Origin of the sequence: Paenibacillus haidiansis (assembly GCF_036553665.1) — a bacterium.
Taxonomy (GTDB): Bacteria; Bacillota; Bacilli; order Paenibacillales; family Paenibacillaceae; genus Fontibacillus; species Fontibacillus haidiansis.
On sequence record NZ_JAZHPZ010000006.1, the window covers coordinates 1 to 334,815 of the forward strand.

At 53.9% G+C, this 334,815-nt stretch carries 301 protein-coding genes, 7 tRNA genes, 2 pseudogenes, 4 riboswitches and 2 other annotated features; of the genes and pseudogenes, 88 read left to right on the forward strand and 222 right to left on the reverse strand.

Features of this window, described 5'->3' with window-relative positions; all coding sequences use genetic code 11:
* Nucleotides 1-179 precede the first annotated feature (179 nt).
* From V3851_RS13440 to V3851_RS13460, 5 genes are read right to left on the reverse strand one after another with little or no spacing between them, the layout of a single operon-like run.
* Complete coding sequence (locus V3851_RS13440) at nucleotides 180-422, reverse strand: hypothetical protein (RefSeq protein ID WP_331847066.1); 243 nt, start codon at nucleotides 420-422, stop codon at nucleotides 180-182.
* A gap of 2 nt (nucleotides 423-424) precedes the next feature.
* A complete protein-coding gene (locus tag V3851_RS13445) occupies nucleotides 425-676 on the reverse strand; it encodes a DUF7667 family protein (RefSeq protein ID WP_331847067.1) in 252 nt (83 codons plus the stop codon).
* Nucleotides 673-873, reverse strand: coding sequence for a hypothetical protein (locus tag V3851_RS13450; protein WP_331847068.1), 201 nt, complete (start codon nucleotides 871-873; stop codon nucleotides 673-675). The genes V3851_RS13445 and V3851_RS13450 overlap by 4 nt, the downstream gene beginning before the upstream one ends.
* Nucleotides 870-1,658, reverse strand: coding sequence for an ORF6N domain-containing protein (locus tag V3851_RS13455; protein ID WP_331847069.1), 789 nt, complete (start codon nucleotides 1,656-1,658; stop codon nucleotides 870-872). Before V3851_RS13455 ends, V3851_RS13450 begins: the two co-directional genes overlap by 4 nt.
* Nucleotides 1,655-1,876, reverse strand: a complete 222-nt coding sequence (locus tag V3851_RS13460; protein ID WP_331847070.1) for a helix-turn-helix domain-containing protein — start codon at nucleotides 1,874-1,876, stop codon at nucleotides 1,655-1,657. Before V3851_RS13460 ends, V3851_RS13455 begins: the two co-directional genes overlap by 4 nt.
* Nucleotides 1,877-2,109: 233 nt before the next feature.
* Between V3851_RS13460 and V3851_RS13465 the strand changes: the two genes are divergently transcribed.
* The 3 genes from V3851_RS13465 (at nucleotide 2,110) to V3851_RS13475 (ending at nucleotide 4,322) form a co-directional block, all read left to right on the forward strand.
* Nucleotides 2,110-2,718, forward strand: coding sequence for a helix-turn-helix domain-containing protein (locus tag V3851_RS13465; protein ID WP_331847071.1), 609 nt, complete (start codon nucleotides 2,110-2,112; stop codon nucleotides 2,716-2,718).
* Nucleotides 2,719-2,736: 18 nt separating this feature from the next.
* Nucleotides 2,737-3,207, forward strand: a complete 471-nt coding sequence (locus V3851_RS13470; RefSeq protein WP_331847072.1) for an ImmA/IrrE family metallo-endopeptidase — start codon at nucleotides 2,737-2,739, stop codon at nucleotides 3,205-3,207.
* Nucleotides 3,208-3,281: 74 nt separating this feature from the next.
* Entirely contained in the window at nucleotides 3,282-4,322 is a 1,041-nt protein-coding gene (locus tag V3851_RS13475) for a site-specific integrase (RefSeq protein ID WP_331847073.1), read from the forward strand.
* A gap of 66 nt (nucleotides 4,323-4,388) precedes the next feature.
* On the opposite strand, the gene sufB is transcribed toward V3851_RS13475, so the two are convergent.
* The 6 genes from sufB to V3851_RS13505 form a co-directional block, all read right to left on the reverse strand.
* Nucleotides 4,389-5,786 (reverse strand): Fe-S cluster assembly protein SufB, encoded by a 1,398-nt coding sequence (gene sufB, locus V3851_RS13480; protein WP_331847074.1) that lies wholly within the window; start codon nucleotides 5,784-5,786, stop codon nucleotides 4,389-4,391.
* Nucleotides 5,787-5,816: 30 nt separating this feature from the next.
* Nucleotides 5,817-6,236 carry a Fe-S cluster assembly sulfur transfer protein SufU gene (sufU, locus tag V3851_RS13485; protein WP_331847075.1) on the reverse strand — a complete coding sequence of 140 codons (420 nt, stop codon included), beginning with the start codon at nucleotides 6,234-6,236 and terminating at the stop codon, nucleotides 5,817-5,819.
* The gene (locus tag V3851_RS13490; RefSeq protein ID WP_331847076.1) at nucleotides 6,236-7,450 is read right to left on the reverse strand and encodes a cysteine desulfurase; all 1,215 of its coding nucleotides are present in this window, start codon (nucleotides 7,448-7,450) and stop codon (nucleotides 6,236-6,238) included. The genes sufU and V3851_RS13490 overlap by 1 nt, the downstream gene beginning before the upstream one ends.
* Entirely contained in the window at nucleotides 7,447-8,748 is a 1,302-nt protein-coding gene (gene sufD / locus V3851_RS13495) for a Fe-S cluster assembly protein SufD (RefSeq protein ID WP_331847077.1), read from the reverse strand. The genes V3851_RS13490 and sufD overlap by 4 nt, the downstream gene beginning before the upstream one ends.
* 20 nt (nucleotides 8,749-8,768) lie before the next feature.
* Nucleotides 8,769-9,551, reverse strand: a complete 783-nt coding sequence (gene sufC / locus V3851_RS13500; protein WP_331847078.1) for a Fe-S cluster assembly ATPase SufC — start codon at nucleotides 9,549-9,551, stop codon at nucleotides 8,769-8,771.
* Between the two features lie 295 nt (nucleotides 9,552-9,846).
* On the reverse strand, nucleotides 9,847-10,320 hold the full coding sequence (locus V3851_RS13505; protein ID WP_331847079.1) for a Dps family protein: 474 nt from the start codon (nucleotides 10,318-10,320) through the stop codon (nucleotides 9,847-9,849).
* A gap of 272 nt (nucleotides 10,321-10,592) precedes the next feature.
* On the opposite strand from V3851_RS13505, the gene V3851_RS13510 reads away from it, so the two are divergent.
* Nucleotides 10,593-11,150 (forward strand): hypothetical protein, encoded by a 558-nt coding sequence (locus V3851_RS13510; RefSeq protein ID WP_331847080.1) that lies wholly within the window; start codon nucleotides 10,593-10,595, stop codon nucleotides 11,148-11,150.
* A gap of 13 nt (nucleotides 11,151-11,163) precedes the next feature.
* On the opposite strand, the gene V3851_RS13515 is transcribed toward V3851_RS13510, so the two are convergent.
* Nucleotides 11,164-11,535 carry a DUF423 domain-containing protein gene (locus V3851_RS13515; protein ID WP_331847081.1) on the reverse strand — a complete coding sequence of 124 codons (372 nt, stop codon included), beginning with the start codon at nucleotides 11,533-11,535 and terminating at the stop codon, nucleotides 11,164-11,166.
* A 250-nt stretch (nucleotides 11,536-11,785) separates the two neighbouring features.
* Between V3851_RS13515 and V3851_RS13520 the strand changes: the two genes are divergently transcribed.
* A complete protein-coding gene (locus V3851_RS13520; RefSeq protein WP_331847082.1) occupies nucleotides 11,786-12,643 on the forward strand; it encodes a DegV family protein in 858 nt (285 codons plus the stop codon).
* A 38-nt stretch (nucleotides 12,644-12,681) separates the two neighbouring features.
* The gene (locus tag V3851_RS13525) at nucleotides 12,682-13,533 is read left to right on the forward strand and encodes a DegV family protein (RefSeq protein ID WP_331847083.1); all 852 of its coding nucleotides are present in this window, start codon (nucleotides 12,682-12,684) and stop codon (nucleotides 13,531-13,533) included.
* A 71-nt stretch (nucleotides 13,534-13,604) separates the two neighbouring features.
* On the opposite strand, the gene narI is transcribed toward V3851_RS13525, so the two are convergent.
* Genes narI through V3851_RS13560 form a run of 7 tightly spaced genes read right to left on the reverse strand, consistent with a single transcriptional unit; the run spans nucleotide 13,605 to nucleotide 21,245 of the window.
* The gene (gene narI, locus V3851_RS13530; RefSeq protein WP_331847084.1) at nucleotides 13,605-14,309 is read right to left on the reverse strand and encodes a respiratory nitrate reductase subunit gamma; all 705 of its coding nucleotides are present in this window, start codon (nucleotides 14,307-14,309) and stop codon (nucleotides 13,605-13,607) included.
* Between the two features lie 19 nt (nucleotides 14,310-14,328).
* Nucleotides 14,329-14,982, reverse strand: coding sequence for a nitrate reductase molybdenum cofactor assembly chaperone (narJ, locus tag V3851_RS13535; RefSeq protein WP_331847085.1), 654 nt, complete (start codon nucleotides 14,980-14,982; stop codon nucleotides 14,329-14,331).
* A 2-nt stretch (nucleotides 14,983-14,984) separates the two neighbouring features.
* The gene (gene narH / locus V3851_RS13540; protein WP_331847086.1) at nucleotides 14,985-16,484 is read right to left on the reverse strand and encodes a nitrate reductase subunit beta; all 1,500 of its coding nucleotides are present in this window, start codon (nucleotides 16,482-16,484) and stop codon (nucleotides 14,985-14,987) included.
* Nucleotides 16,474-20,160, reverse strand: coding sequence for a nitrate reductase subunit alpha (locus V3851_RS13545; protein ID WP_331847087.1), 3,687 nt, complete (start codon nucleotides 20,158-20,160; stop codon nucleotides 16,474-16,476). The genes narH and V3851_RS13545 overlap by 11 nt, the downstream gene beginning before the upstream one ends.
* Complete coding sequence (locus V3851_RS13550) at nucleotides 20,157-20,435, reverse strand: hypothetical protein (protein WP_331847088.1); 279 nt, start codon at nucleotides 20,433-20,435, stop codon at nucleotides 20,157-20,159. The genes V3851_RS13545 and V3851_RS13550 overlap by 4 nt, the downstream gene beginning before the upstream one ends.
* Nucleotides 20,436-20,482: 47 nt before the next feature.
* Entirely contained in the window at nucleotides 20,483-20,815 is a 333-nt protein-coding gene (locus tag V3851_RS13555) for a hypothetical protein (RefSeq protein ID WP_331847089.1), read from the reverse strand.
* Nucleotides 20,796-21,245, reverse strand: a complete 450-nt coding sequence (locus tag V3851_RS13560) for a hypothetical protein (RefSeq protein WP_331847090.1) — start codon at nucleotides 21,243-21,245, stop codon at nucleotides 20,796-20,798. Before V3851_RS13560 ends, V3851_RS13555 begins: the two co-directional genes overlap by 20 nt.
* 72 nt (nucleotides 21,246-21,317) lie before the next feature.
* Here V3851_RS13560 and V3851_RS13565 point away from each other — a divergent pair, with 72 nt between their 5' ends.
* Nucleotides 21,318-21,485: a hypothetical protein gene (locus tag V3851_RS13565; RefSeq protein WP_331847091.1), complete on the forward strand. Its 168-nt coding sequence runs from the start codon at nucleotides 21,318-21,320 to the stop codon at nucleotides 21,483-21,485.
* Here V3851_RS13565 and V3851_RS13570 read toward each other — a convergent pair.
* Nucleotides 21,482-21,652: a PAS domain-containing protein gene (locus tag V3851_RS13570; RefSeq protein ID WP_331847092.1), complete on the reverse strand. Its 171-nt coding sequence runs from the start codon at nucleotides 21,650-21,652 to the stop codon at nucleotides 21,482-21,484. The two genes, V3851_RS13565 and V3851_RS13570, sit on opposite strands and share 4 nt — an antisense overlap.
* Nucleotides 21,610-22,800 (reverse strand): nitrate/nitrite transporter, encoded by a 1,191-nt coding sequence (locus V3851_RS13575; RefSeq protein ID WP_331847093.1) that lies wholly within the window; start codon nucleotides 22,798-22,800, stop codon nucleotides 21,610-21,612. The genes V3851_RS13570 and V3851_RS13575 overlap by 43 nt, the downstream gene beginning before the upstream one ends.
* Before the next feature lie 261 nt (nucleotides 22,801-23,061).
* Between V3851_RS13575 and yhbH the strand changes: the two genes are divergently transcribed.
* The gene (gene yhbH / locus V3851_RS13580) at nucleotides 23,062-24,228 is read left to right on the forward strand and encodes a sporulation protein YhbH (RefSeq protein WP_331847094.1); all 1,167 of its coding nucleotides are present in this window, start codon (nucleotides 23,062-23,064) and stop codon (nucleotides 24,226-24,228) included.
* Nucleotides 24,229-24,269: 41 nt separating this feature from the next.
* Nucleotides 24,270-25,703, forward strand: a complete 1,434-nt coding sequence (locus V3851_RS13585; RefSeq protein ID WP_414859316.1) for a SpoVR family protein — start codon at nucleotides 24,270-24,272, stop codon at nucleotides 25,701-25,703.
* Between the two features lie 394 nt (nucleotides 25,704-26,097).
* Here V3851_RS13585 and wrbA read toward each other — a convergent pair whose 3' ends face one another.
* Nucleotides 26,098-26,712, reverse strand: a complete 615-nt coding sequence (gene wrbA, locus V3851_RS13590; protein WP_331847096.1) for an NAD(P)H:quinone oxidoreductase — start codon at nucleotides 26,710-26,712, stop codon at nucleotides 26,098-26,100.
* Between the two features lie 148 nt (nucleotides 26,713-26,860).
* Nucleotides 26,861-28,756, reverse strand: coding sequence for a PrkA family serine protein kinase (locus V3851_RS13595; RefSeq protein WP_331847097.1), 1,896 nt, complete (start codon nucleotides 28,754-28,756; stop codon nucleotides 26,861-26,863).
* Between the two features lie 249 nt (nucleotides 28,757-29,005).
* On the opposite strand from V3851_RS13595, the gene V3851_RS13600 reads away from it, so the two are divergent.
* Nucleotides 29,006-29,779, forward strand: a complete 774-nt coding sequence (locus V3851_RS13600) for a DUF2161 domain-containing phosphodiesterase (protein WP_331847098.1) — start codon at nucleotides 29,006-29,008, stop codon at nucleotides 29,777-29,779.
* An 18-nt stretch (nucleotides 29,780-29,797) separates the two neighbouring features.
* Here the strand turns inward: V3851_RS13600 and V3851_RS13605 are convergent, their stop codons facing one another.
* Entirely contained in the window at nucleotides 29,798-30,358 is a 561-nt protein-coding gene (locus tag V3851_RS13605; protein ID WP_331847099.1) for a hypothetical protein, read from the reverse strand.
* Between the two features lie 196 nt (nucleotides 30,359-30,554).
* Here V3851_RS13605 and V3851_RS13610 point away from each other — a divergent pair, with 196 nt between their 5' ends.
* Both V3851_RS13610 and V3851_RS13615 read left to right on the forward strand, forming a co-directional pair.
* Nucleotides 30,555-30,956, forward strand: a complete 402-nt coding sequence (locus V3851_RS13610; RefSeq protein ID WP_331847100.1) for a hypothetical protein — start codon at nucleotides 30,555-30,557, stop codon at nucleotides 30,954-30,956.
* A complete protein-coding gene (locus tag V3851_RS13615; RefSeq protein WP_331847101.1) occupies nucleotides 30,953-32,023 on the forward strand; it encodes a phosphodiester glycosidase family protein in 1,071 nt (356 codons plus the stop codon). Before V3851_RS13610 ends, V3851_RS13615 begins: the two co-directional genes overlap by 4 nt.
* A gap of 365 nt (nucleotides 32,024-32,388) precedes the next feature.
* Here the strand turns inward: V3851_RS13615 and V3851_RS13620 are convergent, their stop codons facing one another.
* From V3851_RS13620 to V3851_RS13660, 9 genes are all read right to left on the reverse strand, one after another.
* Nucleotides 32,389-32,634, reverse strand: coding sequence for an AbrB/MazE/SpoVT family DNA-binding domain-containing protein (locus tag V3851_RS13620; RefSeq protein ID WP_331847102.1), 246 nt, complete (start codon nucleotides 32,632-32,634; stop codon nucleotides 32,389-32,391).
* Between the two features lie 104 nt (nucleotides 32,635-32,738).
* Nucleotides 32,739-33,293, reverse strand: a complete 555-nt coding sequence (locus V3851_RS13625; RefSeq protein ID WP_331847355.1) for a maltose acetyltransferase domain-containing protein — start codon at nucleotides 33,291-33,293, stop codon at nucleotides 32,739-32,741.
* A gap of 75 nt (nucleotides 33,294-33,368) precedes the next feature.
* Nucleotides 33,369-33,833, reverse strand: a complete 465-nt coding sequence (gene trmL, locus V3851_RS13630) for a tRNA (uridine(34)/cytosine(34)/5-carboxymethylaminomethyluridine(34)-2'-O)-methyltransferase TrmL (RefSeq protein ID WP_331847103.1) — start codon at nucleotides 33,831-33,833, stop codon at nucleotides 33,369-33,371.
* A gap of 162 nt (nucleotides 33,834-33,995) precedes the next feature.
* Complete coding sequence (gene serC / locus V3851_RS13635; protein ID WP_331847104.1) at nucleotides 33,996-35,084, reverse strand: 3-phosphoserine/phosphohydroxythreonine transaminase; 1,089 nt, start codon at nucleotides 35,082-35,084, stop codon at nucleotides 33,996-33,998.
* 143 nt (nucleotides 35,085-35,227) lie between these two features.
* Nucleotides 35,228-36,130: a hypothetical protein gene (locus V3851_RS13640; protein WP_331847105.1), complete on the reverse strand. Its 903-nt coding sequence runs from the start codon at nucleotides 36,128-36,130 to the stop codon at nucleotides 35,228-35,230.
* 72 nt (nucleotides 36,131-36,202) lie between these two features.
* Complete coding sequence (locus V3851_RS13645) at nucleotides 36,203-38,938, reverse strand: GH36-type glycosyl hydrolase domain-containing protein (RefSeq protein ID WP_331847106.1); 2,736 nt, start codon at nucleotides 38,936-38,938, stop codon at nucleotides 36,203-36,205.
* A 49-nt stretch (nucleotides 38,939-38,987) separates the two neighbouring features.
* On the reverse strand, nucleotides 38,988-39,824 hold the full coding sequence (locus V3851_RS13650; protein WP_331847107.1) for a carbohydrate ABC transporter permease: 837 nt from the start codon (nucleotides 39,822-39,824) through the stop codon (nucleotides 38,988-38,990).
* Between the two features lie 2 nt (nucleotides 39,825-39,826).
* Nucleotides 39,827-40,720, reverse strand: coding sequence for a carbohydrate ABC transporter permease (locus tag V3851_RS13655; protein ID WP_331847108.1), 894 nt, complete (start codon nucleotides 40,718-40,720; stop codon nucleotides 39,827-39,829).
* Nucleotides 40,721-40,821: 101 nt separating this feature from the next.
* Entirely contained in the window at nucleotides 40,822-42,189 is a 1,368-nt protein-coding gene (locus V3851_RS13660; protein ID WP_331847109.1) for an ABC transporter substrate-binding protein, read from the reverse strand.
* A 438-nt stretch (nucleotides 42,190-42,627) separates the two neighbouring features.
* On the opposite strand from V3851_RS13660, the gene V3851_RS13665 reads away from it, so the two are divergent.
* Nucleotides 42,628-43,623: a LacI family DNA-binding transcriptional regulator gene (locus tag V3851_RS13665; RefSeq protein WP_414859317.1), complete on the forward strand. Its 996-nt coding sequence runs from the start codon at nucleotides 42,628-42,630 to the stop codon at nucleotides 43,621-43,623.
* A 92-nt stretch (nucleotides 43,624-43,715) separates the two neighbouring features.
* On the opposite strand, the gene glnA is transcribed toward V3851_RS13665, so the two are convergent.
* The 18 genes from glnA to metA all read right to left on the reverse strand — a co-directional run bounded on the left by glnA (nucleotide 43,716) and on the right by metA (nucleotide 64,844).
* Nucleotides 43,716-45,140 (reverse strand): type I glutamate--ammonia ligase, encoded by a 1,425-nt coding sequence (glnA, locus tag V3851_RS13670; protein ID WP_331847111.1) that lies wholly within the window; start codon nucleotides 45,138-45,140, stop codon nucleotides 43,716-43,718.
* A 240-nt stretch (nucleotides 45,141-45,380) separates the two neighbouring features.
* On the reverse strand, nucleotides 45,381-46,424 hold the full coding sequence (aroF, locus tag V3851_RS13675) for a 3-deoxy-7-phosphoheptulonate synthase (RefSeq protein WP_331847112.1): 1,044 nt from the start codon (nucleotides 46,422-46,424) through the stop codon (nucleotides 45,381-45,383).
* Nucleotides 46,425-46,651: 227 nt separating this feature from the next.
* The gene (locus V3851_RS13680) at nucleotides 46,652-47,551 is read right to left on the reverse strand and encodes a CAP domain-containing protein (RefSeq protein WP_331847113.1); all 900 of its coding nucleotides are present in this window, start codon (nucleotides 47,549-47,551) and stop codon (nucleotides 46,652-46,654) included.
* 218 nt (nucleotides 47,552-47,769) lie between these two features.
* Nucleotides 47,770-48,741 (reverse strand): 4-hydroxy-3-methylbut-2-enyl diphosphate reductase, encoded by a 972-nt coding sequence (locus V3851_RS13685; protein WP_331847114.1) that lies wholly within the window; start codon nucleotides 48,739-48,741, stop codon nucleotides 47,770-47,772.
* 64 nt (nucleotides 48,742-48,805) lie between these two features.
* Nucleotides 48,806-50,263: a sensor histidine kinase gene (locus V3851_RS13690; protein WP_331847115.1), complete on the reverse strand. Its 1,458-nt coding sequence runs from the start codon at nucleotides 50,261-50,263 to the stop codon at nucleotides 48,806-48,808.
* Nucleotides 50,264-50,265: 2 nt separating this feature from the next.
* The gene (locus tag V3851_RS13695) at nucleotides 50,266-50,955 is read right to left on the reverse strand and encodes a response regulator transcription factor (protein WP_331847116.1); all 690 of its coding nucleotides are present in this window, start codon (nucleotides 50,953-50,955) and stop codon (nucleotides 50,266-50,268) included.
* Nucleotides 50,956-51,149: 194 nt separating this feature from the next.
* Complete coding sequence (locus V3851_RS13700) at nucleotides 51,150-52,802, reverse strand: S1C family serine protease (protein WP_331847117.1); 1,653 nt, start codon at nucleotides 52,800-52,802, stop codon at nucleotides 51,150-51,152.
* Between the two features lie 167 nt (nucleotides 52,803-52,969).
* Nucleotides 52,970-53,629, reverse strand: coding sequence for a response regulator transcription factor (locus V3851_RS13705; RefSeq protein ID WP_331847118.1), 660 nt, complete (start codon nucleotides 53,627-53,629; stop codon nucleotides 52,970-52,972).
* Nucleotides 53,626-54,669 (reverse strand): sensor histidine kinase, encoded by a 1,044-nt coding sequence (locus V3851_RS13710; protein ID WP_331847119.1) that lies wholly within the window; start codon nucleotides 54,667-54,669, stop codon nucleotides 53,626-53,628. The genes V3851_RS13705 and V3851_RS13710 overlap by 4 nt, the downstream gene beginning before the upstream one ends.
* A 4-nt stretch (nucleotides 54,670-54,673) precedes the next feature.
* Nucleotides 54,674-55,633, reverse strand: a complete 960-nt coding sequence (liaF, locus tag V3851_RS13715; protein ID WP_331847120.1) for a cell wall-active antibiotics response protein LiaF — start codon at nucleotides 55,631-55,633, stop codon at nucleotides 54,674-54,676.
* A gap of 184 nt (nucleotides 55,634-55,817) precedes the next feature.
* The gene (locus tag V3851_RS13720) at nucleotides 55,818-55,979 is read right to left on the reverse strand and encodes a hypothetical protein (RefSeq protein WP_331847121.1); all 162 of its coding nucleotides are present in this window, start codon (nucleotides 55,977-55,979) and stop codon (nucleotides 55,818-55,820) included.
* A gap of 113 nt (nucleotides 55,980-56,092) precedes the next feature.
* Entirely contained in the window at nucleotides 56,093-56,800 is a 708-nt protein-coding gene (locus V3851_RS13725) for a 3D domain-containing protein (RefSeq protein WP_331847122.1), read from the reverse strand.
* An 82-nt stretch (nucleotides 56,801-56,882) separates the two neighbouring features.
* Nucleotides 56,883-58,820: a threonine--tRNA ligase gene (thrS, locus tag V3851_RS13730; RefSeq protein ID WP_331847123.1), complete on the reverse strand. Its 1,938-nt coding sequence runs from the start codon at nucleotides 58,818-58,820 to the stop codon at nucleotides 56,883-56,885.
* Nucleotides 58,821-59,216: 396 nt separating this feature from the next.
* Nucleotides 59,217-60,125, reverse strand: a complete 909-nt coding sequence (ytxC, locus tag V3851_RS13735) for a putative sporulation protein YtxC (protein WP_331847124.1) — start codon at nucleotides 60,123-60,125, stop codon at nucleotides 59,217-59,219.
* Nucleotides 60,126-60,232: 107 nt separating this feature from the next.
* Entirely contained in the window at nucleotides 60,233-61,369 is a 1,137-nt protein-coding gene (gene mqnC, locus V3851_RS13740; protein ID WP_331847125.1) for a cyclic dehypoxanthinyl futalosine synthase, read from the reverse strand.
* Nucleotides 61,370-61,537: 168 nt separating this feature from the next.
* Nucleotides 61,538-62,701: a trans-sulfuration enzyme family protein gene (locus V3851_RS13745; RefSeq protein WP_331847126.1), complete on the reverse strand. Its 1,164-nt coding sequence runs from the start codon at nucleotides 62,699-62,701 to the stop codon at nucleotides 61,538-61,540.
* Nucleotides 62,698-63,882 carry a PLP-dependent transferase gene (locus tag V3851_RS13750; protein WP_331847127.1) on the reverse strand — a complete coding sequence of 395 codons (1,185 nt, stop codon included), beginning with the start codon at nucleotides 63,880-63,882 and terminating at the stop codon, nucleotides 62,698-62,700. The genes V3851_RS13745 and V3851_RS13750 overlap by 4 nt, the downstream gene beginning before the upstream one ends.
* Nucleotides 63,883-63,908: 26 nt before the next feature.
* The gene (metA, locus tag V3851_RS13755; protein ID WP_331847128.1) at nucleotides 63,909-64,844 is read right to left on the reverse strand and encodes a homoserine O-acetyltransferase MetA; all 936 of its coding nucleotides are present in this window, start codon (nucleotides 64,842-64,844) and stop codon (nucleotides 63,909-63,911) included.
* Nucleotides 64,845-64,964: 120 nt separating this feature from the next.
* Nucleotides 64,965-65,094, reverse strand: a riboswitch (SAM riboswitch).
* A 433-nt stretch (nucleotides 65,095-65,527) separates the two neighbouring features.
* Here metA and corA point away from each other — a divergent pair.
* Entirely contained in the window at nucleotides 65,528-66,463 is a 936-nt protein-coding gene (gene corA, locus V3851_RS13760; protein ID WP_331847129.1) for a magnesium/cobalt transporter CorA, read from the forward strand.
* 78 nt (nucleotides 66,464-66,541) lie between these two features.
* On the opposite strand, the gene V3851_RS13765 is transcribed toward corA, so the two are convergent.
* Nucleotides 66,542-67,552 carry an HRDC domain-containing protein gene (locus V3851_RS13765; protein ID WP_331847130.1) on the reverse strand — a complete coding sequence of 337 codons (1,011 nt, stop codon included), beginning with the start codon at nucleotides 67,550-67,552 and terminating at the stop codon, nucleotides 66,542-66,544.
* Nucleotides 67,553-67,778: 226 nt separating this feature from the next.
* Between V3851_RS13765 and V3851_RS13770 the strand changes: the two genes are divergently transcribed.
* Nucleotides 67,779-68,081 carry a DUF3055 domain-containing protein gene (locus tag V3851_RS13770; RefSeq protein WP_331847131.1) on the forward strand — a complete coding sequence of 101 codons (303 nt, stop codon included), beginning with the start codon at nucleotides 67,779-67,781 and terminating at the stop codon, nucleotides 68,079-68,081.
* On the opposite strand, the gene modB is transcribed toward V3851_RS13770, so the two are convergent.
* Both modB and modA read right to left on the reverse strand, forming a co-directional pair.
* Nucleotides 68,078-68,746 carry a molybdate ABC transporter permease subunit gene (gene modB / locus V3851_RS13775; protein ID WP_331847132.1) on the reverse strand — a complete coding sequence of 223 codons (669 nt, stop codon included), beginning with the start codon at nucleotides 68,744-68,746 and terminating at the stop codon, nucleotides 68,078-68,080. The genes V3851_RS13770 and modB overlap by 4 nt on opposite strands.
* Before the next feature lie 6 nt (nucleotides 68,747-68,752).
* Nucleotides 68,753-69,652 carry a molybdate ABC transporter substrate-binding protein gene (modA, locus tag V3851_RS13780; protein WP_331847133.1) on the reverse strand — a complete coding sequence of 300 codons (900 nt, stop codon included), beginning with the start codon at nucleotides 69,650-69,652 and terminating at the stop codon, nucleotides 68,753-68,755.
* A gap of 110 nt (nucleotides 69,653-69,762) precedes the next feature.
* On the opposite strand from modA, the gene V3851_RS13785 reads away from it, so the two are divergent.
* Together V3851_RS13785 and V3851_RS13790 are read left to right on the forward strand one after the other, a co-directional pair.
* Nucleotides 69,763-70,788 carry a substrate-binding domain-containing protein gene (locus V3851_RS13785; protein ID WP_414859309.1) on the forward strand — a complete coding sequence of 342 codons (1,026 nt, stop codon included), beginning with the start codon at nucleotides 69,763-69,765 and terminating at the stop codon, nucleotides 70,786-70,788.
* A gap of 282 nt (nucleotides 70,789-71,070) precedes the next feature.
* A pseudogene (locus V3851_RS13790) lies at nucleotides 71,071-71,920 on the forward strand (catalase); the annotation flags it as partial.
* A gap of 11 nt (nucleotides 71,921-71,931) precedes the next feature.
* Here the strand turns inward: V3851_RS13790 and V3851_RS13795 are convergent.
* From V3851_RS13795 to V3851_RS13835, 9 genes are all read right to left on the reverse strand, one after another.
* On the reverse strand, nucleotides 71,932-72,804 hold the full coding sequence (locus V3851_RS13795) for a 5'-3' exonuclease (protein ID WP_331847134.1): 873 nt from the start codon (nucleotides 72,802-72,804) through the stop codon (nucleotides 71,932-71,934).
* 28 nt (nucleotides 72,805-72,832) lie between these two features.
* Nucleotides 72,833-73,201: an arsenate reductase family protein gene (locus V3851_RS13800; RefSeq protein ID WP_331847135.1), complete on the reverse strand. Its 369-nt coding sequence runs from the start codon at nucleotides 73,199-73,201 to the stop codon at nucleotides 72,833-72,835.
* Nucleotides 73,202-73,226: 25 nt separating this feature from the next.
* Complete coding sequence (locus V3851_RS13805) at nucleotides 73,227-74,183, reverse strand: RluA family pseudouridine synthase (protein WP_331847136.1); 957 nt, start codon at nucleotides 74,181-74,183, stop codon at nucleotides 73,227-73,229.
* Nucleotides 74,180-74,749: a cob(I)yrinic acid a,c-diamide adenosyltransferase gene (locus tag V3851_RS13810; RefSeq protein WP_331847137.1), complete on the reverse strand. Its 570-nt coding sequence runs from the start codon at nucleotides 74,747-74,749 to the stop codon at nucleotides 74,180-74,182. The genes V3851_RS13805 and V3851_RS13810 overlap by 4 nt, the downstream gene beginning before the upstream one ends.
* Nucleotides 74,750-74,833: 84 nt before the next feature.
* The gene (locus V3851_RS13815) at nucleotides 74,834-75,109 is read right to left on the reverse strand and encodes an aspartyl-phosphate phosphatase Spo0E family protein (protein ID WP_331847138.1); all 276 of its coding nucleotides are present in this window, start codon (nucleotides 75,107-75,109) and stop codon (nucleotides 74,834-74,836) included.
* 143 nt (nucleotides 75,110-75,252) lie between these two features.
* On the reverse strand, nucleotides 75,253-76,464 hold the full coding sequence (locus V3851_RS13820) for an aminotransferase class I/II-fold pyridoxal phosphate-dependent enzyme (RefSeq protein WP_331847139.1): 1,212 nt from the start codon (nucleotides 76,462-76,464) through the stop codon (nucleotides 75,253-75,255).
* A gap of 13 nt (nucleotides 76,465-76,477) precedes the next feature.
* Nucleotides 76,478-76,978: an Lrp/AsnC family transcriptional regulator gene (locus tag V3851_RS13825; RefSeq protein ID WP_331847140.1), complete on the reverse strand. Its 501-nt coding sequence runs from the start codon at nucleotides 76,976-76,978 to the stop codon at nucleotides 76,478-76,480.
* Between the two features lie 173 nt (nucleotides 76,979-77,151).
* A complete protein-coding gene (locus V3851_RS13830) occupies nucleotides 77,152-77,562 on the reverse strand; it encodes a spore coat protein (protein WP_331847141.1) in 411 nt (136 codons plus the stop codon).
* 50 nt (nucleotides 77,563-77,612) lie between these two features.
* Nucleotides 77,613-77,843, reverse strand: coding sequence for a hypothetical protein (locus tag V3851_RS13835; protein ID WP_331847142.1), 231 nt, complete (start codon nucleotides 77,841-77,843; stop codon nucleotides 77,613-77,615).
* Nucleotides 77,844-78,004: 161 nt separating this feature from the next.
* Between V3851_RS13835 and V3851_RS13840 the strand changes: the two genes are divergently transcribed.
* Entirely contained in the window at nucleotides 78,005-79,237 is a 1,233-nt protein-coding gene (locus V3851_RS13840; protein WP_331847143.1) for an NAD(P)/FAD-dependent oxidoreductase, read from the forward strand.
* Between the two features lie 20 nt (nucleotides 79,238-79,257).
* Here the strand turns inward: V3851_RS13840 and V3851_RS13845 are convergent, their stop codons facing one another.
* From V3851_RS13845 to V3851_RS13860, 4 genes are all read right to left on the reverse strand, one after another.
* Nucleotides 79,258-80,460, reverse strand: coding sequence for an MFS transporter (locus V3851_RS13845; protein WP_331847144.1), 1,203 nt, complete (start codon nucleotides 80,458-80,460; stop codon nucleotides 79,258-79,260).
* 185 nt (nucleotides 80,461-80,645) lie between these two features.
* The gene (locus V3851_RS13850; RefSeq protein ID WP_331847145.1) at nucleotides 80,646-81,176 is read right to left on the reverse strand and encodes a hypothetical protein; all 531 of its coding nucleotides are present in this window, start codon (nucleotides 81,174-81,176) and stop codon (nucleotides 80,646-80,648) included.
* A 129-nt stretch (nucleotides 81,177-81,305) separates the two neighbouring features.
* Nucleotides 81,306-81,677: a DUF350 domain-containing protein gene (locus tag V3851_RS13855; protein ID WP_414859318.1), complete on the reverse strand. Its 372-nt coding sequence runs from the start codon at nucleotides 81,675-81,677 to the stop codon at nucleotides 81,306-81,308.
* 60 nt (nucleotides 81,678-81,737) lie between these two features.
* Entirely contained in the window at nucleotides 81,738-84,098 is a 2,361-nt protein-coding gene (locus V3851_RS13860; protein ID WP_331847147.1) for an endonuclease MutS2, read from the reverse strand.
* Between the two features lie 151 nt (nucleotides 84,099-84,249).
* Between V3851_RS13860 and V3851_RS13865 the strand changes: the two genes are divergently transcribed.
* Complete coding sequence (locus V3851_RS13865) at nucleotides 84,250-84,600, forward strand: phage holin family protein (RefSeq protein WP_331847148.1); 351 nt, start codon at nucleotides 84,250-84,252, stop codon at nucleotides 84,598-84,600.
* 161 nt (nucleotides 84,601-84,761) lie between these two features.
* Nucleotides 84,762-85,133, forward strand: coding sequence for a cupredoxin domain-containing protein (locus V3851_RS13870; RefSeq protein WP_331847149.1), 372 nt, complete (start codon nucleotides 84,762-84,764; stop codon nucleotides 85,131-85,133).
* Nucleotides 85,134-85,214: 81 nt separating this feature from the next.
* Here the strand turns inward: V3851_RS13870 and V3851_RS13875 are convergent, their stop codons facing one another.
* The 3 genes from V3851_RS13875 to pheS form a co-directional block, all read right to left on the reverse strand.
* Nucleotides 85,215-86,762 carry a hypothetical protein gene (locus V3851_RS13875; protein WP_331847150.1) on the reverse strand — a complete coding sequence of 516 codons (1,548 nt, stop codon included), beginning with the start codon at nucleotides 86,760-86,762 and terminating at the stop codon, nucleotides 85,215-85,217.
* 112 nt (nucleotides 86,763-86,874) lie between these two features.
* Nucleotides 86,875-89,325 carry a phenylalanine--tRNA ligase subunit beta gene (pheT, locus tag V3851_RS13880; protein ID WP_331847151.1) on the reverse strand — a complete coding sequence of 817 codons (2,451 nt, stop codon included), beginning with the start codon at nucleotides 89,323-89,325 and terminating at the stop codon, nucleotides 86,875-86,877.
* A 39-nt stretch (nucleotides 89,326-89,364) separates the two neighbouring features.
* Entirely contained in the window at nucleotides 89,365-90,399 is a 1,035-nt protein-coding gene (gene pheS, locus V3851_RS13885) for a phenylalanine--tRNA ligase subunit alpha (RefSeq protein WP_331847152.1), read from the reverse strand.
* Between the two features lie 68 nt (nucleotides 90,400-90,467).
* Nucleotides 90,468-90,736, reverse strand: a binding site (T-box leader).
* 135 nt (nucleotides 90,737-90,871) lie between these two features.
* Here pheS and V3851_RS13890 point away from each other — a divergent pair.
* Nucleotides 90,872-91,069: a YwbE family protein gene (locus V3851_RS13890; protein ID WP_331847153.1), complete on the forward strand. Its 198-nt coding sequence runs from the start codon at nucleotides 90,872-90,874 to the stop codon at nucleotides 91,067-91,069.
* Between the two features lie 27 nt (nucleotides 91,070-91,096).
* Here the strand turns inward: V3851_RS13890 and V3851_RS13895 are convergent, their stop codons facing one another.
* Entirely contained in the window at nucleotides 91,097-91,378 is a 282-nt protein-coding gene (locus V3851_RS13895) for a zinc ribbon domain-containing protein (RefSeq protein WP_331847154.1), read from the reverse strand.
* 69 nt (nucleotides 91,379-91,447) lie between these two features.
* Nucleotides 91,448-92,374, reverse strand: a complete 927-nt coding sequence (locus V3851_RS13900) for a helix-turn-helix transcriptional regulator (RefSeq protein ID WP_331847155.1) — start codon at nucleotides 92,372-92,374, stop codon at nucleotides 91,448-91,450.
* Nucleotides 92,375-92,473: 99 nt separating this feature from the next.
* Between V3851_RS13900 and V3851_RS13905 the strand changes: the two genes are divergently transcribed.
* Nucleotides 92,474-95,542 (forward strand): hybrid sensor histidine kinase/response regulator, encoded by a 3,069-nt coding sequence (locus V3851_RS13905; RefSeq protein WP_331847156.1) that lies wholly within the window; start codon nucleotides 92,474-92,476, stop codon nucleotides 95,540-95,542.
* Nucleotides 95,543-95,628: 86 nt separating this feature from the next.
* On the opposite strand, the gene V3851_RS13910 is transcribed toward V3851_RS13905, so the two are convergent.
* From V3851_RS13910 to V3851_RS13925, 4 genes are all read right to left on the reverse strand, one after another.
* Nucleotides 95,629-95,702, reverse strand: a tRNA-Gly gene (locus V3851_RS13910).
* Between the two features lie 39 nt (nucleotides 95,703-95,741).
* A tRNA-Pro gene (locus V3851_RS13915) sits at nucleotides 95,742-95,818 on the reverse strand.
* 123 nt (nucleotides 95,819-95,941) lie between these two features.
* Nucleotides 95,942-98,008 carry a putative bifunctional diguanylate cyclase/phosphodiesterase gene (locus V3851_RS13920; protein WP_331847357.1) on the reverse strand — a complete coding sequence of 689 codons (2,067 nt, stop codon included), beginning with the start codon at nucleotides 98,006-98,008 and terminating at the stop codon, nucleotides 95,942-95,944.
* A 281-nt stretch (nucleotides 98,009-98,289) separates the two neighbouring features.
* Nucleotides 98,290-99,249, reverse strand: a complete 960-nt coding sequence (locus V3851_RS13925) for an aldolase catalytic domain-containing protein (protein ID WP_331847157.1) — start codon at nucleotides 99,247-99,249, stop codon at nucleotides 98,290-98,292.
* Between the two features lie 188 nt (nucleotides 99,250-99,437).
* Between V3851_RS13925 and V3851_RS13930 the strand changes: the two genes are divergently transcribed.
* The 3 genes from V3851_RS13930 to V3851_RS13940 are packed head-to-tail and all read left to right on the forward strand — an operon-like array spanning nucleotide 99,438 to nucleotide 101,914.
* Nucleotides 99,438-99,680: a FeoA family protein gene (locus tag V3851_RS13930; RefSeq protein ID WP_331847158.1), complete on the forward strand. Its 243-nt coding sequence runs from the start codon at nucleotides 99,438-99,440 to the stop codon at nucleotides 99,678-99,680.
* Nucleotides 99,677-101,704: a ferrous iron transport protein B gene (feoB, locus tag V3851_RS13935; RefSeq protein WP_331847159.1), complete on the forward strand. Its 2,028-nt coding sequence runs from the start codon at nucleotides 99,677-99,679 to the stop codon at nucleotides 101,702-101,704. The genes V3851_RS13930 and feoB overlap by 4 nt, the downstream gene beginning before the upstream one ends.
* Nucleotides 101,705-101,749: 45 nt before the next feature.
* Nucleotides 101,750-101,914, forward strand: a complete 165-nt coding sequence (locus V3851_RS13940) for a FeoB-associated Cys-rich membrane protein (RefSeq protein ID WP_331847160.1) — start codon at nucleotides 101,750-101,752, stop codon at nucleotides 101,912-101,914.
* Nucleotides 101,915-101,984: 70 nt separating this feature from the next.
* Here V3851_RS13940 and V3851_RS13945 read toward each other — a convergent pair whose 3' ends face one another.
* The 6 genes from V3851_RS13945 to ilvB all read right to left on the reverse strand — a co-directional run bounded on the left by V3851_RS13945 (nucleotide 101,985) and on the right by ilvB (nucleotide 108,919).
* Nucleotides 101,985-103,091, reverse strand: a complete 1,107-nt coding sequence (locus V3851_RS13945; RefSeq protein WP_331847161.1) for an ATP-binding protein — start codon at nucleotides 103,089-103,091, stop codon at nucleotides 101,985-101,987.
* Nucleotides 103,092-103,421: 330 nt separating this feature from the next.
* Nucleotides 103,422-103,829 (reverse strand): hypothetical protein, encoded by a 408-nt coding sequence (locus V3851_RS13950; protein WP_331847162.1) that lies wholly within the window; start codon nucleotides 103,827-103,829, stop codon nucleotides 103,422-103,424.
* A 272-nt stretch (nucleotides 103,830-104,101) separates the two neighbouring features.
* Nucleotides 104,102-105,181: a 3-isopropylmalate dehydrogenase gene (gene leuB / locus V3851_RS13955; protein WP_331847163.1), complete on the reverse strand. Its 1,080-nt coding sequence runs from the start codon at nucleotides 105,179-105,181 to the stop codon at nucleotides 104,102-104,104.
* Between the two features lie 315 nt (nucleotides 105,182-105,496).
* The gene (gene ilvC / locus V3851_RS13960; protein WP_331847164.1) at nucleotides 105,497-106,489 is read right to left on the reverse strand and encodes a ketol-acid reductoisomerase; all 993 of its coding nucleotides are present in this window, start codon (nucleotides 106,487-106,489) and stop codon (nucleotides 105,497-105,499) included.
* A 199-nt stretch (nucleotides 106,490-106,688) separates the two neighbouring features.
* Nucleotides 106,689-107,174, reverse strand: coding sequence for an acetolactate synthase small subunit (gene ilvN / locus V3851_RS13965; RefSeq protein ID WP_331847165.1), 486 nt, complete (start codon nucleotides 107,172-107,174; stop codon nucleotides 106,689-106,691).
* Nucleotides 107,174-108,919 (reverse strand): biosynthetic-type acetolactate synthase large subunit, encoded by a 1,746-nt coding sequence (gene ilvB / locus V3851_RS13970; protein ID WP_331847166.1) that lies wholly within the window; start codon nucleotides 108,917-108,919, stop codon nucleotides 107,174-107,176. The genes ilvN and ilvB overlap by 1 nt, the downstream gene beginning before the upstream one ends.
* Before the next feature lie 583 nt (nucleotides 108,920-109,502).
* On the opposite strand from ilvB, the gene V3851_RS13975 reads away from it, so the two are divergent.
* Nucleotides 109,503-109,958 carry a GNAT family N-acetyltransferase gene (locus tag V3851_RS13975; RefSeq protein WP_331847167.1) on the forward strand — a complete coding sequence of 152 codons (456 nt, stop codon included), beginning with the start codon at nucleotides 109,503-109,505 and terminating at the stop codon, nucleotides 109,956-109,958.
* A gap of 2 nt (nucleotides 109,959-109,960) precedes the next feature.
* On the opposite strand, the gene V3851_RS13980 is transcribed toward V3851_RS13975, so the two are convergent.
* The 9 genes from V3851_RS13980 to V3851_RS14020 all read right to left on the reverse strand — a co-directional run bounded on the left by V3851_RS13980 (nucleotide 109,961) and on the right by V3851_RS14020 (nucleotide 118,533).
* Nucleotides 109,961-110,266: a hypothetical protein gene (locus tag V3851_RS13980; protein ID WP_331847168.1), complete on the reverse strand. Its 306-nt coding sequence runs from the start codon at nucleotides 110,264-110,266 to the stop codon at nucleotides 109,961-109,963.
* Nucleotides 110,267-110,700: 434 nt separating this feature from the next.
* Nucleotides 110,701-111,660, reverse strand: coding sequence for an ABC transporter permease (locus V3851_RS13985; RefSeq protein ID WP_331847169.1), 960 nt, complete (start codon nucleotides 111,658-111,660; stop codon nucleotides 110,701-110,703).
* 1 nt (nucleotide 111,661) lies between these two features.
* Nucleotides 111,662-112,735 carry an ABC transporter permease gene (locus tag V3851_RS13990; protein ID WP_331847170.1) on the reverse strand — a complete coding sequence of 358 codons (1,074 nt, stop codon included), beginning with the start codon at nucleotides 112,733-112,735 and terminating at the stop codon, nucleotides 111,662-111,664.
* Nucleotides 112,728-114,266 carry an ABC transporter ATP-binding protein gene (locus V3851_RS13995; protein WP_331847171.1) on the reverse strand — a complete coding sequence of 513 codons (1,539 nt, stop codon included), beginning with the start codon at nucleotides 114,264-114,266 and terminating at the stop codon, nucleotides 112,728-112,730. Before V3851_RS13995 ends, V3851_RS13990 begins: the two co-directional genes overlap by 8 nt.
* A 118-nt stretch (nucleotides 114,267-114,384) precedes the next feature.
* Complete coding sequence (locus tag V3851_RS14000; RefSeq protein ID WP_331847172.1) at nucleotides 114,385-115,479, reverse strand: BMP family lipoprotein; 1,095 nt, start codon at nucleotides 115,477-115,479, stop codon at nucleotides 114,385-114,387.
* 281 nt (nucleotides 115,480-115,760) lie between these two features.
* Nucleotides 115,761-116,120: a 50S ribosomal protein L20 gene (gene rplT, locus V3851_RS14005; RefSeq protein WP_331847173.1), complete on the reverse strand. Its 360-nt coding sequence runs from the start codon at nucleotides 116,118-116,120 to the stop codon at nucleotides 115,761-115,763.
* 33 nt (nucleotides 116,121-116,153) lie between these two features.
* Entirely contained in the window at nucleotides 116,154-116,354 is a 201-nt protein-coding gene (gene rpmI / locus V3851_RS14010; RefSeq protein WP_331847174.1) for a 50S ribosomal protein L35, read from the reverse strand.
* 79 nt (nucleotides 116,355-116,433) lie between these two features.
* Nucleotides 116,434-116,928 (reverse strand): translation initiation factor IF-3, encoded by a 495-nt coding sequence (gene infC / locus V3851_RS14015; protein WP_331847175.1) that lies wholly within the window; start codon nucleotides 116,926-116,928, stop codon nucleotides 116,434-116,436.
* Between the two features lie 372 nt (nucleotides 116,929-117,300).
* The gene (locus tag V3851_RS14020) at nucleotides 117,301-118,533 is read right to left on the reverse strand and encodes a glycosyltransferase family 2 protein (protein WP_331847176.1); all 1,233 of its coding nucleotides are present in this window, start codon (nucleotides 118,531-118,533) and stop codon (nucleotides 117,301-117,303) included.
* A 555-nt stretch (nucleotides 118,534-119,088) separates the two neighbouring features.
* Between V3851_RS14020 and V3851_RS14025 the strand changes: the two genes are divergently transcribed.
* Both V3851_RS14025 and V3851_RS14030 read left to right on the forward strand, forming a co-directional pair.
* Complete coding sequence (locus V3851_RS14025) at nucleotides 119,089-119,616, forward strand: phosphatase PAP2 family protein (protein ID WP_331847177.1); 528 nt, start codon at nucleotides 119,089-119,091, stop codon at nucleotides 119,614-119,616.
* A gap of 51 nt (nucleotides 119,617-119,667) precedes the next feature.
* Nucleotides 119,668-120,819: an MGDG synthase family glycosyltransferase gene (locus V3851_RS14030; protein WP_331847178.1), complete on the forward strand. Its 1,152-nt coding sequence runs from the start codon at nucleotides 119,668-119,670 to the stop codon at nucleotides 120,817-120,819.
* Between the two features lie 68 nt (nucleotides 120,820-120,887).
* On the opposite strand, the gene trmB is transcribed toward V3851_RS14030, so the two are convergent.
* Nucleotides 120,888-121,595, reverse strand: coding sequence for a tRNA (guanosine(46)-N7)-methyltransferase TrmB (trmB, locus tag V3851_RS14035; RefSeq protein ID WP_331847179.1), 708 nt, complete (start codon nucleotides 121,593-121,595; stop codon nucleotides 120,888-120,890).
* Between the two features lie 387 nt (nucleotides 121,596-121,982).
* On the opposite strand from trmB, the gene mnmL reads away from it, so the two are divergent.
* From mnmL to V3851_RS14050, 3 genes are read left to right on the forward strand one after another with little or no spacing between them, the layout of a single operon-like run.
* The gene (gene mnmL / locus V3851_RS14040; protein WP_331847180.1) at nucleotides 121,983-122,933 is read left to right on the forward strand and encodes a tRNA modification radical SAM protein MnmL/YtqA; all 951 of its coding nucleotides are present in this window, start codon (nucleotides 121,983-121,985) and stop codon (nucleotides 122,931-122,933) included.
* A 1-nt stretch (nucleotide 122,934) separates the two neighbouring features.
* Entirely contained in the window at nucleotides 122,935-123,519 is a 585-nt protein-coding gene (gene mnmM, locus V3851_RS14045) for a tRNA 5-(aminomethyl)-2-thiouridylate-methyltransferase MnmM (protein WP_331847181.1), read from the forward strand.
* A 54-nt stretch (nucleotides 123,520-123,573) separates the two neighbouring features.
* Complete coding sequence (locus V3851_RS14050; protein ID WP_331847182.1) at nucleotides 123,574-124,554, forward strand: alpha/beta hydrolase; 981 nt, start codon at nucleotides 123,574-123,576, stop codon at nucleotides 124,552-124,554.
* 280 nt (nucleotides 124,555-124,834) lie between these two features.
* Here V3851_RS14050 and V3851_RS14055 read toward each other — a convergent pair whose 3' ends face one another.
* From V3851_RS14055 to recQ, 4 genes are all read right to left on the reverse strand, one after another.
* Nucleotides 124,835-130,378 carry a HAMP domain-containing protein gene (locus tag V3851_RS14055; RefSeq protein WP_331847183.1) on the reverse strand — a complete coding sequence of 1,848 codons (5,544 nt, stop codon included), beginning with the start codon at nucleotides 130,376-130,378 and terminating at the stop codon, nucleotides 124,835-124,837.
* Between the two features lie 232 nt (nucleotides 130,379-130,610).
* Nucleotides 130,611-130,736 (reverse strand): YjcZ family sporulation protein, encoded by a 126-nt coding sequence (locus tag V3851_RS14060; protein ID WP_331847184.1) that lies wholly within the window; start codon nucleotides 130,734-130,736, stop codon nucleotides 130,611-130,613.
* Nucleotides 130,737-130,782: 46 nt separating this feature from the next.
* Nucleotides 130,783-132,597 carry a B12-binding domain-containing radical SAM protein gene (locus V3851_RS14065; protein ID WP_331847185.1) on the reverse strand — a complete coding sequence of 605 codons (1,815 nt, stop codon included), beginning with the start codon at nucleotides 132,595-132,597 and terminating at the stop codon, nucleotides 130,783-130,785.
* Nucleotides 132,598-132,608: 11 nt separating this feature from the next.
* Complete coding sequence (recQ, locus tag V3851_RS14070) at nucleotides 132,609-134,456, reverse strand: DNA helicase RecQ (protein WP_331847186.1); 1,848 nt, start codon at nucleotides 134,454-134,456, stop codon at nucleotides 132,609-132,611.
* Between the two features lie 239 nt (nucleotides 134,457-134,695).
* On the opposite strand from recQ, the gene V3851_RS14075 reads away from it, so the two are divergent.
* From V3851_RS14075 to rlmD, 5 genes are all read left to right on the forward strand, one after another.
* On the forward strand, nucleotides 134,696-136,399 hold the full coding sequence (locus V3851_RS14075; protein ID WP_331847187.1) for a spore germination protein: 1,704 nt from the start codon (nucleotides 134,696-134,698) through the stop codon (nucleotides 136,397-136,399).
* Nucleotides 136,347-137,435: a GerAB/ArcD/ProY family transporter gene (locus tag V3851_RS14080; RefSeq protein WP_331847188.1), complete on the forward strand. Its 1,089-nt coding sequence runs from the start codon at nucleotides 136,347-136,349 to the stop codon at nucleotides 137,433-137,435. The genes V3851_RS14075 and V3851_RS14080 overlap by 53 nt, the downstream gene beginning before the upstream one ends.
* A complete protein-coding gene (locus tag V3851_RS14085; protein WP_331847189.1) occupies nucleotides 137,432-138,646 on the forward strand; it encodes a Ger(x)C family spore germination protein in 1,215 nt (404 codons plus the stop codon). Before V3851_RS14080 ends, V3851_RS14085 begins: the two co-directional genes overlap by 4 nt.
* 8 nt (nucleotides 138,647-138,654) lie before the next feature.
* On the forward strand, nucleotides 138,655-138,840 hold the full coding sequence (locus tag V3851_RS14090; protein ID WP_331847190.1) for a CLC_0170 family protein: 186 nt from the start codon (nucleotides 138,655-138,657) through the stop codon (nucleotides 138,838-138,840).
* Between the two features lie 119 nt (nucleotides 138,841-138,959).
* The gene (gene rlmD, locus V3851_RS14095; RefSeq protein ID WP_414859310.1) at nucleotides 138,960-140,444 is read left to right on the forward strand and encodes a 23S rRNA (uracil(1939)-C(5))-methyltransferase RlmD; all 1,485 of its coding nucleotides are present in this window, start codon (nucleotides 138,960-138,962) and stop codon (nucleotides 140,442-140,444) included.
* Between the two features lie 159 nt (nucleotides 140,445-140,603).
* Here rlmD and V3851_RS14100 read toward each other — a convergent pair whose 3' ends face one another.
* The 3 genes from V3851_RS14100 to V3851_RS14110 all read right to left on the reverse strand — a co-directional run bounded on the left by V3851_RS14100 (nucleotide 140,604) and on the right by V3851_RS14110 (nucleotide 143,334).
* Nucleotides 140,604-141,461 carry an SDR family NAD(P)-dependent oxidoreductase gene (locus tag V3851_RS14100; protein WP_331847191.1) on the reverse strand — a complete coding sequence of 286 codons (858 nt, stop codon included), beginning with the start codon at nucleotides 141,459-141,461 and terminating at the stop codon, nucleotides 140,604-140,606.
* 46 nt (nucleotides 141,462-141,507) lie between these two features.
* Nucleotides 141,508-142,506 carry an NADP-dependent oxidoreductase gene (locus V3851_RS14105; RefSeq protein ID WP_331847192.1) on the reverse strand — a complete coding sequence of 333 codons (999 nt, stop codon included), beginning with the start codon at nucleotides 142,504-142,506 and terminating at the stop codon, nucleotides 141,508-141,510.
* 69 nt (nucleotides 142,507-142,575) lie between these two features.
* A complete protein-coding gene (locus tag V3851_RS14110; protein WP_331847193.1) occupies nucleotides 142,576-143,334 on the reverse strand; it encodes an SDR family oxidoreductase in 759 nt (252 codons plus the stop codon).
* 308 nt (nucleotides 143,335-143,642) lie between these two features.
* Here V3851_RS14110 and V3851_RS14115 point away from each other — a divergent pair, with 308 nt between their 5' ends.
* From V3851_RS14115 to V3851_RS14135, 5 genes are all read left to right on the forward strand, one after another.
* A complete protein-coding gene (locus V3851_RS14115; protein WP_331847194.1) occupies nucleotides 143,643-144,224 on the forward strand; it encodes a TetR/AcrR family transcriptional regulator in 582 nt (193 codons plus the stop codon).
* A gap of 347 nt (nucleotides 144,225-144,571) precedes the next feature.
* Nucleotides 144,572-145,153, forward strand: coding sequence for a DUF4256 domain-containing protein (locus V3851_RS14120; RefSeq protein ID WP_331847195.1), 582 nt, complete (start codon nucleotides 144,572-144,574; stop codon nucleotides 145,151-145,153).
* Between the two features lie 83 nt (nucleotides 145,154-145,236).
* Nucleotides 145,237-145,548 carry a YbjQ family protein gene (locus tag V3851_RS14125; protein WP_331847196.1) on the forward strand — a complete coding sequence of 104 codons (312 nt, stop codon included), beginning with the start codon at nucleotides 145,237-145,239 and terminating at the stop codon, nucleotides 145,546-145,548.
* 248 nt (nucleotides 145,549-145,796) lie between these two features.
* On the forward strand, nucleotides 145,797-146,687 hold the full coding sequence (locus V3851_RS14130) for an ATP-binding cassette domain-containing protein (RefSeq protein ID WP_331847197.1): 891 nt from the start codon (nucleotides 145,797-145,799) through the stop codon (nucleotides 146,685-146,687).
* The gene (locus V3851_RS14135; protein ID WP_331847198.1) at nucleotides 146,687-147,472 is read left to right on the forward strand and encodes an ABC transporter permease; all 786 of its coding nucleotides are present in this window, start codon (nucleotides 146,687-146,689) and stop codon (nucleotides 147,470-147,472) included. The genes V3851_RS14130 and V3851_RS14135 overlap by 1 nt, the downstream gene beginning before the upstream one ends.
* Nucleotides 147,473-147,573: 101 nt before the next feature.
* On the opposite strand, the gene V3851_RS14140 is transcribed toward V3851_RS14135, so the two are convergent.
* Nucleotides 147,574-148,374: a TetR/AcrR family transcriptional regulator gene (locus V3851_RS14140; protein WP_331847199.1), complete on the reverse strand. Its 801-nt coding sequence runs from the start codon at nucleotides 148,372-148,374 to the stop codon at nucleotides 147,574-147,576.
* A 263-nt stretch (nucleotides 148,375-148,637) separates the two neighbouring features.
* Between V3851_RS14140 and V3851_RS14145 the strand changes: the two genes are divergently transcribed.
* The 3 genes from V3851_RS14145 to V3851_RS14155 are packed head-to-tail and all read left to right on the forward strand — an operon-like array spanning nucleotide 148,638 to nucleotide 150,831.
* Nucleotides 148,638-149,135, forward strand: coding sequence for a TetR/AcrR family transcriptional regulator (locus tag V3851_RS14145; protein WP_331847200.1), 498 nt, complete (start codon nucleotides 148,638-148,640; stop codon nucleotides 149,133-149,135).
* Nucleotides 149,136-149,151: 16 nt separating this feature from the next.
* Nucleotides 149,152-149,997 carry an SDR family oxidoreductase gene (locus tag V3851_RS14150; protein ID WP_331847201.1) on the forward strand — a complete coding sequence of 282 codons (846 nt, stop codon included), beginning with the start codon at nucleotides 149,152-149,154 and terminating at the stop codon, nucleotides 149,995-149,997.
* 12 nt (nucleotides 149,998-150,009) lie between these two features.
* Nucleotides 150,010-150,831: a DUF1295 domain-containing protein gene (locus V3851_RS14155; protein WP_331847202.1), complete on the forward strand. Its 822-nt coding sequence runs from the start codon at nucleotides 150,010-150,012 to the stop codon at nucleotides 150,829-150,831.
* A 112-nt stretch (nucleotides 150,832-150,943) separates the two neighbouring features.
* On the opposite strand, the gene V3851_RS14160 is transcribed toward V3851_RS14155, so the two are convergent.
* The 4 genes from V3851_RS14160 to V3851_RS14175 all read right to left on the reverse strand — a co-directional run bounded on the left by V3851_RS14160 (nucleotide 150,944) and on the right by V3851_RS14175 (nucleotide 156,210).
* Nucleotides 150,944-153,607 (reverse strand): ABC transporter permease, encoded by a 2,664-nt coding sequence (locus tag V3851_RS14160; protein ID WP_331847203.1) that lies wholly within the window; start codon nucleotides 153,605-153,607, stop codon nucleotides 150,944-150,946.
* The gene (locus tag V3851_RS14165; RefSeq protein WP_331847204.1) at nucleotides 153,604-154,287 is read right to left on the reverse strand and encodes an ABC transporter ATP-binding protein; all 684 of its coding nucleotides are present in this window, start codon (nucleotides 154,285-154,287) and stop codon (nucleotides 153,604-153,606) included. The genes V3851_RS14160 and V3851_RS14165 overlap by 4 nt, the downstream gene beginning before the upstream one ends.
* An 85-nt stretch (nucleotides 154,288-154,372) precedes the next feature.
* Complete coding sequence (locus V3851_RS14170) at nucleotides 154,373-155,545, reverse strand: sensor histidine kinase (protein ID WP_331847205.1); 1,173 nt, start codon at nucleotides 155,543-155,545, stop codon at nucleotides 154,373-154,375.
* A complete protein-coding gene (locus tag V3851_RS14175) occupies nucleotides 155,542-156,210 on the reverse strand; it encodes a response regulator transcription factor (protein WP_331847206.1) in 669 nt (222 codons plus the stop codon). The genes V3851_RS14170 and V3851_RS14175 overlap by 4 nt, the downstream gene beginning before the upstream one ends.
* A gap of 127 nt (nucleotides 156,211-156,337) precedes the next feature.
* Here V3851_RS14175 and V3851_RS14180 point away from each other — a divergent pair, with 127 nt between their 5' ends.
* From V3851_RS14180 to V3851_RS14200, 5 genes are all read left to right on the forward strand, one after another.
* On the forward strand, nucleotides 156,338-156,901 hold the full coding sequence (locus V3851_RS14180) for a GNAT family N-acetyltransferase (protein ID WP_331847207.1): 564 nt from the start codon (nucleotides 156,338-156,340) through the stop codon (nucleotides 156,899-156,901).
* Between the two features lie 452 nt (nucleotides 156,902-157,353).
* Entirely contained in the window at nucleotides 157,354-158,361 is a 1,008-nt protein-coding gene (locus tag V3851_RS14185; RefSeq protein ID WP_331847208.1) for a MerR family transcriptional regulator, read from the forward strand.
* 80 nt (nucleotides 158,362-158,441) lie between these two features.
* On the forward strand, nucleotides 158,442-159,128 hold the full coding sequence (locus tag V3851_RS14190; RefSeq protein WP_331847209.1) for a class I SAM-dependent methyltransferase: 687 nt from the start codon (nucleotides 158,442-158,444) through the stop codon (nucleotides 159,126-159,128).
* 108 nt (nucleotides 159,129-159,236) lie between these two features.
* Nucleotides 159,237-159,638 carry an iron chaperone gene (locus V3851_RS14195; protein WP_331847210.1) on the forward strand — a complete coding sequence of 134 codons (402 nt, stop codon included), beginning with the start codon at nucleotides 159,237-159,239 and terminating at the stop codon, nucleotides 159,636-159,638.
* Nucleotides 159,639-159,939: 301 nt separating this feature from the next.
* Nucleotides 159,940-160,524: an LOG family protein gene (locus tag V3851_RS14200; RefSeq protein WP_331847212.1), complete on the forward strand. Its 585-nt coding sequence runs from the start codon at nucleotides 159,940-159,942 to the stop codon at nucleotides 160,522-160,524.
* A 28-nt stretch (nucleotides 160,525-160,552) separates the two neighbouring features.
* On the opposite strand, the gene sdaAA is transcribed toward V3851_RS14200, so the two are convergent.
* Both sdaAA and sdaAB read right to left on the reverse strand, forming a co-directional pair.
* The gene (gene sdaAA, locus V3851_RS14205; RefSeq protein WP_331847213.1) at nucleotides 160,553-161,431 is read right to left on the reverse strand and encodes an L-serine ammonia-lyase, iron-sulfur-dependent, subunit alpha; all 879 of its coding nucleotides are present in this window, start codon (nucleotides 161,429-161,431) and stop codon (nucleotides 160,553-160,555) included.
* Between the two features lie 28 nt (nucleotides 161,432-161,459).
* On the reverse strand, nucleotides 161,460-162,125 hold the full coding sequence (gene sdaAB, locus V3851_RS14210) for an L-serine ammonia-lyase, iron-sulfur-dependent subunit beta (protein WP_331847214.1): 666 nt from the start codon (nucleotides 162,123-162,125) through the stop codon (nucleotides 161,460-161,462).
* A 194-nt stretch (nucleotides 162,126-162,319) separates the two neighbouring features.
* Nucleotides 162,320-162,429, reverse strand: a riboswitch (glycine riboswitch).
* Nucleotides 162,430-162,600: 171 nt separating this feature from the next.
* Here sdaAB and V3851_RS14215 point away from each other — a divergent pair.
* The 6 genes from V3851_RS14215 (at nucleotide 162,601) to speD (ending at nucleotide 171,766) form a co-directional block, all read left to right on the forward strand.
* Nucleotides 162,601-162,948: a DUF805 domain-containing protein gene (locus V3851_RS14215; RefSeq protein WP_331847215.1), complete on the forward strand. Its 348-nt coding sequence runs from the start codon at nucleotides 162,601-162,603 to the stop codon at nucleotides 162,946-162,948.
* 315 nt (nucleotides 162,949-163,263) lie between these two features.
* Nucleotides 163,264-165,999 (forward strand): glycoside hydrolase family 9 protein, encoded by a 2,736-nt coding sequence (locus tag V3851_RS14220; protein WP_331847216.1) that lies wholly within the window; start codon nucleotides 163,264-163,266, stop codon nucleotides 165,997-165,999.
* A gap of 161 nt (nucleotides 166,000-166,160) precedes the next feature.
* A complete protein-coding gene (locus V3851_RS14225; protein WP_414859319.1) occupies nucleotides 166,161-169,052 on the forward strand; it encodes a glycoside hydrolase family 48 protein in 2,892 nt (963 codons plus the stop codon).
* Between the two features lie 273 nt (nucleotides 169,053-169,325).
* Nucleotides 169,326-170,417 (forward strand): saccharopine dehydrogenase family protein, encoded by a 1,092-nt coding sequence (locus V3851_RS14230; RefSeq protein WP_331847218.1) that lies wholly within the window; start codon nucleotides 169,326-169,328, stop codon nucleotides 170,415-170,417.
* A 118-nt stretch (nucleotides 170,418-170,535) separates the two neighbouring features.
* The gene (locus V3851_RS14235) at nucleotides 170,536-170,868 is read left to right on the forward strand and encodes a DUF2087 domain-containing protein (protein WP_331847219.1); all 333 of its coding nucleotides are present in this window, start codon (nucleotides 170,536-170,538) and stop codon (nucleotides 170,866-170,868) included.
* A 91-nt stretch (nucleotides 170,869-170,959) separates the two neighbouring features.
* Entirely contained in the window at nucleotides 170,960-171,766 is an 807-nt protein-coding gene (gene speD / locus V3851_RS14240) for an adenosylmethionine decarboxylase (RefSeq protein ID WP_331847220.1), read from the forward strand.
* Between the two features lie 71 nt (nucleotides 171,767-171,837).
* Here speD and V3851_RS14245 read toward each other — a convergent pair whose 3' ends face one another.
* The 3 genes from V3851_RS14245 to V3851_RS14255 all read right to left on the reverse strand — a co-directional run bounded on the left by V3851_RS14245 (nucleotide 171,838) and on the right by V3851_RS14255 (nucleotide 175,138).
* Nucleotides 171,838-172,245: a NusG domain II-containing protein gene (locus V3851_RS14245; protein ID WP_331847221.1), complete on the reverse strand. Its 408-nt coding sequence runs from the start codon at nucleotides 172,243-172,245 to the stop codon at nucleotides 171,838-171,840.
* 182 nt (nucleotides 172,246-172,427) lie between these two features.
* Nucleotides 172,428-173,453 (reverse strand): ABC transporter substrate-binding protein, encoded by a 1,026-nt coding sequence (locus V3851_RS14250; protein ID WP_331847222.1) that lies wholly within the window; start codon nucleotides 173,451-173,453, stop codon nucleotides 172,428-172,430.
* 179 nt (nucleotides 173,454-173,632) lie between these two features.
* Nucleotides 173,633-175,138 (reverse strand): copper amine oxidase N-terminal domain-containing protein, encoded by a 1,506-nt coding sequence (locus V3851_RS14255; RefSeq protein ID WP_331847223.1) that lies wholly within the window; start codon nucleotides 175,136-175,138, stop codon nucleotides 173,633-173,635.
* A gap of 192 nt (nucleotides 175,139-175,330) precedes the next feature.
* Nucleotides 175,331-175,374, forward strand: a riboswitch (PreQ1 riboswitch).
* 90 nt (nucleotides 175,375-175,464) lie between these two features.
* Here V3851_RS14255 and queC point away from each other — a divergent pair.
* The 4 genes from queC to queF all read left to right on the forward strand — a co-directional run bounded on the left by queC (nucleotide 175,465) and on the right by queF (nucleotide 178,211).
* A complete protein-coding gene (gene queC / locus V3851_RS14260; RefSeq protein ID WP_331847224.1) occupies nucleotides 175,465-176,139 on the forward strand; it encodes a 7-cyano-7-deazaguanine synthase QueC in 675 nt (224 codons plus the stop codon).
* On the forward strand, nucleotides 176,136-176,630 hold the full coding sequence (queD, locus tag V3851_RS14265; RefSeq protein ID WP_331847225.1) for a 6-carboxytetrahydropterin synthase QueD: 495 nt from the start codon (nucleotides 176,136-176,138) through the stop codon (nucleotides 176,628-176,630). Before queC ends, queD begins: the two co-directional genes overlap by 4 nt.
* On the forward strand, nucleotides 176,627-177,415 hold the full coding sequence (gene queE, locus V3851_RS14270) for a 7-carboxy-7-deazaguanine synthase QueE (RefSeq protein ID WP_331847226.1): 789 nt from the start codon (nucleotides 176,627-176,629) through the stop codon (nucleotides 177,413-177,415). The genes queD and queE overlap by 4 nt, the downstream gene beginning before the upstream one ends.
* Before the next feature lie 298 nt (nucleotides 177,416-177,713).
* Entirely contained in the window at nucleotides 177,714-178,211 is a 498-nt protein-coding gene (gene queF, locus V3851_RS14275; RefSeq protein ID WP_331847359.1) for a preQ(1) synthase, read from the forward strand.
* 79 nt (nucleotides 178,212-178,290) lie between these two features.
* Here the strand turns inward: queF and V3851_RS14280 are convergent, their stop codons facing one another.
* The 4 genes from V3851_RS14280 to V3851_RS14295 form a co-directional block, all read right to left on the reverse strand.
* The gene (locus tag V3851_RS14280; RefSeq protein WP_331847227.1) at nucleotides 178,291-179,415 is read right to left on the reverse strand and encodes a Ger(x)C family spore germination protein; all 1,125 of its coding nucleotides are present in this window, start codon (nucleotides 179,413-179,415) and stop codon (nucleotides 178,291-178,293) included.
* On the reverse strand, nucleotides 179,412-180,512 hold the full coding sequence (locus V3851_RS14285) for a GerAB/ArcD/ProY family transporter (protein WP_331847228.1): 1,101 nt from the start codon (nucleotides 180,510-180,512) through the stop codon (nucleotides 179,412-179,414). The genes V3851_RS14280 and V3851_RS14285 overlap by 4 nt, the downstream gene beginning before the upstream one ends.
* Entirely contained in the window at nucleotides 180,509-182,011 is a 1,503-nt protein-coding gene (locus V3851_RS14290; protein WP_331847229.1) for a spore germination protein, read from the reverse strand. The genes V3851_RS14285 and V3851_RS14290 overlap by 4 nt, the downstream gene beginning before the upstream one ends.
* A 161-nt stretch (nucleotides 182,012-182,172) precedes the next feature.
* The gene (locus tag V3851_RS14295; RefSeq protein ID WP_331847230.1) at nucleotides 182,173-183,702 is read right to left on the reverse strand and encodes an MDR family MFS transporter; all 1,530 of its coding nucleotides are present in this window, start codon (nucleotides 183,700-183,702) and stop codon (nucleotides 182,173-182,175) included.
* A 154-nt stretch (nucleotides 183,703-183,856) separates the two neighbouring features.
* Here V3851_RS14295 and csaA point away from each other — a divergent pair, with 154 nt between their 5' ends.
* Complete coding sequence (gene csaA / locus V3851_RS14300) at nucleotides 183,857-184,186, forward strand: chaperone CsaA (protein WP_331847231.1); 330 nt, start codon at nucleotides 183,857-183,859, stop codon at nucleotides 184,184-184,186.
* Between the two features lie 66 nt (nucleotides 184,187-184,252).
* Nucleotides 184,253-185,338 carry a M24 family metallopeptidase gene (locus tag V3851_RS14305; protein WP_331847232.1) on the forward strand — a complete coding sequence of 362 codons (1,086 nt, stop codon included), beginning with the start codon at nucleotides 184,253-184,255 and terminating at the stop codon, nucleotides 185,336-185,338.
* A gap of 65 nt (nucleotides 185,339-185,403) precedes the next feature.
* On the opposite strand, the gene V3851_RS14310 is transcribed toward V3851_RS14305, so the two are convergent.
* Nucleotides 185,404-186,105, reverse strand: coding sequence for a queuosine precursor transporter (locus tag V3851_RS14310; protein WP_331847233.1), 702 nt, complete (start codon nucleotides 186,103-186,105; stop codon nucleotides 185,404-185,406).
* Nucleotides 186,106-186,426: 321 nt separating this feature from the next.
* On the opposite strand from V3851_RS14310, the gene V3851_RS14315 reads away from it, so the two are divergent.
* Nucleotides 186,427-188,118, forward strand: coding sequence for a methyl-accepting chemotaxis protein (locus V3851_RS14315; RefSeq protein WP_331847234.1), 1,692 nt, complete (start codon nucleotides 186,427-186,429; stop codon nucleotides 188,116-188,118).
* Between the two features lie 22 nt (nucleotides 188,119-188,140).
* On the opposite strand, the gene V3851_RS14320 is transcribed toward V3851_RS14315, so the two are convergent.
* The 12 genes from V3851_RS14320 to V3851_RS14375 form a co-directional block, all read right to left on the reverse strand.
* Nucleotides 188,141-189,757 (reverse strand): cobyric acid synthase, encoded by a 1,617-nt coding sequence (locus tag V3851_RS14320; RefSeq protein ID WP_331847235.1) that lies wholly within the window; start codon nucleotides 189,755-189,757, stop codon nucleotides 188,141-188,143.
* 54 nt (nucleotides 189,758-189,811) lie between these two features.
* Nucleotides 189,812-190,618: an adenosylcobinamide-GDP ribazoletransferase gene (cobS, locus tag V3851_RS14325; protein ID WP_331847236.1), complete on the reverse strand. Its 807-nt coding sequence runs from the start codon at nucleotides 190,616-190,618 to the stop codon at nucleotides 189,812-189,814.
* The gene (locus V3851_RS14330) at nucleotides 190,615-191,226 is read right to left on the reverse strand and encodes a bifunctional adenosylcobinamide kinase/adenosylcobinamide-phosphate guanylyltransferase (RefSeq protein WP_331847237.1); all 612 of its coding nucleotides are present in this window, start codon (nucleotides 191,224-191,226) and stop codon (nucleotides 190,615-190,617) included. Before V3851_RS14330 ends, cobS begins: the two co-directional genes overlap by 4 nt.
* Nucleotides 191,223-192,311 carry a nicotinate-nucleotide--dimethylbenzimidazole phosphoribosyltransferase gene (gene cobT, locus V3851_RS14335; RefSeq protein WP_331847238.1) on the reverse strand — a complete coding sequence of 363 codons (1,089 nt, stop codon included), beginning with the start codon at nucleotides 192,309-192,311 and terminating at the stop codon, nucleotides 191,223-191,225. Before cobT ends, V3851_RS14330 begins: the two co-directional genes overlap by 4 nt.
* A gap of 62 nt (nucleotides 192,312-192,373) precedes the next feature.
* The gene (locus tag V3851_RS14340) at nucleotides 192,374-193,228 is read right to left on the reverse strand and encodes an ABC transporter ATP-binding protein (protein ID WP_331847239.1); all 855 of its coding nucleotides are present in this window, start codon (nucleotides 193,226-193,228) and stop codon (nucleotides 192,374-192,376) included.
* The gene (locus V3851_RS14345; protein ID WP_331847240.1) at nucleotides 193,225-194,271 is read right to left on the reverse strand and encodes a FecCD family ABC transporter permease; all 1,047 of its coding nucleotides are present in this window, start codon (nucleotides 194,269-194,271) and stop codon (nucleotides 193,225-193,227) included. Before V3851_RS14345 ends, V3851_RS14340 begins: the two co-directional genes overlap by 4 nt.
* Complete coding sequence (locus V3851_RS14350) at nucleotides 194,268-195,284, reverse strand: ABC transporter substrate-binding protein (protein WP_331847241.1); 1,017 nt, start codon at nucleotides 195,282-195,284, stop codon at nucleotides 194,268-194,270. Before V3851_RS14350 ends, V3851_RS14345 begins: the two co-directional genes overlap by 4 nt.
* A gap of 224 nt (nucleotides 195,285-195,508) precedes the next feature.
* Nucleotides 195,509-195,715, reverse strand: a riboswitch (cobalamin riboswitch).
* A 112-nt stretch (nucleotides 195,716-195,827) separates the two neighbouring features.
* Nucleotides 195,828-197,336, reverse strand: a complete 1,509-nt coding sequence (locus V3851_RS14355; protein WP_331847242.1) for a methyl-accepting chemotaxis protein — start codon at nucleotides 197,334-197,336, stop codon at nucleotides 195,828-195,830.
* 167 nt (nucleotides 197,337-197,503) lie between these two features.
* On the reverse strand, nucleotides 197,504-198,379 hold the full coding sequence (locus V3851_RS14360; RefSeq protein WP_331847243.1) for a TRM11 family SAM-dependent methyltransferase: 876 nt from the start codon (nucleotides 198,377-198,379) through the stop codon (nucleotides 197,504-197,506).
* A gap of 247 nt (nucleotides 198,380-198,626) precedes the next feature.
* On the reverse strand, nucleotides 198,627-199,394 hold the full coding sequence (locus tag V3851_RS14365; RefSeq protein ID WP_331847244.1) for a TIGR03915 family putative DNA repair protein: 768 nt from the start codon (nucleotides 199,392-199,394) through the stop codon (nucleotides 198,627-198,629).
* Nucleotides 199,382-200,695, reverse strand: coding sequence for a putative DNA modification/repair radical SAM protein (locus V3851_RS14370; RefSeq protein WP_331847245.1), 1,314 nt, complete (start codon nucleotides 200,693-200,695; stop codon nucleotides 199,382-199,384). Before V3851_RS14370 ends, V3851_RS14365 begins: the two co-directional genes overlap by 13 nt.
* A gap of 140 nt (nucleotides 200,696-200,835) precedes the next feature.
* Complete coding sequence (locus tag V3851_RS14375; RefSeq protein WP_331847246.1) at nucleotides 200,836-201,312, reverse strand: DUF2798 domain-containing protein; 477 nt, start codon at nucleotides 201,310-201,312, stop codon at nucleotides 200,836-200,838.
* Nucleotides 201,313-201,478: 166 nt separating this feature from the next.
* Between V3851_RS14375 and V3851_RS14380 the strand changes: the two genes are divergently transcribed.
* Nucleotides 201,479-201,895, forward strand: coding sequence for a MarR family winged helix-turn-helix transcriptional regulator (locus tag V3851_RS14380; protein ID WP_331847247.1), 417 nt, complete (start codon nucleotides 201,479-201,481; stop codon nucleotides 201,893-201,895).
* Nucleotides 201,896-201,955: 60 nt separating this feature from the next.
* Here V3851_RS14380 and V3851_RS14385 read toward each other — a convergent pair whose 3' ends face one another.
* The 9 genes from V3851_RS14385 to cobD form a co-directional block, all read right to left on the reverse strand.
* The gene (locus V3851_RS14385; RefSeq protein WP_331847248.1) at nucleotides 201,956-202,735 is read right to left on the reverse strand and encodes an ABC transporter permease; all 780 of its coding nucleotides are present in this window, start codon (nucleotides 202,733-202,735) and stop codon (nucleotides 201,956-201,958) included.
* A gap of 15 nt (nucleotides 202,736-202,750) precedes the next feature.
* Nucleotides 202,751-203,566, reverse strand: coding sequence for an ABC transporter ATP-binding protein (locus V3851_RS14390; RefSeq protein WP_331847249.1), 816 nt, complete (start codon nucleotides 203,564-203,566; stop codon nucleotides 202,751-202,753).
* A 16-nt stretch (nucleotides 203,567-203,582) separates the two neighbouring features.
* Nucleotides 203,583-204,680 carry an ABC transporter substrate-binding protein gene (locus tag V3851_RS14395; RefSeq protein ID WP_331847250.1) on the reverse strand — a complete coding sequence of 366 codons (1,098 nt, stop codon included), beginning with the start codon at nucleotides 204,678-204,680 and terminating at the stop codon, nucleotides 203,583-203,585.
* A 24-nt stretch (nucleotides 204,681-204,704) separates the two neighbouring features.
* Entirely contained in the window at nucleotides 204,705-206,153 is a 1,449-nt protein-coding gene (locus tag V3851_RS14400; protein ID WP_331847251.1) for an aryl-sulfate sulfotransferase, read from the reverse strand.
* 13 nt (nucleotides 206,154-206,166) lie between these two features.
* Nucleotides 206,167-206,772, reverse strand: a complete 606-nt coding sequence (locus tag V3851_RS14405) for a MarR family winged helix-turn-helix transcriptional regulator (protein WP_331847252.1) — start codon at nucleotides 206,770-206,772, stop codon at nucleotides 206,167-206,169.
* A gap of 264 nt (nucleotides 206,773-207,036) precedes the next feature.
* On the reverse strand, nucleotides 207,037-207,609 hold the full coding sequence (locus tag V3851_RS14410; RefSeq protein ID WP_331847253.1) for a histidine phosphatase family protein: 573 nt from the start codon (nucleotides 207,607-207,609) through the stop codon (nucleotides 207,037-207,039).
* Between the two features lie 13 nt (nucleotides 207,610-207,622).
* On the reverse strand, nucleotides 207,623-208,594 hold the full coding sequence (gene cbiB / locus V3851_RS14415; protein WP_331847254.1) for an adenosylcobinamide-phosphate synthase CbiB: 972 nt from the start codon (nucleotides 208,592-208,594) through the stop codon (nucleotides 207,623-207,625).
* Nucleotides 208,591-209,328 carry an adenosylcobinamide amidohydrolase gene (locus V3851_RS14420; RefSeq protein WP_331847255.1) on the reverse strand — a complete coding sequence of 246 codons (738 nt, stop codon included), beginning with the start codon at nucleotides 209,326-209,328 and terminating at the stop codon, nucleotides 208,591-208,593. Before V3851_RS14420 ends, cbiB begins: the two co-directional genes overlap by 4 nt.
* Nucleotides 209,325-210,425, reverse strand: a complete 1,101-nt coding sequence (gene cobD, locus V3851_RS14425) for a threonine-phosphate decarboxylase CobD (protein WP_331847256.1) — start codon at nucleotides 210,423-210,425, stop codon at nucleotides 209,325-209,327. The genes V3851_RS14420 and cobD overlap by 4 nt, the downstream gene beginning before the upstream one ends.
* 209 nt (nucleotides 210,426-210,634) lie before the next feature.
* Here cobD and V3851_RS14430 point away from each other — a divergent pair, with 209 nt between their 5' ends.
* The gene (locus tag V3851_RS14430) at nucleotides 210,635-211,639 is read left to right on the forward strand and encodes a lipoate--protein ligase (RefSeq protein WP_331847257.1); all 1,005 of its coding nucleotides are present in this window, start codon (nucleotides 210,635-210,637) and stop codon (nucleotides 211,637-211,639) included.
* A gap of 76 nt (nucleotides 211,640-211,715) precedes the next feature.
* Here V3851_RS14430 and V3851_RS14435 read toward each other — a convergent pair whose 3' ends face one another.
* From V3851_RS14435 to V3851_RS14450, 4 genes are all read right to left on the reverse strand, one after another.
* The gene (locus tag V3851_RS14435) at nucleotides 211,716-212,048 is read right to left on the reverse strand and encodes a branched-chain amino acid transporter permease (protein WP_331847258.1); all 333 of its coding nucleotides are present in this window, start codon (nucleotides 212,046-212,048) and stop codon (nucleotides 211,716-211,718) included.
* Nucleotides 212,039-212,764, reverse strand: a complete 726-nt coding sequence (gene azlC / locus V3851_RS14440) for an azaleucine resistance protein AzlC (RefSeq protein WP_331847259.1) — start codon at nucleotides 212,762-212,764, stop codon at nucleotides 212,039-212,041. The genes V3851_RS14435 and azlC overlap by 10 nt, the downstream gene beginning before the upstream one ends.
* Before the next feature lie 201 nt (nucleotides 212,765-212,965).
* Nucleotides 212,966-214,384, reverse strand: a complete 1,419-nt coding sequence (gene ltrA, locus V3851_RS14445; protein ID WP_068693838.1) for a group II intron reverse transcriptase/maturase — start codon at nucleotides 214,382-214,384, stop codon at nucleotides 212,966-212,968.
* A 721-nt stretch (nucleotides 214,385-215,105) separates the two neighbouring features.
* On the reverse strand, nucleotides 215,106-215,465 hold the full coding sequence (locus V3851_RS14450; RefSeq protein ID WP_331847260.1) for a DUF488 domain-containing protein: 360 nt from the start codon (nucleotides 215,463-215,465) through the stop codon (nucleotides 215,106-215,108).
* Nucleotides 215,466-215,789: 324 nt separating this feature from the next.
* Between V3851_RS14450 and V3851_RS14455 the strand changes: the two genes are divergently transcribed.
* Entirely contained in the window at nucleotides 215,790-216,593 is an 804-nt protein-coding gene (locus V3851_RS14455) for a Cof-type HAD-IIB family hydrolase (protein WP_331847261.1), read from the forward strand.
* Nucleotides 216,594-216,839: 246 nt separating this feature from the next.
* Here V3851_RS14455 and V3851_RS14460 read toward each other — a convergent pair whose 3' ends face one another.
* The 3 genes from V3851_RS14460 to V3851_RS14470 all read right to left on the reverse strand — a co-directional run bounded on the left by V3851_RS14460 (nucleotide 216,840) and on the right by V3851_RS14470 (nucleotide 219,116).
* A complete protein-coding gene (locus V3851_RS14460; RefSeq protein ID WP_331847262.1) occupies nucleotides 216,840-217,616 on the reverse strand; it encodes an MBL fold metallo-hydrolase in 777 nt (258 codons plus the stop codon).
* Between the two features lie 74 nt (nucleotides 217,617-217,690).
* Nucleotides 217,691-218,542 (reverse strand): anti-sigma factor domain-containing protein, encoded by an 852-nt coding sequence (locus V3851_RS14465; protein WP_331847263.1) that lies wholly within the window; start codon nucleotides 218,540-218,542, stop codon nucleotides 217,691-217,693.
* The gene (locus V3851_RS14470) at nucleotides 218,526-219,116 is read right to left on the reverse strand and encodes an RNA polymerase sigma factor (protein ID WP_331847264.1); all 591 of its coding nucleotides are present in this window, start codon (nucleotides 219,114-219,116) and stop codon (nucleotides 218,526-218,528) included. The genes V3851_RS14465 and V3851_RS14470 overlap by 17 nt, the downstream gene beginning before the upstream one ends.
* A 196-nt stretch (nucleotides 219,117-219,312) precedes the next feature.
* On the opposite strand from V3851_RS14470, the gene V3851_RS14475 reads away from it, so the two are divergent.
* The 3 genes from V3851_RS14475 to V3851_RS14485 all read left to right on the forward strand — a co-directional run bounded on the left by V3851_RS14475 (nucleotide 219,313) and on the right by V3851_RS14485 (nucleotide 222,581).
* Nucleotides 219,313-220,473 carry a COG1470 family protein gene (locus tag V3851_RS14475; RefSeq protein ID WP_331847265.1) on the forward strand — a complete coding sequence of 387 codons (1,161 nt, stop codon included), beginning with the start codon at nucleotides 219,313-219,315 and terminating at the stop codon, nucleotides 220,471-220,473.
* A 3-nt stretch (nucleotides 220,474-220,476) separates the two neighbouring features.
* Entirely contained in the window at nucleotides 220,477-221,526 is a 1,050-nt protein-coding gene (locus V3851_RS14480) for an ABC transporter ATP-binding protein (protein WP_331847266.1), read from the forward strand.
* A 116-nt stretch (nucleotides 221,527-221,642) separates the two neighbouring features.
* Nucleotides 221,643-222,581: an ABC transporter permease gene (locus tag V3851_RS14485; protein WP_414859320.1), complete on the forward strand. Its 939-nt coding sequence runs from the start codon at nucleotides 221,643-221,645 to the stop codon at nucleotides 222,579-222,581.
* A gap of 86 nt (nucleotides 222,582-222,667) precedes the next feature.
* On the opposite strand, the gene V3851_RS14490 is transcribed toward V3851_RS14485, so the two are convergent.
* On the reverse strand, nucleotides 222,668-223,732 hold the full coding sequence (locus tag V3851_RS14490) for a sulfate/molybdate ABC transporter ATP-binding protein (protein WP_331847360.1): 1,065 nt from the start codon (nucleotides 223,730-223,732) through the stop codon (nucleotides 222,668-222,670).
* Nucleotides 223,733-223,927: 195 nt separating this feature from the next.
* Between V3851_RS14490 and V3851_RS14495 the strand changes: the two genes are divergently transcribed.
* Nucleotides 223,928-224,329 carry a secondary thiamine-phosphate synthase enzyme YjbQ gene (locus tag V3851_RS14495; protein WP_331847268.1) on the forward strand — a complete coding sequence of 134 codons (402 nt, stop codon included), beginning with the start codon at nucleotides 223,928-223,930 and terminating at the stop codon, nucleotides 224,327-224,329.
* A gap of 192 nt (nucleotides 224,330-224,521) precedes the next feature.
* Here V3851_RS14495 and V3851_RS14500 read toward each other — a convergent pair whose 3' ends face one another.
* The 3 genes from V3851_RS14500 to V3851_RS14510 all read right to left on the reverse strand — a co-directional run bounded on the left by V3851_RS14500 (nucleotide 224,522) and on the right by V3851_RS14510 (nucleotide 227,214).
* On the reverse strand, nucleotides 224,522-225,118 hold the full coding sequence (locus tag V3851_RS14500) for a TetR/AcrR family transcriptional regulator (RefSeq protein ID WP_331847269.1): 597 nt from the start codon (nucleotides 225,116-225,118) through the stop codon (nucleotides 224,522-224,524).
* 5 nt (nucleotides 225,119-225,123) lie between these two features.
* Nucleotides 225,124-225,756, reverse strand: a complete 633-nt coding sequence (locus V3851_RS14505) for a YigZ family protein (protein ID WP_331847270.1) — start codon at nucleotides 225,754-225,756, stop codon at nucleotides 225,124-225,126.
* Between the two features lie 102 nt (nucleotides 225,757-225,858).
* Complete coding sequence (locus V3851_RS14510) at nucleotides 225,859-227,214, reverse strand: glucose-6-phosphate isomerase (RefSeq protein WP_331847271.1); 1,356 nt, start codon at nucleotides 227,212-227,214, stop codon at nucleotides 225,859-225,861.
* 174 nt (nucleotides 227,215-227,388) lie between these two features.
* Between V3851_RS14510 and V3851_RS14515 the strand changes: the two genes are divergently transcribed.
* Nucleotides 227,389-228,282, forward strand: coding sequence for an NAD(P)-dependent oxidoreductase (locus V3851_RS14515; protein ID WP_331847272.1), 894 nt, complete (start codon nucleotides 227,389-227,391; stop codon nucleotides 228,280-228,282).
* A 312-nt stretch (nucleotides 228,283-228,594) separates the two neighbouring features.
* On the opposite strand, the gene ppnP is transcribed toward V3851_RS14515, so the two are convergent.
* The 18 genes from ppnP to V3851_RS14605 form a co-directional block, all read right to left on the reverse strand.
* Entirely contained in the window at nucleotides 228,595-228,918 is a 324-nt protein-coding gene (ppnP, locus tag V3851_RS14520; RefSeq protein WP_331847273.1) for a pyrimidine/purine nucleoside phosphorylase, read from the reverse strand.
* A gap of 33 nt (nucleotides 228,919-228,951) precedes the next feature.
* Entirely contained in the window at nucleotides 228,952-230,976 is a 2,025-nt protein-coding gene (gene tkt, locus V3851_RS14525; RefSeq protein ID WP_331847274.1) for a transketolase, read from the reverse strand.
* A gap of 133 nt (nucleotides 230,977-231,109) precedes the next feature.
* A complete protein-coding gene (locus tag V3851_RS14530) occupies nucleotides 231,110-232,339 on the reverse strand; it encodes a response regulator transcription factor (protein WP_331847275.1) in 1,230 nt (409 codons plus the stop codon).
* A gap of 9 nt (nucleotides 232,340-232,348) precedes the next feature.
* Nucleotides 232,349-234,106: a sensor histidine kinase gene (locus tag V3851_RS14535; protein WP_414859311.1), complete on the reverse strand. Its 1,758-nt coding sequence runs from the start codon at nucleotides 234,104-234,106 to the stop codon at nucleotides 232,349-232,351.
* 78 nt (nucleotides 234,107-234,184) lie between these two features.
* Nucleotides 234,185-235,009 carry a carbohydrate ABC transporter permease gene (locus V3851_RS14540; protein ID WP_331847276.1) on the reverse strand — a complete coding sequence of 275 codons (825 nt, stop codon included), beginning with the start codon at nucleotides 235,007-235,009 and terminating at the stop codon, nucleotides 234,185-234,187.
* Between the two features lie 15 nt (nucleotides 235,010-235,024).
* On the reverse strand, nucleotides 235,025-235,915 hold the full coding sequence (locus V3851_RS14545) for a carbohydrate ABC transporter permease (RefSeq protein ID WP_331847277.1): 891 nt from the start codon (nucleotides 235,913-235,915) through the stop codon (nucleotides 235,025-235,027).
* Nucleotides 235,916-235,996: 81 nt separating this feature from the next.
* The gene (locus tag V3851_RS14550; protein WP_331847278.1) at nucleotides 235,997-237,349 is read right to left on the reverse strand and encodes an extracellular solute-binding protein; all 1,353 of its coding nucleotides are present in this window, start codon (nucleotides 237,347-237,349) and stop codon (nucleotides 235,997-235,999) included.
* A gap of 144 nt (nucleotides 237,350-237,493) precedes the next feature.
* A complete protein-coding gene (locus V3851_RS14555; protein WP_331847279.1) occupies nucleotides 237,494-238,249 on the reverse strand; it encodes a GNAT family N-acetyltransferase in 756 nt (251 codons plus the stop codon).
* 312 nt (nucleotides 238,250-238,561) lie between these two features.
* Complete coding sequence (locus tag V3851_RS14560; RefSeq protein ID WP_331847280.1) at nucleotides 238,562-241,522, reverse strand: VWA domain-containing protein; 2,961 nt, start codon at nucleotides 241,520-241,522, stop codon at nucleotides 238,562-238,564.
* Entirely contained in the window at nucleotides 241,506-243,464 is a 1,959-nt protein-coding gene (locus tag V3851_RS14565) for a vWA domain-containing protein (protein ID WP_331847281.1), read from the reverse strand. Before V3851_RS14565 ends, V3851_RS14560 begins: the two co-directional genes overlap by 17 nt.
* A 31-nt stretch (nucleotides 243,465-243,495) precedes the next feature.
* Nucleotides 243,496-244,425: a DUF58 domain-containing protein gene (locus V3851_RS14570; RefSeq protein WP_331847282.1), complete on the reverse strand. Its 930-nt coding sequence runs from the start codon at nucleotides 244,423-244,425 to the stop codon at nucleotides 243,496-243,498.
* On the reverse strand, nucleotides 244,422-245,411 hold the full coding sequence (locus tag V3851_RS14575; RefSeq protein WP_331847283.1) for an AAA family ATPase: 990 nt from the start codon (nucleotides 245,409-245,411) through the stop codon (nucleotides 244,422-244,424). The genes V3851_RS14570 and V3851_RS14575 overlap by 4 nt, the downstream gene beginning before the upstream one ends.
* 27 nt (nucleotides 245,412-245,438) lie before the next feature.
* Nucleotides 245,439-247,115, reverse strand: coding sequence for a phage tail tape measure protein (locus tag V3851_RS14580; RefSeq protein WP_331847284.1), 1,677 nt, complete (start codon nucleotides 247,113-247,115; stop codon nucleotides 245,439-245,441).
* 44 nt (nucleotides 247,116-247,159) lie between these two features.
* Nucleotides 247,160-248,083, reverse strand: coding sequence for an ABC transporter permease (locus V3851_RS14585; RefSeq protein ID WP_331847285.1), 924 nt, complete (start codon nucleotides 248,081-248,083; stop codon nucleotides 247,160-247,162).
* Complete coding sequence (locus V3851_RS14590; protein ID WP_331847286.1) at nucleotides 248,070-249,008, reverse strand: ABC transporter ATP-binding protein; 939 nt, start codon at nucleotides 249,006-249,008, stop codon at nucleotides 248,070-248,072. Before V3851_RS14590 ends, V3851_RS14585 begins: the two co-directional genes overlap by 14 nt.
* On the reverse strand, nucleotides 249,005-251,371 hold the full coding sequence (locus V3851_RS14595) for a DUF7408 domain-containing protein (protein ID WP_331847287.1): 2,367 nt from the start codon (nucleotides 251,369-251,371) through the stop codon (nucleotides 249,005-249,007). The genes V3851_RS14590 and V3851_RS14595 overlap by 4 nt, the downstream gene beginning before the upstream one ends.
* Before the next feature lie 146 nt (nucleotides 251,372-251,517).
* Complete coding sequence (gene purU, locus V3851_RS14600; protein ID WP_331847288.1) at nucleotides 251,518-252,417, reverse strand: formyltetrahydrofolate deformylase; 900 nt, start codon at nucleotides 252,415-252,417, stop codon at nucleotides 251,518-251,520.
* Between the two features lie 68 nt (nucleotides 252,418-252,485).
* Nucleotides 252,486-253,598 (reverse strand): deoxyribonuclease IV, encoded by a 1,113-nt coding sequence (locus V3851_RS14605; RefSeq protein ID WP_331847289.1) that lies wholly within the window; start codon nucleotides 253,596-253,598, stop codon nucleotides 252,486-252,488.
* A 245-nt stretch (nucleotides 253,599-253,843) separates the two neighbouring features.
* On the opposite strand from V3851_RS14605, the gene V3851_RS14610 reads away from it, so the two are divergent.
* The gene (locus V3851_RS14610) at nucleotides 253,844-254,305 is read left to right on the forward strand and encodes a DUF2621 domain-containing protein (RefSeq protein WP_331847362.1); all 462 of its coding nucleotides are present in this window, start codon (nucleotides 253,844-253,846) and stop codon (nucleotides 254,303-254,305) included.
* Between the two features lie 63 nt (nucleotides 254,306-254,368).
* Here the strand turns inward: V3851_RS14610 and V3851_RS14615 are convergent, their stop codons facing one another.
* The 15 genes from V3851_RS14615 to V3851_RS14685 form a co-directional block, all read right to left on the reverse strand.
* The gene (locus tag V3851_RS14615) at nucleotides 254,369-255,403 is read right to left on the reverse strand and encodes a FecCD family ABC transporter permease (protein ID WP_331847290.1); all 1,035 of its coding nucleotides are present in this window, start codon (nucleotides 255,401-255,403) and stop codon (nucleotides 254,369-254,371) included.
* Nucleotides 255,400-256,437, reverse strand: coding sequence for a FecCD family ABC transporter permease (locus tag V3851_RS14620; RefSeq protein WP_331847291.1), 1,038 nt, complete (start codon nucleotides 256,435-256,437; stop codon nucleotides 255,400-255,402). Before V3851_RS14620 ends, V3851_RS14615 begins: the two co-directional genes overlap by 4 nt.
* 154 nt (nucleotides 256,438-256,591) lie before the next feature.
* Nucleotides 256,592-258,277: a DUF6382 domain-containing protein gene (locus tag V3851_RS14625; protein ID WP_331847292.1), complete on the reverse strand. Its 1,686-nt coding sequence runs from the start codon at nucleotides 258,275-258,277 to the stop codon at nucleotides 256,592-256,594.
* Nucleotides 258,278-258,293: 16 nt separating this feature from the next.
* On the reverse strand, nucleotides 258,294-258,812 hold the full coding sequence (locus V3851_RS14630) for an A24 family peptidase (RefSeq protein WP_331847293.1): 519 nt from the start codon (nucleotides 258,810-258,812) through the stop codon (nucleotides 258,294-258,296).
* Nucleotides 258,813-258,866: 54 nt separating this feature from the next.
* Nucleotides 258,867-259,898 (reverse strand): TadE/TadG family type IV pilus assembly protein, encoded by a 1,032-nt coding sequence (locus V3851_RS14635; RefSeq protein WP_331847294.1) that lies wholly within the window; start codon nucleotides 259,896-259,898, stop codon nucleotides 258,867-258,869.
* Entirely contained in the window at nucleotides 259,867-262,071 is a 2,205-nt protein-coding gene (locus V3851_RS14640; RefSeq protein WP_331847295.1) for a hypothetical protein, read from the reverse strand. The genes V3851_RS14635 and V3851_RS14640 overlap by 32 nt, the downstream gene beginning before the upstream one ends.
* Before the next feature lie 53 nt (nucleotides 262,072-262,124).
* Entirely contained in the window at nucleotides 262,125-262,781 is a 657-nt protein-coding gene (locus tag V3851_RS14645; RefSeq protein WP_331847296.1) for a TadE/TadG family type IV pilus assembly protein, read from the reverse strand.
* Nucleotides 262,778-262,972 carry a Flp1 family type IVb pilin gene (locus V3851_RS14650; RefSeq protein ID WP_331847297.1) on the reverse strand — a complete coding sequence of 65 codons (195 nt, stop codon included), beginning with the start codon at nucleotides 262,970-262,972 and terminating at the stop codon, nucleotides 262,778-262,780. The genes V3851_RS14645 and V3851_RS14650 overlap by 4 nt, the downstream gene beginning before the upstream one ends.
* Nucleotides 262,973-263,009: 37 nt before the next feature.
* Entirely contained in the window at nucleotides 263,010-263,885 is an 876-nt protein-coding gene (locus V3851_RS14655; protein WP_331847298.1) for a type II secretion system F family protein, read from the reverse strand.
* 12 nt (nucleotides 263,886-263,897) lie between these two features.
* Entirely contained in the window at nucleotides 263,898-264,713 is an 816-nt protein-coding gene (locus tag V3851_RS14660; protein ID WP_414859312.1) for a type II secretion system F family protein, read from the reverse strand.
* Nucleotides 264,714-264,715: 2 nt separating this feature from the next.
* On the reverse strand, nucleotides 264,716-265,957 hold the full coding sequence (locus V3851_RS14665; RefSeq protein WP_331847299.1) for a CpaF family protein: 1,242 nt from the start codon (nucleotides 265,955-265,957) through the stop codon (nucleotides 264,716-264,718).
* Nucleotides 265,905-267,113, reverse strand: a complete 1,209-nt coding sequence (locus tag V3851_RS14670) for a P-loop NTPase family protein (protein ID WP_331847300.1) — start codon at nucleotides 267,111-267,113, stop codon at nucleotides 265,905-265,907. Before V3851_RS14670 ends, V3851_RS14665 begins: the two co-directional genes overlap by 53 nt.
* Nucleotides 267,114-267,312: 199 nt before the next feature.
* Complete coding sequence (locus V3851_RS14675; protein ID WP_331847301.1) at nucleotides 267,313-267,741, reverse strand: thiol-disulfide oxidoreductase DCC family protein; 429 nt, start codon at nucleotides 267,739-267,741, stop codon at nucleotides 267,313-267,315.
* 102 nt (nucleotides 267,742-267,843) lie between these two features.
* A complete protein-coding gene (locus V3851_RS14680) occupies nucleotides 267,844-268,122 on the reverse strand; it encodes a hypothetical protein (protein ID WP_331847302.1) in 279 nt (92 codons plus the stop codon).
* A gap of 196 nt (nucleotides 268,123-268,318) precedes the next feature.
* A complete protein-coding gene (locus tag V3851_RS14685; protein WP_331847303.1) occupies nucleotides 268,319-268,741 on the reverse strand; it encodes an organic hydroperoxide resistance protein in 423 nt (140 codons plus the stop codon).
* A gap of 218 nt (nucleotides 268,742-268,959) precedes the next feature.
* Between V3851_RS14685 and V3851_RS14690 the strand changes: the two genes are divergently transcribed.
* On the forward strand, nucleotides 268,960-270,312 hold the full coding sequence (locus V3851_RS14690) for an Nramp family divalent metal transporter (protein WP_331847304.1): 1,353 nt from the start codon (nucleotides 268,960-268,962) through the stop codon (nucleotides 270,310-270,312).
* 61 nt (nucleotides 270,313-270,373) lie between these two features.
* Here V3851_RS14690 and V3851_RS14695 read toward each other — a convergent pair whose 3' ends face one another.
* The 6 genes from V3851_RS14695 to V3851_RS14720 all read right to left on the reverse strand — a co-directional run bounded on the left by V3851_RS14695 (nucleotide 270,374) and on the right by V3851_RS14720 (nucleotide 275,764).
* Nucleotides 270,374-271,402 (reverse strand): hypothetical protein, encoded by a 1,029-nt coding sequence (locus tag V3851_RS14695; RefSeq protein ID WP_331847305.1) that lies wholly within the window; start codon nucleotides 271,400-271,402, stop codon nucleotides 270,374-270,376.
* Between the two features lie 13 nt (nucleotides 271,403-271,415).
* Nucleotides 271,416-272,630, reverse strand: a complete 1,215-nt coding sequence (locus V3851_RS14700; protein ID WP_331847306.1) for an ABC transporter permease — start codon at nucleotides 272,628-272,630, stop codon at nucleotides 271,416-271,418.
* A complete protein-coding gene (locus V3851_RS14705) occupies nucleotides 272,627-273,322 on the reverse strand; it encodes an ABC transporter ATP-binding protein (RefSeq protein WP_331847307.1) in 696 nt (231 codons plus the stop codon). Before V3851_RS14705 ends, V3851_RS14700 begins: the two co-directional genes overlap by 4 nt.
* Nucleotides 273,323-273,396: 74 nt before the next feature.
* Nucleotides 273,397-275,112: an alkaline phosphatase gene (locus V3851_RS14710; protein ID WP_331847308.1), complete on the reverse strand. Its 1,716-nt coding sequence runs from the start codon at nucleotides 275,110-275,112 to the stop codon at nucleotides 273,397-273,399.
* Between the two features lie 190 nt (nucleotides 275,113-275,302).
* Nucleotides 275,303-275,385 (reverse strand) — tRNA-Leu (locus tag V3851_RS14715).
* 64 nt (nucleotides 275,386-275,449) lie between these two features.
* Complete coding sequence (locus tag V3851_RS14720) at nucleotides 275,450-275,764, reverse strand: helix-turn-helix domain-containing protein (protein ID WP_414859321.1); 315 nt, start codon at nucleotides 275,762-275,764, stop codon at nucleotides 275,450-275,452.
* Nucleotides 275,765-276,077: 313 nt separating this feature from the next.
* Between V3851_RS14720 and V3851_RS14725 the strand changes: the two genes are divergently transcribed.
* The gene (locus V3851_RS14725) at nucleotides 276,078-276,704 is read left to right on the forward strand and encodes a PAS domain-containing protein (protein WP_331847310.1); all 627 of its coding nucleotides are present in this window, start codon (nucleotides 276,078-276,080) and stop codon (nucleotides 276,702-276,704) included.
* A 108-nt stretch (nucleotides 276,705-276,812) separates the two neighbouring features.
* A complete protein-coding gene (locus V3851_RS14730) occupies nucleotides 276,813-277,670 on the forward strand; it encodes a Cof-type HAD-IIB family hydrolase (protein WP_331847311.1) in 858 nt (285 codons plus the stop codon).
* Between the two features lie 99 nt (nucleotides 277,671-277,769).
* Here V3851_RS14730 and V3851_RS14735 read toward each other — a convergent pair whose 3' ends face one another.
* From V3851_RS14735 to V3851_RS14800, 14 genes are all read right to left on the reverse strand, one after another.
* Nucleotides 277,770-279,332: an alpha/beta hydrolase gene (locus tag V3851_RS14735; protein ID WP_331847312.1), complete on the reverse strand. Its 1,563-nt coding sequence runs from the start codon at nucleotides 279,330-279,332 to the stop codon at nucleotides 277,770-277,772.
* Between the two features lie 26 nt (nucleotides 279,333-279,358).
* The gene (locus V3851_RS14740; protein ID WP_414859313.1) at nucleotides 279,359-280,387 is read right to left on the reverse strand and encodes a FecCD family ABC transporter permease; all 1,029 of its coding nucleotides are present in this window, start codon (nucleotides 280,385-280,387) and stop codon (nucleotides 279,359-279,361) included.
* The gene (locus V3851_RS14745; protein ID WP_331847313.1) at nucleotides 280,380-281,387 is read right to left on the reverse strand and encodes a FecCD family ABC transporter permease; all 1,008 of its coding nucleotides are present in this window, start codon (nucleotides 281,385-281,387) and stop codon (nucleotides 280,380-280,382) included. Before V3851_RS14745 ends, V3851_RS14740 begins: the two co-directional genes overlap by 8 nt.
* Nucleotides 281,388-281,418: 31 nt before the next feature.
* On the reverse strand, nucleotides 281,419-282,414 hold the full coding sequence (locus V3851_RS14750) for an ABC transporter substrate-binding protein (RefSeq protein ID WP_331847314.1): 996 nt from the start codon (nucleotides 282,412-282,414) through the stop codon (nucleotides 281,419-281,421).
* 104 nt (nucleotides 282,415-282,518) lie between these two features.
* Nucleotides 282,519-284,153 carry an AraC family transcriptional regulator gene (locus V3851_RS14755; protein ID WP_331847315.1) on the reverse strand — a complete coding sequence of 545 codons (1,635 nt, stop codon included), beginning with the start codon at nucleotides 284,151-284,153 and terminating at the stop codon, nucleotides 282,519-282,521.
* Nucleotides 284,154-284,622: 469 nt separating this feature from the next.
* A tRNA-Leu gene (locus tag V3851_RS14760) sits at nucleotides 284,623-284,705 on the reverse strand.
* 133 nt (nucleotides 284,706-284,838) lie between these two features.
* Nucleotides 284,839-284,913, reverse strand: a tRNA-Glu gene (locus tag V3851_RS14765).
* A gap of 116 nt (nucleotides 284,914-285,029) precedes the next feature.
* Nucleotides 285,030-285,842 (reverse strand): carbohydrate ABC transporter permease, encoded by an 813-nt coding sequence (locus V3851_RS14770; protein ID WP_331847316.1) that lies wholly within the window; start codon nucleotides 285,840-285,842, stop codon nucleotides 285,030-285,032.
* Nucleotides 285,843-285,856: 14 nt separating this feature from the next.
* The gene (locus V3851_RS14775; RefSeq protein ID WP_331847317.1) at nucleotides 285,857-286,729 is read right to left on the reverse strand and encodes a carbohydrate ABC transporter permease; all 873 of its coding nucleotides are present in this window, start codon (nucleotides 286,727-286,729) and stop codon (nucleotides 285,857-285,859) included.
* On the reverse strand, nucleotides 286,726-288,084 hold the full coding sequence (locus V3851_RS14780; protein ID WP_331847318.1) for an ABC transporter substrate-binding protein: 1,359 nt from the start codon (nucleotides 288,082-288,084) through the stop codon (nucleotides 286,726-286,728). The genes V3851_RS14775 and V3851_RS14780 overlap by 4 nt, the downstream gene beginning before the upstream one ends.
* Nucleotides 288,085-288,118: 34 nt before the next feature.
* Nucleotides 288,119-288,937 carry an HAD-IIA family hydrolase gene (locus V3851_RS14785; RefSeq protein WP_331847319.1) on the reverse strand — a complete coding sequence of 273 codons (819 nt, stop codon included), beginning with the start codon at nucleotides 288,935-288,937 and terminating at the stop codon, nucleotides 288,119-288,121.
* A gap of 203 nt (nucleotides 288,938-289,140) precedes the next feature.
* Complete coding sequence (locus V3851_RS14790) at nucleotides 289,141-289,710, reverse strand: glycerol-3-phosphate responsive antiterminator (RefSeq protein WP_331847320.1); 570 nt, start codon at nucleotides 289,708-289,710, stop codon at nucleotides 289,141-289,143.
* 284 nt (nucleotides 289,711-289,994) lie between these two features.
* Nucleotides 289,995-290,083 (reverse strand) — tRNA-Ser (locus V3851_RS14795).
* A 6-nt stretch (nucleotides 290,084-290,089) separates the two neighbouring features.
* Nucleotides 290,090-290,165 (reverse strand) — tRNA-Asn (locus tag V3851_RS14800).
* Between the two features lie 219 nt (nucleotides 290,166-290,384).
* On the opposite strand from V3851_RS14800, the gene V3851_RS14805 reads away from it, so the two are divergent.
* Together V3851_RS14805 and V3851_RS14810 are read left to right on the forward strand one after the other, a co-directional pair.
* The gene (locus V3851_RS14805; RefSeq protein ID WP_331847321.1) at nucleotides 290,385-291,641 is read left to right on the forward strand and encodes an MFS transporter; all 1,257 of its coding nucleotides are present in this window, start codon (nucleotides 290,385-290,387) and stop codon (nucleotides 291,639-291,641) included.
* An 87-nt stretch (nucleotides 291,642-291,728) separates the two neighbouring features.
* Complete coding sequence (locus tag V3851_RS14810; RefSeq protein WP_331847322.1) at nucleotides 291,729-292,316, forward strand: ArsR/SmtB family transcription factor; 588 nt, start codon at nucleotides 291,729-291,731, stop codon at nucleotides 292,314-292,316.
* A gap of 195 nt (nucleotides 292,317-292,511) precedes the next feature.
* Here V3851_RS14810 and V3851_RS14820 read toward each other — a convergent pair whose 3' ends face one another.
* Nucleotides 292,512-292,976: a SprT family protein gene (locus tag V3851_RS14820; protein WP_331847324.1), complete on the reverse strand. Its 465-nt coding sequence runs from the start codon at nucleotides 292,974-292,976 to the stop codon at nucleotides 292,512-292,514.
* Between the two features lie 99 nt (nucleotides 292,977-293,075).
* Between V3851_RS14820 and V3851_RS14825 the strand changes: the two genes are divergently transcribed.
* The gene (locus V3851_RS14825) at nucleotides 293,076-293,429 is read left to right on the forward strand and encodes a hydrolase/acyltransferase (protein WP_331847325.1); all 354 of its coding nucleotides are present in this window, start codon (nucleotides 293,076-293,078) and stop codon (nucleotides 293,427-293,429) included.
* Nucleotides 293,430-293,533: 104 nt separating this feature from the next.
* On the forward strand, nucleotides 293,534-293,671 hold the full coding sequence (cmpA, locus tag V3851_RS14830; RefSeq protein ID WP_331847365.1) for a cortex morphogenetic protein CmpA: 138 nt from the start codon (nucleotides 293,534-293,536) through the stop codon (nucleotides 293,669-293,671).
* 90 nt (nucleotides 293,672-293,761) lie between these two features.
* Here the strand turns inward: cmpA and V3851_RS14835 are convergent, their stop codons facing one another.
* The gene (locus V3851_RS14835) at nucleotides 293,762-295,975 is read right to left on the reverse strand and encodes a Tex family protein (protein WP_331847326.1); all 2,214 of its coding nucleotides are present in this window, start codon (nucleotides 295,973-295,975) and stop codon (nucleotides 293,762-293,764) included.
* Nucleotides 295,976-296,142: 167 nt separating this feature from the next.
* Nucleotides 296,143-296,505, reverse strand: a complete 363-nt coding sequence (locus V3851_RS14840; protein WP_331847327.1) for a DUF4190 domain-containing protein — start codon at nucleotides 296,503-296,505, stop codon at nucleotides 296,143-296,145.
* Between the two features lie 326 nt (nucleotides 296,506-296,831).
* Between V3851_RS14840 and V3851_RS14845 the strand changes: the two genes are divergently transcribed.
* Genes V3851_RS14845 through V3851_RS14855 form a run of 3 tightly spaced genes read left to right on the forward strand, consistent with a single transcriptional unit; the run spans nucleotide 296,832 to nucleotide 300,030 of the window.
* Nucleotides 296,832-298,160 (forward strand): efflux RND transporter periplasmic adaptor subunit, encoded by a 1,329-nt coding sequence (locus V3851_RS14845; protein ID WP_331847328.1) that lies wholly within the window; start codon nucleotides 296,832-296,834, stop codon nucleotides 298,158-298,160.
* Complete coding sequence (locus V3851_RS14850; protein WP_331847329.1) at nucleotides 298,160-298,861, forward strand: ABC transporter ATP-binding protein; 702 nt, start codon at nucleotides 298,160-298,162, stop codon at nucleotides 298,859-298,861. The genes V3851_RS14845 and V3851_RS14850 overlap by 1 nt, the downstream gene beginning before the upstream one ends.
* Nucleotides 298,858-300,030: an ABC transporter permease gene (locus tag V3851_RS14855; RefSeq protein WP_331847330.1), complete on the forward strand. Its 1,173-nt coding sequence runs from the start codon at nucleotides 298,858-298,860 to the stop codon at nucleotides 300,028-300,030. The genes V3851_RS14850 and V3851_RS14855 overlap by 4 nt, the downstream gene beginning before the upstream one ends.
* A gap of 142 nt (nucleotides 300,031-300,172) precedes the next feature.
* Here the strand turns inward: V3851_RS14855 and V3851_RS14860 are convergent, their stop codons facing one another.
* The 4 genes from V3851_RS14860 to V3851_RS14875 all read right to left on the reverse strand — a co-directional run bounded on the left by V3851_RS14860 (nucleotide 300,173) and on the right by V3851_RS14875 (nucleotide 303,569).
* Nucleotides 300,173-300,523, reverse strand: coding sequence for a type II toxin-antitoxin system PemK/MazF family toxin (locus V3851_RS14860; protein WP_331847331.1), 351 nt, complete (start codon nucleotides 300,521-300,523; stop codon nucleotides 300,173-300,175).
* A gap of 3 nt (nucleotides 300,524-300,526) precedes the next feature.
* Nucleotides 300,527-300,808, reverse strand: a complete 282-nt coding sequence (locus V3851_RS14865) for a CopG family ribbon-helix-helix protein (RefSeq protein ID WP_018750966.1) — start codon at nucleotides 300,806-300,808, stop codon at nucleotides 300,527-300,529.
* 259 nt (nucleotides 300,809-301,067) lie between these two features.
* Nucleotides 301,068-302,252 carry an alanine racemase gene (alr, locus tag V3851_RS14870; protein ID WP_331847332.1) on the reverse strand — a complete coding sequence of 395 codons (1,185 nt, stop codon included), beginning with the start codon at nucleotides 302,250-302,252 and terminating at the stop codon, nucleotides 301,068-301,070.
* Between the two features lie 192 nt (nucleotides 302,253-302,444).
* Nucleotides 302,445-303,569: an outer membrane lipoprotein-sorting protein gene (locus V3851_RS14875; protein ID WP_331847333.1), complete on the reverse strand. Its 1,125-nt coding sequence runs from the start codon at nucleotides 303,567-303,569 to the stop codon at nucleotides 302,445-302,447.
* 175 nt (nucleotides 303,570-303,744) lie between these two features.
* Nucleotides 303,745-304,027: a binding site (T-box leader), on the forward strand.
* Between the two features lie 118 nt (nucleotides 304,028-304,145).
* Between V3851_RS14875 and trpS the strand changes: the two genes are divergently transcribed.
* Entirely contained in the window at nucleotides 304,146-305,150 is a 1,005-nt protein-coding gene (gene trpS, locus V3851_RS14880) for a tryptophan--tRNA ligase (protein ID WP_331847334.1), read from the forward strand.
* Between the two features lie 444 nt (nucleotides 305,151-305,594).
* On the opposite strand, the gene V3851_RS14885 is transcribed toward trpS, so the two are convergent.
* From V3851_RS14885 to V3851_RS14920, 8 genes are all read right to left on the reverse strand, one after another.
* A complete protein-coding gene (locus V3851_RS14885; protein WP_414859314.1) occupies nucleotides 305,595-305,864 on the reverse strand; it encodes a hypothetical protein in 270 nt (89 codons plus the stop codon).
* 737 nt (nucleotides 305,865-306,601) lie between these two features.
* Nucleotides 306,602-307,831 (reverse strand): MDR family MFS transporter, encoded by a 1,230-nt coding sequence (locus V3851_RS14890; RefSeq protein WP_331847335.1) that lies wholly within the window; start codon nucleotides 307,829-307,831, stop codon nucleotides 306,602-306,604.
* Nucleotides 307,832-307,984: 153 nt separating this feature from the next.
* On the reverse strand, nucleotides 307,985-308,167 hold the full coding sequence (locus tag V3851_RS14895; protein WP_331847336.1) for a hypothetical protein: 183 nt from the start codon (nucleotides 308,165-308,167) through the stop codon (nucleotides 307,985-307,987).
* Nucleotides 308,168-308,318: 151 nt separating this feature from the next.
* Nucleotides 308,319-310,073, reverse strand: coding sequence for a sensor histidine kinase (locus V3851_RS14900; RefSeq protein ID WP_331847337.1), 1,755 nt, complete (start codon nucleotides 310,071-310,073; stop codon nucleotides 308,319-308,321).
* 16 nt (nucleotides 310,074-310,089) lie between these two features.
* Nucleotides 310,090-311,673, reverse strand: coding sequence for a response regulator (locus tag V3851_RS14905; protein ID WP_331847338.1), 1,584 nt, complete (start codon nucleotides 311,671-311,673; stop codon nucleotides 310,090-310,092).
* A gap of 114 nt (nucleotides 311,674-311,787) precedes the next feature.
* A complete protein-coding gene (locus tag V3851_RS14910; RefSeq protein WP_331847339.1) occupies nucleotides 311,788-313,476 on the reverse strand; it encodes an extracellular solute-binding protein in 1,689 nt (562 codons plus the stop codon).
* Nucleotides 313,477-313,577: 101 nt separating this feature from the next.
* Nucleotides 313,578-314,471, reverse strand: coding sequence for a carbohydrate ABC transporter permease (locus V3851_RS14915; protein ID WP_331847340.1), 894 nt, complete (start codon nucleotides 314,469-314,471; stop codon nucleotides 313,578-313,580).
* Between the two features lie 38 nt (nucleotides 314,472-314,509).
* Nucleotides 314,510-315,472: an ABC transporter permease gene (locus V3851_RS14920; protein WP_331847341.1), complete on the reverse strand. Its 963-nt coding sequence runs from the start codon at nucleotides 315,470-315,472 to the stop codon at nucleotides 314,510-314,512.
* A 118-nt stretch (nucleotides 315,473-315,590) separates the two neighbouring features.
* Here V3851_RS14920 and V3851_RS14925 point away from each other — a divergent pair, with 118 nt between their 5' ends.
* Entirely contained in the window at nucleotides 315,591-316,949 is a 1,359-nt protein-coding gene (locus V3851_RS14925) for an amino acid permease (protein ID WP_331847342.1), read from the forward strand.
* Nucleotides 316,950-317,080: 131 nt separating this feature from the next.
* Nucleotides 317,081-319,408, forward strand: a complete 2,328-nt coding sequence (locus V3851_RS14930; protein WP_331847343.1) for an alpha/beta hydrolase — start codon at nucleotides 317,081-317,083, stop codon at nucleotides 319,406-319,408.
* Nucleotides 319,409-319,708: 300 nt separating this feature from the next.
* On the opposite strand, the gene V3851_RS14935 is transcribed toward V3851_RS14930, so the two are convergent.
* Nucleotides 319,709-320,263, reverse strand: coding sequence for a GbsR/MarR family transcriptional regulator (locus V3851_RS14935; protein ID WP_331847344.1), 555 nt, complete (start codon nucleotides 320,261-320,263; stop codon nucleotides 319,709-319,711).
* A gap of 340 nt (nucleotides 320,264-320,603) precedes the next feature.
* Between V3851_RS14935 and V3851_RS14940 the strand changes: the two genes are divergently transcribed.
* The 3 genes and pseudogenes from V3851_RS14940 (at nucleotide 320,604) to V3851_RS14950 (ending at nucleotide 323,578) form a co-directional block, all read left to right on the forward strand.
* Nucleotides 320,604-321,821, forward strand: coding sequence for a quaternary amine ABC transporter ATP-binding protein (locus tag V3851_RS14940; protein ID WP_331847345.1), 1,218 nt, complete (start codon nucleotides 320,604-320,606; stop codon nucleotides 321,819-321,821).
* Nucleotides 321,805-322,632 (forward strand): annotated as a pseudogene (locus V3851_RS14945) (ABC transporter permease); the annotation flags it as partial. The gene V3851_RS14940 and the pseudogene V3851_RS14945, both read left to right, overlap by 17 nt.
* Nucleotides 322,633-322,648: 16 nt before the next feature.
* The gene (locus V3851_RS14950) at nucleotides 322,649-323,578 is read left to right on the forward strand and encodes a glycine betaine ABC transporter substrate-binding protein (protein ID WP_331847347.1); all 930 of its coding nucleotides are present in this window, start codon (nucleotides 322,649-322,651) and stop codon (nucleotides 323,576-323,578) included.
* A 146-nt stretch (nucleotides 323,579-323,724) separates the two neighbouring features.
* Here the strand turns inward: V3851_RS14950 and V3851_RS14955 are convergent, their stop codons facing one another.
* On the reverse strand, nucleotides 323,725-324,171 hold the full coding sequence (locus tag V3851_RS14955; RefSeq protein ID WP_331847348.1) for a hypothetical protein: 447 nt from the start codon (nucleotides 324,169-324,171) through the stop codon (nucleotides 323,725-323,727).
* Nucleotides 324,172-324,336: 165 nt separating this feature from the next.
* Here V3851_RS14955 and V3851_RS14960 point away from each other — a divergent pair, with 165 nt between their 5' ends.
* Nucleotides 324,337-324,582: a hypothetical protein gene (locus V3851_RS14960; RefSeq protein ID WP_331847349.1), complete on the forward strand. Its 246-nt coding sequence runs from the start codon at nucleotides 324,337-324,339 to the stop codon at nucleotides 324,580-324,582.
* 188 nt (nucleotides 324,583-324,770) lie between these two features.
* Here V3851_RS14960 and V3851_RS14965 read toward each other — a convergent pair whose 3' ends face one another.
* The 6 genes from V3851_RS14965 to V3851_RS14995 form a co-directional block, all read right to left on the reverse strand.
* Complete coding sequence (locus V3851_RS14965) at nucleotides 324,771-326,567, reverse strand: LamG domain-containing protein (protein ID WP_331847350.1); 1,797 nt, start codon at nucleotides 326,565-326,567, stop codon at nucleotides 324,771-324,773.
* Nucleotides 326,568-326,657: 90 nt separating this feature from the next.
* The gene (locus V3851_RS14970) at nucleotides 326,658-327,329 is read right to left on the reverse strand and encodes a YfjL-like protein (protein ID WP_331847351.1); all 672 of its coding nucleotides are present in this window, start codon (nucleotides 327,327-327,329) and stop codon (nucleotides 326,658-326,660) included.
* 200 nt (nucleotides 327,330-327,529) lie between these two features.
* On the reverse strand, nucleotides 327,530-328,039 hold the full coding sequence (locus V3851_RS14975; protein WP_414859315.1) for a hypothetical protein: 510 nt from the start codon (nucleotides 328,037-328,039) through the stop codon (nucleotides 327,530-327,532).
* A gap of 261 nt (nucleotides 328,040-328,300) precedes the next feature.
* Nucleotides 328,301-328,702 carry a hypothetical protein gene (locus tag V3851_RS14985; RefSeq protein WP_331847352.1) on the reverse strand — a complete coding sequence of 134 codons (402 nt, stop codon included), beginning with the start codon at nucleotides 328,700-328,702 and terminating at the stop codon, nucleotides 328,301-328,303.
* A gap of 13 nt (nucleotides 328,703-328,715) precedes the next feature.
* Entirely contained in the window at nucleotides 328,716-333,662 is a 4,947-nt protein-coding gene (locus V3851_RS14990) for an RHS repeat-associated core domain-containing protein (protein ID WP_331847353.1), read from the reverse strand.
* 103 nt (nucleotides 333,663-333,765) lie between these two features.
* Nucleotides 333,766-334,815, reverse strand: a 1,050-nt coding sequence (locus V3851_RS14995) for a fibronectin type III domain-containing protein (RefSeq protein WP_331847354.1), incomplete at its 5' end; no start/stop codon positions are given.

Below are 334,815 nucleotides of genomic sequence, written 5' to 3' on the forward strand. Positions count from 1 at the left end.
TTTCAGCTTGATCTAGTTCATCGTATTCTAATTTGACTATTAGGTCGTTTCGCATTTCTTGTATTGCTTTGATCTTCTGTTCTTTAGTAGCCATTCAATCACCTTCCCTTGCAACGTTATTTGTGTCAACTAGGCCGGAACGCCGTGCTTTCGGTATAGCGCCTCGAAGTGCTCTAGGCTCATTTGGAGCGTCTTGCCGTTACCGACCTGGTGCAGGTAGATTTGGTCCGACTCGGTGTTGATAACGTCCACCACCCAAGTAACCGGAGCGGATCCACTGTCTTGGCTCCGAGCTTTGCCACCAAGCAGCGCCCGCAGCAGACCAGCTCATGGCCTACCTTGTAGACTGGCTGGCCGATGTTAATCTCCGCGCCGCATGCCTCGTTGGCGCAATAGTCGACGATTTCTTTAGCGTCCTCCATGGTCATCCTCCTTTCAGTTCTCTTACGGCCCGTTGTTCCAGTTCAACCAACCACTCGAAGTCGCCGGCCGCCCAGGCTGCGGTGAACAGGCCGTTCAGCTTGTCGATCTTACGAATTTGGTTAAGGTTGGCGTCCAGACATTCAAAAAGCTCGTAAAGCTCCATAGGGCTTAGATGCGGGTAACCGCCGAGGCGCTGGGCCTTTTCCGTCAGCTCGGCGAGACGACGGTGGATCGGGTTGATGTAGATCGTCATGGGCTGATTACCTCCTCTGTAATGTAAGGATACCGTTCGTGGAAGAATTTCCTCGGAACCTTCCCCCGTTCAACCCAATAGCCTCTCGCCTGCAGCTCTTCGTTCATCGATTTGATACGGAGTTGCGCTGTACGGAGCGTGCCGAGCCCGAGAAGCTGCTGAACCTCTTTTGAGGTGTAGTAATGAGGGGATTTCACGAAGCATCGACCTCAATCCGGTTTGCAACAGCCATTTCCTTCACGATGGCAAAATAGATTTCAGCCAGCCTGCCGTCTTCAAAAATCACGTCCAAATTGTTGATCTTATCGATTTTTGATTTTGCCATTCCTTCAAGAGCCAACCGCGACTTCTTGTTCGTCACCCGCTTTGCCAGATCGCACCGCGCCCGCTCCTCCAGTTTTTTATAGCTCTCAGTTCGCACGTCCTGATAGGAACCAACACCGCCAGCGGATTGCGCGATTTTATTGAGAAGCTGATTAACCTTCTTCCGGGCGTCTGTCGGATTAAGCGCGAGAATGTCCTTGATGTCGTCCTGTTGCTTCTCGGCCTGTTCAAGCCTTGACTCGACCGCAACCAATCTGCGCTCCTGCTCAACAAGCTGATTGGCGACGCCCGCCAGCACTTCGGCGGGAGACATCTGAGGAAGCGTAGATTTCACACGGTAATAATCATCCACCAGCATCTCGTAAGCTTCCCAAGCCTGATCCGTGTTGAGAGATTTGGCATGCATCCAGGCTCCCTTTTCGGTCCAAAGGTAGAGGACGACGGCGTTTTTTGAACCTAAATCATTTTGATGTAGGTTGAGAAAATCCCGTTTCTCTTGGCCCTCAAGGGCGATGTAATGCTTACCTTCCGTATAACGGGCTTTATTACGGTTAAAATTGTTTGTGAGGATTTGAACTTCCGTTCCGTACGATTCGGCAAGCTGCGTTGTCGTCAGCACGCGCTGGCCGTTGTGGTTAATGATTTGCAATTGATTCATTGGGCTACCTCGCTTTCTTGGCTTTTTAAGAGCTCGTCAACGGTACAGTTAAGTGCGTTAGCCAGCTTCAACAGTATCTCAGCAGAGGGGCCCGATTCTTTAGCGCCCAAACTGTAGATGACGGACATGGTCACGCCGCTTTCTTTACTGAGTCGGTATCGAGTCCAACCTTTTCTCGCCAGCAGAGCGTCTACGTTGTTTTTAATCGTTGCTCCCATTTAGATTCACCTCCTGAAAACAATAATATCTCATGCGAGATATTAACTCAAACAAGATAATATCTCATATAAGCTAATCTGGGTCTGTATTTACTCATATGAGTTATTTTCTTCGCAAATAAATATGATTTACTCCACATTTCTCCATTTTGCTTGACTAATTAACTGACACGAGTTAATATATCTCATATGAGAAATATTTTTTGTGAGATATGTGAGAAGGGATGTTCGAAGTGAAAATAGGAGATCAAATAGAAGCACTGATGAAGAAAAACAAAATAACCAGGCTTAAACTCTCAAAAGATACAGATATTCCGTACACGACCCTGACACAAATAATTAATGGTCGGACAAAAAATCCTCAAGTGAACGCTCTTAAGATCATAGCCGACTATTTTAATGTTTCACTTGATTACATCCTGGGGAAGTCACCCAAAGCGATAATTGAACAGCGGATGGCTGAGCTAAATATGACTATTGACGAACTATCTGAAAAGACAGGGCTTCCGAAAAATACATTAGAAAATTTAGATACTTATATACACCGTGATGAGGATTTCAAAGAAGGTGGTTTAATTGTCCAATTGGTAGAAGCTCTGAGTATTGATCCGAATATTCTTGTCATGGCTTTCATGCGTCAAGCAAATCAACTTAATGGCACCTTTGAAAAAAACGAAAAAAGAAAACTAGCCGCGCTCGAACACAGTGAAGTAGATTTATCAGAAGAAGAAATTCTCACCCTGGCCGCTCACCAGGTCGGCCACGACGGTCCCTTAACTGAAGAGCAACTCGCACAGATTAAACTAGCTATGAAAATCGCTCTCGCTAAAAACGATAAGTAATCAACGGGAGATGACTGGATGATTAGCTATGAAGAGTTAAAGCAAGAGGTTACGATCATGCTTGAAGATCGCGCAGCAATCCCGGATTGGTTGAAGGGGATATACATCGATTCGAGTGCAGGAGAAATGATACTGCTCAATAAAAATCTGGAGACCGACCGGGAGCGTAAATGCATTTTGGTTGAAGAGATGGGACATTATCACAAGACCGTTGGCGATATCACAGATCAGAGCAAACTAGAGAATCAACAACAAGAGCTACGGGCGAGGCAATGGGGCTATGAAAGGCTCGTCCCTCTGTCTGCAATTGTACAAGCCTTTCATGCACAGATTAAAGGACGATACGCAATCGCTGAATATCTTGATGTTACTGAAGAGTTTTTGCAAGCAAGCATTGACCGCTATCGAAACAAATTCGGGGTTTATGCTGAATGGAATAATTACATAATTTATTTCGACCCCCTTGGGGTTGCTGAAATGTTCGAGTAAACTTGCGCTTTCCAGCCGTAAGGCTGTTTAAATATACCCTAAAATAGAACATACGTTTGGAGTGATGCGAAAAAATGGCAGTCTACAAGGACGAAAAACGAAAAACCTACTTCTTTAGAGTCCGATACAAGGACATCTACGGTCGTCCACAACAGAAGATGAAAAGAGGGTTTAAGCAGCGAAAGGATGCTATACTAGCCGAAGCTGAGTTCCTAACAAATGCAGTTAAACAATACAGCGACAATGTGACCTTTGATGAGCTTTTTGAACACAATATTAAGCATACAAAGCTAAAGCCAAAAACCATCCGGCGCCGGACTAATGAATATAATCTTCATATCAAGCCGAGGTTTGGTCGCATTAAAGTTAAAGATACTTCTTTGGAGCAAGTGTTAGAGTTTAAAACTCATCTGGAGACAACAATGGATTCACTTAACAGCGCACGAACTGTGTATAGTAATTTTAAAGTTCTAATAAATCATGCAATCAAATTTTTTGGCCTGAAAGTGGATCCCACGCTCGCAGCCGGCTCCATCGAGCGAGTGAGGCCAAAGATAAATTTCATTAGGCGCGAAGAATTTGAAAGTCGTGTAATTGGGCTTGAGCACTTGCATTATAAAGCGCTAGCCCGGTTGTTGTTTTACACAGGTCTGCGTGTTGGGGAAGGCATGGCCCTAACATGGGTTGATGTAGATCTTGAGAAGAATCAACTTCATGTGAATAAGACGCTTGACATAACTACACGTGAATCTACTACACCAAAAACCAAGGGAAGTGTTGGGTATGTACCATTCCCTGGCTTCATCGGCGAAATGCTCGAAGACATAAAAAAAGAATCCGCAGAAAAAATCTACGGATTCAATGATAATATGTTTGTATTCGGTGGAGTGGCCCCATACCACTATTCCCACTTCCACAAACATTTTAAACGTGTGTTTCCGGAATTACGAATACATGACTTGCGTCACAGCTACGCCTCATACCTCATAAACAAAGGCGTAGATATCTATCTCGTAAAGGAGCTGATGCGGCACGACGATATCAAGCAAACCGCCAATACCTACGGTCATCTCTACGTAGAGCGGAAACACGAAGTCATGAGCGTATTCGACTAATCGGTATCAATTCGGTATCACAGACTGAACAACGATCCGAAAACAGTTGATACGCTTAGCTTTTCCTTACCCAATACTGCCTTCCATCTCGAACTTAATCAAGCGGTTCATTTCTACCGCGTATTCCATCGGCAGTTCCTTGGTGAACGGCTCGATGAAGCCCATGACGATCATTTGCGTCGCTTCGGCTTCGGAGAGACCGCGGCTCATCAGGTAGAAGAGCTGCTCCTCGGACACTTTGGATACGGTGGCTTCATGCTCCAGCGTAATATTGTCGTTCATGATCTCGTTGTATGGAATCGTATCGGAAGTCGATTCATTATCGAGAATCAGCGTGTCGCATTTGATGTTCGATTTCGCGCCTTCCGCCTGGCGTCCGAAGGAAGCCAGACCGCGGTAAGTTACTTTACCACCGTGCTTACTGATCGATTTGGAAACGATCGTCGACGTCGTGTCCGGCGCCAGGTGGATCATTTTCGCCCCGGCGTCTTGGTGCTGGCCTTTGCCCGCCACCGCGATCGACAGCACGCTGCCTTTCGCCCCGCGGCCTTTCAGGATGACCGACGGATATTTCATCGTCAGCTTGGAGCCGATGTTGCCGTCAACCCATTCCATCGTGGCGTTCTCTTCGGCTACCGCCCGTTTGGTCACGAGGTTGTAGATGTTCGGCGCCCAGTTCTGGATCGTCGTGTAGCGTACGCGGGCATTCTTCTTGCAGACGATTTCAACGACGGCGCTGTGCAGAGAGTTAGTGCTGTAGATCGGCGCCGTGCAGCCTTCCACATAGTGCACGAAGCTGTCCTCGTCGGCGATGATCAGCGTCCGTTCGAATTGGCCCATGTTTTCCGAGTTGATCCGGAAATAAGCCTGCAGCGGCACCTCGCATTTAACACCTTTCGGGACGTAGATGAAGCTGCCGCCCGACCATACGGCGCTGTTCAAGGCCGCAAACTTGTTGTCCGCCGCCGGGATGACCGTACCGAAGTATTCGCGGAAAATTTCCGGATGCTCCTTGAGCGCGGTATCGGTATCCATGAAAATGACGCCTTGATCTTCCAGGTTCTTCTGCATGCTGTGGTATACGACTTCGGATTCGTACTGCGCGGATACCCCGGCCAGGAACTTCTGCTCCGCTTCGGGAATGCCGAGCTTGTCGAACGTTTCCTTGATTTCCGCCGGAACCTCTTCCCAGGTCTTTCCTTGCTTCTCCGAAGGTCTTACATAGTATTGAATATCGTTAAAATCAAGATCGTCCAGATCTCCGCCCCAACGCGGCATCGGCATCTTTTCGAACTGTTCGAGCGATTTAAGCCGGAAGTTCAGCATCCATTCCGGTTCTTCCTTAATACGGGAAATTTCCGTTACGATTTCGCGGGTCAAACCTTTGCCCGTTTGAAAAACCGCCTTGTGCTCATCACGGAAGCCGTATTTGTACTCTTCCAACTCAGGCGCTTTTTTTGCCATGGCTGCATTACCTCCTTAGTGTAATCATTCCTATCCTTCGTTAATGCCCTTCTTGAGCGCATTCCATGCCAACGTAGCGCATTTGATGCGGGCAGGAAATTTATTGACGCCCGATAAAGCTTCGATATCCTCGTAATCATCGAACTCCACCTGCTCGCCCTTCATCAGCGAGGAGAAGCGGTTCGCCAAATCCATGGCTTCCTCGAAAGTACGGCCCTTGACGGCTTCCGTCATCATCGAAGCGGAGGACATGCTGATTGAGCAGCCCTCCCCGGTGAACCGGGCATCCTTCACGACGCCGTCCCCGACTTTGAGCTGCAGCGAAATGCGGTCTCCGCAAGTCGGGTTGTTCAGGTCGACCGTGAGGCCTCCGTCTTCAAACTTTCCGCGGTTGCGCGGATTTTTATAATGATCCATAATGACGCGGCGGTATAAATCGTCCAATTGCATTACGCAAAGTACTCCTTTGTTTGGATTAAAGCTTCCGCCAGACGGTCGATGTCCTGTTCCGTGTTGTACAAATACAGACTGGCTCTGGCCGTTGCGCTCGCCTGAAGCCAACGCATCAGCGGCTGGCAGCAGTGATGGCCCGCCCGGATGGCGATGCCCTGCGCGTCAAGCACGGTAGCCACGTCATGCGGATGGACATCCAGCAGATTGAAGGTCACGAGACCGACCTCGCGTTCGCGCGGGCCGTACACGGTAATGCCTTCAATCTCGGACAAACGGCCGATCGCATAAGCGGCGAGCTTCGTTTCGTGCCGGTGGATCTCATCCAGACCGATTTCCTCGAGGAAATCGATCGCGGCGCCGAGCCCTACGGCTCCGGCGATGATCGGTGTTCCGCCTTCGAATTTCCATGGGAGCTCCTTCCACGTCGATTCGTAGAGGCCTACATCGTCGATCATTTCGCCGCCGAACTCGACCGGTTCCATCGATTCCAGCAGATGCTTCTTACCATATAGTACTCCAATCCCGGTCGGAGCACACATTTTATGTCCGGAGAAGGCGTAGAAATCGCAGTCCAGCTCGCGGACGTTCACCTTCATATGCGGCGTGCTTTGCGCTCCGTCCACGACCATCACGGCTCCGTGCCGGTGGGCGATCTCGGCGATCTCCTTCACCGGGTTGACCACGCCGAGCACATTGGAGACGTAAGAGGTGGCAACGATCTTCGTCTTGTCCGTAACCGTCTTCTTCACGTCCGCCAGCGCGATGTTGCCGTCCGGTTGTAGCGGAATATATTTCAGCACCGCCCCGGTCCGTTTCGCGAGCTGTTGCCACGGGATCAGATTGCTGTGATGCTCCATCGGGGTAATGACGATTTCGTCCCCGGCGGAGACGGCCGAAGGGCCGTAAGAAGAAGCCACCAGGTTAAGCGAGGTCGTCGTTCCCCGGGTAAAAATAATCTCCTCGGTACGGGCCGCCCCAATGAAACGGGCGACCTTTTCCCGGGCGCCTTCGTAAGCGTCCGTCGCCCGGCTGCCGAGCGTATGGACGCCGCGGTGTACGTTCGCGTTATCCAATTCATAATAACGCTGCAATGCTTCTAGCACCGCGCGCGGCTTCTGCGAGGTGGCCGCGCTGTCGAGATACACGAGCGGATGCCCGTTGATTTCCTGATTTAATATAGGAAACTGCTCTTTAATCAGCTCCGCGTTCATTGTCCTAACTTCCTTTCCACCAGGCTCTGCAATTGTTGCTGCAGTTGCTCCAGTGGAATATCCGACACGACCGGAGCAAGGAAGCCGTAAATTACCAAACGTTCAGCCTGCTCGCGGGAAATGCCCCGCGACATCAAATAATAAATTTGCTCCTGGTTGACCTGTCCGACGGATGCGGCATGGCCCGCCTGCACGTCGTCCTCGTCGATCAGCAGGATCGGATTGGCGTCCCCGCGGGCTTTCGGGCTCAGCATCAGCACTCTTTCCGTCTGTTGCCCGTTGGCCTTGGTGGCGCCCTTCTCGATTTTGGTGATCCCGTTAATGATCGCCGTCGCTTGTTCGCGCATGACCGCGCGGGTGATCATTTGGCTTTCCGAGCTCTTGCCGAAATGAATCGCCTTGGTCGTATAGTTCAACTTCTGGGCGGCTGCGCCGACCGCGATGACCTTCGCGTCGGATACCGATCCGTTGCCTTTCAGCAGGGACAGCGTTTCACTGACGGAATCCCCGGCGTTCATTTCCCCGACGATCCATTCGATGCTGCCGTCGTTGTCGACGACGGAGCGGCGGTTGATCAAATCCGTCGTTTGCTCGTTCAAATGGTGCACCGTGGCAAACTGCACTTTGGCTCCCGCTTTGACAAAGACCTCGGCCGCGCCGTTATGCACGATCTTTCCGTCATATTGACCGGAAATATAGTTATCGACATAGGTGACGGAGCTGTTCGTATCCGCGACGATCAGCACGTGCGGAGCAAATCCCTCCGATGCGTCGTCGATCAGGAAGATGCTTTGCAGCGGAACGTCAACCTCTACATTCTTTGGCACGTAGAGAAATACGCCGCCGTTCCAAAGCGCCGCGTGCAGCGCGGTCAGGCGATTCTCTTCCGGTTTGACGGCCGCATGCAGATACGGCTTAACCAGGTCGCCGTGCTCGCGTACCGCAGTCTCGAGATCGGTAAATATAACGCCTTTCGCCGCAAGCTCGGGAGCCAGGCGGGTGAATACCGCCGCGCTGTTACGCTGCACGATCAGGCTGCTGTTATCTTTTAGATCGACGAGCTGGGCCACGCTTTCGGGCAGCTCTTGTTTCGCTTCGGGACGACCCGTGCGGAGCGATCCGAAGTTGCTCAGATCCCAGCGTTCGATCTTCATCTTTTCCAGTTTGGGCAATTCCAGTTCTCCGGCCAGCCGCAAGGCATTGACGCGGCTTTCGGTCAGCCAGGCCGGCTCTCCGTTAGCTTGGGAAGCGGTTCGGAGGTTATCCGGTTCCACCGGAAGAACAGTTTGTGTAGTCATCTTTGTTCTCCTCCTTCCGATTAGGCTTCTTGACCGACAGTTTCATCCGCAATGCCGAGTTCTTCCTTGACCCAATCGTATCCGTCGCGTTCCAGGCGTTCGGCCAGTTCGGGACCGCCGGACTTCACGATACGGCCTTGCATCATGACATGGACGTAATCCGGTGTAATGTAATTCAGCAAACGCTGATAGTGGGTAATGATCAGGAAGCCGCGCTCTTCGCTACGCATCGCATTGACGCCGTTCGCTACGATCCGCAGCGCGTCGATATCAAGGCCCGAGTCAATTTCATCAAGGATAACGATCTTCGGATCGAGCAGCATCATTTGCAAAATTTCGTTCCGTTTCTTTTCCCCGCCGGAGAAGCCTTCGTTCAAATAGCGATGGGCAAATTCCGGATTCATCTCCAGCTCTTTCATCTTGCCTTCCATCTGGCGGATGAATTTGATCAAAGATACTTCGTTGCCTTCGCCGCGGCGCGCGTTGATCGCGCTGCGCAGGAAGTCCGAGTTCGTGACTCCCGCGATTTCGCTCGGATATTGCATCGCCAGGAACAGGCCGGCGCGGGCGCGTTCGTCGACGGCCATCTCCAGTACATCTTCACCGTCCAGGCTGACGTTGCCGTCCGTTACTTCATATTTGGGATGCCCCATCAATGCGGAAGCGAGCGTACTTTTCCCGGTCCCGTTCGGTCCCATGATCGCATGAATTTCTCCGCCCTTTATTTCAATGTCGATCCCTTTCAGAATCTCCTTGCCTTCAACTGTCGCTTTAAGTCCTTCCACAACGAAATGTGTAGCCATATTTACTGCTCCCTCCATTTATCTTAAAAATCAAACATTGATTTGAAGCCATTATAACACAATAATTCTCTAATTAGAATTATTCTAATAAACCAATTGATTCTCAGTGATTCTCATTTCATTGTTCATTCTAAACCAATTTTTATGCATAATCAACGTAAAGGAGCATAAGAAGGTGTGCTTGGACCATTGTATTTGTCACAGAGATTTAGCTTTTACGGAAATTGTCGAAAACAAAGAGCAGGCCTGGCCGTTTATCGGCCAAGCCTGACTCCGTCGCTACCGCATCATGACGTTATCCAAGATACGAACGCAGCATCCACATATGCTTTTCAATCTCGCCCTTAAATCCGGTCAAAAGGTCGCTGGTCGCCTCGTCTCCTTCCTGATCGGCCAGCTCGATGCCCTCCTGGAACGATTCCGACAGCGTCGCAAAGTCCTCGATCAAGGTTTGCACCATCGCCGCCGGATCTTCATTCCCGGTCGCTTCTTGAATGGTAGCCAGCTCAAGGTATTCCTTCAGCGTAGCCGCCGGCGTTCCTTTGATCGTCAGAAGCCGTTCCGCCACCGCATCCATTTTTTCGGCGACCTCATCATAGAGCTCCTCGAATTTGATATGCAGTGTGAAGAAATTGTCCCCTTTAACATACCAATGATAATTGTGGATTTTTACGTACAGCACGTTCAGATTTGCGACTTGTTCATTAAGCACTTGCTCTAAGCTGGATTTTTTCGTTTTGTTTGAAGATTTCGAGTCTGCTTTTGCCATCTTAAACCCTCGCTTTCGATAAAGAATAGAATGCGCCATATTCTAAAATTTACCCGGACCAAGTTTTGCCGAAACAAATCTGTTGTCCCCTTTATTATAACCCGATTTCTCCAAAAAAAGTGAAAATAGTTGCAAACGAGCCTCACTTTTTCCTTCGAGTTTCATATGCGCACGCCGCGATGCGGAAATTTCCCAGTTTGGGTCTATCCTTGAAACCGCCTACGGTGTATGATGTTTAGGTCAATATTATTAACTAGCGTTTTGGGGGCATTATGAACAAGCAAACTGAAAGCAAAAATGAGGAAAATTTAGGATTTTTATTCAATGTGGAAATTCTTGTAAAAAACGAATCCAACGCGAAAGCGCTTCAGTCTTTATTGCAGGTGCTAAACAACGGAGAGAACATTATCGATTACAGAATCAATTCGGGGATCGAGCTGGGTACGATTATCGAATCTTTGCTGGCCAGCAGGAAGCAGTCCCTGATCTCGAAATCCTATAAACGGCTGACCACGGCCGAGCAAACCAAAAAGCTCCCGGAAGACCCGAACCCGAAAGCGAAGACCGCATCCAAATCATCCCCAGCCCGGGAGGGACTGGGGAATTTTGAACAAATCGCTAAAAGCGGCGAATTTGAAACCTGGATTAAAACGTACATCACCAATAACCGGCTCGTGCGCCTGCTGGTCAACCGGAACGGAGAACGCGTCAGCATCCCCTGCCGGGTGCTGAACTTCCTTCCCGAAACTTACACGATCAACGTTTATCATGTGGACGAAAAGCAGGTATACACCTTCAAGTTAAGCGAGGTCATCGATATCACCGAATAAGGTACAACATTCGTCACTTTTTCAAAAAAGCGAGCGCAAACATCAGCCAGCCGGCGATAAATGAGACGCCGCCCAGCGGGGTGATCGGCCCGAACACCTTCCAGCCCGTGACGGCAAGCAGATACAAACTGCCGGAGAACAGGATGATGCCCGCAAGGAACAAGCGGTTCGCCCACAGCAGCCGCTTCGGTTCCCCGCCCAGCCCTGCCGCAAAGGCAGTCAGAATCATCGCCAGCCCGTGGATCATATGGTAATGAACCCCGGTCTCATAAGTGCCGACCGCCTTTTCGCCGATTAACGGTTCCAGCACATGGGCCCCGAAAGCCCCTAACGCGACTGAAGCCAGCATAAAAAAGGCGCCGGTTACGGCAAATTTTCGTTGCATACTTTTCGCCTCCCGAGTTTCGAAAATTAAATCGTTTGCTTTTATAGTTTATATCATGCATCATTGCAATTTAAAAGGAAACATCGATATGCTATATAAGCCGAGTTCCCCTCACCAAGGTTTTGCGCCGGGCTGCGGGGATTTTTTATTGCCGGAAGCGGTCATAGAGCGAGTCCGGCCAGGTGATGTTAAATAGATGAACTTTTTGATAAAATATAGTCTGGATATTCATAAGTCTAAGGAGAGAATTATGTCAAAGGTCAAAGTTTACGCAGACAGCACCTCCGATCTGCCCGCAGCGTGGATCAGCCGATATGATATCGGAATCATTCCGCTGTACGTCGTATTTGAAGATAAAACCTACAAAGACGGGCTCGATATTACACCGCAGGAGCTTTACCGCAAAGTCGAGGCGGACGGCCGCCTGCCGAAAACGACGGCTCCTTCACCGAAGGATTTTATGGATGCGTTTACGCCGCATATCGAGGCCGGTCGGGACATCGTTTATATCAGCTTGTCCTCCAAGCTCTCTTCTACCTATCAGAACGCTTTGATCGCCGCGGCCGAATTTCCCGAAGGCCGGGTGCATGTGCTCGATTCGCTGACTTTGTGCAGCGGAATCGGACTGCTGGTAATGAAGGCCGTTCGGGCCGCCGAGCAGGGACAAACCGCGGAGGACATCGTCGCCATGCTGGAAGCGGTCCGGCCGCACGTCGAAACGGAATTCGTCATCGATACCTTGGAATATTTGTATAAGGGCGGCCGCTGCTCCGGCATGCAAAATTTCATCGGCAGCCTGCTGCAAATCCGGCCCGTATTAAAGCTCGTTGACGGCAATATTATTCCCGCCTATAAGGTGCGGGGCAGGAAGGAGAAGGCCGTTCAGCAGATGCTGGACAATGCGCTCGCGGACGTCGGCGAAATGGACAACGACCTGATCATCGTCGCCCATACGATGGCCGAAGAGGAGGCGCTCAGCCTCGCCGCGATCCTCCGGGAGCGGACAGGCGCGCGCGAGGTGGCGCTGTCCGAGGCGGGCTGCGTCATTTCCAGCCATTGCGGGCCTCATACCGTTGCCATTATGTATGCCAAGAAGATTCCCGGTTAAAGCATCGGCTTCACCGAACATTTAAGGAGGTCTTCCCTATGCAAGCCATCAAAATATTCGCGGACAGTACCTGTGACCTGCCGACGGCGTGGATACAGCAATATGATATCGGCATCGTCCCGTTATACGTGACATTCGGAGACACCAATTACCGCGACGGCCTCGATCTCGAGACGCCGCTGCTTTACAAGAAGGTGGACGAAACCGGCAAGCTGCCCAAAACGGCGGCCCCGTCGCCGTCCGACTTCATGCAAGCCTTCTCGCCGTTTGTCGCCGAAGGTCGGGACATCCTCTACATAAGCTTATCCTCGGAACTGTCGTCCACGTACCAGAACGCGCTTATCGCCGCGGAGGAATTCCCGGAAGGCCGGGTGACGGTGTTCGACTCGCTCAACCTGTCCACGGGAATCGGGCTTCAGGTGATGAAGGCGGTCCGGGCCGCAGGAGAGGGCAAAACCGTCAAGGAGGTCGTCAGCCTGCTGGAGGCCGTCCGGCCGCAGGTCGAGACGGAATTCGTCATCGATTCCCTCGATTATTTGTACAAAGGCGGCCGCTGCTCCGGTATGCAAAACCTTGTCGGAAGCCTGCTGCGGATTCGTCCCGTGATCAAGGTCATCGACGGCAAAATGACGCCGGCCTATAAAATCCGCGGCAGCCGGGAGAAGGCGCTCGACCAGCTCCTGAACAACGCGCTTAGCCGGGTATCCGAGATGGACAACGACCTGATTTTCGTCACCCATTCCCTGGCGGACGAGGATGCCGTCCGGCTCGAGCAGGCGCTCCGCGAAAAGACCGGCGCCAGGGAAGTCGCCGTTTCCAACGCGGGCTGCGTCATTTCCAGCCATTGCGGCGCCAAGACGATCGGCATCTTGTATACGAAATCCATTTAAAGAATCCTCCCGGTGCCGTCGCATCCGGGAGGATTCTTCCGTATTGGCCGGCCGTTGATCCACACTCATATTCATACTCTCGACCTGCCGCGTTTCCGGTAGCCGACCCTGGAGCGGTACTGCTGGGGAGCTCTCGCGGGATATCGTGCAGGCAAGGAGAACATATGGACAAGATGGGTGAACGGAATGGACGCGAACAGCAGAAACGCAAGCACAATATGCAACTGAAACAGGAAAGGAACTCCTTCCATCAGCCCATACTGCGGATTCAAAGCAAACAGGCTCCGGAACCACGGCCCGATGGTGGTGCGGTATTCGTAAGCGACGACGGTCGTGTTGTAGACCAGGGTCATATAGGTACCGATCGCCGCGACGATCAGCACCAGAACGACGGCGAAATAATCGCCGAAGCTCGCATGGGCCCGTACCCGCCGGTGGGTCATTTTCCGGATCAACAGCAGCACGAGGCCGAAGACGACCATTAATCCGGCGATGCCCCCGCCAACTATCGCAAACACGTGATAGGTCTCGTCCGAAACTCCCATAGCGTGATAGACGCTTCGTGGAATCAATACGCCCATGATGTGGCCGATGAACGCGAAAATAATCCCGTAGTGAAACACCGTCGAGCCAACTCTCAGCCATTTCTTCTCAAACATCTCTGTGGAGGGCGCCGTCCAGCTTACCTGACGAAAGGCGAAGCGGTACAGCAAACCTAAAATCATTACCGCCAATGAAATATACGGAAACACGACCCACCAGAAAATACCGGTCATCGATGAACCTCCATTCCTTTCAATCGTACTTTTTATATGCCGCAAATCCGCATTGCTCAGACGGACTCTCGTTTATTCCGAACAGGATCGGGTACGGAAGCTCATCCAGGTCCGCGGTTTCCCGCTTGCTCGTCAGCTTCATGATCTGCTCTTCACTAAGCGGCGGGAACACGTCGCCGAGCAATAGGCCGAAGAGGCCCTTATAGGGGCTGTCCTCCGGCAAATGGTCGGAGATCTCCTTCACGGCGGCGGCGAGCCGCAGCTCCAGCGCCTGGACATGGACATTGTCGGGCCTTGCCGCGAGCAGTTCGAGCAGCATCGGGATATAGTCGCTAAGCTCGCCTTCCGCCGGGCGAAAGCCCGCATCCCTGACGATATGCTGGAGCAGGATGAGCGCGGCCCCGCGTTCTCTGCTGTCCCCCAGTTCATGGGCGGTCAGATAGAGCCCGGTCTTCTCCTTCCAATCGAAGGTCCACACATACGTTTCCCGCAGGTCCTTTAAAAGAACTCCATAGAGCGGCTCCAGCGCCCGTTCCGTCCTCCGTCTCAGGCCGGAATCGCCTATACCGGTCCTTAGTGCGGCAAACAGCTCGTCTTTATCGGCATGGAAACCTTCCTCTGGATATCCCAACATTCTGGCGCAGACCGCCAACGCGATTCGTTTGTCTTCCATCCTTATTCCTCCCGGGCAAAAAGATGCGACATGAAGGCATCGGACGGCGTGATCGATTCGATACTGCAGGCCCCCTGCTTGTAGTGCAGCTCCCGCTCGCCGTCCATCTCCCGCCTTGCGGTCGGGATCACGAAGCGTTCGTTGTATTTGGCGACCGCAAACAGCCTCGCCATTTCTTCGATTTCCTCCACTGTGATCCCGGCCTCCTGGAGCAGTTTGCCGTGCTTCAAATCGTCGCTTCCGTTGGCGGTGCGATTGCGCATATGCACGCGCATCGCCGTCATTTTCAGCAGCACCTGCCGGATGACCGATGTGTCGCCGGCAGTCAGCAGGGAAGCAAGATATTCCATCGGGATGCGCATCTGATCCACGGCCGGAATATAGTGATCGCTCCGCAGGCCGTCCTCCTCGATATGATTCATAATCGGGCTGAGCGGAGGCACATACCAGACCATCGGAAGCGTCCGGTATTCCGGATGCAGCGGCAGAGCCACCTTCCACTTCATCGCCAGCTTGTAGATCGGCGACCGCTGGGCGGCGTCGATCCAGGCATCGTTGATTCCCGCTTTTCGCGCTTCCTTGATCACGTCCGGATCGAAAGGATCGAGGAATACCGACAGCTGCGATTCGTACAAGTCCTGCGGGTCTTCCGCCGAAGCGGCCGCTTTGACGCGGTCCGCATCGTAGAAGACGACGCCGATATAGCGGATTCTTCCGACGCAGGTTTCCGAGCAGATCGTGGCCATTCCCGCTTCCGTACGAGGATAGCAGAAATTGCATTTCTCCGCCTTATGCGTGTTCCAGTTGTAATACACCTTATGGTAAGGGCAGCCGTTCATGCAGAACCGCCAGCCCCGGCACGCCTCCTGGTCCACCAGCACGATTCCGTCCTCCTCGCGCTTGTACAGGGCTCCCGACGGACAGGAAGCGACGCACGACGGATTGAGGCAATGCTCGCAAATCCGCGGCAGATACATCATGAACGTCTTTTCGTACTCCATGGCGATATGCTCCTGCAGCTTTCGGACATTCGGATCGAGCGGAACGATTTCGCTCCCGCCGGCGAGGTCGTCGTCCCAGTTGGGCCCCCATTCCGGCTTGTCCATATATTCCCCGGTAATCATCGAGACCGGGCGACCAACCGGAAGATGGTTCCGCTTGGGGCTATGAATCAGGTTGTCGTAATCGTAAGTCCAGGGTTCGTAGAAATCGTCGAGGCTCGCCATATTCGGATTGTAGAAAATATTGGCCAGCTTCGTGATCGGTCCTCCCGCCCTCAGCGCCAATTTCCCGTTTCTAAGTACCCAGCCGCCCTTGTACTTTCTTTCGTTCTCCCATTCCTTCGGGTAGCCGGGACCGGGCCGCGTCTCGACGTTGTTGTACCACATGTATTCCGTCCCCGGCCGATTGGTCCAGGTATTCTTGCACGTAACGGAGCAGGTATGGCAGCCGATGCACTTGTCCAAATTCATGACCATGGCGACTTGCGTTTTAATCCTCAAGCCAATCTACCTCCTTCAGCGGACGGATGACGGTCAGCGTGTCCCTCTGATTCCCGGTCGGCCCGTAATAGTTGAATCCGTAGCTCAATTGGGAATACCCGCCGATCATATGGGTCGGCTTCAGCGTAATCCGGGTCACGCTGTTATGCGTGCCGCCGCGCTGCTTCGTAATCGGCGTGCCGGGTACGCCGAGCGTCCGGTCTTGCGCATGGTACATATAGACGACGCCTTCGGGAATCCGGTAGGTCAGCACCGCTCGGGCCACGACTACACCGTTGCGGTTATATACCTCGATCCAGTCGTTATCCTTGATGCCGATGGCGGCGCCGTCCTTCTCGTTCATCCACACCACCTGCCAGCCGCGGAACAGCGTCGACATTTGATTTGTGTCGGTGAACATCGTATGGATCCCCCACTTCTGGTGCGGGGTCAAATAGCGGATCGTCAGCGATTTGCCGTTCTCGGGCACTTCCTTTTCACCTTTGAGAAAAGGAAAATGCTTCAGCGGCGGCAGATAAAGCGGCAGCGCTTCGCCGAAATCGAGCATCATCTCATGATCGAGATAGAAGCTCTGTCTCCCGGTCAGCGTCCGCCACGGGACGCCGTATTCCGTGTTCAGCGTAAACGGCGAATACCTGCGGTTGTCCTTCTCCAGCCCGCTCCAGACGGGAGCGGAGATGGCCTGCCGGGGCTGGGCGGTGATATCGAGCAGCGTAAAAGCGTCCTCCTCGCGGGGCATCGCGATTTCGGCCAGGCTTTTGCCGGTCTTGGCTTCCATCGAGCGCCAGCCTTCCACCGCCCGCTCCCCGTTCGTCGCCCCGGACATGAGCAGAATCGCTTCGATCGCTTGTCTGTCCTCATACAAGTCCGGCTGGCCTTTGCCGATGCCTTCCCGCTTCGAGGCGCCGAGCCGCTCCATCAATTGGGCGTAAACCTTGTCGCCGGGGATTTTGACGCCCTTCGCCCCGTATCCGTTCTTGATATTAGGGCCGATCGCAATCATCTTGCCGTACACATTGGGGTAATCCCGCTGCACAAACAGCAAATGCGGCATCGTTTTCCCCGGAATTGCCTCGGTCTCGCCTTTTCGCCAGTCGCGGATCACCCCGTTGACCTGGGCGACCTCGTCCGGGCTGTCATGGCCCAGCGGAGTCATGACAAGATCCTCGCAGGCGGGAAGATGCTTCTCCGCCAGCTTGGAGAATGTCTTGGCGATTTCCCGGAACGCGTCCCAGTCGCTCTTGCTCTGCCACGGCGGGATAATCGCCGGATTGAACGGATGCACAAACGGATGCATATCCGTACTGCTCAAATCGAACTTCTCGTACCAGGTTGCGGCGGGAAGGACAATGTCCGAGAACAGCCCGCTGCTCGTCATGCGGAAATCCATGCTGACGAACAAATCCGTCTTGCCTTCCGGAGGAATCTCGCTCGTATGCACCGTTTCCGGCTGCCAGGAATGACTGGTGTCCGTGAGTACCGAGTTCTCCGCCCCGATCAAATGCTTGGCGAAATACTCATGGCCTTTCCCGCTGTCCCCGAGCAAATTCGAGCGCCAGTTGAAGAACACCCGAGGGAAATTGTTCGGATCGTCCGGATGCTCGATCGCCCAATCGACCTCCCCTTCCCGGATCATTCTGGCCGCTTCCCGGACGGCCTCGCCGTCGTCGGTAAAACCCTTCTCGCGGATCTCTTTCGCCAGTTCGAGCGAATTCCGGCTGAACTGCGGGAAGGAAGGCAGCCAGCCGAGCCGGACGGCAAGCGCGTTGACGTCCGCCGGATGCATTTTGTTGTAGCGTCCGCCCCATGGTGTTTCCTGGTCTTTGTCTTCCCTCGCCTCATAGCGGAACTGCTCGGTGGCAAAGTAGAAAAACGAGGTGCCGTTCTGCAGCCGGGGCGGCTTGATCCAGTCGCCGGCGAAGGCGATCTGCTGCCAGCCCTCCAGCGGCCGGACCTTCTCCTGGCCCACATAGTGGGCCCAGCCGCCGCCGTTGACGCCTTGCGAGCCCGTGAGCAAAACAAGGTTCAGGATCGCCCGGTAAATCTGGTCGCTGTGGAACCAGTGATTCGTCCCGCCGCCCATGGCGATCATCGATTTCCCGCCGGTAGCGGCCGCGTTTTCGGCAAACTCGCGCGCCACCCGGATGCACTGCGATTTCTTGACGCCCGTAATCGCCTCCTGCCAGGCCGGGGTATAAGGCTTCATATCGTCGTAATCCGCCGGGTAATCGCCGGGCAGTCCTCTCCCGACGCCGGCATGCGCCATCATAAGATCATAGACGGTCGTCACCTTCAGCGTCTTGCCGGCGGCGTCCTCGATATACTTCACCGGCACACCGCGCTGAACGCAAGCCCCGTCCTGTTCGGCAAAGTACGGAAAATCCACGAGCTCCGTTGCGTCAGCGTCGTCGATAAACGACAGCTGGGGATCGATCGCGCTGCCGTCCCCGCGCGTAAGATCGAGATTCCAATCGCTGCCTTGATCCCAACGGAAGCCCTGGCTGCCGTTAGGGATCTCCGGCCGGCCTGCGGAGGCGTCCCACAGCACGGTTTTCCATTCGGCCAGTTCGCTTTCGCCTCCGAGATCCGACACCCGCAGGAACCTGTCGGAGCGTAGGCCGCCCGCCTCATGCTCCCTTAATAGAACCAGAAACGGCAGGTCTGTAAATTTTTTCACATAGCTTTGGAAATAGGGGATTTGCCGATCCGCATAGAACTCCTTGAGAATGACATGCGTCATCGCCATGGCGAGCGCCGCGTCGGTTCCCGCTCTGGCGGGCAGCCAAATGTCGGCGAATTTCTCGTATTCGGCATAATCGGGGCTGACGCCGACGATCTTGGTGCCGTTATATCTGGCCTCCACCATAAAGTGGGCGTCGGGCGAGCGGGTCTGCGGAATATTGGTACCCCAAATAATGAAATATTTCGTGTTGTACCAGTCCCCGCTCTCCGGCACGTCCGTCTGCTCGCCCCACACCTGCGGCGAGGCCGGGGGAAGGTCGGCATACCAGTCGTAAAAGCTGAGGATCGTTCCGCCGATCAGAGACAGAAAACGGGTACCCGCGGCGTAGCTGACCATGGACATGGCGGGGATCGGACTGAAGCCGACGACGCGGTCGGGCCCGTATTTCTTAATGGTATGAATCGTCGCGGCGGCGATGATCTGGCAGGCCGTATCCCAATCTCCGCGCACAAAGCCGCCTTTCCCTCTGGCCTTGACATAGCGCTCCCGCTTCTCCGGATTCCCGGCGATGTTCTCCCATGCGACGACCGGATCCTGGACGATCGCCATTTCCTCCTGCCACATCGCGAGCAGATCGCCGCGGATATACGGGTATTTCACCCGGATCGGACTGTAGGTGTACCACGAGAAGCTGGCGCCGCGCGGGCAGCCCCGCGGCTCGTATTCCGGAAAATCGGCGCCCGTGGTCGGGTAATCCGTTTTCTGCGTTTCCCAAGTAATGATTCCATCCTTGACGAACACATTCCAGCTGCATGAGCCGGTACAGTTGACACCGTGCGTCGACCGCACGACCTTGTCGTGCTGCCAGCGCCCGCGGTACAATCCTTCCCAGTCCCGCGTGCGCGGGCTTTCTTCGGTCCATCCGTCATTGATCGTTTCGCCGCGCTTCAGATATTTCAGCGCCGCGAGCAGCTTGTTCTGTTTCTCGCTCACAGGGACGCTCCTTTCGCGGTGGAATTTCCGGCCGGATTGAACCGTTCCCCGGTCAGCTTGAATGTTCCCCGGCCGGCTTCAAGCTCCTCGGCAAATATGCTCCAGTCGGCGGCATTGCAGGCCGCAAGAATCAGCCGCTGCAAATCGTTCAAGCTGGAAATCCCGCCGATTTCGTCTCTGATCGCCGCCGAAATCACGCCAAAGCGCATTTCTAGCACGGCGAGCAGATCCTCCCGGTCCTGCCGCACAAAAGCTTCCATCTCCGCCTGGTTCATCGCGTTCGCCTTCTTTCGTTAAGATAGAAATGTGAATACGGTACCCTTTAAACCTCCGGCTTCATCATCCGGTAATAATCGGCGATCAGTGCTTTTTTCATCGCCTGCGCCGCCCCTTGAAAAAAAGCCCGGATGCCCGGGTCGCCTGCATCGATCTGTTCCCGGGTGAATCTTTCGCTCACCACTTGCCCCAGTTCTTCTCCGAATCTTAAATACACGGTGACCCCTTGCGGGTCACTTCGTGCACCGGCCTTCACGTCGAACGGATGCAAATGCAGCGGCGTAAGCTCGCTGACGAGCCGCCGGTACAGTGCCGGTTCCGCTAGCTGCAACGGCTTGTCCGGCAGCATCGCCGCCAGCTTATAAGGCTTGCTGCTCATCGTAATGTCCCTCCACATGCCGCTCCAGCATCTCCATTTCATCGCGGTTATGCAGCAGATCGACGACGATCAAGGCCTGGAACCGACTCAGAATTTCCTCCGTAGCCTTGCCGGTCGCGAGCAATTCTTTAATTTCATGTACAATTTCCCGAAGCAAATCGTGATCCCGCTTCAAAGCGAAAATGACGCCGGCAAGCTCGGGTTTGATTTCCAACGCCTCCACATACAAGCCCTCTTCTTCGCTTAACGCATGCTGCAGGGTTCTTGTTTCCCAATGCTCCACCGTGACATATGCCAGTTCGAGCGCCTTATCCTGTTCGCCTTTCCGCAAGCTGCGTTCAAACAACTCCGTCAATTCCCTTGCTTCTTCCAATGCAGCCTCATGAATGGAAGAATGGCTGTCGACATGCCGCAATGCAGGTCCCGACATCGTGCTTCACTTCCTTCCCTGGTTATTGTTTAAGCGTTGCCCATCCCCATTGGATAGGGATACGGATTTCGCTTGAGTCATGTCGCTGAAGATCGCGACGTAATGCTTAACCCCTCCAGGCCGTCCGTCATGGCGGTCACCGAGAGCCATTCCTTGAAGATCTCCCCGTCCGCTTTCCGGTTGACGATCTCGCCCTGCCAGCGTCCGGCGGACTTGAGACTGTCCCAGAACGCTTGTTAAAAAGCTCTATCGTGGTAGCCCGAGCTCAAGATGTTCGGGTTTTTGCCGAGCACCGCCTCCCGTGGATACCCGGTTACTTGGGAAAACGCGCTGTTGACGGTCTGAATGATGCCGCCGGCATCCATCACCATAACAGCGTCCGCGGTAGAATCATAATCTCCGCCCACAGCCGCAGCCTCTCGGTGAAATAAACCCACAGCACGAGAACAAAGCTGGCGAGTGACGCTTCGGACAAAGCCATGAAACCGATGGCGTAATGGCCCGTCAAATCGAACAAAAGCGTCAGCAGCAGCGGCGGGAAAAATCCGCCGAGACCGCCGGCCGCCGAAACGATGCCGTTCGCGATGCCGGCTTGTTTGGCAAAATACAGCGGAACCAGCTTGAATACCGCCCCGTTGCCGATCCCCGCGCACACGGCGACCAGCAGACAGCCGAACGTGAACAGCGGCATCGTTAGTCCAAATGAGAGCAGCACGCCGGACACGGTTAGACCGGCAAATACAAACATCAGGACGATAAACGGATTGGATCTGTCCGACAGCAAGCCGCCGACGGGACGCAGCAGGGTCGCCAGCGCGATAAAGCCCGCGGTTCTCAGGCCGGCATCCACTTTGCTCAACTCAAAATAACCAGCCAGAAAGCCGGGCAAATAAACCGTGAAGGCGACAAAGGAACCGAAGGTAATAAAGTAAAAAATGCTCAAAAACCATAACTTGTCGATTTTGTATACTTGCTTGAACTGGTTGAGCCAGGATTGACGTATTTTCTGCTCGTGTCTGTTGCCCAGCAGTAAATTCAGCAGGGCAAACAGGATCAGCAGCACCAGAAACCATCTCAAGGCCGCCGCCCAGCCGATCCGGTCCGCGAGCAGCGGAGCTCCGAAGGTCGATACCGCGGTACCGATGTTCCCGATGCCGAAAACCCCGTTGACCGTTCCTTGCCGCTCCTTCGGGTAATATTTCGGCAGCGACGTTACACCGATGGAAAAGGTCGCCCCGCCGATTCCCAGAAAAAAGCCGCTGACGATCAGATCAGCGAACGAATCGGCCCGGCTCAAATAGAACACCGGCGCAAGAAGAATCACAAGGCTCGCCGTGAACAATATTCTCGCGCCATAGCGGTTGGTCAGAAAACCGGCCGGAATCCGCAGCAGGGAACCCAGAATCACGGGAATGGCCGTAACCCAAGCCGTTTGTCCCGAAGTCAGCAGGATATCCGCGCTTATGTAAGTGATCAGAGAAGAGAGCAGCACCCAGGCCATGAACGATACGACCAGACTTAAGGTCTGCAGCGGAAGCTGCGCTTTTTTAGTCATGCGGCTATCTCCTTTCTGGAAAGATCTTCTTGTCTTCCATACCCGCCATTTCCCGGTTCTAAACCCATTCCCGATATTAAGGAACAGAGGCGCAGGAGCATAATCCTATTTTTGTCGAGAAAGCAAAGATTATACTTTATGCGCGCACTCTTTCAATGATTGCCCCGCCCGCCGCGCTCACATATCGCGACTCCCCGTGAATATACTTTATTTACAACTACTCTCGCCGTTCTAGGAAGCCATGTGGGGAGGTGCGTATTATTGTCGTCATATGATCCGAATAAATTTAATTTCGTAGTCTCGAAAGAGGATTGGTCGCTGCACCGCAAAGGCTATCAGGATCAGCAGCGCCACCAGGAAAAGGTGCGGGAGGTCATTAAGCAGAACCTGCCGGATCTGGTTACCGAAGAGAACATTATCATGTCGGACGGTAAACAAATCATCAAGGTCCCCCTCCGCAATTTGGAGGAATACCGCTTTATCCATAATTTTCAGAAGCAAAAGCATGTCGGCCAAGGCGACGGGGACAGCGAGGTAGGGGATGTGCTGGCGCAGGATAATGCCAAGGAGCCGGGTAAGGGCGGCAAGGCGGGCGACCAGCCCGGAGCCGATGTGGTGGAAGCGGAAGTCAGCATCGAAGATTTGGAGGATATGCTGTTCGATGAGCTGGAGCTTCCTTTTATCGAGGATAAGGACAAAGAGGAGATGGAGACCGTCTCCTACCGCTTCAACGATATCCGCAAAAAAGGGCTGATGTCCAACATCGACAAAAAGCGGACCATTCTGGAAAACCTCCGCCGCAACGCCACCTCGGGAGAACCGGGCATCCACGGGATTTCTCCCGACGATCTCCGCTATAAGACCTGGGAAGATGTCCGTGTGCCGAGATCGAACGCGGTCATCATCGCGATGATGGATACAAGCGGCAGTATGGGAGCCTTCGAAAAATACTGCGCCCGCAGTTTTTTCTTCTGGATGACCCGATTTTTGCGGCGGCAGTACGAGAAGGTGGAAATTATTTTCCTCGCTCACCATACGGAGGCCAAAGAAGTCAGTGAACAGGATTTCTTTACCCGCGGCGAAAGCGGGGGCACGATCTGCTCCTCGGTTTACCAAAAAGCGCTGGAAATCATCGACGAACGCTATCCTCCATCCAGCTACAATATTTACCCCTTTCATTTCTCGGACGGGGACAATTTGACCTCCGACAACGAGCGCTGCATCCGGCTGATCGGCGAGCTGCTTGAACGCTGCAACCTGTTCGGTTACGGCGAAGTCAACCAGTATAACCGAGGCAGCACGCTGATGTCGGCTTACCGGAATTTGAAGCAGGAAAGATTCATGTACTATGTCATTAAGGAAAAAGCCGAAGTGTACTCGGCGCTGAAGCGGTTTTTCCACAAACGCGAAGAGGGGGAGGTATCGTGACCAACGAGCTTGCCGAGCTGGAATATGCGATCGCGGAAATCATGGAAATCGCCGACGGCTTCGGACTGGACTACTACCCGATGCGCTATGAGATCTGTCCGGCCGATATTATTTACACCTTCGGCGCCTACGGGATGCCTACCCGTTTCTCCCACTGGAGCTTCGGAAAATTGTTCAACAAGATGAAGATGCAGTACGATTTCGGCTTAAGCAAAATCTATGAGCTGGTAATCAACTCCAACCCCTGTTACGCGTTCCTGCTGGAGGGCAATTCCCTGATCCAAAACAAGCTGATCGTTGCGCATGTGCTCGCCCATTGCGATTTTTTCAAAAACAATATGCGCTTCAGCGGCACCAACCGCGATATGGTGGAGAGCATGTCCGCGACCGCGGAGCGGATCGGCCAATATGAACTCGCGTACGGCGCCGAAACCGTCGAAGCCTTCATCGATGCGGTGCTGGGGATTCAGGAGCACGTGGACCCGCAGCTTATCAAACCGATGCGCTACGACAAACGCCGGCAGATGGAAGAGAAATTGCGCCGGGCGAAAGAATCGCGGCAGGAGCCTCCCCGGTTCGGAAAGTACGATGATCTCTGGGCGCTCGATGCGCCCGGAGCCGGAGGCGGGTCCGGGGGCAATTTGGGGACGGGGGCAGGCGGCGCGGGAAAAGGCAAATCGGCCGGATCCGGGCTGTTTCCGCCGGAGCCGGAAAAGGATATCGTCTGGTTTATTCAGGAATACAGCGAAACGCTGGAGGATTGGCAGCGCGATATCATGAGCATGCTGCGCGAGGAAATGCTGTACTTCTGGCCGCAAATGGAGACCAAAATCATGAATGAAGGCTGGGCCTCCTACTGGCATCAGCGTATCCTGCGCGAGCTGGATCTCACCAGCGAGGAAACGATCGAGTTCGCCAAGCTCAACGCTTCGGTCGTTCAACCTTCCCGGCACAGCCTGAATCCTTACTATCTCGGACTGAAAATATTCGAGGACATCGAGCGGCGCTGGGACCATCCGACCGCGGAGGAAGTATCCCGGTTCGGCCGGGAACCGGGCAAAGGCCGGGAGAAAATATTCGAGATCCGCGAGCTCGACTCCGATATTTCCTTTATCCGCAGCTACTTGACCAAAGATCTAGTCCGCGATCTGGACTTGTATATTTTCGAGAAGACCGGACCGGAATGGAAAATCACCGACAAGTCCTGGGAAAACATCCGCGACCAGTTGGTTGCCTCCCGCGTCAACGGAGGCTCTCCTTACATCGTCGTCAAGGACGGCGATTACCACCGGAGCGGTGAACTGCTGCTCAAGCACCAATACGAAGGCCTTGAGCTGGATTTGAAATATTTGGAGCGGACGCTGCCATACGTCTTCCGCCTCTGGGGAAGACCGGTTCATCTGGAGACGGTCGTCGAGGACAAAACGGCGCTGTTCAGTTACGATGGGGAAAAACATTACCGGAAGATATTGTAAGTGGCGACAGAGGCATCAGAGTAATCGAATTAACTGGAAAATATCCAGTTAATTTTAACCTCTGATTAAATTTGGGCGATTTAACTGTAGAACCTACAGCTAATTTCCGGCCTTCCGGGCAAATAGCCCGGAACGGAGATAAATAGCTGTAGGTTTTCCTGTTAATTGCAGCCGAGGCGGTATTTCCGGGAAATTAACTGTAGGAAATACAGTTAATTTAATCGCGAGGCTTGCGCTAGCCGCCGGACTCACCGATCGTTGTGGCCATGGGTCCACCCACCGTGAGCCCATGGCTGGCTCACGCGGGCCGTATTAGGCCTGCCGTATTGGCAACGATGACCGCCTTGGTCACGAGACTCGCAGGGGTGTCGTGGAGCGCGGCACCTCTATCGCCTTACTGCGACTTTCCGTTTTTGATCCACTCCGCGATGTTGACGGTGCGTTTGGCCTGATGAACGACGGCGTCCTGCAGATTCTCCCGAATCTGGCCGTCCTGCTCGACCGTGGCGCTTGTTCCGTACGGGTTCCCGCCGGATGTAAAGGTCGCCGCGTCGGTATAGCCGGGAGCCGCAATGATCGCGCCCCAGTGATACATCGTCGTATACAGCGACAAGATGGTCGCTTCCTGGCCCCCGTGCGGATTGCTGGCGCTGGACATCGCACTCACCACTTTATTGGCCAGCTTGCCTTGCGCCCACAGGCCGCCCGTCGTGTCCAGGAATTGCTTCATTTGCGAAGGCACATTGCCGAAGCGGGTCGGCATGCTGAAAATGATCGCGTCGGCCCAGACAAGGTCGTCCAAAGTGGCGACGGGCACATCCTTGGCCTCCTCCACATGCGCCTTCCAGGCCGGATTGCTGCTGATCGCCGATTGCGGAGCGAGCTCCTCCACCTTCAGCAGCTTCACCTCGGCCCCCGCCGATTTTCCGGCATCGGCCGCCCATCCGGCCATTTTATAATTAGTGCCTGTCGAACTGTAATAGATGACCGCCAAATTAATTTTTCCCATGGTCAAGTCCCCTCCTTCGGAATTGGAAGTTTCCCAAATAAATTAACCAGATTTGACGGTTTGGATTCCGGATTCCGGCATAAAAAAGCCCGCCGACAACTTGTATCGACAGGCGATAAAACACTTTACGCGGGAAGCATCCGCCGCTTTAGCGGTTCAGCAAACTACCCACATAGCGCAGCAGTTCGTTTGCGCATACCGGGCAATATCCGTGTTCGTCGATCAGCCGCTTGCTGACCTCGTTGATGCGTTTGAGCTGGTTTTCATCCGGCGTTTTGGTCGAAGTCGTGATCTTGACGATATCTTTCAGATCGGCGAACAGCTTCTTTTCGATCGCTTCGCGCAGCCGGTCATGGTGATTGTATTCGAATTTCCGCCCTTTGCGGGAATAGGCCGAAATCCGGATCAAAATTTCCTCGCGGAACGCCTTTTTGGCGTTTTCCGAGATGCCGATCTGCTCTTCGATCGAGCGCATCAGCCGTTCATCCGGGTCCATCTCTTCATCGGTCAACGGATCGCGGATTTTCGTCCAGTTGCAGAACGCCTCGATATTGTCGAGGTAATTCTCGAACAGCGTTTTGGCCGATTCTTCGAAAGAGTACACAAACGCCTTCTGGACTTCCTTCTTGGCGAGCTCATCGTATTCCTTGCGGGCGATACTGATGAAATTGAGGTAGCGCTCACGCTCCTCTTTCGTGATCGACGCATGCTGGTCGAGTCCGTCCTTGATCGCCCGAAGAATATCCAGCGCGCCCATGCAATGCACATCCTGCTTGATCAGCGCACTCGAAATCCGGTTGATGACATAGCGCGGGTCGACGCCGGACATGCCTTCCTCCAGGTACTCGTTCTGCAGTTCCTTGAGGTCGGCATCCTTGTACCCTTCGACTTCCTCCCCGTCGTACAGCCGCATCTTCTTCACCAGGTCGACGCCCTGCTTCTTCGTTTCCTTGAGCCGGGTCAAAATAGAAAAAATCGCCGCGGAACGCAGGGCGTGCGGGGCAATGTGCACATGGTTCATATCGCTCTGACCGATCAGCTTGGCGTATATTTTCTCCTCTTGGGAAACTTTGAGATTGTATGGAATCGGCATGACAATCATCCGCGATTGCAAGGCCTCATTTTTTTTGTTGGCAATAAACGCTTTATATTCCGATTCGTTCGTATGAGCCACAATCAGCTCATCCGCGCTGATCAGCGCGAATCTCCCCGCCTTGAAATTGCCTTCCTGGGTAAGGGACAGCAAATTCCACAAAAATTTCTCGTCGCATTTCAGCATTTCCTGAAATTCCATCAAACCGCGATTCGCTTTGTTAAGTTCCCCGTCAAACCGGTAGGCTCTGGGGTCGGACTCCGAGCCGTATTCCGTAATCGTTGAAAAATCAATGCTTCCCGTCAGATCGGCGATATCCTGGGATTTGGGATCGGACGGGCTGAACGTGCCGATACCGACGCGCCCTTCTTCGGACAAAAGCACCCGTTCAACGGCGACCCGCTCGATATCCCCGTTATACTCGGTCTTCAGCCGCATCTGGCACACCGGGCACAAATTTCCCTCGATCCGCACGCCGAGCTCCTTCTCTACATCGGGTCTAAGCTCATGCGGAACCAAATGCAGGGGGTCCTCATGCATCGGGCAGCCGGATATGGCGTAGACGGCCCCTTGATCCGTGCGCGAAAATTTCTCGAGCCCCCGCTTCAGCATCGTCACCAGCGTCGATTTGCCGCCGCTGACCGGGCCCATCAGCAGCAGGATCCGCTTGCGGACATCGAGCCGCCTGGCCGCCGAGTGAAAGTATTCCTCCACCAGCTTCTCCACCGCGCGGTCCAACCCGAAAATTTCCTGCTCAAAAAATTTATACCTTTTTCGGCCGTTCACTTCCTCCACGCCGTAAGACTCGATCATGGCATAGACCCGGGCATGGGCAGTCATGGCCGGCGTAGGGTCTTTGGCGAGCAGCTCGATGTATTGCTTGAATGTGCCGTTCCAGACAAGCGAATCGCTTTCCGCCCGGTATGCCGCTATACGTTCAAAAATGTCCATGTTAGGTACCTCCTGTACTTTCGCTTGGTGTACTCTGTTTCCCCGTTAGTGATCCTGGCTGAAATCTGGGCTCAAGCATCATCATCTTTGGATAACGTAACGCAATACCTTACACATGTTGTCAATGGGCGGCTAATCGCCGCGTTTTTTGGAAAAAGGGTATTACATAATTATGCGGAGCGAGCGGATAAGTTGACCTGAGGATATGATATAATTTTTCTATATAGATTATTGCAAAGGGAGATCGTGATGGCTGTACAGCATGAGACGGAACTGTACGCGCCGCTCAAGGCGTTTTTCGAGGCACGGGGGTACACGGTCAGAAGCGAAGTGCGCCACTGCGATTTGGTCGGCGTTTCGGCGGATAGCGACGAGCCGCTGATTGTGGAAATGAAAAAGACGTTCAACCTTCCTCTGCTTCTGCAGGGACTGGAGCGGCAGCGGCTAAGCTCCGAGGTCTATCTCGCCGTGGAGCGCAACCGGAGCAAGCGTGGAGCCCACAATCAGCGCTGGAGCGAGATTACGACTTTGTGCCGCAGGCTCGGACTAGGCCTCATTACCGTCACCCGGTACAAGACGAAGGCTCCGTTCGTTGAAATCCTCTGCGCTCCCGGCGATAAGGAAGCCCTCCAGGCCCCAAAGGTGATCAAAAGGCGGGCCTCCAGACTGCTGTACGAATTCAACGAGCGCAGCGGGGATTACAACGTCGGCGGCAGCAATGGTACCAAGCTGGTCACCGCCTACCGGGAAAAGGCGCTCCGCGTCGCCCTGGCGCTCGAAGGGGGCGGCGAACTGGCGCCGCGCGAAATTCGCGAGATGAGCGGCGTCGGCAACGCCGCCGACATCCTGCAGAAAAATTACTACGGCTGGTTCACCCGGATATCCCGCGGCCGGTATGCCCTTACGCCGCAAGGAGCCGCTGGCCTGGCGCAGTACCGCGGCGTCGTCGACGGCTGGGCGGAAGCGGCAGCCGGCCGCACGCCCGGTAAGGACGCGCCGCCTGAAGACAACCTCCGGCTCTGAGGCAGAGCCGGAGCTCTTTCAGGCCTCCGGCGGCCCGGAGCGCGCGGTAAATTCGCCCAGCGCCTCGGCGATCCGGGCCATGCCGGCGGTGATCGAGGCTTCGTTATGCCCCGCATAACGAAGGCCGATTATGCTGCCGGCGGCGGTTTCGGCTGCGACCGCCGCCGCCTCGCTTCCTTCCGGAGCGGAATAGCGCGAACCCGGCAGGAAGGCGACCCCTTTCGGCAGCGAGGCCCGGAGCAGCGCCTCCGCATTCAGCCCCTGCGGCAGGGTAATCCACAGAATGCCTTCATTCTCGGCTTCGGTGGCTTCCGGGGCTTCCGGGGCTTCAGCGGCTTCGGCGGGCTTCACCCCCCGCCAAACCTCATCTTTTAACAGATCAAGCATGATCCGGCGTCCCGACGCCGATGCAACGTCCCCTTCCTTCTCGCGCTTCCCTCCCCCGCTTACTTCAGACGATTCAGGGCCGGCCGCTTCGGCAAATGATATAAACGTCCCTTCCTTCAGACAGTCCTCCACTTGAGATTTCAAAAATCCCGGCAAATGATCGACAATCCTACTAAGCCATATTTCCATCATCGCACCTCCAGAATTTGCTTCATAGGCCGATTGTACCCGAGGACAAATTTGACGGGCAACAGCCGCGGTTCAGCCCCATTTTTGCGGCGACTTTTTGCGGATTTTGCCGCGGGCTGGCTAAATCTAGTCTTTTTTGCGATAATAGGAACCTCGTGATAGAATGTAGTCTTGTAATAACAACCCAGAGGTGATTCACATGACCAATTCCGCGGAACCCGCAAGCGAAACTCCGCGCAGAACAAGGCGGAGGACTTCTCCGTTACTGATTATCCTGATTTGGCTATTGCTCATCGGAGCGGGCGCGGCATCCGCTTATTTATACAGCAATCATTTAAAAGAAACGATGATGTCGGAGTTGGATGCGAAATGGCAGGCCCGGACGGAAGAGCTCAAAGCCGACTACACGGCGCAATTGACCGCCTTAAGCGGCGAGGTCAGCACTTTGGAGAGCAAAGTGGAGACGTTCAATGAACTGCTCGAATTCACCAAAGACAATACGACCGACAAAACGGACAACAGCAATAAGCTGTACACCCAACTGAACGAAGTCAAAAAACAGCTCGCCGAGCTGCAGAAGAAGATGGATTTGCTGAAATGATGACGTCGGCCAAGCAAATTAACCGTTTCTTTTTGCTGGCGACTGGACCGCTGCTCGGCCTGCTCATCGCACTGCTCATCGGCGGAGCCGGAGGCATCGATTGGAGCCGGAGTCCGGAGAGCTTCGCCCCGGAGACGGATATTCCGCAAATGGCGGGAAATATCGGCCAGCAGCTTGATAACGCGGAGAGCGCCGCCAAATTGACCGCCGCCTCAATCAAGGAAACCACGGACCTGTACCAGATGACGACTACGACGATATCGGCGATCGTGACGAGCGCGCAGCAGACCGCCAAGCAGCCGGAAACCATATATAACAAGCGGATTACGAAGAAGCTGGGAACGCCTTATCAGACGATTCAAAGCGATAAGATCCGGATCGAATTGTACAAGGTCAATCCGGGCACATACAAAGGCTATGCCATGAAGGTCAAGCTGAAATCGCCCGATGCGATGAAAATGACGCTCGGCAAAGACAAGCTTGGCGGCGCCGAAACGACGCTCCGGGCGGTGGAGCGGCATGGCGCGGTGGCCGGGATCAATGCCGGCGGGTTCGCCGATTCCGGCGGGAAACGTTACCCGCTGAGTACCACGATGTTAAACGGCAAATACTTAACCGGCTTTCAGCCGACGTATAAGGATTTGTTTTTTGTCGGAATGAGCAAATCGGGAAAACTAATCGGAGGGAAATTTAAGAAGCAAAGCGATTTGGACAAGCTTGATCCTTCCTTCGGGGCTTCCTTTGTGCCGATACTGCTGAAGAACGGGGTGAAGACGGCGATCCCGAAAAAATGGCAGACCTCGCCGCTCCGGGCACCGCGTACGGTGATCGGCAATTACAAGGACGATCAGCTGCTGGTCCTCGTCATCGACGGACGGGATGAGAACGGCAGCTCCGGAGCCACGCTGACCGAGCTGCAAAGTAAATTGTTCAATATGGGCGTCCAGAACGCCTATAATCTCGATGGAGGCGGCTCTTCATCGCTCGTCGTCAACGGACGGGTCGTCAACAAGCCTTCGGACGGCCAGCTCCGGCCGGTACCGACGCACTTTTTGTTTTTTAAATAACAACAATTACAACCCAATGCACAATCGCTACTTTTTGTCTATGAAATAATTCATAATATGATTTATTTTTAGGAAAGAGACGGTTATAATAGGAGCAGTAGCTTATCGCGGAGGTGCTGACCATGACTTTTTCGGTTACATTTTGGATTATTACCGTCGTGTTCGCCATGTTACTGTGCGGTATCTTAACCGCAGCTTACAATGATGACAAAACAAAAGGCCTGTAATAAATGAGCTTCCCCCCGCGGGAAGCTTATTTATTACAGGCTGAATTTGGCGGATGTTATTATTTTCATCCGCAGAGCGCGCGACAAGAGAGCGGCCCCAGTGCGGATACGGCTTAACGTTACGAATCAATTAATGGACTAAGTCAGCTGGTTCATTTCAACCAGACATTGATTGCAAATGGAACGTTCCTTGAAATCGCTCACTTGTTCCATCGAGCCGCAGAACACGCATTTCGGACGATATCGCTCCAGGATGATATGGTCTCCCTGAACCAAAATTTCGACAGGGTCGCCTTCATTCATCTGGTATCTTTTGCGCAATGATTTGGGCAAGACGATTCTTCCCAGCTGATCCACTTTACGGACTACGCCAGCAGGTTTCATAAGTACACCTCTCCTGAAAAAAATATTATGTAAAAATAGAACCAAATACCTATTCCCTTTTATATTTCGCTATTTTTTTCAGTATTCCTGCTGCTCCGCTAATCTTAAACGTATTTAATTATTTTGGCCGGATTTCCTCCGACGACCGCGCCGGCCGGTACATCCTTCGTCACGACCGCCCCCGCCGCGATCACAGCATTATCGCCGATCGTAACGCCAGGCACGATGACGGCGCGTCCGCCAATCCATACATTGTTCCCGATCGTAACCGGCTTGCCGAATTCGGCTCCGGAGTTCCGTTCGTCGGGATTCAAGGGATGGGCCGCCGTATATATATGTACGCCCGGTGCCATAAAGCAATTGTCCCCAATGCGAACTTCGCAAACATCCAGGATCACGCAGTCAAAATTAGCGTAAAAATTGTTCCCTACATATATATTTGATCCGTAATCGCAGCGGAACGTCGGCTCGATATAAATCTGCTCGCCGCTGGCGCCGAACAACTGCTTCAAAATCGTCTTCCGCTCATCTCTTTCATCCTCCCGGGTCTGGTTATACAACCGGGTGAGCTTGCGGGCATTCAACCGCTCCGCCGTAAGCTGCTCATCGCTGGCATCGTACCACTCACCGGCCAGCATTTTTTGTTTTTCCGTATGCAATTGAGACATTTCAGTACCCTCCAAAAGTTGTTAGTAAGTCGGTAATCCTTCCGGCATACCGGCGCTTAAGCTTGTCTATTCCATCCCCGGAAAATCAAGCTGCCGCAGCGCTTCGTACACGATGATCGCCGCCGAGTTGGACAAATTGAGCGATCTGACCTTATCCGTCATCGGCATCCGCATCGTCGTCTCGGGATGGGCTTCCAGTATTTCCGGCGCCAGGCCCTTCGTTTCTTTTCCGAAAACCAAAAAATCGCCGTCCTGGAACGCAATATCCGAATACCGCCGCTTCGCCTTGGTCGTCGCGAAGAAGAACCGGCTGCCGCTGTATTTCTCCTCGACCTCGCGGAAGGAATCGTGGTATTCAATATTTACGGCGTACCAGTAATCCAGGCCCGCCCTTTTCATCGTTTTGTCGTCGGTCCGAAATCCAAGCGGGCGCACCAAATGAAGATAGGTTCCCGTCGCCGCGCACGTTCTCGCGATATTTCCGGTATTCGCCGGGATTTCCGGCTCCACTAGTACAATATGCAATGCCATGTTGATCAACACCTCGAATATTTTCTGAACTCACATTTTACTATTATACCAGTTTATCGGCTAAAACCGCAGCAGAAGAAAAACGGAAGCGCGAATAACAAAAAAAGCGGGGCGAAGGTTGCCCTCCGCCGCCGCTTGTACTTGGCGATTACCGCTTCGCCTTTAGCCGTTCGCTTTCTGGAACTCCGTCATGAAATCGGTCAGCGCTTTTACGCTCTCATAAGGAACCGCGTTGTAAATGGAGGCGCGCAGACCGCCGACGCTGCGATGGCCTTTCAGACCGACGAAGCCTTCCAGCTCCGATTGTTTGATGAATTGCTTCTCCAGCTCCTCGGACGCGAGGCGGAAGGTCACGTTCATGATCGAGCGGTCGGCCTTGTTCGCGCAGCCGCGGAAGAATCCGCCGCTGGCATCGATCGTTTGATACAAAAGATCCGCTTTCTCACGGTTCTTTTGCTCGATGCCCTTCAGGGAGCCTTGTTCCTCGATCCATTTCAATACTTCATTTACCATATAAATCGCAAAGGATGGCGGGGTGTTATAAAGCGAGTTGTTCTCCGCATGCGTATCGTACCGGAAATAAGTCGGCAGATGCTTCGGAGAATTTTGCAGCAATTCTTCCCGGGCAATAACGACCGTTACGCCGGAAGGTCCAAGATTTTTCTGTGCGCCCGCGTACACAAGGCCGAATTGGGTCAGATCGAACGGACGGCTCAAAATATCGCTGGACATATCCGAGATGAGCGGCACGCTGCCGGTATCCGGATAGGATTGGAACTGGGTGCCTTCGATCGTTTCATTGGACGTAACGTGCAGGTAAGCCGCATTATCCGGAAGCGACACTTGGCTGAGATCCGGAATCGACATGTATTTGTCTTCTTCGGAAGACGCAGCGACAAACGTATCTCCGATCAGTTTGGCTTCCTTGATCGCCTTATTGGCCCAGCTTCCCGTCTTCACATAACCTGCCGTCTTGCCTTCGGTCAGAAGGTTCATCGGCAGCATGGCGAATTGCGTTGTTGCTCCGCCTTGCAGGAACAGCACTTTGTAACCTTGCGGATTGCCGAACAGGTTCAGCAAACGGCTCGCCGCTTCATTGTGAACCTCTTCATATACCTTGCCGCGGTGGGACATCTCCATAATCGACATCCCCGTACCCTTGAAATCGACAAATTCAGCTTGCGCCCGTTCCAGTACCGCCAGCGGCAGAGCGGCCGGTCCGGCATTAAAGTTATAAGCTCTCTTACTCACTACTTCCCCCATCCTTTCTCTTCCGTGTCTCGTAAGGTTCTACGTTTTAAGGTTTATCATAGCAACTATTCTATTTTCCAGCAAGCTGATATTTCGCCAAAAACTATTGGTTTGCAGAATTGACACATTAACGCTTCATTACGTCAAAGTATTTTACTATAATTCGTGAAAAAATGGTATACCCGCTCCCATGTTTTACGTTCCCCCGGTGCCAGGTTCACCTCAATAAACATTTCCGGGGAAATGACATGCCCCTCGCCCCAAACCGCCGCGGACGACACCGGAAATTGGCTGAGTTCGCGAACCCCTGCACCGCTCGGGAGATGAAGGAGCTCCCACATCCAAGGGTTCCGCCGTCCGTCAAAGCCGGGGAGCCGGAAATAGAACGGTTTGTCCGGCGTCCGGCTCCACCTGACTTCCCCCGCGCCAAACACAAGTCCTGCCATGGTCTCTTCCCTGTCGGCCCAAGGGGCCGGTTCAAACGGAAATTTCAATATATATTCCGGCCCTACCGGCCGATGATCAATGCCAAAGAAATTATGGCAGTATTCCTCGGTGTAAATAGGCTCTTTCCCGACATTATGAAGCTCGTATCGCACCGTCAGCCGATCCCCTTCGATCGCCACGGTTTTAAACTGCCTGACGGCATACCCCCGGCAGTCTTCGGGCTGCACCCGAAAACGCACCAGGTTTAGGCTTGCCTCTTCGACCTCCACCTCAAAAGGACTCACCGGATACTCTTCGAAGAACCGGTATTCGCAGTCGGTAAGCCGGGTGAGCAGGCCGACTCCGAGCTTGGGGAACTGCCCGCCGACGGGGGTCTCGCTGAAGCCGGGCGGTTTATCGATGCCGAATTCACTGCATAATCCCGCCCCGCCGGTGCCTTTGCCGGGAACCGGACTCTCCGGCACACAAAAAGAATGCTTCCCTTCCAGCAAAGTAACCTCAGTAATGAACCCGCTCCAGTCGAAGCGGGCCCCACGGTATTGCTCGCCTACGCCTGCGATATGCACGGCGAGCTTCTCGTTCTTTAATTGATAACCCATGCTCTTGTACTTCCTTTCATCATTACCCCGCCGACATTGACCCGTCCGACGCCGATCCGCCGACCCGTCGATTCAACGGCCCAAAACAATTTCGATCCGATGCGTCGGCCCCGCCGTCAGCCCCTCGATGAGCGAACGGCTCAGCAAGAGTCCGTCTTCCGGCTTCTCGCTTACGCCCGCCAGCGGCTCCCCGTCCAGCGTCGCCTCCTTGATCCGGTAGTCGCCATACTCGGCGCCATCCGGATTCACATAAACAACCTCCAGCATCCGGCCCGCAAACAAGGTTTCAACGGAAGCTTTGCCGTCCGCGTCAAATTGTTCCTTCGTCAGCTTCGGCTGCAGCAGCAGGTCACCGTAGCGGCCCTTAACGCCGAATACTTCGGTGAGCTCGGTCAGCAGCAGCCAGCTGGCCGATCCCGTCAGGTACGTGTACATGCCCCGTCCCTTCTCATTGATGTATTCCGGTATCCCCGGATACATACGGCTGCGTTCAAAGTCAGCGGACAGCTTGCGGATGGACTCCAACACTTCGAATCCCTCCTTGACGAAACCACGCTTATACAGCGCGTTTCCGTACATGACCGTCATATGGCTGAACATCGCGCCGTTCTCCTTATGTCCGAAGGCAAAGCCGAACGCCCGCCCCAGGTTCTGCTGAATGCCGCCGAAACGGGAGTTCAGACGGTAACCGATGTTTTCGTCCTTCAAATAACGGTTTACGGACGCCGTGATTTTACCGACCTGTTCATCGGTGGCCACGCCGCCCATGATGCCGAACACCTGGCCGGTCAAGGTCATGCGGACGCCATCGGGATGGTCGCCCTCCACCCGCTCGGCATCGTCATTGTAATAGCCGTTGAACCATTCGTAGCCTTCCTTGCTTGTGATCCACTCGTTCCGGCGCAGATGCCCGATCATCCACTCAGCTTTCCTTTTCAAATCCTCGGCTGCCCGAAGGATGTCCAGCTTCGCCTTCGTCCCCGAGACACACTGACCGACCATTCCAAAATAGCGGTCCAGAAGCGCCCGCTTATCGTCAATGTTATCGTAGGATACCGGAGCGGCGGATAAGGTGTCGAACAAAACGGCCATTTCCTCGGCGATTTCAATGGACGATTGCCCCGATTTACGGTGCAGCGCAAGCAGCAGTTCGGACAGCGCCATCAGGTTGCTGGCGTAAAAGGCGGTGAACGCCACGCTCTCCCCGCGGTTCGGGGCCAGGTCCAGCCCGTCGTTCCAGTCCGCGCCCTCCAGCAAGATGTTGCCGTGAGCTCCGACATGGAAGAACGGGGTCATATTTTGCAGCAAGATATGCTCGAGAATCGTTCCCTCATAGACTTTGCCGTTCCGGGTCAGCAGCTTGTTCCCTTGCTCCGGAGTCCAGGACAGATCCCTCTCCTTACAGCGTCCGGTAAACATGTCGCGGAAATACGTCTGCGTCTGCAGCAGCAGTTCCAAATCCCCGCTCTGGTGGATGTAGAGCAGAGTCGTCAGCAGCGGCCAGGCCCCGTGATCCATCCAGACGCGCGGGATGTTGTTGCGGTCCGCCACGAACTCGCCGGGCTTCGAGCCTATGATCGTTGCGTTGCTGCCGTCAATCCGCACCCCCGCATAATTGTTCAGCAGCAGATGTCTGACCTCCTCGGGCTCCATCACCATCAAGGCCAGACAATCCTGCCATAAATCGCGCCAGCCCCGGCCGCCGCGTCCGTAATCGTGATACGGCAGAAAAGAGTTCCCGTAGAGCCGGCGCAGGATCGGCTGCAGCGTCACCCATTTCATCCATAGATCGTGCTGCTTGTCGCCTGTGTGGAAAGAAACGGTGTCCAGTTTTTTTGTCCAGAATTCACGATTTTGTTCAAGCAATTCGTCAAAACGGGCTTCGGACAAATAATCTCCGGCAATTCTTGCCCGGTCGATCCGGTCGTCGGAAATCAGCATCGCGATTACATAAGATACCGATTGGCCGGGTACAAGCTCCGCCGGTTCAAAGCGAAGCGCGCCGGTCGCCTCGTAACCCTCCAAGGCCTCGTCGGGGCCGACCGGCGGCTTCAAATTGCACACGACGGCCTGCGGCCAATCCAGTGCGCCCCCTTCGCCGATAAACTCTTCCGTTTCCGGAAAAAATCCGCAAGGGGCCTGCCCGTTTCCGGTTGCCCCCATGACGCTGTAAGTCACTTTGTTTATCCGATGGCCCCGCTCATCGAACGATAGGGCCGGCTGCACCTCAATCCCGTGCCGGGACGTAAAGACCCGGTGCAGCAAGGAGGTGACATGCCGGTGGTCGCGGAGGTCATCCGCCGAGCGGCCGTAAACCGGGATCGCCGCCGTCGGCGTGAGGTGAAGGGGATTACGGCCTGTATTTGTAAGGGTTACCTTCATCAGCTCAATTTTGTCGTCCGTCACCGGGACAAAATTGACCGTTTCCGCCCGGAGGCCCGCCTCCGCGTGCTCCCGGGTCAACTTATGCCACAGAAAACCGGCTTCCAGCCTACTTGTTTCCTCCGTTCCCGAAAAAACAGCCGCGTTTTGCTTCGCCGAATTTCCGCAGGCGGACCAAGCCCCGAAGCCGTCCACAAAGACCCAGAAATTCCGCGAAGCCTTGGAATTATGCAGGTCCATCACCGATACGGGCTCCATCAGAAAAGTGTTGTGCCCCGACGTGATCTCCCCGTGAAGATTCGGCGTGACTGACGACATCATTCCCGCTTCGTTGACCAGCGGAAAATACAAGGAACTGCTTCTTTCCGGCTGATCCAGTTTGAATTCTCCGTTTTCACCATAAAACATCCAGCTTTTCGTAGTCATGCGGACTTCCTCTCCCTATAACTTCCGTTTATTATTATATTCTCATATATTAGGACTTCACGGCCCCGGCCAGCGCACCATCCACCAGATATTTCTGAATAAACGTGTACAGGACGATGAGCGGCGCCGCCACAATCGTAATCCCGCAAGCCAGAAGCGGCCAGTTGTTGCCGTACTGTCCCTTGAATTCCTTAAGCCCGAACGTAATCGGATAATTCGCCTTGCTCGGCAAATACATGATCGGTCCGACAAAATCATTCCAGATGCCGATCGCCGTAAGGATGACCCCCGTGGCAATCACCGGTTTCATCAGCGGCATAATAATTTGCAGCAGGTAACGGAAATAACCCGATCCGTCGATGCCGGCCGCTTCGTCCAATTCCCGGCTGATCGATTTGATATAACCGACGAACATCATAAACACGACCCCCGTTCCGGTCGTCTTGAGAATGATATAGCCAAGCTTGGTGTCGTAACCGAAAAACTCCAGGCTGTCCTTGAACGTCAGCATCAATTTATACTGGGCGACCATCGGGTTCGGCAAAAATTGCGACAGCAGGAAAAACAAATAGATGAATCCGCTCCATTTCACATAGTTCCGCGCCACCGGGAAAGCTCCCAGCAAGGAAACGAGTATGGTCAATACCGTCGCGATTCCGGTGTAGATCACGCTGTTGAAAAAGTAGCCTGCAAAGTTCCCTTCCGTCCAGGCGGTTACATAGTTGCTCCACTGAATATCCTTGACGAATCCGATCGGGTTCAGCAAGTACTCGGGGTAGGACTTAAGAGATACGTTCAGCACTAGGATTAACGGAATGATATAAAGCACAAGCAGGACCGCGATTACGGCATAAGAGAGTGTAGTAAACGATCTGGAATTTTTCATGGTTATTGCTCCACCTCTCTTTTGCGCATCTGTTTCACGGCGACCACGACAAAGGCGAGAATGATCAGGAACTGGACGACCGAAAGCGCAGAAGGAAGACCCATTTCCAGACTGCCTCGGAACGTCTCCTTATACACATCGTAAGCCATCGTTCTCGTGTTGAATCTTCCGTCCGTCGTCGCCAGAATGATGTCGAACGTCGACATCGCCCCGATGATCGACAGCAGCATATTGACCGTAAAGGACGGAGCGATCAAAGGGAAGGTGATATGGCGGAAGGATTGCCATTTGGTCGTCCCGTCGATATATCCGGCTTCGTACAGATCTTTCGGCACGGATTGCAGCCCGGCCAGGAAGATAAGCATGGAATAACCCATATACATCCAGATTTGCACAAATATAATATAACCGAACGCATGCGTAAAGCTGGAGAAAAACATATCCTTATATCCGAACAGCCAATCGTACAGCATGTTTACCGGTCCGCTGAGCGGGTCGAACATCATGCCCCAGATCAGGGCGACAACGGCAACCCCGAGCACAACCGGCAGAAAAAAGACGGCCCGGTAGAAATAGTCGCCGCGCAGGCGCTGATTAATCAGCACCGCCACAAATAAGGCCACGCCGTTCTGCACGATCGTGACAACAAACATGAAGATCAATGTATTTAGAATGGAGCGCCAGCGCTCTCCAGAGTTTCCGGCAAAAAACAAATCGTAATAATTGTCCAAACCCACGAATTTCATCGAGCTTCCGGGAATGTTCTTCACATCGGTAAAAGAGTAAATCACCGTCATCATGGACGGTCCAAAATAAAAAATCAGATATAACCCCAAAGGGATCAAAAGCAGCAAAAACGGCACATATCTGGAGAAGCCTTTGCCAAATGGATACATCTCTCTCACCTCACAGATCCAATCGTTTAAATGAAGCCGGGGTCTGCCTGCGCAGACCCCGAGGGCAGTAATGTTCTTCTTTGGGTTTACTTAAAGCTTCCTTATTTCGGAGCCGAAGCTTCCCATTCTTTTTGTTGAACATCCGCGAGCTCTTTCGCCGACTGGAATTCGCCGCCGGGCGCAAGGTATTCGGTATGCACGCCCTCCGCAGCCAAATGCTCGCCGACATTTTCGCGGTTGATCATCAGAATTTCGTAAGCCAATTCGAAATCGCCGAGATACGGAGCGATTTCGTTGTCGATAAACTCGCTTTCCGTTGCGATATTGTCCTGGGTCGGGATAAAGCCGGCCGCTTTGACGAATTTGGTATAGTTTTCAGGCTGGGAGAAGAACTCCATCCATTTCAGAGCGCCTTCCTTGTTCGGTCCCTTCTCGGCCACATACCAGGTTACGTCATACTTACCGACGAAAGAGGAATTCTTCGCCGCATCTTCGGTCGCCGGAACCGGGAAATAACCGAATTTCAGATCCGGATTCGCTGTGGCGATCGTCGGCGCATCCCAGGACCCGTCCGCCAGCATCGCGACTTTGCCGGTTGCGAAGATGGACGGGGCCGAAGCGTAGTCGATCCCCATGAAGCCGTCGATCATATAATTGTCTTGCAAGGTTTTCATCTTCTCGAGCACTTCCACGGCTTCGGCGTCATTGTACGCGGTTTCGCCCTTCCATACGCCTTCGATCCATTTCTGCTGATCGCCGCCGCCCAGTATTTTCGCTTGCAGCGCAAATACCGGCAGTTTCAAAGGCCATACGTCTTTACCCGCCACGCCGATCGGCGTAATGCCCTTCACTTTCAAATCTTCGCAAAGCTTAATGAATTCGGACCAGGTTTGAGGTACGCTAAGGCCGTTGTCTTCGAAAATTTGCTTGTTGTAGAACAATCCGGACATCGCGACTTTCCCCGTTGGAATCGCATACACTTTATCGTTATAAGTTCCGGCTTGAGCGATGTCGTTGGCGTTCCAGTTTTTCACGAACGATTGATCGGACAAATCGGCGATCAGTCCGGAATCGATCCATTGCTGCCAATCCGGTACTTTCGCGCCGGGCGTCCAGTCTTTCGGCGAAAGTCTCATTCCGGACAAGTCGGCCATAATATCGACGTCGTTAGCCGTAATTCTCGCTCTTTGCGCTTGTTTATACTCGTCGTCCGGCCCTGTCGTCGTATATTCAATGGTGTACTCAGGATATTTCTCCATAAACGCGGCGTTGATTTCTTCCATCGCTTTGTTGATGTTTTCTTGCTTCCAGTGAAGAATTTTCACGACCTTTTTGTCGCCGGCGGTTTTGCTCCCCGCGCCTTCATTCCCGGTGGCCGCGCCCCCTCCGTTGTTGTTGCCGCCGCCGCATGCCGCCAGGCTGAGCGTCAGAGCCCCGGTCAGCACCAAGGCCGTTATTTTCTTGATCATTTTGTTACCCCCTACTTTTGTAAATTAATGACGTCCGGCCTTCTGTCGATCTTTCACGTGCTTCATTTCCGGCGAAACATCATTTTATCAAAATTTTCGTAAATTTTCGCCAGAATACTATTATTAACTAAAAATCACCGAAAGCGGTTTCGTCGAACACATTATGGCATGGATTTCCTGCCTTGTAAAGACCTTTTTTCAATAAAGCTACCCGCTATTAAATACCGCTTTTCCTTCTACAGGCTGTCTTTCGCTCCCCTCCTTGCCCGACAAGGCCTCTTTTTTATTACGCGGCTGCGGTTTATCATTGACTTGCAAAAAATAGACATGTAAACTTGTATTACGAAAATAGTTTCGTAAAAGAATAGACCTTGAAACAAGCTAGTCCCAATAGAGGAGGACGCCACCTTGTCGGTAAATATTAAAACGATCGCGAAAATGGCGGGGGTTTCGGTCTCGACCGTTTCAAAGATCATGAACAACTATAGCGATATTTCGGAAGATACAAGAACGAAAGTGCTCGAAATTATGAAGCAGACGGGTTATGTCCCGTCCAATTCGGCGAAAACGCTGGCCACCAAGAAATCGAATTTGATCGGCGTCATTTTCGCCGGCAAGCTGAACATCGATTTCACCCATCCTTTTTTTATCGAGGTATTGAACTCTTTTAAGAAGCAAATGGGCTTTTTGGGATACGACCTACTCTTCTTCTCGAACGAGAAATCGCATGCCCTGGACGGAGATTATTTGGCAAGATGCCGGCATTTCAATGTGGACGGGTGCATCATTGTCACGGGACAGCAGGTGGAGCCCTCCATCAGCGAGCTGGATTATAGCGAAATCCCCTGCATCGGGGTCGATATCGAGTTGAAAGGCCGGAGCTCCGGGTACATTATGTCGGACAATTACAAAATGTCCTATAAAGTGGTCGAGCATTTCTATCTGCAGGGATATCGCGAGCTCGGCTACATCGGCAGCACGCTCGAATCGGACATTTCAAATACCAGGGAAAAGGGATACAAAGATGCGATCGAAAGCTTCGGGTTGGCGGTGAACGAAAATTGGTTCATCAACGGGGATAATTTCTTTGAGGAGAGCGGCTATGAAGCGATCAACAAAATGATCGCCGCAGACCGCATGCCGCAGGCCGTATTCGCCGCTTCCGACCTTCTTGCGATCGGAGCCATGCGCGCACTGAAGGAGCATCAGCTTCGGGTTCCTCAGGACGTGGCGATCATCGGTTGCGACGATATCGAAGCATGCAAGTACACGACGCCCGCATTATCGACGATCCGGCAAAACAAGGACAAGATCGGCCGGCTCGCCGCTTCGCTGCTCTTCGACCTGATCAACACGCAATCCGAAACGAGCAATGTGGTCGTCGAGCCCGAACTGGTCATCCGCGAATCCTGCGGGAGCCGGCTAAAAGAATAAAGCAGCCGAATCAAAAAGGGCCGCGTCTTAAGCAAGTAGCGCTTGCTTAAAGACGCGGCCTTTCTTCGGTCGTTTATTTGATTTACGCCGGCTTACAGATCGTAGTACAATCCGAACTCGTACGGGTGTACGCGGGTAGCGACCGATCTGGCTTCCGCACGCTTGAATTCTACGAAGTTATCGATGAATGCCTTCGTGAATACCCCGCCCTCGGTCAGGAATTCGTAATCGGATTCCAGAGCGTTCAGCGCTTCGTCGAGCGAACCCGGCACGCTGCGGATGCCGGCTTTCTCTTCGTTGGACAGTTCATAAATGTTCTTGTCGTACGGGCCATAGCCTTCTTTTCTCGGGTCGATTTTGCGTTTGATGCCGTCAAGACCAGCCATCAGCATAGCCGAGAATGCAAGGTATGGGTTCGCCGTCGAGTCCGGAGTCCGGAATTCGATCCGGCAGCCCTTCGGCGTAACGGCCGCAACCGGAATCCGTACGGCGGCCGAACGGTTACCCTTGGAATAAACCAGGTTGACCGGAGCTTCATAACCCGGCACCAGGCGTTTAAACGAGTTCGTGCTCGGATTCGTAAACGCGATAATCGCCGGAGCATGGTACAAAATACCGCCGATGTAATGCAGCGCCGTCTCGCTCAGGTTGGCGTATGCGCCTTTTTCGTAGAACAAAGGAGTGTCGCCGTTGAAGATCGATTGGTGCACGTGCATCCCGCTGCCGTTGTCGCCGAAGAGCGGCTTAGGCATGAAGGTTGCCGTTTTGCCGAATTGGAGCGCCGTGTTGTGCACGATATATTTGTAAACCATCAGATTGTCGGCGGTTTTGAGCAATGTGTCGAAACGGAAATTGATTTCCGCTTGGCCCGCGGTCGCTACTTCGTGGTGATGACGCTCCACGCGGATGCCCGCTTCCTCCAGCAAACGGCACATTTCGCTGCGGATATCCTGCTGTTTGTCGGTCGGAGCTACCGGAACATAGCCGCTTTTCACCGGAATTTTGTACCCGAGGTTGCCGCCCTCTTCGGAACGTCCCGTGTTCCAGATCGCTTCTTCGGAATCTACCGAGTAGAAGGTTTTGTTCATGCCGTTTTCGAAACGGACATCGTCAAAGATGAAGAACTCGGACTCCGGCGCGAAGAACGCCGCGGTGCCGACTCCGCTTGCCTTCAGGTATTCTTCGGCGCGAACCGCGATGCTGCGCGGGTCTCTCTCGTATCTATCGCCGTCCGGCGTATAAATGTCGCAAAATACGTTCAATGTCGGATGCGCGGTGAAGGGATCCACGAATACCGAACCGTGGTCCGGCATCATAACCATATCGGATTCTTCGATTCCGCGGAAGCCTGGAATAGAAGAACCGTCAAAAGCTACTCCGTTCGTAAACGTCTCCTCATCAACCTCTTTGGCCGGAACAGTAATGTGATGTGCGCGACCGGACAAGTCAACAAAACGAAAATCGACCCACTCAATTTGCTTTTCCTGAATTGTTTTCATAACCAACTCTGCTGACATAATGACTTCCTCCCCAAATCACGAACATTAAAACTATTAATCGGTTTAACGTTCATCCTTTTTGTTTATACTGACGTCATTATAGAACCGTGAAGGAATGCCGTCAATAGTTATGTAAGGTATTTTTATATCTGATGTAAGGTATTATTACGCAGAGTACAAATTAATCGACAAAAAGTATAAAAGCCCTCCCATTTTGAAGTGGAAGGGCCTGTATATGATAGGAAATCTCTGGAATTCTTAAATTTGCACCGCCGCTTTCGGCGTGTCAAAGCGTTTGCCGACGAGCGGCGCCAGCTTCTCCAAATCTCGGAGCAACGCAGCGAACTGGTCGGGGAACAGGGATTGCACGCCGTCGCCGGTCATCGAATTGTCCGGATCGGTATGCATCTCGATAATGAGTCCGTCCGCGCCTGCGGCCACGGAGGCTTTGGTCATAGGCTCTACAAGCTCGCGGCGTCCCGTCCCGTGGCTCGGGTCGGAGATGACCGGCAGATGGCTCAGGTTTTGCAACACCGGAATCGCCGACAAGTCGAGTGTATTGCGTGTGTAGGTCTCAAACGTGCGGATTCCGCGTTCGCACAGCATAACGTTCGGATTTCCGCCGGCCAGGATGTACTCGGCCGCATTCAAGAATTCGTCGTAGGTGGCGCTGAAGCCTCTTTTAAGTAAAACCGGTTTGTTAACGGTGCCGAGTTTGCGCAGCAAATCGAAATTTTGCATGTTCCGCGTTCCTACTTGCAAAATATCCGCATATTCGGCGCACACGTCGACATACTCCGGCGTCATGACCTCCGTAATCGTCAGCAGGCCGTGTTTCTTGCCCGCTTCTGCCATCATGACCAAACCTTCCACTCCGATGCCCTGGAAGCTGTACGGACCCGTCCGGGGCTTAAAGGCGCCCCCGCGCAGCACTTGGCCGCCGGCGGCCTTGACCAGGGCGGCAATTTCGTCGATTTGCTGCGGAGATTCCACGGCGCAAGGTCCGCCCATGACCACCAGCTCCCCGCCGCCGATCTTGACGTCGCCGATGTTGATGACGGTATCTTCCGGGTGGAAGTCACGGCTGGCCAATTTGTATGATTTCGAAATTTTGATCACATTTTCCACGTCTTTCATTTGCCGCAAATGCTCCGCCAGCTTCGGTTCGATCACGCCGATCAGCCCGATCACCGTCCGGTCCTTGCCGCGCGACAGATGCACTTGCACCCCTTCTTTTTCAATAACGGCGATAATCTCCTGCAACCGCTCCTCGGGGGTTTGATTGGAAGTAATCACGATCATGATCTTGTTCATCCTCTCTGGTATTATATATACATATTTACTATTTCACTTGAACGCTTGTTCGCTTTTAAGCTTTTATCCATTAAAGTAAATATAACGGATCATGTCTCTCGCGTCAAGCCCTAACCGGCTTTATATTTCTATGTATCCGGGCCGGCAACCGTGTTAAAAAAAAAGAAAACCGGGAGCTCTGCTCCCGGCTTCCTTTACTGGCTCCTGTGCGATCCTTATCTGCCCACAAACTCTTGGGCCCAGTAGCCGTTATAGTACCCGACGCCGATCAGCGTGTAATTGGCGTTCAGGATATTGGCCCGATGGCCTTCGCTGTTCATCCAGGCGTTCACGACATCGGCCGGAGTCTTTTGACCCATCGCGATATTCTCGCCCGCATAACTGTAGCTGATGCCGAACTGGCTCATCATTTGAAACGGAGAGCCATAAGTCGGGGAAGTATGGTCAAAATAGTTGTTTTGACTCATATCTTTCGCCTTGGCCAAAGCCATGTTGTTCAGTTCCTCGTCAGCGGCAAGCGGCTTCAGGCCCTGTTTTGCACGTTCCTGATTGACCAGGTTGATTACCTCGGCGGCAAACTCCGACCCGGCGTTTAATGTACCTTGTTGAGTGTTGGAACCGGAGTTATCCGACGTACCGGTATTGCCGGAATTGTTGGTATTGCCGGAATTGGCCGAGTCATCGGCGTTGGCTGAATCATCCGATGCGTTCGAGTTCGAGTCATCCGTCACAGCGGAATCGTCACCGTTGTTCGCGTCATCGGAAACATTGGAATTATCGGTATTGCCGGTTTCATCGGTTGTTGAATTTTGATTATTGTCATTTTGCTGAGCATTGTCTTGGGAATCGCCGGTTTGATCCGTCCCTTTTTGCGGCGTGCCGTTATTGCCGCCCGGGAATTGTATATTTCCGTTCTGTCCGTTCTGTACCGGAAGCTGTTTGAAGATCTGTTCCCACGGAATCGAATTGAAAATATTCTTCCAGTAAGAGTTTGCATCATTCGCGGAAGAGTCGGATCCAGCCGCCGATGCCGAAGTAGGCAGGATAAGACCTGCGGCCAAAAGGGCGGTCAACCCGCCTGTAATCAGACGTTTCTTCATTGGGTTTGTTCTCATCATGTCATCTCCTTGGTCGCTGTAATAGAAGTTTAGAAGAACAAAGGTAACAATTTTGTAACTCTTTCTTCTATTAGGAGTATAACATGAATCAACTAGAGAGTGACCCCTCAAAACCTGGCAAAATGCTAGTGGGCCGGAAAATCACCCGTCATTACCCAGCCAGCAAAAAACCGCCCCTTTGACAGCGATCAAAAGGGCGGTTATGTGCGTTGTAATTACTTATGAACTTCATCCGGCTTGCCTTTGGCGGCAGCCTTCACCGGCGGCAGCAGCTTGTTCATGTTGACCGTGCGTACGATCTCCCAAGTCGCCGGATTCTCCGGATCGTACTGCTCCAGGTAGGCGATAACTTCCTTCGTGATCGGCGTCGGCGTTGAAGCGCCGGATGTCACCGCCACTTTCGAAATGCCCTGCAGCCACTCGCGGTTCAGCTCGGTAACGTCGGCAATCCGGTAAGCCTTCACGCCGGCGATCTCTTCGGAGACTTGGGCGAGCCGGTTCGAGTTGTTGCTGCGCGGATCGCCGACGACGATGACCAGGTCCGCCTGTCCCGCCTGCTCGGCAACGGCTTCCTGGCGTACCTGCGTCGCCAGGCAGATCTCGTTATGCACTTCGGCTCCCGGGAACTTCTCCAGCAATTTTTTCATAATATGCTTGATATCCCATTGGCTCATCGTCGTCTGATTCGTGATCACGATCCTGTCCGAGGCGACCTCGAGGTCCGCGATCTCCTCTTCCTTCTCGATCAGGTGCACCCGATCGGGGGCGACCCCTACGGCTCCTTCGGGCTCGGGATGGCCTTTCTTGCCGATATAGATGACTTCATAGCCATCGGCAACCTTCTCCTCGATCAGGACATGCGTCTTTGTGACGTCCGGACAGGTCGCGTCCACCGTAGTCAGACCTTTGTCCCGGGCCAGCTTGCGTACTTCCGGCGAGACGCCGTGAGCGGTAAAAATCACCGTTCCGCTCTCCACCTGCTGCAGAATCTCCATCCGGTTCGGGCCATCCAGTGTGATGATGCCCTCATCCTCGAATGAATTTGTGACATGACTGTTATGCACGATCATGCCCAGTATATAGATCGGGCGCGGTAAATCGAGGTTTTTGGCCGCCTGTCTGGCGAGCACCATGGCGTCGACTACCCCGTAGCAATATCCGCGCGGCGAGATTTTAATCACTTCCATCGTATCTTTCCCCGCTTTCTGGTTCCCTGTCATCCCTGCGGGAGGGAACTTACTCTATTATAGCTTATTCCGGCAGGGCGTTAAAGACGGCCGGGAGCCAGATCACGAAGGTGGTTCCTTCGCCGAGCTTGGTCATAACCTCGACCGATCCGCCGTGCTCGTCGATAATCCATTTGGCGATCGACAAGCCAAGCCCGGTGCCGGGCGTTACGCCGCGGGACGGATCCGCCCGGTAGAATCGCTCGAAAATATGCGGAACCTCGCTCTTGTCCATACCGATGCCGGTATCGGAAATGCGGATCCCGGTCTGGCTGCCCGCCCGGACGGCATCGATGGTCACACTGCCCCGGGGAGTATATTTGAAAGCATTCTCGATGAAAATAAACAGCATTTGCTGCAAATAATCTTTGCTTCCGTTTACTGTGGCTCCTTCGAGCGCCCGCAGGTCGCCCTGAACCCAGGTTGCTTCGCGGGGAAGGAATTGCGCCCTGCGGATCACTTCCTCCACCAGCGGGGCGAGCGGCACCGTCTCCTTGGCAATCGTCTGCCCCATGTCGGCGCGGGCCAGGGACAGCATATCGCTCACCAGCCGGCTCATCCGCCGCGACTCGTCCGAAATATCGCTGATCGCCTCCAGCGATAAATTGCGCAGTTCCTCTTCACCCATCTTCGGATTCGCGCCCTCATCGCCGGACCAGACCTTTTTGAGCAGATCGACGTTGCCGCGGATTGTAGTGAGCGGAGTCCGCAGCTCATGGGAGGCATCGGATACGAACCTCCGCTGCGCGGAATAGGCTTCATCCAGCTCGGTATAGAAGCTTTCCGTACGCGCCAGCATATTGTTGACCGTGCCGATCAATTGGCCGATTTCGTCGTTGGGGCCGTCGTAGTCGATCCGCACGCTGAGGTCGTTCCCGGTCTGAATCCCGTTCGCCGCCTCGATGACCTTGCCGATCGGGGCTATCGATTTACGGGCCAGGAACAGGCCGAACGTGCTGGCCACCAGTATCGTAAACAAAGACCCGGTCAGCAGCAACGATTTCATTCGTTCCATCAGCCGGTCCTCGGCACCAGTGTAAGCCGCGAGTTGTACCAGGCCGATCACCTGGTTGTTCAGGCTTACCGGAAGCTGGTACAGCAAGAAGGAATAGTTCTTGATCTGAATCGTTTGAAAACCGCTGATCTTATCTACTTTGTCCGGATCCGGCACCGGGAACTGCAGCCCCCGGTCAAGCAGGTTCTGGGAATACCGGGTGGAGCCGCTCGTAAAATTATGAATCTGGACATACAGCTGCGCATCCTCTAGCCGCTGCGCCTGCAGCGGATCGAGGTAGAGATCGAGACCTTGGGAAATGCTGAAGCTCTGCGTGTTTTTGATGCGTACCGCCTGCTCCTGCAGCCGGGTTTTCACTTCCTCGTATGTGTAATATCTCGCAATCCCGTAAATCATACCGCTGAACAGAATAAGCGTTACGGCCAGGATCCCCGAGTACCATGCGGTAAGCCGCCATCTGATCGACATTTCTAGGAGTCCCCTCTCAGTATATAGCCTGCGCCGCGGATCGTCTGAATGACCCGTTTGCCGCCGAACTCCTCCGTTTTTTGTCTCAGCATTGCGATATAGACTTCGAGGACATTCGACTCCCCGCTGTAATCGTAACCCCAAATTTTATCCATGATCTGGTCCCGGGTCAAAAGCCGCTTCGGATTTTGCATGAACAGATGCAGGAGATCGAATTCTTTCGCCGTCAGCTCCAGCCGCTGCCCGGACCGCAGTACTTCGCGAGAATCCATATCCATCACGATGTCCTCGAACGTCAGCCGATGCCCGCCGCCATCGTCGGCCGGTTCTTTCCGCCGCAGCAACGCGCGTACGCGGGCCAGTAGCTCCTCCAGCGCAAACGGCTTGACCAGGTAATCATCCGCTCCGATATCCAGCCCCTTGACCCGGTTCTCCACTTCGTCCTTGGCCGTCAGCATCAGCACAGGGACCGTGCTGCCTCCTTCACGAAGCCTGCGGCATACTTCGAAACCGTCGATTTGCGGCATCATCACATCCAAAATGATCAGATCCGGGTCGGCGGCAATGACCATGGATAAACCTTCCGCCCCGTTGCGGGCCGTATGCACTTCATATCCTTCAAAAGCCAAGCCGCGCCGCAGCATCGAGGTGATTTTCTCATCGTCATCGATGACCAAAATGGTCGATCTCACAATCTATCTCTCCTTTATCAAAGCGGACCCCACTTCTTATTCCGCTTCTCACGCTTCTCTTTTGTATTTTAGCAAAAAGCGCAGGGCTTTTCCGCATTGAACCTTAAAGGGAAAAGCCGTTCCATGTGCTTAAAAGGCGGCGGGACATGAGTGCCCTGCCGCCTTTTCGCTACGTGCCGACTATAATGTTCCGGTTACTCGATAAGGTTGCTGTATTCGTTCTTGTCGCCGATCTTGATTTTCAGATCCATTTTCTTGCCGTCGCGAACGATGTTAAATGTAACCTCTTTACCGACTTCCTGTGCCGAAATGTACTCGATTAACGCTTCCTTGGTGGCGTACGCCTTGCCGTCCGCACCGGTGATGATGTCGTACGGGCGCAGGTCCGCATTATAGGCCGGCGATTTGAAGACAATATTGGTTACAACCGAGCCTTCTTTCACGTCCGTACCCATTTGCTTGGCGACTTCATCCGACATCGTCATCAGGGTAGCGCCGATGAACGGAACCGGCTTCTTCGGAATTTCTTCGTTATTTTTCAGCTTGTCGAGCACTTCGCTAATCGTGCTGGTCGGAATCGCAAACCCGATCCCTTGCGCATCCGAGCTCACGGCCACGTTAATCCCGACGACTTCGCCGTTAAGATTCAGCAGCGGGCCGCCCGAGTTCCCGGGGTTGATCGAAGCGTCGGTTTGCAGCAAATGCTCGTATTCCCGGTCCGCTTCGCCGTTTTCGCCCTGGATGGTGATGCCGCCGCGTTCCTTGGCGCTCAGCACCCCTGCCGTGACGGTATGGTCAAAGCCTTGCGGGTTGCCGATGGCCACCAGCCATTCGCCGACTTGCGTGCTGTCGGAATCGCCGAGCGGAATCGTCGGGAAATTGCCGTCGCCTTCAATTTTCAATACGGCCAGGTCCAGCTCATAGCTTGTGCCGAGCACCTTGGCTTCGTAAGGCTTCTCGGTGCCCTGCACCGTAACCTGTACCACGTCGGCTTCGTGCACGACATGCTCGTTGGTCAGGATATACCCGGTTTTGTCAAAGATAAAACCGGAACCGATTCCCGTCGGCACCAATTGGTCGCCTCCCGAAGAGGAGCCTTGACCGCCGTTGCCCGATCCGCCGTAGCTGCCGTAATCGTCACCGAAGAAATAACGGTAGAACGGATCGCTACTGTACGGGTTCGAGCTGCCCGCGCTCTGCTTGCTCGATTTCACCAAAGTCTCGATCTTGACGACTGCGGGGCCCGCCTGCTCAACGACATTCGTCACATCCCCCGATTCCGTTACCGGGTACAAAGCCTGCGTCGCTTTGGAGGACGAACCGCTTTGCGTCCCTCCGCCGTTCGAGGTCGATGACGTTACCGCCGAAGCCGCCTGGTCCGGAGTAAACAGGTTCTCGCGGTCCGCAAAGTACATCGCTCCGCCCATAAGCAGCATGCCTGCCAGAACGCCGGCCATTACCGATTTGAAGGACGTTCTCTTCGGCGGTTTGTTGTTGAACTGCCAATTGCCGGATGTTTTGCCCGGTGCGGCGCTCTTCCCGTCCCCGTTGGCTCCGTTGGCTCCTCCGCCCAGTCCGCTCAGCGAATCGTAAGCCGTCGGAATCGGCCGGACCGGCTGAGGCTTCGTGATCTCGACCTCTTCGTGCTGCCCGCGATCGGAGGAATAACTTGTGCCGCCGCTGTTCTCGCCGTCCTTGCCGTACGATTGGAACGGCCCGTACGAATAATAATATGATGAGCCGGAACCTTCCGATTGCCGGGATCTTTCCGTGCTATTGTCATTGGAATTGTTGTTATGATTGTCATCCCCGAAAGGTTGACCCGATTTGAATCTTTCCTCATCCATGGTGATTAACCCTCCTTCCCCTGTCCGGCAGGGGTATCTTGTTTTCTTGTCTTTATTTTGTACTATAAACCTTAAGCGTACCTTAAAAACAATTAAAAAGAAGATAAAAGCAGAAAAGAGGGTTATTTAAAGATAATCCCGCAAAAAATTCCATACCCAAACGAACATTATTGGCGTTGGACCCAGCCCTGCCTGTGGGCGTATATCGCCAGCTGGGTCCGGTCTTCCAGCTCGCATTTCATCAGCAGATTGCTGACATGCGTCTTGACCGTCTTGGTGCTGATATGCAATTCCTCGGCGATGTCCTTGTTGCTCTTGCCCTCGGCAATCAGCAGCAGCACTTCCTTTTCCCGTTCGGTCATCCCGGATTTATCTCCCTGTACATTCCGCTGGCGCAGCCCCCGGGTCAAGGCTTGCGCGACATCGCCTGTCATTACGGGCATCCCGCGGTAAGCCCCCTGCAGCGCGTAAATCAGTTCTTCAGCCGACACCGTCTTCAGCACATAACTGACGGCACCCGATTCCACGGCCTGGACGACGAGCTCGTCTTCCAGAAAGCTGGTCAGAATCACGATTTTGATGCCTGGAAACCGGCTGAGCACTTCTTTGGTCGCCTCGGCTCCGTTCATGACCGGCATCATCAGGTCCATCAAAATAATATCCGGCTGGCCTTGCGATATGCCTTGTTCCAATAGCCGGACCGCTTCCTCCCCGTTTCCGGCTTCGGCGACAACCTCGAATCCCGGATCCAGCATCAAGTACGTTTTTAGCCCCATCCGTACCATCTCGTGGTCGTCCACGATCATCACTTTGATCGATTCGCTCATTCCCGTTCTCCCCTTTTGCTTTCCTCGAACTTCGGAATATGTACCCTGATCGTCGTACCGGCGCCGGGTTTGCTGATAATTTCGACGTGGCCGCCGAGCTTCTCCGCCCGTTCTTTCATCGTGGTGAGCCCGTAGGACCCCTGCTTCTGATAAGTGCTGCTGAACCCCTGGCCGTCGTCGCTGATGCTGAGCACCACTACCCGCGGACCCTCCCGCAGCGACAGGCTGACCAGCTTGGCCCCGGCGTGTTTGACGATATTCGCCATCGCCTCCTGGATGATCAAAAACAATTGGTGCTCCTTCGCCTCGGACATCTCGCCCGAAAGCTCCATATCCTTGATCCCCTTCAGCCCGTTCTGCCGGCAGTAGTCGGGGAACCACTGATCGAGCGCTTCGGCCAGCGTCTTGCCGACAAGCTCCATCGGCCGGAGCTGGGCGATCAGCGCCCGCATCTGCTTCTGAGCCGTATTGGACATCAAGATCAACTGGTTCATGACCGTATGCGCCTGCTGCTCGTTATTTTCCAGCACCTTGGGCAGCGAAGAGGCCGCCATATGAATCGCAAACAGCTGCTGGCTGACCGTATCGTGCAGATCGCGGGCCAGCCTCCGGCGTTCTTCCAGCACGGCCTTTTCCGCGGCCTGTTCCTTTTCGATCACTTCCTGCTCGCCGAACTGCTGCAGAAGCTGCATCTTTTTTTCCATCGCATCGGTCATATTGTTGAATTCCCGGTACAGCCCGGCAAAGGTTTGATCCGCCGTTTCCGGCATACGCACGGACAGATTTCCCTTGGCCACCTGCAGCATGTTCAGATGGAGCAGGTCGATCCGCCCCTGAATGCGGCGGCCGGCCACATAACCGATGATCAGCGCCACGGCAGCGACGGCCGCGATATTATAAACCCATATCCGAGGATTACGGATTACAATAACTCCGGCCGCGCTGCCGATATAAAGAGCTATCGCCCCCAAACCGCCCGTAAGCAGGAAGAAGAGCAACAGCTCCCATTTCGTATTTTTCAAGATCCGCTGCACGATCATAAGCTTAGCCCACCATGTTCACTTTCACGTCGCCGACAAATACGTTAACGACCAGCTTCACCCGCTTGCTGGCTTCATTATAATAAGGAGACTCCGCCTGGACATTGGTCATGAAGCCGCCCTCTTTCCGGCTCAGCACCTTCAAATCGCCGATAAAAGCGCTTGAAGAAGCGGAAATTCCGATATCCATATCCTCCGGAATAAACACCTTAACATCGCCGACGAATGAAGATACGTTAATTTTCGTCTCCCCGTACGGGATTTGCGCCTTCGTCAAATCGATGATCGTGTCGCCGATAAAATGAGAGATATTCATCGGATGCAGCTCGAAATAATCCTGCCCCAGATGGACATCGCCGATAAATCCCGATTTATTGAGCGTTTCCCGCTTGCCGCCGGACGCGCCGCCCGCTCCCATCCCGAACGAACCGTAATAGGATTTGTCGTGCTTGAATTTGGGTGGTGTATGATCTTCTTTCGGGGTCTTATTTTTCTCCATGTCACCAAAAATCGAATCCAGCGGCGACTCCATTTCCGGGAAATCATGAATCGGCGGAACCGGCGGAACCGGCGGAGCCTTAGGCGGAGGCGGGAACTCGGGTTCCTTCCACTGCTTCTTGCCGCTGGCCGGTTTAAACAGCACCCCGAGCCCGCCGATAATCAGCAGAACCGGGAAGAAAAATTTAAAGAAGTCGCCCGGCGACAACGAGATGTAATCGAGATTTCTGGCCAGAAAGTACCCGCCGATAATGATCAGTATGGCGTTGCCGAAGAAGCTTGAGCCTCTCCAATTACCGCTTGCGATTTGCGTTAGTCCCGCCAGGATCAGGAATACCGGCCAAAAGGTGGAAAACAGATACCCCAGGCTAAGATCCGTAATCCCGAGCTGGTTCAATAAAAACAGTACGCCGCAGCCGATCAGTACCAGTCCCCACAGGATGCGTCCCCATAATGCGCTTCTCATTGCAATTCCCTCCATCTTCAAACCTGTTTGATTGTATCCAGTTTAACGCAATCGGCATGGATGCAACAGCGGCGCGGGATGGAACCTTGTCTCGGTCTCCGGACGGAGTTGTTTTACATTTTATGTAAATAAAAGGACGCCTCCAACCACATTAGCGTGGAAAGAAGGCGTCTTCGATGTCATGTTATTGCTGATTTTGGGAGCCTTGGTTGGCTGCATTGCGGGAAGCCTTCGCTTTTTGAGCAACCGTCGCCATGGATTCTTCGGCAAACTCCTCATTGTACTTCTCGTTCGGTGTCTTATAGCCCGGAGAAGCTGCTGCCTTATTATTATTTTGTTTTGGCACGAGATTTCACCTCCCTTTGCATAAGGCGCCCATTGCCCGAGCGCCTGTTACGGGCCTTGATTGACGACCCATCAATTAATATGCTTTCGGGAAAAGTAAATTATGCGGCCAAATCAAATGATTTGATCCCAAACATTGTCAGGGATTTCCTTGCTGACCTCCATCACTTTGCCGAGCTTGCTCAGCATCGTTTCCGTCAGCTTGCCGTTTCCCTTGCGAATGACCTGGACCTCAACTTCCTTCTTGCCCCATTCTTTGAAAACCTGTTTGGTCGTAGCGAAATACAGATCGATCTTGTTGCCCTTGATCGCCGATCCTTTATCCGCCACAACGCCATACCCGTAGCCGGGAATATAAAGAATCGTTCCGATCGGAAAAACTTTTAAATCGGCGGCAATCGTCGATATCGTGTCTTTATCCCGGCGGACTTTCACCCCGGAATAAGTAATCCCGTATTGCGGATGATTGGGCCGCTTGCCTGTAGATTCGTAACCGGCCGTATAGCCCGTTGCCAGCACCTTTACCGTCTTATAACTTTTTGGAGCCGCTTTTTTCTGCTTTTCCTGGTTGTCCTTCCGCTCCAGAATCAGCGTCCGGGCCATGGCCAATTGCCTCGCCTTATCCGCTTCCGACTTCGACGCGAGCGCTTCCCGCAGGATTTGCTCCCGGTATTCATGATATACGTATTGGTCATATTGGTTTCTCAATAGGATTTGATCCTGATCGGCATGAATCTTGACATCATGCGCGATGCCTTGGATCAGGAAAACCGCCAGCGTAAAACTTACCGCGATTCTCCGCCACAAATTAAATTGGCGCATATGAAAACCTCCCCCTTATTCCGAAGGGTTTCCACATGCGCCGAAGTTTATACCTGATATTTATTTGCCGGTCAAAAGCCGGTTAAATTACGTGGTTGCGAATTTCGTCCTGCAAAAGCGCTAGCACCTCATCCAGCGCCTTCGCGCCGAGATCGCCCTCGCCGCGTTTACGGACGGAGACGGTGCCGCCGCTTTGCTCGTTTTCCCCGACTACGAACATGTAAGGAATCTTTTCGAGCTGCGCTTCGCGGATTTTGTAGCCGAGCTTCTCGTTGCGAAGATCGCTTTCCACGCGGATGCCGCCGGCGCGCAATTTATCTTCGACGGTGCGGGCATACTCGTCGAAGTTGCCGGATACTGGGATAACCTTGGCTTGAACCGGAGACAACCAGAGCGGCAAGTTGCCGGCAAAATTCTCCAGCAGGAAGGCGGTAAACCGTTCCATCGTGCCGAGGATGCCGCGGTGCAGCACAACCGGACGGTGTTTCTGACCGTCGTCGCCGACGTATTCCAGTTCGAAACGTTCCGGCAGCAGGAAGTCAATTTGGATAGTCGACAAAGTCTCTTCTTTGCCAAGCGCGGTTTTCACCTGTACATCCAGTTTCGGTCCATAGAAGGCCGCTTCGCCTTCGGCTTCAAAGAACGGCAGGCCCGCCTCTTCCACAACCTCGCGCAGCATGCGTTGAGCGGTGTTCCACATATTGTCGTCTTGGAAATATTTCTCCGTATCCTGCGGATCGCGGTAGGACAGGCGGAACCGGTATTCCTTAATGCCGAAATCGCTATATACCCGGTCGATCAAGGCAAGCACGCGTTTAAATTCGTCTTTGATCTGATCGAGACGGCAGAAAATATGCGCGTCATTCAGGGTCATGGAACGCACCCGGTGCAAGCCCGTCAATGCGCCGGACATTTCATAACGGTGCTGCATCCCCAACTCGGCGATGCGGATCGGCAGATCGCGGTAGCTCCGCAGATCGCTTTTGTAGACCATCATATGGTGCGGGCAGTTCATCGGACGGAGAATAAATTCCTCGTTATCGACCGTCATTTTCGGGAAAATATCGTCCTGATAATGATCCCAGTGGCCGGAGGTTTTATACAAATCGACGTTTCCGAGCACAGGAGTATAAACATGTTGATAACCGAGGCTTTCTTCGATATCGACGATATAACGCTCCAGTGTCCGGCGCAGCGTAGCGCCTTTAGGCAGCCAGATCGGCAGCCCTTGCCCGATGAGATTATTGAATGTGAAAATGCTGAGTTCCTTGCCCAGCTTGCGGTGGTCGCGCTTCTTCGCTTCCTCCAGCAGGCGCAGATGCTCGTCCAGATCGGCCTTTTTAAGGAACGCCGTTCCGTAAATCCGCTGCAGCATCTTGTTGTCGCTGTTGCCGCGCCAGTAAGCGCCGGCGACGCTGAGCAGCTTGAACACCTTGATTTTTCCGGTGGAAGGCAAGTGCGGCCCGCGACAAAGATCGAAAAATTCGCCTTGATCGTAGATAGAAATCACGCTGTCTTCCGGCAGATCGCGGATCAGTTCAAGCTTATACGGGTCGCCGAGCTCGGTGAAGATCGCCACCGCTTCCTCCCGGCTGACCTCCCGGCGGGTAATCGGCAGATTTTCGCCGATGATCCGTTCCATCTCTTTCTCGATCTTTTGCAAGTCTTCCGGATTGAGCGGATGCTCCAAATCCATATCGTAATAGAAGCCGTCTTCGATGACCGGACCGATGCCAAGCTTCACTTCCTTGTTGCCGAACAGCCGCTTCACCGCTTGCGCCATCAAATGGGCCGTGCTGTGACGCATAATTTCCAAACCGTCTTGGGAATCGAGCGTGATAATTTCCACTTTCGCGCCGTCTTCCAGCACCGTATTCAGATCCACCGCTTTATCGTTGATTTTTCCGGCTACCGCGTTTTTGCGCAGGCCGCTGCTGATGGAAGCCGCCACATCGGCGAGGTTGCTTCCTTCCGCATACTCCCGGACCGAGCCGTCCGGCAAAGATACCTTGATTGCCACTGTCTTTTCCTCCCTATAGTGATTATTGGCCCGGAAACGGACAACAAAAAAAGCCCGCCCCGGAAAGGGACGAGCGTTATTTACCCGTGGTTCCACCCTCATTCGGCGTACCTTGCCTTGACGCAAGGAACGACCCTTATTCGGCATTATGTAACGGCAATGAACCGGCGTTCCCTACTGTGGCCTTGACTTCACTGCCCAGGCTCTGGTTCGGGAGCGCAGCTACAAAGGGGTAAACCAAAACCGAAGCACAAGGGAATTTCAGCCGTGTTCCCTCTCTCTGCGGGTGTTCGCATTTCTGGTTCATGTCTTTGTCGACGCTTTTGCTTCAAATGTGAATATTGAATATGTGTAATTATATCCCTTGCGCCAAATATCGTCAAGAACGCCTATCGCCTAGGTCCCCTGATCCCGGCGCCGGGCTTCCTGATGAAACGGCCGGCAATGCGGGCAGCCCAGGCAAAGCTCGGCCCGGTCGCCGAAGATCCGCCTGATCGTGGCTATAATCTGAGCGTCGGGATGAAGCGTATGAATGATGATCCGGTCGGGGGACAAAGAGATCAGACTGCTGACAACCATGTCCTCCATCTCCATCTCCTGATCCGCGATTTTGGCGATGACTCCGCCCGGCGGGGGCGTGCTGATCTTGGCGAACTGCTCGTTCAGAATGCTGAATTCCCGGTCTTCCTTATGCATCAAATGAATCAGCGGAGTCAGCGGCTCCTGGAAATGAACAAAATACTGCAGCAGGTGGATGAATTCTTCATATTGCCGGTCAAGCAAATATTCCTCTACGGCCATATCGACCGTTTCCCGCAGCTCATCCATGTAATCCGCCAGCCGGAAAGAGATAAATCCGTCAAGATCGAGATAATCATGATCCTGCAAATATTCGCCAAGGGCACTGACAATCCCTCTCATCCGCCTTCTTCTTGCCGCAATATCGCCTTCCTCCGAGCCGGTCAGCAGGTTGCGGAAGCTTTGCTCCACCGATAGCCTCTCTTCCCGCGAAGAGAATGAATATCGTTTAGACACGATATTTACGGCCAAGCGAGTCTCATGGACATCGATAATAAAAGAGGCCATTCCCAGGGCGAGGTCATCGATGATTGATTGTTTCTGCTTTGCCGTATCCCGTCCGGAGACTTGAACCGTCATAGTCAACGTATTCCCCGTCACCGAATAACGGAGATTCGCTCCGGCACCGTCTTTATGTACAGATCTTCCGGCGGAGCAAATATAATCAAGGAACTTTTCTGCCGAGAACGTTCCGTCCATCCCGACGCGCAGCGAAAAAAAATCCATAAGTCCTCCCCCTTTCGTTTCTTTCCCAAAGTATATGGCGGGAAGGATACGGATATACGGGCAGGGCTTATGGAATGATAGCCAGTATTACCAGGACTTGACCCGGATCAGTTTTGCATAATGAAGTCGCGTTCGATGCTGGCATCCTGATCGAATACGCGCAAAATTTCGTATTTCGTGTTCCGCTGCGCCGGGGTTTTGCCCGCCGAACGGATGATGGACAGTATCGATTCGATATTCACTTTATGCGTCGCTCCGGCCGAGGAAACCACATTTTCCTCAATCATCGTACTGCCGAAATCGTTGCAGCCGTATTGCAGGCTAAGCCGGCCGACCTCCGGTCCCATCGTCACCCAGGAGGACTGCAGGTTTTTGATATTGTCAAGCACGAGCCGGCTGATCGCCACCGTTTTCAGATAGGACTCCGGCGTCTGGCGCTCCGCTTTCAAATTCGTGTTGTCCGGTTGGAATGTCCACGGAATAAAGGCTAGAAAGCCTTCCGACGGATAGCCGTTCTGCAGGCATTCATCCTGCGCCTCACGGACGCGGAGCAAATGCAGCGCGCGCTCCTCCATCGATTCGCCGAACCCGATCACCATCGTCGCGGTCGTGTTCATGCCGATACGGTGAGCGGTCTGCATGACATCCATCCAGTCGCGCCAGGAGCCCTTCAAACGGCTGATTTTGCGCCGGGTGCGGTCGTCGAGAATTTCCGCTCCGCCGCCGGGCAAGGAGTCCAAGCCGGCCGCGTGAATTTGGCGCAGCACTTCTTCCAGGGACAGGCCGTCCGAAACTTCCTTCATCTTCAAAATTTCCGCGGGGGAAAAGGAGTGCATCGTAATGTCCGGGAATCTGACTTTGATCGCCTTGAGCAGATCGGTGTAATAGCTGAACGGAAGGTTCGGGTTGGTACCGCCCTGCATCAAAATTTCAGTGCCGCCGACATCGATCGTCTCCTGGATCTTTTGAAAAATAACTTCATCCGGCAGCACATAGCCTTCCTCCGAGCCGACGCGGCGGTAAAAAGCACAGAAACGGCAGTACACGTCGCAAATGTTCGTGTAGTTGATATTGCGGCCGATCACGAAAGTCGCGATCGGTTCGGGATGCTTCCGCTCCATCAAAATGTTGGCGGCATGCCCCATTTTCTCCACTTCGTCCGATTCAAACAGCGTCACCGTGTCTTCAAGGTCGAGGCGTTCCCCTTGCAGCGCCTTGTCTAAAATTTTGTCTATCGCAGTCATATGTTTTGCTGCCTCCCTTGTATTCGCAAAAATGTTCACAACATTTCCAAAAAGTCCAATATGATCAATCGTACCATAATTACCCGCGGAAAATAACCCCTGTAACATTTCGTTTTCTCCACGAAAACAGCACCCGGTTTCCCGGGTGCTGTCCTAGCCAATAAGAATTTAACGCGGCTGCAGCGCCTGTTCAAGGTCGGCGATGAGGTCGCCGATATCCTCCAGACCGACGGAGAAGCGCAAGAGTCCGTCGGTGATGCCGCGTTCCTGCCGCACTTCCGCCGGCATGGACGCGTGCGACATCATGGCCGGGTAAGAAAGAATGCTTTCGACGGCGCCGAGGCTGACGGCCACCAGCGGCAGCTTGACCCGGCTAAGCACCTCTTTCGCCCGCTCGCCCGAGCCGACGTCGAACGAGACGACCGCGCCGTAGCCGGTCGATTGCCGCTCTTGAACTTCCCGGCCCGGATGCTCCGGCAGGCCGGGGTAGAACACGGCGGCGATATCCTCACGCCGGTTTAGCCAGTCGGCCAGCTTGCGGGCGCTGATCTCGCTGTGCGCCATCCGGGCGCCCAGCGTCTTCATGCCCCGCATCAGCAGCCAGGAATCCTGGGCGCCGAGCACGGTGCCGAGCCCGTTCTGGACATATTTCAGCCGGTCCGCGAGCTCTTTGGTCCGCGCGACGGCCAGCCCGGCCAGCACGTCGCTGTGCCCGCCGAGGAATTTCGTCGCACTGTGCAGCACGATGTCGACGCCGAGCTCGATCGGCCGCTGATAATACGGCGTCATGAACGTATTGTCGACGATGCTGAGCAGACCGTGCTCGCGGGCCCATGCCGCGATCAAGCCGATATCGGTAATTTTCAGCGTCGGATTGGACGGCGTCTCCATGTACACGCCTTTCGTGTTCGGCTTAAGCGCCGCCTTCACGGCATCCGGGTCCGTCATATCGACGAATGTCGTTTCGATATTCAGCCGGCTCAAAATATTGGTGAGCAGCCGGTATGTACCGCCGTAGACATCCTCCGTCACGATGAGATGATCGCCCGCCGAGAACAGCATGAAAGTCGTCGAGATCGCCGCCATGCCGCTGGCGAACGCGTATCCGCCCGCGCCGCCTTCCAAAACGGCGATATAATCCTCCAGCGCTTGCCGCGTCGGATTCCCCGACCGGCTGTAATCAAACTCCGGCGGATTGAAAATATCGTGATGATGAAATGTCGAAGCCTGATAGATCGGCGCGCTGGACGCTCCGGTCGCGGGGTCCAGTTCGCCGCCGAAATGAATCAGCTTGGTGTCGAATTGATGGTTGCCGCCGTTGCCCTTGCTCATTTCGCCTCTCCTCCTTCGACTTCAAGCCGCGCCGCCTCCAGCGCCTGGCCCAAATCCGCGATCAAATCGTCCGGATGCTCGATGCCGACCGAGAAGCGAAGCAGCCGATCATCAACCCCAATGGCTTCGCGGATGTCCGCCGGAATATCGGCATGTGTCTGCACGGCCGGATACGTCATCAGCGATTCCACGCCGCCCAGACTTTCGGCGAAAGCGATCAGCCGCAAATGCCGCAGCACCGGCTCAACGTACCGGGCGTCGGTAACTTTAAAGGAAAAGATCCCGGTGTTTCCGCTTGCCTGCTTCTTTTGGATTTCATGACCCGGATGGTCCGGCAGACCCGGATGGAACACCTCGGCGATTTGCGGATGCGAGAGCAAATATTCGGCAACGGCAAGCGCGTTGCTCTCATGCCGCTCCATCCGCAGTGCCAGAGTCTTCATGCCGCGCATAAGCTGATAGGAGTCGGAGGGGCTCAGCACCGCGCCGATCGAATTGTGCAGGAACCCGATCTCGCGGGACAATTCTTCCCCTTTGGTCACGATCAGGCCGGCCAGGACATCGTTGTGTCCGCCCAGATATTTCGATGCGCTGTGGACGACGATATCCGCGCCGAGTTCCAACGGACGCTGAAAATAAGGAGTCAGCAGCGTGTTGTCAACGACGGTGATCAACCCGTGCCGCTTGGCCCAGATGCTTACCGCTTCAAGATCGGTAATCATCATCAGCGGATTGGTCGGCGTTTCGATGAAGACCGCCTTCGTATTGACTTTACGCACCTGCTCCAGACTGTCCAGGTCATTCGTATCCACATAGGAAGCGGAAATTCCGAATCTGGACAAAATTTTCTCAAGCAGGCGGTAGGTCCCGCCGTACAAATCGAGCGATACGATGAGATGATCTCCCTGCGAGAACAGGCTGAATACCGTTTGCAGCGCAGCCATGCCGGAGCTGCACGCAAAGCCGGCATCCCCGCATTCAAGCCGGGCGGACGCCTCTTCAAGCACAGTCCGCGTCGGACTCTTGGTGCGGGCATAATCGAATCCGGTGCTCTGTCCGAGCCGCGGATGTCTAAACGCGGTCGCCTGGAAAATCGGGTAGTTTACGGCCCCCGTCACCGGCTCTTCAACCGAACCGATTTGCGCCAGTATGCTTTCCAAATGCCATTTCTTGTCTGCCACTACTTTCCCCTCCACATTTTTCGACTCTAGATTTGATAAATAAATTCGGCCATCTCGTCTATATCATAGGGTGTTTCTTGGTACACATAGTAATTCAGCCAATTGGAGAATAATAAGTTTGCATGCGATCTCCAGGTCGAAGCCGGGGTTTTGGTAGGATCGTCGTTCGGATAGTAATGGACCGGCAGGTCGATCTCAAGGCCTTTGGCGATATCGCGGTCATACTCCCATTTCAGGGAGCAAGGATCGTATTCCGAGTGACCGGTGACGAATATTTGCTTGCCGTCGCGCGACGCGACGAGATAAATGCCCGCTTCCTCCGACTCGGCCAAAATTTCCAGTTCGGGATTTCGTTCGATATCCTCTCTGGCCACATCCGTATGCCGGGAATGGGGAACTTGAAAGACATCGTCAAATCCTTGCAACAGCTTGACGTGCGGGTTGTTCACCACATGCGAGAACACGCCGAAGCATTTTTTGGAGAGCGGGATTTTGCGGACGCCATAGTGATAGTAAAGCCCCGCTTGGGAGGCCCAACAGATGTGCATCGTCGAGGTGACGTAGCTTTTGCTCCACTCGAAGATCTCCTTCAATTCTTCCCAATAATTGACCTCTTCGAATTCCAGCTGCTCGACCGGGGCGCCCGTCACGATCATGCCGTCGAAGCGGCGGCTCTTAATCTCGTCGAAGGTTTTATAGAACGTCTCCAAATGCTCTGCGGAAGTATTTTTGGAGGTATGGGACCGCGGGCGAAGCAGGACGATTTCCACCTGCAGCGGCGTATTGGCCAATAAGCGCAAAATTTGCGACTCCGTCGTTTCCTTGGTCGGCATCAGGTTCAGAATCGCGATTCTGAGCGGACGAATATCCTGGTGGTATGCCCGACTCTCATCCATGACGAAAATATTTTCGCCCGCAAGCACTTCTTTCGCCGGCAAATGATCCGGTACTTTAATCGGCATCAGGTTCACTCCTTTATTGACAATTGTGCTTTCGATTTTCATCCTGCTGAAAGCGGACATAAACAAGAAAAAGACCTTACTCACTTTAGAGAAAGGTCATCATTTATCCTGAATGCGCCTCTCTCATCTCTCAGAGGCCGTGAGCATACGGGTATGCCGCTCAACAGCTCTGCAAGAATTAGCACCGTGCGACGTATCGCCGGTTGCCGGGTATCATCGGGCTAGTCCCTCCACCTGCTCTTGATAAGAAAATCGACTTGATATTCAATTGTGTTGATTCAAATTTTAATTTGCTGTTTTCATTATACATGAAATTACTAAATTAACAAGCCGCCCTGCCCTTTTTGTCCCCAACTTTTTGGCTTGAAACTTTTGATGCCCCGGCGTTATACTAGACAAGTGTTTTAAGGCTTGTTTAATCATAAACCGATGGCAAAGAGGTGAATCCGCGAATGGAAGGCGACCCGAGTCCGCAGTCTGCCGTTTTGAAGCAACAACCGCATAGGAAACCGATCAGCAGGCGCCTTCGCGAGCAACGCGGGCACTTTCTTTTCCCGGTGTTTTCATAAACGCCTTTTTCTGCGTTCTCCAGGCCCTCCCGATCCTTTTCCTTATGCCAAGTCAAAAGAACCGACAACAGCATATCCGGCTGCTGGTTCGGCCGGAAAGGGAGAGTGAATCGTATGAAAATCCGTCATGTGGTCTCCGGCGTATTTACGCCGGTGGAAGATGTGGAGCTGGCAACTACGCCGCCGGAGGAAGGCTTTTATTGGATCGATGCCGGCGTCGATGATCTGGAGGAGCTGCAGCCGCTGTTCTCGCTGCACGATCTCGCGGTGGAGGACTGCCTCACCGAAGAAGAGCAGCGTCCAAAGATCGAAACGTACGAAAATCATTACTTTATTGTGGTCAACAGCATCCGCTATGACGATGAGGAAATATTCTTGCGGGCGCTGAATATTTTCTTGGGCCGGCATTATATCATTACGGTGACCAAACAAAAGATCAACGAGCTTCGGGCCGTCAAGCCGATCCTCTGGGAACAGGAGGTCAACGAGCCCGACCGGTTCCTTTATTATCTCATCGACCTGGTGGTCGACAATTATTTCATCGTCGGCGACCGGATCGAAGCGAAGATCGAGAAGCTCGAAGAGGATATTCTTATCCATACGAAGCGTTCGCATCTGAACGAAATTATCGGACTGCGAAGCGAAATTCTGTGGCTCAAAAAAGTGCTGGGTCCGCAAAAGGAAGTCATCAATGTATTAAATAAAAAGGATCTGCGCTTGATCGACGATCAACTGCAAAAATATTTCAGCGATATTTATGAGAACGCCGTGAAAATCTCGGAAAACTTCGATACGTTCCGCGAGCTGATCGGGAACTTGCGCGAAGCCTACCAAGCGGCCATCGCCAACCGGGCGAATGAAATCATGCGCGTGTTTACGGCGATTACGACGATTTTTATTCCGCTTACTCTAATCACCGGAATCTACGGTATGAATTTCGATAATATGCCCGAGCTGCATTGGAAATACAGTTATTATGTCGTCATCGGCATCATGATCGCGCTTGGCGCCGTGATGTATTATATATTCCGCAAACGCGACTGGATTTGAACACGGCAGCGCCGGTTACTCCGCAGCCCGTTAGTTAGGGCTTGAGGGCAGCCGGCGCTTTTGTCCGCTCTCTAGCAGTTATACCGCTTTCGGCGTGTTCTCCTTGTGGCGTCGGTACGAAATGCGCAGCAGACGGAGCTTCTCATAGAGCTGGTCCAATCCGCCCCGTTCGATTCTTTCCTGGTCATATACCCGCTGCAGCACCGGCTTCAGGAAGCTGTCGCCAAGCTCTTCGAATGCCTGCCATACCGCCTGCTGCTCGTCATCCGGCATTTCCGCGAGCTCCAAGCGGATCAAGGACTCCGTGACGTATCCTTCTTTTTCCAATACTTCCAGCCATTCGACCGCCTCCCGGCGTTCCAGCCCCGTCCGTTCGCAGAGCCCCTCCAGATTCAGCCCCTGGGCCAGCGCCTCTAGTATCTGGCGGCGCAGGCTGAATTTCACCATTTCCTGGCGCAGCTTCGCTTCTTTCTGTTTATACATCCAGGAGCGGAACACCTCCTCGTCGATTTCCCGCTCCACCCAATCCAGTGGGAACGGGCCCGGGCGTTCACCGCCGGGGCTTTGCGTCATTTCAAGCAGCTCGGCGCCGAATTCGCCGGCTTTCGCTTCCCCGAAGCCCGGAAGCTGCAGCAGCTCCTCGACCGATTGCGGCCGGAACACGCTGACCAGCCGCAGCAGCCGGTTGCTGGCAATCAGGTACGGGGCTTTGCGGGCGGAGGCCGCTTTCTTCCGGCGCCAGACGCAAAGCTCGTTATACAGAGCTTCATTCTCATGCAGCTCGCTGTAGCAAATCAGCTTCTGCGCCCCCATCCCTCGTCTTTGCAGTTCCTCCCGCTCGTCCCATATCCCTTCAACGACCGGGCGGTAGCCTTCGCTTAGTTTGACGACCAGGCGGTGTCGGTAGACATGCAGCATCTCCGACCAAGAGCAGCCCTCATACCAGATCGTTTCGCGCTCTCCTTCCCCGTCGTTTTCGTTCCAGCCCATGCGCCAAACGCCGTCCTCTTCGCCGATCCAGACCTGGGCGCTTCCGCATATCGCGCCGCTTTCCTTCCGCTCCAGGCTGTTCAAAAAAACCATCCGCATTAATTTCCCCTCCTTGAACGCTTTCAGTTACGACTGTTACAATCCAAAGAAAGACGCAAAAAAGCACCCCTCTTGAACATATCAAGAGAGGTGCTTCCCCTAGTCGTATACTGTTATTCCTAATCATACCATTTTTCCCGCGGCTGTCAATCATTATCCGATTCCCCGCGCTTTCCGTTTTCGGCTATAATGACAGAAGACGACAAGTATCCAAGGAGGCCTTTATATGACCGAACGCAATCATGAGCTAGACTTTTTGTCCGACAGCACGGAGAGTACTTCGACCCGATTCGTCACCTTTATCGGAGGTTCCCTCAAACGTTTCGATTTGGCGGTGACCACCACCAACCGTTTTTACGGGAAAAAGCTCGTGACCGATCTGCAATCCGGCCGAACGGCCATATTGGGTACCGACGATCTTGAGGAAGAAGGCTATCTGGAATCCGTATTCAACCTGAACGAAGAGGAAAGCGGCGAGCTTCGCACCTTTTTGATTCAGGTCGTCGGGGATGCCTACTTCACCGATTAGAGCTCGCGTTCGGTGCGCGGACCGAAGACAGCGAGCAGCAGGAAAGACATCAGGATCATTAGGCCGGCCCAAGCCCAGGCGGACGAAGTCTCGCCGGATTCCACCGCCATATAAATCGCCGTAGGCAGCGTCTGGGTTCGCCCGGGAATATTGCCGGCGATCATTAATGTGGCGCCGAATTCGCCGAGCGCCCGCGTAAAGGCGAGCACGAACGCGGTCATCAGGGTGCGCTGGGCAAGCGGTATCGCGATCCACCACAATACCTTCCACTCGGAAGCGCCCATCGACCTGGCGGCCGACAGCAAGTCCTTGTCGATGGACAGAAATCCCGCCTTGGCCGATTGATACGCCAGCGGAAAAGCGACGACGGCCGCGGACAACACGGCGGCTCCCCAGCTGAATACAATCGGCATCCCGGCCAGGGCTTCAAACAGCTTGCCGATCGGACTGCGGCGGCCAAACGCCACCAGCAGCAGGAAGCCTACCACCGTTGGGGGCAAAACCATGGGCAGCATAAATATCGTCTCCACAATCGTTTTGCCCCAAAATTTCTTACCGGACATGAGCCAGGCGATATAACCCGCAATCAGGAAAGCGATAATGCCCGCCAGCAGCGATACTTTCAAGGATAGACCGACAGGCGACCAAAAATCGCTCCGTTCCATGGCGCCTTACTCGGTAACGGTAAATCCGTGATTCACGAACACATCGCGAGCTTCGGCGGTTTGCAAATACTGCAGAAACTCGGCGGTTTCGTCGGAATGTTTGGTGGCTGCCACAATCCCTGCGGGATAAATGATCGGAGAGTGGCTCGCCTCATCGACCACAAGCGCCGTTTTCACTTTATCCGAAAGCTTCGCATCGCTCTCGTAGACAAATCCGGCGTCGGCGTTTCCGGACTCTACATAAGTCAGCACCTGGGTCACATCCTTAGCCAGCACCATTTTCGGCTGGAGAACATCCCATAATTGCTCGTTCTCGAGCGATTCCTTCGTATAGGTACCGGCCGGAACGACTTCCGGTTCTCCGACCGCGATTTGGGCGAAGCCGGCGTCTTTCAAGGCATCCATTGATTCGGGCACGGTTGCGGCATCGGACGGAACGATCAGGACCAGGCGATTGCGCAGCAAATCGATCTTGCTGTCCGCGGTGACGAAATTACCGTCGATCAGCGCGGTCATCTGTTTCTGTCCGGCGGAGAGGAACAGGTCGGCGGGAGCGCCTTGCTCAATTTGCTTTTGCAGGGTCCCCGACGCTCCGAAGTTCATCGTGAGCTTAACGTTCTCATGCTCTTTTTCATAAGCTGCGGTAATCTCCTCCAGACTGTCCTTGAGGCTTGCGGCAGCCGATATGGTTAGTTCAACCTGGCTTTGCGGATCTGTGTCCGCCTGCTGATTACCCGCGCCGCCGTTCTCGGCTACGGCATTATTGGCAGCGTTAGCGGCGGCATTATCGGCGGCGTTGGTCGCCGCATTATCGGCAGCGCTGCCGCAGGCCGACAATGCGACGGCCAGCAATAGCAGCATCGGCAGGAATCTGCTGCGGTTCAAAAACTTTTGCATAATTTTCATATACCCACTCCCAATATGTAATAATTTTCTTTTCTTATTCTATTATATTTAGATATATTTGAATATAACTAATTATAATTAGACATAAATTTGTCATGTGGAGGCTCATTATGAACGAAATCTCCTATACCACCGAGGAAGTCGCCAAGTTGTTGAAGGTATCCAAATTAACCGTATACGATCTTATTAAAAAAGGTAAGCTTCCCGCCTACCGGGTAGGGAAACAAATGCGCGTGGACGCTGGTGACCTGGAACAGTATAAAAAGCAGGCCAAAAGCGGAGCGGCCGTTACCCCCGTCCCACAGCCCGCTGAACCGGCTTCAGCGGTGACCTCATCGGATTCCCGCAAGGATGAATCTCCCTTTGGCGCAGCCTCATCCGGCCATTCCCGCCTGCCCGGAACGCTGGTGATTACCGGTCAGGATTTCAGCCTGGACCTGCTGGCCAAACATCTTGAACGCGAGAATCCGGGTTTGCGCCCCTTGCGCTCGCATGACGGAAGCCTGGACAGTCTCGTGTCCATGTACCGCGGACAAAGCGATATCGTCAGCACCCACCTGCTGGACGGAAGCACCGGAGAGTACAATATTCCCTATATCAACAAAATCTTGACCGGCCATTCCTACATTGTGGTCAATTTGCTTCAGCGCAATGCCGGATTATACGTTCCCATGGGAAACCCGAAGCAGTTGAAGACCTGGGCCGATCTGGGCCGCCCCGGCGTCAAGCTGATCAACCGCGAGATCGGCTCCGGGGCCCGGGTGCTGCTCGACGAGCAATTGCGGCTTTCCGGCATTCGCCGTTATGGGCTCAAGGGATACGAAGATATTGAAACGAGCCATCTCGCCGTAGCCGGAAAAGTCGCGTCCGGCCAGGCCGACGTCGGGGTAGGCATCGAGCATGCGGTATCGCTGGTTAGCACCGTCGAATTCATTCCTCTGATTCAAGAGAGATACGATCTGGTTATGTTGAAGTCGGAAAGAAACAACGTTTGGATCCGGCAGCTCATGCAAACGCTGCAATCCCCCGAATTCCGGCAGGAGCTTGCTGCAATTCAGGGTTACGATCTGTCGCTGACCGGGAAAATCCTGTACGATACCGAAGGGGAGTCATCCGTATTCTTTGAAGCGGATTAAAGGATATCCCCATGGACATGATGAATTCGCAAAAAAAAGCAGCGGACCCGCTTGCCTAGCGGGCCTGCTGCTTTTTGCATTTGTTCATAATTGCCGCGGGAAGAGCATACACAATAATGCGTCAGGAACTTGAATGGGAGGTTGATTCATGGACAACAATAAGTTTTCCCAAGGTGCCGCGGAGCAGGGGCCATCTCAGGATGAGGCGCAAAATGAACGCATCCCCGGTCCGACCCCGGCACAATGGGCGGCGATCGATCTGCCGGGCGCCCTTCATTCGCAACCGTCGGAGAACGGGGTCCCGTGCTGGAGCAGGATAATATTTTGCATGAAACACTCGAAACTTTTGTACACAGCAAAATTATCGAAAGACCCGTGCATGTAAAAGGTTACGGTGCGTTCGGGTACTTTGAGACCGTGAATTCCATGGCGCGATATACGAAGCTATGCTTTGTTCAGCATCCCGGACAACGGGTCCCCGTCACCGTGAGGTTTTCTCTTGCCGTCAGCAATAAAGGCACCCCGGATACGTCGCGCAATGTACGGGGATTTTCCACGAAGTTCTACACGGAATAAGGAATTTTTGATCTGCTCTGCAATCATATCCCCGTCTTTTCCGTCAGGGACGCGATAGTATCCTTTGCATCCGGTCGGACGGCTGGTATTGAACCGCAATCCGGATAATTATATGGAACAGGTCGAGAAAATCGCCTTCTCCCCTTCCAATCTTCTTGACGGCGCGGAGTCATCGGACGATAAAATGCTGCAAGGGCGCGCAAATATTTATTGGGATTCGCAGCGCCGCCGGCTCGGGCCCGATTTCCGCAAAATTCCGATCAACCATCAGGAAAACTGGTCGCCCGGTTTGCTGCAGACCAGCGGCGAAGGCAGATACGTAGCCGGTCATCTCGTCAGATCCGACCTGCCCAAATCCGATAATTTCGCCCAAGCGGGTCAATATTATCGCGGTCTGTCCCCCGTGCAGCAGGAACACCTGGTCGATAATCTAGCGGCCGATCTTGCCGGCATATCGCCTGCCACGCAAAGCACGGTGCTAAGCTATCTGCATAATGCCTCGCCGGAATTGGGCGCCGGGGTTGCCCGCCGACTTCAACAGCAAAAGAAGGGTTAGACGGACTGGGACTAGCCGAGGAGCTTGACTAGCCCCCCGAACTCCAGCTCATCAAATTTTCTGGCCGCTTCCTCGCGCCGCAAATTCCAACCGCACTGCTCCAGCTCGCATTCCACGGGGACATCGAGCCGGATACGGGCCAAATCTCTGGAAAGATGCAGCATCTCGAGATTATCCTCTATTTTTTTGCGGACGCCTTGGGGAAGCTGATCCAGGCTTTCAAGGCAGCCCTCGATGGATTTGTATTCGCTGATCAGTTTAAGGGCCGTCTTTTCGCCGATCCCTTTGACACCGGGATAATTATCCGCCGTATCTCCCATAAACGCCTTCAGATCGATGACCTGAACCGGCGTCAGCTGCTTACTGGCAAAGAGCGTGTCCAAATCGTATAGGGTGTAATTGGACCGCCCTTTATTCATAATTATTACTTTCACGTTCTCGGTGATTAACTGAAGCATGTCATGGTCTCCAGTTAGAATCAAAACCTCGGAGTTTGCCTGGAGTCTATTGGACAGGGTGCCGATACAATCATCCGCTTCATAACCCGCCAAACCGATATTGGGCACCCCCATCGCTTCCACCACCTCTTTAACCAAGCCGAATTGCGGCTGAAGTTCAAGCGGAGCTTCGGCGCGGTTTTGCTTGTACTGGCTGTAGGTTTCGGTACGAAACGTACTGCTGCCCATATCCCAGCAGCAAACGACATGCGTCGGATTAAAGGTATTTATCGCATCAAAGAAGTATTGGATAAACCCGTAAACGGCATTGGTAGGCACTCCGGTGCTGGTCTTGCGGATATACCCCGAATACGAGGTCGCGTAAAACGCTCTGAAAAGCAAGGCCATCCCGTCCACTAACATCACTTTTTTATTTGTTGTTTCCAAATCGATCTCCCCAATTCAAATTCAAAATCTATTTGCCGCTTCCCCACACTTGGTCATACGTCTCTTCCTTAAAGCCTACGGTAATCTTGTTCCCGTCCGTTACGAGCGGGCGCTTGATCAACATCCCGTTTCCGGAGAGCAGCCCGATTTGTTCCCCCCGGGACATGCCCGGCAATTTGTCCTTTAGCCCCATCTCTTTATACACTTCACCGCTCGTATTAAAAAACTTCTTCAGTTCAAGCCCGCTGAGCTCCACCATTTCGGCAAGCTCGGCCGGGCCGGGCGGCGTTTCCTTAATGTTGCGCAAATCAAGCCGGTGCCCCCGGCCTTCGAGATATTTGATGGCCTTGCGGCAGGTGCCGCAGGGCGGATAATGATATACGATCAGCTCGCTCATCGATCGTTCTCCTTCCTGGTAGTTATTATCGCCCGCTTTGCAGCCTGAGCCTGAGCGATTCCATATCCTGCGGAAGCGGGGACCGAAACAGCAAGTCTTGTCCCGTCAAAGGATGGCGGAAGCCCAGCTCCGCGGCATGCAAAGCCTGACGGCCGATAGCCGCGTCAAGCCCCAGGGCCGTCATTCCCGGTCTGTCCGGTTCCGGAGACTCCTGCCGTGTGTACAGCTTGTCCCCGATCAGCGGATGGCCGATCGAAGTCATATGAACCCGGATCTGATGCGTCCGGCCTGTCGCAAGCCGCAGTTCGACCAGAGAGCCGAGGCCGTAACATTCGGCGACCTTGTAATAGGTCAGCGCGGGGTAGCCGGTCTCCGTGACGATGCGCTTATGCGGCTCCAGCGGATCACGGTCGATCGGCCCGTCGATCCGTCCGTCCCGGGGCTCCGGACAGCCGTGCACAAGCGCCGCATATTTCTTCGTCACTTCGCCCGCGATCAGCTGCTCGGAAATATGCTGGTGGATATACGCGTTTTTCGCGATGGCGATAAGGCCGCTCGTCTCCTGATCCAGCCGGTGCACCGGGCGGAAACGGAACTCCTCTCCCTTTTCCTGCCAGTAATGCACCACCCCGTTCGCCAGCGTCCCCGTATAATGGCCGTGCGTCGGATGGACGATCATGCCCGGAGCTTTGTTTACAATAAGTAAAGCTTCGTCCTCATACACGATATCAAAAGGAAGCGGCTCCGGCAAAATATCCTCGGAAGTTTCCGTCTCCAGCGAAATGGAGACAAGATCCCCCGTTTTCACCGGAACGCTGATAAACACCCGTTCCCCGTTCAGCATGACGCCGCGCTCCGTGAGCTTGATACGCGACAGCAGCTTCCGGGACACGCCCAGTTTGTGCTGCAGCACGGTTTTCAGCAGCCATCCCTCTTCTTGCTCTGTTACCGTATAGCAAATCGGATTATAATAATCGGTCATGATTTATTACGAAACACCTTCCTGCTGCGTATATACTCCACATCCGGCGTGTTCTGGCGCACATTGGCCGTCCGCGCGGCGGCGAAGAAGAAGTCGGACAGACGGTTCAAATATTTGATGGCCTCCCAGTTCACATCGGCTTTCCGGCTTAAAGTTACCGCCCTGCGTTCCGCCCGGCGGCAAACCGTCCGGCATACGTGCAAGGCCGAGGAGAGCGCGGTGCCGCCCGGCAAAATAAACTTTTCGATCACCGGGTTCTCGGCTTGATACCGGTCAATCCAGGATTCCAGGCGCTCCGCCGGTTCGGAGCCGACTTTAAAGCTGCCTTCGTTCCCTCTGACAAACGCCAGATCCGAGCCGCAATCGAACAATTCCTGCTGAATTTGCTCCAAGTCCGCCTTCAAATCGGCAAAAAGTGTATCATCCGCGTAACTCATGGCCAGGCCGACGAAACTGTTAAGCTCGTCTATCGTTCCGTACGCTTCAACCCGCTCGTCATCTTTATGGACTCTTCCGCCAATTACCGATGTTTGCCCCTGGTCTCCGGTCCTTGTATATATAGCCATAGGCTTAAGCCCCCTTTATTTTTTCTTCAAATATACCATAGATTCAAAAAAAGAAGACCCTGATGGATCTTCTTTGAAATTCCTTTATTTGCCCTTCTGGCTCATTCTCATAAATTCATTTATTTTCAAATCCAGCAAACTGCTGATTTCGATAACGATATCCGAAGTAAACGAATTTTCCTGCTGGAATATTCGCTCCATTTTACTGCGAAGCAAATGAATTTCATCCTCCAAAGAAAGACCATGACCTTGTGGTGAAGTCTTCTGACTGTTATCGTCTACCCATTGGTTATATGCATTGCCTTCAGCAATCACAATTCCGGCCGTCTCGTAAGGCAAATTGTATTCACCACAACCCAAAAGTAATCCCTCCCTGAGAAATAGAGCCTCTTCCGAAATCCAATTATACCATGCGAATAGGACAGTGTTCAATTAGAATATGAAAGAAATGTTAATTAGCCCCATTAGCCCCTTTTCCCGGGTGCAGGAATTTCTCTTGGTATTTAGCCTTGCTTCACTTTATGGATGAATTCTCCCATCCGATGCAGCGCTTCGCTGATCTGGCTGACGCTCGTTGCATAGGAACAGCGGAGGAAGCCTTCCCCGCCCGCGCCGAACACGTTGCCGGGAACCGCGGCTACCTTGGCTTCCAGCAGCAAACCGGTGGCAAACTCCTCGGAGGTAAGGCCGGTCGATTCAATGCTCGGGAAGGCGTAAAATGCGCCCTGCGGCTCATGGCAGTCGAGGCCGATATCCCGCAGTCCCTGAACGATCAATCTTCTGCGCTGATTGTAAGACTCAACCATGTGGTCCTTCTCCTCCAAGCCGTTCTTCAGCGCTTCCAGCGCCGCTACCTGGCCCATCACCGGAGCGCACATCACCGTATATTGGTGGATCTTCAGCATCGCATAGATAAGATCCGGGTGGCCGCAGGCGTAACCCATGCGCCAGCCAGTCATGGCAAATGCTTTGGAGAAGCCGTTGACCAGGATGGTCCGGTCTTTCATTCCGGGAATGGAGGCGAAGCTGACATGCTTCTCTCCATAGGTCAATTCGGAATAAATTTCATCGGAGATGACGATGAGGTCGTGCTCTTCGACGATTTTGGCGATCGGGAGCCAATCCTCGTAGCTCATAATCCCGCCGGTCGGATTGCTCGGGTAATTCAGGATCAGCACCTTGGATTTCGGCGTAATTTTGGCCTTAAGCCGCTCCGGCTTCAATTTGAAATTGTCCTGGGCGAAAGTCTCGATTTCCACCGGCACGCCCCCGCCGATTTCGGTGATCGGCGAATAGGAAATGTAGCACGGCGCGGGCACCAGGATTTCGTCTCCCGGTACGATCAGCGCCCGCAAAGCGAGATCGATGGCCTCGCTCGCACCCACGGTCACAAGGACTTCATCCTTGGGGTTATATTTGACTTCATAGCTGTTGTATAAGTATTCCGCGATCGCTTCGCGCAGCTCCGGCGTCCCGGAATTGCTCGTATAGCTGGTAAACCCGCGCTCCAGCGAGTATACGCAAGCCTCACGCACATGCCACGGAGTGATGAAATCCGGCTCCCCGACCCCCAGCGTAATAATATCTTTGTTGCCGCTGGCAAGATCGAAAAAGCGTCTTATACCCGAGGGCTGAATTTCCCGAACCCGCGGCGCCAGATAAGAAGTCATCGAACTGACTGTCTGCTGTGCCTGTCCTTGTGAATTTACGCTCATAACATTACTTCCTTTACGGAGAAATCATCAGGCGGCGATCCTCTTCGGGATCTTCAAAAATGATGCCGTCTTGTTTATATTTTTTAAGGATAAAGTGCGTTTTCGTCGAAAGTACGGATTCCAGCGGAGACAGCTTGTCGGAAACGAAGCTCGCCACTTCTTTCAGGTTTCGCCCTTCCACCTCGACCAGGAGGTCGTACGCGCCGGACATCAGATACACGGACATGACCTGCGGGAATAAATAAATTCGTTCGGCAATCGCTTCAAAGCCTCTCCCGCGTTCCGGCGTGATTTGCACTTCGATCAGGGCGGTCACTTTCTCGTCATCGAGCTTGCTGGAATTGACCACGGTCGCATATTTCACGATGACATGATCCGCTTCCAGCTCCGCGATGGCTTCGGTGACTTCTTCCGCGGAAACGCCCAGCAAGGTTGCCAGCAATTTCGCATCCCGGCGGGCATCCTCTCTCAGGAGATCCAGCACTTTCAGCTTCAGTTCGCTCAATTGTTTCATGCTTCATCCTCCAGCCCCGCTTCCGCCGGGCCGACAAGCCGGCGCCGGCGGAAACTAAATTTATATTTATATTACATGAAATTGCCCATCCTGCAAAGAAAAACGTCCGCTCCATGGAAGATTTCCGGGAAGCGGACGCTTGTCGATCTTGAAGCAGCCGAGGAACGGCAAGCCTAAGAGTAATACGGATTGTCGACGTTCGATGGGTGGTATGCGACGTTGGATTGATGCTGGTATGGGCTTGGGTTTTGGCTTGGATTCGGGCTTTGCCGGGCAGAATGCTGCTGCATGATTTGATGTACCTTTTGATGCGTTTTCTCGGCTTCCTGGAGATGTTTGTTCAACTCCTGGCGGGAAGCGCCGGCTGGAGCGGAATAAATGCGGTTCTGCTCCAAAAGCATATAAAGGTCGCCCTGCATGCGCAGCGTGCTGTCCGTCAGCTCCGCGAAAGTTCTTCTGATAGCCGGGCACGACGATTCCGTAGTGGCGGTGGCGTATTCTCTGACGATGCGTCTCAAATCGGCCAGGATGATTTTGAACAGTTCATCTTGGGGGATCATTTCCGAAGCGGTTTGTACATTCACGGCGATTTTTCCTCCTGTATTCTATGTTGTGTTGTGCTGGCCAATTGACGTTAAGACTGCGCCGGAGCCAATTGCTGGTGCTGCTTCAGGGCGTCTACCAGCATGTGCATATGCTGCTCGTGCACTCTCAAGTGATCCGAGATCGCGCCCGCAAGTTGGGCGTTGGTGCATACCGCCGACGCGGCCGCGCACATTCTGATCATCATGTCCTCATTGGCGACGGAATCCGCGATATAATTCACTTCTTTGCCGGATAAAGGCTTCATTTGCCCGTAGTTCATGAGCTTTCCCTCCTGGTGGATTGATACATACATTAGGTACATTCATTGGTACATTCAGGCATATTATGTCCAGGTCGGACATTTTTATCATGACTGCGATGGTTATACTTGTGTCATCCGGGTGAATATTGGATTAGGCGAGAAAAAAGGAGGAACCTCCGATGAAATTGCACTCGGGCAACTTTTTCTGGCGGCGGATGGCGGAGGAAATTCCGCGTTACCCCGTCCTGAACCGTAATATTTCCTGCGACTGCCTGGTCATCGGCGGCGGCATCAGCGGCGCGATTTGCGCGCATTTGCTCAGTATGCGGGGAACAAAAACCGTACTGGCCGAGAAGCATGAAATCGCCTCGGGCAGTACTTTGGCGAATACCGGAATCTTGCAGTATACCAACGACAAAACGTTGACCTCATTTATCGACACCTTTGGAGAAGATCGGGCGGTTCATTTTTACCGGCTTTGCCGGGACGCGCTGACGCATCTGAAAGAACTCGGCCGAAGCCTTGATGCCGAAGTGTCTCTTCAGGAAAGGAACAGCCTGTATTTAGCCAGTTCGGACGACGATGCCGCCATGCTAAGAACGGAATATGAGAATTTGCAAAAATACGGATTCCAAGTGGAATGGTGGGAGGAAAAGGAGATCGGGAGCCGCTTCCCTTTCCGGAGGCCGGCCGCCATTTACACACAGGGAGACGCGGAGATCAACCCTTACGCATTCGTTCATCATCTTATCGGTCAAGCGGCAGTCGGAAGCAGCAATTTGCAGGTCTACGAACATACTCCCGTCACTGGCTGGGAATTCCGGGAAGACGGGGTAATCTGCCGGTCAGGCGGCTATAGCATTAAGGCAAGGCATGTCATTTTCGCCACCGGTTATGAGACCCAAGCACTGAAAAGAGAACCCGGCGCATACTTAACGAGCACCTATGCCATCGTCACCGAGCCCGAAAAAGATTTCGGCGATTGGTATGAACGCTGTATGATCTGGGAAACCGCCAGACCTTATTTATATTTGCGAACAACCCCGGACGGCCGGATCATGGCGGGCGGCATGGATGAGCCGCTGGCCGGCGTGGGCCTCAGGGAAGGCCGGGAAATTCAAAAGAGCCGGGATTTGCTGAACCGGATACAAGAAATGTTTCCGGCCAAGAAGGGGCTCATGGCCGCCTATTCCTGGGGGGCGGTATTCGGACAAACCCGCGACGGCCTGCCTTATATCGGCACCCATCCGGATTATCCCCACTGCTTCTTTCTGGAAGGTTACGGCGGGAACGGAACCGTGTGCAGTATGCTGGCGGCGGAGATGATCGCCGACGTGCTGTCCGGCACCCCCCGCGACGACATGAACCTTTTCGCGCTTACCCGGACGACCAAGCCGTCTCCAGTGAACTAAACGTGGTGAAACACCTTTTTTCAGGCGGTATCCGCCGCGGTTTTCAGCAGCTTCCGAATCGCGATCCAGCTTAACACCGGCGTCGCCCCAAGGCCCAGCATCAGCCAGGTCACCGTCGTCATCCGCGGAGCCCAGGCGAAGACGAGGATGAATAACAACGTGCCGAGGAGACGTCCGATCATCATGCTGAGCTCTCTTAGCACGATCAATTCCACCCGGTTCTCGACGCTGTCGTTCGATTTGCCGATCAGGTCGAATACCGACGCGATGATCGGGAGCAAATACAGCGGCATAAACAGCGATGTGCCGATCCCGAACAGCATCAATGTAAAATAATTGACCTTCCACAGAAGAGGAACGATCACTACGGCGATGAGTACGGCGCCGATCAGCATGCCTGCGTGGCGGTATTTGATGCGAAACCATTTCCCCGCCGCCCAGAAGCTGACCAACGAAACGAGAGAAGTGACGAACGAATACTGACCGACCTTCCATTCGGCCGACGTGCTGATAAAGACGAGCAAATTGATAAGGAACGCAAACACGCCCTCCCTCAGCCCATGCGCCGCCGAGGCCGGTACGGCCTGCCGCCAGGGGCTGCCATTGCGCAGTTGCCGCAAGGGTTCAAGCCAGTGGTACGGGCCGCCGCGGTTTCTTTTTTTCAGGAAAAAGCTTAGTACGATGCCTACGCCATACACAATCAGCGAGATCGTAAAGATGACCCGGTATCCCCGGTCGCCTTTCAGCACGGAAATGACCCAGCCGGAGGTCCAAGGGCCCAGAATGCCGATCACCGAGCCAAGGATGCCGATCCAGCCGTTGAATAAATCCCGGTTGCCGACGTCCGTCACTTCAAAAAAGACGACATTGAAGGCAAGCCAGAACAGGCCGGAGCCGATGCCGAACAAAAATCCGAGCGGCCAGATATAATCGACCGTATGGGGACCCGCCCACAGCACCAGCAGATAGAATAAGCCGGAAATGATGATCCCGAGGCGCAGAAAAATCATTTTATCCCGCTCTTTCACCCATTTGCCGGCAATGTAGAACGCCAGACCGAGCGCAAGCTGCTGACTGAACGTAAACCAGCCGATCATCGTAAAGTCTTGTCTGGTCTTCCATAAATAGACGTTCAGAAACGTTCCCGACAGCGCACCCGCCAGCACGAACAGGCCGTTGACGGCGAGAAGCAGTCTGGACTGGCCGTTAAGAGAACTTTTCATGCCATTAAACTCCTCCAACATTCGGTGTACTTTGTAAGATGCCCAATCTGAAGGGAAGCATGAGATGTCTCGTAAATTTGAAACTATGTAAAAAAATACCTCGCCGTTTGGCGAGGCAGGACATGCTCCGACTCCGTTCGGAAAAAATCCAGGGAGCACTTCTTCATATTACATTTACGCTTGAATTAACTTTCGCTTACCGTACGGATCAGCGCGTTCCGGTCGTCCTCCGACAAGAACCGGCCTACATGGAAGCAGGCGCTGCAAACATAAACATTTAGCTTCGCCGACGTTTTAACTAAAGGCTCCCGAAGGCCTCCGGGCGAGGCCGGCTTAAATTCCGCCCCCAGCGTCTCCGTACCCGCAAATATCATGTATTCCCGGCAATGCGGACATTCGGGCACTTCATCCTGCCGGTCGAGAACCTTCTCGACGCCGGACTCGTAAGCCAGGAGGTCCCCGCCGTCCGCGGCGAAAGCCTCCACCCGCCGGATCGCGTTCAGATGGCTCTCATCATGCTCGCCCCATAGGCTGAGATCGTCGTCCTCCTCCTGGGTTTCTTCTTCTTCTTCGAGCTCCTCTTCCGAACCGAGGGCAATATTTAACGTGCGGTAGCCTTTCAGCTCATTGTGGCAATACGGGCATTCCTCTTCGGGGCCCAGCTCCTCATCCCACACGATTTCCGTTTGACACCAAGGGCAGATCGTCGTTTCCATTTCCAGCCCATCCTTCCTTAAATTAATTCATCAGCCATTTTTCCATAGAAAGACGATTCCGGCAACCAAGAACAGCATCGCCGCGATAAACAAAACTCTGGCCAGGTTTTTCAACATGCCCTACTCCTCCTAAGCAATACAGGCTCCGATCACATATGACACCGAAATCGAAACGGCCATGGCGATAAAGCCTACGGCGACGTTTCCTTCCGCAATCTCCTTGTCGATATGAAAAACCGGGGTCAAAAACTCAAACAGAATATAGGCCAAAAACAAGATGAACGCCCCGACTAGCGACCATACCATAAATTCATAGATGGAGGAGCGGGCGGTGGCAAACCGCAAAATATTGCACAGGCCGAAGATTTTCCCGCCCGTGGCCAGCGACACCGCCAGATTTCCCGACTTGATCTCATGCCAGCAGCGGTACCTTGTCACCAGCTCAAAGCAGGAGAGGAACACTATCAGTTCCAGCACCGCCACAGAAAAATAACCGGCCATCAGCCCGATCGGCTGTTCCAGCAAGGGATCAATGGTTCCTTCCAAAACGCTCTCCTCCCGTTACTTCAATTCGGCTACCGTCACGCCGGTGCCGCCTTCGCCGTAATTCCCGAGTCGATAACTCTTTATATGCTTGTGCTTGCGCAAATAATCCGAGATCCCGCTGCGTAAAATACCTGTCCCCTTGCCGTGAATAATGTAAATCTGCCCCAGATTGGCAAGGTAGGCCTCGTCGATAAAGCGGTCGACCTCGATCAGCGCTTCCTCCAGATTGGCCCCCCGCAAATCGAGCTCGCTGCGGACGTTCTCGTCCCTCGTGCGCTTGACGTTCGGCGCGGTCCGCTGCGCCGGCTTTGCGGCGGGAGGCGAGCCGATCAGCTCCAGATCGTCCAGCGATACCTTCATCTTCATGATGCCCAGCTGTACGAGCGCTTCTTTGCCGGCCAGTTCCACCACATGGCCCTTCTGATTGAGGCTGTAGACCATTACCTCGTCCCCCGGACCGATCTGCCGCGGCGGTTTGCCGGCTTTGCGGCCGGACGTCTTTTTGCGCTGCTGCGGCTCCGCTTCTTCCAGCCGCTTGCGGGCCTCGATCAGCTTGTGCTCCTTAACCGCGGCGCCTTCCTCCAGCGCCAGCTTGCGCAGATCCTCGATGATCTTCTCAGCTTCTGCACGGGCCTTGGCGATGATGGCTCTGGCTTCTTCCTCGGCTTTCTCCAGCCTGCGGTCCCTTTGCTGCTCCAGCTTCTCCAATTCGGCCGCATGACGGGCGCGCAAGGCCTCAAGCTCCCTGCGCAGCTTCTCCGCATTCTCCCGCTCCTGCTCGGCGACATTCCGGTTCTCTTCCAGCGACGCGATCATGTGCTCCACCCGCTGATCCTCTTCCGTCACCTCGCCGCGGGCATATTCCAGAATCGGCCCGGGCAGACCGAGCCGCTCGGCGATCGCAAACGCGTTGCTTCGGCCGGGAACCCCGACGAGCAGCCGGTAAGTCGGGCTCAACGTATTTACGTCAAACTCCATACTTGCGTTAATGACGCCCTTGCGTTCATAGGCGTAGGCTTTCAGCTCGCTGTAATGCGTCGTCGCCACCATCCGGCAGCCTTGGGAGTGAATATGCTCCAGGATCGCAATCGCCAGAGCAGACCCTTCCGCCGGGTCCGTGCCCGCACCCACCTCATCCAGCAGAACAAGGCTTTTCGACGTCATTTGTTTCAGGATGGAGATGATATTGGTCATATGGCTGGAAAATGTACTGAGGCTCTGCTCGATGCTCTGCTCGTCCCCGATATCGGCATAAATGGCGTCATAAACGCATAACTGGCTGCCTTCCTCCGCCGGTACGAACAGACCGGACATCGCCATCAGGCTGAGGAGACCGATCGTCTTCAGCGTCACCGTCTTCCCGCCGGTGTTCGGACCGGTAACAATAATCGTCGAATACTGGTTGCCGAGCTCCACGTCGATCGGGACCACCTTGTCCGCCGGAATCAGCGGATGGCGCCCCCGTTTGAGCTTCATAAATCCGCGGTCGTTCATCCGCGGCAAGGTCGCCTTCATCTCCCGGGCCAGACGGGCTTTCGCGAAGAGAAAATCGAGCTGGGCCAATACATCGCAGTCATACAGCAGCAGTTCGTTCTGTTCGCCGACTTGGGCGGTGAGCTTCTGCAGAATTACCTCGATCTCCCGCTCTTCGCGCAGCCGGGTCTCCCTCAGCTTATTATTCATCGCCACGATCGATTCCGGCTCAATAAACAGCGTGGCGCCGGACCCGGACTGGTCATGCACGATCCCGCCGAAGTGGGATCTGTATTCCGCTTTGACCGGAATGACGAACCGGTCGCCGCGGATCGTGATCAGCTGGTCCTGCAGCATCTTTGCCACGCTGGAGGAACGGATCATCGACTCCAGCTTCTCGCGGATGCGCACCTCGCCGCCGCGCAGCTCGCGGCGGATTTGCGCCAGCTCGGCACTGGCGGAGTCCAGCACCTCGGCGCTCTCGTCGATGCAGCGCTTGATCGCCTCCTCCAGCGGCTTCTGCTCGCTAAGCGAGTCGCTTAGCGTAAACAGCAGCGGGACCGGATGGTCCTCATGCAGCGCGGACACAAAGCGCTTGATCCGGCGCGCCCCCTCCAGCGTGGTGGCGACGCCGAGCAATTCATGCGGATTCAGCGTTCCGCCGATCCGGGCCCGTTTGACCGCCGGAGTGATGTCGACGATACCGCCGAGCGAAGGGTAGCCTTTCAACCTGTCGACGGTGAAGGCCTCCTCCGTTCCCTGCAGCATAAGCTTTACGTCCTCCAGTCCGGTGACGGGCGATAACGCTTCGGCCTGCGCTTTCCCCAGCGGGGTCTGCGTATATTTAGTCAGTTGGTCTATAATTTTCTGGTATTCCATTGTTTTTAAAATTTTTACGTCCAAGTACGTTCACGACTCCCCTCGGGCTATGCTTACATTATAACGAAACCGTTCACTTTTCGCCATTTTGGACCGCCGCACATAAAAGCGGCCGTTCGGGAACAAGATAAGTATGGATTATCACACGAATTCATGCAAAAGGAGGCCATATGCCATGCGTTTTCTGGGACATGTAGTACGTTTTATTGTCTCAGCCCTGGTATTGCTCGTTGTCGGCTGGCTCGTTCCCCAATTCAGCGTCGGCGGCTTCTGGAGCGCCTTGATGCTCGCCCTGGTCATCGCCCTGCTGGGCTGGGCCATCGAAGGCATTTTCGGCAAAAGGGTCACGCCATTCGGACGCGGTATCGTCGGATTTATCGCCAGCGCTCTGGTGATCTGGGTAGCTCAGTTTATCGTTTCCGGGGTTTCCGTCTCCATGATCGGAGCTTTGCTGGCCGCATTGGTCATCGGGATTATCGACCTGTTCATTCCGGTATCCACCCCGTTCGAATCGGCGAAGGATTAACCCGCTGCAAAATTCAAACCCAAACCCCTGCTGGCATAGTATAACTTCGTCCGTATCCGTCCGGAGTCGATCGCCGGGCGGATATTTTTGTAAGATCTGTCTTTTCACGATATAATAATTTTGGGAATTGCCATAAAAATCTTAATGATGCGAGGGATATCGTGAAAAAGACAGTTGCATTTTTAACATTCTTCCTCTTACTACTCGCTTTGACGGCTTGCGGAAACAAATCCGGTTCGGCAGGCGGCACTCAAACGGATCTGGCGCCGGAAGCGGAATTGGTCATCGAAGCGACGAATTATCAATTCGATCAAGCCGAATATCATTTGCAAAAAGACGTGCCCGTCAAAATCACGTTCAAAAGCGCGGAAGGAAACCACGGAATGCTAGTTCCGGGTTTGAAATTGCAGCTCGACGGCAAGAACGATTCCGCCGTCATCCTCCCCAAGGAAGCGGGGGAATATGAGCTGGCCTGCTCGATTATGTGCGGCAGCGGACACGGCACCATGATTTCAAAGATTATCGTAGAGTAGTCGGCCCGCAAACGAAGCCCCCGGCGTTATACCGCCGGGGGCTTCGTGCCGTTAAATGAAAGGTTTCCCATTAAACTAAAGCTAGCTCTGATCCTGCTCGATCAGCTCAATCCATTCATTATATTCGGTCTGCAGCTTGGCATAATCGTCTTGAAGACGCCGGTATTCTTCTTCCCGCTCCTGCACTTTCTCCCGCTCCACTTCACGCTCCGCCTGAAGCAGACGGAATTCGTGGGAGACGATCTCAAAACTCTCGGAAATTTGCCGCAATTCCTCGGCCAGGGCGTTCTTCTCCTGTTCCAAATCGCGATAACCGGCGGACATATTCACGACGCGTTCCCCTTCGGCGGCGCATTCCTCCTGCCATTCCGCGATTTGGCGCTGCAGCTCGGCTTCCGTTTCGCGCCAGGAAGCCAGTTCTCCCTGCGCGGCGGCAAGCTGCTCCCTCCATTCGCTTTCGCGCCGTTCGGCCGCTTGGCGGGATTCATCATGCTCTTCGGCCAATGCGGCGTATTCCCGGATATCCCGCTCGGTTGCTTCCAAGCGCTCGCCCAGCCGCAAGATCTCTTCTTCCAGACGCAGCTTGTCCGCTTCGGACGAATCCGCCCTTTGAACTGCGGAGTCAAGTTCCCGCTCCACCCGTTGAAGCCGTACCCGGAGGACGTTCAGTTCTTCCTCCAGCTTGCCCGCTTTATCCTGCTCGGCGGTATATCCCGCCTTTGCCGTATCCAGCTCCCCGCGCAAGGCGACAAGCTGCTCTTCCAATTGGCCGGAGCGTTCCGCCGCTTCGAGCAGGCTGATTTCCAGACGGCTCAGCTCCTCGTTGCGTTTCTCAGCCAGCTTGCGCCAAGAGTTCTCGTTCTGAACCGCGGATGCGAGCTCCGACCGCAGCTTGTCTTCCCGCTCCTTCGCTTCCTGAATGAGACGGGCCTGCTTCTTCGCTTCGCTGTCGGCCGCCTGAAGCGTCTGCTGCGTCACCTTGATCTGCTGCTCCAGCTTCAGCCCGTTGTCTCTGGCCCGCTGCTCCGCAGCTTTGGCCGTCTCTTCGCGCTGCTGCGCGGCCTTAAGCTGCTCGGACAGCTTCCCGCGCTCTTCCTTTTCCTTGCGGGCGTCTTGCTCCGCCGTACGCAGCTTCGCTTGAAGCTGCGTATTGCTGCCGCGCTGCTCGGCAAGCTGCCGCTCGAGCTCCTGAACCCGCGCCGCCAGCTTTTTGCATTCCGCGTCGCGTTCTTTCAGCGCGTTCTCGCTCGACGCCGCCTGCTCCGCCAGCAGCTTCTTGTCACTCTTGAGCTGATGGTGCGCCTCCTGCAGCTCTTTATAGTCGCTCTCCTGTTTGGAATGGAGCGCCTGCATGACCTGAATTTCCTGCTTCAGGTCCGTCTTCTCCTGCTGTAACTGGCTCAGCTCGCCCTGAAGCTGCTCCGTTTTAAAGGCTTCCTCCGCCATGCGGACCGCCGCCAGCACCGCCAGGCGCGGCGTATCCAGATGGGAATAGGCCTTGGCGATGGAACGCATATGCTCATCCACGCGACGGGCGACCTGTTTCATGTAATCGGTATCGCTGCCTACGATTTTATAAGAAGTCCCGTATATTTCCACATTTACACTGATACGGTCGGGGGTATTCACAGCCAAGTGCCTCCTTTACGTCCGGGTTTGATCTAAGATGTCTGTATTTGCACGAAAGTCACATCGAATCCTGACACTAAGAAAGATTCGATGTGACTTTGTTCAATTCCTGCTACTTTCTCAATTCGGCCGCAAAAGTTTGCTCCAGCGCAGCGATCACCGATTCATGCACCTCGGTAACCTCTTCGTCGGTCAGCGTCCGTTCCTTGTGACGGTATACCAGAGACAAGGCTACGCTCTTCTTGTCTTCGCCCAGCTTGCTGCCGGTAAATACGTCAAATACCTCGACGGATTCCAGCAGTTCTCCCGCCGTTTGGCGGATCGAAGCGATGAGCGACGCGGCTTCGACATTCCGGTCAACCACGACCGCAATATCCCGCTGCATCGCCGGGAAGCGCGGCAGATCACGGTAAACGACCGTTTCGCCCGCGTGCCGGTAAAGCGGTTCAAGCAGCAGCTCGGCGATATACGTATCATCGAGCTCCATCTCACGCTGCAGCTCCAAATGGAGCTGGCCCAATGTGCCGAGCCGGAGTTTCCCTTCCGGCACATTCAAATAAATCGATGCCGAACGTCCCGGATGCAGCCCTTGCGGCGCATCGGCCGCGTAGGAAATCAAATCGCTCACCCCGAGATACTCAAACACGCTTTCCAGCGCGCCCTTCAAATCGAAGAAGTCGACTTTCTCGGCCGGAGCGTTCCAGCGTTTGGCTTCACGGCTGCCGGCAAGCAGCAGACCGAGTGCCGACAGTTCGCGCGGCTGCTTGGACAGGTTCTCCTCCACGCCCTGGAATACGGTACCGATCTCAAACAGGGCAAGATCCTCGTGCTTGCGGTTACGGTTATATTGCGCCATATCGAGCAGGCCGGGCAGCAGGCTGCCGCGCAGCACGCTGCGGTCCTCGCTCATCGGCATCGCCAGCTTCACTTCATGCCCGCCTTCGCCAAGTACCGGGAAGCGGCCAGCGGCGCCTTCCCGGATAAAGGAATAGCCCATCGTTTCCTGCCAGCCGCCGTAAACAAGCTGGCTGCGCAGCGCGCGCCGCAACGCTTGCGGCTTCGTGTATCCCCCCGCCGTGGTCGGCCCTTCGATCGCCGTGACCGGAATATTGTCGTAACCGTACAAGCGGGCGACTTCTTCGATCAGATCGACATCGCGGGTAATATCACCCCGACGGGTCGGGACCCGGACCTCCAGCGCATTCCCCGTCAAATCTCCGCATTCAAAATGCAGGCGGAGCAGCAAGGCTTTCGTTTCCAGCGTAGAAATATCCGTACCCAGATAGGCATTCAGTTTATCCAGCGACAAGGTGATGATCCGGTCCTTTTCCTCGGAGGTCACGGACTGCACCACGCCTTGGAGCACTTTGCCTCCGGCCAGCTCGGCCATCAAGTTAGCCGCCCGGTCCAAAGCCGGCAGCACCCGCGCCGGATCGACTTCTTTCTCGAACCGCAGCGACGCTTCGGAACGGAGGCCAAGATTGCGCGATGTTTTGCGGACGGTGCCGCCGTCGAATTTGGCCGATTCCAGCACGATATTCACCGTGGTCTCCGTCACCTCGGAATCGAGGCCGCCCATCACGCCGGCCAGAGCGACAGGACGGTCTTCGCCGTCCACGATCAGCAGCGCCCCGGCTTCGAGCTTGCGCTCCTGGCCGTCCAGCGTCACGAGCGTCTCCCCCGCTTTGGCCGTACGGACGCCGATGGTTGCTCCGGCGATCTTGTCGGCGTCGAACGCATGCAGCGGCTGCCCGTACTCCAGCATGACATAGTTCGTGATATCGACGATATTGTTGATCGGCCGCACGCCCGCCGCCATCAGGCGGTTTTGCATCCAGAGCGGGGATGGCGCGATACGGACGCCGCCAATATAGCGGACCGCATACCGGCTGCACAGCTCTTTGGCCTCAATCTTCACGGAAATTCGGCTCTCCGCGGGCTCGGCCATCTCGATGAGGTCCTTCTCGGGATGGGGCAGCTTCACTTCCCGTCCCAAAATCGCGGCCACCTCATAAGCCGCGCCCAACATGCTGAGGCAGTCCGAACGGTTCGGCGTCAGATCGAAATCAAGAACCTGGTCGTTCAAATGCAGCAGTTTCGCAGCATCCGAACCGATCTCGCTGTCTTCCGGCAGCACGAGGATCCCCTCCTGCTGCTCTTTCGGCAGCAGCTTGTCGTTCAGGCCCAGCTCCTTGGCCGAACAGATCATGCCCTGCGACAAGGCGCCGCGGAGCTTCGCCTTTTTGATCTCCAGCCCGCCCGGGAGCTTGGCTCCGACCAGAGCCACCGGCACCTTTTGCCCGGCGTCGACATTTTTGGCGCCGCAGACGATCTGCAGGTCTTCCTCCTGCCCTGCATCGACGATACAAATATTCAATTTATCGGCATCGGGGTGTTTTTCTTTGCTTTTGACATAGCCGACCACCACTTTGCTGACCCCTTTATTGCGGCTTTCGACGGTATCGATCTCAATCCCGGAGCGGGTGATCATCTCGGCCAATTCCGGAATATCGACGCGGTCCAGCGAAACATATTGCGATAACCATTCGGTTGATACTTTCATGTGTTATTCCCCTTCCTCTATTCGTGACGTGCCCGTGGATTATACTCTGGCGAACTGCTGCAGGAACCGCAGATCATTGCTGAAGAAATGGCGGATGTCGTCAACGCCGTATTTCAGCATCGCGATCCGTTCCACGCCCATCCCGAACGCGAAGCCGGTATATTCCTCCGGATCGTAACCGCTCATTTCCAGCACTCGCGGATGCACCATCCCGCTGCCCAAGATCTCCAGCCAGCCGGATTGCTTGCATACCCGGCAGCCATGGCCGCCGCATTTCACGCAGGTCACGTCGACCTCCACGCTCGGTTCGGTGAACGGGAAGAAGCTCGGCCGCAAGCGGATTTGCGTGTTCGGGCCGAACATTTTGCGCGTAAATTCGAGCAAGGTGCCTTTAAGGTCGCTCATGCGGATTCCTTTGCCGACGACCAGCCCTTCGATCTGATGGAACTGGAACGAATGCGTCGCATCGTCGTCATCGCGGCGGTACACCCGGCCGGGGCAGATGACCTTGATCGGTACTTCCCCCTTCATGTCTTCCATCGTCCGGACCTGAACCGGGGAAGTCTGGGTGCGGGCGAGCAGATCCTCGGTCAAATAGAAGGAGTCCTGCATATCGCGGGCAGGGTGATTTTTCGGCAAATTCAACGCCTCGAAATTGTAATAGTCGGTCTCGACTTCGGGACCTTCGGCGATCTTATAGCCCATTCCGATGAAAATATCTTCGATCTCCTCGATCACCTGGTTCAGCGGATGGACCGCTCCCCGCTTCATCGGGCGTCCCGGCAGCGTTACGTCGACCTTCTCAGCCGCCAGTCTTCTTTCTGTTTCAGCGCGCTCGAATTCGCTCTGCTTCGCTTCGATCAGCGCCTCGATCGCGCCCCGGACTTCGTTGGCGACCTGGCCGATAACCGGCCGTTCTTCGGCGCTAAGTCCGCCCATGCCGCGCAGGATTTCGGTCAGCGCCCCTTTTTTGCCCAAATATTTGACCCTCAGGTAGTTGAGCTCGGCCGCGTCGCCGACCTTGCCAAGCTGCTCCAGCGCCTCGTGTTTGAGTGCTTCCAAACGTTCTTTCATCGACAAATCCTCCTTAAGCTTTGGAAAATCGTGAGTTATTTCCGAAAATAAAAAAGGCCCTTTCTCCCGAAAGGGACGAAAAGACCGTGGTACCACCCTTGTTAGAGTTTCGTAAAACGCATAAGCGTGCGCACAAACTCTCACTTTGACCGGCATAACGGGCCGTTTAACCGGTATCCTCTACTGAATGCCGAACCGGCCCTTCGGCCTCCGGCAGGTTCAAGGAACCGCTCGGGAGCGAACTTCGGCAGCCCTTTTCCCTAGAGACGCTCTCAATCTTTGACGTCTCCTCCCTGTAAAGAGGCTTCTGCCTACTCTTCTCCGTCATCGCGTTTCTTACTTTGAAAATTCGACTTATTTGCTATTATATGCAAAGTCGCGGCCAATGGCAAGCCGTCGCTTTTATTATGGGACAAACAGCTATATAATCATTCTTATATCCAGTATCCAGGACAAGGAGCGAAATTTCACCATGAACGGTACTATACGCAAAAACATCACCCCCGGCCTGACCGTGGATATCGTGCTGAAGAAGGACCAGCCTACCGGCCGCTTGACCCGAGGGGTCGTCAAGGATATCCTGACCAATTCGCCAACCCATCCCCACGGGATTAAGGTCCGGCTGCAGGACGGCCAGGTGGGCCGGGTGAAGGTGATCCATCCCGCTTAACCCGGAGCAAAAGCAGCTTACTTCAAATCAAGCGCTTTTCCATCGTTTGAGCGTCGGGAACCATTCCTGCATCATTTTTCTGGCCTGGTCCTTGTCGGCAAACACGCCGGAATCGCCGCCGTATTGGAGGCAGAGCTCGATCATTTCTTCCATGGTCGAGTCGCTCGTAAACGCCCCGTCCTTGTAGCAGTAAACGCAATACTCCCCGTTTCTGCCGCCATTCAGCTCCGTGCCCAGTACCTCGTCGCTCGTAAGCGGCATGCCGCAGCTTTGGCAAAACTTTTCTTGCGCGTTATTTGTAGTCTCCATAGATATTTAACACTCCCTTCTTAGTATGCTGTCATTGTAGCAACTATAAATTGACAACTGTATGTCATATTAAGAAGGGGGTTCGTACATTTCGGCAATTTTTTTCGCTTTCTGCCCTAGAATATTCCGAATATGGGGCGGCGATATCACCTTGACTTCTTCGCCGAAGGACAGCAAGTATCCGTACACCCACCCGTCTTCCGGATAGCTTACGGAAACCCGGTAGCTCCCGTCGGCATTTTGGCGCACCTTGGCTTGATCGAACTCGTCGAACACCCGGAAAGCCAGGCGCGGCGCAAATTCCAGCTCCAAATCGACATGAGACGGATATACCGCCTGACCGGATTCCTCCAGCGCGGGCACCGGGATATTTCTGCGCTCGAACGGCTCCCCTGTATACCGGAGTTCCTCCATCCGGTTGATTTTAAAAGTGCGGAACTCCACGCTCTGCAGACAGAAAGCTTGCAAATACCAGGCGCTGTTCTTGAACTGCAGCTTAATCGGCTCCGCTTGCCGCCGGCTTTTTCTTCCATAGGAACTGTAATAGGTAAACTCGATTACCCTAGATTCCAAAATGGCCGTCCTCAGCAGGCCGAATTTGCCGCGGCCTTCTTCTCCGCTGTTCCACCCCGAGAAATCGACGTCGATCCAGTTCACTTCTTCTTTGCGAAACAGGCTGCTCAGCTTGGCCAGCACCTGGCCGGTTTGCAGCGCGTTCGTCGCCTCCATGCTTTGCAGCGCGAACAGGATTTCGTTCTGCTCTTCCGCGGATAACAGCGATTTATTCAGCACGAAATCCGGCAGCAGGCCGATGCCGCCGCCCTTTCCCTTGCTGGCATATACCGGGATGCCCGCCGCGCTCAATGCATCGATATCCCGGTATATGGTGCGCTTGGACACCTCGAAGCGTTCGGCCAGCTCGGCGGCCGTCATGCTTTCACGCTGCAGCAGCAGGTATACGATTTCAAACAGCCGGTTCATCTGCACGGTATCCATTCCTCCTGCCAAAGCACATATAAAGCCCAGTAATCCAACTGTAGTATGGTATAATCTATTTATACTCTTAATCTATAGAACGTTCAAAGGAAAAATAGCATGTTAAAAACATACAAGAAGCCGCTTATTACCATCGTTATTTTTGTAGTCGTTATAACCGCAATTCGCTTGCTCTGGACAAATGTCCTCACCTATTTGGACTATCCCGACCCGCCCTCCGTAAAAAACGGCGTATTGGACCTTCGCGGGTTCCGTTTTAATGAGCATCAAACGCTGCGATTAAACGGAGAGTGGGAATTTTATCCCTCGGCATTATTAACCCCGTCCAATCTTAGCACTACAACCGATGCATTCCCCGTCGAACCCGTAAAAATAAATGTCCCCGGAAACTGGGACTCTTTTTTCTCCGATCCCGAATCGTTTCATTACGGAACTTATCGGTTGAAAATCAGTTTGGATCCGGACATAAAAGAGACTTTCGCGATAAGGATATCCCGAATCGGGAATGCCTCGGCCGTCTACGCGAATGGCCAGCTATTGGCTGCTCCGGGGCGTCCTTCCGCCGAGGCAGACAAGCATCAAATCTATAATATCCCTTATACGGTAACCATCCCGCCGGGGAGCGACCGGTTGGATTTACTCATTCAGGTGTCCCACAATAACGGAAAAAGCGGGATTTACAAACCGATCCGTTTCGGTACGATTGATGCGATAAAAGAACATAATTTGCTTTTGATCGGACTGCAATTATTGCTTTGCGTCGTATTTCTGTTGCACTGCTTGTACAGTTTGGCTTTATATTTGTTGGGTTCAAACAACAAAGGGTTAAGCTATTTCTCCATCCTTGTCGTTTTGGGGGCTATCAGTGTATTGGTTGCCGATGACCGCTTGTTATTTCAGTGGATTGACATCGACTATGAATGGATGACAAAAATATCGTACATGACATACGCGGGCATTGCGGCGGTATTGCCCCCATTAATCCACCATCTGTTTCCTTCGTACGGGAATCCGAAGTTATTGAAGGGGTTTGAATATTACTGCAGTTTTTACTTTATTTTTATCGTCATTTCGCCTGCATCGTATATACTTGCCACGTCCGCTGTATTGCTCTTATTCGCGCTTCTTATATCCGTAAGCCTGTGTGTACATATTCTTTACAGAGCAAGCAGGGAAAAAGAGGACATCATCTATTTGCTGCTTGCTTCCATCGGCGTCGGAATCAACGTGATATGGGCGTCCATCATGGTAAATTCGCCTAATAGAGAATTCATCAATTATCCGTTTGACCTTATTTTTGCCTTAATCGCCTTTGCGGCTTTTTGGTTTAGAAGGTTCTTTCATGCGACCAATAAGACAAAACAGTTGGCCGAAAGACTGCAGTTCGAAGATAAAAGAAAAGATGAATTTTTGGTCAATACATCGCATGAGCTGCGGAATCCGTTGCAAGGTATTTCGACCATGCTGCAAGTTATTCTTGACGATGGAGCCCATCCGCTACATCCCAAGCAAAAAGAACGGGTCGACATTATCAGGGGAGTCAGCTATCGCTTAAACTCCATGCTGGACGACCTGATTGAAGTTACCCGTTTGAAAGAAAGAACCGTTTCGCTGAAAAAGGAACCCGTGTATATACAGTCCATCGTTTCCGGTGTTGTCGACATCATTAAAGCCATGCTTCAAGGAAAGCCTGTTGCACTACATGTGGAAATGGACGAATTCTTCCCTGCCGTTTATGCCGACGAAAATCGGGTGGTACAAATTCTGTTCAATCTATTGCATAATGCCGCGAAATGCACGGATACGGGCTACATCACGATTCGTGTTCAAAAGCTGCATCGAATGGCCGAGATTCAAATCGAGGATACGGGGATCGGCATCGCAGCCGAGGACTTGCCGAATATCTTTCATCCCTATGAACAAGTAATCGAGCAATCCGATCGGGCCGGCGGGGGTTTTGGTCTGGGGCTTAGCATTTGCAAACAATTGGTCGAACTGCAAAATGGAACAATAACGGTCGAGTCCGCTTTGGGCAAAGGCTCTATATTTAAGTTTACATTGCCTCTATACGATGGGAATTTTGCTGAGGAAGAACCCGAATCGTCACCTGTTCACACCGAGTCCGTGAACATGACTGCCGCTGCGATAGCTCCCGAAATGGCCGCCGATGATATGGAGCGTCCTGTACTCGCCACCTCCAAATTGTTGGTTGTGGATGATGATGCGGTCAATGTGAACATTCTCACCGAAGCCTTGAAAACGGACGGTTATGCCATTACCGGCGTTACAAGCGCGGAACAGGCCATGGCCGCCATCGAGGCGGACCGTTATGATCTCGTAATCGCGGACGTGATGATGCCGAAAATTTCCGGTTATGAATTAACGCGTCTCATTCGTGAACGGTTCGATATTTCGGAGCTTCCGATCCTGCTGTTAACCGCCAGAAGCCGGACGGAGGATATCGTGGCCGGTTTTCGGGCAGGCGCCAACGATTACGTGAAAAAGCCCGTGGATGCTCTGGAGTTGAAAGGAAGAATTCGCACTTTAATCAAGCTGAAGTCTACCGTTGACGACCGCTTGCGTATCGAAAGTGCATGGTTGCAATCCCAAATTCAACCTCACTTTTTATTTAATACTTTAAACTCCATCGCCGCATTGGGGAGTATCGATATTGAAAAGATGCAGAAATTGCTGGATGAGTTTAGCAATTATCTGCGGCTCAGCTTTGACTTCGGGAATGTCTCTCCGCTGGTGCCTATTTCCCGTGAGCTTTCGCTGACCCGGTCCTATGTCTATATTGAACAGGAACGGTTTGGGGAGCGGCTGAACGTAATATGGGATATCGATCGGGAAGCGGATGCCTTAATCCCGCCCTTGACCATCCAGCCTCTTGTTGAAAATGCCGTTAAGCACGGCCTTATGAGCCGAAGCCGTGGGGGAACGGTGACCGTGAGCATACACAAACAACCGGACCATGTATGGATTACCGTAAAGGATGACGGGACAGGGATGCATAATAGTGATAAAGAGTCCGGCGGTATAGGACTAAAGAATATTAATCGACGGTTAAAGCAACTATTCGGAACCGAGCTGGCGATAAACAGCGCGCCGGATGCGGGAACTATCATCAGTTTTAAGATTCCCTATAAGAAGGCCGTCTCTGAATAAACCTCCAGGCTAACCGCGAGCATCGGTGCAACAACCGAATACAACAAAAAAAGCCTTGTTTATCAAGGCTTTTGGTTGTTTCGTTATGGAGCGGGTGATGGGAATCGAACCCACGCTACCAGCTTGGAAGGCTGGAGTTCTACCATTGAACTACACCCGCATATCAGGATAAATTGGCCGCTGAAAGGGTCAATTGTAGTGGTCGGGACGACACGATTCGAACATGCGACCCCCTGGTCCCAAACCAGGTGCTCTACCAAGCTGAGCTACGTCCCGGGGTTTCGCCGAAGGTCATAACCTTTCGCGAAGACAAAATATAATATATCATTTTTCAAATATCGGTGCAAGTTTTTTTCTTCTTCGTCTTCCATCCGCGTATACAGGCAAAAGTAAAAAACCTTAACCGGCAAGCCGGTTAAGGAATTCGCTTTCCAACACCCGCGCGGGAACGGGCTTGCTGAACAAGTATCCCTGTCCCTCATGGCAGTTCTGCCCTTTAAGAAACTCGAGCTGCTCCTCGCTTTCCACTCCTTCCGCGGTCACCTTCAGTTTCAGGTGATGCGCCATGGTCGTAATGGTGGAGACGATCGCCGCATCGTTGCCGTCCAGCATGACCTCCTTCACGAAGGAACGATCGATCTTAAGCCGGTCGATCGGCAGGTTTTTCAAATAGTTCAGCGAGCTGTAACCCGTGCCGAAATCGTCGATGCTGATATGTACGCCCAACCGCTTCAAGCTTTGCAGCTGGTTCAGGGCGGTGTCGATATCGAAGGTCATGCTTTCCGTCACTTCGAGCTCTAGGTACTTGGCCGCCAGCCCCACTTCCTTCAGGATCGCATCGACCTTATCGGCCAGGTTGTACTGGCGGAACTGGCGCATCGACAAATTCACCGAGACGGTGACCGGCTCGTATCCTTGGAGCTGCCAGTCCCGGTTATGTTGGCAGGCCGTCTTCAGCACCCATTCGCCTAAAGGCACGATTAATCCGGAATCCTCAGCCAGCGGAATGAACTCGTTCGGAGGCAAGAGCCCCCGCTTGGGATGATTCCAGCGGACCAGCGCTTCCATGCCGACCATTTTTCCGGAGGCCAGACTGAATTGAGGCTGAAACTCCAGGAAAAACTCATCCCGCTCAAGCGCTTTGCGCATGTCGTTCTCCAGCTCGACTCTGGACTGGGTGCGCTTCTTCATCCCCTCGTTATAGCGGATGAATATCAAGTCATGCTCCTTGGCATGATGGACCGCCATATCCGCATACTGAATCAGTTGGTCCACGGACGCTCCGTCATCAGGGAAAATGGACAGCCCCATTCTTAGGGAAATATGATATTCCGTATCGTCGATCATCACCGAAGGATTTACCGATACAAGCAGCTCTTCGGCGCACGACTCCATCTCGGCGTTTCCACGAGGACCGGGGAAAATGACGGCGAATTCGTCCTCGCCCATCCGGTATACCTTCTCGCCTTCCGTGCAAAGACCGCTTAGCCGTTCCCCGACCTCCATCAGCAGTTTGTCCCCCGCGCTGTAACCGAGAGAATCGTTGATCGCTTTGAAACGGTCGATATTGATGACCGCAATCCCCGTCCGAACGGCGTCTTCCTTCCCCGCGGACAGGAACTTGCCGAGCGTCTCCTTCATCCGCCGCAGATTGGGCAGCCCGGTCAATTCGTCGTGATAGGCCATATGCTTCATGCGCGCTTCGACGTCCCGTTGGCTGCGGAACGGTTCGTCGATGGTCAGGTAATAGACGCCCTTCAGCACAAAATAATAGGAAACGACCATATACCATTTCCCCAAAGTATGTATCAGACTGAGTTCCGCCGGATCGCCGGCCATGAGTAAGGTGAAGCCCATCATCATGAACAGCAGGGCCCGGATTACGGTCAAGGCCGAGGTCGGAGTCGGACGCTCCTTGCGATTGCGGTACAGCATCGCGAAAATGCCGGCGGCATAGAGCAGAAGAATTCCCGGCCACAGGACGATCTTCCCTGCGGGATGCTCCTGGAACTCAAACAATGAAAATGGCAGGACTTGTTGATATGTATACAACCATGCGATCCCCGCTACCGTGAACAGCACGGTTCCCGCAAAGACCGAGATTTTATGCTTGCCCGATATTTGCCGGTCGGGTGTCGAAAATATGAGCAGCATTCCCGCCGCGCAGAGCATATGCGAAATGATTAAAAATGCATTGGACAAGCGGAACCCCGTCTCCAGGCCGAACAGCTTGATCCCGTATATTCCGGCGGCGTGAAGCACGTCCAGAATGCCTAGGATCGAGAACAGCAGCGCGGAATATAACCGCTGCCTCGATAATTTGTCGGTAAACATGATCCACCCTTGGGCGAAGATCGTGAAGGATACGGCGCCGCAGAAGAGGCCGGCGACAAGCTGCAGAGTCCGCAGCGCTTCTGCGGAAACCGGCGTTTCCCCGGCCGCCGCGTACGCGATCGCACCGAGCATTACAGCCAAACCTAAGCCCCCTTGGATGAATGCGCTTCTCTCCTCTGTCCTGACTTTCATATATGTTCAACCCCCGGAGGTAATGATCTGAAATTCAGCTACTAAAGTACAATTCAACAAAAATCGACCTTTTCCTGCCAGCCCTTGAAAACGAAAATGAAATATGTATGATTATTCATTTCTATTTGTTTAAAATACATGATTGCCGAAAAATAAGCAATATATGACAAATACAAAAAAATCCGGCACCATTTCGTGCCGGATTTCCAATGGAACAAATCCTATTTTGTATCAAAGCTCACTTCGGGGGTCGTTAATTTATCGTAGAAATCGACCGCCTTGTCTTTATCCTTCGAGGCCCGCAGGGCCATGGCGGAGCGGGGATGCTCGTCCAACGTGCCGGTAATCATGTACGGAATCAGGTAGCCCCATTCCTCCTTCTCGCGGAGCGGAACAAGCAGCTGTTCCAGCACATCCAGCACCGGACGGAGCTTGTAGTTGGTGTTCTTCAAATGCGCGACCAAGAGCTCGGTCGGGCAGTTGCCCGCCGCGCGCCCCATGCCGTAGACGGAAGCATCCAGAAATTCGACGCCGAGATCGGCCGCCACCAGCGTATTGGAGAAGGCAAGCTGCATATTGTTGTGCGTATGCACGCCCAGCCGCTTATTCGGCAAATGGGTCTTGAATTTGTTGACCAGGTATTCGATATCTTTATAATCGAGGCTGCCGTAAGAGTCTACGATGTACACGACATCGACGACGCTCTCTTTGATCATTTCAAACGCTTCGAGCAATTCATTCTCCATTACGTTGGATAAGGCCATAATATTTAATGTAGTTTCATATCCGCGGTCGTGGAAAACTTGGGCCAATTTCAAAGCCTTGTCCACGTCTTTGACGTAGCAGGCCACCCGGATCAGATCGAGCAGGCTCTCGCTGCGGGGCAGAATGTCGTTTTCGTCCACACGCCCGATATCGACCAGAGCGGACAGCTTGGTATTGCCCTTCTGCGGAATGACCTTTCTGAGAAAATCGTCGTTCAAAAAGCGCCAAGGTCCGGCCTCGTCGGCCCCCTTCAACAGCTTTGGCGAATTTTTATAACCGATCTCCATATAATCCACGCCCGCCTCGTTCAGGCCGGCATACAATTTCTGCACAAATTCCACACTGAAATCCCAGTTATTGACCAAACCTCCGTCGCGTATCGTGCAGTCGACAATTTTACTCTGGTTTTCCTTCATTCCTACCGATTTCCTTTCCCTGTCTGTTTTACTTTCCATCTTACTCGAACCGAAAACAAAAAGTAAAGACAAAGACATCAATTATATGATGTAGGTCACAGTTGACAACTCCATGGCGTGATATATTGAAGGCAAAATAAATGAGAGTGATTCTCAATATCGAATGTCGCCATGAAGGAGTGATGTCTATGACACCATGTCCCAACTGTCTGTCCGGTTTAAAGCCCGGCGATTCATGTTCCATACGCCAGTTCGGCGGGATCGACCCGATTCTCAAGCGCCGCCTGAACGATCTGGGCATCGCCGAAGGTTCTCATATCACCGTTAAACGCTTCTGCCTGTGGGGCGGTCCGGTCCTGCTCGAATTCGACGGACAACTGATTGGCATTCGCCACAGGGAAGCCGCAAAGATTGAGGTGGCCGTGTCGTGAGCGGAACCGCGCTGATCGGAAACCCGAATACGGGCAAGACCTCCCTTTTCAATACGCTAACGAGTTCATACGAATATGTCGGGAACTGGTCCGGCGTCACCGTCGAGAAAAAGATCGGCCAGCTCAAGGACAAGAGCGGCCCGCTGACCGACCTCCCGGGGATCTATTCCCTCCACCCGTTATCGCGGGATGAAGGCGTGGCCGCCGAATACCTGGTGACCGAATCTCCATCCCTGTTAATCAACATCGTTGACGCCTCCCAGTTAGAACGGAACTTATATCTCACCCTTCAACTACTCGAATACGGCAAGCCGGTCATTATCGGATTGAACATGATCGATGTCGCCAAAGCCCGCGGACTTGTCATCGATACGGATAAATTGTCCGCCAGTTTAAATACCGAAATTGTCCCGCTGGTTGCCCGGACCGGGGCCGGCAGCAAAGATTTGCTGCTCAGCATGGCCAAGGCAAAGCAGGTTCAGACATCATCTTCTTCGTTTTGGATCGATTACGGAGATGTCGTCGAAGGGGCGATCCGGGCGATTTCCCGCGAAGTCGTCCACAAGCTGCCTCTGGACTCCTTATCTCCACGGTGGGTCGCATTGCAAATACTTGAGGATAATCCGGCTGTGATGAACCCGCTCCATTTTAAGAACGAAATGCTTGTCCGCGTTCGGGAAATCCGGGCCATCGCCATGGATCAGCTTCGCAAAGCCGGCGACTCTCGTTCGCTGCAGGATTATATCCGCTCGGTGCGCACGTCGTTGATTCATGAAATCTGCGAATCGGCGGTCGATCATTCCAACCAGAAGCCGCATACGCTGACCGAGAAGATCGACAAGTTCGCCGCCCATCCGGTTTGGGGCATCCCGATCTTCCTGTTGTTTATGTTTCTGACGTTCCAATTGACCTTCGATTGGCTGGGCAATCCGCTGTCCGATCTGGTCGACGCCTTCATCTCCGGGCCTCTGACCAATTTCGCGGAATGGGGGCTCGCGGCGGTAGGCGCCTCGGGATTCACCCATAATCTCATCATCGAAGGCATCATCGGGGGCGTCGGCGGCGTGCTGGTGTTTATGCCGCAAATTTTTATCATGTTCCTGATCATTTCCTTTATTGAAGATTCCGGTTATATGGCGCGGATCACTGTGATGATGGATAAGTTGATGGAAATGGTCGGGTTGAACGGCAAGGCGCTGATTCCGTTCATCATCGGCTTCGGCTGCAATGTCCCCGCCGTAATGGCTTCGCGAAATATCGAACAGCCGAAGGAGCGGACCATGACGATGCTGCTTGTCCCGCTGATGTCCTGCTCCGCCAGATTGCCCGTATACGCGCTGTTTGCGGGGGTTTTCTTCGCAAGCTCGCAGGCGCTGGTCGTTTTGTCGCTGTATGTGATGGGGATCGTGCTGACGCTGGTACTTGCGAAAATATTCTCCCGCTTCATGTTCAAGGATACCAAGTCGTTCTTCATGGTCGAACTGCCGCCGTACCGGATGCCGCAAAGCGTCACCCTCTTCCGCAGCACATGGGAAAAGGGCAAAGGCTTCCTGCGTAAAGCGGGCACCTTTATTCTGGGCGGGTCCGTGCTGATCTGGCTGCTAACCTGCCTTGGCCCGGGCGGAGTCGCCGCCGATATGGACGACAGCTTCCTGGCCTCTCTTGGCGGCCTGTTCGCCTCGCTCCTGGGGCCGATCGGCTTCGGCACCTGGCAGGCGGGCGCGGCGCTAGTCACCGGCTTTATGGCCAAAGAGGTCGTCGTCTCCACGATGAACATTATTTATCATGTTCCGGATATGGCCGGCCTGCAGGGGCAGATCGCGGCGGCGTTTACCCCGCTGCAAGCTTACAGCTTCATGGCCTTCGTCCTGCTGTACACGCCTTGTCTGGCCACCGTCGGCGTCCTGCGGAAAGAGACGGCCTCCTGGAAATGGACGCTGTTCGCCATCGGGTATTCGCTCGTTCTCGCTTATATCGTAGCCTTGATCATTTATCAAGGCGGGCGGTTGATCGGTTTGGCTTAATGGGTAAGCATGTTCCGAAAGTCCTAACGGAAAGGAGTCTGTCTTATGGCCGATATCCTCATTGTTGGCGCTATATTCGCTTATGCCGCCTTTGCCTTATACCGCGGTATACGCAAAAGTAAAAAAGGCGCCTGCGCCGCTTGTTCGCAGCGGGAATCCTGTTCCGCATGCGGCGTGCCGGACGCACCTGCCTCCTCCAAATTTGACTAGTGCCCGATCATATCAAAAAGAGCCCGAAACCGTACGGTTTCGGGCTCCTCTTTTAGCTTGGGCGATATATTTATGGCACTAAAGGCAGGGAAATGACGAAGATCGTCCCCGAGCCTTTGACACTATCGACGTTAATATTGCCTCTATGGTTTTTGATGATCCGGTAGCTGACCGACAACCCGAGTCCGGTTCCCTTCTCTTTTGTCGTAAAAAAGGGGTCGAACAAGCGGCCGAGCATGGCCTTGTCCATGCCGTTGCCGTTATCCTGGATCGTAATGTTGACATACTTCCCATCCGGCTCGGCGGAAATGTCGATTACTCCGGAGTAATCGCTCCCTACTTCCTCAATGGCGTCCATCGCGTTTTTGATCATGTTCAGCAGCACCTGTTTCACCTGCTTCACGTCAATGGATACATTCATCGGGGTAGCTGATTCCTTTAAGCGAATTTCGCAGCCTTTCATTAAAGCCTCGCTTTCGCTGAGCAGAACGGCTTCCTTCAGCAGGGAAGCGATACTTACCACCACCTTTTGCGGTGCCGTCGGCTTCGAAGAGTTCAGGAATTCATATATGATATCATTGGCGCGGTCGATTTCGCTTAAAATAATCCGGGCGTATTCATCTTTTCCAAGCTGAAGCAGGTGGGGCCTAAGCAGTTGAATGAAGCCGCGGATCGCCGTCAGCGGATTGCGGATCTCGTGGGCGATGGAGGCCGAGATTTTCCCCAACATCGCCAGCTTGTCGTTCTGATAGGCGGCCTGCTCAATCTGCTTGAATTCGGACACATCCTTGACGCTGAGCAAATAATCTCCTTCCATTTGGTCACCGTATGTAATTGTAGTGAGATAATACCTCCCGTATTCGTCGACCAGTTCGTGATTTTTCTTGCGAAACAGAATCGTTTCCCGGTAAAGGCGCAGGATCTTCCGTTTCTTGAACCGGCTCAAGTGCGGGTGGCGGAGCAATTGCAGCAAATTGCATCCGATTAGGGAATGGCGCGGAATTTCCAGTAATCTGGCCATCTGGACATTGATAAAGGTTAAAACCCCGTCGCTGTCGAACAGCATAATGCCGCTGTCTAGATGCTGGAGTATGTTCTCGTACTTGTTCTTCACTAACTGAGTCGATTGATACGCTTTAACGGACTGGAGCAATGTCTCCTGGAATTCGCTCAACAAGTCGGTTCCCCCTTTTTTTCCGAATGATCTTTCTGCCACGGACGACAACTACCGATCACTATGCGGAAAGTCCATACCCGCCGGTAGGTATGAAACTTCACCTTCTCCACCTTGTTACCTATTCCAGAGCTTGTCCTATATATAATTGTAGTAGTCATTTTCCCGCTTTAAAGGAAAACGGCCTAGTTCAATCATAGTAAATACTTCCAAATAACGTCAATCAGAGATACTGTCGAAAAAGAGGAAATACTCTGGGCAAACGTTTGCGCATAAAAGTAAAAACAAATAGCTCCCCCGGGGGGAGCTATTTAAAAGGCGGCCGTTTGCCGCTTACTTCTGACGGATCAGCTTAGCCCTGCGCCGGCTCATGACGGCCAGGCGTTTTTTGAGCTCGGATTCCCATTTGGCGTCTCCGATCTGTTTGGCTACGGTGAGCAAATCCAGCGACATATCTATCTGGCTTTGAACAATATCCATCGGGTCTTCATCCTCGCGGTTTACGCAGTTGCTGAAGATGGAATCTTCATTCTCCATGACGAAATCCTGGAAGTCTATTTCCGAAAGTCCGTCGCTATGTGCATACTCGGCCAGAACCTCGTATTCGTTCTCCACTTTATAATGTACCTCCACCCGGTGGCACACCGGGCAAAAAAGCAGGGGAACATTATGAACCTGGGTCCGGTAGTGCTTTAAACTTCCCTTTGTTCCTAACATGCTTGCGCCACAGCAAAAACTCATTCCCCTTCACCCTTTCCCGTTTAGGCATTTTGTTTATGAAGACAGCTGAAGAAGGCAGCTGAAAATAGGATTAGATATATCTATTCGCCACCCGGCAGGTAAATTCCTTTAAAGCTCGAGATACATTACAGGATGAACCCGATCATACTTAATAATACGCCCCGTCCTCTCCTCCCGCCACAACGGGCGAAAAAGCCCCCTGCTTGAGGCATCTTTGCGCAGGGGGCTGTAAAATATTGTTTTTTGAACGTTTTTTGTCCGTGTTTCCCGGGTTATTTGCGGATCGCCGAAACGATCAGGTCGCCCATCTCTTTGGTGCCGATCGCCTGGCTCTTATCCGTCGCGATATCCCCCGTCCGGTGGCCAGCGTTCAGCACGTCGGCAACCGCGCGCTCGATGGCGTCCGCCGCATCGGCATAGCCGAAGGTCATGCGGAACATCAGGGCGACGGAGAGGATCGTAGCGATCGGGTTGGCCAGGTTCCGGCCGGCGATATCCGGCGCCGACCCGTGCACCGGCTCGTACAAGCCGAAGCTGCCTTCCCCGAGCGACGCCGAGGACAGCATGCCGATCGAGCCGGTCAGCATCGCCGCTTCATCGCTCAGGATGTCGCCGAACATATTCTCCGTCACGATAACGTCAAAGCTCGACGGGCGGCGCAAGAGCTGCATCGCACAGTTGTCGACGAGCACATGCTCCAGCTCGACATCCGGGTATTCCGGAGCGATGCCGTTCACGACCTCGCGCCATAAGCGGGACGTCTCCAGCACGTTGGCCTTGTCGACCGAAGCCAGCTTCTTGCGGCGTTTGCGGGCGATTTCGAATGCCTGGCGCACGATTCGCTCGACTTCGCTTACATTGTACGCGCAAGTATCGACCGCTTCCTGGCCGTTCTCCGTTTCGCGGCGGAATTTCTCGCCGAAATAAATGCCGCCCGTCAGTTCGCGGACAACGATCAAGTCGGTGCCTTCGAGCACTTCCGGCTTCAGCGTTGAAGCATCCTTCAGGCAATCGAATACGACGGCCGGGCGAAGGTTCGCAAACAGCCCCAGCGCCTTGCGGATGCCTAGTAGTCCTGTCTCCGGACGCAATTCCTTCGGATTGCTGTCCCATTTCGGCCCGCCGACGGCTCCGAGCAATACCGCGTCGGCGCTTTGACAAACCTCCAGCGTCTCCTGCGGCAGCGGCGTGCCCTTTTCGTCTATGGCGATGCCCCCGAACAAGGCATGCTCCGTCTCAAACCGGTATCCGAACAATTCCTCGGTTCGTTTCAATACTTTTTCCGCTTCCGCGACGACCTCCGGGCCGATTCCGTCCCCGGCGATGACCGCGATCTTTTTCACTTCTGCCATGACTTATAACTCCCTTTCTCCCAGTGGCTCACTCGAATAGACTCTAACTCTGTTGTATCATACCACCGGGTATTAAAACAAAGATATAGAATCTATTAGTTCTATAGGATGAGCCTATAAGCTTCAATTTCACTTGCATTTGTCGTCATGGTAATAAAACACTCCAATGCGGCACACGCAAGATAGCATGGCCGCATTGGAGCTTAACAACCGGGATATTCTCTTTAACTCCGCAACGCCTTAAAGCATCGGCTTACGATTGCGCCGGACGGAGAGCTCGTTATGCTGCATGCATATGAAGTAATATCTTTGGAATTACTTCTTGATCCAGTGCATCAGGCCGCGCAGCTCTTTGCCGACCACTTCGATCGGATGGTTCGCTTCGTTGCGGCGTGTTGCCGTCAGGAAAGCGCGGTTCGATTGGTTTTCCAGGATGAAATCGCGGGCAAATTTGCCTTGTTGGATATCGGCCAGCACTTCTTTCATCGCTTTCTTCGTTTCTTCCGTCACGATGCGAGGACCGGTTACATAATCGCCGTATTCCGCCGTGTTGGAGATGGAATCGCGCATAGTCGCCAAACCGCCTTCATAGATCAGGTCGACGATCAGCTTCATTTCGTGCAGGCATTCGAAGTAAGCCATTTCCGGAGCGTAGCCTGCTTCAGTCAGCGTTTCAAAGCCGGCCTTGATCAGGGCGCTTACACCGCCGCACAATACGGCTTGTTCACCGAACAAGTCGGTTTCGGTTTCTTCGCGGAACGAAGTTTCGATAACTCCGGCGCGGGTACAGCCGATGCCTTTGGCATAAGCCAGACCGATTTCTTTGGCTTTGCCCGTCGCATCTTGATGAACGGCGATAAGTCCGGGTACCCCGAAACCTTCGACATAAGTACGGCGAACCATATGACCCGGCGATTTAGGAGCGACGAGCAGAACGTCATTGTCCGGAGACGGTACGATTTGACCAAAATGAACGTTGAAGCCGTGGGCGAACAACAGAGCGGCGCCCTTTTTCAGGTTTGGAGCGATTTCGCTTTGGTATACGGCCGCTTGCGTTTCGTCCGGCATCAGGATTTGGACGACATCCGCACGTTTGGTAGCTTCCGCTACGGAAAGCACTTCAAAACCGTCTTCCTTCGCCTTGTTGAAGGATTTGCCTTCACGAAGGCCGATGATGACTTGCAGCCCGCTTTCGCGCAGGTTTTGCGCATGGGCATGTCCTTGGCTGCCGTATCCGATGATCGCGATTGTTTTCCCCTTCAGTACGCTAAGTTCTGCGTCTTGCTCATAGTACAATGTAACTGCCATTTTCTAATGCCTCCCATAATTTGCGGGTATGCGTAGCGCATGTCCCAAAATTTATTTTGTACCCTCCGCCTGTTTGACGGGTGATTCAGAGGACCGTTCCCGCCGCCCAAATCGCCGCTATCTCTCGATCCGCTCAAGCCCCCGCCAAACTTCGGCGGAAAAGTCGGTTGCAAACTTTTTACATTCCCCGGTTAATCAATCAAGCATTGCCCCGAATCATGGCAGTAACCCCGGTCCGGGACAATTCCCGGATCCCGTAAGGATGGAGCAGCTCGATCATCGCATCGATTTTGTCCGTATCCCCAACCACCTGTACGATCATGCTGTTCGTTCCGATGTCCACGACAGAAGCGCGGAACGTCTCGACCACGCCCATGATTTCCGGGCGTTCCGCCGGCTCGGACTTCACCTTGATCAAGGCCAGCTCGCGGCCGACCATCGGCTTGGAACTGAGATTGACCACTTTGATGACATCGATCAGCTTGTAGAGCTGCTTTTCGATCTGTTCCAGCGTCTTGTCGTCCCCGTGGGTCACAATGACCATCCGGGACAATCCGTCTTCTTCCGATTGACCGACCGTAATACTCTCGATGTTGAAGCCGCGCCGGCCAAACAGGCCGGAGACACGCTGCAACACACCGGGTTGATCGTTGACCAGTACCGAAATCGCGTAACTTTTTGTCATTATTCATCGTCCCCCATTAACATTTGATCAATGGTGGAACCTTGCGTAACCATCGGATACACGTTTTCTGCCTTATCGACCACGAATTCCACCAATACCGGTCCCGGCGTTTCCAAAGCTTCCTGCCAAACCTTCTTGGCATCGTCTTTGTTTGCCGCGCGCAAACCTTTGACACCGTACGCTTCCGCCAGTTTCACGAAATCCGGACTGCCGGCCAGATCGATATGGCTGTAACGGTTCTCGTAAATCAGCTCCTGCCATTGGCGAACCATGCCGAGCACCTGGTTATTGATGACGACGATCTTGACGGGGATCTTGTTGATCGCGCAAATCGCCAGCTCCTGGGCGCACATCTGCATGCCGCCGTCGCCGTTGATGGAAATGACCAGCCGGTCCGGATGCGCCATTTGCGCACCGATCGCCGACGGGAAGCCGAAGCCCATTGTGCCGAGCCCGCCGGAAGTAATCCAGGAACGGGGCTGATTGAACTTGTAATATTGCGCTGTCCACATTTGGTGCTGGCCGACGTCCGTCGTAACGATAGCCTCGCCATGAGTCGTTTCGTTCAGCATTTCGATAACCCATTGCGGCTTAAGCACATCGTCCGAATCCTTATACTTGAACGGCTTCTCTTGGTTCGACTTGGCGATCTTCGCTCTCCATTCATCCGCTTTGTCGGCGCGTCCCACCAGGGTGTTCAGCGATTCGAGCACCGTCTTCGCATCGCCGACGATCGGGATGTCCGTATGCACGTTCTTGCCGATTTCCGCCGGGTCAATGTCGATGTGCACGATCTTGGCTTGCGGCGCAAAGCCGTCGAGGCGGCCGGTTACGCGGTCATCGAATCGGGCGCCGATATTGATCAGCAGATCGCTGTTCTGAATGCTCTGGTTCGCGGTGTATGTTCCGTGCATCCCCGGCATGCCCATCCACAGCTCGTGCCCGCTCGGGAAAGCTCCGAGTCCGAGCAGCGTCGTCGTGATCGGAATTTCCGTCCGGTTGACGAATTCGAGCAGCGCCTCATGCCCGCCGGAGTAGACAACACCGCCGCCCGCCAGAATGACCGGGCGCTCCGCTTCCTGAATCGCTTGGACGAGCTTGTCAAGCTGCAGCCGGTTCGGCACGACGGTCGGATGATAACCGCGCAGGTTGACGGTTTGCACCGGTTCGAACAGCGCTTTGTTGGCCGACACGTCCTTCGGAATATCGATCAGCACGGGACCCTTGCGGCCCGTATTGGCGATGTGGAACGCCTCGTGAATGATCCGGGGAAGGTCTTCCACATCTCTGACCAGATAGCTGTGCTTGGTGATCGGCATCGTTATGCCGGTAATGTCCGCTTCTTGGAAGGCGTCCGTTCCGATCAGGCTGGAAACGACGTTCCCGGTTATAACAACCAGCGGAACAGAATCCATATATGCGGTAGCGATACCCGTTACCGTATTCGTCGCGCCCGGACCGGAGGTGGCGATGCAGACGCCGACTTTGCCGCTGGCGCGGGCGTAGCCGTCCGCCGCATGAATCGCTCCCTGCTCGTGTCTCGTAAGCACATGATGGAAATCGGTAAAGCCGTAAAGCGCGTCATAGATATACAGCACCGCGCCCCCCGGGTAACCGAAGACGCACTCGACACCTTCCAAAAGCAGACTGCGAAGCAATATTTCAGAGCCGGAAATGACTTCCGGTTTGATCCATTTCTCACGTAATTGTTCTGTAGACCGCACTGCTGGAATTTGCGCGCTCATCAGTTGTCCTCCTTCCGAGTTTTCGCTTCCACTTTTAAGTAACTTCATTTTCCTGAATAAATAAAAAAACCTTTCGTCACCCGGAACAGTCTCCTGTTCCGAGGGACGAAAGGTTTAGCTTCCGTGGTACCACCCATGTTCACCCGGTTCCTCACAGTACCGGGCCTTGGCGAGTAAAAGACAAAAGCATAGACTTCTACCCTTGGTCTCTAACGCAGACCTGACGATTTCCCCTAATAGGCCGTGTGCGCAAGCCTGCCTAGGATGGCTTGCGGCTTTTCAGGGAAACAGCTCCGAGGTGAGCTCGCATTTAAGGGGTAATGGCGGATGGTCTCAGCAAATCCATCCACTCTCTGAGCAAAGAGCCCTTAAACCTTCGTCCTCTTCATCGCCGATACATATCGATAAAAATGTTTAGAAACATTATAAGATTAGTTTACATCAAGAGTCAATACCCTTTTATTATTTCCACCGGAACCCTTCGGTTCCCCTCCGTCATATGATAAAAGATATCGCCCACTTTTATGCATCGCGTGAATCTCTTTGTCAGGAGGTTCGCTGCCCGAGGAGGTTATGAAGTGAAATGATACGTTACAGAAGGCCCAAGCAGGACGATCCCGTCATTCACGACCTGATCCTCAAAGAGCTTGTCCCCTATTCACATCTGCCCCCGCAGGAATTGAAAACGGTGATCAAGGAGCTTCCCAATCGGCTTGCCCGCGGGGTAACACTGGTCGTTTCCCCATACTATGAAGCCGATCCGATCGCTTTCATCCATTTCATGGTGCACGGGGAGCTTTTATATATCGATATGATGGCGGTTGCTCCCGCGCACCGGCGCAACCGCCATGGCAAAGCGCTGATGGCCCAAGCCGAAAATTTCGCCGGTTCGCGCGGGTGCACAAAAGCCAAAGTTATGGTTGACCGGGGCAATACCCAGGCTCATCGGTTCTATCGCAATCTCGGCTACAATACCGTGCGGTTTATACAGTTATCGCAATGCTACGAAATGGAGAAAAAACTGCTGATCCGGGTATAGTTTTACCAGAAGCCGCCGTACGGAGATCCGCCGTAAGGACCGTAGCCGTAGCCGCCGCCGTACGGGCCATAGCCGCCGTAAAATCCGCCATAGGCGTATGGAGACGCGCCGATGGCCAGCAAATCAAATAATACAAGCGGAATAATCGCTTTTGTTTTTACCTTTTTGCCGCCTTCCTGCCGAATGATCAACCGGTTGCCGCTGATTTTGACGAGCTTGCCCGTTACTACCCCGCCATCCTTTTTATAAGCGACTATCGATTTGCCGATCAGCTTCTCGGCGTCTTTCTTCGTCACTGGTTTACCCATGGTAACCCTCCTCCAAATGAGATCGAACAGCCGCGTTGAATCGTTCCGTCCGGAACCCTTCGATTCGGCTATTTTACGTTCAAATCACCATATTCGAAATTCTCGCCCTATGCTTGCGCCATCGCCCGCGAAGGGTTCAAATTGGGCAAGCGAACGGAGACCCCGGAGAGTTGCCGATGCAATAGCGTCCTAAAAAAGACCTTATTCTTATGATTTGGACTCCCTAATGCGAAATAGCGGTCGAAAAGTCATCTGTTTGACTGGAAGTGGTCCAATTTGTCGATATTTATTCCAATTTTGAGCCAATAGCGTTTTTTTAGGGCCTTATTTCGTCAATAAACTCGTTAAAGTAAAGAATAGCGGCTATTTGGGCTGCTATTCACATCCGCGCACAAAAAAACACCCCTGCAGACAATGCCTGCGGGGGTGTTCCGTTACCTCTTGGACGGATCGTAAGGCGTACCGAGCGCCGATGGCGACGAAGAGCGGCCAACCGCGCTGACCAGTACGATGATCGTCAATACGTACGGAATCATATAAATAAATTCCTGCGGGATGCTTCGCGACCATTCGAACAACTGAACATAGTTGCGGATCGCCTGGGAGAAGCCGAAGAACATCGCGGCACCGAACGCGCCGATCGGGTTCCATTTGCCGAAGATCATCGCGGCGATCGCAATATAACCTTGCCCGGAAATCGTGTTATGGGCAAAGGTGCTTGTCGTCGTCAGCGTAATCGTCGCGCCGCCGATCCCGGCCAGCGCACCGCTGATCATCACGCCGATATAGCGCATTTTCGTCACGTTTACGCCAAGCGTGTCGGCGGCTCCCGGGTATTCACCCACTGAGCGGAGACGCAGGCCGAACGGCGTTTTGAACAATACATAGTAGGCAACTATAACAAGAATCAAGGCGAGATAGGTTGTCGGATACGAATTAAAGAATCCCTCGCCGATGATCGGAATGTCGCGGAGGATCGGGATCGCCTTTTTCTGGAACACTTCAACCAGCGGCGTTTCCGCAGCGCCGTCAAACAAAAGCTTGACGATATACACGGTCAAACCCGCCGCCAAAAAGTTGATGACGATACCGCTTATGGTCTGGTCCGCTTTAAATGTGATCGAAGCGACCGCGTGGATCAGCGAACCGATAATGCCGACCACAACCGCGGCGATAACGCCGATCCATGGAGAAAAGCTTCCGAGTCCGGCTTCCTGGGCGTAATAGGTGCCTACGGCGGCGGCAAACGCGCCGAAAATCATCAAGCCTTCCAGGCCGATATTGACCACGCCGGACCGTTCCGAGAATATTCCGCCGAGAGCCGTAAGAATCAGTGCGGTCGAAAACACCAACGTCGAGTTGAGCAGTTGACCTAGCAGCGTAAGAACGTCCATATTACAGCACCTTCTCTTTCTTGCGCTTGAGGTAGAATGGCTTCAATACAAAGCGAACGATGCCTTGCGCGGCAATGAAGAATATGATCGAACCGATGATGATCTTGATCAGTTCCGGCGGTACGCCTACGGCAAAGCTCATTCCGGCGGAGCCGTAGGTCAGCACGCCGTACAGGATGCCGCCGAGCACGACGCCGAACGGATGGTTCATGCCGAGCAGCGCGACGGAGATGCCGTCAAACCCGTAGCCCGGGGAAGCGGCAAATACGGATTGATAGTGGAATACGCCAAGCACTTCAAACGTTCCCGCAAGTCCGCAGAACACGCCGCTGATGAACATGGCCTTCACGACGTTGCGGCCTACGTTCATACCGGCGTATTCCGCCGCGTTCGCGTTGAAGCCGACCGCGCGCATTTCGTAGCCCTGTTTCGTTTTCCAGAGGTACACATAGAAGAATACGGCCGCGAGCAGCGCGATCATAGCACCCCAGTGTACCCGGGCATTGTTGAAGATATCCGCCAAAAACGTCATCGCCGCGGATGCTCCGATGTCTTCCGAACGGTTCTGCCCTTTGAGCAGGAAGAAATGGCGGATTACGTAGTTGGACAAATACAAGGCGATCCAGTTCATCATGATGGTTGTAATAACCTCGTTGATGCCCCGCTTCGCCTTCAAGTACCCGGCGAATGCGGCCCAAAGTCCGCCGGCGATCCCCCCGGCAATGACAGCCAGCGGGACGAGGAACGTGGACGATAAGCCGGAAAAAGACAAGGAAACGGCCGTGGCGGTCGTCATACCGATCAGAACTTGTCCGTCCGCCCCGATGTTAAACATCCCGGAACGGAACGCAAATGCTACGCCGAGACCGGTGAGGACAAGCGGGGTAATCTGTCTGATCGTCTCGCCCAGATCGTAAGGGTTGCCCACAACGCGCTTGAGCAGTGCGACGTACGCCTCAATCGGATTGTACCCCCCGATCAGCATGACAATCGCACCGACGATCAGGCCGAGCAGGATGGCGACGAGCGGGACAATGATGCTGTCCAGTGTGAATATTTTGCGCAATTTATTCATCGGATGGTCCCCCTTTGTCCGTAAAGCCCGCCATCATGAGTCCAAGCTCCTGGTCATTGGTTTCCTGCGGCAGTACTTCGCCGACGATACGGCCTTCGTAAATGACCGCAATCCGATCGGAAACGTTCATGATTTCATCCAGCTCGAACGAAACGAGCAGCACCGCTTTCCCTTGGTCGCGCTGTTCGATCAGCTGCTTATGAACGAACTCGATCGCACCGACGTCGAGCCCCCGCGTCGGCTGGGCCGCGATAAGCAGGTCAGGGTTCTTGTCTATTTCCCGAGCAATAATCGCTTTCTGCTGGTTACCGCCGGACAGAGATCTGGCTTTCGTTTCGATGCTCGGCGTCCGCACGTCAAACTGCTCGACGAGCTGCTCCGCATGTGTGTCCACCGCGCGGCGGTCCATGAACATGCCCTTGTTATATGCGGATGTGTAGTAAGTTTCGAGTATCATATTTTCACTGATAGAGAAATCAAGGACTAGGCCATGTTTATGACGGTCTTCGGGAATATGGGACAGCCCGCTTTCAATGATTTTGCGGGTCGGCAGATTGGCAATATCCTTGCCGGACAATTGAATCGAACCCGAATTGATTTTGCGAAGGCCCGTAATGGCCTCGATCAACTCCGTCTGCCCGTTGCCGTCCACGCCGGCGATCCCGACGATCTCCCCCGCCTTGACTTCCAGATTCAGACCGTTCAGCACCGGTACGCCATGCTTGTCGTTCATTTTGACTGCTTTCATCTGCAAGACAGGTTGTCCGATAACCGGGGGATTTTTATCGATTTTGAACGTCACGCCGCGGCCGACCATTTTTTCGGCCAGTTCATTCGGGTTGGTCTTGTCCGTGTCGACCGTGTCGATCACTTTGCCGCGCCGGATAATCGTAACCCTGTCGGAGATTTCCATGATCTCTTTCAGCTTGTGGGTGATCAAAATAATCGATTTGCCTTCGGCCACCAGCCGCCGCATAATCGCCATCAGATCCACGATCTCCTGCGGGGTCAACACTGCCGTCGGCTCGTCAAATATAAGAATATCCGCGCCGCGGAACAACGTCTTCATGATTTCTACCCGCTGCTGCATCCCGACCGAGATGTCCTGGATTTTGGAATTGGGGTTGACGTGAAGGCCGTACTGCTCCGAAAGTTTCGCCACTTCGGCGGACGCCGATTTATAGTCGATATTAAGGCCTTTCTTCGGTTCCATGCCGAGAATAATATTCTCCGTTACCGTAAAAGGCTGAACCAGCTTGAAATGCTGGTGAACCATGCCGATGCCAAGCTTGATCGCTTTATTCGGATTGTCGATCGTTACCGGCTCTCCGCCGATTTCGATCGAGCCTTCGTCCGGCTGATACAGGCCGAACAGAATATTCATCAAAGTGGACTTACCCGCCCCGTTTTCACCTAAAAGCGCATGAATCTCGCCTTTGCGTAAGGTCAGGCTGATAGAATCGTTGGCCACAATACCGGGGAAACGCTTTGTGATTTGCTTCAACTCGACTACGGGAGCCGCAGTGCTCATGAAATCACCCTCACCATTCTGGGATTTACGCAAACAACAAGGCCAGCTCATACAAAACTGGCCTTGCCTGCTACTGCTCTATTATACTATCTGGCGTTATGAGACCGGAATTGTTAATTTACTCCGTTGGAACCGTAATTTCGCCGCTAATAATTTTTTGTTTATACTCTTCCACTTTGTCCAGAATTTCTTGGCTCAAGTTCGGAGTTTTTTCAGGAAGGCCTACACCGTCGTCCTTCAAAGTCAGGTTAGTGACTACGCCGCCTTTGAACGTACCGTCGATCACTTGTTGAGTTACATTCTTAACGGCTACGTCAACCCGTTTCATCATGGAGGTCAAAGTGACATCATCGCCGAATTCCAGCGATTGGTCTTTGTCTACCCCGATAACCCACAGCTTGTTAGCGCCGCCGGCATTGTTGCGCGCAGCAGCTTCGTTAAATACGCCGTTGCCCGTTTGTCCCGCAGCCGGGAAAATGATGTCCGCACCGCTGTCGAACAATTGGCTGGCCAGCGATTTACCAACGTCAGGCTTGTCATAAGCGCCGGCGTAAGTAACCGTTACTTTGGCATCCGGATTTACCGCAGCTACCCCGGCTTGGAAACCGACTTCAAAGCGTTTGATAACCGGACTTTCCGCACCGCCGATAAAACCGATTTTGTTGGTTTTGGTAGTCAAACCGGCAACTACCCCGACGAGATACGAGCCTTCGTTCTCGGCAAACGTCACGGACTGCACATTAGGTGCCTCGACAACGCTGTCGATGATCGCCAGGTTGGCGTTCGGGTTGGCATCCGCCACTTGCTTCAGTGCGTCGCCCAGGTCGAAGCCGATCGCCCAAGTCAGATTATATCCGCCTTGTACGAATTGGTTCAAGTTCGGAATGTAATCCGAGCTGCTGGAGCTTTGCAGGTACTTGTGTTCGATTCCTTCTTCGGCGTTCAAAGCTTCGAGCGCTTCCCATGCCGATTGGTTAAAGGATTTGTCGTTTACACCGCCGACGTCGGTTACAAGACCGACTTTAATGTTCGACGCTGCATCTCCGCCGCCGTTTGCTCCATCGTTGCCCGCTCCCGTGTTGGATGCGGCACCGTTATTTGCCCCGCCGTTTGCACCGTTGTCGGCGGCACTGTTCTTGTTGTTGCCGCAGCCCGTCAGCACCAACATCAGGGCGAGAACCATGACTAACGAAAATTTGAAGGCTTTGTTCATTGACGTATAATCCCCCTTATAATTTTTAACACTAAGCTTTTCTACAGACCGATTATACATTTAAAATTAGTTAAAATCCATACTTTTAATGACCAAGGGTTAAATAAGTTTCGCCTTTTTGTGAAATGAAACGCTTTCTTTCGACATAGTTGCCACACAATGTTCGCAATGTGTAAACTTTTATTTTTTCGGCTTCCACTCATTCCATTTTATACCTAAAAAACCGCCGTTACCGGATAGGGTCGCATGCCGGTAACGGCGGTTTATATCACCGCGTAAAATTAGGCGTTGATTTTTTCTTTAGCCACATTGGCCAAAGAGTTGAAAGCGTTGATGTCGTTCACTGCCAAGTCGGCAAGCATCTTGCGGTTGATGTTTACATCGGCCAGTTTCAAGCCGTGCATCAATTTGCTGTAGGACAAACCGTTCAAGCGGGCTGCCGCATTGATCCGGACGATCCACAGTCTGCGGAAGTCGCGTTTTTTCGCACGACGGTCACGGTATGCATACAGGTGGGATTTCATAACCTGTTCTTTAGCTGTTTTGAAGATGCGGTGTTTCGAACCGAAATAACCTTTAGCCAGTTTCAATACTTTTTTATGACGACGACGAACCACGAATCCGCCTTTTACTCTTGCCATATCAATAAACCTCCCAATAAGTTGTGTTAATTATTACTTCAAGTTTGCGAGCTGTTGTTTCAAACGGCTAACGTCGCCGGAATAAGCCACAGGGCTGTTTGCCAACACACGTTTTGCGCGTTTGGACTTATGGGACAGCAAGTGATTGCGTTTCGCTTTGTAACGTCTTACTTTACCGGATCCGGTAATTTTGAAGCGGTCTTTAAGACTGCTGTGGGTTTTCATTTTAGGCATTGTACTTCCCCCTCTAAGTTTGTGAACTTCCGCGCTCCGCGGCCTTTCCGCCCATCGTGCGGACGCCGGAAAGCGGCGTTTAATTTTTAGGTGCCAAAATCATAATCATGCTGCGGCCTTCCAATTTTGGATGACGTTCCACCGTAGAAAGCTCTGCGACCTCGTCTTTGACGCGCTCGAGAATTTTCTTGCCGATGTCGGCATGGGTAATTTCGCGACCGCGGAAGCGGACCGAGCATTTTACCTTGTCGCCGTCTTTCAAAAATTTGATCACATTGCGAAGCTTTGTCTGGAAGTCGTGTTCCTCGATATTGGCGCGGAACCAAACTTCTTTGATGTCCACTATCTTTTGATTCTTACGGGCTTCCTTCTCTTTCTTCTGCTGCTCGTAACGGAATTTGCCGTAATCCATGATCCGGCATACCGGAGGCTTGGCCGTCGGCGCCACGTTAACCAGATCCAGATTCAGATCGATCGCCATTTGCAGCGCTTCGCGGGTCGGCTTGATGCCGATTTGTTCCCCGTCCGCGCCCACCAAACGAACTTCCTTGGCCCGTATCTCATCATTGATCAAATGTTCCTTACTGATAACTCTCCACCTCCAAATGATTCTTGGTTACTGATACAAAATTAAAAGGGATGCAGGGTCAACCACCCGCATCCCAAATTGATCGTCAATTCTTCATGAATAATCCCATTCATAAATCATCGGATCAAAACCAGCCAACATGATCGTCGGACAGGTGAGAAGCCAGGGCCTCTGCTTGCAATCCAAAACTTTGATATTGCACACTTGAATACTCTACCATACGCAAGGAATACTTGTCAAGGATCCGAATTCAAGATTCGATGACGAATTATTTTCTCCGAAAAGCTTCGTGATCAAAATCCGGTTTTTGAGCTTACCGATTTCAATAAGAGCTCAAAAACCGGGTTTTAAGCTTCCTTACCCTTTTTGAACTTCTTCGAGGCGCACAACGCGCGTATGCTGCGTATGGCTCCATTGCTTGTTGTTCTGGGTGAAGAAGGCGTAGAACGTAATCGGCCACCACGAGATCAGGTAAACCGGGAACAGCACCAGGTAGGCGTAAACTTTCTTCGATTTAACCTTCTCCAGAATCATGGCCGCCAGGAATGTAAATACGTTGGCGGCGATCGCCAGGAATGAAATCCATAGCGGCAAATGGGCATACAGCGTCTCAAAATGCGGCCCGCTCAGCAGAGACTGGTCGACCCAGATCAGAGCGGTCAGCAGGAATGTCAGCAGGACGATATATACGTTGGCCCCATACAAAGCCATATCCAGCTTAATGAAATTCCGCTCTTTGATGCCCTGCCACAAAAGCGGGAAGAAATATCTGCGGGCCACCGTAAAGTGCCCCTGCATCCAGCGCAGACGCTGGCGGGCGGAAGCTTTGAACGTCAACGGCTTCTCGTCAAACAGCTTCGCGTCGTAATTAAACACCGGATATATGCCGCGTTCCGTACAACGCATCGTGAATTCCAAGTCTTCCACGAGGCTCGTCGCGCCCCAGCCGATCTCCTTCAAGAGCTCGGTCTCGAAGCACATCCCCGTGCCGCCGAGATAGTTGGCCATATTCAAATTGTGGCGGGAAAGCTGCCACAAGCGGTTGCAATACCAGTAGGAAATCCCGTAAGCCGCCGTGATCCAGGAATCCTCCGGGTTCTTTGTATCGATATACCCTTGGATAACCCGGGCGCCGGAACAGAGATCGTTGTTCATCTCACGCAAAAAGTCCGGATGCGCCAAGTTATCGGCGTCAAACATCACCACGGCGTCATACTGCCGCGGCATCTTCCACAATTGCTTGAGCATCCACTCGATCGCATAGCCTTTGCCGCGCAGGTTCTGATTGGTCCGCACGCAGGCGTTCATGCCGTGGCTCCGCACGATGTCAGCCGTTCCGTCCGTACAGTTGTCGCAAATGACGAATACGTCGTAGAGCTCCTTCGGATAATTCAGTTGTTTTAAATTTTCCATCAAGGCGCCGACCACTTTTTCCTCGTTGTGCGCCGCTACCAGCACGGCAAAGGATTTGGTCGGAGCAAAGCTTGCTTTTTTCTTCTTTTTGAACAAGCCGAACAGCGATAATACGAATTGGTACACCCCGATCACCGCAAGCACGACCTGCAGCGATACTAAAACGACGTCCATCATAATCTTTTGTGCCCCCTTTAAACTCCATTAAATTTTTGGTTGTTTTTTTTCTCTAATTTAGCCGGAGTTATTTATGACCCTTTGACCCTTGTTTGAAAAACCCGTTTGAAAATCTTTATTTCTTTTTCAACGCTTTTTCGATTTTCCATGAATTCGTATCATTTGTCAAACCGCTGTAAAACCGGAGCGGCGCAAATTTTGGCGGCAGCCCCTTCCTACCCCCATAAGGCACCGCCGCATCCAGCAATCGGTGCGGTTAGTTCTTATTTTCATCACTTTTGACGCTTTTTATTTCTAAAGTCCCCCCTTTTTTTCTAATGTTTTTACTGTATGAAAACGATCCGATAATAAACAAACGTAAATGGCAATAAAAAGTTTACTCATTAACTCATTTTTCTTTAAACTTTTTTGCTATTATTTGAATCAACAAAAAGAGCGGATTCACAAGAAATCAAAAAAAGGGTATATTAACTTTCACAGTCGTTTCTATCGTTAATACGCCCAATCGGCGAAATACGGACCGTATTCGGCGGCAAACCCGACGGGAGGGATCTTATGAAGCGATGGATGCAAAAATTGGTACAACTGGACCAAAAACTTTTCGTGGGGATCAACGGCCGTCTGCACCGGAGTTTCCTTAATTTCTGGCTTTATCATCTTACTCATCTCGGCGGCGCCTGGTTTACGATCTTGTCCACTTTGATCGTGTGGATGATCGCGCCCGCGCCATGGAACAAAGTGGGCCTTCAGTCCTGCGTTGCACTGGCGATCAGCCACATCCCGGTAGCGCTGGCCAAAAAGAAATATCCAAGGCTCCGTCCTTATATGACTTTACCGGGCACCAATACGTTCCGTAATCCGCTGACGGATCACTCTTTTCCTTCAGGTCATACCACTGCCATTTTCTCGGTAACGATGCCATTTATTGCGCTGCAGCCCGGGCTTGTCCTTCTGCTTGGACCCGTCGCTCTGATCGTGGCGATATCCCGGATTTACTTGGGTTTGCACTACCCGTCCGATGTGCTGGCCGGCGCCGCAATCGGGTCTTTTGTCGCCCTCGGTACGGTTGCATTCTGGGCGTAAAGGGGATATTGTAATTGTTAGAAAAACCTTGCAGGAAAAGGTGAAACTAAAGTGCAAAAACATAGGGTCTTACTTTTATCTGAGGGGTTTGGAGCCGGGCACACGCAGGCGGCATATGCGCTCTCCAGCAGTTTACGTAAAGTGGAACCACATGTGCAGACGAAAGTCCTGGAATTGGGCAGTTTTTTAAATCCGAGAGTGGCGCCGATCATTATTACCGCCTATAAGAAAACGGTATCCAGCCAGCCACGTCTTGTTCGCATGATGTACCGCAGCAATTATAAAAAATCTTTGAACCGATTGACGACGCTCGCTCTTCATCGGATGTTTTATACGCGCACGATTCAGGTGATCCGTCATTTGCATCCGGATGTGATCGTCTGCACCCATCCGATTCCGAGCACCATTATTTCGCGGATCAAGCGGCTGGAAATGCTTGATGTACCGCTTTGCACCGTAATCACGGACTATGATGCGCACGGATCTTGGGTCAGCCGGGAAGTGAACAGCTATCTTGTGTCGACCGAGCAGGTAAAGCAGAAATTGCTCGAACGGGGTGTGGACGAGAGCAAAATCCGCATCACCGGCATCCCGGTCCATCCGAATTTTTGGGAACGCCACCGGAAGGAGGATATCCGGGCCCAGTTCGGCCTGAAAAATATGCCCACCGTGCTTGTGATGGGCGGCGGCTGGGGCTTTATGAAGGACGAGGCGGTCAATTCGCATTTGGCCTCATATAGAGACCGGATCCAGATCATCTTCTGCTTCGGAAACAACGAGAAATCCCTGGAGAAGATGAAGAAGGATCCCCGTTTTTTACATGAGCATATCCATTTGCTTGGATTTACCAAGGAGATCGACAAGCTGATGGAGGTTTCCGACCTTTTAATCACGAAACCCGGCGGCATGACTTGCACCGAAGGCTTGGCGAAGGGCATTCCGATGCTGTTCCACAAGCCGCTGCCGGGCCAGGAGGAGGAGAATTCCCATTATTTCGCCTCCCAGGGCTGGGGAACGCAGATCAGTTCCCTGGACGACATTACGGCATGGATCGATCGGCTGTGCAATAACTATGACGAGGTCATACGCGAGCGTGAGAAAGTGCTCGATCAGATCGAGAGCTTCTATCCGCTTCAAAGCGCACAGGCCATCATGGAACTGATCGGACAAAATGAAGAACTGAAAGATTGCCCTAGTTATTAGGCTCTTAACCCGTTTTGAACAAACAAAAAGGCTCCGGAAATGTCCGGAGCCTTTTTTGGCGAACGTCGTTAAAATTCGTCCATCTTGGTCTCGTGATAACGGCGCAGCGCCAGTTCGCCGACTTTCACCTCGCAGCGGTAAATCGGCATGCCTTGGCCGACGAATTTGGATTCGTATTCCGTCATCACATGCGCTTCATTGTTGCCGCCTTCGTGCAAATTCAGCGAGATATCGCTCATCTGCAGGCCGCTTGCGGCAAAAGCGTTCAGCGAAAACTGGAACAGTTCCCTGGAATCCGTCTTGAAGTGAATCTCTCCCGCCTCGTTCAACAGGGAGCGGTACTTGTCCAAAAAGCGCGGATGCGTGAGCCTTCTCCGCATATGCTTTTTCTTCGGCCACGGATCGCTGAAGTTCAGATAGATCCGCTCCACCTCGCCGGGAGCGAAAAATTCCTCGATGAATTCAATATTCCCTAGCGCGAGCCGAACATTGGCCGGATTGTCCCCTTCATGCCCGCTCCAAACGCCCCGGACCTTCTCGCTGGCCCGGCGGATCAATTCATCGTACATATCCATCCCGATAAAATTGCAATCAGGGTGTTTAAAGCTCATGCCGCTGATGAATTGCCCTTTCCCCATGCCAAGCTCGATATGAAGCGGCCGGTCGTTTCCGAACAATTGTGACCATTTTCCCTTATATTCCCGGGGGTCCAGTACGACAAGGTCCTGCTGCTCCTCCAAGTTTTCCCGGATTCCCTTTCTGCCGCGTAAACGCATCTCATTCCTCCGCTTTCCTGGTTATGCCCAAAATCAAAATTTCATCACTGAAACATTGTGCCGAAGATTGAACTAAAAGTAAAGATATAAAAGTGGCTTCTCCACCCTAAATGAAAAAGGAACCCTTACCGCCGGGGAGACGGTATGACGGATTCCTTTCTCGATATATTTTGGAATTGGGGTCCAAACGATATTCATTTACAATTAAAATAACATAATCTGTCATTCACCGCAAGAAAAGCCCCCTTGACAAGTTCCCTTTTTTTTATATTTTCTGCTACAATGATTCATGAAAATCCGCTTATGACAAGGCGGTTTAAAAGCAAAATTCGACACAAATATTTTTTTTGTGACAAATTTAGGACTTTACCGGATGAAGGAGTAAAAATGCATACAACTCTATCTACTGTCCCCAAACTCTGGGGTGACAAACGCTTTCATACCTGGAACTCGGAGATGCGGGAACAGTTTGGCGAAAAAGTGTTCAAAGTGATGCTCGACGCCGGCTTTACCTGCCCGAACCGGGACGGCTCTATCGCTAAGGGCGGCTGCACCTTCTGCAGCGCGCGCGGATCCGGCGATTTCGCCGGCAGCCGCCGCGACGACCTGGTGACCCAGTTTAATAAAATCCGCGACCGGCAGCACCTGAAATGGCCGAACGCCAAATACATCGGCTACTTCCAAGCCTATACGAATACGTACGCGCCGGTGGAGGTTCTGCGGGAATACTATGAAGCGATTCTGGAACAGCCCGGCGTAGTCGGCCTCTCGATTGCGACCCGCCCCGACTGCCTCCCGGACGATGTCGTCGATTATTTGGCCGAATTGAACGAACGCACTTACCTGTGGGTGGAGATGGGGCTGCAGAGCATTCACGAATCCACCTCGACTCTCATCAACCGCGCGCATGATACTCAAACGTATCTCGATGCGGTCGAGAAGCTGCGCAAGCGGAATATCCGTGTCTGCACGCACATCATTTACGGATTGCCACAGGAGACTCACGAAATGATGCTGGAGACGGGCCGGGCCGTGGCGCAAATGGATGTGCAGGGCATCAAAATCCACCTGCTGCACTTAATGCGCAAAACCCCGATGGTCAAGCAATACGAAGCCGGTTTGCTGCGCTTTCTGGAAAAGGACGAATATATAAAGCTGATCGTTGACACGCTGGAATTTCTGCCGCCGGACATGATCGTGCACCGCTTGACCGGCGACGCTCCGCGAGATCTTTTGATCGGGCCGCTGTGGAGCCTGAAGAAATGGGAAGTGCTGAACGCGATCGATGCCGAGCTGAAAGAGCGGGATACATGGCAAGGCAAGTATTGGAGGGGATAATATGGGCTTTCTGTCGGTGCTTAGCCTTGCCCACAAACTGATCGGCGAACGGCTTGGACCCGGCGATACCGCCGTGGATGCCACGGCCGGAACGGGAGCCGATACGCTGTTCCTGGCCCGGACCTGCGGACATCGCGGCCGCGTCTTTGCCTTCGACATCCAGGCGGAGGCGCTGAACCTCACCAGGGCCAGACTGGAGCAGGACACGGCGGCGGACAAGCTGGCCGCCGTTACCCTGCTGCACCGCAGCCATGAGGAGATGGAGGCGGCGCTGCCCGCCGATCTTCACGGCAAGCTCGGGGCGGTCATGTTCAACCTCGGCTTCCTTCCCGCCGAGGGGGCGGACCCCGCCGTGATCACGCAAACGTCCAGCACGATCTCGGCGCTGGAGGCGGCGCTCCGGCTGCTGCGGCCCCGCGGCGTCCTGACCGCGGTGCTCTACCCCGGTCACCCCGGCGGAGACGCGGAGGCAGCCGCGGTGGAGGCCTGGGCCGCCGCCCTGCCACAAGCGGTGGGGCAGGCCGTTCTGTACAGGCAACCGCAAAAGCCGGCTTCCCCTTATCTCATCGCCGTGGAGAAGAAATAATCCGGAACTTCCGCTATATATCTCATTCATCTTATCCGAAGGAGTGCTGCTCCCATGCGGGAAGAAACCTTTACGTTCATGAATGACACGGGGCAATTTGTGTTTGTTTACAGCTGGTTCCCGGCGGATCCGGCGGCGCCTTTGCGCGGAATCTTGCAGATCGCCCACGGGATGACCGAGTCGGCCGTGCGGTACGCCCGGTTTGCCGGAGCGTTGACGGAGGCCGGCTTTGCGGTCTACGCCAACGACCATAGAGGCCACGGGCGAACGGCCAAAACGCCGGAGGAGCTCGGCTACCCGGGCGAAGACGGGCTGAACGGCATGGTCCGCGATATGAGCGTACTCGGCGACATCATCCGCGAACGTCATCCCGAACTGCCGCTGTTTCTGCTCGGCCACAGCATGGGCTCGTTCCTGACGCAGAAGACGATGTACACCGATCCCGGGCGGTACAGCGGATTTATTCTGTCAGGAACCAACGGCCCCCGCGGGCTGCTCGCTTTCGGCGTAAGACTCGCGCAGCTGCAGGCGGCCCTTCAGGGCCCGGATCACCCCAGCCTGCTGCTGAACGCGCTCTCCTTCGGCACCTATAACAAGGGCTTAATGCCGATCCGCACGCCTTTCGACTGGCTCTCCCGGGATGAGCGGGAGGTCGACAAGTTCGTAGAAAGCCCGGTGTGCGGATTTGTGTGCAGCGCGGAGTTTTTCCGCGGGCTGTTCGGCTTGCTGCGCGAAATTCACCGGCCGGAAAACATGGCGCTGATTCCGAAAGATAAGCCGGTGTACATCTTCAGCGGCGACCAGGACCCTGTCGGCTTCAAGGGGAAAGGCGTGCGCCGCCTGGCGGCAATATATCAGTCCCTAGGACTGCGGCAGTTGGAAGTCAAGCTATATCCCGGCGGACGGCACGAGATGCTGAACGAGACGAACCGGGACGAGGTTACCCGCGATGCGGTCGATTGGCTTCGGCGGCATTTACCGCAGGCACAGGAGAGCGCGCAAACAGGCGAACCCGAGCCTTCGCCCCCGCAATAGAGAGTGCCTGACCGGTTCTTCGCCACGTAAGCCGCGTCATTTCCTGCGATAATGCATCTTTTGGAGATAGGGCGGGCTTTGAGAAAGGGAATTCCTGCAATAGTGCAGGAATTCCCTGCTTTGTGAGTCTCTGGCGGAGCAATCGCCGGAAAAAGATGCGCATATGCAGGAATCCGTCCGATATATGCCTCCCAGCGAAAAAATGGATGCACTATTGCAGGTTTTACCAAAGAGCCCCCCGGTCCTTAAGCGGACCGGGGGCTCCTGTCTTGTCAGTCTCTTATTCGCTTTCCGGCGTCTCCTCTTGTTCTTGCTGACGCTGATCTTGATCCTGATCCTGATCCTGATCTTGATCCTGATCACGGTCCAGCCAACTGCGGATCATCGACAGCAGCTGGGCGCTGTTGACGGGCTTCGTGATATAATCCGACGCCCCCGCCTCCAGGCAGGCTTCCCGGTCTCCGCTCATCGCCTTCGCCGTGAGCGCGATGATCGGCAGATCCCGGAACTCCGGCTTGCTGCGGATAGCCCGCGTGGTCTCGTAGCCGTCCATGATCGGCATCATGATATCCATCAGCACGATTTCGATCGACGGCGTACTCTCGAGAATCTGAATCGCTTCCTGCCCGTTTTCCGCCGGGATCACCTTCATATTATGGCGCTCCAGAATCGTAGTCAGCGCGAAGATATTCCGGATGTCGTCATCGACGACAAGCACCTGCTTGGACGTGATCGCTTCATCCGATTCATGCAGCTTAACCAGCTTCTGTCGAGACGCATCGGGAAGGTTTTCCGATTTGCGGTGCAGGAATAGGCTGGTCTCGTCCATTATCTGAACCGGGGTTTTGACTTCTTTGATCACGGCCGATTTCAGCAATTCCTCAAGCTGGCTTTCCTGCTCCGGCGACCATTTTTGCCACCGGTTCAAAATAATCGGCACCGACTTGTTCCGCATATTCTTATGAATTTCATGAACCAGGGTGAGCGCATCCATGCCGTTCAAATCGTTGTCGATCAGGATGGCATCGAACGCGTCGGATTTAAACCGGTTCAGCGCCTTGCGCCCGGAATCGGCCGTCACGATCTCCAGATCGGCATTCGCCAGATACTGTACGGATTCTTCGAGGCGTTCCGCATCTTCAGCAACCATCAGCAGACGGTGAACCTCGCGCCGTGAAAATTCTTTAAGCCGGTCCAGCTTCGTCTCCAGTTCCTCGTTCGTTACCGGTTTGCCGATATAGTCGTACACGCCTTTTTGCCGGAGCGGAATTTCATCCTCCTCCACCGTGATCACGCAGATCGGAATATGGCGGACGCTAAGATCGTTTTTCAGCTGGTCGATGATCAGCCAGCCGTCCATATCCTTGAGACGTAAATCCAGAGTGATCGCATCCGGCCGGTATTTCTGGGCAAGCTCCAGCGCCCCGGTCCCCCGGGTGGTAATGATCGCCTTGATCCCTTTTTTGTGCAGAACATCGAGCAAAATTTCATTAAACTTCACATCATCTTCCACGACCAAAAAGACGCTGTCTCCCGGCTTAATGTCTTCGCGGTCATCGCGGATCGTCCGCTCTTCCTTCGGCGCGCCGCCGCGCTTCGATTCACGCGGAGTCACATCGATGATTTCAGGCACGTATTTCGGAGGCCCGGCCGGCGTTTCCGAATCGGAAGCCTCCTCCTTCTCATGCCCGGGAATGTCCGTGTAGAGCGGGAGGAACAGATTGAAGATGCTTCCTTTGTCAACAACGCTGTATAGTGTGATTTCTCCGCCCAGCAAAGCGGCGATCTCTCGCGAAATGGCGAGGCCCAGGCCGGTTCCGCCATATTCCCGGCTCGTGCTGCCGTCCGCCTGCTGGAACGCTTCGAAAATAATGCTCTGCTTGTCCACCGGAATCCCGATTCCGGTGTCGCTGACCGAGAAGCAAATGACCTCCTTGGCCCGGTTCAGCTTCTCGCTGCCCGCGCCCCATCCTTCCTTCGCCTTGAAGATTTCCAACTGCACCTGGCCCTCGGTCGTAAATTTGAACGCGTTCGAGAGCAGATTTTTCAGCACCTGCTGGAGCCGCTTCGGATCGGTGACCATGGTGTCCGGCAGATCGGGGTCCAGTTTGATGATAAAGTCGAGCCGCTTATTGTCCGCCATATGGCGGAACGTCCGCTCCAGACCGCCCGCGGCCTCGCTGATTTTCAACTCGCTGTAATCGGCCGTGACCGTACCGGATTCGATTTTGGACAAATCGAGGATATCGTTGATCAGCTCAAGCAGCTCGGTACCGGCGTCCTGAATCGTCTGGGCGAATTTGACCTGGTAATCGGTGAGATTCCGGTCGGGGTTCTCCGCCAGCTGTTCGGCGAGCAGCAGCAGCGAATTGAGCGGCGTGCGCAGCTCATGCGACATATTCGCCAAAAACTCCGATTTATATCGCGAGGTCAGTGCGAGCTGCTCCGCTTTCTCCTCAAGCACCCGTCTGGCGATTTCCACCTCGTTGTTCTTGCTCTCCACTTCCGCCTTTTGCAGTACGAGCAGCCGGGCCTTCTCCTCCAGTTCCTCGTTCGTCTTCTGCAGTTCGAGCTGCTGATTCTGCAGTTCTTCCGTAAGGGACTGGGATTGCATTAGCAGCTCCTCGGTCCGGCGGTTCGCCTGCATCGTGTTGATGACGATCCCGATCGACTCGGTCAACTGGTCGAGGAAATCGAGGTCGACCGCGGTAAAGCGCCGGAAGGAAGCCAGCTCCAGCACAGCGAGCACCTGATCTTCAAAAATGATCGGCAAGAGCACGATGTTCAGCGGTGACGCTTCACCAAGACCGGAGGAAATCATCACGTAATCCTCCGGCACATTCGTGAGCAAAATTCGCTGTTTCTCGATCAGGCATTGGCCGACCAAGCCTTCCCCGGCGCGGAACTGGTTTGACAAATGCTTACGCTGCTGATAAGCGTAGCTGGCGAACAGCACCAAGGCCGGCTCTCCTCCCACCTGCTCGTTGATGTACATCACGCCATGCTGCATGGATACGAGCGGGGCCAGCTCGGACAGAATCATCCGGCATACGGCGTACAGATCCCGCTGCCCCTGCATCATTCTGGTGAATTTGGCGAGATTCGTCTTTAGCCAGTCCTGCTCGGTATTAATCCGCGTCGTCTCTTTCAGATTGCGGATCATCTCGTTTACGTTATCCTTCAGCTCGGCGACTTCGCCGGCCGCGGCCACATCGATGCTGCGCGACAAATCGCCTTTGGTCACCGCCGTGGCGACCGTAGTGATCGCCCGCACCTGGGAAGTCAGCGTGCTGGCCATGTAGTTGACATTGTCGGTCAAATCCCGCCATGTCCCGGCGGCGCCAGGCACGCTGGCCTGGCCGCCGAGCTTGCCCTCAGCGCCGACCTCGCGGGCCACGGTCGTGACCTGATCCGCGAAGGTGGCGAGCGTGTCGATCATATTGTTGATCGTATCGGTCAACTCCGCGATCTCGCCTTTGGCGTCCACCGTCAGCTTCTGCTTCAGGTTCCCGTTGGCGACGGCCGTGACGACTTTGGCGATGCCGCGTACCTGGTCGGTCAGATTCTCCGCCATTATATTTACGTTGTCGGTCAAGTCCTTCCAGATCCCGCCGACGCCGCGCACTTGGGCCTGGCCGCCGAGCTTCCCGTCGGTGCCGACTTCGCGGGCCACCCGCGTCACCTCGGATGCGAACGAATTAAGCTGGTCCACCATCGTGTTGATCGTATTTTTCAGCTCAAGCAGCTCGCCCTTAACGTCGACCGTGATTTTCTTAGACAGGTCCCCGTTGGCCACAGCGGTCGTAACCCCCGCGATATTGCGCATCTGGATCGTCAGGTTGCTGGTCATCGTGTTTACCGTATCGGTAAGATCCTTCCACGTCCCGGACACGTCCTTGACGTCCGCCTGCGCGCCAAGCTTCCCTTCGGTGCCGACCTCGCGGGCTACTCTCGTTACCTCGGACGCAAACAGGCTGAGCTGATCCACCATCGTATTCATGGTGTTCTTCAGCTCGAGAATCTCGCCCTTGGCGTCTACGGTAATCTTCTTGGAGAGATCGCCCTTTGCCACCGCGGTCGTAACCTCCGCGATGCCGCGCACCTGATCGGTCAAATTGCGGGCCATGTTGTTCACGCCCTCGGTCAGGTCCTTCCAGGTGCCGCCGACCCCTTTCACCTCGGCTTGCCCGCCGAGTTTGCCCTCCGTACCGACTTCACGCGCGACCCGCGTCACTTCGGACGCGAAGGTCGAAAGCTGATCCACCATCGTGTTGATCGTAATCGTAAGCTCCAAAATTTCACCCTGGACATCCGCGGTAATCTTCTTGGACAGATCGCCGTTCGCCACCGCCGTGGTGACAACCGCGATATTGCGCACCTGGTTCGTCAGATTGGAAGCCATGTAGTTGACGCTCTCCGTCAAATCGCGCCACGTACCGGCCACGCCGCGAACCTGGGCTTGTCCGCCCAGCATTCCGAGCGTCCCGACCTCGCGGGCCACGCGCGTTACTTCCGAGGCGAAGTTCGACAATTGATCCACCATCGTGTTGATTGTATTTTTCAACTCCAGAATTTCGCCCTTCGCGTTGACGGTAATGTGCTTGGACAGGTCGCCTTTCGCGACCGCGGTCGTGACCTCCGCGATGTTGCGGACCTGGTTCGTCAAATTGGAAGCCATGTAGTTGACGCTCTCCGTCAAATCGCGCCATGTGCCGGCCACGCCGGTAACCTCGGCCTGCCCGCCGAGAATGCCCTCGGTGCCGACCTCGCGGGCCATGCGCGTCACTTCGGACGCAAACGTAGAAAGTTGATCGACCATTGTATTGATAGTATTTTTCAGCTCCAGAATCTCGCCCTGGACATCCGCCGTGATCTTCTTCGACAGGTCGCCGTTGGCCACCGCCGTCGTCACCACCGCGATATTGCGCACCTGATCGGTCAAATTGGAAGCCATATCGTTGACGCTTTCGGTTAAATCCTTCCATGTCCCGGAGACGCCTTTGACCTCGGCCTGGCCGCCGAGCTTGCCTTCCGTGCCGACCTCCCGCGCCACGCGCGTCACTTCGGAAGCAAACATCGACAATTGATCCACCATCGTATTGATCGTGTCTTTAAGTTCAAGAATTTCGCCCTTGGCGCTGACCGTGATCTGCTTGGTCAGATCGCCTTTGGCGACCGCCGTCGTAACGGCGGCGATATTCCGCACCTGATCGGTCAGATTGGCGGCCATGTTATTGACGCTGTCCGTCAAATCCTTCCACGTCCCGGAGGCGCCTTTCACATCGGCCTGCCCGCCGAGAATGCCCTCGGTACCGACCTCGCGGGCTACCCGCGTCACTTCCGAGGCGAAGGTGCCGAGCTGGTTCACCATCATATTGATATTGTTCGCCATTCTCAGATACTCGCCGGTCAGTGGTCTGCCCTCGATCTCGACTTCCACCTTCTGCGTCAGGTCCCCCTGGGCGACCGCGTTGATCACCCGGGCCACCTCGGCCGTCGGCTGCACCAAATCGCTGACGAGCCCGTTGAGCGAGTCCACGACCTGCTCCCACGCTCCGCCGGTATTTTTATGGTTAAATCTGCGCGAAAGCTTGCCTTGCTTGCCCACGACCTCGGCCACGGTACGTATTTCGCCGACCAGACTTTCCTGCATATCCATGATCTCATTAAACGTATCGGCCACTTTGCCGGGAACCCCCGTCCGGTCGTAAGGCATCCGGAACGAGAAGTCTCCTTTTTTCATGGCCATTAACGCATTCAGCAATTCTCCGGCATCGAGTTCTTCCTTGGACGACCGGGAATGCGGTTGTTCTTGATCCGACATCTTCCATCCTCTCCCGACATTGATTTAGTCTTTTACGATAACCGGTGACAATTTATTCACATTTCTCATTTTACTATGGGATGAAGCGGCTTGTCATTATTTGCCTTACATAATTTGGGTCATTTTCCAATTGACAAACGCCTTGTACATAAGAAAAACCGCCAAGCCGTTTCATGCCTGGCGGGTACTGAAAAAAATCACATTAAAGCCGTTAAGCCATGTACTTTAGGCGTTAGATTACGAACGCTCTCGAAATAATAACAAGCAGAATGAAGAGAACCAAGATAGCGCCCGTAGAAGTCCACAAGCCGCCCGGATATCCATATCCTCCGGCTTTCCCGTCAACTACACCACTCACTAGAGATTCCTCCTTTGGTTTAGAGTACACCCTATTTTATTCCAAATTAGGTATATTGATTGGGCAATTCGTATAATAGGCGGGCGTCCTTGCGCCCCGTAGCGGCAAGCGGCATTATGAAGTAGTCCGTCCGTTCTCCGGCACCGGCATCCTGCAGGAACAGAACGATAAGCAGGGTACCCTCCCGCCGAAGCTCCGAATCGGGCTTCCCTGCCAGCACTTCGTCCAGAGGAAACGGCAGTTCTTCCAGAACGGCGCATTTCTGCAGGTCGCGTTCTCCCAGGCCGAGCGCCGCGAATGACGGATCGGCTTCGGAAGGCCGGTTGGCCAATAGCCTGAAGTAGCCGCTGCGCCGCTCCTTGGTCATCCGGTCTTCCCACCAGATTTTGCGCGGCTTGTACTTATGACCCAAATAGTAATCTAGCTTCATGAGCCCGAGCACGATGTCCGGCCGCTTCATTCCGCGGCGGTTCAAGAAATCGTACAGCCGGCTAAACAAATCCTCCAGTTGATGGCCGATCCGCTGCCAGCCTTGCGCCGCCCAGTAATCTCCGAACTCCTGGAAAAAGTCGAACGGAGTAGCGAATTCCCTGCTGATCAGATATTCGATCGTATGGTCCATCCGGTGGTTATTCCAGTATTTTTCCAGAATGTCTTCCAGGCGTTTAAGCCGCACGATATCGGAAAACGGCATCACGTCATTGCCGAGAATTTCGTAGGGGGCGTGGTCCATATATTGATAATTGTATTTGGCAGCCTCATTCCGAAGCCCCGTACCGCGCAGCATTTTCAAAAAGCCGAGCTGCAATTCCTCGGGCCGCATGGCGAACACGTCGTTAAACGTCTTGCGGAACGAACTGTAATCCTCGCCGGGCAATCCGGCGATGAGATCGAGATGCTGATCGATCTTCCCGCTCTCCTTGATCTTCGTTACGGTGCGGGTCAGCTTGATGAAATTTTGCCGGCGCTTGACGCGCTCGTTGGTCAGGTCATTCGTCGACTGAACGCCGATTTCAAAGCGGAAAATGCCGGGCGGTGCGTTCTCCGCCAAAAAGTCGAGCACCTCCGGCCGCATGATATCCGCCGTAATTTCAAACTGGAACACGCAGCCCCCGTGATTGTCGATCAGAAACCGGAACATCTCCATCGCGTAGCTGCGGTTGATGTTAAAGGTGCGGTCGAGAAATTTGATCGTTCTCGCCCCGTGCTCGATCAAGTACAAAATGTCCGCCTTGACGCGCTCGATATCGTAATACCGGACCCCCACTTCAATGCTGGAGAGGCAAAACTGGCAGCTGAACGGGCAGCCCCGGCTCGTTTCGAAATAAACAATGCGCTTGCTTAGGTGTGGTATATCCTCGGGAAAACGGTGCGGCGACGGCAGCGTATCGAGATCCGATTTCGGCCGCGGCGGATTGACCACGATATCGCTGCCTTTCCGGTAAGCCGCCCCGAATACATAATGAAACTTCCGGTTCCCGGACAGCTCCTGAAGCAGGTGATGAAAGGTCTCCTCGCCATCGCCCATTACGATATAGTCGACGCTATCCGCCCGCTCCATCCAATAAGCCGTATCGTAGGAAACCTCCGGACCGCCAAGCACGATTTCCGTGTCCGGCAGCACCTTCTTCAGCATCTCGGTCACCTTGAGCGTCTCTTCGATATTCCAGATATAGCAGGAGAAGCCGATCACGTCCGGCCGCTTTTGATAAAGATCGGAAACAATATTCAGTACGGGATCCTTGATCGTATACTCCGCCAAATCGATGTCAAATTCATTCCCGCTGTATGCCTTCAGCAGCCGGATCGCCAGCGAGGTATGAATGTATTTAGCGTTTAATGTAGCCAAGATGACTTTCATCGTCCACAACCCTAATCCATATTTTGAAAAAACTCCAGGAACGGCGCGCCATATTTACGGTATTTCACTTCGCCGACCCCTTTAATCCGCAGCATCTCGCTTTCGCTTGTCGGAAGAACGACGCTCATTTCGCGCAGTGTCGCATCGTTGAAAATAATATACGAAGGCACCCGCTCCTTCTCGGCCAGATCGCGGCGGATCAGGCGCAATTGCTCGAACACGGTCTCATTGACCGCCGACGGGCCGTCGTCATATACCGAGCCTCTGGCGCGCCGGGAACTCCCCGAGGTTCCGGCTCCTTTGGCGGACGCCGGTTCGGGCGCACGCATCATTACCTGATGCTTACCCCGTAACACGTCGCCGGCCAGGGGCTGCAGCCGGACGACGGGATACTGCCCTTCGGTCAGCGCCAAATAACCTTCGGCGATAAACATATTGATCAATTCGGAAATCTCCTTCTCGGTCCGGCGGCGCATCATCCCGTAAGTCGGCAGCTTGTCGAAACCGTACTGCAGCACCTTCTTGTTCTGCGAGCCCTTCAGCACCGAGGAGACGAGCGAGACGCCGAAGCGCTCCCGCATCCGGTGGATGCAGGAGAATACGATCTGCGCGTCAACCGTCATGTCGACCAGCTCACGCTCGTCGCGGCAGGAGCTGCAAATGCCGCAGGGCGTCCGGTCGTGTGCCTCGCCGAAATAATCGAGCATGCCCCAGCGCAGACAGCTGGTCGAGTAACAATACTCCACCATTTGCTGAAGCTTCCGGTACTCGTTGCGCTTGCGGTCCTCGTCCTGGGGGTTTTGCTCGATCAGAAATTTCTGCGTCATAATGTCCTGTGGACTGAACAGCAGGATGCAATCGCTCGGCTCGCCGTCGCGGCCCGCCCGGCCCGCTTCCTGGACATAAGCTTCCATATTCTTCGGCATATTGAAATGGATCACGTAGCGCACATTCGATTTATCGATCCCCATTCCGAACGCATTGGTTGCGACCATGACGCGGATGTCGTCATACAGAAATGCCTCCTGGCTCTCCTCCCGCTCGCGGTCGGATAACCCGGCATGGTAGCGGCCCGCGGGGACTCCCGCCTGCCGCAATCGGCCGTACAAATCATCGACTTCCTTGCGCGTCGCCGCATAAATAATGCCAGGCTGGTGCCCGTGCGTCTCCACATAATTCATGATGTATTCGCGTTTGTTCTCGCCGCGCAGCACCGACATGGCCAAATTGTCGCGGCCGAGGCCCGTCACGAACACGGACGGGTTATCCAGCCGCAGCAGCCGGATCATGTCGTCCATGACCTCCGGCGTTGCCGTCGCCGTGAAGGCCGCCAGAGTCGGACGGCGCGGCAATCCGTTCACGAACGGCGACACGGCGAGATAGCTTGTCCGGAAGTCGTGTCCCCATTGGGAGACGCAGTGCGCTTCATCGACCGCGACACAGGAGATGTCGAGCGTGCCCATCTCTTCGCGGAACCAATCCAGCTCCAGCCGCTCCGGCGCTACATATAGCAGCTTCAGTTCGCCACGTCGCGCCGCGCGGATGCGGTCGTTGGCTTCCTTGCCGGACAAGGTGCTGTTAATAAACGCGGCCGGAATCCCCATCGCGATCAGCGCGTCGACCTGGTCCTTCATCAGCGAAATCAGCGGGGAGACGACCAGCGTTAATCCGGGCTGCAGCAGCGCCGGAATCTGATAGCAGATCGATTTGCCGCCGCCGGTCGGCATAATGCCAAGCGTATCCGCTCCGCCAAGCATGCTGGCCACGATCTTGCGCTGCCCTTCACGGAAATCGGGGTACCCGTAATATTTCTGCAGCAATTGCTGCGCTTGTTCCATAGAGGCGGTTTGAACCTTCATTGAACCAGACTCCTTATTTCGGAAAGAATTTAAACGGAGAAAGCTTCTCGCTTTATATATATCACTCACTTTAGTTTAGCGGTCCAGGCCCTCGGGGGCAACTTCCCTATCTTCTTCGGATCGAGGGGACACCCGGTAAAATACAAGTTTTAGTACATAAAGTTGAAGTCACTTACTCACACTTACTATTATAGCGCAGTCGGAACAAGCGGGCTTTTTAAATATACGGAGGAACTGTCATGCGAACATGGAGCGAAAATTACAAATCATATAAACGCGAGCATAGGGCTTCTTCAGCTACGGAGCCTAATGATGCGGACGATAACGCAAGCGGCGATAAGAAGCCGCTTTTAACTCTTGGCGTTTCGCTATCCGACAATTTGACCGCCATCCAAGAGAGAATCGGAGCGAACGGAGATATGACGATCAGACAATTCCATATCGCCGGTCATTGCCAGGCTGCGCTCGTGTTCTTTTCCTCCATGACCGATCAGAAAGGCATTCAGGAAAATATTCTAAAGCCGCTAATGCTCTGGCGCGGGGCGGAAGCCCGGAAGTCTCCGGCGCAAGACGCCCTTCTGTCGGAAGATGTTCTCATCGACCTGCTTTGGAATGAAGCGATCTATATCAATGAAGGATTGAAATGTACGGAGTTGGACAAGATCCTAGACCTCATCTCTTCCGGTTATGTCATTCTGCTGCTGGACAAATCCGATGAAGGGCTTGCCTTTGCGATGCGCCAGATCGAAAAGAGAGGGATCGAACAGCCGCAGACGGAGCAGGTCATCCGCGGCGCCCGCGAAGGCTTTATCGAACTGCTGGATACCAACCTGTCCCTGATTCGCTACCGTCTGCAAAGCCCGGATCTAAAAATCGAAACCGCTCCGCTTGGGGAACGGACCCGATCCCGGGTTGCCGTGTGCTTTATCGAAGGCATTGCCGATCCAACGCTCATTGAAGAAGTAATGCGGCGGGTTGCCAAAGTCGATTTTGACGGCATCATCGACTCCGGATATATCGAGCAGTTTATCGAGGATCAGCCGCTCTCGCCATTCCCGCAAATTCAAAATTCGGAGCGCCCCGATAAAGTCGTCGCCGCTCTCTTGGAAGGAAAAATTGTCATTATGGTTGACGGTTCCTCCTTCGCTTTAATCGTCCCTGCACTGTTCGAGCAGTTTTTCCAAACCATCGACGATTACTCGGAACGCTTTATTATCGGAAGTCTGATCCGGATTATCCGCGTCGTTGCACTGTTGTTTTCGCTGTTTTTTCCCGCTTTCTACGTGTCCGTCATCTCCTTTAATCCCGAGCTGCTGCCGACGAATTTTGCCGTGGCGATCTCGGGCGCGCGAGCCGGCGTTCCCTTCCCCGCCGTACTGGAGGTATTAATTATGGAAGTATCCATGGAAATTTTGCGGGAGGCAACGATTCGCCTGCCGCAAATGATCGGCGGCGCCCTTTCCATCGTCGGAGTACTGGTGATCGGACAGGCTGCGGTATCGGCCGGACTGGCAAGCCCCATTACCGTTGTCATCGTCGCATTGACCACGATCGGCTCTTTCGCGACTCCGGCTTATAATGTCGCGATCGCGCTTCGGATGCTTCGCTTTCCGCTCGTACTTCTTGCGGGGATGTTCGGCATGTACGGGGTGATGATCGGGACCATTCTGATCTTTAACCATTTGCTGTATCTCGAATCTTTCGGCATACCGTATCTCTACTCGCTGATCACTCCGAAACGGGCATGGGCATCCGATACAGTATTCCGTGCTCCGATCTGGTGGGCGGGGCGACGTCCGGGCTATCTGCATCCCGTAGACGGGACGCGGCTGCCTAACGGCACGTCAAAGTCTTATCTCGACGCCATTTTCAAAGGAAAGGAGACACGTGATGAGCAGGAAACAAACCATTCTCACGATCCAAGCGGCAACCGTGATAGCTAGTTCCACCTTCGGGGTTTCCGTACTCAGCTTCCCCAACGCGATGGCCCGGAGCGCCGGAACCGGAGCGCCGCTGATGACCGTCGCGGGTATCCTTTTGGCTCTGCTCGGATTTTGGCCGCTCGCGAGCCTAGGGCGAAAATTCAAAGGCCAGACGATATTTGAATACGGACAAGTGCTGATAGGGAAATGGGCGGCGGCCGGAATCCATGTGCTATTGTTGCTTTTTTTCACCGTATCTTCGGCCTTGTATATCCGCGAGTTCGGAAATGTGCTTAGCATCGTTGTTTTTCGCAAGACTCCCATCGAAGTCAGCATGATTTTAATTTTGCTGACGGTAGCCTTTTCCTGCAGACGCGATGTGGTTAAATTCAGCTATATTCATATTTTTTACTTTCCCTTTATGTTTTTGCCGTTTCTGCTGCTTATGCTTCTCTCGGTGTCAAGAATCGATATTCTGAACCTGCTGCCTATGATGGGGAATCACCCGATGAATCCCATAGGATTCGCACAGTCGCTCTCTTTGTATCTGGGGACGTTCGTCATCACCGTTTTGATTCCGCATATGAGTAATCCGGAAGCTTCGATGAAGTCGGTAATTTACGGAATTATTGCCAGCGGAGCGTTGTATCTGCTAATGATCTTGTCGTCTTTAGGAATTTACGGAGTCCAGGAAACGAAGAAGCTCATTTATCCTACGCTGGAACTCTCTCGTTCCATCTCGCTGGGAGGCGTATTGGAGCGGTTCGATGTCCTTTTCATCGTTGTCTGGTTTGTTACGGTATACACCACGATATATACAAGTTATTACCTCGCTTCCTACACGCTTAGTAAGTTGCTTAACTTTTCAGACCTGCGGGTCAGCTCTTCTTTTCTGTTTCCTTTTTTACTGGCTATTTCCTTAATTCCGAGAAGCGTGTTTCAGTCGGGCGACATAGCCCGGAGTACCGAGTTTGTCGGCATCGTACTGGCCATTCTCTATCCGTTGTTACTGAAGATTATTTCCCTATTTCACCGGCGAAGGGAGCGGAACCCATGAGGAATCGAAGCCTTAAATCAGTCTTGCTCGGACTGCTGCTGGCCGGAAGCTGCATGCTCTTGTCCGGTTGCTGGGACAGTCTGGGAATTGAAGACAGAGCGCTGGTGCTCAGTCTGGCTGTCGATGAAGCTCCTCCGGAAAGCAATAAACAAGAAGAAAAAGTTACGCATATCGACGAGAAACCTCCGGGAAAAATGATCCGGATTACCGCCCAGATCGCCGTACCCGGACAGGTTCCCCTCGGTCCCAGCAGCGCTTCCAGCGGCGAAAGAACACAGAATTCCGTATGGATCGTGCAAGTGGTCGGCCATAGTCTGGACGATGCGCTGAACAATTTGCAGCAGCAGATCTCAGACCCCAAATACCTCATTCACCTGCGGGTCGTCGTCATCAGCGAAGCGATAGCCCGGGAAGGCTTGGACGATCTTAACGATTACTTAAGGCGAAACGCCGAAGTACGCCGCCGGACATGGCTGCTGGTTTCCGATATACCGGCGGAGAAAGTGTTGGCTGTCGCCCCCCCGCTTGAACGCGTACCGACGCTCTATCTTTTGTCCATGATTGAAAAGTCGGTCAGATCCGGGAAATTCCCGTTGGATTACTTGGGTATCTTTTGGACTTCGGAATCCAAGTGGGGACAGGACGGCTACCTGCCTTATATCTCGATCCGGGGTCAAGACAAAATCCTGGTTAAGGGCCTCGCCTACTTCAGCGGGGGCCGGTTGGTCGGGACTACCCGTCCTTTGGAAATCGGCGCATACATGGCAGCCAAAGGGATGGACCCCGGCGGTTATTCCTCTCTGCTGAACGTGTCCGGACTGGGTTATGTTATGGTTCAGACTCAGGAGCGTCATACGAATATCAAGGTCGATATCGTGGAAGGCAAACCAAGGGTTAAACTAAAAATTTTGCTGGAGGGATCGATCACCGAGCAATTCGATTCATCCGTCGATATAAATTCCCCGGAAGCGGTCGGACAGGTTGAAAGGAAATTTAACGAAGAAGGTATCAAGGCTGTTAAAAGTTTATTCCGGGATACTCAGCTCAAACATTCGGATATTTTTGGCATCGGCGAAATTGTCAGAGCCCACCACAAAGACTTCTGGAAGAAGCACGTGCACGAAAAGAAGGATTGGGGAAATATCTATTCCGGCATTCCCGTAGATGTTTCGGTGCATATGACCATTCGCCGCATCGGGCTAAAACAATAGGAGGAACCATGACTCGCGTTATTTTCTTCGTTATGTTAATGTGCTTTTGTTCGAGCTTTATTCTGCTTGCGATCGACGGCAAAATTTATTCCGTCGAGCGCAAAAACAGGGAAAAGGCCTATTCGCGCGTTTTTGGCTGGATCCATCTTTCCGCCGCCCTTTTGCTTCTTGCCGCCTTTATTTGGCTGTACTGATTCCCAAGGGTCCGGCGCCGAAACTTTTCTCTGCTAATCCGTCGCATAGTGCTTGTCCCGCATGCGTGGTATGGTATAGTTAAATCGGAAAAAATATGCGATAGGAAGCTGCTATTTCTATGAAAAATAACAAAAGCGAAAAAATGTTGAAACATAAGCGAAAAGAAGCGAATACCGGGCGAGGAACCGCAAAAGCCCGAGACGGGCAAAAACCGGACTCCCGGATTATGGGCCGGCAAACCGCGGAGGAGCTGCGGGCCGGAGACCGGGTCGTCATTACGGTCAAACGGCTCGGCATTAACGGCGAGGGCGTCGGATATTATCGGCGAAAAGCGGTGTTTATCGGCGGTGCGCTGCCGGGCGAGGTCATCAAGGCCGAGGTAACGCGGACGGAGCCGAAATTCATTCACGCGAAAATCCGGGAAATCGAGAAGCGCTCTCCCTACCGGGTCGACGCGCCGTGCCCGGTGTTCGGCATCTGCGGCGGATGCCAAATCCAGCATCTGTCCTACGAAGGACAGCTCGCCGCCAAGGAAGACATGATCCGCGAAGCCTTCTCCCGGTACACCGGGCTGGAGCAGGTTCGTATGAAGCCGATTCTCGGCATGGATCATCCGTGGAACTACCGGAACAAGGCCCAACCGCAGCTTGGCATGCAGCAGGAAGGCATCATCGCCGGCCTGTATGCGATGGATTCGCACCGGCTGATCGATATTACCGGCTGCCCGATTCAGCACCCGAAGGTCAACGAAGCGGTGGACCGGACGCGCAATGTGCTGCAGCGCCTCGGCATCCCGGTCTACAACGAGAAGAACAATCAGGGGCTGGTACGAACGATCGTCGTGCGCTGGGGCTTCCAGTCCGGCCAGCTTCAGGTGACGCTGGTCACGGCAAACGACCGGCTGCCGCGGCGGGAAGAGCTGGTGCGGGATCTCCGGCTGGCGATGCCGGAGCTGACGAGCATCGCGATGAATGTCAATCCGAAGAACACGTCCGTCGTGTTCGGCAACAAGACGTCCATCCTCTGGGGAGGGGACAGTATCCAAGAGTCGCTCGGCGACTTGGATTTCACTTTGTCCCCGCGCGCTTTCTTCCAGCTTAACCCGATTCAGACGGTGAAGCTTTACGAGGCGGTGCGCGCCGCCGCCGGGCTGACCGGCCGGGAGTCGGTGGTCGACGCCTACTGCGGCACCGGCACGATCGGCCTGTGGCTCGCGCCTTACGCGCGCGAGGTCCGCGGCATCGAGGCCATCCCCGAGGCCGTCGCCGACGCGAAGGCGAACGCGGAGCGCAACGGGCGCGACAACGCGTCGTTCCACGAAGGCCTCGCGGAAGAACTGCTGCCGCGCTGGGCGAAGTCGGGCTACGCGCCCGACGTCATCGTCGCCGATCCGCCGCGCACCGGCCTCGACCCGCGCTTCCTCGCCGCGGTGCTGCGCACGAAGCCGAAGCGCTTCGTGTACGTGTCCTGCAATCCGGCCACCCTGGCCAAGGATTGCAAGGTCTTGACCGACGGCGGCTACGCGATCGAATGGGCGCAGCCGGTCGACATGTTTCCGCAGACGAGCCATGTGGAGTGCTGTGTGTCGCTCACTAGGAAGTAGCCAGTCCGGGCCACATTTACCTGCCCTAATAATGAAGATCTCAAGCGCGACTAAGCCGCCTGAGATCTTCGTTTTTTATGCAAGATAATGACTCAGATCACGATCGATTCAAAGCCTTCCTCACTTCTTCCGCGAGTGACTCTTCCAGCCTGTTGTGACTTAAACACTCCCGCCAAGAAATTCTTGGCTATATATATCAGTGATTTTATCCAGCACACGCTGCGCATGTTCTGTAAATTTCAAGTTTGCAACCCGATTCTTCAACAAAAACACGCCGGTCTCATTGCGGTGTTTGCCGAGGGCTGCCTCAAACAATAGGTTGGCGCCATGAGTAGGCGGAGAGGAAAAAAACTTCATAAACAGTTCAAACCATGCGGTCAGTCCGGAATCTTTTCCTTTTTTTACCGTGTTGTTAATTCCCGGGTCAACGCTGCGGATCTTGATGCCTTCCTTGGCAAGCTGCGGTGCGACGGCTTGGGTCCACAACGAAAGAGCCAGCTTTGAAGTCGCATAAGGTCCATACATTTTGCGGAAGGTTTTGGGATGCTCCAAGTTTTCGATCGTAAATTCCTTCGTAAATCTAAACACCTGCGATGAAGTGTTAATCACCGTTTTTAAGCTGCCGTTCTTCAACAGCTCCTTCATTTCCATCAGAATAATATAAGGAACGACCGTCAACAATTCATAATGCAATTCGCGGCCTTGTTTTGAATAGCGCAGCTCACTTAAGCCTCCTCCGGCGTTATTGAACAAAATATCGATCCGCTGCTCCTTACTCTTGATTTCTTCCAAAGAGTGTCTCAAGCTGCCATAATCGGTGAGATCCTTCACTTTATAGGCTCGGAGCCGTCCGTCCTTGAGCTGATTTTGGAGGAATCTATCGTCCGCTGGAAAATCCGACCGGACCAAAGCAATCACCTGCCAGTTCTCCGACAGCATTTTCCGGGTCAATGCCAACCCGATCCCACTACTTGCGCCTGTAATCAGTGCGATGTGTTCTCGTTGATTCTTACTCAATGCATGTCCTCCTTCATTCAGAATATTCATCGGTTATTTGCACACATCAGTCGGAGTCGGGCAGGAGGATCAGTTTGCCATGGGCAGCCCCACTCTGGCTGATTTCGACAGCTGAACGCCATTCGTCGAGTGCGAAAGTCCGGGCGACCGGAATAGTGAACTTGCCGTCTGCTGCGTACCCGGCAAAGTCGCCGACAACGTCGTAACGTGCGGTATGCAATTCTCCGTAGCTGGCGCGAACGCCAAGTTCAGCGGCTGCGGCGAAATCACTGACGGTTAGCACATGCCGGGGATTTCCATTGACGATTTGGACCAGATCTTTCAATGAACCGCTGATTGGTGCGGCATCCAGAGCAAGATCAACCGGCTGCTTCGCCAGTTCGGTCACCCGTTCGACCATTCCATCACCGTACGAGGTCACCAACGCCCCCATGGCGCGGAGTTTGTCTGCGTAGGTGGTACCAGCGGTTGCGATCACGCGGGCACCGCGCATAAGAGCAATCTGAACGGCGGCGAACCCTACCGTGGTGCCAGCTCCGTGCACGAGTACGGTCTGACCCGATTTCACCCCGAGAGTATCAATGCCTCGGTAGGCGGTTTCGACCGCCATTGGCAGCGCTGCAGCTTGAACAAAGTCGAGTCCGGCCGGCATGCGGAACCAGTAGTACATGATCGCTTGGCCCGATGCACCGGCGCTCGACCCACTCATGAAATCTGCTCCACCCAGAACGGCATCACCGATGGCGACATCGGTTACGCCCTCTCCAATTGCGTCTACAATACCTGCCACGTCCAGCCCGATCCCGCGAGGCAAGGGCAGTTGACCGGCAAAATGTCCCCGGCACGTTACCCAGTCAACCGGATTTAACCCGCAAGCGCGTACTCTCACGCGAATGCGTCCCGGCCCTGGTTCCGGGATCGCCACCTCCTCCAAGCGCAAGACATCGGTCGGTTCGCCGTATTCATGGAATCGAATTGTCCGCATGGTAGCAGGGTTGGATGCCTGATTCTTTTTATCTTTGAAAGAAGTATCTAAATTTTCCATTTCGATGATCCCTCCATTTTGCTCTGATGGAATAGTGTTCTTCGTGAATTCAAACGGTCATCCAAGTACTCAGATCTGGGAGCCGCCTCCGTCAACAGGGAACTCAGCCCCGGTGGTATAAGTGGCCTCAAATGCCAGGAATGCTACGGCTTTGGCGACCTCGACCGGATCGCCGAAACGCAGCATCGGGATCTGCTGTTTCATCTGCGCCTCGGTTTGTTCCGCAGCTTCCTTCGGCATCGACCGCGCCAAGATGCCGGTGTCGATGGGGCCGGGGCTGACCGCGTTGACGCGAATCTTCCGCGGTAACAGCTCGCGGGCCAGACTGCGAGTCATAGAGCGCAGCGCCGCTTTACTGGCCGCGTACGCACTGATCATCGGGATACCCAATACGTTCGTGATTGAGGTGGTGAGCACCACGCCACTTCCTTCGTTTAACAATGGGGCGAGTTTCTGTACGGTGAAGTACGGACCTTTAGCGTTGATTGTATGCAACTCGTCGTACACATCCTCGGACATTGACTCGAAAGGGACGTAGTGCGTGATGCCGGCGTTAACGAACAGAGCATCGACCGTGCCGAACTCGGCCTTGACCCGGTCGGCCAACTTATCGATATCCGTCAACGACGCGGCGTCGCTCAGCAATGAGATCGCGTTGTTGCCGAGTTCTTCACGGGCCGAGTCGAGCTTAGCCTGGCTGCGTCCGGTGATCAGAACGCGTGCTCCTTCATCCACGAACAACTTCGCGGTCGCGAGGCCAAGTCCGCTGCTACCTCCCGTGATCACGACTTTCTTCCCGGAGAATTTGCCCTTACTGAATTGTTCCATTTGAATCGTCCTCCCTTGGTTTATCCGGTATATCATCTTGCAACAGACGGCCTATTGTTGGATAAGAAGCCCATAGGTAAACTGCACAAGCAATCACCATAATGGGTATTTACTGCTTTCACAATGACCCAACAGTGTAGCAAAAACCACACTGTCTGTGTTAATCTTATCTAAGCGATTTGGGTTCTACAACCAGTAAACAGCCTCATTCGTGGCTTATCCAACACACATACTTATCTGTTGTTTTTTAGCTTTTCTAAAAACGAACGCTAACCAATATATCCTAAAGAGAAAGGGAGAATCATAACATGCTTACTCAGACAACCGACCCCCGTGTAAAACGGACGCGTCAACTATTGATGCAGGCTTTTATGGAATTGCTTGAGAAGAAGAGGAATGTCTCTTCTATTACCGTACAAGATATTACGGCCCACGCGACCGTAAATCGCTCCACGTTCTATGCGCATTTTGAAGACAAATTCGCATTTCTTGAGAGCTGGATGAGAGAAAAATTTCAAGAGAAGCTGAAGGATGAGCTGCCTAACGGTGCTTTATCCGATATGGGGAGCCTGCGGTCGCTTATTTTAATCGTTTTCGATTTTCTTTACTGTACTCGTCCGTATATGACTTTATCTGACCGTCAGTATGAGCCGTTATTCCAGGTCGCGATGCAAAAGGAACTATATAACCTATTACTTACCTGGTTAAGTGAACAATCGGAACCATCCGTTTCACGAGAATCGGTGGAGACTGCCGCCCTCATTGCAAGCTGGGGCATTTTTGGAGCAGCCGTCGAGTGGAGTAGACATCCGCAATTGAAATCGGCGGAAGACATGGCGCGAGAAGTTTTGGTGGTCGTTGCTGCCGGTTTAGCACCCGTAATAGGATAATAATGTAATGTTGCGAACAGAGCCGGCGCGATCAAATAGAGCGGAAATAATAAAAGAGGGGTTGAGAACCCCTCTTTTTGTTGGACTAATTCAATTTTATAAAATACCTTATTTCTTCATTACCCGCACGGAATCCCACCGATTCGTATAAAGATAAGGCCGATACCTTGACCCTCGATCAAACATAATTTACAACTCTAATTATTTCTTGTACGGGATGTTCAGCGGCGTCTATTATACTCCGAAACGCAAAATTGTCCCGTGAAGTGCTTTTGCATGGTACATTTGTTAATATCTAGACAAGAACGAATTCATAATGCTGTGAAAAGGAAACGGGGGAATTCAACTTGACCAAGAGTAATAAAGCCGGCATTAACCAGGAGTTATCACCGCAGCAACGCGAAGAACTACTCGGAATATTGAAGGCCCGGTTTGAAAAGCATATGAACCGCCATTTAGACCTGGAATGGGCTAAAGTTCAAGCAAAGCTCGAAGCCCATCCCGATAAACTGCGGTCGCTCGATGAAATGGAAAAAACCGGCGGAGAACCGGATGTTATCGGTTACGATCATAATTCGGGCGAGTATATTTTTTGTGATTGTTCGGCGGAAAGTCCCAAAGGCCGCAGAAGTGTTTGTTACGACCGTGAAGCGCTGGAGTCAAGAAAACAACATAAACCGGAAAACAGCGCTGTCGAAATGGCTGCCGACATGGGCATTGAGCTTCTGACGGAAGAACAATACCGGGAACTGCAGAATCTTGGAAATTTCGATATGAAAACATCAAGCTGGGTGCAGACACCTGCCAATATTAGAAAACTCGGCGGGGCCCTCTTTTGTGATCTCCGCTACGACACGGTTTTTGTGTATCACAATGGAGCGGAATCCTACTACAGCGCCAGAGGCTTCCGCGGCTCGCTAAGGGTTTAAATTCGATTCATATTCCTGCGTTGAAACTTGACGGGCAATCCTGCGTAACAAACTGATAAAAGTTCCTTTTGGGAGGTTAATGTATGATTATTACTACAACACCAATGATTGAAGGTTATCCCGTCCAGCGGTATTCGGGCATTGTGACCGGTGAAGTTATTATGGGGGCCAACGTTGTCAGAGATTTTATGGCTTCCATCACCGACATCGTCGGCGGGCGTTCGGGGGCTTACGAAAGCAAGCTTCAGGAGGCGCGGGACACCGCGTTCGCGGAAATGGAAGCAAAAGCCGCGCGCTTGGGGGCCAATGCCATCATTGGAGTGGACATCGATTATGAAGTGATCCGCGACGGAATGCTGATGGTTTCCGTAAGCGGAACGGCGGTTGTCGTCTAGCCCGAATCAAAAAAACGTTTATCAAAATGCAACAGTCCTCAAGTTCAACAATCACAGCCATAACCCGTATCTCGCGGGGTATGGCTGTTTTTTTTGCGTTAAAAAGGTTCTCCCCTGGCCAATCCTTGTTTCACCCACCGGAAAATTCGTTAAAAACAGTATTGTCAACTAACTGTATACGTTATATACTGTTTACATTATATACAGTAAATGATTATCAATCAGGGCTTTCGGAAAGGAGTTTTTCTATGATTTCCCCCTCCACCGCCATTGAAGTTTCCGGGCTGCGCAAAAGCTTCGACCGCCAGCTCGTGCTGGATGGCATCGGGTTCACCGTGCCCGCCGGAACCGTCTTTGCGCTGCTTGGCCCCAATGGGGCCGGCAAAACGACGCTCGTCCAAATTCTCTCAACGCTGCTGCCCCCTGATGAAGGGACGGTCCGCGTGGCCGGGCATCAGGTTACCAAAAGCAAAAACGAGGTTAAGCAATCGATCAGCCTGACCGGCCAATTCACCGCCGTCGATGAAGTGCTGACCGGCCGGGAAAACCTCGTCATGATGGGCCGGCTCTCCGGCCTGTCCGCGGTTCAGTCCCGGCTCCGCGCCGACGAGCTGCTGGAACGGTTCGACCTGACGGGTGCGGCCCATAAACGGGTCAAAACGTATTCCGGCGGGATGCGCCGCCGCCTCGACCTGGCGATCAGCCTCGTCGTGGAGAGGCCGGTCTTGTTCCTGGACGAACCGACGACTGGACTCGATACGTTAAGCCGGCGGGTGCTGTGGGACTGCATCAAGGAGCTGGCCGCCCAAGGGCATACGATTTTTCTGACGACGCAATATTTAGAGGAGGCGGATCAGTTGGCCGATACGGTTGCGGTGATCCATGAAGGAAAGATTGCGGCCATCGGAACTCCGGAGCAGTTAAAGTCGCGGGTCCGCAGCGAAATGGTCGAGTTTCGGGACGCCGGCGGTGATATTTTGCTGCGCGAGCCGACCGATGGGACTTTAAGCCATCTGATGCGGATTCTGAGCGGGACAGACAGCCGGATCCCCCCCGATTCGCGGGTCAGCATCAACAAGCCCAATATGGATGATGTATTTATTGCCCTCACATCGGCAAATTCGGAGGTGTCATTATAATGCAAGCCGATTTTCCCTTCAAAAGAGCATCCTTTCTCTCCACCAACGCCGTGTTTATCGGACGCAGCATTCGCCATAGCCTGCGCGACGTCGAATCCTTGGTCATGTCCGTCGCGCTGCCCATCATGCTCATGCTGCTGTTCACCTACGTCTTCGGCGGCGCGCTCGACCCGTCGGGCAATTACGTGAACTACGTCGTTCCCGGCACCATCTTGCTGTGCGCCGGCTTCGGGGCGTCCAGCACGGCCGTGAAAGTAGCCGAAGATATGACGAACGGGGTGATCGAACGGTTCCGTACGATGCCGATTCACAGCCTAAGCGTCATCACCGGCCATGTCGTCGCCAGTCTGGTCCGTAACCTGGTCGCGACCGGCATCGTCATCGGCATCGCCCTGCTGCTCGGGTTCCGGCCGTCAGCCGGAATTGCCGGTTGGCTTGGCGCCGCCGGGATCATCGTTCTGTTTATCCTGATGATCACCTGGCTGTATGCGGCGATCGGCTTGGTCGCCGGCAGCACCTCCGCCGCTAGCGGTTACGGATTCGCGCTGCTCTTTCTCCCCTACCTGTCCAGCGCCTTCGTCCCGACGGAGACGATGCCGGGATGGCTGCAGGGCATCGCCAACCATCAGCCGATTACGCCGGCGACCGAAACGATCCGCGGCCTTCTTGCCGGTACGCCGGCAGGCGGCAACGCCTGGTGGGCGCTTGGTTGGTGCCTCGCCATCATCGCGGTATCCTTAGTTTGGTGCTACCGGGCGTTTCAGCGGAAATCGGGAAAACGTTAGCCCTATAACAATAACGAGTGTAGCCCTTAACAAATGAAAACGGGGCAGTCTCAAAGTAAGCGAAATTACTTTGGTGACTGCCCCGTTTTATTGAATCCGCATTACTCTTCCGGCTCGCCGCCTTCATTTCCATGCAGATATTGCTCGATCCCGTCCAAAATGCGTTCAAGCCCGAATTCGATATCGTTCCCGGCATCGTTATATTCCTCATTTTCGCCGGTATACTCGCCGGCCATCACAATCGGATAGAGATTTGGAAACCGCTCGGGCGTAACCAATTGCTTCAGCGCAGCGCTGTAATCAAAAGCGCTAAACTCACCGGGCGTCGTACCGGATTGGAATGCCCGGTCCATATCGCGCTGGAGAATCCCGCTGGCTCTGGCGTAGTTGCTGAGCAAAAGAATGATGGACATTTTGACGTAGCCGCTGACCCGGAATGTCTTCATCCCCCCCAGCGCCCAATCCACAAACCGCAAGCTGTTCGGCGTAATCGGCGCCCCGGAAATGGGAATATCGGCAAACCAGGGGTGGTCCCGGTAAATCCGGGTCGTACTCCAAACGAAAATGCGCATATGCTCGCGCCAGTCGTCCGCTCCTACTTTCGGCGGGAAAGCGACATTGGAAACCGCCTCCTGCATCAGCAGCAGCAGGTCGTCTTTGCTCGGAATATATCGGTAAAGAGACATCGCCGTATGGCCGAGCGACCCGGCGACCCGGCTCATGGAAACGGCGGAAAGCCCGTCCCGGTCGGCAATCGCGATCGCGGCATCCACAATCATCGGAATGCTGAGCTCCCGTTTGGGCCCCCGCTGCGGTTCCTTGACCAGTCCCCAAGTGATCGCTACGCCGTGCGGCAAATTTTCCGATACGTTGTCGAGCTCCTTGTTTCCTTCCTTCTGCATCGTTGATCGTCTCTCCTATTTCATCAGAATTGCTATGAATCCGTTCAAGTCCAAACTGTTTATTGCATAAACAATATACCATAAACGCTTCGTCCCTTCCATGCCGGTAGCGGCGCGGCACGCGTCTTTCATTTCCGTGACCCGATCAATTTCGTAATTGACAAGGAAAATAACAAAAGCTTACAATTTAAATGAACCTGTTCATTTAGAGACTTGGGGGTGAAATTATTCCTAAGATTATTGAAAATATAAAAGATAAAATTTTGCAAACCGCGAAAAAGCAGCTCAATCAAGAAGGGTATAGCAAATTGGCTTTAAGAAGTATCGCCAAGGAATGCGGCATCGCGGTCGGGACCATTTACAACTATTTTCCCTCCAAAGATATGCTTGTCGCCTATATCATGCTGGAAGATTGGGAGATTGCCCTGCGGACCATGCGGCAGTATTGCGAAAGCACGAAGAATTTCTTGGAGGGATTCTCCCGGATCTACGACGGAATTATCGGGTTCTCCGAGCTTTACAAACCGGTTTGGGGCGAGTATTCCTTTACGGGAAACGCCAAGTACAGTTTTGCGGAACGCCACCGGCTCATCCGCGGGCAAATTGCCGATCTGGTCCGGACTTTGTTATTGCGTTTCGGTCAACAGCGGGGTGACGGCATGTGCGATTTTTTGGCGGAATCTTTATTGACGGTTGCCGTGCAGGAGGACCTGGGATTTGAGCCGCTGGCCAAAGTAATCGCCAAATTATACGACCTATGAGATGGGAGGAATCAAGATGAAGGTAGTGCTTGCAGGGGCGTTCGGGAAACAGGGCAGCGACCTGTTGCGGGCCCTGGTGGCTCAAGGATACGAAGTGGTCGCCGCAGGCAGGAAGATCAAAGAAATACCGGAGCTCAAAGGAAAATATATATCAAAACAAATCGATATTACGGATGCTAGCGGAATAAAAGGATTATGCGACGGGGCCGATGCCGTGATTTCCACGGTGGGGCTTACTTCTTCCTCCGCTTCAGTCACCAATTACGATGTGGATTACCGCGGAAATTTGAATCTGCTGCAGGAAGCCAATCGATCTGGAGTAAGCAAATTCGCGTACATTTCCGTGCTCAAAGCGGACGGCGATCCGTCGGTACCCATGCTGCACGCCAAGAAGTTGTTTGAAGAGGAGTTGAAAAGCAGCGGGATACCCTACGTCATTTTTCGCCCGACGGGATTCTTCTACGATATCGCCAAAGTATTCATGCCGATGATCGATAAAGGAACGGTAACCCTGCTCGGCAAAAAAGACGTTCATGCCAATGTCATTGACACAAGCGATTTGGCGGAATTTATAGTGGAGCATCTTGGCGATCGTAACGAAACCTACAATATCGGGGGCAAGGAAACTTACTCATATGAGGAAATTGCCCGGATGTTTTTTCAGGCGGCGGGAAAAGAACCCGTAATCAAGCGGGCGCCGGTCTTCTTATTCTCGGTCCTCGCCGCTATGGCAAAATGGAAGAAAAACGGCAAAGAAGCCGTTATCCGTTTTTCCAAATGGACACTCAGCAATGAGATGGTGGCTGAACACCGGTACGGTAAATTGAGTTTCAAAGAGTACATCAAAAATTGTTATAAATAAGGAGGATCGGATATGAGCTTTCACGAAGCCTGGTCGATCGCGTTTGACAAGCCGCTGGCCGTTTTGTTGATCGTTTGCGCCGTTCTTTGTGCCATTGGGTTTTACAAGTACGTTTATTTCCTCTCGATCGGATACGGGTTGGCCGTCGCCGGCTCGGGCGTGGCCTTGATTGCCATGTACCTTAGGGATATTTCTGTCGGAAGCCTGCTGCAGTGCCTGCTGTTCGTGCTGTACGGCATCCGACTCGCCGGATTTTTAATCGTTCGCGAAGCAAAAAGCTCGGCTTACCGCAAAACCTTGCAAGAGGTTACGAAGGGCGAAGCAACCATGCCGGTATTCGTTAAAGCGGCTATTTGGATATCGGTCAGCTTGTTGTATGTGGCGCAGGTATCCCCTGTATTTTACCGGCTGAATAACGAGGCTGCAAACGGTGTAATGCCCATCATCGGGGCGGTCATCATGGCCATCGCTTTGATCATAGAAGCCGTGGCTGACAGACAGAAATCGCGGGCCAAAGCCATGAACCCCAACCGGTTCTGCGATACGGGCCTTTATCAGTACGTGCGTTGTCCCAACTATTTTGGAGAAATCCTGTTCTGGACGGGGGTATTTCTGTCCGGATTCGGCGCATTGACCGGCGCGGTGCAGTGGGCCATTGCGATCCTCGGTTACATCATGATCGTTTACATCATGTTTAACGGCGCCAAGCGGCTGGAACGCCGCCAGGACAGGAATTATGGAGACAGTGACGAATATAACGCCTATGTGGAGAAAACGCCGATCTTGCTGCCGCTCGTGCCGCTTTATCACTTAAAGGATGTTAAGTGGATGTAAACGGGCCTATGGTAAGGCCATGGTTGTCCGTTAGTGGAAAATCCCCATATTTTTGTATGTCTAACGGACGTGCATGACCTTTACAAATGAATTTCCATGCGGAGAACGATGTTTACACCGCCGAGCTTTTGAGCACATCCACAATCGGATCCTTTCGGAGTTTCCTCCCGCAGATCGCATACGCAAGCACGACCGACAATAAAACGGCCGCCCCGAAGGCCGCAATCTGCCCAATGGGCATATAGGGCACAAACTCATGGAAGTATAACAGGTTGAGCTTGAGGAAAACCACAACCGCAATGAGGTTCAGCGGAATACTGAACAAGATCGGCATTATTCCTAAGAACACCCCCTCCAACGTGAGCATCCGCCGGATTTCCCGAGGAGAAATCCCCACAGACCGGAGCATGGCAAATTCCTTTTGCCGCTGCCGTAAATTTCCCGATACGGTGGAGAACACGTTGGAAATGCCGATCACGGCGAGAAACACGGAGATGCAAATAATAATGGTTTTCATTAATTTTGTGGCATTTTGGTTTTCCTGTTCGCTCTCCAGACTGTTCCAGATCGCATAATCGCCCGAGCCGTACCACTTTTCGGTAACATTCCGAAGTTTATCCGCCACGGATCGGATAAGCTCTTCCGACTGCGGCGTTATCGGGATGTACACATTTTTTGCACGCAAAGATCCGGATTCCCGGTAATTCTCAATAATAGACAAATAAGCGCTGCGCGGCATGATCACCGTAAGTTGGTATCCGCTGGTGGTGACATGGGCATCCGGCGCTTGATTCGTCAAAAATCCCACCTCCGCTTCAAACGTATATTTCGATGTATCTTCAGGATAGATCTTCTCCTCGAGTTGTAGTCTGTTTCCGGGGTTCAGCGCCAAAAACGGGATCTCTACCGGATTTCGGCGGTTGCTGTGAAGATCGTCCCGCACCTTGTTCACAACAATGGCCCGGGGGATTCCCGTCTTGTGGAAGAACGCCGGGTCCGCTCCGACCTCCGCGCAGTATTCGGCAAAGCTTGAATCATCCAGAGCGGTCAGGATCGTCCGGATACGGTATTTTCCGTTCTGTTCGTACACATCGTATCTCCCGGATCTAACCACTTTTTTCAGCCCGCCCGAAGCCTGAAGCTCCTGCGATATCGTCTCTTCATCAACCCATAATCCCGCCCGGACGCTGGAGAGAAACATTACGCTTTCCACGCCGTCCATCGAACGGACCTCATTCTCGAACGGCTCTGTCGTCAAATTTCCGTCTTGAATATTCAGCTCAAGATAATGTCCGTCATCTGTCCATGAACCGTTGTTGGATACTTCACGCCACGCCTCGGAAATCCCGATAAAATTCATAAACACGCTCAACAAAGCAAAGGAAAGCGTGAGCGAAACGGTTGCCGTTCGATATGATCTCTTGCGCGCATACAAGGCGGTTTGGGCCAGTTCGCCCCCGATGCCGAAGATCCGTCCGGCAAGGCTTCGTTTCTTTGTCTTCATCATATTCGCGCCTTCTTCTTGCCTAATGGCTTCAATAGGCAGCAGCCTGGCGATCCTGCGCGCCGGAATGATCGCGGACAACCATACGGTCAAAACTGCCAGCACGATTGAAGGCAATATGGCCGGCAATCCGAAGACAAACGCGATCTCTTCCGCCTCGGCTCGCATATCCAGGGAATTGATATAAGCAAACAGGCCGCAATCCAGCAGCCAGCCAATAAACAGTCCCATGGGAATGGGGATCAGCGCCAGGACAACCGCCTCAAAAACGACGGAATGCCGAATCTGCCGTGGCGACGCCCCGATGCTTTTCAACATCCCGAGCTGTATGATCCGCGCATTTGCGGACATGGCGAATGCATTATGAATGTTGAACACGAATACTCCGGTTACCAGCAAGGCAAACGAAATAAGCATCAACGGCAGTACAAACTGGGAAATGCGAAAATGCTCCTTTTGTTCGGGCGGGTAGATCAAGTATTTTGACAGGAGATCATCGTTGGTCCTTATCAAGTACTTGCCGTACTCATCCGGTTTAAAGCCTACGGATTGTGCAATCCGGTCGATATCTTCATACGCGGTCCTCGGATTTTTGAAAGACATATAAACGGTAAGCTCATCGGTCGGCGAAATATTCTCCTCGGACATAAAACCATATGCCACATAGGCGGGAGTCATGGAATTCGTGGTGACGTCCAGCTTGGCCACAACGGTATAATTGCGTTCTTCCAACGGCTCAAAGAGTTCTCCGTCTTTCCATGGATCGCGGGGATCCATTCCCGCCCCGCCGAATGAACGGTTGCCTACGGGCAGGGTGACCGAATCGCCGATTTTCAATTCGGGATGGTGCTCAAAATATTGCTTGGAGAGGGCAAGCTCATGTTCTCCCTGCGGCACCCGCCCCTCCATGATCATTGCGGCCTCGGGCATATTTGTCCAATAAGCGGCCGTCAAGCCGCGCATCACCAGATAAGGTCGCCTCGGATCGTCGATTTTGGCGGCTTCCCAGGTGCCCTTGATCATCACGTTTTCCACATTGGGGTGGCCGGTGACATATTTCAGTTTGTCTCCGGGCGTGGCATCGAACAGTTCGGCATGCCAGTCCCCTGTTTCCAGTATAGTCAGACGGATATTGTTCATATAGATCGAATAAACAAATCCGCTAAGAGCAGACAGTAATGTGGTCGCAATCAAAATGGCGATCATGATGGCAAGGCTGCTCTTTTTATTTCGCCTTACGTAATCGAGCGTGTATTCCCGGAGGATCTTCATTTCCCCACCGCCTCATCGGAGACAATTCTGCCATCCTCGATCGTAACGATCCGATCCGCCTCCAGCGCCAGCTTTTCATCATGGGTAATGAGCAGAACGGTCTGTTGAAACCGTTTGTTGGAAAGTTTGAGCAGCCCGAGCGTTTCTTCGGAGTTTTTCCGGTCCAGATTGCCGGTCGGCTCGTCCGCCAGCAGAATTGCGGGGCGATAAATTAAGGAGCGCCCGATGGCCACGCGCTGCTGCTGCCCGCCGGAGAGCTGCCCGGGCAGATGGGCGAGCCTGCCGGACAGGCCGAGCGTTTTCACGATTTCGGAAAAACGGTCTTCATCGGCTTTCTGTCCGTCCAGAAGTATGGGCAAAAGAATATTTTTCCGCACATCCAGCGTCGGAATGAGATTATAGAACTGATAGATCAGCCCTACCTTGCGGCGGCGGAATATGGCTAGCTGCTCCTCGTTCAGGGTGGCGATATCGGTATCCTCAATGAAAATTCTCCCTTCGGAAGGACGGTCCACACCGCCAATAAGATGAAGCAGCGTGGACTTGCCGGAGCCGGACGCGCCGACGATGGCGACAAACTCTCCTTTGTGAACCGAAAGGTTTACCCGATCCAGGGCCGTTACCATGTTGGAGCCGGAGCCGTAGGTTTTGGTTACATTTTCGCATCTCAATAGTTCCATACGTATATGACCTCCTTTAGCAGCCTCCATGATAACAACTTAAAATGACATTCCGGTGACAATGGCCCTATAGAACAAAGCTTAATTATAAAATTTTAGCGATGAATCGCGCCCCGCCTTTTGGAGCGTTCTCGGCCCGAACGCTTCCGTTCTGCAGCTCGATTATGGACTTGGAGAGAGCCAGTCCAATACCGATGCTGTCCTTTAGCGAATGTTTACCGCGATAAAAACGTTCAAACAGATGCGGGAGATCCCGCATGTCAAAGCCGCTCCCGTTGTCCTCCACAACAATTTCGGTATATAGCGGATTTTGCGAATAGGAGACGGAAATCGTACCGCCCTCGGGCGTATGCTCGCAGCAGTTTTTAATGAGATTCAAAAAAGCCTCCGCCAGCCACGAAATATCGCCTGTGATCCTGATATCGTTATCCGGGATAAACAGAAGGCTCTGCTTTTTTTCGTGAAGCATGTCTTCAACCGGCTCGACTGCCCGCGTCAGCATGGCGCCCACATGGATCCGCTCGCACTTCATTTCCAAGGTCCCGGCATCCAGCTTGGAAAGCGTCAGCAAGGAAGAAAGCAGCGTATTCAGGCGATGCAGCTGACGGTCGAGCTTCTCGATATATACGGCATCCTCCCCTGTGCGCTGTTCCGCCAGAAGCTGCGTCATCAGCGACATGGAGGTGATCGGCGTTTTGAGTTGATGGGAAATATCGGCCAGATTGCGTGCCAGCGATTGCCGCTCGCGTATGGCGTTTACGCGGGACTGACGCAGCCCGGTTACCGTTTTGTAGATTTCGTCCTCCAAATGGGAATAAGCATCTTCCTTCCTCACCAGCAAGGAATATCTGCCAAGGTTTACGGATTTGAGATAGGACGTCAGCTCGTCGATGCGGTTTTTGCTTTTTTTTGCCGCAACATATTCTCTCACCCCCAAAGAGGCTCCAAGGAAAAGCATGAGCAAGACACCGCTTCCGATCATCGTAGACAGATTTCGTTTCCAAAAAGTGTCGGGCGAATAACCGTACTTTTGCAGAATATAGGTGCCGGTATCCGGGGCATCGCTCACTTTAAGCTCTTGAATCAGCTTATCCGCCAATTCCGGCTCAATGCGTTCGACAGCACCCAGCATTTGGGCCGCGATACGATACTCTTGGCGGACGACGAGCTTGGAAGAAAGAAGTCCCAGCAGAACGCCGATCAGCAAACATCCGGAAAGAACGAGGCACAATCTTTTGAAGGTCGGACTCAGGATCATTCCTCATCCTCCATTCGATATCCGATGCCGCGGATCGTTTTGATGCAAGAAGGGAAATTCAGCTTTTCCCGGAGCCTTTTCATGGTCACGGTAAGCGTATTGTCGTTCACGAAATTCCCGTCCGTGTCCCAGAGCTTGCCCAGCAGTTGAGCGCGGGTAAGGGTCTGATTTTTATTTTCCAACAAGACAGTAAGCAAACGGTATTCTCCGGCAGTGAGAGCAAGCTCCTCCCCCTCAGAGAAGGCTCGGGTTTTATCTTTGAGGATGGATATAGTTCCGCAGGTAAGCACGGAGGAATAATTTTTATTTTTGGTCCGCCGCAAAACGGCGTTGATTCTGGACAGCAGCACGGAAAGCTGAAAAGGTTTGACGATATAATCGTCCGCCCCCATATCAAGCCCTTGCACGATATCCTTCTCTTCATCCCGTACCGTCAGGAAAATGATCGGCACATCGCTTATGGACTTGACATATCGGCAGAAAGCGCTCCCCGTTCCGTCAGGCAAATTCCAGTCTAACAGCACAAGGGAGACGGAATCGGAGAAACGCTTCTTTCCTTCCGCAAGCGTATAAGCGCAGACGGGTTCAAAACCGTTTTTTTGCAGCGCTATTTTCAGAGCAAACTGAATCGTCTCATCATCTTCAATGATCATGATTTTTTTCAAGTGGAACAGCCCCCCTTTATATAACTATCACATAAAGAAATGTCCCGGCACCTTCTTATATCATTGGAAAAAAGTGGCGACGGTGATATCATTAAAAAAATCCACAAAAGAGATTAGGAGAATTCATATGAGCCGTATGATAAATCCGCTGCCGGAGACCGGCGAAACAGAAAGGCTTGTCATTGACAACGCCGTAATGGAGGATTGTGCAGCCCTGCAAAAGATTTGCGAGACGTGGGAGGATAAAGCGTTACTCGAGGGTTCGCCTTTTGAAAGCGATTATATCCAAACCTGCCTCACGACCGGCGATTTACCTCCGATTCCCGGCGCAACGAAAGAAAATTACCGGTTTAAATCCATTCGGTTAAAGGAGTCCGGCGAAACCATCGGTTTTTTCGATCTGTACTACGGCTATCCGGCGCCAACAACCGTTTGGATCAGCATGTTCGTGATGGATAAAGCGTGCCGGAAACACGGATTTGCCAGGGAAGCGATCGAATGGATAATCGGGGAATGCAAAAAATCGGATTATGAAAAAATCGGCATCGGCGTTCATCTGAAAAATTGGCGGGGCCTGCGCTTCTGGATCAAAGCGGGATTCAATCATGCATTTGCCGTATATGGCGATGAGACGTACAGCGAAGATACCTATGCCCTGATTGGGCTTGAGCGGATTATCAAGGCGGGATGAGATGTCACCCAAGTCGAGTTCGGTCAAGGCCCAATCGTCATCATTCTAACGGTCATTTGTGACCGTTAGAGTCCGTGAACTCGGATAACCAGTTTTTTACGGTCACTGCTGTCCATTAAAGGCCAAAAAGTACCGGTTTCACCGGTTAATTCGCCTCTAACGGTCATATATGTCCGTTAAAATTCCGGTAACGCGACATTCCCCCCCTAACCGGTCATCCATGTCCCTTACGCATGTCTCTTACGGTACTTCGGCGCAAAACAACGCAAAAAGCGCAAGCTCCGGGTTCATTCGCCCTCGAAGCTTGCGCTTTTTTCATCATGAAGGCTACATCTCAATCTCAACAACGGTTATGCCCTCGCCGCTTTGCCTCGGGTAGTTATTTTGATAAGGATAGCATAAACCTTTCCCTTAGGTTAAAGTTAAAAATGACGGGCAAAACGGAGGTTTCTATGAAAATAAAAGAGGTCGCGGAACGACTGAATATTTCCCCTCGGGCTATTCGCTTTTATGAGGAAAAAGGGCTGATCTCGCCCTTGAAACAGGCCGATAACCGATACCGCAGTTTTGGCGAACAGGACGTTTGGCGCCTGCAGACGATTATCTCACTCAGAGAAGCCGGGATGACGATTGAAGATATCAAACAGGCGCTTGCCGGAATGGACGGGAACGGTCATAACGAGCTGCAATATTACCTGGAATTGCAGCGCTCAGTACTGTTCGCCAAATGGCTGGAAATTAAACAGATTATCGAAACGACGGATGAGATGATCGACATGCTCCAAACACAGGACGCTTTGCCGCTCGAAGACATTTACCGGCTGGCCGAAGGCTCAAAACGTTTGCGGGACCAGCGCAGCCATTGGCGGGATCAATGGGACTTTGACCGTTTGGCCGGCAGCCATGATGAGCGCGTCGCAAACGATTCCTTCGAATTCAAAGACTACGAGGCGGCCTTGGATATGGCCGTAACATGGATTTCCGCCATCCCCGGTGAAAAGGGGCTTGATATCGGAACGGGAACGGGGAATTTGGCCGGAAAATTCATCTCGCTCGGAATCGGCATGGCCGGGGTTGATCAATCGAAGGAAATGTTGAAGCAATGCCGCACAAAATTTCCGGAGCTGGAGGCGAAGCTCGGCAATTTTCTTGCGCTTCCTTTCCTTGACGGAAAGTTCGATTTCGCGGTGACCAGCTTCGCCTTCCATCATTTGACGGACGAACAGAAGCGGCTGGCCATCGATGAAATGCGCCGGGTCTTGAAGCCGCACGGGCGCATCTGCATCGCGGACTTAATGATCGCCGAGGGACGAAAGTCCGGACCGACCGGCCGCGACCGGACGGAACAGTACGTGCGCGTTCCCGATTTGATCGGCTGGCTTGAAGAGAAAGGCTACTTTACAAAATCCCGGCAAATCAACGAATGGCTGCATCTCGTTTACGCGATACCAATCAGATAAAAAAAGATTGACCTTCTCGTAACGTCAACTTTTATCCTGTAGAGGAATTCCAAGCTGAATCTATCGAAGGAGGACCCTCTATGCCGAATCATGACCACGTTTATACGAACGAAGCCGAAAAGTATCATTTGTTAATCTCCAAGCAGCCTGATCTTACTCCCTGGATAGAAGAAATTATAGCTATCGACGGTTTGGACATTGTCGATCTGGGAGCGGGTACGGGAAGACTTACGACCGTGCTTGCGCCGCACGCCGAATCCATCACCGCTTTGGATGTCTCGGATGCCATGCTGCAAATCGCCGCCTCCCGGTTGCAAGCAGCCGGTTTCACGAATTGGACGACAAAGGTAGCCGACCACCGAAAGCTCCCTTTGGATGATCGAAGCACAGATTTGATCGTTTCGGGCTGGTCCGTCTGTTATTTGGCCAGTACGAATATCCCGGCCTGGAAGGAGAATCTCCGGCAAGCGATCAGCGAGATGAAACGCGTTTTGCGGCCAAACGGTACGATCATCATTTTCGAAACGATGGGAACGGGCGTCGAAACGCCGAATCCGCCGGATTTTCTGACAGCATACTACTCTAGTATCGTCAAGTATTACGGGTTCTCCCACAAATGGATCCGTACCGATTATGCGTTCGACAATGTGAATCAGGCGGCGGAACTTACGAGGTTTTTCTTTGGCGATGAGCTGGCGGACCGAATTCTGGAGCAAAAACTCGTTCATTTGCCCGAATGCGCGGGTATCTGGTGGCTGCGGAAATAATCATGTTCGAATTAGGTAACGGACGGGGAACTGCAAGAATGCTATCCGTGGGTGGATAAAATTTTTAATCCGGCATGAGAAGCCCGGAGAAAAGGAGAAATCGAAACTATGAACGATAAACCGATCCCCTTCGAAACGATCGACGAGTACATCTCCAATTGGCCTGCCGATGTTCAGGAAATACTCCAAACCTTGAGACAGGTCATAAAAAATGCCGCGCCGGACGCGAAGGAGACGATAAGCTATCAAATGCCCACTTTTGCTCTGCATGGGAATCTGGTGCACTTTGCCGCTTACGCAAAGCATATCGGATTTTACCCGGACCCCAGCGGAATTGAAGCATTTAAGCGGGAACTGTCGGAATACAAGCATGCAAAAGGGTCGGTTCAATTTCCGATCGACAAACCGTTGCCGTACGATCTGATAAGCAAGATCGTTGAATTCAGGGTCGCCGAGAACAAGGATAAAGCGGCAAGCAAATTGGCGGGCAAACGAAAGAAGCGAAATTAAACGGCATACATCTATAATTATGAGAAAAACTGCAATTGTGCAGTTTTTCTCAAATGTGCCGGGCGCGGGGAACAAATACCTGCAAAAATGCAGCTTTTCTCGCCTCCATCGAAGAATTTAGCGCATGCGGACGGAAATTCCTGCACTTTCGTAGTTTTTCTATCGTCAACCCGTGCAATCGGATAAAATACCTGCACTTTTGCAGGTTTTACGGGTTTCGGCAGCGATGTTTTACAATACGCAGGTTTATGCCCCCCGGGAAGTAGGCTATAATTTGTAGAGATCAATAGGAGGCGATAGCGTGAAAAATATAGCCGTATTTTGCGGGTCGAGCGCCGGCTCATCGGAGCTCTATATCCAGGGTGCAACCGCCATGGGGAAAGAACTGGCCGCCAGAGGCCTGACCTTGGTATATGGCGGATCCAGCATCGGCCTGATGGGAGCCGTTGCCGATGCCGTCCTGGAAGCGGGCGGGAATGTGATCGGCGTCCTGCCCGATTTTTTGCAAAACCGGGAAATCGCCCACAAAAATCTGACGGAATTGATTATCGTCAAGTCCATGCATGAGCGCAAGGCCAAAATGGCCGAAATCGCCGACGGATTCGCGGTGCTGCCCGGCGGCGCGGGCACGATGGACGAATTCTTCGAGATCATCACCTGGGGTCAGCTCGGGCTGCACGGCAGTCCTTGCGGGCTGCTGAACATCAACCGTTACTACGATCCGCTGGTCGCCTGGTTCAACCATATGGCCGACGAGCAGTTCCTCCAGGAGAAGTTCCGTTCCATGGTGCTCGTCGACGACACGCCGCAAGGACTGCTCGACCAGTTCGAATCCTATGTGCCGCCTGCGGTGAAAACCTTCATGACCAAAGAGAAGCAGGCTTGAAGCAAAGGGGCTGCGTACGTGCAAGTTATTACTGACGCGTACGCAGCTCCTTCATGATTTTGCGGCCGGTCGTCGTTTGGGCCAGACCGCCCTGCGCGGTTTCCCGATGGGCGCTCGGCATCGCGGAGCCCACCTCCAGCATGACGTCGATCACCTCGTCGGACGGGATCGCGCTCTTCACTCCGGCGAGCGCCATGTCGGCGGCGGCAAGCGCGTTCACCGCGCCGAATCCGTTGCGGACAATGCACGGAATCTCCACCAGCCCGCCCACCGGGTCGCAGATCAGCCCGAGCGTATTTTTCAGCGCCAGGCCGACGGCGTGAACCGCCTGCTCCGGCGTGCCTCCGCGCAGCTCCACCATCGCCCCGGCGGCCATTCCGATCGCCGAGCCGATCTCCGCCTGGCACCCGCCCTCGGCGCCGGAAATAAACGAATTGTTGGCGATCACATACCCGATCGCCCCCGCGCAAAACAAGCCGCGCACGAGATGCCCCTCATCCCAGCCGAACCGTTCCTGGGCGCTGACGAACACGCCCGGGATGATGCCGCAGGAGCCCGCCGTCGGCGTGGCGACAATCCGCCCCATCGAGGCGTTGACCTCCGACACGGCCAAAGCGTAGGCCATCGCCTGGCAGGCGATATCCCCGGCCGAAGGGGTCCCCGTCTTCCGGTATTCATTCACCCGCTTGGCGTCGCCGCCCGTGAGCCCGCTGGTGGAGGTGATCTCCTCCGTGATCCCTTTATGCACCGCCGTTTTCATAATTTGATAGTACTCGGTCATGACGGCCATAATCTCCGCTTCCGTCTGGCCGCTTTCCTCCGCTTGATCCTCCAGCATGATCTGTGAGATGCTTTTGGACTCCCGCCCGCATATGTCGATCAATTCCTGTAAATTACGAAACCGCATGGTCATTTTCGCTCCTTAATTTGTAGGTTCACGTTAAATGAATATAAGAAACCCGGCCGACATGGGGCAGCGAAGCGACCGCCCGAATCAATGCTTCCGGTACGACCGAATCGGCCTCGACCACGGTCAGAGCCTCTCCTGTTCTACCTTTCCGGTCAGTATTAATATAGCCGATATTGACATCCTCCCGGCTAAACAAAGCGGTGATCCCGGTAAGCACTCCCTGACGGTCGGCATGCGAGACAACCAGCGTCGGCAGTTCGCCGGAGCATTTCACCTCGAACCCGTCGATCCCGCGGATCACGATCGTCCCGCCGCCGATGGAAGCTCCGGTCACCTCGCAGCTTGCCTCTCCGGCTCTTAGACCGATTTTTACCGTGTTCGGATGGGCTCCAGGCTCCACCCCAGTGGAGAAATCCACCTTCTTCCCCCGGTCTCCCGCCGTTTGCAGAGAGTCGCGAATCCGTTCGTCATCGGTACGGTAATCCAAAATTCCGCCGACCACGGCCAGATCCGTCCCGTGGCCGCTGTAGGTTTCGGCAAACGAACCGTAGAAGCGGATGCGCGCTTCGGCAGGCTCCGCGCCCAAGAGCTGGCGGGCGAACCTTCCGATTCTTACCGCCCCCGCCGTATGCGAGCTGGACGGGCCGATCATCGCCGGCCCGATGATCGAAAACACATTTTTAAACCGCATTGATCATCTCTCCCGCTGCTCATCTCTTTATAACTATTTATCCGATACCGGGCCAGGGCAAAAAAGGACAGAGAAAAGGCCCGCTGCCTCTTCTCTGTCCCCGTTACCAGAAAGTTTGATATCCCGTCCTGCGTGAAATAGCGCGTGTTTGGGACATGTACCCCGTTGGTGGCTGTATGCTCTCTCCAGAGTTGCGTCGGATCATGGTCCGCTTGCCTGAGAGATTCATTCCCGGCGTGCAAATACCGGCCCTTTGCTCCTTCGGCGCCGCCGGCAACCCGGCGGTCTCTCCCATAATCGTCACCCGCTATTATCGGTTTGTATTAAATTTAATTGGAGTACGAAGTAATTGTCAAGCGGTCAATTAATAGATTCGTTCCCGGTCATCGCTAGAACCATTTTCCGGACTAGAACAAGTTAAACAAAGCATACACATATAGATGGGAAAGACACTATTGGCGGGAGGGAAATGTTGATGGATTGGTATTTGAAAGTGTTGAAAAATTATGTCGGTTTCGAAGGGAGGGCCAGGCGCAAAGAATACTGGATGTTCGTTCTGTTTAATTTCATTATTTCCTTCATTCTGGGCTTCGTCAGCGGGCTGATCGGCATCGGCAATATTCTAGGTTACCTTTATTCGCTGGCCGTATTATTGCCTTCCCTGGCCGTCTTATTCCGCAGATTGCACGATACCGGCAAAAGCGGGTGGTGGGTGCTGATCTCCCTGATTCCGGTTGTCGGAACAATTATCCTGCTCGTATTCACCTGCCTGGACGGCGACGAGGGCATCAACAAATACGGTCCGAATCCGAAATACGAATAAGTCGAAAAAACGGCCTCCCCATAATAAAATGGCGGAGGTTTTTTTGAACATTCCCCTCTTTTCCCCTCATTTTGCATTAAATTGTGTCGGAATATTTATTTAGATGGAATTAATAGAAATTTTTTACTGTAAAAACTAGAAAATAATAGTTTTTCATGGTATATTGTGGATGGGACGAAGGTGCATTACAGCATTCCTGCATGTCCGACAACAGCGCGTCCTCTACTTTTGCGAAAGTGAGGTGAACGGGCTTTTTTTGCTGTTACCGAAAGCGTTTGTATGGCAGATCCAATCTAGAAGGAGGATGAAATCTGTATGGGCAAATGGTTCAGGAAAAGCAGCGCATTATCTTTCAGCATTTTGTTAGCGCTTACAAGTTATTCCGGTTGGGCTTCTCTTCCAAGCAAGGCCGGCGCCGCCGCGGCGGATTATAACTATGCCGAGGCGCTGCAAAAATCGGTTTATTTCTATGAAGCGCAGCGGTCCGGCGAGCTTCCCGCAGACAATCGCGTGGAATGGCGCGGGGATTCGGGACTGACGGACGGTGCCGATGTCGGGCATGATTTGACCGGCGGCTGGTATGACGCCGGCGATCACGTCAAGTTCGGCTTCCCGATGGCCTCGACGGCCACGATGTTGGCCTGGTCGGTCTATGAATACCGCGAAGGCTATGAAATGTCAGGCCAACTGGATGAAATTTTGGACAATATCCGCTGGGCAACCAATTATTTTATGAAGGCGCACACCGCTCCGAACGAGCTTTACGGCCAAATCGGCAACGGAACGGCCGACCACAATTGGTGGGGCCCGGCCGAAGTGATGCAGATGGCGCGCCCGGCCTACAAGATCGACGCCGCTCATCCCGGCTCCGACCTTGCGGGCGAGACGGCCGCCGCGCTTGCTTCCGCTTCGATCATTTTCAAGGACACCGATCCCGCTTATTCGGCCGAGCTGCTTCAACATGCAAGAGAACTGTACAACTTCGCGGACCAGTACCGCGGCAAATATTCCGATAGCATCACGGACGCCACGCAATTCTACAATTCCTGGAGCGGTTACGCCGACGAATTGAGCTGGGGCGGGGTATGGCTGTACCTGGCGACCGGCGAACAGGATTATTTGCACAAAGCGATCGCCGCCAGCGATCTCTGGGGTACCAACCAAAGCGGACAATGGGATTACAAATGGACCCATGCCTGGGATGACAAGCATTACGGCGCCCAGCTTCTGTTGGCCCGGATTACCGGGGATTCCGACTTCGTCCAGTCCACCGAACGCAACATGGAATTCTGGACGACCGGCGTCACCGGAACCGGGGAGCGCGTAACCTATACTCCGGGCGGACTGGCCCACCTGGATCAATGGGGTGCGCTGAGATATTCCGCCAACCAGGCCTTCCTGGCGTTCGTGTACTCCGATTGGGTCAGCGATCCCGTGAAGAAGGCAAACGCGCGTTCATTCGCGGAATCGCAAATCCTGTACATGCTGGGCGATAACCCGCGGAACAGCAGCTATGTCGTCGGCTTTGGCGACAATGCGCCGCAGCATCCGCATCACCGCACCTCGCACGGCTCCTGGGCGGACAGCCAGTCCGTGCCGGCAAATCACCGTCATGTGCTGTACGGCGCGCTCGTCGGCGGCCCGTCATCCACGGACGCCTATACGGACTCGATCGGCGATTACGTGTCCAACGAGGTCGCGACCGACTATAACGGCGGATTCACCGGCGCCCTGGCCAAAATGATGATTCTGCACGGTGCAGGTCAGCAGCCGCTCGCCAACTTCCCCGAGCCGGAAACGCGCGAAGACGAAATGTTTGTCGAGGCGTCCGTCAACGCCAGCGGCAGCAATTTCGTCGAAATCCGCGCCCTGCTCAACAATCGTTCCGGCTGGCCGGCCCGCGCCAGCGACGACATGTCCTTCAACTATTACCTCGATATCAGTGAAGCGGTCGACGCCGGGTATGGGCCTGAGGACATTACGGTAACGGCCGGAGGCTATAATCAGGGAGCCACCGTGTCGCAGCTGCTGCCTTATGATGAAGCAAACAACATCTATTATACTCATGTTGATTTTAGCGGTACAATGATTTATCCCGGCGGTCAATCGGCCTACAAGAAAGAAGTCCAATTCCGCATGGCGGCCCCGACGAACACGACGTTCTGGAATAACAGCAACGACTTTTCCTTCCAAGGCGTCGGTACTTCGAGCTCCGGTCCCGTCAAAACCCCGTACATTCCGGTATTCGACGCCGGCGTCCGGGTATTCGGCGAACTGCCCGAAGGCGGCGGAGGACCCGGCGAACCTACCGTTCCCGCAGCGCCTAAAGGCTTGAAAGCCGTCGCGGGCGACCAAGAGGTAAGCCTGTCCTGGAATGCCGTATCGGGAGCGGCGGATTATGAAATCCAGCGTTCCGCAACAAACGGCGGCCCCTATACTTCGGTGGGCGTAGCGACAGGAACCTCGTACACCGACAGCGGTCTGACGAACGGCACGACCTACTACTATGTCATTACGGCCAGAAACCAGGTCGGCAGCAGTCTGCCTTCCGGTCAAGTCAGCGCCACTCCGCGCGAAACGCCTATCCCGACCGAAGGGGATCTGAAGCTGCTATACCGCACCAATGATACCAATCCGACGGATAACCAGGTTCGCGCCCAGTTCCGCATTCAAAATACCGGCGACGAAGCCGTATCGCTCGACAATCTGAAGCTGCGCTATTATTACACGATCGACGGGGATAAAGCGCAGGAATTCCACTGCGATTACGCCGCCATCGGCAGCGGGAATGTCAGCGGCTCGTTCGTTAAGCTGGACAACCCCGTTTCCGGCGCGGACTATTATCTCGAAGTTTCGTTTGGAGCAGGAGCCGGCACCCTCGCACCGGGCGCCGACACCGGAGAAATTCAAGTCCGCTTCAACAAATCGGACTGGACCAATTATAGTGAATCCGATGATTATTCCTATGACGGAACCCGGCAAAATTATGCCGAGTATGACAAGGCCCCGTTATATCTGAACGGAACCCTGGTATGGGGCGCAGAACCTTGATGCTTCTAACTTCGCGGAATCTATCCTAATATCTCATGAGAGGATGATAGATTGTTATGAAGAAATCGAAAGTAGTCAGGAAAATTTTCTCGCTCGCCGTGACCTCTTCGCTGCTCTTTTCGCTGGTGACCGGAGTAACCGGAGCGGGGGTTCCGAAAGCGATGGCCGCCTCCACGGAAGCGACCCGGTTCCTCCAGCTTTACGATCAGCTTAAAGATCCGGCCAGCGGGTACTTTTCACCCGAAGGCATCCCTTACCACTCTGTGGAGACGCTGATGAGCGAAGCCCCGGATTACGGGCATATGACGACCTCCGAGGCTTATAGTTATTGGATGTGGCTGGAAGCGCTTTACGGTTACTATACCGACGATTGGAGCAAGCTGGAGGAAGCCTGGGACAACATGGAAACCTACATCATTCCGGTCAACGAAGGCGACGGCAAAGAAGAACAGCCGACCATGAGCTACTACAATCCGAATAGTCCCGCCACTTACGCTGCGGAATACAATCAGCCGGACAAGTATCCGAGCCAGCTCAGCGGCCAGTATGCCGCCGGGAAAGATCCGCTGGACGCCGAACTTAAAGCGACTTACGGCAATAACCAGACGTACCTGATGCACTGGCTGCTGGACGTCGACAATTGGTACGGCTACGGGAACCTGCTGAACCCGAACCACACAGCCACCTACGTGAACACGTTCCAAAGAGGCGAACAGGAATCGGTATGGGAAGCCGTTCCTCATCCTTCCCAGGACGATAAATCGTTCGGGAAAGCCGGCGAAGGCTTCATGAGCCTGTTCACCAAAGAAAGCAACGCGCCGGCGGCCCAATGGCGTTACACGAACGCGACCGATGCGGACGCCCGGGCGATCCAGGCCATGTACTGGGCCAAGGAATTCGGCTACGACAATGAAGAGTACTTGGAAAAAGCCGCAAAGATGGGCGACTATCTGCGCTACGGCATGTATGACAAGTACTTCCAGCAAATCGGCAGCGCCGCCGACGGCACGCCGGCGGCCGGTACGGGCAAGGATGCAGCACATTACCTGCTCGCTTGGTACACCGCCTGGGGCGGTGGACTGGGCAGCAGCGGCAGCGGCAACTGGGCTTGGCGCATCGGTGCCAGCCATGCGCATCAAGGCTATCAGAACGTAGTCGCCGCCTACGCCCTCTCCGATGATGACGACGCGTTGGTTCCGGAATCGCCGACGGCCGCCACGGACTGGTCGACTTCGCTGAAACGCATGCTTGAATTCTACACCTGGCTGCAATCCGATGAAGGAGCCATCGCCGGCGGCGCGACCAACAGCTATGACGGCGCCTACAAGGCGTATCCGTCAGGCACCAGCACCTTCTACGGCATGGCCTATGACGATGCGCCGGTGTATCACGATCCGCCTTCCAACAACTGGTTCGGCATGCAGGCCTGGCCGGTGGAACGTATCGCCGAACTTTACTATATCCTGGCTTCCAACGGCGATACTTCTTCGGAGAACTTCCAAATGGCCAAACAAATCATGGAGAACTGGATCGACTGGTCGATGGATTACGCGTTTGCGGACAGCCGTCCGGTGACCGATTCGGAAGGCTATTACCTTGATGAACAAGGCAACCGCGTATTGGGCGGTAACGATCCGGAGATCGCCACCGTATCCGCCCCCGGCGAATTCTGGATTCCGAGTAACCTGGAATGGCAAGGACAGCCTGACAGCTGGAACGGGTTCGGCAATTTCGACGGCAATTCCAACCTTCACGTCGTGACCAAGAACCCTGGTCAAGACGCCGGGGTACTCGGCAGCTATATCAAAGCCCTGACCTTCTTCGCGGCCGGAACCAAGGCCGAAAACGGCAGCTATACTTCGCTCGGCAGCGAGGCAAGCCAATTGGCCAAGGACCTGCTGGATGCCGCTTGGGGTTACAATGACGGCGTCGGGATCACGACGACCGAGCCGCGCGGCGACTACTACAGATACTTTACGAAAGAAATCTACTTCCCGGCCGGCTGGACTGGCACGTTCGGCCAAGGCAACACGATTCCGGGCAATAACACCGTACCGTCCGACCCCGCCAAGGGAGGCAACGGCGTGTACGCAAGCTACACCGATGTCCGCCCGGACATTAAGAACGATACGTCCTGGTCTTATCTCGAAAATAAATACAATACTTCCTGGAACCCTGCAACCCAGCAATGGGAAAACGGAGCCCCGGAATTCACGTATCACCGCTTCTGGTCCCAAGTCGACATGGCTACGGCCTATGCCGAATACGACCGGCTGATCAACGGCGGCGGCGGTGGTCCGGTTGAGCCGACAGCTCCGAAAGCGCCGACGAATCTGAAAGCGACAGCCGGTGACGCCGAAGTTGTCCTGACCTGGAGCAAATCGTCCGGCGCGGATGACTATACGGTGAAACGCGCCGAAGTCAGCGGCGGCCCGTACACGGAAATCGCCACGGTTACTGAAAACGCCTACACCGACGACAGTGTTACGAACGACACGACTTACTACTATGTGGTCAGCGCAAGCAATGAGGTCGGGGTCAGCCCGGATTCCGCGGAAGTGAGCGCCACGCCGACGGAAGCGCCTACTCCCGTGGACGGCGATTTGATCGTACAATACCGGACGAACGATACGAACCCGACCGACAACCAGATCCGCGCCCAGTTCCGCGTCGTCAACAACGGTGACGAAGCTATCTCGCTCAGCGACGTGAAGCTCCGTTACTATTACACGATCGACGGCGACAAGGCGCAGGAATTCCACTGCGACTACGCCGCCATCGGCAGCGGCAATGTCAGCGGAGCCTTCGTGAAGGTCAATCCGGCCGTTGCGGGAGCCGATTACTATATCGAGATCTCCTTCGGAGCCGGAGCCGGCACCCTGGCGCCGGGAGCGGACAGCGGCGAAATCCAGGTCCGCATCAATAAATCCGACTGGACGAATTACTCCGAAAGCGACGACTTCTCCTATGACGCCACCAAGACATCCTATACCGACTGGGAGAAAGTTCCCGCTTACCAGAACGGCACGCTCGTTTGGGGATTGGAGCCGTAAGCGGCAAGGCAAATTCGGAAAGAAACAACAAGCAAGATTGATGGCGGTGCAGGGTTTCCCTGCGCCGTCATGTTTTTAGTGACGGGTTTATTTTGCTGAAATTTCGGCCATTATGAAAATCCCCCTGTTCCACGGCGGCACCTTCCTGTATAAATAGATTTAAGGGCGAGGAATAGACCCGATATTCGGATACTTTACAACTGCCTTGCGCGTCTTCTCCCTAAATCAAACGAACGGGGATGAATATGTGAATAATATAACAAGGATTGTCATTTGGAAGGATACGGTGTTACCGGCAAAATGATTGCACGGCATTTGGTGCAGCATACCTCCGCGGAACTTGTACTCGCGGGCCGGAATGAGAACAAGGCTTTGGATGCGGCCTTGGAGTTAAACAGCCGATGGGGCCAGGACAGGGTCAAATCGCAATACGCGGATGCCTCCGATCCCTCCTCCCTCAAAGCAATATTTGCTACCGCCGACCTCGTCGTCGCCGCCTCCTGCACCTCGCAATATACGCCGCAGATCGCCTCGGCGGCCATCGAAACGGGGACGGATTATTTCGATATCCAATATTCGGCTTACAAGATGAGCGTCCTGAAAAGCCTTGAGCCGGATATCGTCCGGGCCGGACGCTGCTTTATTACCGACGGCGGATTTCATCCGGGCCTGGCCGCGGTTCTTGTTCATCAGGCTGCGGTCCATTTCGATACGCTCGAAACCGCCAATGTCGGAAGTGTAATCAAAATCGATTGGCGGGGATTGAACGTAAGCGAGGGAGCAATCCTGGAGCTGGCGGATGAATTGAAGAGTTTCGACACCTCTTATTTTTCGGAAGGGCTTTGGAAAAAAGGCGGTATGCGTAAAATGAACTTCGGTCAGGAGTTCGGCAGCTCCCGCTGTACGTCGATGATGCTTGAAAAGATGTACCCCCTTCCCGTACGTTACCCTTCACTGAGCGAGACCGGTTTTTATGTCGGCGGATTCAATTGGTTCGTGGATTGGCTCGTGCTGCCCGCGGGCATCGTCGCCCTCTGGTTATTCCCCCGCAAAGCCCTTAAGCCCGTAAGCAAATTCATGCACTGGGGACTGCTGAAATTCAGCAAGCCGCCATACGGAACGATTCTGAAAATTGAAGCCGCAGGAATAAAAAACGGCCGCCGTGCTACCTTTGAGCAGTCTCTCTATCATGAAGACGGGTACGAGTTGACGGCTATTCCCGTGGCTGCAGCGATCCGGCAATATTTGGACGGTTCCATCCGCCGGGCCGGGCTTTGGACACAAGCCAACCTGGTCCAAGGGGAACGGTTACTGAAGGATATGCAGGACATGGGCGTCCTTATATTAAAAGATTCATCAACTTGACCGTTCGCGGTGAATGGCTCGGATTGACAAGGGACTTTAATTTTGATTATTATCTAATTAGATTACGATTTAATTAGTTTATATTTCGAAAATAACCCGTCTTAGGAGGACAAATAACGTGAACGATCTCCAGAAAGCGCAACAGCCGCAACCGTCCCGGCAGCAAGTGATTGACCGCGTAGTCCGCAATTTTTTGACGCCGGACGGCAGACTAAAGCATTTACCCGCCAAATATAAGAAAAAACTGATCGTACTGCATCATCTTGCGGCGGGCTTGCAGCCGGACCGGACCTACACGGAACAAGAAATCAACGAATACGTCAAACAATTCCACGAGGATTACGCAACGATCCGCCGCGAATTCATTATTCACCGTCTAATGCAGCGGGAAAACGAGGTTTACAAGCTGAATCCCCCGGAACTTTGGGACCGCTGGGATAATCTCGCCTAATCTCCCCCGGGGCGTTTTTTCTAAGGCAGAATGGGTATAAAAGTAAGGTAATGAGAAAACGCCAACTTTGAAATCCAAGGGGGATTCCCTCGTGAAAATAAGCGACGAACAGCGGGTTCAATTGCATGAATTCAATAATTTGACCAAAACGTTAAGCTTTAATATGTACGATATTTGTTATACGCGGACCAAAGAGGAGCGCGAAGCTTATATTGCTTATATTGACGAGCAGTACAATTCGGAACGGTTGACGAAAATATTGTCGACGGTCTCCGAAATTATCGGCGCGCATGTTCTCAATATCGCCAAGCAGGATTACGTGCCGCAAGGGGCCAGCGTCACCGTGCTGATCTCGGAGGGGCCGGTCGTCGAGGTGCCGAACGAATCGCTCGCGGAATCGCCCGGCCCGCTGCCCGACAATGTCGTCATTCAGCTGGACAAAAGCCATATTACTGTCCATACCTATCCCGAATACGATCCCAACGAAGGGATCAGCACCTTCCGGGCGGATATCGACGTCTCTACCTGCGGAGAAATCTCGCCGCTCAAAGCGCTAAACTATCTGATTCACTCCTTCGATACCGACATCATGACCATTGATTACCGGGTCAGGGGCTTCACCCGCGATATCAACGGCCAAAAGCTGTTTATCGACCACGATATCAGCTCCATTCAAAACTATATCCCCGACAATGTGCTGGAACAGTTTCACATGATCGATGTCAACGTGTACCAGGAGCACATTTTTCACACCAAATGCAAGCTCAAGGAATTCGACCTGAACAACTACTTGTTCGGTTATACCAAAGAAGCGCTAAGTCCGCAGGAGCAGAAGGAAATTACGGAGCGGTTGAAAACGGAGATGGATGAAATTTTTTACGGAAAAAATATCGTATGACCGCATGACGACCGGCTCCGAGGCCGATCGTCGGTCAATACGGGGCAGGCCCGCCAAGCCGTCGGAAGGACTTAACGGGCGTAAACGTCTACCTCATCCCCGCCGCTCTGCTGACTTGCATTTCCAACGATTTCCACATATATGCGGTTGGGCACGCAGATGATCGTCTGATTGGGCCGGGAGATGAAGCCCATCGCCATCGAAATCTTTTTGGGGCAGTCGGCGAAGATCATCTGGATGCCCCCGTTAAACTTTTTTAAGATGTTATGGCCGAATTCGGTTTTGATTTCGATTTCTTCATCGTCCCCGCTTAAGGGAACCTTTTTGTACAATTGACCGTCGACCGTGATAACCGCGTTGAAATCACCCGGGTCGTAGACTTGGTTTTGTTCCTTTAACTCGCGCAGGCCGAGCCATAGAAAACCGACCAGCAAAAGGGTGGCGATCAACCAGATATCGCCTCTTTTCAGCTTAAGCATGCGGTAAACCTCTCTGCTTTCATTATTAGTAATTTTTACGAATGTATAGTTATACTAGAAATCCCACCGCGGTTTGTCAATGCGTTATGATACTGCGGCCAAGGCACAGCGTTTACTAAAAAAGGCCGCCGCACTCTTAAGCGAACTTAAGAATACGGCAGCCCGATCAGTCTGGCTTGCACTTATTGATTTTGACTCAAAATGAGATCGGTCAGAATGTCGACCTGTTTCTCCAGATTCAAACCGTCGACCATCCAGAATTCTTTCATATCGAGCATGTAAACATGGTTGTTCTTCACGGCCGGCAGGCTCTTCCAGATCGCGCCGTCCATGACTTCCTTCGCCCGTTCCGCTCCGCCGTCGGGTTCATATACCGTCACAAACATATGATCGGCGGCATAATCCGGCAGCACTTCCAGAGAGATATCGAGCCCTTGGCCGGTGAACGCCTCGGTTTCGATCTTAGGCAGCGGGTTCAGTCCGAACATTTGATACAGATTGTATCCGGCGTCTCTCGTTTTCGGCCATACCCAGAAGTTCTTCGCCCAGATCGAGTAAGTTCCGATCGTCTCATCGGGTCCGATCACTTCCGCAATTTTCTGCTTGGCCTCATCGGCTTTCTGCTGGTAACGGGTGATAAATTCCTCCGCTTCCGCCTCACGCCCCAGCAGATCGCCCACCGTTCTGACTTCTTCGAGCGGGTCGATGCCTTCCCAGCCCGTGGTGGCCAGCGTGACGACCGTCGTAATTTTCTTCAACTGATCCACCGTCTCGGCCGGCAAGTACGACGGCACGATGATGAGATCGGGATTCAACTCCAGCACTTTCTCGACGGAGACGTCCCCTACATTGACTACCCCTTCCATCTCGTCTTTCAGCAGAATGGAATTTTCCAGCGCCACCGAGCCGGCGCCGACCGGTTTCACTCCAAGCGCGGCCAGATCGCCCAGATGAGTGATCGATACGATGCGCTGCGGATTCACCGGCACTTCGACTTCGCCCTTCATATCTTTAAATGTTTTTGTCTGTTCCGCGGCCGCATTGCCGCTATTTACACTATTGCTGCTATTGCCGCTGTTGCCGGCGTCAGCCCCCGCACCGCTATCCGTATTGTTATTGCCGCCGCTTTGGCCTCCGCAAGCCGCTAGCACGATGGACAACAGCAAGATGGCCGTCAAAGATAAAAAGCTTTTTTTCATGTGACGCATGATGACCCTCCGTTTTCACTTATACTAAATGACACCATTGATAATGATTATCATTTTCTTTATGATTTCATCATATATCAAGATATTCCTCATGTCCATAAAAAAAGAATGCCCCTGTCACTTTCGCGACCGGGACAATCTTCTATTCCTCACTTGAGGCAATTAAACCACATTAAGGGTTATTGGCGTTCAATCGTAATCCAGCCGTCTTCGTCCACGCTGACCGTCGCGCCCAGGGACTCGGCGATGAAGCGCAGCGGCACATAGGTCGTGCCGTCCTCATGAACGAATACCGGCTGTGCCAGCGTTACCGGGCTGCCGTTGACCGAAGCTTGCTTGGAGCCTTGAGTCACGACAATTTGTCCTCCGGTAATATCGTCGATAATGACGATTTGCTTGCTGCCTTGCGTCCACTTAATCTCGGCGTCAAGCTCTTCGGAGACGTAACGAAGCGGAACGAACGACGTGTTGTCCTTGGAAATCACATCGTAATAATCGTTATATGGATCAAGCAGTACGTATTTATAAGTAATTTGCAGATCGTCCTTCAACCATTTGTAAAGCTGCGAATCACTCTTGAAACTTCGCAGGACTTGACCGGGAGTGACGTTCTCATCGGTAAGGTCTAGCACCCCGGCGGAGGTATCGACCTCGTCGATGTCCACCTTGCCGCCGACATTCCATAATTCGCTGTCCGTACGGAGTTTCACGGCTTGAATCGGCAAGTCCTCGTCAGCCGGCAGAGCGACGGTAAGCTCCATATTTTCCTTGCGGATATTTTGGTTGCCGTCGAAATAAAGATTCAGCTTCAACACGGTATCTTTTCCAAGAACGGTTTCAAGTTCTGGGAGTTCGGCCTTGAGCTCAGCCAAAGACTGATCGTACTTGGCCAAGAATCCGTCCAATTCCGACTTGATTGCCGCAGAGATCGCCGCAACGGCAACCGGCTTGGATTCAGCCAGGGTACCCAAAGCATCTTCACCCTCAAAGTCGGTTGCAAATTCCGAGCTGATTATCGGATAGATTGCGTCATAGAATGCGCCGACCACGGTTTTGATGCCCTCTTCATCTCCGGCAACATTGGTCAGGAACGGTTTGACCAGGTTCAGCAGCTCTTCCCCGTTCAATTCGACCTGCAGGTTCGTCAAGTTGACGGATTCGCCATTGACGGGCTCGGTAACCTTTTTCACCGAAATTTTGTTCGGATTCGGCAGATGCTTGATGAAAAACTCGCCGGCCTGCGTCGAGAATTTCTGTATATCCTCCATATAGGCATCCATATTCGGCACGCCTTCTTCGGCGTAATCGAGCGGTATGTAGATCGGCTGTTTGGCGCCATCGACCAGGACGGCCATCCCTTCGTCATCCATGGACAGATGGAAAGGCAATTTTTCGCCGTTGAATCCTACTGCTCCTTTAATGGAAGCATGAGTCGCATCCTGTGTCTTGCCGCTGTCCACGGTCAGCGAGAAGGAATTGATCAGTTTAATAATTTCCAAATCCTCCGCGGAAGCGCCGGGCGCAGGCACAAGCTCGATCGATAAAGTCTGCTTGGATTCACCGGACGTAAGCGTCAAGCTCTGCACAAGCGCTTTGTTGATATCAAAACCCGCCACCGCTTGACAGCCCGCCAGAACAACGAGCATCAGCGCAAGCGGAAGCGCCAGCCACTTAAGTCTCTTCATCTTCTAAGATTCCCCCTAGCTAAAATAGTATCTCTTCCATTATCCTCCACCGCTTCTGGTTTTGTAAATAGAGAAATAGTCATAATTTGTGTTAAATGATTCTATCACGAAGACCGCGCAAATATGATATAATGTCTGCGGGCTTGAAGCCCGGACAATTGCAGAAGAAGACCGTGCGCATGCGGCATTGCCACGGAAGAGGTTCGCGAACTCCCTCTATAAAAAACTAATGGCGCCCTTACGATCATATGCAAGGGTTTGTTTTTTTGCGGTGTCAGTTCAAGAACTCTCTTTCTTCCAAATTTTAGAAGAAGAGAGGTTTTTTTATGCTTAAGGATGAAAAAGCGGTCGTTGTTTTCAGCGGCGGACAGGACAGCACCACCTGCCTGTTTTGGGCGCGCGAACAATTCCGCGAGGTCGAAGCCGTCACCTTCGACTACGGGCAGCGCCACCGCCTGGAGATCGAATGCGCTAAAGGCATCGCCGCGGAGCTCGGGGTCAAATTGACCGTGCTGGATATGAGCCTGCTCGGCCAGTTGACGCAGAATGCGCTCACACGCAGCGATATTCCGATCGTGCATGAGGAAGGAGCGCTCCCCAGCACGTTCGTGGAAGGGCGCAACCATCTGTTCCTCAGCTTTGCGGCCGTGCTGGCCAAAGGCGTCGGCGCCCGCCACCTCGTAACCGGGGTATGCGAGACCGATTTCAGCGGGTACCCGGATTGCCGGGATGCTTTCGTGAAATCGCTGAACGTGACTTTAAATCTGGCGATGGATTACGAATTCGTCATTCATACGCCGTTGATGTGGATCGACAAAGCCCAAACCTGGAAACTCGCCGATGACTTGGGGGCCTTCGACTTCGTCCGCGAACGCACGCTGACCTGCTATAACGGGATCATCGGCGACGGCTGCGGCGAATGCCCCGCCTGTAAACTGAGAAGAGCCGGGATGGAAGCCTACCTGCAAACTCGCGGCGCCGGAAAGGAAGATCGGCGATGACGCGGCGGGAACCGGGACAATTCCGCGTGGTGGAAGGCTTGCAGGTGCTTGGGAAGGACATCTCCGAAGAGCAGCTCCGCTATCACCGGCGCCGCGTGCTGGTCAGCAAGGAGTTTACGTTTGACGCGGCGCATCACCTGCATGCCTATGACGGGAAATGCAAAAACCTGCACGGCCATACGTACAAAGTCGTCTTCGGCATCAGCGGCATCCCGGACGAGCGGGGAATCACGGTCGATTTCGGGACGATCAAGCAAATATGGAAGGACGAAATCGAACCCTATCTGGACCACCGCTATTTGAATGAAACGCTGCCCCCGATGAATACGACGGCGGAGAACATGGTCGTATGGCTATACGAGAAGATGGAGGCGGCGATCGCGTCGGAACGCCTTCGCTCCTCCCTGCAAGGCGGCCGGATGGAATTTGTCCGCCTGTACGAGACGCCGACCAGCTATGCCGAGGCGAGACGGGAGTGGATGCAGGAATGATCGGCGACAACAACCTTCATACCGCCCCGAACGGGCACCGGGGCGATAACGGCAGCGGGCAGCCGATTCCCGTGCTGGAAATTTTCGGCCCGACCGTCCAGGGCGAAGGTATGGTCGTCGGCCAGAAGACGATGTTCGTCCGCACCGCGGGCTGCGATTACCGCTGCGCCTGGTGCGACTCGGCCTTCACCTGGGACGGCAGCGCCAAACACGCCGTCCGCCGCATGACGGCGGCGGAAATATGGCGCGAGCTGCGCGGGATCGGCGGCGACCGGTTCGCGCACGTGACGCTGTCCGGCGGCAACCCCGCCCTGCTGCCGCAGCTCGCGGAGCTGGTGGCGCTGCTGCGCCGCGAGGGCATCGCCGTCGCGGTGGAGACGCAGGGCTCGCGCTGGCAGGACTGGCTGGCCGAGGCCGACCAGGTGACGCTCTCGCCCAAGCCGCCCAGCTCGGGGATGGAGACCGACTGGGCGGCGCTGGACGCCATCGTCGCCAAGCTGGCGGCCCGGCCCGCTCCGTTCGCGGCGAGCCTCAAGGTCGTCGTCTTCGACGACACCGACCTGGCGTACGCCAAACGGGTACACGCCCGTTATCCGGGCGTCCCGTTGTTCCTGCAGGTCGGCAACCCCGATGTGGCGACGATGGACGTCGCCCGCCACGCCGCGGATTTGCTCCATCGTTACGAGTCGCTCGTCGACAAGGTCATGTCCGACGGCGAGCTGAACGATGTGCGCGTGCTGCCGCAGCTCCATGCCCTCATATGGGGCAACAAGCGTGGCGTTTGAGCGTTACCCCGAGGCGGGCGGTTTCAAAGAAAATAACTGGAAATCATGCAGTTAAATTATGATTATTCCGGTGCGGACGATAAATAACTGGAAATCATGCAGTTATTTCAGCGCATCAAGCGGCTTAGAGCGAGGAATGGCGAAATTAACTGGAGATTTTCCAGTTAATTTCGCCGACAAACCCGTTCTACCAATATTAACTGGAGGTTTTCCAGTTAATTTGGTTTCAGCAGGCAGTTTCACTATAGAAATCAATCTACTATTCAAGGAGGCAGACGTCATGCCGGAAAGAGAAACCATTCCAGGAAGGCAGCCCGAAGAGATGCAGGACGTAACCCTGCTGGGCAATCAGGGGGTGAAATACCCGATGACTTATACGCCGGAGATTTTGGAAAGCTTCGATAACAAGCATCCGTACCGCGATTACTTTGTCAAATTCAATTGCCCGGAGTTTACCAGCCTTTGCCCGATTACCGGGCAGCCGGATTTCGCCACGATTTATATCAGCTACATCCCGGATCAGAAAATGGTGGAGAGCAAGTCGCTCAAGCTTTACCTGTTCAGTTTCCGGAACCACGGCGATTTTCATGAAGATTGCGTCAACATTATCATGAACGACCTGATCGGCCTGATGGATCCGAAGTATATTGAAGTGTGGGGCAAATTTACGCCGCGCGGGGGGATCTCCATCGATCCTTACTGCAACTACGGCCGCCCCGGCACCAAATATGAAGCGATGGCGGAGCATCGCCTGCTGAACCATGATCTTTATCCCGAAAAAGTGGATAACCGCTGATACGAAATGATAAGAAATGATACGAAAAACCTCCTCCCGGCCGCCGATGTAGTTTTGGAGCCGGAAGGAGGTTTATTATTTATTGCACCGCTCCGGGGGATGCAATCCGCAGATCGACGGAAACATCGAAGTCCGCGCGGGAAAATTCATCTCCCCATCGATCCTGAACTTCCTTGTAATGGGAATATTCATAGGCCCTTGCGTACAAGCCGAAGCCAACCGGATCAATTTTATGCTGCCGGCATTTGGCGAGCAGTTCCTCGATTTGGGCCTTCATCGGCTCCTCAAGCTTGTCGGCAAACTCTTTATGCTTTTTCCAGAGATCGTACTCAAAAAGCTTCTCGGTCACGACAATGACCGATTTTACTTTAATTTTGAAGCGGAACCTTCCATTTTCATAGGAAGGCCGGATCTTGACCGAATGAGCGCCCAGCGAAAAACTTACATATTCGGTATCGAAAAGACCCGTTTTGCTAACCCCGGGGAAAGGATAAGACAAGCTGACGCCGGCTCTGGCATCTCTTCTCAATAGTTGAAGCAAAGCCGTTTCCTGATAGTTAAGCGATGTCTCGTACCGCCCCTTTTGGGATAACAATGCCGTACCCTTTAGCATTATCTTTCCGTTTTTGATTTTAACCTCGGCTATGGCGGGAGTCATGGCCTTGTCATCCAACTGCCGGTGTAATTCCTGAAGCGTTGTTTTCACCGTTTCGGCCATTCTGGAGCTGGTATCGACGAGTCCTCTTAAAAAAAATCCGTCCATCGGCCGGTCCTTGGTCTTTGTGTAAATGTATTCGGAGACCGGCCCGTCCACGGCGATCATCCGGACCGTAGTCGTGTTGCGCGGATCACGAAAAAAGGCGTCCAGCATGATGAACCAGCCGTCATGCCGCAGCATTTCCTTACCGATCATAATAACCTGATAATTCCGTGACGCCACGGCTCCCGGGAGCTGCGCATCCAGCAGACTTCTCGACTCCCGCAACCCTCGCACGGCTCCTTCCGCCTCGCTGCTCTTCTTCTTGGCCTCCTTGCTGAACACAGGAGCGGAAACGTAAAAATGCAGCTTATCGTCCACAATGTCCAGACCGAGGCCCAGCGGCACGGTAGAGTCCTCCAGATTCAATTTATCGTTGCAGCCCGTGAGCAGGAGGAACAGCAGGCCGGCAACGCATGCGGCAACCTTCCTGATGGAATCGGTCATATCGGCTTCCTTCCTTTAATTCTTGTATATATGGCCAAATAGACAAGAAGACATACAGGCATGGCAAATTCCATGATAAATCCGATCAAGTTAAAATTACGGATTAAGCGGTAAGCATCCTGATAGCCGGACCTGTAGATGATAATGCTGATCCCGATCACGGCGCACCATACCGCCAAATGGCCGCGATCCGTCCCCTTTCCGAGCAGCCATTTGGAGCAGTAAGAAACGATATACATGGAAGGGATCCAGACACAGGAGAAGACAAACAGGTAGAAGGCAATAAAAGGTATCTCCACCCGCTCGATAAATTTAAATTCGACCGATTTCATGATACCGATCACCGGATTGTTATACTCCATGATCCCATCCGGGCTGTAGTACAAGTAACAAATAATCGTAATTCCCAAGTATACGGCACATGTAAAACTATTGGAAATAACGACAGCGGAAGCCGCCCTTTCTTTTTTGGTCAGATGGGGATATAGAAAAAAGGTTAGAGCGATGCCGAGCATCGGGGATACCATGGATCTCGCGGCGGAGAATACGGGCATCCACCCCTCCTTTAACACCGGCAGCAAATTAAGCCAATGGGCGTAGCGAAGCGTAATCAGATAGATGAACGGAATCCAGATCGAGAGCATGGCGACCATTTCACTGTAACGTCCGATAACCTGCAGACCGTGCTGTGCGATTTGAAATGTGGGCAGCATCATCAAAATAACAAGAATGTATATATACGTGGTCGGCAGAAGCCAAACCTTAATGATCAGCGCGGTGATCACATAGCCGTCGTAAGCCAAAGTAAAATAGTACGCCCCCAGCACGGCGGCGGCTATTTTGGCCGGCCATGCGCCCAAATAGCGCTTAAGCAGATCCAGAATAGTCCCGTCGGGATGGTACTTCATTACTTTAACGATAATTAGCGCGGCGACCGTAGCTATCGCCCAGCCGATCAGAATCGCAATCCACCCGTCCGTACCGGCTTGTGCAGCCAGCTCTCTGGGCAATGTCAAAAAGGCGACGCTGATCTGAAAAGTGGAGATCACCAGGATGAATTGAAGCGTTGTGATCGGTCGGTATGAGCGGTTTTTCATGATTTGTTTTTCTCCTTCCACCCCCGGCTTCTGCCCTGACTTTTCGTTTGCTGCGGACTTGTGCTGACCGGGCGCCTGTTCATCAGCCAAAGCGGCACCCGGAACAGCCCGTCTTTCCAGCCGCTGGGCCGGAACGGAGCATAAGGGATCGAGTAAGATTGATCCAGCGAATTTAACGCAATCAGCCTGCCGACCAACACCATCATTCCGATGACCAGTCCCACAAACCCGAACCAGGTGGCAAGGACCATCATGATGAAGCGCAAAATGCGAACCGCCGCCATCATGTCCACATTCGGAATAATAAAGGATGCGATCGCCGTAAACGCTACGACGATGACCATGACATTGCTGATCAGCCCCGCCTGCACGACGGCTTGACCAATAACTATACCGCCTACAATGCCGACGGTCTGGCCGACCGGAGCGGGCAGACGCACGCTCGCTTCCCTCAGCATTTCCAGCGTAACCTCCATTATGATCGCCTCCACAAACGGCGGGAACGGCACCTGTCCCCGCGATTCCCCGAGCGTCAACAGCAGCTTCATCGGAATGATTTCATAGTGATAGGAAAGGACCGAAATAAAGAAGCCGGGCAAAAATATCGCTACGAAAAAAGCAAACATGCGCAGGATTCTAAGAAAGCTCGAGATCGACCACCGCGAACTGTAATCATCCACGGTCTGAAAAAACGAAATGAAATTCACCGGGGCCACCAGCACGCTCGGCGAACCGTCGACGACGATTACATAACGTCCTTGCAAAATATGCGTGGCCGCAGAATCAGGCCGTTCCGTCGCGATCAATTGGGGAAACAACTCAAAGGGATGGTCTTCAATAAATTCCGCCAATTCCCCCGTATTGATTACCGCATCGATGTCTACCGCCTCAATCCGTTCCTTCAGTTTCTTCAGAATTTCCGGATTCGCCACATCCTCCAAATAAAGAACGGACACCCCGGTTTTGCCGCGCTCGCCTACGACAAACCGTTTCAGTTTAAGCTCTTTGTCGGGAATATACCGACGGATCATCGCGATGTTTTGAGCGCCGCTTTCGATAAAACCTTGATGGGCGCCTTTCGGGGACGGCTCCTGCTGCGGATCCTCGACAGCACGCTGCGGCAACCCTTTGGTGTCCAGCACAAACGCCTCGCTCCGCCCTTCGATAAACAGTACGCTGTTGCCGGTCATAATAGAGAGCTTGATATAAGCCCAATCGGTATGAGACTTTATATTGCCTACCGTTGTAATAAAGTCTTCGGACGGGCCTCCCGTTTCAAGCTGAAGCGGGGCAAGCACATCGCGGTGGAGCTGAGCTTTGTCGGTCATTCCGTCCATATAAACCAGCGCGGCTTGTTCCCCGGTCTGTTTGATGAACAGCTTGCGTACGATGAGATCGGGGGTTTCCGCGAAAATGACCTGAATGGAGTTCAAAGATTCCTCCAGGCTTGACGAAATATATCTGTCCACATCATGATTATCAACCGGTTGCCCCGACATTTTATCCCACTTCCTTATGCTCGCCGTTTGAATTTGTAACCTTTATGTTTTTCCATTTTATCCAGATATATGTACCCAGGCTTGACCACTAAAAACACAAAAAAACAACCCCGGTTCATAAACCGAACCAAGGCTGCCCGATATTTGATGCTCAATATATCCTATACATGCTGCTCCGATGGCTTCGCCGCCGCTGCTTCCCCCGCTTCGATGCGGTCGTTCGGCATCGCAAACACGACCAGGGCCGCCGCGGCCAAAGGAATCAGCGCCCACATAAAGGTATGGGCGATGGACGAAGCCATGGCATCCGTCACCTTATCCAAAATTTCCGGCGGAATCAGCGCCCGTTTATCCTGCGACAGAATCTCCCGGGTATCTCCGAAAGCCTGCCCTCCCTGACCCATGCCTTGAAACGCATTCGCCATATTGTCCGCCATCAGATTTCTTTGCACGATCCCGAAAATCGTAATGCCCAGCGTCATGCCGAGCGACCGCAGGAACGAGTTGGTCGAAGTCGCCGCGCCGCGCCGATGCATATCGAAAGGATGAACGGCCGCCATGCCGAGCACCGAGAAGGAAAACCCGACGCCAAAGCCGGTAATCACACTGTATACTGTCATCACCATCCGCGAGGAGTCCCCCGTCAACGTGCCGAGCAATATAATGCCGGACAGGAAGAACACGGCGGAAATCGCCATAATCGAGCGGTAAGACATCCGCGACGTCAAGATCCCGCCCGCCATACTGGTCACTACCGAGCCGATCATCATCGGCATCAGGATGACGCCGGAATTCGTGGCCGTTCCGCCGAATACGCCCTGCACAAAGATCGGGATGTATACAGTAGCCACGATAAATACGCTCCCGTAAAACAACGCCAAGAGACTGCTGGTCGCGTAAAGCCGGTTCCGGAACATATCGAACGAGATAATCGGCTCCTTCGCTCTTCGCTCCGCCAGGAGGAAGACCAGAAACAGGATGGCAAAGCCGGCGAACAGGCTGATGATTACCGTGGAGTTCCAAGCGTACTTCTCCCCGCCCAGCTCCAAGGCGAACATCAAACAAACGACGGCGCCGACCAGTGTGGCCGCCCCGCTCCAGTCGATTTGCTGCTTCTCGTGCGATAGCGATTCCTTGTAAAAGAAAATGATCAAGCACAGTGCCGCCAGACCGATCGGCACATTGATGTAAAACACCCAGTTCCAGCCGAGCGAATCGGTGATCGCCGCGCCGAGCAGCGGGCCGAAAATGCTGGAGGTCCCGAATACGGCGCCCAAAAGCCCGGTCATTTTCCCCCGCTTTTCCACCGGAAAAATATCAAAAATAATCGTAAACGCAATCGGCATCAGCGCCCCGCCGCCGATCCCCTGGATCGCCCGGAAAATGCTGAGCTGAACGATGCTCCCCGCCATGCCGCACAATACGGAGCCGATCAAGAACATGCAGACCCCGAACAGGAAAAACCGCTTCCGCCCGTACATATCGGACAATTTGCCGAAAATCGGCGTGCCGGCCATCACCGCCACCATATAAGCCGAAGTCACCCAAACGAACTGATTCATTCCTCCAAGCTCGGAAACGATAGTTCCCATCGCCGTAGTCACGATCGTATTATCCATCGACGACATCAGAATCCCGAGCATCAAGCCGACCAACACCAACTTTGTACGGTCCTTTTCCTCAGCAGCCATATAAGCGGCCTCCTCCAACCTGTTCGAAATTTGAATATGCTAATAATATTAGTGAAAAATGGAAAAAAGTAAACATCTTTTTAGAAAATGCTCCCCCGTCCGCTCCCGCTTATGCTAACATACTAAAAAGTACAATCTCGGAGGTTATAAAATTATGGCTCAAATCGAAGACTTTATGAAACTGGATTTAAGGGTCGGTACCGTCCTCGGGGCCGAGGCTTTCCCGGAAGCGCGCAAGCCGGCCATCAAGCTGCAAATCGATTTCGGGGAGCTCGGCGTCAAAGCCTCGAGCGCGCAAATCACCAAACGATACCGTCCGGAGGACTTGATCGGCCGCCAGGTGATCGCCGTGGTCAACTTCCCTCCCCGCCGGATCGCCGGCTTTGTATCCGAAGTGCTGGTCCTGGGCGGAGTGCCGGAAGAAGGCGATGTCGTGCTGCTGCGGCCGGACGCTTCGCTTCCCGACGGAACGCCGATCGCCTGATATCTTTTTCTTTTCGGAAAATAGTAGCTTATAATTAATGGAGAAGATAAGAAAGGAAGTATACACATGAATGAGCATTGGTCCGGATTGGAGCAAAGCATGATCGGGCAGGGAATCCAAACGCTGCTGATCACCGATCCCAAGCACGTCTACTATTTGACCGGTTTCTTAAGCAACCCGCACGAGCGGTTTCTCGGCGTCGTTTTTCAGCCCGGCGGCAAGCCGGTACTGGTTGTCCCCGCGCTGGATGAAGAAGCGGCACGCCAGGCAACGAACGGGATGGAGATCATTACCCACCTGGATACGGACAATCCTTATCTGTTGTTAAATCAAAGACTGCAAGGCTCCGTCGGAACGCTCGGATTGGAAAAGGAAAATCTTACGGTAGCCCGTTACGAGCAGTTGAAGGAGGCGCTCGGCTTCGTCCAATCCTATGATGTCGGCCCTTGGCTTCGCGACTTGCGCGTCCGTAAAACCGCCGCGGAAGTGGAGAAGATGTCCCATGCCGTGCATCTGATCGAGCAAGTGCTGGAAGCGGCGCTTAAACAAGTGAAGGAGGGCGTGTCGGAAAATGAGCTCGTCGCCGAAGTCGAGTACCAGATCCGGAAACTGGGCGCCGACGGGCCTTCCTTCGATTCGATGGTGCTTATCGGCGAGAAGACCGCGCTGCCGCACGGGGTTCCCGGCGACCGGAAGCTGCGCCGCGGCGATCTGCTGATGTTCGACATCGGCGTCTACGCCGCGGGATACGCTTCCGATATCACGCGGACTTTTGCCTTCGGAGAGCTGACCGAGGAACAGGTTCGCATCTATGAAACCGTCCTTGCGGCCAACGAAGCCGCCATCGCGGCCATTCGCCCGGGCGTAACCTTTGCTTCGATCGACAAGGCCGCCAGAGACGTAATCGAAGCGGCCGGATACGGGCCGTACTTCAACCATCGGCTCGGTCACGGGCTTGGCATCGATGTCCATGAATTCCCGTCGGTTCACGGTCAGAACGAATATCTGCTCGGCGAAGGCAACGTATTTACCGTGGAACCGGGCATTTATGTTCCCGGCGTCGGCGGGGTCCGGATTGAGGACGATTGCCTGGTGACCGATTCCGGGGTAAAGGTATTGACCTCTTTTCCCAAGCAGCTTACTTATTTGTAATGGTTTATTCGTCCATACAAAAACCTCCGGATCCGCGGGTATGCGGTCCGGAGGTTTTCGTTTGTTTAGGATACGGCTTTGCCGGGTTCGTCCTCTTCGTGGTGAAAATTGCGGGCGATATACAGAAACGGGGTTCCCGCCGCGGTCAACACAAATTTGAATATATAGGTCGTAAACAGAATCTCGAGCCAAACTTGAAAGCTGTATTCGCCTAAGAAAGCGATGGAGCAGAAGATCAGCGTGTCCACAAACGAGCTCACCATCGTGCTGCCGTTATTGCGAATCCATAGCTGATGCCGTTTCGGATAATATTTGCGAATCCAGGAATACAGCCGCACATCGAGAAACTGGCTGATAAAGTACGCCGTCAGACTGCCGAGCGCCAGGCGCGGCATCAGACCGAAGATCGTTTCCAGCGAGCCCTGCGCGATATCGGTTTCCTGCGGCCGGAACACAAGCGTCATCTGCATCAGCACCGTGGTCATGATCAGGGTGAAAAATCCGAACCAGACCGCCTTTTTCGCCTCCTGCCGTCCAAACTTCTCATTCAGCAGGTCGCTGGTCAGATATAAGCTGACATACATCGTATTGCCGAGCGTCATGACGATGCCGAACATCTCCACCGTCTTGACGACCTGGATATTGGCGACGACCGTCGCCACACCGATCCAGGCGTAGAGCCCCTTTTTCCCGAATAATTTATAGCAGAGCAAGAAGAACGTAAAATTGACGAGCACATAAAATATGCCCCACCCTATATTAAACATGCAAATTCCTCCTAGTTTTGATTACGCGGGATGGTTACGAACCGCGGCTGCAATCGTACATACAGCAAGTCCAAAGATACCATATCCACGGGCAAAAAGGCTATCCTTTTTTGAAGATGGTCAAAAATTCATGTTTTGATCACGAAACTCTTTCTGAAAATGAATAAAAAATGATAAATAGCATTTTCAAAATCCTTATTTTTCTATAAAATAGTTCTAATGTAACGGTGGTCAATAAGTCTGAAGACACCATACCGCACCATACTGTACAGAAAGAACTATAAAAAAATTTTTAAACAGGAGAAAATGGGGAGGATTTCCATGACAAAAACAAAACATTCGATTAACGGCAAGTTCATGCTCACCTTTGCCATCATCATCATTGTCTCTTCGCTGCTGTTCAGCACCAGCTTCTTTTTGGTTTCCATGGGAATCATCGAGAAGAACGTCCTTCCTCAATTCGACAAAGTGCTTCAGACGAGTTCCAAGGATATTTTCAAAAACCTGGACACCAGCCAAGCGCTCCAGCTTTTGAGCGGGAAAGAGAACTCGCGGTTTGCCGTGGAATCCTATCTGTCGGAGAAGGTCGAAGAATACCAATTGGACTCGGTCTACCTCATCGATCTGAAGGAGGAACAGGCTACCGTAATCGGAGTGAGCAAGGGATCCCCCATGAAGGTGGGCGACCGGCTTGAAGTCCAGGAAGCTATGAAAGCCGCCGAATCCAAAGGCAAAGCCAGTATCAGCGATTTGTATTCCGATCAATACGGTTCCCACAAAACCGGTTACATAGCCCTTCCGGGCAGCTCCGCCGTATTGGCCACTTCGATGAACGCTTCATTTATTGATGATATAAAATCGGACATCTACCTCATCTGCTCCGTCATCTTCTTATCCGTAATCGTCGTCGGCATGCTGGCCGCCTATTTGGTAAGCCGGCGAATCACGGGTCCGATCAAGAAGCTCGCCGCAGCCACGCAAAAGATGGCGCAGGGAGATTTCAGCGAAAGCATCGATTTCACTTCGAACGACGAGGTCGGGCTGCTCGCCGAAAGCTTCCGGAGCATGAACGGCCGGCTGAAGGAAATGATCGGCAAAGTGCTGGAAACTTCCCATTCGGTGGTGAGCGGTTCCGACCAGCTGCTTCAGTCCACAACGACATTCAAGAAGCTGATCGACCGCGCCGGAAATGCGACGCTGGAAATCGAGAAAGGCAGCGAAACGATCGCTTCGACCGCCGCGGAGAACGCCCGGGCGATGGAAGAGATCTCGCAAGGCATCCAGCATATCGCGGCCTCGTCCGCGGAAGTGTCGGAGAAGGTCGGACAGGCCTCGGGCGAGGCGAACTCCGGGAATGAGCTGGCCAAAACGGCCGTCGAGCAAATGCGGCTGGTGGAACAAGCGGCATCCAAGTCGCGGGATTCCATCTCCGTGCTGAATGAGAGATCGGAATCGATCGCCGCCGTCGTCGGCGTGATCATGGAAATCACGAAGCAGATCAATATATTGGCCCTTAACGCGGCCATTGAGGCGGCCCGCGCCGGGGAACACGGCAAAGGGTTCGCGGTCGTCGCCGAAGAAGTACGCAAGCTGGCCGAACAATCCAGAACCGCCATGGATCAGATCGGCGAGTACCTCCTGAGCATCCGGGAAGAGGCGAAAAATTCCGTGGAGGCTATGGAGCTCGTCAGCCAGGAGATCAAGTCCGGTACCGATCGGGTCAGCCAGGCCGGCATCGCGTTCGGGCAATTGACGGATTTGATCTTCAATATCAATATGACGATTCAATCCGTCTCCGCCTCTACCGAGGAAGTATCCGCCGGAACGGAGGAAGTGACCGCTTCCGTCGAAGAAGCCGCGAACATCACGGCAAGATCGCTGCATAACATCGAGAAGATCGCCAAATATTCCGGCCGGCAAATCGATGAGATGGAGGTTCACAACAGAACGGTGGAGGCGCTCAATGAGCAGGCCCGTTCCCTCCAGGAAGCGGTGGAAAAATTCAAAATTTAATAAAGAAGAAGCGCCCCTGTATTTAAAGGGGCGCTTTTTTCATGATGTTATATATCCTCGGTATATCCAGATGAGTTCTGACATGATCCGCCAGCTTGTTAAAAGCTTCTTCTTTCCGCGATTCCGCCGATAATTCGTTTTCCAAGGGAGGAAGTCCCTTATCCATACGCACGCGGTTCAGCCAGGCCCTCCGCCACTCGTTGTTTTGAAACAACCCGTGCAGATAAGTGCCGAACACGCGCCCGTCGGGCCGGGTGCAGCCTTCCGGCCGCTCGGCTCCCCCTTCTTCATGAATGCGGAACAGAGGAATGACCTCCGCCTCCAGGTCCGCTCCGGCTTCGGTTTTTCCGCAGGCCACCGTCCTGCCCGCGTGGATTTCATATCCGCGAATCGGATAACCGGTCTTGGAGCCGGGGATTAGCACGGACTGGCCCGCGGCTGTCGTCCCGCTGACACGGATCGTCGTTTTGCCGGGAATAAACGTCGTTTCAAGCGGCAGCCAGCCGAGGCCCTCCGCATGGCGCGGCGCCGGCGACTCCACGGCCTCCGGATCATGCATCTCCCGGCCCAGCATCTGATAGCCGCCGCAGATCCCGGCCAGCCGGGTATGGCTCCGCCGCTCCATCGCTTCGCGGATAGCTTCGTCCAGCCCTTGCCGCCTGACATACTCCAGATCGCCGATCGTATTTTTGGAGCCGGGCAGGATAATGATGTCCGGATCGCCGAGCTGCGACGGGTGCTGAATGTATCGCAGGGAAACGTCCGGCTCGGCGGCCAATATGTCGAAATCGGTGAAATTTGAGATCAGCGGATAGCGGATGACCGCGATGTCCAGGTCTTTCCCCGCCGCCATCCTGCTTTGAAATCCGTCCAAAGCCACCGAATCCTCCGCTTCGATGTTCAGGTCCGGCATATACGGCACCACGCCGAGCACGGGGATGCCCGTCCGCTGTTCCAGCCAGTCCAGGCCGGGCTTCAGCAGGGAGATATCCCCTCTGAATTTGTTGATAATGAATCCTTTGACCCGGGCCCGCTCTTCCGGTTCCAGCAGCTCCAAGGTCCCGACCAGAAACGCGAACACGCCGCCGCGGTCGATATCGCCCACCAGAATAACGGGGGCGTCCGCCCAACCGGCGAGATTCATATTGACGATATCGCGATGCTTCAAATTAATTTCCGCCGGACTGCCGGCCCCCTCCATCACGACGATATCGTGAGTTTGCCGCAGCCGTCCCAGCGCTTCCATCACGAGCGGCTTCGCCATGGGCAGGAACCCCTCGCGGTAGCCCGCGGCGCTGAGATCGCGATAAGGCTTGCCGTGAACGATGACCTGCGAATGCATCTCCCCGGTCGGCTTAAGCAGCACGGGGTTCATATCCGTGGTCGCGGCGATGCCGCAAGCCTCCGCTTGAATCCCCTGCGCCCTCCCGATCTCCTTGCCGTCGGGGGTAACGTATGAATTCAAGGCCATATTTTGCGATTTGAACGGGGCGGTCAAGTAACCATCTTGGGTAAAAATCCGGCATAACGCCGTCACCAGTATGCTCTTTCCCACGTCGGACGCCGTCCCCTGAACCATCAAGACCGCGCCCTGCGCTCCGTCCTCATGCTTTCGTTCCAATCTTGGTATTTCGTTCATTTAAACCCGCCTCCGTAGCGTCGTTCGTGTTCAGCCGCTCTCCACCCCGTTTGATCAGCAAAAAAAGAGGACCGCGAGCAGCAGCAGCAAAGCCTCCAGCCCTTCTATCAAGCACCCGTATACATCGCCGGTGAGGCCGCCCAGCCTCGAGCTGATTTTATTCGCGACCAGTGTTCCCACGGCCAGTGCGAGCAGCGGCGCCGCGATATAGAATCCGGCTGTCGGCAGCAGGGCTGTCCCGCCGCCGGTCAGCGCCACGGCGGCGCCCGAACTCGCCGCCGTCAGCAGCAGGGCCATAGCCGCCCCGATCGCCACATCCTTGGCGCCGAGGCCGCGAAACAGCCCGGCCAGCCCTCCCCCGTCCCTGGCGACCGGCCACCGCTTCATGGCCAAAGCCATGAACCAGCGGCTCCACACCGGGGCCGTCAGGATCGCAGCTGCCGCAGGAAAACCGCCGGCGGAGAGCAGCGAGGCGAGCAGCGACATTTTCAGCAGCAGCAACAACACGCAGGCCAGCACGCCCATCGCGCCGACGCGGCTGTCCTTCATGATCTCCAGCATCCGCTCGCGGTCACGGTAGCTGAGCAAAGCGTCGGCGGAATCCATCCAGCCGTCCAAATGCAAGCCTCCGGTCAGCCACACCCAGAGGATCAGCGCCACCACGGCCGCAGGCAAGGGCGGAAGCAACCAGGCCGCAAGCAGGCCTGCGACCAGAACCGCAAGCCCGATCGCCGCCCCGACGAGCGGATAATATTTAACGCTCCGGCGCAACGGCTCCGGCGAGAAATCCAGTTCGGCCTTCACCGGAAACCGCGACAGAAATTGAAAAGCGGCCAAAACCGGCCGTCCTTTGTCCTTCATAGCTTGTACTCCCTGCTCTTGAGTTCGATGGCAATTCCGGCAGTGACGAGAAATACCTGATCCGATACGGCGGCTATTTTCCGGTTCAATATTCCGGCCCAATCCCGGTATCGCCGGCCGAGCGGATATTCCGGCACAATTCCGCTGCCGACCTCGTTCGTCACCAGCACCAGCCTTCCCGGGTAAGAAGCGACAGCCGTAACGAGCCGCTCCACTTCCAGCGCGACCGCTTCTTCTTCGGCCGCAGCATCCCCCTCCGCTCCCGCCGCCAGCAGCACATTCGACAGCCATAGGGTAAGGCAGTCGACCAACACGACCGGAGCCAGGCCTTTTTCGGGTCCGCTCCGGTCAGGGAGAGCAGCCCCGCCCAGTCTTCCCGGGCTCTCACCGGCCAGCAGAGCCGCCAGCTCCAGCGGCTCCTCGACCGTGGTCCACGGGAACCCGCTTTCCTCGCGCTGAAGGCGGTGAAGCCCGATGCGGCGGCGCATCTCATCATCAAAGGCCTGGGCCGTTGCTATGTACAGCCCGGAGGCCGCATGCTTCATGCACCATTTCTCGGCAAAGGCGCTTTTGCCGCTGCGGGCTCCTCCGGTCACCATTACGATCATGAATGTGCCTTTCCGGCCGGCTTCGTCCCATCCGTCCCCGAAGAGACGCCGGCACTCTCGAAGGTGGCCATTTCCGCCATGATCCGGCAGGCCGCGTCGATCAGATGCAAAGCGAGCACGCCTCCCGTTCCTTCGCCCAGCCGCATGTCCAGATAGAGCATCGGCTCCAGGCCCAGCTCCTTGAGCAGGTACACATGCCCTTGCTCCTGCGACACGTGGGAGGCGATCATATAGTGGATGCTGTCCGGCGCGATGCGCACGGCCGCCAGCGCCGCCGCACCGGAGATAAACCCGTCCAGAATCACCGGACAGCGGTTTGCGGCGGCGCCCAGAATTACCCCGGTAAGCCCGGCGATTTCCAGCCCGCCTACCTTGGCGAGCACATCCACCGCGTCCGAGGCGTCCGGGCGGTTCGTTTCCAGCGCCCGTTCCACGATCAGCACCTTTTGGCGGAGCCGCTCGTCGTTGATGCCGGTTCCCCGGCCTACGGTTTCCAGTGACGAAATGCCGGTCAAAGCGCTCATGATCGCGGCGCTGGCCGTCGTGTTTCCGATACCCATCTCGCCGGTGACAAAGCATTTGATCCCCCGGGCGACCGCTTCCTCCACAACCTCGATCCCCGCCAGAATGGCCGCCTCGGCTTCTTCCCGGCTCATGGCGGGACCTTTGGCCATATTGGCCGTGCCGTAGCGGACCTTCCGCGAGATCAGGCCGGGATGACGAAGCTCGGCGTTCACGCCCACATCGACGCACATGACTTCCGCGCCCGCCTGGCGCGAAAGAACATTGACCGCCGCGCCGCCGGAGAGAAAATTGTGCACCATTTGCGGCGTAACCTCCGCCGGAAACGCGCTGATCCCTTCTTCGCATACGCCGTGATCCGCGGCCATGACGACGACGCCCCGTCCCGGGAAGGACGGTTTAATCTCGCCGGTAATCCCCGCCAGCTTCACCGCCAGCGTTTCCAGCTTGCCCAAGCTTCCCGGCGGCTTGGTCAGGCTGTCCAGATAGGCTGCCGCCGCTTTGGAGGCGGTCTTGTCCGGCCCTTGCACCTGTGCGGCGATGTCCATAATCGATCGGCTCATTTTTTCGAATTCTCCTCTCTTAAAATAAACTATCAATCACGTTTACCCCGGTTGTATAACTCTCATTCTACCATTCCCGATATCTTTTCTAAAACGGTACCCGGAGTATTCGGAGCTAGCGTTCGGTCCATGCCGGTCCCTATTGTCTTTTGCAGCAGAATCTGCGGCCCCCCTGTGTCGGGATGGACAACGCTATAGGATTTGACATCGAATACCGCCTCCACGGTTTCCGGCAGCAGAATTTCGGCTGGGGTGCCGAGTCCGGCCACTTCTCCCCCGTGTAGAACCAGCAGATGGTCGCAGTACAGCGAAGCGAGATTCAGATCGTGCATGACGGCGATCACCGTTAAGCCTTCGTCCCGCTGCCAGCCCGCGACCAGCTCCATAAATTGCATCTGGTAGCGGATATCGAGGTAGGTCGTCGGCTCATCCAGCAGGACGATCTCCGGCTGCTGAGCCATTACTTTCCCTAGGGCGGCGCGCTGCCGCTGTCCGCCACTGAGACTGGCGAGCGGACGGTCCGCCAAACCGTCAAGCTCCAGCCTGTCCATAATCTCTTGCATCAGCTTCTCCGCGCTATCGCCGGTTTCTCTGCCAAGCCAATCCTGAAACGGGAAGCGGCCCATCTCGATAATTTCCCGGACGGTAAAATCAACCTGCGGCAACCCGTCCTGCTGTAGCACGGCCAGCTTCCGCGATAATTCCTTGCGCCCGTACGAGACGAGAGGACGTCCGGAAAGCGCGATCTCTCCGGAATCGGGGGCTTCGATTCCGGAAATGAGGCTAAGCAGCGTGCTTTTCCCGCTGCCGTTCGGGCCGATGATGCCCCAGAACTCGCCGGGTTCGACCTTCCAGTTGATCCCGCGCAGCGCCTGCAGGCGGCCGTACGATTTGGCGGCATCCTTCACCTCGATCATCGCATTTCCCTCTCCCTCGATTTTTTCTTTCTATATAACAAGTAGGCAAAAAACGGCGCGCCGACGAACGCCGTAACCACCCCGAGCGGAATTTCCGTCGGAGCGAGCAGCGAGCGGGCCGCAAGGTCGCTCCACATCATAAAAATACCGCCGCCAATTGCGGAAAGCGGAATAATAAGCCGGTAATCCGGCCCCGTAATCAGCCGGATGATGTGGGGGACAACAAGGCCGACAAACCCGATCACTCCGGACACGGACACCGCGGCCGCCGTCATCAGCGTAGCCACGAGTAAAACAATCAGCTTGGTCCATTCCACATTGAGCCCGGAATGCGCCGCCTCGCGCTCACCCAAGGCGAGCAGGTTCAGCGAACGCGCCCGGCCCCACAGAAACAATCCACCCAGGGCCAGATATGGAAGCAGGATGGCCGTATACGACCATCCGCGGAGACTGAGACTTCCCATTGTCCAATATAATATTTCGTTCACCGTTCTTTTCGACATCGTTGTGAGAAAGGAGACGATCGATCCGAGGAAGGACTGCATCACGACGCCCGACAAAATCAGGCTTTCGATCGGAATTTTGCCGTTCTCCCTGGCTAGCCGCATCACGACCCACAATGTGGCCGCACCTGTAAGAAAAGCGACCATCGGCAGAGTGAACACCCCTGCAAGAGAAAACTGCCAGCCGAAAAAGATCAGCACGGCCGCGCCCACCGCCGAACCCGAGGATACCCCCAGGGTGAACGGGTCGGCCAGCGGATTGCGCAGCACCCCTTGAAATGCGGCGCCCGCGACCGCGAGCGAAGCGCCGACGAGCAGGCCGAGCAGCACCCGGGGCAGGCGAACCTGCATGACGATTTGCTCGGACGAGCTCGGCCAATAAGGTTGTATCCATTCTCCGAGCCCGGGGATCCGGTGCAGCAAAATGGCGGTGATCTCGCCGATCGGCAGAGGAACGGAACCGACCCCGATGCAAATCAGCAGCGTCAAAATTAGCAGGCCTAGGCCGACCGTTCCGTACCCCGCCAATTTGGTTCTCATGGCTGCATCAGTTCCGGATAGATCGCTTTCGCCACTTCAATCAGCCCTTGGGTCACGCGCGGGCCCGGACGGCTGAGCAAATTGTCGTCGAGCGCAATGATCCGGTCTTCCTTGACCGCCGTAATTTGGTCCCAGCCGCCGCGGCCTTTGATAATTTCCGCCAGCGTCCGGTTGTTCTCGTCGATGACGCTCTTGGCGTACAAGATGACGTCGGGATTCGCCTGGATGATATTCTCTTCATTGATTTCGCTCCAGCCCGTAATATCGGAGGCCACGTTCACGCCGCCGGCCAAGGTGATCATCTCGTCCATGAACTCGCCTTTACCGACCGTCCAGCCCGGCGAAAACTCGATGTATACTTTTTTCTTTTGATCGTCGGATAAATTTTTCACGGCGTCGGTCACTTGCGCGAGCTCGGCCTTCATTTGCTCGGTAACCTGGAGCGCTTCCTGCTGGTGATCGGTGATTTCGCCGACCGCCCGGATATTCTCCATCACCTGTTCCACTGTTTTGGAATTGGAACGGTACACTTTGAGACCGAGATCGGTCAGGCTTTTTACCGTCTCTTCGCCGACCAGATTGCCCGCGAGCACAAGGTCCGGCTGGGCCGCAACGACCGCCTCCACATTGACCTGGAATCCGCCCATGCGCGGCTTGTCTTTGACCGTTTCCGGATAATCGTCGTTATCGGAGACCCCGACAACTTGTTCATCCAGCCCCAGAGCGAACAGCCCTTCCGTCTCCGACGGCGCCAGCGAGACAATCCGCTGCGGTGCGGATTCGAAAGTGAACTCCGTGCCGAAAGCGTCCTTTACCGTAAGCGGATATGCAGTGCGCAGTTCCCCTTGCTCCGGGTCGGCGGCATTACCCGCTTGCTGTTGTTCCTGTCCGGCCTGAGTCACGTTATTGCCGGTGTTTGCGGACGAATTTCCGTTATTGGAGCCGCAGCCGGCCATGATAAACAGCATCAGCGCCAGCAGCCAGATTCCCAAAAGCTTAGTATATTTCTTCATTGCTCTCTCCCCTTCGCTTTCTAGTTCTCAAAGAAATGCCTGAGCCGAAGCGAACCCCCGCTTCCGGTCAATTCCCCCACAAGGGAAGATCGGAACAAAAGAAAAACCCATCCTGTGTCGGATGGGTTACGTCTACAAAGTTATAACGGAAACCGGCCTAGAGTTTCATACCGGGAACACAGCTTCCGAATCTATGCAGAGCGTTATCCTTTCCTCGAAGGACCGTCTATTACTTCCCGTGGGCAGGTCTCCTGACTATCAGGTTGGCGACGAAAGCCCGCCTTCCCATCATGCTGTGGCGCATGACAGTGGCATAACTTCTAGCTTCGTCCCTGAATACAGTGGCGGGACCGTGCCGGATTCGCACCGGCTTCCCTTTTAACCCGAAGCTGCTTGCCGCAAGCTTCAGGACCAACGGGTGCTTTCTATTCGCTTGAATCAGAGCTTTTCTTTCTCTATTGGATTATAGGGGAAAAGCTTAAATCTTACAATATAACCGGCCGGGATTCTAGTAATAGATATCCATCTCCGTCTCCTGCCCGCTTAGTACTGCTCCAGGGACAAGTCCGCCCCGAGCACACCGACCACGGCGCCGTCTTTAACGATCGGCACGGACAAGGTGATGCAGCGACGCTTCGTGATGGCGGAGACATACACTTCCGAGACTACCGTCTCCCCGTTTACAGCCTTGCGAAACCACTCGCGGCCCTTGGCATTGAGCAGCCCCGCCTCCGGAATCGAGACGACGAAAGAACCGTCCGCCCGGTTGCTCCAGGCCGCTTCCAGCCCGGCTTCGCTTGCGAGCAATTGCTCCAGAGCTTCGCGATGTTCCGGCTCGCGCATCGCGACGATCGCTTCGCTTTCCGCCTGCTCCCGCAGCTTTCGCGCATAGGCGAGTCCCAGCTCTTGAGCCGCAGACTCCCGCTTCGCTTCTTCATCCCCGGAATTCGCGTTACTCCGCACATGATCCAGGGATGAAATCAGTTCGGCCTGGGCCCTGTGGAGTCCGCCGGACACCGTTTGCAGCTTGGAGATATGAACCCGCTGCGATTCCATACGGGACAAGGCGCCTTCCACATGGACAATGCTGCGGCTCAGCGCCGCATGGACTTCCCTCATCATGAGCTCCATATTCCGCGTCATTTCCGACTGCTCCCGGCTGCGGCGCCCCGTCTCGCCGACCAGCTCATTGACCTCGGCGACCTCCTCGGAAATGTAACGGATATCGCCGCCCATCGATTTAAGCAGCTCAATTCCGTCCATCGCCGATTTTTTGCCGTCATTCAGCGTTTCCTTGACCCTTTCCACTTCGCTCATGATCTGCCGGAACAGCGGTGCCGAGCTGCCGATCGCCTTGCTGCTCTGCTGCGCGAGTTGACGCATCCGGCCGGCTACGACGTCGAAGCCTTTGCCCTGCTCGCCCAGCCTGGCCGCCTCGATGGAAGCGTTCAAGGCAAGCAGCGATACTTCGCCGGAGATGCCTTCCAGCTCGCGATATAAATTTCCGAGCTGCCGGGTGTTGTGCTCCAAATCGCTCATCGGACCGATGATGGATTGTTGGGATTCCGCCAGCGAGCGAATCGTCCCGTCCGCGGCGGCCAGCGCCTCCGTGATCCGCGACGCCTCGGCCAGCGTCCTCCCGCTCCGGTTATGGAGCTGGTCCGCGGCCTCTTGAATTCGCAGTGCGGAGGAGGCGACCTCCTGCATGGCGGCCAGGCTTTCCTGCACCTGCTCCAGCGAACGTTCGCTGCTGGATTTAAGCTTCATATCTTCAACCGAGGAAATATCGGACAAACGCTGGAGCTGTTCGATACTCTCGTTGACCTCGCCGACCGCGGCCTTCAGTCTGTCGGATGCGACCAGCGATTCATTGACCATCGCCATCCAGTCGCTCTCGCTGCGTCCCGCCGCACCGGGATCGATCGGAAGCAAGCGCATCGAAGCGCCGGATGCTCGCTTGCCTTCCCTCTTCAACTTAGGAAGGATTAAAGAAAGCGCTGCGTTCATAGTAAGTATGCGATCATGTTTTCCCATTCCGCGGAGTTGATTCATTCTTCCCCCACTCCTCTTATGTAAGTTTACCTTACATTATAGAATAGGACTTGAGACTTAAAAAGAGCTTATTTGCAAAAATAAAACAAAATTCAGCAATTTCTCACAGATAACAACCAATACATTACACATTATGTTATGTATTGAGGTAAATTCATTATTTATTTCTAACTTCTGCAGACCCAAATGTTCCGGACAAAAGAATCCTTTGCCGCTTGTCCGTAATCTAAAATTTGAAAACCTTCGGCCAATAAATCGCTCTCTAGCGCTTCGGTGGAAACAATGACGGAAGTCTCGCTGAACCTGCGCAGACTCGCCAGCATTGCCCGCTTCTCTTCCCCCGGGAGCACCGAGCATAAATTATACGGCATGTCGAGAATGGCCGCATCAAAGTGTCCCGTCACCCGGTTCATATCTCCGATCGACACCAAACCGGGGTTCTCATAGCCAAAATGCGCCAAATTGGCTCGCGCTCCCCGCACGGCCAGCGGATTTAAATCCATCCCGACGATATCGATGTCCATAGACAGCGCTTCGATCATCACATTGCCCATCCCGCAGCAGGGATCGATCGCCTTAATGCCCTTCGGGTTGGGGACGGCGATATTCACGAGGGCGCGAGCGGTGGCAACGGGCAAGCCGGTGGAATAATTTTGCGGCTTGTGTATGCGCTGCCGCCAGGCATGATCTGCCGGAACGCAAAGGCCGAGCATCCAGCCCCGTTCATGCGAGAGGAGCCCGAACGTCATATCGGGACAGCGCATGTCGGCGGTTCCCCGAATGTTCGCGCCCACCAACCGTTCCAGTTGACGCTGCTCCTCGTAACTCCGCTTTAGTCCATTTTTGAGATACAGCACCTTAAAAGTGCTTCCTTCCAGCATTAACCCGGCCGCTTGAGCAACGAGACCTTCCAGCGTAGGCGATGAGAACAGCACGTCCATCCGCATGGAAATAAACGGGCTCCGGTCCGGCTCGATCATTAACGGACTTTCGATATAAGCCAGTGAACCGGGTTCCCGCCCAAAGAGAGCGCGAAGCTCCATCTCACACAGCTCCCGCTCATTCTCATGGCAGGCAAAGGGATAAATATACCGATCCGGTTTATTTCCGGGATAAAAATTTTCATTTAAATTCATAGTTGGTTTGTTACCATCTTCCCGCACTTTATCGCTTCCTCCCGAACAGTAAAAACATCTCAACAGTCTTACCCATTGTATCAAAGCGGGAGGAGATGAGTCGTATTTCCGGCAAACAAATAGCCTTTGGTTCGGATTCCCCTTCATTACCGCCTTAATCTTGCTGCATCTCCGTCAAATGAGCCCAGTATCGTTTGGGCATATGGGACATCCGGGCCCGGGGATTAATGCGCTCCCGGATCGCCGCCGTATGATAGAACTGCTTCCACAAACGGCGGTAGGCCTGTTCTTGTTCACCGGTTTCCGGCAATATCAGCTCCTCAACGTCCACGATGCTCACCTTTTGTTCGTGAGTCGCATCCGGCCTGTACATCAGCGCTTGTCCATGGGTCCGATCATAGATCATAAAAGACTCATTGCGGTAACGGTCGCAAAAATGGGGGGCCAGCGTCGGCAGCACATGATTTTTCGGTTCAATCTCGGCAACCAGTACATCGCCGTAGACCGAAAAACGCAGAAAGCCCATGAGAGTGCGGCTTTCGGAATTTAATTGCTGCACCGCTTTACGGAGCCGGTGGACCGTATCGTCCGTCAGCATATTCATGACCGCGCCCCCACGCTTGAACCCCAGCCTCAGAAAGCGGTAGATCAACAACTCCTTCTGGGGGGCGCAGGTGAGAAACCCCAACCGGACCAGTTCCTGAGCCGAAGGCGATATAGTTGCTCCGATCGCCTTATATACCCTCGCCGCCTTCTCCGCACTGGTTTCGACGGTCCGGGTACCGAACAGCGTGTATTGCGGATCGCCATCGGAGCTGATTGCGACCAATTCTTCCTTCCGTTCATAACTCTCAAACACGCAGGTGAGCAAACCGTCAAAGCTGCCGTCATAGGAATAGGCGGCGTCTTTTATCCAAGGCATGGGACCAGCTCCTTTGCGGCCCCTCCGGCCAGCTCCTCATCGGTAAACAGGGATAATTGCTCCACTTGCGGCTGAGGCAAAAACATATTCAGCTCTTTTGTCGACAGCAGCGATCTGAGGATTGTGCTTTCGTTCACTTTCAATCCTTCGAGGCGCCGGCCGGAGCAGGTGATGAAATACTGCGCCCGTTTCAAAACGACGCCGAGCTTCTTCAAGCCGGGAAAGTCCAGCTTCCCGGTTCTTCTCGCCTTGACGATCCGCTGCGCGCTTCTCACCCCGATTCCCGGCACCCTTAGCAGCGATTCATACGACGCGGTGTTGATCTCAACGGGAAACCGGTCGATATGGTTCATCGCCCAGTTGCATTTCGGGTCCATGAACGGATTGAAATTCGGCGTGCGCTCGTCCAGTAGTTCCTTCGCTTCGAAGCCGTAAAAACGTAGCAGCCAGTCGGCCTGGTACAGCCGATGCTCCCGCAGGAGCGGCGGCTTGCTGTCCAGCGAAGGCAGCAGGGAATGCTCCATCACCGGCGTATAAGCGGAATAATAGACCCGTTTCAGCTCGTATTTACGGTATAGCGCTTCCGTCAGGGTCAATATTTTCAAATCGCTGTCCGGCGTCGCCCCTACGATGAGCTGCGTGCTCTGTCCGCCCGGAACAAACCGGGGTGCATGGCGGTACTTGACCAAATCCGTACTGTTCTCGCGGATGCCCTGGCGAATCGCCGACATCGGCTTCAGAATGGCGTCCTTCGTCTTGTCCGGAGCGAGCTTGCTCAGGCTGTCCTGCGAAGGCAGCTCGATGTTGACGCTCATCCGGTCGGCCAGCATGCCGAGCCTGGAAATGAGCGCCGGGTCAGCGCCGGGAATCGCCTTGACATGGATATAGCCGCCGAAGCCGTATTTATCGCGCAGCAGCTCCAGGACGCGGATCAATTGCTCGGTCGTATAATCCGGGTTGCGCATAATCCCGGAACTGAGAAACAAACCTTCTATGTAATTGCGACGGTAAAAATTCATCGTTAGGTCCGCGAGCTCCTCCGGGGTAAACATGGCCCGCCGCGTGTCGTTGGAACGACGGTTGACGCAATACTTGCAGTCGAAAACGCAGCTGTTGCTCATCAGGACCTTCAGCAGCGAAATACAGCGCCCGTCCGCGGCAAAGCTGTGGCAAATGCCTGTGCTTACGGCGCTCCCCGTCGTTCCGGCACCTCCCCCTTTGCGTTCCGACCCGCTGGACGAGCAGGATACATCATACTTGGCCGAGTCCGCTAAAATCGTCAGCTTGTCAAACAGATCCATTGTCCGTTAGCCTCCCTTTTGACCTTAGTATACATAGGAACACATGTTCTAGTCAAGGATACATTTTCCTATTAAAAAAAGATCTCCGGCATAGGTTACGCCTTCGATCTTTTCGCCAATCCAAAATATTGATGTGAAAGTTACGCCAATTTTTGCTTGGACATCCCTACAGGATAAATCTTGCTGAATAAGAACCGGGTCAGCGGGCCGACGACCACAAGCTGTAGCGGTAAAGCGCAGATCAAATTCAGGCAAACAGTGGTCAGATAATCGGTTACGAAATGATTCGTAAACCCGTAATGAGCAATAGTCCCGTAAAGCGACATACAGATTACCATTCCCATAACCATGAAACAGGAAATAAGCAGCACTTTTTTGATCATCGGGTCATGTTCCTTCGCGATTTTCCCCGCCAAGCCTTTGGCGAATTTGCCGACAATGAATACATCCAGCACTAAAGCGACGATAAACGCCGGCAGAAATCCGACTGCAAATTCAGGGATCAGCGACTTGGAAAATCCGGTGAACAGCGCCACGTTATAAAAATTCATCCCTGTAACCATAAAAAAACACATGAGCAGCGTAAAAACGAATGCTTCTTTTTTGTTTCTCCCCATCCTGCCTATAACTCCTTTTTCTCTGTAATGATTAATTTTTGATACCCGATTATAGTAACAACTTCGTGTTATTTTTGTCAACTAGGTTGACATATAATTGATTTTGCTTCATTCCCTGGTTTAGTCTATTCAATATGACAGTTATAAAAAGAATCGGGGCTGTACTATGAATGACCATATGAATCAATCCAATTTAATCGATTTAATCAGCGACAAGCACACGGCTCTCCGCAAGCAGGTCGGCGACTTGAGCGATGACGGAATCAACAAAACGGAAGCCCATATTTTGGCCGTGCTCGAAGCCTATCATAAGCTCTCGATCTCTGAAGTCGCCCGAAAGATAGGCATTTCCCGGCAGGGAACCCATAAAAGCATTCAAGGCCTGCTTGCAGGCGAATATATCGAAGTCGCCCACGGGCAAGGAAACGAACGCGATAAACAGATCGTTCTAACGCCGAAAGGCGCGGATTATTGCCGGCAAACCGCGATCATCAAGGACCGGCTTGAGCGGCAAATTGCCGACAAGCTTGGCAAAGATCAGGTTGAATTGTTGAAAAAAATGCTGCGGGAGCCGTGGCTGTAACAAAAAGGCCATCCCCGGCTAATGACTTAGCCTGGGATGGCCTCTAAAATTTATCCGGGTTTATCTTCTGACCGGGGCCGAGCTGACGACCCCGTACCGCCACAATACCTTGCACCCGAGCCAGCCGAACAGGCGGTCCGTGATGAACCCCATCAAGCCGAGGGAGATCAGACCGACGAAGATCCAATCCGTACGGAAAAACAGCCGCGAATTCCAGATCAGGAAGCCGACGCCTTCGTTCGCGGCGATCATCTCCGCCCCGACGATCGCCATGTACGAAGTGCCCATCGCCAGCCGGACACCTGTAAATATATACGGCGCCGTCGCCGGAACGACGACATGCCGGACGATCTGCCACTCCGTCGCCCCCATGCTGCGGGCGGCCCGGATTTTGTCCTCCTCCACCGACAGAACCCCGGTCAGCGTATTCATCATGACGATGAACAGCGTCGCGTACAGGATCAGCGCGATCTTCGACTGCTCCCCGATACCGAACCAGACCAGGAACAGCGTAATAAACGCGATCGGGGGAATAAACCGGATAAAATTGAGCAGCGGCTCGGCAAAATGGCGGATAAAATCCACCCTGCCGATCAGGATGCCGAGCGGAATCGCGAGCGCGCTGCCCAAAGCCCAGCCGCTAAGCACCCGGTAAAAGCTGATTCCGATATATTTTTGCAGCGAACCGTCATTGAGCAGCTCGACCGCGCCTTTTACCGTCTCCACGGGGCTGGGAATGACCTCGGGCCCGTAGATCATCGCGCCGCCCTGCCAGGCCGCAAGAACAAATACCCAGAGCAGGACCAGCCCGGCCCATTTCTTTTTCCACCATGCCGTCATGATTTCGTCCCCTTCCTACTCGTCGAAATGCGCCTGGATCAGCTTGTAATATTCGTAAAACTCGGCGGCCGACACGTCGCGCGGATAAGCTAGCGGAATATCGTAAATATGCGAAATCTTCGAGGACGGCCCGGGCGACATAATGCCGACCCGTCCCCCCAGCAATATCGCCTCTTGAATATCGTGCGTCACGAACACGACCGTTTTGTTCGTTTGGCCCCAAATGCGCACCAGCTCCTTCTGCATCGTCCGGCGGGTCATCGCGTCGAGCGCGCCGAACGGCTCATCCATGAGCAGGATTTCCGGATCGTTGGCCAGCACCCGGGCGAGCTGCACCCGCTGCTTCATACCGCCGGACAGTTCCCTTGGCAATTTGTCGCCGTGTCCGGTAAGCCCGACCAGATCGATATACCGCTCGGATACGGCCCTGCGTTCGGCTTTGGGAACTTTTTTCATCTTCAGTCCGAATTCGACGTTCTGCCGGACCGTAAGCCAGGGAAACAGCGAGGAATCCGCCTGCTGAAACACGACCGCCCGGTCACGCCCCGGCTTTGAAATATCGGACGCGCCGATCCGCAGCTGGCCGCTTGTTTTGGAGATGAATCCGGCGATCATGTTCAGCAGCGTCGATTTGCCGCAGCCGCTCGGACCGAGCAGAATGAAGAACTCTCCACCTTTGATCACGAGATCCACATCTTTGATAATGTAGTGGATGTCTCCGCTACCTACGCCCGCTCCATCGTTATAGCTCTTGTTCAAGCCCTGAATCGTGATCGTATGGTTTGGATTTGGTTTTAAAGCTTCCGGCTGTTTACGTATGAGCAATGACATGCCAGGCTCCCCCTTCCTATGGCGCGACCGTCACGCGGTCGGGTAAAATGTCCCGCAGAAAATCCAGGTCGATTTTGTCCGTCAATTCGAAATCCTGCTGGATAATTCCGTTCTCGACCATGTATTTCTTTTGGCTCGCCAAACTGTCCAGCGCTCCTTGCGTGAAATCAACATGCCAGTTGTTCACGGATAAATCCTTCAGCGTGGCCTCCTTAGGCTGCTTGACTTCCTCGTACAAAATATCCGCGACTTCCTCCGGATGGTCTTTGACGAACTTCGAGGATTCGTCCAGAGCGAGCAGGAATTGCTCCACTGTCTCGGGATGCTCCTCGATCAGCGAATTCGGGACGACGATCTGGCTGCCTATCCGCACCTTCGTCTGCGACATGTCCGTCAGCTCATGCGCACCTTCGATCGCGCTGAACTTTTCGACCATGGCCGAGCCGCTGACCCATACGCCGTCAACCTCGCCTTTTTTCAGAGCGACGTAAGCTTCATCCGATCCGCCCTGCCCGATCAGCTTGACGTCCGCAAGAGCGACGCCATGCTCGGCGAGATACTCATCCCACAGATAGGAGATGAAAGTTCCCCGCAGAAAACTCAGATTTTTCCCTTTAAGATCCTCCGGCTTTTGAATGTCATCCCTCACGAACAGCTTCCACTGCTTGGCGTTTTGTTCCGTCGAAGTTCCGGTGGAGGCTACGATAGTAAAGTCACCTTTGCTGACTGCGTTCAAAATCGGGAAATCCGCGCCCCAGGCGATATCCGCCTGCTTGATGAACAGCGAGTTGATCCCTTCCGCCGGCGTGGCGAAGGTGACCAGCTTCGCCTCGATGCCGTGCTTGGCGAATATGCCTTTGTTTACGGCGGTGCGGAATACGGGGTTGGAGGAAATGTCGGCGATATTGAGCGTTACCTTCTCCGCGTTTTCGCCGCTGGAAGCGCCGGTGGTATCGGCATTATGCCCCGCTTGCTCCGAGGTCGCGTCCGCCTTGGCTTTGGACGCCGTATTCCCCGGAGACGAGCAGCCGGTCGCCGCCAGAATAAATGAAAATAATAACGGGATGAACCATGCCATTGCGGCGGCTTTTTTTCTTTTATGGTTTGTCTGCATACCCTCTCCTTCTCCCTTCTCCTTCTATTGTTCGGCTTCAGCCAGCGGCCGCTCGTCAGAACGGGCGACACAGGCCGCTCCGTCCTCGTAGGAGACCGTTCCGGCTACTACGGCGACGGATTGGGCGCCTGTTCCCGCCGCGCCCGGAACCCGGAAGGCGGCCACGTCGAGCGGTTCGATCGCCCGTTCATCCGGGCGGGAAAGCTGCGGCACCCAATCGTACGGCACGCGGTAGGCGCGGTATACCATGTTGGAATTGCGCTTGTTTTTGTACGGGGAAATGTACTCCCACACCAGCTCATGCTCCCGGGTCACTTCGAAGATCCGGCCGTCCGCCCCCTCCGTAATCAGCGTATTGCCGTTCGGCAGGCGCTGGGCGGAGCTGATGTACGGACTATAGAATCGATAAGAATCAAGCGGTGCGACGAACCCGGCTTCGGTCGGCGTATACTGCCAGACGATTTCCAAAGTGACCGGATCGATCTCCAAAATTCGGGAATGGTCGCGAACCGCGTTTTTTTGCCCGTAGGATGATGCGGGATTCGGAGCGCCGTAGCCGGCCCAGCCCCCGTTGTCGAACACCAGCAGATTGCCCTCGCCCGGCAAACCGCGGGGAATCAGGTGGGCGTGATGCTGGCCGATGATCCAGCCCAGATGCTTGAACTCGGGGCCGGAATAATCCGGGCCGAGCCGCCAGACGATGCCGCCGGTCTTTTTGTCGATGATGGCGATAATGTTCGTTTCTCTGCCGTCCCAGATGATATTGTCGGGGTGAAAACGTTCGTCTCCGGCATCGTAAAACCGGTTCGGCCCCAACACGGAAATCGAGTTGATATGCATCCAGTCCCCGGCGTGATCGCCGAAGAACCGGGTATTCGGGTCGCGGGAGAGCACATTTTTGGCCTGTTCGTCAAAGCCCAGCTCGTCAAAATGCTCATGGCAGTTCCACTCCCAGACGATATTTCCTTCCCAGTCCACTTCAAGGATCGCATCGTCCAGCAGCAATTTGTCGGAAATTTTCGGATTGCGCACATTGCGGTGGACGAGTACGAGCGTATTGCCTCCATGGACTTGCGGCTCCGCGCCGGGAACGTAATAGCCCACCGGGTTCCCCGTACGCTGGTAATCATGATGGGCTCTCGCCATCCACTGAGGCTCATGGCCCGGGTCCTCAATCCATTCGTGGCGGTTGAAGCGCCAGACGATATTGCCGTCCCAATCAACTTGAGCCAAATCGGCCTCATCCTGGAACCCGTGCTTTGGGTCCCGCTCCGCCGTACTGCCCAGCACATATCCTCCGGGCAGCACCTTGTTCGGAAAACCGCGCAGCCCCTTCCACAGATGCACTTCCTTACCGTTCATATCAATCAAAAGCGCGCCCACATCGGCCGCCTGATAAATCGTATAACCGCTCCAGGCTTTCTCCGGTTTGTAAACGGTCGCCCCAGTCGGATAAATCGTCGGATGTCCCATGGTAATCCACTCCTTAATAAGATAAAAAATTTCCCGGACGGTTCCGGTCGGCTGCCTCTTCACCCTGCAATTTCGGCTGCCGTAGTGGCGCCGACGAGTTAAGCCCCTGCTTCGCATTGTTCTCCGCCAAAGTGTTCAATGTCCCGGAGAATTGTTCGAGATTGTAAGCCAGCTGTTTAAAAAATCCCTTCATCGCCTCGAGCTCGCCGGCCGAAAAGTCAGCAAACAGGGTTGTGATGCATGCGGTCCCGATATTCCGGTTGCGATCCATCATCTCTCTGCCCCGCGGCGTAACGTCTAGCCAGACCGTTCTACGGTCGCTGTTCTTCCGGATCCGGCGGGCGAAGCCCTTCTTTTCCAGCCTGTCGCACAGACCGGTTACGGCCCCGGAAGTAAAATCAAGCTGCTCCGCCAGATCGCCGAGCCGCTGCGGCCCTTCGCGGATCATCTTCTGCAGGACAAGCAGCCCGGGGAGCGAAATCCCCTCGACCTCGACCTTATCCCGTTCCTTAACGAATCTCCTCACCATTTTCCGGAACAGCCAATCCGCTTCCTCCAGCAGATCCCATTCCTCTTTGCACCTCACGATGTCGGCTTCACCCCCACATGCTTCATTCAATTGATCCCCCCTGATTTTCAAACAACAAAAAAGGCCCCCGAAAGCTTCCCATACGGGAACCCTTCAGAAGCCTTTGGCGGTCCAATCGGCTGCTGCCTGCCATTCTCATTAGTGAAAAGATAGTTCAAAAACTGTTATCTTTTAGCCGAAATTTTTAGCGCTAAGAAAATGACTGATAAACGATTTTACATCATATTAAACCCATAATTCTTACCTGTCAAGTATGAATTAAAAACTATAAATTTCGCTTACTTTATATTTCGCTTAAAAGGGAAATTGCAGCTTCAATACCTCTCCCGGCGTAATTTTAGCTTGAATATCACGGAATCCTGCTCCAGGGAGAAGCCGGGTGGCAAGCAGGGAAATGACCCCGCCGTGGGCGACGATCAGCAGCGGGTGCTCCAGCTCTTCCGAAACAAGCTGCCGCGAATAGGCGGCAAGTTCTTCGTATACTTCAAACACACGGCGTTCAAACGCTAGCCAGGACTCGCCGCCCGGGGGCGTGACGGCCTGCGGATTGTCGATCCAGCTGCGGTAGGCTTCATCGTCCTTGAGCATATCGTAGGTTTGGCCCTCCCATGTGCCGAAATTCATCTCTCTAAGGCGTCCGTCATAGCGGGCGTAGCCCGTCAAATCCGGACGGGTCCGCTCCAGGGTGCTGCGGCAGCGCGAAAGGTTGCTGCAATACACGGCGGAGAAAGAGACGCCCGCCAGCTCCGTACGCAATGGGCCAAGCCCCGCGGCTTCCCCCGGCAGCAGCTCCGTATCGCTGTGCCCTTGATATTTGCGGGCGGCATTCCATTCCGTGATGCCATGGCGAATCATCCACCATTCCATGGGCGCTCCTCCTTCATATCCAAAGTAGGCCGCCGGCGATCCAGATCGATAACCCGGTCGCCAGCAGCACAAACGCATCCGACACCAGAAACATCAGCCGTGCGGTTTTCGGTATGTCTTCGGAATCAAGCTCGCGCGTCTTCTCGCCCATATAACTGCGGAACGACTTGACGCCGTGGTACCAGTTCTCCCCGCCGAGCCGGATGCCGAGCGCTCCCGCCACCGCCGCTTCGGGATAGCCGCTGTTCGGGCTGGGATGCGAAGAAGCGTCGCGCCGCACCGCGCGCCAGGCGCCGCGGGCATCCAGCCTCAGGCACCAGGCGGCCGCGGCAAGCAGCAGCGCGGTCAGGCGGGCGGGAATGTAATTGGCGATGTCGTCCAGCCGGGCCGAGGCCCAGCCGAGATGCAGATATTTGTCGTTCTTGTAGCCGACCATCGAGTCGAGGGTGTTGACGGCCCGGTAGGCCATCGCCAGCGGCGCGCCGCCGAGCAGCGCGAAGAAGAGCGGCGAGACGACGGCGTCGACGATGTTCTCCGCCACGGTTTCCACCGCGCCGCGGACCACTTCGGGCGCCTCCAGCCGCTCGGTGTCGCGGCCGACGATCATACCGAGCGAGCGCCGGGCCGCCGGCAGATCGCCGCGCCGCAGATGGCCGCACACCTCCATGCCGGCGATGTGCAGGCCTTTGGCCGCAATCGTCGTCCAGATCAGCGCGGCCTCGGCGATCGCGGCCAGCCACGGGCTGACCTGGGCCAGCAGGCGCAGCGCGGCCCAGGTCAAGGCGAAGCTGCCGCCCGCGACGATGAGCGGCAGCATCATCCCCGCAGCCCGGTAGGCGCGGGGCTTGAACAGGCGGCGGATCGCCGCCTCGACCCGCGAGATCGCCTTGCCCATCCCGACGACGGGATGGGGCAGCCAGCGCGGGTCGCTGAGCAGCCGGTCGAGCGCGTACGCGACCGGCAGTACCCACCACGCCGCCGTCATGGGCGCGCCTCCGCCGCTGCGCAGCGCAGCGACTCGCTCACGGCTGCGTAGACCAGGCGGCCCACCGCGCCGCCGAGGTCCGTCGCGGTGCCGGCGTAGCTGTGCAGCAGCGGCCAGTCCGGCCGCTGGCTGACGCCGAGCACGACCGCGTCGGTCGTCGTGCCGGTGGCCGCCTGCCCCGTCTCGGCGTCGTGCACGCCGAGATCACCGAGGGCGGCGGTCTTCGCCTCGGTCGCCGTGATCACGGCGTTCACCATCGCCCCCGGCGTCAGCCGCCCGTCAATCGCCAGCAGCAGATTGATCGTTCCCGGCGCAAGGGAGGCCGCGGCCGGGAACGTCGTGCGCCGCATGCCGGCCCGCGCCGCGTTCGACACCCCTGCCGTGGCGCAGCAAAACACGGCGAAATCCCCGCAGTGCTCCTCCATGACCGAGGCGTAGCGCAGCCGCACGGCCGTAAGCAAGCCGGCCGTTTTCAATACGGGGTACCCCCAGGTTTTAAGGCTCGCCTCAATATCTTTTCCGGGATCGTCACAGCGGTAATTCTTGTCGACATAAATATTAACCATCCGCTTGATCCGGGTCATCCCCCCGCCGTAAACCGAGCTGCCGAGAGCCTCCATCACGCCGGGTGCTTCCAGCAGAATATGGCGCTCTCCGCGAACCAGCTTAAGTCCCGGCCATACCTCGGATTCATGGATTCCGTTCTCGCCCGTTTGCAAAAATGGCGTCGTCATTTCCCGATTCCCCCGTTCAGCGCCCGCTTCATTTCATCCAGCAGCTTCGCGCAGGCCGCTTCGTCTTTGACGGCGATGCGGATATCCCGTTCGCCGAGCCCCGGGTACATCGCGCAGCTTCGCACGAGCACGCCTCTTCGGCCAAGCGCGTCCTGCATCCCCGCCGCCGTCCGGCCTTCGGGCAGCCGGACCAGCAGGAAATTGGCCTCCCCGGGCCAGGTGCGGCAGCCGAGCCGGTCCAGCTCCCGCCGCAGCGTCTCGCGCTGCCGGGCGATCAGCGAGATCGTAGCCCGCCCGTAATCTTCCCCCGCGTCCAGGCAGGCTTCTCCCGCGAGGAGCGCGAGCGCATTGACGCTCCAGGTCACCTGCTTGCCCCGCATCGCCGCGGCCGTCTCGGGATGCGCGATCGCATAACCGAGGCGAAGTCCCGGGATCGCGTAAAATTTCGTCATCGACCGGATCAGAATCAATTTCGGATAGCGTTCCAGCTCTCCAAGCAACGATTGCCTGTTTGCTTCCGGGATGAAATCGATGAACGCTTCATCGATAACCACATATGTACGATAACGCTCTCCCGCCTCGGCAAACCGGCACAGCTCGTCCAAGGTGTACTGAACCCCGTTCGGATTGTTCGGCTGACCGACAAACACGAGATCGCTGTCTTTGATCAGCCTCTCCACTTCCTCAGGAGCGGCCCGGAAATCCCGTTCCTCCGTACCGGACACGGAGACGACTTCCGCGCCGAATTGCCGCGACAGCGCCCGGTATTCAGAGAAGCAGGGCTCGATGACGCCCACCTTTCCGGGGGAAAGGGCCAGCAGCGCCAGCGCCATATTCTCCGCCGCGCCGTTCCCGATGACAATGCAGTCCTTATCCGTATCAAGTATGTTCGCCAATTTCGCAATCAGCGCCCGGTGACCGGGATCGGGATAACCGGTAATCCGCGGCAGCGACTCCTTCAGCAGCTCCAGTACCCCCGGCGGCGGCCCGAGCGGATTGATATTCGCGCTGAAATCGGTAATTTTCCCCGGAGCGACCCCGTATCTGACGGATGCGGTCGCCAAATCCCCGCCGTGTCCGTACACTTCCAATAACATTCTGATTCTCCTCACCGGCATTTCCCGCCGAACTTTGTGTATTCTCGTACTTTTAGGTTGAAGTCTATCATACCTTGGCCCGAAATCAAGACTTTACATCAGGCAAGATACCCGGCAACCTTTCATTTCCGCGAATATTTGGTTTACAATAGAGAAAGAAAAGGCGCCGTTTTCCAATCGCCAATATATTGCAATGGGGGAAGCCATTTATGCTGTTTATCGACAATCAGGGTATCACCGATGCGTCCGTCAATCTGGCCATCGAAGAATACGCGCTGCGACACCTTCCGCTGGAGGAAGACAGCTATCTGCTGTTCTATATTAACGCGCCGTCCATCATTATCGGCAAGCATCAAAATACGATCGAAGAGATCAACGCGGAATATGTCAAGGAAAAAGGAATTCAGGTCGTTCGCCGCCTCTCCGGCGGGGGCGCGGTATACCATGACCTCGGGAATCTCAATTTCAGTTTTATTACTAAGGATGACGGCCAATCCTTCCATAATTTCCGCAAGTTTACCGATCCCGTGGTCCAGGCGCTTCGTTCCTTCGGCGTCAATGCCGAGCTGACCGGCCGCAACGATCTTCAAGTCGGCGAACAAAAAATTTCCGGCAACGCCCAATTTTCCACGCGCGGCCGCATGTTCAGCCACGGGACGCTGATGTTCGACCTCAACCTGGAGGATGTGCAGGCTTCCCTGCATGCCAATCCGGAAAAATTCAAATCCAAGAGCACCAAATCCGTGCGCAGCCGCGTCGCCAACATCGTCGATTTCATGGACCGCAAGATGACGATCGAGGAGTTCCGATCCGAGCTGCTGCGCCATATTTTCGGGATGGAGCCCGAAGCCGTGCCACAGTACAAGCTGACCGAGGAGGATTGGAAGAAGATCCGCGAAATTTCCGCCGAGCGCTACAAAAACTGGGATTGGAACTACGGATTGTCTCCGGAAAGCAATGTGAAGCACGCCAAGAAGTTCCCGGTCGGCATTATCGACTTGCGCATGAACATCAAGGACGGCCATATCCAGGAGATCAAAATCTACGGCGACTTTTTCGGCGTGGGCGATGTAACCGACATCGAGGACAAACTCAGAGGAGTTCGGTATGAAGAGAACGATGTCCGCTCGGCACTGACCGGCGTGGATATCAAGCATTATTTCGGCAATCTGGAAGCGGACGATTTCATCGGCCTGGTGTTCCTGGAAGAGTAGTTAGAAGCCTGAAGCGTGAATAGAAGCCCTGGGGGACATTTATCTCCAGGGCTTTATGTTTCTTTTTTGCAGAGTCTCAAAAAACAAACTGAACCAAAGCCATATAGACGATGGTACCGGCCGCAATGGACAGCAGCATATTCCTTCTCCAAATATGGAGCAAAGCGACGACAGCGATCGAGATTGCCTCCGGTAAGCCATGATTTCCGGAAAACAAGGAGACATCTTTGACACTATAAATAACGAGCAGCCCCAGCGCCGCCGACGGCAGTACTTTGCCGAGATATTGAACATAGCCGGGAGTAGGCCGACCCGGAGGAAAAATAAGAAATGGGGCAAATCTTGTGATCATCGTGCCCAAAATAACCATTCCGATCGTGATGATTTGCTCTGTTATATTCATTGACATGTACTTTCACCTGTTTTCTGCTGAAGTGGTTTCCTGATCATAGAGAGTACGACGAGAATAATGATCATGGAAGGGACAATAAAGCTGCCGCTGCCAAAAATGAAAAGGCACAGTACCGATATTCCCAGGCCAATCAATGCGCTGTGATGCTTCTTCTCTTTCTTCCATTGCTCGATGAAAATGACAACAAACAGAGCCGTCATCACAAACTCGAGCCCCTCCATATTAATGCCGACAAACGATCCGAAAATCCCACCGATCGCGGCGCCCAGCACCCAATAACAATGATTGAGCAAGGTCACGAAGAACATGTACCACCCTTTGTCCACCCCTTTCGGGATATCGGCCGTGTAATTAATGGAGAATGACTCGTCGCACATGCCAAAAATCAAATAGATCTTTTTGAGTCCGGTCCCTCTATACTTTTCAAGCATGGATATCCCGTAAAAAAGATGGCGCGCGTTCACCATTAAAGCGAGGAGCAGCGCACCTAACGGATTAAAAGCGCCCAACAGGAGATTCACGGTCACAAATTCCATGGATCCGGCAAAAATAAGCAGGCTCATAAGGATGGCGTACACAGGGCCGAAACCCGATACATTCATAAAAATGCCGTAAGCAATCCCCAAGAATAAAAATCCGGCCAAAATAGGGATGGTGGAAGGAAAAGCCGAACGAAACGCTAATTGAAGTACTTTTGTGTTTTGGTTACTCATGGTAGCTCGCAACTCCTTAGACGTTTAACTATCCATCCCATTTTAGCAGCGCAAATCCATACAATCAACGAAATATAAGATATAAATGTACGGATTTACCATTCTACGAGGTAGTATTATAATCGGGTAGGAGGCTACCCATTAATTGGGCAGCCGACCTCCCACACCACCGTACGTACCGTTCGGTATACGGCGGTTCCATTAGGAATGCGCAGTAACTTGTCGATAATAATCAGAAAAGAAAAGGAATCCGAGGTTCTTCAGCCTATTGTTACCGAGGGACTTCGAGAGGATTGGGCTATTGGAGATTCTCCAATAGCCCTTTCTTGTGTTTGCGTATTCCCACGCCTTCTGTTCATGAATTCCGAGCGATATAAGCCTTTCGAGTTTCGTCCTCACTCGTTTCCATTGCTTCCAGAAGACCATTCGGATACGCCTTCTCATCCATTTATCAGTGGTTTGGAGTAGTTGTTTCATGTCAGCAAGCTTGAAATAATTTACCCATCCCATGATGTAACGCCTAAGCTTCAGCGCCCGGTCGGTGTTGCCCATTCCGTTGCTTCTCGACGTTAGCTCTTTCACTTTAGCTTTCATCTTGGATACGGATTTGGGATGGATTCTGACCCGCGTTTCCCCTTTGCTCTGGTAGAATGAGAAGCCAAGAAATTTAACTTTTGTCGCATCGTCCACAATCGTTTTCTCCCGGTTTACCTTGAGAAACAACTTCTTCTCGATGTAAGGGAGAATTTTCGTCAGGGTACGCTCCGCACTCCTCCTGCTCCGGCAGAATATGAGCATATCGTCTGCGTATCGCACGAATCGATGTCCTCTTGCTTCCAGTTCCTTGTCCAATTCATTCAGCATGATATTGCTGAGAATCGGACTTAGGTTCCCTCCCTGCGGTACGCCGATTTCCGTGTCCTCAAACTTATGCTTCACGACGACTCCCGCCCGGAGATACTTATGGATGAGCGAGATCACTCGTCCGTCTTTGATCGTTCTTGAAAGCACCTCGATAAGCTTGCTTTGGTTGACGGTGTCAAAGTATTTCTCCAAGTCCATATCCACCACGTAACGATATCCCTCTTGCACGTATTGTTGGCTTCGTTTCATCGCGTGGTGTGCGCTCCGTTTGGGTCGGAATCCGTAGCTGTTGTCTGAAAACTGCCTCTCATAAATTGGCGTAAGCACTTGGGCGATTGCCTGCTGGATGACTCGGTCAACCACTGTTGGAATGCCAAGGTTTCTCTTCTTTCCGTTCTCTTTGGGAATCTCTACCCTTCGAACGGGATTCGGGCGGTACTTGCCGCCCAAGATCAGTTGCTTGATGGTCTCGCCGTTGTCTCTGAGATATTGTAGAAGTTCATCTACTCCCATCCCGTCGATTCCGTGCGATCCCTTGTTCGCTTTGACTCTCTTGAATGCTTCGTTCAAGTTGTCCCTGCTAACGATTTTCTCAAGCAACCGGTCCTTCGACTCGGTTGCGTTGGTGTCGTCGGTTTCGGTTATCCTCGCAGGACTGTGCACTCCCGCATATCCTTCGTGTTCCGCACTATTCTTTTGCAAAGAGTCTTCCGTTAGAAGTTGGCTGCCCTTGGCTCCTGTTTCGGTAACTTTCATTGACTTCACCTCCTAAGGTTCAGCCCTTCCCTCGAACCGTCGACTGTTCGCGGTACTATGGCGTCTGCTGACTTCTCATGATAAATCTTGTTTCAACCGTGATTCGAAGTGCATCTCCTCACGTCCATGAGACCTCCCACGGTAAGACGATTCACTTTCCTTCCATATACCCACATCATTTACATTGGTACGTCCGTGTAGTTAATTGGACTTCGTCTTGTTTAGCAGACTCATCCCGTATCCTATGCCTGATGATGTTCGTGTTCCTTGGGCCGGAAGTTTGCCTCCAGCTTCCTTTGGATTCCACCTCGCGGTGGACACCCTTGCTCTTGGCTAGTGGTTGGTAACTACAAACCCCCACAGTGGACTTTCACCACCTAGTTAATCGCCATGCGTGGCACACTAAAAAAAGCCGCGATTTCCGCGGCTTCATCATCGTGTATGCTCTTTGTCTCCTTTGACATCTAACGAACCTCAGCAACTCTATATAGTGCAAATCTGCCGTTTTGAAATTCTAAGGAGCTCAGAAGGTCTTATCGGGGAAAAAACACCCCCAAACAGCATGATTTTGCTTAAATAAGTGCTTACAGATTCGTTAAAATCCGCAAGCCTTCCATTTGACCCAAATAACGTTCCCTCGGTTCGTTGGCAAATACTTGGCGGTATCCCGCAGCCTCTCGGTTATGCCGCCAAGCGGGATGACCGTGACTCCTGCCTTTACCTACAAAGAAGACAGTAGTTCCGCCAGTACGACGGCCTGATTGCATTCCCGGTCTTTGGCCGCGTAAAGCAGCGTCACCGTCCCTTCTTCCGCCCAAGAGCGAATTTGCCGCAGAAGCCGCGACCGCTCTTCGCTCTCAAGTACCTCCTTCATGTATCTGTCTTTAAATTCCTCGTAATTTTCCCGCTTGTGGCCGAACCATTTCCGCAATTCATGGCTCGGTCCGATCTCTTTCAGCCATTCATCGACCGCGGCCTTGTCCTTCGACACCCCTCGCGGCCAGATCCGGTCCACCAAAATTCTCCGCCCGTCCGCAGGTTCCTCTTCTTCGTAAATCCGTTTGATCCGTATGGGATTCATTTCGATGACCGCCACCATTCTTATCGCTTTATGTATGTATATCGTACCCCGATCCTGCTGTCGGATCAATCCGGCGGATCGAGTAGCCCGAACAGGGCCTCCCCACGGTTGATGATGATGCCCGGCGGGTCAACGGCTCGACATCTTCCGGATCGTGAGCGTGGCTCTTCTTTTTCCTCTAGTTTCGATTCGACTTTATTTTTCGCGGGGATGTCGATTGCGGAATTGAAATCTGCGCCTCGTGAGGTACAATAGATACAGCCTGAGTTTTAGAGATATAAGGACGACGAGATCCGCTTTCGTCCTCGAAAAGGAGAGAATTCATTGTATAAACTGGTAGCCATCGACATCGACGATACGCTGATCAACGACGACAAGGAAGTTACCCCCGCAACGCAGAAGGCGTTGGAGCAAGCCGTAGCCAAAGGCGCCGTAGTGACCCTGGCGACAGGCCGGGCATACGCCTCGGCGCAAGCGGTCGCCCGCCAAACCGGACTCAATGTTCCCATCATTACTTATCAGGGCGCGTTAGTCAAAAATTTGTTGGACGAGCAGGTGCTCTACGAACGTTATGTACCGAAGGACGCGGCGCGGAAGCTGTTTGAATACTGCATCGAGCACAATCTGCATCTGCAAACGTACATCGACGACAAGCTTTACGCCCGTGAGGAAAACCAGAAAATCATCGACTACACGATTCTGAACAAAACCAAATATTATATCGAGCCGGATTTCTCCAAGCTGGTGGAGCAGCCGACTCCGAAAATGCTTATCATCGACGAGCCGGATTACCTGGACGAGATCGCCCCGGTGCTGCGCGAGCTGCTTGGCGAAGGCGTGCATATTACCAAATCGAAGCCGCATTTCCTGGAAATCATGCATCATGAAGGAACGAAAGGCCATGCGCTGAAGTTCCTCGCCGCCCATTTCGGCTGCGATCTGTCCGAGACGATCGCCATCGGCGACTCCTGGAACGATCATGAAATGCTGGAAGCGGCCGGCCTCGGCGTCGCAATGGGCAATGCCATCCCGGCGCTGAAGGAAATCGCCGATTATGTTACGGTGAGCAACAACGAGGACGGCGTCAAGCAAGTAATCGACAAGTTTGTGCTGGGGATCGAAGCTTAACTCTCCTAGCTACAATAGGTCCGACAGTCCAAACCGACTGGTATAAAAATAACGCCCTTTTGGGGCGTTATTTTTGCATTTTGCGGCGACAGCAGACAAATAGCACCTTTTTTGGGCGCTATTTATGGATAAACCGGCTGAACAGGCGCAAAATGGGCGAATATGAAGCGAATAGTGCCCTTTTTGACCCCTATTTCGGCCTGCGGGGCCGAAATTGCTGAAATAAGGTCCAAAAAGGACGCTATTTCAGCAATTCCCCAATGGAACCGTCTTCCCCGTGTCCGCGTATTCCACGCCTGCCGGCAGACCGTAATCCCGGCGCAGGTCGATGTCGTGCGACATATGCGTAAAGACCGTCCGCTTCGGTGTAAGCTCCTTCAGCAGCTCCAGCGCTTCCTTCACGTCGTAGACCGAGCGGGTGGAGAACTCCGCTTGCTCGTGATAGAAGCTTGTACCGAGCACAAGCAAATCCAGCCCGGCAAGCGGGCGCCGCTGCTCCAGCGGCAGGGCGATCGAATCCGGGCAGTAGCCCCAGGCAAAGCCGGACTTCTCCAAGCGGTAGGCGTAGGAGTAGCCGTTTTTGCCGTGGTTCACTTTCCAGCCGCGGATTTCCCAGCCCGCGAGCAGCGCGCCCCCGTCGACGGCATGGAGCTCAAGATTGCGCTCCAGCCAAGGGAACTGCGCCGTGATCGTATCCAGCACCTCGCTGGGCGCGTACAGCCGGCCTCTTTGGCCCAGCCAGCGGCAGGCGTCGGCCCACTCCGGCAAGCCGCCGATATGGTCGAAATGCGCGTGTGTCACCAGGATATCGCCGGCGAACCGCTGTCCGCGTCCCTCCATGGCGCTGCGCCAATCCGGGCCGCAGTCGATCAGGAAGCCGCCGTCCGCCCCTTCGACCGAGACGGAGGAGCGGTACCTGCGGTTTATCCCTCCTTGCCTCGCCTCTGCGCAGACGGCACAATCGCAATATACCCGCGGTACGCCCATGGCATCGCCCGTACCTAGAAAAATAAGCCTTTCCACTTCCAGTCACATCCATTTCCAAATGGTACAGGCCGATTTCGATTTCTCGGTTGCCGTATCATTAATTACTAATTTTAGTCTCTTCGCCCGCTTAAATCCACGGAGATCGCATCCAGCGAACCCGGCCCGAACGCCTTGCCGTCTTTCGGCTCGATGGTCAGCACAATATTGTCCGCCTCCCGTAAAGCCTCCTTGTCCCTGACATACAAATGGGCGCCGTAGGGGTGATACTGGAGAAGACCGAGGCTGACGCGGTTGCCCGCCTTAACGGCCCAGACATGCACCACCTGATCCTCATTCGGGATCAAGCCTCCGACGAGCATCAGCATTTCCCGGGAAGCTTCATTGTACCAGACCATCCCCGATTCCGGCTCCATCACTCCCCAGTCCAGCGGATACGAGATGCTGTCCGGACTGGACAACATCGGCAGCGCCGAAGGCTCGTATTGCTGGACATAACTGCTCCAGGAATCTCCGGCGCTCTGCCCGGTTTTGAACAGCCAGCCGGCGGCGATCAGTAACGCGCATGCCAGAGCCAGCGCGCCGGCAACCCGGCGGCGGGTAAGAAATTTCCGCGCCGTGCCGAGCATCCCGGTCAGCCGGACGCGCAGCCGCAGCCGGCGGCGCAGCGATTCCGAAGGAAGTGGGACCGCCGTGCGATAACCGTCTGCCGCGCCACCGCCCTCAGACGCGATATCCGGCGGCCCCATTACGCCGTCGCCCAGAATCGGCTCCCACTCCACGCAAATCTCGCGGCAGGAAGGACAGGCCGGCAAATGGGCCGCCATCTCCGCGCGCTTCGCTTCCCCGCCGAGGCCGCTCAGCCAGTCGATCCATTCCTCCTCGGTATATTGTTTCAGGCACACCGGCCCGACGCCTGCGCCGTCTTCAATTACCCGAATCTTACGATCAACGGTCTTGTCCATGCCGCTTCCCTCCTTCCGTAGAACCGCTCCAGCCCTGCTGTTCAAGCTGTTTGCGCAAATTGCCGAGCCCGTAACGGACCCAGGATTTCACCGTGCCGATCGGCACATTCCACGCTTCGGACATCTCCCGATGCGTTTGCAGCGTAAAGTACGATCCCAGGATCGCCTTTCTTTGCGTTTCCGGCAGCGTATGCACGGCCGCTCTGAGCGCATCCCGCTCCAGCCGCGACAGCGCCTGGTCCTCGCCGGATTCGTCCGTGCCGGAGAGCGCTTCATCCGCCATCGGCATGATCCGCTGCTTCCGCCGCAGCCGGTCGAGACAGCGGCTTCTCGTCTTGACCGCCAGCCAGGCCCGGATAGAGCCGCGGGCCGGATCGTAATCCTTTCCCTTGCGGAGCACCTCCAAAAATACTTCGTGGCAAACGTCCTCCGCCTCCATCCGCTCGCCCGTCAGCTTGAGTGCCACCTGCATAATAAAAGGAGCATATGCACTGTAAAACAGATCAAAAGCTTGCACCGAACCTTCGCACATTTCCCGCAGATAATGCGTCATCTCTTCATTTTGCGGGTTCATGACCGCTTCTTCCCTCCCGAACGATACTCCTCCCTCTGTAACCCGTTTTACCAAAAATAAAGCCGTTTGAAAACCCCGGCAAATAATTTTTGCCCAGCGGTAAATCCAAATCTCCCCGCCGTTCGTATCACTTATGAAATCAAGCTGCCGGGCGTTGTCGCGGCAGCCGCAATCATCATAACAAGGAGGAAACAAGATGCTTCAAACCTGCCGAAAAGCGGCGTTGCTGCTGCTTACTCTGATCGTCACGCTCTCGTTCGGCGCGCTGTCCGGACCGTCCAAAGCCTCGGCCGCGGGGTCGCTGGAACTTTATACGCCTTATCTGGAATGGTCCGCAGCGCCGGGCGAATCCGTCTCGTATTCCGTCGATGTCATCAATCGCGGCTCCTCCACAGCTTCGGCGAGCCTGTCGCTGGAGACGAAGGCGGCCGATTGGAAATACAGCCTGTCCGCCGGCGGACGCGAGATCTCCCGGATCGCCGTCAAGCCCGGGGATACGCAAACCTTCAATCTCCAGCTCGACGTACCGCTGCAAGTGAATAAAGGGCGCTACACGTTTAACCTGAAAGCGGACGACGCCATACTGCCGCTCGTCGTCAATGTTTCGGAACAGGGTACCTTCAAAACCGAGCTGAATTTGGATCAAGCGAATATGGAGGGCCATTCCGATTCCACCTTCACTTACAGCGCGGCATTGCGCAACCGGACGACCAAGGCGCAAACCTACGCCTTGAGCGCGCAGGCTCCGGACGGCTGGGATGTCCGGTTCAAGGCCGACGGCAACAGCGTGACCTCGGTCGAAGTGGAGGCGAACGCCGAGAAATCGATTACGATCGAAGTCAAACCGCCGGAACAGGTCGCGGCGCAGTCCTACAAGATTCCGGTTGCCGCAACCAGCGGCGAAACGACGGCGGACGCCGAACTGGAAGCCGTCATTACCGGGACGTACGATATGCAGTTCACGACCGTAAACAACCTGCTTAGCAGCGATATCAAAGCGGGCGGCGAACGCAAGCTGAACTTCGTCGTCCACAATACCGGTTCGGCCGAACTTCAGGATATCTCCTTTTCCTCCAACGCGCCGACCGATTGGGAAGTCTCTTTCGAACCGTCGTCGATCACTTCCATCGCTCCGGGAGAAAGCAAGCAGGTGCAGGTCAGCATGAAGTCGAGCAACAAGGCGCTGGCCGGCGATTATGTCGTAAGCCTGAGCGCTTCCTCGGCGGCGAAAAGCGCCGGCGCCGATCTGCGGGTCACCGTCAAATCGTCCGTATTATGGGGATGGATCGGGATTCTGATCATACTGGCCGTCATCGCGGGAATCTACTATCTGTTCCGGAAATTCGGGAGAAGATGAGCCATGAGTCACGAAGCTGCCGGAATCAACGAACATGCCGGAACCGCTGCGACCGTTATCCCGCAAACGAAACAGCCTGACGGGCCGATCATCGAGCTTACGCAACTAACCAAAAAATACGGCGACCACATCGCGGTCAACCGTCTGAATCTCAGCATCGCCAAGGGCGAGATTTTCGGCCTGCTCGGCCCGAACGGAGCCGGCAAAACGACGACCATCCTGATGATGCTCGGCCTTACCGAGCCGACCTCGGGGCAGGCGAAAATTTGCGGCCACGACCCGGCGCGCGAGGCGCTCCGGGTGAAGAGCAAGGTCGGATATCTCCCGGACGATGTCGGGTTCTACGAGGACCGGACCGCGCTGGACAATCTGATCTATACGGCCCGATTGAACGGGCTGTCCAAGCGGGAAGCGGCCGAACGGGCCTTCGCCCTGCTGGAGAAAACCGGGCTGTCCGACAGCGCGGTCAAAAAAGTCGGGGCGTTCTCCCGGGGGATGCGCCAGCGGCTCGGCCTGGCCGACGTGCTGATCAAAAACCCCGAGGTCATTATCCTCGACGAACCGACACTGGGGATCGACCCCGAAGGCGTGCGCGAGCTGCTGGAGCTGATCTCTTCCCTGAGCCGGGACGAAGGGCTGACCGTTCTGTTGTCGTCGCACCATCTGCACCAGGTTCAGCAAATCTGCGACCGGGTCGGCCTGTTCGTGCAGGGCAAGCTGATCGCCGCCGGAGATATCGAGACGCTGTCGAAAGCCCTGGATGAAGACGGCCTCATCTTCATTGAAGTGGGCGTCGCGGCGGCATGGCCGGGCGGCCTGTTGGACCGCCTCTCGGAGCTGGAAGGCGTCAAAGAAATCCGCAAAGAGGGCGGAAAAACGGGCGAAGCAGCGCCCGGCCCGGATGTCGTCACGGTCGTCTGTGACCGCGATCTCACGCCGCAAATCGCCGAAACCGTGATCGGGGGCGGCGCGGAGCTTACTTACTTGCGGCGGAAGGAATACGGCCTCGACGACATTTACCATCGTTATTTTGAAAGGAAGGGAGAACGGTGACGACATACTCGAGCTACTGGAAGCAATTCAAGCAGAAAACTTCCGTCTTTATCAAGAACAGCGTCCAGGCGCCCGCCAAAAGCAAAGAGCGCAGATCCACCGCCGCCCTTTGGGTGATGGTGCAAAAAGAAATCGGCGACCACATCCGCAGTTGGCGGTTCGGCATCCTGATCGGGATCATCGTGCTCGCCTGCATCGGCTCCATCTTCTCCGCGGTCACGGCCATCCGGGACGGCTCGCTGGACGACAGCACGAGCGGGAACAGCTTCCTGTTCCTGAGAATGTTCACCCTGACCAGCTCCAGCCTGTCGGTGCCGTCGTTCGCCACCTTCTTATCCTGGCTCGGCCCGCTCATCGGCATCGCGCTCGGCTTCGACGCGGTCAATTCCGAACGGAACAAAGGGACCTTGGGCCGACTGCTGTCCCAGCCGATTTACCGCGACGACTTCATCATCGCGAAGTTTGTGTCCGCGCTGTTTCTGATCTCGGTCGTCGTGTTTTCGCTCGGTTTTCTGGTGATGGGGCTCAGCCTGTTCACCATCGGCTATCCGCCGACGCCGGAGGAATTCGGCCGGGTGGTGCTGTTTCTGATTATCGCGGTCGTATACATCGGCTTCTGGCTGAATCTGTCCATTCTGTTTTCGATCCGCTTCCGCCAGGCGGCGACTTCCGCTTTGTCGTCGATCGCGGTCTGGCTGTTCTTCACGATCTTTTACAGCATGATCATCGGCCTGATCAACAGCGCGACCGCCGTGTCACCGCAGGCCGACCCGGCGGCCCAGCTCCGGCAAATGAACTTCATCCTGACGCTGAACCGGATATCGCCGACCGAGCTGTTCTCGGAGACGATCACGACGATGCTCTCGCCCGGCATCCGCTCGCTCGGTCCGCTGACGATGGACCAGCTGGTGGGGGCGATCTCCAGCCCCCTGTCGCTCGGGCAGAGCCTGATCCTGGTTTGGCCGCAGCTCACCGGGCTGATCGCCGCGACCATGATCTGCTTCGGCTTATCCTACGCACTGTTCATGCGTCAGGAAATCCGTTCCCGGGTATAGGATCGGCCACCTCCCCTAAACGAAAAAAGGACCTGAAAGGCACGGGCTAAACCAGCGCCTTTCAGGTCCTTTGCTATCAGTTTCAACTAAATCATTACGCTGACCGGTTCGCCTTTCAGCGGATTCTCCACGATCCAGCTCTTCTTGTCGTTAAAGAGATAGGCCCGGTGGATCAGAACCCGGACATCCTGCCCCGCTTTCAGCGTTTCCTTTTCCAGGGAGCGGAAGGTGGTTAAAGTATGTCCGCCTACCTCCACCTGGACCAGCCATTCACTGCCGCGGAAATGCAAATGCTTCACGACCCCGGGCTCGGTGGCGGATAGAAGCGTGAATTCATGCTCGGGGCCAACCTCAAGGTATTCGGGACGGATCAGCGCCTGCGTCGCCTCGCCTCCGGCTTCGTCTTCGAAGCCTTTCAGATCGGCCGCTCTGTCGACCAGGGTGGACTGCCCGATAAACGAGGCCACAAACGGGGTATTCGGCTCCTTGTAAATATCCCAAGGCGAGCCCTTTTGCTCAAGCCGCCCCTCGCTGATGATCATGATTTCATCGGCGACCTCGATCGCTTCGTCCTGGTCATGCGTGACGAAGATCGAGGTGATGCCGACCCGCTCGATCAGCTCCCGCAGCCAGGAGCGCAGCTCCTGCCGGATCTTGGCGTCGATCGCCGCAAACGGCTCGTCGAGCAGCAGCAATTGCGGCTGCGGGGCCAGCGCCCGGGCAAAGGCGACCCGCTGCCGCTGCCCGCCGGACAATTGATGCGGATAGCGCTTCTCGAAGCCCTTGAGCCCGGTCAGCTCCACCAGTTCCATCACGCGCTCCTGAATGCGGCTCTTGGCCATTTTCTTGACCTGCAGGCCGAAAGCAATATTATCGAATACCGTCATATGCTTAAATAACGCATAGCTCTGAAACACGAAACCGATGCCCCGGTCCTGGGGCGCCAGCGCGTTGACCCGTTCGCCATGAAACAGAATCTCGCCCGAATCCGGCTGCTCCAGCCCGGCCAGCATGCGGAGGATCGACGTTTTTCCGCCGCCGCTTGGCCCCAACAGCCCGATCAACTGGCCTTTCTCGATTCCGAAGCTGACATCCTTTACCGCGTGAAAACTGCCGAAATGTTTATCCAAATTTCGTACTTCCACATGCATGGGAGAGGTCACACCCTTTCGCTTCCTTCTATATAAATCTTATTCATATCTATTTACTTGGTTTTAACTTATAATGACACTTTATCAAACCCTTCGGGCGGCGTCAATAAGTTTCATCGGTCTTTCTGCGGAATCGCCATTGGGTATAATATATATAAGGATCTTTGTAAAATTCGTTAAAAGGAGAGCACGCCGATGCTGCATACTCTGGAGCTGACCACTTCCAAACGGGACGAAATGCGCGAGATTACGCGCGATGTTATCTCGCTCGTTCATCAAAGCGGAGTCAAGGACGGAATCGCCGTCATTTACAGTCCGCATACGACCGCCGGAATCGCGATCAACGAAAACGCCGACCCGGATGTAAAGCATGATGTCCTGTTAAGGCTGGACGAGGTTTATCCCTGGACCCATCCGAAATACCGGCATGCCGAGGGAAATACCGCCTCCCATCTGAAGGCGATTACGGCCGGCTCTTCCCAAACCGTCATTATTCACGAGGGCGAATTGATGCTCGGACGCTGGCAGGGGATTTATTTTTGCGAATTTGACGGCCCCAGACATCGCCAGTACCTGGTCAAAATCATCGAAGGTTAAACGCAAAAAGGCGCGGATCTCCCCGAGAACCGCGTCTTTCGCCATTATGCAATTTGGGTAAGAATCCTGTGCGAAGGATACAACCAAGCCTATAACTAAACGGAAGTATGTTACGCTATTATAGTAACGTAATAAAGGAGTACAGCTATGACAATGTGAAAGGGTAAAGTATGTGTGGAAAACAAAAACGTCCTATGACGTTAGCCGGAAACTGCTTTGACTTAACATTTTGACATGGGCGATGGCGGCGGGCTGGATCTCGTCAAAGGTTAATCGATCCTGGATGTAGAACGAGATAAAACCATGTACCCCCAAAAACATGCTCAGCGGAAACGAAGAATTGCTCTCCAGCGGATGCCTCTCTTCCTTCAGGAAACCGAGAACGATCTTCTCGAACATGTCAAAGCATTTTGCCTGTTCCGACTTGCAGTATGCCAATATTTCCTCGTCCCTGAGCATAAACATGATCTCGTATTGGTGCGGATGCTCCAGGCCGAACCTAATGAACTCCAGCATCAATTGTTCCGTCCTGGTTAAGCCGTCGGCCGGCGGGCGCTTCGTCACTTGCTCGCAAAGCCGGGCCAAGTGGTTGAAATCCTGGACGACGATGGCGTAGAACAACTCCGCCTTTTCTTTGAAATGATAGTACAGCGAACCGTGGCTATAGCCCAAATGCTGCCCGATGCTCCGCATCGAAATTCCGCGATATCCTTTCGTAATGAATAGGTGTCTCGCGGCATCCATTATTCTTTCCCTCGACAACTCCTGCTCTACTGCTCTTCTGGCCATAGGCATTATTCCCCTTCAATAAAGTAAACCTTATTCCCTTCTCTCATAACCGCCTGCCCCTGCGTCATATCGGTCATCCAGTCTCGGAAGGCTTCCGCCTCTCCGTCTTCAGGCAGACACAGCAATGTGACCTTGTCGGCAAACGCGGTTTCTCCTGTTCGAATCCCGCGGTTTCTTAGCTCGTTTTCAACCTTGCCGAGCCATGTGTAATCCAATTCCACAAATACTTCGCGATGCAGCACCCGGGTGATGGCCTCTCCCGCCTCGATCGCGGCGACCGCCCCGTCCGTATAGGCGCGGATTAGTCCTCCGGCCCCCAGCATGATGCCGCCGAAATATCTCGTCACCACGATGGCTACATTTTTCAGCCCCTGATTGCGGATCACTTCCAGAATCGGCTTGCCCGCCGTTCCGCTCGGCTCCCCGTCATCGGACTGCTTCTGGATTTCATCCCTTTCGCCGATCATGTAGGCCGAACAATTGTGAGTCGCGTTCCAATGCCGTTTCTTGATCTCCTCGATAAAGCCTACGGCCTCTTCCTCGCTTTCCACCGGCTTTACATGACCGATGAATCTCGATTTCTTGATGACGATTTCCTTCTCACCGGCTCCGCGAACCGTTTTGTAACGCTCCAGCATATGACTCCATCCTTATGAATGTGCCAAGAAGCAGTCCAGCCGGAAAAATCCGGTGAACTGCTTCCTGGCGGGTGTATTCCTGCCCCTATCGCAAGCGTTTCGTTATTTCGAAAGTCTTGCTTCGAGCTCCGCTTTTTCTTTCTCGTAACCCGGTTTGCCAAGCAGTGCGAACATGTTCTTCTTGTAAGCTTCGACGCCCGGTTGGTCGAACGGGTTGACGCCCATCAGGTATCCGCTGATACCGCAGGCCTTTTCAAAGAAGTATACCAGATAACCGAAGGAATATGGAGTCAAATCCGGAAGGTTCACGACCAAATTCGGCACCTGACCGTCGGTATGCGCAAGCAGCGTGCCTTGGAAAGCCTTCTTGTTGACGAAATCGAGCGTTTTGCCTTCCAGGAAATTGAGTCCGTCGAGATCGGCCGGATCGGATTCGATCGTAATGTGGCTAGGCACTTCGGTTACTTGAATCACCGTTTCGAAAATGTTCCGGTTGCCTTCCTGGATGAATTGGCCCATGGAGTGCAAATCCGTCGAGAAGTCGACCGCCGCCGGGAAAATCCCTTTGTAGTCTTTGCCTTCGCTCTCGCCGTATAGCTGCTTCCACCATTCCGAAACATAGTGCAGGGAAGGCTCGTAGTTGACCAGGATTTCGGTCACTTTGCCTTTGCGGTACAGCGCGTTGCGGACGGCCGCATATTGGTAGCTGGCGTTCTCGGACAGGTTCGGATTGCTGAATTCCTTGGCCGCGTCCGCCGCGCCCTGCATCATGTCGTCGATGCTGATGCCCGCGGTGGCGATCGGCAACAAGCCTACGGCCGTCAGTACGGAATAGCGTCCGCCCACATCGTCCGGAATGACGAAGGTTTCGTAGCCTTCTTCGTTGGACAGCTTCTTGAGCGCGCCCTTCTCGCGGTCGGTAGTGGCGTAAATCCGTTTACGCGCTTCTTCCTTGCCGTATTTCTTCTCCAGCACCGCGCGGAAAATGCGGAATGCGATCGCAGGCTCCGTCGTCGTTCCGGATTTGGAGATCACGTTAATGGAGAAATCCTTGCCTTCGATCAGGTCAAGGAGATGATTGACGTAAGTGGAGCTGATATTATTGCCGGCGAAGTAAATCTCCGGAGTTTTCCGTTTATCCTTCGGAAGAACGTTGTAGAAAGAATGCGAGAGCGATTCGATCGCCGCGCGGGCGCCGAGGTAAGAACCGCCGATGCCGATCACGATCAGCACGTCGGAATCGCTTTGGATTTTGGCCGCCGCTTTCTTGATGCGGGAGAACTCTTCTTTATCGTATGCCGTCGGGAGATCGATCCAACCGAGGAAGTCGGAGCCGGCGCCCGTTCCGTTATGTAATTGGTCATGAGCCGCGCGAACCTGCGCTTCCAGGTTATCCACTTCGTGTTGCCCCACAAATTGCAAGGCCGCGCTGTAATCGAATGTTACTTTTTTAGCCATGATGAATATTACCTCCATCTCTTTATTGTGACACTGCCTATCCACTGAACAAACCTGACATTGTAATTAGGATACTTTAAAATACCCGTTAAAACAAGGGTACAATATACAGGTTTCCAGCCCGCATGGTAAAATATTTAAATGATGTTCAATTCTTTTGAGAAGGTGACGACTTTGAAAAAAATCGGATTTATCGGGCTTGGCACGATGGGCGCTCCCATGGCCGCCAATTTGCTGAAACAAGGTTACGAGGTAACCGTATATAACCGCACGGCGAGCAAATGCGAGCCGCTGGCCGCACTGGGCGCGGCGGTGGCCGCCACGCCACGGGAGGCGGCAAGCGGCGCCGACGCGGTCATCACGATGGTCAGCGACGACGCCTCCATCGCGGCCGTGTACGAAGGCCCGGACGGCCTCCTGGCGGGCCTTGGCGCAGGCGCGGTCGTGATCGACAGCAGCACGGTCTCGCCTGCGCTGGTGAAGCGGGTCGCCGCGCTCGTCCGCGAGCGGGGCGGCGACTTCCTCGACGCGCCCGTGACCGGCAGCTCGCCGGCCGCCATCGACGGCACGCTCGTGTTTATGGTCGGCGGGGACGCCGGTACGCTCGCCAAAGCGCAGGGCATCTTCGACTGCCTTGGCAAGAAGGTGCTGCACATGGGCGAGAACGGCAGCGGCGCGGTCGCGAAGCTCGCGCATAATACCATCGTCGGCATCAACAACCTGGCCTTGGCCGAAGGCTTCGCCATCGCGGCCAAATCCGGGCTGCCGGCGGACCGCTTCCTCGAGCTCGTCCAGCTCGGCTCGGCGGGCAGCAAGGCCGCCGAGCTGAAGGGCCGCAAAATCATCGAGCACGATTTCACCAACCAGTTCTCGCTCGCGCTCATGCTGAAGGACCTGAAGCTTGCCTCCTCGCTGACGGACGGCGCGAGCATTCCGTCGCCGATGCTCAACCTGGCCAAAAGCCTGTTCCAGGCCGGCCAGACCGAAGGCTTCGGCGACGAGGACCTCTCGTCCGTGGTCAAAATCTACGAAGCCTGGATCGGGCAGAAGATCGGGGACGGGAAATAAGGGGCAGCGCAATAGTCTCGCACTGCCTTATCCCCGTCAAGTCAAGTAATTAACTGGATTTCCTACAGTTAATTTCACCGGATCAGCCATTCTGCCGCGATTAAATGGAAAACCTACAGCTAATTCCGGCCATTTGCGCTCCGACTCGGAGAATCCCAAGGAATAACTGGAGGTTTTCCAGTTATTTAACACCAAACTAGCAATGCCAGAAAAATAACTGTAGGTTCTCCAGCTATTTTGAGTAAATTAAAATGGAAAAGGCAGGTACAGCGCTCAGCATGTACCTGCCTTTTGTATTTGATATAAGTTAGGTTAAGCCTTGGCCACGTAGGAGCAGCAGTAATCCGTCACACTGCGGACTTCCAGCTTGAAGGAGGATCTGGCCGGCACGGTAAACGTGCCGCGGCCGCTGATCTCCCGCCACAGCGTCTCGCCGGGAAGCAGAACCTTCAAGTCTCCCGAGAGAATATCCATGACCTCGAGCGAATCCGTCCCGAATTCATATTCCCCGGGAAGCATGATCCCGAGCGTAATTTTGCCGCCGTCCGGAAGCCATACGTTCCGGCTCGTCACCTTGCCGTCAAAATAAATATTGGCGGCTTTGTCTACAGTTACATTCTTCAGTTGCTGCTCCACGTTTCCCGCTCCCCTCAAGGCTAAATCGATTGCTTACTTCAACTGATCCTTCACGTGCTTCACGACATTTTCCACAGTAAAGCCGTACTCTGCGATCACTTTGTCCCCAGGCGCGGATGCTCCGAAGATGTCGATGCCGATCACGGAGCCTTTCTCGCCGACATAACGCTCCCATCCGAATGGATGAGCCATTTCCACGGCGACGCGGGCTTTGACGTCCGGCAGAATGACGGAGTCTTTATAAGCCTGGTCCTGCTTGTCGAACAGATCCCAGCTCGGCAAGCTGATAACGCGGACATGAATGCCTTCTTCCGCCAATGCGGCTTGTGCTTTAACCGCAAGCTGCACTTCAGAGCCGGTAGCGATGATTTGCGCCACAGGCTTGCCGTCCTTCGCATCGGATACAACGTATCCGCCGCGTTTCACGCCTTCGCGCGCCAGTTCCGCCGTCTTCTCGAGGATCGGCAGGTTTTGACGGGTCAGCACCAAGGCTACCGGATTCGAAGTATTTTCAACCGCATAAGCCCAAGCGGCCGAAGTTTCGTTGCCGTCGGCCGGACGAATGACCGTCAGACCAGGAATGATGCGCAGGGAAGCGAGCTGCTCGATCGGTTCGTGAGTCGGTCCGTCTTCGCCTACGGCGATACTGTCGTGCGTCAGCACGTAAGTCACCGGCAGCTTCATGATCGAAGCCAGACGAACGGCCGGACGAAGGTAATCGGTGAACACGAAGAATGTGCCGCCGAATACTTTAAGCCCGCTGTGCAGGGCGATCCCGTTCATGGCCGCGGCCATGCCGAATTCGCGAACGCCGAAATACAGGTTGCGTCCGGCGCGAGATTCCGGCGTGTATTGGTCAAGGCCGTTCAAATGCGTCATCGTGGAGCTTTCCAGGTCGGCCGAGCCGCCCAAAAGTTGCGGAACGCCGCCGGTCAAACCGTTCAGCGCGTTGCCGGAAGCGACGCGAGTCGATACGGCTTTGTCTTCCGCGCTGTACTTCGGAAGATCTTTGTCCCAGCCGGCAGGAAGCTCGCCTGCGGAGGCTTTTTCGAATTGAGCGGCCAGTTCCGGGTATTCCGCTTTATATTTTGCAAATGTTTCATCCCAAGCTTTGTTCGCCGCGATGCCGCGTTCTTTCACTTTGGCAAAATGCTCGCGGACTTCTTCAGGCACATAGAAGTCTTCTTCATAGACCCATTTGTAGAATTCCTTCGTCAACTTCGCTTCTTCGGCGCCGAGCGGGGAACCGTGCGTACCGCCGTGTCCGCCTTTGCCTTGCTTGTTCGGGCTGCCGTAGCCGATGATCGTCTTCACTTCGATCAAAGTAGGGCGCTCAGTTTCGCGTTTACCCTCTTCAATCGCTGCCGCGATCGCAGCCAGATCGTTGCCGTCCTCTACGCGCAGCGTTTGCCAGCCGTAAGCTTCAAAACGCTGTCTTACGTTCTCGGAGAAGCTGAGGTTCAGCTTGCCGTCCAGCGAAATGTCGTTGGAGTCATAAAGGAAGATCAGTTTGCCAAGCTTCAGATGACCGGCCAGGGAAGCCGCTTCGCTCGCTACGCCTTCCATCAGGTCGCCGTCGCCGCAGATGCCGTAAGTATAATGGTCGATAACCTTCAGGTCGCCCTTGTTGTAAGTTGCCGCAAGCTGCGTTTCGGCCAGCGCCATACCTACCGCCATGGCGATCCCTTGGCCGAGCGGACCGGTAGTGGCGTCAACGCCCGCCGTATGACCGAATTCCGGATGGCCAGGCGTTTTGCTGCCCCATTGGCGGAATTGCTTGATCTCTTCCATCGGGAGATCGTAACCGGACAAATGCAGCAAGCTGTACAGCAGCATGGAGCCGTGGCCGGCGGACAGCACGAAACGGTCGCGGTTGATCCATGTCGGATTCTCCGGGTTATGGTTCATCGTTTTGGCGAACAGCTGATAGCCCATCGGAGCGGAGCCCATCGGCATGCCGGGATGGCCCGATTTCGCCTTCTCGATCGCATCGATCGCCAGCGTACGGATCGTGGTGATCGACAGATTGTCAATCGTATTGTTGTCAGAAAGTGGCATTTCTTTTCCTCCTTAGGTCTCGAAAAATACTTGTGCAAAACGCAAAACAAAGCTTGGTAAATAAAACATTCAAATTGAAATGATCATTTTGACTTTTTCTATTGTACCACTACATGCATCCGTTTTCCATACCCTATTGCTTGGGTAGGGCTGCCTCTCCTAGCTTTCCCTCGCCGGGCACAAGAATATTTATGCGCTGCCGCTGCCGGTACTCGGTCGGGGTTAAATCGAACCGTTTTCTGAATACCTGGGTGAAATGCCGCATATCCTGATACCCTACTTGCTCGGCGATTTCCGCCAGCTTCAGCCGCGGATTCATCAGCAGTAGCTTGGCCTGCTCCAGTCTCAGGGAAGTCACGTATTCCTTGTACCCCTGGCCCGTCTTCTGTTTAAACAATTGGCTGAAATAAGCCGGGTTCAAAAATACGGCCGCCGCAGTCTTCTCCAGCGACAGCTCCTCGCAATAATGCCCTTGGATGTATTCCAGGGCGATCTCGATCGCCTTGTCGCCGCTTCCTTTCAGGGGCTCCGGTTCGGAAGCATGGACCGCGCAGGCGGCCCTCATCTGGGCAACGAGCTGCGGAATGGCCGCGATATCGTTATTTTTCCCGGAAACTACCATTTGAAAAGGCACCTTCAGACAGCGGCTCATCTGCGTCTTGGCCTTGTCCTGGAATTCCCCGATTCCGGCCCGGTTCCCCAAGGTGAACAGACCTAGCAGACTATTCGCATCATAGCTGATGACAAATCCGCGCCCATATGCCTCAAACAGCTCGCCCAATACATTGTCCACGATAAAATGCTCCAGCCGGACGCTGCGGTTCCCCGTATTCATTTGCAGATAAACCAAATAAAACTCGCGATATTCGTCCGTCAGCGTTCCCATATCGGAACTCGAAACGTCCAGTCCCAACGTAAGCCGTTGGAATACCCCTTCGCGGACATACTTGAAACCGGCTCTCAGCCGCTCCCCTTCCTTGAAGTTCTCGCTTTCCAGGCGAATCTCCTCTTCCAGGCTGCCGATAATTTCATAGAGCCGGTTTTTGCCGATCGGCTTAAGCAAATAATCGCGGGCTCCCAGCCGCACCGCCTCTTGGGCATAGGAAAATTCGCCGTGCGCGGAAATTACGACCCATTTGACGCGCGGATATTTCCGCTTCATGATTTTCATCAACTCCAGCCCGCTGACCCCCGGCATCAAAATATCGGTCAATACGATATCGATCTCCTGCGCCTCCAGCATACTGACCGCTTCCTCCGCAGAAGCCGCCAGATAGACGCCGCAGTCCGGCCAGGTGCGCCGGATCGTTCTTCGCACGCCCTCGCGGATGGCGCGTTCGTCGTCGGCGATGAGAATTTCCATGGGCAAGCGTCACTCCTTTCTAGGCAAGGGCATGATAATGGCTACCTTCGTTCCAATTCCCGGCGCGCTATCGATCTTTAATCCGGCCGCGTCCCCAAACATATATTTCAAACGGCGGTGGAGGTTTTGCAATCCGATCCCTCCCTTTCCGTTTTCTTTCGTCCCCGAACGATCCAAAGATTCCTGGAGCAGCCTGAGCTTCTCCGTGTCCATGCCGCTTCCGTTATCCTCGACAATGACGCGCAGCACGCGCTCCTCTTCCTCGGTGTAAATTTTCAATACGGCGGGGCGATCCACCCTCTCCAGCCCATGCTTGACCGCATTCTCGATGACCGGCTGCACCGTCATCTTCGGCAGGTGGAAATCCATCAGCCGCTCGCCGATTCCGGTTTGGATGTGCAGGCGGCCGTCAAACCGGATGGTGATAATCTTCAAATAATGGCCGGTTTGCTCCAATTCCTCGCGGAGCGTGACCTCCGCCCCTTCCTCCCACTGGCTGCTGTAGCGGAACATCGACGACAGCGCAAGCACAAGCTCGCCGAGCTGGTCCTCCTCTTTTTCGTCGAGCATCCAATAGATCATATCCAGCGTGTTGTACAAAAAATGCGGGTTGACCTGCGACTGCAGGGCGTGGATTTCCGCGTTTTTTTCGCTGACGGATGAAAGCTTGACCCGCTCGATCAATTCCTTGATCCGGTTGACCATCCGGTTGAAGGAAGCGACCAGGATGTTGATTTCCTGATAGGAGGACACCTTCAGCATCCCGCGGAAATTCCCGATTTCCACCTGCTTCATCTCGCGGATCAGCTTCTTGAGCGGGGAGGCAAACGTCCGCGATACGATCGAGGCGATCAAGGCGGAAACCAGGATAAGAATCGAGATGACGATGAGGAGATACCGCTTCATCTCCACCAATTCCACATTCAGATCCCTATCCGGCGTCACGCTGACCACCGACCATCCCGACAGCGGCAGCCTTGAGGCCACAACGAGGCGGCCCGCTTCCTCCTCGACGAATACGTCCTCCCGGCCCGTAAGCGGAAGCCGCCGCAAATCCTCAGGCGGCTCCTGTCCGGCTCCGGAGGACACGACCCGCCCGTCCTCGGACATCAGATACACCTCGCTGTGTTCTCCCAGCTTTAAATTGTCCAGCGCATCCAACACGGGCTGCGGATTCATTTCATAAAGCGCGATGCCGATCGGTTTGTGTTCATTGAGGTCATAAATTTGCCGGCCGAAAGCGAATACGGGGCTGTCCTCCACCTGATCGATCAGCGAATGCTCATACACGCCGAGCCAGACCATTTTCCCCGATGAAGCCTTGACCCGACGGTACCAATCCTGCTTGGGATAATCCGGATCCACTACATTCATATAATTTCCGTAATTATATATCTTTCCTTTATCGGTGATGACATGAATACCGACCAGATCATCCCGCGAATAAAAAATAGCGCCGATAATATCCGTTACCCTCTGTTCGATAATGTACGCCACCGCCGGTTCGTCGGCCGGTTCATTCAACAGCCGGATCAATTCGAAGTTATTGCTCAGCGATTTGGACAGGCTGTCGTAACCCTCGTACAGCAAGCCGAACAGCCCTGCGGTCTGGGCGACGTTTTTTTGCGACAGATCGCCGATTTTCTCGTGAAATTGCTGAGTCGTCCGGTTGTAATACAGCAGGCTGACAATCAGCAGAATGCCGGACATACAAAAAAGAAACAGCAAAAACAACCGATGGTGAATGGAATGAAGACCGTTAGGCAATGGATTCCCTCCTTCCCTCGCTGCTTTGCTGCTCCTCTATTATAAGACGGCCACTCCGTTTTGTAAGCTTAATTCGATTCAACCTTTGACCGCGCCGGCCACCATCCCCTTCGTAATCTGGCCCGAGAGGAAGAAATAGATCAGAATGACCGGCAGCGCGCCCATGATCAGGAAGGCACCGATGTTGCCGTAGTTGACGGAATACTGGCTGACGAATGTGTAAACCCCGAACGGCAGTGTTTTCAGTTTCTCGGATGAGATGAACGTGGCCGCCAGAATATATTCATTCCAGATATTGATGAACGTCAAAATGCACACCGTCATCATCGGCGGGACGGAAACCGGCAGAATGACGCTGCGGAAAATCCGGAAAACGCTGGCCCCGTCGATATAAGCCGATTCCTCAATCTCATGGGGAATGCCTTTCATAAATCCGCTCAGGATAAAGACGGAAATCGGGGTCGAGAATGCGATATAGGGCAGGATCAGCGACAAATGAGTATTCAGGATTTCTATATTTTTGAAAATAATCATCAGCGGCAGCAGCGTCGCCTGCATCGGGATCATCATCCCCATCAGAAACACCGTCATCACCGCTCCGCCGTAGCGCCAGCGGAACCGCGAAATCGCATAGGCCGCCATCGAACTGAGCAAAATGACGCAAATCATCGTGACGCCGGTGACAAGTATGCTGTTGGACAAATATTTGAGATAATTACCCGCTTCGTACGCCTCTTTGTAGTTATGCCATTGCGGCGATTTCGGGAGCGAGAAAAAGCTGCCGCCGAGAATCTCCTCATTCGTTTTCAAAGAATAAAAGAGCAGCCAAAACAGCGGGTAAAGCTGAGTAATGACCGGGACGGCTAAAAGGAGATACACGACTCCTTTTTTGAATTTTGCCATGGCGCTCACTCCTTCCTACCCGTATCTTTGTTCGAGTTTATTGAAGATGAAATTAATGAAGACCGTAAACACCAGACACAGGACGACCAGGAAGGCGGCAAGCGCGCTGCCGTATCCGTACTTCAGGGACAGGAACGAGCTGTTGTACATATGCGTCGAAATGACGTCGGTTGCATGGGCCGGTCCTCCCCCCGTCATGACCATCACCATGTCGAAGGCCTGCAAAGATCCGATAAACGCGAGCACGATCGATATTTTGAAGATCGGAACGATAAGCGGCATCGTGATGTAACGATCCGCCTTGAACCCTTCCGCTCCGTCGATTTTGGCGGCTTCATACAGCTCATCCGGAATGTTGGACACCCCGGTGAATTGAATCAGAAGATGGTAGCCGAAATACTGCCAGAGCGAGACAATATATATGCTGTACATGGCGATCTTCGGCTCCGTCAGCCAATTATGCGTGAAGTTATCCAGCCCGAGAGAGATCAGGACGCCGTTCAGCATCCCTCCCATCGAGGCGGGGTTGTAGATGGTTTTCCACAGTTGGCCGATGATCACGACCGATAAAATAACGGGGGTAAAATAAATCGACGCCAACCGGTTGCCGTTCTTCGCATGGCGGTGAAGCAGAATCGCCATCCCCAAGCAAAGCGGAATTTCCAGCATGGAAGCCAGCGCATACAGCAAAGTGCGTCTGACGGAAGGCCAGAAAACCGGGTCGTGCCAAAACATTTCGCGAAAATTGTTCAGTCCGATAAATTCCGCGCCGGTAATTCCATCCCATTTCAGCAAGCCGCTGTAAAAAGAAACCAGGATGGGAACAAATACAAGGCACACGTAAAGCGCCAGACACGGCAATACGAACACAGCTATCGTTGCGGCCGGCACCTTGAGCACTTTCATCCTCATTCGCCCTTTCAAATAAATTCGATGCGAAGCAGCGTGAAGGTTTGCTTCGCATCGATGAACAGCGCCGCTTAATGGTTATTCTTTATTCGCTTCAAACGCCGCTTGGTGTTCCTTGGCCACTTGCGTGGATTCGACCTTTTGGACAAAGAGGTTCTGAATGCTGCTGAGATGCACCTGCGCCGTCGCCGGGTTCATCGTATTGTCGAACGCCAGGTCGCCGCCTTTAACATTATTGAATAGTCCCGCGACTTCGATCGCCAGGTCGGAATAGCCTGCGGCTTTCAAGTCGCCGTCTACCTTTTGCCCTAGCCCTACCGCGTTTTTCAACTCAAATTGCTTCTTCGGGAAATTCAGCGCGAAGAAATTGAGGAAATCCTTCGTCTCCTGTAAATGCTCGCTGTTTGCGGAGATCGCGAAGGCGCTGCCCGGAGCCAGCATAAATTCGTTGGGATCGCCCTTGCCATTGACGGTCGGGAATTGGAAGGCGCCCACTTTCCCGGCTACGGACGAAGCGTCGATGGCGCCCGTTTCCCAGGAGCCGATGACCCACATGGCCGCTTGGCCCGTTTTGAAGATGTTGCCCCCGGCGTTGGCGTCGATCGAAGTCGCCCCGTCCGGGAATGCGCCGGCCTGCACCAGCTCCTGGAAGCAGTCGACCGCTTCGATAAAGGCGGGATCTTCGAACGTCTTCTTGCCGTCCATCACATCCTGCAGGAATCCGGGGCCGCCGTTCGTGCGAAGCAGAATGTTCATAAACAGGAACGATCCGGTCCAGGAGTCTTTTTCGCCGATCGCCAGCGGAGTAATGCCTTTTTCTTTCAGCGTTTTCACATCGGCCAGGAATTCATCGAATGTCGTCTGCACCTTGGCGATGCCGGCTTGCTCGAACAGCTCCTTGTTATAATAAACAACTTCGATATTATTGCCGTCCGGCAGCGCGTAAATATTGCCGTCAAAGCTGTAATAATCGAGCAAGCCGCTTTGGTACGTATCCTTCAAACCGTTTTGATCGAGCATGTCGTTCAGCGGAGCAAGCAGCCCGGCATCGACGAACGGCTTCATTTGCGCAGACGGATTGACGATCGTAATATCCGGCACTTCCTTGGAGGCCGCCTGCGTTTTCAATTTCACTTTTTGCTGGTCGGTATTGAGCGTATCCAGCTCGATATGAATATTGGGATGGTCCGCCTCGTACTCGGCCACCAGTTCGTTCAGCGTCTTGTAGGAAGGAGTTGTCGGGTCCGGGTAAATATTCTGGAAGGTAATCGTGACTTTCTTATCGTTTGAGCTTTGCACCTCGGCACCGCCTTCGGTTTTCTCGCCCCCGGCCTCCCCGTTTTTGGCGTTGTTTCCGCAAGCCGTAAGGCCAAGCGCCATCGTCATCGTCAGGATTAGCGCCAATAGCTTAATCGCCTTTCTTTTTCCCATTCATACCTGCCCCCTTGTTCAAGATAAATCCATTATTGCGCCGTAAAGCGCTTCCAACAAGGCGCGAAATTTGGAATTCAGGTTTGTTTTTTTCAGATATAAGTAGACACAAAAAAGCCCCCGCATGAGGGGGCAGGAATGGATCTAACTTCTAACCGGGCTTAGTTTTTTGATTACGGAGTTGACGGTCAGTCGGTGATAGCTGATCAGCCTGCCTTGATAGACAACGGCAAAAACGCCGTACGGAGTCGGGGACAAAGCCATCAGCTCTTCCCTGCTTGCAAGCTCGCGGATTTCCGCTTTGATGCCGAGCCTCGCTGCGCCTTCGATCACATTGCTGGTGGCGACGTCGAGATATGGGCATTGGAAGGTGCGCAGGACCGTCAAATTGTCGTATCTGGCCAGACGCGCTTCCCAATCGCTCGGGAAGTATGGGGACGGAGCCCCCTCACTAAATTTATGCACAAGCAGTTCAAACCCGTAAGGGGCGGAATCAGCGGGAATGAACCCGTTTCTCATAAAAATCTCCTTGCCGGGGGCCCATGCAGTATCCTGGTTTGTCACCACAGCCACTCCATGTTTACCCTGCCCGGCCGCATCCGCGATGCATTTTCGAATTAATTCGGTTCCGTATCCCTTCCCCGTCTCGCTCACCCACAGGCAATGAATGACCAAATAATTGTCCGCATAGACGACTCTCGAGGAATACTCGGCGTCGGTGTACTCGATAAATCCGACTTGTTTTTTGTCCGCGTATAATTGCACATATTTCAGTCCTTCGCCGAGCCGGTCATGCAGCCAATGGTTTTTGGCCAGATATCCTGGCGAATTCTTTCTGCTTCGTAAGCAATAGCTGCCCGTTCCTTCCAGCAGCTCATGGTTTAACTCGATCAGTTGCATTACCGGCGTATCCCCTTCGCAAGATATTTTTGGAGAGAAGGTTTGGCGATGCAGGAAAAGTTGTCCTTCCTTGATGGAAAAATCACAAAATTTGTCTTTCAAAGAGTGGACACTTATTTATGAAAGAGAAACAGTTCCCTCTCGTCCTATAAATCAACATGTAGTAAGTTGTTTTGTTCAAGACCCGCAAAATATAGATTTCGGCGGTTTTCGAGATATCACCCTGTCGTGTCCGCCTGTCGGGTGGACACTTTTTGCATTTGTCCGCTCTTGAAATACAAGGGGATCAAATGTGCAGCGCAAGTACGCTGACTACCGCCGCCCTCCCCGGCGCTTGGCCTCCAGCAGACGGCCAAGCCGGTCGGCCCCCTGCGCGGCATCGCCGGCGCCGGGACCGCGTCCGGCCTCCTCCTGCGGAGAGGAGGGCGGCTTGGGAGAGTCCGCCCCTCCCTGCGGGGGGCGGACCGGCGCCTGCGGCGGGGCGGCGGCGGTGGCGGGAGGCGCAGCGGGGGTTGTGGCGGTTGCGGCGGCGGATTTCCCGCCGCTCTCGCCGGACCCGCTGCCCCCGCGGGCCTCGCCGCCCGCGCCGTAGAAGGCGGCCGCGCGCGATTTCCGCGCGGCCAGCCGGGCGAGCCCGGCGTCCCCGGGGGACGCGCCGGGCTCTGCCGCTGCCGCCGCGAGCGTTCGGGCGCGGCGGCGCCATGGCATGGCGTCGGCGACGAGCGCCGCCATGCGGCCCCACGGCAGCGCCAGACGCCGTACGGCGATGTCGGCGAGCCAGAGCAGGAGCGCCGCGATCAGCAGCGGGCGCTCCCAGCTCCGCAGCGTGCGTTGCGGCTCCGCGGCGAACGCGAACGCCGCCTCCGGCGCGTTCCAGTCCAGAACGCTGCCGCCGGTGAGGTCGGCCAAAGCCTGCAGCGTGTCCTCCTGTTCATCCGCCTGCAGCAGATACTCCGGCGAATACGGGATCACGAAGCCCGTTCCGGTGCCGCCGCCCTCGATTTCCTCTCCGTTTGCCCCTTGCAGCTGCAGCAAAAACGAACCCGGGGAACCGACGGACATCGTCCCCGAATAGACGCCCGGAGAAACCTGGACGAGCTTCACCCGCTCCTCTCCTCCGTCTTCCCCGCTAACGAACGCCGCCAGCTCATTCGGGGCGTTCTCGTTTTCGGCCGCCACTTCAAACCGGACCTCATTCCCTCGAACCGTTGTGTTCACTTCATAGGGCGAAGCCGCAAACTGCGGGAACGTCCATTTCACCATCTCCGTAAACAAACCGGGAAAGCTTGGCCAGGTCACCCAGTCGCGCGACCATTTGCCGGTCAAATCGCTGGTCCAGGCCACCGTCCGTCCGGAGCCGTACTGCCACCTTGCCAGGAGCGGATCCGGCTCCGGGCTGGACAGCACCGTTTGCGCCGTAGCTTTCGGCGTTGCGGCGACATAACCGTAAATGCTCGGCAGCCCGCTTTGGAACCAGGGGCTCCAGTCCCCGGGCTGAACGATCGCCGGTACAAAAGGCTTGTCGACGATATATGTTCTGGCAATCATCGCCGCCTCGCGGCTGAAAATCGCTGGCAGCGTCGTCTCGTCCTGGACAAAGTAATAACGGCCCTTCGCGCCTTTTGCGAGACTTTGCAGCAAATTGACGTCGGCATCGTCCCCCACGGCTACCGTGGACATCGTGATTTTGCCCTCGTTCATTTTATCAAGCAGCGCCTCATAGCCCGAATTCACGGCCGATTGGCCGTCGGTGAGCAAAATAATATGTTTCCGCTGAGACGTGGCCTCAAGCATTTTTTCCGTCGCTTCCGACACCGCCGGGAATATATTCGTTCCGCCCGCGCTGGGGATGCTGTTGATTTTATTCAGAACCTCGTCCTTGTCATCCAACGTCTGCGGCTCGACGACCCACCACGGCTGATCGTCGAAAGCGATCACCCCGACCGTGTCCTTCGGCCGCAGCAGTTCCACCGTGCGCATCGCCGACTCTTTGGCCAGCTCCAGCTTGGCTCCGCCCATACTGCCCGAGCGGTCGATCACGAGGATCAGTCCGAGCGAAGGAATTTCGCGCTTGCCTTCCAATTCCATCGACACCGGAAGCAACTGCTCGATCGGCGTTTGGAAGTAACCGCCCATGCCGAAGCTGTCATCCCCGCCGATCATCATAAATCCGATGCCGTAGGAACGGACCGCCTGTTCGATCAGCTCCATTTGCTTCCCTCCGACCTGCTCGCCGGACACATTGTTAAACAGAATACTGTCGTATCCCGCATATTTCACGAGCTCCGACGGAAGCATCCCCGGCGCGATGACCGAGTAATCGATCAGACCCGATTTCAAAGCGTGTTCGAGGTTGGAGGAGGTCCCGCTTTTTCCTTCCACAATCAGCACCTGCGGGCTCCCCGTGACCCGGGTAAACGCAAAGTTCGCATTGTTGGCCGACTGCTCGTCGCCTTCCGCATAAATTTCCGCCCGGTAGCGGTGCAGCCCCGGCTCCTTGGCCAGCCCTTGCAGCGAGAACGAATTGCTGCCGCGCGTGAGCGACACGCTATGCCGGCCGATCTCCCGGTTGTCTTCATAAAGCCGCAGCTCGGCCGTTCCGGAGAAGGTGCTGCCGATCTCCACCTCGAAAGCGAACGATTCCGCCCGGTACAATTTTTCCGGCACTTTAAAACTCTCGACGGCGGCGTCCTTTATCGCGGGCTGAGCGACTTTCAGCACATCTACGGCAATCCCGCGTTCTTTCAGCAGGGCCGCTTCGTTCAGCGCATTCCCGACATTCTCCCTGCCGTCGGAAATCAGCACGATTCTCCGGTTCTCCCGGCCCTGGAACAGGCTCCCCGAGAGCTGCAAGCCTTTGGCAAGATCGGTGAATTCGCCATTGACCGCCGCTCCCTGGCTTCCTTCGGCAACGCGCCCGGAATCCAGCGCTTTCTCGATGACCGCATCCAGGCCGAGCGATACGATCCCGGCGCGATCCTCGGCTCCTTTTCCCTCGGCGGCCTTGCCGATCCATTCGCGGCTCGAATCTTGCTCCTTCACGCTGGCCGAGCGGTCGGTCACAAACACGATCTCTTTGTCCTTCACCAAAGTAAAGGTTTGAAAGCCTGCCAGCAGCAATACCAGCAGCGCCAGGATGGCGGTCCTTAAGGAGACGGCCCATGTTTTGCGGCCGCCCTTCAGCCTGAAATCCGCCCTGTAGGCATAAACGGCGAAGGCCGCAACCGGAATCAGGAGCGTTAGCAGCCAGGGATGGTCAAATTGAACGCCCACGCTGATACACCCCCCATTCCGTCAAAATCACGATGAGCGCCAGCAGCGCCGCCAGATAGACTAGTGAATAGCGCGACTTGGGCATAGAATTGTCCTGCCCATTGCCATTCAGCGTTTGAGCACCTGATTCGGCTCCGGCAATCGGTAACGGTTGCGAGCCTTGAAGCGCGGATTCGGCCGGATCGGCGGCCACTTCCAGCAAGAAGCCCGGCAGCTCGGCTCCGTCCGCTCCCTTGCTTTCAAACCGCCATAATCCCGGGATACTGGGCGCTTGCTGGCGGGACAGAATCACGCCCTTCTCCTGCTCCGCGGGAATGCTCTCCGCCCCTGTCCGCAGAGCGTACCCGTCCGCGGGAACCCAATCTGCGGAGGCGATATCGGCTCCTAAAGGGATGTCGACCGCGGCTCCCGCGAGCGAGCGTCCCAGGCCGGTCGCACGCCCGGATTGCAGCCATTCCACCGCGTTATCGACCAGGATCGGGAACTCCGGCCTTAGCGGTAGATCGCTGTCCCCGAGCGCGAACAGGAAGACAAGCCGGGCCTGCCCCTTTTCCAATCCCGCGTAAGCCGCCGGACGGCCGCCGATGCTTATAATCGTTTCACCCCATAACGGAATCTCCGCATCCAGCAGCAGCCCGGTCGGCGGATCCGCCAGCGAGATATACCGGGTTACGGGATGGGTTAAGGTCTCGGTCTTACCATTATCGGGTCTTATTTTCTCTCCGTTGCCTCCCCATGTCCACAGCGGGGTTTCACGCAACAGCGTTGCCCAGTCGCCGTCTTGCACAAACGCGGGCGCGGGCCCGTCGATCACGACGATGTCCGGTTTAACGCCCGGCGGTGCGGGCGGCTTGGCTTCGCTCTCCCTGCCGGCTTGAGCCGCCGGATTCATGACGGTGACCCGGGCTCCGGTCAATTGCAGCGCTTTTTCCAGAAACAGATTCCCGGAGGACAGAAGCAGGATATTCGGCGAGTCCGCCTTCTCCCGGAAAGCGAAGGCTTCATTATCGGCGGCGTAGGAATCCTCCCCGCTCAAGGCGAGCCGATAAACCTCGGCGGAGGGCAGCTCCTCGAATGAAACCGAAGCGCTTCCCCCGCCTTCTATACTTACAGGCTTGGATGCACTCAATTTCCCGTCGCCGTATACGTCCAGGGATGTTTCAAGCGGTGTCTCCCCGTAATTATTGACGACCGCAATCCCGGAAATGACGCCGTCTCGACCCGGCTTCACGCCGAATTGTTCGACAGCGGTGTTACCTTCCCCGCCATCTCCCGGAGCAACAACCTGTACCGGAACCTCGAATTCGATGTTCCCGGAACCGGCGGCGGCATTCCACTGGCCGTCCGAGTAAATCAAGACGTTCGCTTCCGGATCGTCTCGGGTCAACGCCGCCGCCAGGGAAAGCGTCTCCCGGTAGGCTGCCGGACCGTAATCGGCCGTCATGGCAGTCACGGCCCGCTGAAGCGCCGCCCGGTCGATCTCCCGGGACAGCAGCACCTGCGGCTGGCTCCCCAGCTTCAGCAGCGTGATTTCTTCCTCCTTGCCCATGGCGTCTATATAGGCGATGAGCTGTTCCTTCATCTTATCAAGCCGGCTCTCCCGCTCATCCTTCCCGCCCGGCTCCGACCCCGCCGCCGCGCTCATGCTGGCCGACGTATCGGCAATGATCACCGTATGTCCCTGGCGGCCGCCCTGGACCCATACGAAAGGCAGCATCAGCGCGGCTACGAGCAATGCGGCGGCTAGGAGCTGCAGCCAGAGAAGCAGCCGGTTTTGCAGCTTTTGCCAAGGCCGGTTCGCCTCCATATTGCGGAGAATACGGGTCCATAGCAAATGGCTCGGCACGGCCGTGTCGACATATTTCCGTTTGAACAAATACATGATGATAATAGCCGGTAAAGCCAGGCCGAACCACAGCCCCGCCCATGAAGCAAATCCCATCGCCGCTTCTCCTCTCCCGCGAATGTCTTTTCTAGTAAGCCGAAGCCCCCGCTCCGCGAAGCAGCGTGAAAACCCCCTGCTCCAGCGGCAAATTGGTCGGCATTTGAACGAAACGGATGCCCCGCTCGCTGCAGTACCCGGAGATTTCCCCGGTATACCTGCTCAGCTCATTTCTGTAGGCCTCCAGCACCTTGCCGGTAACCGCGACTTCCTTCCCGGTTCCGAGTTCGCTGTCGACCAGCCGTAAATCCCCGCTCAGCCCGGGATGAAGTTCATCCTCCGATACGACATGCACAAGCACGATCTCCTGGCCCGCGGCCAAAAAATAAGACAACGCCTCACCTAGTGCCGCAGCGCCGCCTTCCAGCCACAAATCCGAAAAAATCCAAGTCATTCCGGGCTTAACCGGAAGCGCCGGATAGCTTCGTAAAGCCGCAGACAAATTTCCGGGACCGGATGCGGAAGCTTCCTGCAAAAAGGAAAATAATTTCGAGGCCGAGGCTTTCCCGCGGACCGGGGGCAGCTTTCTCCCGACCTCGGCGGCAAACAGGGAGGCTTGGACCCGGTCTTCCGAAGCTAACGCCGTATATCCGACGGCGGCGGCCAGCTTTTTGGCATATTGCAGCTTGTTTTCGGCCGGCCGCTCTTCCCCTGCTCCCGGCGACGCTTCTCCGCCGAAATCCATCGACGCCGAAATATCCAGATAAAGGTAGACGTTCATCTCCTGCTCGTCCCAATATTGACGAATGAACGGCCGGCCTGTCCGCCGGTATACGCCCCAGTCAAACCGCCGGATGTCATCGCCCGGCGAGTACTCGCGGTAATCGGCGAACTCCAGGGAGGCGCCGAATTGGCCGGAACGCCGCTTGCCCTGAGCCGTGCCGCGCACCCGCCGCGACGAATGGAGGGATAACCGTTCCAAACGGGGCAAAAGGTCGAGCGGAAGCAGCGGAGCCGTCATCTTGAGCCCTCCAAGGCCGCCAGCACCTCTTCGATGATCCGGTCCGGCGAAACGCCCGTCGCCTGCCCCTCGAAATTGAGAAACAGTCTGTGGCGCAGCGCGGGAACGGCTACCGCCGCGATATCGCCGGTGGATACATGCAGACGTCCCTTGGAGATCGCCCGTACTTTGGCGGCCGAGATGATCGACTGGATGCCGCGCGGTCCGGAACCGAACCGGACATAACTGCGCACGGCCGCGGGGGCGTTCTTCTCCTCGGGGTGAGTCATCATCAGCAAGCGGACTCCATAGTCCAGCACTTCGTCGGCCAGCAGCACCTCCCTGGAAGCTCTGCGGATTTCCATAAGCTCGGAGGCATCCAGTTTCTTTTCCGGTACCGCCCCTCCCCCCGATGTCGTCCGGCGGACGATCTCCTTAAGCTCCTCCGGAGACGGGTAACCGACGTGAATTTTGAGCATAAACCGGTCGAGCTGGGCTTCCGGCAACGGGTAGGTTCCTTCCTGCTCCAGCGGATTCTGCGTCGCCAGCACGAAGAAAGGCTGCGGCAGCTTCCGCGTTTCCCCGCCTACGGTAACCGTCTGCTCCTGCATCGCTTCCAGCAGCGCGCTCTGGGTTTTCGGAGACGCCCGGTTAATCTCGTCGGCCAGCACGATGCTGCTGAATACGGGGCCGGGCTGGAACGCCGTATCCGCCGTCCCTTGCGGCCCGAAGGTGATCACATTCGTCCCGGTGATATCGCTCGGCATCAAATCCGGCGTAAACTGAATCCGCGAGAAAGACAGGTCGAGCGTATCCGCGATCGTCCGCACCAGCACGGTTTTGCCAAGGCCCGGAATCCCTTCAAGCAAGGCGTGTCCCCCCGCAAAAATACACCATAGCATCTGCTCCACGGCTTCCTGCTGTCCAACGATGACGCGCCCGATTTGCTCGCGCACATTCGCGATCGCTCCGCTCCAGGATTCAACCTGAACCGACGGTTCCAACATGATCTATCTCCTCCTTGACTTGTTCGCTTACGAACCCGGATCGATTTCCGTAAAATAGCTCTCCACCAGGCTTTGCATGCTTTGCGGCAAATCCTTGCGATCCAAAGAACGCTTGGCTTCGGCCGCATAATCGCTGTACACCTCTTCATACGGACGGCTTACCCCGTCAAAAATGGGGGATTCGCCGCCGTTTTGCACGCTGCCTCCGGTGGACGGCCCGCCGTCGTTCTGCACATTGCCGCTGCCTTGCAGATTCCGGGGCGTCGTCACCAGCGTACGGCCCCCGCTGCCGAGGCCGGCCCCGGAGCCCTGCCCCTGGCCTTGCCCGAAGCCCGTTCCGCTTCCTGTGCCGCTCCCCGAGCCGCTGCCGCCGCCATTGCCTACTCCCTGGCCTGCCCCGGAACCGCTGGCTCCTCCGGCGGCCCCTTGGCCCGCTCCCGGAGGAGCGCCGTCCGCGCCTCCGGGTTCGCCGCCGCTACCGGCCGGCGAGCCTCCGGCGGCCAGCTGTTCGGCGCTGCCGCCCATGCTCCAGGCGTCCGATACGGCAAGGCCGGAGGCGGCCATATTTTCGGCCAGACCCAGCCCTTGCTTGGCCAGGGCCGAGGCCAGCCCGGCGGCAGCGGCGGATTGGCCGGATTCGGCGCTCGCGGCTTGCAATTGCCGCTCCAGCGCGGCGGCCAATTCATCCAGCGCCAGCTCCGCTTGTTCCCCGCTGCCGATCGCCGCAGCGGCCTGCTTCAATGCTTCCGCAAGCCGCCCCGCGTCGGCATCGTTCTCAGGGGCCGACTCGGCCAGCCGTTTGAGCGCTTCGGCAAGTCCTTGCCGTTCTTCCTTGCTCAGCCCCGGCAGCTTTTGCCTAAGCTGCTCCATTTTTTCGTTCAAGTCCGCCGCATCCTTTTGCTCCAAAGCCTTTCCCAGACCTTCCGTCTCCGGGTGGCTCTTCCAGGCTTCCAGCCACTCCGCCCGCTCCCGCTGGTTTAAATCCAGCTTGTCGGACATTTCCTGGAGCGCCTTCATCGTCTCCTCGACCTGCGTAAGCGCCTCTTCCGGCTCTGGGCTTCGGTCCAGCGCCAGCTTCAAATCGGCCATCTCCTCGGACAGCGCGGCTTTGGCCAGCGGCTCCAGTTCCTTGGCCTCCAGCTCTTCGATCAGCTTGTCGGTCTCCTCTTTCTGCGCGGCGATCCATTCCCGCTCCTTACGGTTCTGGTCAACGACGCCGTCCATCGGATTCGGCAATACGGCCAGCAGGACCGCCGCCAGCAAGCCGGCCGAGGCCGGAATCAACCATCGGCGCTTGGGCGGGAACGGCAGGCGCTGCTTAAGCTCCGACCGATAGGCAGCCGCATATTCCTCCGCTTGCGAACGCTGCAACCGGGCCGGCAGCGAATCGTCTCCGGCGAAGGCCAGCGCCGTCGCCATCATGTCCTGCCGTTCCTCGCCCGGCTGCGCGCGGTCCATCGTGCGGGCGGCCTCGGCGAACGGAATCTTGTGGAGAAGCCCCCACAGCCAGCCTGCCGCGATCAGGACGATCAAGCTTGCCGCGGCATATGCTTTTGCGGACTCGATCGGCCACAGCCGTCCGGCCGCCAGACAAAGAGCGGCGGTCATGTGCCCCGCCGCCGTTCCGTAACGGATACCGTCAAGCTCCCGGAACCGCCGCAAGCGCCGGCGTACGGCGTTTAGCTCCCGGTACATTTTTTCCATGTCATGCCGCCCCCTCTCCTTCGAACTAATGGCCTGTCAAATCACTATCCTTCAGCGGGCTGCGGATCGGATTTCCGGACTTTGCGCCGCTTTCGTCCCCGCACCGGGCGGATACTGCGAATGGCGATCCACAGGAAGAAAATGATCACCACGCTGTATACAATCAGAAACTCCAGCCACAACTCGATCGGCGCTCCCGCTTGCAGGTTTCTTCCCTGCACAAGAAACGCGGAGTCCGAGAAAGAAGGTTCAAAAATGCTGATCATCGCCCCGGCCGGATTAAGGCCGAGCAAATAACCCACCCAGGAATAATCGCGCGGAGGCGATCCGGAGCTATAATAATTCGCCTGATCGATGCTCATCGCAAACAAAAAGGCAAGGCCCGTCACCAGAAATATGACCAGCCCGACCCCGTAGGTCATTATGACCGACAGCATCGTCCGCTTGAACAGTGTGGAGAAGCATACGCCGATCGCGCCGAGCAGCAGCATCACGAACAGATAGAACAGGAAGACGGAAATCAGTTGGCTCGGCGATACCCCGCCATACAGGAATACAATGCTGTACACGGGCAGCGTCGCCAATATGATCAGCGTCATGAAGCTGAGCGAAGAGACCAGTTTGCTTAAAATAATCGTAGCGGAGCTCTGCTGCGTCGTAAGCAGCATGTTCAAGGTCTGCTTCTCCCGTTCTCCGCTGATGACCCCGGCCGTCAGCGCGGGCGTCATAAACGCGATCAGCACGAGCTGGGCGATGCTCAGCGCGTAAAACATCAAGCGGCTCATGCCGGAATCGATATTGCCCGCCCGGGATATCCCGCCCGAGGTCATCACGTAGATGATCCCCATCGCCAGCAGCCCCATGACCAGGATGTAAGCAAGGATCGAAAAAGCCGATCTTGGCGTCCGCATGCGCAGTCGGAATTCCTTGCCGAGGACGGGGTTGATCAGTACTTTACGCCAGTTCATGGTCCGCCCCCCCTTTCGTAATCTCCAGGAATACATCTTCCAAATTGCTCTGCGCCTCGTGAAAAGAGACGACCTGATACCCGCCGGCGATGATGCCGCCGAGCAATTGCGCCTGCTCCGCGTCCCCGCCGCCGAAGTGGACGTGAACGCCGGTCTCGTCGTGCAGCACCTGGCTGACATGGGCTTCATCCCGAAGGGAGAGCGCCAATTCCTCCGCATGGTCCATCACCCGGATATGCAGCACTCTTTTGACCCGAAGCCGGTTTTGGATATCGCTCACCTTGCCTTGGGCGACCATTTCCCCGTGTTCAATCACGCCGATCTCGTCGACCATCTCGGCAAGCTCCGGCAAAATATGCGAGGAGATGATGATCGTTTTGCCCATGAGCTTCAATTCCTTCAAAATTTCCCGCATCTCGATGCGGGCCCGGGGATCGAGACCGGAAGCCGGTTCATCCAGGATGAGCACCTCGGGATCGTGCACGAGGCAGCGGGCCAGACAAAGGCGCTGTTTCATCCCGCGCGACAGACTGTCGACATAGGCGTCCTTTTTATCGCTCAAATTTACCAGCTCCAACAGCTGCGGAATCAATTGCTCCCGCTCCGCTCTCGGAATGCCGTAGCTGGCCCCGTAAAAGTGCAGATATTCCGTCGTTTTGAACTGATCGTACACGCCGAAGAAATCCGGCATATAGCCGATTCTTTTCCGCACTTCATGCGGCTCCTCCGTCACTTCAAAGCCGCCGACCTTGGCCGAGCCCGAGGTTGGCGCCAGCAAGGTGGCCAAAATGGACATTGTCGTCGACTTCCCGGCCCCGTTGGGGCCGACAAAGCCGAACACCGTACCTTTAGAGATCGAGAGATTGACATTTTTCAGCGCCGTGAAGGCACCATAGGTTTTCGTCAAATTTTTGATTTCAATCATTGGGCGACGCTCCCCGTCAGCGAAATTTCCGGCAGATCGAAGGCGGACCACTCCTCGGCCGTGATTTTGATTTTCAAGTACCCGCTATTTATATAAAAGTCCGAATCCTGGGAAAAATCCATTTCATTTCCGTTGGTTCGCTCCATACTTTCCCATTGCTGATTTTTTTCATTCCAAATCATCGCGGCAAGCCCGGTCGGAAAGCTCCAGCGCAGCTTCAATTGCGAATAATGGGTTTCCGTATTCTTGGGCAGTTCGTATTCGAGCGTCATCTCGCCGGGAGACATATCGACCCTGCCCGTTCCCGATTTTGACCATTCGCTGGAGGTCGTACCGCTGATCCGCGCCCCGATCAATCCGTACGGAATGACCACTTTCCCGTTTTGCTCCAGATTCGGCTCAAAGTATTGGGTATACATATTCAGCTGCTCGGTCGCCGGATTCTCGCCATTCACTTGGTATTCGTTCTGCGCATCCCGATTCCAGGCGATCAGGACGTATTTTCCGACTGAAGCAGCCTGATTCATGAACACGTTGACCATGCCCCTTTGCCGCTCCAGTAAATAATCGTCCTGGTTGTTTGATGCGTAGGGAAACAACGCCGAGCCGTAATCGTTGTAAGCTGCGGACGAAGCGGCCGGCAGCGTGACGGATTTCCCCTTCGGAATATCGCCCAAAATATAAATTTCTCCAGGCGCAAGCAAAGCCGCTCCGCTTAAATCGTAATTCGTCCCGTTCGTTACGGTGCCCTGCAAACCTTTATCGTCATAGGAAGCTTTGATGTTCAATGCGCCGGATTCGATTACCTCCGCACGGTCCGGCCACAGCTTTGTGATCGAGCGGTGCGCCGCATCCCGCAGCTTCACTTCGGTGGCATCCTCTTTGACCCGGAGCAGTTGACGGTTCGAGCCGTCCTGCCCCCCTTGCAATAATCCGTCCTCCCGGGAAACGGACACATACGTCCCGGCCGGGAACGTCAAATTGTAGGTGCCGCCGCGGGGAACGAACAAGGCCGAGGCGACCGACCGTACGGCCCCGCCTTTTCCGTCCATTTCGACGATGCTTAGCGTATGGGCGCGCGTGCTCGATTTGCCGGAGGTTCCGGCCAGATAAATCCCGCCGCTGGCAATGACCGCGATCAGCGGAATCAGTCCCCAAGCCCACTCCCGTTTATCGAATTTTTTCAGCACATAATAAAGGAGGGGGGCAACAATTACCGCATACCCGAGCAGCAGCCAGAACAGCAAAGAAAACGGCGGCAGTGTGAGGGACGGGAAATAGTCCAGCAAATAACCGAAGTCGGACATTAAATTTCCGGTAGGGACGTTCCCGTACATCGTTCCGTTGTTCGCGGAAAACTCCTCGCGCAGCACCCGGTTCCATACCTCGGCATGTCCTCTCCATTGATACAACGGGTCCATCGCCAAATCATAAGCCGCATAGTGAACCTTGCCTTTTCCTACATCCCATGAAGCAAACATAGGTATTATCCCCGCCGCTATTTCCTCTTTGGCGCCCTCCTTCAACTTCGCCGCAGAGAGGGGAAAAGGTCCGCTCAGTTCAAGCGGCTTGCCTCCCGCCTTCGCCAACTCCGGCAAAGCCGTAACGTCCGCTCCGCCCTGCCATTCGACCGGGGACAAATCTTCAAATCCTTGGGCGGTTTTGGGATAATCCTGACCGCCGCCAAGTACCAGAGAACCTCCCTTGCTTACCCATGAGCGAATCGCTTCCGTTTGTTTAGCGGTGAGTGTATCGGCCGGAAAATTGTTAAGTACCAGTACATCCAGCGCGGACAGGAGAATCCCGTCTTCCGGAATTTGCTCGCTCTTTAGCGGGACTACAACTTTCGCATCGTTCCCCGATGCGCTCAAGGTCGCCAGAAAATTCATGCTGTCCGGATCGGCGGCCAGAACGCCGATTATTGTTCCGCGTACTGCGGTACTCTGTAAAGAAGTGAGTCTGCCGGAAGCGAACGGAATATACTTCCCCGATTCCGCCGAGCCCTCATAAAAACGAATTTCGCTGTTATTCCTGTCGAACGTGTTCCCGACAATGCCGAACGTCACCGTTTTGGCCGTTCCGGCGGGCAAGTCCACCTGTTTGACATGGGAAACGGAAGTGCCGTTATACGGAATTTCCGTCCGCACGACTAGCTCCCCCGATATATCGCGGTCGCTGGTCAGCGTAATCGTAAGCGGACTCCATTCGTTCATCTTGAGCTTCCCGTCAAAGCCCGTCTCGCTTTGAATGGCGATCGACGGCTCCGCCGCGCGGGCGGCTCCCGGAACCATAGCGCTCAGGCCGGTGAATAGGATGAGTCCCAAGAGAACCATGGCCGAGTACCGTTTTATTGAATAAAACACGAAACGTTCCCCTCTCCTTGTATGTATTTCATTTCATGAACTCCTTCTTTACTTTAACGGTCGGGAATGCTGAAAAGTTACCTTTTCCGGAAACAAAAACCGCGCGGCAAAAGCTGCTGTCTGCCGCGCGGTTGAAATAGTATAGCTTATATAAATACGACGGTTTTGTTCTGATGCACGAGAATCCGGTCTTCAATATGCCATTTGACCGCTCTGGCCAGCACCACCCGCTCGATCGTGCGACCGATCCGCTTCAATTCGCTCACATCGTCGCGGTGGCTGACGCGCTGAACGTCCTGCTCGATGATCGGCCCGCCGTCCAGTTCCTCCGTTACATAATGCGCCGTGGCGCCGATGATCTTCACGCCGCGGTCATATGCCTGGGCATACGGCTTCCCGCCGACAAAAGCAGGAAGAAAGGAATGGTGAATATTGATGATCCGGTTGCGGTACGGCTCGATCAGCGACGGAGATACGATCTGCATATATCTCGCCAGCACGATCAAATCGACCTTGCCGTTGATGATTTCAAGCTGCTTCCGTTCGGCCTCCGCCTTGGTGTCCGGCGTCACCGGAATATGGTAGTAAGGAATGCCGAAGGACTCCACGTATTCCTTCATGTCGGGATGATTGCTGATCACCATGGAAATGTCCGCGTCCAGATCTCCCGCCTGCCAATGCCACAGCAGTTCGACCAGGCAATGGTCCTCCTTCGAAACGAGGATGGCGATCTTTTTCTTTTGACTAAGCGGATACAGATTCCACTGCATCTCGAATTTGTCCGCAATCGTTTGAAAGTCCGCTTTGAGGCCGGCTACCCGGTCCGCCAACTGCTCCAGGTCAAATTCGATCCGCATGAAGAACATGCCGCCTTCCGGATCCATCGTATACTGGTCCGACTGGACGATGTTCGCGCCATGCTGGTGCAGGAAATGCGATACGGCGGCGACGATGCCGGGGCCGTCCGGACAGGATATCAGCATCCGGGCCCGATTGTGTTCATAAGGTTTGGCGGAGCGTCCGCCCGCTTTGATACGTGTGTCCATCTTGCTCTTTTCCCCCTGTTTCTGTAAATGAAGCTGTATTTCAGCCGATCGGCAATCCCCCCGGCTTCTTAATGTCCCGTGGCCAGCCAGGCCAGCACGCGCTGATTGACCTGTTCCTCCGAATAATCCGGGAACAAATTGGCCGCGGTCACAAGATCGTACAAGCGCTCGAGCGGCTCGCGCGGGTCGGCTTTTTTCGCCTTCGCGTCGTTTTTGAGCAGGTTCCAAGTATCCAGCACGAATGACCGCGGATGGATATCTTGTCCGGCAAAAAACGAATCCAGCCGCTCCACTTCGGTCAACACGCTCTCGCCGAAACGCGCGGCAATATCGCCTCTTAACAAAGCGATTTCCATTTCGTACATCGGGCGCTGGGTTTTCGCGTCTTTGCCCACCCACGGCGTTTCCAGAATAAACGGACGCCCTTGCAGCGCTTCGTGATGCACCACACGATTGATCGCTTCAAAGCCGATCCAGCCGGTGCCGATCGGAGTATGACGGTCTTTGCGGGAACCGATCGGGTTCTTGCTGTCGTTGACATGGACGATCGCCAGCCGGTTCAAGCCGATCGTGTCGTCAAACTGACGCAGCACACCGTCCAGATCATTGACGATATCATAGCCGGCATCATGAATGTGGCAGGTGTCGAGGCAAATCGTCAGCCGCTCGTTATGCTGCACTTTATCGATAATCGCGGCGATCTCCTCGAAGCTGCGTCCGACCTCGGTGCCTTTTCCCGCCATCGTCTCCAGCGCGATGCTGACTTCCGTTTCGTTCGTGCCGTTCAGCACCTCATTCAGACCTTCCGCGATCCGCGCCACGCCGTATTCCGCATCCTTGTCCGTAAAAGCGCCGGGATGCAGCACGATATTGCGCACCCCGAGCGCGTGGGTCCGCCGGATCTCCTCCTGAAGAAAATCCACCGCAAGCTGGTACGTGTTCGATTTGTAGGATCCCAGGTTGATAATGTAAGGGGCATGGACGACGATTTCCTCGATATCCGCCGCGGCCATCGCCGCTTTCCCCGCTTCGATATTCATCGATTCGATCGGCTTGCGCCGCGTGTTCTGCGGTGCGCCGGTATATATCATAAACGAACTGGAGCCGTACGAAGCGGCCTCCTCAGTTGCAGTCAACAGCCCTTTGTCCGAGAACGAGACATGGGAGCCGATTTTAAGCATATGGATTTCCCCCTTTTGGACAGTAAATCGCTAAACAACCCTATTTTATCTTGAAAATTAAAATAAAGCTAGCCGAGAGGAAGCGTTCGGGAATTCCGGAGAATATATAGGTCGACGAAATTTTGCGTGTGCCGGTCGTCTTTTTCTCTTTATACGGCTCTCGAAAAATATTTGGAAATAAAGTATAATTCATCTTAAATGGAATTTTGAATGCATAAATTTGAGGTGATCTGCCCGTGCGGAATATGGAACTGCTGCTCCCGTTAGTGTCGGAGGGGCCCAGCCGTCTGTTTATGAATACGATCGTCTTCTGGGGATTCGTTCTGCTTGGTTTAATGGTCATCGGCGGATTTTTTATGTTCCGGAAATTTTTGAAGGTGCTGCCCAAGGCGGATGGGAAATCCAAGCTCGACTGGCAAAATCATTGGGTCGAACAGAGCCGCCATCTCTGGACCGACGACGCCAAAGCCTTTCTGGGTATGCTGGTGCAGCCCGTGCCGGGGCCATTCCGCGATATCGCCAGGCATTCGATCGCCGCGGAAATCGGCCGGATCGCGCTGGAGGAGAACGCTTCCGAGGTAACCCGGGATCATTGCATCAAAGGGTATATTTCGGCCACGCCGAAACGAGACAACAAGTTTCTGATTCAATTCCTGGAGAAGAATCAGATCGATTATCAGCCTTACAAGCACTTGATGAATAAATAGCTGAAGAAAGCGCAGGGCCGGAAGATACAGAATTCCGGCTCTGCGCTTTTCAATTTATACTCTTCAGATTTTGGACTTCGTCAACAAATAGAGGAAATAGGGCGCGCCGATTATCGCGACGACGATCCCTGTCGGAATCACGGCCGGCTGCAGTACCCATCTTCCCAGCGTATCGCCGGCGATGACAAGTAGGCCGCCGGCAAGCGCCGAAGCCGGAATCAGATACCCGTGCTTCGGTCCCACCAGGCGTCTGGCCAGATGCGGCGCGATCAGGCCGACAAACGAGATGCCTCCCCCCACGGCGACGGAGGCTCCGGTCAAGCCGACGGCGGCGGCCAGCAATCCGAGCCGTGAACGCTCGATGCGGGTGCCGAGACCGGTTGCCGTCTGATCGCCGAGGCTAAGCACATCCAGAGCCCGCGACCGCAGGAAAACATACGGCATCAGAATAACAATCCATGGCAGCAGGGCCAGCACATATTTCCACGACGTATCCCCGATGTTCCCCACCAGCCACATTTGCAGCTGCTGAAAATTCTCGGGACGCAAGCCGAGCTGGAGAATGATCATGGCCGCATTAATGCCCGCGGCCAGCGCGATTCCGACCAGCACCATCCGGACCGGCTGCAGCCCGTAATGCTTCTTATATGAGAGAACGTAAATCAGGGCTGCCGCCAGCGTAGAGCCCAGGAAAGCCAGCACCGGCATCAGGAATACCGGGGCCGCCGCGGCCGTCGGATAAAACGAGATGAACAAAGTGACGGCAAGCCCCGCCCCGGCATTGATGCCGAGTACGCCGGGATCGGCTAGCGGATTGCGCGAGATGCCTTGGAAAATGCAGCCCGCAACCGCCATGCCCATCCCGATCAGCACCGAAATGACGATCCGGGGTAATCTGAATTGGTATAAAATCAATTCCTGCTTGTCCGTACCCATTCCGAGCAATGTTCGGAACACATCGGCCGGAGACAAGCGGATAACCCCCATATTCATGCTGATAATGAAAGCTCCTACAATCAGAATTGCAAATAGCAGAATAATAGAGTATGCCTTAGCCGCCTTTTTCCGCAAATGTGCGTCGTAATTCGGTCCGCTCATTCGGCTCCCCCTTTCTGCTTCAGCGCCAGATAGAGGAAGAACGGTACTCCGATTACCGCGATCAAGGCGCCGATCGGCACCTCTTGGGGAGGGTTCACGGTCCGCGCGAGAATGTCGGCGAACACCATGAGCAAGCTGCCCAGCACCGCCGAGGAAGGAACCACCCAGCGGTAATCCACGCCGACCAGAAATCTGGCGACATGCGGAATCAACAGTCCCACGAAGCCGACCGCTCCGACGAGCGATACCGCGCTGCCGGCAAGTATCAGGACAAATACCATGCTGACCGCTTTGATCAGGCCGGTTCTTTGACCAAGTCCCGTAGCCACCTCATCCCCGAGACTCAGCAGCGTGATAGATTTGGACAGCGCCAGCGCCCCGATAAGTCCGACGACCACCCAGGGGGCGACGAAATGAATATCGTTCCAGGTCGATCCGATAATAGCCCCTGCATACCAGAAGGCGAGATCCCGACCTACGTTGAAATAAATGGCGATCCCCTCGCTGATGGCCGTCAGCAGCATGCTTACCGCCGCACCGGCAAGGGTAAGTCTGACCGGGGTCATCCCGCCTTTGGACATAAACCCGATACCGAAGACGAGAAGAGCCCCGACCGCCGCACCGACAAAGGCTAACAAAATGGTCAGCATAATCGGAGTCCCCGGAAAAAGGGCAAAACAAACCGCCAGCGCCAGACCGGCCCCGGCGTTCAAACCAAGCAAACCGGAATCGGCCATCGGATTGCGCGTCATCCCCTGCATAATCGCGCCGGCGACCGCCAGCGCGGCGCCGATCAGGACAGCGGCCAGCGCCCGCGGAAGCCGGATGTCCAAGATGATGTGGTGCGCGGTGAATTTCCCGTCAAAATGAAACAGAGCGTCCCACACCGTCGACAGTTTGATATCCGCGGCGCCTACGGAAATAGACAAACCTATGGCGAACAGCAGCAATAGAGTGCCGCCGAACAGAATCAACGTGGCCGCTACCGGACGGGAGCGATAGCGGGATTTGGAAGCCGAAGTTGAAGCAGTCATGAACTAATCCATCCTTTGGTGTGCTCGACGATAACTGGAATCAATCTTACAAATATGTATAGCCGTTTCAATCCACATCGTCAATAAATGAGAATGATTCTCGTTTATTATACTCCCATTTGTACGGATTAGCTACGGGGAATCCCAAGCAGCTCTATTCGTTCTTTCGCAGTGTATAGGTGCTGTCGGCAATCATAAAAGAATCTCCCGGGTTCAGCGGATGATCCTTATAGGGCGGAATGAGTTCTCCCCGCAATCTCGTCCCGTTCCTGGAACCAAGATCCTTCAGATCGCAGCCCTCGGCCTGAACCATTAGCTCCGCATGGGCCCGGGACACGCCCACCGAGCTGTCGACATAGCTTGCGATTTCCTCCGAACGACCGATCACAAAGCTTCCCGGCTTTAGCGGAATAGCCTCAGGATGAGACTGCCCGGGAGCGGATCGCTCGAGACTGAAAATAATAACGGCGGCAGCAGGTACCGCCCCCTGATCCGGCGCCGTCTGCTTGCCAAGGAATACCGTTGGTGGCGAAGGAGTATGGACGGGAGGCCCGATGTCGCGATCGGGCCAAAGCGGCGGCGCGGGGTCAGACCCGGCTAAAGGGACAGGGGGGGCGATTTCATCGCCCGGGCCATAACGGATTGGATGCAACCCGAAATGTTCCCCGATCAAAGATTTGTCGGTTGAGCTTTCGCCAGCCGGAAGCCTCCCTTTTCCGATAGGGACTTCGGCATTTAGAGTCTCGAGGATCGGATCGTCGGCGTAATAATTCCAACGCCATTCCTTCTCCGGAATATCCTTCTCCTCCCTCTCCCCGGATGCCGAAGAATCCCCGAAGAATCGGGCAATGAGCGAACTCCCTCGGGGAAGTAACGAATTGCTTCGTAAGCATATGGCTGCAACCGCTGTGATGACGGTCAGTGCAAGACAAATAAATAAGTTTAAATCGGCTGGATGATCCAAGTAAACAAACTTCCAAATTATCCCAGTTATTAAGAGAGCACCAAGCACAATATAGGTACGCTTGCCGGACGATGGATCCTTCCGCTCTTCCGGCTCCGGATCTGCGACTTCCGGCGATAAGGCTTCCTCCTTATAACTCGATTGTACTGCGGCAGCGAACGGTTCGAGCTGCGGTTGTCGAGTCCCTAACATCGGCACATACTCTTTAATCGTTACAGGGGATGCCCGATAAGAATAAGAGGGTAATTTGCCGGCCTCCTTCAATTCTCCAGGATCGGCTTTGCCGGTTCCGGTCGAACAGTCCTCGGCCAGAAGGCGGAGCAGCATCTTTTTCATTTCGGCCACGGAAAACAATTCGTCCGAGCAAAAGCGCAGGAGCCGCTGAATGCCGTCTCCCTCCAGCATCGCCACACTCGACATCATTCGGGTGATCAAGGCAAACAAACTTTGAGAAAGCGAACCTTCGATAAGCTTCCCTTTAATCGGTACGTATGTAAAATACAAAATCCCCGACGCCAAGGGCTCCTCCACAAAAATACGCTCCTCATCCAGCGCAAAATTATGCGGCGAAAGCATATACTGATGGCAATCGTCCAATGCGGTAACGATTTGCAGCAAGAGGCTGAAAAACTCCGTCATCCCGATTTTGTCGAGTTTCAGGCATTGGGATAACATCCGTTTGCCCGTTATCTCGTAGTGCAGGCTCACCTTGAAATCTACGTCTCTCACATCAAGCCGCAATAAATACGGGACTGTCACCGAGGACAGCATCAGGCGCTGCACCCCGTTCAATTGATCGGAACGGAGGCTCTCTCTGGCCGTAAGCACCATCGTTGTCCCGCCGTCCCTGATAAAATCGGCGACTAATTCCGGCATGTAAGCTGCCCCCTCGCTAGGATAAATAGTACACGGCCAGGATCGCTCCCGGTAAAACCGCAAGCATGAACGGAATTTGCAGCTGCTTCTTGGCGCCTACCCTGATCGGACTCCAGCTTTTTAAAATATAGGAACCCAGCACATTTCGAAGCGCTCCGCGCAGGCGCGAGAAGATCTCCCGCCGCAAGATCAAAACCAGGATACCGATCAAGCCTGCGGCGAAAATCGAATACATCATGATGTACAGAGTCATTACCGCTCCGGTCCACGCTCCGATGGCAGCGAACAACTTCACGTCCCCTCCGCCTACCGCGCCGAGGAAGTAAAGCAACAGCATCACCCCGAATCCCGCCGCGATTCCTTTCAATGCAAAAAGTCCTCCCATCCACCCGCCGTACAGCAAGTTCCAGACAAGTCCTGCCACGAGACCGGATAGCGTAATGACATTCGGGATTTTCATCGTCCGGATATCCGTCATAAACGCAGCCGCCAGCATGACGAAGCATCCTAGATACCCCAGGGATTCCCATGACATACGAATACATCCTTTCTGTTAAAATGGAAACCGGCTTCTGCGCAAAACGGCTGATTACGATCCGCCCGGGCTTTCAACCGTAAATTGCTCGGTGGTCTTTAGGCCCGTTTCCGTCTCAATCACAAATGTCCATGTCCCGGGCGTCGTTCTTCCGCCGACCAGCCATTTCCATTCAATTATTCCGTTCTCATCCGCCGTAGCTTCACCCAAATACTTTGCCTGACTAACCCCGCTTTTGTAATAGACCGTGAGCGTTGCCTTGGTACCCGGACTAACCTTGGCCTTGATCGTAGCCCGATGTCCGGCATATGCAGGATCAGGCTTCGCCAGAACCACAGCGGGCTCCCCTTCTGCGCCCTCCCCGTTTCCCGTACCTCCGGTATCCTCGTTCAGTTCCCCGGTATCGCCGATCCACAATCTTTCCTCGGCTCTGGCTTGAAGCACGATAGCGTTGCCCGTAAAAGGAACCTTAATCGGCAGCTCGTAACTTATCTCCAGGCCGAAATAAGGGTTTTTGCCTGTTTTTATATCCGGTACGGTAACGCGGCTTACATGAAGCCGTTCATCCTTCAGCCAGGTCCCTTGCATGAAGGGCTTTAACAACGGCTTTACCACCGGATCGAGCAGGCTTTCCGAAACGCTGTTCTTGATATCCGCAAGCGGCTCATCGCCCCGTTCCGCGGCGGACTGAACCCACTCGGATAAAGGAGAGGGCAGTGCCGAAGCATACTTCCCCGCCCAGGCTTGCATGGAAAGCTCGGGCATACTCCAGACAAATGGAGAATTGTCCTTACCGTCCGAACCGTTCGTGCTCTCTTTCCCGCTCACCTGACCGCCATCCTCCTGTGCGTTTTCAACCTGCCCGGAAACGGCCAGCGCCACGGGATAAATATGAGCGGATACCTGTCTGACCGCTCCCGCAGCCACATTTTGCATTTGCAAGGAAATCAGGGTCATTTGGACCATATAAATGAACAGAAAGATCACCATAACAAATGCGGGCATGACCAGCGACGCTTCAAGCACAATGCTCCCCCGCAAGCTCCGCGGGTTATTAATACGAGAAATCCGCTTGTTTAACCGCATAGTAACTGCTTCCTTCCACTTTGCCGTTCAGGGCTCCCGCCGCGCCCATCGCTTGGGCAACCCCCGGGAGAAACCACAGCGGGATGGCGGCGGTAACCGTCCCCGTTAAGTATGTAGCGCGCTGTTCGGTTTGAATCCCGGTATTCATCCGGATCACGGCCAGCATCCGCGACAGCCTGTTATCGCTGCCGCCGTGCAGGAGCAGGAACATCCGTAAATGATCGCGGTAGGTAAGCTTTACTTTGAGATAATCGCTTAGCACAATGCTTCCTTGTTTCGTCAGATCGAGCATATCTTTAAGGGCATGCTCAACTCCGTAGAGCAAGGCCGAAGCAAGGATAAGCAGCGGATTCCCTTTTGTCCCGTTCTTGATGAACCCCTCCATCGTGCGAATCGCCAGCCGCATGGAAAAAATCTCTCCGTATGCGGCGGCAATGTTCCCAGCGGGATTATGAAACCCGTACAGAATATACTCCACCTCCTGATTGTGGACGGCAAAGGAATCGCCCAAGGCGTCGAGCCGCTCCGCGCCGCTTCCTTCCATAAGCCCGTTCAGTGTGCTGATATCCAGGAAGTTAAAATAACTCACAATATATTCGGTTTGAAAAGCGTTGTCCGTCATCCCTTTCATCAAGCCGGAAAGTCCGCCGTAGAACGAGTCCATGCCCGCCATCGCTCCGCTCCCGGCATCGTAAGGATCATCATCGACGGAAGCGCCCGTCATTTCTCCTGCCGCCGAGCCTTGATTCATTTTCCGATTTTCCTGAAAGAAAGCTTCCAACCGGTCAAACTGGGCTTGCTGGTCTTTCCATTTATCCTTCAATCCGGAGATTTGACCAATCAAGCCTTTGGCTTCCTTCAGTTTGCTCCGGGCTTCCTGCTCGGTCTTCTTTCGCTCCGCATCGGACGAGCGGTGAGCTTCGAGCGTCTTTTTGTTCTGTTCCAGAACATTTCCGCTTCCCGGGTCGGCATACGCATCCAGAAACTTATCCGCCGCCCGATTCATTTGACGAACCGCCGAATTCAAGGACCCCTCCGTTGTGGAGGCCGACATAACGTCCCCCTCCAGGGATAGAAAGGAATTTACCGCTGCGGCGAAATCGTCAAACGCTGTCGCTTGGGCTTCGATGTCGCCTTCCATATCGGCAAACAACGACTCGGATAGAAGCAAACTGTCGCTCAGCCGGCGGATTTCGGCGATCGCATCGTCTCCGGTCACCGTTTCCCCGCCTCCCGTGCTATCTATGGACGACACCCCGTTATATCCCTCCTGGGCCGAGCGCGACTCCGCCTCCTTGATCACTTGCCTCATTTGCTCGTTAATCCCCCTCGCCTCGTTAAGCAGATTTTTCGCTTCCGGAAGCCGCTCGTCGTGGCTGGTTGTCGCCTTAGCGTTTTTGTCCTCCAGATTATCGAACACGCGCGAGGCCGAATTTCGATAAATCCTTATCTCCAGCGTATATATCCGTTCAAGCGGGTCCCGGTCCGCGTCCTCCTCGACCATATCGGCATATTCGGCATACTCCTCCGCAATATCGTCCGCTGTGGATATGCCGTAACCCCCCGATCCCCCGGAACGGGGAATCAGCGGCGAGATTCCGGCGGCCGACTCCGCCGCCAGCCGCTGCTCCTCCAGCACTTGATCAAGCTTTGCTTCCCGCTGGTCGTAGAGCTTCTGCAGCTTGCCAAGCAAATCCACCGTATTGGAAGCCTCCTTCATCACCTGGGAGATCGGCTTGAACTTGTTGATGACCTCAATTGTTAGATCGATCGGGGCCCGGTACTTCATCTGCTCCCTAATCTGCCGCTCGAATACGGCGTATGTCCCGAGCGGACGCTGAAGCTCCGCCGTGGAAGAATCAAGCCGGATTCCCAGTACCGGCAAATCGTCGCTCCGCTGCATGAGATCCAATTGATCTTGCAGCACCTTGGACATGATGTAGCCCGCATCCGTCTCGCCGAAGGCGAACAAGCCGTACTGCTCGAGAAGCTGCGGATCGTATGCCGACATGACCGAGCGGGATGCGGTATGCGCCAGCAGCTCGGTCTTCGCCTGCAGCGCGGACATGCGGGCGAAATCTATAAATATCGCAACAAAGGCAAAAACGGCGGCGAAAATGACAATCAGAAAAACCGAAACCGCCCCCTGCTCGGAACGCCGCCTGCGTCGCACCGCGTTCCCTCCTTTCCGTGAAGACGTCTAATACATATACATAAAGTAGGCATCTACTTGCCGAACATCCTTAACGCATTGCCGGCTTCCAGCCGATCGACCCGATCTCCGCCGGCACCTTGGAATTTTGCGCCGTAATACCGGGCCAGTTCCACAGTCCGAACCCATTCCACCGGGTCCACGATATATGCGCTCGCCTGCGCCTCCTGCGTTAGATCGCCGATCGCACGCTCCAAGGGAATGAGCGGAACTAACCGGTTCAAGGATACCGTTACTTTGCGCAGCAGCACTTTATTGTCGTATTCCATCGTCCCGTTCATGCCTTCCGGGATGGACGTTCCGGTACGGTACAGTTTGCGGAAGGCCAGTGTCCCCTCCTGTCCCTCCTCCGCCGGAAGCGAAAGCCGGGCCGACGAGGTTTGCTGCCCCAAACCGAATATCGTATTGAGCATCCCATCGTCGGTGAGGCGCCAGTACAAGGAGTCATATTCGTCCTGCGGGTAGGCTCCCGACACCGGATCACGGCTGCTGTTGTCCCACGCGTAGGCGCTTCGCTCCGCCGCCACAATCGCCACTTGACCAAGCAAGGAACGCTGATACAAAAACATGCAGAAGAACAGCAGAATCAATATCGAGGTAAGAATAACGGGGAGCACCAAAGACGCCTCCAGCGTAAAGCTCCCTTCCCGGTTTCGCAGCAGCCGCTTCATTGTCCGTCCATAAAATCTTCCGTCTTCGATTTCGCCTTGCCCAAGAGGCTGGTAATGATCTCCTTAAGCTGGCTGCGAAAAATGACGGCGAGAATGACGATAACGGCGATAATCAGAATCATCTCCAGCATGCCCAGCCCGTCTTCATCACGCCAAAATTCTTCTAATTTTCCGGTTACTTGTCCCAACATTATGTTCACTCCTTCATAAATTCGGGTAAAATCCAAGCTATAAATCCATGATCATGACCGCCGGAGCGCCCACCAGGATGACCACCACTAGAAAAAGCAGCACCATCGGAAACACCAGCTTGGACGAAGCCTGTTCGCCCAGCGTTTTGCTGACGGCCTTCCGCCGCTCCCATAATGAACGGGACAGATCGCGCAGCGCCAGGACAAAATCGTTCCCGCCGCGGCGGAGATTGAGCAACACCGCGGTAGTGAACGCCGACACCTCCTGGATGCCGCACCGCTTGCTGAAGCCTTCCATCGCCTGTTGAAAAGAATAGCCTCCTTCCCACTCCCTTCTCATTTGCAGAAGCTCGCGGTACAGCGGATGGCGGGTTCCCTCCCCTTTACGCTCAAGACAGTGCTTGATCGCCTGCTGCACCGTCGAGCCCGCGCCGACAAGCAGGATGATCTGGTTGAGCAGCTCGGGCAGCTCAAGCAGTACCTCGCGCTCCCGCTTGACGACCTTCCGGTGCAGGTCATTGATCAGCGCAGCCGGAAGCAGCACCGCCATTACGGCGCCGATCACGATCAAACTCGCATCTCCGTTCATAAGCGAGAGCAGGCTGCCCGCAACAAGCAGAAGCCAGCCGTAAGTGAGCATTTCGGCCATAAACAACAGCGTGTATTCGCCCGCGCGCCGGTCGCCGCCGATCTTTTGGACTGAGCGCTGGATTTTGTAGAAAAAAAACGGAAGCCTGCGCGACACCTTCAGTCTCTCCAGCAAGTAAAGCATTGGCGGGGCCAGCCTCGCCAGCCGGATTCCTTCCATCGCCATCCGAGAATATCCGTCGTATTTCCCGGACGACCGCAAGAAAAGCAGACCCCAACCGCCAAGCAGGACCCCAACCAGCAATCCTGCCACGATAAAAACCATCCCGACCGCCTCCTAAATACGGATATCGCTGATTTTTAAAATAAGCCAGGAAGAGCCCGCATACAGCAGCAGGGCAAATGCCGAAATAATCAGACCGACTCCGCTGTGCAAAGGACTCATATAATCCGGCGAAGACAGATCCATAAACATAAGGAACAAGAGCGGCGCGACCAGCATTGCCTTTGCCTCAAACCGTTTCTGCGCCAGCATGACCCCGATCTCCTGGCTGATTTCCAGCTTCTCGCTGATGACCGCGGATGTCCGTCTCACGATCTCCACCAAATCGCCGCCGGAACGTTTGCAGGTCGTGAACACATCGGCGAAATTGCTGATATCCTCCATATCCGCGCGGCGACTGAAATCCTGAAGCGCTTCTTCGATCGGCTGGCCGTACTCCATCCGCGTGCAGATGATGCCGAGCTCGGCGATCAAATCATTGCTCCCGTCCGGGTACAGCAGCCGCAGATCGCTGATCGCCTCGCGGAACCCGTTCTCGACCGAGCGTCCGGCGGCCAGGGAGGAGGAGAGCGAATACAAAGCCTGTTTGAAGTGCAGGCTAAGGCTCTCCCTTCTACGGCGAAGCAAATAACGGCTCCAATATTTCGGAAGGGCGAAAGTGCCGCACATCAAGACCAGGGAAATCAGCGGAGAATGAAAAAATACATAGCCGATCATATAAAGAGCCATTCCTCCGACAACGAGACAGGCCAACCTCTGTCGCCTGCTGAGCGTATACACCCGGTAATCCGTCAGCCCGGCTGACCCCGGCCCTGCAATGACGCTTGTCTTTGATCCCCCCTTAATCGCTTCCCGTCTCCGCAGCGCCAATATCAATCACCTCCTTCCCCCCGAATTTCTCCGCCGAGCCCCGCCATGCGCAGCTTCCCGGTGTGGAGCAGCGCCTTCCCCGTACTCTCCAAGGTGCCGATAATTTTGCCTCCCCGCTCCCCAGTTTCCCGGAACAGGTACAACCGGTTCAGCGCCACCTCCCCGTCCTTCACCCCGGCCACCTCGGAAATTTCCACCACCCGCCGCGAACGGTCGCGCAGCCGGGACAGATGAATGAAAATATCGACGGCCGACGCGATCTGCTGCCGCACGACCCCGATCGGGAGATCGGCCCCGCTCAGCACCATCGTCTCCAGACGGCTTATCATATCCGCCGTGCTGTTGGCGTGACCGGTCGAAAGTGATCCGTCATGCCCGGTATTCATCGCCTGCAGCATGTCCAGAGCCTCTCCGCCCCGGACTTCGCCGACGATGATCCGGTTCGGCCGCATCCGCAGCGAGGAGCGGATAAGATCGCGCACCGTGATCTCTCCCTTTCCCTCCGTATTGGCGTTCCGCGTTTCCAGCGAGACCAGGTTCGGGACGGTGACAATTTGCAGTTCCGCCGAATCCTCGATCGTGATCACCCGCTCATCCGGCGGAATGTACTGGGACAGCGCGTTCAAAAACGTCGTCTTGCCGGACCCCGTTCCCCCGCTGATGAAGATGTTGTACTTGCCGCGGACCAGCGTTTGCAGCCAAATAGCCGTCTCCTCGTCGAGCGAGCCCTTCTCGATCAGATCCGCCATCGTCATCGGCCGCTCCGGGAATTTGCGGATCGTCATGGTCGGCCCCTTGAGCGCGATCGGCGGGAGCGCGACGTTGACGCGGGAACCGTTCGCAAGCCGCGCGTCCACAATCGGCGAGGACTCGTTGACCACCCGGTTCACGCCGGAAACAATATTCTGAATGATATCCTCGAGACGTTCCCTGGTTTCGAAACGAACCGGAAGCTGCCGCACCACCCCGTCCTGTTCGACGAAAATTTCCTCATGGCCGTTGATCATAATCTCTGTCACGCTGCGGTCGTCGACAAGCGGCTGGAGGACATCCAACCCGCGGAACGAGTCGTAAAGCCGGCGGACCCAGGCCCGTTTCTCGGCTGCCGTAAGACTAGCGAGCTTCGGCTCCTCAAGCACCCGGCGTTCGATGTAATCCATCAACCGGCCGTCTTCCATCGAGGAGGTCAAATCAAGGCCGGAACGAATCTCTCCCCGGAGCAGCGCGAACGTATCCTGCCGCATCCCGCAGCTCACCTCCTTCGCTTCCGGCCTTTGTCCGGCCCAGCAATTCGCCGCAAAGCTTCATCACGTCCCGTTGGTAGATCGGCGAATGCATGAGGCCCCCTTCCCGGCTCCCTTGACTCCAGGCCGGGATGTAAGTGAGAAGGGCCTCGACGGCGATCCGTTTGCTCGGCGGAGAAACCGTCAAGCTTCCGGAAACCTTGCTCGCGGCGAACAGTGCCTTTCCCATGACCGCGCTATATAATTCCGGTCTGGAGCGCTCCAAGTGATCGAGCCAAACCCCGGTTTTCCGCATAACGCCCCAATCGTCGGCGACAAGCCATGCCAGCCTGTCGGATTTCTCAAGCGCCATCTCCGTCCTGCCGTTCGGAAAGGAATCCGTATCCACAATCAACGTGTCGTAAAGGCCGCTGCCCGCGATGAAATCGATGAGCTCCGCCGTGTCTTTTCGCTCCATTTCCAGCAGCTCGTTCAGATTGTCCAGAGGGCCGAAGGTGTCCCCCTGGAGCACCGGATGCCTGTACGCATAAGCCGAGACCGGAAATCGCGGCCGCTCCCGCCTGTCCTCCGCCGCTTTCAGGTCGTACAGCAGCCTGGCAAGCCCCGCGCGATATTCTTCGCTTCGCGCTTCCCCGCCGCCCGGGGAAATTGCGGTTTGAACCGTCTCCAAATTAAGGTAAAATATTTTGCCCCCCTCGGCCGCGAGCTGCCTGGCCATATTGAGGGCAAGCGTCGTCTTGCCCAATCCGCCCACGGTCGACGTAACGCCGATAACCACGGCCCTGCCTTCAATCGGCAAGGCTCCCTCCTTCCCTCCCCGGACTATATCCAGCAGGGCGGACAGCAGCAGATGGAGCGGCTGGTATTTGGATAAATGTCTTCCCGGATACGCGGCTTCCCCACCCTCCGTTAGACCGATGAAGACGATTCTGTCTTGAATTCCTCCTTTCGTGCCTGAAGCTTCGAGAAAACCGGTCTCGGCGAGCACGGCGTCGACCGTATCCCCCGATTCCACCAAAAATTTCAAATAGGCCTCCTTGCGGCTGAAAGCCGTTATAATCAGGCGGCGCTCGAACCCGCTGCAGCGCACGTAATGCAGGAACGGTTCGATGTAATCCTCATCCTGAACGGCCAGCACAAGTCTGACAGGCAGCATTAAGCCATCACCCTCTTTCGGGAAAATATCCAGGCAAATATAAGGTTCATTTCGAAATACGGAAAACGCAAAAAAGCACCGCCCCAAAAAACCGGTATCCCGGTAATTTGGACGGTGCTTCCGTTCCGCATTCCTAAAATTCACATTTAGAATAACATAGATAAAAAGTTCGGACAAGTCCCGGTTTTCACGAATTTAATCAACCGTCCCGCAAAAATCGTCCCCGGATCTCCGGTGTCGGGACCAGGCAAGCTTCATCCTTCCCGAACCAGCGGTAGCGGTTGGCGGCGATCCACCGGTAGACTGCGTCGCGGATGGGCCGGGGAACAAGAATGAAGCCGTAGAGCAGCGGCCAGGGAAATTTCAGTCCTTTGGCGATTCTCAGCGCCGCGGTCGAGCGGGTATAAGAAGCGCCGTTCCTGTCGATCAGAACGATGGTTCCGGGCGTCCCGGACGGTTCCGCCTCCTCTCCCGAAAGCCGCCGCCCCGCCTCGGATTGCAGAGAGGCGAATTTGAACCGTCCCCGGGGATCCCGTCTGATAATGAATTTAACGGCGCCCTGGCATAAATGGCAAACGCCGTCAAACAAAACTACCGCATTAGGAAATTCACGGCCCGTTCTTTTCATCTTCCGACCCTCCCTATTTTCTTTCGAATATGACCGATTGCCGAGTATAGAAAAAAAGCCCGGGGTCTAGTTCCCCGCGCTTATTATCCAAAACTTTGCGCCTTATTCGGCCAAAGCCTTGTCAATCCATTGACCGTCTTCGATTTGAAGCCCGATATCTCCCGAAAAACTCTCCATGCAATTGCAAATGAAGTCTTTGCGGCAGACCGGACATGGCGTTTTCTGCAGGCGGTTGATATTCGTCATGCGCCACTGCGGAAAACGATGATAAAAAGCACGGCACTCCGTTCCGTCGGCCAGCTTGACGATAAACTCGTACAATCCTTCTTTTTCGTTGCTTCCGGCCTTGGTCACGTTTTCTACACTCGGTCTGTAAGACATGCTTCATCACCCGTATTATGAATTTGAATTCCAGTTTTAGTACTTAGACATATTAAATAATTTTCTACAGTGTGTCAACTTGGAAGGGGATGACAAAGGAGTAGGCCGGGAACTTACTCCGCGGCATATAAAAAGACTTCTCCTCCAGTATGCCCAGGAGAAGCCCTTTTATTGAACAGCGGGATATTTTTGCGGACTACTCCGCCAGATTCAGTTTCACTTCGATATTGCCGCGGGTTGCTTTGGAATACGGGCAAAAATCATGGGCCTTATGCAGCAATTCCCGCGCTTTCTCTCTTTCCACTCCCGGCAGTTTGACGTCGATTTCCACGCCGAGGCGGAAGCCTCCGTCGCTGTCGTCTTTTCCGATACTGACATGATGAGTAACCACCGCATCGTCGGTCCGAATCCCTTCTTTGGCCGCCACATTAGCCAGTGCGCTGGCGAAGCAGGCTCCGTAGCCCGCCGCAAAGAGCTGTTCCGGATTGGTTCCGCTGCCGCCCTGTCCTCCCATCGATTCAGGCATGCTAAGCTTCAGCTTAAGTACGCCGTCCGAAGATTCGACCGTGCCCGTGCGTCCGCCTTTTACGGTAGCCGTTGCCGTATATAATGCTTCCATGCAAATAGCCTCCTTTGATGCCGTGAAAATTTTACGGTTCACAGTCCATTTAAAGCAATTGTTCCGATTTGAAACGGCCACGCCCCAAAAAGTTGCCCTAGACAAAAACTATTGTAGGTGTACAATATAAATAGTTAAAGGCAACAAAAAACACCGGACTCTTAATTCCACTCCAAATCGGATTAACTCATAAAAACGAACGAAAGGGTGAGAATACCATGAACGAAACGATTCAGGAAAAAGCAAGAATCGGAATCCACGGCTGGAAAAGAAACGGAAGCCAGCCTTCCCTGCCGGAAGCCCATCGCTCCATGCGCGTGCCTTCCACCGGTTCCTGGCTCCGCAAATTTCTTGCATTTGCCGGACCCGGCTACATGGTCGCCGTCGGATATATGGACCCCGGCAACTGGGCGACCGATATCGAGGGAGGTTCCCGCTTCGGTTATACGCTTTTATCCGTGATTTTGATCTCCAATCTGATGGCCGTGCTGCTCCAGTCGCTTTCCGGCAAGCTTGGCATCGTTACGGGCAAGGATTTGGCCCAGGCCTGCCGGGACCATTATTCCAAACCGGTGGTAATCGGGCTGTGGATTCTCTGCGAGCTGGCCATTGTGGCGACGGATCTCGCCGAGGTCATCGGGGCGGCCATCGCCTTGAACCTGTTGTTCGGCCTTCCGATTATTTACGGGGTGATGATCACCGCCGTCGATGTATTGCTGATTTTGCTCCTGCAAAATAAAGGCTTCCGCTCGCTCGAAATATTCGTCGTCGTGCTGATCGCCACGATCGGCCTCTGCTTTGCCATCGATCTGTTTCTGGCGAAGCCGGACTTGGCGCAAGTCGCCCGGGGCTATGTTCCCAGCGCGGAAATCCTCCGCCAGCCTGAAATGCTGTATATCGCCATAGGGATTCTAGGGGCGACCGTGATGCCGCATAACCTGTACCTGCATTCTTCGATTGTCCAAACCAGAAAATATAAACAAACCCCGGCCGGAAAACGGCAGGCCATCAAATATGCGACATGGGACTCGACCATCGCGCTTACGTTCGCCCTATTTATCAATTCGGCCATCCTGATCGTCTCCGCCGCAACCTTTCATTCCGCCGGGTTGACGCAAATCGCCGATATCAGCGACGCCTATCATATGCTTACGCCGATTGTCGGCACGACGCTGGCCAGCGTCATGTTTGCGGTAGCGCTGCTGGCGTCCGGCCAAAACTCGACCTTGACCGGAACGCTTGCCGGTCAAATCGTCATGGAAGGCTTCGTCAACATCCGGCTGGCCCCCTGGCTGCGGCGCTTGATTACGCGCCTGATCGCCATCATTCCGGCGGTCATCGTCACCGCTATTTACGGCGAGCGCGGGACCCAGGATCTGCTTATTTTCAGCCAGGTCGTCCTGTCGTTGCAGCTGCCGTTCGCGGTCGTCCCGCTCGTCAAATTCACCTCGAGCAAAGCCAAGATGGGGGAATTCGCCAACAAGCTTTGGCTGAATATCCTCGCCTGGCTGATCGCGGGCATCATCATCGTGCTGAATGTGTATCTCCTGGCCCAAACGATCGCTTCCTGAAAAATCAGCACTAACGCGGGCGCGAAAACCCCCGGCAGCTTGACTGTCCGGGGGTTTCTTTTTACTCTTTGATTTCCTTAAACGAAGCGTCATACAAGCGGAACATCGTCTTGTAACCCGACTCGTCGATTTTGATCCCTACATCGAGGCGGCCCGTAATTTGCAGCGGCTCTGATTTATACCTCAGCTTCACATCGTCCGGCACAAACACAATCATGATTTTATTCCAATAGGTTTCGTCCCCGTTGTCAAAAGGGCACTCGGCGCCCGGCTGGGGTATGAGCAGGAACCAATGCTTGTCAAAAGACAGCACCTCGCCCATAAATCCCTTGATGGTCACGGTTTCGCCGCTCAGATCCCAAAATTTGTCGGAGGGCGTGCTCTGGTCGTCGCCGTCAAAAAACTCCGACCAACCGATGGCCTGCGGCCCGGTTCCGGTCTTGGCGGCGCCTTTGCCCCCGCTTTGGGCGGAACCGGGCGCAGCCTGTTCAGCGGTTCCTTTGGCCGCGGCCTGAGGGCTGTCTTGCCCCGAAGCGACCGCCCCTTTGCCGCTCGCCGCATGGCTTCCCGATGCGGCGGGGGCTGGTGCGCTTCCCGGCTTGGCTCCAGCCCGAGCGCCGGCCGAGGCGTCCGCTGCGGCCGCGCCCTCTTGCTTGGCCGAGGCCAGCTCCGCCGCGGCCTTGGCCCCGGCGTCAGGTGCATTCCCGGCGGGCTGCCCCTGCGCGACGCCGGCCGCCGTACCCGACGCTTCGCTCTCCGCCGAGGCGTCCGGGGCCGGACTTGATGCGCCCGGCTTTCCGGCGGCGTCTTCGGCGGACGGCTCCGCCTCCTCCGCCGGATGCGCCGGTCGGCCGCCCTCGCCCTGCGGTCCGTCCGCGGCTTCCCCGGCCGTTTGCTCCGGCTGCGGCACACCCGCATCCGCCTGACCGGAGCCGGCCGAAGCCGAAACCGCCGTTGTGGCCGTGTCAACCGCCGCCGAGAAGCTGCCTGCGGATGATCCGGCCGTCATATCATTCCGGCCGCAGCCCTGCACCAGAACGGCCAGCATGAGCATGACGATCCAGCCCAGCATGATCCATGGTTTCTTCAAACCGGCCACCTCCTTATGCCTTAAATAATGTCAGCGGGTCCATCCGGTATAGCCGCACGGCAGGGAGCAGCGACGCCGCAATTCCGATGATCAGGGCCCCCGCCGCGATCGCGACATGATCGCCGGACATCAGGAACGGGTCGATTTGAATACCCGCGTAATGGAATACGGCGTCCCGGAGCAAATAACCCGCTGTATGACCGGCCAGGCCGCCCAGAAGCAGGCCTGCGATCGTCAAGATCAAGCCTTCCCCGATCATCATAATCAAAATATAGCCTTTCGATTTTCCCAAAAGCCGTAACAGCCCCGCGTCTTTCGTCCGCTCCCCGGCGGCGGCGATCATCGACAGCAAGATCGTGACCGCTGCGAGCAGCACGCACAACAGGGTGACGATCCCCAGCAGCTCCGTGCCTTGATCGACCAGGTTGACCACATCGCCGACCGCCTTGCTCGTATACACCGTCTGCACCCGGCCGTCCGCCTCCAGCATGTCCCTTAGCTCCTGCCCGGCCTGCAGTGCGGCCGGCTTCACCAGGATCGCCGTGATGTCCCGCTCCGCCGCCGCTTCGCCGTGAACGGCCCAAGCGTAATCGACCGTGGTGAATAAGGCCCGGTCATCGGGGGTATTCAATGGCGGCAATATCCCCGTGATCGTATAGATGAAGCTTTCATGCTCATCATGCCCGTGCTCCGCTTCATCCGTTTCGTCGGCTTCCAACGCGGCTTCTTCCACCAGGCCATGGGCGCCGGAGAAGGTGTCCCCGACTTTTAGACCGAGCATTTTTGCGACATATGCCCCGACCACGACCTCTCCGGTGTGTCCGTACAAGCCACCTTCCGCCAGCCGCCGGTCTCCATACCTGGTAAGAAAATAAGCCGGGTCGATTCCGACGATCGGATATTCGTTAAAGTGGTCGCCCGTGGTCATGGCGAACGCCTGGTCGACCGCGGGACTCGCCGCAACCTTTTCCAGCGTATTCCCCGGGATATTTCCCGTAGGGGCCCCTACATGATAAAAAGTGTTCAACACCAGCTGCGCTTCGCTGCCCTGCGCGCCGACCACGATGTCGAAAGGGCCGTAGCCTTTCTCCGCGCCTTGCTCCACTCCCGCCTTGGACAGCGAGAGCAGAAGCATAAAGGCCACGGTCGCCGCGACGGCGAGTATCGTCAGCAGCGACAAAAATTTGCGGTGCAGCAGGTTTCTGAGCAAATAATGCGGCAGGCTCATATCGCCATCCTCCCGAGCTCCGCGGCCCGGCGGTTCGCTTCGTTGATCTCCCCGATGCGGACGCATTTCGGAAACCGCTCGGCCAGCTTAAGATCATGCGTGACGACCAGCAGCGTATGGCGGTCGCTCCCGCACAGCTCGAGCAGCAGCCCGGCGATCTCGTCCGCCGTCTCCCAGTCGAGGCTGCCTGTCGGCTCGTCGGCCAGCACGAGCGCCGGCTCGTGAATGAGCGCCCGGATCATCGCCACGCGCTGCTGCTGCCCTCTGGACAATTGCGAGGGCTTGTGATTCCGGCGGTCTTTCAGCCCGACCGATTCGAACCAGTGGTCGATCTTGTCCCGGCGTTCGGCGGTGCCGCTTCCGCCGTTCAAGGCGATCTCTACATTTTGCTTGGCGGTCAAGGACGGGATCAGATGAAAATCCTGCAAAATGTAGCCGATATGCTCCGCGCGGAAAGCATCGCGCCGCGATTCCTTCATGCCGGACAGGCGCTCCTCTCCAATAACGATTTCGCCGGCGTCGGGCCGCAGGATACCGCCGATCAGATGAAGCAGCGTGCTTTTGCCGGAACCGCTGGGCCCGATGATGGCGATTTTTTCGCCCTGCCCGACGCTCCATTCCGGAATATCGAGAATGGGAATGTTTTTCCCCGTCACCTGGAACTGTTTCTTCACACCTTGCAAATGCAGCATGCGCATCCCCCTTATGGAAAAGAAAGGGGTGAAACGATAGAGGCTCTCCCCCGTCTCACCCCTTCCGGTTATGATTATTTCAGCAGGATCCGTTCCGAGAGCGCATCCCATTTCAGATTTTGTCCGGTAAGCTTGCTGAAGGCGGACAGCGGCAGATACAAGGTGCCGTTATCCACATCGACCGTAAACCCGGCCGCTTTCCCGTCCGCTGTGGCGGTTCCACCGGCCAAATCGACCGTGATCGTTGCCGCCGCTTTACCGCTCAAGGTAACGGTGTTGCCGTTCTCTTTGTACGTGCCGCCCAGCGCTTCGGTCAACGCTTTGGCCGGATACAGCACTTCATTTGCGCGGTTGATTTTGAATTTCGGATACAAATTCGCCGATTGCAATTCCGCTGTTCGTTTTGCCAGATCGAGGCCAAGCACCTCCGCTCCGGCCATGGCGATTTGCGTATTGTCGATCTGCCCGCTTACTTTATCGGCGATCGGGCCGTAGGCCCATACCCCGACATCCACCGCCGAGTGTCCATGTCCGGACCAGCCGATCAGCAAACGCTTGGAAATCACGGCGTTATATCCGCCTTCGCGGTTATAGGAAGAGCCGTCTCCGTCCAAAATGAGCTGGGCCTCTTCGTCGCTCAAATCGGTGATCCATGTATTGTCCGCGACGATCTTTTTCACATCGGCAATCGTTTTGGCTTCATTCAGCGAACCGATCAAATATTCGGAGGAATGCTTCTGCTTATCCCAAAGATCGATATTTACCTCGTAAATATTGTCTCTGGACAACGACAGCCCGCCCGTTTCGTGGTCCGCGGTCACGACGACGGACGTATTCCCGTTCTTCTTGGCGAAATCGATCGCCACTTTGAACGCGGCGTCGAAATCCAGCGCCTCCTGCACCATGGTCGGGAGGTCGTTGGCATGGCCGGCATGGTCGATCCGGCCGCCCTCGATCATGATGGCGAAGCCGTTTTGATTCGCCGACAAAATCTCCAGCGCTTTGGAAGTCATCTCCGCCAGACTCGGCGTTTCCTCCGTCCGGTCCGGCACGTAGCTGACATGGGAGCCGCCGAACAGGCCGAGCGCCTTGGAATCTTTGGCGGTTAGAGCTTCGAGATTGTCTGCGGACTCGACGATCTTATACCCTTTCGCTTCAAATTCGGGCAGGAGGTTTTTATCAGTTCTTTTTCCGCCTTCGTCTTTAGTTACAAAGAACGACTTCCCTCCGCCGAAGAGCACATCCACTCCGCTGTCCAGATACTGGGCGGCGATGGCGCTTTCGTTGTCTCGGTTGCGTACATGGGAAGCATAAACGGCCGGAGTGGCGTGGGTAATACGCGCCGTCGTAACGAGACCGGTTGACTTACCGCTGGCTTCGGCCGCTTCTATAATGGAAGCGAACGGCTTCGACACATCTTCATTGGACACGCTGATCCCGGCGTTATACGTCTTATGGCCGGTGGCAAAAGCGGTCCCCGCCGATGCCGAGTCCGTTACGATCCCGGAGACGATCGTCCCGCCGTCTTCGCCCCGGTCGGCATATGTAGTGGCTTGACCTACATAGTAAGGATCAAGGTTGAGCGTTTGAACCCCTTTTTCGTACTGCTGGTAATATCTCGCCGCCGATACTTGCGCCGGTCCCATACCGTCGCCGATCAATACGATCAGGTTTTGGGATTTTCCGTTTGCCGCCGCATTGCCGCTTTCTTTGGCGATGGCCGCCGGGGCGGCCGCGATAACGGATAAGGCCAACCCGCCGATGGCCAGGCTTCTCCACATCTTCTTCATCTTTTCTCCTCCCATTTCTCAAACTAAGTAGAGTTTAAACGGCCAATATTAGGAGAATGTCAGAATAATGTTCTTCAAAAGTTAAAATATGGAACAAGGGATGAAGCGCAACGCTTGAGATAATACAAAAAGAATACAAAAAAAGCCCGGGTTTCCCCGGACTTCCGATTTTAATTCAAGGTTAAAAGTATGCGGTCGAGAGGACTCGAACCTCCACGGGCGTACGCCCACTACCCCCTCAAGATAGCGTGTCTGCCATTCCACCACGACCGCTTAAGCTGTTCAAGAAACGAACATTTTTTATTATATATATGTGTTATCGAAATGTAAAGCGGTATTAATTTCCACCTTTCTTTTTCTCTCTTCGGTATTGAACGAATTCCAGATATTCCTGAATAAAGGCGGCTTCCACTGGCGTCAGTTTGCCGCCCATTTCGCCCAATTTGGTAACGTCGGCGACATATGCCTCCATACTCTCATGGATTTGATATGGTGTACGCTCCCTTCCGGTCAACAGCCAATCCAGGCTCGTATCGAAGAACGCTGAAATCTCGATCAGCTTGTTTGTGCTCGGCGTCGATTTTCCCCTTTTCCAATCGCCCAAGTTTCCGGTACTGATGCCAAGCTCCTGGCAAAAATCTTTCTTGGTCATTCCTCTTGTCTTGATCAGTAATTCAATTCTGTCATAAATAGACAAACCTTTTCAACCTTCCTTCAAAATACGTCAAATTACGCATTTAAGTACAAATATATTGTATAATTACGTAGTTGCGTATATAATGATAAAATGAATCTTTGATGCTCCTATCACGAGGCCCATTATAACACAGATTTTCCAACCATTAATAGGAATTTATCACTTTATTGTGCAACATTTCACAAGGCCTTTCGCATAACTTCTCTGCTGATATCCTCACTTATCATCCTGTATAACCCATCATATTATGGAATTAGGAGCGGACACAGTGACCGATACATTATCCATATGGCAGGAGGCTGCGCAAGCGCTTCCAAAAGGTCTGGCCATCGTCGATGCCGAGGGGACCATTCAGTTTGTCAACCGGACTTGGGCCAGGCAAGCGTCTCGACACTCTCTTCTCTGGGGTCATCCGGGGATGAATGTGATTCGTCATTTTATGAACGGCACCCATAGACATAAACCATATATTCAAGAGCTGATCGCCAGATTTAAAGCGATATTGGAGGGGCGTAGCCGATACGATGCCTTCGAATTTTTTACGGAAGACCGGGAGAAACGCTGGTACTTGATGGAGGCCTCCTCCCTGTCCGGAGAAAAGTCCTCCTACAGCGGCATCCTGCTGACTTCTTCGGATATTACAAGCTACAAGGAAAATGAGAACCAGTTGCAGGAAGCTCTCTCGGAAATCCGGACGCTTCGGGGACTTCTGCCGATTTGTGCGGTCTGCAAAAAAATCAAGGACGAGAATGAGGATTGGAGTTCTATAGAAGAATACTTAACAAAGCATACCCATGCCGAATTTACCCATGACATATGCCCGGACTGCATCCGGCTTCTTTACCCCAAATACTCTTCTTTTCTCGATAGCCCGGACAAGCCCGCAAAGGAATAGAGCAGCCTAGGGCTTCCGCCGCTAAGCCGGGGGTTGACCTGAAATGGATTTCATGTTTTATACTCTTTCCAACGAAGGACAAGGACATCTACGACAGGAGGACAAACCATGAAATTGATTGCCATAGACTTGGACGGAACATTGCTGACCGCGGAAAGCAAACCCAGCGAGGAAGGGCTTGCCGCCATCCAAGGCGTTATATCCCGGGGAGCAAGCAAAGTCGCGATCTGCACGGGAAGGGCCAGCTATGATGTGCGGAATCTGGTAGGGCGTGACCTGGAGCTTCCGATTATTTCTTTTAACGGTGCCGCCGTCCACGACGAAGGCGGGCGGCTCCTGAACGAGACACCGATCGATCATGACATCGCCGCCGAGGCGGTACGGTATTTGACGGAACGCGATGTCTACTTTGAAATTTTTTGCCCGGAAGCCATCTACTCGCCGTCTTCCGGCGAGGACAAATTGCGCGCCGAAATGGACGTGCTGAGAAGCGCCAACCCGGATATCGATCGCGACCGGCTATGGAAGAGCGCGCTTGTTCAATTCGTGCAATTCGGCATTGAGGAAATCGACCATCCCCAGCAAGTGATCGACAGCGGGGCTCCCGTATATAAGCTGCTTATTTTCACTTATGATGAGGCCAAGCTGACGGAAATCCGCCGCCATTTCGACCGGTTTCCCGGCGTACACACCACGTCTTCGGCCGATCACACACTGGAGATCATATCGACGGCCACGGACAAAGGCAGCGCTCTGCGATTCCTGGCGGAACATTACGGTGTCCTGATGGAGGATACCGTAGTGATCGGCGACAGCCATAACGATATTTCGATGTTTCGGGTGGCGGGCACGCGCATTGCCATGGGGAACGCGATCGATGAGATCAAGGAGCTCAGTTCGGCGGTTACCCGCGATAACAATCACCATGGCGTAGCCTATGCACTGAACGTTTTGCTCGGTTTATAGGTACCGGGGGCCGAATAGGACATCGCTCAAGGCATTAAGTCCATATGCAAATAATGACCCGCTGTGATTCTCCTCAGCGGGTCATTTAGTATCTTTTTATCATCGGGTGACAAATCGTAGGAGCGGGCCGAGCAATGCCGGAAAAATCGAGACATGCCCCTCCCCGTCCATTTGTCTGAATTCCGCACGCAGGGAACTTCCGCTTAGTTGCATTTCTTGCGCCAGCTCTTTGGCGTCCCGGATCATGGACTCCTTCTCTTCCGATCCCACGGCCATCAGGAGCTCCGTAGTCAGATTTTCCTGCCGTTGAAAGTCTTCTTTTACCGAACCCCATAACTCGAAAAGCAGATGATTCTTCCACCAGATCGACGGACTCGCCGCTGCATAGCGCTGAAAGCCGCCCCGGCGTGAAAGCATCGCATATAGTGTCAAGAAGCCGCCTAGCGAATGGCCAAACAGGCATTGCTTCGCGGAATGGATCGGATAGCGGAGCTTGACCGCGGGTTTAAGCTGCCGCTCCATAAAATCCAGAAAAGCGTCCGCTCCTCCCGTTTCCGGCCAAGGAAGACCGCCCGGCCGCTCCGGCAGTTCACTCGGATCCGCGTAAACCGTATAATCGCGGAACCGCTCTGCGGTTGCGAACAGTTCCGGAGAATCGTAGCCGATTCCGACGATGACGGCGGGCGGAATCCCGTGCGGGCCGTGCGACAGGAGCCGCATCGATTCCGCCAGGGCGCCGAAGGAAGCGTTGGCGTCCAGCGCGTAAAGCACCGGATACCCGTCCTCCGGGGCCGGCCCTTCGGGAACGGCGAGATGGATCTGGTATTCCCGGCCCGTATTCCGCGCGACCATGCGCCAGGTCAACGTTCCCGGAATGCTGTAGCCGCCGCCGAAATCGGTTTGGACCGGGACAGGAATCTCCGGCGCCGGATCAAACAGCCGCTGAAGCGCTTCGGGAAATCTTTTCAGCATAAACAGATCGTCATGCGTACCGCCCGGATCCAGCACAAAAGTCAGGCGGGCCGGCGGATGCCCCCCCTCTTGCAAAAGCGTAAACAGCTCTTCATTATTCCGGACCATATGGCTCTGGGCGTTGGTTTTGTATATTCCCTCCCGCCCCCCCACGGATATATAAATCCGCTGGTTATGGGCCGGCCCTTTGTCCCGCCGGATAAAATCCATAACGCCTTCATACCACAGCGAAGCGGACAAGAGGCCGACAAGCCCGAACACCTCCGGCCGCCAGCAGCCGGCAAACCAGGCGATCAACCCGCCGAGCGATCCTCCGATGATAGCCGTATGTTCCGGCCCGCTTTGGGTCCGGTAATGCCTGTCGATATACGGCTTAAGCACATCCGCGATTTCATCGACATACGGCTTGCCCCCGCCGCCAAAGCCGCCGCCGTTACTTGGGGACAGCGGGCTGGCGGGCCATGGGGTATATTCGTCGTTGCGGTTTTCCGTTTGAATTCCGACCAGTATCAATTCGCATAGGTGCCCTGTCGCAAACAGATGCTCCAGGTATCTGATGCAGCCCGTAAACAGGTCTCCTCCGTCCTGTACATAAGCGACCGGATATCGGCGGTCCGTTTGTCCATAGGACGGGGGAAGGTACAGCAGCACTTCTCTTCTCCCGATCTGCAGCCGTTCGAATAATTTCATGATGACCTCCCGCAAATATCCTGCTGTTATTTACTTTTTCTGCTGCGGAGCAGCAGATAGACAAAATAGGGCACGCCGATGATCGATACGACGATGCCGACGGCCAGTTCGGCCGGGGCGAACACGGTCTTGCCGATCAGATCGCCGATGACCACGATCGCCGTGCCGGCAAGGCCGCTGACCGGGATGATGTACTTATGCCGCAGGCCGACCAACTGCCGCGCCAGATGCGGGGCGATCAGGCCGACGAAACTGATCGCCCCCGCCACGGCGACGCTGGCGCTGATCAAACCGATGCCGCTCAGCAATAAAAGATTCTTCTCCCGCTCGACCGCCACCCCGAGCCCTTTTACGTTATCCTCATTCATTTGGAACAGATCGAGCACATGGCTGCGCGACCAGACCACAAGCGGCAGGACGAGCAGCCAGGGCAGCATCGCGACGACGAATTTCCAATTGGCGCCGTAAAGACTGCCGTACAGCCAGACGACCGCCGCTTCGTAATCCTGGGGATTCATCTTGAGCGAGACATACATCGTCACCGCCCCGAACCCTGAGCTCATGGCAATACCAACCAGAATCAAGCGCTGCGGGTCCAGCCTGCCGCCTTGTCTGGCAAACAGAAAGATAAACACCGTCGCCGCGATCCCGCCCGCCAGTCCAAACATCGGCATCGCCATAACTCCGAGCCAGCCGGTCAGTTGGATGGTTCCCTGGAAAAGGAACATGAACAGCACGACCGTCATTCCGGCTCCGGCATTAATCCCGAGAATCCCCGGTTCGGCCAGGCCGTTGCGCGTAATCCCCTGGAGAACGCAGCCGGCGATCCCGAGCGCGAACCCGACCAGCGCTCCCAGCACTATCCGGGGAAGCCGGAAATCAAAAACCACCAAATCGTAATCGGACCGGGGATCGACGCGCAGAAGGGTCTTGACGATGTCGAGCACCGATATATCAAAAGTTCCGTTCGTCAAGCTGAAATAAACCGCGATAAACACGACCAGAATGAGCGTCCCCGCCACAGCCGATAATCTTGCGCCCGATGATTTACGCACGTTGTTCCCCTCCTCTCGTCTTGATCAGATAGAGGAAGAAAGGCACGCCGAACAAAGCCGTAACGACGCCGACCGGCGTTTCAAACGGGTAATTGACGAACCGGGCGATAATATCGCAGGCCGCCAGAAACAGGCCGCCAAGCGCGCCTGACACGGGCAAGCTCCAACGATAGTCGGAGCCGGACAGAAACCGGGCGATATGCGGGATGATCAGCCCGATAAAGGCGATTTTACCCGCCAGAGCTACGGATACGCCGGTCAAAATGACGACGGCCAGCATGGCCAGTCCTTTAACCAGCCAAACCCGTACTCCCAGCCCCGCCGCCGTCTCTTCCCCCAATGACATCGCCGTGACCGATTTCGTCAGCAACAAGCCAAGCGCCAGTCCTATGATCGCAAACGGAACACTCAGTTTAATCATCTCCGGATCGAGCGCATGCAGCCGGGAATTGTAAAACGAACTCAAGTTCTGCGACACCTGAAAATAGGTTTGCACCGCATTTGCGGTTCCGCTCAAAAAACTGCCGATCACCGTCCCCAATATGGCCAGCCGCACAGGCGACATCCCCTGGGGAATAAGCCGGGCCAGACCGAACACCAGCGCCGTTCCCGCCGCCGATCCAAGCAGAGAACTAAGAATATACATCTCGGAATGGGCATTCGGCATCATGACCATAAACAGCGTGACGGCAAACACCGAGCCGTCCGAAACGCCCATGATGGAAGGCTCGGCCAGATAATTTCGGGTGATCCCCTGCATCAGCGCTCCCGAGATGGCGAGAAAAGCGCCGATCAGCAGGGCGCCGACCGCTCTCGGCAGCCTTGAAGTCATGACGATCTGATGGTCGACATTCGTTGCGTCGAAGGCGAAAACGGCGTTCCAGACCGTGTCCAGCGTCATATCTTTTGCGCCGAAGCGGATGGAAACCAGAATCAGTAAAAGAGCGGCTGCCGGTGCCATCCCAAGGATGAACGCCGGCAGCAATTTTTTTTGCTTCATTTTTCAACACGCCTTATAATAAGCTAATTTGCTATTTCAGATTGCTTACCGCAGCTTTCAAAAATTCGATTTTGCTGTAAGCCGTACCGCCCTGTGCTAAAGGATCGACCGCATTGACAAACAATTTGCCGTTCTTGACCGCATTGATGCTTTTAATGATCGGATCGTTTTGGAAATCTTCAAGCGCGGTCGTATTATCCTTGTTCTCGTCGGGCGAGAATTGAACGAACAGGTAATCCGGATTCATCTCGGCAAACTTCTCTTTAGAAACCAGTTCTTGAGCTTTGGCGGCGGCAACTTCGGCCGGTACCGCAAGTCCGAGGTCCTGATAGAGCACCGGGTTAAAGAAAACGTCTTGAGGATAGATATACGCTTCTCCCGCACGAATCCGTACCGCTACCACTTTGGCATTTTTCACGGAATCGGTAAGCTGGGATTTGGCGGTCTCCAGGTCCTCTTTATATTCGGCGATCTCTTGTTCCGCCTGATCCTGCTTGCCGCTCAGTTCCCCTAGCAGGCGCAAATTGCTCTCCCAATCGGTGGAGATATGGGAGTAAGGAATGGTTGGGGCGATTTTGTTCAATTGCTCCATTACTTCCGGTTTAAATTTGGTGCTTCCCAAAATCACGTCCGGTTTCAGCGACAAAATCGTCTCAAAGTTCGGTTCGGTTTTTTCGCCGATCGACTCCGCGTTTTCGGTAATCGATTTAAACAATTCGGGGAACTCGCCGGAGAAGGTAATCGCACCTACAGGTTTGACATCCAGGACAATGGAGTCTTCCATCGCTTCAACGGCGCCGGTAATTACGATGCGTTCCGTATTGGCCGGCAAGATGTACTCTTTGTCCAGGTATTTCACGACTTTGGTATCGGAAGCTGCGGCTTCGTTTGAGCCGGATTCCACTGTGGCCGAATTGGCGGCTCCGTCGGCACCAGCCGGGGCGGCAGTTTCTTTATTTGCGCCGCATCCCGCCAAAATAACGATAAATACTAATAATAACCCCGCAACCCATTTGATTTGCTTCATTTCCTTCCAGTTGCTCCCTTCCTAACGCGAAAATATGTACGATGATAATGATAATTATTATCATTTATTTCGCTATTTTTCGCCATGGAATAATGCCGGAACTTTCATGGATTATTTCCGGAAAAGAACGCCGGGAGCTCCTCCAGCATCCGGCTGATCGCAAAGGGCGAGTATTCCCGCCAAGGGTAAGACGGCAGGAGGTGAACCCTTCCCGCGCGGACGGACGGGATTCTCAGCCATTCGGGCGAAGCCTGCATCGCTTTCCAATATCCCAGCGTTTCGGAGTCTTGGCGGACGAGCATAAAGATATGGTCGGCGCCGGCTTCGCCGTACTCTGCAATACGCTCCAAGGTCAGCGAGCCGCTCTGAGCGGCAGCCTGTTCCGCCAGGATGGGCGATGGCTCGAACCCCAAAGTGTCGAACAGCGTCTCGCCTATGCCCCGCCCTTCATTGATGTGCAGCCTGTCGCTGTAAAGACGCAGCGGTAAAACAACGTGCCGGCCGTTTATGGCTCCGCGAATGCGACGGGTCGCCTCCGCCCGGGTCCGCTCGAACTCCGCCAGCCAGCTTGCGGCCTCTTTTTCCTTGCCGAGCAGCTTCGCCAAGTCCAGCAATTGGGCGCGCCAGCCTATGGCCCCGTCCTTCATTTCATATAAAGGCGCAATCCTTTCGAGCCGCTCCTTCTCCCAGCCTTCGGTTTCCGCGGTGATAATAATCAGCTCCGGCTCCGCGTCGGCCAGATTTTGCAGGTTTTCATGCTTGTTGTGATTTTGCCGGAAGGCGCTGAGATGGACAGGCATGACCGGGGCCAGTGCCTGGTGGTAATCTCGCGACCATTTCGGATGAAGCGGCGCGGCATAGGGCGTGATTTGCAGCGGAATCAGATAGCCGAGAATCGAAGAGGAGCCGTAGACGGCCAGTTTATTTTTCCGTGTCTTCATATAGACCGAAGGAGAAACGCCAAATTCCTTTTTGAATTTACGGCTGAAATAAAACTCGTCCCTGTACCCGACCAAATGGGCGACTTCCTTGAGCAAACGGTCCGTTCCCAGCATTAGCTGCTTGGCCTTGTTCATGCGGATCTGCGCCAGATACTCCATTGCGGTGACGCCATAGGTTTTTTTGAACAATTCCACATAATATTTCGGACTGAGCTCCGCCATGGCGGCGAGCATGACGATGGTCAGTTCTTCTCCGAAATGCTCCTCCATGTATCCTCTCGTTCGCTCCAGCGCCTCCGTTTTCCCGGTTCTGGACTTTTGCCTGTATTCGGTCAGGATGGCGAAGAGCAGCTCCTGGAAGTCGAGCTGGGCCCGCCAGCGCTTAAGGGCGTCGGGATGCCGTGAATTTTCATAGACGCTGCGGCATACCAAGCCGATCCGCTCCTCCGATCCGGACGTGCCGACGATTCCGCTCGGCAGCATGCCTTCGGGAACCGCTTCGCTCAGTGCGTGTCCGTTGCCGGAGCAGGTCTCCTGATACACGCTGAAATAAATGACGGCTGCGCTCACCCCGGCTTCGGAATGCGGTGCGATCCCGAACGTGCTGTTCCCCGCGCAAAAACACGCCGATCCCTTACCCATCCGCGTCACCTGCTCGTTCCTCGCGATGTCGGCTTCCCCTTCCAGCAGGACAATCATCGCCGTATTGAAGGTCAAACTCTGATCAACGGGCACCTCGCGACCGCTGAAAATTTCGATATGCCATAACCGGATGGTCCAAGTATTTTGATTCGGCATTACAGGTTGGTTCCCAAGTATATGATGTTGATCAGGCTCAAGCCGTGCTGCGGCTGTGGCTGCGGCTATGGCATTGAATTTATTGGAAAGCAATTTTGATCCCGCCTCTGATTGATAATGGTTATCATTATCATATAAATATCATAGTTTCCTCCCTTCTGTCCATAAAACGGTCCATCAATCTATCAACCTATCTTCTCTGCCCCTTCGTTGGAATTTTTCCAACGGCTTCTCGTGACACTCCGTATACCGGGGTTCTACATTGGACATAATCCAATGATTCGCCCGAATTCCTCCGGATTTAGTCCTAATTGAGCGATAACGTTGGATAAAATCCAATCAAGCGCCAGATATAAGATTGCCCTTCTCATCCTCGTTGGATATTTTCCAATGAAAAAATATAAACAATAAAAAGAGCAGCTCCCCGTCGTTTAAAAACGACTAAAGGAACTGCTCTTTTTGCTTAGGATGCGGTCGAGAGGACTCGAACCTCCACGGGCGTACGCCCACTACCCCCTCAAGATAGCGTGTCTGCCATTCCACCACGACCGCATATTCAATTGAAAGTGGTGACCCGTAGGGGATACTCTCACTTCGTTCGAGACTGCGTTGTTTTGCTAACGACGCTTAGGCTCCGACGAACCCCCAAGGGCTTCTCACCCCTACTTGAAGCAATATATGAAAGTGGTGACCCGTAGGGGATTCGAACCCCTGTTACCTCCGTGAAAGGGAGGTGTCTTAACCCCTTGACCAACGGGCCACAATCATTAACCGCCCGGAAGCGGCGACAAGAATGAGTATACCAAAAACATATTTACCGTGCAACATAAATTTTCAAAAAAAATTCCGTTCACATAAAATGTGACGGAATTTTTATTACTTGATCCCGGCGTGCATGAAGCTTTCAACAAACTGCTTCTGAAAGAAGAAAAACGCGATCAGCAGTGGAGAGATGACCATCAGGGTTGCCGCCGTAACAGTCCCCCACTGGGCTCCCGTCTCGAAAGACTGCGCGAATATCGCGATGCCGACGGTGAGCGGACGGTTGTTGACGGAGTCCGTCACGATGAGCGGCCACATGAAATTGCTCCAGTGCGTGCTGATCGAAATCAGCGCAAATGCCACATAAGTCGGGCGCGCGGAGGGCAGGTAGACATGCCGGAGGCTTTGCCACCACCGGCAGCCGTCAACCCTGGAAGCTTCGTCCAGTTCATATGGAATTTGCTTAAAGGTCTGTCTCAGCAAAAACACGCCGAACGACGAAGCCCAATACGGGATCATGATCGCCCATTTCGTGTCGATCAGATGGAGTTCTTTCATAATCGTGTAATTCGGAAATATCAAAATGTCTGGCGGTATCATGATTTGCACAAGAAACAGAATAAATAAGACGCTTTGGCCGATAAATCGCAATCTGGCGAACGCATAAGCCGCCAGCGTTGCCGTAAGCAACTGGACCGCCAGTACGCCCGCAACGATGATCAGCGTATTCCAGTAGTAGACGGGAAACGGAATCGTCCTCCACGCTTCTATGTAATTGGCGGAGGTCGGATCGCTTACGGCGAACGGGTTGGCGCGGGTAAGCATTTCGTCCGACGGAGTAAATGAAGTTACTGCGGCCCACACCAAAGGAATCGCGAACATGACGGACAAGACGATGATAACGATTTGGTTCGTAAGGCGATGCATAACCTGACCCCTCTCTAATAATGAATCCGCTTGTCCAAAAATCCGTAGTAAAAAATCGAAATGACCAGCAGAATAACGAGCAGAATCACGGTCAATACGGACGCCTTGCCCATATCCCAGAAGCTGAATGCCGTCTCATAAATATGATAGAGCAGCAGATTGCTGGCATTGTCCGGGCCGCCTTTGGTCATGATGTAGAGATGATCCACCAGTTTAAAAGAATTCGTTGTCGCGATGACCAGAACGAACAGCGTGGTCGGCATGAGCAAGGGCCAGGTGATGGCCCCGAATTTACGCAGCGGCCCCGCCCCGTCAATTTCCGCCGCCTGAAAGACGTCTTTCGGCAGCCCCTGGAGCCCGGCCAGGAAGAAAATCATGAAATAGCCGGACTCCTTCCAAATCAGCATCGCCATCATGGAAACGAGCACCCATTTCGGATTCCCCAGCCAGCTCGGCCCCTGAATTCCGAACAGCTCCAAAAATTTATCGAGCAGCCCATAGTCCGGCGTATAGATGAACAGCCAGATGTTGGCGATCGCGATCATGGGAATCAGCGTCGGATAAAAGAACGCGGCACGGATAAGACTTCTTCCCCGCAGCTTGCCGTTCACCCAAACCGCCATATAGACGGCGAGCAGCACACTGACCGGCACGGTCACGAGCGCGAGCAGCACATTATTCCGCAGCACCTTCAAGAACACTTCATCCCGCAATACCTGGCCATAGAGGTCCACCCCGGCAAAATATCTCTCGTTCATGACCGATTCGTAGAAGCTCCAATCCACCACTTTGACGATCGGATAGAAGGTAAAGACGGCCAGAAAAACGAGGGAAGGCAGCAGTAACGCATAGGCCAGAATATTGTCCTTCAAACGAAAATCCGTCATGGTTTACGGTATTTCTCCAGAATCTTATCGGCCTGCTGCTGCGATTTTTCCAATGCCTCTTCCGGGGTCATGTTGCCGAGCAGCGCAGACTGAATATTATCGTTGAACAGCTTGGTCACCTGCCCGTTTTGATAGGTCGACAATTCGCTGGAAGCGTATTGCATCTGGTCGCGCGCCACCGCCGCCTGAGGGAATCCGGCCACATAATTTTTCAAGAGCACGGTCTCGTAGGCGGCCTTGGTTGTCCCTACATAACCGGTGTCGATCGACCACTGGGCGACGCGTTCGGGCTGCGTCAGGAACTCGATGAATTTGATGGCAGCCGCTTTGCGTTCCTCGGGAATGTCCTTGAATACGTATAGATTGCCTCCCCCTGTCGGCGAGCCGTAATTTTTGTTCGCGGGAAGATAGGCCACACCAAAATCAAATTTCGCATCGGACTTCACCTTGGACAGATTGCCCGTCGTATGGAACATCATCGCCGTTTTGCCGCTGATAAAATCGGAAGGAACCGTCGCCCACTCCAGTATGCCTTCGGGCATCACTTTGTCTTTACGTCCCAAATCGGTGTAGAATTGCAGCGCTTCTTTGACTTCCGGCTTATTGAAATAAACTTCGGTCCCGTCGTTGGATACGATATTCGTCCCCGTCTGCAGGGAAAGAGCTTGAAGCATCCAGTATTGATAGCCGGTGCTCGGGATTTCCAGGCCCCATTGGCTTACTTCTCCGCCGCTGTTTTTGACCGTCAGCTTCCCGGCAAAATCTCTGAGTTCATCCCAGTTGGCCGGCGCCTTCTCCGGGTCCAGATTGGCCGCCTTAAACAGATCCTTATTATAGTAGAGAACGATCGTACTGCGTTGGAACGGAACGCTCCACACCTGGTCGCCGGATTTGGTGTTCATCATAAACGCCTCATAGAATCCGTCAAAATAGTCCTGCGAGAATCGCGGCGTCAGTTCTTCGAGCGCGTTCATCTCCAGCAGGCTGTAGAGCTCGGTCGACAGCAGCACGGCCAAATCCGGCGAGTTGCCGCCTTGCACGGCCGTCACGACTTTGGTCATCGTATCCTGATAGCTTCCGGCATAAATCGGTTTGACGGTGATCGACGGATTCTCTTCATGGAAGTCGGCCGCCAGCTTATCGATGAAGCCGGTAATCGGCCCACCTACCGCCACCGGGAAGTAGAAGCTGAGCTCGACGGGTTTTTCCTCTTTAACCGTCTCTTTGCCCCCGTTCCCGCTCGTTCCTTGTTCCGCCGCTGCGACGCCGTCATTGTTGCTTACCTTGCTGCCGCCGTTGCCGCATGCCGATAGCAAGAGCATTAGAGCAACGATGAGAAGACTGAACTTTTTCATATTTCTCCCTCCTTAATGTAAGAAAAGCATTTATTTATTCCTCCACCGTAAGGTGAAGGTTATTGCCGTCAAAAATCGCAGATACGGACGAGCAGATGTAATCGGGATGAATCCCCGTCCGCATGACCGATTCCCGCGTATCCACGCCCGATAGCACCAGCGCGGTGGACATGCCGATGCTTTTTCCAAGCGCGATATCCGTGTCCAGCCGGTCTCCGACCATCAGGCATTGTTCCGGGCTCGTTCTCAGCTGCCGCAGCGCACAGGAAGCGTAATATTTCGAGGGTTTCCCGACCGTTTCATGCGGCGGCACCCCGCTTGCGGTTTCGATCGCCTTAATGAATGCCCAGGTATCGGGAATAACTCCTTCTTCCGCCGGGCAGAAAGGATCCGGATTGGCGGCGATAAGCCGGGCACCGCCCCTTACGGCATTTACGGCGGCCGTCAGCTTATCGAAATCGAAGCCCCTGTCCAAGCCGACAAGCACATGGGTCGCCTGCCCCGCCTCCCTGGTAACGGAAATTCCGCTGCGGTGCATCTCCTCCCGCATCGCAGCCCCTCCGACGAGAAACACCTTGGCGCCGGAGGCAAAATCCCGAAAGTAGGCGCCCGCTGCGGATAAGGCGGTGATAATCTCCTCCGTCCGGCACGTAATACCGTGCCCCGCAAGCTTGTCCCTGACTTCCTCCCGCGTGTATAATGTCGTATTCGTTGCGAAGATCACGGCCTTCTTGCGTTCGCGCAAGCCGCGAATCGTGGCGGCCGCCCCGTCCAGCGCCTTGTCTCCGATATAAATCGTGCCGTCCAGATCAAACAGGTAACCGGAAAAATCATGTAATGAGGTCTGCCGCATATGTTTACCAAGCTGCTCCTTTCAACAAAAAAACCCTTGTCCGAAAAATGAGATACGGAATAAGACCATAAAAAGGTCTTCACCGTACCGTCATTACCGAACAAGGGTTATCTCCTGGTCTCAACCCATGAATTGCAGTAACCGCTGGTACTAAGAGAAGTATATAGCTTGTATGTCAACGGATCATCAATGGACTGTTATTTTTATGTAAATGTTGTGGTTTGAGCGTTCGCAAAGTTCCAAATCAGCGGATCCCCGCTGGAAATATAATCGGCCCCGCTCGCCAGAGCCTCGGCCATTTCATGCTCATGGCGGATCAGACCGCCGACGATCAGCGGCTGGTTGATCATGCCTTTCAATTCTCGGGTTACCCGCGGCATCAAACCGGGCATCAGCTCCACTTCGTCGGGATTCGTGCTGTTGATCATCCGCACGGCCGTATTTACGGCGGCGGTATCGATCGCGAAAATGCGCTGGATGCTCTTGATCCCGGCATGCCGCGCGGCCGAGACGGCGCCCGATTTGGTCGTCACGATGCCGTCCGCTTTGAACTTATCGCCTAAATAGGCGACGGAATGAGCATCCTTCCCCAGCCCGGCGATCATCTCAAGATGGACATATACCAGCTTGCCCGCATCATGCAAACGGGAGATATATTCCTCGATATTTCCGATATGTCCTATCATCAAATTTACCCGCTTCACGCTGCTTTCCAGCACCTGTACGAACTGCTCCTCTTTCGTGACGGAAGCGATGATTGGATAATGCCCCACTGCTACCACCTGCCTATGAGTCTTGTCCGTTCCATTCTACCGGCAAACTATTCGGGCAGTATTAATTGCGCACATAAAAAAGAGCCCGCCAGTAATCTGACGGACTCTTTCAACAAAGTATTTCAAAACGGAGAGAGAGGGATACTCTCACTTCGTTCGAGACTGCGACGCCATTCCTAACGAAGCTTATGCTCCGACGAACCCTCCTTCTGAGGGTTCTCATCCCTCCGCAAAAAAGAGCCCGCCAGTAATCTGACGGACTCTTTCAACAAAGTATTTCAAAACGGAGAGAGAGGGATTCGAACCCTCGCACCGCTTACGCAGTCTAACCCCTTAGCAGAGGGTCCCCTTATAGCCACTTGGGTATCTCTCCAAGAAATGGCTCCCCGAACAGGACTCGAACCTGTGACAACTCGATTAACAGTCGAGTGCTCTACCGACTGAGCTATCAGGGAACAATAGATAAATAACTTATTTAGAACATGTTTTAATTTATCACGATTTCGGGGCAAAGTCAAGAAAGCGGAGTCATTTTCGCTTCTCAGCGGCCGGAATTAAACGTACAAAAAAATGTAAATCCGGGCTTGCAAAAATCATTTCCCACGTTAAAATATATTTAACGTTAAAAATATTTTAACGACTAACAATTTTATTGTATAAGGAGAATGCGGCCCATGAGCGAAGAAGCTGCAGTGAAAAGCAAACGCAACATATTGGGTGGTTTGACGGAATACAAACCGTTTATGTATCTGCTGACGGCCAGAATCGTCTCCCGGTTTGGCGATTCGATCGATTCGATCGCTTACAGCTGGATGGTATACATGCTGACCGGGTCCAAACTGATGATGGGATCATTGTTTGCCCTGAATTATGTGCCCAGCATTTTATTCAGCTTTTTCTCGGGTGCGTTGGTAGACCGCTGGCCCAAACGCCGCGTCATCCTGATCACGACCCTGAGCCGCGGGCTTCTCGTAGTTTTAACGGCGATCCTCTATGCGTCTTCCTTGCTCCGCCCCTGGCATCTGTACGTGCTGACCTTCCTCATTTCTACCCTTGAGTGCTTCACGTCTCCCGCAGAAATCGCATTGGTGCCGCAGCTTCTTCCCAAAGACAAACTGATGAGCGGCAATTCCATCAGCACCTCGGTTTCCAAAATCGCCGAGCTCGCCGGACTGGCCGTCGCGGGAGGAATTATCGCCTTTGCCGGGATATCCGGCGCGATTCTGATCGACGGGCTAACCTTTTTTATCGCGGCCCTGATCATCGCGTTGATCCGTAATACCTCCGAGCTGCCTGGCGCCAAAGCCCCGGAACGAACCACGCTTGGGCAAGAAATCAAAAACGGGCTGAAATATATTTTCGCCGACAAACTGATTTTGACCATTGTACTGATTGCCGCCTATGTGAACTTTTGCCTGTCGGCTTATAATGTGCTGAACCCGGCCTATGTCGACGAAATATTGAAATCGGGCCCGTCCGGTCTCAGTCTGTTGGGAATAACGCTGATGTGCGGAATGGTCATCAGCGGGCTTTGGCTCGGCAAAAAGGGCGCTGCCTTCAAGAAAAGCCGGTTGATTCTGGCCGGATACTTGCTCCTTGGGGCCAGTTACGCTCTTTTGTGCCTGCCCCCTTACATTTCAATTTACCCACTCTATTCGGCCGCCTTGTTTACATTCGGGATGGGCATCGCCGTGCCGCTTTGCAGCACTCCGGCAACCACCTATTTCATGGAAACCGTCCCCAAAGAAATGTTGGGCAGAGTAGGAGCGATTTACAGTATGATCTGCACTTGCGCGATTCCGCTCGGCAGCCTGCTTGCAGGTGCGGCGGGGGAGTGGATGAGAATCCACCTGCTCTATCTCTCCTTCGGAGTTCTGCTGATAGTACCGACATTCCTGATGCTGAAACACCGCAGTTTTATGCAGCTATGATCGTGGTCCCCTCATGCGTTATACTAGTGATACTAATAAAGGTGCACCATTCAAGGATGGTCATTCTTTTGAATCACGGGGGCATATATGAAAAAGGAACTTAAAACGCTGGAGGAAATCCGCATTTATTCGGACCCGTACCGCATCCAAATCATGAGCGAATTTCAGAAGATCGGCCGTCCCGCGACCGTCAAAGAGGTTGCCGACTCGATGAACGAGGTCCCGGCCAAGGTGCATTATCATGTCAAAAAGCTGGAGAGCATCGGGCTCGTTTCGCTGGTGGATACCAAGCTCATCAACGGAATTACCGCGAAATATTACGAGCCGTTCGACGGCGAGATTTCGATCCGGAAGAGCGAATTTGACGAGGCTCTGCATCCGGTGTTTCAATCCGAGACCCAGAAGCTGCTCAACAATATTTTCGAGGAAGGCAAAAAGCGCTTTTTGTTGGCCAATCAACACCCCGAGCCGAACGGCACGCTGATGAACCAGAGTGTTTATTTGACGAAAGAAGAAGCGAAAGAATTGGTCGAGTTGATCAAAGACTATTGCAACCGGCATCAGACCGACGACAAATCCGTACCCCGCGAAAAATTCGATATTTTGTTCGCCATAGCGAAAAGCCCGGAACCCGAGCAGGACGGTATAAATAAAAAAGAACCGTCTTCCCCGTAATAGGAAACCCGGTTCTTATGTTTAGTGCTGTTCATCAGTTCCGTCTTGGTTTTGGTCTTTCTCGTTCTCATGTCCGTGAAGGCGAACGGGCTGCGGCTTTCCTCCGGATTCCGCTTGCCTTCGCGGACCCGCTTTTGCCGCATCTTAAGGGCCTTGGATTTGGCCATGGTAATCACTCCCCTAAATCATCATTGTCTATTGCAGACTGCTTAATTGTAGCACACCTCTGCATTTCCCGCACCGGTAACGCTCCGGATCAACCCGGCGTTTGCGAAGATACTCCATCCCGCAGCGATTGCAGACCAGCTTATAACGATAAGGCAGCGGTTTGCGCTTGGCGCGGCCGGGCAGGGACTGGCAGTAGCGGCTGCCACCGACTTGATTCAACAGCGCTTTGAATTCGGGATCGCGGTGACGGTAGCCTCTCCCCGACAGATGAAGATGGTAATGGCACAATTCATGCTTGATGATGCGCTCCACTTCTTCGGTTCCATAGGCTTCAAGCTGAGCCGGATTGATCTCGATATGATGCGTCTTCATAAAATACCTTCCCCCGGTCGTCCGCAGCCGCCCGTTAAACTTGGCCCGATGGCGGAACGGCACGCCGAAACTTCGTAACGAAATCTCCTCGACCCAGGTTTGAAGCTGCTCGTCGTTCATCGGTTACCCTCCCCTCTTTTCTATAAGTATACTTGAATTTTAACTTCGGCTTACGATACACTGTCAAGTAGAATGAAGGAAAAAGGAGATTATGGTGACATGGCCGTTATGAGATACGTTATTTTGCAGCAGGATCAAAGCTTGTTGTTCGTCGAAATGCCCGGCGATTACGCCTATCAGTTGAGCGCACTGAATCTGCGCCTGAATAAGGAAATCGACAAGCTGACGGCGGATGAGGTGCCGGCATTGCCGCTGGCGATTGCGGAATGCGACAAGCTTGAGCTGCTCGATGAATCGCTGCAAATTACGAGCGGTTTGGATTATATAAATGAACTGGAAGCGGCTTTCTCCGCGATCCGCGAGGAGAACTATCCGCTAATCTCGCTGCTGACGGAAATCCGCGCCCTGCAGGCGCAGATGGAGCAGTGGTACGAAGAGGAAGGAATCGCTTAAACCCTCTTCCGTGGCCGGCGGTTAGCCGTTCCGGCATTGGACCTGCACCGTTTCCGGCATCTCCCCATATCTTAGCTACTAAGAATGCGGAGGAGGAGATCGTGTTGCCCAAATGGCTCAGCAACCAGATTATGCGCGCTTTTCATAAGCGCGACCGCCGCCAGATTATGCTGCTCAATGATTGCTGGTTTTTTTATTACAATCGCCGGGACGCCGATAACGCATCCGGCAAACTTCAGTAAGCTATGAAGAGTGGCGACAATCTGACCGAAAACGAAAGCCCGCCGGGGAACGGCGGGCTTGTTTTGTGTCCAATATGCAAGGGCCGGCGGCTACTGAGCCTTACTGTCCTGCGGCGATACCATCGTCAGTCCGACCCGTCCCTTTTTCACGTCGACACTCAGCACCCAGACAGTAACGGTGTCGCCGACGGATACGACGTCCATCGGATGCTTGACGAAGCTCTTGCTCAGTTGCGAAATGTGCACGAGGCCGTCATTCTTGATGCCGATATCGACAAAGGCACCGAAATCGATCACATTGCGCACAGTGCCCTGGAGCTCCATGCCCGGCGCCAAATCCTCGATCTTCAGCACATCGGTGCGGAAGATCGGCAGCGGCAGCTCCTCGCGCGGATCGCGGCCCGGACGCTGGAGGCTGTCCAGGATGTCGCGCAGGGTCGGGACGCCGACCTCCAGCCGCTCGGCCAGCTCCTCCGGCTTCAGCGCGGCCAGCCGCGCCGCCAGCTCCTTGGAGCCGAGCTGGTCGAGGCCGACGCCCAGCTCCGCGAACAGCCGGCTCACCACGTCGTACGATTCGGGGTGAATCGGGGTCCGATCCAGCGGATGCTCGCCGCCGTTGATCCGCATAAACCCGATGCACTGCTCGTACGTCTTTGCGCCGAGCCGCGGCACCTTCTGCAGCTGTTTGCGGCTTTGGAACCGTCCGTTCTCTTCACGGAACTTGACGATATTCTTCGCCGTCGTCGCGTTGACCCCCGACACGTACGAGAGCAGCGACGGCGAAGCCGTATTGACGTCGACGCCGACGTGGTTGACCGCGGATTCGACCACCGCGGTCAGACTCTCGTCAAGCTGCTTCTGGGAGACGTCGTGCTGGTACTGCCCGACCCCGATCGCCTTCGGCTCGATTTTGACCAGCTCGGCCAGCGGGTCCTGCAGCCGGCGGGCGATGGACACCGCGCTCCGCTCCGCGACGTCGAGATCGGGGAACTCCTCCTGCGCCAGCTTGGACGCGGAGTACACGCTCGCTCCGGCCTCGTTCACGATCAGGTAAGCGAGCTCCTTGCCCTTGCGCTCCGCAATCACCTCGGCGATGAATTGCTCCGTTTCACGCGACGCGGTGCCGTTGCCGATGACAATCAGCGACACGCCGTACCTGTCGATCAGCTCGCCCACCTTGGCCGCCGCCTCGCGCTTCTTGTTGTTCGGCGGCGTCGGATAGACCACCGCGACCTCCAGCAGCTTGCCGGTATCGTCCACGACGGCAAGCTTGCAGCCGGTCCGGTACGCCGGATCGACGCCGAGCACGCATTTGCCGCGGACCGGCGGCTGCAGCAGCAGGCTGCGCAGATTGGCCGCGAAGATCGTGATCGCCTGCTGCTCGGCTCTTTCCGTCAGCTCGCCGCGGACCTCGCGCTCGATCGAGGGAGCGATCAGACGCTTATAAGCGTCCTCGATCGTCGACTGGAGCACGCCGCTCGTCGCGGAGCCGCCTTTAATCCAGCGCCCGGCGATATGGCGGTGAATCATCTCCGCGTCAACCTCCAGCGAAACCTTCAGCACGTCCTCGCGCTCGCCGCGGTTCATGGCCAGGATGCGGTGGGACGGCATTTTTTTGGCCGATTCCCGGTAATTGTAATACATCTCGTACACGGATTCCGCCTCGGGCGCCTTGGCCTCGGACACCATCATCCCGTGTTCCATCGTATATTTGCGGACCCATGCCCGGGTCGCCGCTTCGTCGGCGATGCTTTCGGCCACGATATCCATCGCGCCCTGCAGCGCTTCCTCCGCCGTTTCCACACCCTTGTCCGGGTCGATATACTTGGCTGCCTCAGCCAACGGATCGCCCTGCTTCGGCTGGGACAGAAGCCATTCCGCAAGCGGCTCCAATCCCTTCTCTTTGGCCACGCTGGCCCGCGTTTTCCGCTTCTGCCGATAAGGGCGGTACAGGTCCTCCACTTCCTGGAGCTTAACCGCCTTGCGGATCGCCGCCTCCAGCTCCTCCGTCAATTTATTCTGCTCCGCGATAATCCGGATGACCTCGTGCTTGCGGTCCTCCAGATTCCGGAGATAATGATTGCGCTCTTCGATATCGCGAAGCTGGTTCTCGTCCAGCTCGCCGGTCATCTCTTTCCGGTAGCGGGCGATAAACGGAATCGTATTCCCTTCGTCCAGCAGCGATATGGTCGTCCGCACCTGCTTCAAGGACAGGTTAAGCTCTTTGGCGACCTGCTGCACGATCCGTTCGCGCTCCTCCGCCTCGTTCTTCCCCACTGTTTCGATCGTATCCGATTGCGGCAATGGAATCCCTCTTTCATTAAAAAATGCGTTATTCCTTTATTATCACAAAATCAAGCCGCCTTTTCCAGCCTGGTGACGTTGTCGGGTCGTCCAAACTACCGCTCCATTCCCGAAAAAGACGAAAACACCGCGGCCGTGTTACCGGCAGCGGTGCTCCAAAATTGATTTTAGAAATTGGTATAAATACTACCCGAATCAACCGTCGCAAACATCACAAAGGCCAAAACTACGATTAAGATAAGAATAGCGTACAGCACGGTGCCGATAATCCCGCAAACCAGCCCGGCGATCGATAGTCCGCGTCCCTGCTCCCCGGTTCTTTTGAGCTCTTTAAACGACATGCTGGCAAATACAATAGCGACAATCCCCAAAATAAAGCCTATGTACGGAACCACGAGCGACATGATGCCGAGAACGAGCGAGGCGATCGATTTGCCGTTCGTCTTCGGCGGTGCCGGCGGCGGGGGCGGGAAGCCTCCCTGATAATTGTTAAAGGTTGTGTATTGATAGTCTGTCTGATTTTGATCCATTCAAAAATACCTCCGCTAACCTCAATATTTCCTATTGTAACGTATCCCTGCTTGGACTGTCACCAAATTTTTGGATTTATTTCACTCGGAACCGCTTACTTTCAGTTTATTTTCAGCTTCATTTAATATTACTTTCATTTAATTGTTGTAAGATAGAATAAATTTCATCTAAAATTTTGACCTGTTTTTACCGGGTGAACCATAAAGAAGGATGTGATGTAAATTGTTGCCAGCTTAGTATCTTTGCTTTGGATGAGATGAGTACGGTTTATTCCGCCTGGAGACAGCATGATTATCATTTTTTGTAAGAAAGTTGGAGTGATGAGATGAAACAAAAGAAATGGCTATGGATCGGCATTGGAGCGGTGGTACTTATCGCCATCATCGTGATCCTTATTCTGAGCCTGCGTCCGGACAAGCAAAATGAGGCGGCGGCTCCTACCGTAAACACCACCAAAGTAACGAAGGGGAATATTGTGGTCAGCGTTGCGGGTTCCGGCTCGGTAACTTCCACGGTCAGCGAGACCGTTCGTACCAAAGATGAAGGAAAGGTCAAGGAAGTGTTGGTCGAAGAAGGGGACATCGTCAAAAAGGGACAAGTCCTTCTGACCTTTGAAGCCGCCGATTTGGCCGACAGTCTTGAATCCCAGGAAAGATCCCTTAAGTCCCAAAAGCTTGATCTCGAAGATTTGCAGGAGCAATACAAACGGCAAGTGCAAGAAGGGGCAGACGACGAAGCATTGAATGCCACCAAAAAGTCAATCACCAAGCAGGAATTGAATATCGCGGACGTGGAGAAGGAAATCGCCTCTATTAAAGAGGATATGATCGCTCCCGATCCTTTGACTTCGCCGATCGACGGAACGATCACCACAGTGAATATCACGGAGGGCGAACAAGCCAAAAACGGCGACGAATTGTTCGTGATCAACAATTATCAAGACTTAAGCGTGAAGATTCAAGTCGACGAGCTCGATATTCCGGAAGTGGCGCTGGGCATGAAATCGACGGTTGAGATCGATGCACTTCCGGGTCAAACATTTGAAGGCGAGGTTTCGGATATCGCCGACGAAGGAGTGGCGTCCAACGGCGTATCTTTATTTGATGTCACGATCAAACTGCTTAAATCCGACGGGGTCCGGGTCGGCATGTCGGCGGAAGCTACCGTCATTTTGAACGAGAAAAACGATATTTTGACCCTCCCGATCGAAGCCGTACAGCAACGGGGCGACAAATACATAGTGATGCTGCCAAACGGCGGCTCGGCTGACGGCGATTCCGGTGACAAAGAAGCGGCGGCTCCGCCTGCTGCGGATGAAGTGCAGCCGCAAGGCGACAAGGCCCAGGCGGAAGGCGCTCCAAGCGACAAAGGAGGTCAGGGCGCCGAAGGAGCCTCTCGCGGCAACATGAAGGAAGTTGAAGTCGGCGTCCACGACGAAAGCACGATCGAAATCGTCAGCGGATTAAACGAAGGCGACGAAGTCGTAATTCCGACCGTACTGGGCAATAGCTCCGGCGCGGCTTCGGCCCAACAGCAAATGCAAGGCCAAATGGGCGGCGGCTTCGGCGGCGGTGGCGGTGGCTTTGAAGGCGGCGGTCCCGGCGGCGGTACACCCGGCGGGGGCGGCTTCGGCGGAGGCGGGGGTGGAAGATAATGACCAACCCACAACAGCCGCTGATCGAAGTCAGCAATTTGGGACACGGCTATATGATGGCGGGAGAGATGATGCCTGTATTGCAGGACATCTCATTTAAAATCAACCACGGTGAATTCGTGGCCATCATCGGCCCTTCCGGTTCGGGGAAATCCACTCTCATGAATATGCTCGGCTGTCTGGATGTCGCCAATGAAGGAATTTACTTATTGGACGGACAGGATGTAAGAAAATTGTCCGACAACAAGCTGGCGGGTATACGAAATGAAAAAATAGGCTTTATTTTTCAGCAGTACAATCTGCTGCCCAAATTGACCGCCTTTGAAAATGTGGAGCTGCCGCTGATTTACCGGAATGTGCCTTTCCGCGAACGGAAAAAGTCCGTGGAGGAGGCGCTTAGTCTGGTCGGCCTGGAAAACCGGATGTACAACCGTCCCTCCCAGATGTCCGGGGGTCAGCAGCAGCGGGTCGCCATCGCCAGGGCCATCGCCGGCAAGCCGCCGGTGCTGCTGGCTGACGAACCCACAGGCGCTCTCGACAGCAAAACCGGCGTCGAAGTCATGAATACGATGAAGGAACTAAATAAACTGGGCCATACGATTATTATCATTACGCACGACCTTTCCATCGCGGAGCAAGCCGAGCGGATCATTCGCATCATGGACGGCCGGATTGTCGAAGATCGGGGGGCTGCGGTTTGAATATTTATCAAAGCATCAAGATGGCCGTGAAAAGCATCATCGGGAATAAAGTAAGATCCTTCCTGACGATGCTCGGCATCATCATCGGCGTTTCGTCCGTCATCATATTGGTTTCCGTCGGCCAGGGAACGACTTCTACGATCACGGATCAGCTCGAAGGGCTCGGTACCGATTTGCTTACCGTGAGCATCATGGGCCGCGGGGCCACGACCTCGCTGACCTATGAAGAAGTCCAAAGCCTGAACGATATCGAAGGGGTCAAGGCCGTATCCCCGGTCGTCAGCGGCTCGGCCACCGTCAAAAAGGGAACGACCAACGATTCTTACTCGATTGAAGGGATATCCCCTTCCTATGAGGATGTGCAAGACTTCCACGTTCAAGACGGTCGTTATATTCTCGATATCGACAACGAATACCGGATGAAGGTAGCCTTGATCGGCACCGAAGTGGCCAGCGATTTTTTCGGGGCCGACAATCCGGTAGGCGAGACGATCCAGTTGAACGGTTCAAGCTTTAAAATCGTCGGGCTGCTCGAATCCAAAGGCAGCGGGATCACGGGTTCCAACGACGACAAAATCCTCATACCGATCACAACGGCGGAGCGGTTTCTGCAAAGCCGCGGCATTCGTTCCATCACGGTGCAGGCGGACTCGACGGAAGTGGTCGAAGACACGCAAACCCGATTGGAAGCTTGGCTGGACGAGAAGTTTTTGCAAGCCGAGAATGCGTATTCGATCTTTAGCGCCCAGGAAATGATGGATACGCTCGGTTCGATCACCGGCATGCTCTCGGCGGCGCTCGGCGGGATCGCCGGCATTTCCCTGCTCGTCGGCGGGATCGGGATTATGAACATCATGCTGGTCTCGGTCAGCGAAAGAACAAGGGAAATCGGCGTACGCAAAGCGATCGGCGCCAAGAAGAGAGACATTCTGATGCAGTTCATGGTTGAATCGACGGCGCTCAGCGGACTCGGGGGGCTTATCGGAATAGGCATCGGATATGGTACCTGCGCGTTAATAACCCATTATACGAGCTTAACCGCCAGCGTAGGCACATTCATCGTTGTATTTTCATTCGCTTTCTCTTTGTTCATCGGCATCGTGTTTGGCATGATTCCGGCGAACAAAGCGGCCAAGCTGCGGCCGATCTACGCCCTGCGGACGGACTGATAAGATATTCAAAAAAACAAAAAGCAGTGATCGTTTCCCGAACGCGGGACGATCACTGCTTTTTTAACGAAAAAAAACGCCCGAACATTCATGTTCAGGCGCCGCTGCGAACAGGCCCACAACGACCTGCCCGGCTCTATATTCAAAAGTCAATTAAACCGAGACTGATCAGCAAAGCCTCGTTCACTTTCTTCATCGTCTCTTCGTCTAAATGCGTGATTTTGTCCGTAAGTCTCTGTTTGTCGATCGTTCGGATTTGCTCCAGCAAAATAACGGAATCCCGGTCAAATCCGTGCGTAGCCGCATCGATCTCGACATGAGTCGGCAGCTTCGCTTTCTGGATTTGCGCCGTGATGGCGGCAACGATCGCCGTCGGGCTGAATCGGTTGCCGATATCATTCTGGATAATAAGCACTGGTCTTACCCCGCCCTGCTCGGAACCCACCACAGGGGAGAGGTCAGCAAAAAAAACGTCACCGCGCTTTACGATCAATGGTTACACCCCGCTTACTAGGCGGTCCAGAGTGATGTCTGCATCTTCCTCCGCATGGAATGCTTCAGAGGCCATGGATAGGTTAATCTTCGCCATCTCCATATAGCCCCGCTGCATCGATTCGCGGATAAAACGTTTCTTCCGCTCATTCAAATACAGCTTCATGGCTTGCCTGATCAGCTCGCTGCGATTGGAATTTTCCATTGCAACGATTCCATCCACTTCCTGTAAAAGATGATCCGGTAAACTAATCATAATTCTTTTGGTATTGTGCATGTTGGCCATCCTTACTTCCACCCCCAAAACCTTGTAGACCCTAGTACCCCTTGACCATATGACTCAGTATTGCTTTATTCAAGGAAATATATACAAAAGAAGTATATGCCGTGAGTATATCAAGTATGATGCATATCATTATAAACAAAAATGACATTGCCGTACATACCTGATCATTTCCATGTTTTATTCATTCGCTAGTCCCGGCATAAAATCCTTCATTCGGGAAAAAAGTTTTGTTGGTTTTTGTCAGAGCTGCCCGTTTTTCTTAGGTCAGCAGAGGATTTACCAGATTATCCGGTTTTCCGGCCCGGGTATATAGTCTCGGGACCCGGTGAGCCAGCATGCAAATCAGTTCGTAGTGGATGGTTCCTAATGCGGAAGCCAGTTCGTCTGCGGTAATGCAGCCGCCGGACTGCTGGCCGATGAGTACAACCTCCTCGCCGGCTTGGATTTCTTCGGCTTTGTCAGCCAAAGGTTGTAGCGATACCATACATTGGTCCATGCAAATGGTCCCGACCACAGGAACGCGGTGTCCGCGTATCAATACTTGCGCTTTGCCGCCGAGCATCCGGGAATAACCGTCGGCATAGCCGATCGGCAATGTGCCGATGGTTTCTTCCCGGTCGGTCACGTATCTCGCCCCGTAGCTGATAGCGGAATTCGGCGGCAGCGTTTTGACCCTGACCAATTCCGATTTCAGCGACAATACCGGGGTAAGCCGGATACGATCCCGCCCGACCTCATCCGACGGGTACAGACCGTACAAGGCGATGCCGATTCTCACCATTTGGCAAGATATTTCCGGCATATCAATGGCGATGGCGCTATTGCCCGTATGTATAATCGGGATATGAATTCCATGCTCCCGCAGCGCGTTCACCACGTCCTGAAAACGCCGATACTGTTCCAATGTATAGCTCTTGTCTTCTTCGTCCGCCGTGGCATAGTGAGTATACAAGCCCTCCACTTCCACATGCGGAATTTGCAGCGCTTCGGTCACGAAAAGGGCCACATCTTCTCCGGGCAGCAAGCCCAGACGTCCCATTCCGGAGTCGATTTTGATATGGACCTTCAGTTTATGCGGAAATTCCGCAGGATCAAGGGCCCGGATCGCCTCCAGCACTTCCCGACTGAACAAAGTCAGCGTGATGTCGTGCTCCCATGCGGTTTGTACGCCATGCGGCGGCGTGTATCCCAGAACCAGGATCGGGAGCTTGATGCCGGCACGGCGCAGTTCCAGCGCTTCGTCCAAAAAAGCGACGCTGAGGTAATCCGCGCCGTAGCGTTCAAGTTCCTGCGACACGACAACGGCACCATGTCCATAGGCATTAGCCTTTACACATGCGAGCAATTTCATGTCCGCCGGCAGCCCCTGCCGCAGTTCTCTATAATTCGAATACAACGCGTCCAAATCTATAACCGCTTGGGTTGGTCGATACTTCACTTGCACTTGTAGGTCACCTTCTCTAATGTTTGACAGTCCATACTCAAACTTGCGTTTACTCCGACAATACACTAATGGTAATGTCCCGGGGAGCGGCTGTCAAATCCACGAAAGGCCCAAAATGAGGAAAAGGCGGATACGCAGGTTCCAGGAAATAGCCAACCTCCGGAACAGCCGTACTCCGCCTGCCATACTATATTATTTACCCGTTTGGTCCTGCATAGAAGCGGCGATCTTCACCATTTCGGTGACGGGAAGATCATCGCTCGTAATGCGGAATTCCAGTCCGTCCGTGGTCCAGGTCAAGGTCTTCAGTTCTTCTCCGGTCAGAAGTCCGGCGGTGAAGCCCAGGTCAACCAGTTCCCCGGGAACGAGCGACGCCGTCCGGTCAGGCGAGCGCGCTTCCGTGAGCGTAAATTGATATGTACCGTTATAACGTAGCAGTACGAGGCTCCGGTCGCTGTCTTCCACGATTTTATCGTCCTGATATACCACTCCGTCCGGCAAATAGGTTGGAATGATTACGCCGAAAGGATCGGACAATGCGGGCAAAGCGGAATCTTCACCTTCGGCATTCCCTCCTGCAGCCGTGCCTTCCGATGCGGGATCATCCAGGCTTGTTTCCTGCGCTTTTTCCACCAGCATGCCGTTCTCGTCGACCTCCAGCAGCGTGCCCTTGGCATCCTGAGCGGCCGCATCCAGATTATGCTGCATATCGAAGGAATTGCTCTCGAACTTGGGGTTGAAATCGAATTTATCGAATTTGACTTCGACCACCACTTTAGCCTGGGAGTCCGATACTTGCACTTGTTTTGGCGCATAATTGTCCTTGGCCAGCCAGATTTTCTGGCGGACCAACGCATGGGTGTTGTAATTGGCCGCCACTTCAAACACATAATTGTCCTTTTCGCTTGCGAACTGGCGGGAGTTGTCGCTCAGGATGCTGCGGACCAGCGTCTGGTACAGGTATACCTGCCCTTGATTTTCCGGCCAATCGCTCTGGAAGCGAAAGCTCTTGTTCAGGCTAGGCGTCAGGACATACACGCCCTGTTCATTGCGGAGCACGATCTGGGTCACGTCCTTCTCGTCATTAGTGAGCGCGATCCGGTAAAAGGACGGGTTCTGATACCAGACCTCGACCTTGTACTCCTGGGGCTTGTCGCCGGTAAACAGTGTCATGGTGCCGGAGCCCTGATAGCTTTCCATTTTGGTAACCACTTTGTCCAAATCCTTGACGACGCCGGCGGCATCCTTTTTCCCGCATGCGGCCAGTACGATGCTTAATACGATCAAAATCGTCAGCATCCTTGCGATCCGACGCATGAGATCATCCCCTCTGCAGTTTGATTTCCTAAACTGATACATGTCTATGAGGCAACTTGGCCGATTATGCAGACGAGTTCCGGCTTGACCGGATCGGCTCATTTACCTGGAAACGGCGGTATGATCGGGGATTGACCGTATGAATATAGTGGATGTAGAATGTTTTTTATAAATGCGAACAACCGTGATAAAGGGTAAGTAGACTGACGATGACGATAACAGAGAGCCGGTGGCTGCTGCAAACCGGTATCGCGCGTTTACTCGAATGGCCTTTGGAGTTGCTTTGCCGAACCCGTCCTTTTCAGGATGAAAGTAGGAGAAGCCGGGATTCCCGCCGTTATCAAGGGACAGGTATAAGAGCCGCAATCATGCTCCGTACCTTGATGAGATGGCCGTTTCCCCTCGCCGGAGTCGGAACGGTCAACTAAGGTGGCAACGCGAGAAACTTCGTCCTTATGGGGTGGAGTTTTTTTTATTTTCCGAATTCTTTTAAGGAGGTGATGGCCGTGGAAGATGGCTGGTGGTGGTGCCGTTGGTCGGTAAAGAAGAAGCTCTCGAATTTAAGGAGGAAATCGAATGAACCAAGTTGGCAAAGAGCGGGTGCTCACCGGCGACCGGGTGACCGGCAAGCTGCACCTCGGCCATTACGCCGGGAGTTTGCAAAACCGGGTTCACCTGCAAAACAAGTACGATACTATGATTCTGCTCGCGGACATTCAGGCGCTGACAACGCATTTTGAGCGGCCGGAGTCCATCAGCGTGCATCTGCGCGAAGTGGCGCTCGACTATTTGGCGGCGGGCGTAGATCCAAATCAAGCAACGATCTTCGTCCAGTCCATGGTACCGGAAATCGCCGAACTGACCGTGTTCTTCTCTATGTTCGTCACAGTCAATGCCCTGCGCCATAATCCGACAGTTAAGGCCGAATCGAAAGGCAGCGGCCTGGATGAGCTGTATTACGGCTTCCTAGGGTACCCGGTCAGTCAGGCGGCGGACATCGCCTTCTGTAAAGCGACGGTCGTGCCGGCCGGGGAGGATCAGCTCCCTCATTTGGAGCTTGCCCGGAAGGTTACACGCCGATTTAACGAACTGTACCGGCCGGTGTTTCCAGAGCCGCGGGCCTTGATCAGCGACTCGCCGCGGCTTGTCGGTACGGACGGGAACGCGAAAATGAGCAAGAGCCTCGGCAATGCGATCGAGCTGGCCAGCTCGTCGGAGGAGCTGGCCCTGAAAGTCCGCCGGGCGGTGACCGACCCGGCCCGGGTGCGCAAGCACGATCCCGGACATCCCGAGGTATGTCCGATTTACGCTTATCACAAGGTATTCGGGGCGGACCAGGCCCCGGAAATCCGCGAAAACTGCGAACGCGGCACCATCGGTTGCACCGAATGCAAGCGGCGTATTACGCTGACGCTCGATCTGCTGCTGGAGCCGATGCGTGAGCGGCGCGCCCGTTATGCGGGGAAGCCGGACCTGGTCGACGAGATCCTCATCGTGGGAACGCGGCGCGCGCGAGGCATCGCGAAGGAAACGCTCGCCGAAGTGCGGGAAGCGATGGGTCTTGATTATTTCCGGGCTTGAAGCGGAGAAGATACAGATTCGAGACCCGGGAAAATCCGGGCCTCGGGTCAATAGCAAGGACAAATGAACAGGCAAGCTGTCACGAAGTGCATACATTATCCTAAAGTCACTTATAAATAGTCACTAATATAGGAGATGATGTAATGTCATTCTGCCCGACATGCCCAACCCAAACGGTTGTAGATCCGCCCGTACCGGTTTACCAGAACTTTTTTCACCCTCAAATCGTTCAGGTGATCCATCCTATTGAGATCATTAGACAACATCATTGCGTTCCCGTGCCGCAACATTTTTACAAGGTTAGTGTCAGAGATGAAATGTGCTACGTTTCGAGTACAAAGCGCAAAAGAAGAAGATAGCTTTAAGGATTCACACGCCTAAATAGATATACTATTAAAGAGAAGACTGCCCTCGTCGGCAGTCTTTTGAATGGAAGCATGTTATCTATCTGATTCTTCGTATTCTGCGTATCGGTCTTCTCTCCAGCAGCAGGATCGCAAGCAGGTCAAACAGCACGAGCGGCAAAATAATTGGAGCGAATGTCGCATGCGCCTTGCTGCCTTTGCTGTGAACCGAGCTCGTTTTAAGGTACAGCTTACCGCCGCTCACTTTTACAATCCTACCGTAAAGTACTGCGCCGGTTTTCATTTTGATCCGAACCGGTTTGCCCACATATTTCCGGGCCAGCTTTGCGCGAGCCGTCACCGCCAACACCCCTCACCTCCTATAGGTCATAACACAGTATACGTCCGGCGCCAAGGAAAGATTGGGCATGTGTCACGGTAACAGGCTAAAAATTCGTCAGTGTAACATAGGATTACTCTGTGCCCACATCCCTTCGATGGCAAAAGCGCTGCCCGGATATCCTCTTCCGCGATGGAGCAAGCGCTTAAGCTCGCGACTTTAAAAGATCGTTCCTTTAGCAATATACCGAGTACGGTTCATAGCTGTTTTTGACTCGACGATTGGAAAAATACAATGTAGTTCTGCCTTCGCCGCAACTATTCGTGCCTAGAATGGAAATATCCAGTCAGGCAAGCTTCATTTTAAGAAAAACAACCGAAATGGACATTTCTGATTGGATATTTCCAAGCAAAACCGAGAATCCGGGCTCTGTTAATGAGTTTCATTGGAAAAATCCAACGGAGGTTCTTCGTATACGCCAAAAGCCCGCCGCTTATGGCGACGGGCCAAATCCAAAGATTATTTTCTTTTGGTATACGCAATTCGCTTGATGCTTTCATGGGAAAGGCAGAAAGTATCCGCCAGTTGGTCTATGGATTGGCCTTGAGAGAATCTGTCGGCGATTTCCCGGTTTCTGCGGGCCAGCAAATCGCGGCTTCCGCCAATTCTCACCCCACTTTTTTACGCATTCGCCAGAATTCGGAATGTATAGGGTAGTTCCTTGGACATATTTTTGAATTTCTTTCAGTAATACTTCAGGCTGTCCTCTACCCTTCCTTCGCGATCTCCTCCGCCGGCAGATGACGCTTCCCGAGAAGCAAGAACGGCAGGCCAAAGGCTGTAATCAAGGCCATTATGGCAAAGATGATCAGGGCTCGATGGACACCCAGGCCATCCAGAAGAAATCCGCCCAGCAGCGGGGCCAGAACATTCCCCAGATTATTGAAGCCGAACATCCCGAAGTAACTGCCCCGGAGCTCGGGCTTGGCAATCCGGTCCACAAGCATATCCGTCATCGTAAACATCAGAACTTCGCCGACCGTAAACAGAACTACGCCCAGCATCAGCATCCAGATATGGCTGGATGCCCCGAACACGAACATGCTGGCGGAGACGCAAATATTACCTGCGATCAGCGGTGCAACCGGTGAGAAACGGCTGGCGAAGCGAACGAGCGGATACTGTACCGCCAGCACGACGACGGCGTTCAGGGAAATCATGTAACCGAACAATGTCGCTCCGTTCGCGAATTTCGAACCAAGCTCCAAATACTGGGGCAGCGTCGAATCGAAATACCCGTATCCCATGACGCAGAAGATCATACCGATCAAGACGTACATAAAGGTGCGGTCCCTTCCGGTTACCTGGAACGCTCGCTTAAGCGTCAGCCTGTCCGATTGTTGCCGGTTAACTCCGCCGATATCCTTATGTATCAAAAATTGCAAAACCAGCACGCCGCCATAGCAAAAGTAAACGAGGGCGGGAATGTAGAACGCGCTTCCCGATTCGGAAGCGCCCATATACAGGCCGAGAAGCGGTCCGGCCACGACCCCCAGATTGATGGCGGCATACCGGAGATTAAAAACAAGCAGCTTGCTCTCCTGCGGGGTAATATCCGCAAGCAGGGCGCGGGAGGTCGGTTCGAACATCGACCGGCAGAGCCCGTTCAGGGCGTTGATGACGAAGAACATCCAAATCTGATTCGCCAAGGCAAAGCCGACAAACACAAACACCCAGCCGAAGATCGAAATAAACAATACCTTTTTACGCCCGATCAGGTCCGATATATACCCCCCGTAAAAGCTCGCGAACACGCCGATCAGCGAGCTGGCGGCGACTACGATCCCGGCTTCGGAGGCGGTTGCTCCCAGCTTGCCGATCAGGTAAATCGAGAGAAAAGGGATGCTCATCGAGGTGGCCATCCGGCCAAAGATCGTCCCGACAATGATGGTCCATGATAAGGGATGAATTTGTCTTAATTGCGATTGCGCTGTCATCGTCCTGGTCTCCCCTGATGTCTCGGATTTTCAAAACTATTGGACTATTAAAACCCGAGAAACCAGATTCTGTCAAGATTTTAATAGAAACAAAAAAAGCCCGACCGCCGCTGCCGATTTACAGCGTGGCTCCGGGCAAGGGGGAAGCCGGATTTAAAATTTGCCTGTAACGGGGGCCTGCCGTTCCTGGCGGGCTTTTATTTTCTCCCGTAAAATCTCCTGAAAGCTAAGGGGCGTATCCTTGTTATCCTGTCTTTTCGCCGAATTTACCGCCAATGGCTTCGGATACTGGTCATAAAAAGGTACGGCGCTATGTACGCTAAGATTCGGATTCATATCCTGACTCCTTTGCATAGAAGGTAACCGGCTCATAAGATCGTCTTTCTTCTCTTACCCTCTTTCCGGCGCACGCAAACACTTTCCGAACAAAACAGGAAAAAAGCTTCATCCCCCCTCTTTGGTCCCAAGACCCCGCGGCTAACGCAGCCTAGCGCCGGGCCGGAATTAATATTCGTACCGTCGTGCCGATACCCGGTCTGCTTCCGATCGTTACGCCATACCGCGCTCCGAAATGAAGCTGAATCCGGCTGTGGACATTCCGGATGCCGAACCCGGTGTTGAGTCCATCCACCGGATCGAAAATTTGCCGGATCAACTCCGGTGACATCCCGATGCCGTCGTCGATGATTTTAAAGACGATATCGTCCCCTTCCTTTTTGCCGGAAAGACGGATATGGATCGGAGTTCCAAACCAGCCGTGCTCCAAGGCGTTCTCGATAAAGGGCTGGAGAATTAATTTGACGGTAACATATTTAACGATTTCCGGGTCGATATCGTAGAAAACGGACACCGAGTCGCCGAATTTGGTCATCTGGATGTTCATATAAGCCTGAACCTGCTCCAGTTCGCTGCGGATCGGAATGACCGTCCGTCCTTCATTCAGGGACAGGCGGTAAAATTTCGCCAAATCCAGCACCATCCGCTGCAGCTTGTCGACCTCACCGAATTGGGCCAGCCGGCTGATCGACGATAAAGTATTATAGAGAAAATGCGGATTAATTTGAGCTTGCAGCGATTCGAGCTCGGCTTCCTTTTTTTCGATTTGCGCGACATAGACCTGCTCGATCAGGCGATCGATGTTGCTGCCCATTTCATTCAATGCGGAGGCGATCTGTGAGAACTCGTCCTTCCCCCGATAGCCCATCCGTTTGCGCAGATCGCCCTCGCGGAAGGCGTTGAGGACGAAGACGATTTTGTTGATCCGCAGCGAGAAATAACGGGAAATAAACATCCCCGCGAATGTAAAAATGACGAGGCACAGGAAGCAGATCAGGAAGATGAACATCCGTACCTTTTGCGAATCGCGCTCCATGACCGTCAACGGAACAAAAGCCGTAAGCTGCCATGACTGGTCTCCGACCGACTCCGTAATCGTCAAATATTCCGCTTCATTATTCGGCCCGCCGCTCGGCGATGGCGGCATTTCCCCCGAACGGTACAGCACCCTCCCGTATTCGTCCTTGATGATCAGCGCGCTGCCGTTCCCGATCTTCCGGTAATCCACCGCCTGGAACAACTCCTCGGTCCGGACGCTGATTCGCATAAATCCGATCTCCTTCAATTCGAGCGGTTTTTGGAAATCCACCAGCCTGCGCAGCAGCGAGATCCTTTTGAATTCCATATCCCGCTCCACCCGCTGCCATACTTTGGTCTCCCCGAATTGCTCCGGCGGAAAATCCACATGCCACGCCTTCTCCTCAATCCGCTTCAGATGGTATATATTGAAGTTTCCTTCCAGGAGGTCCGGCCGTTCTTGGGCAAAAGAGCCGTAATACACTTCGGGATACGTGTCGTTCGCCAGGAACAAAAACATCGCGATATGAAGTCCGGTGGAATGCACGGCGATTGAAAATTTGGGCATGACGATTTTGGTCGTCCGCTCGTAGCTTTCCCAGCCTTTTTCATAATTTCTTAGCTGCTGGATCAGGGAGTAGTCGCCGTACAACATATCCGAAATCCGGACGACGTCCGCCATCTTATATTCGATATTGTCCTTCATCTGCACCAGCGTGCCCTGAATATTGTTCCGCGTTTGAACGCGGATCGAATCCTGATACATTGAATGCGAAAAAAAGCCGATCGCGATAACAGGTATAATGATAAATACCATATAAGTGAGCATCAGTTTATAGCCAAACGGGATATACTTCGGTCGTTTGGAGGGTATCCCTGCAGTCGGCATAGTCTTCTCCTTCTGGTCACGAATCCTTTTTTCGGAACTCCATGGGTGTCATCCCGAACGTTTCCTTGAATTGGCGGCTAAAATAAGGAATATAGCGATAACCGACCCGATCGGCGACCTCATAGATCTTCATGCTCGGGTTCTTCAGCAAATCACGGGCCTGCTCCATTCTCATCCCGACCAGCACCTCGCTGAAATTTTTGCCGACTTCTTCTTTAAACAAATGGCCCAAATAATTCGGGGAAAAAGAAAACTGCTCCGCCATATCCTTCAGCGTGATATTCTCTTTTATCCGCTCCTTCATCGTTTTGAGAATTTCCCGGATCAAGCGGCTGTTCTTCGTGGCCCGCTTCTTGCGGATCATTTCCGAGATTTCAAACACCTTGCGGACGAGCCAGGAGCGGATGTCCCCCATCATCTCGAACTTCAGCACGACGTCTAGACTGTGCAGCTCCATCCCGAGCAGTTCGAACAGATCCTCGTCCAGGGATTGCAAATAATGATCCAGCTTGAACACAATATACATCGCCAAATTATAAACCGTAAATTTGGAGCGGAGCGTGGATACCGATTTAAACAGGTTGTCGATTTCGTCATGCACCCGAACGAGATCGTAATCCGTCATCGCCTGGAACAGGGCATCCAGACGGATATCCAGCGTCTTCGCATCGCTCAGCTCCGGCGCCCTCCGCACATCCTCGTAATTGATCACCTGCCCGCGGCCGAAAAACATTTTGCCGTCCAGCGCCTCCAAAGCCTGCTTATAAGAAAGCGGCAAATCGGAGATATGCCGCACTTCTTCCCCCAGGCCCACCGTCAATGCCGTCGAAATCGTGGCGTCGATCGAGCCGCGGATTTCCTCCAGGCAGCGGCCGAGTCCCTCGCCATGCAGAACGACGGCTATCCGGTTTCTCGTCAATTTGCAGCTATACAGCCCGTTACTGTATATAATCTCGTAGAGCCGCTTTAGACTGTTTTCCAGCTTATCGCGGGCGGCGGCGAGCTCGCTCTCTCCGGCCTTGAGCCACTGCAAGTCGTCGATCTCCAGCACCGCGGCCCGCAGCGGCCCCTGCAATCGGTCGAGGCCGTACGAAGCGGCCAATTTCATCAGGCTGCCGGACGAGTCCCAAGCGAGCTCGCCTTCCAGCAAGCGGATGAGCAGATCGTTCTGGGCCATCGGCTTCATCCTGCGGTAATTCTCCTCCGTCTCCCGCTGCCGCTCCTCTAGCCCGAGCTCTTCCGCAGCGGCCAGCAGCGAGGAGATCAGCTCCTCGTCGTCCATCGGCTTCAGCACGTAGCTGCAGGCCTTCAGCGACAGCGCTTCTTTGACATAGTGAAAATCCTGATATCCGCTGACGAAAATGATTCTGACATTCGGCTTCTTATCAATCGCGATTCTGGCCAGCTCCAATCCGGACATGTTCGGCATATTGACATCCGTCACCAGAATATCGACCGCCTGGCGGTTTAACACCTCGCAAGCCGCAAAGCCGTTGCTGACGGCCTCGACCACCTCCATCCCGAGCCGTTCCCAGGGGATAAACCGTTTCATGCCTTCCAGGTCAAGCAATTCGTCATCCGCAAGCAGCACCTTATACATGACGAAATCCCTCCCTATGTCTGGTCTTTTTTTTCAGTATATCGTTCCAGAATGTTCCTGAATAGCCAAATATCAAACAGGGCCCGGATCACCGGGCCCTTACGGAAGAGAATGTTATTGTCCGTTTATAATCGCCTTGTTCTCGCTCCATTTCTGCACGTAGAACTCCAGCGTTTTGTCGAATCCGGCGGCCATCGTGTCCTCGTAGGCCTTATCGAGCAGCGCGAGCGCTTCCGCGTCGTCTTTGGCAAATAGCGTCTGCGCCCGGACCTGGAGCCAAATATCTTTGGCGCGCTGGTAGGCGATGCCCTCCTCGCTGTCCGGGTTCGGCGTCATATTCACGAATTCCGTCGCGTCTCCTTGCGTTTTCCAGGTGATCTGATATTGCCAATACGTCGCCCAGTTGCGTTCGTTCTCCGCCAGCGTGGATTCGTATTTCCCCTTCGTGTCGTCGGCGAAGACGGTGTTGCCGACCCACATCAGCGGGTCCATGAATTTTTGGTATTCGGCCAGTTTATCCTTTTGGGTACCGTATTTCTCGGTGAATTTGGGAGTATAGCCGTCCGCCTCATAGCCTTGCCAATATTCGCCTTCGACGCCCCAGAATTGCAGCGTCGTTCCTTCCGGCCCGGTCCACCAGTCGAGGAAAGCGAATACCGCTTCGGGGTCTTTGGCGCTCGTCGTAATGACGGCCGCATTCCAGCCCAATTTATTGTAAGTGCCCGGATAGATTTTGTTCTTATCCAGTCCCTCTTTGTAAATCGGCCAGACCATGAAATACCCGAGGTTGGGGTCGTTCGGGTCCTGCTTCTTCACCTCCGTATCCGCGGCCATCGCATAGACGGTCGGGTTGGCGGAAGCATATACCGCCACGCGGCCGTTCAGCAATTTCTCGTCGACCTGGTCGCGGGTTTGCGTCATCGCGTCCTGCGTCATCAAGCCTTCGCGGAACAATTTGGCCGCAAATACGACGGATTCGCGATACGGTTCATCCTTATAGATCGATTTCATCCCGTCGCCGTCCGGTACGGCGAAAAAGCGGGTGAAGCCGAGGTTATCCTCTTTAAAGGCGGAATAAATCTGGTCCAGCCCATGACCTTCGGAAGCGATGTCGGTTTCGAACGGGATAACGTCCGGGTATTTCTCTTTGACCATTTTCAAATAGGCGTACAAATCGTCGGTCGTTTCCAGCTTGGGCGAGCCCAGCTCCGTGTATATCTTCTTATTGACGACCCAGCCCGCGTTGCCGTTCGGACGGTTGGTATACCAGTTGGGGAATTGATACAGCTTGCCGTCCGGGGAACGGAGCATGTTTAGCGCTTTCGGATCGAGCCACTTTTTCAGGTTCGGATATTTCTCGATGTAATCATCCAGCGGGACAAGCAGACCGGCTTCGCGAAGACGCTCGACGTCCGTGCCGCGCTCACCCCATATGATATCGGGCAAATCGCCGGAGGCGATCATCGTATTCAGCTTTTGCGCGCTGTTGCCGCCGTTCGGCACTTCCGTAACCGTAACCTTCTTGTTGTCCTGAACCCATTTTGTCGTCGGATCATCGCCCCATTTGGGCATGGTGTACCAATTGTAATTGCCGAACAAAGTAATTTCGAGCGGTTCCTTCCCCAGCTCATAAAGCTGCGGTTCCGCCGAAGGCGCATCCGTCGCGGTCGCCTCCGCATTATTTCCTCCCGAATTGCCGGTCGGCTGCGCCGTATTGCCATTATTCCCGGAACAGCCGGCAATCAGAGCTACTATCGTCAGGATCGACAAAATTGTGGCCAACCGTGTTCTCCTCTTCACCATGCGCTGCTTTCCCCCTTTAAATAATAAGTAATATTTATGTTTAAAGCTCATGCTCTAAACCCAAGTCCAATACGCTTTCGCGATGCCGGTATACGGTAAGGCTATTCTTTCAAGGAACCTACAAGCACGCCTTTGACGAAGTATTTCTGGACAAAAGGATACACGCAGATGATCGGGATCGTCGCCACCATCATCGTCGCCATGGACAGCGATTTGCTCGTTACCGTTTTGGCCCGCTGCAAATGGGCGAGCGAAGAAGCGTCCAGTGAACTGGCTTGCTCGGAAACGATATTGGACAGCAGAATCTGCCGCAAAATCGTCTGGATCGGGTACAGATTCTGGTCGGAGATGTAAATGCCGGCGAGGAACCATTCATTCCAGTGCGACACGGCCGTGAATAAGGACAAGGTGGCGATAACCGGGCCGGACAGCGGAAAGACGACCCTGAACAAGGTGCCCCAGTTGCCGCAGCCGTCGATCTTCGCGGATTCCTCCAATCCGGCGGGCAGGCCTTGAAAGAAAGTTTTGAAGATAATCATGTTCCACACGCTGATCAGGGCCGGGATGATGAACACCCAGAACGAATTGAGCAGCCCCAGATTGCGGATCAATAAGAAGGAAGGGATTAACCCGCCGCCGAAATACATCGTAATGATGCACATGACCATGTAATATTTGCGGCCGATCAGCTCCCGCCGCGACATCCCGTAAGCGAAGATTGCGGTACAGAGAATCGAGGTGACGGTGCCGATCACGGTCCGCAGCACCGAGACGATAAACCCGCTCATCAGCCGGTCATCCTTGAACACGATTTTGTAATTTTCCAAAGTGAACACCCGGGGCCAGAGCGTAACCCCGCCTTTGGAGGTATCCAGCCCCTGATTGAACGACACCGCCAGCGCGTTGAGGAACGGATATAGCGTCGACACCGCCAGCAGAGTCAAAAAGATATAGATTATAACCACCATGACGCGGTCACCCAAGCTGTCGCGCATGCTCTTTCAAGGCCTCCTTTCGGTTATCCCGGCTTCCCTTACCACAAACTGTTGCCGGACCGCCGGGCAACGAAGTTGGCGATCGTCAAAAGCCCGACGCTGATGACCGCCTTGAACACCCCGACCGCGGTCGCATAGGAATACCGGTAATTATTGAATCCGACCCGCACTACATATGTGTCCAGCACATCGGATACGTCCCGGATCGCCGGGTTCGCGGCCAGGATCAATATATCTTCAAAGCCTGCGCTAAGCAGGTTGCCGATGGCGAGGATCATGAAAATCGTGACCACGGGCATAATGGATGGAAGCGTTATCAGGTAGATTTGCTTGAACCGGCTCGCCCCGTCGATCGAGGCGGCTTCATAGGTATTCGGATCCACCCCCGCAATCGCGGCAAGATAAACGATCGAGCCGAACCCGATCTCCTTCCAGACGTTGGTGGTGACGAGAATCCCCCAGAAGTACTCCGGCAGGGACAGGAAATTGATCGGCTTGTCGATCACATTCAATTTTTCAAGCAGCATATTGACGCTCCCGTTGTCCACGGCGAGCAGAGCGCTGACGAGACCGCCCAAAATGACCCATGACATAAAATGCGGCAAATAGGTGATCGTCTGTACGACCCGCTTGAAGGCCATTTTTCTGACTTCATTCAGCATTAACGCCAGCAGGATCGGCGCCGGAAATCCGATCAAAAACTTCAGCAGGCTGATCACAATCGTATTTCGCATGACCAGACCGAATTCCGGGGACGAGAAGAAATAGGCGAAATGCTTGAATCCTACCCACGGGCTACTGGTAAAACTCCGTCCGATCTTGTAATCTTGAAAAGCGACCAAAATTCCGTACATCGGAATGTAGCTGAAAATAAAAATCAGGATCAACGCGGGGATCACCATCAGCTGCAGATCGATCTGCCTGAAAAAGCGCCGCAATCCGGCATGCCTGATGCGGGCGTTTGCGTTCAGGGGCCGTTTTTTTAAGGATAGTTGCGCCATATCGTTCCTCCCTAAGGCTTGCTTTCCGCCATCTATCCTCATTCTAAGGAAATCGGCGCCGGCTTACTATCTGCCCAATCAACGAAAAATGATACTAATCAACAAGGTGGTTTTTCTATTGAAATCGAAATCCAATCCGGAACATTCCCCTCTGCAAAAAAAATTGCTGCCGCGCCATATCAGCTTCATGGCAATGGGCGGGGTCATCGGTACGGGCATCTTCAAAGGCAGCGCCGAAACGGTCAGCGTCGCCGGACCGGGGGTCGTGTTCTCCTACGCTTTGGCAGGCCTGCTGCTTCTCGTCGTCATGGGCGCAATCGCCGAGATGGCGACCGTCTATCCCGGGCTCAATATGAAAGACTTTATCCGTAAAGCGTTCGGCGAGCGGCTTTCCTTCATTGTCGGCTGGCTGTACTGCTTCATGTGGCTCACCGTTTGCGTCATCGAAGTGATCGCGGCCGGCAGCTTCCTGCAATTTTGGCTGCCCGATGTCCCGCTCTGGCTGCTGAGTCTTTTGTGTGCCGGCTTTATCCTCGCCATCAATATGCTGAGCGTCGGGGGCTACGGCGAATTCGAATTTTGGCTCGCCGGGATTAAAATCGCGATGATTATCGTATTCATCGTGCTGGGTGGCGCCATCCTGTTCGGCCTGATTCCCGGGGCGAGCGTTCCGTGGCATCATAACTTTACCGCTTACGGCGGCTTTTTCCCGAACGGCTGGACCGCGATTTTCCCGGCGCTGCTGGTGGTCATGTTCTCCTACGGCGGCTCCGAGCTCATCGGGCTGACGCTGTCGGAGGCCCAGGATGCGGAAAAGGTTCTCCCCAGAGTGGTGAAAAGCTTTATCCTGCGGGTCGTGCTGTTCTACACACTGCCGATCCTGATCATTTGCGGCCTGATTCCGTGGAATACGCTGAACGAGCAGACAAGCCCGTTCGTGCAGGTGCTGACTTCCGCCGGGCTTCAGGGCTCCGCGCATCTGATGAACTTCATCCTGATTACCGCCGTATTGTCCGCGGCCAATTCCGGCATCTACGGCGCTACCCGGATGCTGCATTCGATGGCCGGGGACGGCGAGGCGCCGCCGAGTCTTGCCCGCTTGTCCGGGAAGGGTGTGCCGGTCAACAGCCTTAAGCTGTGCGCCGTCATCCTGATTCTGGGCTCCATGATTGCTTATGTCGCGCAGGATAATGTGTTCCGGCTGCTGATGGCCGTACCGGGGTTTGTCGTGCTGCTCGTGTGGATCAGCATTCTGCTGGCGGAATGGAAGCTGCGCAAAACGTATCCCGTTAAGCCCGGTTTTACAGTCTGGGGCTATCCGTATCTCACGTTTATCGCCGTGATCTGCCTGTCCGTCATTGCCGTCATCTTCCTGTTCGATGCGCAAAACCGGATCAGCATCGGCGTCTGCCTTGCGGTCTTATGCCTGCTCGCGGTGTGGTCCTTCCTCCGCTTCAAACCGGGAAAATCCCGCTGAATCAGGCGCTATTCTCCTGTTTCTCCCCCGCTTCAAGCGTGTTACAATAAGGGTTGTATGAATGAACCTAAGTATATAACGCTTGTTATTATATAGAGATAGAGAGATAGATAGAAAAGCTGGGGGAGGAAATGATGGAACTCGAAATCCGGACGGAGTATGTCGTCAAGCCACCGAGAATGCCGTTTCGTACAAAGCTGTGGGAACGGATACGGCAAACATACCGGTACGATACCTCCTTTTGGCGGATCAGCCTGGCCGGCCCTTGGGGGGCCGGCCTATTTGCGTTTGCCCTGGCCGCGCTGGGCATGCCGACCGGCGTGGGCGCATCCTTCGACATGGCAGTTTTCGCCTTTGGCGGAACTCTGGCTCTATTTCTCGCCGCCAATCTCGTCGCCGTTGTCCTCGGCCTGATCAAGCTGCCGGTCCCGCGTCTGTTCGTCGGCAGCGTCCTGTTCGACCTTGCCGCCATATTTCTGATCTTCTATCAAGAGGATAAAGCTTTCGCCATCTCGGCCATCGTCTCGGCGGCCCTAACTTTGATCGGAGTAGCGACCGGCCTGCTAATCGGACTGTTTGCCGCCCGCAAAATCAAGCCGACGGTTAAAGCCGTCCTGGCCGGCGTGCTGTTGCTCGGCAGTCTGTCCGCCGCCGTCTGGCCCGACAAGGCCGAGCCTGCCGCCGTGCAGGTCCTGGCCGATGAGGCGGACATCCCGGATATCGCCGAGACCGCCGCCGATCCTTCCGAGCCCGGCGCCTACGCCGTTACCTCGTTCCACTACGGCAGCGGCAAGGATTATTGGCAGCCGGAATACGGAGAAGAAACCGACCTCATTTCCGAATCGGTCGACGCCTCCGCTTACATCAAGAAATGGTCGCGGTTCAGAACGGCCTATTGGGGCTATAATCAAAAAGCGCTGCCGCTCAACGGCCGGGTATGGATGCCCGAAGGAAACGGCCCTTTTCCGCTCGTGCTGATCGTGCACGGCAATCACTTGATGGAGGATTATTCCGACGACGGCTACGCTTATCTGGGGAACCTGCTGGCCAGCCGCGGCTTTATCGCCGTGTCCGTCGACGAGAATTTCCTCAATTATTCCGTTTGGTCCGGTATCCCGGACAATGATATGAAAGTCCGGGCCTGGATTTTGTTGAAACATCTGCAGCAAATCGCCGACTTCGCCGAGAATCCGGCCACCCCGTTTTACGAACGGGTCGATTTCGATCAAATCGCCCTGATCGGCCATTCCCGCGGCGGCCAAGCTGTGGCGATGGCTTACGATTACAAGCGGTGGTTTGACGCCGATGCGACCTTGAAGGATATCGACCGGTTTCTTATCCGCGCCATCGCCGCGATCGCGCCGACCGACAAAAAGGTCGACGAGACTTTCGCCAGGCTGCAAAACGTCAACTATATTACGCTGCAAGGCGCGCGCGACGGCGATGTCAACGATTTTGACGGCGACCGCCAGTACGCCCGCACCTCGTTTACCGCCGGGAACTCCGGCTTCAAGGCCTCGCTGTATATCGCCGACGCCAACCACAGCCAGTTCAATACCGGCTGGGGCGGACGGGACATCAGCTATCCGAAGGGAATTTTGCTGAGCCGGAAAGGCATGCTGTCCCCCGGCGAGCAAAGAACCATCGCCAAGGTGTACATCTCCGCTTTTCTGGAAACGACGCTTCATGGAGAGGAGCGGTATCGCCCGCTGTTCCGCGATTACAGAACGGGATTGTCCTGGCTGCCCGACACGGCGTACTATAGCCGTTTTGAAAGCGGGCTTATGAAAACTTGGGCCAAGTTCGACGAGGATATGAACCGGATGACCTTGCCGGGAGGCGGCGTCGCCGAAGGGAAGGATATCGTCTGGATCGAGGAAGAAGCGAAAGACCGCGACCAATCCGGCAAGGGTACGCGCGGCGCCGTGCTGGAAAGGGACGACGATGGGGACCAAGCCTCCACTTACAGCTTGACTTGGGAGACCGCCGCGCCCGCCCCGGCCTCGGGAGCGGCGCAGGTGCTTTCTTTCTCCTTGGCGGACCGCAGTTACGAGCTGGAGGACGCCGCCGTGGATGCCGGTCCGGGCAATTCGGTCGACGGCGAAGCCGGCACCGAGACCGGCACGGATGAATCCCCTGCCGGCCCAGAGCCGCTGGATGTCGAAGTCGAGCTGGAGAGCGCGGACGGCGTTAGCGTACGCCTTCCCCTGTCCGACTTCATGCCGATTTTGCCCTTGCCCGAAACCAGCTACACGCTTCATCCCTGGCTTGACCAGCACCTTTCCGGCGGGAAGTACAAGCACCCGACCGAAGCGGTGTTTCAAACTTACCATCTTCCACTCTCGGCTTTTGCCGAAGCGGACTCGCGGTTTGACCCGGCTTCCGGTATCGCCCGGCTGACCTTCCGCCTCACCGGTGGCCCCGGCCGGGTGATGCTGGACGATATCGGGGTGTATTGAGGAAGTTTCACAACGGATATGATAAGTATTAACGGACACTGAAGCCGCTATATGATCAAAACCCGGGTTTTTAAACCGCTAACGGACACAGTTGACGCTAAATGACTGAAATAGCGCTGAAATTGGCGTAAACAGACTATATAACGTCCCTGCTGTCCGTTAGATTCATAGATGCGTGAACTTGAGGCGATTAGTGTCTCCGGCGTCCGTTGTCAGATCCACGATCCTGTCCAAAACCAAAAAAGGCGAGGTTCCTTAACGACGGAACTTCGCCTTTTACCCTTGTATGTGTATTTACATTTACTCCTTAGGCACCAGGTTGTAAATCTCCCCGCTCTCCATCACATCGATCAGCCGGTCGAGCCATTCGTAATATTTGACGGCCTCGCCCATCTTGCGCCGGTCCTCTTCCAGGATGCCGCGGAACGGTTCATGCAGCTCGGAATCCAGTGCGAGCAGCTTATTGATCTCTTCGACCGCCCGGCGCAGCACCAGAATGTTGGACTCCACCGCTTTTCTCCATTTGATCGCAAAAAAGTCGGTAAACGTCTGGTACCAGTCGTACTCCACCTCGTACAAATCCTTGCGGGAGCCCTTCTCCCAAACTTTATTCACCATTTTCATATCAAGCAGCGTGCGCACGCCCGTACTCATACTGGTTTTGCTCATCTTCATTTCCATGCCCATTTCGTCCAGCGTCATCGGCTTGTCCGCAAAAAAAAGCAGCCCGTACAAATGGCCCGTCGACAAAGAGATTCCATATAAGTCCATGTTTCTGCCAATCGCTTCTATAACACGTTTACGCACTTTCGATAACTCGGCTTGTTGTTCCGGTGTAAGCTGGTCCAAGCTCATGCGTGCGACCTCCTATCATGACATTGCGTTATATCTAAGATGTGAAAATTCAGCCCATAAAACATATCCCGACTAAATGATTAGAGGAATGCTTATTCTATCTTAAGAAAAGGATGTCCAAAAGTAAAGAACTGAACCGGGGCGCAATTGTGAGCATTCGGGAGTTATCGGAAGAATCTTTTCGTTCAGTTTTTTCTGTACGTTCTTTATGTACGGTTATAAGAGTTGATTGGAAAATGTGTATTTTGTTAGACTAAGAACATGGATTTATCGCGGCTATTGAATCAACCGTGACATTATAGAGAAATTCATTTGGTTTTGAATCAAAAGGGGTGAAAGTATGGGCAATGAAATTCTGAAGGTCAACCGGCTCAGCAAGCTGTTCGGACCGGGGGCCGATCAAGGCGTGGCCTTGCTTGAGCAAGGCTACAACAAAGACTCCCTGGCAAAGGAAAAAGGCATTACGGTCGGCGTCAACCGGGTCAGCCTCAGTATTAATGAGGGCGAGATTTTTGTGATCATGGGTTTGTCGGGGAGCGGCAAGTCCACATTGGTTCGCATGCTGAACCGCCTCATTGAGCCTACGGCGGGCGAAGTTCTGATCCATGGCCAGGATTTGCTGAAAATGAACAAGGCCCAACTGCGGGATGTCCGGCGTAAAAAGATCAGTATGGTGTTTCAAAAATTCGGACTCTTTCCGCACCGGACCGTGCTGGAGAATGTAGAGTACGGGCTGGAGGTACAAAAGTTTCCCAAGGCCGAGCGCCGGGAAAAAGCGCTCAAGTCGCTTGAACTCGTCGGCCTGAAGGGCTGGGAGGACAAAATGCCCGATGAGCTCAGCGGCGGCATGCAGCAGCGGGTCGGCCTCGCGCGGGCGCTGGCCAACGACCCGGAAATCCTGCTTATGGACGAGGCGTTCAGCGCGCTCGATCCGCTCATTCGCCGCGATATGCAGGACGAACTGCTGGAGCTGCAGGAGAAAATGAAGAAAACGATTGTCTTCATTACGCATGATCTTGACGAGGCGCTGCGCATCGGCGACCGGATCGCGCTGATGAAGGACGGGGAGCTCGTGCAGATCGGAACTCCGGAGGAGATGCTGACGAATCCGGCGGACCGTTACGTCGAACGCTTCATTGAAGATGTCGATCTGTCCAAGGTATTGACCGCCTCCCACGTCATGCGCCGTCCGGAAACGGTAACTCCGGACCGCGGACCGCGCGTCGCCCTGCAATTGATGCGGGAACGGGGGATTTCCAATCTGTTCGTGATCGACCGGGCCAAGCGATTGCTTGGTGTAATCACGGCCGAGGATGCTTCAAACGCGGCCAAAACCGGAGCAACCCTCCAAGACATCCTGATTACGGACGGTCCGAAGGTTCCGCCGGATACGCTGCTCAATGAGCTGTTCGAAGTGACCAGCTCGGCAAAGGTTCCGCTCGCGGTCGTGGATGAACAAGACCGGCTGCTGGGCGTCATCGTACGCGGTGCCGTACTCGGCGCTCTCGCCGGCGAAGTGGAAAACAAGGAGGTGAGCGGAAATGAACTTCATTCCTAAGCTGCCGCTCGCGGACTGGATCGAAGCGATCGTCGACTGGATGGCCGACAATCTGGGCGGGCTGTTTGACGGCATCTCCGCGGTTATCGAGGCTATGGTTAATTTTTTCTCCGGCCTGTTCCTCCTTCCCCACCCGCTGCTCTTTATTGTAATCTTGGGCGTACTCGCCTATCTGGTGGGCAAATGGAAGCTGACCCTGTTCACGGTGATCGGATTCCTGTTAATCGTTAATCTCGGTTACTGGGACGAGACCATGAATACGCTGGGGCTGGTTATTACGTCAGGGCTCATCTCAATTGTACTCGGTATTCCGATCGGGATCTGGAGCGCCTACAGTAAAACGGTACACCGCATCGTTACGCCGCTGCTCGATTTCATGCAGACGATGCCGGCATTCGTGTACCTGCTGCCTGCGGTTACGTTCTTCAGCCTGGGCGTAGTACCGGGGGTCATCGCGTCTGTGATTTTCGCCATTCCGCCGACCATCCGCCTGACCCATCTCGGCATCACCCAGGTCTCCGGCGAGCTGGCCGAAGCGGCGGAAGCCTTCGGCTCCACCTCGTGGCAGAAGCTGTTCAAGGTGCAGCTGCCGCTGGCCATGCCGACGATGATGACCGGGGTCAACCAGACGATTATGCTGTCGCTGTCCATGGTCGTCATCGCCTCGATGATCGGCGCCCAAGGCATCGGCGCAACAGTCTACCGGGCCGTCACCCAGTTGAAGATCGGTCAAGGCTTTGAAGCCGGTCTCGCCGTCGTGGTGCTGGCCATCGTGCTGGACCGGTTTACGCAAAATCTTTTCAAATCGAACAAAGGGAGAGGATAACATGAAGAAAAGCAGAAAACTACTAGTACTCGCGGGGCTCGCTAGCGTGCTGGCGCTGTCCGCCTGCGGTTCCAACGCCGGCAATGCCAACAATACGGGAAATAATGCCGGGAACCAGGCCGGCACGGAGACGGGTGCTTCCTTCGGCAGCGAGGTCAATTACGAAATCATCGGGATTGACCCCGGCGCAGGGATTATGAAGGCCACCGCCGATGCGCTGGATCAATATGAACTTACCGACTGGACGCTGATCGAAGGCTCCGGGGCGGCCATGACCGCCATGCTCGACAAATCGGTAAAAGCGGAAAAGCCGATCATCATTACGGGCTGGACACCGCACTGGATGTTCGCGAAATACGATCTGAAATATTTGGACGATCCGAAAAAAGTATACGGTGAAGCCGAAGAAATTCACACGGTCGTTCGTAAAGGGTTGAAAGAAGATCAACCGGTAGCGTATGAATTCCTCGACCGGTTCGAGTGGACTTCCGATGAGATGGGTGAGATCATGACCGCCATCCAGGAAGGAACGGACCCGGCGGAAGCCGCCAAGGCATGGGCCGACAGCCACACCGACCGCGTCGACACCTGGACGAAGGATTTGCAACCGGTAGATGGCGATAAGCTGAAATTGAGCTATGTGGCCTGGGATTCGGAAATCGCCAGCACCAATCTGCTGGAGTATGTTCTGGAGAGCAAGCTCGGCTATGACGTAACCGCGCTTCAAGTCGAAGCCGGGCCGATGTGGACCGGAGTTGCGAGCGGCGATGTCGACGCTACGGCCGCCGCATGGCTGCCGCTGACGCACGCCGATTACTGGGCCGAGTACGGCGACAAGCTGGAGGACCTCGGCGCGAACATGACCGGCGTGAAGACCGGGCTGGTCGTACCCGCCTATGTAAATATCGATTCGATCGAAGACTTGAAATAATTTTTCCCAAAATAAAATAGACCACATAAAAGAAACCATCCCTCTGGCAAGGATGGTTTCTTTCCTTCATCTATATAAAGAAGAGGGAGTACTATAAATGTATCAGCCATTCCTTAATTTAACCTTACAGAAACCTGAAAAATACATTAATTTATGATTCTCCCAATCTCCGCGTACTGCCCGTCTTCACATTCGACAAACACGACAAACCCGCCGTCGATCAAGCTTTCCTCCATGAGTCTGGCATCGTTTTCGGGAATGCCTGCCCCCATTAATCCCACGATAAAATCGTCGCTTCCTTTGCCGATTTCAGAGCCGGCCAATAATTGCGCCGCAGGTCCAATCGCGGCTACATTAGCGGGCTGCCCCTCCAATATGGCCGTCACCTCGATGAGCGGGTGGAACAGCGCGTGATTTCCGTCGCCCCGCTTCGGCTTGGGCAATCCGGTATCCCGGCTGATGATCTCCAGTTCTTCTTCGGTTCTTGCCAGTACGGAAATTTGCCCTTTTTTGACCCCGGCCTCCTTCAAATCCGCAATGAGCAATGCGGCATCCTGCCTCGTTCCGGTCATCGCGGCCAGCAATTTCGCCATCGGTAATCCCCTCCCGTTCTCGTTACTGTCCTAAATACACCGACAGTTTCTATAAACCGGCTTGCCCGGTCCGTGAAACAATCAATCCGTTAAGCCCCGACGTCCGCCGTGCCCCGGCTCGCCGCTTCCTCATAGCTTATAAGAAAAAGGAGGAGGTATGCCCAAGTGGAAGCCTACTATAACTGCTTACGTTTAAAAAATAAAAAAGTCCGCATCTTGACTCATGACAGAAAGCATATTACCGGAACCATCGTCGATGTCGACCCGCAATACGTATATCTGCGTCCCGAGCGCGGAGGCGCGCGGGTGTCGGCGTTTTATCCGTACGGCGGCGGCTACGGCCCCGGCTGGTACGGCAACGACATCATCACCTTGAGCCTGTTCACCCTGCTGGCGATCGCGCTGATTTAAGCGGTTGCCATGGTTTTCGCCTAATGCAAAAAACCAGGCCCTCCACGGAGGGCCTGGTTTGGTTTTGGCGGCTGAATAATTTCCTTGAATAGTGATAAACAGTTCCAATTCAATAGCATTTTTATAATTTTAAAAGGCTATCTTTATGCCAGTCATATTTCCATTAGCATCATACTCATACTTATATTTTAGTCCAGAAGGTATGTTATATAATTTATTCTTCCTGCCGAATCATAAACATATTGGACAGTCCCGGAATTGGAGTTTATTAGATCATCCTCTATATTCCAAACTCCAATAAGTCCATCAGTCTGTTCAACCGATAATGTTCTATACATATTGCTTTGGATCTCATTTTCTGTTAGTGCTTTATTCCATATACGTACTTGTGATATCTTTCCGTTCAATTTATATTTATCGCCACGGCCTGAGACATAGGCCGACGAAGATACTGCTCTATTAAGGGTAGTTGTTTTAACCACTTGCGATATTTCCTGCTTTACGCCATTTAAATACAGCTCATTGTTGGTTGAATCTGGGACCCCGTTATAAAAGACCGCTGCAACGTGAACCCAGGTTCCTTTAAGTTCACTTGCAGAGATTCCAAGTACATTTCCCTCCAGAGTATTAAATCCAAAATAGCCGGAAGTAAAATATAAATTATATCCGGTAGCCCAGCTAAAAGGCATCTGACCGTTGGTACCGTCCCAATACATCCAGAATTCTACAGTGTTTTTCGCCCCTTGTAAGGTATTCACCGGTATATCCGTTAATTCGAATTGGGTGACCCCATCAAAACTTTTATATACTTGTGGCTCCTCTAATAACTTCCATGAACCAACCAAACCAGTCTCAATATTTGTAAATACTGACCTATACATGTTGCTTTGAATTTCTGATTGACTCAAACCCCTGTCCCAAATTTGTAGATTCGCCAGTTTTCCTTTAAATTTATACTTTTCTCCATAACCGGATATGTAGGCTTGAGGTTTGGCGCTCTTACTTGCGGTTGTTGTTCCAACAAGTGGGGATAAAGTCTGTTTCAAACCATTAATGTATAGCTCTGCATTAAAAGAATCTGGAACTCCATTATAAAAGACTGCGGCCACATTAACCCATTTGTTTTTTAAATCAACTGAGGAAATTCCATACACATTACTTTCCCCTGTGTTAAACCCGAAGGCATTTCCAACAAAATATAAATCATACCCCCCAGACCAACTGAATGGCATGACTTTTTCTGTCCCGTCCCAGTACATCCAGAATTGAACGGTATTTTTAGCACCAGATGCAACATTAACTTTTAGTCCAGTCAACTGAATCTGTTTTGTTCCGTCAAAATTTTTGGAGGCTTGCGGTTCCTCCGTTAAATCCCATGATCCAACCAATCCAACCTCGTCGCCACTAAGAAAATTTTTCTGCATACTGGCTTGAATCTCTTCACTACTTAAAGCTCTATTCCAAATACGTAGGTGTGCAAGCTTTCCATTAAACTTGTATTTATCGCCGTATCCTGATATGTAACCAGTTGAAGATACTGTTTTACTTCGGGTTGTAGTTTTAACCACTTGGGAGATATTTTGTTTAATACCGTTTATGTATAATTCATTGTTTGTCGAATCCGGAACTCCGTTAGAAAAAATTGCTGTAACATGAACCCAGGTTCCTTTAAGTTCATTTGCAGAGATTCCAAGTACATTCCCTTCTGAGGTGTTAAATCCAAAATAATTAGAAGAAAAATATAAATCATAACCTGTGGACCAACTAAAAGGCATCTGGCCATTAATACCATTCCAATACATCCAAAACTCTACAGTATTCTTTGCACCAGCAGCAGTATTTACGGATAGATTGGTAAAATTTATTTGTTCAGTACCGTCAAATGATTTTCCATTCCCTATATTCGGTTCCCCCGCAAAAGTTACTCTATTAAAGCACATTAATATCAGGGAAAAGCATAAAAAGTTGATTACAAGCTTTCTCATAGTTTTCCTCCTATATTTTTAAATGGGGAATTCTAAAAAGACAAAAGAAACCACATGGGAGTTGTTACACTCCATGTAGCGAAGAAAAAACTACTTTAGTTTATTAGTCAGTGAGTTAAGATCAGTAATACCCTTTAAATCTGCCCCGTTCAGATAATATGATTCGTTACTAGTATGATTTTCAAATTTAAATCGGATAGCCGATAGTCTATAGTCCTTCTCTTTGAGAAACAAAACAATTTCAAGTATTGTATTCTTAATATTACCTTGCATATCATCATTTACATTAATCCACAATCTCAAATCGGAAATATCTTCACCCTTGATTTCTCCCTTAATGTCATGATAACTGGGGGGATTCGTTCTATTACCTTCAGAATGATTTTGTAATGGGTCAGACCTCAATTGAAAAGACACACTGGATATTTGATGAAATTGCTGTTTAATCTCATTTTTAACCTCGTTTTCCCAGTAGGATAAATAATAGTTATCAACCATATTCCCATCATATTTACTTAGTTTAAACTGAATTTGAGGATCTCTCTTCAAGTGAACAACAGTATAATACCTGTATTTGAAATATGATGAGTTGTCAAAATCATACTCAACCGACTCTATTTCCATCTCATTTCCATATTTTTCATGTAGATACTTTGCTGATTCTTCTTTCATAGCTTCTTTTCCCCATGGTGTTCCATTAAATATAGAGTATACAAAAAGTGCTAACAAAAGAACTACTAATCCTATAATACAACGCTTCACATAATCTCTCCTTAATAGCATGATTGATATCTATCCATGCTATACACTTTTAATCCAATAACTGCTTCCCTACTTTAATATTATTTAAAAATGTATCCTTTCCGTACCAAAAATTTATACCACCCCGATTCAGAATTCTTTTCGTTTTCTTTTATGAAGTTTTGAATTTTATGGATTCAAATTCAGTAATCTTTTGCATATCAATCCTCCTGCTTCAGCAAACGTCCGATTTCATCGTAGCTCTTTTTCACGGCTTTTCCGTCGGCATACGTCAGTTTAATCATATCCCCAGCCATATTATAGCTGTAGCTGGTGATCTTGCCTTCGGCATCCGTCACGGATGTTAATTGGGAAAGCGCGTCGTAAGCATATGTGGTTTTATTCCCCTTCGCATCCGTCGTAGACATCAGATGACCGTAGTTGTCGTAGACACTGCTGGATAACGTAAGATTTCCGGTCGATTTTAGTTCTTCGGTTTTAATTACCCGGCCTAGTATATCGTAAGTCTCCCGGATTTGGTTGCCTACTCCGTCTTTGATCGTCTTGGTCCGGGCGGCATCATTATAGGTATACGTTGTAGTACTGGTTCCATCATTTTCAGTCAGAATCCGACCGTGGGCATCATAGGTGAAGGTGCTTTTATTTCCTTCCGCATCCGTTTGGGCGATAAGCCGATCAAACGAGTCATAGGTATTGGTGATACTCCCCAAAGCATCGGTTTGTTTGGTTAAGCGCCCGAACGGGTAGGAAGAACAGGTTAATCAAGGTGATATCTGACCATGATCGACTTGTTTGGTGTAACGTAAAAGCGTTATTTAGGTTGTAAAATTAAAGTATTCGATGTGCCGTATAAACAAAATTGCGAAATCCTCATACGGGTATTACAGGGTTTAAGTGTTTTGTTGTTTATACGAATGAATTCAATTGGCACTGGGTAGCTCCTCAAAAAAAGAACCTTGAAAAGCACGAAGCTAATCAAGGTTCGTAGATGGTGCTAGGTGGTATTCCTCTAACATTACGTCAGAACATACTACCGACAACCATGGTTTCGAGTAGTCTGTTGTAAAAATTCCCACGTGATTTTGCCCATCCGAACTCTCTGCTAACTCTTTAAAAAGGACAATTGTAAAGAGACTTTCTTTGTTTACTTCATCTAGAGTTAAGAGATGTTCTTTGCTGAATTGAAAATCCGCTTTTTTGCAATTTTTGAAAATAATCTTTAATAACCTTGTAGTATCATAACCATCTTGTATATCCCAATAATAATCGACAACTACTATCAGATCTATTAGATCGCCAGCCCATTTCACTTCAGTAACTATGCTATCCGTAAAATCAAAATTTTCTAGAACATCCTGCAGATTGGTAGCCAACACTTTTGCTCACCTACCTTTCGAAATAGAAATGCGTTGCATCTCTTAGTTCTTGCTTTGTTGCGTTACTTGGGAATACTCCATTGTCATCTAGATAGCCACCACCCTTATTCTGAACTCTAAAATAAGGAGTACCTTCCCCAGGTTCTGCATGTATTCTCACTTTAGTGCCCGTATTTGGGTCAGTAAGAATAGTAGCAGGTCCACTTTTCTTTCCACCAGGTTCAATGGTCTTAGTCCATCCCGATCTTTCAAGAATGCTAATCATCTCGTTAGGGGACATGCTTTTTCCCATTTGGCTAAAGTTCTTGACTGTCCATTTGAAAGCAGTACCCATCCCCTTAACAACTGTACTTTTAAGCCCATATTTCTCCATCACTGCTTTTGACAACCTATGTTGTCCATTGCTTTCAAACATTAAGGCAAAACTGCCATCATCCACGTAAGTAACAACTGATAGGGTAAGCCTCATAACCATGATTTGATCTTGAGAAAGGCCCTCTCCAGAGTTTGCAAGCTTATCAAATGCTAATTTGTCTCTCTCCCGCCAGTCAAGATAATAATCCCATGCTACACTACCGTCATTGTTATACAACACACCATTTGAACCTAGTGTTCTACTATCAAATCCATAGCCTCCGACTTCATGCATATTGCCAGTAGGGTCTAAATACTTCAACGGATTATTCAGCGTATAAGTATACAAATTCAACGTTAGCGGATTCGTCAGTTCCCCCTCATACGTATCCTCCCCAATAAACCTGGCCGTCGCCGGATCATACCACCGGGCGCGCAGATACTGTAGCCCTGTATCTTCATCCCAATATTCTCCCGAATAGCGGAGCGGGTTCGGTACGGACTCCTGTACCGTTATAGGATTGCCCCAAATGTCGTAGCTGTAGCTGTTGAGTAAACTTCCCGCTGCATCCCGAAGTTCCGTTACATCCCCATGTCCATTCGTGACGTAGTATTGCAGTTTCGTTTCACCTGCTGCCTGACGGCCAACTAGCTTCCCGGTTGCATCATACACGTAACCATAAGTGATCGTTGCTGTCCCGGAATTTACCGTTCCTTCTCCCACCAGCAAGCCTCGGTCGTCGTAATAATACCTTGTCGTCTGGCTTCCCTTTTTACGTCCCACCATCAAGCCATTACCGTTATAGGTGTAGGAAATGTTGTTGCCATCTACGGTTGTGCTCTTCAGCCGGTTTCTGGTGTCGTATTGGTATGTGGCCAAACTTGGAGGCTCCGGAACCTGGTCGCTCGTCAGCGTACTTCGATTATCCCTTTTGTCATAACTGTAAGTTTCATTGAATTGGCTCGATGTCTTGATCCGGTTCAGTACATCATAGGTGTAAGTGTAGCTATTTCCTGAATCGCTTTGAGACGTGATATTGCGGTTGTTGTCATATCCATAGGTATATTGCTTCAAAGTCGTTCCGCTAAATGCGGTTTTCAGCCCGGTTAAGTTTAATCCCGTGTAAGTATAACCTTGTGTTAATTTCGTACCGGTTGTCGTTTGGGATATGCTATTGTTTTTTAGGTACGTATAAGCCAGTGTTCCGATTTCCGTATTACTGCTGTTCAATACTTGAAGCTTTTGCGGCAGTGCCGATGCTCCCTGATAGGTTGTTTTGAGGGTCAGTTTATAACTCCCCAGTGTAAAAATCTGACTGGTCCGGACTCCGCGTTTATCATATTCAAATGTTAATTTGGCGCCGTCCGGATAGGTGAGGGTCGCCAGCTCTCCTGTTGTTTTATACGTATAACTTGTGGTCCCCGTTGAGTCCTTCATGGTCAGCCGGTTCCCCATCGTATCGTACGTATAAGTGATCGTCTCGTCGCTCGCTTGATCCTGCGTCAATAAATCACGGTTATTATATTGGAATGTGTGAGTTTGGCCTTTGCGGTCAATATATTTGGTAAGATTGCTGTTATTGTCATAGGTGTACGTTTCAGTTTTTCCTAACGGATCAACCTGCTTCAGCAAACGTCCGATTTCATCATAGCTCTTTGTCACGGCTTTTCCGTCGGCATACGTCAGCTTAATCATATCCCCAGCCATATTATAGCTGTAGCTGGTGATCTTGCCTTCGGCATCCGTCACGGATATTAATTGGGAAAGCGCATCGTAAGCATATGTGGTTTTATTCCCCTTCGCATCCGTCGTAGACATCAGATGTCCATAGTTGTCGTAGACACTGCTGGATAACGTAAGATTTCCGGTCGATTTCAGTTCTTCGGTTTTAATTACCCGGCCTAGTATATCGTAAGTCTCCCGGATTTGGTTGCCTACTCCGTCTTTGATCGTCTTGGTCCGGGCGGCATCATTATAGGTATACGTTGTAGTACTGGTTCCATCATTTTCAGTCAGAATCCGACCGTAGGCATCATAGGTGAAGGTGCTTTTATTTCCTTCCGCATCCGTTTGGCCGATAAGCCGATCAAACGAGTCATAGGTATTGGTGATACTCCCCAAAGCATCGGTTTGTTTGGTTAAGCGCCCGAACGGGTCATATTCATATGTCGTTTTAGCGCCGTTTGGAGCCGTAACAACCGTGGTATTTGTGGAATCATTATATGAAGAGCTTATTTTGGAGCCATCCGGATTTGTCTGTGTTAATGGACGGCCTATAGCATCATAAGTCACGGTTGTGTTGTAACGATTCCCATCCTTGTAGTTTAATAAATTCCCCCTATTATCATAACTAGCATCTTGAACAATCGAAGCTTTGACTCCTTGCGCATTGGTTACACTTACACTTTGTTGAATTTTTGACGGGGCATATTCAAACGTTTGATTGACAACCGTATCCGAGGAATCTCCCTTCATCCTGATCTCAATGGGATTCCCGTACGTGTTATATTGATAATTGGTTTGTCCGTATAACTTCCCGGAACTGTCTTTCACTTGGACCTGACTCAGTGTAGCTGTGTCGTCATCATAAGTATAGCTTGTAATCAAGCTATTTGTTGAACTGACCGGTACCGTGACTTTGATCGGAGACCATCTTCTCACATTATAATTTACGTAATAATCGTACTCATAAGTGGTCGTAACTCCCATAGGGTCGGTTTGGGAAGTAATCAGTCCCCAGTCGTTGTAAGAAGTTTTCGTGGTTACGGCAGAAGAACTGGACGAGCCGGTGTAAGAGCGGCTCTGAATTTGAATGGGGACCGCACGATATTTCGTTTTATCGTAAGTATAATTCGTTTCCTGACGCATCTGCTTATCAAGTGATTCCACAGTCGTTTTTGTAAGATATACCACTTCGGGTCTGCGGTTGCCGGAAAAATCTTTCTCATAGTGATACGTAGTTAATGTCAAGCCATCATCTACGATGGCGGAGAAGGTATCGTCCTCTCCATAAACCGCCCCGATATCGCCTTCCAGCTCTACATCCATACTGCTATATTCTGTTTCTTCCGTCGTACTGTAAAATAAGTGTCTGACTTTGTATACAGGTTCATATTGGACGGCTACTTCTCCAATATGACGCGCGGCAAGACCGGCATACGCATATTGAACCATAGCTTTCGTCGGAAACTCGATTGCGGTGAGCTCAACCCAATCATTAACTCCCCAATAAATCATTCGTTCGGTTCCCGTATAATATTCGTAACCGCTTATAAGATTGAAGAAGTTCCAATCGATATAGTAATCATACTTTGTAGATCTTCCCACCGGATCAACAACTTCCGAAAGAACCTCGTGATCTCGTACATCCCCTTCCATAACCGTTTTATGATACACAACGGTTTGAGTCTCGCCTTTTGCTATATTGTAGGCATTGATTTCAACCGACTGATCGTCAAAGTCGGTATATAAATAGCTGACCATTTCATCTTTTCCGGCATAGACGAATACAGAGTCAAGCCCGTCGGCTCCCCAACTGAACTTGATGTGATTCCCGTATTGATTGGTGATTAATACTACATCGCCGTTGCTGGTGAAATAGGTATTGATCCCTGCGGTATAATCAAATAAGACATAGTCCGCATCATCCACTTCGAAATATTCATCCAATTCCTCAAGACGGGATTCACTCACTTCTCCAAAGTCCAGATTATCCCACGGGTAACCTACCAATTCATCATCCTCTTCAATATCAAGAACATAGGTTCCTAGATTGGGAAGATAAATATACTGAGTGCCCTCTTCTTTTTTTAAATAGGGAATATCCCAAATCCAGCCTTGCCCTATGTTGAACCGTCGTTCTTCTTTCGTTATTTTCGTTTCGTTCTCCCATCGATCGGTATCCACAGTCATACGATCCTTACTAAGCGAACTGTCATAAATCCGCGTTAAAGCAAAATCCAGACCGTTTACGCCTTCAAGATATAAATCCGTGGCCGTCACCCGAAGGGAGCCGTCGAGGGTTGAGATTTGATCCGTTTCCGAACCTACCGTATAGGGGGCGCTGTTCATTTTGATGTTCTGACGTTCCAACGCCACACTATCATATTTGGAAGAGGCTGCCAAAAATGAATTCAATCCATAGACATCATCGGTGACAGACGGTTTGGTTATGTAGACATCTTCTGTAACGGTTTTCACGCCATAAACATCATCCGTAATAGATGATGTATATAATGGATCTGCTACTCTGCCGGGATAAGTGGATTGCATATATTCTTCATAAGAACCGCCCGATTCTTGATGAAGTAACCCCTGATAAATTTCATGAAGCAAATAGCCACGCAGTAATTCCTGAAGTACCCAATCCCGTTCAACATGAAAGCGTTCAGTTAACGTTGTAATGGTAATAAGTTCTTCAGGGTCCAATTCAACAGGCAATGAGTCAGGCGAAACTATATCATCGTACACATCTGATGTAACTGTGCTTTGAACTAAAGGGATGTCAGTATTTTCGGCAAAGACGGATGGTAAGATATTTGGATTAACTATTGTAATAAACAGTAAGATAAAAACTAATATCTCGCTTATTCGCTTTTTCATAAGCAAATTCCCCTTTATTTATTTTGGCCGCTTCTTCTAAACGTAAAAGTTAATCCCCGCGTTGTGAATTCCTAGTTTAATGCCCACCCTTTAACGCCTTGCATTAAATATCCTGAAATTTTATTTCCAGTATATTACCATTCGCATCATACTTATATAACACCTTGGAACCATCACTATAAGTTATAGACTCCAATTGATTCGAGCTATTATACTGATAGGTGGCCTTCGTATTAGTATAGGAAAATTCTAATGCATCGATGAATGCGGTCCCCGTTCCCCCATTTCCCGTCGACTTAATAACCAAATTTATGGAAGCTGTTGTTGCCTGTTTAGGGACCTTCCCAGAGGTAGTAAGTAAAATATATCCTCCTGTTACTGTTTTTCTCTCCAGATAAATTCTATCGATCCAAACTCCATTTTCGTCTGCAAAATCAACGGAATACTCCAATTGACTATTGGTTAATGAAGAGATATTTACAAGGGCTTTCATTGAAAAGGATAGTTCTGGTTTCACTTTAATATCTTGTTTTATTCCTATACTTTTGTCTTTCGTCATTCCGGTTCCTACTATTTTCTGAGCGGTATGTCCGTTATAAACAGGTGATTGTACTAATCCAAAGTTGGCTGTTGAACCGTCGCTGGTGATCTTACTCCATCCTGTTCCAATGTCAGCTGATTGACCAAACTCTTCAAAGCTCCAATTGTTAATGAGGTTGGCTCCAAAGGTAGCTGCTCTGAAATCAATTAGTTCAGAATAGTTCCCTGAATTATCAAATGCTCTTACCGAGAACTTATACCACTTTCTAGGCTGAAGACCCTTGGCAGTGTAGGTATTAGTTGTTATCGTCCCTAAAAAGATGTCATCTTGATAAACCTCATAGCCCATAATCTCCACATTATCCACTGGAGGGTCCCAGGTGAATTCAATTTTTTGATAAGTCTGTTGTACTATCCGAAAATTGTAGGGGGCTTTCAATGGCTCAGGAGTTTCTTCCCCGTAATACAACGATACATTGTCCACATATACCGTTCCTCCGCCATCTTCCCCGATCGATCGTAAGGTCAGGTTCACCGTGGCTTCTGCTGCCGTTGCCGGAGTTTCCCCGGACAGCCGCAATGCTACATAACCATCGGTCAGCTCCGTTTGCTC

Coding starts and splice junctions, on each gene's coding strand:
- V3851_RS13440 (WP_331847066.1), bottom strand. CDS start 422: ATGGAGGACGCTAAAGAAATCGTCGACTATTGCGCCAACGAGGCATGC.
- V3851_RS13445 (WP_331847067.1), bottom strand. CDS start 676: ATGACGATCTACATCAACCCGATCCACCGTCGTCTCGCCGAGCTGACG.
- V3851_RS13455 (WP_331847069.1), bottom strand. CDS start 1,658: ATGAATCAATTGCAAATCATTAACCACAACGGCCAGCGCGTGCTGACG.
- V3851_RS13460 (WP_331847070.1), bottom strand. CDS start 1,876: ATGGGAGCAACGATTAAAAACAACGTAGACGCTCTGCTGGCGAGAAAA.
- V3851_RS13470 (WP_331847072.1), top strand. CDS start 2,737: ATGATTAGCTATGAAGAGTTAAAGCAAGAGGTTACGATCATGCTTGAA.
- V3851_RS13475 (WP_331847073.1), top strand. CDS start 3,282: ATGGCAGTCTACAAGGACGAAAAACGAAAAACCTACTTCTTTAGAGTC.
- sufB (WP_331847074.1), bottom strand. CDS start 5,786: ATGGCAAAAAAAGCGCCTGAGTTGGAAGAGTACAAATACGGCTTCCGT.
- sufU (WP_331847075.1), bottom strand. CDS start 6,236: ATGCAATTGGACGATTTATACCGCCGCGTCATTATGGATCATTATAAA.
- V3851_RS13490 (WP_331847076.1), bottom strand. CDS start 7,450: ATGAACGCGGAGCTGATTAAAGAGCAGTTTCCTATATTAAATCAGGAA.
- sufD (WP_331847077.1), bottom strand. CDS start 8,748: ATGACTACACAAACTGTTCTTCCGGTGGAACCGGATAACCTCCGAACC.
- sufC (WP_331847078.1), bottom strand. CDS start 9,551: ATGGCTACACATTTCGTTGTGGAAGGACTTAAAGCGACAGTTGAAGGC.
- V3851_RS13505 (WP_331847079.1), bottom strand. CDS start 10,320: ATGGCAAAAGCAGACTCGAAATCTTCAAACAAAACGAAAAAATCCAGC.
- V3851_RS13510 (WP_331847080.1), top strand. CDS start 10,593: ATGAACAAGCAAACTGAAAGCAAAAATGAGGAAAATTTAGGATTTTTA.
- V3851_RS13515 (WP_331847081.1), bottom strand. CDS start 11,535: ATGCAACGAAAATTTGCCGTAACCGGCGCCTTTTTTATGCTGGCTTCA.
- V3851_RS13520 (WP_331847082.1), top strand. CDS start 11,786: ATGTCAAAGGTCAAAGTTTACGCAGACAGCACCTCCGATCTGCCCGCA.
- V3851_RS13525 (WP_331847083.1), top strand. CDS start 12,682: ATGCAAGCCATCAAAATATTCGCGGACAGTACCTGTGACCTGCCGACG.
- narI (WP_331847084.1), bottom strand. CDS start 14,309: ATGACCGGTATTTTCTGGTGGGTCGTGTTTCCGTATATTTCATTGGCG.
- narJ (WP_331847085.1), bottom strand. CDS start 14,982: ATGGAAGACAAACGAATCGCGTTGGCGGTCTGCGCCAGAATGTTGGGA.
- V3851_RS13550 (WP_331847088.1), bottom strand. CDS start 20,435: ATGAACCAGGCGGAGATGGAAGCTTTTGTGCGGCAGGACCGGGAGGAT.
- V3851_RS13555 (WP_331847089.1), bottom strand. CDS start 20,815: ATGAGCAGCAAGCCTTATAAGCTGGCGGCGATGCTGCCGGACAAGCCG.
- V3851_RS13560 (WP_331847090.1), bottom strand. CDS start 21,245: ATGTCGGGACCTGCATTGCGGCATGTCGACAGCCATTCTTCCATTCAT.
- V3851_RS13575 (WP_331847093.1), bottom strand. CDS start 22,800: ATGACTAAAAAAGCGCAGCTTCCGCTGCAGACCTTAAGTCTGGTCGTA.
- V3851_RS13585 (WP_414859316.1), top strand. CDS start 24,270: ATGGAAATCGCCGACGGCTTCGGACTGGACTACTACCCGATGCGCTAT.
- wrbA (WP_331847096.1), bottom strand. CDS start 26,712: ATGGGAAAAATTAATTTGGCGGTCATCTATTACAGTTCGACAGGCACT.
- V3851_RS13595 (WP_331847097.1), bottom strand. CDS start 28,756: ATGGACATTTTTGAACGTATAGCGGCATACCGGGCGGAAAGCGATTCG.
- V3851_RS13600 (WP_331847098.1), top strand. CDS start 29,006: ATGGCTGTACAGCATGAGACGGAACTGTACGCGCCGCTCAAGGCGTTT.
- V3851_RS13605 (WP_331847099.1), bottom strand. CDS start 30,358: ATGATGGAAATATGGCTTAGTAGGATTGTCGATCATTTGCCGGGATTT.
- V3851_RS13610 (WP_331847100.1), top strand. CDS start 30,555: ATGACCAATTCCGCGGAACCCGCAAGCGAAACTCCGCGCAGAACAAGG.
- V3851_RS13615 (WP_331847101.1), top strand. CDS start 30,953: ATGATGACGTCGGCCAAGCAAATTAACCGTTTCTTTTTGCTGGCGACT.
- V3851_RS13620 (WP_331847102.1), bottom strand. CDS start 32,634: ATGAAACCTGCTGGCGTAGTCCGTAAAGTGGATCAGCTGGGAAGAATC.
- trmL (WP_331847103.1), bottom strand. CDS start 33,833: ATGGCATTGCATATTGTACTAGTGGAGCCGGAAATCCCGGCGAATACC.
- V3851_RS13640 (WP_331847105.1), bottom strand. CDS start 36,130: ATGGGTTATCAATTAAAGAACGAGAAGCTCGCCGTGCATATCGCAGGC.
- V3851_RS13645 (WP_331847106.1), bottom strand. CDS start 38,938: ATGACTACGAAAAGCTGGATGTTTTATGGTGAAAACGGAGAATTCAAA.
- V3851_RS13650 (WP_331847107.1), bottom strand. CDS start 39,824: ATGAAAAATTCCAGATCGTTTACTACACTCTCTTATGCCGTAATCGCG.
- V3851_RS13655 (WP_331847108.1), bottom strand. CDS start 40,720: ATGTATCCATTTGGCAAAGGCTTCTCCAGATATGTGCCGTTTTTGCTG.
- V3851_RS13660 (WP_331847109.1), bottom strand. CDS start 42,189: ATGATCAAGAAAATAACGGCCTTGGTGCTGACCGGGGCTCTGACGCTC.
- V3851_RS13665 (WP_414859317.1), top strand. CDS start 42,628: ATGGCGGGGGTTTCGGTCTCGACCGTTTCAAAGATCATGAACAACTAT.
- glnA (WP_331847111.1), bottom strand. CDS start 45,140: ATGTCAGCAGAGTTGGTTATGAAAACAATTCAGGAAAAGCAAATTGAG.
- aroF (WP_331847112.1), bottom strand. CDS start 46,424: ATGATCGTGATTACTTCCAATCAAACCCCCGAGGAGCGGTTGCAGGAG.
- V3851_RS13680 (WP_331847113.1), bottom strand. CDS start 47,551: ATGAGAACAAACCCAATGAAGAAACGTCTGATTACAGGCGGGTTGACC.
- V3851_RS13685 (WP_331847114.1), bottom strand. CDS start 48,741: ATGGAAGTGATTAAAATCTCGCCGCGCGGATATTGCTACGGGGTAGTC.
- V3851_RS13690 (WP_331847115.1), bottom strand. CDS start 50,263: ATGTCGATCAGATGGCGGCTTACCGCATGGTACTCGGGGATCCTGGCC.
- V3851_RS13700 (WP_331847117.1), bottom strand. CDS start 52,802: ATGGATGAGGAAAGATTCAAATCGGGTCAACCTTTCGGGGATGACAAT.
- V3851_RS13705 (WP_331847118.1), bottom strand. CDS start 53,629: ATGAGCGAATCGATCAAAGTGATGATCGTGGACGACCACGAGATGGTA.
- V3851_RS13710 (WP_331847119.1), bottom strand. CDS start 54,669: ATGATCGTGCAGCGGATCTTGAAAAATACGAAATGGGAGCTGTTGCTC.
- liaF (WP_331847120.1), bottom strand. CDS start 55,633: ATGAGAAGCGCATTATGGGGACGCATCCTGTGGGGACTGGTACTGATC.
- V3851_RS13725 (WP_331847122.1), bottom strand. CDS start 56,800: ATGCGCCAATTTAATTTGTGGCGGAGAATCGCGGTAAGTTTTACGCTG.
- ytxC (WP_331847124.1), bottom strand. CDS start 60,125: ATGGATTTTTTTTCGCTGCGCGTCGGGATGGACGGAACGTTCTCGGCA.
- mqnC (WP_331847125.1), bottom strand. CDS start 61,369: ATGACTGCGATAGACAAAATTTTAGACAAGGCGCTGCAAGGGGAACGC.
- V3851_RS13745 (WP_331847126.1), bottom strand. CDS start 62,701: ATGAGCAAGGGCAACGGCGGCAACCATCAATTCGACACCAAGCTGATT.
- metA (WP_331847128.1), bottom strand. CDS start 64,844: ATGCCGATTAAAGTACCGGATCATTTGCCGGCGAAAGAAGTGCTTGCG.
- corA (WP_331847129.1), top strand. CDS start 65,528: ATGAAAATCCGTCATGTGGTCTCCGGCGTATTTACGCCGGTGGAAGAT.
- V3851_RS13765 (WP_331847130.1), bottom strand. CDS start 67,552: ATGCGGATGGTTTTTTTGAACAGCCTGGAGCGGAAGGAAAGCGGCGCG.
- V3851_RS13770 (WP_331847131.1), top strand. CDS start 67,779: ATGACCGAACGCAATCATGAGCTAGACTTTTTGTCCGACAGCACGGAG.
- modB (WP_331847132.1), bottom strand. CDS start 68,746: ATGGAACGGAGCGATTTTTGGTCGCCTGTCGGTCTATCCTTGAAAGTA.
- modA (WP_331847133.1), bottom strand. CDS start 69,652: ATGAAAATTATGCAAAAGTTTTTGAACCGCAGCAGATTCCTGCCGATG.
- V3851_RS13785 (WP_414859309.1), top strand. CDS start 69,763: ATGAACGAAATCTCCTATACCACCGAGGAAGTCGCCAAGTTGTTGAAG.
- V3851_RS13800 (WP_331847135.1), bottom strand. CDS start 73,201: ATGAGCGAGCTGATCGTATATCATTATCCGCCCTGCGGCACCTGCCGC.
- V3851_RS13805 (WP_331847136.1), bottom strand. CDS start 74,183: ATGACCGATTATTATAATCCGATTTGCTATACGGTAACAGAGCAAGAA.
- V3851_RS13810 (WP_331847137.1), bottom strand. CDS start 74,749: ATGGCTATATATACAAGGACCGGAGACCAGGGGCAAACATCGGTAATT.
- V3851_RS13820 (WP_331847139.1), bottom strand. CDS start 76,464: ATGAGCGTAAATTCACAAGGACAGGCACAGCAGACAGTCAGTTCGATG.
- V3851_RS13825 (WP_331847140.1), bottom strand. CDS start 76,978: ATGAAACAATTGAGCGAACTGAAGCTGAAAGTGCTGGATCTCCTGAGA.
- V3851_RS13835 (WP_331847142.1), bottom strand. CDS start 77,843: ATGAACTACGGGCAAATGAAGCCTTTATCCGGCAAAGAAGTGAATTAT.
- V3851_RS13840 (WP_331847143.1), top strand. CDS start 78,005: ATGAAATTGCACTCGGGCAACTTTTTCTGGCGGCGGATGGCGGAGGAA.
- V3851_RS13845 (WP_331847144.1), bottom strand. CDS start 80,460: ATGAAAAGTTCTCTTAACGGCCAGTCCAGACTGCTTCTCGCCGTCAAC.
- V3851_RS13850 (WP_331847145.1), bottom strand. CDS start 81,176: ATGGAAACGACGATCTGCCCTTGGTGTCAAACGGAAATCGTGTGGGAT.
- V3851_RS13855 (WP_414859318.1), bottom strand. CDS start 81,677: ATGGCCGGTTATTTTTCTGTGGCGGTGCTGGAACTGATAGTGTTCCTC.
- V3851_RS13865 (WP_331847148.1), top strand. CDS start 84,250: ATGCGTTTTCTGGGACATGTAGTACGTTTTATTGTCTCAGCCCTGGTA.
- pheT (WP_331847151.1), bottom strand. CDS start 89,325: ATGAAAGTATCAACCGAATGGTTATCGCAATATGTTTCGCTGGACCGC.
- pheS (WP_331847152.1), bottom strand. CDS start 90,399: ATGAAAGAACGTTTGGAAGCACTCAAACACGAGGCGCTGGAGCAGCTT.
- V3851_RS13890 (WP_331847153.1), top strand. CDS start 90,872: ATGAACGGTACTATACGCAAAAACATCACCCCCGGCCTGACCGTGGAT.
- V3851_RS13895 (WP_331847154.1), bottom strand. CDS start 91,378: ATGGAGACTACAAATAACGCGCAAGAAAAGTTTTGCCAAAGCTGCGGC.
- V3851_RS13900 (WP_331847155.1), bottom strand. CDS start 92,374: ATGGATACCGTGCAGATGAACCGGCTGTTTGAAATCGTATACCTGCTG.
- V3851_RS13905 (WP_331847156.1), top strand. CDS start 92,474: ATGTTAAAAACATACAAGAAGCCGCTTATTACCATCGTTATTTTTGTA.
- V3851_RS13920 (WP_331847357.1), bottom strand. CDS start 98,008: ATGCTCGGTGCGATCGCGTACGCGGCGGCCGGGGAAACGCCGGTTTCC.
- V3851_RS13925 (WP_331847157.1), bottom strand. CDS start 99,249: ATGAAGGAAAACCAGAGTAAAATTGTCGACTGCACGATACGCGACGGA.
- V3851_RS13930 (WP_331847158.1), top strand. CDS start 99,438: ATGACACCATGTCCCAACTGTCTGTCCGGTTTAAAGCCCGGCGATTCA.
- V3851_RS13940 (WP_331847160.1), top strand. CDS start 101,750: ATGGCCGATATCCTCATTGTTGGCGCTATATTCGCTTATGCCGCCTTT.
- V3851_RS13950 (WP_331847162.1), bottom strand. CDS start 103,829: ATGAGTTTTTGCTGTGGCGCAAGCATGTTAGGAACAAAGGGAAGTTTA.
- leuB (WP_331847163.1), bottom strand. CDS start 105,181: ATGGCAGAAGTGAAAAAGATCGCGGTCATCGCCGGGGACGGAATCGGC.
- ilvC (WP_331847164.1), bottom strand. CDS start 106,489: ATGGCAGTTACATTGTACTATGAGCAAGACGCAGAACTTAGCGTACTG.
- ilvN (WP_331847165.1), bottom strand. CDS start 107,174: ATGACAAAAAGTTACGCGATTTCGGTACTGGTCAACGATCAACCCGGT.
- ilvB (WP_331847166.1), bottom strand. CDS start 108,919: ATGAGCGCGCAAATTCCAGCAGTGCGGTCTACAGAACAATTACGTGAG.
- V3851_RS13975 (WP_331847167.1), top strand. CDS start 109,503: ATGATACGTTACAGAAGGCCCAAGCAGGACGATCCCGTCATTCACGAC.
- V3851_RS13980 (WP_331847168.1), bottom strand. CDS start 110,266: ATGGGTAAACCAGTGACGAAGAAAGACGCCGAGAAGCTGATCGGCAAA.
- V3851_RS13985 (WP_331847169.1), bottom strand. CDS start 111,660: ATGGACGTTCTTACGCTGCTAGGTCAACTGCTCAACTCGACGTTGGTG.
- V3851_RS13990 (WP_331847170.1), bottom strand. CDS start 112,735: ATGAATAAATTGCGCAAAATATTCACACTGGACAGCATCATTGTCCCG.
- V3851_RS13995 (WP_331847171.1), bottom strand. CDS start 114,266: ATGAGCACTGCGGCTCCCGTAGTCGAGTTGAAGCAAATCACAAAGCGT.
- V3851_RS14000 (WP_331847172.1), bottom strand. CDS start 115,479: ATGAACAAAGCCTTCAAATTTTCGTTAGTCATGGTTCTCGCCCTGATG.
- rplT (WP_331847173.1), bottom strand. CDS start 116,120: ATGGCAAGAGTAAAAGGCGGATTCGTGGTTCGTCGTCGTCATAAAAAA.
- rpmI (WP_331847174.1), bottom strand. CDS start 116,354: ATGCCTAAAATGAAAACCCACAGCAGTCTTAAAGACCGCTTCAAAATT.
- V3851_RS14020 (WP_331847176.1), bottom strand. CDS start 118,533: ATGATGGACGTCGTTTTAGTATCGCTGCAGGTCGTGCTTGCGGTGATC.
- V3851_RS14025 (WP_331847177.1), top strand. CDS start 119,089: ATGAAGCGATGGATGCAAAAATTGGTACAACTGGACCAAAAACTTTTC.
- trmB (WP_331847179.1), bottom strand. CDS start 121,595: ATGCGTTTACGCGGCAGAAAGGGAATCCGGGAAAACTTGGAGGAGCAG.
- mnmL (WP_331847180.1), top strand. CDS start 121,983: ATGCATACAACTCTATCTACTGTCCCCAAACTCTGGGGTGACAAACGC.
- mnmM (WP_331847181.1), top strand. CDS start 122,935: ATGGGCTTTCTGTCGGTGCTTAGCCTTGCCCACAAACTGATCGGCGAA.
- V3851_RS14050 (WP_331847182.1), top strand. CDS start 123,574: ATGCGGGAAGAAACCTTTACGTTCATGAATGACACGGGGCAATTTGTG.
- V3851_RS14055 (WP_331847183.1), bottom strand. CDS start 130,378: ATGTCGGATCAAGAACAACCGCATTCCCGGTCGTCCAAGGAAGAACTC.
- V3851_RS14065 (WP_331847185.1), bottom strand. CDS start 132,597: ATGAAAGTCATCTTGGCTACATTAAACGCTAAATACATTCATACCTCG.
- recQ (WP_331847186.1), bottom strand. CDS start 134,456: ATGAAGGTTCAAACCGCCTCTATGGAACAAGCGCAGCAATTGCTGCAG.
- V3851_RS14075 (WP_331847187.1), top strand. CDS start 134,696: ATGCGAACATGGAGCGAAAATTACAAATCATATAAACGCGAGCATAGG.
- V3851_RS14080 (WP_331847188.1), top strand. CDS start 136,347: ATGAGCAGGAAACAAACCATTCTCACGATCCAAGCGGCAACCGTGATA.
- V3851_RS14085 (WP_331847189.1), top strand. CDS start 137,432: ATGAGGAATCGAAGCCTTAAATCAGTCTTGCTCGGACTGCTGCTGGCC.
- V3851_RS14090 (WP_331847190.1), top strand. CDS start 138,655: ATGACTCGCGTTATTTTCTTCGTTATGTTAATGTGCTTTTGTTCGAGC.
- rlmD (WP_414859310.1), top strand. CDS start 138,960: ATGAAAAATAACAAAAGCGAAAAAATGTTGAAACATAAGCGAAAAGAA.
- V3851_RS14105 (WP_331847192.1), bottom strand. CDS start 142,506: ATGGAAAATTTAGATACTTCTTTCAAAGATAAAAAGAATCAGGCATCC.
- V3851_RS14110 (WP_331847193.1), bottom strand. CDS start 143,334: ATGGAACAATTCAGTAAGGGCAAATTCTCCGGGAAGAAAGTCGTGATC.
- V3851_RS14115 (WP_331847194.1), top strand. CDS start 143,643: ATGCTTACTCAGACAACCGACCCCCGTGTAAAACGGACGCGTCAACTA.
- V3851_RS14125 (WP_331847196.1), top strand. CDS start 145,237: ATGATTATTACTACAACACCAATGATTGAAGGTTATCCCGTCCAGCGG.
- V3851_RS14130 (WP_331847197.1), top strand. CDS start 145,797: ATGATTTCCCCCTCCACCGCCATTGAAGTTTCCGGGCTGCGCAAAAGC.
- V3851_RS14135 (WP_331847198.1), top strand. CDS start 146,687: ATGCAAGCCGATTTTCCCTTCAAAAGAGCATCCTTTCTCTCCACCAAC.
- V3851_RS14140 (WP_331847199.1), bottom strand. CDS start 148,374: ATGCAGAAGGAAGGAAACAAGGAGCTCGACAACGTATCGGAAAATTTG.
- V3851_RS14150 (WP_331847201.1), top strand. CDS start 149,152: ATGAAGGTAGTGCTTGCAGGGGCGTTCGGGAAACAGGGCAGCGACCTG.
- V3851_RS14155 (WP_331847202.1), top strand. CDS start 150,010: ATGAGCTTTCACGAAGCCTGGTCGATCGCGTTTGACAAGCCGCTGGCC.
- V3851_RS14160 (WP_331847203.1), bottom strand. CDS start 153,607: ATGAAGATCCTCCGGGAATACACGCTCGATTACGTAAGGCGAAATAAA.
- V3851_RS14165 (WP_331847204.1), bottom strand. CDS start 154,287: ATGGAACTATTGAGATGCGAAAATGTAACCAAAACCTACGGCTCCGGC.
- V3851_RS14170 (WP_331847205.1), bottom strand. CDS start 155,545: ATGATCCTGAGTCCGACCTTCAAAAGATTGTGCCTCGTTCTTTCCGGA.
- V3851_RS14180 (WP_331847207.1), top strand. CDS start 156,338: ATGAGCCGTATGATAAATCCGCTGCCGGAGACCGGCGAAACAGAAAGG.
- V3851_RS14185 (WP_331847208.1), top strand. CDS start 157,354: ATGAAAATAAAAGAGGTCGCGGAACGACTGAATATTTCCCCTCGGGCT.
- V3851_RS14190 (WP_331847209.1), top strand. CDS start 158,442: ATGCCGAATCATGACCACGTTTATACGAACGAAGCCGAAAAGTATCAT.
- V3851_RS14195 (WP_331847210.1), top strand. CDS start 159,237: ATGAACGATAAACCGATCCCCTTCGAAACGATCGACGAGTACATCTCC.
- sdaAA (WP_331847213.1), bottom strand. CDS start 161,431: ATGCGGTTTCGTAATTTACAGGAATTGATCGACATATGCGGGCGGGAG.
- sdaAB (WP_331847214.1), bottom strand. CDS start 162,125: ATGCGGTTTAAAAATGTGTTTTCGATCATCGGGCCGGCGATGATCGGC.
- V3851_RS14215 (WP_331847215.1), top strand. CDS start 162,601: ATGGATTGGTATTTGAAAGTGTTGAAAAATTATGTCGGTTTCGAAGGG.
- V3851_RS14220 (WP_331847216.1), top strand. CDS start 163,264: ATGGGCAAATGGTTCAGGAAAAGCAGCGCATTATCTTTCAGCATTTTG.
- V3851_RS14225 (WP_414859319.1), top strand. CDS start 166,161: ATGGCCGCCTCCACGGAAGCGACCCGGTTCCTCCAGCTTTACGATCAG.
- V3851_RS14245 (WP_331847221.1), bottom strand. CDS start 172,245: ATGCTTAAGCTGAAAAGAGGCGATATCTGGTTGATCGCCACCCTTTTG.
- V3851_RS14250 (WP_331847222.1), bottom strand. CDS start 173,453: ATGCGTCACATGAAAAAAAGCTTTTTATCTTTGACGGCCATCTTGCTG.
- V3851_RS14255 (WP_331847223.1), bottom strand. CDS start 175,138: ATGAAGAGACTTAAGTGGCTGGCGCTTCCGCTTGCGCTGATGCTCGTT.
- queC (WP_331847224.1), top strand. CDS start 175,465: ATGCTTAAGGATGAAAAAGCGGTCGTTGTTTTCAGCGGCGGACAGGAC.
- queD (WP_331847225.1), top strand. CDS start 176,136: ATGACGCGGCGGGAACCGGGACAATTCCGCGTGGTGGAAGGCTTGCAG.
- queE (WP_331847226.1), top strand. CDS start 176,627: ATGATCGGCGACAACAACCTTCATACCGCCCCGAACGGGCACCGGGGC.
- V3851_RS14280 (WP_331847227.1), bottom strand. CDS start 179,415: ATGACCGATTCCATCAGGAAGGTTGCCGCATGCGTTGCCGGCCTGCTG.
- V3851_RS14285 (WP_331847228.1), bottom strand. CDS start 180,512: ATGAAAAACCGCTCATACCGACCGATCACAACGCTTCAATTCATCCTG.
- V3851_RS14290 (WP_331847229.1), bottom strand. CDS start 182,011: ATGTCGGGGCAACCGGTTGATAATCATGATGTGGACAGATATATTTCG.
- V3851_RS14295 (WP_331847230.1), bottom strand. CDS start 183,702: ATGGCTGCTGAGGAAAAGGACCGTACAAAGTTGGTGTTGGTCGGCTTG.
- csaA (WP_331847231.1), top strand. CDS start 183,857: ATGGCTCAAATCGAAGACTTTATGAAACTGGATTTAAGGGTCGGTACC.
- V3851_RS14305 (WP_331847232.1), top strand. CDS start 184,253: ATGAATGAGCATTGGTCCGGATTGGAGCAAAGCATGATCGGGCAGGGA.
- V3851_RS14310 (WP_331847233.1), bottom strand. CDS start 186,105: ATGTTTAATATAGGGTGGGGCATATTTTATGTGCTCGTCAATTTTACG.
- V3851_RS14315 (WP_331847234.1), top strand. CDS start 186,427: ATGACAAAAACAAAACATTCGATTAACGGCAAGTTCATGCTCACCTTT.
- V3851_RS14320 (WP_331847235.1), bottom strand. CDS start 189,757: ATGAACGAAATACCAAGATTGGAACGAAAGCATGAGGACGGAGCGCAG.
- cobS (WP_331847236.1), bottom strand. CDS start 190,618: ATGAAGGACAAAGGACGGCCGGTTTTGGCCGCTTTTCAATTTCTGTCG.
- V3851_RS14330 (WP_331847237.1), bottom strand. CDS start 191,226: ATGATCGTAATGGTGACCGGAGGAGCCCGCAGCGGCAAAAGCGCCTTT.
- cobT (WP_331847238.1), bottom strand. CDS start 192,311: ATGAGCCGATCGATTATGGACATCGCCGCACAGGTGCAAGGGCCGGAC.
- V3851_RS14340 (WP_331847239.1), bottom strand. CDS start 193,228: ATGATCGAGGTGAAGGATGCCGCCAAATCGTACGGCCGCCTGCAGGCG.
- V3851_RS14345 (WP_331847240.1), bottom strand. CDS start 194,271: ATGAGAACCAAATTGGCGGGGTACGGAACGGTCGGCCTAGGCCTGCTA.
- V3851_RS14350 (WP_331847241.1), bottom strand. CDS start 195,284: ATGAAGAAATATACTAAGCTTTTGGGAATCTGGCTGCTGGCGCTGATG.
- V3851_RS14355 (WP_331847242.1), bottom strand. CDS start 197,336: ATGAATCAACTCCGCGGAATGGGAAAACATGATCGCATACTTACTATG.
- V3851_RS14360 (WP_331847243.1), bottom strand. CDS start 198,379: ATGGAGCTTCGCGCTCTCTTTGGGCGGGAACCCGGTTCACTGGCTTAT.
- V3851_RS14365 (WP_331847244.1), bottom strand. CDS start 199,394: ATGCCTTGGATAAAAGACGCCGCCTATTCCTATGACGGCAGCTTTGAC.
- V3851_RS14370 (WP_331847245.1), bottom strand. CDS start 200,695: ATGGATCTGTTTGACAAGCTGACGATTTTAGCGGACTCGGCCAAGTAT.
- V3851_RS14375 (WP_331847246.1), bottom strand. CDS start 201,312: ATGGGGAGAAACAAAAAAGAAGCATTCGTTTTTACGCTGCTCATGTGT.
- V3851_RS14380 (WP_331847247.1), top strand. CDS start 201,479: ATGAATGACCATATGAATCAATCCAATTTAATCGATTTAATCAGCGAC.
- V3851_RS14385 (WP_331847248.1), bottom strand. CDS start 202,735: ATGACGGCATGGTGGAAAAAGAAATGGGCCGGGCTGGTCCTGCTCTGG.
- V3851_RS14390 (WP_331847249.1), bottom strand. CDS start 203,566: ATGTCATTGCTCATACGTAAACAGCCGGAAGCTTTAAAACCAAATCCA.
- V3851_RS14395 (WP_331847250.1), bottom strand. CDS start 204,680: ATGCAGACAAACCATAAAAGAAAAAAAGCCGCCGCAATGGCATGGTTC.
- V3851_RS14400 (WP_331847251.1), bottom strand. CDS start 206,153: ATGGGACATCCGACGATTTATCCGACTGGGGCGACCGTTTACAAACCG.
- V3851_RS14410 (WP_331847253.1), bottom strand. CDS start 207,609: ATGGAATGGTGGATGATTCGCCATGGCATCACGGAATGGAATGCCGCC.
- cbiB (WP_331847254.1), bottom strand. CDS start 208,594: ATGACGGCGGCGTGGTGGGTACTGCCGGTCGCGTACGCGCTCGACCGG.
- V3851_RS14420 (WP_331847255.1), bottom strand. CDS start 209,328: ATGACGACGCCATTTTTGCAAACGGGCGAGAACGGAATCCATGAATCC.
- cobD (WP_331847256.1), bottom strand. CDS start 210,425: ATGTTATTGGAAGTGTACGGACACGGCGGGGATTTGGCGACCGCATCC.
- V3851_RS14430 (WP_331847257.1), top strand. CDS start 210,635: ATGCTGTTTATCGACAATCAGGGTATCACCGATGCGTCCGTCAATCTG.
- V3851_RS14435 (WP_331847258.1), bottom strand. CDS start 212,048: ATGTCAATGAATATAACAGAGCAAATCATCACGATCGGAATGGTTATT.
- azlC (WP_331847259.1), bottom strand. CDS start 212,764: ATGAGTAACCAAAACACAAAAGTACTTCAATTAGCGTTTCGTTCGGCT.
- ltrA (WP_068693838.1), bottom strand. CDS start 214,384: ATGAAAGTTACCGAAACAGGAGCCAAGGGCAGCCAACTTCTAACGGAA.
- V3851_RS14450 (WP_331847260.1), bottom strand. CDS start 215,465: ATGAATCCCATACGGATCAAACGGATTTACGAAGAAGAGGAACCTGCG.
- V3851_RS14465 (WP_331847263.1), bottom strand. CDS start 218,542: ATGGACAAGACCGTTGATCGTAAGATTCGGGTAATTGAAGACGGCGCA.
- V3851_RS14470 (WP_331847264.1), bottom strand. CDS start 219,116: ATGAACCCGCAAAATGAAGAGATGACGCATTATCTGCGGGAAATGTGC.
- V3851_RS14475 (WP_331847265.1), top strand. CDS start 219,313: ATGCTTCAAACCTGCCGAAAAGCGGCGTTGCTGCTGCTTACTCTGATC.
- V3851_RS14480 (WP_331847266.1), top strand. CDS start 220,477: ATGAGTCACGAAGCTGCCGGAATCAACGAACATGCCGGAACCGCTGCG.
- V3851_RS14485 (WP_414859320.1), top strand. CDS start 221,643: ATGGTGCAAAAAGAAATCGGCGACCACATCCGCAGTTGGCGGTTCGGC.
- V3851_RS14490 (WP_331847360.1), bottom strand. CDS start 223,732: ATGCATGTGGAAGTACGAAATTTGGATAAACATTTCGGCAGTTTTCAC.
- V3851_RS14495 (WP_331847268.1), top strand. CDS start 223,928: ATGCTGCATACTCTGGAGCTGACCACTTCCAAACGGGACGAAATGCGC.
- V3851_RS14500 (WP_331847269.1), bottom strand. CDS start 225,118: ATGGCCAGAAGAGCAGTAGAGCAGGAGTTGTCGAGGGAAAGAATAATG.
- V3851_RS14505 (WP_331847270.1), bottom strand. CDS start 225,756: ATGCTGGAGCGTTACAAAACGGTTCGCGGAGCCGGTGAGAAGGAAATC.
- V3851_RS14510 (WP_331847271.1), bottom strand. CDS start 227,214: ATGGCTAAAAAAGTAACATTCGATTACAGCGCGGCCTTGCAATTTGTG.
- tkt (WP_331847274.1), bottom strand. CDS start 230,976: ATGCCACTTTCTGACAACAATACGATTGACAATCTGTCGATCACCACG.
- V3851_RS14530 (WP_331847275.1), bottom strand. CDS start 232,339: ATGGAAATTCTCATCGCCGACGACGAACGCGCCATCCGCGAGGGCGTG.
- V3851_RS14540 (WP_331847276.1), bottom strand. CDS start 235,009: ATGGCAAAATTCAAAAAAGGAGTCGTGTATCTCCTTTTAGCCGTCCCG.
- V3851_RS14545 (WP_331847277.1), bottom strand. CDS start 235,915: ATGAAAGTGCTCAAGGTGCCGGCCGCAACGATAGCTGTGTTCGTATTG.
- V3851_RS14550 (WP_331847278.1), bottom strand. CDS start 237,349: ATGGGAAAAAGAAAGGCGATTAAGCTATTGGCGCTAATCCTGACGATG.
- V3851_RS14555 (WP_331847279.1), bottom strand. CDS start 238,249: ATGCAACTGATCGAGTTAAACCATGAGCTGCTGGAAGGAACGGGCAGC.
- V3851_RS14565 (WP_331847281.1), bottom strand. CDS start 243,464: ATGGGATTTGCTTCATGGGCGGGGCTGTGGTTCGGCCTGGCTTTACCG.
- V3851_RS14570 (WP_331847282.1), bottom strand. CDS start 244,425: ATGACGGCTCCGCTGCTTCCGCTCGACCTTTTGCCCCGTTTGGAACGG.
- V3851_RS14575 (WP_331847283.1), bottom strand. CDS start 245,411: ATGTTGGAACCGTCGGTTCAGGTTGAATCCTGGAGCGGAGCGATCGCG.
- V3851_RS14580 (WP_331847284.1), bottom strand. CDS start 247,115: ATGGAAAAAATGTACCGGGAGCTAAACGCCGTACGCCGGCGCTTGCGG.
- V3851_RS14585 (WP_331847285.1), bottom strand. CDS start 248,083: ATGAACTGGCGTAAAGTACTGATCAACCCCGTCCTCGGCAAGGAATTC.
- V3851_RS14590 (WP_331847286.1), bottom strand. CDS start 249,008: ATGATTGAAATCAAAAATTTGACGAAAACCTATGGTGCCTTCACGGCG.
- purU (WP_331847288.1), bottom strand. CDS start 252,417: ATGGACACACGTATCAAAGCGGGCGGACGCTCCGCCAAACCTTATGAA.
- V3851_RS14605 (WP_331847289.1), bottom strand. CDS start 253,598: ATGCTTAAAATCGGCTCCCATGTCTCGTTCTCGGACAAAGGGCTGTTG.
- V3851_RS14610 (WP_331847362.1), top strand. CDS start 253,844: ATGGAACTGCTGCTCCCGTTAGTGTCGGAGGGGCCCAGCCGTCTGTTT.
- V3851_RS14615 (WP_331847290.1), bottom strand. CDS start 255,403: ATGAGCGGACCGAATTACGACGCACATTTGCGGAAAAAGGCGGCTAAG.
- V3851_RS14620 (WP_331847291.1), bottom strand. CDS start 256,437: ATGACTGCTTCAACTTCGGCTTCCAAATCCCGCTATCGCTCCCGTCCG.
- V3851_RS14625 (WP_331847292.1), bottom strand. CDS start 258,277: ATGCCGGAATTAGTCGCCGATTTTATCAGGGACGGCGGGACAACGATG.
- V3851_RS14630 (WP_331847293.1), bottom strand. CDS start 258,812: ATGTCATGGGAATCCCTGGGGTATCTAGGATGCTTCGTCATGCTGGCG.
- V3851_RS14635 (WP_331847294.1), bottom strand. CDS start 259,898: ATGCGGTTAAACAAGCGGATTTCTCGTATTAATAACCCGCGGAGCTTG.
- V3851_RS14645 (WP_331847296.1), bottom strand. CDS start 262,781: ATGAAGCGGCTGCTGCGAAACCGGGAAGGGAGCTTTACGCTGGAGGCG.
- V3851_RS14650 (WP_331847297.1), bottom strand. CDS start 262,972: ATGTTGGGACAAGTAACCGGAAAATTAGAAGAATTTTGGCGTGATGAA.
- V3851_RS14655 (WP_331847298.1), bottom strand. CDS start 263,885: ATGGTTTTTATCGTGGCAGGATTGCTGGTTGGGGTCCTGCTTGGCGGT.
- V3851_RS14665 (WP_331847299.1), bottom strand. CDS start 265,957: ATGCGGCAGGATACGTTCGCGCTGCTCCGGGGAGAGATTCGTTCCGGC.
- V3851_RS14670 (WP_331847300.1), bottom strand. CDS start 267,113: ATGCTGCCTGTCAGACTTGTGCTGGCCGTTCAGGATGAGGATTACATC.
- V3851_RS14675 (WP_331847301.1), bottom strand. CDS start 267,741: ATGAAAAGAACGGGCCGTGAATTTCCTAATGCGGTAGTTTTGTTTGAC.
- V3851_RS14680 (WP_331847302.1), bottom strand. CDS start 268,122: ATGTCTTACAGACCGAGTGTAGAAAACGTGACCAAGGCCGGAAGCAAC.
- V3851_RS14685 (WP_331847303.1), bottom strand. CDS start 268,741: ATGGAAGCATTATATACGGCAACGGCTACCGTAAAAGGCGGACGCACG.
- V3851_RS14690 (WP_331847304.1), top strand. CDS start 268,960: ATGAACGAAACGATTCAGGAAAAAGCAAGAATCGGAATCCACGGCTGG.
- V3851_RS14700 (WP_331847306.1), bottom strand. CDS start 272,630: ATGAGCCTGCCGCATTATTTGCTCAGAAACCTGCTGCACCGCAAATTT.
- V3851_RS14705 (WP_331847307.1), bottom strand. CDS start 273,322: ATGCTGCATTTGCAAGGTGTGAAGAAACAGTTCCAGGTGACGGGGAAA.
- V3851_RS14710 (WP_331847308.1), bottom strand. CDS start 275,112: ATGAAGAAGATGTGGAGAAGCCTGGCCATCGGCGGGTTGGCCTTATCC.
- V3851_RS14720 (WP_414859321.1), bottom strand. CDS start 275,764: ATGACCAAGAAAGATTTTTGCCAGGAGCTTGGCATCAGTACCGGAAAC.
- V3851_RS14730 (WP_331847311.1), top strand. CDS start 276,813: ATGAAATTGATTGCCATAGACTTGGACGGAACATTGCTGACCGCGGAA.
- V3851_RS14735 (WP_331847312.1), bottom strand. CDS start 279,332: ATGAAATTATTCGAACGGCTGCAGATCGGGAGAAGAGAAGTGCTGCTG.
- V3851_RS14745 (WP_331847313.1), bottom strand. CDS start 281,387: ATGAAGCAAAAAAAATTGCTGCCGGCGTTCATCCTTGGGATGGCACCG.
- V3851_RS14750 (WP_331847314.1), bottom strand. CDS start 282,414: ATGAAGCAAATCAAATGGGTTGCGGGGTTATTATTAGTATTTATCGTT.
- V3851_RS14755 (WP_331847315.1), bottom strand. CDS start 284,153: ATGCCGAATCAAAATACTTGGACCATCCGGTTATGGCATATCGAAATT.
- V3851_RS14770 (WP_331847316.1), bottom strand. CDS start 285,842: ATGCATCGCCTTACGAACCAAATCGTTATCATCGTCTTGTCCGTCATG.
- V3851_RS14775 (WP_331847317.1), bottom strand. CDS start 286,729: ATGACGGATTTTCGTTTGAAGGACAATATTCTGGCCTATGCGTTACTG.
- V3851_RS14780 (WP_331847318.1), bottom strand. CDS start 288,084: ATGAAAAAGTTCAGTCTTCTCATCGTTGCTCTAATGCTCTTGCTATCG.
- V3851_RS14785 (WP_331847319.1), bottom strand. CDS start 288,937: ATGCGGCAGACCTCATTACATGATTTTTCCGGTTACCTGTTTGATCTG.
- V3851_RS14805 (WP_331847321.1), top strand. CDS start 290,385: ATGAGCGAAGAAGCTGCAGTGAAAAGCAAACGCAACATATTGGGTGGT.
- V3851_RS14810 (WP_331847322.1), top strand. CDS start 291,729: ATGAAAAAGGAACTTAAAACGCTGGAGGAAATCCGCATTTATTCGGAC.
- V3851_RS14820 (WP_331847324.1), bottom strand. CDS start 292,976: ATGAACGACGAGCAGCTTCAAACCTGGGTCGAGGAGATTTCGTTACGA.
- V3851_RS14825 (WP_331847325.1), top strand. CDS start 293,076: ATGGCCGTTATGAGATACGTTATTTTGCAGCAGGATCAAAGCTTGTTG.
- V3851_RS14840 (WP_331847327.1), bottom strand. CDS start 296,505: ATGGATCAAAATCAGACAGACTATCAATACACAACCTTTAACAATTAT.
- V3851_RS14845 (WP_331847328.1), top strand. CDS start 296,832: ATGAAACAAAAGAAATGGCTATGGATCGGCATTGGAGCGGTGGTACTT.
- V3851_RS14850 (WP_331847329.1), top strand. CDS start 298,160: ATGACCAACCCACAACAGCCGCTGATCGAAGTCAGCAATTTGGGACAC.
- V3851_RS14865 (WP_018750966.1), bottom strand. CDS start 300,808: ATGGCCAACATGCACAATACCAAAAGAATTATGATTAGTTTACCGGAT.
- V3851_RS14875 (WP_331847333.1), bottom strand. CDS start 303,569: ATGCGTCGGATCGCAAGGATGCTGACGATTTTGATCGTATTAAGCATC.
- trpS (WP_331847334.1), top strand. CDS start 304,146: ATGAACCAAGTTGGCAAAGAGCGGGTGCTCACCGGCGACCGGGTGACC.
- V3851_RS14890 (WP_331847335.1), bottom strand. CDS start 307,831: ATGACAGCGCAATCGCAATTAAGACAAATTCATCCCTTATCATGGACC.
- V3851_RS14895 (WP_331847336.1), bottom strand. CDS start 308,167: ATGAATCCGAATCTTAGCGTACATAGCGCCGTACCTTTTTATGACCAG.
- V3851_RS14900 (WP_331847337.1), bottom strand. CDS start 310,073: ATGCCGACTGCAGGGATACCCTCCAAACGACCGAAGTATATCCCGTTT.
- V3851_RS14905 (WP_331847338.1), bottom strand. CDS start 311,673: ATGTATAAGGTGCTGCTTGCGGATGACGAATTGCTTGACCTGGAAGGC.
- V3851_RS14910 (WP_331847339.1), bottom strand. CDS start 313,476: ATGGTGAAGAGGAGAACACGGTTGGCCACAATTTTGTCGATCCTGACG.
- V3851_RS14915 (WP_331847340.1), bottom strand. CDS start 314,471: ATGCGCGACAGCTTGGGTGACCGCGTCATGGTGGTTATAATCTATATC.
- V3851_RS14920 (WP_331847341.1), bottom strand. CDS start 315,472: ATGGCGCAACTATCCTTAAAAAAACGGCCCCTGAACGCAAACGCCCGC.
- V3851_RS14930 (WP_331847343.1), top strand. CDS start 317,081: ATGATGGAACTCGAAATCCGGACGGAGTATGTCGTCAAGCCACCGAGA.
- V3851_RS14935 (WP_331847344.1), bottom strand. CDS start 320,263: ATGAGCTTGGACCAGCTTACACCGGAACAACAAGCCGAGTTATCGAAA.
- V3851_RS14940 (WP_331847345.1), top strand. CDS start 320,604: ATGGGCAATGAAATTCTGAAGGTCAACCGGCTCAGCAAGCTGTTCGGA.
- V3851_RS14950 (WP_331847347.1), top strand. CDS start 322,649: ATGAAGAAAAGCAGAAAACTACTAGTACTCGCGGGGCTCGCTAGCGTG.
- V3851_RS14955 (WP_331847348.1), bottom strand. CDS start 324,171: ATGGCGAAATTGCTGGCCGCGATGACCGGAACGAGGCAGGATGCCGCA.
- V3851_RS14965 (WP_331847350.1), bottom strand. CDS start 326,567: ATGAGAAAGCTTGTAATCAACTTTTTATGCTTTTCCCTGATATTAATG.
- V3851_RS14990 (WP_331847353.1), bottom strand. CDS start 333,662: ATGAAAAAGCGAATAAGCGAGATATTAGTTTTTATCTTACTGTTTATT.